General features: G+C 68.9%; 362 protein-coding genes, 1 other RNA gene and 51 pseudogenes (2 of these 414 running past the window's edge). 208 read left to right on the top strand and 206 right to left on the bottom strand.

Annotated features, from left to right (window positions below; genetic code table 11):
* A protein-coding gene (locus QEG98_RS32950) for a hypothetical protein (protein ID WP_316564091.1) crosses the window boundary here: on the bottom strand, window positions 1–281 show its 5' end (the start). Its footprint begins 391 nt before the window's first position; the window shows 281 of its 672 coding nt (coding positions 1–281); the start codon lies at window positions 279–281; its stop codon lies beyond the left edge, outside the window.
* A gap of 323 nt (window positions 282–604) precedes the next feature.
* Between QEG98_RS32950 and QEG98_RS32945 the strand changes: the two genes are divergently transcribed.
* Together QEG98_RS32945 and QEG98_RS32940 are read left to right on the top strand one after the other, a co-directional pair.
* Window positions 605–811: a hypothetical protein gene (locus tag QEG98_RS32945; protein ID WP_316564090.1), complete on the top strand. Its 207-nt coding sequence runs from the start codon at window positions 605–607 to the stop codon at window positions 809–811.
* Window positions 812–875: 64 nt separating this feature from the next.
* Window positions 876–1481, top strand: a complete 606-nt coding sequence (locus QEG98_RS32940; protein ID WP_316568003.1) for a DUF481 domain-containing protein — start codon at window positions 876–878, stop codon at window positions 1479–1481.
* Between the two features lie 80 nt (window positions 1482–1561).
* On the opposite strand, the gene QEG98_RS32935 is transcribed toward QEG98_RS32940, so the two are convergent.
* From QEG98_RS32935 to QEG98_RS32850, 18 genes and pseudogenes are all read right to left on the bottom strand, one after another.
* Window positions 1562–2017 carry a cytochrome C oxidase subunit IV family protein gene (locus QEG98_RS32935; RefSeq protein WP_090492136.1) on the bottom strand — a complete coding sequence of 152 codons (456 nt, stop codon included), beginning with the start codon at window positions 2015–2017 and terminating at the stop codon, window positions 1562–1564.
* 14 nt (window positions 2018–2031) lie between these two features.
* A complete protein-coding gene (locus tag QEG98_RS32930) occupies window positions 2032–2700 on the bottom strand; it encodes a cytochrome c oxidase subunit 3 family protein (protein ID WP_141594492.1) in 669 nt (222 codons plus the stop codon).
* Window positions 2690–4360: a cytochrome c oxidase subunit I gene (ctaD, locus tag QEG98_RS32925; protein WP_316564089.1), complete on the bottom strand. Its 1671-nt coding sequence runs from the start codon at window positions 4358–4360 to the stop codon at window positions 2690–2692. Before ctaD ends, QEG98_RS32930 begins: the two co-directional genes overlap by 11 nt.
* On the bottom strand, window positions 4344–5390 hold the full coding sequence (gene coxB / locus QEG98_RS32920; RefSeq protein ID WP_090492139.1) for a cytochrome c oxidase subunit II: 1047 nt from the start codon (window positions 5388–5390) through the stop codon (window positions 4344–4346). Before coxB ends, ctaD begins: the two co-directional genes overlap by 17 nt.
* Window positions 5387–6267 (bottom strand): annotated as a pseudogene (locus QEG98_RS32915) (SCO family protein). Before QEG98_RS32915 ends, coxB begins: the two are co-directional and overlap by 4 nt.
* Before the next feature lie 42 nt (window positions 6268–6309).
* A complete protein-coding gene (locus QEG98_RS32910; RefSeq protein ID WP_316564088.1) occupies window positions 6310–6771 on the bottom strand; it encodes a hypothetical protein in 462 nt (153 codons plus the stop codon).
* Window positions 6768–8012 (bottom strand): hypothetical protein, encoded by a 1245-nt coding sequence (locus tag QEG98_RS32905; protein WP_316564087.1) that lies wholly within the window; start codon window positions 8010–8012, stop codon window positions 6768–6770. Before QEG98_RS32905 ends, QEG98_RS32910 begins: the two co-directional genes overlap by 4 nt.
* Window positions 8009–8602, bottom strand: coding sequence for a cytochrome c (locus tag QEG98_RS32900; RefSeq protein WP_316564086.1), 594 nt, complete (start codon window positions 8600–8602; stop codon window positions 8009–8011). The genes QEG98_RS32905 and QEG98_RS32900 overlap by 4 nt, the downstream gene beginning before the upstream one ends.
* Complete coding sequence (locus QEG98_RS32895) at window positions 8599–9144, bottom strand: DUF3341 domain-containing protein (protein WP_011556030.1); 546 nt, start codon at window positions 9142–9144, stop codon at window positions 8599–8601. The genes QEG98_RS32900 and QEG98_RS32895 overlap by 4 nt, the downstream gene beginning before the upstream one ends.
* Window positions 9145–9149: 5 nt before the next feature.
* Window positions 9150–10589: an NrfD/PsrC family molybdoenzyme membrane anchor subunit gene (gene nrfD, locus QEG98_RS32890; RefSeq protein ID WP_316564085.1), complete on the bottom strand. Its 1440-nt coding sequence runs from the start codon at window positions 10587–10589 to the stop codon at window positions 9150–9152.
* A gap of 3 nt (window positions 10590–10592) precedes the next feature.
* Window positions 10593–13373, bottom strand: coding sequence for a 4Fe-4S dicluster domain-containing protein (locus tag QEG98_RS32885; RefSeq protein ID WP_316564084.1), 2781 nt, complete (start codon window positions 13371–13373; stop codon window positions 10593–10595).
* On the bottom strand, window positions 13370–13510 hold the full coding sequence (locus QEG98_RS32880; protein ID WP_316564083.1) for a hypothetical protein: 141 nt from the start codon (window positions 13508–13510) through the stop codon (window positions 13370–13372). The genes QEG98_RS32885 and QEG98_RS32880 overlap by 4 nt, the downstream gene beginning before the upstream one ends.
* Before the next feature lie 269 nt (window positions 13511–13779).
* Complete coding sequence (locus QEG98_RS32875; protein ID WP_090492146.1) at window positions 13780–14442, bottom strand: cytochrome c3 family protein; 663 nt, start codon at window positions 14440–14442, stop codon at window positions 13780–13782.
* A 401-nt stretch (window positions 14443–14843) separates the two neighbouring features.
* A complete protein-coding gene (locus tag QEG98_RS32870) occupies window positions 14844–15209 on the bottom strand; it encodes an HNH endonuclease (RefSeq protein ID WP_316564082.1) in 366 nt (121 codons plus the stop codon).
* Window position 15210: 1 nt separating this feature from the next.
* Window positions 15211–15864 carry a ligase-associated DNA damage response endonuclease PdeM gene (gene pdeM / locus QEG98_RS32865; RefSeq protein WP_316564081.1) on the bottom strand — a complete coding sequence of 218 codons (654 nt, stop codon included), beginning with the start codon at window positions 15862–15864 and terminating at the stop codon, window positions 15211–15213.
* Window positions 15834–18416 (bottom strand): ligase-associated DNA damage response DEXH box helicase, encoded by a 2583-nt coding sequence (locus tag QEG98_RS32860; RefSeq protein WP_316564080.1) that lies wholly within the window; start codon window positions 18414–18416, stop codon window positions 15834–15836. Before QEG98_RS32860 ends, pdeM begins: the two co-directional genes overlap by 31 nt.
* Window positions 18403–19998, bottom strand: a complete 1596-nt coding sequence (locus tag QEG98_RS32855) for an ATP-dependent DNA ligase (protein WP_316564079.1) — start codon at window positions 19996–19998, stop codon at window positions 18403–18405. Before QEG98_RS32855 ends, QEG98_RS32860 begins: the two co-directional genes overlap by 14 nt.
* A 3-nt stretch (window positions 19999–20001) precedes the next feature.
* The gene (locus QEG98_RS32850; protein WP_316564078.1) at window positions 20002–21054 is read right to left on the bottom strand and encodes a ligase-associated DNA damage response exonuclease; all 1053 of its coding nucleotides are present in this window, start codon (window positions 21052–21054) and stop codon (window positions 20002–20004) included.
* Window positions 21055–21316: 262 nt separating this feature from the next.
* Between QEG98_RS32850 and QEG98_RS32845 the strand changes: the two genes are divergently transcribed.
* Complete coding sequence (locus tag QEG98_RS32845) at window positions 21317–22810, top strand: anthranilate synthase component I family protein (protein ID WP_316564077.1); 1494 nt, start codon at window positions 21317–21319, stop codon at window positions 22808–22810.
* Window positions 22807–23370: an anthranilate synthase component II gene (locus QEG98_RS32840; RefSeq protein ID WP_090492153.1), complete on the top strand. Its 564-nt coding sequence runs from the start codon at window positions 22807–22809 to the stop codon at window positions 23368–23370. Before QEG98_RS32845 ends, QEG98_RS32840 begins: the two co-directional genes overlap by 4 nt.
* Here QEG98_RS32840 and QEG98_RS32835 read toward each other — a convergent pair whose 3' ends face one another.
* The 10 genes and pseudogenes from QEG98_RS32835 to aroF form a co-directional block, all read right to left on the bottom strand.
* Window positions 23371–23976: a histidine phosphatase family protein gene (locus tag QEG98_RS32835; RefSeq protein WP_090492154.1), complete on the bottom strand. Its 606-nt coding sequence runs from the start codon at window positions 23974–23976 to the stop codon at window positions 23371–23373.
* A gap of 62 nt (window positions 23977–24038) precedes the next feature.
* Window positions 24039–24569, bottom strand: a complete 531-nt coding sequence (locus tag QEG98_RS32830) for a hypothetical protein (protein WP_244172024.1) — start codon at window positions 24567–24569, stop codon at window positions 24039–24041.
* 14 nt (window positions 24570–24583) lie between these two features.
* Window positions 24584–26233: a DUF6923 family protein gene (locus QEG98_RS32825; RefSeq protein WP_316564076.1), complete on the bottom strand. Its 1650-nt coding sequence runs from the start codon at window positions 26231–26233 to the stop codon at window positions 24584–24586.
* Between the two features lie 376 nt (window positions 26234–26609).
* Window positions 26610–31145, bottom strand: a complete 4536-nt coding sequence (locus QEG98_RS32820; RefSeq protein ID WP_316564075.1) for a CARDB domain-containing protein — start codon at window positions 31143–31145, stop codon at window positions 26610–26612.
* Between the two features lie 131 nt (window positions 31146–31276).
* Window positions 31277–32068 carry a tryptophan synthase subunit alpha gene (gene trpA / locus QEG98_RS32815; RefSeq protein ID WP_316564074.1) on the bottom strand — a complete coding sequence of 264 codons (792 nt, stop codon included), beginning with the start codon at window positions 32066–32068 and terminating at the stop codon, window positions 31277–31279.
* Window positions 32065–33268 (bottom strand): annotated as a pseudogene (gene trpB / locus QEG98_RS32810) (tryptophan synthase subunit beta). Before trpB ends, trpA begins: the two are co-directional and overlap by 4 nt.
* Window positions 33269–33273: 5 nt before the next feature.
* Window positions 33274–33912 (bottom strand): phosphoribosylanthranilate isomerase, encoded by a 639-nt coding sequence (locus QEG98_RS32805; protein WP_141593228.1) that lies wholly within the window; start codon window positions 33910–33912, stop codon window positions 33274–33276.
* On the bottom strand, window positions 33909–34697 hold the full coding sequence (locus QEG98_RS32800; RefSeq protein ID WP_316564073.1) for an indole-3-glycerol phosphate synthase TrpC: 789 nt from the start codon (window positions 34695–34697) through the stop codon (window positions 33909–33911). The genes QEG98_RS32805 and QEG98_RS32800 overlap by 4 nt, the downstream gene beginning before the upstream one ends.
* Before the next feature lie 7 nt (window positions 34698–34704).
* Window positions 34705–35709: pseudogene (trpD, locus tag QEG98_RS32795) on the bottom strand (anthranilate phosphoribosyltransferase); the annotation flags it as partial.
* A 3-nt stretch (window positions 35710–35712) separates the two neighbouring features.
* Window positions 35713–36738, bottom strand: coding sequence for a 3-deoxy-7-phosphoheptulonate synthase (gene aroF / locus QEG98_RS32790; RefSeq protein WP_090492163.1), 1026 nt, complete (start codon window positions 36736–36738; stop codon window positions 35713–35715).
* A gap of 206 nt (window positions 36739–36944) precedes the next feature.
* Between aroF and QEG98_RS32785 the strand changes: the two genes are divergently transcribed.
* The 3 genes and pseudogenes from QEG98_RS32785 to QEG98_RS32775 all read left to right on the top strand — a co-directional run bounded on the left by QEG98_RS32785 (window position 36945) and on the right by QEG98_RS32775 (window position 39860).
* Window positions 36945–38195 carry an NAD(P)/FAD-dependent oxidoreductase gene (locus QEG98_RS32785; RefSeq protein ID WP_316564072.1) on the top strand — a complete coding sequence of 417 codons (1251 nt, stop codon included), beginning with the start codon at window positions 36945–36947 and terminating at the stop codon, window positions 38193–38195.
* Window positions 38196–38369: 174 nt separating this feature from the next.
* Window positions 38370–39346 (top strand): annotated as a pseudogene (locus QEG98_RS32780) (sigma-70 family RNA polymerase sigma factor).
* Between the two features lie 94 nt (window positions 39347–39440).
* Complete coding sequence (locus QEG98_RS32775; protein WP_090492166.1) at window positions 39441–39860, top strand: VOC family protein; 420 nt, start codon at window positions 39441–39443, stop codon at window positions 39858–39860.
* Between the two features lie 61 nt (window positions 39861–39921).
* Here QEG98_RS32775 and QEG98_RS32770 read toward each other — a convergent pair whose 3' ends face one another.
* The 3 genes from QEG98_RS32770 to QEG98_RS32760 form a co-directional block, all read right to left on the bottom strand.
* Window positions 39922–40800, bottom strand: coding sequence for an alpha/beta hydrolase (locus QEG98_RS32770; RefSeq protein ID WP_316564071.1), 879 nt, complete (start codon window positions 40798–40800; stop codon window positions 39922–39924).
* A gap of 91 nt (window positions 40801–40891) precedes the next feature.
* Window positions 40892–42304 carry a Na+/H+ antiporter NhaA gene (gene nhaA / locus QEG98_RS32765; RefSeq protein ID WP_316564070.1) on the bottom strand — a complete coding sequence of 471 codons (1413 nt, stop codon included), beginning with the start codon at window positions 42302–42304 and terminating at the stop codon, window positions 40892–40894.
* A gap of 216 nt (window positions 42305–42520) precedes the next feature.
* Window positions 42521–42766, bottom strand: coding sequence for a 2Fe-2S iron-sulfur cluster-binding protein (locus QEG98_RS32760; RefSeq protein ID WP_316564069.1), 246 nt, complete (start codon window positions 42764–42766; stop codon window positions 42521–42523).
* A gap of 473 nt (window positions 42767–43239) precedes the next feature.
* Here QEG98_RS32760 and QEG98_RS32755 point away from each other — a divergent pair, with 473 nt between their 5' ends.
* Entirely contained in the window at window positions 43240–44535 is a 1296-nt protein-coding gene (locus tag QEG98_RS32755) for a HAMP domain-containing sensor histidine kinase (RefSeq protein WP_316564068.1), read from the top strand.
* A 175-nt stretch (window positions 44536–44710) separates the two neighbouring features.
* Here QEG98_RS32755 and QEG98_RS32750 read toward each other — a convergent pair whose 3' ends face one another.
* Window positions 44711–46174: a hypothetical protein gene (locus QEG98_RS32750; protein WP_316564067.1), complete on the bottom strand. Its 1464-nt coding sequence runs from the start codon at window positions 46172–46174 to the stop codon at window positions 44711–44713.
* A gap of 186 nt (window positions 46175–46360) precedes the next feature.
* Window positions 46361–48325 (bottom strand): molecular chaperone HtpG, encoded by a 1965-nt coding sequence (htpG, locus tag QEG98_RS32745; protein WP_171445561.1) that lies wholly within the window; start codon window positions 48323–48325, stop codon window positions 46361–46363.
* A 224-nt stretch (window positions 48326–48549) separates the two neighbouring features.
* Here htpG and QEG98_RS32740 point away from each other — a divergent pair, with 224 nt between their 5' ends.
* The 4 genes from QEG98_RS32740 to QEG98_RS32725 all read left to right on the top strand — a co-directional run bounded on the left by QEG98_RS32740 (window position 48550) and on the right by QEG98_RS32725 (window position 52773).
* Window positions 48550–50244, top strand: a complete 1695-nt coding sequence (locus QEG98_RS32740; RefSeq protein ID WP_316564066.1) for a dipeptidyl-peptidase 3 family protein — start codon at window positions 48550–48552, stop codon at window positions 50242–50244.
* Window positions 50245–50323: 79 nt separating this feature from the next.
* Complete coding sequence (locus QEG98_RS32735; protein ID WP_316564065.1) at window positions 50324–51112, top strand: fatty acid desaturase; 789 nt, start codon at window positions 50324–50326, stop codon at window positions 51110–51112.
* Window positions 51113–51145: 33 nt separating this feature from the next.
* Window positions 51146–52135, top strand: coding sequence for a protein-methionine-sulfoxide reductase catalytic subunit MsrP (msrP, locus tag QEG98_RS32730; protein ID WP_316564064.1), 990 nt, complete (start codon window positions 51146–51148; stop codon window positions 52133–52135).
* 11 nt (window positions 52136–52146) lie between these two features.
* Entirely contained in the window at window positions 52147–52773 is a 627-nt protein-coding gene (locus QEG98_RS32725; protein WP_316564063.1) for a protein-methionine-sulfoxide reductase heme-binding subunit MsrQ, read from the top strand.
* Window positions 52774–52803: 30 nt separating this feature from the next.
* Here the strand turns inward: QEG98_RS32725 and QEG98_RS32720 are convergent, their stop codons facing one another.
* The 4 genes and pseudogenes from QEG98_RS32720 to QEG98_RS32705 form a co-directional block, all read right to left on the bottom strand.
* Complete coding sequence (locus QEG98_RS32720) at window positions 52804–53280, bottom strand: response regulator (RefSeq protein WP_011555995.1); 477 nt, start codon at window positions 53278–53280, stop codon at window positions 52804–52806.
* An 86-nt stretch (window positions 53281–53366) separates the two neighbouring features.
* Window positions 53367–54581: a hypothetical protein gene (locus QEG98_RS32715; protein WP_316564062.1), complete on the bottom strand. Its 1215-nt coding sequence runs from the start codon at window positions 54579–54581 to the stop codon at window positions 53367–53369.
* Window positions 54578–57057 (bottom strand): annotated as a pseudogene (locus QEG98_RS32710) (TonB-dependent receptor domain-containing protein). The gene QEG98_RS32715 and the pseudogene QEG98_RS32710 overlap by 4 nt, the downstream one beginning before the upstream one ends.
* Before the next feature lie 38 nt (window positions 57058–57095).
* Window positions 57096–58709: a serine/threonine-protein kinase gene (locus QEG98_RS32705; RefSeq protein ID WP_316564061.1), complete on the bottom strand. Its 1614-nt coding sequence runs from the start codon at window positions 58707–58709 to the stop codon at window positions 57096–57098.
* A gap of 269 nt (window positions 58710–58978) precedes the next feature.
* On the opposite strand from QEG98_RS32705, the pseudogene QEG98_RS32700 reads away from it, so the two are divergent.
* Window positions 58979–59656 (top strand): annotated as a pseudogene (locus tag QEG98_RS32700) (ABC transporter substrate-binding protein); the annotation flags it as partial.
* A gap of 187 nt (window positions 59657–59843) precedes the next feature.
* Here the strand turns inward: QEG98_RS32700 and QEG98_RS32695 are convergent.
* On the bottom strand, window positions 59844–60950 hold the full coding sequence (locus QEG98_RS32695; RefSeq protein ID WP_410477877.1) for an endonuclease: 1107 nt from the start codon (window positions 60948–60950) through the stop codon (window positions 59844–59846).
* Between the two features lie 292 nt (window positions 60951–61242).
* Between QEG98_RS32695 and QEG98_RS32690 the strand changes: the two genes are divergently transcribed.
* Window positions 61243–63027 carry a BamA/TamA family outer membrane protein gene (locus QEG98_RS32690; protein WP_316564059.1) on the top strand — a complete coding sequence of 595 codons (1785 nt, stop codon included), beginning with the start codon at window positions 61243–61245 and terminating at the stop codon, window positions 63025–63027.
* A gap of 13 nt (window positions 63028–63040) precedes the next feature.
* Here the strand turns inward: QEG98_RS32690 and QEG98_RS32685 are convergent, their stop codons facing one another.
* Entirely contained in the window at window positions 63041–63817 is a 777-nt protein-coding gene (locus tag QEG98_RS32685; protein WP_316564058.1) for a hypothetical protein, read from the bottom strand.
* Between the two features lie 120 nt (window positions 63818–63937).
* Between QEG98_RS32685 and QEG98_RS32680 the strand changes: the two genes are divergently transcribed.
* Entirely contained in the window at window positions 63938–66142 is a 2205-nt protein-coding gene (locus tag QEG98_RS32680) for a DPP IV N-terminal domain-containing protein (RefSeq protein WP_316564057.1), read from the top strand.
* A gap of 103 nt (window positions 66143–66245) precedes the next feature.
* Here the strand turns inward: QEG98_RS32680 and QEG98_RS32675 are convergent, their stop codons facing one another.
* The 3 genes and pseudogenes from QEG98_RS32675 to QEG98_RS32665 form a co-directional block, all read right to left on the bottom strand.
* Window positions 66246–66452 carry a cold-shock protein gene (locus tag QEG98_RS32675; protein WP_011555986.1) on the bottom strand — a complete coding sequence of 69 codons (207 nt, stop codon included), beginning with the start codon at window positions 66450–66452 and terminating at the stop codon, window positions 66246–66248.
* A 157-nt stretch (window positions 66453–66609) separates the two neighbouring features.
* A complete protein-coding gene (gene odhB, locus QEG98_RS32670) occupies window positions 66610–67809 on the bottom strand; it encodes a 2-oxoglutarate dehydrogenase complex dihydrolipoyllysine-residue succinyltransferase (RefSeq protein WP_141621519.1) in 1200 nt (399 codons plus the stop codon).
* Window positions 67799–70689 (bottom strand): annotated as a pseudogene (locus tag QEG98_RS32665) (2-oxoglutarate dehydrogenase E1 component). The gene odhB and the pseudogene QEG98_RS32665 overlap by 11 nt, the downstream one beginning before the upstream one ends.
* Before the next feature lie 209 nt (window positions 70690–70898).
* On the opposite strand from QEG98_RS32665, the pseudogene fabI reads away from it, so the two are divergent.
* From fabI to QEG98_RS32625, 11 genes and pseudogenes are all read left to right on the top strand, one after another.
* Window positions 70899–71716, top strand: a pseudogene (gene fabI / locus QEG98_RS32660) (enoyl-ACP reductase FabI).
* A gap of 190 nt (window positions 71717–71906) precedes the next feature.
* Window positions 71907–72293, top strand: a complete 387-nt coding sequence (locus QEG98_RS32655; RefSeq protein ID WP_011555982.1) for a response regulator — start codon at window positions 71907–71909, stop codon at window positions 72291–72293.
* A 5-nt stretch (window positions 72294–72298) separates the two neighbouring features.
* Window positions 72299–73165, top strand: a complete 867-nt coding sequence (locus tag QEG98_RS32650) for a response regulator (protein ID WP_090492187.1) — start codon at window positions 72299–72301, stop codon at window positions 73163–73165.
* On the top strand, window positions 73162–73359 hold the full coding sequence (locus QEG98_RS42375; RefSeq protein ID WP_410477876.1) for a hypothetical protein: 198 nt from the start codon (window positions 73162–73164) through the stop codon (window positions 73357–73359). Before QEG98_RS32650 ends, QEG98_RS42375 begins: the two co-directional genes overlap by 4 nt.
* Window positions 73360–73456: 97 nt before the next feature.
* A pseudogene (locus tag QEG98_RS42370) lies at window positions 73457–73561 on the top strand (CheR family methyltransferase); the annotation flags it as partial.
* 59 nt (window positions 73562–73620) lie between these two features.
* On the top strand, window positions 73621–74271 hold the full coding sequence (locus QEG98_RS42365; protein ID WP_410477875.1) for a CheR family methyltransferase: 651 nt from the start codon (window positions 73621–73623) through the stop codon (window positions 74269–74271).
* Window positions 74202–74399: a hypothetical protein gene (locus QEG98_RS42360; RefSeq protein ID WP_410478103.1), complete on the top strand. Its 198-nt coding sequence runs from the start codon at window positions 74202–74204 to the stop codon at window positions 74397–74399. Before QEG98_RS42365 ends, QEG98_RS42360 begins: the two co-directional genes overlap by 70 nt.
* Window positions 74396–74942, top strand: a pseudogene (locus tag QEG98_RS32640) (chemotaxis protein CheW). Before QEG98_RS42360 ends, QEG98_RS32640 begins: the two are co-directional and overlap by 4 nt.
* A pseudogene (locus tag QEG98_RS32635) lies at window positions 74932–77073 on the top strand (response regulator). Before QEG98_RS32640 ends, QEG98_RS32635 begins: the two co-directional pseudogenes overlap by 11 nt.
* On the top strand, window positions 77070–78137 hold the full coding sequence (locus tag QEG98_RS32630; protein WP_141594516.1) for a chemotaxis protein CheB: 1068 nt from the start codon (window positions 77070–77072) through the stop codon (window positions 78135–78137). Before QEG98_RS32635 ends, QEG98_RS32630 begins: the two are co-directional and overlap by 4 nt.
* A 76-nt stretch (window positions 78138–78213) precedes the next feature.
* A complete protein-coding gene (locus QEG98_RS32625) occupies window positions 78214–79809 on the top strand; it encodes a methyl-accepting chemotaxis protein (RefSeq protein ID WP_316564056.1) in 1596 nt (531 codons plus the stop codon).
* A gap of 97 nt (window positions 79810–79906) precedes the next feature.
* Here the strand turns inward: QEG98_RS32625 and clpA are convergent, their stop codons facing one another.
* The 6 genes from clpA to QEG98_RS32595 all read right to left on the bottom strand — a co-directional run bounded on the left by clpA (window position 79907) and on the right by QEG98_RS32595 (window position 84782).
* Window positions 79907–82204, bottom strand: a complete 2298-nt coding sequence (gene clpA, locus QEG98_RS32620; protein WP_316564055.1) for an ATP-dependent Clp protease ATP-binding subunit ClpA — start codon at window positions 82202–82204, stop codon at window positions 79907–79909.
* Between the two features lie 3 nt (window positions 82205–82207).
* Complete coding sequence (locus QEG98_RS32615; protein WP_011555974.1) at window positions 82208–82531, bottom strand: ATP-dependent Clp protease adaptor ClpS; 324 nt, start codon at window positions 82529–82531, stop codon at window positions 82208–82210.
* A 40-nt stretch (window positions 82532–82571) separates the two neighbouring features.
* Entirely contained in the window at window positions 82572–83732 is a 1161-nt protein-coding gene (locus tag QEG98_RS32610) for a GNAT family N-acetyltransferase (protein WP_316564054.1), read from the bottom strand.
* A gap of 67 nt (window positions 83733–83799) precedes the next feature.
* A complete protein-coding gene (locus tag QEG98_RS32605; RefSeq protein WP_186818018.1) occupies window positions 83800–84240 on the bottom strand; it encodes a hypothetical protein in 441 nt (146 codons plus the stop codon).
* 27 nt (window positions 84241–84267) lie between these two features.
* Window positions 84268–84468 (bottom strand): DUF2378 family protein, encoded by a 201-nt coding sequence (locus QEG98_RS32600; RefSeq protein WP_316564053.1) that lies wholly within the window; start codon window positions 84466–84468, stop codon window positions 84268–84270.
* Window positions 84465–84782: a DUF2378 family protein gene (locus tag QEG98_RS32595; RefSeq protein WP_316564052.1), complete on the bottom strand. Its 318-nt coding sequence runs from the start codon at window positions 84780–84782 to the stop codon at window positions 84465–84467. Before QEG98_RS32595 ends, QEG98_RS32600 begins: the two co-directional genes overlap by 4 nt.
* A gap of 179 nt (window positions 84783–84961) precedes the next feature.
* Between QEG98_RS32595 and QEG98_RS32590 the strand changes: the two genes are divergently transcribed.
* Window positions 84962–85528 carry a NifU family protein gene (locus QEG98_RS32590; protein WP_090492196.1) on the top strand — a complete coding sequence of 189 codons (567 nt, stop codon included), beginning with the start codon at window positions 84962–84964 and terminating at the stop codon, window positions 85526–85528.
* 143 nt (window positions 85529–85671) lie between these two features.
* Window positions 85672–86433 (top strand): SAM-dependent methyltransferase, encoded by a 762-nt coding sequence (locus QEG98_RS32585; protein WP_316568002.1) that lies wholly within the window; start codon window positions 85672–85674, stop codon window positions 86431–86433.
* Window positions 86434–86803: 370 nt separating this feature from the next.
* Here QEG98_RS32585 and QEG98_RS32580 read toward each other — a convergent pair whose 3' ends face one another.
* The 3 genes and pseudogenes from QEG98_RS32580 to QEG98_RS32570 all read right to left on the bottom strand — a co-directional run bounded on the left by QEG98_RS32580 (window position 86804) and on the right by QEG98_RS32570 (window position 90637).
* The gene (locus QEG98_RS32580) at window positions 86804–88483 is read right to left on the bottom strand and encodes an RluA family pseudouridine synthase (RefSeq protein ID WP_316564051.1); all 1680 of its coding nucleotides are present in this window, start codon (window positions 88481–88483) and stop codon (window positions 86804–86806) included.
* 217 nt (window positions 88484–88700) lie between these two features.
* A pseudogene (locus QEG98_RS32575) lies at window positions 88701–89850 on the bottom strand (class I SAM-dependent RNA methyltransferase).
* 34 nt (window positions 89851–89884) lie between these two features.
* Window positions 89885–90637: a lysophospholipid acyltransferase family protein gene (locus QEG98_RS32570; protein WP_316564050.1), complete on the bottom strand. Its 753-nt coding sequence runs from the start codon at window positions 90635–90637 to the stop codon at window positions 89885–89887.
* 223 nt (window positions 90638–90860) lie between these two features.
* Here QEG98_RS32570 and QEG98_RS32565 point away from each other — a divergent pair, with 223 nt between their 5' ends.
* On the top strand, window positions 90861–91751 hold the full coding sequence (locus QEG98_RS32565) for an oxidoreductase (RefSeq protein ID WP_174257129.1): 891 nt from the start codon (window positions 90861–90863) through the stop codon (window positions 91749–91751).
* Here QEG98_RS32565 and QEG98_RS32560 read toward each other — a convergent pair.
* The 3 genes from QEG98_RS32560 to QEG98_RS32550 all read right to left on the bottom strand — a co-directional run bounded on the left by QEG98_RS32560 (window position 91729) and on the right by QEG98_RS32550 (window position 95058).
* Complete coding sequence (locus QEG98_RS32560; protein WP_316564049.1) at window positions 91729–93357, bottom strand: ATP-binding protein; 1629 nt, start codon at window positions 93355–93357, stop codon at window positions 91729–91731. The two genes, QEG98_RS32565 and QEG98_RS32560, sit on opposite strands and share 23 nt — an antisense overlap.
* A gap of 239 nt (window positions 93358–93596) precedes the next feature.
* Complete coding sequence (locus QEG98_RS32555; RefSeq protein WP_316564048.1) at window positions 93597–94667, bottom strand: TIGR02266 family protein; 1071 nt, start codon at window positions 94665–94667, stop codon at window positions 93597–93599.
* Window positions 94668–94683: 16 nt separating this feature from the next.
* Window positions 94684–95058 carry a response regulator gene (locus QEG98_RS32550; protein ID WP_002635842.1) on the bottom strand — a complete coding sequence of 125 codons (375 nt, stop codon included), beginning with the start codon at window positions 95056–95058 and terminating at the stop codon, window positions 94684–94686.
* A gap of 82 nt (window positions 95059–95140) precedes the next feature.
* Here QEG98_RS32550 and QEG98_RS32545 point away from each other — a divergent pair, with 82 nt between their 5' ends.
* The 6 genes and pseudogenes from QEG98_RS32545 (at window position 95141) to QEG98_RS32520 (ending at window position 101585) form a co-directional block, all read left to right on the top strand.
* Window positions 95141–96541 carry a M20/M25/M40 family metallo-hydrolase gene (locus QEG98_RS32545; RefSeq protein ID WP_316564047.1) on the top strand — a complete coding sequence of 467 codons (1401 nt, stop codon included), beginning with the start codon at window positions 95141–95143 and terminating at the stop codon, window positions 96539–96541.
* A gap of 80 nt (window positions 96542–96621) precedes the next feature.
* Window positions 96622–97518: a transcriptional regulator gene (locus QEG98_RS32540; RefSeq protein WP_316564046.1), complete on the top strand. Its 897-nt coding sequence runs from the start codon at window positions 96622–96624 to the stop codon at window positions 97516–97518.
* 59 nt (window positions 97519–97577) lie between these two features.
* Window positions 97578–98222, top strand: a pseudogene (locus QEG98_RS32535) (serine/threonine-protein kinase); the annotation flags it as partial.
* 167 nt (window positions 98223–98389) lie between these two features.
* Entirely contained in the window at window positions 98390–100579 is a 2190-nt protein-coding gene (locus QEG98_RS32530; RefSeq protein ID WP_316564045.1) for a tetratricopeptide repeat protein, read from the top strand.
* Between the two features lie 170 nt (window positions 100580–100749).
* Complete coding sequence (locus tag QEG98_RS32525) at window positions 100750–101211, top strand: YhfC family intramembrane metalloprotease (RefSeq protein WP_316564044.1); 462 nt, start codon at window positions 100750–100752, stop codon at window positions 101209–101211.
* Complete coding sequence (locus QEG98_RS32520; RefSeq protein WP_316564043.1) at window positions 101202–101585, top strand: YhfC family glutamic-type intramembrane protease; 384 nt, start codon at window positions 101202–101204, stop codon at window positions 101583–101585. The genes QEG98_RS32525 and QEG98_RS32520 overlap by 10 nt, the downstream gene beginning before the upstream one ends.
* A gap of 7 nt (window positions 101586–101592) precedes the next feature.
* On the opposite strand, the gene pip is transcribed toward QEG98_RS32520, so the two are convergent.
* On the bottom strand, window positions 101593–102561 hold the full coding sequence (gene pip / locus QEG98_RS32515) for a prolyl aminopeptidase (protein ID WP_316564042.1): 969 nt from the start codon (window positions 102559–102561) through the stop codon (window positions 101593–101595).
* Window positions 102562–102791: 230 nt separating this feature from the next.
* Between pip and QEG98_RS32510 the strand changes: the two genes are divergently transcribed.
* Window positions 102792–102980: a hypothetical protein gene (locus QEG98_RS32510; protein WP_316564041.1), complete on the top strand. Its 189-nt coding sequence runs from the start codon at window positions 102792–102794 to the stop codon at window positions 102978–102980.
* 51 nt (window positions 102981–103031) lie between these two features.
* Here the strand turns inward: QEG98_RS32510 and QEG98_RS32505 are convergent.
* Window positions 103032–104248 (bottom strand): annotated as a pseudogene (locus tag QEG98_RS32505) (small ribosomal subunit Rsm22 family protein).
* Between the two features lie 125 nt (window positions 104249–104373).
* Here QEG98_RS32505 and QEG98_RS32500 point away from each other — a divergent pair.
* From QEG98_RS32500 to QEG98_RS32490, 3 genes are read left to right on the top strand one after another with little or no spacing between them, the layout of a single operon-like run.
* Entirely contained in the window at window positions 104374–105381 is a 1008-nt protein-coding gene (locus QEG98_RS32500; RefSeq protein WP_090492211.1) for an ATP-binding cassette domain-containing protein, read from the top strand.
* The gene (locus tag QEG98_RS32495) at window positions 105378–106181 is read left to right on the top strand and encodes an ABC transporter permease (RefSeq protein ID WP_316564040.1); all 804 of its coding nucleotides are present in this window, start codon (window positions 105378–105380) and stop codon (window positions 106179–106181) included. The genes QEG98_RS32500 and QEG98_RS32495 overlap by 4 nt, the downstream gene beginning before the upstream one ends.
* Window position 106182: 1 nt before the next feature.
* On the top strand, window positions 106183–106989 hold the full coding sequence (locus QEG98_RS32490; protein WP_316564039.1) for an ABC transporter permease: 807 nt from the start codon (window positions 106183–106185) through the stop codon (window positions 106987–106989).
* 71 nt (window positions 106990–107060) lie between these two features.
* Here QEG98_RS32490 and QEG98_RS32485 read toward each other — a convergent pair whose 3' ends face one another.
* Complete coding sequence (locus QEG98_RS32485; protein WP_316564038.1) at window positions 107061–108017, bottom strand: siderophore ABC transporter substrate-binding protein; 957 nt, start codon at window positions 108015–108017, stop codon at window positions 107061–107063.
* Between the two features lie 319 nt (window positions 108018–108336).
* Between QEG98_RS32485 and QEG98_RS32480 the strand changes: the two are divergent.
* From QEG98_RS32480 to QEG98_RS32470, 3 genes and pseudogenes are all read left to right on the top strand, one after another.
* A pseudogene (locus tag QEG98_RS32480) lies at window positions 108337–110181 on the top strand (Kelch repeat-containing protein); the annotation flags it as partial.
* Between the two features lie 5 nt (window positions 110182–110186).
* Window positions 110187–110453 (top strand): annotated as a pseudogene (locus QEG98_RS42355) (kelch-like protein); the annotation flags it as partial.
* Between the two features lie 340 nt (window positions 110454–110793).
* Window positions 110794–111909, top strand: a complete 1116-nt coding sequence (locus tag QEG98_RS32470) for an acetyltransferase (protein ID WP_316564036.1) — start codon at window positions 110794–110796, stop codon at window positions 111907–111909.
* Here the strand turns inward: QEG98_RS32470 and QEG98_RS32465 are convergent.
* The 6 genes and pseudogenes from QEG98_RS32465 to QEG98_RS32440 all read right to left on the bottom strand — a co-directional run bounded on the left by QEG98_RS32465 (window position 111888) and on the right by QEG98_RS32440 (window position 116494).
* Window positions 111888–112823 (bottom strand): helix-hairpin-helix domain-containing protein, encoded by a 936-nt coding sequence (locus tag QEG98_RS32465; RefSeq protein WP_316564035.1) that lies wholly within the window; start codon window positions 112821–112823, stop codon window positions 111888–111890. The two genes, QEG98_RS32470 and QEG98_RS32465, sit on opposite strands and share 22 nt — an antisense overlap.
* A 120-nt stretch (window positions 112824–112943) precedes the next feature.
* A complete protein-coding gene (locus tag QEG98_RS32460) occupies window positions 112944–113177 on the bottom strand; it encodes an ATP-binding protein (protein ID WP_316564034.1) in 234 nt (77 codons plus the stop codon).
* A gap of 347 nt (window positions 113178–113524) precedes the next feature.
* Window positions 113525–113767 (bottom strand): annotated as a pseudogene (locus tag QEG98_RS32455) (histidine kinase dimerization/phospho-acceptor domain-containing protein); the annotation flags it as partial.
* A 563-nt stretch (window positions 113768–114330) separates the two neighbouring features.
* A complete protein-coding gene (locus tag QEG98_RS32450; RefSeq protein WP_244172031.1) occupies window positions 114331–115020 on the bottom strand; it encodes a response regulator transcription factor in 690 nt (229 codons plus the stop codon).
* Between the two features lie 43 nt (window positions 115021–115063).
* Window positions 115064–116026: a hypothetical protein gene (locus QEG98_RS32445; protein WP_316564033.1), complete on the bottom strand. Its 963-nt coding sequence runs from the start codon at window positions 116024–116026 to the stop codon at window positions 115064–115066.
* 72 nt (window positions 116027–116098) lie between these two features.
* Window positions 116099–116494, bottom strand: a complete 396-nt coding sequence (locus tag QEG98_RS32440; protein ID WP_090492221.1) for a RidA family protein — start codon at window positions 116492–116494, stop codon at window positions 116099–116101.
* Window positions 116495–116609: 115 nt separating this feature from the next.
* Here QEG98_RS32440 and QEG98_RS32435 point away from each other — a divergent pair, with 115 nt between their 5' ends.
* The 4 genes and pseudogenes from QEG98_RS32435 to QEG98_RS32420 all read left to right on the top strand — a co-directional run bounded on the left by QEG98_RS32435 (window position 116610) and on the right by QEG98_RS32420 (window position 120084).
* Window positions 116610–118235 carry a peptide chain release factor 3 gene (locus QEG98_RS32435; protein WP_316564032.1) on the top strand — a complete coding sequence of 542 codons (1626 nt, stop codon included), beginning with the start codon at window positions 116610–116612 and terminating at the stop codon, window positions 118233–118235.
* A gap of 260 nt (window positions 118236–118495) precedes the next feature.
* The gene (locus QEG98_RS32430) at window positions 118496–118756 is read left to right on the top strand and encodes a hypothetical protein (protein ID WP_316564031.1); all 261 of its coding nucleotides are present in this window, start codon (window positions 118496–118498) and stop codon (window positions 118754–118756) included.
* 274 nt (window positions 118757–119030) lie between these two features.
* A pseudogene (locus QEG98_RS32425) lies at window positions 119031–119546 on the top strand (histidine kinase dimerization/phospho-acceptor domain-containing protein); the annotation flags it as partial.
* Between the two features lie 313 nt (window positions 119547–119859).
* Window positions 119860–120084 carry a sensor histidine kinase gene (locus QEG98_RS32420; protein WP_316568000.1) on the top strand — a complete coding sequence of 75 codons (225 nt, stop codon included), beginning with the start codon at window positions 119860–119862 and terminating at the stop codon, window positions 120082–120084.
* Window positions 120085–120094: 10 nt separating this feature from the next.
* Here the strand turns inward: QEG98_RS32420 and QEG98_RS32415 are convergent, their stop codons facing one another.
* Window positions 120095–120637: a hypothetical protein gene (locus tag QEG98_RS32415; RefSeq protein WP_026114254.1), complete on the bottom strand. Its 543-nt coding sequence runs from the start codon at window positions 120635–120637 to the stop codon at window positions 120095–120097.
* A 70-nt stretch (window positions 120638–120707) separates the two neighbouring features.
* Between QEG98_RS32415 and QEG98_RS32410 the strand changes: the two genes are divergently transcribed.
* The 5 genes from QEG98_RS32410 to QEG98_RS32390 all read left to right on the top strand — a co-directional run bounded on the left by QEG98_RS32410 (window position 120708) and on the right by QEG98_RS32390 (window position 125972).
* A complete protein-coding gene (locus tag QEG98_RS32410) occupies window positions 120708–122201 on the top strand; it encodes a carboxypeptidase M32 (RefSeq protein WP_316564030.1) in 1494 nt (497 codons plus the stop codon).
* A 125-nt stretch (window positions 122202–122326) separates the two neighbouring features.
* Window positions 122327–122899: a hypothetical protein gene (locus QEG98_RS32405; RefSeq protein WP_316564029.1), complete on the top strand. Its 573-nt coding sequence runs from the start codon at window positions 122327–122329 to the stop codon at window positions 122897–122899.
* 428 nt (window positions 122900–123327) lie between these two features.
* Window positions 123328–124698, top strand: coding sequence for a hypothetical protein (locus tag QEG98_RS32400; RefSeq protein WP_316564028.1), 1371 nt, complete (start codon window positions 123328–123330; stop codon window positions 124696–124698).
* 274 nt (window positions 124699–124972) lie between these two features.
* On the top strand, window positions 124973–125242 hold the full coding sequence (locus QEG98_RS32395) for a hypothetical protein (RefSeq protein ID WP_316564027.1): 270 nt from the start codon (window positions 124973–124975) through the stop codon (window positions 125240–125242).
* A 391-nt stretch (window positions 125243–125633) separates the two neighbouring features.
* Complete coding sequence (locus tag QEG98_RS32390; protein WP_316564026.1) at window positions 125634–125972, top strand: hypothetical protein; 339 nt, start codon at window positions 125634–125636, stop codon at window positions 125970–125972.
* 1 nt (window position 125973) lies between these two features.
* Here the strand turns inward: QEG98_RS32390 and QEG98_RS32385 are convergent, their stop codons facing one another.
* On the bottom strand, window positions 125974–126327 hold the full coding sequence (locus QEG98_RS32385) for a hypothetical protein (protein ID WP_225888113.1): 354 nt from the start codon (window positions 126325–126327) through the stop codon (window positions 125974–125976).
* Window positions 126328–126426: 99 nt separating this feature from the next.
* On the opposite strand from QEG98_RS32385, the gene QEG98_RS32380 reads away from it, so the two are divergent.
* The gene (locus QEG98_RS32380; protein WP_316564025.1) at window positions 126427–127068 is read left to right on the top strand and encodes a class I SAM-dependent methyltransferase; all 642 of its coding nucleotides are present in this window, start codon (window positions 126427–126429) and stop codon (window positions 127066–127068) included.
* Here QEG98_RS32380 and QEG98_RS32375 read toward each other — a convergent pair.
* The 3 genes from QEG98_RS32375 to QEG98_RS32365 all read right to left on the bottom strand — a co-directional run bounded on the left by QEG98_RS32375 (window position 127028) and on the right by QEG98_RS32365 (window position 131057).
* Window positions 127028–127933 carry an ERAP1-like C-terminal domain-containing protein gene (locus QEG98_RS32375; protein WP_316564024.1) on the bottom strand — a complete coding sequence of 302 codons (906 nt, stop codon included), beginning with the start codon at window positions 127931–127933 and terminating at the stop codon, window positions 127028–127030. The two genes, QEG98_RS32380 and QEG98_RS32375, sit on opposite strands and share 41 nt — an antisense overlap.
* A gap of 66 nt (window positions 127934–127999) precedes the next feature.
* Window positions 128000–129673, bottom strand: a complete 1674-nt coding sequence (locus QEG98_RS32370) for a M1 family metallopeptidase (protein WP_316564023.1) — start codon at window positions 129671–129673, stop codon at window positions 128000–128002.
* Between the two features lie 214 nt (window positions 129674–129887).
* Window positions 129888–131057: a ribonuclease D gene (locus QEG98_RS32365; protein WP_090492236.1), complete on the bottom strand. Its 1170-nt coding sequence runs from the start codon at window positions 131055–131057 to the stop codon at window positions 129888–129890.
* A 65-nt stretch (window positions 131058–131122) separates the two neighbouring features.
* Here QEG98_RS32365 and ttcA point away from each other — a divergent pair, with 65 nt between their 5' ends.
* From ttcA to QEG98_RS32345, 4 genes and pseudogenes are all read left to right on the top strand, one after another.
* Window positions 131123–131977: a tRNA 2-thiocytidine(32) synthetase TtcA gene (ttcA, locus tag QEG98_RS32360; protein ID WP_011555929.1), complete on the top strand. Its 855-nt coding sequence runs from the start codon at window positions 131123–131125 to the stop codon at window positions 131975–131977.
* A pseudogene (locus tag QEG98_RS32355) lies at window positions 131956–132779 on the top strand (TerB family tellurite resistance protein). Before ttcA ends, QEG98_RS32355 begins: the two are co-directional and overlap by 22 nt.
* Window positions 132780–132791: 12 nt before the next feature.
* Window positions 132792–133616 carry a phosphate/phosphite/phosphonate ABC transporter substrate-binding protein gene (locus QEG98_RS32350; protein WP_090492242.1) on the top strand — a complete coding sequence of 275 codons (825 nt, stop codon included), beginning with the start codon at window positions 132792–132794 and terminating at the stop codon, window positions 133614–133616.
* Window positions 133617–133681: 65 nt separating this feature from the next.
* Window positions 133682–134044 (top strand): GFA family protein, encoded by a 363-nt coding sequence (locus QEG98_RS32345; RefSeq protein WP_167371158.1) that lies wholly within the window; start codon window positions 133682–133684, stop codon window positions 134042–134044.
* Between the two features lie 8 nt (window positions 134045–134052).
* On the opposite strand, the gene QEG98_RS32340 is transcribed toward QEG98_RS32345, so the two are convergent.
* From QEG98_RS32340 to QEG98_RS32315, 5 genes and pseudogenes are all read right to left on the bottom strand, one after another.
* Complete coding sequence (locus QEG98_RS32340; protein ID WP_316564022.1) at window positions 134053–135294, bottom strand: serine/threonine-protein kinase; 1242 nt, start codon at window positions 135292–135294, stop codon at window positions 134053–134055.
* 79 nt (window positions 135295–135373) lie between these two features.
* A pseudogene (locus tag QEG98_RS32335) lies at window positions 135374–138367 on the bottom strand (choice-of-anchor D domain-containing protein).
* A 230-nt stretch (window positions 138368–138597) separates the two neighbouring features.
* Window positions 138598–139451: pseudogene (locus QEG98_RS32330) on the bottom strand (alpha/beta fold hydrolase).
* Between the two features lie 77 nt (window positions 139452–139528).
* Window positions 139529–139708, bottom strand: a complete 180-nt coding sequence (locus QEG98_RS32320; protein WP_225888111.1) for a hypothetical protein — start codon at window positions 139706–139708, stop codon at window positions 139529–139531.
* A gap of 213 nt (window positions 139709–139921) precedes the next feature.
* Window positions 139922–141840: pseudogene (locus tag QEG98_RS32315) on the bottom strand (AAA domain-containing protein).
* A 140-nt stretch (window positions 141841–141980) separates the two neighbouring features.
* Here QEG98_RS32315 and QEG98_RS32310 point away from each other — a divergent pair.
* A complete protein-coding gene (locus QEG98_RS32310; RefSeq protein ID WP_316564020.1) occupies window positions 141981–143027 on the top strand; it encodes a DNA gyrase subunit B in 1047 nt (348 codons plus the stop codon).
* A gap of 235 nt (window positions 143028–143262) precedes the next feature.
* Here QEG98_RS32310 and QEG98_RS42350 read toward each other — a convergent pair whose 3' ends face one another.
* From QEG98_RS42350 to QEG98_RS32300, 3 genes are all read right to left on the bottom strand, one after another.
* Window positions 143263–143646: a transposase gene (locus QEG98_RS42350; protein WP_410477874.1), complete on the bottom strand. Its 384-nt coding sequence runs from the start codon at window positions 143644–143646 to the stop codon at window positions 143263–143265.
* Window positions 143562–144116, bottom strand: a complete 555-nt coding sequence (locus QEG98_RS32305; protein WP_316567999.1) for a winged helix-turn-helix domain-containing protein — start codon at window positions 144114–144116, stop codon at window positions 143562–143564. The genes QEG98_RS42350 and QEG98_RS32305 overlap by 85 nt, the downstream gene beginning before the upstream one ends.
* A 96-nt stretch (window positions 144117–144212) precedes the next feature.
* Window positions 144213–146102 carry a S8 family serine peptidase gene (locus QEG98_RS32300; RefSeq protein WP_316564019.1) on the bottom strand — a complete coding sequence of 630 codons (1890 nt, stop codon included), beginning with the start codon at window positions 146100–146102 and terminating at the stop codon, window positions 144213–144215.
* A 680-nt stretch (window positions 146103–146782) separates the two neighbouring features.
* Between QEG98_RS32300 and QEG98_RS32295 the strand changes: the two genes are divergently transcribed.
* Together QEG98_RS32295 and QEG98_RS32290 are read left to right on the top strand one after the other, a co-directional pair.
* Window positions 146783–147253: an ATP-binding protein gene (locus QEG98_RS32295; protein ID WP_316564018.1), complete on the top strand. Its 471-nt coding sequence runs from the start codon at window positions 146783–146785 to the stop codon at window positions 147251–147253.
* Window positions 147243–148010: a tRNA(His) guanylyltransferase Thg1 family protein gene (locus QEG98_RS32290; RefSeq protein WP_316564017.1), complete on the top strand. Its 768-nt coding sequence runs from the start codon at window positions 147243–147245 to the stop codon at window positions 148008–148010. The genes QEG98_RS32295 and QEG98_RS32290 overlap by 11 nt, the downstream gene beginning before the upstream one ends.
* Window positions 148011–148022: 12 nt before the next feature.
* Here the strand turns inward: QEG98_RS32290 and QEG98_RS32285 are convergent, their stop codons facing one another.
* Window positions 148023–148883: a hypothetical protein gene (locus tag QEG98_RS32285; protein WP_316564016.1), complete on the bottom strand. Its 861-nt coding sequence runs from the start codon at window positions 148881–148883 to the stop codon at window positions 148023–148025.
* A 598-nt stretch (window positions 148884–149481) separates the two neighbouring features.
* The gene (locus QEG98_RS32280) at window positions 149482–150090 is read right to left on the bottom strand and encodes a CAP domain-containing protein (RefSeq protein WP_316564015.1); all 609 of its coding nucleotides are present in this window, start codon (window positions 150088–150090) and stop codon (window positions 149482–149484) included.
* On the opposite strand from QEG98_RS32280, the gene QEG98_RS32275 reads away from it, so the two are divergent.
* Window positions 150089–150457, top strand: a complete 369-nt coding sequence (locus QEG98_RS32275; RefSeq protein WP_316564014.1) for a hypothetical protein — start codon at window positions 150089–150091, stop codon at window positions 150455–150457. The two genes, QEG98_RS32280 and QEG98_RS32275, sit on opposite strands and share 2 nt — an antisense overlap.
* A gap of 65 nt (window positions 150458–150522) precedes the next feature.
* Window positions 150523–151788, top strand: a complete 1266-nt coding sequence (locus QEG98_RS32270; protein ID WP_316564013.1) for an MFS transporter — start codon at window positions 150523–150525, stop codon at window positions 151786–151788.
* A 24-nt stretch (window positions 151789–151812) separates the two neighbouring features.
* Here the strand turns inward: QEG98_RS32270 and QEG98_RS32265 are convergent, their stop codons facing one another.
* From QEG98_RS32265 to QEG98_RS32255, 3 genes are read right to left on the bottom strand one after another with little or no spacing between them, the layout of a single operon-like run.
* On the bottom strand, window positions 151813–151953 hold the full coding sequence (locus QEG98_RS32265; protein ID WP_316564012.1) for a 4-hydroxy-2-oxovalerate aldolase: 141 nt from the start codon (window positions 151951–151953) through the stop codon (window positions 151813–151815).
* Window positions 151954–151960: 7 nt separating this feature from the next.
* Window positions 151961–152851: a phosphatase PAP2 family protein gene (locus QEG98_RS32260; RefSeq protein ID WP_316564011.1), complete on the bottom strand. Its 891-nt coding sequence runs from the start codon at window positions 152849–152851 to the stop codon at window positions 151961–151963.
* Window positions 152844–153776, bottom strand: coding sequence for a fatty acid desaturase family protein (locus QEG98_RS32255; protein WP_316564010.1), 933 nt, complete (start codon window positions 153774–153776; stop codon window positions 152844–152846). Before QEG98_RS32255 ends, QEG98_RS32260 begins: the two co-directional genes overlap by 8 nt.
* Window positions 153777–153801: 25 nt before the next feature.
* On the opposite strand from QEG98_RS32255, the gene QEG98_RS32250 reads away from it, so the two are divergent.
* Genes QEG98_RS32250 through QEG98_RS32240 form a run of 3 tightly spaced genes read left to right on the top strand, consistent with a single transcriptional unit; the run spans window position 153802 to window position 156385 of the window.
* Window positions 153802–154791 (top strand): DUF3419 family protein, encoded by a 990-nt coding sequence (locus tag QEG98_RS32250; protein WP_316564009.1) that lies wholly within the window; start codon window positions 153802–153804, stop codon window positions 154789–154791.
* Window positions 154788–155708 carry an N-acetyltransferase gene (locus QEG98_RS32245; protein WP_090492273.1) on the top strand — a complete coding sequence of 307 codons (921 nt, stop codon included), beginning with the start codon at window positions 154788–154790 and terminating at the stop codon, window positions 155706–155708. The genes QEG98_RS32250 and QEG98_RS32245 overlap by 4 nt, the downstream gene beginning before the upstream one ends.
* Complete coding sequence (locus QEG98_RS32240) at window positions 155678–156385, top strand: TenA family transcriptional regulator (RefSeq protein WP_316564008.1); 708 nt, start codon at window positions 155678–155680, stop codon at window positions 156383–156385. Before QEG98_RS32245 ends, QEG98_RS32240 begins: the two co-directional genes overlap by 31 nt.
* Here the strand turns inward: QEG98_RS32240 and QEG98_RS32235 are convergent.
* Window positions 156382–157461, bottom strand: coding sequence for an aquaporin (locus QEG98_RS32235; protein WP_316564007.1), 1080 nt, complete (start codon window positions 157459–157461; stop codon window positions 156382–156384). The two genes, QEG98_RS32240 and QEG98_RS32235, sit on opposite strands and share 4 nt — an antisense overlap.
* A gap of 180 nt (window positions 157462–157641) precedes the next feature.
* The gene (locus tag QEG98_RS32230; protein ID WP_316564006.1) at window positions 157642–159009 is read right to left on the bottom strand and encodes a glycosyltransferase family 39 protein; all 1368 of its coding nucleotides are present in this window, start codon (window positions 159007–159009) and stop codon (window positions 157642–157644) included.
* A gap of 115 nt (window positions 159010–159124) precedes the next feature.
* Here QEG98_RS32230 and QEG98_RS32225 point away from each other — a divergent pair, with 115 nt between their 5' ends.
* Window positions 159125–161215 (top strand): thioredoxin domain-containing protein, encoded by a 2091-nt coding sequence (locus QEG98_RS32225; protein ID WP_316564005.1) that lies wholly within the window; start codon window positions 159125–159127, stop codon window positions 161213–161215.
* 22 nt (window positions 161216–161237) lie between these two features.
* Here the strand turns inward: QEG98_RS32225 and QEG98_RS32220 are convergent, their stop codons facing one another.
* The 3 genes from QEG98_RS32220 to QEG98_RS32210 all read right to left on the bottom strand — a co-directional run bounded on the left by QEG98_RS32220 (window position 161238) and on the right by QEG98_RS32210 (window position 164259).
* On the bottom strand, window positions 161238–162737 hold the full coding sequence (locus QEG98_RS32220; protein WP_316564004.1) for a transglutaminase-like domain-containing protein: 1500 nt from the start codon (window positions 162735–162737) through the stop codon (window positions 161238–161240).
* A 63-nt stretch (window positions 162738–162800) separates the two neighbouring features.
* Window positions 162801–163268: a GNAT family N-acetyltransferase gene (locus tag QEG98_RS32215; RefSeq protein ID WP_011555903.1), complete on the bottom strand. Its 468-nt coding sequence runs from the start codon at window positions 163266–163268 to the stop codon at window positions 162801–162803.
* On the bottom strand, window positions 163180–164259 hold the full coding sequence (locus QEG98_RS32210; RefSeq protein WP_316564003.1) for an ATP-grasp domain-containing protein: 1080 nt from the start codon (window positions 164257–164259) through the stop codon (window positions 163180–163182). Before QEG98_RS32210 ends, QEG98_RS32215 begins: the two co-directional genes overlap by 89 nt.
* A gap of 134 nt (window positions 164260–164393) precedes the next feature.
* On the opposite strand from QEG98_RS32210, the gene QEG98_RS32205 reads away from it, so the two are divergent.
* Window positions 164394–165689, top strand: coding sequence for an HD domain-containing protein (locus tag QEG98_RS32205; RefSeq protein WP_316564002.1), 1296 nt, complete (start codon window positions 164394–164396; stop codon window positions 165687–165689).
* Window positions 165686–167209 (top strand): MBL fold metallo-hydrolase, encoded by a 1524-nt coding sequence (locus tag QEG98_RS32200; protein WP_316564001.1) that lies wholly within the window; start codon window positions 165686–165688, stop codon window positions 167207–167209. The genes QEG98_RS32205 and QEG98_RS32200 overlap by 4 nt, the downstream gene beginning before the upstream one ends.
* Here the strand turns inward: QEG98_RS32200 and QEG98_RS32195 are convergent.
* From QEG98_RS32195 to QEG98_RS32165, 7 genes are all read right to left on the bottom strand, one after another.
* On the bottom strand, window positions 167206–167886 hold the full coding sequence (locus tag QEG98_RS32195; RefSeq protein ID WP_316564000.1) for a hypothetical protein: 681 nt from the start codon (window positions 167884–167886) through the stop codon (window positions 167206–167208). The two genes, QEG98_RS32200 and QEG98_RS32195, sit on opposite strands and share 4 nt — an antisense overlap.
* A 231-nt stretch (window positions 167887–168117) precedes the next feature.
* Entirely contained in the window at window positions 168118–168483 is a 366-nt protein-coding gene (locus tag QEG98_RS32190) for a hypothetical protein (protein WP_316563999.1), read from the bottom strand.
* A gap of 431 nt (window positions 168484–168914) precedes the next feature.
* On the bottom strand, window positions 168915–170768 hold the full coding sequence (locus tag QEG98_RS32185; RefSeq protein WP_316563998.1) for a cytochrome c/FTR1 family iron permease: 1854 nt from the start codon (window positions 170766–170768) through the stop codon (window positions 168915–168917).
* Window positions 170769–170834: 66 nt separating this feature from the next.
* Window positions 170835–171194, bottom strand: coding sequence for a hypothetical protein (locus QEG98_RS32180; protein ID WP_140866435.1), 360 nt, complete (start codon window positions 171192–171194; stop codon window positions 170835–170837).
* Between the two features lie 97 nt (window positions 171195–171291).
* Window positions 171292–171528: a hypothetical protein gene (locus QEG98_RS32175; protein ID WP_090492296.1), complete on the bottom strand. Its 237-nt coding sequence runs from the start codon at window positions 171526–171528 to the stop codon at window positions 171292–171294.
* A gap of 121 nt (window positions 171529–171649) precedes the next feature.
* Window positions 171650–172129 carry a dihydrofolate reductase gene (locus tag QEG98_RS32170; RefSeq protein WP_316563997.1) on the bottom strand — a complete coding sequence of 160 codons (480 nt, stop codon included), beginning with the start codon at window positions 172127–172129 and terminating at the stop codon, window positions 171650–171652.
* Window positions 172126–172920 (bottom strand): thymidylate synthase, encoded by a 795-nt coding sequence (locus tag QEG98_RS32165; protein ID WP_316563996.1) that lies wholly within the window; start codon window positions 172918–172920, stop codon window positions 172126–172128. The genes QEG98_RS32170 and QEG98_RS32165 overlap by 4 nt, the downstream gene beginning before the upstream one ends.
* Before the next feature lie 148 nt (window positions 172921–173068).
* Between QEG98_RS32165 and QEG98_RS32160 the strand changes: the two are divergent.
* From QEG98_RS32160 to QEG98_RS32135, 6 genes and pseudogenes are all read left to right on the top strand, one after another.
* A pseudogene (locus tag QEG98_RS32160) lies at window positions 173069–173628 on the top strand (cob(I)yrinic acid a,c-diamide adenosyltransferase).
* A 13-nt stretch (window positions 173629–173641) separates the two neighbouring features.
* On the top strand, window positions 173642–174661 hold the full coding sequence (gene queG / locus QEG98_RS32155) for a tRNA epoxyqueuosine(34) reductase QueG (RefSeq protein WP_316563995.1): 1020 nt from the start codon (window positions 173642–173644) through the stop codon (window positions 174659–174661).
* Window positions 174634–175611, top strand: coding sequence for a DMT family transporter (locus QEG98_RS32150; protein ID WP_316563994.1), 978 nt, complete (start codon window positions 174634–174636; stop codon window positions 175609–175611). The genes queG and QEG98_RS32150 overlap by 28 nt, the downstream gene beginning before the upstream one ends.
* A 49-nt stretch (window positions 175612–175660) precedes the next feature.
* Window positions 175661–176464: a 2OG-Fe(II) oxygenase gene (locus QEG98_RS32145; protein ID WP_316563993.1), complete on the top strand. Its 804-nt coding sequence runs from the start codon at window positions 175661–175663 to the stop codon at window positions 176462–176464.
* Window positions 176465–176473: 9 nt separating this feature from the next.
* Window positions 176474–177127 (top strand): DNA oxidative demethylase AlkB, encoded by a 654-nt coding sequence (alkB, locus tag QEG98_RS32140; RefSeq protein WP_316563992.1) that lies wholly within the window; start codon window positions 176474–176476, stop codon window positions 177125–177127.
* Between the two features lie 99 nt (window positions 177128–177226).
* Window positions 177227–178075 carry an ATP-grasp domain-containing protein gene (locus QEG98_RS32135; RefSeq protein ID WP_316563991.1) on the top strand — a complete coding sequence of 283 codons (849 nt, stop codon included), beginning with the start codon at window positions 177227–177229 and terminating at the stop codon, window positions 178073–178075.
* Between the two features lie 6 nt (window positions 178076–178081).
* Here QEG98_RS32135 and QEG98_RS32130 read toward each other — a convergent pair whose 3' ends face one another.
* Window positions 178082–178912 (bottom strand): hypothetical protein, encoded by an 831-nt coding sequence (locus QEG98_RS32130; RefSeq protein ID WP_316563990.1) that lies wholly within the window; start codon window positions 178910–178912, stop codon window positions 178082–178084.
* Window positions 178913–179005: 93 nt separating this feature from the next.
* Here QEG98_RS32130 and QEG98_RS32125 point away from each other — a divergent pair, with 93 nt between their 5' ends.
* Both QEG98_RS32125 and QEG98_RS32120 read left to right on the top strand, forming a co-directional pair.
* On the top strand, window positions 179006–179893 hold the full coding sequence (locus QEG98_RS32125) for an MTAP family purine nucleoside phosphorylase (RefSeq protein WP_090492315.1): 888 nt from the start codon (window positions 179006–179008) through the stop codon (window positions 179891–179893).
* 123 nt (window positions 179894–180016) lie between these two features.
* Window positions 180017–181063 carry a YihY/virulence factor BrkB family protein gene (locus QEG98_RS32120; protein WP_316563989.1) on the top strand — a complete coding sequence of 349 codons (1047 nt, stop codon included), beginning with the start codon at window positions 180017–180019 and terminating at the stop codon, window positions 181061–181063.
* A gap of 11 nt (window positions 181064–181074) precedes the next feature.
* Here QEG98_RS32120 and QEG98_RS32115 read toward each other — a convergent pair whose 3' ends face one another.
* Window positions 181075–181899, bottom strand: coding sequence for a M48 family metallopeptidase (locus QEG98_RS32115; RefSeq protein WP_090492318.1), 825 nt, complete (start codon window positions 181897–181899; stop codon window positions 181075–181077).
* 204 nt (window positions 181900–182103) lie between these two features.
* Here QEG98_RS32115 and mutM point away from each other — a divergent pair, with 204 nt between their 5' ends.
* The 9 genes and pseudogenes from mutM to QEG98_RS32065 all read left to right on the top strand — a co-directional run bounded on the left by mutM (window position 182104) and on the right by QEG98_RS32065 (window position 190733).
* Window positions 182104–182976: a bifunctional DNA-formamidopyrimidine glycosylase/DNA-(apurinic or apyrimidinic site) lyase gene (mutM, locus tag QEG98_RS32110; protein ID WP_410477873.1), complete on the top strand. Its 873-nt coding sequence runs from the start codon at window positions 182104–182106 to the stop codon at window positions 182974–182976.
* A gap of 76 nt (window positions 182977–183052) precedes the next feature.
* A complete protein-coding gene (locus tag QEG98_RS32100; RefSeq protein ID WP_316563988.1) occupies window positions 183053–184864 on the top strand; it encodes a TIGR04551 family protein in 1812 nt (603 codons plus the stop codon).
* Window positions 184865–184866: 2 nt separating this feature from the next.
* Complete coding sequence (gene lptM / locus QEG98_RS32095) at window positions 184867–185115, top strand: LPS translocon maturation chaperone LptM (RefSeq protein ID WP_316563987.1); 249 nt, start codon at window positions 184867–184869, stop codon at window positions 185113–185115.
* The gene (gene lysA, locus QEG98_RS32090) at window positions 185112–186353 is read left to right on the top strand and encodes a diaminopimelate decarboxylase (RefSeq protein ID WP_316563986.1); all 1242 of its coding nucleotides are present in this window, start codon (window positions 185112–185114) and stop codon (window positions 186351–186353) included. The genes lptM and lysA overlap by 4 nt, the downstream gene beginning before the upstream one ends.
* A gap of 16 nt (window positions 186354–186369) precedes the next feature.
* Window positions 186370–187257 (top strand): 4-hydroxy-tetrahydrodipicolinate synthase, encoded by an 888-nt coding sequence (gene dapA, locus QEG98_RS32085; RefSeq protein ID WP_316563985.1) that lies wholly within the window; start codon window positions 186370–186372, stop codon window positions 187255–187257.
* Window positions 187258–187296: 39 nt separating this feature from the next.
* Window positions 187297–188110 (top strand): annotated as a pseudogene (dapB, locus tag QEG98_RS32080) (4-hydroxy-tetrahydrodipicolinate reductase).
* Window positions 188107–188877: a fumarylacetoacetate hydrolase family protein gene (locus QEG98_RS32075; protein ID WP_090492332.1), complete on the top strand. Its 771-nt coding sequence runs from the start codon at window positions 188107–188109 to the stop codon at window positions 188875–188877. The pseudogene dapB and the gene QEG98_RS32075 overlap by 4 nt, the downstream one beginning before the upstream one ends.
* The gene (gene folK, locus QEG98_RS32070) at window positions 188874–189398 is read left to right on the top strand and encodes a 2-amino-4-hydroxy-6-hydroxymethyldihydropteridine diphosphokinase (RefSeq protein ID WP_011555876.1); all 525 of its coding nucleotides are present in this window, start codon (window positions 188874–188876) and stop codon (window positions 189396–189398) included. The genes QEG98_RS32075 and folK overlap by 4 nt, the downstream gene beginning before the upstream one ends.
* Window positions 189395–190733 (top strand): annotated as a pseudogene (locus QEG98_RS32065) (hypothetical protein). Before folK ends, QEG98_RS32065 begins: the two are co-directional and overlap by 4 nt.
* Before the next feature lie 83 nt (window positions 190734–190816).
* Here QEG98_RS32065 and QEG98_RS32060 read toward each other — a convergent pair.
* Window positions 190817–191641 carry an SIS domain-containing protein gene (locus QEG98_RS32060; protein ID WP_410478090.1) on the bottom strand — a complete coding sequence of 275 codons (825 nt, stop codon included), beginning with the start codon at window positions 191639–191641 and terminating at the stop codon, window positions 190817–190819.
* Window positions 191642–192007: 366 nt separating this feature from the next.
* Here QEG98_RS32060 and fsa point away from each other — a divergent pair, with 366 nt between their 5' ends.
* From fsa to QEG98_RS32040, 4 genes are all read left to right on the top strand, one after another.
* Complete coding sequence (gene fsa, locus QEG98_RS32055) at window positions 192008–192679, top strand: fructose-6-phosphate aldolase (protein ID WP_011555873.1); 672 nt, start codon at window positions 192008–192010, stop codon at window positions 192677–192679.
* A 189-nt stretch (window positions 192680–192868) separates the two neighbouring features.
* The gene (locus QEG98_RS32050; RefSeq protein WP_090492338.1) at window positions 192869–194005 is read left to right on the top strand and encodes an acyl-CoA dehydrogenase family protein; all 1137 of its coding nucleotides are present in this window, start codon (window positions 192869–192871) and stop codon (window positions 194003–194005) included.
* 117 nt (window positions 194006–194122) lie between these two features.
* Window positions 194123–194920, top strand: a complete 798-nt coding sequence (locus QEG98_RS32045) for an electron transfer flavoprotein subunit beta/FixA family protein (RefSeq protein ID WP_090492340.1) — start codon at window positions 194123–194125, stop codon at window positions 194918–194920.
* 36 nt (window positions 194921–194956) lie between these two features.
* Window positions 194957–195922, top strand: a complete 966-nt coding sequence (locus QEG98_RS32040) for an electron transfer flavoprotein subunit alpha/FixB family protein (RefSeq protein ID WP_316563983.1) — start codon at window positions 194957–194959, stop codon at window positions 195920–195922.
* A gap of 77 nt (window positions 195923–195999) precedes the next feature.
* Here the strand turns inward: QEG98_RS32040 and QEG98_RS32035 are convergent, their stop codons facing one another.
* A complete protein-coding gene (locus tag QEG98_RS32035; protein ID WP_316563982.1) occupies window positions 196000–196518 on the bottom strand; it encodes a cytochrome c oxidase assembly factor Coa1 family protein in 519 nt (172 codons plus the stop codon).
* A gap of 190 nt (window positions 196519–196708) precedes the next feature.
* Between QEG98_RS32035 and QEG98_RS32030 the strand changes: the two genes are divergently transcribed.
* The 5 genes from QEG98_RS32030 to QEG98_RS32010 all read left to right on the top strand — a co-directional run bounded on the left by QEG98_RS32030 (window position 196709) and on the right by QEG98_RS32010 (window position 200467).
* Window positions 196709–197209, top strand: a complete 501-nt coding sequence (locus QEG98_RS32030; protein WP_316563981.1) for a hypothetical protein — start codon at window positions 196709–196711, stop codon at window positions 197207–197209.
* Window positions 197197–197685 (top strand): GNAT family N-acetyltransferase, encoded by a 489-nt coding sequence (locus QEG98_RS32025; protein ID WP_316567998.1) that lies wholly within the window; start codon window positions 197197–197199, stop codon window positions 197683–197685. The genes QEG98_RS32030 and QEG98_RS32025 overlap by 13 nt, the downstream gene beginning before the upstream one ends.
* 113 nt (window positions 197686–197798) lie before the next feature.
* The gene (locus QEG98_RS32020; protein WP_316563980.1) at window positions 197799–198740 is read left to right on the top strand and encodes a DMT family transporter; all 942 of its coding nucleotides are present in this window, start codon (window positions 197799–197801) and stop codon (window positions 198738–198740) included.
* A 118-nt stretch (window positions 198741–198858) separates the two neighbouring features.
* Window positions 198859–199836: an MBL fold metallo-hydrolase gene (locus tag QEG98_RS32015; RefSeq protein WP_316563979.1), complete on the top strand. Its 978-nt coding sequence runs from the start codon at window positions 198859–198861 to the stop codon at window positions 199834–199836.
* A 37-nt stretch (window positions 199837–199873) separates the two neighbouring features.
* Window positions 199874–200467, top strand: coding sequence for an MOSC domain-containing protein (locus QEG98_RS32010; protein ID WP_316563978.1), 594 nt, complete (start codon window positions 199874–199876; stop codon window positions 200465–200467).
* A 97-nt stretch (window positions 200468–200564) separates the two neighbouring features.
* On the opposite strand, the pseudogene QEG98_RS32005 reads toward QEG98_RS32010, so the two are convergent.
* A pseudogene (locus QEG98_RS32005) lies at window positions 200565–202030 on the bottom strand (pentapeptide repeat-containing protein).
* Window positions 202031–202074: 44 nt separating this feature from the next.
* On the opposite strand from QEG98_RS32005, the gene QEG98_RS32000 reads away from it, so the two are divergent.
* Window positions 202075–203031, top strand: coding sequence for an RluA family pseudouridine synthase (locus QEG98_RS32000; RefSeq protein WP_316563977.1), 957 nt, complete (start codon window positions 202075–202077; stop codon window positions 203029–203031).
* A 27-nt stretch (window positions 203032–203058) separates the two neighbouring features.
* Window positions 203059–205632, top strand: coding sequence for a PBP1A family penicillin-binding protein (locus QEG98_RS31995; RefSeq protein ID WP_316563976.1), 2574 nt, complete (start codon window positions 203059–203061; stop codon window positions 205630–205632).
* On the opposite strand, the gene pyrF is transcribed toward QEG98_RS31995, so the two are convergent.
* The 3 genes from pyrF to QEG98_RS31980 form a co-directional block, all read right to left on the bottom strand.
* Window positions 205613–206479, bottom strand: a complete 867-nt coding sequence (gene pyrF / locus QEG98_RS31990; protein WP_011555861.1) for an orotidine-5'-phosphate decarboxylase — start codon at window positions 206477–206479, stop codon at window positions 205613–205615. The two genes, QEG98_RS31995 and pyrF, sit on opposite strands and share 20 nt — an antisense overlap.
* A gap of 32 nt (window positions 206480–206511) precedes the next feature.
* Window positions 206512–207273, bottom strand: a complete 762-nt coding sequence (locus QEG98_RS31985) for an SDR family oxidoreductase (RefSeq protein ID WP_316563975.1) — start codon at window positions 207271–207273, stop codon at window positions 206512–206514.
* Window positions 207274–207361: 88 nt separating this feature from the next.
* Window positions 207362–208405, bottom strand: coding sequence for a histone deacetylase (locus QEG98_RS31980; RefSeq protein ID WP_316563974.1), 1044 nt, complete (start codon window positions 208403–208405; stop codon window positions 207362–207364).
* A 93-nt stretch (window positions 208406–208498) separates the two neighbouring features.
* Between QEG98_RS31980 and QEG98_RS31975 the strand changes: the two genes are divergently transcribed.
* The 7 genes from QEG98_RS31975 (at window position 208499) to QEG98_RS31945 (ending at window position 214878) form a co-directional block, all read left to right on the top strand.
* Complete coding sequence (locus QEG98_RS31975; RefSeq protein WP_090492365.1) at window positions 208499–210547, top strand: HAMP domain-containing methyl-accepting chemotaxis protein; 2049 nt, start codon at window positions 208499–208501, stop codon at window positions 210545–210547.
* Between the two features lie 10 nt (window positions 210548–210557).
* A complete protein-coding gene (locus tag QEG98_RS31970) occupies window positions 210558–211835 on the top strand; it encodes an MFS transporter (RefSeq protein WP_090492367.1) in 1278 nt (425 codons plus the stop codon).
* A 132-nt stretch (window positions 211836–211967) separates the two neighbouring features.
* On the top strand, window positions 211968–212336 hold the full coding sequence (locus QEG98_RS31965) for a twin-arginine translocase TatA/TatE family subunit (protein WP_316563973.1): 369 nt from the start codon (window positions 211968–211970) through the stop codon (window positions 212334–212336).
* A gap of 1 nt (window position 212337) precedes the next feature.
* The gene (locus tag QEG98_RS31960; RefSeq protein ID WP_316563972.1) at window positions 212338–212514 is read left to right on the top strand and encodes a hypothetical protein; all 177 of its coding nucleotides are present in this window, start codon (window positions 212338–212340) and stop codon (window positions 212512–212514) included.
* A gap of 48 nt (window positions 212515–212562) precedes the next feature.
* Complete coding sequence (tatC, locus tag QEG98_RS31955) at window positions 212563–213159, top strand: twin-arginine translocase subunit TatC (RefSeq protein WP_316563971.1); 597 nt, start codon at window positions 212563–212565, stop codon at window positions 213157–213159.
* A complete protein-coding gene (locus QEG98_RS31950; protein WP_316567997.1) occupies window positions 213156–213767 on the top strand; it encodes a twin-arginine translocase subunit TatC in 612 nt (203 codons plus the stop codon). Before tatC ends, QEG98_RS31950 begins: the two co-directional genes overlap by 4 nt.
* Window positions 213768–213780: 13 nt before the next feature.
* Window positions 213781–214878, top strand: coding sequence for a potassium channel family protein (locus QEG98_RS31945; RefSeq protein ID WP_090492374.1), 1098 nt, complete (start codon window positions 213781–213783; stop codon window positions 214876–214878).
* On the opposite strand, the gene QEG98_RS31940 is transcribed toward QEG98_RS31945, so the two are convergent.
* Together QEG98_RS31940 and QEG98_RS31935 are read right to left on the bottom strand one after the other, a co-directional pair.
* A complete protein-coding gene (locus tag QEG98_RS31940; RefSeq protein WP_316563970.1) occupies window positions 214850–215344 on the bottom strand; it encodes a hypothetical protein in 495 nt (164 codons plus the stop codon). The genes QEG98_RS31945 and QEG98_RS31940 overlap by 29 nt on opposite strands.
* A gap of 98 nt (window positions 215345–215442) precedes the next feature.
* Window positions 215443–215856, bottom strand: a pseudogene (locus tag QEG98_RS31935) (alpha/beta fold hydrolase); the annotation flags it as partial.
* Between the two features lie 15 nt (window positions 215857–215871).
* On the opposite strand from QEG98_RS31935, the gene QEG98_RS31930 reads away from it, so the two are divergent.
* Entirely contained in the window at window positions 215872–216027 is a 156-nt protein-coding gene (locus QEG98_RS31930) for a hypothetical protein (protein WP_316563969.1), read from the top strand.
* 507 nt (window positions 216028–216534) lie between these two features.
* On the opposite strand, the gene QEG98_RS31925 is transcribed toward QEG98_RS31930, so the two are convergent.
* On the bottom strand, window positions 216535–216903 hold the full coding sequence (locus QEG98_RS31925; protein WP_216611846.1) for a nuclear transport factor 2 family protein: 369 nt from the start codon (window positions 216901–216903) through the stop codon (window positions 216535–216537).
* A 166-nt stretch (window positions 216904–217069) separates the two neighbouring features.
* On the opposite strand from QEG98_RS31925, the gene QEG98_RS31920 reads away from it, so the two are divergent.
* Window positions 217070–217930, top strand: coding sequence for a methylated-DNA--[protein]-cysteine S-methyltransferase (locus QEG98_RS31920; RefSeq protein WP_316563968.1), 861 nt, complete (start codon window positions 217070–217072; stop codon window positions 217928–217930).
* Here the strand turns inward: QEG98_RS31920 and QEG98_RS31915 are convergent.
* From QEG98_RS31915 to QEG98_RS31900, 4 genes are all read right to left on the bottom strand, one after another.
* Window positions 217917–218480, bottom strand: a complete 564-nt coding sequence (locus QEG98_RS31915) for a histidine phosphatase family protein (RefSeq protein WP_316563967.1) — start codon at window positions 218478–218480, stop codon at window positions 217917–217919. The two genes, QEG98_RS31920 and QEG98_RS31915, sit on opposite strands and share 14 nt — an antisense overlap.
* A gap of 127 nt (window positions 218481–218607) precedes the next feature.
* On the bottom strand, window positions 218608–219681 hold the full coding sequence (locus tag QEG98_RS31910) for a phosphotransferase family protein (RefSeq protein WP_316563966.1): 1074 nt from the start codon (window positions 219679–219681) through the stop codon (window positions 218608–218610).
* Window positions 219682–219699: 18 nt separating this feature from the next.
* Window positions 219700–220524 (bottom strand): SDR family oxidoreductase, encoded by an 825-nt coding sequence (locus QEG98_RS31905; RefSeq protein WP_316563965.1) that lies wholly within the window; start codon window positions 220522–220524, stop codon window positions 219700–219702.
* A 5-nt stretch (window positions 220525–220529) separates the two neighbouring features.
* On the bottom strand, window positions 220530–221765 hold the full coding sequence (locus QEG98_RS31900) for an acyl-CoA dehydrogenase family protein (RefSeq protein WP_316567996.1): 1236 nt from the start codon (window positions 221763–221765) through the stop codon (window positions 220530–220532).
* A gap of 59 nt (window positions 221766–221824) precedes the next feature.
* Between QEG98_RS31900 and QEG98_RS31895 the strand changes: the two genes are divergently transcribed.
* Window positions 221825–222730, top strand: a complete 906-nt coding sequence (locus tag QEG98_RS31895; protein WP_316563964.1) for a LysR family transcriptional regulator — start codon at window positions 221825–221827, stop codon at window positions 222728–222730.
* A gap of 172 nt (window positions 222731–222902) precedes the next feature.
* Here the strand turns inward: QEG98_RS31895 and QEG98_RS31890 are convergent, their stop codons facing one another.
* From QEG98_RS31890 to QEG98_RS31870, 5 genes are all read right to left on the bottom strand, one after another.
* Complete coding sequence (locus QEG98_RS31890) at window positions 222903–223751, bottom strand: aldose epimerase (RefSeq protein WP_316563963.1); 849 nt, start codon at window positions 223749–223751, stop codon at window positions 222903–222905.
* A 7-nt stretch (window positions 223752–223758) separates the two neighbouring features.
* Window positions 223759–225414: an L-glutamate gamma-semialdehyde dehydrogenase gene (gene pruA, locus QEG98_RS31885; RefSeq protein WP_316563962.1), complete on the bottom strand. Its 1656-nt coding sequence runs from the start codon at window positions 225412–225414 to the stop codon at window positions 223759–223761.
* A 355-nt stretch (window positions 225415–225769) separates the two neighbouring features.
* The gene (locus tag QEG98_RS31880) at window positions 225770–226189 is read right to left on the bottom strand and encodes a DUF488 domain-containing protein (RefSeq protein ID WP_316563961.1); all 420 of its coding nucleotides are present in this window, start codon (window positions 226187–226189) and stop codon (window positions 225770–225772) included.
* 135 nt (window positions 226190–226324) lie between these two features.
* Window positions 226325–226738: a response regulator gene (locus tag QEG98_RS31875; protein ID WP_167371092.1), complete on the bottom strand. Its 414-nt coding sequence runs from the start codon at window positions 226736–226738 to the stop codon at window positions 226325–226327.
* Window positions 226735–227997, bottom strand: a complete 1263-nt coding sequence (locus QEG98_RS31870) for a serine protease (protein ID WP_316563960.1) — start codon at window positions 227995–227997, stop codon at window positions 226735–226737. Before QEG98_RS31870 ends, QEG98_RS31875 begins: the two co-directional genes overlap by 4 nt.
* Before the next feature lie 378 nt (window positions 227998–228375).
* On the opposite strand from QEG98_RS31870, the pseudogene QEG98_RS31865 reads away from it, so the two are divergent.
* The 7 genes and pseudogenes from QEG98_RS31865 (at window position 228376) to QEG98_RS31835 (ending at window position 236217) form a co-directional block, all read left to right on the top strand.
* Window positions 228376–231958: pseudogene (locus QEG98_RS31865) on the top strand (protein kinase domain-containing protein).
* A gap of 66 nt (window positions 231959–232024) precedes the next feature.
* A pseudogene (locus QEG98_RS31860) lies at window positions 232025–232680 on the top strand (2-hydroxychromene-2-carboxylate isomerase).
* Between the two features lie 136 nt (window positions 232681–232816).
* Window positions 232817–233463: pseudogene (locus QEG98_RS31855) on the top strand (hypothetical protein).
* Window positions 233464–233539: 76 nt separating this feature from the next.
* Window positions 233540–234733: an acetyl-CoA C-acetyltransferase gene (locus QEG98_RS31850; RefSeq protein ID WP_316563959.1), complete on the top strand. Its 1194-nt coding sequence runs from the start codon at window positions 233540–233542 to the stop codon at window positions 234731–234733.
* A 29-nt stretch (window positions 234734–234762) separates the two neighbouring features.
* Window positions 234763–234978 (top strand): hypothetical protein, encoded by a 216-nt coding sequence (locus tag QEG98_RS31845; RefSeq protein WP_026113800.1) that lies wholly within the window; start codon window positions 234763–234765, stop codon window positions 234976–234978.
* 163 nt (window positions 234979–235141) lie between these two features.
* Window positions 235142–235339, top strand: coding sequence for a hypothetical protein (locus QEG98_RS31840; RefSeq protein WP_013938428.1), 198 nt, complete (start codon window positions 235142–235144; stop codon window positions 235337–235339).
* Window positions 235340–235488: 149 nt separating this feature from the next.
* On the top strand, window positions 235489–236217 hold the full coding sequence (locus QEG98_RS31835) for a DUF1751 domain-containing protein (protein WP_140866253.1): 729 nt from the start codon (window positions 235489–235491) through the stop codon (window positions 236215–236217).
* A gap of 18 nt (window positions 236218–236235) precedes the next feature.
* On the opposite strand, the pseudogene QEG98_RS31830 reads toward QEG98_RS31835, so the two are convergent.
* Window positions 236236–237872: pseudogene (locus QEG98_RS31830) on the bottom strand (sigma 54-interacting transcriptional regulator).
* 142 nt (window positions 237873–238014) lie between these two features.
* Between QEG98_RS31830 and QEG98_RS31825 the strand changes: the two are divergent.
* Entirely contained in the window at window positions 238015–238890 is an 876-nt protein-coding gene (locus tag QEG98_RS31825) for a class III extradiol ring-cleavage dioxygenase (RefSeq protein ID WP_316563958.1), read from the top strand.
* Between the two features lie 31 nt (window positions 238891–238921).
* Window positions 238922–239536 (top strand): YceI family protein, encoded by a 615-nt coding sequence (locus QEG98_RS31820; protein WP_140866244.1) that lies wholly within the window; start codon window positions 238922–238924, stop codon window positions 239534–239536.
* 101 nt (window positions 239537–239637) lie between these two features.
* On the opposite strand, the gene QEG98_RS31815 is transcribed toward QEG98_RS31820, so the two are convergent.
* The 5 genes and pseudogenes from QEG98_RS31815 to QEG98_RS31795 form a co-directional block, all read right to left on the bottom strand.
* Entirely contained in the window at window positions 239638–240414 is a 777-nt protein-coding gene (locus QEG98_RS31815) for a DUF6982 domain-containing protein (RefSeq protein WP_316563957.1), read from the bottom strand.
* Window positions 240357–245759: a hypothetical protein gene (locus tag QEG98_RS31810; protein WP_316563956.1), complete on the bottom strand. Its 5403-nt coding sequence runs from the start codon at window positions 245757–245759 to the stop codon at window positions 240357–240359. The genes QEG98_RS31815 and QEG98_RS31810 overlap by 58 nt, the downstream gene beginning before the upstream one ends.
* A 147-nt stretch (window positions 245760–245906) precedes the next feature.
* Window positions 245907–247297: pseudogene (locus QEG98_RS31805) on the bottom strand (peptidase MA family metallohydrolase).
* 59 nt (window positions 247298–247356) lie between these two features.
* The gene (gene ilvA / locus QEG98_RS31800) at window positions 247357–248574 is read right to left on the bottom strand and encodes a threonine ammonia-lyase (protein WP_316563955.1); all 1218 of its coding nucleotides are present in this window, start codon (window positions 248572–248574) and stop codon (window positions 247357–247359) included.
* A gap of 114 nt (window positions 248575–248688) precedes the next feature.
* A complete protein-coding gene (locus QEG98_RS31795; RefSeq protein WP_011555824.1) occupies window positions 248689–249918 on the bottom strand; it encodes a Glu/Leu/Phe/Val family dehydrogenase in 1230 nt (409 codons plus the stop codon).
* Between the two features lie 71 nt (window positions 249919–249989).
* Between QEG98_RS31795 and QEG98_RS31790 the strand changes: the two are divergent.
* Window positions 249990–250172, top strand: a pseudogene (locus tag QEG98_RS31790) (helix-turn-helix domain-containing protein); the annotation flags it as partial.
* Here the strand turns inward: QEG98_RS31790 and QEG98_RS31785 are convergent.
* The gene (locus QEG98_RS31785) at window positions 250163–250345 is read right to left on the bottom strand and encodes a hypothetical protein (protein ID WP_316563954.1); all 183 of its coding nucleotides are present in this window, start codon (window positions 250343–250345) and stop codon (window positions 250163–250165) included. The pseudogene QEG98_RS31790 and the gene QEG98_RS31785 sit on opposite strands and share 10 nt — an antisense overlap.
* A gap of 160 nt (window positions 250346–250505) precedes the next feature.
* Window positions 250506–252930 (bottom strand): annotated as a pseudogene (locus tag QEG98_RS31780) (DEAD/DEAH box helicase).
* 68 nt (window positions 252931–252998) lie between these two features.
* On the opposite strand from QEG98_RS31780, the gene QEG98_RS31775 reads away from it, so the two are divergent.
* Both QEG98_RS31775 and QEG98_RS31770 read left to right on the top strand, forming a co-directional pair.
* The gene (locus QEG98_RS31775) at window positions 252999–254105 is read left to right on the top strand and encodes an RNA polymerase factor sigma-32 (RefSeq protein WP_316563953.1); all 1107 of its coding nucleotides are present in this window, start codon (window positions 252999–253001) and stop codon (window positions 254103–254105) included.
* A 90-nt stretch (window positions 254106–254195) separates the two neighbouring features.
* A complete protein-coding gene (locus tag QEG98_RS31770) occupies window positions 254196–254747 on the top strand; it encodes a hypothetical protein (protein WP_090490411.1) in 552 nt (183 codons plus the stop codon).
* Between the two features lie 21 nt (window positions 254748–254768).
* Here QEG98_RS31770 and QEG98_RS31765 read toward each other — a convergent pair whose 3' ends face one another.
* The 4 genes from QEG98_RS31765 to QEG98_RS31750 all read right to left on the bottom strand — a co-directional run bounded on the left by QEG98_RS31765 (window position 254769) and on the right by QEG98_RS31750 (window position 258870).
* On the bottom strand, window positions 254769–256337 hold the full coding sequence (locus QEG98_RS31765; RefSeq protein WP_316563952.1) for a beta-ketoacyl synthase N-terminal-like domain-containing protein: 1569 nt from the start codon (window positions 256335–256337) through the stop codon (window positions 254769–254771).
* A gap of 19 nt (window positions 256338–256356) precedes the next feature.
* The gene (locus QEG98_RS31760) at window positions 256357–257790 is read right to left on the bottom strand and encodes a hypothetical protein (RefSeq protein ID WP_316563951.1); all 1434 of its coding nucleotides are present in this window, start codon (window positions 257788–257790) and stop codon (window positions 256357–256359) included.
* A gap of 79 nt (window positions 257791–257869) precedes the next feature.
* Window positions 257870–258574, bottom strand: coding sequence for a hypothetical protein (locus QEG98_RS31755; protein ID WP_090490408.1), 705 nt, complete (start codon window positions 258572–258574; stop codon window positions 257870–257872).
* Between the two features lie 32 nt (window positions 258575–258606).
* Window positions 258607–258870, bottom strand: a complete 264-nt coding sequence (locus tag QEG98_RS31750) for a molecular chaperone DnaJ (RefSeq protein ID WP_316563950.1) — start codon at window positions 258868–258870, stop codon at window positions 258607–258609.
* 57 nt (window positions 258871–258927) lie between these two features.
* Between QEG98_RS31750 and QEG98_RS31745 the strand changes: the two genes are divergently transcribed.
* Entirely contained in the window at window positions 258928–259686 is a 759-nt protein-coding gene (locus tag QEG98_RS31745) for a DUF4159 domain-containing protein (protein WP_141591482.1), read from the top strand.
* A gap of 27 nt (window positions 259687–259713) precedes the next feature.
* Window positions 259714–261992 (top strand): annotated as a pseudogene (locus tag QEG98_RS31740) (glutamine amidotransferase).
* A 55-nt stretch (window positions 261993–262047) separates the two neighbouring features.
* On the opposite strand, the gene QEG98_RS31735 reads toward QEG98_RS31740, so the two are convergent.
* The 15 genes from QEG98_RS31735 to QEG98_RS31665 all read right to left on the bottom strand — a co-directional run bounded on the left by QEG98_RS31735 (window position 262048) and on the right by QEG98_RS31665 (window position 277066).
* Window positions 262048–262602 (bottom strand): superoxide dismutase family protein, encoded by a 555-nt coding sequence (locus QEG98_RS31735; RefSeq protein WP_090490404.1) that lies wholly within the window; start codon window positions 262600–262602, stop codon window positions 262048–262050.
* Window positions 262603–262717: 115 nt separating this feature from the next.
* Window positions 262718–263065 carry a hypothetical protein gene (locus QEG98_RS31730; RefSeq protein ID WP_316563949.1) on the bottom strand — a complete coding sequence of 116 codons (348 nt, stop codon included), beginning with the start codon at window positions 263063–263065 and terminating at the stop codon, window positions 262718–262720.
* A 40-nt stretch (window positions 263066–263105) separates the two neighbouring features.
* Window positions 263106–263399, bottom strand: coding sequence for a hypothetical protein (locus QEG98_RS31725; protein ID WP_316563948.1), 294 nt, complete (start codon window positions 263397–263399; stop codon window positions 263106–263108).
* Window positions 263400–263428: 29 nt separating this feature from the next.
* A complete protein-coding gene (locus QEG98_RS31720; protein WP_316563947.1) occupies window positions 263429–264283 on the bottom strand; it encodes a class I SAM-dependent DNA methyltransferase in 855 nt (284 codons plus the stop codon).
* A 347-nt stretch (window positions 264284–264630) separates the two neighbouring features.
* Window positions 264631–265344 (bottom strand): MBL fold metallo-hydrolase, encoded by a 714-nt coding sequence (locus tag QEG98_RS31715; RefSeq protein WP_316563946.1) that lies wholly within the window; start codon window positions 265342–265344, stop codon window positions 264631–264633.
* Between the two features lie 149 nt (window positions 265345–265493).
* Entirely contained in the window at window positions 265494–266321 is an 828-nt protein-coding gene (locus tag QEG98_RS31710; protein WP_316563945.1) for an ion transporter, read from the bottom strand.
* 43 nt (window positions 266322–266364) lie between these two features.
* Window positions 266365–267999, bottom strand: a complete 1635-nt coding sequence (locus QEG98_RS31705) for a sodium:solute symporter family transporter (RefSeq protein WP_316563944.1) — start codon at window positions 267997–267999, stop codon at window positions 266365–266367.
* Window positions 268000–268006: 7 nt separating this feature from the next.
* Complete coding sequence (locus tag QEG98_RS31700; RefSeq protein ID WP_011555808.1) at window positions 268007–268291, bottom strand: DUF485 domain-containing protein; 285 nt, start codon at window positions 268289–268291, stop codon at window positions 268007–268009.
* A gap of 16 nt (window positions 268292–268307) precedes the next feature.
* Window positions 268308–270272: an acetate--CoA ligase gene (gene acs, locus QEG98_RS31695; protein ID WP_316563943.1), complete on the bottom strand. Its 1965-nt coding sequence runs from the start codon at window positions 270270–270272 to the stop codon at window positions 268308–268310.
* A gap of 28 nt (window positions 270273–270300) precedes the next feature.
* Window positions 270301–271374, bottom strand: coding sequence for a hypothetical protein (locus QEG98_RS31690; RefSeq protein ID WP_316563942.1), 1074 nt, complete (start codon window positions 271372–271374; stop codon window positions 270301–270303).
* Window positions 271375–271561: 187 nt separating this feature from the next.
* On the bottom strand, window positions 271562–272389 hold the full coding sequence (locus tag QEG98_RS31685; protein ID WP_316563941.1) for a hypothetical protein: 828 nt from the start codon (window positions 272387–272389) through the stop codon (window positions 271562–271564).
* A 135-nt stretch (window positions 272390–272524) separates the two neighbouring features.
* Window positions 272525–273907: a sigma-54 dependent transcriptional regulator gene (locus QEG98_RS31680; protein ID WP_316563940.1), complete on the bottom strand. Its 1383-nt coding sequence runs from the start codon at window positions 273905–273907 to the stop codon at window positions 272525–272527.
* Window positions 273904–274635: a HAMP domain-containing sensor histidine kinase gene (locus QEG98_RS31675; RefSeq protein WP_316563939.1), complete on the bottom strand. Its 732-nt coding sequence runs from the start codon at window positions 274633–274635 to the stop codon at window positions 273904–273906. The genes QEG98_RS31680 and QEG98_RS31675 overlap by 4 nt, the downstream gene beginning before the upstream one ends.
* Complete coding sequence (locus tag QEG98_RS31670) at window positions 274560–276875, bottom strand: PAS domain-containing protein (protein WP_316563938.1); 2316 nt, start codon at window positions 276873–276875, stop codon at window positions 274560–274562. Before QEG98_RS31670 ends, QEG98_RS31675 begins: the two co-directional genes overlap by 76 nt.
* A complete protein-coding gene (locus tag QEG98_RS31665) occupies window positions 276872–277066 on the bottom strand; it encodes a hypothetical protein (protein ID WP_026113796.1) in 195 nt (64 codons plus the stop codon). Before QEG98_RS31665 ends, QEG98_RS31670 begins: the two co-directional genes overlap by 4 nt.
* A gap of 213 nt (window positions 277067–277279) precedes the next feature.
* On the opposite strand from QEG98_RS31665, the pseudogene eis reads away from it, so the two are divergent.
* From eis to QEG98_RS31650, 3 genes and pseudogenes are all read left to right on the top strand, one after another.
* Window positions 277280–278487: pseudogene (gene eis, locus QEG98_RS31660) on the top strand (enhanced intracellular survival protein Eis).
* A gap of 77 nt (window positions 278488–278564) precedes the next feature.
* Window positions 278565–279560 (top strand): NAD-dependent epimerase/dehydratase family protein, encoded by a 996-nt coding sequence (locus QEG98_RS31655; protein WP_316563937.1) that lies wholly within the window; start codon window positions 278565–278567, stop codon window positions 279558–279560.
* A gap of 3 nt (window positions 279561–279563) precedes the next feature.
* Window positions 279564–280428: pseudogene (locus QEG98_RS31650) on the top strand (WGR domain-containing protein).
* A gap of 67 nt (window positions 280429–280495) precedes the next feature.
* On the opposite strand, the gene QEG98_RS31645 reads toward QEG98_RS31650, so the two are convergent.
* Window positions 280496–281338: a hypothetical protein gene (locus QEG98_RS31645; RefSeq protein WP_244171754.1), complete on the bottom strand. Its 843-nt coding sequence runs from the start codon at window positions 281336–281338 to the stop codon at window positions 280496–280498.
* Between the two features lie 170 nt (window positions 281339–281508).
* Here QEG98_RS31645 and QEG98_RS31640 point away from each other — a divergent pair, with 170 nt between their 5' ends.
* Complete coding sequence (locus QEG98_RS31640) at window positions 281509–282846, top strand: substrate-binding domain-containing protein (RefSeq protein WP_316563935.1); 1338 nt, start codon at window positions 281509–281511, stop codon at window positions 282844–282846.
* Here QEG98_RS31640 and QEG98_RS31635 read toward each other — a convergent pair.
* Window positions 282738–283535, bottom strand: a complete 798-nt coding sequence (locus QEG98_RS31635) for a M14 family metallocarboxypeptidase (RefSeq protein ID WP_316563934.1) — start codon at window positions 283533–283535, stop codon at window positions 282738–282740. The genes QEG98_RS31640 and QEG98_RS31635 overlap by 109 nt on opposite strands.
* A gap of 93 nt (window positions 283536–283628) precedes the next feature.
* A complete protein-coding gene (locus QEG98_RS31630; protein ID WP_316563933.1) occupies window positions 283629–284072 on the bottom strand; it encodes a Spy/CpxP family protein refolding chaperone in 444 nt (147 codons plus the stop codon).
* Window positions 284073–284453: 381 nt separating this feature from the next.
* Here QEG98_RS31630 and dnaE point away from each other — a divergent pair, with 381 nt between their 5' ends.
* The 5 genes from dnaE (at window position 284454) to QEG98_RS31605 (ending at window position 291482) form a co-directional block, all read left to right on the top strand.
* A complete protein-coding gene (gene dnaE, locus QEG98_RS31625) occupies window positions 284454–288011 on the top strand; it encodes a DNA polymerase III subunit alpha (protein WP_316563932.1) in 3558 nt (1185 codons plus the stop codon).
* A gap of 40 nt (window positions 288012–288051) precedes the next feature.
* Entirely contained in the window at window positions 288052–288795 is a 744-nt protein-coding gene (locus QEG98_RS31620; protein WP_316563931.1) for a TIGR02269 family lipoprotein, read from the top strand.
* A gap of 6 nt (window positions 288796–288801) precedes the next feature.
* Complete coding sequence (locus QEG98_RS31615; protein ID WP_316563930.1) at window positions 288802–289530, top strand: double-CXXCG motif protein; 729 nt, start codon at window positions 288802–288804, stop codon at window positions 289528–289530.
* A gap of 5 nt (window positions 289531–289535) precedes the next feature.
* On the top strand, window positions 289536–290363 hold the full coding sequence (locus QEG98_RS31610) for a crotonase/enoyl-CoA hydratase family protein (protein ID WP_316563929.1): 828 nt from the start codon (window positions 289536–289538) through the stop codon (window positions 290361–290363).
* Window positions 290364–290444: 81 nt separating this feature from the next.
* On the top strand, window positions 290445–291482 hold the full coding sequence (locus QEG98_RS31605) for a prephenate dehydrogenase/arogenate dehydrogenase family protein (RefSeq protein ID WP_316563928.1): 1038 nt from the start codon (window positions 290445–290447) through the stop codon (window positions 291480–291482).
* Between the two features lie 18 nt (window positions 291483–291500).
* Here QEG98_RS31605 and QEG98_RS31600 read toward each other — a convergent pair whose 3' ends face one another.
* Window positions 291501–294137 (bottom strand): DUF3656 domain-containing U32 family peptidase, encoded by a 2637-nt coding sequence (locus QEG98_RS31600; RefSeq protein ID WP_316563927.1) that lies wholly within the window; start codon window positions 294135–294137, stop codon window positions 291501–291503.
* 118 nt (window positions 294138–294255) lie between these two features.
* On the opposite strand from QEG98_RS31600, the gene QEG98_RS31595 reads away from it, so the two are divergent.
* The 4 genes and pseudogenes from QEG98_RS31595 (at window position 294256) to QEG98_RS31580 (ending at window position 302897) form a co-directional block, all read left to right on the top strand.
* Window positions 294256–295059, top strand: a complete 804-nt coding sequence (locus QEG98_RS31595) for an SDR family oxidoreductase (protein WP_090490381.1) — start codon at window positions 294256–294258, stop codon at window positions 295057–295059.
* Window positions 295060–295226: 167 nt separating this feature from the next.
* Complete coding sequence (locus QEG98_RS31590) at window positions 295227–295790, top strand: Ig-like domain-containing protein (protein WP_316563926.1); 564 nt, start codon at window positions 295227–295229, stop codon at window positions 295788–295790.
* 773 nt (window positions 295791–296563) lie between these two features.
* Window positions 296564–300790 (top strand): lamin tail domain-containing protein, encoded by a 4227-nt coding sequence (locus QEG98_RS31585; RefSeq protein WP_316567995.1) that lies wholly within the window; start codon window positions 296564–296566, stop codon window positions 300788–300790.
* A gap of 45 nt (window positions 300791–300835) precedes the next feature.
* Window positions 300836–302897 (top strand): annotated as a pseudogene (locus QEG98_RS31580) (M3 family metallopeptidase).
* Between the two features lie 15 nt (window positions 302898–302912).
* Here the strand turns inward: QEG98_RS31580 and QEG98_RS31575 are convergent.
* The 3 genes from QEG98_RS31575 to QEG98_RS31565 form a co-directional block, all read right to left on the bottom strand.
* Window positions 302913–303986, bottom strand: a complete 1074-nt coding sequence (locus QEG98_RS31575; protein WP_316563925.1) for a hypothetical protein — start codon at window positions 303984–303986, stop codon at window positions 302913–302915.
* A 328-nt stretch (window positions 303987–304314) separates the two neighbouring features.
* Entirely contained in the window at window positions 304315–304722 is a 408-nt protein-coding gene (locus QEG98_RS31570; protein ID WP_316563924.1) for a nuclear transport factor 2 family protein, read from the bottom strand.
* 65 nt (window positions 304723–304787) lie between these two features.
* Window positions 304788–307292 (bottom strand): glycogen/starch/alpha-glucan phosphorylase, encoded by a 2505-nt coding sequence (locus QEG98_RS31565; protein ID WP_316563923.1) that lies wholly within the window; start codon window positions 307290–307292, stop codon window positions 304788–304790.
* Between the two features lie 225 nt (window positions 307293–307517).
* Here QEG98_RS31565 and QEG98_RS31560 point away from each other — a divergent pair, with 225 nt between their 5' ends.
* Complete coding sequence (locus QEG98_RS31560) at window positions 307518–308102, top strand: DUF2378 family protein (RefSeq protein ID WP_316563922.1); 585 nt, start codon at window positions 307518–307520, stop codon at window positions 308100–308102.
* A 47-nt stretch (window positions 308103–308149) separates the two neighbouring features.
* Here the strand turns inward: QEG98_RS31560 and QEG98_RS31555 are convergent, their stop codons facing one another.
* The 4 genes from QEG98_RS31555 to QEG98_RS31540 form a co-directional block, all read right to left on the bottom strand.
* Window positions 308150–309328: a M23 family metallopeptidase gene (locus QEG98_RS31555; protein ID WP_186817839.1), complete on the bottom strand. Its 1179-nt coding sequence runs from the start codon at window positions 309326–309328 to the stop codon at window positions 308150–308152.
* A 196-nt stretch (window positions 309329–309524) separates the two neighbouring features.
* Complete coding sequence (locus tag QEG98_RS31550; protein WP_141591410.1) at window positions 309525–311018, bottom strand: SpoVR family protein; 1494 nt, start codon at window positions 311016–311018, stop codon at window positions 309525–309527.
* Between the two features lie 35 nt (window positions 311019–311053).
* Window positions 311054–312163, bottom strand: coding sequence for a DUF444 family protein (locus QEG98_RS31545; protein ID WP_090490373.1), 1110 nt, complete (start codon window positions 312161–312163; stop codon window positions 311054–311056).
* Window positions 312164–312185: 22 nt separating this feature from the next.
* The gene (locus tag QEG98_RS31540; RefSeq protein ID WP_090490372.1) at window positions 312186–314249 is read right to left on the bottom strand and encodes a PrkA family serine protein kinase; all 2064 of its coding nucleotides are present in this window, start codon (window positions 314247–314249) and stop codon (window positions 312186–312188) included.
* Between the two features lie 1031 nt (window positions 314250–315280).
* Here QEG98_RS31540 and QEG98_RS31535 point away from each other — a divergent pair.
* Together QEG98_RS31535 and QEG98_RS31530 are read left to right on the top strand one after the other, a co-directional pair.
* Window positions 315281–316126: a hypothetical protein gene (locus QEG98_RS31535; protein WP_316563921.1), complete on the top strand. Its 846-nt coding sequence runs from the start codon at window positions 315281–315283 to the stop codon at window positions 316124–316126.
* Window positions 316127–316206: 80 nt separating this feature from the next.
* Window positions 316207–317793, top strand: a complete 1587-nt coding sequence (locus QEG98_RS31530; RefSeq protein WP_316563920.1) for an ArnT family glycosyltransferase — start codon at window positions 316207–316209, stop codon at window positions 317791–317793.
* A gap of 30 nt (window positions 317794–317823) precedes the next feature.
* On the opposite strand, the gene ruvX is transcribed toward QEG98_RS31530, so the two are convergent.
* Entirely contained in the window at window positions 317824–318279 is a 456-nt protein-coding gene (gene ruvX / locus QEG98_RS31525) for a Holliday junction resolvase RuvX (RefSeq protein WP_316563919.1), read from the bottom strand.
* Between the two features lie 202 nt (window positions 318280–318481).
* Here ruvX and QEG98_RS31520 point away from each other — a divergent pair, with 202 nt between their 5' ends.
* A complete protein-coding gene (locus tag QEG98_RS31520; RefSeq protein ID WP_316563918.1) occupies window positions 318482–319954 on the top strand; it encodes a hypothetical protein in 1473 nt (490 codons plus the stop codon).
* A 6-nt stretch (window positions 319955–319960) separates the two neighbouring features.
* Window positions 319961–320481: pseudogene (locus tag QEG98_RS31515) on the top strand (tetratricopeptide repeat protein).
* 127 nt (window positions 320482–320608) lie between these two features.
* On the opposite strand, the gene QEG98_RS31510 reads toward QEG98_RS31515, so the two are convergent.
* The 4 genes and pseudogenes from QEG98_RS31510 to QEG98_RS31495 all read right to left on the bottom strand — a co-directional run bounded on the left by QEG98_RS31510 (window position 320609) and on the right by QEG98_RS31495 (window position 325280).
* The gene (locus tag QEG98_RS31510) at window positions 320609–321802 is read right to left on the bottom strand and encodes a M48 family metalloprotease (RefSeq protein WP_316563917.1); all 1194 of its coding nucleotides are present in this window, start codon (window positions 321800–321802) and stop codon (window positions 320609–320611) included.
* A 60-nt stretch (window positions 321803–321862) separates the two neighbouring features.
* The gene (locus QEG98_RS31505) at window positions 321863–322975 is read right to left on the bottom strand and encodes a tetratricopeptide repeat protein (RefSeq protein ID WP_186817841.1); all 1113 of its coding nucleotides are present in this window, start codon (window positions 322973–322975) and stop codon (window positions 321863–321865) included.
* Between the two features lie 279 nt (window positions 322976–323254).
* Window positions 323255–324370, bottom strand: a complete 1116-nt coding sequence (locus QEG98_RS31500) for an ArsA family ATPase (protein ID WP_090490364.1) — start codon at window positions 324368–324370, stop codon at window positions 323255–323257.
* A pseudogene (locus tag QEG98_RS31495) lies at window positions 324367–325280 on the bottom strand (ArsA family ATPase). Before QEG98_RS31495 ends, QEG98_RS31500 begins: the two are co-directional and overlap by 4 nt.
* Before the next feature lie 168 nt (window positions 325281–325448).
* Between QEG98_RS31495 and QEG98_RS31490 the strand changes: the two are divergent.
* Both QEG98_RS31490 and QEG98_RS31485 read left to right on the top strand, forming a co-directional pair.
* Window positions 325449–325754, top strand: coding sequence for a hypothetical protein (locus QEG98_RS31490; RefSeq protein ID WP_020478456.1), 306 nt, complete (start codon window positions 325449–325451; stop codon window positions 325752–325754).
* A 50-nt stretch (window positions 325755–325804) separates the two neighbouring features.
* A pseudogene (locus QEG98_RS31485) lies at window positions 325805–326603 on the top strand (ParA family protein).
* Between the two features lie 10 nt (window positions 326604–326613).
* On the opposite strand, the gene QEG98_RS31480 reads toward QEG98_RS31485, so the two are convergent.
* The gene (locus QEG98_RS31480; RefSeq protein WP_090490362.1) at window positions 326614–327291 is read right to left on the bottom strand and encodes a polyhydroxyalkanoate synthesis regulator DNA-binding domain-containing protein; all 678 of its coding nucleotides are present in this window, start codon (window positions 327289–327291) and stop codon (window positions 326614–326616) included.
* A gap of 166 nt (window positions 327292–327457) precedes the next feature.
* On the opposite strand from QEG98_RS31480, the gene QEG98_RS31475 reads away from it, so the two are divergent.
* The 3 genes from QEG98_RS31475 (at window position 327458) to QEG98_RS31465 (ending at window position 330683) form a co-directional block, all read left to right on the top strand.
* A complete protein-coding gene (locus QEG98_RS31475) occupies window positions 327458–327913 on the top strand; it encodes a zinc-ribbon domain-containing protein (RefSeq protein ID WP_316563916.1) in 456 nt (151 codons plus the stop codon).
* Between the two features lie 1239 nt (window positions 327914–329152).
* The gene (locus QEG98_RS31470) at window positions 329153–329830 is read left to right on the top strand and encodes a hypothetical protein (RefSeq protein ID WP_316563915.1); all 678 of its coding nucleotides are present in this window, start codon (window positions 329153–329155) and stop codon (window positions 329828–329830) included.
* Window positions 329831–329888: 58 nt separating this feature from the next.
* On the top strand, window positions 329889–330683 hold the full coding sequence (locus QEG98_RS31465) for a hypothetical protein (protein ID WP_141594290.1): 795 nt from the start codon (window positions 329889–329891) through the stop codon (window positions 330681–330683).
* Window positions 330684–330712: 29 nt separating this feature from the next.
* Here the strand turns inward: QEG98_RS31465 and QEG98_RS31460 are convergent, their stop codons facing one another.
* Complete coding sequence (locus QEG98_RS31460; protein WP_253817301.1) at window positions 330713–330940, bottom strand: twin-arginine translocase TatA/TatE family subunit; 228 nt, start codon at window positions 330938–330940, stop codon at window positions 330713–330715.
* Window positions 330941–331051: 111 nt separating this feature from the next.
* On the opposite strand from QEG98_RS31460, the gene QEG98_RS31455 reads away from it, so the two are divergent.
* Window positions 331052–331777 carry a glycerophosphodiester phosphodiesterase gene (locus tag QEG98_RS31455; protein ID WP_090490358.1) on the top strand — a complete coding sequence of 242 codons (726 nt, stop codon included), beginning with the start codon at window positions 331052–331054 and terminating at the stop codon, window positions 331775–331777.
* 3 nt (window positions 331778–331780) lie between these two features.
* Here QEG98_RS31455 and QEG98_RS31450 read toward each other — a convergent pair whose 3' ends face one another.
* The 3 genes from QEG98_RS31450 to QEG98_RS31440 form a co-directional block, all read right to left on the bottom strand.
* Window positions 331781–332677 (bottom strand): hypothetical protein, encoded by an 897-nt coding sequence (locus QEG98_RS31450; protein WP_316563914.1) that lies wholly within the window; start codon window positions 332675–332677, stop codon window positions 331781–331783.
* Window positions 332678–332855: 178 nt separating this feature from the next.
* Window positions 332856–336074, bottom strand: a complete 3219-nt coding sequence (locus QEG98_RS31445; protein ID WP_090490356.1) for an MXAN_5808 family serine peptidase — start codon at window positions 336072–336074, stop codon at window positions 332856–332858.
* 214 nt (window positions 336075–336288) lie between these two features.
* Window positions 336289–337107: an EI24 domain-containing protein gene (locus QEG98_RS31440; protein WP_316563913.1), complete on the bottom strand. Its 819-nt coding sequence runs from the start codon at window positions 337105–337107 to the stop codon at window positions 336289–336291.
* A gap of 58 nt (window positions 337108–337165) precedes the next feature.
* Here QEG98_RS31440 and QEG98_RS31435 point away from each other — a divergent pair.
* Window positions 337166–338499 (top strand): annotated as a pseudogene (locus QEG98_RS31435) (glutamate--cysteine ligase).
* 12 nt (window positions 338500–338511) lie between these two features.
* On the opposite strand, the gene QEG98_RS31430 reads toward QEG98_RS31435, so the two are convergent.
* The 6 genes and pseudogenes from QEG98_RS31430 to alaS form a co-directional block, all read right to left on the bottom strand.
* On the bottom strand, window positions 338512–339180 hold the full coding sequence (locus tag QEG98_RS31430) for a hypothetical protein (RefSeq protein WP_410477872.1): 669 nt from the start codon (window positions 339178–339180) through the stop codon (window positions 338512–338514).
* A gap of 118 nt (window positions 339181–339298) precedes the next feature.
* A complete protein-coding gene (locus tag QEG98_RS31425; RefSeq protein ID WP_316563911.1) occupies window positions 339299–339901 on the bottom strand; it encodes an Hsp70 family protein in 603 nt (200 codons plus the stop codon).
* Window positions 339832–340299 (bottom strand): Hsp70 family protein, encoded by a 468-nt coding sequence (locus QEG98_RS31420; RefSeq protein ID WP_316563910.1) that lies wholly within the window; start codon window positions 340297–340299, stop codon window positions 339832–339834. Before QEG98_RS31420 ends, QEG98_RS31425 begins: the two co-directional genes overlap by 70 nt.
* Before the next feature lie 119 nt (window positions 340300–340418).
* Window positions 340419–343163 (bottom strand): annotated as a pseudogene (locus tag QEG98_RS31415) (TIGR02266 family protein); the annotation flags it as partial.
* On the bottom strand, window positions 343160–343813 hold the full coding sequence (locus tag QEG98_RS31410; protein ID WP_316563909.1) for a hypothetical protein: 654 nt from the start codon (window positions 343811–343813) through the stop codon (window positions 343160–343162). The gene QEG98_RS31410 and the pseudogene QEG98_RS31415, both read right to left, overlap by 4 nt.
* Window positions 343810–346506 (bottom strand): alanine--tRNA ligase, encoded by a 2697-nt coding sequence (alaS, locus tag QEG98_RS31405; protein WP_316563908.1) that lies wholly within the window; start codon window positions 346504–346506, stop codon window positions 343810–343812. The genes QEG98_RS31410 and alaS overlap by 4 nt, the downstream gene beginning before the upstream one ends.
* A gap of 1622 nt (window positions 346507–348128) precedes the next feature.
* On the opposite strand from alaS, the gene QEG98_RS42345 reads away from it, so the two are divergent.
* From QEG98_RS42345 to QEG98_RS31395, 3 genes and pseudogenes are all read left to right on the top strand, one after another.
* Window positions 348129–353357, top strand: coding sequence for an RHS repeat-associated core domain-containing protein (locus QEG98_RS42345; protein WP_410477871.1), 5229 nt, complete (start codon window positions 348129–348131; stop codon window positions 353355–353357).
* A gap of 45 nt (window positions 353358–353402) precedes the next feature.
* Window positions 353403–354639, top strand: a pseudogene (locus QEG98_RS31400) (IS3 family transposase).
* Between the two features lie 14 nt (window positions 354640–354653).
* Complete coding sequence (locus QEG98_RS31395) at window positions 354654–355211, top strand: hypothetical protein (RefSeq protein ID WP_316563907.1); 558 nt, start codon at window positions 354654–354656, stop codon at window positions 355209–355211.
* Between the two features lie 231 nt (window positions 355212–355442).
* On the opposite strand, the gene QEG98_RS42340 is transcribed toward QEG98_RS31395, so the two are convergent.
* The 8 genes and pseudogenes from QEG98_RS42340 to QEG98_RS31360 all read right to left on the bottom strand — a co-directional run bounded on the left by QEG98_RS42340 (window position 355443) and on the right by QEG98_RS31360 (window position 362037).
* Window positions 355443–355610 carry an integrase core domain-containing protein gene (locus QEG98_RS42340; RefSeq protein ID WP_410477870.1) on the bottom strand — a complete coding sequence of 56 codons (168 nt, stop codon included), beginning with the start codon at window positions 355608–355610 and terminating at the stop codon, window positions 355443–355445.
* Entirely contained in the window at window positions 355591–356265 is a 675-nt protein-coding gene (locus tag QEG98_RS31390; RefSeq protein ID WP_410477869.1) for a DDE-type integrase/transposase/recombinase, read from the bottom strand. Before QEG98_RS31390 ends, QEG98_RS42340 begins: the two co-directional genes overlap by 20 nt.
* A gap of 48 nt (window positions 356266–356313) precedes the next feature.
* Entirely contained in the window at window positions 356314–356853 is a 540-nt protein-coding gene (locus QEG98_RS31385) for a hypothetical protein (protein WP_316563906.1), read from the bottom strand.
* 337 nt (window positions 356854–357190) lie between these two features.
* A complete protein-coding gene (gene istB, locus QEG98_RS31380; protein WP_316563905.1) occupies window positions 357191–357949 on the bottom strand; it encodes an IS21-like element helper ATPase IstB in 759 nt (252 codons plus the stop codon).
* Complete coding sequence (gene istA, locus QEG98_RS31375) at window positions 357946–359571, bottom strand: IS21 family transposase (protein WP_316563904.1); 1626 nt, start codon at window positions 359569–359571, stop codon at window positions 357946–357948. Before istA ends, istB begins: the two co-directional genes overlap by 4 nt.
* Before the next feature lie 104 nt (window positions 359572–359675).
* Window positions 359676–360365, bottom strand: a pseudogene (locus QEG98_RS31370) (ISNCY family transposase); the annotation flags it as partial.
* A 177-nt stretch (window positions 360366–360542) separates the two neighbouring features.
* A pseudogene (locus QEG98_RS31365) lies at window positions 360543–360896 on the bottom strand (transposase); the annotation flags it as partial.
* A 301-nt stretch (window positions 360897–361197) separates the two neighbouring features.
* The gene (locus QEG98_RS31360; RefSeq protein ID WP_316563903.1) at window positions 361198–362037 is read right to left on the bottom strand and encodes a hypothetical protein; all 840 of its coding nucleotides are present in this window, start codon (window positions 362035–362037) and stop codon (window positions 361198–361200) included.
* A 352-nt stretch (window positions 362038–362389) separates the two neighbouring features.
* Here QEG98_RS31360 and QEG98_RS31355 point away from each other — a divergent pair, with 352 nt between their 5' ends.
* Together QEG98_RS31355 and QEG98_RS31350 are read left to right on the top strand one after the other, a co-directional pair.
* On the top strand, window positions 362390–363139 hold the full coding sequence (locus tag QEG98_RS31355; protein WP_141621524.1) for a HEAT repeat domain-containing protein: 750 nt from the start codon (window positions 362390–362392) through the stop codon (window positions 363137–363139).
* The gene (locus tag QEG98_RS31350) at window positions 363136–363873 is read left to right on the top strand and encodes a signal protein (protein WP_140856711.1); all 738 of its coding nucleotides are present in this window, start codon (window positions 363136–363138) and stop codon (window positions 363871–363873) included. Before QEG98_RS31355 ends, QEG98_RS31350 begins: the two co-directional genes overlap by 4 nt.
* Window positions 363874–363886: 13 nt before the next feature.
* Here QEG98_RS31350 and QEG98_RS31345 read toward each other — a convergent pair.
* From QEG98_RS31345 to trmB, 6 genes and pseudogenes are all read right to left on the bottom strand, one after another.
* Window positions 363887–366850 (bottom strand): annotated as a pseudogene (locus QEG98_RS31345) (helicase C-terminal domain-containing protein).
* 57 nt (window positions 366851–366907) lie between these two features.
* Window positions 366908–367318 carry a cupredoxin domain-containing protein gene (locus tag QEG98_RS31340; RefSeq protein WP_316563902.1) on the bottom strand — a complete coding sequence of 137 codons (411 nt, stop codon included), beginning with the start codon at window positions 367316–367318 and terminating at the stop codon, window positions 366908–366910.
* A gap of 44 nt (window positions 367319–367362) precedes the next feature.
* Window positions 367363–368106: a hypothetical protein gene (locus QEG98_RS31335; protein ID WP_316563901.1), complete on the bottom strand. Its 744-nt coding sequence runs from the start codon at window positions 368104–368106 to the stop codon at window positions 367363–367365.
* Between the two features lie 486 nt (window positions 368107–368592).
* Window positions 368593–369012 (bottom strand): hypothetical protein, encoded by a 420-nt coding sequence (locus QEG98_RS31330; RefSeq protein WP_316563900.1) that lies wholly within the window; start codon window positions 369010–369012, stop codon window positions 368593–368595.
* A 56-nt stretch (window positions 369013–369068) separates the two neighbouring features.
* The gene (locus QEG98_RS31325; RefSeq protein WP_090490343.1) at window positions 369069–370112 is read right to left on the bottom strand and encodes a diguanylate cyclase; all 1044 of its coding nucleotides are present in this window, start codon (window positions 370110–370112) and stop codon (window positions 369069–369071) included.
* Between the two features lie 111 nt (window positions 370113–370223).
* Window positions 370224–370844, bottom strand: a complete 621-nt coding sequence (gene trmB, locus QEG98_RS31320; protein WP_090490342.1) for a tRNA (guanine(46)-N(7))-methyltransferase TrmB — start codon at window positions 370842–370844, stop codon at window positions 370224–370226.
* 75 nt (window positions 370845–370919) lie between these two features.
* Between trmB and QEG98_RS31315 the strand changes: the two genes are divergently transcribed.
* From QEG98_RS31315 to QEG98_RS31175, 29 genes are all read left to right on the top strand, one after another.
* Window positions 370920–371846, top strand: a complete 927-nt coding sequence (locus QEG98_RS31315; RefSeq protein ID WP_090490341.1) for a bifunctional riboflavin kinase/FAD synthetase — start codon at window positions 370920–370922, stop codon at window positions 371844–371846.
* A 204-nt stretch (window positions 371847–372050) separates the two neighbouring features.
* Window positions 372051–373751, top strand: coding sequence for a type IV-A pilus assembly ATPase PilB (pilB, locus tag QEG98_RS31310; RefSeq protein ID WP_011555739.1), 1701 nt, complete (start codon window positions 372051–372053; stop codon window positions 373749–373751).
* Window positions 373752–373794: 43 nt separating this feature from the next.
* Window positions 373795–374913 carry a type IV pilus twitching motility protein PilT gene (locus QEG98_RS31305; protein WP_011555738.1) on the top strand — a complete coding sequence of 373 codons (1119 nt, stop codon included), beginning with the start codon at window positions 373795–373797 and terminating at the stop codon, window positions 374911–374913.
* Between the two features lie 57 nt (window positions 374914–374970).
* Entirely contained in the window at window positions 374971–376224 is a 1254-nt protein-coding gene (locus QEG98_RS31300) for a type II secretion system F family protein (RefSeq protein ID WP_316563899.1), read from the top strand.
* 61 nt (window positions 376225–376285) lie between these two features.
* Window positions 376286–377818 (top strand): two-component system sensor histidine kinase NtrB, encoded by a 1533-nt coding sequence (locus QEG98_RS31295; RefSeq protein ID WP_316567994.1) that lies wholly within the window; start codon window positions 376286–376288, stop codon window positions 377816–377818.
* Entirely contained in the window at window positions 377815–379251 is a 1437-nt protein-coding gene (locus QEG98_RS31290) for a sigma-54 dependent transcriptional regulator (protein ID WP_316563898.1), read from the top strand. Before QEG98_RS31295 ends, QEG98_RS31290 begins: the two co-directional genes overlap by 4 nt.
* 185 nt (window positions 379252–379436) lie before the next feature.
* Window positions 379437–380075, top strand: coding sequence for a prepilin-type N-terminal cleavage/methylation domain-containing protein (locus QEG98_RS31285; RefSeq protein ID WP_140856695.1), 639 nt, complete (start codon window positions 379437–379439; stop codon window positions 380073–380075).
* 109 nt (window positions 380076–380184) lie between these two features.
* Window positions 380185–381087 carry an ABC transporter gene (locus QEG98_RS31280; RefSeq protein ID WP_316563897.1) on the top strand — a complete coding sequence of 301 codons (903 nt, stop codon included), beginning with the start codon at window positions 380185–380187 and terminating at the stop codon, window positions 381085–381087.
* Window positions 381084–382064 (top strand): ABC transporter ATP-binding protein, encoded by a 981-nt coding sequence (locus QEG98_RS31275; protein ID WP_316563896.1) that lies wholly within the window; start codon window positions 381084–381086, stop codon window positions 382062–382064. Before QEG98_RS31280 ends, QEG98_RS31275 begins: the two co-directional genes overlap by 4 nt.
* Window positions 382064–382831, top strand: coding sequence for an ABC transporter permease (locus QEG98_RS31270; protein ID WP_316567993.1), 768 nt, complete (start codon window positions 382064–382066; stop codon window positions 382829–382831). Before QEG98_RS31275 ends, QEG98_RS31270 begins: the two co-directional genes overlap by 1 nt.
* Window positions 382832–382854: 23 nt before the next feature.
* Window positions 382855–383862 carry a prepilin peptidase gene (locus tag QEG98_RS31265; RefSeq protein WP_316563895.1) on the top strand — a complete coding sequence of 336 codons (1008 nt, stop codon included), beginning with the start codon at window positions 382855–382857 and terminating at the stop codon, window positions 383860–383862.
* A gap of 16 nt (window positions 383863–383878) precedes the next feature.
* The gene (locus QEG98_RS31260; RefSeq protein ID WP_316563894.1) at window positions 383879–385000 is read left to right on the top strand and encodes a sensor histidine kinase; all 1122 of its coding nucleotides are present in this window, start codon (window positions 383879–383881) and stop codon (window positions 384998–385000) included.
* Between the two features lie 73 nt (window positions 385001–385073).
* Entirely contained in the window at window positions 385074–386498 is a 1425-nt protein-coding gene (locus QEG98_RS31255) for a sigma-54 dependent transcriptional regulator (protein ID WP_316563893.1), read from the top strand.
* A gap of 214 nt (window positions 386499–386712) precedes the next feature.
* Window positions 386713–387795 (top strand): type IV pilus assembly protein PilM, encoded by a 1083-nt coding sequence (gene pilM / locus QEG98_RS31250; RefSeq protein WP_090490332.1) that lies wholly within the window; start codon window positions 386713–386715, stop codon window positions 387793–387795.
* Between the two features lie 27 nt (window positions 387796–387822).
* Window positions 387823–388500, top strand: a complete 678-nt coding sequence (locus QEG98_RS31245) for a PilN domain-containing protein (protein WP_316563892.1) — start codon at window positions 387823–387825, stop codon at window positions 388498–388500.
* A 15-nt stretch (window positions 388501–388515) separates the two neighbouring features.
* Window positions 388516–389142 (top strand): type 4a pilus biogenesis protein PilO, encoded by a 627-nt coding sequence (locus QEG98_RS31240; RefSeq protein WP_316563891.1) that lies wholly within the window; start codon window positions 388516–388518, stop codon window positions 389140–389142.
* Window positions 389143–389185: 43 nt separating this feature from the next.
* On the top strand, window positions 389186–389749 hold the full coding sequence (locus QEG98_RS31235) for a pilus assembly protein PilP (protein WP_316563890.1): 564 nt from the start codon (window positions 389186–389188) through the stop codon (window positions 389747–389749).
* A 57-nt stretch (window positions 389750–389806) separates the two neighbouring features.
* Window positions 389807–392515, top strand: a complete 2709-nt coding sequence (gene pilQ / locus QEG98_RS31230) for a type IV pilus secretin PilQ (RefSeq protein ID WP_316563889.1) — start codon at window positions 389807–389809, stop codon at window positions 392513–392515.
* A 39-nt stretch (window positions 392516–392554) separates the two neighbouring features.
* Window positions 392555–393217 carry a hypothetical protein gene (locus QEG98_RS31225; RefSeq protein ID WP_316563888.1) on the top strand — a complete coding sequence of 221 codons (663 nt, stop codon included), beginning with the start codon at window positions 392555–392557 and terminating at the stop codon, window positions 393215–393217.
* A 60-nt stretch (window positions 393218–393277) separates the two neighbouring features.
* Complete coding sequence (locus QEG98_RS31220; protein WP_011555721.1) at window positions 393278–393640, top strand: roadblock/LC7 domain-containing protein; 363 nt, start codon at window positions 393278–393280, stop codon at window positions 393638–393640.
* A 134-nt stretch (window positions 393641–393774) separates the two neighbouring features.
* Window positions 393775–394353, top strand: coding sequence for an elongation factor P (efp, locus tag QEG98_RS31215; protein ID WP_090490326.1), 579 nt, complete (start codon window positions 393775–393777; stop codon window positions 394351–394353).
* Window positions 394354–394396: 43 nt separating this feature from the next.
* Window positions 394397–394996, top strand: a complete 600-nt coding sequence (gene accB / locus QEG98_RS31210) for an acetyl-CoA carboxylase biotin carboxyl carrier protein (protein ID WP_090490325.1) — start codon at window positions 394397–394399, stop codon at window positions 394994–394996.
* 73 nt (window positions 394997–395069) lie between these two features.
* The gene (accC, locus tag QEG98_RS31205; protein ID WP_316563887.1) at window positions 395070–396455 is read left to right on the top strand and encodes an acetyl-CoA carboxylase biotin carboxylase subunit; all 1386 of its coding nucleotides are present in this window, start codon (window positions 395070–395072) and stop codon (window positions 396453–396455) included.
* A 188-nt stretch (window positions 396456–396643) separates the two neighbouring features.
* On the top strand, window positions 396644–398962 hold the full coding sequence (locus QEG98_RS31200) for a tetratricopeptide repeat protein (RefSeq protein WP_410477868.1): 2319 nt from the start codon (window positions 396644–396646) through the stop codon (window positions 398960–398962).
* 877 nt (window positions 398963–399839) lie between these two features.
* The gene (locus tag QEG98_RS31195) at window positions 399840–400784 is read left to right on the top strand and encodes an ExeA family protein (RefSeq protein ID WP_316563886.1); all 945 of its coding nucleotides are present in this window, start codon (window positions 399840–399842) and stop codon (window positions 400782–400784) included.
* Window positions 400785–400789: 5 nt separating this feature from the next.
* Window positions 400790–404719 (top strand): translocation/assembly module TamB domain-containing protein, encoded by a 3930-nt coding sequence (locus QEG98_RS31190; protein WP_316563885.1) that lies wholly within the window; start codon window positions 400790–400792, stop codon window positions 404717–404719.
* 14 nt (window positions 404720–404733) lie between these two features.
* On the top strand, window positions 404734–407817 hold the full coding sequence (locus tag QEG98_RS31185; RefSeq protein ID WP_316563884.1) for a POTRA domain-containing protein: 3084 nt from the start codon (window positions 404734–404736) through the stop codon (window positions 407815–407817).
* A gap of 17 nt (window positions 407818–407834) precedes the next feature.
* Complete coding sequence (locus QEG98_RS31180) at window positions 407835–408350, top strand: hypothetical protein (protein ID WP_316563883.1); 516 nt, start codon at window positions 407835–407837, stop codon at window positions 408348–408350.
* 22 nt (window positions 408351–408372) lie between these two features.
* On the top strand, window positions 408373–409692 hold the full coding sequence (locus tag QEG98_RS31175; protein ID WP_316563882.1) for a lysophospholipid acyltransferase family protein: 1320 nt from the start codon (window positions 408373–408375) through the stop codon (window positions 409690–409692).
* On the opposite strand, the gene QEG98_RS31170 is transcribed toward QEG98_RS31175, so the two are convergent.
* The 8 genes from QEG98_RS31170 to QEG98_RS31135 form a co-directional block, all read right to left on the bottom strand.
* Window positions 409592–410950: an MFS transporter gene (locus tag QEG98_RS31170; protein WP_316563881.1), complete on the bottom strand. Its 1359-nt coding sequence runs from the start codon at window positions 410948–410950 to the stop codon at window positions 409592–409594. The genes QEG98_RS31175 and QEG98_RS31170 overlap by 101 nt on opposite strands.
* Entirely contained in the window at window positions 410947–411882 is a 936-nt protein-coding gene (locus QEG98_RS31165; protein WP_316563880.1) for a Ppx/GppA phosphatase family protein, read from the bottom strand. Before QEG98_RS31165 ends, QEG98_RS31170 begins: the two co-directional genes overlap by 4 nt.
* Before the next feature lie 14 nt (window positions 411883–411896).
* Window positions 411897–413081 (bottom strand): aminotransferase class V-fold PLP-dependent enzyme, encoded by a 1185-nt coding sequence (locus tag QEG98_RS31160; RefSeq protein WP_316563879.1) that lies wholly within the window; start codon window positions 413079–413081, stop codon window positions 411897–411899.
* 87 nt (window positions 413082–413168) lie between these two features.
* On the bottom strand, window positions 413169–413636 hold the full coding sequence (locus QEG98_RS31155) for a hypothetical protein (RefSeq protein ID WP_316563878.1): 468 nt from the start codon (window positions 413634–413636) through the stop codon (window positions 413169–413171).
* 54 nt (window positions 413637–413690) lie between these two features.
* Window positions 413691–414983 carry a Tol-Pal system beta propeller repeat protein TolB gene (gene tolB, locus QEG98_RS31150; RefSeq protein ID WP_090490314.1) on the bottom strand — a complete coding sequence of 431 codons (1293 nt, stop codon included), beginning with the start codon at window positions 414981–414983 and terminating at the stop codon, window positions 413691–413693.
* Window positions 414980–415768: an energy transducer TonB gene (locus tag QEG98_RS31145; RefSeq protein WP_090490313.1), complete on the bottom strand. Its 789-nt coding sequence runs from the start codon at window positions 415766–415768 to the stop codon at window positions 414980–414982. The genes tolB and QEG98_RS31145 overlap by 4 nt, the downstream gene beginning before the upstream one ends.
* A gap of 3 nt (window positions 415769–415771) precedes the next feature.
* Complete coding sequence (tolR, locus tag QEG98_RS31140; protein ID WP_090490312.1) at window positions 415772–416239, bottom strand: protein TolR; 468 nt, start codon at window positions 416237–416239, stop codon at window positions 415772–415774.
* A gap of 12 nt (window positions 416240–416251) precedes the next feature.
* The gene (locus tag QEG98_RS31135; protein WP_011555704.1) at window positions 416252–416962 is read right to left on the bottom strand and encodes a MotA/TolQ/ExbB proton channel family protein; all 711 of its coding nucleotides are present in this window, start codon (window positions 416960–416962) and stop codon (window positions 416252–416254) included.
* A gap of 194 nt (window positions 416963–417156) precedes the next feature.
* Here QEG98_RS31135 and QEG98_RS31130 point away from each other — a divergent pair, with 194 nt between their 5' ends.
* Both QEG98_RS31130 and murI read left to right on the top strand, forming a co-directional pair.
* Entirely contained in the window at window positions 417157–418158 is a 1002-nt protein-coding gene (locus QEG98_RS31130) for a hypothetical protein (protein ID WP_316563877.1), read from the top strand.
* A 115-nt stretch (window positions 418159–418273) separates the two neighbouring features.
* A pseudogene (gene murI / locus QEG98_RS31125) lies at window positions 418274–419088 on the top strand (glutamate racemase).
* A 70-nt stretch (window positions 419089–419158) separates the two neighbouring features.
* Here murI and carF read toward each other — a convergent pair.
* Window positions 419159–420004: a plasmanylethanolamine desaturase gene (gene carF / locus QEG98_RS31120; protein WP_141593382.1), complete on the bottom strand. Its 846-nt coding sequence runs from the start codon at window positions 420002–420004 to the stop codon at window positions 419159–419161.
* Between the two features lie 226 nt (window positions 420005–420230).
* Here carF and QEG98_RS31115 point away from each other — a divergent pair, with 226 nt between their 5' ends.
* The 10 genes and pseudogenes from QEG98_RS31115 to QEG98_RS31070 all read left to right on the top strand — a co-directional run bounded on the left by QEG98_RS31115 (window position 420231) and on the right by QEG98_RS31070 (window position 431342).
* Entirely contained in the window at window positions 420231–420797 is a 567-nt protein-coding gene (locus tag QEG98_RS31115) for a hypothetical protein (RefSeq protein ID WP_090490308.1), read from the top strand.
* 161 nt (window positions 420798–420958) lie between these two features.
* Window positions 420959–421651 (top strand): cell division ATP-binding protein FtsE, encoded by a 693-nt coding sequence (gene ftsE, locus QEG98_RS31110; RefSeq protein WP_090490307.1) that lies wholly within the window; start codon window positions 420959–420961, stop codon window positions 421649–421651.
* On the top strand, window positions 421648–422550 hold the full coding sequence (locus QEG98_RS31105) for a cell division protein FtsX (protein WP_090490306.1): 903 nt from the start codon (window positions 421648–421650) through the stop codon (window positions 422548–422550). Before ftsE ends, QEG98_RS31105 begins: the two co-directional genes overlap by 4 nt.
* Entirely contained in the window at window positions 422547–423680 is a 1134-nt protein-coding gene (locus QEG98_RS31100; protein WP_410477867.1) for a murein hydrolase activator EnvC family protein, read from the top strand. The genes QEG98_RS31105 and QEG98_RS31100 overlap by 4 nt, the downstream gene beginning before the upstream one ends.
* Window positions 423681–423749: 69 nt before the next feature.
* Entirely contained in the window at window positions 423750–424610 is an 861-nt protein-coding gene (locus QEG98_RS31095; protein ID WP_316563875.1) for an alpha/beta fold hydrolase, read from the top strand.
* A gap of 57 nt (window positions 424611–424667) precedes the next feature.
* The gene (locus QEG98_RS31090) at window positions 424668–426044 is read left to right on the top strand and encodes a S41 family peptidase (protein ID WP_316563874.1); all 1377 of its coding nucleotides are present in this window, start codon (window positions 424668–424670) and stop codon (window positions 426042–426044) included.
* Window positions 426045–426113: 69 nt separating this feature from the next.
* Window positions 426114–428027: a PEGA domain-containing protein gene (locus tag QEG98_RS31085; RefSeq protein WP_316563873.1), complete on the top strand. Its 1914-nt coding sequence runs from the start codon at window positions 426114–426116 to the stop codon at window positions 428025–428027.
* Window positions 427954–428274 carry a hypothetical protein gene (locus QEG98_RS31080; protein WP_316563872.1) on the top strand — a complete coding sequence of 107 codons (321 nt, stop codon included), beginning with the start codon at window positions 427954–427956 and terminating at the stop codon, window positions 428272–428274. Before QEG98_RS31085 ends, QEG98_RS31080 begins: the two co-directional genes overlap by 74 nt.
* Window positions 428275–428513: 239 nt before the next feature.
* Window positions 428514–429493, top strand: a pseudogene (locus tag QEG98_RS31075) (D-alanine--D-alanine ligase).
* Window positions 429494–429818: 325 nt separating this feature from the next.
* Window positions 429819–431342, top strand: coding sequence for a cellulose synthase family protein (locus QEG98_RS31070; RefSeq protein WP_090490299.1), 1524 nt, complete (start codon window positions 429819–429821; stop codon window positions 431340–431342).
* Window positions 431343–431410: 68 nt separating this feature from the next.
* Here the strand turns inward: QEG98_RS31070 and QEG98_RS31065 are convergent, their stop codons facing one another.
* The gene (locus QEG98_RS31065; RefSeq protein ID WP_316563871.1) at window positions 431411–431953 is read right to left on the bottom strand and encodes a hypothetical protein; all 543 of its coding nucleotides are present in this window, start codon (window positions 431951–431953) and stop codon (window positions 431411–431413) included.
* Window positions 431954–432036: 83 nt separating this feature from the next.
* Here QEG98_RS31065 and QEG98_RS31060 point away from each other — a divergent pair, with 83 nt between their 5' ends.
* The gene (locus QEG98_RS31060) at window positions 432037–433083 is read left to right on the top strand and encodes a PEGA domain-containing protein (RefSeq protein WP_316563870.1); all 1047 of its coding nucleotides are present in this window, start codon (window positions 432037–432039) and stop codon (window positions 433081–433083) included.
* Between the two features lie 117 nt (window positions 433084–433200).
* Here the strand turns inward: QEG98_RS31060 and QEG98_RS31055 are convergent, their stop codons facing one another.
* The gene (locus QEG98_RS31055; RefSeq protein ID WP_316563869.1) at window positions 433201–433731 is read right to left on the bottom strand and encodes a hypothetical protein; all 531 of its coding nucleotides are present in this window, start codon (window positions 433729–433731) and stop codon (window positions 433201–433203) included.
* A gap of 53 nt (window positions 433732–433784) precedes the next feature.
* Between QEG98_RS31055 and QEG98_RS31050 the strand changes: the two genes are divergently transcribed.
* The gene (locus tag QEG98_RS31050) at window positions 433785–435674 is read left to right on the top strand and encodes a M1 family aminopeptidase (protein WP_316563868.1); all 1890 of its coding nucleotides are present in this window, start codon (window positions 433785–433787) and stop codon (window positions 435672–435674) included.
* 9 nt (window positions 435675–435683) lie between these two features.
* Here QEG98_RS31050 and ftsY read toward each other — a convergent pair whose 3' ends face one another.
* On the bottom strand, window positions 435684–436682 hold the full coding sequence (ftsY, locus tag QEG98_RS31045; protein ID WP_316563867.1) for a signal recognition particle-docking protein FtsY: 999 nt from the start codon (window positions 436680–436682) through the stop codon (window positions 435684–435686).
* A 633-nt stretch (window positions 436683–437315) separates the two neighbouring features.
* Between ftsY and QEG98_RS31040 the strand changes: the two genes are divergently transcribed.
* Window positions 437316–437873, top strand: a complete 558-nt coding sequence (locus QEG98_RS31040) for a hypothetical protein (protein WP_410478088.1) — start codon at window positions 437316–437318, stop codon at window positions 437871–437873.
* A gap of 33 nt (window positions 437874–437906) precedes the next feature.
* On the opposite strand, the gene QEG98_RS31035 is transcribed toward QEG98_RS31040, so the two are convergent.
* The 4 genes from QEG98_RS31035 to QEG98_RS31020 all read right to left on the bottom strand — a co-directional run bounded on the left by QEG98_RS31035 (window position 437907) and on the right by QEG98_RS31020 (window position 440543).
* On the bottom strand, window positions 437907–438335 hold the full coding sequence (locus QEG98_RS31035) for a hypothetical protein (protein ID WP_316563865.1): 429 nt from the start codon (window positions 438333–438335) through the stop codon (window positions 437907–437909).
* Window positions 438336–438513: 178 nt separating this feature from the next.
* An RNA gene (gene rnpB, locus QEG98_RS31030) (RNase P RNA component class A) lies at window positions 438514–438909 on the bottom strand.
* A gap of 59 nt (window positions 438910–438968) precedes the next feature.
* Window positions 438969–440249, bottom strand: a complete 1281-nt coding sequence (locus QEG98_RS31025) for an RNA polymerase sigma factor (RefSeq protein ID WP_316563864.1) — start codon at window positions 440247–440249, stop codon at window positions 438969–438971.
* 9 nt (window positions 440250–440258) lie between these two features.
* Window positions 440259–440543 (bottom strand): hypothetical protein, encoded by a 285-nt coding sequence (locus QEG98_RS31020; protein WP_316563863.1) that lies wholly within the window; start codon window positions 440541–440543, stop codon window positions 440259–440261.
* A 415-nt stretch (window positions 440544–440958) separates the two neighbouring features.
* On the opposite strand from QEG98_RS31020, the gene QEG98_RS31015 reads away from it, so the two are divergent.
* Both QEG98_RS31015 and QEG98_RS31010 read left to right on the top strand, forming a co-directional pair.
* Window positions 440959–441360: a hypothetical protein gene (locus QEG98_RS31015; protein WP_316567992.1), complete on the top strand. Its 402-nt coding sequence runs from the start codon at window positions 440959–440961 to the stop codon at window positions 441358–441360.
* 9 nt (window positions 441361–441369) lie between these two features.
* Entirely contained in the window at window positions 441370–441747 is a 378-nt protein-coding gene (locus QEG98_RS31010) for a DUSAM domain-containing protein (protein WP_316563862.1), read from the top strand.
* Between the two features lie 41 nt (window positions 441748–441788).
* Here the strand turns inward: QEG98_RS31010 and QEG98_RS31005 are convergent, their stop codons facing one another.
* A complete protein-coding gene (locus QEG98_RS31005) occupies window positions 441789–442052 on the bottom strand; it encodes a hypothetical protein (protein WP_141593669.1) in 264 nt (87 codons plus the stop codon).
* A gap of 161 nt (window positions 442053–442213) precedes the next feature.
* On the opposite strand from QEG98_RS31005, the gene hsdR reads away from it, so the two are divergent.
* The 5 genes from hsdR to QEG98_RS30980 all read left to right on the top strand — a co-directional run bounded on the left by hsdR (window position 442214) and on the right by QEG98_RS30980 (window position 450931).
* Window positions 442214–445600: a type I restriction-modification system endonuclease gene (gene hsdR, locus QEG98_RS31000; RefSeq protein ID WP_316563861.1), complete on the top strand. Its 3387-nt coding sequence runs from the start codon at window positions 442214–442216 to the stop codon at window positions 445598–445600.
* On the top strand, window positions 445597–446913 hold the full coding sequence (locus QEG98_RS30995; protein ID WP_316563860.1) for an N-6 DNA methylase: 1317 nt from the start codon (window positions 445597–445599) through the stop codon (window positions 446911–446913). The genes hsdR and QEG98_RS30995 overlap by 4 nt, the downstream gene beginning before the upstream one ends.
* A complete protein-coding gene (locus tag QEG98_RS30990; protein ID WP_316563859.1) occupies window positions 446910–448271 on the top strand; it encodes an IS701 family transposase in 1362 nt (453 codons plus the stop codon). Before QEG98_RS30995 ends, QEG98_RS30990 begins: the two co-directional genes overlap by 4 nt.
* Before the next feature lie 330 nt (window positions 448272–448601).
* Window positions 448602–450011, top strand: a complete 1410-nt coding sequence (locus tag QEG98_RS30985) for a restriction endonuclease subunit S (RefSeq protein WP_316563858.1) — start codon at window positions 448602–448604, stop codon at window positions 450009–450011.
* 2 nt (window positions 450012–450013) lie between these two features.
* Complete coding sequence (locus QEG98_RS30980) at window positions 450014–450931, top strand: restriction endonuclease (protein WP_316563857.1); 918 nt, start codon at window positions 450014–450016, stop codon at window positions 450929–450931.
* A 16-nt stretch (window positions 450932–450947) separates the two neighbouring features.
* Here the strand turns inward: QEG98_RS30980 and QEG98_RS30975 are convergent, their stop codons facing one another.
* On the bottom strand, window positions 450948–451586 hold the full coding sequence (locus QEG98_RS30975; RefSeq protein ID WP_316563856.1) for a ribonuclease HI family protein: 639 nt from the start codon (window positions 451584–451586) through the stop codon (window positions 450948–450950).
* 18 nt (window positions 451587–451604) lie between these two features.
* Window positions 451605–452336, bottom strand: a complete 732-nt coding sequence (locus QEG98_RS30970; RefSeq protein ID WP_141593675.1) for a zinc ribbon domain-containing protein — start codon at window positions 452334–452336, stop codon at window positions 451605–451607.
* Between the two features lie 372 nt (window positions 452337–452708).
* Between QEG98_RS30970 and QEG98_RS30965 the strand changes: the two genes are divergently transcribed.
* Entirely contained in the window at window positions 452709–453266 is a 558-nt protein-coding gene (locus QEG98_RS30965) for a hypothetical protein (RefSeq protein ID WP_316563855.1), read from the top strand.
* A gap of 142 nt (window positions 453267–453408) precedes the next feature.
* Complete coding sequence (locus tag QEG98_RS30960) at window positions 453409–453576, top strand: hypothetical protein (RefSeq protein WP_163884686.1); 168 nt, start codon at window positions 453409–453411, stop codon at window positions 453574–453576.
* A gap of 87 nt (window positions 453577–453663) precedes the next feature.
* On the opposite strand, the gene QEG98_RS30955 is transcribed toward QEG98_RS30960, so the two are convergent.
* A complete protein-coding gene (locus tag QEG98_RS30955; RefSeq protein WP_090490285.1) occupies window positions 453664–453957 on the bottom strand; it encodes a TIGR02300 family protein in 294 nt (97 codons plus the stop codon).
* A 148-nt stretch (window positions 453958–454105) separates the two neighbouring features.
* Here QEG98_RS30955 and QEG98_RS30950 point away from each other — a divergent pair, with 148 nt between their 5' ends.
* Window positions 454106–455611, top strand: a complete 1506-nt coding sequence (locus QEG98_RS30950) for a GYF domain-containing protein (RefSeq protein WP_316563854.1) — start codon at window positions 454106–454108, stop codon at window positions 455609–455611.
* Complete coding sequence (locus tag QEG98_RS30945; protein ID WP_316563853.1) at window positions 455580–455849, top strand: AgmX/PglI C-terminal domain-containing protein; 270 nt, start codon at window positions 455580–455582, stop codon at window positions 455847–455849. Before QEG98_RS30950 ends, QEG98_RS30945 begins: the two co-directional genes overlap by 32 nt.
* A gap of 4 nt (window positions 455850–455853) precedes the next feature.
* On the opposite strand, the gene QEG98_RS30940 is transcribed toward QEG98_RS30945, so the two are convergent.
* From QEG98_RS30940 to QEG98_RS42335, 3 genes and pseudogenes are all read right to left on the bottom strand, one after another.
* Window positions 455854–456099, bottom strand: coding sequence for a DUF3006 domain-containing protein (locus QEG98_RS30940; RefSeq protein ID WP_316563852.1), 246 nt, complete (start codon window positions 456097–456099; stop codon window positions 455854–455856).
* Window positions 456100–456112: 13 nt separating this feature from the next.
* On the bottom strand, window positions 456113–457027 hold the full coding sequence (locus tag QEG98_RS30935; protein WP_316563851.1) for a hypothetical protein: 915 nt from the start codon (window positions 457025–457027) through the stop codon (window positions 456113–456115).
* An 83-nt stretch (window positions 457028–457110) separates the two neighbouring features.
* A pseudogene (locus QEG98_RS42335) lies at window positions 457111–457236 on the bottom strand (MBL fold metallo-hydrolase); the annotation flags it as partial.
* Here QEG98_RS42335 and QEG98_RS30930 point away from each other — a divergent pair.
* Entirely contained in the window at window positions 457175–457303 is a 129-nt protein-coding gene (locus tag QEG98_RS30930) for a hypothetical protein (RefSeq protein ID WP_316563850.1), read from the top strand. The pseudogene QEG98_RS42335 and the gene QEG98_RS30930 overlap by 62 nt on opposite strands.
* Window positions 457304–457450: 147 nt before the next feature.
* Here the strand turns inward: QEG98_RS30930 and QEG98_RS30925 are convergent, their stop codons facing one another.
* Window positions 457451–458647 carry a ComEC/Rec2 family competence protein gene (locus tag QEG98_RS30925; RefSeq protein WP_316567991.1) on the bottom strand — a complete coding sequence of 399 codons (1197 nt, stop codon included), beginning with the start codon at window positions 458645–458647 and terminating at the stop codon, window positions 457451–457453.
* 114 nt (window positions 458648–458761) lie between these two features.
* Between QEG98_RS30925 and deoC the strand changes: the two genes are divergently transcribed.
* From deoC to QEG98_RS30910, 3 genes and pseudogenes are all read left to right on the top strand, one after another.
* Window positions 458762–459583: a deoxyribose-phosphate aldolase gene (gene deoC, locus QEG98_RS30920; RefSeq protein ID WP_090490280.1), complete on the top strand. Its 822-nt coding sequence runs from the start codon at window positions 458762–458764 to the stop codon at window positions 459581–459583.
* A 15-nt stretch (window positions 459584–459598) separates the two neighbouring features.
* The gene (locus tag QEG98_RS30915) at window positions 459599–459991 is read left to right on the top strand and encodes a TraR/DksA family transcriptional regulator (protein WP_090490279.1); all 393 of its coding nucleotides are present in this window, start codon (window positions 459599–459601) and stop codon (window positions 459989–459991) included.
* A 64-nt stretch (window positions 459992–460055) separates the two neighbouring features.
* Window positions 460056–461373: pseudogene (locus QEG98_RS30910) on the top strand (phospho-sugar mutase) (it continues 409 nt past the right edge of the window).

Raw genomic sequence — 461373 nt, 5'->3', positions numbered from 1 at the left:
ATGGACGGGGAGATGCGGACCTCATCCAGGCTCTTGGCGTACTTGCGGTAGCGCTGGGGCACGCGACGCTGGTTCTTCTTCAGCCATTCCTTGTCCAGCACCGCCTCCACGGAGAGCTTCAGCCCGGTGTGGATGGGCTGGTCGTCGAAGACGGGGCCGAAGAAGGCGAAGGCCGCGGGCCCCACCCCCACGTCCACCGGGACGGTGACGCGCTGGGCGGAGGCCGCGGCGGGGACGAGCAGGGCGCAGAGCAGCAGGAGCGGAGCGGGTCGCAGGGGCATGGGCCTTTTTCTTTCAACAGCTGCCTGGAAGGCGGTGGGAACGGACCCACCCGGTGCGGTGGCGGCGGGGCGTGTCCGAATTCGACCATTAAGCCATTGAAGCGCGGCGGGCCTTTGAAGCAGGAAGGGAGCTGCGTCGGCATCGGGGGGAACACAGGACTTCCACACCCGGACTCAGGCTTTTGCCGGCGTCGTTGACCTGGAGACCCGATGCTTTCCGCTGCCTTCTTGATTGCCACGTCCCTGCAGGCCCAGACGCCTGCGCCCACTTCCTCCACGCCGCCGGCTCCCGCCGCGGAGACCGCGCCCGCCGCGCCCCCAGCGTGGAGGAGCGCGCCGCCATCGCCGCCGAGCGCGCCGCCATCGCCGCTGAGCGCGCCGCCGAGGCCAGCGCCCGTGCCGCCGAGGCCGCCGAGCGCGCCGCCGCCGCCACCGTTCCGCCACCGGCCCCTGCGCCTGCAGCCGCGCCCGCCACCGACAAGAAGCAGGGGAGTGGGACGTCACCGTCGGCCTGGGCCTCATTTCGCTGACGGGTAACGCCTCCACCCTGACGGTGAGCGGCCGGCCAGCGCCCAGCGCACGACGGACCACTGGATCTACGCCATCAAGTCCTACGGCTCCTATGGCCGCAGCCGTCCGCCCGAGGTGACGGGCGAGGAGGCCGAGTCCCAGGTGGTGGCGTTCAACGCGGGCCTGGAGCTGCGCGGCGACCGGCGCTTCACCGAAGTCATCAGCGGCTACCTGCTGGGGGGCGCGGAGACGGACCACGTGAAGAGCGTGGAGTCGCGCACCTTCGGCGAAGGCGGTCTGGGTGTGCTGTGGTGGGACGAGAAGAAGGAGAAGGGCCGCGAGTCCTACCTCCGCACGGACGCCGCCTTCCGCTACGCCAACGAGACGCGCTTCCAGTACTACCCCACGCGGCTGAACCTGCCGGACGTCGACCTGGGCGGCCCTCGCTTCGGCGCCGTGTTCCGCTACGGCCTGGCGCAGAACGTCACCTTCAAGGAGGACGTGGAGGTGCTGGTGAGCGTCATCGGCGACTCGCGCATGCTCTTCAACAGCCAGACGCAGCTGTCCGTGGGGCTCACCAAGCAGCTGTCGCTGGGCACCAGCTTCCTGGTGAAGCACGACAGCGCGCCGCCTCCGGGCAAGGTGTCCACGGACACCGCGCTGGCGCTGAACTTCGAAGTGATGCTGTAGCCCGCAAAAGCAACGCGGCGCCGGGGAGGTCCCTCGGCGCCGCGTGTGGGTGGCGTGGGGCGGTAGCCGCCCCGACCGCCTTACTGCTTGGGCGCGCCGGACTCCTCGCCCATCTTCCCTTGCTTGCGGAGGGCGCCGCCGTAGCGGCCTTCCTCGGCGTCCGCGCCGATGTCGATCGCCTGCAGGTCGCTGTACGTCGAACCCGGAGGCGTGGCGCCGCGGAAGCGGGTGCCCAGGTCCACCATCGGAATGGCGAGCATCAGCACCACGAAGATGATGGAGACAGCGAATACCAGTCGGTTGGCGCCGCGGTGGTCAGCCAGGTGCATGAAGTAGAGCAGCACCAGCGTGCCCTTGGTGGAGGCGATGACGAGCGCCAGCACCAGGCCCCAGGTGGGGATGTGGATGCGGCCGGTGACGACCGTGACGACCGTCAGCACGAGCAGCAGGCCCCAGATGAGCCAGTAACGGCCCGCTCCGTGGTGCTCCTCACGCATGTTCTGTTCTTCTTGCCGGGATTCGTTGGCAATGCCCATGGTGGAGGAACCCTTCAAACGAGGTACAGCATCGGGAAGAGGAAGATCCACACCAGGTCGACGAGGTGCCAGTACATGCTGCCCAGCTCGACCATGGTGAAGTTGTTCGGCCCGAAGTCGGCCTTCTTCAGCGCGCGGACCATGGAGAAGGCCAGCACGATCATGCCGATGACGACGTGGATGCCGTGCAGGGCCGTCGCGCAGAAGTAGACCGTGAAGTACAGGGGCACGCCCGGAAGCTGGATGCCCTCGTACGAGTAGAAGCGGCCCGGCAGCGTGCCAATCTCGAACTTGTGGTGGTACTCGAAGTACTTGATGACGAGGAAGCCGACGGCCATCACCAGGGTGAGGCCAATCTGCACCGCGACCATCTTGTTCTTCCCCTCCTTCGCGTAGTGCACCGCGAGCGCCGCGGTGAGCGAGGAGGTGATGAGCACCACCGTATTGATGGTGCCCAGCGTCAGGTCCAGGCTGCGGCTGGCGGCGGCCCACGCCTCCGGGAAGAGGAAGCGGTAGATGCCGTAGCAGATGAAGAGGCCGGCGAAGAGCAGGATTTCCGTCGCCAGGAACAGCCACATGCCCAGGCGCGCGGCGTGGTTCTGCACCTCGAGCGAGGCGAAGTGGCCGGCGAGCCGGGGGACGGGCAGGGCGGCGCCCCCCGCGGCGTGAGAACTAGACTGCATCGGGCACCTCGGCCTTCTTGGGGTCCACGTAGAAGTGGGGCTCCTCCGGGAACACCGGCTGCGGCCCCACGAAGTTGTGGGTCGGCGGCGGAGACTCGGACAGCCACTCGTAGCCCTTGCTGCGCCACGGGTTCTTGCCGGACGCCTTGCCGTAGATGAGGGCGTACGTCAGGTACATGGCGATGATGATGAACCCGAACGCCAGCAGCGTCGCGCCGGCCGTGGAGGCCACGTTCAGCGCCTGGAAGCGCTCCGGGTACTCGTAGTAGCGGCGCGGCATGCCGTTGTTGCCCAGCAGGAACTGGGGAATGAACGTGGCGTTGAAGCCCAGGATGATGAGTGCCGCGGACACCAGACCCCAACCCTCGTGGTACGTGCGCCCGAACATCTTCGGGAACCAGTAGTGGAGGGCGGCCAGGAAGGCCATGATGGTCGCGCCCACCATGATGAAGTGGAAGTGCGCCACCACGAAGTAGGTGTCGTGCCAGGGGACGTCCAGCGACACCGTGCCCAGCGCGATGCCCGTCATGCCACCGAACACGGTGAAGAACAGGAAGCCGCAGAAGTAGGCGAAGGGCGTCTTGAACTCGACCGCGCCCTTGTAGACGGTGCCCACCCAGTTGAAGACCTTGATGGCGGTGAACACACCCACCAGCATGGTCAGCACGCCGAACAGGCCGCCCGCGAAGGTGGACTGGCCGGACACGAACATGTGGTGGCCCCAGGCGAAGAAGCCCACGAAGGCGATGCCCAGGCTGGAGTACGCCACCGCGCGGTAGCCGAAGATGTTCTTGCGGCTGTAGGTCGCGACGATCTCGCTCATCACGCCGAAGGACGGCAGCACCATGATGTACACGGCCGGGTGGCTGTAGAACCAGAACAGGTGCTGGAAGAGCACCGGGTCGCCGCCGCGCGCCGGGTCGAACATGCCGAACCCGAACAGGTTCTCCACCGTCACCAGGACCAGCAGCAGGCCGATGACCGGCGTGGCCAGCACCTGGATGGCGCTGGTGGCGTAGATGGCCCACACGAACAGCGGCATCTTGAACCAGGTGATGCCCGGCGCGCGCATGGTGTGGCACGTCACGATGAAGTTGATGCCCGTGACGATGGAGCTGAACCCGATGATGAACGCGCCGAACAGCACCGGCGCCACCGTGGCCGTCGTGTGCGCGCTGTACGGGGTGTAGAACGTCCAGCCCGTGTCCAGGCCGCCGTTGAGCATGCCCCACAGCGCCAACACCGCGCCGGCCAGGTAGATGTAGAGCGACAGCAGGTTCAGCCGGGGGAAGGCCACGTCCTTGGCACCCAGCATCAGCGGCAACATGAAGTTGCCGAAGACGGCGGGGATGGCCGGAATCATGAACAGGAAGATCATGACCAGGCCATGGAGCGTGAACGTACGGTTGTACGTCATCGCGTCCATGATGGTCGGGCCTGGCGTCAGCAGCTCCACCCGGATGAGCAGCGCGAAGATGCCGCCCACCAGGAAGAACAGCAGGACCCAGAACAGGAACATGAGCCCGATACGCTTGTGGTCGACCGTCAGCAGCCACGACTTGATGGTGGTGCCGTCGACCAGGTAGTTCGGGTGGTGGTCGTGATGCTCCTCGGGCGCGGGGGTGGCGCCCGGGGCTGCAATGCTACTGGATGGCGTCATAGGCGGGTCCCTCGGAGGCGCCCTCACGGACGTTCGGAGTGCGAAGCGACTTGATGTACTCGACGATGGCGGCCGTCTCCGGGCCCTGCAGCTTGCCCTGGTAGGTCGGCATCACGTTCTGGTAGCCCGCCACCAGGTGGGCGCCCGGGTCCATCATCGACTGGGTGATATAGGCCTCGTCCACGCGGATGGTCTGCCCATCCTCGAGCTGCTCCACGCGGTCATACATTCCCAGGAAGGTGGGGCCGATGTGCTGCGAGCCGTCCACCGAGTGGCACTTGAGGCAGCCCTGGGTGCCCGCGAGCACCTGGCCCTGCTCCACCATGCGCGCCACCGGCGGCACCAGGGAGTTGTCCGCCAGCGCGTCCTGACGGTCCTGCAGACGGCCGCGGCGCTGCTCCTGGATCCAGTTCTCGTACTCCTCCTGCGGAAGCACGACGACCTCGGCCAGCATCTTCGAGTGCGACAGGCCGCAGTACTCGGTGCACAGCACCTGGTACGTGCCCGGCTTGGTCGCCTCGAACCAGATCTGCGTGTAGCGGCCCGGGAGCGCATCCATCTTGATGCGGAAGGCCGGCACGTAGAAGGAGTGCAGCACGTCACGCGAGGTGATGAGCAGACGCACCGGACGGTTCGCCGGCACGTGCAGCACGTTCACCCCGTTGGGGCCCTCCGGGTAGGAGAACTTCCACATCCACTGCTTGCCCATGACGTAGACATCCATCGAGTCCTTGGGCGGCGTGGTGACCCACGTGAAGTCCCGGAACCCGATACCGAACCAGGCCAGGAAGAACACGAGGGGAACGGAGACGAAGAGGAACTCCGTCTTCAGGGTGGGGACGATGTACTCCGTCGCCTGCGCCGGGAGGCGACGACGGTAACGGAAGAAGAAGAACAGGGCCGCCAGACCGACCGCCGTCGACATCACCATCGTCGTACCCACGACGAAGTGATGCAGCGTGTCGATTCGCTCCGCGAACGTGGACGCGGCCTCCGGGAGGAACAGGATATTGTTGAGAAGCTCGCTCATGCCGCCGCGCCTTTCTTCAGCTCGCGCCTCCAGAAGTAGATCAGCATCGTCGCCAGGGCGCAGAACACGGCTATGCCGCCCAGGCGGATGAACCCGAAGATGTAGAAGCCATACCGCCGACTGGCGGTGTCATACTTGAAGCAGGACAGGATGATCTGATCGAAGCTGGTACCCACGCGGCCATTGGCCGCCTCCAGCAACGCCAGCTTCATGTCCGAGGGGGGAAACGTCGTCCCGTAGAGATACCGGGAGATGCTGCCTTCCGGCGTGAGCACGTGCACCACGGCTGCGTGGGCGTACTGCTTCGTGCTCTCATCGTAGGTGTACTTGAAGCCCAGGGCGTCCGCGAGCCGGCGGATTTCCGCGTCCGTGCCGGTCAGGAAGTGCCAGGGGGCCGTCTCCGGCTTGCCCATGGACTGCAGGTGCCGCCGCCGCCGCTCCAGGCTCTGGGCGGGCGTGTCGTCAGGGTCGATGCTGACGGTGACGGCTTCGTAGTCCTTGCCCAGCTCGAGCCCGAGCTCCTTCATGGACTGCACCTGGGCGTTGAGCACCAGGTTACAGAGCATGGGACAGTTGTAATAGACGAGCGTCAGCAGGGTGGGCCGCGCCTTCGGCACCACGTCGCCCAGGCGCACCTCGCGCCCGGAGGCGTCGAGGAAGCGGGTGTCCATGGGCACCAGCTCCCCCAGATGCTCCTGCACGTCCACACCCTGGATGGGGGGCGGCAGGTCCTGCTGTGCCTCCAGGATGGCCCGGGGCGTCTTCCCGGCACCGGCATGGCGGAGGCCGGCACCGCGACGGCCAGCACCAGCGCCGCCGCGGCGAGGAAGCCCGCGCGGCGGGCGCGCGGAAGGATGTAGGAGCGGGTGGACATCATTGCAGGACGGCTCTTACGACAGGGGAGCGGTGAAGGCTACTGCTACGGTGCCGGAGGCGTCTGCCCGGGAGGGGTCTCCGGGGTGGGCGTGGGGGTCGGAGCAGGGGGCGGGTTGCGCTTCTGCTCGATGACCGTCTTCATCGCGGCGTCGATGCCGGGGTGCTGCTTCACGCCCGGCTGGTCACCCCAGCCGGCGCGCAGCGCCTGGTCCTGGCCGCTGATCTTGTCCACGGCGTGCCAGTCCTGCTCGAACAGGCGCTGGTTGACGATGCCCACCTCGTACTGGCCCATCGCCGCGGGACGCGGCGGCGGACCGTCTGGCTGGATGTCGGCCATGGTCCGGACCTGGATGGTGTAGGCCCAGACGATGCCCACCGCGAAGATGGCGAGCGCACCCACGCCGACGCCCACCACCTTGCCCATGACCAGGTGGTCTTCTTCCGCCGCCACGCCGTGCGCGCCGACGATGACGCGCGACTCGAGCTCAACCTGGGTCTTCTTCATGGCTGCACGTACCTCAAGGACTCGGCGATGTAGGGGTCCTTCACCGTGAGCGTGTAGTGGCCACGCGCCAGGAAGAGGGCGAAGCCCACCGCGATGCCACCCACTCCGAAGAAGGCCGTGAGCAGCGACCAGTGGAGCGTCGGGCCCGCTTCACCGGTCAGCGCTGGCCACACCAGCCAGTACAGGTCCACCGCGTGGATGATGAGCAGGTACGCCGCCACCCAGGCCAGCTTCCGAGGCTGCAGCTTCAGCTTGCGCGACAGCAGGATGCCGAAGGGCAGCAGGAAGTGGAGGAAGAACAGGGCGATGGACATCGACCGCCACGGGCCGAACATGCGCAGGCCGTACCAGGGCGCCTCTTCCGGGATGTTCGCGATCCACACCAGCATGAACTGGGAGAAGGCGATGTAGGCCCAGAACGCGGTGAAGGCGAGCATCAGCTTGCCGAGGTTGTGGAAGTGGTCCAGCTTCACGACGCTGCCGTAGAGGTCCTTGCCCTGGGCGCTCACCGTGACGATGGTCAGGATGCAGAAGGCCGCCAGGAAGCTTCCGGCGAAGTAATAGACGCCGAAGATGGTCGACTGCCAGAGCGGCGTGAGGCTCATCAGCCAGTCGAAAGAAGCGAACGTGATGGTGAGGGCAAGGAACGGCAGCACACCCGGAGAGAACTTGCGCTGCTTCACCGTGAAATCGAGTCCACCCTCGGTGTCCTGCTTCAGGCTCCACGACCGCAGCCGCCAGGCCGCGAAGGTCCACACGCCGAAGTAGATGATGTGGCGAACGCCCACGCCGGGGGGGAACGAGAGGTGGTTGTTCAGGTACCCGTGCTGCTTGTGGCTCAGGTGCTCCAGCTCCAGGCTGGAGTAGCCCTTGGTCAGCTCGGAGCCTTCCCACCAGGGGTAGAGGTAGGTGGCCATGGCCAGCAGCGGCAGGGCCAGCACGAAGAACACCGGAACCACCGCGGAGGCCGTCTCCATCGTCCGGCGCAGCACGATGAGCCACTTGGCCTTCGCCGTGTGGAAGATGGCCTGCATGATGAGGAAGGCGACGCTGATGCCCACCCAGTAGGTGAAGCCAATCAGATAGGCGTGCGCCGTCTCACCCTTGGCGTCGGTGGCGAAGAAGCCACCCAGCGTGGCCAGGAGGCAGAGAATGCCCACGGCGAACGCGGGCACCATGAGCTTCGGCGTGCCGGTGTACGGCCCGAAGTTGGTGTGCGAGTTGGTGACGGGGGGACTCATCGGTTCTCCTGCGGAACGGGCTGCTGGCCGTCCGTGCGGGTATTGCGGGCCGTCTGGAGTGCGCGGACGTAGGCGACCACGGCCCAGCGCTCGCGCAGGTCGAGCTCACCGGAGAAGGACGGCATCACGCCGTAGCCCTCGTTGATGGCCACGTAGAAGTGGCCGTCCGGCTTGCTCTCCAGGTCCAGCAGCGAGGGAGGCAGGCGCAGGGCCATGTTCTCCGCGACGATGCTGTTTCCATCGCCGAGCACGCCGTGACACTGCGAGCAGACGATGTTGTACTTCTTCTGACCCAGGGTCAGCAGGTTCTGGTCCACCGCGATGGGCAGGTGGGCCACCGGCTGGCCGGCGCTGCGGCCGGTGAGGGCCACCTGGCGCTGCGTGGGGTCCTTGAGCTCGGGGAGCTTGTCGAAGCGCTCACGCGGAACCGTACCCACGGGAGGCGTGCGCATGGCGCGACCGTCCGCCCAGAAGTCGGACGCCTCGTAGTACTCGTACTTCGCCTGGTGCTCCATTCGCTGGAGGAACTCCGAGCTGACGTTGCAGCCCGTGAGCGTGGCGAGTCCGGCGGCGGGGATGAGCCACCTCATTCCTTCTCTCCCGTGACGAGGGTCACCTGGGTCGCGCCCAGGGCCTTGAGCTGATCCATGACCGGCGCCGCGTCCGTGCCCGTCGCCTGGGGCACGCTCAGCCAGTAGCCGTGCGTGGAGGCGGTGCGGAACTCCTCGGACTCGAAGACGGGGTGGTACGGCTGGGGCAGGCGGCTGAGCCCCAGCAGACCGAAGAAGATGCCGAAGGCGGCGAACAGCACCCCCAGCTCGAACGTGATGGGCACCCACGCCGGCAGCGACAGCAGCGGGCGACCACCGATGTTGAGCGGGTAGTCGATGGTGTTCATCCACGTCTGCATGGCCAGCGCCGTGGCCACGCCCGTCAGACCGCCGCACAGGGCGATGAAGGGCACGCGCGAGGGCGGCAGACCCAGGGCCTCCGACCCGCCGTGCAGCGGGTACGGAGAGTAGGTGTCCATTCCCTCGAAGCCCTTCTCCCGCATCTGGCGGGTGGCGGTCACGAGGGCGTCCGGCGTCGAGAACTCCGCCAGGACCCAGGAATCGAGAACGGTGGCTTCCATGGCTCTTAGTGAGCTCCGTGGGTGAGGGTGCCGGCGCCGGCGAGCGCATCATCAGAGCCGTGCTGGTGAGCGGCGTGCTTGAGCTCGAGCTGGAGCTCCTTCACCTCGCTGATGGCGACCGCGGGCACGAACTTGAGGAACAGGAGGAACAGGGTGCCGAACAGGCCCAGCGTGCCGATGTAGATGGACCAGTCCACCCACGTCGGGGTGTAGATGCCCCAGGAGGACGGCAGGAAGTCCTGGCTCAGCGAGGTGACGATGATGATGAACCGCTCGCACCACATGCCGATGTTCACCGCGATGGACGCCACCCACATGATGGGGATGCTGGTGCGGCACTTCTTGAACCAGAAGATGTTCGGGGTGATGACGTTGCAGGCGATCATCAGCCAGTACACGCCGGCGTAGGGGCCCGTGGCGCGGTTCACGTAGAACGTCCACAGCTCGTACTGGTTCTGCGAGTACCAGGCGACGAAGTGCTCCATCAGGTACCCGTAGGAGACGAGCAGGCCCGTCGCCAGGATGACCTTGTTCATGTTCTCCAGGTGGCGGTCCGTGATGACGTCCCGCAGACCCAGGTACTTGCGCGCCGGGATGATGAGCGTGATCACCATCGCGAAGCCGCTGAACACGGCGCCGGCCACGAAGTACGGCGGGAAGATGGTGGCGTGCCAGCCGGGCAGCAGGGAGACGGCGAAGTCGAACGAAACGATGGTGTGCACGGACACCACGAGCGGCGTGGAGAGACCGGCCAGCAGCAGGTACGCAATCTTGTAGTTGTGCCAGTGCCGACCGGAGCCGCGCCAACCGAGCGCGAACAGGCCGTAGATGGTCCGCTGGAGCTTCGTCTTGGACGAATCACGCAGCGCCGCCAGGTCCGGGATGAGGCCCACGAACCAGAAGAGCGCGGACACCGTGAGGTACGTCGAGATGGCGAACACGTCCCACACCAGCGGCGAGCGGAACTGCGGCCACGCGCCCAGGGTGCTGGGGTAGGGGAACAGCCAGAAGGCGAACCAGGGACGGCCGGTGTGCAGCAGCGGGAACAGACCGGCGCACATGACGGCGAACAGCGTCATGGCTTCCGCGAACCGGTTGATGCTCGTGCGCCACTTCTGCTGGAAGAGCAGGAGGATGGCGGAGATGAGCGTACCGGCGTGGCCGATACCGACCCACCAGACGAAGTTGATGATGTCGAACGCCCAGCCGACAGGCTGGTTGTTACCCCACACGCCGATACCGCGGGCCAGCGTGTAGGTGACACCGATGACGAGCAGGCCCAGGGCGCTGAGCGACAGGCCGAAGAGCATGAACCAGCCCTTGCCCGGCTTGCGCCAGACATGGTCCAGCAGCGTCTCGTTCAGGGTCGCGTCGTCATGGTGCGGCGCGACGAGGGGTCGTGGCTCGAGCGGGTCGTGATACGTGTTGGAAGCAGTTTCAGCCATGGCTTAGTGGCTCCCTTGGTTCGCAGCGGCGGACGCGGCGGGCTCGAGGGCGGGGTTGGGATTGCGGACGCGGATGAGGTGCGCGGTGCGCGGGCGGGTGCCCAGCTCGTGGAGCAGCTTGTACGCGCGCTCGTCCTCATGGAGCTGCGTGACGCGCTGCTGCGGGTCGTTGAGGGAGCCGAAGGTGATGGCCTGCGTGGGGCAGGTCTGCTGGCAGGCCGTCTGCAGCTCCTTCTCATTGATGAGGCGCTTCTCGACGCGGGCGTCGATGCGCACTCGCTCGATGCGCTGGACGCAGTACGTGCACTTCTCCATCACGCCGCGGTTGCGGACGGTGACGTCCGGGTTCATCAGCATCTTCTCGGTGGCCGTCTTGTCCGCCGTGTAGTGCAGGTAGTTGAACCGGCGCACCTTGTACGGGCAGTTGTTCGAGCAGTACCGGGTGCCGACGCAGCGGTTGTACACCATGTCGTTGAGGCCCTCGTCCGAGTGCACGGTGGCGTTCACCGGGCAGACGTACTCGCAGGGGGCCTTCTCGCAGTGCACGCACATCACCGGCTGCATGACCATCCGGGGGTCGCTCTCGCTGCCCTCGAAGTAGCGGTCGATGCGCAGCCACTGCATCTCACGGCTGACGGAGACCTGCTGCTTGCCCACGACGGGGATGTTGTTCTCCGCCTGGCAGGCAATCACGCACGCGCTGCAGCCGGTGCAGCGGGACAGGTCGATGGCCATGCCCCACTTGTAGCCCTGGGGGTTATCGGGGCCCTTGTTGTAGTCGAAGGCCGGCAGGTTGTCCTGGACGCCGAACTTCAGCTCGCTCTTGACGCGGTGGAGCGTGTGCTGCGTCGCGATGGACGGGTTCTTCAGCTCGGACAGCGGCATGTCCAGCGCCAGCGGGCGGTTCTCCATCCGCCAGTGCGTCTGGGTCAGGCTGAACTTGTAGCTGCCGCGCACCTTGGTGAGCGTGGCGCCGCCGTCGAACCAGGGGGCCTTCACGGTGCGCACCGCGTTGGCGTTGAAGCCCACCGCCTTGGCCACCTGTTCGTGCAGGCCGTCACGGCCGTAGCCCAGCGCCATCGTCACGGTGTCGTCCGCGTGGCCGGGGGTGATCCAGACCGGCACGGTCATCTTGCGGCCGCCGTAGGTCAGCTCCGCCAGGTCACCGGGCTCAAGGCTCAGCCTCTTGGCGGTCTCCGGGCTCAGCAGCGCGGCGTTGTCCCAGGTCATCTTGGTGATGGGGTCCGGGAGCTCCTGCAGCCAGGAGTTGTTGCCGAAGCGGCCGTCGAAGACCTTGTAGTCGTAGACGAAGTTGATCTCGAGCTCGCCCGTGGCGGGGGCCGTGTAGCCCGTCACCAACGCGGAGGCGGCGCCGAAGTCCGGAGCGCCCTGCACCGGAGCGGCCTGCGTGCCGGGGATGGCACCGTCCGACACCCAGCTCTCCCAGCGGGCCTCGAAGTCACCCTGGCCCTCGGACTGACCCTGCCAGTAGTCGCGCAGCATCTGGTACGCGGGGCGGTAGGGCTCGTCGAGGAACATCGCCAGCAGCTCGGACTCCGGCACGCCGTTGTAGAGCGGCTGGATGAGCGGCTGGGCAATGGCCACGGTGCCGTCGAACGAACGGCCGTCGCTCCACGTCTCCAGCGGGTGCGCCGCGGGGACGAACCAGTCGGCGTACTGGCTGGTCTCGTCCTCGTAGAGGCCCGTGTAGATGACGGTGAGGTTGCCGCGGTTGGGGTTGGTCGCCGGGTCCAGCAGCTCCTTCAGACCCGTGTCCGCCGGAACCGAGAACACCGGGTTCCAGCTGGTGATGACCAGCGTGTCCACGCGGCCGGCGGTGATGTCCTCCACCAGCGCGCGGACCTGGCTCAGGCCCTCCTGCTCCGCGATGGACGACTGCACGTACTTCACCGTGGTGCCGGTGTTGCCCAGCGCGGCGTTGATGGCGTGGGCCAGCGCGTGGACCGCCGCCGGCTGACGCTCACCCGCGACCACCAGGGTGCGGCCCGGACGCGCGGCGCGCAGGTCCGCGACGACCGCCTGAACCCAGGCGGTGTGGTCCGACTTCAGCGACGCCTTGTTGGCGGCGGCGCCAGCCAGCGAGGCGGCGGGGCCACCCACGGCCTGGGCCACGGCGGCGGCGACCGCGAGCACGTCCTGCGACTTCACGCGCAGGCGGTGGTCGGCCATGCCGCCGGTGATGGAGAAGCGGGCCTCGGCCACGTAGAGCCGGTTGAGCGGACCGTTGTTCGGGTCGCGGCGGTTGGCGAACTGGCGCGCGTAGCCCAGGTTCTCCGGGCGGCTCTCCAGGAAGTCCGCGTCCAGCGACAGGACGATGTCCGCCTGGGCGAAGTCGTAGACGGCCGAAACGGGCTGTCCGCCGAAGAGCGCGCGGAGCGCCTCGTCCTGCGTGTCGTGCGTCTGCGCGGTGTAGCTGTGGAAGCGCGCGTTCGGCAGCTTCTTCAGGATGCGGCTGCGCAGGTCGCCGGTCAGCGGCGAGTTGCCGGGCTCGGACAGGAAGCGCACGCGGCTGCCACCGTCATTGGCGGCGGCCTTGCTGGTGGCGTTGACCAGCTCCTCGCGCAGGGCGCGGAGGGCGCGGGGGCTCTTGCCCTGACGGAGCACGCGGGCGCGGCTCGGGTCGTACAGGGACAGGAGGAACGCCTGCTCCCAGGGGCCAGCGGCGCCCTGGTTGACCGGGTGGTCCGGGTTGCCCTCGATCTTCACGGGGCGACCCTCGCGGGCGGTGATGAGCAGACCGGAGGTGTGACCGGCCAGCGTCATGCCGGACGCGTAGTGGAGCGGGTTGCCCGGGACGAGCTCGGGGGCGTCTTGGTGTACGGCAGGATGCGCTCGTCCACCGGACGGGTGCTGCACGCCGTGGCGCCGGCCAGCGCCAGCGAGGCACCCAGCAGGTGCATGAACTCGCGGCGGGCGAAGCCCGTGGGGGCCGTCCGCGCCGACGGGGAACTCCGGCCGCGTCTCTTCCAGGTAGTCGGGCGTGCCGAGCTTCTCCTCCAGGCTGCGCCAGTACGTCTGGCCATAGCCGGGCTCGGAGGGGAGGCGTTGGCGGCCGCGTGCTCAAGCGCCTCGCCGACAACGTCGGACCTGGCGGCAGGCCGGTCCGTGACGACCGGGAGCGCGAAGGAGGAGGGGGTATCCTGCGACGGGGCGCCGTCGCGCTTCGTGTTCATCGGTGGCATGTGGAGCAGCTCTCGCGCGAGTGGACGTCGTACGCTTCAGCCAACTGGCGGCCAAGCTCAGCGGCCTTGGCCTTGTCTTCGGGCGGGGTCCACGTCATGGACGTGATGAACTCCGCCGGACGCAGGTGGGGCTCCGGATTGCGGTGGCAATCCAGGCACCAGGCCATGGTGAGCGGCGCGGCCTGCTCCACGGCGGCCATCTGGTCGACGCGGCCGTGGCAGGTGGCGCAGCCAACGCCCTTGGCCACGTGGATGGAGTGGTTGAAGTAGACGAAGTCCGGCAGGTTGTGCACGCGGACCCAGGGGATGGGCTGGTCGGAGAAGAACGCCTTGCGGACCTCGTTGAGGTACGGGCTCTTGTTCCAGACCTGTGCGTGGCAGGACATGCACACCGTGGTGGAGGGGATGCCCGCGGAGGGCGACTCCTCGACCGACCAGTGACAGTACCGACAGTCAATCTGCTCATCACCCGCGTGGTGGCGGTGATCGAACTCGATCGGCTGTTCAATGGGCCGCTGCTGGCCAGTGACGTACGGCGAGCGCACGTAGGCCATGAGACCGCCAATACCGATGGCGGGCACGGCAAGGAGCGCCGCGGCGGACAGCCGCGACACCGTGTTCGTCCAACGTGGGAAGAGAGGGCCGCTCATACCTGGACCATGGGCAAGGGGGCTTCGACAACAGCACTCGTGAAGGGAACGAAAGGCGAGGCGTGGGCGTTACCGGGCACAGGGAGCGGAGGGGCATTCCCGGCCCCACTGGGGCGGGTGGGCGGTAGCTCCTGGCGCACTGAAGGCGAAGCGGACACGTCCAACGAAACCTCTATTAGTAATGCCGTGGGCGGGGCCCTCCTCCTCTCCCTGCCCTAATGCGGCGCGGGACCATCGGGCATCGACACGGCAGTGTCAACCATTCAGATGTGGCGGCACGGGGATACCACTTCCTCGTGCGAGGGCGGAAAGTCGCGGTCGCGCGGTGATGAATCTCTCTTCTGGAGGGAGGTAGGGACGATTGAGCAAAGCACCCGTCGGGGAGGATCACTCCGGGTGTTTCACGGCGCGTCGTCGGTCTCCGGCTTCCGCCAGCGCGCGAGGCGCCGGGCCAGAAGCCTTTCCACCAGCTCCCGGGCGCGCGCGTCCCGGTGATAACGGGCGTCGTGCCGGGTGCCCTTGCCTTGATTGCACCGGGCGCAGGCCAGACCCAGGTTGCTCAGCGTCTCGGTGCCCCCGGCCGTCTTCGGGAGGATGTGCTCGATGGTGGCGCGGCTGATCGGCTCGCCATCCAGGCCGACCCATAAGTGCGCGTTGCAGTGCAAGCACTTGCCGAGCCACGCCTCGCGGCCCCGGTGGTTGGCGCGCTCGAAGGTATTATCCGTTTCGATGATACCCAGTATCTTGCGGCGTTTGGCGTAGCTCATCCTACACCTCGACGACTGCGGGGCCGGCGACGGCGAAAATGCGATCGCCCGCGCGGCGGGAGACGTTGATTCCGCCCGTGAAGGCGCTGAAGGCCGGAAGCACGCCCACGCCGCGTCCCACCTGGAAGCAGGGAAGACGCAGTGTGTCGCTCCTGCCGCCCAGCCGCACCATGGGGTGGAGGTGACCTGCCCATACATAGCGACCTGAAACGGGCTCCGGGTGGTGGGCGAAGTGGAAGGGGCCTTCGACGATGGAGGACTCGCGGACGTCCAGGCGCCAGCGGTCAGGCAGTGTCTTCACGTGCCGGTCATGATTGCCCCGCACCAGGACGCAATCCACCCAGGCGTGGGACTCCCGCCACTCCGCCAGCCGCTCCACCACGGCGGGGGTGAGGCCCTGGCGTGAATGGATGAGGTCACCCAGCAGGAGCAGGCGGCGGGCACCGGTGGTGGTGAGCGCCGCGGACAGGCGGGCCAGGTCGTCCTCCAGCACGCCCGTGGGCAGGGGGATGCCGTGCTGCTGGAAGCTCTCCGTCTTGCCCCAGTGCAGGTCCGCCACGGCCAGGGTGCCAGTGTCGGGCCAGTACAGGGCGCGCTCCGGGAGCAGCTCCAGCAGGGTGCCTTCTACGCGGACCTGGCATCTTCGCGAGTCCATCGCTCCTTCAATCGCTCCACCCGCTCCAGCAGGGACTCGCTCGACAGGCTCGCGCTGATGCGCTCGACGACGAGCGGGAAGCCCAGGGGCGTGGGCCGGCGGACATGGATGAGCTCCAGGGGCGCGGCTTGAAGCCGCTCCAGGGTCCGCTCCAGGCGCCCCTCCTCGAATTGTTGCTCCAGCACTTCCCGGCGGGCCTGGACGAGCAGGAGGTTGTCCGGGTCGTATTTGATGAAGACGTCGTGCAGCAGCGACGCGCTGGCCTGGACCTGCCGCGAGGACTTGCGCGCGCCGGGCAGGCCCGGCAGCACCAGCCCGGCGATGCGGGCGATGTCGCGGAACTGGCGCTTTGACAGCTCGCCGACGTTGACGCTCTCCAGGACGTCCGCCTCCAGGCGCTCGCGGGTGAAGAGCGCGGGGTGCAGCGCCTCCTCGAAGGGGAAGGGCGTGGGCGTGAGCAACTCCAGGCCGTAGTCATTCACCGACAGGGTGAAGGTGGCCTTGCGCAGGCGCGTCAGCCGCAGTGCCAGCAGCGCCGCCAGTCCTTCGTGCACCAACCGTCCTTCAAAGGGATAGAGGAAGAGATGGTGCCCGTCGCGCGTCTGGCACGTCTCCGCCAGCAGGATGTCCGCCGCGGGGATGCGGGACAGGCGGGCCTGCGCGTCCAGCACGGGCCAGGCGGCGGCCAGTTCGCCCGACGTGACATCGCCGTGGCGCGCGGTGTCCAGCGTGCGCCGAACGGCGGCGGCCAATGAGCCGGACAGGGGCAGGCGGCTGCCGCCCCAGCGCGGCGTCCGGGTGACCTTCGTCTTCGCGGGCCGCACGTAGGCGGTCATGTCCTGGAGGCGGCTGAACTCCAGCTTCTTCCCCGCGAAGATGAAGGTGTCGCCCGGCTTGAGGCGGCTGACGTAGGACTCCTCCACGCTGCCCAGGCGCCCTCCGCTCCAGTAACGCAGCTGCACCACCGCGTCGGAGGTGATGGTGCCGATGTTGAGGCGGTGCAGGCGGGCCACGCGCGCGTCCGCGACGACGCAGCGGCCCTCGTGCTCCACCACGCGCCGGAACTCCGGGTAGGCGCGCAGCGTCGGGCTGCCTTCGCGGACCAGGGACAAAGTCCACGCGAACTCCTCGTCGGTGAGGCCGGCGAAGGCCGCCGCGGTGCGCACCTCGTCTCGCAGGGCGTCGGGCGTGAAGCCGCCGCCCAACGCGCACGTCACGAGGTGCTGCGCCAGGACGTCCAGCGGCTTGCCCGGCGGCGTGCGGGCCTCCACCTCGCGGCGAAGGAGCGCGTCCTTGGCGGCGGCCATCTCCACCAGCTCCAGCGCGTGCGTGGGGACGAAGAGGATGTGACAGGTGGCGCCCGGGCGGTGGGCGCTGCGGCCCGCGCGCTGCATCGTGCGGCCAATGCCCTTGGGACTGCCCACCTGTACCACGCGCTCCACCGGGCCGAAGTCCACGCCCAGGTCCAGCGACGAGGTGCACACCACGATGCGCAGCGAGCCTTCCTTGAGGCCGCTCTCCACGCGCTCACGCTCCTCGCGTTCGATGGAGCCATGGTGGAGCGCGATGAGGTGCTCCCACTCCGGACGGGCGAATCGCAGGCCTTCGAACCAGCGCTCGGCCTGGGCGCGCGTATTGGTGAAGATGAGCGTGGAGCGCTCCGCGTCCAGCCACGCGCCCACGCGGGCCAGCATGGAGAAGCCCAGGTGGCCCGCCCAGGGGAACGCATCCACGGATTCGGGCAGCAATGTCTCGACGACGACGGGCCGCTCCAACGCCGCGCTCACAATCGTGGGCGTCTGGCCGGTGCCCACGGCGTGACGGGCGGCCTCTTCCAGATTGGCCAGCGTGGCGGACAGCGCCCAGGTGCGCAGGCCCGGCGCGAAGCGGCGCAGGCGGGCCAGCGCCAGCTCCAGCTGCGAACCCCGCTTGGAGCCGAGGAGTTCGTGCCATTCATCCACGATGACGGAGCGCAGTGACGCGAACAGCTCCGGGGCCCGCTCATGCGTGAGCAGGACGCACAGCGACTCCGGCGTGGTGATGAGCACCTGCGGCAGGCGCTCCCGCTGACGCTGGCGCACCGAGGAGGACGTGTCGCCGGTGCGGCTCTCCACAGCGATGTCCGCGTCCAGCACGGTGAGGGGCTCCCTCAACGCCTTCTCCACGTCCCGGGACACCGCGCGCAGCGGCGTCACGTAGAGGAGTTGAAGTCCTGGCTGTCCATGCGCCGCGACGTCCGCGAGCGGACCCAGGTAGGCCGCGTACGTCTTGCCCGCGCCGGTGGGGACGTGGATGAGCCCGCTTTCGCCGCGCGCATGGGCGGCCCAGGCTTCTTCTTGAAACGGATAGGGCGTCCAACCCTTCGCGCGGAACCAGCCGCGCAGCCGCTCCAGGGGTGGTTCATTCGTTTGCGCTCGAGTCGATGTGCGCTGGACGCGAGGTCGCCTGGGCTTGCGCGGCGCCTCTGCGGCCGGAGGCTCGGTGGTGGCGCGCAGGGCCTTGCGACTGGCGGCAATCTGCGCCCGCAGCGAGCGGGGTCTACCCGCTGGCATGGAGCAGCTCCTTGAGTGAGTCCAGCGTGTCCGCGTCCTGCGGCTTCTTGTCCGTCCGCCAGCGGGCGATTCGGGGGAAGCGCAGCGCGACGCCCGACTTGTGACGCGGCGAGGACTGGATGCCCTCGAAGTGCAGTTCGAAGACCTGTTCAGGCTCCACCGAGCGCACGGGGCCGTACTTCTCCCGCGTGTGCGCGCGAATCCACCGGTCCAGCCGGCCAATCTCCGCGTCCGTCAGGCCGGAGTACGCCTTCGTCACGGGCTGGAGCTCCGTGCCGTTCCACACTGCGAAGGTGTAGTCGGTGTACAGCGACGAGCGCCGGCCGTGGCCCGGATGCGCGTACAGCAACACCGCGTCCACCGTGAACGGGTCAATCTTCCACTTCCACCAGTCGCCCCGCTTGCGCCCGGTGAGGTACGGCGACTCCAGGCGCTTGAGCATGAAGCCCTCGACGTTGCGCTCTCGCGCTTCGCCCCGCGCGGTGGCCAGGTCCTCCCAGGTCGCCGCTTGCACGACGGGGGAGACGGGAAGCCGAGGCAAGCCTTCCAACAGTGCCTCCAGCTTCGCGCGCCGTTCGCGCAGCGGCTGGCTCCGGAGGTCCTCGCCTCCCAGCTCCAGCATGTCGTAGGCGATGTAGGCCGCGGGCGCTTCGGCCAGCACCTTGGGCGTCAGTTTCTGCCGGCCGATGCGCCGCTGGAGCAGGGCGAAGGGAAGGGGCCTTCCGTCCGCGTAGGCCAACACCTCGCCGTCCAGCACCGTGCCCTCGGGGAGCGCGGCGGCGGCGTCCGCGATTTCGGGGAAGCGCTCGGTGATGAGCTCCTCGCCGCGGCTCCACAGGTGCACGCTGCCCTTGCGGCGGATGAGCTGGCCCCGGATGCCATCCCACTTCCACTCCACCTGCCATTCCGCCCGGTCGCCCAGGTCCCCTGGTGGCTGCTCCAGCGGTGACGCGAGATAGAAGGGGTAGGGCCGGGAGCTGTCGCTGTCCGACACGTCCTGGGACACGAGCTGCCGGAAGAAGGTGGGCGAGGGCGTCCACGTCCCCATCAGCCGGTGCGCCACGCTGGGCGCGGGCAGTCCCGCCACCTGCGCCACCGCGCGGACCACCAGCGTGGAGGACACGCCCACCCGCAGTTCACCGGTGAGCATCTTGTTGAGCAGGAACAGCTCACGCCGGGGCATGGCGTGCCACCAGGACACCACCTGCTCGCGTTGCCCGGCGGCGCCCCGTTGACGCAGCGGCAACAGGCGTTGCTCCAGCCAGACGGACAGGGGCAGCTCCTCGGTCCGCGCCGGGCGCTCACGGGCATCCAACAGCAGGGCAATCACCTCCGCCAGGTCACCCACGGAGGCGTAGACCTCCTCGAAGAGCCAGCTGGGGATGCCGGTCAGCTCCTGCGTCCACCCCACCAGCAGCTTCGTGGGAATCAGCCGCTTCAGCTTCTGCCCCGTGAGGAAGTAGAGCGCCCACGCCGCGTCCTCCGGGGGCGCTTCCTTGAAGTAGCGCGCGAGCGCTTCCACCTTGGCGTTGGTGGACGTGGTCTGGTCCAGCGTTTCGTAGAGGTCCGCCAGTCGCCGCACGCGTCAGTCCTCCGCTTCGCCTTCGAAGGGCGTGGCCAGGGGCGCGGCGTCCACGCCCTGCTCGCGCAGGTAGTGGGCCAGCGGCTCGGCGTAGCCGTGCGTCACCAGCACGCGCTCCGCCCGGGTGTCCTTCACCGTGCGCAGCAGGTCCGGCCAGTCCGCGTGGTCCGACAGCACGAAGCCGCGGTCGAAGCCCCGGCGGCGGCGGTTGCCTCGAACGCGCATCCAGCCGGACGCGAAGCCGGTTTCGTAGTCACCGAAGCGGCGCATCCACGTGGTGCCGCTCGCGCTCGGCGGCGCCAGCACCAGCGCTCCCGCGAACGAGGTGCCCTTCTCCACCTGGGACACCGGCTGCGTGGGCAGCATGCGGACGCCCGCGTCCCGGTATGCGTCCACCAGGGAGTGCAAGGCGCCGTGGATGAACACGGCGCGGTCGGTCCGCTTCGCCAGCTCCGCGAGCAGCCGCTGCGCCTTGCCCAGCGCGTAGCAGAACAGCACCGCCGCGCGGCCCTGCGCGCGGTTGGCGTCCCACCAACGCAGGATGTCCTCGGCCACCTGCTCCGTCGCGTCCCAGCGGAAGATGGGCAGGCCGAACGTCGCCTCGGTGATGAAGGTGTGGCAGGGGACGACCTCGAAGGGCGCGCACGTGGGGTCCGGCGCGCGCTTGTAGTCACCGGACACGACCCAGGTCTCACCGGCGTGCTCCACGCGCACCTGCGCGCTGCCCAGCACGTGGCCCGCGGGATGGAAGCTGACGGTGACTCCGTTGATGCGCAGCCGTTCGCCGTAGTCGAGCGTGTCGATGGTGGCGTCCGCGCCCAGTCTCCGGTGGAGCAGTCCCTTGCCCGCCCGGGCGCCCAGATAGCGGTGGCTGCCGCTGCGTGCATGGTCACCATGCGCGTGGGTGATGAGCGCCCGGTCCACCGGACGCCAGGGGTCGACGTGGAAGCCACCGGGAACGCAGTAGAGCCCCTGAGGCGTCACCGTCATCAATGGGGCGGAAGGAGCGGCACTCAAAGTCCCATTGAGATAGCGAGGGGCTTGGAGCCAGACCACCCGGGGGAGGACGCCGCCTCACCGGCGGGAGCTCCCCGGGCTGCTCCCCGGGCACCCGCTGGCCCGGGGGCTTGCGCGATGGGGGGAGGGGAATGTCGGACCGCTTGGAGGACTCCCTCGGACGGGGGATAACCCAGGGATGGCGCCCGTCCTGCTGCTGTCCGCGAATCCACAACGTCGCCAGTGAAGCGCTTCATCGGAGCCGAGACGGGCCACCCCATTCCCCCTGCCGTGATGCGCGGTGGGACGTGAGTCAAAGACGATGGATGCACAGGAGCGGAAGTCAGCCTATCGGCAGCGCGCGGAGCAGGGTGAGGCGGTGCCGGTGTCGGTGGAGCTACCGGCGGACCTCGATACGCCGCTGTCGGCCTATCTGAAGCTGGGCGGTGGTTCGCGCGGCTTCATCCTCGAGTCGTGCTACGGCGGCGAGCAGTTCGGCCGCTACAGCCACATCGGCGCGGAGCCCGCGGGCCGCGTGCGGTTGGACCGGAACGGTGCCACCTTGTGGCGCGGCTCGAACGAGGAGCGCCGGGACGGCAAGCCCCTGGACGTGCTGCGCCAGCTCTGGCGCGAGCTGGCCGTGGCCCGGCTTCCCGGTGAGGCGCCCTTCCTGGGCGGGCTCGTGGGGTACATGGGCTACAACTGCTTCTCGTGGCTGGAGCCCACGGTGCCGGACCGGCACCCCAGCGACATCTCCTTCCCGGACTCGGAATGGCTGGTGTGCGAGGACTTCGTCACGCACGACACCCGCACCGGGACGCTCAAGGCCACGGCCATTGCCCGGCCGTCGCTGCACGGCAGCGTGGCCGCCGCGCTGAAGGACGCGGAGGCGCGCGCGCAGGCCATGGCGGACCGGCTGCTGAAGCCGCTGTCTCCGGAGGCCTATGCGCCCGCGCCGCGCATGCGTGGGGACGTGGCGCCCACCGCGTGCTGGGACCGCGCGGGGTATGAGTCGGCGGTGGCACAGGCGCAGGAGTACATCCGCGCCGGAGACATCTTCCAGGTCGTGCTCGCGCGCCGCTTCGAATCCCGGGGCGCGCCGCCGCCGCTGTCGCTCTACCGCGCGCTGCGGCGGGTGAATCCATCGCCGTACCTCTTCCTCGTGGAGCTGGGCGAGGCCCGCGCGCTGGTGGGCGCGTCGCCGGAGTTGCTGGTGCAGGTGCGCGACGGGGACGTGGTGGTGCGGCCCATCGCCGGCACCCGGCGCCGTGGCGCGTCCGAGGCCGAGGATCTGGCTCTGGAGAAGGAGCTGCTCGCGGACGAGAAGGAGCGCGCCGAGCACATCATGCTGGTGGACCTGGGGCGCAACGACGTGGGCCGCGTGGCGGCGCCTGGCTCGGTGCGCGTCGAGGACATGATGCTCATCGAGCGCTACAGCCACGTGATGCACATCGTGTCGCAGGTGCGCGGCAAGCTCGACGCGAAGTACGACGCGCTGGATGCGCTGGCCAGCACCTTCCCCGCGGGCACGGTGTCGGGCGCACCCAAGATTCGCGCGATGCAAATCATCGACGAGTTGGAGGTCCAGCGGCGCGGGCCCTACTCGGGCGCGGTGGGCTACCTGTCCTTCTGCGGCACGCTGGACGTGGCGATTGCGCTGCGCACCTTCTTCGTGGACGGAGACCGGACGATGTGGACCTCGGGCGCGGGAGTGGTCGCGGACTCGGTGCCGTCGAAGGAAGCGGACGAGACGGAAGCCAAGGCGGGCGCCATGGCCGCCGCGCTGCGGCTGGCGCGCGAGGGAGGTGGCCGGTGATTCTGGTCATCGACAACTACGACTCCTTCACCTTCAACCTCGTGCAGCTCCTGTACACGCTGGGGGCCGAGGTGAAGGTGGTGCGCAACGACGGCCTGGATGCCGAAGGTGTCGCGGCCTCGGGCGCGTCCCACCTGGTGATTTCGCCGGGGCCCTGCACTCCGCATGAGGCGGGCGTCAGCGTGGCGGCCATTGCCCAGTCACGTGTGCCGGTGCTGGGCGTGTGCCTGGGGCACCAGTCCATTGGCGCGGCCTTCGGCGGCAAGGTGGTGCGCGCGCCAGAGCCGGTGCATGGCAAGGCGGCGCACATCCGGCATGGCGGCACGGGGCTCTTCGCCGGGCTCAGCGAGGGCTTCGCGGCGGCGCGCTACCACTCGCTCATCGTGGAGGCGCCGTCACTGCCCGCCGAACTGGAAGCCACCGCGTGGAGCCAGGATGGCCTCATCATGGCGCTGCGCCATCGCGAGCGGCCCGTGGTGGGCGTGCAGTTCCATCCGGAGAGCGTGCTCACGCCCGAGGGCCCCGCGCTGGTGCGCAACTTCCTGGAGGGACGGCTGTAGCTACGCGCGCAGGTGCGTGGTGTCGTTCCACGACACGATGGCCGGGCGGCGCCTGTCGCCGTCATGGCCGAGCACGCTGATGGACGCGGTGCTCAGCAGGAAGAGGCGGCCTTCCCACGGGGGCAGGCCCAGCCATCTCGCCGCGAGCACGCGAAGCAGGTGCCCGTGGGCGAAGATGAGCACGTCCCCGTCCGTCCGGAGTGCGTCGGAGATGACGCCGTCCACGCGAGTGGCCACCTGCGCCGCGGTCTCTCCGTTGGGGACGCCGTTCGTCCAGATGGTCCAGTCGGGCCGCTCGGCGCGAATCTCCGCGCCGGTGCGCCCCTCGTAGTCGCCGTAGTCCCACTCCATGAGGTCCTCGCGCGGCTGGGCGTAGTCCCCGTAGCCGGCAAGGGCGCAGGTGTCCGCCGCGCGGCTCAGTGGGCTGGTGTAGACGGCGTCGAAGCGCCAGGCCTTCAGCGGCGCGCCGAGCAGGCGGCCCATCTCCCTTCCGGAGCTCAGGAGCGGAATGTCCGTCCGGCCTGTGTGCCGACCGGCGCGGCTCCACTCCGTCTCTCCGTGCCGGACGAGTACCACCTGTTTCCCGGGGGTCTTCATGGCGCGCATTCTGGCAGGGCCCGGGCTCGCGCGCAGGTGGAAGCCAGAGGGCCTTCGGGGTGCCAGGACTTTCAGTGGGCGATGTAAGTCGCCGGCAGGAGCGTCTTTCCGCCCCTGCCGTCGAAGAGGCTGTCCTTCAGGTGCAGGTGGATGACGACGCGTGAGCGCTGCTCCAGGGCGCTGCGCGTGGTCGAGAACTGGATGGTTCCGGCTTGGGCATTGATGAGGCCCGCCAGGCTGTCTTCCTTGAACGCGCCCACGTCGTCCAAGCGCACGGTGATGTCCACCTGCTTCACGTACCTGGGCAGGAAGAAGCGCCCCAGGAGGTGGGCGTGGTCCGTGTCCGTCAAATCCATGGCGCGTGCGTTGGGCGAGGGCTCGAAGCGGACGGGCTCGCCGAAGGAGGTGACCTCGACTTGGCCCATGCCCAGCAGGACCTTCTCGTACTGTGCCGCGTCCTGGCCTCGCAGGCGGATTTCGAAGGCGTCCAGCACGGGGTCTCCCAGCGCCCGCATCAAATCGTCTTCACTGGTATCGCAGGCACTTGTTCCCAGCGCCACGAGCAGGCCCGCGACCCACCTGGATTGGGATGGAATCTTCATGACCACGCTCCCTCTCAGAACCGAGGTTCCTCGGCGCGCTCCATGGCTTGCAGCGGGTCCACCGCGAAGATTCGTTTTCGCAGCGGGATGGCCGTCCGCTTGCCGGAGTGGTTGTGCCGCTCCAGCCGTTGACGCAGCTCTTCCATCCGGCCGGGGTCGAGTGAGGCCGGATTCTCCAGCGCAGACAGGGGAGGCGCGCGCGTGTTGAAGACGCGCTCGTTGCAGACCGCCGTCAGCGCTTCGCGCGCCGTCCGGACCTTCAAGGACTCCAGGGCCGTGCGGCGCGTGTTGTTCGAGGCGATGGCGGGGTTGGCCCAGAGGATGCCCAGGGCGCCTGGGAGGGTGGAGACTTCGCCGAGAGCGCCGAGGGAGATGGGGCCGTATGCCAGGCACTCCAAGAGCGCGCTCTCGCTGGCGCCGAAGAATCCGCGGTCCCGGGTCATCGGCTGCGGACGAGGCGAGCCCCAGGAGTAGACGCCACACATCGCGCCGTTCGCGAGCTGGGGCACCGGCCGCGTGAGGAGGCGGGTCAGGTTGCCCGTCGTCACGTCCACGGCATGGAAGCCGCTGACCCTGTGGGTATCGGGGCCGCTGGTTCCGTAGAGGAAGAGCTCGCCGTCGCGTGTGAAGACGGCGGCGCTCATGACGGGGTTCTCCGCGGGCCTGCCGTCAATCCGCGCGGGCTCGGGATGGTCGGTGGCCACGCCCGTGAGCGGGTCGATGCGGGTCAGCCGCTGGGTGGCGTTGTTGAAGGCGTAGAGCTGGCCGTCCCGGGGATTCATCGCGAAGTCCGCCAGCTGGAAGTCCCCCGGGACGGTCACCACTTGCTCGGAGAGAGTGCCTCCGGTGCTGGGGTTGATGCGGATGAGGCGATGGGTGCTGTGCTCGAAGCCGACGTAGGAGCCATCCTTGAGAACGGCTCCCGCGGTCCAGATGGCCGAGCGAGGTGCCGTGGTGTCCAGCGGGGCGATGATGCTCGATGAGCCGGTGGCGTCGACGCGGATGAAGCTGGGAGCGCTGACGCCGTCCGAGGCGATGGCGTACAGGATGTTGTCGTAGTGGTTGAACGCCAGCGCGTTGTAGGGAAGCCCGGCTTCACCCTGTAGCGTCAGCGTGCCGGTGGCGGGGTCGAAGATGTAGAGCCGTGAGGGGGCCGCGGGCCGTCCTTCCGGAGAGCGCGAGGCCGTGGAGAGGTAGACGGTGTCGTCACAGAACAGGTTGGGCTGAGGAAGGCAGAGCACGTTGGCCCCCGCCTGGCTAGCGCCTGCGTCCCAGCCGATGCTGAAGGTGCTGGTGAAGGAGACCTCGTGGTTGGGCGTCACGGGGTTCGCATCGTGTATCCCCAATGTGAGACACGCGTCGTGGCTCTCCAGCTCGATTTCGCACTGATACGTGACGTGGCCTCCCGCTGGAACCACGAGGGGGGACGTGCGTAAGAGCGTGCAGGAATTCAGCAGGGGCGCGGTCGCGGAGAGCAGCTCGGAGGGGAGCGTCGGGTCGATGTTGGTGACGGTGAACGTGAAGCGCAGCGTCTCCGGGTAGGTGTCGACCGTGTATTGCTTGAGCCCGTTCACGAGCTTCTCGGCTCGGAAGTCGTTGGCCCAGGCGTTCGAGGCCCAGACGGCGCCGATGAACAGGAGCCCGAGCCACTTCCTATCCATCATGGGGGTCTCCTCGTCCGTCATTGCTGGGGGACAAGGGACGGCTGCAGTCGATGTGCCAGTTGTTCTCTTATTTGTTGTTATTCTTGGAGGTTGATACATGTGCCCCCAGGGGCGCCCGGATGTCGAATGGCATTGTCTGGGGATGTCTTGGAAGTGGCGGGAGGATGGCCCGGGGGACTTGTTCTTGTCCGGAACTCCCAGCCGGACGGGCACGTGACGGAAAGAGGCACTGACGCCGAGGCCGGAGCGCGGCAACGCGGGCGTGTAAGAATTGCAGGCAGGTGGCTGGCATTCTTTCTGGAATGCATGCGACCTCGAAACAAGGCCCGGCCGAACGTCGATGCGCTCGGCCGGGCCCGTTCTCAGACCGCGACGACTACGGCATCACCGCGATGAACCGGTCCGCGAGGACGTTGTTGTCCTCGCGCAGTTCCTCGAGGTTCTGCCATGGGTCGACGAGGGCGCCCAGGTAGAAGAACCCAGTGGGGCCAGAATCCGGAGGCGTGTTGACCGTCACCTGTGTGTTGCGTGTGACGCACTGCCCGGCGTCCAGAGATTGCACGGTCATCACTCCAATCTGGCTCTGACTGTCGGGGGGAGCGCCCGGCCAGCTTTGATAGGGGAGTTCGAGCGTGTTGTTGCTAGACAGGTACAGCGCCACTTCCATGGAGCCGTGGGTGGGCGTGGTGCCCTGGTTGCAGACCCGCACGGTGGCGGTGAAGGCACTACCCGTTCTCACGGAGTTGGGGCCGGAGACGGAGGTGACGACCAGGTCTGGCTGGTTGCCCACACCCATGAGTCCGCTGACGAAGATGTTGTTGTCTTCGCGCAGCTCGGCCTGCGCCTGGTTCGAGTCAATGACCGCGCCCAGATACAGCGGGTGATGGGGCTCGGCCTCCTCGGGCAGTTCCACCCACGCGAGGACGGGCTCTGTGATGCATTGTCCCGGATTCAGGGGCTGCACGTTCCAGGCGCCGATGAGCGCTTGCGTGCGCGGGTAGGGGAAACCTGGGGCATTCCATTGAGGCATCACGACCTGGGCCCGGGTGGAGAAGTACAGGTCCAACTGCTCGCTGCCCGATACCCGGGTGCCCTGATTGCAGACCGTCACCGAGGCAGTGAAGTTGCCGTTGCGTTCCACGCTGACAGGCGCTTGCACCGCGGTGACAACCAGGTCGGGACCGGCGCCAACACCCATGATGTCACCGACGAAGGTGTTGTTGTCCTCGCGCAGCTCACCAGCGAGCAGGTCCGGATTGATGGCCGCGCCGAGATACAAGGGCTGTTCGGGCTGAGCCAGGACAGGAATGTTCGACCAGGAGGGCACCTGCAGCGTGACGCAATCGTCGACACCCAAGGCGGGGACTCCGAACTCGCCGGCGTACACCTGGTTGGCGGGTATCGGGATTCCCGGGCCGTACCGTTCGGGCATGGCCATGCTTGCTTCGGTGGAGAGGTGGACCTCCAGCTCCGTGGGATAGGATTCAGACGTGCCTTGATTGCAGACGGTGACCGTGGCGGTGAACGCGGCGTTGGCTTCGACGCTCGCGGGGCCCGTGAGTGACGTGATGACCAGGTCGGATGCATGGCCCACGCCCATGCGACCGCTCATGAAGATGTTGTTGTCTTCACGCAGCTCCGCCTGGGATTGCATCCCATCGACCAGGGCACCCAGGTAGAGCTTCTGGTCAGGGGCTGTCGCGGGCGGCGGCGTCAGTGTTGCGACAGCGCTTCCCGTGAAGCACCTCCCTGGATTCAGGAAGGGGACACTCAGCTCGCCAATGGGCTGCTGCGTCGGTGGCAGTGGATTGCCGGGTCCACTCCAGCGCGGCATGACGAGCGCCTCTTCCGTGGAGAGGTGGAACTCCACGAGGGTGCTGTTCGAGGGCTCTGTCCCCTGATTGCAAACCGTAACGGTCGGGTGGAACGTCGCGAACGGCCCGACGTTCGGGGGCGCCTGCACCGCCGTGATGACAAGGTCAGGGCCATCACCGACGCCCATGATTCCGCTCACGAAGATGTTGTTGTCCTCGCGCAGTTCCTCGAGGTTGCCCCATCCGTCGATGATGGCGCCCAGGTACAAGGGCTGGGCAAACAGTGCATCGGGTGGCAACTGTGTAGCGGCCTGGATGGATTGGGAAATGCAATGGCCCGCGTCCAGGTGTGGCACTGAGATGTTGCCGATGGAGGCCTGGGTGTCGGGCAGGGGGGAGCCCGAACCGAACCACCGTGGCAGTTCCAACGTGGGCAGGGTCGAGAAGTGGAGTTCCAGCTCCGAGGAACTCGCGTACTCGGTGCCCTGGTTGCAGACCGTCACGGTGGCTGTGAAGGCACCATGGATTCGCGCGCTCGGTGGAGCGTTGATGGCGGTGACGACGAGGTCCGCTTTGTTTCCTACGCCGATGCGGCCGCGCACAAAGGCGTTGTTCTCCTCGCGAAGCTCCTCGATGGCGTCGTTCGCATCGACGATGGCGCCCAGGTAGATGGCCTCGCCGTGCGAGCCGGGCGGGATGTAGGCCGCGCCAGTCACTTGCCCTGTGAAGCAGTGCCCGACGTTCAGGGGAGGGATGCTCACGTCGCCCACGGGCGTTTGACTCCATGTGAACGGAGTTCCTTGCCCGCTCCAATCTGGAAGCACCAGGCGGGGTTCGGTGGACAGATACACCTGTGCCATCGTGGGTCCGGAGGAATCGGTGCCCTGGTTGCAGACGGTCAGGGTGGTCGCGAAGGTGGTGCTGTCGCGCACGCTGGCGGGACCATCGATGGCAGTGACCACCAGGTCAGGACGGTTGCCCAGGCCCATGATGTCTCCGATGAAGGTGTTGTTGTCTTCGCGGAGTTCATTGTCCTGCGCGTATGGGTCGATGATGGCTCCAAGATTGAGCGCCTTGTCGATGTACTCCGCGGGGAAGCTCATCGCGGTAGCAAGGGTGGAGATCGTCCTGCACTCGCCCGCATCCAAGGATTGCACCTGGTGCATCCCAATGGAGAACGCCGTATGCGGGTCGGCGTTGTAAGGCGAGCCCCCCTGAATCGGGGCATTCAGGAAGGCATGCGCGGCCAGGTAGAACTCCACCTGGGTGTTCTGTGAGGCCACGGTGCCCCGATTGCAGATGCGGGCGGTGACAGGTACGTCGCCAGGCATGCTGCTGGCGGGGCCCTTCACGGAGGTGATGGCCAGGTCCGGCCCGTTGCCGAGACCCATTTGCTCACCGACAAAGGCATTGTTGTCCTCGCGAAGCTCCACGATGTTCGACCTGGGGTCGACAATGGCGCCCACGTAGAATGCTTGGAGTTGGGGTGGCGCACCCAGGGGACGGTCCAGGGTGATGGGCTCCTCGCGTGTGACGCAACGCCCTGCTTCGACGCTGGAGACGCCGAATCCGCCGACTCTGATCTTGGTCCCGTGCAGCAGTCCCCCCATGGCAGGCGAGTCCAGCGTCGGCACCATGGACAGGTAGATATCCACCGCGGCCGTCGGGGCAACGACGGTCCCCACGTTGCAAACGGTGACGCTGACAGGGGTCCACGATGCCGAAGGGGGCACGCTGGCTGGAGCGCGAATCGCGGTCACGATGAGGTCCGGGCGCGCCCCCGCGCCGATGAGCCCCTGGGTGAAGGCGTTGTTGTCCTCGCGCAGTTCAGGGATGTCTTGCGTGGAATCGATGATGGCGGCCAGGAAGAGGGCGCCATCCTGGGGCGCGCCGGCTGGGAACGTCGCGGCGCCCTGGACATTGCGAGTGATGCAAATGCCAGGGTTCAGGAGGGGCACATCCGTCTGGCCCACCCGTTCCTGTCCAGGCGGCGGTGGGCTGCCGCTGCCTGGCATGGTCACGTTGCCATCCACGGAGAGGTACAGCTCGAGCGAGCTGGGATTCGCGGGCAGCGTGCCGTGGTTGCAAACCCTCACAGAAGCGCCAAGCAGGTCACCGCTCTGGATGCTGCTGGGGCCGTGCACCGAGGTGACGACGAGGTCCGGTCCTGCTCCCATGGCGACGAGGTCCCCCACGAAGACGTTGTTGTCCTCGTTGAGCTCCGTGGAGAACCCGGGGGTATCGGCGATGGCGCCCAGGTAGAGCAGCTGACCGGGTGTCGCGTCGGGCGGCAATATCACCGGGAAAGAGGCGTTGCGGATGGCACAGTGGGCCGGGAGCAGTTCGGGCACGTCCACCGTTCCCTGTGAGGCCTGATGTGTGGGGGGAGGTCCACCCGTCGTTGGCGGTGACAGCGTGCCGTTCGTGGAGAGGTACAGCTCCACGATGGTGTCGTCCGAAACGTGGGTGCCTTGGTTGCACACCTTGAGCGTCGACGTGACCGTCCCGCTGTTCGTGACGCTCGTGGGGCCACGAAGCTCCGTGACGACGAGGTCCGGCCGGTTTCCGATGCCCAGCGCGGTCACCGCGGTGTTGTTGGCCTCGTCCAGTTCGACGAGGGTCTGGTGCGCGTCGGTGATGGCTCCCAGGTAGTAGGTTCCGTCCGTTTGGGGGCCAGGCGGCGTGGCGGAACTGGTGATGGCTCGCGTCTCGCAGCGGCCGGCCTCCAGGGCGCTGACGTCCAGCGTGGCGAGGAAGACCTGGTCCGTCGGGGGTGGCACGTTCGGGTCGGGCCAGGAGAGCGTGCCATCCGTGGACAGGTACAAGTCCATCTGGGTGGGACCTATGGGGCTCTGCGCGGGCGCTGTGCCTTCGTTGCAGACCTTCACGAGGGTCGTGAAGGGCTCACCGAATCGAATACTGCTGGGGCCTCGCAGCTCTCGAACCACGAGGTCGGGGCCAAAGCCCCGGCCTTGCGACTGACTCCTGAGCTGCTCGGGCTCGGTGGGAGCCGCGTTGCCCCCACATCCCGCTCCCGCCAACAGACCTGCTGTCAGCAGGAATGTACTGCTCCAAGACGGCCTTCGCCGTTGCTGCATATTGCCTCCGGAGGAATGTCCTCGCGCAAATGCCCGCCTGATGCGGGCACATGCGGAGAGCCGGAGTGCTTATACGGGGTGTGGGATTATCCCTGAATTTTCAGCTTGAAGAGAGCGTTTGCAGCCGTGCCTCAGCGTCGCAGTCCGCGCTTGATGTCGGCGCAGAGCGCCTTCGCCGCCTCGAGGCCCTCTGTGTGAGCGGCACGCACCAGCGCGCTACCCACCACGACGCCATCCGCATGGGCAGACAGCATGCGTGCCTGTTCCGCCGTGGAGATGCCAAAGCCTGCCACCACGGGGACAGTCGCGGCCTTGCGCACCAAATCCAAACGCTGTGAAAGGTCCGGCGGCAGCTCCGCGCGCATGCCCGTCACGCCCGACACGGACACGCAATAGACAAAGCCTCGGCCGTCCTTCGCGATGGCCTCCGCCCGCGCCGGGGGCGTGGTGGGGGCGCACAGGGGAATCAGGTCCATGCCCTCCGCGTCGAACGTGGCGCGCAGGCTCGCGCTCTCCTCGGGCGGCAGGTCGGGGAGGATGGTTCCAGACACGCCGCGTTCGCGTGCGAGCTTCGCGTAACGCGCCTCGCCCATGGCCATGATGAGGTTGACGTACGTCATGATGACCAGCGGCGTCTGGGGACATCGCTTGCGTACCGCCGGCACCACCTCGTCCAGCACGCGCTTGAGCGTGGAGCCGGCCTTGAGCGCCCGCTCCGCCGCGCCCTGGATGACGGGGCCGTCGGCGATGGGGTCGCTGAACGCCACGCCAATCTCCAGCACGTCCGCGCCGCCCTCGACCAGCGCGGCGAACACGTCCACCGAGCGGGGCAGGTCCGGGTCGCCCGCCATGGCATAGGTCACCAGTACGCCTTCGCCCCGTGCCTTCGCCTGGGCGAAAGTCTGTGCAATCTCGCCGCTCATGCCTTCACCCCCACCGGCGGAGGCACGCCCCGCGCGGAAATCGTGGCCACATCCTTGTCTCCGCGGCCCGAGCAATTGATGACCAGGTGCTTGCCCGCCCCCAGCTCACGCGCCAGCTCCCGGCCGCGCGCGAAGGCGTGAGACGTCTCCAGCGCGGGGAGGATGCCCTCCAGGCGCGCCACCTCGTAGAAGGCCGCCAGCGCCTCGTCGTCCGTGGCGATGCGGACCTCCATGCGGCCCGTCTTCGCCGGTGCGCCAGCTCCGGGCCCACGCCCGGATAGTCCAGGCCCGCGGAGATGCTGTGCGCCTCCTGAATCTGGCCGTCCTCGTCTTGGAGCACCAGCGAGCGCGAGCCGTGCAGCACGCCCTCCGTCCCCAGTGTCAGCGAAGCGCCGTGCTGCTTCGTATCCAGGCCGTGGCCTCCCGCCTCCACGCCCACCAGCCGCACGCTGGCGTCGCCAATGAATGGGTGCAGCACGCCAATGGCATTCGAGCCGCCCCCACGCACGCGATGATGGCGTCCGGCAGGCCGCCAAAGGCCGCCTGGGCCTGCGTCCGCAGCTCGCGGCCGATGACGGCCTGGAAGTCGCGCACCACCGTCGGATACGGATGCGGCCCTGCCGCGCTGCCGATGACGTAGTGCGTGTCCGACACCTGCGACACCCAGGTGCGCATGGCCTCGTTCATCGCGTCCTTCAGCGTGCGCGAGCCGGACTCCACCGGCCGTACCACCGCGCCCAGCGCGCGCATGCGGAAGACGTTGAGCGCCTGCCGCTCCACGTCCAGCGCGCCCATGTACACCTCGCAGGGCAGGCCGAAGAGCGCGCACGCGGTGGCGGTGGCGACGCCGTGCTGGCCCGCGCCCGTCTCCGCGATGATGCGCTTCTTGCCCATCCGCTTGGCGAGCAGCACCTGACCCACGGTGTTGTTGATTTTGTGCGCGCCGGTGTGCGCCAGGTCCTCGCGCTTGAGCCACACATTCGCGCCGCCCCAGGCCTCCGTGAGGCGCCGGGCGGGCGTCAGCGTGGTGGGGCGGCCCACGAACTCGCGCAGCACGCGGGCGACCTCCTCGCCGAAGGCCGGGTCCGCGCTCGCCGTGGCATAGGCCTCTTCCAGCTCCTGCAGCGCGGGAACCAGGGTCTCCGGAACGTAGCGTCCGCCGTAGCGCCCGAAGCGGCCGGCGGCAGTCTCCGTGGTCATGTCTGTCACTCCCAGAGGTTGATGGACTTCGCGGCGCGCACGAAGGCGCGCACCGCTTCCACGTCCTTGATGCCAGGGGCGGATTCCACGCCACTGGCCACATCCACGCCGTACGGCCGCGTCGCGCGCACCGCCTCGGCCACGTTGGAGGGCCGCAGGCCTCCCGCCACCAGCACGGGCACGCCGCTTCCCGCCAGCCCCGCGACGAGCGACCAGTCGAAGCCCACGCCGCCGCCGCCATATCCCGGCGCCGCGCCGTCGAGCAGCAGCCCTGCGACGTCTCCTACGCCCACATACGTCCGAGCCCGGGCCACGTCTTCCGGCCCCGTGACTCGCAGCGCCTTGACGACAGGCACCCCGTACCCCGAACAGGCCTCCGGGGGCTCGTCCCCATGGAGCTGCACGGCTGTGAGGCCACAGGCGCGCACCGTCTCCCGGATGGTGTCCGGCGCCGCGTTGACGAACACGCCCAGCACCGTGCCCAGGGGCGGCCGTGTACGGGCCAGGGCCGCCGCCGTGGGGAGGTCCAGGTAGCGGGGCGACTTCGGGTAGAAGTTGAGGCCCAGCGCATCCACGCCGGCCTCCCACGCGGCCACCGCGTCGGACAGGCGCGTGACGCCGCACACCTTCACGCGGACACTCACGGCGCCGCGTCCTTCACCCCGAGCAGCCTCCGCAGCGCATGTCCGGGGTCGGGCTCCCGAAGCAGGGATTCGCCCACCAGGACGGCGTCCGCTCCCGCTTCCTGCGCCGCCACCAGGTCCGCCAGGGACTTGAGGCCGCTCTCCGCCACCAGCACCCGGGCCCGGGAGCGCAGCTTCGGCATCACCCGCAGGGCCGTGCCCGTGTCCGTCTTCAGCGTGGCGAGGTTGCGGTTGTTGATGCCCACCAGCTTCGCGCCCGCGGCCAGCGCGCGCTCGGCGTGCGCCTCCGTGTGGGCTTCCACCAGCGCGGCCACGCCCACCGCTTTCGCGGTGGCGACCATCTCCCGCAGCTCGCCATCCTCCAGCGCGTCGGCGATGAGCAGCACCGCGTCCGCGCCCCACTGCGCGCTCTCCTCCACCTCACGCGCCGCCACGAGGAAGTCCTTGCGCAGCACGGGCAGCGACACCGCCGCCCGCACGGCCACGAGGTCCTCCAGGCTGCCGCCGAAGTCCGGCCCATCCGTCAGCACGCTGATGGCGCTGGCGCCCGCGGCTTCATAGGCCCGGGCCACCGCCACCACGTCCGCGTGGGGGAAGTCCCCGCCCGAAGGGCTCTTGCGCTTCACTTCCGCGATGACGCTCACTTGCCGCCCGGAGCGGTGGGTCACCAGCCCCTGGGCGAAGTCGCGGGGCATGGGCCGGGCGCGAGGTGCCATGGGCGGACGCGCTGCGAGTTCCTGGCGCTTGCGCGCCATGATGCGGTCCAACGTTCCTGTCGTGCTCATGACAAGCCCCCTCGATGAGGGCCGCCAGCTTGTTGCGGGCCGCGCCCGAGTCGATGGCCTGCTCCGCCTTCCGCACGCCGTCACGCAGGTCCGCCGCCAGTCCCACGACGACGAGCGCCGCCGCCGCGTTGAGCAGCACCGCCGTGCGCAGCCCCGAGCGCTCGCCGTCCAGCAGCGCGCGCAGCCGCTGGGCGTTCTCCTCCGCGTCGCCACCCGCGATGGCCTCGCGAGGCACCACATCCAGCCCCGCGTCCTGGGGCGACACCGTGAAGGTGTGGACCGTGCCGTCCTCGCGCAGCTCCGCGACCTGCGTGGCGCTGCACGGAGAGATTTCATCCAGCCCGTCATGGCCGTGCACCACCCACGCGCGGCGGCTGCCGAGCCGGCCCAGCACGCGCGCCGTCTGCTCCACGCGCTTGCCGTCGAACGTCCCCAGGAGCTGGTAGCGCGCGCCCGCCGGGTTCGTCAGGGGCCCCAGCAGGTTGAACACGCTGTGGAACCCCATGTCCCGCCGCGCCTGCGCCACGTGCCGCAGGGCCCCGTGGTGCGAGGGCGCGAAGAGGAAGCCCACCCCGTGCTCGTCGATGTCCCGCGCCACGCGCTCGTGCGGGCGCTCCATGGAGACGCCCAGCGCCGCCAGCACGTCCGCGCTGCCACAACGGCTGGAGACCGCGCGGTTGCCGTGCTTGGCCACCGTCACTCCGGCCCCGGCGGCCACGAAGGCCACCGCGGTGGAGATGTTGAAGGTGTGCGCGCCGTCGCCACCGGTGCCGCAGGTGTCGAGCACCACGTCGGCACGCGGGGACAGCTTCGCCGCGCAGGCCCGCATGGCCTCCGCCGCGCCGAGGATTTCATCCTCCGTCTCACCCTTCATCTTCAGCGCTGTCGCCAGCGCGCCAACCTGGGCAGGCGAAGCCTCCCCGGCGAGCATCAGACCCATGACGCGGGTCATCTCCTCGCGGGTGAGGTCGCGCCGGCCCACCACCTTGCCCAGCGCTTCCTTGAGTGTCATGGCCTATCCCAGCCTGACCACTTCGCGGCCCATCGCCTGGGCGATGGCGCGGACCTCGTTCATGGACTTCTCGAACTCGGAGAAGTCCAGCGACTGGGCACCGTCCGACTTCGCGCGCGGCGGGTCGGGGTGCACCTCGACGATGATGCCGTCCGCCCCCACCGCCGTCGCCGCGCGCATCATCGCCGGCACCGCCTTGCGCACGCCGATGCCGTGCGACGGGTCCACGAAGACGGGCAGGTGCGAGAGCGCCTTCAGCATGGGCACCGCGTTGAGGTCCAGCGTGTTGCGCGTCATCGTCTCGAAGGTGCGGATGCCGCGCTCGCAGAGGATGACCTGCGTGTTGCCGCGGGCGACGATGTACTCGGCCGCCATCAGCAGTTCCTTGATGGTGGCGCTCATGCCGCGCTTGAGCATCACCGGCTTGCGCAGGTCCCCCACGGCCTCCAGCAGGCTGAAGTTCTGCATGTTGCGCGCGCCAATCTGGAGGATGTCCGTGGCGTCGGCGACGGCCTGGAGTGTCGCGGTGTCCTTCACCTCGGTGGTGACGAGCAGGCCCGTCTCCTGGCGCGCCTCGGCCAGCAGCGCCAGGCCGTCACCCTTGAGGCCCTGGAACTCATAGGGGCTGGTGCGCGGCTTGAACGCACCGCCGCGCAGCATGGTGGCGCCCGCCTTCTTCACCGCGTGGGCGGTGGAGAGAATCTGCTCGCGCGACTCCACCGAGCACGGGCCGGCGATGACGTGGAAGGCGGAGCCGCCAATCGTCAGGTCGCCGATGCGAAGCTGCGTGTCGTCCGGCTTCACCTCGCGGCTGACGAGCTTGAACGGCTGGGAGATGGCCACGGCGTCAGCGACGCCAGGGAGCACGCGGAAGGGCTCCGGTTCCACCGCGCCCGGGTTTCCGGTGATGCCAACGGCCGTGCGAGTGCCCCCTGGAATCGCGTGCGGTTGCCAACCACGGCGGCGGATCTCGTCGTTCACACGCTCGATGTCCTGGGCCGTCGCGTCGGGTCGCATCACGATCAACATGGGGCTGCCTGCTTTCTCTCGCTCCGAGGGGTGTTGTGGGCCGGGAGCATTCCGGCGCTTGGTTGCATGGGTGGGACGGGCAACAGCCGGTGTTTCTGCATCAAGTGTCTGTTGCCCGCAACCGCTTCCGAGTCTCCCTTGCGCCTCCCACGCTTATCAAGCGAGCGTGGGCGCTTTTCTTGAGCAGGAAGTGTGGAGGCGCGTGCGTGTCGAATCCGGAGGTCATCGTCGTCGGGGCAGGGCTCGCGGGGTTGGCGTGCGCGCGGGCGCTCGTCGCGTCACGGGTGAAGGTGTTGTTGCTAGAGGGAAGCGACGCACCGGGGGGCAGGGTTCGCACGGATGTCCATGAGGGCTTCCTGCTAGACAGAGGCTTCCAGGTGTACCTGTCCGCGTATCCGGAGGGCCGGCGCACGTTGGACCTGGAGGCGCTGACGTTGCGCAGGTTCGTCCCCGGCGCGAAGGTGTGGCGGGGTGGCAAGTTGCACACGGTCGCGGACCCGCTGCGCCGCCCCTTGGAGGCGCTCGGGCACCTGTTTGCTCCCGTGGGGACGTTCGGGGACAAGCTGCGCATCCTGGAGCTGAGGCAGCTGGCGCTCTCCGGTGAAGTGGAGGACGTGTGGCAGCGGCCGTCCCGCACGTCGCGGCGCTACCTGGACGAGCTGGGCTTCACGGAGGCTTTGCGTGAGTCGTTCCTGCGCCCCTTCTTCGCCGGCATCTTCCTGGAGCGGGAGCTGACCACGTCCAGCCGCTTCCTGGAGTTCGTCTTCCGCATGTTCTCATCCGGATACGCGGCGGTTCCGGAGTCGGGGATGGGCGCCATTCCAGCGCAACTGTCGGCGCGCCTTCCGTCGGGCCTGCTGCGGATGCGCGCGCCGGTGGCGGAGGTGTGGGGACACCGCGTGCGTCTGGCGGACGGAGAGTTGATTGGCGCCAGGGCGGTGGTGGTGGCCACGGACCCGGCGAGCGCGGTGGGGCTGCTGCCGGGCATGGTGCCACCGGTGATGAACCGGGTGACGTGCCTCTACTTCGCCGCGCCGGAGCCGCCCGTGGAAGGGCCCTGGCTGCTGCTCAATGGCGAGGGCCGGGGCCGGGTGAACAACGTGGCGGTAATGAGCGAGGTGTCACCGGCGTATGCGCCGCGGGGACAGGCGCTCGTGTCCGTGTCCGTGGTCGGCGCCACGCCGGACCTGACCACGCTGCAAGCCGAGGTGCTCGCGGAGCTGACGGACTGGTTCGGTCCGGCCGTGTCCGCATGGCGGCACCTGCGCACCTATGCGATTCCGCTCGCGCTGCCCGCGCAGCCTCCGGAGGTGTTGGAGCCGCCTCGCCGGCCCGTGCGGCTGTCGCCGGGACTGTTCGTGTGTGGAGACCACCGTGACAATGCCTCCATCGACGGCGCGCTGGTGTCGGGCCGCCGCGCCGCCGAGGCCGTCCTGAGAGAGTTGGAGCGCGAATGAGACACCACAGGGCCGGGGACGTCCTGGTGCGGGGAGGGGGCCCAGGTCCTGGCCTTGGAGCCCGTGCCAGGCACTCCGCGTGAATTGGGTGAGCTCATCCGCGCGTGGATTGACTCAGGGGCTGCCTGTCCGAGCCCCTGACATGACCTGATGGGCCTGATAGACCGCCCGTTGATGAAGGACCTTCCGGATTCTGGGAAGCAGGCATTCGGCTTCGAGGCGCATCGCTCGGCGCTCATGGGCCATTGCTATCGCATGCTGGGTTCTGTCTCGGAGGCGGATGACGCCGTCCAGGAGACGATGGTGCGTGCCTGGCGCGCGATGGACCGGTTCGAGGGCCGTGCGTCTCCGCGGACCTGGCTGTACTCCATCGCCACCCGCGTGTGCCTGGACGCCTTGTCGGCGAGCGGGCGCCGCGCGCGGCCGATGGAGCTGGGGCCCGCGTACTCCATCGACGGGCCGCTGACGCCGCTGCCGGCGAACAGCTGGATTGAGCCCATTCCGGACGCGCTGGCCGTGCCGTCGGACGTAGACCCCTCCGAGCAGGCGTCGCTGCGTCAGAGCATCCGGCTCGCGTTTCTGGCGGCGCTTCAACACCTGCCCCCAAGCAGCGCGCGGTGCTGCTGCTGGCCGAGGTCCTGGGCTGGCCTGCCACGGAGATCGCCGAGACGCTGGAGACGTCGGTCGCCTCGGTCAACAGCGCGCTCCAGCGTGCCCGGGCGACGGTGTCGGACCTGCGGCTGGAAGACTCCGAGTTCCGGGTGCCTCAGTCCGACGCGCAGGTGGCGTTGCTGAACCGTTACGTGGATGCGTTCGAGCGCTACGACATGGACGCCTTCACCGCGATTCTCCACGAGGAAGTCACCCTCTCCATGCCCCCCTACACGCTGTGGCTCCAGGGGCACGCGTCCATTCTCGGCTGGTTCCTCGGGCGGGGGGCGGTCTGCAGGGACTCCCGGCTGGTGCGGACCGAGGCCTGTGGCTCACCGGCCTATGGCCAGTACCACGCGAGCAGCGACGGCGGCCCCTTCAAGCCGTGGTCGCTCATCGTCCTGGAGCTGTCCGGTGGACGCATCGCGGCGATGACCCACTTCCTCGACACGGAGGCGTTGTTCCCGCGGTTCGGCCTTCCCCAGGAGCTCCCTCGGTAGGCGGGGCGCGGAAAATCTTTCTGAAAAAGGACCGATGAATTCGGTCCGCCTTGGGAGTCAAAGCCCTCGTAACCCACCCGCCCTGGAGGCGAACATGAAGGTCAGCCGTCCCCGCAAGCTCTTCCTCAACCTGCCCGTAGCCGACCTGAAGCGGTCGGTGGACTTCTTCACGAAGCTGGGCTTCGAGTTCAACAAGGACTTCACCGACGAGCACGCCACCTGCATGGTGGTGGGCGAGGACGCGTTCGTGATGCTCCTCACGCATACCCGCTTCAAGGACTTCATCAAGAAGCCCCTGCACGACGCGCACCAGACCACCGCGGGCACCTATGCGCTGTCCGCGACCAGCCGCGAGGATGTCGATGCGCTGGTGAAGACCGCGCTGGCGAACGGTGGTTCGCCCGCTGCGGACACCATGGACATGGGCTTCATGTACGGCGGGAGCTTCTACGACCCGGACGGTCACCACTGGGAGGTGGCCTGGATGGACCCGAACCAGATGCCTCCGCAGTAGTCAGCGGACGTGGCGCGCCGCGTGGATGCCCAGGGCTTCCGCGCGGCACGTGGGCGCTGCGTCAGGGCGCGCGTTCGGCGGCCACCACGGGAGGCAGCCACTTGCGCAGCACGCTGGGCGAGCTCTCCCGGTAGATGTTGTCGTGGCGCAAGTCGGGCCGGGGTTCGACTTCCCACTTCAGGCCCGCGGGCGCGCTGGTGCGGAGGACGTCCTGGAGCCTCGCCACGGCGGGGACGATGTCGTCCGTTTCATTGGCGGAGGACACATAAAGTCCCGCGCGCAGGTCCGGCCGTGCCGCGAACCATTCACCCGCCCCCTTCACCAACGACTCCGCGTTCCACCACAGGCTGGGGCTCAGCGCGAGGTAGGTGTCGAACAGGTCCGGCTGGAGGAAGAACGTCTCCACGATGAAGTAGCCCGCGAGCGACTCGCCGATGATGGCCCGCTCCTGCGTCACCCGGTAGCGGCGCTCCACCTCCGGCATCAACTCTTCGTGGATGAAGGCGCGGAACGTCGCCGAGCCTCCCGTGACGGGGGCGACCTCCAGGTCCGACGCCACCGTGGTCGGGCCCGTCATGTCCCGTCGCCGCACGGTGTTTTCGATTCCCACGATGATGAGGGGCCGCAGCTCGCCCGCGCGGATGGCCGTGTCGACGGTGGTGGCCAGGTGCGGGAAGTCCTCCTTCAGGCCGCCATCGGGCATGTAGAGCACCGGGAAGCGGCTCTCCGCCGCCGTCGTGTAGCCCGGCGGCAGGTAGACGGTGATGTGGCGGGGCTCCTTCAGCTTCGCGGACTCGAGGGTGAATGTCTGGTGGGGAGGCACGGGCTCGGTCACGGCGGACCGGGTGCTCGCGCACGCGCCCCCCAGGACGAGCAACAACAGCCCCATGTATTTCATCGCTGTCCGCATCACGTGCCCCCGCAGAGTTCGACGAGCCATCGGGGCTCGCGACCGGGATAGTGCCCGAGCCCTGGAGGCGTCGCCAGGAGGCGTCCAAGTGCGCGAGCTCGGGTCCGCGCACCTCGATGAGTTACAGCGCCGTCGAGCGCTCCGCCTCGTCCACGGACCTCGCGGCGCCGGGCCGCGCCGAAGTGGTGAGCAACCACCGTCCCAGGACGAGTGCGACGACGGCGGCGGCCCCGCTCGCGGCCAGCACCCCCAGCTTCCCTGCGGCGAGCAGCTTCGTCTCCGTGAAGGCCAGCTGCGAGATGAACAGGGCCATGGTGAAGCCGATGCCCGCGGTGCTTCCCAGCACCAGCAACTCCCGCATGCCCAGGCCCTTCGGCAACGTCGCGAGCCGCAGGCGCAGCGCGAGCCAGCAGGCGCCAATCACGCCCAGGGGCTTGCCCACCAGGAGCCCGGTGGCCGTCGCGAGGGCCACGGTCCACGACGCCGCATCGAGCGGTTCACTGGAAATCGGCACCCCCGCGTTCGCGAGCGCGAACACCGGCATGATGCCGAACGCCACCCACGGATGCAGCGTGGCAATCAGGCTCTCCGAAGGCGACATGGCCTCACGGCGCGCGGCATCGACCCGGCGCAAGGTCTCCGAGAGGTGATGGGAGGACAGCTCGCCCGGCTGCGCCTGGGCGATGTGTTCGAGTTCGGTCCGAGCGCCGGTGACGAATCCTTCCGGACCGAGCCAGGTGCGCACCGGCGTGATGAGCCCGATGATGACGCCCGCGATCGTCGGATGAATCCCCGCGGAGTAGACGCCCGCCCAGGCGACGAACGCTGGAACGATGTAGGCCCACTTCGAGCGCACGCCAAACCGCTGCATCGCGAAGACACCCACGATTCCCAGCGCCGCGACGAGCAGTCCGGTGATGGCCACGCCCGATGAGTAGAACACCGCGATGACGATGATGGCGCCCAGGTCGTCGATGACCGCGAGCGCGAGCAGGAGCACGCGCAGGGCGGGGGGCACCCGGCTTCCGAGGAGCGTGAGGATGCCCACCGCGAACGCGATGTCCGTGGCCATGGGCACGCCCCACCCCGAGCGGGTGTCCGGGGTATTCGCCAGGAGGAGGTACAGGCCCGCCGGAACGAGCATGCCTCCCAGCGCCGCCGCGGCGGGGAGCGCGGCGCGCCGCAACTCTGACAGCTCGCCCTGATGGACCTCGCGGCGAATCTCCATGCCCACGACGAAGAAGAAGATGGCCATCAAGCCGTCGTTGACGACCCATTCGAGGCTGCGCTCGAAGGTGAAGTCACCGACGCGGATGCCGAGTGGCGTGTGCCAGAAGTGCGCGTAGCTCTCCGCCCAGGGCGAGTTCGCCCACAGGAGCGCGATGGCCGCCGCCACGAGGAGCAGGATGCCACTGGCCGCCTCGATATGGAGGAAGCGCTCCAGCGGCCGGCCTGCGAGCCTGGAGAGTCGAAGCAGTGGGGCCCAGGCTTCGGGCGGAAGGGCAGACTGCCCCGGTGGCGTGGTCGTCGACATACGCGGGTCCCGCCGGCTGCGTTGCCGGCTGGGATGGCGGCCCGACCATCCGAGTTCCTGCGGCGTTCATCGCCGCACCCTTCCACTTCAAATTCGAACGCAGATTCACATGGCGCGCGCCCTCCGTCGAGTGTTGTCGACGTGGGCGCGGGCCATGGGCTTGCCCCTCGGTGCCGCCTCAGCGTGTCTGGAGCGCCGCCGCCAGCCGCGCCGGTGTCAGCGGCAGCTCCCGCAGCCTGGCCCCCGTAGCGTGGAAGAGGGCATTGGCCAGCGCAGCCGAAGTGGGACCCTGGGAGGCTTCTCCTTCAGCAGGGCCGCCGCTGTCACCACCATGCCGGGGATGCAGTAGGCGCACTGGCCGGCCTGCTCGGCCACGAAGGCGTTGGGGAGCGGGTGCGGTGTCCCAGCCGGCGCGCGCAGGGTCGCCGCAGGCACGACACAGGCGCGCCAGTGGTGAGCCATTGCTCAGCACCGTACATGCGCCGCACTGCTCCACGCCGCAGCCGTGCCGGGCCCCGTGAAGCCCCCGTTCGTCGCGCAGGATGTAGAGGAGGGCGCGTCGACGGCGTGCTCCTGGCCGTCGACGTTCACGGTGAAGCGCATGGTGCCTGCTCCTCCCGGAAGACGGTGGACCCCACAGCGTACCGCACGCATCCCCTGGCCCGGAGGAGATGTGGCCTGGCGCGGCGATATCCCGCCACCGGGTTGCCATGCCGTGAAGCAGTGCACATCCCGGTGAGGGCGGGTGCAGTACGGGTAATGGATGCTGGTGGATGCCGTTCGCGGGTGGGCGGGTTGGGATGCCCGTTCGCTCCACGCATCAGGTAGGGTGATGCTTTCCCCTGGAGGGCGTGATGCGGTTGCGGACCTTCCTCACCCTCGGAGCGGTACTCCTTGCGGTTCTGGGGCTGGGGTCCGCGGGTGGACTCTTCTGGATGACCACCCTGCTGCAGCGGCAGACCACCAGCCTCATCGACGCGGCGGAGCGGGTGCGCGCGGCGGCCGAGCTGGAATTCACCTTGCTGCTGCTCCAGTACGCTCACGAAGTGGAAGGTATCGGGCCCACGGACGTCGGGCCGCCCATCGGGGTGGACGCGCTGGTGCGCGAGGTGCCAGAGCGGCTGGCCCATGTCGAGATGTACACGGAGACGGAGGCGGAGCGCGGGCTGGTGGCGGCTTCCCGCGCGAGCGTCGAGGCCTACCTCAACGCGCCGGAGCCGGACCGGCGGCGGCGGCTGGCGCAGGCGGTGGATGCGACGCGGGCGGTGATGGACTCCAGCATCGCGCGGGCGCGCATGGCTCGCGACGAGGCGACCGCCGTGCGGAGAATGGGGCGGCTCATTGGAACGTTGCTCGCGGTGTCGGTGCTGACGGGCGTGGTGCTGTTCCTCGCCATCGCGCAGACGAGCATCTACCGGCCGCTGGTGGCCATCCGCCGCGCGTTGAGTGCGTTCAAGTCAGGCCGGCGTGAATCGCGGGTGGCGCGCGCGGGGCCGCCGGAGCTCCAGGAGATTGGCGCGGAGTTCAACGACATGGCGGAGACCGTCGCCAGTCAGGACGCGCGGCAGCTCCAGTTCCTCGCGGGCGTGGCGCACGACCTGCGCACGCCGCTCAACGCGCTGAAGCTGTCGGCGCAGATGCTGCTGCGGGCCAAGACGGCGCCCCCGCCGGAGAAGGTGCGGGATTCGCTGGTGCGCATCTCCAACCAGGTGGACCGGTTGGAGCGGATGGTGGGCGACCTGCTGGACCGGACGCGCATCGAGGCGGGGAACCTGGAGCTGCGGCTGGAGGAGTGCGACTTGCGCGGGTTGGTGGAGGAGGTGGTGGAGCTCCACCGGCCGTCGAGCGAGCATCATCGGCTGGAGTGCTCCGTGCCGGACTCGCCCGTGCCCTGGCGGTGTGATTCGACGCGGCTGTCGCAGGTGCTCACCAACCTGGTGAGCAACGCCATCAAGTACTCGCCCGAGGGCGGGGTGGTGTCGCTGCGGCTGGAGTCCTCGGATCGCGACGTGTCGGTGTCCGTGACGGATGAAGGCGTGGGGATTCCGCCCGACGACCTGGGCACCCTCTTCGAGCCGTTCAAGCGCAGCCGGACCGCGGCGAAGGACATCCCCGGCGTGGGGCTGGGGCTCTCCGTGTCCCGCCGGATTGCCCGGGCGCACGGGGGGGACATCGAGGTGGAGAGCGTCGTCGGCACGGGCTCTACGTTCCGGCTCCGCCTGCCGCGCTAAGGGGGCGCGCGGAGGCCATCGTCAGCCCCGTGAATGCCTGGCTGGCGCTCCGGGCCCCGTTCGAGCCGTGTTGTCAGACAACGCGGTGAACGAGGCCCGGCCCATTCGCAGCCTTCTGTGTCCCGGCCAGTGTACCGCCGTGGGCCGGAAGCCATGCCTCCGGCCTCGCGGGACGTCAGTGAGTCGGTGAGGCGACGTGGCCGCGGCCCGGTGGCGGAGGCCGCGCACCAGGAGGCGGCGCGGGCACCACGTGCGCCATGCCGCCGTAGGGGCCCGGCTGACGGCTGTCACTCACGGTGCTCAGCCGCAGCGAGAGGATGGAGGCGCCCTCCAGCGACACGTCGCGGCGTTCCACCAGCTCGTGCACGGGCACGTCCACCGAGCCCAGCAGCTCGCTGCCGTGCGGCCCGTCGATGTACACCTGGAAGCCGACCGGCCGGTTGTCGAAGGCATTGGCGATGGCGACGAACTCGGCGCCGTAGTCCGTATAGATGCCGTGACGGCCCTGCGTCGTCAGGTGCATGCCATCCGGATGGTGGACCTCGATGCGCAGCTGCGGGCGATTCTCATGCGGGATGCTCATGGCCAGGTCCTTCACCAGGTCCGTCATGCCCCGCTGCCGGGCCATCTGGGTCACCCGGTTCGCCAGTCGCGTGAAGATGTCGTTCGATGCGCCCACCCACGCCCGTCCATCCGGCCGGCCCGGCGTCACCAGCACGGAGTGCAGGACGAAGCGGTAGGGCCTCAGCTGCACCCGCTCCAACTGGTGGTTGGCATATCCGTCGTCCTGACCCGTGCGCAGCGCCACATGGTAGGCCTCCGCCGCCCCGTTCCAGTCGCGGCCCGCGATCCGCTGGTCGGCGAGGGCCATGTGGCGCACGTACGCCTCCAGCGGCGCGGCCCGGCCACCCTGCCGCAGGCTCAGCGCGGCGCCGTAGCTCTGCTGTGCGCGCCCCCAGTCACGCTGCGCCCGCGCGGCGTCACCCTCGCGCGACAGCCGCTCGACCTCCTCGGTGATGAAGTGCTCATACTCCGCGGCGATGTTCTGCGCCCACGCCGAGGCGGAGGCATCCAGCCGCAGCACCAGCTGCGCCAGCTCGTGGGCCGCGATGAAGTTGCCCTCGTGCAGGTACCGGTCTGCCTGCGCACGCCCCTGGGTGGTGATGATGCGCCGCACGTCCTCCGCGTGCGTCTTGACCTCGGGCACCGGGGATAGCTGCAGCGCCCGGTCCATCAGCGAGGCGGCCTCCGCGTACTGCCCCTGCTGCGCCTGCTCGACGGCCGTGTCCAGCTGCGCCATCGCAACCCGCTGCGCCGCGTGCGCGCGGAACGAGGCAATCTCCGCGTTGCCCGGCTCCACGGACAGGGCGAAGTCGGACTCGGCGAGCGCACAGCCCCAGTCATTCACCTGCGCGCACGTCTGCGCCCGCTGCCGCGCATCCTGGAGCGCCTTGGTGCGGGCCGCGTCGAACTTGAGTTTGATTTCGGGGCTGTCCGGCTCGCTGGCCAGCGCTTGCCGGTAGGACGCATACGCGGCCTTCCAATCCCCTACGGCCGCGGCGCGGTCTCCCGTCTTTTCGTGCGCTGCGCACGCATGGAGGACCACGGCTGCGAACAACCCCAGAACCACTCGCTTCATGTCGTCGGACTCCCCTCGATATTCCGAGGGACGATAGCCGACGCGCCCCGGGGACGCCGATACCCCCATCCCGGGTCGGGAATGCCCCTTGGCCGGGGGCTCCCTGAAGCAGCCGGGCGCACCAGGCGCTCGCTCGGGCTGCGGGCGCCCCCTCTCGGAGCGAGAGGGGGCGTGGGTGACGGCGTCTCAGCTCGCCGTCGCCGAGGCGGGGGCCTGCGCTGGAGCGGGCGCCGCCGCCAGGGCCGCCACCTGCGTCAACAGCCCCGTCATGCGGCGGGCGAAGCGGTTGGGGTCGGCGATGGTGCTGCCCTCGGTGAGCAGCGCCTGGTCGTGGAGCAGTTCAATCCACTCCGCCACCTGGGCCGCGGCCGGGTCGCGGTCATGCACGGCCTTCAGGTGCTCGATGACGGGGTGCTTCGGATTGACTTCCAGGATGCGCTTCACGCGCGGCATGCCCGCGCCCCGGCCGCGCTGCTGGAGCAGGCGCTCCAGGTAGGCCGGCGAGCCGCCCTCCGGCACGACGAGGCACACGGGCGAGTCCGTCAGGCGGTCCGACACGCGCACCTCGCGCACCGACTCCTGGAGCACGTCCTTCATCTTCGTGGTGAGCGTCTTCAGGCCTTCGGCGTGCTGCTCCTGCTCCTTCTTCTGCTCGTCCGTGGACTGGAGCTTCAGGTCCGCCTGGAGCGCGGACACCAGCGGCTTGCCCTGGAACTCGCGCAGGCCCTGCGCGGCCCACTCGTCCACCGGGTCCGTCATGTAGAGGACCTCGAAGCCGCGCTGCTTCAGCGCCTCCAGGTGGGGGCTGTCCGCCACCGCCTTCCGGGACTCGCCGTAGACGTAATAGATGGCCTCCTGGCCTTCCTTCATGCGGCCCACGTAGTCCGCCAGGGACGTCAGGCCCTCCTCGCGCGAGCTCTCGTAGCGCAGCAGGCCGCCCAGCTTGTCCTTCTGCTCGGCCTCCGTGGCCAGGCCTTCCTTCAACACCGTGCCGAAGGCCTTCCAGAAGGTGAGGTAGTCGTCCGGCTTGTCCTTGGCCAGCTTCTCCAGCAGGTCCACGGACTTCTTCACCACGTGCTTGCGGATGGCGCGCACCACCTGCGAGTCCTGGAGCAGCTCGCGCGACACGTTCAGCGGCAGGTCATCCGAATCGATGACGCCGCGCACGAAGCGCAGCCACTGCGGCACCAGCTCCTCGCAGCGGTCCATGATGAACACGCGCTTGACGAACAGCCGCACCCCGCGCTGCTGCTGCGCGTCCAAATCGAACGGGGGCTGCTTGGGCACGAAGAGCAGGCCGGTGAACTGGGTGTTGCCGTCCGCCTTGAAGTGCGTCCACGCCAGCGGCGCTTCCCAGTCGTGCGTCAGGTGCTTGTAGAACTCCTGGTACTGCTCGTCCGTGATTTCGGACTTGGAGCGCTGCCACAGGGCGCTGGCCTTGTTGACCACCTCCAGTGACGTCTCCGTCTTCGCCTCGTCGCCGGTCCCCGTCGTCTTGCTCACCTGGAGCTTGATGGGGTGGCCCACGTAGTCGGAGTACTGCGTGATGAGCGACCGCAGCCGCCACTCGCCCAGGAACTCCTTCTGGTCCTCCTTCAGGTGCAGGATGATGGAGGTGCCGCGCGCGGCGCGCTCGGCGGGCTCCACCGTGAAGGAGCCCTTGGCTTCCGACGTCCACCGCCAGGCGGACTGTCCCTGGCCGGCGGCGCGGCTGACCACCTCCACGCGGTCCGCGACCAGATAGGCGCTGTAGAAGCCCACGCCGAACTGGCCGATGAGCTGCATGTCCTTCTGCTGGCCCTTCTGCGCCAGCGCCTCGATGAACTCGCGCGAGCCGGAGTGGGCGATGGTGCCCAGGTTCTTCACCAGCTCGTCATGCGACATGCCGATGCCGGTGTCCTCGATGGTGAGGGTGCCCTTCGCCTCGTCTGGGATGAGGCGCAGCTCCAGGGCCGGCTCGTCCGCCAGCAGCTCTGGCTCCGTAATCGCGCGGAACCGGAGCTTGTCGAGCGCGTCCGACGCGTTGGACACCAGCTCGCGGAGAAAAATCTCCTTGTGGCTGTAGAGCGAATTGATGACCAGGCTGAGGAGCTGATTGATCTCCGCCTGGAAGGCGTGGGTCTCCCGCTGGGGGGCGTTTTCGACGGTCATGGTGACAGGGGCCTCCGGGGCGCCCGGTGGGGCGCCAGCGTCGCTTTCCCTTAACCATGGAAATCCGCTTGTCGAGCCCGGGCCGTCCGCCCGCCCGCTCAGGGACGGGTGTGCGGGTGGTCCATTCCGGGTGCGCGCGAATGAGGGGGGAAATGTGGGACGTTGGGTTTTCAGATGTGAGGACCGCTGGGAGGGCGGGCCCGGGTTGGAGTAGGGAAGGGGACATGAACCGTACCCTCCTGTCCCTGCTCGGCGCGGCGATGCTGTCGGGCGCCGCCACCGCCGCGGAGAAGACGCCCCCTGCCCGTTTCCCGGATGCCGCGGAGCTCCAGCGCCTGACGGCGCGCTTCGCCCCGGTGGAGCTCCGGGTGGACCTGAAGGCGCTGCCGGAGTCCGAGCGCCGCGCCCTGGCCCGCATCGTCCAGGCCTCGAAGCTGATGGACGCGCTCTTCCTGCGTCAGCGGTGGGCGGGCAACGAGTCGCTGCTGCTGGACCTGGTCCGGGACACGACGCCGCTGGGCCGCGCGCGGCTGCAGGCGTTCCTGTTGGACAAGGGGCCCTGGAACAGCCTCGACGAGGCGCGGCCCTTCATCCCGGGCGTGCCGGCCAAGCCCGCGTCCGCGAACTTCTATCCGGCTGGCGCCACCCAGGCGGAGGTGGAGGCGTGGGTGAAGTCGCTGCCCGAGGCGCAGCAGAAGGAGGCCACCGGCTTCTACACCACCATCCGCCGCGGCACGGATGGCCGCTTCATCACGGTGCCCTACAGCGTGGAGTACCAGGGCGAGCTGGCCCAGGCCGCCGCGTTGCTGCGTGAGGCCGCCGCGCTCACCCAGCAGCCCACGCTGAAGGCGTTCCTCACCTCGCGCGCGGACGCGTTCCTGTCCAACGACTACTACGCCAGCGAGGTGGCGTGGATGGAGCTGGACGCCAGCATCGAGCCCACCATCGGGCCCTACGAGGTCTACGAGGACGAGTGGTTCAACTACAAGGCCGCCTTCGAGGCCTTCGTGGGCGTGCGCGACGACGCGGAGACGCAGAAGCTGGCGAAGTTCAGCGGGCAGCTCCAGGGGCTGGAGAACAACCTCCCCATCGACCCGAAGCTGCGCAACCCGAAGCTGGGCGCGCTGGCGCCCATCCGCGTCATCAACAGCCTGTTCTCCTCCGGTGACGGCAACCGGGGCGTGCAGACGGCCGCCTTCAACCTGCCCAACGACGAGCGGGTGTCGGAGAAGATGGGCTCCAAGCGCGTGATGCTGAAGAACGTGCAGGAGGCCAAGTTCGAGCGCGTGCTGCTGCCCATCGCCAAGGTGGCCCTCACCCCGGCGGACCAGAAGGATGTCTCCTTCGATGCCTTCTTCACGCACATCCTGATGCACGAGCTGATGCACGGCCTGGGGCCCAGCAACATCACCGTGGGTGGCAAGGCCACCACCGTGCGCAAGGAGCTCCAGGCGGCCTCCAGCGCCATCGAAGAGGCGAAGGCGGACATCTCCGGCCTGTGGGCGCTCCAGCGCCTGGTGGACACCGGCGTCATCGACAAGTCGCTGGAGCGCACCATGTACACGACGTTCCTGGCCTCCGCCTTCCGCTCCATCCGCTTCGGCGTGGACGAGGCGCACGGCAAGGGCATCGCCGTGCAGCTCAACTACTTCCTGGACACCGGCGCGGTGAAGGTGAACGCGGACGGCACCTTCTCCGTGGTGCCGGCGAAGATGAAGCAGGCCGTCACCTCGCTGACGAAGCAGCTCATGGAGATTCAGGGCCGAGGCGACCGGAAGGCCGCCGAGGCGCTGCTGGCGAAGCACGGCGTGGTGCGCCCGCCCGTGCAGCGCGTGCTGGAGCGCCTCAAGGGCGTGCCGGTGGACATCGAGCCGCGCTACGTCACCGCGGAGGAGCTGGTACGCGACGTGAAGAAGTAGCCACCGGCCCATTGCCCCGCCCCGCCGCCTGGGCATTTCCCATGCGCGGCGGGCCGGCGATGGCCAGAAAGCAGGAGAGATGGAGACTTCCGCCCGCCAACTCCGTCCAGCGCCGCCCGGTCCCTGGGGCGTCGTCATCGCGCTCGTCATCATGGGCGCGTGGGGTGGGCACCTTGCCTGGGCGCTGACACGAGCGGAGCTGCCGTGGGCGGAGCCGCTCACCTGGCTGCACGTCGCTCTCCAGGCCTGGCTGTGTACGGGCCTCTTCATCACCGGCCACGACGCCATGCACGGCACGGTGTCTAGCCGGCGCTGGGTGAACGAGGCCGTGGGCACGGTCGCCTGCTTTCTCTTCGCGGGGCTGTCCTACCGTCGGCTGGTGGTGAACCACCGTGCCCACCATGCCCGACCCACGAGCGAGGCGGACCCGGACTTTTCCATCCACAGCCAGTCCTTCTGGCCGTGGCTGGGCACCTTCATGGCCCGCTACACCACGCTGCCCCAGCTGGGGGTGATGGCGGCCAAGTTCAACGTGCTGCTCTTCCTGGGCGTCTCCCAGCCACACATCCTCGGCTATTGGGTGCTGCCCTCGGTGCTGGGCACGTTGCAGCTCTTCTACTTCGGCACCTACCTGCCGCACCGGCGCCCGGAGACGCCGGACATGGCCCCGCACCACGCGCGCACGCTGCCGCGCAATCACCTGTGGGCCCTGCTGTCGTGCTTCTTCTTCGGCTACCACTGGGAGCACCACGAGTCCCCGGGCACGCCCTGGTGGCGGCTGTGGCGCCTGAAGGACGCCCGTGCCCGTGAGGCCGCGCTGACGCAGAGCACCGGGACGCTCCCGGGACAGGAAGGCACTGCCCGGTAACGCGCGGGCGGCCCGGGCCGTTATACAGGGGCCATGCGCGACAAGCCGCCCGCTGAGCCGCCCAGCTCCGAAGTCACCCCCGAGAAGACGTACCTCCGCCGGCGCGAGCTGCTGAAGAACGCGGGCCTCTTCGCGGGCACGGCCGTCGCCGTCGCCGGAGGGCTGCACCTGCTGGGCCGCAAGCAGACGCGCCCCATGGACCGCTTCGTCCCGGACGCGGGCCTGGTGGAGCAACCGGTGGCGCAGGCGATGGGCCCCTTCGACACGGACGAGCCGCGCACGCCCTACGAGGACGTCACCACCTACAACAACTTCTACGAGTTCGGCTTCGACAAGAACGACCCGGCCCGCTTCGCGCACACGCTGAAGCCGAGGCCGTGGAGCGTCGTCATCGACGGCGAGGTGCACAAGCCTCAGACGGTGGACGTCGAACAGCTCACGTCCTGGTTCTCCCTGGAGGAGCGCGTCTACCGCATGCGCTGTGTGGAGGCCTGGTCCATGGTGATTCCGTGGCTGGGCTTCCCGCTGGCGGCGCTGCTCCAGCGCGTGGAGCCCACCAGCCACGCGAAGTACGTCGCCTTCACCACGCTGCTGGACCCGGAGCAGATGCCGGGCCAGCGCCGCGCCCTGTTGGATTGGCCGTACACGGAAGGACTGCGCCTGGACGAGGCGATGAACCCGCTCACGCTGCTGGCCACGGGGCTCTACGGCCGGCAGCTGCCCAACCAGAACGGCGCGCCGCTGCGGCTCGTGGTTCCCTGGAAGTATGGTTTCAAGGGCATCAAGTCCATTGTCCGCATCCGCCTCACGCGGGAGGAGCCCATGACGACGTGGCGCCTGTCCGCGCCGCGCGAGTATGGATTCTACGCCAACGTGAATCCTTCCGTGCCCCATCCGCGCTGGAGCCAGGCCAGCGAGCGCCGCATCGGTGACTTCGAGCGCCGCCCCACGCTGCCCTTCAACGGCTACGCGGAGCAGGTGGCCCATCTCTACACCGGCATGGACCTGCGCCGGTTCTACTGAGTCCCCGCGCCATGGCCTCGTCTCCGTATCCCTGGCTCAACCCCGCGCTCGTCGTGGGGGGCCTGTCTCCGTTGCTGATGCTCGCCATTCAGGGCCCTCGGGGCGAGCTGGGGCCCAACGCGATTGAAGCCGCGCTCCACCAGACGGGGCTGCTGGCGCTGGTGCTGCTGGTGGCCTCGCTGACGTGCACGCCGCTGCGGCTGGTGGCGGGGTGGACGTGGCCCGCGCGCGTGCGCCGCACGCTGGGCCTCTTGGCCTTCACCTACGCGGTGGCGCACTTCCTCGTGTACGCGGTGCTGGACCAGGGGCTGGCGTGGGGCGCGCTGTGGGCGGACGTCACCGAGCGCCCCTTCATCACCGTGGGCTTCGCCGCGCTGGTGCTGCTGGTGCCCCTGGCCGTGACGTCAACGAACCGGTGGGTGCGGCGGCTGGGCTTCCCGCGCTGGCAGCGCCTGCACCGGCTGGCCTACGTGGCCGCGGCGCTGGGCGTGGTGCACTTCGTGTGGCGCGTGAAGAAGGACGTCACCGAGCCGCTCATCTACGGCGCGGTGCTGGCGCTCCTGCTGGCCATCCGCGTGGGTGAAGCCATGCGAAAACGCCGGGCCCGCGCCGCTGCGGCGGCCCGGAACCCGGCGTGAGTGAAGCGGCGCCCAGAGGGGCGCGGCGTGCTACTTGCGCGGCAGCGGGAGGATGGTGTCCACCAGCGTCATGAGCTGCGCGCAGCTCACCGGCTTGCGGACGAAGGCGCTGATGCCGGCCTTCTGGCCCAGCGCGCGTACCTCCGCCACGTTCGGGTCGCCCGTCATCATCAGGATGGGCACCTTGGCCAGACGCGGGTTGGCGCTGGCGCGAATCTGCGCGGCGAAGTCCGCGCCGTTCATCCCATCCATGTGGAAGTCCGTGAGGACCAGGTCCACCGGCTCCGCTTCCGACACCTTGAGGCCTTCCTCGGCGGACTCCGCTTCGAGGAACTCGAAGTTGCGAGCCATGAGGTAGATCTTCAGCAGCGTGCGGATGGAGCGGCTGTCATCCACCAACAGCACGCGCTGCGGAGCCGTGCCCGTGGCGGGGCGCGCGCCCAGGGGGCGGGTCGTCTCCGTCGTGCTGCGGAGGGGGAGGGGCTCGGGGAGGGTTCCGGCCTTCATCGGATCATCAACCTCAATTGGGGCAGTTCCCCGGGGAACGGCGATCATGTTGGCGGATGGAGCGTCCGAAGTCAAAGCACCGCCACTCAGGGAACCTCCAGGAAGAAAGCCTGACTTTCCACAGCAGGAAGCCCCAGTCCAGACGCGAGGGCGGGTGCCAGTTCATTGGGCACACGCCATGTCTGTCCACTGGGTTGGATCAACACCACCGCGTAGCGACCTCGGGGCAGCTCACGCAGCGGAACGGGGTTGGTAGGTACCCGGGCATCCAGTGCCTGGGGTCGCACTTCCACCACCAGCTCCGGAACGACGGCGCCTTCCATGCGAGGGTTGCCGTTCTCGTCGGTGAGTGCGGCGGTGATGCTGTCTGGCACCAGGCGCGCGTTGAGCACGACGACATCCGGTACGCCGTCCTGGGAACCATCGGCGCGGGCGTAGTCCACGCCGGTGTCATCCGGGACGCCATCACGGTCCAGGTCGTTCTCGTCCACCAGGTTGCTGGCGTCGTCCGCCAGCTTGCGCACCACCACGCGCGGCCAGAAGCCATCGGGGGTGCCGTCGTTGTCTGCGTCCAGGTAGCTGACGGCGAAGCCTTCCGGGCGCTGGTCCACCGCGCCGTCGTGGAGGGACAGCGGCTGGAGGCGCAGCTGTTTCACCGAGCTGCCCAACTGCCCGTCACCCTGCACCACCTGGAAGGTGGGCCGGTCCCTCACCACGCGCGCGGTGTCGGAGAAGCTCACCGCCACGCCGGTGAGGGGCTGCGGCTGGCCGTCCGCGTCCGCCACGACTTCCACCGTGAGTGGTCTGCCGGTCGCGTCCACCGCCGCGCCACCCACGTCACCCGCGTTGGGCTCGCTGGTGACGCCGTACCAGGGGTTGAAGTCGGACCGGCGGCAGTCCGCGCCCGCGTCCGAGCCGCAGCCGTTCGTGTCGATGAAGCCGCGGAGCATGTAGCGGCCTTCGGGCACCAGGCTGAAGCTGAAGGGCGCGACGAAGGGGCCGGGCGTGTCACCCGCCAGCGCCGGGCCGAAGAGCTGCTCGGCGGGGATGACGGTGAAGGTGATGGGGCGGCCGGTGCCCTGCGGCGGCGGAGGCCGGTCCGCGTCGTAGAGGAACACCACCGCGTTGCCACGCGCGCGTGACTGCACCACCAGGTTGCCGTCGATGCGCGCGTTGCGCGTGTTCTGCCGCACGTCGGCGGTGGGCACCACAGGCGGTGCATCGCAGCCGAGTCCGAGCACGGACGCGAGGGCGAGGCCACCAGCGGCCCGCTTCCAGGAGGACAGGGTGGGGCGGCTCATGGAGTCACCGTCAGGGTCGCGTAGACGCGCCGCTCGATGCGATTGCCAAAGGGATGCTGTGAATGCGCGCCGCCCAGGTGGCTGCCCACCAGCGCGACGGTGACGGTGTCCTTGACGGCCATGTAGCCCACGCGCGCGTTCACCACGGTGTAGGCGCGCAGCGGGTTGGACACCAGTTCGATGCGCGTGGGGTCCGCGGCGGCGGGCTCGCGCTCAATCCACGTGGAGGCGGAGGTGTAGGCCGCGTCCACGCCGAACTCCAGGTCCGCGCGTGAGCGGTAGGTGAGGCCGCCGTACAGCCGGAACTGCGGCGCCTGGTTGCACGGGCCGCACTCGGCCGCCGACTCGCGGTCCGACGTCACGTCCTGCAGCGACGCGCTCAACTTCAGTCCCAGGCCGTCCACCGGCGCCAGGGTGACGCCCGCTTCGGCGCCGCGCGCGGTGTAGATGGCGTCCTCGTTCTGGAAGGACGAACTGCCCAGCAGGTACGAACCGGTGCCCGGGTCATACGACTGGCCCGGCGGCAGCCGCGACACCCCGGACAGACCGATGAGGTCTCTCACCGTGTTCTGGTACACGGCCACGTCCAGGTCGATGCCCAGCTCCGGGGCCTCGCCGCGCCAGCCCAGCTCGAAGGCGGTGAGGCGCTCGGGGCGCAGTTGCTGATTGCCGGTGGTGAGCGTGCTGACGCCGTTGATGCCCGGCACGGGCACCGTCAGCTGCGTGTAGCTCTCCAGGAACGTGGGCTCACGGAAGGCGGAGGCCGCGCTCGCGCGGAAGGCGTGGTTTTCGAAAGGCTTGAACAGCGCGGAGATGCGCGGCGAGTGCGCCAGGCCCGGGCGGCCCAGGTTGAGCAGCGGGTGCCGGTCCACGCGGTAGCTGGCCACCAGCGCCAGCGGCTCCACGATGCGCCACTCGTCCTGGACGAAGAAGGCCGCGTGCACCTGCTCGCGCAGCGGGCCCAGGTAGTCTCCCCAGTCCACGCGCTTGAGGCGACCCTCCACGCCAATGTTGAGCTGGTGCGTGCCCGCGAGCTCGAAGTCGCGCGCGAAGAGCAGCTCGGCGTTGAAGAGGTTGGAGTTGAGCGACGTCACCAGCGAGCGCTGGCCCGTGGCTTCATACTGGGGACCCGCGTCGCTGGAGATGTGGTTCCAGAACGTCTTCAGCTTCAGCGGCCCCAGCTCCACGTCGCCCTTGGCGAAGGCGTTGACGCCGTCGATGAAGTAGTTGCGCAGCAGGCCTGGCGGATAGATTTCCGTGGTGAAGCGATTCACGCCGCCGGACAGGCCCACCTGGCGCCCTTCGGCGAAGGTGTACACGGCGGACAGCGACGCGCGCGCGCCGCGAGCGCCCAGGTCCGGGTCGGGGCCGCGCAGCGTCACGTCCGGCAGGCCGCTGGCGTAGTCCCGGCTCCACTTGTCCGTCTGCGAATAGCCCGCCGCCGCCCGGTAGCGCATCGCGCCCGAGCCGCCGTGGCTGACGAAGGAGCCCGCGGCGGTGTTGCCGGTGCCTCCGGTGACGTTGAACTGCGCGCGCGGTCCGGTGCCGGGCGCGCGGGTGATGATGTTGACCACGCCGAGCATGGCGTTGGCGCCGTACAGCGCGCTGCCCGGGCCGCGGATGACCTCGATGCGCTCAATCTCCTCCAAGCTGATGGGGATGGAGGACCAGATGGTGAGGCCCAGGAAGTCCTGGTACTCCGTGCGGCCGTCGACCAGCACCAGCACCTTGTTGGCGATGCGTTGGTTGAAGCCACGCAGCGACACGTTGGCGCTGCCCACGCCCAGGGCCATGACGTCCGCGCCGGGCACGCGCCGCAGCAGCTCCGGCAGCGACGTGGCGCCCGACAGGCGGATGTCCTCGGCGGTGATGACGGTGGTGGCGTTGGGCGCGTCCAGCGAGGACTGCGCGCGGCGGCTCGCCGTCACCACGCGCTCTTCGTAGGGCACCGCGCCCAGGTCCACGCCGCCGACCGTGTCGTCCGAACTGGCGGAGGCGACGCCGCTGGGCGTCAGGCCGGGAATGGTGGCGCTCCCCACGGGCATGGCCTCGGCCCGTTCAATGGCCTTCTCCAGCCGCTCCAGCAGCGCGCTCAGCTGCTGCTGCGACTGCATGCCCGCGGGGGCGGCGGCATGGGCAGCGACGACGGGTCCTGCGCGGCGGCGGCCTGTGCTTCCTCGGCCTTCAGCTTCTCCTCCAGCGCGGCCACCGTGGGCAGCACGGAGGCCGCGTCCGGCGGATTGCTGGCGAGGTAGCGCTGGTACACCTCCAGCGCCGCCTTCGACCGGCCCGAGTCCTGGTAGGCGCGGGCGATGTTGAAGAGGACGTTGGGGTGCGGCTTGATGGCGTAGGCGGCTTCGAGCTCGGCGATGCCCGCGTCGTACTGCTTCTGGGCGATGAGGCTCATGCCGCTGCGGAAGTGGCGCCGGGCCTCAAGGCGGGCGTCCGCCAGGGCCTCCCCCGCGCACAGACACATCGCGAGGAGCCCCGCTCGTTTGAAGGCTGTCAGGGTTTTCAATTGTACGGGTCGTCCTTGTAGGGCGACGAGTCTGGGGCCTTTCCAGGCCGCGTGCTCGCCTTCTTCTTGGGCTGGAGCTTCTGCGTGAAGCGCTCTTCGGGGCCCGCGCCCCTGGCGACGGCGCGGGCGCGCTGGTAGCCGTCCAGGGTGAAGGTCAGCGCCGCTTCCGCTACGCCGCCCGCACCTGGTACCACCTCGAGGTTCAGGGGCGTCTCGCCCAGGTCCTTCCCCTGGTACGTCACGCGCGCGCCCATGGGGTCGCTGACGATGAGGAAGCGCACCGGCTCCACGGTGGGCCGCCTCAGCGGCGCCAGGGCCAGCTCCTCGTCGGACGCACCTACCGCGGACTCCGCGGGCGGGAGGGCGGCCTCGGGCGCGTTGGCTTCGGGCACGGCCTGGGCGGTGGCGGGCGGTGGCGGAGGGACGATGGGCTGGGTGGGGCGCATCGCCACCATCAGGGCCACGCCAAGGCCCACCAGCAGCGCGCCGCCGCCGAGGATCATCCCCAGCGGCTTGCGGCCCTTGACCGGCGCCTCCTCCACGGAGATGTCCAGCGCCACGGTGGCGGGACCGGAGCCGGCCGCGCCGTGGGGGCCACTTCCGTGGGGCCCGCTGATGGGGCCGCTGCCACCGACGCCGCTGATGCCCGCGCCCGCGAAGCGTGCGCCACTGAAGGCGCCGCTGACGCCCACCGTGGACATGGTGCGGCGCATGGCCTCCATCACCTCGTCCATGGACTGGTAGCGCTCCGGTGGCGTCTTGGCGAGGCACTTCATCACCAGGGCCTCCACCTCTCCGGGGATGCCATGGTTGGGGTAGAGCGAGCCGAAGGCGGGCGGCAGTTCGTTGATGTGCTTGACGATGACGTCGATGCTCTGCGCGGCCAGGAAGGGCGGCCGCCCCATCAGCATCTGATAGAGCACCACGCCCAGGCTGTACACGTCACTGCGCGGGTCGGCGATGTTGCGCGCCTGCTCCGGCGCCATGTACTGCGGCGAGCCCAGGATGATGCCCGCCTGCGTGATGGACGTGTCCTGTGACACGGGCGCCGCGTCGCCGATGAAGGACTTCACCAGGCCGAAGTCGAGCACCTTCACCACGTCGTGGTCCGTCTCCTGATTGAGGACCATGACGTTGGCGGGCTTGAGGTCGCGGTGGATGAGGCCGACCTTGTGCGCCTCGCGCAGCGAGCGGGCGATCTGCTGGGTGATGTTGAGCGCGCGCGGCCACGGCAGCGGACCCATCTGCGTGAGGAGCTGGCCCAGCGTCAGCCCCTCCAGGTACTCCATGGCGATGTAGTAGATGCCGTCTTCCGTCTTGCCGTAGTCGATGACGGTGACGGTGTTCGGGTGGCGCAGCTTCGCGGTGACGCTGGCCTCCAGGAAGAAGCGCTTCTGGAAGCCCGGGTCCTTGCCCTCTCCGTACTGCGGGTTGAGCACCTTGAGCGCCACCAGCCGGTCCAGCGGTGACTGCACGGCCTTGTAGACGCGGCCCATGCCTCCGGCGCCAAGCGTCTCCAGGATGCGGAAGCGCTCGTTCAGGACCCGGCCCAGCATCGGGTCCGCGACGTCGGGGGGGGCGCCATTCGTCGGGGCGTTGCTCTCCATCATGACTGCCCCCACCGACCGGTGAGGCACGTGACACGCCGGTCGAACATGAGGGCAGATGCTAACACTGCAATCGTCCACCTCCCAAGCGACCTGCCGGGTTGGCGCAGTGCGCCACCGGCCGAGAATCCGGCTCGGGCGCGACAACGTTTCACAGGTGACACACGTGCGCCGTGGCGTGACTGGGAGTGCGGAGAAAGCCCGGTCCACGCGCGCGGACGCGTGCTACGGACACGTAGCGCGGCGGTGGCCGCGTTAGGGTGCGGCCCCGTATGAATGCCCGCCTGTCCGAGCTGCTCTCCGGTGCGCCGCCCTATCCCCGCCGCGTCGTGTGCCTCACCGAGGAGACGACGGAGGTGCTCTACCGCCTGGGCGCGGAGGCGCTGGTGGTGGGCGTGTCCGGCTTCACCGTGCGTCCGCCCCAGGCGCGCAAGAAGCCGCGGGTCAGCTCGTTCCTGGACGCGAACTTCGAGCGCATCCTGGAGCTGAAGCCGGACCTGGTGCTGGGCTTCTCCGACTTGCAGGCGGACATCGGCCGCGAGCTGGCGAAGCGGGGCGTGCCCGTCTACCTGTTCAACCAGCGCTCGCTCGCGGAAATCCTGCAGTCAGTGCGGCTGACGGGCGCGCTGGTGGGGCGGCCGGAGGCCGCGGAGGCGCTGGCCACCGAGCTGACCGCGAACCTGGAGCGGCACGCGGACGCGGCGGAGTCGCTTCCACGCCGGCCGCGCATCTTCTTCGAGGAGTGGCATGAGCCGCTCATCTCCGGCATCCGCTGGTGTTCGGAGCTGGTGGAGCTGGTGGGCGGCGTGGACGTGTGCCGGGAGTCGCGCGCGTCGCAGGGGGCGCAGGGCCGCATCTTCGCGCCGGAAGAGGTGGCGCGGCGCGACCCGGAGGGCGTCATCGCCAGCTGGTGCGGGCGCAAGGCGAAGCGGGAGAAAATCGTCGCCCGCCCCGGGTGGACCGGGGTCCGGGCGGTGGTGGATGACCAGCTCTACGAGGTGAAGAGCTCGCTCATCCTCCAGCCGGGGCCAGCCGCCCTGTCGGACGGCGTGGACCGGCTGGCGAAAATCGTCGCGGCGGTGGCGCGGGGCGAGAAGCTGCCGCCCCTGCGCGCGGGGAACTGCGCTCCGCGGGGGCCTAGAAGTCCTTCACGCGGTCCGCGAGCGCCGAGTCCTCGACGAAGGCGTTGGAGTTGCCCTGGATGGTGGCGATGCGGCGGTTGCGCTCGATTTCGGCGGCGTCCACCGTGTCGAGCTTGTTCCACGCCTTGAGCGCCGCCTCCTCGTCGCTGGGGATGGCCTTGTTGTAGGTGGCGGAGAAGTAGAACATCGCGCGCGCCACGTTGCCCTTGTGGGCGTCGGGCGGCTCGAAGACCATGTTGCCGCGCGCGTCGGTGCCCAGCTTGGCGCCGTTCTGGCTCCACCGCACGTTGACCACTTCGCCGAACGGGAAGCTGCTGCGGCGGGAGTTGGCCTTGCTGTCGGTGGGGTAGAGGTGGTGCAGGTCGCTCTTCGCCGCACCCGTGGCGCCCTTCGACTGGGGCCAGGTGTGCTCGGTGTTCATCACCGAGTTGTTGGGAATCTTGCCGCCTTTGACTTCGGCGCCCGTGTAGACGCAGACGACGTTGCCGTTCTCGTTCACGTCCAGGCTGGAGAACATCAGCCGGCGGGCCTCGTTGTAGCTGACCACCTTCTTGCCGGACGAGTAATCCTGGAGCGCGTCCAGCAGCGCGCCGTCGCGCAGGCCCTCGAAGAGGCCACCTTCGGGCTCTTCCGGCGCCTCGGGCTCCGTCACCGGCGTCTGCGGGGCGATGTCCAGGCCCCACGACTTCAGCGTGCCGGTGTCGCCGCGCGCCACGTCCTGCACTTCCAGCGTCCAGGTGCCCTTCGTGGGCTCGCCCTTGAACGCGGACAGGTCGAAGGCGCCCGTCAGGTCATCCGACGAGCCTCCCTTGCGGTTCGACACCACCGCGCTCTTGCCGGACGGCGAGGTCAGCGTCACCTTCAGGTCGCCCCGGTAGGTGTGCTCGATGTCCAGGTTGAGCTTGAGCGACTCCACCGTGGCGTCCTCGGGGACGTCGATGGTGCTCTCGATGGTGGTGTGGTCCTTGATGTCCGCGTTGGGCGTCGTGCTGTGGACCAGCGACGCCGCCCGTGTACCGGCCGCGGCCTTCGGGTGGGAAGCCGCCGCCTGCGTCGCGGTGGGCGTCTGGGGAACGAAGACTGCGCCGAGCTTCGTCAGCATCGAAGGCGTTGTGCCCTCGAGTCCCGGCCGCGCGGGCTGGAACGAGCTGGTGGCCGCGGAGGCGGTCGTCCGGGGGGAGGACGTCGTCTCACGGGCGTTTTCGGTGGTCGGGCGAGCGAGGAGGGGCGAGCGGCGGGGGCCGACGACGCTGGTCATGCCGTCATTATCCACCCAGTGGGCTTCGCGGTTGCTTCCCCCATGTATATTTTCGACGCGACCGTGAAAGCTGGAAATCCAGCGATGTGACAGAGCGCGGCATTGTCCAGGGGGCAATGCCGCGGCTCATGACAGGATGCCTTGCGTGCCGCTTTCGCTGCCTGTGTTGCTCGTCGCCACGTTTCTCGCGGCCGCGCCTTCCTCGTCGGAAGCGTCGTCTGACGCGCCGGCGCAGGGGCTCGCGTCGGCCATCGACAACTACGAGGACGCGCTGATTGACGAGGCCCTGGCCCGGCATGGACGGGTGCTGGAGCCGGCGCCGGAGGGCAAGATTCTGGAAGAGGTGTTGGTGGCCACCGAGGACGTGGTGGCCGCAATCGACCCCTTCCCGGACTTCCTCAACATCTTCCATGCCCGGACGCGGGACGACGTCGTCCGGCGCGAGGTGCTGCTCCAGGTGGGGGCGCCGTACTCGGAGGTGCTCGCCCAGGAGACGGCGCGCAACCTGCGCGGGCTGCGCCTGTTCTCCATGGTCCGCCTGGTGGCGGTGAAGGGGCGCACGCCGGACTCGGTGGCGCTGATGGCCGTCACCAAGGACATCTGGTCGCTGCGGCTCAACAGTGACTTCGCGGCGGTGGGCTCGCTGCTCCAGTACTTGAAGTTGCAGGGCACGGAGCAGAACTTCCTGGGGCGCGGCAAGCGCATCGCCGTGGACTTCGTGCTGCGGCAGGACACCCTCAGTCTGGGGCAGAGCTACACCGACCCGCGCGTGCTGGGCAGCCGCTGGTCGCTGAGCGAGTCCATCGCCGTCATCCAAGGGCGGGAGACGGGCAAGACGGAGGGCTCGCGCGGCAACTTCGCGGTGAGCCGGCCCTTGTACTCGCTGTCCACGCCGTGGAGCGCCAGCGCCTCCGTGTCCTGGAACGTGGAGACCAGCCGTGTCTACCGGGGCGCGTCCATCTGGCAGCTGCCATTCCCGGGCGGGCCCGCGGTGCCCTACATCTACCGGACCGAAGAGGTGGTGGGCGGCCTCTCGTACACGCGCTCGATGGGCACCCGCTACAAGTGGAACGTGGGCGGCACGGTGGGGGCCTACCATTACGCCTACGGCGCGCCGCTGGCGTCCGGCCTGTCCCCGGAGCAGTCGGAGTGGTTCAACCGCAACTACCTGCCGCGCGCCGAGGACGCCGGCTACGTCGGCCTGAGCCTGCGCGCCTTCGACGCGCGCTACGAGGTGCTGCGGGACGTGGACTCGTACGTCCTGGCCGAAGACTTCCAGATGGGCCACTGGGTGGCGGCCACCCTGCGCTACGCGCCGCCGGTGTTTGGCGAGCAGAGCCACTTCGTCGAAGGTGGGCTGGCGCTGCGCTACCGCCTGCGGCTGGGGGACACGCTCACCACCGCCTCCCTGTCGGGCGCCGTCCGCCGGCCGCTGGGGCCTGGGGGCGCGTGGACCAACCGGCGCTGGGCGGCGGAGTTGATTGAAGTGTCGCCCAAGGTGCTGGGCGGGCGCTTCGTGGCGCGCGGGCTGCTGGACGTGAATATCGACGACCTGTTCGACCGCATCCACCTGCTGGGCGGCGCCAACGGCCTGCGCGGCGCGGGCGCGGATGCGTACTCCGGCCGGCGGCTCCTGCTCTTCAACCTGGAGTACCGAAGCCGCCCCATCGTCGTGAAGACGGTGCACCTGGGCGGCGTGCTCTTCTGGGACGCGGGCAGCGCCTTCAATGACCAGCCCGCCATGGTGCACACGGTGGGCATGGGCCTGCGGCTGCTCTTCCCGCAGTTCAACGTCCTGCCCTTCCGCGTGGACTTCGGCTACGTGCTCAATGACGCCCGGCCGCCGGTGGGCAGCCGCTTCTCCTTCGCGGGCGGGCAGATGACGGACGTGCGGCCCAACTTCATGGAGACGCCGCTGTAGCGCACGGCGTGGCTCACGGGGGCTCGGTGCGCAAGAGCTCCCGGAACAGCACCTGGGCCGCGTCCTGGAACAAGTCCCCGGACGCGAGCAGCCCGCCGCAGTGGTGGGGCTCGCGCGCCAGCGTCAGCGCCACCGTCTTTCGCAGCACCGCGTCCCAGAAGGGCTCCGAGTCCTCTGGAAGCAGGAACTCGCGAATCACCTGCCGGGGCCAGGGGAGCACCGTCGTCGGGTCCGCGTCGCTCAGGGACGTGAAGCAGTCCAGGTCCACGTCCAGCAGCACCCGGCCTGCCGCGTCCAGCACGTCGCGCACGGCGTCGCCGGGGGCAGGGCGGCTGTAGGCCTCCGCCGCCCGGTCCACGGTGGGCACCGCCACCAGCCGGTGCGCGCGGCCCCGCGTGTCCACGTAGGTGTCCCCCGTGAAGGCGCCGCGGGGGCGGGTGCGGGCAATCAGCAGCGCGTCTCCCACCAGCCCCGCCTCCATGGCCGCGAGGATGTGGTCGTAGTTGCGCACGTCCAGCGCCCAGCGGGCATGTTCATCCAGCGCGCGCAGCCCGGCCGTCCGGTCCGGCACGGCCGCGGGGGCCCGGGGCATCACGGTGTCCAGGTGCCGGTCCAGCGTCACCAGCAGGGCGGGGCCCTCCGTGTCGCCCAGGGCGCAGGCCCAGGCGGGGAGGGCGAGCCGGTGCGGGTCGAACACGTAGGCGTCTCGGGGGCCACGCCCTCCGCCCAGGCCCAGTCGGATGATGCCGGCCAGGCGCAGGTGCCGCGGGGCGTCGTCTTCCGTTTCCATTGCGTCGGGAATCCTCCAGCACGCCAGGCGTTTGCTCCGGCCGCGAGGCCGCCGAGTGTAGGCTGTCCCGCACCTTTCCACGAAAGGAGCCCCGCCCTTCCCGCGGGGATTCGACGACGCATGCGCCACGTCCTCACCGCCGCGCTCCTGCTTGCGAGCGCTTCGTCCTCCGCCCAGGAGCAGAAGCCCCTGACCATGTCCAAGACGCAGCGGTCGCAAGACCCCTTCCTGCGCCAGTTCTCGGAGACGCGCCGCTTCATGAGCGGCCGGCCCGGCGGCGTGCGCATCTCCCCCGACGAGAAGAGCATCCTCTTCCTGCGCACCCAGCCCACGTCCAACGTGCAGACGCTCTACGCATTCGACGTGGAGAGCGGGCAGACGCAGGAGCTGCTCACCCCCGAGGCCATCCTCAAGGGCGCCGAGGAGACGCTCACCCCCGAGGAGAAGGCCCGCCGTGAGCGCATGCGCGTCAGCGCCCGGGGCTTCACCAGCTACCAGGTGTCCGAGGACGGCAACCGGCTGCTGGTGCCCCTGTCCGGCCGCCTCTACGTGGTGGACCGCGCCAGCGGCAAGGTGACGGAGCTGAAGACGGGCCCGGGCACGTTGGATCCGCGCTTCTCCCCGGACGGCAAGCAGGTGTCCTACGTGCGGGACCACGACGTGTACCGCATCGACGTGGCCGCCAACCGCGAGCAGCGCGTCACCAAGGGCGGCACCGAGGCGAAGTCGCACGGCGTGGCCGAGTTCGTCGCCCAGGAGGAGATGGGGCGCTTCACCGGCTACTGGTGGAGCCCGGACGCGAAGTCCATCGCGTACACGGAGGCGGACACGACGGAGGTGGAGAAGCTCACCATCGTCGACGTGATGCACCCCGAGCGCGGCGGCGAGGACTTCGCGTACCCGCGCCCCGGCAAGGCCAACGCCAAGGTGCGCCTGGGCATCACCCCCGTCACCGGTGGGAAGACCGTGTGGGCGCAGTGGGACGCGGCGAAGTACCCGTACCTGGCCACCGTGACGTGGCCCAAGGGCGGTCCGCTCACCGCGCTGGTGCAGAACCGGGAGCAGACCGAGCAGAAGCTGCTCGCGGTGGACCCGCGCACGGGCAAGTCGCGGGAGCTGCTGACGGAGCAGGACGCCGCCTGGCTCAACCTGGAGCAGGTCTTCCCGCTGTGGCTGGAGGATGGCAGCGGCTTCCTCTGGTACACGGAGCGCAACGGCGGCCCGGAGGTGGAGCTGCGCAAGGCGGACGGCGCGCGGGTGCGCACCCTGGTGAAGCCGGACGCGGGCTTCCGCTCGCTGGCGCGCTACATCCAGAAGGATGACACGCTCTACTTCAACGGCGGCCCCAACCCCACGCAGAGCCACCTGTGGCGCGTGAAGGCCGGTGGCGCGCCGGAGAAGGTGACGACGGGGCTCGACATCGAGTCGGGCTCGGTGTCCAAGAGCGGCGGGCTGATGGTGATGAATGGCCAGGGCCTCAAGTCCATGCCCAAGGTGCAGGTGGTGCGCGCGGACGGAACCACCGTGGGCGAGCTGCCCTCGGTGGCGAAGGAGCCGCCCTACACGCCCAACGTGGAGCAGCGGCAGGTGGGTCCCGAGCGCTTCTGGACGTCCCTGGTGCGCCCGCGCGACTTCAAGCCCGGCAAGAAGCTGCCCGTCATCGTCGAGGTGTACGGCGGCCCCACCACCACCGTGGTCCACAAGAGCATGGCCGCGCACCTGATGTCGCAGTGGGTGGCGGACCAGGGCTTCCTCGTGGTGAAGATTGACGGCCGCGGCACCCCGCTGCGCGGCGCGAAGTGGGAGCGCGAGGTGAAGGGCGACTTCTCCGGCGTCACGCTGGAGGACCAGGTCGCCGCGCTCCAGGCGCTGGCCAAGGAAGTCCCGGAGCTGGACTTGTCCCGCGTGGGCATCTCCGGCTGGAGCTTCGGCGGGTACATGTCCGCGCTGGCCGTGCTCAAGCGCCCGGATGTCTTCAAGGCCGGCGTGGCCGGCGCCCCCGTGGTGGACTGGCTGGACTACGACACCCACTACACCGAGCGCTACCTGGGCGTGCCGCAGCAGAACCCGGAGGCCTACGAGAAGAGCTCGCTGCTCACGTACGCGAAGCAGGACAAGCCCATGGGCAAGCTGCTGCTCATCCACGGCACCGCGGACGACAACGTCTACTTCTTCCACACGCTGAAGCTGAGTGACGCGCTCTTCCGCGCCGGCAAGCCGCATGACCTGCTGCCGCTGAGCGGCCTGACGCACATGGTGCCCGACCCGCTCGTCACCGAGCGCCAGTGGGAGCGCGTCATGGACCACTTCAAGCGCAACCTGTAGGCCGCGCGGCCCCAGGGCTTGAAAAACCAGAGGCCCGGTCCCCAGGTGGTGGGGCCGGGCCTCTTGTCATCGGCCAGTCCGGAGGGAGTGGCTGACGGACGCGTTAGCCGGCGGCGCGGACGTTCTGCGCCTGGAGGCCCTTGGGGCCACGGGTGACTTCGAACTCCACCTTCTGGCCTTCGGCCAGGGTGCGGAAGCCGTCCATGTTGATGGCGGTGTGGTGGCAGAACACGTCTTCACCGCCGCCGTCCTGGGTGATGAAGCCAAAGCCCTTCGCGTCGTTGAACCACTTCACGGTACCGGTTGCCATTGCACGTCCTTCAGTCTTGCGGGGCGGCGCGAGGAGAGCCGCCCGTTCTTCCCGCCCCCCGACAACCGGGAGACACTCCCAGTTGTAGTGAAACGGCCGGCTGGAAGTCCAGCCGGCCGCCCGGAATGCAAGTCTTGCCCGGATGCCGGGCCTGAAGTCAGACGTCCAGGAGCAGCCGCTCCGGGTCCTCGATGCACTCCTTCACGCGCACCAGGAACTGAACGGCCTCGCGGCCGTCGACCAGCCGGTGGTCGTAGGTGAGCGCGATGTACATGATGGGCCGAATCACGACCTGGCCGTCGCGGGCCACGGGGCGTTCGACGATGTTGTGCATGCCCAGGATGCCCGTCTGCGGCGGGTTGAGGATGGGCGTGGACAGCATGGAGCCGAAGATGCCGCCGTTGGTGATGGTGAAGGTGCCACCCTGGAGGTCGGCCAGGGCCAGCTTGTCATTGCGCGCCTTGGTGCCCAGCTCGCCCACGGACTTCTCCAACTCCGCCAGGCCCTGCTTGTCCGCGTTGCGCACCACCGGCACCACCAGACCGCGGCTGCCGCTGACGGCCACGCCGATGTCGTAGTAGTGCTTGAAGATGACGTCCTCACCGTCAATCTCCGCGTTGATTTGCGGGAAGGCCTTGAGGGCCTCGACGGAGGCACGGATGAAGAAGCTCATGAAGCCGAGCTTCACGCCGTGCTTCTGCTGGAACTTGTCGTTGTACTTCTTGCGCAGGGCCATCACCTCGCCCATGTCCACCTCGTTGAAGGTGGTGAGCATGGCGGCGGTGGACTGGGCCTGGATGAGGCGCTCGGCCACGCGCTTGCGCAGCGGCGTCATCCGCACGCGCTCCTCGCGGGCGGCGTTCGGGCGGGGGCCGGCGGGCTGCGCCGGGGCGGCGGGCGTGGCCGGGCGGTTGAGCTGACCCAGCACGTCGTCCTTGTGCACGCGGCCACCGGCGCCGCTGCCCTTCACCTGGGAGATGTCCACCCGGTTCTCCTCGGCCACCTTGCGCGCGGTGGGCGTGGAGCGCGCGTCGGACGCGGCGGGCGCCTCGGCGGCGGGAGCGGGCGCGGCGGCAGGAGCCGGAGCCGCGGCGGCGGGCTTGGCGGCGGGAGCGCCGGCGCCTGCCTCGAGGAGGCCGAGCACCTCGCCCACGCGGACCTTGTCGCCCTCCTTGAAGGCGATGCTGGACAGCGAGCCCGCGGACGGGGCCGGCACGTCGATGGTGACCTTGTCGGTCTCCAGGACGACGAGCGGCTCGTCGGCGGTGACGGCGTCACCCGGCTTCTTGTTCCACTTGCCGACGACGGCTTCGGTGATGGACTCGCCCAGGGGGGGCACTTTGATTTCAACGGCCATTCTTGGTCCCTCGGAGGATGGCTTCCTCGATGATGAGCTGCTGCTCGTATTCGTGCGTCTTGGGGAAGCCCGTGGCGGGGCTGGCGGCTTCGGCGCGACCGATGTAGCCGATCTTCACCTGCTGCTTCGACTGCGTGGAGGCCAGGTCGTGCAGGCGGGGGAACATGAAGTGCCACGCGCCAGCGTTGCGCGGCTCTTCCTGCACCCACAGGAGCTCGGCGAGCTTCGGCATCTTCGCGATGAGCCCCGCCAGCACGTCGGAGGCGAACGGGTAGAGCTGCTCCAGCCGGACGATGGCGATGCTCTCGTCCTTGCGCTCGTCCCGCGCCTTCACCAGGTCGTAGTACACCTTGCCGCTGCACAGCAGCAGCCGCGTCACGCCCGCCGGGTCCACCCGGTCCAGGATGACTTCCTGGAAGGTGCCCGTGGCCAGCTCCTCCACCTTGCTGGTGGCCTCCGGCCGGCGCAGCAGGCTCTTGGGCGACATGATGACCAGCGGCTTGCGCACCGGGCGCAGCACCTGGCGGCGCAGCAGGTGGAAGATCTGCGCGGGCGTGGTGGGGTAGCAGACCTGGATGTTGTCCTCGGCGCACAGGTCCAGGAAGCGCTCCAGACGCGCGCTGGAGTGCTCCGGGCCCTGGCCTTCGTAGCCGTGCGGCAACAGCAGGGTGAGGCCGCTGAGGCGGCGCCACTTGCTCTCACCGGCGGCGATGAACTGGTCGATGATGATCTGTGCGCCGTTGCCGAAGTCGCCGAACTGCGCTTCCCAGGCCGTCAGACCGTCCGGCACGTCCAGGCTGTAGCCGTACTCGAAGCCGAGCACGCCCATCTCCGACAGCGGGCTGTTGTAGACGTGGAAGCCGTTCTTGCCCTTGCCGCTGACGAACTGGCGCAGCGGGACGAACTTCTCGCCCGTCTTCACGTCGTGCACCACCGCGTGGCGGTGGCTGAACGTGCCGCGCTCGCTGTCCTGGCCGGTGATGCGGATGTTGTAGCCCTCGGAGAGCAGCGTGGCGTAGGCCAGCGACTCGCCCTCGCTCCACTGCAGCTCGCCGCTGTCCAGCATGCCCAGGCGCTTCTTGATGACGGTGCGCTCCACGTCGCGGTGGACGTTGAAGCCCTCCGGCAGCGTGGACAGCTTGCGCAGCGCATCGCACAGCACCTGCTTGTCCACCGCGGTGGACACGTCCGGCGCGCTCTTCAGCGAGCCGCCCTGGTAGGGCTTCCACAGGCCTTCCAGCGCGCTGGGCTCCTTGAACTGGCTCTCCTGGCGCGCGCGGGTGAGCGCCGCGTCGAACTCCTGCTGGCAGCGCTGCTTGATGGCCTCCGACTCCTCGGCCGGAATCTTGTTCTGCTCCGCCAGCTTCGCCGCGTAGAGCGTGCGCACCGTCGGGTGCTTGCGGATGATGTCGTACATCGCCGGCTGCGTGAACGAGGGCTCGTCACCTTCGTTGTGGCCGTAGCGGCGGTAGCAGACCAGGTCGATGACGACGTCCGACTTGAACGTCTGGCGGTACTCGGCCACCAGCTTCGCGATGTGGACGCAGGCCTCCGGATCATCCCCGTTCACATGGAAGATGGGGATGTCCAGCATCTGCGCGATGGCGGTGGAGTAGAGCGACGAACGCGAGTCGTGCGGGTCGGTGGTGAAGCCGACCTGGTTGTTGATGACGATGTGGACCGTGCCGCCCGTGGTGTAGCCCTTGAGGCCGGACAGGTTGAGCGTCTCCGCCACCACGCCCTGGCCGATGAAGGCCGCGTCGCCGTGGATGAGCAGCGGCATCACGCTGGTGCGCTCGGTGTCGCCGCCGCGGTCCTGCTTGGCGCGCACGCGGCCCTCCACCACCGGGTCCACCGCTTCCAGGTGGCTGGGGTTGAAGGCCAGCGACAGGTGCAGCTTGCGGCCCTGGCGCGTGGTGTGGTCCGACGAGAAGCCCATGTGGTACTTCACGTCGCCGCGGCCCAGGTAGTCCTGCGGGTTCCGGGGACCGTCGAACTCGCTGAAGATCTGATCCGGCTGCTTGCCCAGGATGTTCGTCAGCACGTTGAGGCGGCCGCGGTGGGCCATGCCGATGACGATCTCCCTCAGGCCCATGCCGGTGGCCACTTCGCCCAGCGCGTCCAGCATGGGGATGAGCGCCTCGCCGCCGTCCAGGCTGAAGCGCTTGGCGCCCACGTACTTGGTGTGGAGGAAGTGCTCGAAGCCCTCCGCGTACGACAGCTTGGTGAGGATGTGCCGGCACTCGTCCGGGGAGAAGTCGGTGCGGTTCTCGTTGGACTCCATCCGGTGCATCAGCCAGCGGCGGCGCTCGCTGTCGAGCATGTGCATGTACTCGACGCCGATGGTGTCCGTGTACGTGCGGCGCAGGCGCGCCAGCAGCTCCGTCAGGCGCACGCGCTGCTCGCCGAACACGCCATTGGTCTCCACGAGCTGCTGGACCTCGGCGTCGGTGAAGTGGCTGTCATCCACCAGGGCCACATCCGCCACGTGCGCCAGCGCCGGGCGCGGACGGCCGAGCGGGTCCAGCTTCGCGCGCAGGTGGCCGCGCAGGCGGAAGGCGAAGATGACGTGGTCCACGCGCGCCTGCAGCGAGATGTCCTGGACGGACTGGCCGGGCGCGGCCACCGGGGCGGGCTGCGGCGCCGGCGCGACCTGGGCCTTGGACGCGGCGCCCTTGCCGCCCCCTTGGCCGCCGCTGGAGCCGCTACGGGCTCCAGCAGCCGGGTGCTGAAGATGGGTCGTCCGGCGCCGTTGCTGCGGTCGAAGACCTCCCGCCAGCTTGCATCCACGCTGGCGGGGTCCTCCAGATAACGGGCGTAGAGGCCCTCGATGAAGTCGATGTTGGCGCCGGAAAGAAACGTGTCCTGGAAATTCGCCATGGCGTGTCGTCTTTTACTGGATGGGCGCCCCGTTGGGGGGTTTTAGCAGCGCCTTTTGTAGCGCCCTCCCGCTGGCTGATAAGCCGCACCCGTTGCCGCGGAGCAGGTGGATTCATGCCCCAGGTGAGTGCAACTTCAACCATTCCGCCCAGAAGGAATGCTAGAGAACGCGTTTCCTGTCTTTCCCCTTCCGCAACGAGGCTGTCTCCATGCTGCTCCAAGGCAAGAAGCTGCTCATCACCGGGGTGCTCACGCCGCAGTCCCTGGCCTACGGCATCGCCGAGCACGCGCTGGCTCAGGGGGCCGAGGTCCTCCTCACCGGCTTCGGTCGGGCCAAGTCCCTCACCGAGCGGAGCGCCAAGCGCCTCAAGCCGGGAATGGAGGTGCTGGAATTGGACGTCACCAACTCCGCCCACTTCCCCGCACTCACGGACGCCCTGCGCCAGCGGTGGGACCGGGTGGACGGCGTGTTGCATTCCATTGCCTTTGCGCCCGAAGATGCTTTGGGTGGCAACTTTCTCAACACCCCGTGGGAGAGCGTGCAGACGGCGTTCCGCATCTCCACGTTCTCGCTGAAGGAGCTGTCGGTGGCGTGCCTGCCGCTGATGACGCAGGGGGGCTCCATCGTCACGCTGGACTTCGACAACCGCGTCGCCTGGCCCATCTACGACTGGATGGGGGTGTGCAAGGCGGCCCTGGAGTCCACGGTGCGCTACCTGGCGCGCGACCTGGGCCCCAAGGGCATCCGCGTCAACGCCCTGGCCGCCGGTCCCCTGTCCACCATCGCCGCGAAGGGCATTCCAGGCTTCAAGGCCCTGGAGCGTGGCTGGGGCCAGCAGGCCCCCTGGGCTGGAGCGCGAAGGACAGCCACGACATGGTGGCCCGCACCGCGTGTGCCCTGTTGTCGGATTGGCTACCCTCCACCACCGGCGAAATGATCCACGTGGACGGTGGCTACCACGCCATTGGCGCGCCTCCGGTGACGCCGGACGCGGACGAGCTCCCGCCCAAGCCCGCCGGCGAGTAGGGCCCATCCCTCCCCCGGGACCATCTGGACCCGGGGGCGTCCTCCCTGAGGTCATCCGACACCTGCCTGCCCGGGTGGAAACCGGGCCGGACCGCCCCCCTGTTCTCACGTGAGAGCCCTCACGGTAGAGTCTTGAACGTTTCGCAGGACTCTCCGCGCGTCGCGGGGCCTGCGCAGGAGCCGCCGCACAGTGAGCACCCACAGCACCAACGTCTTGCTGGTGGACGACAGCCCGACGGTTCGGAACATCGTCAAGATCTACCTGATGAACCTCAAGGTCTCGACCGTCGAGGCTGACGATGCGACCCGGGGGCTGCAGATTCTGCGGCTGGTGCCGGTGAGTCTGGTCATCGCGGACATCAACATGCCGGGGATGGATGGCATCACCTTCGTCAAGGAGGTGCGCGCCAGCGCGATGCCGCAGGTCCGCTCGGTGCCCATCCTGCTGCTGACGGCGGAGAAGAACGTGGACCTGCGTCAGCGCGGCACCGAGGCCGGCGCCAACGCCTTCATCCAGAAGCCGGTGTCCCACCACGAGCTGACGGAAACGGTCCGTCAGTTCCTCACCAAGGCCTGACCGCCGTGAGCCTGCCGTCCCTGCTGCTCGTCGACGACAGCGACGCGATTCTCGCGCTGGAGCGGGCCATCCTCTCCGGCCACTACACCATCCACACCGCCAGCAACGGCCGCGAGGCCCTGGAGAAGGTGGGGCGCCTGCGTCCGGCGGCGGTGTTGCTCGATTTGTCCATGCCGGAGATGGACGGTGACGAGGTCCTCCAGCGGATGAAGGCGGACCCGGCCACGGCCGACATCCCCGTCATCATCATCTCCTCGGAGAAGTCGCGCGCGGAGGCGTGCCTGGGCCTGGGCGCGGAGACCTTCCTGGCCAAGCCGTTCCGCGCGGACGAGCTGCTGGAGACGGTGGGCGAGGCCATGACGAGCGCGCGGCAGCGGGCGCGCACGGGCTCGCTGTTGGTGCTTCGCGTGACGGTGGGCGAGCTGGAGTTCGCCATTCCGCTGGACGCGGTGCGGGAGGTCCTGCTGCATCCGGCGACCCGGCCGCTGCCCACCGGGCCGGCGTACCTGCGCGAATACGTGGAGGTGCGGGGCGCGGCGCTGTGCGTGCTGGACGTGGCGCGCCGGCTGGGCGTGGAGCACAAGCTGACGCGCGTGGAGCGCATGCTCGTCGTCATCGAGGCGGAGGGCGTGTCGCTGGCGCTCGCCGTGGACACGGTGAAGGACCCCGAGGAGTACGCGGCGGCGGACATCGACCGGCGCGAGCGCGTGGGCGGCGCCGACCATGGCCCGCTGCGCGATGGGCTCATCGGCATGCTGCGGTCGGGAGGGCGTTCGCTGCCCATCCTGGACCCGCGGGTATTCATCGCGCGGGGGCTCCTGCGGGAGCTGCCCGCGATGCTCGAGGCCGCGGAGGCCGGGCGGAACGCATGAGCGGAGCGCTCGACCCGCGGCTGCTGGCCCGCGCGCGGGAAGTGGTGGCCAGCATCACTGGCTTTCGCAATGACGCCATTGCCTCCGAGGCGGTGGACCGCGTCATTCGCGCGGAGCTGGCCCGCGGGCGCACCGCGCCCGACCTGCTGGGCGAACTGCTCCTTCCCGTCTCCCACCGGCCACCGCGCTGGTGAAGGCCATCCTGGTGGGGGAGACGTACTTCTTCCGCCACCCGGAGCACTTCCGCTTCATCTCCCACGAGGCCGTGCCCGCGGCGCTCCAGCGGGGGCCCTGGCCCTGCGGGGCTGGAGCGCGGGCTGCGCGTCTGGCGAGGAGGCGTATTCGCTGGCCGCGTGCCTCCAGGCGTCGCTGCCGCACGGCTTCCCCGTGGAGGTGCTGGGCACGGACATCCACGAGGCCAGCCTGGAGGCGGCGCGCCGCGCCACCTACGGGACGTGGTCCCGCCGCGAGTCCGCGCCGCGCCTCTTCCCGCTCTACTCGGAGACGGGCGAGCGCGAGGTCACCATCCTTCCCCCGTCCGCCGCATCACCACCTTCGCCCAGGCGAACCTGCTGGCGCCGCTGCCCGAGCGCTTCGGCCGCTTCGACTTCATCCTCTGCCGCAACGTGCTCACCTATTTCACTCCCGCCGCGCGTGACGCGGCCATCTCCCTCCTGTCGCGCACGCTCAACCCCGGTGGCTGGCTGTTCCTGGGCGCCGTGGAGGTGGACCGCGTCCCCGCGGGCATGGTCCGCGAGGGGCCGCCGGAGCTGCAGGCCTTCCGCCTCCTCACGCAGGAAGAGCTGAACGCCCGCGCCGCCGCCGCGTCCCGCGCCGCCGCCCTCGCCCGTCCGGTGGCGCCGCCGTCCCGCCGTCCGGTGGCGCCGCTGATGCCCGTGGTGGCGCGCGAGGTGCCCGCGGCGCCTCCGCCGCCGCCCACGCGGCTGCATCTGAATGCGCTGGAGCGCATCGAGGAAGGCGACGAGGTGGGCGCGTCCTCCGTGCTGGAGGCCCTGGTCCGCCGGCGCCGGACTACTTGCCGGGGCTGCTGGAGCTGGCCCTGCTGCGGGAGCGCTCCGGGGCGCGGGAAGGCGCGGTGCCGCTGATGCGCGCCTTGCGCTCGCGCGCGGAGCGGCTTCCTCCGGACCAGCTCGTGGAGGGGCCGGAGGCCCTGCCCGCGCGTTTCTACCAGGCGTCCGCTGACGCCTACCTCAACCAGGGGGCGCTCGAATGAAGGTCACCCCGCGGACATTGGAAGCGGCCCAGGAGGCCGAGGCGCTCGAACTGTTGGAGCGGCGCGCGTCCCGCCTGCGAGAGCAGGGGAGAACACCGTCGAGGAGGCGGTCCACTGGATTGCCGAGTTCCCGCTCGGTGAGGAGCGCTACGCGCTCTCCCTGGAGTCGCTGCGCGCCGCGCTGCCCTTGAAGATGGTGTCGCCGGTGCCGCTGTCGGCGCCGCACGTCGTCGGGGTGCTGCGCTTCCAGGGCCGGTGCTGGCCGCGCTCAGCCTGGCGTCGCTGCTGGGCGGCCACGGCTGGCGGCAGGACCCGGCGGTGCTGCTGGTGGTGGACCGCGGGGACGGCGAGCTGTGCGCGCTGGACTGCGAGGCCATTCCCCGCCCCACCACGCTGCCCATGAGCGCGGTGGAGGCCGCGCGGGTGCGCGCGGAGGGGGCGGTGATGGAGGTCTTCACGCAGGACCGGCAGCTCATCCACCTCATCGACCTGAAGCGGCTGTTCTCCGCCACGCGCGGCACGGGAGCCCGTCATGCCCGTTGATCCGATGCTGCAGGGGCTCGTCGCGGGCTTCGCCGTCGAGGCCCAGGAAGTGGTCCAGAAGGTCACCATGGACCTGCTGGAGCTGGAGCGCGAGGGCCTGGAGACGGACGCCCTCACCAGGCTCTACGTCCGGCTGGGCCGCCACCTGCACACCCTGAAGGGCAGCGCCGCCTCGCTGGGCATGCAGGACCTGAGCGACATCGCCCACAAGCTGGAGGACGCGCTCGCCCCGCTGAAGGCCAACCCTCAGAAGATGCCGCGGCCGGTGGTGGACATCCTGCTCCACGGCCTGGACCTCTTCCTGCTGCGCGCGCAGGCCCACGCGGACGGGCGTGGGGAGGCGCTTCCGGACCCGGCGGCCGCCCTGGCGCAGCTGGTGGCGGACGCGCCGCCGCCCGAAGAGGCCGCGGCCATGGTCGCCGCCTCCGGGGCCTGGCCGCCGTCGCCGCGCCGGCTCCGTCCGCGGAGCCCGTGTCCCTGCCGGACGCGCTGCCGGAGTCCGCGGACGCGGGCTGGCGCGTGTCGTCGTGGCAGGTGACGGCGCTGATGCGCGAGGTGGAGCGCCTGCGCGAGGTGCGCCTGCGCGTGGAGGAGCGGGGCCGCGAGCTGGAGCGGGTGGCCGTGCTGCTGGCGAAGCAGGGGCTGCTGGCGGAGACGGCGGAGGCGCGCACGGCGCTGTCCGGCACCGCGCGCTCGCTGCGCACCGACGGTGAGGAGACGAGTGACATCGTCGACGCGCTGGAGGATGGCCTCAAGGCCATCACCACGCGCCCGGTGCGCACCATCCTGGATCCGCTCCAGCGCATGGTGCGTGACTTGTCCCGTCAGCTGGGCAAGGAAGCGCGGCTGTCGGTGGTGGGCGCGGAGGTGTCGCTGGACCGGCGCCTGCTGGAGAAGCTGCAGGCTCGCTGGTGCACCTGCTGCGCAACGCCGTGGACCACGGGCTGGAGCTGCCGGCGGACCGCGAGCGCGCGGGCAAGCACCACGAGGGCGCGCTCACCCTGCGCGTGGAGCAGCAGGGCAACCTGCTCTACCTGGAAGCGTCCGACGACGGCGCCGGCATCGACGTGGAGGTGGTGCGACGCCTGGCCGAGCAGCGCGGTGTCATCACCGCGGAGGAGACGGCGCGCCTCAACGAAAACCAGCTGCGGGACCTCATCTTCCGGTCCGGCTTCAGCACCCGCACGGACGTGACGGACACGTCCGGCCGCGGCGTGGGCCTGGACGCGGTGCGCGCGTCGGTGGAGGCGCTGCAGGGCCGCATCGAGGTCGCGAGCACGCCGGGGCAGGGCACGCGCTTCATGCTGACGCTGCCCACGGACCTGGGCAGCTCGCCGGTGCTGGTGGTGCGCGTGCTGGAGCAGCTGGTGGGCCTGCCCATGCTGGCGGTGGAGGCCACGCAGCTGGCGCGCGCGGAGTCGCTGCGCCTGGGCAAGCGTCGGGCACATCTGGAGTACCAGGGGCAGCTGTTGTCGGTGGTGGACCTGGGGGCGCGGCTGGGCCTGCGCGCCCTGGCGCCGCCGGCCGAAGGGCAGCCGCTGCTGATTGTCCAGAGCGGTGGCAAGCGCGTGGCGCTGGTGGTGGACGCGGTGGTGGGGGACCGGGACTTGGTCATCCGCCCACTGCCGTCGGAAGTCCGCGACGTGCCGGCCTGGCAGGGCGCGGCCACGCTCAGCCGTGGCGAGCTGCTGCTCATCTGCCGCCCGGACTGGCTGGTGACGGAGACGGTGCAGGTGCAGGTGTCGGCGCAGCGGCGGGCGCTGGTGGTGGACGACTCGCTCACCGCGCGGGCGCTGCACCGGGCCATGCTGGAGGCGGGCGGCTTCACGGTGCACCGGCGGCCAGCGGGGCCCGGGCCCTGGACCGGCTCCAGTCGGACACCTACGACGTCGTCATCTGCGACCTGGACATGGAGGAGATGGACGGCATCCAGCTCATCGCGAAGCTGCGGGAGCGCCCGGAGACGGCGTCGCTGCCCGTCATCCTGGTCTCCGCGCATGACAGTTCGGTGGCGCGCGAGCGGGGCCTGAAGGCGGGCGCGGACGGCTACCTCAGCAAGCGCGAGTGCGCCGCGGGCCGTCTGCTGGCGGAGGTGTTGGACGTCATGAGCCGCCGGGGGAGTCGCGCGTGAGCGTTCAGCGACCCATCCGGGTCCTCGTGGTGGACGATTCGCCCACCATGGCGAACATGCTGACGGCCCTCCTCACGGAGGAGCCGCGCATCGAAGTCGTGGGCCGTGCGGGAGACGGCAACCGCGCCGTGCAGCTGGCGCGCCTGCTGCGCCCCGATGTCATCACCATGGACCTGCTGCTGCCCGGCCTGGATGGACCGGGGGCCATCGCCGCCATCATGTCCCAGTCCCCCGCGCGCATCCTCGTGGTGAGCGCGGTCGCGGAGCAGCGCGGCGTGGACCTGGGCTTCCAGGCGATGAGCGCCGGCGCGCTGGAGCTCATCGGCAAGCCCAACGTGACGAACGCGGAGGAGCTGCGCCGCTGGGGCAAGGAGCTGGCGCACTCGGTGTGCCTCATGGCGGAGGTGCCCGTCATCTCCCGCCGGCCGCGTGCGGCCACCGCGCCGCCGCCGCCCACGGGCGCGCGGGTGGACATCTTCGGCGTGGTGGCTTCCACTGGCGGGCCGCCCGCGCTGGCGGACGTGCTGTCCAAGCTGCCTCGCTCGCTGCCGGTGCCGCTGCTCATCGCCCAGCACATCACCGTGGGCTTCACCCAGGGCATGGTGCGCTGGCTGTCCCAGGTGACGCCGCTGCCGGTGTCCATCGCCAAGGACGGCGAGCGGCTGGAGCCGGGCCGCGTGTACTTCCCGCTGGACGGGCATGACCTGCTGGTGGACGCGGCCGGGCTGGCGCGCCTGCAGCCCAGTCGGGGCGGACCGTGCCCCAGCGGGGATGTGATGCTGACGTCGCTGGCCGCCGCCTTCGGCCGGCGCAGCGGCGGGGTGGTGCTCACCGGCATGGGCGAGGACGGCGCGCGCGGCCTGCTGGCCATCCGCAGGGCGGGCGGCGTCACCTTCTCCCAGGACGAGGCGTCGTCGGTCGTCTTCGGCATGCCTCGCGCCGCGCTGGATGTGAAGGCCACCGACCAGGGCGTGCCTCTGGCCTCGATGCCGGAGCTCATCCTCCAGAGCTGTACCTTCGCCCCCTTCCGGGGCGGACGCCCCGAGGGAGGACCCACCCGGTGAGCTTCTCCTGTGCCTGTTTCACCTGCCCGCCTCCGCGCGGGTGCCGTGCTGACGTCGTTTCCCCGGCGGTGATTCCGTGAGCCTCCCGCAACAATCCTTCGCCTCCCAGTTGTCGCAGCAGTTCCGCCAGTCACTGGGGCTGGCGCCGAAGTTCGTGCTCGTCACCGCGCTCATCAGCGCGACGGCGGCCACCCTGCTCACCGGTGTCGCCACGCGGCGGCTGGAGAGCGACCTGGCGGACAGCTACCTGGGCGCGGGGCGGCACGTGGCCCGCGGGCTGGCGGTGGCGGCGGAGCAGGGGGTGTCGGCGGGGGCCAGCGCGCTCCAGCCCATGCTGGACGCCAGCGTGGGCCATTCGGACCTGGCGTATGCCTTCATTCAAGACTCGGCCGGCAACGTGGTGGCCCACACCTTCCCGGACGGCTTCCCGGACGCGCTGAAGGAGGCGGTCGCCACCGCGGGCGTGGGCTCGGTGCTGGAGGCGGACGCCGGGGGCGTCCGCCTGCGCGCCATGGACGTGGTGGCGCCGGTGGCCGGTGGCCGCCTGGGCTCGGTGCACGTGGGCGTGTCCCGGGACCACATCGACGAATTGGTGTCCGCGCTGCGCGTGCGGATGGTGGGCTTCGCGGCGCTGCTGGTGGCCCTGGGCGTGGCGGTGTCCTCGCTGTTCGGCCGGAGCATCGTCGGCCCGTTGAAGAGCCTGACGGAGGTGGCCGGCCACATCGTGGAGTCCGGCGATTTGACGCGCCCCATTCAGGTGAAGAGCGGCGACGAGGTGGGCCGGCTGGCCAGCTCCTTCTCGCAGATGGTGGAGCGGCTGCGCGAGGTGACGCTCAACCTCCAGCAGGCGGCCGTGGCGCTCACCCAGTCCACCGAGCACCTGAATTCGTCGTCCACGGAGCAGGCGCAGACCATCTCCCGGCAGGCCGCGGCGCTGCAGGAGACGCAGGTGACGGCGCAGGAAATCAAGCAGACCTCCATGCTGGCCGCGCAGAAGGCGGAGAGCGTGCTGTCGGTGGCCGAGCGCGCCGACACGCTGGCCAAGTCCGGCGAGGCCTCCATCGAGCTCACCATGGCGGGGCTCAACGACATCCGCGTCCAGGTGGGGGAGATTGCCCAGAAAATCGTCGAGCTGGGCGAGCGCACGCAGCAGATTGGTGGCATCACCCAGACGGTGAAGGACCTGGCGGACCAGTCCAACATGCTGGCGCTCAACGCCGCCATCGAGTCCGTCCGCTCCGGCGAGCACGGCAAGGGCTTCGGCGTGGTGGCGCGCGAAATCCGCGCCCTGGCGGACCAGTCCATCGAAGCCACCACGCGCGTGCGCGAGCTGCTGGATGACATCGCCAACCAGGTGACGTTGGCGGTGCGAATCACGGAGCGCGGCGCCGAGCGCATGGAGTCGGGCCTGGCCCAGGTGCGCACCAGCGGGCAGAACCTGCGCGAGCTGTCCTCCATCGTCCAGGACAACGCCGCCGCCGTCCGGCAGATTGCCGCCGCCGTCAGCCAGCAGAACGTGGGCATCAACCAAATCACCCTGGCGGTGAATGACCTGTCCAAGATGATGGATGAGACGGTGGCCCGCATCGGCTCCACGGGCGAGGCCGCCACCACGCTGCAAATCATCTCCGAGCAGCTCTCCAGCGCGGTGAAGAGCTACCGCGTCGAGTAGTCGCTCGCCCGCTGTCACGGGCGGACAGACGAAGGCCCCGGCTCCCTGGGAAGGGGACCGGGGCCTTGTCCTGTCCGCGGCCAGCGCGGGCAGGGGACTATGCCACCTCGGCGGTGGCGGGCTCCGTGCGCAGCTTGAGGCTGTCGTCCTCCACGTCGTAGTGGGCGGTGCCGCCATGCTTCAGGTCCCCGAAGAGGAGCGCCTGGGCGAGCGGCTTCTTCAGCGAGTTGTCCACCAGCCGGGCCATGGGCCGCGCGCCGAAGGCCGGGTCATAGCCGTGCTCGGCCAGCCACGCGCGGGCGGCGGGCGTCAGCGCCAGCTTCACCTTCTTCTCGTCCAGCATCTTCTGGAGCAGGCGCACTTCCTTGTCCACGACCTTGAGGATGACTTCGGGCGGGAGGCCGGAGAAGAGAATCCACCCGTCCAGGCGGTTGCGGAACTCCGGCGTGAAGGTGCGCTCAATCGCCTTCTTCGCGCGGGTGGAGTCCACCGGCTTCGCGAGGTCCCCGAAGCCAATGGCCTTGGTGCTCATCTCCTGGGCGCCCGCGTTGGTGGTGAGGATGAGGACGATGTTGCGGAAGTCGGCCTTGCGGCCGTTGTTGTCCGTCAGCGTCGCGTGGTCCATCACCTGGAGCAGGATGTTGAAGAGGTCCGGGTGGGCCTTCTCGATTTCATCCAGCACCACCACCGAGTAGGGGTGCTTGCGCACGGCGTCCGTGAGCAGGCCGCCCTGGTCGAAGCCGACGTAGCCCGGCGGCGCGCCGATGAGCCGGCTCACCGTGTGCTTCTCCGAGTACTCGCTCATGTCGTAGCGCAGGAACTCCACGCCCAGCGACTGCGCCAGCTGCTTGGCCAGCTCCGTCTTGCCCACGCCCGTGGGGCCGGAGAAGAGGAACGAGCCAATGGGCTTCTCCGGCGCGCGCAGTCCGGAGCGCGCCAGCATGATGGCGCTGACCAGGTCCTTGATGGCCGAGTCCTGTCCGTAGATGACGCCCTGGAGCTCCTTCTCCAGATTCTGGAGCTGCACGCCCTCGCTGGCGGACACGCTCTTGGCGGGGATGCGCGCCATCTTCGCGACGACGGCCTCCACGTCCGCGCCGCTGACGGTGTTGGAGCGCTGGCCCTCCGGCTTGAGCCGCTCGGCCGAGCCCGTCTCGTCGATGACGTCGATGGCCTTGTCCGGCAGGAACCGGTCGTTGATGTGTTTGGCGGACAGCTCCGCCGCCGCGCGGATGGCCTCGGGTTGGTACGTCACCCCGTGGTGCTCCTCGTAGCGGCTCTTCAGCCCCTCCAGGATGAGGATGGTGTCCTCGACGGAGGGTTCGCCCACCTCAATCTTCTGGAAGCGGCGTGACAGGGCCCGGTCTCGCTCGAAGGCGGACTTGTACTCCTGGTACGTCGTCGAGCCGATGCAGCGCAGCCGCCCGCTGGCCAGCGCGGGCTTGAGCAGGTTGGACGCGTCCATGGAGCCGCCACTGGTGGCGCCCGCGCCGACGATGGTGTGGATTTCGTCGATGAAGAGGATGGCGTTCGGCTGCTCCTTCAGGGCCTTGAGTACACCCTTGAGCCGCTCCTCGAACTGGCCGCGGAACTTGGTGCCCGCGAGCAGCGCGCCCATGTCCAGCGAGTAGACGATGGCGTCCTTCAGCACCTCCGGCACGTGGCCTTCGTGGATGTGCAGCGCCAGCCCTTCGGCGATGGCCGTCTTGCCCACGCCCGCCTCACCCACGTAGAGCGGGTTGTTCTTCCGGCGGCGGCAGAGCACCTGGATGGTGCGCTCCAGCTCCTTCTCGCGGCCGATGAGCGGGTCGATGCGCCCCTCCTTGGCCTCGATGTTGAGCTGCACCGTGTAGGCCTCGAGCGGGCTCTTCTTCGGGGACTCGCCCTCGTCGTCGTCGCCCGCCGGGGTGGCGTGGCCGGCGCTCTCCTCGCCCTCACCTTCACCCTCGCCGTCCTTGGTGACGCCGTGGGAGATGTAGTTGAGCAAATCCAACCGGGTGACGCCCTCCTGCTGGAGCAGGTAGAGCGCGTGGCTCTCATCCTCGCGGAAGAGGGCCACCAGCACGTCCCCACCGTCGATGAGCTTCTGCTCGGCGGACAGCGCGTGCATGGCGGCGCGGTGGAGCACCCGCTCCACGCCGATGGTCTGCTGCGGCTCGGCGTCCACGCCCTCCGGCAGGCGCTCAACCGTCTCCTCCAGGAAGGAGACCAGGCGCTCCTGGAGTTGCTTCACGTTGGCGCCGCACCCCTTGAGGACTTCACGCGTGCGCGCGTCCCTGGTGAGCGCCAGGAGCAGGTGTTCCAGCGTCAGGTACTCGTGGCGCATCTTCCGCGCCTCGTCCAGGGCGGTGCGGAAGCTGGCCTGCAACTCTTTGGCAATCAGCGGTCCTGCCACGTTTCAACCTTCCTCGGGTTCCATGGAGAGTCGCAGCGGCATGTCGTTCTCCTGCGCCGCGGCCTCCACCGTCTGAATCTTCGTTTCGGCGACGTCGTACGTATAAACGCCGGCCACCCCGACACCGTTGTAATGAACGTGCAGCATGATCTGCACGGCATCCGTCTCCGACTTGTGGAAGACCTCCTTGAGCACGGCCACGACGAACTCCCGGGTCGTGTAGTTGTCGTTGTGCAGGAGCACCTTGTAGAGCGGCGGTTTCTTGAGCTTCTGCTTGGGGGCGGACTCCGTGATGACGGAGGTGTCGTGCTCATGCTTCTGCGCCATAAGTCGTTCGGACTCCCTTTGCTGAACGGGCGGGGGATTTTCAGTCCCCCTCCTTGAAACCAGTCTCCGCCCGCCACTGGGGCAGGCTTCCTTCGACGGCTGCCCGCTCGTGGGCCAGGAAGCCGCGCACGGCCCTGTCCATGCCCGGGTGGAGGAGCAGGTGCGCACTGTACGTGAGGCGCGGCTCGAATCCCCGGGTGAGCTTGTGCTCTCCCCCCGCGCCAGGCTCGAAGCGCTCCAGCCCGGAGGTGATGCCCTCCGAGATGGGGTGGTACAGGCAGACGTTGAAGTGAAGGAAGGGGTGCTCCTCGAAGCAGCCCCAGTAACGGCCATAGAGAACGTTGGCACCGGTGAAGTTGAACGCACCGGCCACCAGCCGGCCTTCCCGGCGGGCCTCCACCCACTCGCAGCGGTGCCGGAAGCGGGCGAGCATGCGAGCGAAGAAGTCCGGGGTGAGGAAGCGCTGGCCCCACGGATACTTGTCCACCGTGGTGGCGTACAGGCGGTAGACGGTGTCCGCGTCCGCGTCCGCCAGCGCGTCCCCGCGCAGGGTGCGGACCTCGATGCCGCGCTCGGTCAGGGCCCGCAGCTCCCGGCGCAGCTGGTTGCGGCGCTTGGCGTGGAAGCGGGCAAGGAAGTCCTCCAGCGTCCGGTAGCCCTGGTTGCGCCAGTGGTACTGCACGCCCAGCCGCACGGCGAAGCCCTGGGCCACCAGGACGGGCAGCTCCTCCTCGGTGGTGAAGAGGACGTGGATGCCGGACAGGCGCTCGGCCCGGGCGAACTCCTGGGCGGCGGCGTACAGCTCCGCCTCGCGCGCGGCGCGGTCCTCGCCCGGGGCCACCAGCACGCGGCGCCCGGTGGCGGGGGTGAAGGGGACGGCGAGCACGAGCTTCGGGTAGTAGCGCAGGCCCGCGCGCTCGGCGGCGGTGGCCCAGGGGCTGTCGAAGACGAACTCCCCGTCGCTGTCGTCCTTGAGATAGGCGGGCGCGGCGGCCACCAGGCGCGAGCCGCGCCAGAGCGTCAGGTGCCGGGGGTGCCAGCCCCGCGCCGGCACCGCGCAGCCGCTCTCCTCCATCGCGGTGAGGAAGGTCCACTCCAGGAACGGCGTGGCCTGGGCGTCCACCAGCGCATCCCACGTGGCGCGGGGGACGTCGGCGAGGGAGCGCAGGATTCGCAGCGTGGTGGGGAGCGGTGTCGACATCGTCGGGGCCTGGGCCAGGGCGAGCCTATAACGATGCGTACCCACTGCTGCCACGGCTGTCCGGGCGCTACTTCCCGCGAGTCAGCTCCGCGGCGAGGAAGCGTCCGGCTTCCGCCAGTCCTTCCTCCCCCCGGCGGCGTCCCTCGTCCGATTCCATGACCCGCCGCGCGGCGTCACCCGCGGTGCCCACCTCCAGGTCCACCAGGATGAAGAAGGCGCTGAGCGCCGGACCCACGGGGGCGATGCGTCCCGGCCGCAGGGGCCGCTCACTCAAGGTGGCGGCCACCTTCTCCACCAGCCCGTCGTCGGTGAGCCGCTTCGCCTTGCCGCGCATGGCGGTCCACGTGACCTCCAGCAGCGTGGGCAGCATCCGTCCTGAGAGCGCACTGGACAGCCGCTGCGCTGCTTCTTCCTCGTCGATGTGGTGGGCCTGCGCGTAGGTGGGGACGAGCTTCGCCACCACCACGGCGCGGGTTGCGAGATGGGCGAGTCTGGGCGGGTAGGACACGCGGGGCTCCAGGGCGGGGCTGGCGGGCTACCAGCGCACGAACAGACGGTACCCCCCGCTGCTGCGCTCCTCCACGGAGATTCGAGGCCGGGCGTTGGCCAGCTCCAACATTCCCTCCAGGCACCCCGCCATCAGCTCGGGCCGGTTGTAGCGGTCCGACAGGGAGAGGCGGCGGCCGCGCTCGCCTTCGGAGGACATCGAGACGTCCACGTCCGAGCGGCCCATCATCGCCGGTAGCGAGGCACCCGCTCCAGCGCCTGCGCAGGCCCAATCATGGGCAGGGCCACCGCGGCCACGCGGCCTACCAGCGTCTGCGCGAAGCCGAAGATGCCCTGGCGGCCCAGCTGCCGGTAGGCGTCCTCGTCACCGAGCTCCGCGTATCGCTCCCTCCGTGCCAGGGCCACCGCCTGCTGCCAGAGAGAAATGGGGTAGTCCAACTCCGGCTTTCGGCTGTCGTACCCCAGCGCCTCCAGTTCCTGGGCCAGCCGGCCCTCCGCCTGGAGACCCCGCACGAAGAACCCCTCGAACACGCTGGCGGGCACGCGGGGCGGGGACGGGGGCATGCCCCCAGTCTACGCTAAATCCACTATGAGTTCATGTATTTCTGGGATTGCGGGTTGGTGCCGGAGTGGAGGGAGCGGGGGCGAGGGCGATTGCCAGCCCGCGACCCGGGTTGCTATGGGGCCGCGAGCGCCTTAGAGGAGTCGCCAAGGAGATTTGAATGTCGGTGAACATCCAGCTCGAGTGGACCCCGAACCCCAGCACGCTGAAGTACGTGGTGGACCGGCGGTTGTTGGCGGGCGGGGCGGTGAACTTCACGAACCCCGAGGACGCCCAGGCGAAGTCCCCGTTGGCGCGCAAGCTGATGGACGTGCGCGGCGTCACGGCGGTGATGATCGGCACCAACTTCGTGACGGTGACGAAGGGGGAAGAGGGCGAGTGGGACGAGCTCAATGACGAGGTCATGTCCACGCTGGACACCCACCTGACGGCCAACGAGCCGGTGGTGGACGAGGCGGCGCTGGCGGCGGCTCGCGAGGCGGCGGGCTCGTCCGGTGGTGGCACGGTGGAAGGGCGCATCCAGGACATCCTGGACAACGAAATCCGCCCGGCGGTGGCCATGGACGGTGGTGACATCACCCTGGACCGCTTCGAGGACGGCATCGTCTACCTGCACATGAAGGGCGCGTGCGCGGGATGCCCGTCGTCCACGGCGACGCTGAAGATGGGCATCGAGGGGCGCCTGCGGGAAATGATTCCCGAGGTCCTCGAGGTGGTGTCCGTCTGAGGCGCAACGTCAAAGCCTCGCAGGTCCGGCGGGAGCTGCTGTCGGACCAGTCCCCCGCGCTGCTGCGCGAGCTGCATCTGCTCACGCGCGAGGGGAACCTCAACGCGGACGCGCTGCGCAAGCTCAAGCAGGTGAACCACCTGATGGGCCTGCTGCGTCCCGCCGTGGAGGATGTCCAGGCGCGCCACCCGAACGCGGTGATGGTGGACGCGGGCAGCGGCAACGCCTACCTGGGCTTCGTCCTCTACGAGCTGTTCCTCAAGGGCGCCGCCAGCGGCACGCTGCTGTCCATTGAAGGCCGGCCGGACCTGACGGAGCGGGCCCAGGGCCGCGCCCAGCGGCTGGGCTTCACGCGGATGCAGTTCCAGACGGCGCACATCGACACGGCGCAGTACCCAGAGCGCATCCACCTGCTGATGGCGCTGCACGCGTGTGACACGGCCACGGATGATGCACTCGTCGCGGCCATCCGCCATGGCGCGGACCACGTCGCGGTGGTGCCGTGCTGCCAGGCGGAGGTGGCCGCGCAGCTCAAGGAGAAGCGCCCCGTCGTGGCCAGCAGCGGCAGCATGTCGCTGCTGTACGCGCATGCCTGGCACCGGCGCGAGTTCGGCTCGCACCTGACGAACGTCATCCGCGCGCTGACGCTGGAGGCTTTCGGCTACCAGGTGACGGTGACGGAGCTGACGGGCTGGGAGCACTCGCTGAAGAACGAGCTGATTCTGGGGCGCCGCGTACACCGGGAGAACCGGCGCGCGCGCATGCAACTGGAGCGGCTATTGGCGGAGACCGGGGTGAATCCCAAGCTGACGCGTGAGCTGGGTGTGAAGCCGGCAGCGTCGGCCGCGGTGGAGACTGTCTCCGCGCCGGAGCCGGATGCCTCCGAGCACGTCGTCACGCGCTGAACGCGGGCGTCTGCCATGTTGACGCAGCCTGTCTCGGCGCGGGGCAGGCACGATGAACGCCAACTGTGCCTTCTCGGCGCGGGGCCCCCTACTGCGGCGGTGACAGGGCCGCTCGCCTCAACGATGTCGCCCCGCCCTCGAGGGGCGTCTCTGGGGAGGCTCTGCGCTGCGTGTCCGGGAACGGTGGATGCGCGGGGGCGGCGCGTTCGGAGCGCTTGCTGTTCGGATATGTCGGGAGATTTCGTGGCGCAAAACTCCCGACATTTCCGAACAGCGAGGTCGGGAGCCCTCACCCGGGGCCCGTGTCGATGGTGCTCCGGGCGTCGCGGCGCCCTCGTGCAGCGCGGGCTTGCGGCCGAGATACGCGAGGTCAGAAGGGAGCCGGCCGCTCCAGCGTGAGGCGCTGCCCCGTGACAGGGTGCTGGAACGACAGGGCCTCCGCATGCAGATGCAATCGAGGCCCCGGGTGGCCATAGAGGCGGTCGCCAACGATGGGCGCGCCAAGGCCTAGCGGATGGGCCGCGTGAACGCGCAACTGGTGCGTCCTCCCGGTGAGCGGGAAGAGGGCCACCTTCGTGCGACCGTGGCTGCGTTCAAGCACATGCCACTCCGTCACCGCGGGCTTGCCGTGCACGGGGTCATGAATCTGCCGGGGCCGGTCGTCCAGGTCCACGCGCATGGGAAAGTCGATGGTGCCGCGCTCGCCCTGGACGTTGCCTTCGACCCATGCGGCGTAGCGCTTGTGCACCTCGCGCCCGGCGAACTGGCGTTGCAAGGCTGCGTAGGTGCGCGCGTCCTTCGCCGCGACGAGCAGCCCCGACGTGTCCAGGTCGAGCCGGTGCGCGAGCATCGTCCCCGCTGCTTCCGGAGTTCTCGCGCGCAGCCGGGCCAGCACGGAGTCCTCCACCGAGACGTCCTTCGCGGGCACGGAGAGCAGGCCCTCTGGCTTCTCCACCACCACGAGCCATTCGTCCTCGAAGACGATGTCCAGCCCTCGTGACGGCAGCACGGGCACCGTGAAGGGCCGGGGTGCGGAGACAGGGAGACCGTCCAGCATGTACGGCAGCAGCGGCCCGCACTTGTCCTTGCAAGCGGGGTAGTACGCGCCGGCGGCCCGGCCTCCCGCGGGAGGAGGAGCACCCCACCAGAACTCGGCGAGCGCGAGCGGACGGAAGCCCTGGGTGAGGGCGTGCGCCAGGAGCTTGGGCCCGGCGCAGTCCGCCGCGCCCGATGGAGGCTCGCCTCTGGCGTAGAGGCCACGCAGGTGCCGGTGTTCTCCGCGTGCATTGGGCACCACGTAGGTGTCGTGCAGGCGCTTCATCAGCGCACGGCAGACGATGCGCCGCAGTCGCTCCATGGCGCGAAGCCGCCGCTCCATGCGGGCCCGCTGGGACACGAGCGCCCGCTGCGCCTCGTCGTGTTCCGCCTCCAGTCTCCGCAGTTCCGCTTTGTCCCCCCGGCTTTCCTGGTCGAGCGCATGCAACGCCGCTCGCTTCGCCTCCTCACTCAGCGAGTCCGAGGCCATGATGTCCGTGCGCCTCGCATGGCGCTGCTTCTTCCGGGCGTCATGTGTGGCGCGCAGCGCCGCGCGGGCCTCGGTGTGGCGCGCTTGCAACGCGTCGTGCGCGGTCAGGACGGAGGCGCGCTCAGGGGACTGGCGGAAGGCCGCCTCACGGGTCATCAGGCGCTTCACCAGGGCGTCACCCGCGGGCTCCAGCCGCTCGCGCTCGTCACGGGCGAAGAGGGGCGGCGCGAAACCGGGGAGGTCCCATCGCCCGCCAAGCATGCCCGAGAAGGCGCGGAGGAATCCGACGCGTCCGTCAGGCGCCTGGACCACGAGGATGCCGAACATCTTTCCACCCTCGGGCGTGTCGAGGCACGAGGCCTCGAGTCCAGGCGCGAGATGGCCTGCCCGGAGCTCCCGCTGGAGCCATTCCGCCGCCCGGCGCGCCAGCGCGTGGGGCGCGCCCTCGTCGAAGGGGTTTGGGAAGCGCCCGGGGAGTTCGTCCGCGAGGGGCCTCGGCTCGAAGGGCGTGAACCACGTTTCCACAGGCCCGCGTTACCACGGCACGGCGGCGCGGCGCATCCGGATGGCGGCCTTCGTGGCCGCTCCACCGAGGACTCCGCGCCTGCCCCCGAGCGGCAGGGCGGCCATCGTTCCTCAGTCGGGGCCGACTTGCCCGGCTGTCTCGGACGCGAAGGCGGCGCGCATTGGCGTATCCAGGGGCCTTGCTGTAGAGGAAGACCTCGAACGCGCCGCCTGGGCCTCACGTCACATCCAGCCCCGACAGCAGCAGCCGGCACTTGAGCCCGCCGTTCTTCACCGGAAGGCTTCGCGCACCCGTCAGTCCCAGCGCCTTCACCAGCGCCGCGTCATCCGGAAGGATGACCGCCGCGCGCCACCCCGCGAAGCCCTGGCGCAGCGTGTTCCCCAAGGCCCGGTACAGCGCGGGCAGGTCTTCGGCTTCGCCCACGCGCTTGCCGTAGGGCGGATTCGCCACCACCAACCCCGGGCCTTCCACGGGCGCCTTCAACGTCCGCGCGTCCTGCCGCTCCAACGCGAGTGTCACCCCCGCGCGCCGGGCATTGCGCCGCGCTGTTCCCAGCGAGCCCGCGTTGATGTCGTAGCCGTGAATCGCCGCTCCTGGCGCGGGCAGCGCGTCCGCTTCCGCGCGCGCCTTGCGCCCGGCCCAGGCCTGGGCGTCGAAGGAGGAAGGACTCGAAGGCGAAGGCGCGCAGCAGTCCTGGCGCCCGGCGCATGGCCATCCACGCGGCCTCCACAAGGAAGGTGCCCGAGCCGCACATCGGGTCCACCAGGGGCTGCGTGCCGTCGTAGCCCGCCAGCTGGAGGATGCCCGCCGCCAGCGTCTCACGCAGGGGCGCGCGGCTCACTTCCTGGCGGTAGCCCCGGCGGTGCAGCGCATCCCCGCTGGTGTCGGCGCTCACGGTGAACGCGTCGCCCTCCACCCGCACCAGCAACGTCAGGCCCGGGCCTCCGCCCTCTTCATCGAGCGGCCCCGCGCGCTCCACCGAGGGCACGTTCCACGCATACGCCGCCGCGGAGAACACCACGTCGGGCCCTGGCACGGGGGAGCGGTTCAGGCTCACCGACAGCTTCGGTGGCGAGCGCCCATCCCAGACGTGAGACAGGTCCAGTTCAGCCAGCCGGTCGGAGAGGGTGTCGGAGTCTCCCGCGCGGAAGTGGCCCAGGCGCAGCAGCACCCGGCTGGCGCAGCGAAGGCGCAGGTTGGCGTCCTGGTGCAGGCCGGCCGGGCCCTCCAGCTCCACGCCGCCGTCCACGCGGCGAGGCTTCCAGCCCAGCGCGGAGGCTTCTGCCTCCAGGGCGGGCTCCAAGCCGGGGAGGGTGGAGACAAAGAGCTGTTCGTCGGAGCGGGCGCGTGTCACGGGAGCGTCCATTGTCCGCGTCCCGGCGCGCGCCGCAATGCTTCATTCAGGACGCGGGCGCGGAAGGCCGCTCCCAGTCCGGGGCCGGAGCCGCCGCAGCGGAGGTCTCCGCGTAGAAGCCGCGGTACTCGGGCGGCAGCAGCTCCGCCACCCGGCGCATCATCGCATCCACCAGGGCCTGCCGCGGGTCCTCGGCGCCCGCCACCTCGGCCTCCAGCGCCTCCACGCGGAAGGGCGGGCCGAAGCGCACGAAGACGTCGGCTTTGAAGAGCCGCTCGCCGCCCATGTCCGAGTCGTTGATGGGCATCAGCTTCTCCGTGCCCTGCAACGCCACCGGCACCACGGGCACGCCCGCGCGCTTGGCAATCAGCGACAGGCCCTTCTTCGCCTGGGTGAGGGTGCCCGTGCGGCTGCGCGCGCCTTCCGGGAAGATGAGCACCGACTTGCCGGCCTTGAGGGTGTCCAGCGCCCGCCGCATCGCCTCGATGTCGGGCGAGTTGGGCTTGATGGCGATGGTCTCCATCGTCTCCGAGGCCAGGCGCGTCATCACCGTGCTCTTCAGCTTCACCCCGGCCAGGAAGACGACCTTGCGCGGCCGGAAGGCCCGGTCCAGCGTGAAGCCGTCCGCGTTGGACAGGTGGTTGCAGAGAAAGAGGCAGGGTTGGTCCGGGATGTTCTCCCGCCCCAGGACCTTCTCGTTCGCCAGGGTGTCCCAGACGCCGTTCATCAGGGCGCGGACCACCTGCTGGCGGGCGCCTTCTGGCAGCTTCGACATCAGGAAGAAGAGAATGCGCAGCACGTGTTGGTCGCCTCTAGCTCAGGGGGGCAGTCGCCCCAGGCCCTCAATGCTCCACCCGCAGATGTAGTTCCGACAAGTGTCGCGCGTCAGCACCCCTCCTGTCCCGGCGCCTCGCCTGGCGGGCGAGCCGTCGTACAGCCAACGCTCATGTGGGACTGGGGGGCGGGACGGTTTTTCCTTCCCCTCTTCCCACCCTCCATGCGGGTTGGCTATGGGAGGGCGCATGAGTCTGGTCGAAGCCCGCGCGTCGCGCGCCAGGAAGCCCGTGGAATACGAGGTCACCGTCGACCATGTGCGGATGGACACGCACGACACGGCGACGCTGTTCCTGGATTTCGGCGGAGTCCCGCTGGATTACAAGGCCGGGCAGTTCCTCAACATCGACCCGCACCAGTTCCCCGCCTTGGGCCGCCTGTCGGCCTACCTCCAGGAGCAGAAGGGGCGGAAGGAGCCGCAGCGTTCCTACTCGCTCGCCTCCGCCCCACATGAGCCGCTGGTGGCCATCACCGTGAAGGACGAGGAGTTCATCCCCGGCCTTACCCGCTATCCGCCGCTCTTGTCGCCCTACCTCGTGCATGGTCGGCTCACCGGCGCGCGGATGAAGGTGATGGCCTTCATGGGGCCCTACGTGCTGCCGGAGGACGTGGAGGAGCGCACGGAGCACGTGGTCCACCTGGTGGCCGGCTCCGGCGCGGTGCCCAACTTCGCCATCCTCAAGGACGCGCTCCACCGGGGGCTGAAGCTGCGCCACACCTTCCTCTTCTCCAACAAGACGTGGGGGGACGTGCTGTACGGCGAAGAGCTGGCCGCCCTGGAGCGCCAGCACCCGGACCGCGTGCGCGTGGTGCACACGCTCACCCGTGAGACGGATGAGTCGCGCTTCGGCGCCGCCGTGCGGAAGGGCCGCGTCCACCAGTCCCTGCTGGAGGAGCTGATTCAGGACCGGGATACGTGCCTGGTGTACGCCTGCGGCCCGGCGATTACGCCGTGGGACCGGCGCAAGGCGCTGGAGACGCGCACGCCCTCCACGCCGCGCTTCATGGAGACGGTGCTGGGCCACCTCCACGCGCTGGGCATCGAGGACAAGCGCATCAAACGGGAGACATACGGCTAGGCGCTCGCGGCAGCCACAGCTCGAAGCGAGCACCGCCGCGAGGCCGGCTGCTGGCGCGCACGCTGCCCTCATGCGCCAGCACCACGCGCCGGACAATGGCCAGCCCCAGCCCCCGTCCGTTGGCGCGGGTGAGGAAGAATGGCTGGAAGACGCGCTGCGGGTCCACGTCGGGAATGCCGGGCCCTTCGTCCTCCACCACCAGGCGCACGCCGCCGTCCGCGGGCTCCACCGTCATCCGTACCTTGCCGCCCGCGGGTGAGGCCTGCACGGCGTTGCGCACCAGGTGCGTCACCGCCAGTTGGAGCAGCGTCTCGTCCCCTTCGAGTGGAGGCGTCTCCTCGGCCTCGTCCACGCTGAAGCGCAGCGTGGGGGCGTCCGGCGGGCCATGCATCTGCCCCAGCGCCCGGCGCACCAGCTCGCCCAACTGCACGGGGCGGGGGCGCGGCTCCAACGGGCGCACCACGTCCAGCAGGTCCCGGACGATGTCCTCCAGCCGGATGGCCTCCTCCTCCAGCATGCCCACCGCGGCCTGTCCCGTGGGCCCCAGGTGGGCCTCGCGGCGCAGCACCGCCACCGCGTTGAGGATGGCGCCCAGGGGATTGCGCACCTCGTGGGCCACGACGCCCGCGGCCTCGCCCAGCACCTCCAGCCGCTCGCGCGCCACCAGCTCGTCCTGGAGCCGGGACACCTCCTCCAGCCGCACCGCGGACATCTGGTGGTGGCGCACGTTCTCCAGCGCGCCGCCCACCAGCTGCGCGAACAGCTCCAGGGTGCTGGCGCCCGCGGGGGTGAGGGCGGGGCCCTGCACGGAGAGCACGCCGAACGGATGCCCGTCCACGAGGATGGGCGCGTCCAGCCCGCGCATGTCCGGTGGATGCAGCTGGCACACGGGGCTCTCCCCGTTGGCGGAAGGCGGGAAGCGCGCCACGCCGAGCATGTCGTGGTGGAAGGCCGCCTTGCGCCGCTCGAGCACCTCCAGGAAGTGCGGCAGCGCGGCGTTCGGAATGCGCACGTCCGCCAGGGGCATGCCGTAGAGCTGTTCGGCCTCGGCCACGATGAAGGGGTTCTGCCGCAGGGGTCCGTACCGGAAGGCGTCGCCGTCCACGTAGACGACGGACACGGAGAAGCCCTGGCGGTAGATGGCGTCCACGGCCGTCTCCAGCACCGACCGCTCATCGCGGCAGCGGAGCATCGTCGCGGCGGCCGCCACCAACGCCTCCGTGAGGCGCCGCACGGAGTCCTCCGCTTCCGCCTCCAGCAGCACCACCACCAGCTCGTCCGGGTGCGTTCCGGGCGCATGCCTCAGGGCCAGCGTGCGTTGGGGGCCGTTCGCCGGCTGCACGCGCACCCACACGGGGCCTTCGGGCAGCGGCCCACCGTGGACGAGGGATTCATACAGCGGCTCCACCCAGCCGCGCTCCGCGGGGACGAAGCGGCGGATGCTTTCGGAGAGCGACAGGGCTTCCAGCTCCGCCGCCGGAACGCCCAGCAGGGTGGCGAGCGCCGCGTTGACCCGTAGCACCTGTTCGCCGCGGATGAGGGCGGTGGGGAGGGGCATCGCTTCGAGCAGCCGGTATTCGGCGGAGGCGGTGGACACGGCGGTCATCCTCTGAGTCCACCGCCCCGTCCGCAAGGGAACTTCAGCGGAGCCGGCGACGGCGGACGCAATGGGTTTTTCCGCACCCCGTATGGAAGGGCGAGGGGCAACACTCGGAGGGCACGACGATGATCTTCAAGAACCTGATGGACCGCGATGACCTGGAGCTGAAGGCTGTCATGGCCGTGACGGCGGCCTTCGTGATGATGGGCGCCGTCTTCCTGGGACAGATGCTGTAGCGCCTGGCCTCAGGGCTTCTTCTTCAGTTCCTTGGCGCGAGCCAGATACTTCTGAACGAACTCCTTCTCCTCCGGGCGAAGGTGGCTCAGACGCAACCCGTAGCCGCGCGGGTTCTTTCCGTCCTCCAGCGAATTCTCCCAGATGACGGAGCTGCGGAGCGTCAGCACCCGGGGCGGCTCATCGAAGCGCAAGGTGAGCTCCACCAAGGTCCCCAGCCGCAGCGGCTTGTCCGTGGCGATGAACAGTCCGCCCGATGACAGGTTGATGATGCGGTGGTCGGTGAAGATGCCCGCGTTCTGCAGCGTCACCTTCACGTCCGCGTGGATGCGGTCATCCGAACGCCGCTCCAGGCCGACGAACTCCGCGCTGGAATAGGTGGGCGCCGCCGCGGCCCGGCGCATGGCCGGGGCGGGCGGTGGAGGCGTGGGCGGCGGTGGCGCGGGCGGCGGCGGGGCAATGGGTGCCCGCGCCATCACCGGCGCGGCCTGCACAGGGCGCGGCGGGGGCGCGGCGGGCACGACGGGCGCGCGCACCGCCGCGGGGGCCACGTGCACCACCGGCGGGGGCCGGGGCGGCGCGGCGGGCACGACGGGCGGCGGAGGGCGGGGCGCCTGCGCCGCCTGCGTCCAGGTGGCCTCCGCGTCGCGCATGCGGCGCGACAGGAAGTCGAAGATCTCCGCCGACACCTTCTTCAGCTCCGGATGCGTGTCCGGGGACACGTGGTCCGGCGTGAAGCGCCTGGCCATGCGGAAGTAGGCCAGACGCAGCTCGTCCAGGTTGGCGGTGGGCTTGAGGCCAAAGACTTCGTGGGCCGGCAGGCTTTGCATGGCGCGCATCTGCGCGCGCAGGCGCTCGGCTTGCTGCAGCTCCAGGGAGGGCGTGGGACGCGCGCTGGCGAACAAGTCGCTCAGCTCGGCCAGCTCCGGCAGGGCGACCCAGTTCGTCCCATCCCGCGAGGCGCGCACCGCGGCCTTCAAGCGTCCGGAGGAAATCAGTTCCCGGAGGGACTGGAGCGCCAGGGGCCCCAGCACACGTCCGAGATGGTCCGCGACCCAGTAACCGACAGCAGAAGACGACACGAAAACACCCCGGGGGTCAGTGAGCCAACGCCTGGCGCACGGCCGAGGCGATCTCGAGCGGATGGAAGGGCTTGCCCACGAAGCCCACGGCGCCCGCCGCCATGGCCTGCTCCACGACGGGCTCCGCGTCCATGCTGCTGATGACCAACACACGCGTGGTGGGCGACACCGTCTTGATGGCGCCCAGGACCTCCAGTCCACTCTTCTTCGGCATGAACAGGTCCAGGAACATCACCGCGGGCTTCTCCCGCGCGGCCACGGCCAGGCCTTCCTCACCGTCCGCGGCCTCGAGCAGCCGCAGCTCGATGCCCGTGTCGGCGATGACGTCCTTCAGGATACGGCGCACGAAACTGTCGTCATCGACGAGCAGCAGGGTCGGGGTGTCGGACATGGCTCCGGATGATACTTGGACCGCGCAACATCCGCGCGGGGACATGGCACGCCTGCCCGCCTTTTTGGGTTAAGGGGTGGGCATGTCCACCGACAACGCTCTCTCACACTTCGAGTCGAAAAAGCAGACGTACCTGGAGGACCTCAAGTCCCTCGTCCGGATTCCCAGTGTCTCATTTCCTGGCTTCGATGCGACGCAGGTACGACGCAGCGCGGAAGCGACTGCACGGCTGTTGAAAGACCGTGGTTTTGAAAACGTTCAGCTACTCGAAATCGAGGGCACGCACCCCTACGTCTATGGCGAGGTGCTCAAGGCGCCGGGCAAGCCCACGCTGCTGCTCTACGCGCACCATGACGTGCAGCCCGCGGGTGACGAGGCCGCGTGGAAGAGCCCTCCGTTCGAGCCGGTGGAGCGCGACGGCCGGCTGTACGGCCGCGGCTCGGCGGACGACAAGGCGGGCATCGTCGTGCACACGTCCGCGGTGGAGTCGTGGCTGAAGGGCGCGGGAGCGTTGCCGCTCAACGTGAAGGTCATCATCGAGGGCGAGGAGGAGATTGGCAGCAACTTCCTGGGCGCCTTCCTCCAGGAGCACGCGGCGCTCCTGAAGGCGGATGCCATCGTCCTCACCGACACGTCCAACTTCGACACCGGCCTGCCGTCCATCACCACCGCGCTGCGCGGGCTCGTCACGGTGGACGTGGAGGTGCGCGCGCTGCGGCAGGCGGTGCACTCGGGCATGTGGGGCGGGCCGGTGCCGGACCCCGTCATGGCGCTGTGCCGGATGCTGGCCACGCTGACGCACGCGGATGGCTCCATCGCCATTGAAGGCATCCGCGAGCGCGTGAAGCCGCTGACGGACGGAGAGCGCCAGAGCATCCAATCCCTGCCCGGAGACGAGGCGCACTTCCGCGCGCAGTCGGGCCTGCTGCCGGGCGCGCAGGTGCTGGGAGGCGGGGCGCATCCGTGGGAGATGAACTGGCGTCAGCCGAGCATCGCCATCAATGCCATCCAGGCCAGCAGCCGCAAGGACGCGCGCAACATCATCTGTGATTCGGCCTGGGCGCGGGTGGGCATCCGCATCGTCCCGGACCTGGAGGCGCGCGACGTGGAGCAGCGCCTGAAGGAGCACCTGCGCAAGGTGTGCCCGTGGGGGCTGGACGTCCACTTCGACACGGAGGGTGCGTCCGGTTGGTGGTACACGGACCCGTCCCATCCCGCGTTCCAGGCGGCCTTCCGCGCGCTGGAGAAGGGCTACGGCACGAAGGCGGTCGCCATTGGCTGCGGCGCCTCCATTCCCTTCGTGGAGCCCTTCGCGAAGGAGCTGGGCGGGGTGCCCGCGCTGCTCATCGGCGTGGAGGACCCGTACACCTATGCCCATTCGGAGAATGAAAGCCTGCACCTGGGCGACTGGGAGAAGTCCATCCGCAGCGCCATCCACCTCTACGCGGAGCTGGCCGAGGCCCTGAGCGCGCGGGAAGCTTGAGCACCCGGTGGCTCCAGGGCCCTGGTCTCGTTGAATCATGGCCTTGATGTATCGTCAGCGTGATGTCAGGAGCGCTTGGGATGCATGGGGCGAACGCGGAGTTCTTCGAGTGGGTGTTACAGGCCGCTGGCGAGCCGTCCTCCGCTCGCCTCCGTGCGGCGCCGAGTGCCAGGGAGGCCGTGGACCGCGCCGTCTCCCTGGCCGCGGCCCTCCAAGCCGCCGCGCCCGAGTCCAAGGCCTTCGCCCAACACCTGGGGGCGCTGCTTTCGCGCGCGGTGGACCCGGTGCTCGCGCTGGAGCGGCTGCATGCCAGGGACGTCGCGCTCGCGCTCTCCTGCGCGCAGGGACTGCCAGCGGCCCGTGCGCTCCTGGAGCAGGAGGTCCTCCTCAAGCTGCGCGTCTCCCTGGCGCGCATCCACCCCTCGCCGGCGTTCACGGACGAGGTGTTGCAAGCGCTCCGGGCCAACCTCCTGATGCCTCGCGCGGAGGCTCCGTCCCGGTTGCTCGGGTACGCGGGCGCGGGCCCGCTGCTGCACTGGGTGAGCATCTCCGCGACGCGGCTCGCGCTGCGGATGCGCAAGGCGCTGGGAGAAGAGTCCCACGTGGAGGCCGAGGTGCTCGCCGCACACCCCGCGCCGGGCGGCCTGGAGCTGGGCTTCGTGCGGGAGGAGGCCCGGGGGCATGTGCGCGCGGCCTTCGTCCGGGCGGTGGCCTCGCTGGATGATGAGGACCGGGAGTTGCTGCGGCTGCACTTCGTGGAGCGCCTCTCCCTGGAGCGCATGGGCGCCCTGTTCGACCTGCACAAGTCCACCCTCTCACGCCGGCTCACCGCGGTGCAGTCGCTGCTGGAGAAACGGACGCGGCGCGCGCTCGCTGAGCGCCTGTCGTTGCCCGAGCCGGAAGTGGACAGCGTGATGCGCGCCATCCATGGGCGGTTGGACTTGAGCCTCTCCGGCCTGCTGGAGGGGCGCGAGTGAGCTGCCCGGATGAGAACGCACTGTCGGGGTTCGCGAACGGTGCGTTGGACCCCGAGGGCATGACGACGGTGCGCCAGCATGTCTCCGGCTGCTCGGAGTGCCGGAGCGTGCTCGCCGCGCTGGGGGGGCTGGAGAATCCTCCCCCGTTGGTCGACACGGGGCTGCTCGTCTCCGGTGCGCGGGTGGGACGGTACGTGGTGCTCGGGCTGCTCGGCGAAGGTGGCATGGGGCGCGTCCATGCCGCCTATGACCCGGAGCTGGACCGGAAGGTGGCGCTGAAGCTGCTGAACCTCGCGAGGCTCGGGGAGGACTCGCTGGCCCAGGCGCGTCAGCGATTGGAGCGCGAGGCCCGCACGATGGCCCGCCTGTCGCATCCCCATGTCGCCCAGTTGCATGACGTGGGCGAGTTCCAGGGACAGCTCTTCCTGGTGATGGAGCTCGTCGAGGGCGGAACGCTCCGGCGGTGGCTGGCGGAGAAGCCGCGCACGCGCCGGGAAATCCTGGCGCGCTTCACCCAGGCGGCGGATGGGCTCGCGGCCACGCACGCGCTGGGCATCATCCACCGCGACTTCAAGCCCGACAACGTCCTGCTGACGCGCGACGGTCAGGTGCGCATCACCGACTTTGGCCTGGCCAACGCCGCGGTGGGACTGGGGCCTCCTCGGGAGGACGCGGCCATCGACTCCGGCGAGGCGCCGCTCACCGTCACCGGCGCGTTCCTGGGGACGCCCGCCTATGGCGCGCCGGAGCAGCTTCGCGGGGAGCGGGGGATGCCCGTTCGGACCAGTTCGCCTTCTGCGTCGCGCTCTACGAGGCGCTCAACGGGCAGCGGCCCTTCGCGGGGGCCACGCGCGAGGAGCTCCTGGCGTCCATGCAGCGCCAGGAGGTGCGTCCGGAGCAGCGGGGCGTGCCCTCGTGGCTCAAGACCGTGGTGCGGCGGGGCCTCTCCGTGGACCCGTCGCGGCGCTTCGAGTCCATGCAGGTGCTGCGAGCCCGCCTCGCGCGGGAGGTGGGGGCCTGGAAGCGCAGCGCGGCCACGGCGGTGCTCGCGGGAGGACTGGTGGGCCTGGGGTTCCTCGTGCTGGGGCCTTCCGCGGCGGCGCCGAGCGAAGCCTGTCAGGGCAGTGAACGGCACCTCGCGGGCATCTGGGACGCGTCCGTGCGCGAGTCCACGCGTCAGGCCTTCCTGGCGACGGGCGCCCCCGCGGCCGAGGCCTCGTTCCAGGCCGTGGCCTCCACGCTGGAGCAGTGGACGCAGGACTGGACGCGCGCGCATCAGTCCGCGTGCGAGGCGACGCGTGTCTTCGGCGAGCAGTCGGAAGCGGCGCTGGGGCTGCGGATGACGTGCCTGGACCAGCGGCTGGGAGAGCTGTCGCGGCTGACGGCGGCGCTCCAGGGCGCGGACGCGCGGACGGTGGAGCGGGGCTTCGGGCTGGGGGCCTCGCTCGGAGGCGTGGGCGGGTGCGCGGACGTGCGCACGTTGCAGGAGGCCGTGTCTCCGCCGGAGGACCCGAAGGCGCGCGCGGAGGTGGACGCGGTGCGCGCGGAGCTCGCGCGGGCGAACGCGAAGCGGCTCGCGGGGCATACCCCCGAGGGCCTGCGAATCGCGCTCGCCGCCCGGGAGCGCGCGCTCGCCACCCGACATCGGCCGCTGGAAGCCGAGGCGCATCACCTCTGCGCGCGATTGCAGGAGGACGCGGGAGCCATCGAGGACGCGCGCGTGTCCCTGGTCCAGGGCTCCCTGGCGGCCGAGGCCGGGCGGCATCTGGGCGTGCTCGCGCGGGTGCTGCACTTCCAGGCCTGGTTGCATGGGTACGGGATGGGCCAGCCCCAGGAGGCGTGGCCTTTCCTGCATCGCGCCCGGGCCGTGGCGGAGACGCTCAGAGACCCCGAACTGGACACCATGCTGGACCAGGTGCAGGCGGAGTTCCTGGAGCAGGAGGGCCGCTTCTCGGAGGCCGAATCGATGCTCCGTGCCTCGCTGGAGACCGTCACCGCTCGGGGCCAGGCGTTCACCCGCGCGGAGCTGAACGGCCGGCTGGGCCAACTGGCCCGGCAGCAGGGACGGTTGTTGGAGGCCAAGCGTTGGCAGGAGGAAGCGCTGCGCCTCCATGAGGCGCACTTCGGGCCGACGCACCGGGACACGGGACGGGCCCTGTCGAACCTGGGCGGCACGCTGGCCTTCCTGGGGGAGCTTCCGCGTGCCGAGGCCGTCCTCAAGCGGGCGCTGGGCATCCTTCGCCAGACGCTGGGCTCGGAGAACCTGTCGGTGGCCCGGACCTTGTCCAACCTGACCCTCGTCTACGTCGAGTGGGGGCATGCGGCCCAGGCGCGGGAGACCGCGGAGGAGAGCTGGGCCGTGGCGCTCAAGAGCGTGGCCGCCGACAGCCCGGTGTTGATTGGGGTGAAGTCGAACCGGCTGGGGGTGCAGGGCGAGCAGGGCGAGCGCTTGCCGGAGCTGGAGTATGCCCGAGGCCTCCTGGCGCATCGGGAGCGGGCCTATGGCGCCACCCATCCGGAGGTGGCGCTGGATGCGCACGAGGTGGGCCGGCTGCTGCGTCTGCTGGGGCGTCCGGGCGAGGCCCGTGGCTTCCACGCTCGCGGTGTCTCGCTCCAGCGGCCCCTGGCCGACAAGGGGGAGCTGGATGGCACGTCGCTGCGCTACCTGTCGGATGCGCTGCTCTTCCTGGGGCAGGTGGACGAGGCACGCCGTCACATCGAGCAGGCGCTCGTGGTCATGGAGAGAGATTTGGGGCCGTCGTCGTCCGAGCGCATGGAGGCGCTGCTGCTCCTAGGGGACGTCCATCTCGCGCGAGGTCAGCCCGCCGAGGCCCTGGCGCCGCTGCGGACCGCGCTGGCGGACCTCACGGCCCGGCAGGTGGTCTCCGCGCGTGTCCCCAGGGTGCGCCGCCGGCTCGCGCGGGCGCTTCGATTGACGGGCGCCGAGGAAGCGGCCTGCGGAGAGGCCCGCCGCGCCTGGGAGGAGCTGTCCGTGTGGCGCAAGGCCTATGTCCAGGAGACGGCGGACGCGCGGACCGAGCTGGGGCACTGTCGCGGATGACCATCGAGTGCATGTAACGGGCGTCGCCCGCGGAGAGCGGCTCCGCCTGTTTTCGGGTCAAGGCCGCCAGGTCTTGAAGACTGGCACTTTCCCCTGGATTCGGGCGGCGCTTCGCTGGTGTCTTCGAGGCCGGGAGCCGGGGCCTGTGCCTCCTGGCGGAGGGAGACCGCGTGGATGCTGTGGATACGAGGCTGGTCGCCAGCTATGCGGTAGCCATCGCCTTCGACGTGCTGATGCCGGTGGGCATGGTGCTGTGGGCGCGCCGGCGGCTGGGCGTGGCCTGGAAGGTGGTGGGCTGGGGCGCGGCGGCGTTCGCGCTGTCGCAGTTGCTCACCCGGCTGCCCATGGTGCAGGTGGCGCAGTACTTCATGCGCGACGCGCTGAAGACGTCCTCGGTGCTGCTGGGCGTCTGGATTGTCGTGCTGTCCCTCACCGCGGGCCTCTTCGAGGAGACGGCGCGGCTGTGGGCCTTCCGCAAGCCGCTGAAGGACTTCCGCCGCTGGCGCGACGCGGTGGGCTTCGGCGTGGGCCACGGCGGCCTGGAGTCGGCGCTGCTGGTGGGCGGGCTGGCGGCGCTGGGGCTCGTCAACGTCATCGCCCTGTCCAGGTTGGACCCTCCACCTTGCCGCTGAAGCCGGAGCAGGTGGCGCAGGTGGTGGAGGCCAAGGCGACCATCGCCGCGCTGGACTGGTGGATGCCGCTGCTGGGGGCCTACGAGCGGCTGGGCTCCATGGTGGTGCACATCGCGCTGTCGGTGGTGGTGCTCCAGCGCTTCATCCGTGGCGAGGTGAAGTGGTACTGGCTCGCGGTGGGCGCCCACGCCGTCTTCAACGCGCTGACGGTGGTGGTGGGGAAGCTGGCCACCGCGGCGTGGGGACAGCAGGCAGGGGCGTTCGCGGGCGAAGCCATGGTGACGGTGGCCGCGCTGGTGGGCCTGTGGGTCATCCTCTATTTCCGCCGCGTGGACGCGGAGCGCGACACGGCGGTGGTTCCGGTGCGGAGGTGAGCAGCCGCTATCGCCCGCGGAAGCGGTCCGTGGCATCCACCAGCGCGGAGGTGTTGCCCGGCTCGTTCGCGGAGTGCCCCGCGTCGGACACCATGACGAACTCCGCCTCCGGCCACGCCTTGTGCAGGGCCCAGGCGCTCTCTGGGGGGCACACCACGTCATAGCGCCCCTGGACGATGACGGCGGGGATGTTGCGGATGCGGTGCACGTCGTCGAGCAGCTGGGTGTCGCTGCGCAGGAAGCCCCGGTTGACGAAGTAGTGGCATTCGATGCGGGCGAAGGCGAGCGCGAAGGTGTCCCCGCTGTTGCGCGCCACCAGCTCCGCGTTGGGGTACAGGCAACTGGTGCGTCCTTCCCACACGCTCCACGCGCGCGCGGCCTCCTGCTGCGCCTTCACGTCGGAGCCCATCAGCCGGCGGTGGTAGGCCGCCAGCAGGTCCCCACGCTCCTCGAGCGGAATGGGCTCCAGGTAGTACTCCCACGCGTCCGGGAAGATGGCGCTGGCGCCTCGCTGATAGAACCAGTCAATCTCCTGCTTGCGGAGCAGGAAGATGCCGCGCAGCACCAGCTCCGAGACGCGCTCGGGATGTGTCTGGGCATAGGCCAGGGACAGGGTGCTGCCCCATGAGCCGCCGAAGAGCTGCCACCGGGAGATGTCCAGGAACTCGCGCAGCCGCTCCATGTCGGCCACCAAGTTCCAGGTGGTGTTCTCCTCCAGGCTCGCGTGCGGGGTGCTGCGTCCGCAGCCGCGCTGGTCGAACAGGATGATGCGGTACGCGGCCGGGTCGAAGAAGCGGCGCTGGCGCGGGTCCGTTCCTCCGCCGGGCCCCCCGTGGACGAAGAGCACCGGCTTGCCCTCTGGATTGCCGCTCTCCTCGAAGTACACCTCATGCCCACCGGAGACGCGCAGGCGGCCGGTGCGGTAGGGCTCCAGGGGCGGGTACAGCGAACGCAGCGGACGGTGGGACACGGACACGGGCAGGCCTTCCGTAGCGGTGGGAGCGGCTGACCCTACCAGGGGCCCCGCCGGGGGCCTTCCGTCCGCGGGTGGCAGGGCGTCTGGAGTGTGCGGCGGACCTCCTGCCCGGAGGGCGCTCTGTCAGGCAGGCCACGGACGATGTGACGGCGAGTTCACCGCGCCGCAACGCGGGCTTCGCGGACGGGGTGGAGACTGCCGGTTGTCTCCCACACCCCACGGAGCACGCCATGAACATCGCTTCGCTCATCCGTCCTGCGACTTCGCCTCACACGCCCGCGCCGCGCCGGCTGCGGCTGGTCCGCGTGCAGGCCACCGTCCTCGCGCAGGGCGCGGTGGGCGCCATGAAGGACGGTGTGAAGGCCTTCCGCCACATGTGCGACATCCTCACGGGAGGCGATGCCCAGGCCCGGCACTGAGCCAGGCCATGCGTCCTCCGGCCCCGAGGAGTCAGGGGCCGGGTGCTTCACTCAGGAGGGCGCGCCCGGGCGCGGGCCGGTTCCCGGGCTCGAAGGCGCGTCCTCCTTCGGCGGCGGGGGCGGCACGCCCTTGCCCGCGGGCGCCACCACCCGCACCTCGGTGCGCTCGTCGAGCGCGAGCCCGTCACCCTTGGGCTCCGTCTCCGTCACGGAGATGACGTCGCCCCGGTTCAGCTTGAGGAAGCGCTCGTTGCGCTCGTTGCGGTGGCGCTCCTGCATCGCCGGCCCACGCGGCCCTCGGGGCCACAGCCGATGTAGCGGTGCCGGCCCTTGCCCTCCAGGGGCTCGGAGACGATGCGGAACAGGCGCCCGGGCGTCAGCTCCGGCCACGCCTCGTCCTTGGGCGCCAGCACCAGGTAGCTCATCTTCAGCGACTCCTTGTGCAGGCTCGCCGCGCGCGCCAGCTCCTCCACCACGCGAGGCATGGGCCAGGCGCGCTCGGCGTGGCACCAGTCCGTCTCCTTCACCAGGGCGGGGCAGGGGCCGCGGTACATGCAGGGCGCGCGGACGGCGTAGCCCTTGGCCACCATGGCGTCGCGCACGTGCAGCAGGCCGCGGCTCGTCTCGCGCAGCGCGGGCTCCATCACCAGCAGGCTGCCGCCGCGCTTCACCTTCGCCAGAATCGTCTCCAGCAGCGCGGCGCGGGGGCCGTGGCCGCGTCCCCCGTGCCGTACAGCTCGTTGACGACGTGGCCCATCGTAATCAGGTCGAACTGGCCGTCGGGCAGCGTGGCGCCCTTCTTCGTCGGGTCCCAGTCGCGGGTGGCCAGGGCCTCACCGGCCTCGGCGGCCGGTTTCGCGCCAGGGTGAGGGCGGCCTTGCTGCGGTCGGCGGCGGTGACCGGCCCCCGCCCGCGTCCAGGGCGGCGAAGGCCACCGGGCCCGGACCGCTGCCCAGGTCCAGCACCTGCCGGGGGCGGTTCGGCAGCTCGCCGAGCACCTGCCGGGCCTGCGCATAGGACACCGGCCAGTAGAAGAGGAGATAGGCGCCCAGGAGCTTCGGGTCGTCCATGTACCGCGCGCCGGCGAGCTGCCGCTCCCGCGTGAGGCCCAGGGAAAGCTGGCGGACACCCGCGGCCACCTCCTTCACCTCCTGGGGCGTCAGGCGCGTCTCCGGCCCGGCGCCACCGCCCCGGCCGCGTGACGCGCGCCAGACGGCGATGAGCCGCGGCATCCATCGCTCCAGGTCCTTGCTGTATGCGTTGCTCATCGAACCCAGCCTTCACCTGTGAGGCCGCGTCCCGCCGCGGCCGTTGCCAACCCATTGTCGTCCCGCCAAGCCGTCAACGGCGAGATCGCCATGGAGGGGGAGAGCGCGTTAAACCCTGGTCGCACATGATTTCCGTTCGCGGCCTTCGCAAGCACTACAAAGTCCATAAGCGCCCGCCGGGCTTGAAGGCGGCCCTCCGCTCGCTCGTCCACCGTAGCTACACCACGGTGAAGGCCGTGGACGGGATTTCCTTCGACATCCGCCCCGGGGAGCGGGTGGGCTTCCTGGGTCCCAATGGCGCCGGGAAGACGACGACGCTCAAGGTCCTCTCCGGCCTGCTCTATCCCTCCGACGGCGAGGTGACGGTGGACGGCCATGTCCCGCAGAAGCGGGAGGAGGCCTTCCTCAAGAAAATCATGCTCGTCATGGGGCAGAAACAGCAGCTCCTGTGGGACCTGCCTCCGGCGGAGACGTTCGAACTCAACCGCGCCATCTACGACGTGCCCCAGGCCCAGTACAAGAAGACGATGTCGGACCTGATTGAGCTCCTGGAAATCGGGGACCTCATCGGCAAGCCCACCCGTCAGCTGTCGCTGGGGGAGCGGATGAAGTGCGAGCTGGCCGCGGCGCTCATCCACCAGCCCCGGGTGCTCTTCCTGGACGAGCCGACCATCGGCCTGGACGTGGCCATGCAGGCCACCATGCGGACGTTCATCAAGGAGTACAACGAGAAGTACGGCGCCACGCTCATCCTCACCAGCCACTACATGGACGACGTGGCGGCGCTGTGCCCCCGTGTCATCGTCATCGACAAGGGCCTCCTGTCGTACGACGGCGGCCTGGACGCGCTGGTGCAGCGGGTGCGGCCGGAGAAGCGCGTGGTGCTGCGCCTGTCGGAGGAAGTGGACGCCGAGCGCCTGTCGCCGCTGGGCCGGGTGGTGACGCACGAGCCCGGCACCGCGGTGCTCCAGGTCCAGCAGGAGGCGGTCAACGCCACCATCACCCGCGCGCTGTCCACGTTGCCGGTGATGGACCTCACGGTGGAGAACGCGCCGCTGGAAGAGGTGATGAGCGAGCTGTTCGCGGAGTCGAAGGCGCGCCGGACGGCGGTGTCGGAACCGGTGCCCGCATGAGCGCCCGGACCACACTGCGCGCCTTTCCCACGCTGCTGCGGGTGGGGTTCGCGGAGGCGGTGGCCTACCGCGCGGAGATGCTCATCTGGGTGCTGTCCACCACCATGCCGCTGGTCAACATGGTGCTGTGGATGGCGGTGTCGCGCGAGGCGCCCGTGGGCCGCTTCGGCGAGGCGGACTTCATCAGCTACTTCCTGGCCACCTTCGCGGTGCGGCAGCTGGCCACGTCGTGGGCGGCGTGGCTCATCAACTGGGAGGTGAAGCAGGGGACGCTGGCCATGCGCCTGCTGCGTCCCATCTCCCCGCTGTGGGCCTACGCGGTGGAGAGCATCGCCGCCTTCCCCATGCGATTGATGGTCGCGGTGCCGGTGATGCTGCTGAGCGTGGCGCTGGTGGGGCAGAAGGCGGTGCCCCAGCACGCGTGGCAGTGGGGCTTCGTCGTGCTGTCGGTGATTGGCGGCTGGGCCGTGGCCTTCCTGGCCAACGTGGCCATTGGCGCGCTGTGCTTCTTCCTGGAGAGCAGCCAGAAGGTGGTGGAGGTGTGGCTGGTGCTCTTCTTCGTGTGCTCCGGCTACATGTACCCGGTGGAGCTGCTGCCGCCCACGCTGCGCACCATCATCGACTGGTTGCCCTTCCGCTATCAGATTGGCGTCCCGGTGGAGATGCTGACGGGGGCCTATGGCTGGGAGGAGTCCCTGCGGCTGCTGGCGGCCCAGTGGGCCTGGGTGGCGGTGCTGGGGGCATTGGCGGCGGTGACGTGGAAGCAGGGCGTGCGGCGCTTCGCGGCGTTCGGGGGCTGAAGTGAAGGTGAAGCGCTATCTGCGGCTGCTGGGCATTCAACTCAAGGCGTCGGGGCTGCTGTCCCTGCAGTACCGCGCGGACTTCTTCACGGAGGGGCTGACGTCCCTCTTCTGGACCTTCACGGCGCTGGCGCCGCTGTTCGTCGTCTACGGTGAGCGGTCCAACATCGAGGGCTGGAGTTTCGGCGAGGCGCTGCTCGTGGTGGGCTGGTTCACGCTGCTGCAGGGCATCCTGGAGGGCGCCATCAACCCCAGCCTCACGGGGGTGGTGGAGCACATCCGCAAGGGCACGTTGGACTTCGTGTTGCTCAAGCCGGCGGACGCGCAGTTCCTGGTGTCCACGCAGCGCTTCCAGCCGTGGCGGGCCTTCAACGTGCTGACGGGAATCGGGCTGTTCGTCTACGCCTTCATGCACCTGGGGCGGTGGCCGTCGGTGACGGGGCTGCTGGCCTCCGTGCTGCTGCTGGGGACGAGCACGCTCTTGCTCTACTCGCTGTGGATTCTGACGGTGAGCGCGGCGTTCTTCGTCGTGCGGGTGGACAACCTGACGTACCTGTTCACCTCCATCTTCGACTTCGCGCGCTGGCCGTCCTCCGTGTTCCAGGGCGTGGGGCGCGGCGTGCTGACGATGGTGTTCACGTACGTCATTCCGCTGGCGCTGATGACGACCTTCCCGGCGCAGGCCATGCTGGGACGGCTGCCGCCCCAGTCGCTCGTGGGCGCGGTGGTGGGCGCGGGGCTCTTCGCCTGGGGCTCACGTCAGGTGTGGCTGCGCTCCATCCGACGGTACACGTCGGCGAGCAGCTGACGCGGGCATGAAACGCCTCTCCCCAGCGCGGTGACTCGCGCCGCTCCGGGGAGAGGATGACCGCTGGGGGCCTACTTCTTCAGGCCGCGGGTCGTGTCCTGGACGATTCGGGTCACGTTCGCGATACCGCCACCGACGATGTACCAGCTCGGGGCGTCGACCACGATGACCTGGCCCTGCTTGAAGGCGCGGGTCTGGCTGAGCTCCGGGTGCCTGGCCAGCGTCTCCAGGGCCTTGTTCTCACCCCCGCCGGTCGCGGCGCCGCGGTCCAGCACCACCAGCCACTCCGGGTTGGCGGCCACGGCCTTCTTCAGCAGGGCGGCCGCGGCTTCCTGACGGGCCTTCGCTTCGGGCGACCCTGCCGGCGGGCGCGGGCCGTCGTTGCTGCCCTCCGCCTTCGGGACCACGGCGTTGAAGCCCGTCAGCTCGTGGAGATAACCGAAGCGGTCGCCGGGCGCGTGCACCATGACGTTGCCATTCAGGGTGAAGAGCATCACGGCGGACTTGCCGCGCGTCAGCTTCTTCAGCGCGGCCCGCTCCTTTTCGAAGTTCTTCACCAGCGTGTCGGCTTCCTTCTGCTTGCCGAAGGCCTTGCCCAGCGCCAGCGTCTGGCCCGTCACGTCGTCCACGAAGTGGTCGGCGCGAACGGACAGGTTCACGGTGGGCGCGAGCGCGCTCAGGGCCTCGGCCTGCTTCTGCGAGCGCCCACCCACCACGATGAGGTCCGGCTTCAGCTCCGTGAGGACCTTGGTATCGGGCTCGAACAGGCTGCCGGCCTGGGTCACGCCATTGCTGTTGTAGGCGGACAGCGTGGCCGGGAAGGTGGCCTTCGGCACGGCCACGGCACGGATGCCGAGCGCGTTCAGCGTGTCGAGCACGCCGAGGTCATAGACGGCGAGGCGGGACGGCGTGGCGGGCACGCTCAGCGTGCCAGTCTCATGCTTCAGCTCGAAAGCAGCGGAGGGAGCAGCGGTAGCCAGACCGGAGGCGAACAGTGCCGCGACGAGCGGGCGATGGAAACGGCGCATGGGAGGTTCTCCGAAACGTGACCGCGAAAACCGAGGGACGTTCCGGCGGATATGCCACGTCGCTCCTCGGTTCGACAGCGGCGCCGGGCGCGTCACGGAGCGCTGGATGATTCATATTTTCATTTTGAGATTAGTTTGCATTATCATCGGCGCCGCGCGTTTGTCGCCGCTGCGCCCTCCGCAACAGGCCGGGAGGACGTGAAGGAGGCGGTCGTCATTCGCCTGGCGAGTAATTCTATGGTTGCTTGAATTGCATGGCCTGGCGCGGCGGCCTCTGGCTTTACCCCGCACGGGTGGGTGCCCAAGGCCCCACGTATTGATGTGTTCAGTTTTGGGTGGTGCGATGGTCCGCCCGTGCAGGGCTGGGGTAAAGGCGCCGAGCGCGGTCCCGCCGCGCATCCCCCCGTCACACAAAGGACCCCCACCTATGTTTGAACCTGTCGGGTTCGGCCGGAAGGCCGCGCTCTTGATGACGCTCGTGTTCGCAGGATGCTCACACGAGGATTTTGCAGACGCGCTGCATGAGCCATGGACCCAGGACGCCGAGCTCGCTTCCGTCAGTTGGGTAGGCACCCCCAGCATGTCCACTCAGCGGCTGGACCATACGGCCACGGTGCTGCCCAATGGCCGCGTGCTGGTCGCCGGTGGCCAGTCCTCCACGAGCGCCGAGCAATACGACGTGGCGACCGCGCGGTGGCTCAGCGCGGGGAGCATGAATGTCATCCGCCGTCGTCACACCGCGACGTTGCTGCCCAATGGAAAGGTGCTGGTGGTGGGCGGTGACGTCGCCGCCGCGACCACCGGCACCGCGGAGCTGTACGATGTGGCCACCGGGACCTGGTCTTCCACCGGCAGCCTGGACTCCCTTCGCTCGGGACACACCGCGACGTTGCTGCTCGACGGCAAAGTGATGGTGATGGGCGGAGAGGACGGCACGGGAACCGCGTTGAGGACGGCGCGTCTGTATGACGCCGACACGGGGACCTGGAGCGCCACCCACAGCATGACCACCCCGCGCATGGGACACGCGGCGACGCTGCTGCCCAATGGAAAGGTGCTGGTGTCGGGCGGGCGCTCCAGTTCGTGGGGCACCGTCCTCCGGACTGCGGAGCTCTATGACCCCGCCACGGGGACCTGGTCCTCCACCGCCTCCATGAGCTCGCCGCGCACGGGGCATGCTTCGACGGCGCTGCTGAATGGCAAGGTGCTGGTGTCCGGCGGGCTGGTGGATGACATCACCGCGACGCGCAGCGCGGAGCTGTACACCGTGGAGACCGGTGTCTGGGGGGCCGCGGGAGGCCTGATGCCCGTCGAGCGCGCGCACCACACCGCGACGGTGCTGCACTCCGGCGAGGTGTTCATCACCGGTGGCACGGACGGCAGCGAGCCCTACCTCCAGAGCGCCGCATTGTATGACCCTGTCAACGCGCTCTGGACCTCCACGGTTTCGATGGGCACCAGCCGGCTGGGCCACACCGCCGCGCTGCTGGGGACGGGGGAGGTGCTGGTCGCGGGCGGAAGCCCGGACGGCGTCCTGCGCACCGCTTCCGCCGAGCGCTACGTCCCACCCACGCTGCCCTGGCGCGCGGCCAATGCCATGCTGTCCGCGCGGTACCACCATTCCTTGACGGTGTTGTCTTCGGGCGAGGTCCTCGCGGCGGGTGGCACCGCGAATGGCAGCACGGCATTGACGGGCGCGGAGCGCTACTCCGAGGCCACGGGCCACTGGCTGCAGACGGGCACGCTGCTCACCGCGCGCTATCTCCACACCGCGACGTTGCTGCCCAATGGCAAGGTGCTGGCAGCGGGAGGCCAGAGCACGTCGTCCAGCTATCTTCCCTCGGCGGAGCTCTATGACGCGGCCACGGGTACGTGGAGTTCCACGGGGGCGCTGGCTGCGCCGCGTGCGCGCCACACCGCGACGCTGCTGCCCAACGGCAAGGTCCTGGTGGCGGGAGGCCGGATGAGCTCCAGCTTCTCTGGCATGCTGGCCACCGCGGAGCTGTATGACGTGGCGACCGGGACGTGGACCGCCACCGGGGTGATGAGCCGCCGTCGGCAGTACCACACCGCGACGTCGCTGCCGTCCGGCAAGGTCCTGGTGGTGGGAGGCAACACGCAGGATGGAGACACGTCCTCGGCGGAGCTCTATGACGTGTCCACGGGGCAGTGGACGCTCACCGGCTCCCTGTCCGGGCCGCGTTATGGCCACACGGCGGTGGCGCTGCCGTCGGGCAAGGTGCTGGTGGCCGGAGGCTGGGGCGCGCGGGGGCGCTCGCCACGGCTGAGCTCTACGACCCGGCGACGGGCACCTGGACCTCGCTCACGTCCATGCAGCACTCCCGCTACGGACCGATGTCCGCGCTGCTGCCCTCCGGCCGCGTGCTGGTGTTGGGTGGTGACGGAGGGGGCACCGTGGGCTTGTTGGCCTCGGCCGAGGTGTATGACCCGGCCAGCGGCCAATGGCACAGCGCCGGAACGCTGCCCACGGCGCTCACCAGCGCGGGCGTGGTGACGCTGGTGGGCTCTGGCCGCGTGCTGGTGTCGGGAGGCCTGGGCCCCAGCGGCTCGCTGTCCTCCGCCGGGTTGTATTCGCCCGCACCCTGATTCCACGTCCCGCCCCGGGGGCTTGTGTCACCGGGGCGGGCTTTCGGATGCGGCCCGCAAGACAGCTCGGGGCTTGGGGTGTCGCCTGGGTGATGGCGGCTCGCTTTCGGGTGACTCGACCCGCGTCTCCACTGCTCCAATCTCCCCGCGGTGCATTCGAGGGGGACGCATGAATCGGATTCAAAGGGTGGTCATGACGGGGTTGTTCGCCGGAGTGCTGGGAGGCGCTCCCGCGTCCTGGGCCGGCGCGGCGAAGACGCAATACCCCGTGGTGTTCGCGCACGGCATGGGCGGGTTCGATGACCTGCTCGGCTACGACTACTGGGGGAACGACTTCGGCACCTTCGTGGGCGAGGCCTGTGAGTCGCGCTTCGACACGAGCTGCAACAGCGACCTCGACCCGGGACAGCGCGCCTTCGTTGCACAGGTGGCGGCGTTTCAGTCCTCGGAGGTCCGCGGGTTGGACCTGGCGGACGACATCGAGGGCTTCATGGCGACGACGGGTGCCTCGAAGGTGAGCATCATCGGGCACTCTCAAGGGGGCATCGACGCGCGGAAGGCGGCGCGCGTGCTGCGGGAGCGAAGGGGCGCCACGTCGGTGGCGGTGCTGGCCAGTGTGTCTTCGCCGCACCGGGGCTCGCCGGTGGCGAAGTACATCCTCGACCAGAAAACGGGTGTCACCAGCGTCATCGCGGCGCTGGCGCGCTACTACGGCGACTCCGTCTATGCGCCGGGCAATGATGCCTATGCGGCGGCGAAGCAGCTCGTCTTCAATGACTATTCATCCTCGGACGGTGTCGTCACGGGCATGAAGGCCTTCAACGAGAAGTATCCGGTGAGCAGCAACTACGCGGAGCGCTACGTGTCACTCATCACCGCTCAGTTTGGGGGGAATGTGAATCCGGCGCTGTACCTGTTGAAGGAGTTCCTCTTCGACATCGACGGCAACGGCTACTGCGCGGGGGATGGGGACAACGACGGCGCGGCCGGCTGCGGCGACGGCGTGCGCAACGAAGCGGACGACGATGGCATGGTGGGCATCAACTCTCAGCAGATGGGGCGCCGGCTGCGCTACCACGACGCCTTCTTCGGCTTCGACTCGGTGACGGACGACGCGTCCATTCCCGCGCTCAATGATTTGAACGGGCCATCGCGTCCGCAGAGCACGTCCATGTCCAGCGTGGTGCCTCAGGACCATGTGGATGTGGTGGGGGTCGGGCCGGACGCCTTCGATGAGCCGGAGTTCTACGCCGCCCTCATCCACTACATCTCACTGCATGATTGACGTGCCGGCGCGTCAGGCACCGGGCTGCGGGGCTTCGACTTCCTCGGACTCCACGCCGTAGTACGCGAGGCACTCCACCTCCCGTCCGCGCACCACACGTCGGCCGTCGAGCGGACCGCCATGCGCGGTGACGATGGTGCATTGGCCCTCGTCGCCTTCCTGGTCGAAGTAGAGCACCACCCAGTCATGGGTGGCATTCTGCTGGTGGGCCAGCGCGGTGTTGGAGAAGAGCGCGCGGAAGTTCCATCCCTCCAGCTTCTTGCGGAGTACGGGCAGCCATGCTTCGCCAGAGGGATTGAACCGGCGCGGTGCAATCCGGCGCAGCTCGCCTGCGCCCGCGCGCCGCCGGTACTCCTCGTCCACCTGGAGCAGCACGCCCACGTCCGGCCGGGGGCCTTCATCCCGCCCTTCGCTCCGGCGTGCGGCGCTGCGCCGCTCCTGCCCAGCCGTGCGCCCAGCAGCTCGCGCACCTGTTCGCTGCGCCGGGGGCCGAAGCCCTCCACGCGCTCCAGCCGTCCGTCGTGTGCGGCCTGCTCCAGCTCCTCCAGCGTCCGCACGCCCAGCTCGTCATGGATGCGGCGGGCCAGCTCGGCGCCGATGCCCGGCACGCTGGCCAGGAGTTGCTCCGGAGAGTGCTCTGACTCCAGCCGCTGGAGCAGGGAGAGCTGTCCGGTGCGAATCAGCTCCGCCATCGCCGCGGCGATGCTCTTTCCCACGCCGGGGAGCTTGCGCAGCCCTGCTTCACCTTCCTCGGCCAGCAGCTCCGCCACGGGTTGAGGCCACTTCGCGATGGTGTCCGCGGCCTTCCGGTAGGCGCCGACCCGGAAGGGCATCGCGTCCTGCTCCTCCAGCAGGTCCGCGACGCGCTCCAGCGCATCCGCGACGTCGATGTTGTCCTTCCAGGCAACGCCCATGGCTGCCTTCAAGGTGGGGCGCGTCGAAGACGGTGGCCACCCCTGTCGCGCCGTGGCACCGGGCTCGGCGGGCGGCCGGCAAGGCGGCCGGCTTGCAGCCCGCGCTCACGACAGCGGCGCTCAGGCCGGCTCGCTCGTGGAGGCGCGAGGTCCTTCAATGACGACCTTCAGGCCGCGCGGCGGGTTGGGCGCGAAGGTGAGTGAGAAGCCGACGCGGTGGCACAACTCGCGGACGATGGACAGGCCAAGCCCGCTGCCCCGGGTCGCCCGGCGCCGCGTGGCCTGCGCGCGAAACCCGCGCTCGCCCAGGCGCTCGAGCTCCTCGGCAGAGAGGCCGGGCCCGTCGTCGAGCACGGTGAGCCGGAAGCGCCCGGGTTCCGCATCCTCCAGGACCGCCACGACGTGGCCCCCGCCTCGCCGTGTGTGACGGCGTTGTGGAGCAGGTTGCCCAGGGCCTGCTCCAGCATCGTGGGATTGCAGCGCACCCAGAGCGCCTCGTCGGGCCGGGAGCACTCCACGGTCAGTCCCAGCAACCGCGCGAGCTGCTGGAGCCTGCGCACCACGCGCTCCACCGTCTGCCCCAGCTCCACGCGCGGGTCGCCCGCCGTCGGGTCGATGCCCTCTCCGAGCTGGCAGGCGAGATGGAGGTTGTCCACCAGGGAGGTGAGGTAGACGGTGTCCTCGATGCCCTGGCGGAGGAGCGCCGCGGTGGGCTCGGTGGGCGTCGTCGAGGCCAGCTCCAGCGACAATTGAAGCGAGGCAATGGGCGTCTTCAGGTCGTGCGCGACGTCCGCCAGGTGTCGCTCCAGCGCGTGTTTCTGGGCCTCGATGCGGGTGGCGTCCTCCTGGACACGGGCATGGGTGGTGTCGAGCACCCGTGACAGCTCGCCCAGCTCATCGTCCTGGCCATCCGCCGCGGAGTGATACCGACTGGCCCCGAGCATCCCCGCCGCCCGATGCAGACGGCGCAGGCGCTGGAGGAGGGGGTGGACGACGACGAAGGTGGACAGCGTCGCCGCGAGCATCGTGAAGAGGACGGCGGCCACGAGGACCCACCCGCCCACCGTGGCGCGCTCGTCCATGAGCGGCCAGCGGAACTCCAGGAGGCTGCAGGGGCCGGAGTCCGCGAGCTTCATCAGTGAGGCCCCCGCCCACGTGGAGTCCGGACGGAAGAGCGGGAGGTAGAAGAGGGTGGGCTCACGCTCACCTTGGGCGAGCCGTGCGAGAAGCCTGGGGTCCGGACGTGCGCCGGGCGAGCCGGCCCCCACCTGGGCAAGGTCATACGCCTGCACCTCCACTCCGTCCGGGCTCCGGAAGTGCCATCCCGGTGTCGTCCGGCACTCCGAAGTCTGGGGCGCGAGCGCCAGGGCGGCGGACATCCGTACGCCATGCGACAGCGCGGCATCCACGCCCAGGACAATCGCGAGGAAGGACGCGCCCAGCGTGCCCAACAGGCCCAGGAGCGCCGAGGCCACGAGGATGCGTTGGGCCAGGCGGTTGCGCAGCCTCACCGCGGCTCCTCGTCGGGGACGAACCGGTAGCCAATCCCCCAGGACGTCTGGATGCGCGCGCCCGCCGGCCCCAGCTTCTTGCGGATGCGCGCGATGTGAGAGTCCACGGTCCGGTCATCGCGCTCTTCGCTGGGCGGCAGCGCGTGCTGGGCAATCTGGGCGCGTGTCAGGGCCCGTCCCGGACGCTCCGCGAGATAGGCGAGCACGTCGAACTCGTGGCGCGTGAAGGGCAGGGCGCCGGTGCCTTCGCGGCTCGCCTCGCGGGCGTCGAGGTCCAGGCTCACGTCGTCCCAGTGCAGCACGCGTCGTGGGCGCTCCTCCTGGAGAAGCAGCCGTGCGCGGATGCGGGCGACCAGTTCCTCCATCCAGAAGGGCTTGGGGAGGTAGTCCACCGCCCCCAGGCCGAAGGAGCGCAGCCGGGCCTCCAGTTCCTGTCTCGCGGTGAGGACGATGACGGGGACACGGAGCCGGAAGCGCCAGGCTTCCAGCAACTCGAAGCCGTCATGCCCGGGCAGGTTGAGGTCCAGCACCACCAGGTCGGGGTGCTCGCGCTCGGCCATCTCGAGCGCGAGCACGCCATCCGTGGCGAGCACCACCTGGAAGCCCGCGAGCTTCAATCCACGAACGATGCCCGCGGCGATGGGGGCATCGTCCTCAACGACCAGGATGCGCGCCGATGGGTTCATGGACACGGTCCCCAGGTGGGTCTCGTCGTGTCAGCGCTGTCGCTCAGTACACCCAGGTGTAGCCGCCGCCGACAGTGGCGCTCACACCGTCTTTGGCGAAGGTGCTGACTTCCGCGCCGAGGCACATGACGAGGCCCGCGAGGTCGAGCCTGCCACTCGTGGCGAAGGCCGTCCATTCCTTCTCGGTGATGGGCATCTTGAAGACGACCTGGGCGCTACCGCAAAACTTGCCGACGCCGGCGCCGAGGCTGACCGTGAGCACGGGGCCGGCGAGCTTCGAGGGCATGTCGGCCCACGCGCCAAACTGGAAGTTCATCGAAATACCCTTGGTGGCGCCCGCGACGCCCCCGAAGCCGAAGAAGCCCCGGACTTGCGTCTGCCCCGGGTGGTCGAAGGCGATGCCGACGTTCCCCTCGGGGCCCAGGCCGAAGGTCGCGCTGCCGCCGCTGCCGATGGAGAGGGTCCCGAGCCCCTTGCTCCGGGCCTCGTTGCCGGTGCGCTGGACCGACTCGTCCTGAGACAGCGAGCTGACGGTCTTGTTCGTGTCCTCGTCCTTCTTCTTCTGGGAGGACTGGCGCACGAGGAAGTCCACCTCCTTGCGGCGGGTGGGATTCGTCAGCAGCGCGTAGCCCGTCTCGGCCATGCTCTCGAGGAGGGCCAGGTGCTTGCGGTAGACGTCCTCGGCCAGCGCCTCGGCGACGTCGCTCAGCGCGTCCGTGAGGAAGCGGGTGGACAGCTCCACCATCTCGTTCCACGCGGCTTCCCCAGCGGCCAGGGACTCCGCATACGCCTGCTCCGCCAGCTTCGCGGTGTCGCGGGTGAGGGTGTCCACCTCTCGGGCGAGCTGCTCGGCCTCGCGGCTCACCTGGTTCGTCACGGTGCCCGCCGTATCGGTGACGGTATCGGCCGCCTTGTTGGCGGTGTCCACCACCGTGTTGCCCGCCTTCTTTGCCGTCTTCTTGACCTTCTTCACCGCTTTCTTGAACGACTTGCTGATGCTCGACACGTGGGGACCCCCTCGGCTGCGTTGAGGGACCCACCTTGCGGGAGAAGTGTTGAGGGACTGTGGAGCGCGCCTTCAGACGCCGTCCGCGACGACGGCGTCCGCTTCAATCTCCACCAGGATTTCGGGGGAGATGAGGCGGCTGACCTCCACCATCGACGTGGCGGGGCGGATGTGGGCGAAGAACTCTCCATGCGCCCGGCCGACCGCTTCCCACTGCTGGATGTCCACGACGTACATGCGCGTGCGCACCACGTCCTCCAGCCGGGCGCCCAGGGCCTCCAGGGCGGATTGGATGTTCTGGAGCGTCTGCCGGGCCTGCAGGTAGGCGTCCCCCACGCCCACGATGTTCCCCTGGGCATCGGTGGCCGTCGTCCCGGACACGGAGACGAAGGGGCCCACACGCACGGCGCGCGAGTAGCCCACCTGGGGCTCCCACGGGGTTCCAGTGGAATGCTGGGTGCGCTTCATGGGGGGGCTCCGAGGGTAGGTGTGGGTCGGCAGCCTTGCATGGGGCCCTGGCCGGTCGGCAAGCGCCGCTTGCAAGCTGCAAGGAAACACCGCCCGTGATAGTTGGCCCCGGGTCATGACGAACGAGCTCCATAGGGAGGTCGCCCGGCGGCGCACCTTCGCGATCATCTCCCACCCCGACGCGGGCAAGACGACCCTCACCGAGAAGCTGCTGCTCTACGGCGGCGCCATCCATCTGGCCGGAAGCGTGAAGGCCAAGCGGGCGCGGCGGCATGCCACGTCCGACTGGATGGAGCTGGAGAAGGAGCGCGGCATCTCCGTCACCTCGTCCGTCCTCCAGTTCAGCTACCGCGACCACTCGGTGAACCTGCTGGACACGCCGGGTCACCAGGACTTCTCCGAGGACACCTACCGCACCCTGGCCGCGGCGGACGCGGCGGTGATGCTCATCGACGCCGCCAAGGGCGTGGAGCCGCAGACCAAGAAGCTCTTCAAGGTCTGCCGCATGCGGGGCATCCCCATCTTCACCTTCGTCAACAAGCTGGACCGCTACGGTCGCGAGCCGTTGGACTTGATGAACGAGTTGGAGCAGGTGCTCGGCATCCGCTCCTATCCGATGAACTGGCCCATCGGCATGGGCCCGGACTTCCGCGGCGTCTATGACCGGCAGGCCCGCGTCGTCCACGTCTTCTCCACCGAGGGTTCCCACGGCGAGTCCGAGGTGAGCGAGCGCTCGGTCTCCATCGACTCGGACGAAATCAAGACGGTCCTCACCGAGACGGAGCTGGCGAAGCTGCACGAGGAGATCGAGCTGCTGGACATCGGCGGCGACGAGTTCACCCGCGAGAAGAGCGATGCGGGGCAGCTGACGCCCATGTTCTTCGGCAGCGCGATGACCAACTTCGGCGTGCGCCCGTTCCTGGATGCCTTCCTGGACCTGGCCCCCGCGCCCACGTCGCGCCTGACGACGCAGGGGCCGCGCGAGCCCACCCACCCGAAGTTCGCCGGCTTCGTCTTCAAGATTCAGGCGAACATGGACCCCGCGCACCGCGACCGCATCGCGTTCATGCGCGTGGTGAGCGGCCGGTACGTGAAGGGCATGAGCGCCTTCCACTCGCGCCTGGGCAAGGACGTCCGTCTGGCCAAGCCGAGCCAGTTCATGGCCGCCGAGCGCACCTCCATCGAGGACGCGTGGCCTGGGGACGTCATCGGCCTGTTCGACCCGGGGCTGTACCGCATCGGCGACACGCTGGCGGAGGGCACCGGCGTGGAGTTCGAGGGCGTGCCGCGCTTCAGCCCGGAGTTCTTCGCCGTCGTCCGCAGCCGGGATCCGCTCCGCCGCAAGCAGATGGAGAAGGGCCTGGAGCAGCTCTCCGAGGAGGGCACGGTGCAGATCTTCCAGCAGCTGCAGATGGGCATGAAGGACCCCATCGTCGGCGTGGTGGGCGCGCTCCAGTTCGAGGTCCTCCAGTACCGCCTGGAGCACGAGTACGGCGCGAAGATCGCGCTCGACCGGCTGCCCTTCAGCCATGCGCGCTGGGTGGTGGGCGCCAACTTCGACCCGAAGGCGTTCGACTGGGAAGGCAACCGTCAGACGGTGCAGGACCGGGACGGACTGCCCCTGGTGCTCTTCCGGGATGACTGGGCGCTCCAGCACGCCGAGGACAAGCACCCGGAGCTGAAGTTCGTCTCGGAGGCCCCGCAGTTGCGGCAGGCCACCCCCCTGGCTTCGGGCGGCTGAGGCCCGCCGGCCGGGTCGTACCAGCCCCTGGGCGAATGGACTTTCGCCAGGGGCTTCATTAAGCGAAGGGGGCTTTCCGCGTCGCACCGCAGCCGGCCCACTGCATGTCAGAGCGGCACCCCCCACCTCACGAGGTCGTGCGTGCCTAGCGCCAACGCCAGCTGCCGCGCCCGTCCTCTCCCGCGCTCCTGGACCTGTTCGAGCGTGGCTTCCAGGCGCTGTGGCGCCGTGGCCGTTCGGCCCTGGGGGAGGTCACCCTGGTGGTCATCCTGGAGCGGGTGCTCCGGCGGGTCGTCCAGGCCCATCCTCACTTGTCGGCGCTCGCCGTCACATCGGAAGGTCTTCGCTTCGAGGGGCTGCATCCGGTCGTGGCTGAATTCGACCCGGAACGGCTGGAGGAGTCGCTGGTGGTCCTGGTCGAGGAGTGGCTGCGTGTCCTCGGGGCGCTGACGGGCGAGGTCCTCTCCGCCGCGCTCCGGGAGGAGCTGCTGGCCGTGGAAGGGACGAGGTCCCCCCGATGAAGGCGCCACGGAGCCCAGCGGGGGATGACACCGCCCCCCGGACGTCCCAGCCTCCCGCCGGCGGCCCCGTCGCGCCTGGCGAAAGCGGGGACAGGCCCACCGCCATCTGGCGCAGCTCCATGAGGTAGGCCAGCTGCTCTGCGCGTCCGACGGTGTCGCCGCCAGCTTTCCCGCGCTGGTGGACCGCCTTTCCCGATGGCTGCCGGTCCGCGTCGCGCTCCTGCTGGAGGGGGTGGATGCGTCCGGAGTGCCCGTTCCGGAGCGGCCCTGTCTGATGGCGTGGCATTCGTCCGTGCGCATGGAGTCCCCTCCGTTCCAGGCCGTGGCGCATGCCGCCTCCGCGTACGCGTACCTCGTGGGCCTGGAGCGCGTGAGCCTGCAAGGGCGTGACGCCATCGAGGGCGTGTTCAAGGCGGAACCGGCCCAGGTTCCCGGGAGGGTCACCCTGCCGCTGGTGGCGAAGGAAGGCGTCCTGGGCGTGCTCCACGTGGAGGCGGTGGGGCTGGGGGAGGACGGGCTGGCGCTGCTGGACGCGGTGGCGAACCTTCTGGCCGTGGCCCTGCCGAAGGAGCATGCCCTGCGCCGCGAAGTTCGCCTGCGTGAGCGCGCGGAGGCGCTGTTCTTTCAGGCCCAGGAGGCCGTGCGCTGGCGCGACGAGCTGCTCACCGTCGTCTCCCATGACATCAAGACGCCGCTGCTCGCGGTGCGGATGAACGCGGAGATGATTCTGAATGCGGGCACGGCGCCGGAGAAGGAACACCGTCGGCGCCGCTACCTGGAGAACATCGTCCTCGCCGAGCAGCAGATGAGCAGCCTCATCGGCAATCTGCTGGACCGGGCGCGCCTGCGCGGCATGCCCATTCCACTGACGCTCCAGCCCCTTCCTGTGGACGCCTTGCTGGCGCAGGCGCTGGAGGTGCTCCGGCCGCTCGCGCTGGAGAAGAGTCAGGTCCTGACGGTGGCGCTGGCGCCAGAGCTGCCGCCGGTGCTCGCCGACCGCGAGCGCATCCTCCAGGTGCTGGCCAACCTGGTGAGCAACGCCATCAAGTTCACGCCCCCGGCGGCGCCATTGAGGTGCGGGCCCGCCTGGTGGAGGGGCGAAGGTGTGCGTCTTCGTGAAGGACTCCGGGCCCGGCATCCCCGCCGAGGACGCACCGCACCTCTTCGAGCGCTTCTGGCGGGCCAGCCATTCACCGGGACGCGGCACGGGGCTGGGGCTGAGCATCGCCTGGAGTCTGGTGGCCGCGCACGGCGGGACGCTCCACGTGGAGAGCCACGAAGGGCAGGGGAGCACCTTCTCCTTCACCCTGCCCGTGGCCCTGCCCTGAAGCGCCGCGGCTACTTGTAGGGCAACACCGTGCCGCCGCGGAAGGCGGAGTCACGCAGCACGAGCCCTTCCTTGCAGAGCCGCGCCGTCTTGGGGCCCACGAAGAAGCCCTTGGGATCGCCCTTGCGGTACGTCTTCTTGATGTACTCCTCGACCTCGAGGAACAGGCTCCGGAACTTGTCGGGCGCCGCGTTCTTCCGGCCCGTCTGCGCGGTGATGTCCAGCTCCGCCCACATCTTGCCGCTGAGCAGCTCGCCCTCTTCGTTGGTGCGGCAGCGCTCCATGAAGATGACGGGCGAGCGCACCTCGTCGATGCGCCAGTAGCCCTTGTCCGGGCCCCGCTTCACCTTGTCGACGATGGCCGCGCCCAGCTCGGAGGCCACCATGTAGAGGTCCTCCGGGGGCAGCCGCTCCAGGTTCTCCGTGTTCGCGCGGAAGGTCTCCCAATCCTGTGGGACGCGCCGGGGGTACACCTCCAGGACGAAGCGCTCCAGGAAGCGGAAGAAGGCGAGTTCGTCGTCGGGGGACATGAAGAACTGAATGACGTTGGCCATCGCGCAGCCCTCATACTCCCGAGTGCGTCTTTCGCGATAGTGCGGCGCGAAGCGGGCTATGAATCCGGGCATGGATACCTGGCTGCTGACCCGGATGCAGGAGCTTCGCGACCTTCAGGGCCTCATCGGCCTGGCCACGTGGGACATGGAGACGTACCTGCCCTCCAAGGCGGGCCCCGCGCGCTCCCATCAGCTCTCCACCCTGCAGGGGCTGCACCACGAGCGCCTGGTGGACCCCCGGCTGGGCGAGGCCCTGGCCCAGGCCGCCTCGCAGGCGGACCTGTCCGACGACGCCCGGGCCATGGTGACGGTGCTGACGCGCGAGCGGGAGCGGGAGGTCCGCGTCCCCGCGCCCCTGGTGCGGGCGCTCGCGGGAGCCATCAGCGAAGCCATCCACGCCTGGCGGGAAGCCCGGCAGGCAAGGCGCTTCACCGTCTTCCAGCCCGCGCTCCAGCGCCTGCTGTCGCTGCGCCGGGAGCAGGCGGACGCGTATGGGCATGACGGGGAGCGTTATGACGCGCTGCTGGAAGGTCATGAGCCGGGCATGCGCGTGGCGCGCCTGACGCCGGTGCTGTCAGCGCTGCGCGAGCACCTCATCCCCATGGTGGGCAAGCTCACCGCGGTGAGCCGGCCGGTGGCGCCCTTCCTGATGGGCCGTCACTACGACAAGGACGCGCAGTGGGCCTTCACCCTGCGGCTGTTGAAGGACATCGGCTTCGACTTGGAGGCGGGCCGGCAGGACCTGAGCATCCATCCCTTCACCGGAGGCACGCACCCGTTGGACGTGCGGCTCACCACGCACGTGGACACGGCCACGCCGTTCCCGTCCATCTTCAGCACCATCCACGAAGCCGGCCACGGCCTGTATGAGCAGGGCTTCGCTCCCGAGCTCTACCGCACTCCACTGGCCGCCGCGCCTTCCATGGGGCTGCACGAGTCGCAGTCACGCCTGTGGGAGAACATGGTGGGCCGCGGCCTGCCGTTCTGGCGGCATTACTTCCCCGTGCTGCGCGCCGCCTTCCCGGAGGCGCTGTCCGGCACCGACGTGGAGACCTTCCACGCCGCGGTGAATGCGGTGGGGCCGTCGCTCATCCGCATCGAGTCGGACGAGGTGACGTACAACCTGCACATCGCGCTGCGCTACGAACTGGAGCTGCTGCTGGTGCGCGACGAGCTGCCAGTGGAGGACCTGCCCGCTGCGTGGAATGCACGCATGGAGAAGTACCTGGGCGTCACGCCGCCGGACGACACGCAGGGCGTGCTCCAGGACATCCACTGGGCCTGGGGCGAGCTGGGCTACTTCCCCACGTATTCGTTGGGCAACCTGTATGCGGCGTCGCTCTACCGCGCCGCGAAGCGCGACCTGCCGGAGCTGGAGGAGCACCTGGGCCGGGGGGAGCTGCTGCCCCTGCGTGACTGGCTGCGCACGCATGTGCATCAGCATGGCTTCCGCCACTCCGCGGAGGAGCGCGTGAAGCAGGTGACGGGGCAGGGGCTCACCGACACGGACTTCCTGGCGTACCTGAAGGAGAAGTACGGCGCGCTCTACGGTGTCTCGCTTTGAGAGGTTGAGAGAGCGTGTGTCCGTCAGGAGGTGGCATTGATGCCGCCTCGTGCCTGGGCTGTCCGTTCTGTGATAGCTGAGGAGCAACACTGCAAAGGGGGACGCAAATCAAACCTGGAAAAACCATGCTGTTGGGCTGGGGCGCGGGTGCCATCGGGGTGGGCGCCTACTTCTTCTTGACCCCGTATCTGTCGCCACCCGCGGAGCCAGGGAACATCTCGAGTCCGACGCTGGCGAAGCTGCTCAATGAGAGCATCGACGCGGCCATCGCGAGGATGAATCCCACGCATTCCCCTGGGCTGATTCCGGAAGCGGCGGCCAATTCGCGGGCGTTCTTGAAGGAAGTCTCGGAGGTGGTGGCCCGGTGCAGCAAGGGGCGCTTCGAGCCGGGCCAGAAGTACAACAAGCTGGAGTATCACCTGCTCCGTGCCGACGGTGCCCGTTACGAGCCCATCTACACGGGCCTTCGGTGCCACGAGGAGACGCTCATCTTCCGGGCCGTCTTCAAGGATGGACGTGTCGCCGAGGCCTTCACGGACGGGAGTGAGCGACAGTATCCGGTAGGCCAGGTTCGCGGCGCGGTGGGCGAGTTCGGGAAGAGGGTGACCTGGTCGGACAGGGATTACCACCCGGCGCGCTATTACGTTCCGCCACCTGTGCAGCCGACTCAGGCGGACATCGCGAAGCAGTGGGAGTAGTCCGGCATGGGCACGCCATGCGAGCCCGCTCTTGCCGGAGCGGGCCGTGGCGTCGCCGTTTCAGTGCCCGCCGCCGTTCGAAGCGACTGTCGCGGCGGGAGGAGTGATGGCTCAGGGGGCTCCTGCCGCAGACAGACGTGTGCCAGGGCGCGTGACGCGAATCGCATTCATAGACATGCACGGACAACGTCCGCAGGGGCCTTGCATCAAGGAGTGCATGAGGTCGTCGTGACCCATCGCTAATGCGTCGCACGCTAACTTGCGTCCCAGCGCATCGGTGGGCGCCGCGAATTCAGTGGGCGTGTCAGGCTTTGCAGGGGCTGCCGTCATTGCGTGACCGTGGGCTCGGAAGTTCCGAATCCACATTTGCAATGCATTGCACGGGAACCGTACTTGTCGTATGGGGCCCGCGCGGAGGGGGAACATTCATGAGATTTCTGAGTCGAGTTGGGCTGATGTGGGCGGCCTGCGCGCTGGTGGCGGCGTGCAACAGCGAGGGGCCGTCCGAGCACGCAGGTGAAACCGAGTCCGTCCGCATGGAAATCTCCCTGGCGGGGGATGTCTGCGGCGTCGTGTCCGCCGATGCCGTTGTTTCGGGCCTGGGCATGTCTGTCATCGGGCCTGTGCCGCTTCAAGTGGACGGCACGGCCATCCGGGGGCAGGTGTCCGAGGTGCCTGCGGGAACCGGCCGGGCAGTGCGTGTGATTGCGTATAACGCGTCCATGCTGGAGGTGTACGCGGGCAGCGCAGTGGTCGACGTCGTGGCCGGCGAGGTGGTTTCGGCGAGCCTCGTGCTGCAGCGCAACCCGGTCAACTGCCCGGGCGCCACCACGGGTGGTATCGACATCTCGGGTCGCCTGGAGACGGGGGAGCCCACGCAGGATGGTGGCAGTGATGGCGGCGTGGACCCGGATGCGGGCGTCGTGCTGGGCGGGGCCGAGTTCGCCTTCTCCTACCAGGACGCGACGCTGACGAGCGATGGCGTCATCCACTTCCTGGACGGCAACGCGGATCGCATCCGTCGACTCGACCTGACGACCCGGAGCTTCCTGTCCGCCTATGTCGGGACGGGTGATGCGACCTCGATGGCGGTCGCTTCGGACGGTCAGATCGCATACCTGGCTTACACGGGAGGGCGTATCGACGCCTTCACTTCGATGGAGGATGGCACGGCTCGCTTCTTCGCCGCGGCGCCTGCGTCGGTGTCGCGCATGGTGGTGGCGGACCGCTACCTGTTTACCATCGATGGCTCCGGGGCCTGGGGGACGCATGCGCTCTATCAGCGGGCCACGGGCGCTCGGGTCGCGGCGGCGGACTGGAGGAGCAGCGCGGTGAGCCTGCTGTTCTCGGAGGCGAACAACACCATCTACTTCGCCGACAGCGGCGTTTCGCCACAGGACCTGAACCGAGTGCAGGTGGACATGGAGGCGGGCACGCTGGGCGCTGAAATCGACTCGCCCTACCATGGTGCCTACAACCTGAGGGCGCCGCTGCGGCTGTGGCCGGATGGCTCCGCGGTCGTGACGGGGAGTGGCCTTCTCTTCAACGCGGCGGACCTGACGTACCGCACCAGCATCGGCCTGTCGTTCGTGGACATCGCCTTCCACGGTGAGCGGCTCTATCTCATCGACACCGTGGGAGACAGGACGCAGCTGCGGGTGCTCAACCACCGGTTCGACATCCTCTCGGCGGCGTACTACCCGGGCGCGGCCCAGCGGGTCTTCGTGCACAACGGCCAACTGGTGCTGCTCACCTCGACGGGGAGCAATGGGTTCCAGGCGCGTCTGCTGGACCTGTAGTTCCGGTGTCATCTTGAGCGCTGGTTCGTGATACCGGGGCGCGGGAGGAGCGACGCTCCGCCCGCGCCCCGTCGTTCATGACGCTGGCCGCGCACCGATTCCGGGCGGCATTGGTGGCGTCGTCGCCCGCCATGTTAGAGCGCGAGACACCGTCGGGGAGCTCGACAGCACACTCCAAGCGCGAGGGTACGAGGCGCCGGCGCCCCTGGCCGCGACGGACGAAGAGCAGGACCGGCTCGCGAGCGCCATCGTCCTGCAGAGCTCCGCGTTCGATTTGAAGGAGCGCAACCACGCGGATGCGTATTCACTGCTCCAGGAATCCCTGGTGCGGTTGGAGCAGGCGGCGGGAGCGCAGGACCCATACCTGGTGCCGCAGCTCGTGGAGTTGGCCCGCCTCCACGTCCAACATGACGCTCCCGAAGCGGCGCGGCACGTACTCCAGCGCGCCATCGACATCGTCCAGGCTCAGCCGGGCCACGAGCAGCAACAGGTCGACGCGCTCAACGAGATGCTGTCTGAGATTCCCGTCCAGCAGGCGGCGTGAGCGCCCCGGCGGACGTCCATGGGGCGACCCCACGACGGTTTGCCTATTGGCTGCGCCGGTCACTATACTCGCGACAGCACTCGGGTCGGCGCGTGCGCCCGTGAGGATGGTATTGATGTCTGCGCGCCTGGTGATGTCTGTTCTGCTGTTCAGTCTGTTAATGCCTGGCATTGCGAGGTCAGAGGCACCGTCGTCGCCGAGGTGGGGCGTCTTGCTCTCCGGCGGCGGAGGACTCTTCGCAGGTAGAAACAGCGCCAATCGAGGTGGGCTCCTGAGCGCGCACTTGCTCCTGGTGACTCCCCTCGATTTGGAAGTCGGCCTCGCGTTGCAATGGGGCCGGACCTTCAACACGTTCCCTGCCGCGGATCTGGACGCCAAGCCTCCTGGGAACATGGAAATCCGACAGCATCCTTGGGGCGCCTTCCGGGGCATTGCCGCGGAGGCGCGCTACCGCTTCTTGCGGGACCGGCGTGTGTCACCCTGGGTGGCGCTTCGCGTGGGGCGAAGCACCTCCACCAATATCGATACAGATGCCTTTGTTTCGCGCCTGTACACCGGTTCGCATCTCGCACTGGCCGCGGGGGCCGGGATGGATGTCCGCATCCATGGGCCGCTGGGCGTCACCCTGGGTGGCTATTACCAGCGCTGCGACATCAACAAGGCGCCTGCGGACAACATCTGTACAGGCGCGGGACCCACGCTGGTGCTCAGTCCGCACCTGCGCTTCTGACTCAGGCGAACAGCAGGGGCCTGCACGCGCGGGCCAGTTGCAGCGCGTCGCGCGCGAGCGTGTACGAATCGCGGTCCTCCGCGTCCAGCCACGCGGTCCGGGCCACCAGGTTGGCCAGGTCGAAGCACAGACTCGCGGTGCGCCGGGCGAGCCGGCTCTCCTTCTGGAGCGCGCGTGCATTCAGTTCGCACAGTTCAGCACACTGTCGAAGCAGGCGTACCACTTCGCCGGACAGCGGCTCCCCTCGGGCGACCCGGCGGGCCATGCCCTCTTCGCAGGAAACCTGACACTGGAGGCTCGCGGCGATGCACCGGGACACATCCGCGTGCGCACCACCGATTCTGGCTGCCAGCATCGAGACCTCCTCCATCCAGAGCGACGACAAAGTTATGCACGAGGCGTCTGACGGCAACCTGAAGTGGGGGGCCCCGCGGTACGTGCTAATCGATGGGACATGCCCAAGCTCACCCTCGTTCCTCCCGAAATCGAGGCGTACGCGGACGCGCACACCACTGCACCCGCGCCCCTCCTCGAAGAGCTACGTGACGTCACGTACTCGCGGATGTCCTCCCCCAACATGCAGGTCGGGTCCGTGGAAGGCACCTTCCTGCGCATGCTCGTCGCGCTCACCGGCGCGCGGCGCGTGTTGGAAATCGGCACCTTCACCGGGTACTCGGCGCTGATGATGGCGGAAGCGCTCCCGGATGATGGGGCGCTCGTCACCTGCGACATCAACCCCGAGGCCACCGATGTGGCGCGCGCCTTCTTCCTGCGCAGTCCGCATGGACGGAAAATCGACCTGCGCATGGGGCCGGCGCTGGACACCCTGAAGACGCTCCAGGGGCCATTCGACCTGGCGTTCATCGACGCGGACAAGCCGAACTACGCCGCCTACTGGGACGCGGTGTTGCCGCTGCTGCGGCCGGGCGGGCTCATCATCGCGGACAACGTGCTGTGGTCGGGCCGGGTGCTCCAGCCGGAGGGCCCCAGTGACCATGCGATTGTCGACTTCAACGCGAAGGTGGCGGCGGACCCTCGCGTGGAGCACGTTCTGCTCACGGTGCGTGACGGGATGATGCTCGCGCGCAAGCGCTGACGTCAGTAGCGGCGCAGGAAGCGTTCCAGCCCGGGGCGCAGGGCTTCGCGCTGGGCGATGCACAGGTCCACGCGCTCCAGCGCCTGCGCCAGGGCGCGCTCACCCCTTCGAAGGTGGGCGCGTAGGGCGCGAAGAAGGCCGCGAACCGCGCGCGGTGTTCGGCGTCGCAGAAGAATCCGCCGGTGCCCAGCAGCCAGGGCGCGATGTCCCGCGGCAGCCGCTCTCGGAGCGTCTCGAAGTGCTCGCGCAGGAAGTCGAACGCACCCGCGCGGGTGGGCTGCTCCTCCAATTGCCGGAAGAGGATGGGCAGGGCCTCGCGCGTGTCCACGTCCGGCGCCAGCAGCAGGGCCCGGCTGGCGCTGGCGAGCGCGGCATCCTGGAAGCCTCCCAGGGCGGTGAAGAGCAGGTCGCGCTCGCGGCTCTCCGTGGTGGTGCGCAGGGCTTCGAGCATGCGCTGGTGGAGGACGGCATCCCCCGAGGCCGCGGCGGCGCCCAGCACGCCCTGCGCCGCGTCCATGGACAGGGAGCGCCGGTCGTCCAGCCAGCGCAGCGCGAGCTTCCGGGCCTCCGTTCGCAGGAGGGCGTCCTCGCCGGACTGGGCCACCATCCACACCAGCCGGGGCCGCAGCATGCGCACGTCGTCGCTTTCGCCCGGGCGCGGTACGAAGCCCAGCTGGCGAGCCTGACCACCAAAGAGGCCACGGACGAAGCGCGCGCGGCTCGTCCACGCGGTTCGCGGGACGAAGTCATCCCGCACGCTGGCGACCAGGGCCGCCGCGCCCATGACGAGGTCCGGGTCGTCCGCTCGCAGCAGGCGCGTGGCCAGGGTCAGGGCCTGGGCTACATCCAGTTCGCCACTGGCCACCAGGGCCTCGGCGTCATCCAGCAGGACGCGGCGCTCGGCGATGCTGAGCCCCGGCCCCCTGCCGCGTCAGCCGCTCCAGCGCGTCACCGCGCAGCAGCGCGTGGTAGTAGCCGCGGCCTTCCGCGTTGGGGTGGACCCAGTCCGGGCAGGACTTCGCGCCATCCAGGGGCAGCGTGCCCGTGGGCTCCGAGAGCACCGTGCAGGCGCGGCCCTCCGTGCCCCCGGCGGCGTAGCGCACGCACACCGGCACCTGCCACGCCTGTTCTTCTCCGCGTCCGCCCGGCGAGCCCAGAGGAGATAGCGCCGCTGCTCCAGGGCCAGCCGGGGCGCTCCCTCCTTGGGGCACTCCAGCGCCATGGCGACGCGCGGCGCGCCCGGCTGGTCCAGGAAGGAGGAGAAGGCGGGCGCCACGTCCTTGCCGGTGGCGTGGGTGAGGGCTTTGAAGAAGTCGGCGGTGGTGGCGGTGCGCCTCGCGTGGGTGTCCAGGTAGTGCCGCACGCCTTGCTGGAAGGCGTCAGGGCCCACCCAGGACTCGAACATGGCCAGCACCGCGGCGCCCTTGTTGTAGGTGATGCCGTCGAAGGCGGAGTGGACGTCTCCCGGCGCTGCGATGGGCTGCCGGACACTGCGCGCGCTGACGAGCCGGTCCTCCACCAGGGCATCACCCCGCGCCTCCACGCGGCGCACGTCCCCGCGCCATTCGGGCTTCCACTGCGTCACGACTTTGTAGGCGAGCCAGTCCGCGAAGGACTCGTTGAGCCAGAGGTCGTCCCACCACGCGGGCGTCACGAGGTTGCCGAACCACTGATGCGCAAGCTCGTGCGCCTGCGTCAGCGCGAAGTAGCGCTGGCGCCACAGGGAGTCCCCCTCCACGGGGCCCAGCATGAGCGGGGCGCTGAAGGTGATGAGGCCAGGGTGCTCCATGGCGCCCCCTTGCGTGCCGGGCAGGGCCAGCACGTCCAGCTTCGCGTAGGGGTAGGGCGTGCCGAACCACGTCTCCAACTGCTCCAGCAGCGGGGGCGTGGCCTGCGCGGCCCAGGCCGTCTCCGCGGCGCGGCCTTGCGGCACCAGCATCCGCACCGGCACGCGGTGTTGGCCCGCGACGCCCGCGTCCACGGCTTGAAAGGGGCCCACCGCGAAGGCGACCAGGTACGAGGGCAGCGGGGGCGTTGTCTGGAAGCGCACCGTCTTCCATCCATCCGGGCCGTGCGTCTCGGCCTCCACCGGTGAATTGGCGAAGGCGCCGTCCTCCTCGCGCACGCGCAGGGTGAGCCGCCAGGGAATCTTGAAGACGGGCTCGTCGAAGCAGGGGAAGGCGCGCCGCGCGGCCAGCGGCTGGAACTGGGTCATCGTGTACCAGCGCCCCGCGTCCTGTTCGCGGTAGACGCCCGAGCTCTCCCGGGCACGCGCCCGGCCCGTGTACGCCACGCGCAGGATGACGGTGCCGGGGCCCACCGCCTCACGCGGGAGGAAGACGAGCATGTCGCCGATGGGCAGCGTGGACGTCTTGACCCGCGCGCCCGCCACGATGAAGGCCGCGTCCTTCACGGAGAGCTCCTCCCCGTGCAGCCACACCTCGTGCGTGGCCTGGGGCAGCTCGATTTCGATGTCCGTCGTCCCGCTGAACATCTCCCGCCGCGGGTCCAGCTCCAGCGTCACCGTCTGCCGCACGGGCCGCACGGCCGGAGACAGCCGCAGGCCCGGTGGGGTGAGGACGGGAGCCTCCTTCTCGGGCGTCACGGCCTGCGTGACGGGGCGAGCGGGGGCAGACCGAGCGGGGGCGGGCTGGGGCCGTGAGCCCGCACAGGCGCCGAGGCAGAGGACGAGCAGCGGATAGATGAAGTGTCGGCACCGCACCGGGAGCATCTCCATCCGCGGCGGGAAGGGGCGCGCGGGCGGACATTCTCCATGACTGGCGGCAGGGCCGCGAGCAGGTCGCGGCCCCACCTTCACGTCAGGCGTTGAGGACGGGGTAGGCGGCCAGCAGCTCCACGAGCGCGGGGCCGTACAGCCGCACCCGCTTCTCCCCGAAGTAGGGCACCTGCGTCAGCGCCTCCACGTCCTTCGGGGGCTGCGAGGCCAGCGCGTCCATCAGCGGATTGGTCAGCACCACGCTGGGCGTCACCTTGCGCTCGGTGGCCTTCTCCACGCGGAAGGTCTTGAGGGCCTCCTCGCGCTTGCGCTTGTTGGCGTCCTTGGGGCCCTTGGCTTCGCGCTCCGGCGCCAGTTCACCCCGGCGCGACTTCTCCAGCAGTTCGCGCACCACGGCCAGGAGCTCCTCCCCGTGCGAGCGGATGAAGGAGCCCCGCACGCCGGCCATGCGCGCCAGCTCCTTGGGGTTGGTGGGCAGCTTCACCGCGATGTCACCCAGCGCCATGTTGGAGAGCATCCGCCCCATGGGGACGTTGTCCTTCTCCGCCCACTCCAGCCGCTTGCGGTGCAGGGCGTGGGCAATGGCGTGGGCCAGCGTCATCTGCGTGGGATTCAGCCCGGCGCGGGGCAGCTTGGGCTTGAAGTCCGCGCCCACGTCGGGGCGCGCCGCGGCCTCGTCGCACAGGCGGACGCAGTCCAGGAGGACCTCCTCCAGGATGTCGGCCTCGCGGCAGGCATCGCGGACCTGGCGGCCCAGCTCGCACAGGTAGCGCACGTCATTGGCGATGTACTCCCGCATGCCCGGGGGCAGGGGGCGGATGGAGAAGTCCGACTGTTGGTGCTCCTTCGGCAGCTCCACGCCCAGCCGTTCCCGGGCGAGGTCGGCCAGGCCCACCTTGGGCCACCCCAGCAGGGTGGCCGCCCGGTGGGTGTCGAAGAGGCCCTGCACTCGGACTCCCACCTCGGCGAGGAACTGGAGGTCGCCCTGGGCGGCGTGGAAGAACTTGGTGCGCGCCGGGTCGGCCATCAGCGGGGCGAGCATGCCCGGCACCACGCCCGGTTGGAGCGTGTCCAACAGGAAGACCTGGTCGTCGGTGGCGAGTTGGAGGAAGCACAGCCGGGCGCGGAAGGCGTGCATCGAGTCCGCCTCCAGGTCCACGGCGATTTCGCGCGCGGCTTCCAGCGTGCGGGTCGCGCGCTCTTCTCCTGAGGCATCTACTACGTCAACGGCACCTTGCGGGTAGGTCGGCATTGCGGGGGGCAGGCTAGCGGACCGGGCCTTGGGATTGAGGTGTTTTTTCCCGGGCCGCCGCTAGGATGGCCGCGCCGATGAACGACGTCCAGCGCCTGGAAAAGAGTCTGCTTGGCCACATGGGCCGAGCCATCGCGGACCACCGCCTCATTGAGGACGGGGACCGCATCATGGTGGGCGTGTCCGGAGGCAAGGACTCCTACACGATGCTGCACCTCCTGCGGGAGCTCCAGCGTCGCGCACCCGTGAAGTTCGAATTGCTGGCGGTGAACCTGGACCAGGGCCACCCCGGCTTCCCAGCGGACAAGCTGGAGGCGTACTTTCAGCGTGAGGGCTACCCGTACAAGCTGTTGAAGGAGGACACCTACAGCATCGTCCTGGAGAAGACGCCTCCGGGGAAGACGCAGTGCTCGGTGTGCTCGCGCATGCGGCGCGGCATCCTCTACACGGCGGCGGTGGAGCTGGGGTGCACCAAGATTGCCCTGGGCCACCACCGCGACGACCTCATCCACACGCTGCTGCTCAACCTCTTCTTCGCCGGCTCCATCAAGGCGATGCCGCCCCTCTTGCGCAGCGACGACGGGCGCAACGTGGTCATCCGCCCGCTGTGCTACGCGCCGGAGAAGGACATCGCGAAGTTCGCGGAGTTGATGGCCTTCCCCATCATCCCGTGCGACTTGTGCGGCACGCAGGAGAACCTCCAGCGCAAGCGGATGCAGCGGCTGATGGAGGAGCTGGGCAAGGAAATTCCCAACGTCCGCCAGAGCGTCCTCAACGCGATGGCGAACGTGCGGCCGAGTCACCTGCTGGACAAGACGCTCAACCCCGACCCGCTGCACGCCAGCGAGGAAGGGGCCACGACGACCGAACCGAAGGACACGCAAGGGAGCGCCAGCCCATGGCTCGAGAGCAGGCAGTGAAGGCGCGGAACGACCGCAACGGCGCACTGGTGGAGGCGATGCTGCTGGCCGCGATGGCCGACGGACGCGTCTCGCAGCGGGAGATGCAGACGCTCCTCAGCCGCGTGCTGGAGCGCCCGGAGTTCGAGGGCACCCGCCCGGACGAGCTCAACGCCCTGGTGGAGACCAGCGCCGCGCGGTTGTCGGAGGCGAAGAACCTGGATGACGTGCTCGCGTCGCTGCGGCGCCGGCTGCCGGACCACAAGAACCGGATGCTGGCCTTCGGGCTGGCGGCGGCGGTGGCCCTGGCGGACCAGCGTGCCACGCGGGACGAGCTGGGCCTGCTCAAGACGTTCCAGGCCGCGCTGGGCATCTCCGAGGACGAGGTGGCGCAAATCATCGACGTCATCGAGAACGGCGGCAGCCTGGCGGAGGCGCTGGGCGAGCCGCTGGAGCGGCTGTTCGCGGAGGTCATGGTGCTGGTGAGCGCCGCGGACGGGAAGCTCCAGGAGGCCGAGGCCCGGGCGCTGGTGGAGAGCTTCGCGGCGGACCCCTCTTCGAGAACGTCAGCCCCGAGCGCGCCCAGAGCTTCGTCAGCGAGTCCGTGACGGCCCTGGCCGCCGAGGGCCTGCCCCAGCGGCTCCATGTGCTGGCCCACGGTCTGACGACGCACGCCCAGCGGGTGAAGGCCTTCCGGCTGGCCACCAAGATTGCCCACGCGGGGGGCACCCCGAGCCATCCCGAGCAGCGAATCCTGGATATGCTCCAGGCCACCTTCGGCCTCGCTGACGATGAAGTGGCGCGACTGGGCAGGGAGGGGTAGTTAGGGGTTCGTATGACCCTGCAAGCCCCCTCGACGCCCCGGCATTCCTTCCGGTTCGGGCTGCCCCCCTCCCTGGGCAGTGAGACGGCGCGAGAGCGCGCGGACCGCCTGGCGTCGTTCCTCCAGCGCGCGCTGGGCAAGCTGGTGGAGGTGAGCGTCGCGTCCAGCTACGAGACGCTCGCCAAGGATTTGCTCTCCGGCCGCGCGGACGCGGCCTGGGCCCCGCCCTTCGTCTGCGCGCGCATGGAAGCCATGGGCGTGCGGGTGGTGGTGCGCGGCGTGCGCCGGGGCATGTCGTCCTACCGGTCCGCCCTGGTGTGCCGGGCGGGCGCGGGCCTGACGGTGGAGCGGCTGAAGGGCACCACCGCCACCTGGGTGGACCGGGATTCGGTGGCGGGCTACCTGCTGCCCACCGCCTACCTCAAGACGCAGGGCCTGGAGCCGACGCGGGCCTTCTTCGCGCAGCACTTCGCGGGCTCGTACCAGGGCGCGCTGGAGTCGGTGCTGGACGGCAAGGCGGACGTCACCAGCGTCTTCTGCCCGCCGGCGTCCACGGGGCTGACGTTCGCCACCGGCGTGGAGGACGTGCTGGGCGCGGGCGCCGGCCGGCGCTTCGAGCTGATTGCGTACACCGACGAGGCCCCCAACGACGGTGTCCCGGTGGCCATGGGGCTGCAGCCGCAGTTGGTGAGCTCGCTGGAGTCCACGCTGCTGAGCCTCCAGACGTCGCCGGATGGGCAGGCGCTGCTGAAGGACATCTTCAACGCGGAGCGCTTCGAATCCGCGCCGCGCATGGGCTACCGCGCGCTGTACCGCGTGGCGCTGGCCAGCCTGTAGCCTCGGCCGCCAGGCGTCCTCGTTTCGTGCCGCGCTTCCCGTGCGTGTTGGGGCAGGATGCGCGCATGTCCGAATCCAAGCGCTACGAGGGTGGTTGCCACTGTGGTCTGGTCCGTTACGACGTGAGCCTGGACCTGAGCCAGCCGCTGGTGTCCTGTAACTGTTCCATCTGTCTCAAGACGGGCATGTTGCTGGGCTTCGCCCCCGCGGAGCAGTTCAACCTCCAGAAGGGGGCCGAGCACATCACCGACTACCAGTTCGGCAAGAAGTCCATTCACCACCTGTTCTGTGACACCTGCGGGGTCCGCTCCTTCGGGAAGGGCACGATGCCGGACGGCAAGGACATGCGCGCCATCAACGTCCGCTGCCTGGACGGCATCGAGCTGGACGGCCTGCCGGTGATGAAGGTGGACGGAAAGAACTTCTAGTCCGCGGGCTACTTGCCGCCGTCGCCCTGTCCGCCGGGGCCCTTCGGCGGAGGCCGCTTCACGGGGGCGGCCTCCGTCGTCTGCGTCCGGGCGGGCTTCGCCGGGGCGGGCTTCGCTCCGGGCGCGGCTGGCGGCCGGGCCGGGGCGGCGGGACGCGGCTGACCGGCGTTCACGGGCGACGCGGCCGAGGAGGAGCCCCCACTCGCACGCGCCGGAGGCCGGGGGGACTGGGCCCTCGCCGCCTGACGCAGGTCGAAGTTGATGACGGTGGGCTCGGTGGCGAAGCGGTCCTCCTCCAGCTCCTCCGCGTACATGTCCCGCATGAAGGCCGCCAGGTGCGCCGTCGTCGCGTGCAGCTTCTCCGTGAGCAGGAACTCCTCCAACGCGAGTTGCAGCTCACCGGCCGTGGAGAAGCGCTCGTCCCGCTTGCGCGCCAGCGCCTTGAAGACGATGGCGTCCAGCGCCTTGGGAATCTCCGGCACCACCTCCGACGGAGGGACAATCTTCGTTCCCACCACCGCCTTGAGCGTGGCCAGCTCCGTCTCGCGCTTGAAGAGGCGCTGCTGCGTCAGCAGCTCGTAGAACACCGTCCCCAGGCCGAACACGTCCGAGCGCGAGTCCAGCGGCTCACCACGGGCCTGCTCCGGGGACATGTACGCGTGCTTGCCCTTGATGGTGCCGACAATCGTCTGGGACAGCTTCCCGGACGCCTTGGCCACGCCGAAGTCGATGAGCTTCACGCCGCCGTTGAAGCCCACCAGCACGTTCTGCGGGGACACATCCCGGTGGATCAACGCCAGCTTCCGGCCCGAAGGGCTGCGCGCGTTGTGGGCCGCGTCCAGGCCCGCGGCGGCGTCCGCGATGATGCGGCACTTGAGCCCCAGCGGGATGGTGATGCCGTGCTGCTGGGCCCGGGCGCCCAGGGGCCCCACGGCCTCGCCATGCACGTACTCCATGGCGATGAAGTACTGCCCGTCCACGTCTCCCAAGTCGTAGATTTGCGCGATGTTGGGGTGGTTGAGGTGCGCGGCGATGCGCCCCTCGTCCAGGAACATGTCGATGAACTCGTCGTCCTCGGACAGGTGGGGCAGGAGCCGCTTCACCACCAGCAGCTTCTGGAACCCCACCGGCCCCTTCTGCCGGGCGAGGTAGACGGCGCCCATGCCGCCGATGGCGAGTTTCCGAAGCAGCTCGTAGCGGCCGAATGTTTCCACGACGTCCGCCACGATAGCCGCGCCGGGTGGGAACACGGAAGTCCACGGCGCATCATTTCCTGTAACACCGCACTTCCCTGTCTTGGCCGGGGTGCCCCGGACCTCCCTGCCGGGCCTACGGCACCGCGCAGACGCTGCGGTAGCGGACCTCCACCGACTGGCCGGGCAGGGGGATGGCCCCGGGCTGGAAGACGATGGCGTTCTGCTCCGCGTCGTAGACCCACTGCGTCGCGGGCACCGGCTGGCCCTGGACGCGCACGCCCATCTCCCCAAGGCCCGTGGGCGCCGCGGTGAGCGGGAAGTCCGCCTGCGGCTCCCCGGCGCGCTGGATGACCTGCTCCAGCAGCCCGCCGTAGTTCTGCCCGCAGATGTTGGCCACCTGTCCCCCGTGCCGTGGGCCACGGCGGTGAAGCGGGCCGAGCCACTGCCCGCGGTGGCGCAGCCGGTGTCGGTGGGCACCAGCCCGTAGAGCTGGCTGCGGTGGGACATGCCCGTGCCCTTCAGCGTCTGGAGGAACTGGATGTAGCTCTCCGGACCGAAGCCGGAGTTGTCGTCCTCGTCGGCCAGGACCACCACCGCCATGCGGGCCGCCGCGCGGACGAAGCCGGAGTTGCCGTCATTGGCCTGCGGGGTGCGCGGGTCATCCATCTGCTCGGACAGGGGCGCGGAGAGCGCCTGGCGCATCGTCTCCAGGCCCTGCACCAGGTTGTGGCACATGCCCACGCTCAGGTTGGCCTGGATGTCCGCGACCGCGGTGGCGCTGGAGCCGGAGACCACGCGAGGCCGGCTGCCATCCACCGGGAAGAGGCGCCCGGCCTCGCCGCCGTTGGCACCGCCGCCGCACTGCGGCCCCGGGCCACCAGGCCCGTGCTGGTGACGCCCACGCGCACGTCCACGCCGTTCGTCTGGGCCGCCTGCAGCCACTGCGGAATCGCCTCCTTCAGCCGGTCCTGGTACTGCTGCATGGTGGTGGTGTTGGACACCACGAAGAGGACGTCCAGTTGGCTGTCGGTGCCCTGCGTGTAGCGGTCCACCTGGATGCCCTCGTGGTTCGTCTCCGCCAGCAGCGGCACGAGCAAGGGGGAAGGCTCATTGGGGGTGCGCAGGTACAGCGGGCTGAAGTGCTGGCCGTGCACGTTGCGCGCATAGCCGACCTCCAGCTCGAAGCCCGCGCCCGGCGCCAGCGTGACGGGCGCCGTCATGGGCATCACCAGCGAGAACTGGCTGCTGGTCCCGTTGCCGATGTCCGCGCCCGTCACCGTGACGGGGCTGCTGCACCGGTTGGCCACGTACGTCTTCCGGGGCGCCGCGGCGCAGTCGTAGCGGATGGGGCCGAAGTCCACGAAGGACGGCGTCGCCACCGGCAGCTCTGCCGGGACACGCCCTTGAGGGGCAGGCGCACCATGGGCGCGGCCGGGTTGCTCACCGTCAACTGCAGCTCGCCGGTGAAGTCACCCTCGGCCTGCGGCCGGAAGGCCACCATGGCGCTGAAGCCCGAGTCGTACGGCACCACGCCGCCCGTGAGCCGGCCACCCGGCATGAAGAAGACGCCGCCGCCGTCGTTGCTGATGTGGATGTTCTTCACGGCGCACTCGGCGCTGCCCGGGTTGCGGAAATAGAAGCCCAGCACCGCGCCGCGGCCCGGCGTCACGTTGCCGAAGTCCATCACCGGCCGCGGCGTCAACTCGTACACGCACGGCGCGGTGGCGCGCGAGCGGCCGGTGAGGATGATTTCGCGCTCCGGGTTGAACAGGTCATCCGAGCGCACGCGCAGCGCGGCCGTCCACGTGCCCACCGCGGTGGGCTCGAAGTAGACCTTCAGCTCCAGCGCGTCGGTGCCGGGGGCAATGGGCAGACCGGGCGTCGCCTCCAGCACGGGCCAGACGCCGCCGCTCCACGGATAGGCCTCGGTGCCGCGCGTGGGCACATCCACGCTGAACTGCGGACTGTCGCCGCCCGCCGCTACGCCGATGAACTGGAGGGGGCCGTTGGTGCCCGCGTTGGAGATGCGGATGACGCGCTCCACCTTGCCGCCCACCGGCACCTCGCCGAAGTCCAGCGACACCGGCGTCACCGCCAGCGTGGGCCGGCCGCCGCGCGCGTCCAGAATCACCTGCGAATTGCGCGCCTTGTCGGACGTGTAGTGCACCGTGAGGTCGCCCACGTTGGGCCCGGAGTAGCGCGCCGCGAACTCCATCTGCATCTCGACGACTTCGCCCGGGCCGACGGAGGAGCCCTCCGGCCGGGAAATCGGCACGAAGGCATGGTCGCTGGTCACCAGCCGCTCGATGGTGACGGGGCGCCAGGTGATGTTGCGCGCGCGCGTGTACGACTGCGTGCGCTCATGCACCGGAATCAAGTCGAAGGGGACGGGCGCCGGGTCGAACACGAAGGCCGAGGCCACCGAGTTGCCCTTCAGCTCCACGGTGGACGGCGTGCAGCCCTCACAGGAGAGAATCTCCAGGCGCGCGCCCATGTTCCCCAGCGCGCGGGGCAGGTACCTGGTGCTCACCTTGCGCGACGACAGCGGGGGGATGGTGATGGTGTCCGCGGAGAAGGGATCCGGGTGCGTGCCCGCCACCGTCAGCGTCAGCGGCAGGTCCACGGGATTCGTCACCGTGACCTCCAGCGTGCGCTCGCTGTCCACCTCGAGCGTCTCGTAGTCCAGGAAGGGCGGCTCCACGCCGATGGGGGTGGGCGTGCCCATGCCCATCACCTGCACCTGGGCTTCCGCGCCCTGGTTGGCGTCCGTCTTGACGTGCACCGTCTCCGTCGCCAGGCCTTCGGTGAGCGGGTGGAAGCGGACGTGCACCACGTGGGACTCGCCCGGCAGCACCCGCTCGGCGCCTTCGCCCAGTTCCACTTCATAGGAGGGGTTGTTGGCCAGGCCCAGCGCGTCCAGGGCGGAGAAGGGCACGTACCCGACGTTGCGGATGCGGACCTCCCGCTCCCGCCACTCGCCCACGGGCACATCGCCAAAGTCGAGGAGGTCCGTGTCCACTACCGCGGTGGCCTGCACCGCGCGGGTCTCCTTCCCCTCGTGGCACGCCGTCCCGATGGTTACGAGCAACGCCAGTGTGAGCCCACGCCCTGTCAGCCCCATCCTCATTTCCCGATCCCCACCCTTCTCCCCACACCCGCCGGCCCGTGCCCGGTGAGTGATCCGCCCCCTGCTCCTCCATCAATTTACGTACCAACCCAGGGAGCGAGGGTGCGTCTCCCTGATTTCAGGAGGTTGGCGTGATGTGGGTGTCATCCGGTTGGCAAAGAGGAAGGGCGATACTCTGGAGGGTGAAAGACTTTCCCGTCCTTCTGGCGGTGAGGAAGTGTGGGTGGGTGTCAGTGGATGATGCGAACGAGCGCCTCCGCGACCATTTCGGGCTGCTCCATGTGGACGTGGTGCCCGCCGGGGAGGTGCAGCGGCGGATGGGCGAGGGTTTGGAGCGCCTGCGTACGGTTGCGCATGAGGGCTTCATCGTGGCGCAGCCCGCCGGTGGCCAGGATGAGCTGCAGTGGGCAGGTGACGCCGGCCTGGAGCGCCATCCACTGGGCCTCGTCATAGCCCATGCCGAAGCGGCGGCGGTGGCGCGGGTCGAAGGTGAAGGCGAAGCCGCCCTCGTAGGGCTCCGTCCCGTGCCGGGCGAGGTACAGCGCCGCGTCCTGCGTCAGCGTGGGGCTGTTCTCCAGCAACCGCGCTGCGGCGGCCTCCACGGTGGGGTAGCGCTTGCGGTTGGGCGGGCGGCGCGCGTCATCCAGTGCGCTGCGCAGCCGGCCCAGTGCGCCTTCCGCGGGCCCGCCAGCGGGGCCCAGGCTTTCGATGAGCGTCACGCTCTTCACACGCCCCGGACGGGCGGCGGCGTAGGCCTGTGAGACGATGCCGCCCAGCGAGTGCCCCACCGGTGCACCGCGTCCAGGCCCAGCCCGTCCAACGTGGCCTCCACGTCGAGCGCGTAGTCGCTGAACTGGTAGGTGGCGCCGGGACCCACGTGGGCGCTGCGGCCCATGCCCCGAAAGTCGAGCAGCACCAGCCGCCACGTTCGGGGCAGGTGCGGGATGAGGGCATCGAAGCTGTGGGAATGGTCCAGCCAGCCATGCAGGAACAGCACGGCGGGCCCGTCGGGCGCGGAGCGCTGCCGGACATGCAGCGCCAGGCCTTCGGCATCAACAGAGAGGGATTCGAGCGCGTCGGACACGGGAGCCTCCTGCCCCGTGCCTTACCCGGTTCACGCGCCCGGGAGAACCGTCATCCACGCCCGGACGCGGCGCGTGTTCAGCGGGGTCCAGCGGGTTGCCGCGGCGGCCCACCCGTGTCGGGCCGAGAGAGAATCATCGCGAGCTGGCGCGCCTGATTCTCGGTGGCGCAGCGGTACTCCTGCTGCTTGCCGTTGTCCTTCTCGATACGGAGAACCCAGACATCGTTTTCCTTCGTAACATTCGCCTGCTGGGACATGTGGCGGTTCCTCCCCGCCGCGGGAAAGAGCATGTTTCATGCCGCACAGGAGAGTGGCCTCAAAGGCCCGAATTTCCGGCACTGCCCCGCTCCACCTCTGGAGCGGGGTGACAAAAATTGTGCACAGTTGCGACAAAATGGGCCGGAAAGCCTCGCATAGATTGCGTAGTGCCCCAGGGCGGGTCTGCCTTTACCCTGTTACAACCCGAGGTGTCAGGTGTCCTGGGCGTCAGGCCATTCCCAGGCGGAGCGGTAGCCGCCGTGGGTCTGGGTCCCCTCGACGAAGCGGGCATAGAAGGGGTGCCCGCTGAGCGTGGCGGAGTCGCCCACGACGAAGAGGTGACGGCGGGCGCGGGTGAGGGCCACGTTCATGCGGCGCAGGTCCGTGAGGAAGCCGAGCTGCCCCTCGCTGTTGGAGCGGGTGAGGGAGACGATGATGGCGTCCTTCTCCCGGCCCTGGAATGCGTCGACGGTGTCGACCTCCACCTCGGGGCTGAGCGCCTCGATGCGCTCGCGGAGCTGATGGGCCTGGGCGCTGTAGGGCGTAATCACCGCCAGCTCGCGGGGGGCCAGTCCGGCGGCGAGCAGGGTGCGCACGCGGGCTTCCACCAGTCCCGCCTCGCCGGGGTTGAAGAGGCTTCGCGTGGTGGGCTCGACTTCTTCGTCGAAGCCCTTGCCCGCGGTGTCCAGGTAGAGCACGGGGGGCGCATCCACGTCCGCGCCAGGCGTGAGGACGGCGTCCAGCGTGCGGTCCGCGATGGAGGGATGGGCGCGAAGCTCGCCGCCGTACATCTCCCTTGAGGGGAAGTCCATGATGCGCGCGTTCATCCGGTACTGCTCGCGCAGCATGCGTTTGACGCCGTCGCCGTGGTCCTTGAGCAGGCGCTCGAAGAGGCTCACGCCCAGGCCGGCCTTCGCGGCCTCCTGGGAGAGGACGGTGGGCGGTAGCTGCTGCGGGTCGCCAGCGAGGATGACGCGGGGCGCGCGGAGGAAGCCCAGCAGCGCCAGGGGCTCGGTGGCCTGGGTGGCTTCATCGAGCAGCGCCAGGTCGAACTGCTGCCCAGAGAGCACGCCGGAGTCGAGGCTGGAGAGCGTCACGCAGATGACGTCCGCGTTGGCGAGCACGGACTTCACGGCCTTTCGCTCCAGGGCGCGGGCCTCGTCGAGCATGCCCTTGGCTTCGGTGGTGGACGCGCGGGCGTTGGCGAAGCGCTCGCGGCTGCGGCCCTGGTTTCGCTGGCGGCGCGCGTAGCCCAGCAGGGAGAAGGCCTCGTCGAAGAGGTCGCGGGAGACGGCCCGGTCCGGGTGGGACTCCACGACGATGTCCAGGGTGTGCTCCTGGAGCCGGGCCGCCACGCGGGCGGGGTGGCCCACGCGGATGGCGCGCAGGCCCTTGTCCAGGCACAGGTCCAGCAGGTGGTCCACGGCGGCGTTGCTGGCGGCGGTGCAGAGCAGGCGCTTTCCATCCGCCACGGCCTGGGCGGCGACCTCGGCCAGCACGGTGGACTTGCCGGTGCCCGGGGGCCGTGGACCAGGAAGAAGTCCTCGGCGGCGAGCGCGCGGGCGGTGGCGTCCTGCTGTTCGGGGTTGAGGGGGCGGGTGGGCTCGAACTCGCGGGGCTTGTCGAAGCGGGGCGGCTCGTTGCCCAGGACGACCTCGCGCTTGTGCCGCTCGGCGCCCTTGTCCAGGGCCTTGATGCGCTGGAGCCCGGCGCGCAGCCGGTCATAGGTGACGTCGTTGGGGACGATGTCCAGGCGCAAGAGGCCCTCGTGGACGTAGGGCGGCGGGGAGCGGTCGAAGGCGAGCTGGATGCGCGTGGCGGTGGCGCGGGAGATGAGCGCGCGGGCAGGCTCCTTTACCTCCGCGCGGCGGGGCAGCACGGCCACCAGGTCGCCGTTGTGCAGGCGGGTGGGCAGGGGGCGGCGGTCCGCGCGGCCCAGGGTGACGAGGAAGCGGCCTCCCAGGCCGACCTCCTCCTCGATGGACTCCAGGTCCAGGACGGACAGCCCGTGCTCCTCGCGCTCATGCAGTGTGAGGCTCTGGGCGAGCGCGGCCAGGCGGGCTTTCTCGGCCTCGCGTTCCTGGGCGAGGAGCGAGCCGAGCTGGTCGAAGAAGGAGACGTCACGGGCCATGGGCTTGTCATGCCACTGGGGCGGGGCCAGGGCCAGTGGGACGGACGTCCGCGTGTTCTGGAGTGCGAGAGGGAGCCTGACGGCTGGGGTAGAATGACGGGATGCACGGGATGCATCTGCCTGGGGGCATTGTCCAAAACGTGCGCAAGCGCCCCGGCATGTACTGCGGTGACGTTGGCGAGTACGGGCTGCACCACCTCGTCTATTTCCTCCTGGACGTCGCCTACGAAGAAGCTCGCCGTGGGGAGTGCAGGGACGTGGTGTTGGAGGTGGGAGGGGATGGTTCCATCGCGCTCTTCTGCACCAGTCGCACCGTCACCGCCGAGAACTTGGTCAGAGTGGCGACGGGAGCAGGCATCTTAGGGCATCCGCCGGGCGATGGCTGGGGCTGGGACAGCATGCTCGTCGTGTCCCTGGCCTTGTCTTCCCGCTACCAGGTGGACATCTGGGCGGACGGGCGGCAGTGGCGATTGATGGGCGAGCAAGGCCAGCCGCAGGGAGAGGGGGCGGCGGTGACGCCGATGGAGCCAATGCCTGTCTCCGCGGAGCGAGGGGTACGCGTCCACTTCGTTCCGGACGCGACCATCTTCGAGGTGCTCGCCTTCGACAGGGCTCGCCTTTCCCGTCGCTGTAACGAGCTGGCGGCGCTCGCTCCCGGGCTGCGCGTCAGTTTCGCCGACCTCCAGCGGGGAGAGCGCACGCTGTGGCATCTGCCCGGTGGCGTGGCGCAGTGGGCTCACGTCCTCACACAGGCTCGGCCCCATCTCCACCCCGAGCCGATCGCCTTCGACTTCACGTGGGACGGACTGCGCATCCAGTGTGCATTGCAGTGGTGCGAAGACGCGGACAGCACGTTGCTGTCGTTCGCCAATACCGTGCGGACTGTGCGGCATGGCGCACACGTGAAGGGTGTCACCCAGGCGCTCCGGGGGGCACTGGCGAAGCTCTCAGGTGAGACGCGGGGGGCATTCCCCTGGGATCGGGTGGCGCGGGGACTGACGGCCATCGTCGCCGTGAGTGGACCCCGGAGGCAGATGGCGTTCGCGGGCCCTACCAAGGAGTTGCTGGCCATCCCTGGCCTGGAGGCGGCCATCCGCAAGCAGCTCCAGCCCCTGTTCATCGAGCTCCTTCGCGAGCACCCGGTGACGCCGGCACTCCTGGCACGGCGTACGAGCGGCTCGCGGTAGCCCTCCAGAAACAGTCCGGGCCGGCACTCCCGCGAAGGGAACACCGGCCCGGCGCCTGCGTCAGCTCAACCCTGGCCTGCTAAACCGCCTCGGCGAGTCCGCTAAACATGGAGCCCAGCATGCTCGAAGAAGGAGAGGAGGACATCGGGACGATGCTGTAGGGCACGGAATTCTCTTCGTGCCAGGCGCATGAGGTCCGAAATGGCAGGGGGCGCTGCGTTGAGCAAAGCCTCCTTCACCACGCCATTGCAGCCCTCCTCTGGGTTGAGGTCAGGGGCGTATGGGGAAGCCACTCCACGCGGAAGTCCTGCGCGTGTCGCTGCAGCCATGCGGTGACGGCCTTCGAACGGTGTGCCTGAAGGCGGTCCCAGATGATGACCAGAGGGCGTCCGATGCGCCGGCGGAAGTACCGCAATGCGGCGATGACTTCTTTGTCGTGGACAGCTCCGACGAAGTGGCGAGCGAACACCCTGGGGCGTTCACGCCCCCACGGGGCCGTCAGCAGCACGATGCTGGAGACTTCACGACGCCTACTCAGACGCTTGAGGACTCGGACTTGTCCCACCGGCGCCCAGGTGGTGCCCAGGCGGGCCCGAAACGTGTGACCCGTCTCATCCAAGAAGGCAATCGTCCCCCCGCTTCTTCGAGCCCCTTTTTAATGCGAGGCCAGTCTCTCTTTACCCAGGCTTCTATGAGCACATCATCCCGCTCGCGGGCTTGGGGACGAGGGCGATGCGCGGAGAACCCCAGCCGATGCAGAGGCCTCGACAATGAGCGCGGGTGGTACCGCACGCCCCAGCGTCGCTCAATGAGACGCGCGATGCGTGGAAGGGTCCATCGCTCCGTGGGAAAGCCAGCCCGAGAGGCGCCGGCCTTGAGCACTCGGGCCACTTGCTTCCACTGCGAAGAGCTCAGCCTCGAGGGGCGGCCCTTATGGGGCTTGCGCCGCAGACTCCTGCTGCCCCCCAGCGCGAGGGCTTTGCCCCACTGTGACACAGCTCCTCGGCTGACGCCGCACTCGTCCGCCACGTCTATCGGGCGCCAGCCCGATTTCAGCAGCGCAGCGGCGAACAGTCGCCGCTCCTCCATCTGCTCGGACGTCAACCTGAATGGCTGCTGCCCCATCACCACTACCCCCTTCATCGGAACAACCGCTCCGGTGTTTAGGGGATTCGCCGAGGCGGTTTAGATCTTGCCGCCGCTCACGACCAGCGCGTAGGTCGCGTCCAGCACGCGCGTCGCCAGATTCGTGTCCTCGATGATTTCGTCACCAATCACCTCCACGGTCCACGTGCCGGCGGCGGGGTTGGCGAGGAACACGTTCTCCACCGTATCCACCTTGTTCGACACGCCGCCCGCCGTGGAGACGTTGCTCGCCGTCAGGCCGTTGTTGCCCCAGTAGACGACGCCGGTGGGGGACGTCACGCGCAGCGACAGGTCGTTGATGCGGGCGTGCGCCGCGCCCACCGTGCCGGCGGGGTCGGTGTAGACCATGGTGACGTTGAGCTCCGTCTCCCCGGGAGCCACGGTGACGTTGTACGTGTTCGTGCCGAGCGGGAGCAGGGTGTCCGTCTCGTTGATGATGCTCGTCACGGCGGCGCGGTCATACAGGCGCTTCACGTCCGCGGTGCCCCAGCCCTGCCGCGCGCGCGTCAGGTCGCCGTTGGAGCCACCCGCGAGCCAGTTGTAGCGATGCGCCATGTTGATCATCAGCGCCTTCGCCGTGGCCATCTTCGGGCGGCTGTCGAACACGTCCGCGCCACCGCCGAAGCCCGCCCAGACGCCCTCGTGCCACATCTGGAACAGCAGGCCGAAGTGTCCCGCCGTCTGCGGCGTGGCCGCGCTGGTGCCGCCGAAGTTGGTGTAGGACGTGTTGCTGGTGTTCGACGCGGAGCGGATGAGGTCGTAGTAGTACGACAGGTCCGGCTTGAGGCGGCCGTCCGCCGCCGGGCCCACGCTGGCGCCGCCGTTCCACCGGTCATCCCCGCGATTGGCGTTGTCGTAGTGGTACATGCCACCCACGGACACGATGTTCTTCGCCCACGCCTGTGGCCGCGAGTTCTGGTTGCCGGTGTTGCTCTGAGACTGCGTGCTGAGAATGGGGTACTGGAACAGGTAGTCATCCACCTCCGCGGAGATGGTGGTGTAGCCCGTCACCTGCGCACTGCCCACGCTGGACGTCTGGAACACGGCGCGGTACGGCCCGGCTGGGTCGATGAGCTCCCGGTTGATGTCGTAGCGGGACTTGGCGCCGCCGAACTGGGAGGACTCGTTGTAGCGATAGAAGATGCCCTGTCCGGAGGGGACCAGTCCGCGCGCGTTCCCGTCCACGCCTTGGGCGAAGTTGATGCTGTAGCAGGCGGTACCGTGGAAGCTGCCCGTGGTGGACGTGCTGTGGATGAGGGGAGGCGTCGCCCACTCCTGGTGCGTGGTGCGCAGCTCCGTGTCGAAGATTTCGCCGCGGACGCCCTGTCCGGTGAAGCCCTCCAGGCCTTCGATGTAGGTCGCGCCGCCCACCTGGCGGACGTTGTTGTTGTCGAGCTCACCCGGCCCGCCCCAGCGGTCGACGTACTGCACGGCGTTGGAGCGAATCAGCCGCTCCAACTGGGACTGGGTGAGAGTGGCCTCCACGCGCAGGCCGCCCGCCTCGATGAGCTCCACCGTGCCGCCCAGCGTGCGGACCAGCGAGGCGACCTCGCCCTGTCGCGCCGCGCCGCGCTCGCCCACCATGATGGAGTAGCGCTGTGGCTCCAGCTTCAGCGCGCGGCCCTGGAGGGACTCGCGCAGCACGCCTTCCACCCGGTACTCCGGATGGTACGCGCCCACCCAGCGGACATAGGGCAGCCCGGCAACGCGCTTGTGCGTGCTGGCGTTCATCTCCACGAGGAAGGTGTGGTCCGTGAGGAAGCGCAGCACCTTGCCTCCCGCGGCCTTGATGGCGTCGCGGTACTCCGGCAGGGGCGTGGCGTGGAACTGCACCAGGTGCAGGGTGTTGCTTGCGTCCGCGGTGAGCACGCCCGCGACCAGGGGCTGTGCGCCCTTCAGCGGGTCGAAGCGCGCGTGCTCCAGCCGCACCGGTACTCGGTCGGCTGCACGCGGCCCAGCAACGCCACGCCGCCCTGGCTGTAGGCGAAGAAGTCCTGGCGGCGGCCGTCCGCCGTCTCTTCCTGCCGGTGTGGAGCTGCACCGACGCACGCGGCACGTCGAGCGTCTTCAGCGCATGGATGGGCTGGGCCGTCCGGTGGAAGACATGCCCGGCGCCCGTGGCAAGGGCATACGTGCCGCTTGCCGCGCGGTCGATGCCCGTGGCGAGGCGCGCCTTGTCGACCTCGGCACCAGTGAGGACCCGGGCGGGGCCCAGCGCCGCGGTGCTCCGGATGATGCCGGGGCGCAGGTCTGGCGTGTTCGCGGCGAGCGCCGTGACTGGCGCGGACAAGCCCCAACCGAGGGCCAGGAGGGACAGCGGGGACAACGAGGACGGCATACGCATGGCGGGTCTCCTTGAGAGGGACTTCCGTGCTGCACGACGCTTGAATCCTCGAAAAGCGAGACGTGCTTGTTAGTCTGCTTAAGCTGAGTGTGTCAATGCATGCCCAAGTCTGGGAATTCATTGGAATGACAGGCATTCGTGGCGTTTGGGTGACACTGCGGACGCGACAGATGTGTCGGGTTGACTGTCTTTTTCGCGTGGCAGCGTTATTGCCTGGGCCGTCACTGTCAGGCCCTCTCACGCAGAGGCGTCCGGAGCCGCCGTCATGGAGCTGGTTCTCTTCGTTGGCTTGCAGGGCTCGGGCAAGAGCAGCCTCTACCGGCAGCGTTTCGCGGCCACGCACGTGCACGTCAGCAAGGACCTGTGGCCTCACGCCGTTCGCAAGGAGGCCCGCCAGCGCCGCTACATCGCCGAGGCGCTGGCCGCGGGCCGGCCGGTGGTGGTGGACAACACCAATCCCTCCGCGGACGTGCGCGCGCCACTCATCGCCCTGGGGCGCGAGTACCAGGCTCGAATCATTGGCTACTACTTCGCGTCGAAGCTGGAGGACTGCCTGGCGCGCAATGCCTTGCGTGAAGGGCGTGCCCGGGTGCCGGAGGTGGCGTTGCGTGCCACCGTGAAGCAGCTCGAACGGCCCCGGCTCGAGGAGGGCTTTGACGCACTGTTCTACGTGACACTGGACGCCGGCGGAGGCATTCGCGTCCAACCCTGGATGGAGGAACCCGATGGACCCTGAGGAACTGGCGGCGCGAGCAAGGCAGGGCGAGGTGTTCCACGGCCAGCGCATGCTGCCGGGCGCCTGGGTGGTGCTGCGCGTGGATGGGCGGGGCTTCTCGCGCTTCACCGAGGCCCGCTACGAGAAGCCCTTCGACCCGGTGTTCCACCGTTTCATGGTGCGCACCGCCAGCGTGATGCTGGAGGAACTCCAAGGCGTCTACGCGTACACGCAGAGCGACGAAATCTCCGTGCTCTTCCGGCCGGACTGGGCGCTCTTCGACCGCTCCGTCGAGAAGGTGGTGTCGCTGGCGGCGGGCCTGGCCAGCGCCACCTTCACGCACGCCGCGGGTGTCCCGGCGGTGTTCGACGGCCGCGCATGGCTGGGCGCCTCGGAGCGGGCGGTGCTGGACTACTTCCTGTGGCGGCAGGCGGACGGCAGCCGGTGTTCGCTGCATGGCTGGTGCTACTGGACGCTGCGCAAGGAGGGCCGGAGCGCGGCGCAGGCCACCCGTGAGCTGGACGGCAAGCCCGTGAGCTACAAGAACGAGCTGCTCTTCCAGCGAGGCATCAACTTCAACGACGTGCCCCTGTGGCAACGGCGTGGAAGCGGGGTGTGGTGGGAGGCGTACCAGAAGGAGGGCGTGGACCCACGGGATGGCCGGCGGACCCAGACACTCCGGCGGCGGCTCAAGGTCGACTCCGAGCTGCCGATGAAGGAGGCCTATGAGCACCTGGTGCGGGGCCTGCTCGCGGCGCCCGGGGCCGAGGCGGACTGATGCCCAGGGGCGTCAGCCCGCGGTGTCCGGGCCGCCGTTGAGGGGCAGCACCTTCCACAGCCGGGGCTTGTCGTATTGGGGCGGAATCATGCCCAGCGGCCAGCCCTGGGCGGTGACCTCCGCGTACTGGTAGCTGCGCCCGGCGTAGCGCAGCGCCGTGCCCTTGCCGGGCAGCCCCACGCCCACCGCCGCGTGGGACAGCGGGTCGGAGTACAGCACCACCGCGTCGACTCCCGCCTGCCGGAGCAGCATCACCGCGAGCACCGCCTTGGAGTCGCAGTCGCCGCGATTCTCGGCGGGGACCAGCGCCGGCGGGACGATGCCAAAGGCCTCGTCCTCCGGCAGTTCGTAGTCGATGCGCTGCACGAAGCCGAGGATGAGCTGCGTGGCCTGCGCGGCATCCAGCCTCCGCTCGCGGATGGAGGCGACGAAGGTGTCACCCAGCCTCCGCACGGGCTCGGCGTTGGTGCGCATCAATTCCTCGTAGACGCAGCGCATGTCGGCGCTACATCCGGGCGGTGCGTTGAACGAGAAGCGCTCCCTGCCCAGTGAGCGGTAGTGCAGCCGGCGGCCCAGCGCCGCGTGTTCATCCGCCAGCGTTTGGGCCAGCGCCGTCCCCAGGCCGTAGGAGACGTGGTGCTCGGGGGGCTGGATGCTGTCCGCTCGCCAGTCGTAATCACGAGCCCGCTGCGGTGAGGTACCCGGCGGGAGCAGCACCAGTCCCAAATCCACCGCGCGGGCGCCGCTGGGATGGCCGGGCTCCGGTGGCGCGATGTCCATGCCCGCCAGGTGGCCCAGCGTGCCCAGGCCGCAGCAGCAGAAGCAGCTGGCGAGGCCCACCACGCCGAGCATCCACTTGAAGAACGTCTTCACGCGGGCGCGCGCAGCGTCCTTCAGGGAGCTGGGGGAAGGGGATGAGCCCGTTGAGCGCCGCCTGGAGGCCCGGGGCGGTCAGCAGCGCCAGCACCAGCAGGATGGCGGAGAGGATGAGCGCCGCCGCGACGTTGCCCTTGCGCACCTCCGCCAGCTCGTCGATGCCCGGCGTCATCCGGTCGAACAGCAGCACGCCCGTGCCGAGCACCGTGACGCCCACGCCCAGTGACAGCCCGACGTGCAGGACGGCCACCGCGACCAGCCGGCCCACGACCAGCAGGTGCAGGGGCGGGTTCTGCACGGTGAGGTCCAGCGCGTCCGACGTGGCCTGCACCGCGTGCTGCACCAGCACGCCCAGCGACACCAGGCTGGCGGCGTGGACGAGGCAGGCGGCGACGTTGCCCTGGCGCAGCTCCTCCACGGGGTTGGCGCCGAGGATGCGGCTCAGTCCACGCAGCGCGAGCCAGATGCCCAGCGCGGCGACGAGGCCGCCGAACACCACCTTGATGAGACCGACGAATAGCAGGACGAGGTCCATGACGAACGAGGTGAGCCGGGCGCCCTGGATGAGCGCCCGGCCACGCATTCTAGCCCGGTGTTACTGCCGGCCGAAGGACTGCGTCCAGTAGTGCCGGTACGTGCTGCTCGGCGCGTTGAAGTAGCCGACGCCCATCTCCAGCAGTGCCGGGTTCATGATGTTGTTGCAGTGCCCGGTGCTGGTCATCCAGCCATTCACCACAGCCAGGGCCGTGGAGTAGCCGGCCGCGATGTTCTCCGCGGCGTTGCGGTACGTGTAGCCCGCCCAGTTCATCCGCTGCCAGGGCGTGGAGCCGTCCGAGCCCGTGTGGCTCATGAAGTTGTTGGTGCCCATGTCCTTGGAGTGCTTGCGCGCCGCACACCGCAGCTGGGGGTTGTTGCTGAGCGCGGGCGCGGGCGGCTTGGCCACGCCGCCACAGACGGCCCCGGCGGCGCGGCGCTCGTTGACGAGCACGAGCACCTGGTCTTCCAGGGCCGTCCACGCCGAATTCCACGTCGTCACGTCGTCGCAGTACGCGGCGGCGGTGACAGTGGCGGACCCTTCCCGCGTCTCCACTGGCGGGATGACAACGCCTTCTCCAGCGGGCGTCTCTGTGGTGGTTTCCGGCTCACCACAGCCGGTGAACATCGCGGCACCCAGGACAGCGACAGCAAGAAAACGTGAGTTCATGACTGCTCCTTTCCACGGGGTGTGGAGCGCCATCCTCTCGCTTCACATGCCCGCATCGAAAGGCGCTGTCCGCATTCACGCCGGCGAACGCCTGCTCGTGTGCCTGGCGCACGTCGATGGCCTTCAAAAGCGCTGCGTCTCTGCCCGTCGCGAAGTCTTCCGTGATGGGCACAATCTCTTCATCCGGGACAATTCCCACGCCATGGAATGTGCAGCGGTCGGGACGAAGAACTTCCATCTCGGTGTACATGAACCGGAAGCTGCCTGGGCGCACCAGTTGGGTGATGGTGTCGTGGGTGTCCGCGCTGCGCTGTCCCACCACCGCGAACCGGGCCGGATGCCCGTCTGTCCGTGGCTGGGGAATTGAAGCCCGCCACGCGTCTCCTTTAGGGTGTCAGCGCCTGCTTCCGGAAGGGTGGAGACGCGCGGCGCATGTCGGCTCCAGCGAGTGATTCAAGCACCAGCGAGCGCGGGACAGGGGCCCTGCCGTTGCTGCGTCACCACCCGGCGTTCCGGGCCTTGTGGGGCGCGCGAGTCCTCTCCTTCACGGGTGATGCGCTCAGCCTGGTGGCGCTCATGCTGTACGTCGCGGAGCAGACGGGGCAGGCGCTGGCTGTCTCCCTGTTGCTGCTCGTGGGGGACTTCGCACCCGCCTTGCTGGGGCCGCTCACCGGGGCCATCAGTGACCGGTTCGACCTCAAGCGAGTGATGATTGCCTGCGAGCTGCTCCAGGGCGCGCTCCTGGCGCTCATCGCGCTGACGATGCCGCCACTGCCGGTGCTGCTGGCGCTGGTCGCCGCGAGAGCGATTGCCGGACAGGTGTTCCAGCCAGCCTCCCGGGCGGTGGTGCCCGCGTTGGTGCGGAGCGAGGACCTGGAGGCCGCCAACGCCAGCGTGGGCTTCGGGACGCAGGCCGCCGAAGCGTTGGGGCCGTTGCTCGCGGCGGCGATGTTTCCGCTCGTGGGGCTCCAGGGCGTGCTGCTGGTGGACGCGGCGTCCTTCTTCCTGTCCGCGGGCTTGTTGGTGGCGCTGCCGTCCGTGCCGCCCGCGCATGACGGCGCCGCGCCGCCCGTGTCGTTGTTCCGGCAGGCACGGGATGGGCTCGTCTACCTCTGGCGGGCGCGGGTGGCCCGCGTCGTCGCGTTGGGCTTCTGCGCCGTGGTGGCCTTCAACGGCGTGGATGACGTGGCGCTGGTGTTGCTCGCGAAGGACACCTTCCAGGCAGGGGACTCGGCGGTGGGGTTGCTGCTGGGCGCGGTGGGGCTGGGCCTGGTCGCGGGCTACGTGCTGATGGCGCGGATGGGCGCGGGGGCGGCGATGCCGGTGATGCTGGTGCTGGGCTTCGCGGTGAGCAGCCTGGGCAACCTGCTGACCGGCTTGGCCTGGGCCGTCTCCGCGGCGTTCGCGATGCAGGCCGTGCGCGGTGTGGGCATCGCCGCCATGGATGTGGCCAGCCACACGCTCATCCAGCGCTGGGTTCCGGCTGGGATGCGGGGGCGGGTGTTCGGCAACTTCTACGGCGCCATTGGTGTGGCGGCGGGGCTGTCCTACGTCGCGGGAGGATTGTTGCTGGACGCGACGTCCGCGCCAGTGACGCTGCTGGTGGTGGGGGCGGGTGGAATGCTCGCGACCGTCGTAGTGGCGTGGCGGCTTCCGGGCGCGCTGCGGACAAGCGCCGCAACGCGCGAACCGGATTGACGCCTCAGACGAGGCGCTTGCCTTTCACGAACGCCAGCCCCACCAGGTTGCCCCGGTAGTGGAAGGGTCGAGCATGACGCGGCGGATGCGCCAGCCCTCGGACGTCTTCTCCACGTCATGCGTGGAGCGGATGACCACGGTCCATTCGTGCTGCAAGGCGCGCACCGGACTTTCACCCGACGCCTACCGTCGGCGCTTCGCGCTTCGATAGCGCCGTCCGCGCCTCCCAGCGAGCCTGAAGCCGGGGGATGCAAGCGCGAAACCCCATGAACCACACGGCGCCCGCCAGCAGGTCCACGGCATAGTGGTAACGCAGCACCAGCGTGGACATGAGGATGGCCACGGCGACGGGCGCCATCAGACGGAATCGCCACGGGTGCTGGCGCCGGTCGTGTTCGAGCAGCACCAGCGTGATGTACGTGTGCAGGCTGGGGAAGAGGTCGTAGGTGGACGAGCCGCTCGCCACGACGGCGGCATTCAGTTGTGTGAACCAGCCGCCCTCGATGGGGAGGGTAAAAAGCTTCGGCCATGCGGCCACGGGCCCGATGGCGGGCATCAGGTAGTAACCGGCGATGCCCGGGACATAGGCGGAGAAGACGTCGATGAAGAAGCGCTCCGCCCGCGCACGGGGGCCCACCAGCGCCCAGGCCATGGCGAGGTGCAGGTAGCCGTGGAACGCCAGATAGCTGGCACTGAAGAACTCGTTGACCCAGGGTGTGCTCCACCGCTGGAGCCAGGCGGCTGGGGTGATGCCGAACAGGAACACGTCCGCGGACAGGAGCCAGGCGTCACGCGTCACGAGCCCCAGCGCGGGGACGGCCTGCTTCACGGAGGCATAGAAGAAGAACGTCGCGAGGTAGGCGAGCAGCAGCCGTGCCCGGAAGACATGGGCCACTGCGTCCAGTCGCGCCAGCAGCGCCACGCTGGCAATGAACAATACCGTGCCGCCAACGGCTTGCGCGGTGGCAGCCGAGGAGACTCCCGCGACCGACACCAGCGCCGTCGAGAGGAGGATGCCAAACGCCGCGAGCAGGACTTCGTGCGGGTACAGCCGCTCAGGCATCGGGCGTGGCGGGCTTCGCCCCTCGGATGAGCGAGCCCGAGAGGACACCGCGCACGAACGAGAAATAGGACGGGATGAAGGGCGCCCCCTGCGCGACGAGGTCCGCGCGCAGCGTCCGGTGCAGCTCGGGCAGGTTGTACCAGGGCACCCGAGGGTACAGGTGGTGCTCCAGGTGGTAGTTCTCGTTGCACATGAAGAAGCGCGTCACCGGGTTCGACAGGATGGTCCGGGAGCCTCGGACCGGGTGCGTGCTCTCTGGCAGGAAGGTGTGCTGGCTCATGCCCCGGACGTTGACCAGGGTGTTGAGGAGGAGCATCGGAATCGCCCAGGCATGGAGCATCACCTGTCCGGGGATGAAGATGACCGCGGCCGTCAGGCCCGCGACGGCCAGCGCCACTTCGAACATCACCCATCGGTGCTCGGCGGTCGTTCCCTGTCGCCAACCCAGGATGGGAATCATCGTGATGTACGCGGGATAACCGAGCAGCAGCCGGCCCACATGCATCAACAACTCCAGCCACCGCCGACCCGTGTAGTTGGCGTAGTGGTCCGGGTCCTTCCCTCCGCCCAGGTCGGCATGGTGCTTCAGGTGCAGCACCTTGTAGGCCGCGTAGTTCTGCAACACCGGGAGCGCGCAGGCGATGCCACCCAGCCGGTTCAACCAGGGCCGCCGCGCGAGGCCACCGTGGACGGCCTCGTGGGTGAACAGGCTGATGCCATGCAACGACGCCGCGGCGATGAGGTACAGCGGGGCGCGAGCGAGCCAGTCTGTCCAGGCCGCATCCCGCGCCGCGAGCACCACGGACAGCGCCGCCGCGCCCAGGTAGAGCATGAGGAACACGGCGAGCCGCGGAACGTGCCGCGCATCGACCTGCTCCAATTCACGCAACTGCGAAGGGGTGAGGGATTCTGTCGCGAGCGGCATGGGGGTTCCGAGGTAGAACCATGCCATGGAACCTGGCCTGGTTTCGACGACGCCCCTTCGCTTGAAGTTCGCCGTTGTCCGGGAGGATGCCGCGCTGGAGCTGGCGCTCGTCGAGCGCACGCGGGCACGGGCCGTGCTCACGGTGGCCTCGGGAGGCTGCACGCTCCTCACCCTGGCGCGGCGGCATCCAGCGCTCGAGCTGGTGGGCTTCGATTTCAACCCGCGTCAGCTCGCGCATGTCCGGGAGAAGGCAGCGGGGCTCGGCCGCCTTCCGCTGTCGCGCTACAGCGTGGAAGCGGAGGACGCGGCGGCCCTGAATCAGCGCGGCGAATTCGAGGGGCTCTTCCGCACGCTTCGCCGCTTCATCGAGGAGTTCGTCGCGCCCGCGCACGAGCTCGCCGCGTTCTTCGCGCCGGCCACCACGGCCTCACAACGGCGGGAGGCCTGTGCCCGCTGGTTCGCCTCGCCCTACTGGCCCGTGGCCTTCGAGCTGGCCCTGGCGGCGCCGCTGCTGAACACCATGTTCGGACCCGCGGCGACACAGCATGCCGAGCCCGGCTCATATCCTGGCTATTTCCGGGCGGTCTTCGAACGCGGGCTCCAGCGCGAGGATGCGCCTCGAAATCCCTTCCTCCAGCACGTGCTGCTCGGCAGGTACCTGCGTGAGGATGCCCCCGAGTACCTTCAGGCCGAAGGCCCGCTGGCGCTGACGCTCGTCCAGGGCTCGTTGCCGGATGTGCCGCGCCTGGACCGCTTCGACGTCATCTCGCTCTCCAACATCTTCGACTGGTCGGAGGACGCGCTGGTGGCGGAGTGGGCGGGGTTGCTCGCGCGTGAGGCACGGCCCGGTTGCGCCGTCCTCATCCGTCAGCTCAACAACCGCCGGGACCTTCGCCGCTTCTTCCAGCCCGCCTTCAAGTTCGATGACGCGCTCGGCGCGGAGCTGCTTGCCAGGGACCGGAGCCTGTTCTACGAGCGCATCGAGGTCGGCTTCCGCGTGCCAGACAGCCCATGAGTGACGTGCGCTTCATCGTTGCCCGGCCCGACTCGCTCGGGCCCTATGTCGAGCGGCTGCGTCTGCTGGAGCGTGAAATCCTCTATCCACTCGCGGATGGGGCCGACCACTTCTTCATCGACCATGGGCCCGGGTACCACCCGTTCTTCTCCTCCATGGGAGAGGCGTACTTCCTGCTGGCGCTCCGTGGCGACGACCTGCTCGGTTCCGTGACGGGGGTCTTGCGCCCGGTGTGGCACGGGACGCGGAAGGTGGACGCGCTCTACATCTGCGACCTCAAGCTGGCGAAGCACGCGCGGGGCTCCGGGCTCTCCACGAAGCTCCTGCTTCAGGGCCTCAAGCACCTCTTCCTCATTCCCCCGCTGCGTCGGATTCGTTTCCTCTACGGCGCGGCGATGCGCGGCGCCCGGGGCGACGTGATGCGCATCGCCCGTGGGTGGAATCCGCTGCGCATGGGGCGCCCCGCGAGCCAGCTCGCGCTCTACTTCGTGCCGCCCGCTCGGCTTCAGGCGTTGGAGACGCGGAGTGCACCCCCGCGCCCCACGGGAGCAGGGCTCCGCCTGGGGCCCGCGCCCGCCAGGACGCTGGAAGGGGCGGGGTGGTGCACCACGGCGGGGGCCAAGGACCTTCAGCGGCTGTCCACGGGTCGCCCGTGGCCCCTGGTCCACCTGTCGGCGCCGCCCGAAGCCTGGACGCACGGTTGGGGCGAGTACCTTCGGACCTGCGGTGTGGAGCTGGCGGCGCTCGGGGAGGAGGCGCTCGCCTGCTTCAGCATCGACGAGCGGCTGGAGGACCACGTCCACTGGCTGCGAGAGGCGGGCATCGCTCCTGATTCGGTGTGCACCGTCTATTCTCTCGACCTCTCCTTTCCTGTCAGAGCGCCAGCATGGGTGCACCTTCCCTCATCCGAAATCTGAAGCTGCGTCAGCACATCGCCGGGCTCAAGGCGGAGTGGAACGCATTGGATGCGCCCTATCTGCGCGCGCTGAGAGACGGCACCTTCTCGCGGGAGGACTTCGTCGAAACGCAGCTCCAGTTCTCCTCCGCGGTGGCGCATTTCTCCAGGCCCATGGCGATGCTGGCCAGCCGGCTGCCTCAGCCCCACCAGCGGCTGCCGTTGGTGGAGAACATCTTCGACGAGCACGGACGCGGCACGTTGGCTCACGGCCACGAGCGCACGTTCCACCTGCTCCTCTCCCGCCTGGGCGTTGAGACCGCTCGCGTGGAGCAACATGTAACCTGGCCGGAGGTGCGTGCCTTCAACGTCGCGCTCACCGGCATCGCCGCGTTCGAGGGGCCGCTCACGGGGCTCGCCGTGTTCGGCATCATCGAGGACCTGTTCAGTGGCATCTCCCTGGACCTGGGCCGCGGCATCGTCGCGCGGGGCTGGCTCCAGCATGGCGAGGTGGTGCACTACCCCACGCACGCGGACCTCGACGAGGAGCACGCGGAAGGCTTCTACCGGCAGCTGGATGCGCCCTACGAGACGGACGCGGGGGCCGCCGAGATTGAGCAGGGCCTGACGTTGGGCGGGCACCTCTTCCTGGAGCTGTACGACGCGCTGTTCCGGGCGCGTCACCGCCGGCTGGGTTAGGGCCGCGGCCCGCTGGGGCCTTCTCGCGCCGCGTCTCCGACGGCATGGAGCCGCAGCCAGCCCCGGTTTCGGAGGAGTTGGCGGATGGGGGCTCGGAGCTCCGCGCGGAGCCGGGGCTCCTCGGTGGTCACCGCGTCGGCGGGGACCCGCAGTTGCCAGGAGACACCGTCAGGGTGTGATGGCTCGGAGGGTTCTCCCGCGAGCACCAGCCGGACGATGAGCGGTGGCAGGTCCGAGTCATCGCCAGCGTGCCATTGCGTCGTGGCCCGCGCGCGCTGGGGCGAGGCCAGGTGGTTGAAGATGCCCACGGCCTGCTGCGCGACCTCCGGCCGCGAGCATTTGAAGACGATGGACCAGACGCGGGCCTGCTTCATTCGCGGCGCCCGCTGCAACCAGCGGAAGAGCAGCACCGCGAGCGCGGCGCCCAGCAGTTGCGCGGCGATGATGGACTCCACGTCCATGGAGTGCATGGCACTGGGGCGGGTGCTGAACGCCCGGGCGAGGATGAGCGCCGGGTTCGCCAGGGCCCGGGAGTCGGTGAACCAGACGGTGGCGGCCAGATAGCCGGCGACGACCAGTGGAATCGCGGTAGGGCGATTCCGCACGCAGCCGCGCACCATGACGAGCAACCCGAAGGTGGACACCAGCTCCGTGACGAACTGCGCCAAGCTGGCCGCGGGCGCACTCGCGCCGACGAGCATCGGCTCGTGACACATGACGTGGGCCACCCACCGGCCCGCGACGGCGCCGCCCACCTGCGCCAGCACGTACAGCGGCACGTCGCGCCACGGTGTGCCGTCTTCGAGCGCATCCGCGAAGGTGAGCGCGGGATTGAAGTGCGCGCCCGTGAGCGGTTGAAGCACGTAGGCCAGACATGCCAGCACCGCGCCCGCCGCCAGGGACATGAAGAGGCGTCCATCCGTGGCGCTCACGCCCAGGTGCTCGGCGCCGTGGTGGGCGCCTTCCAGCGCGACCACGAGCAGTCCGCAGCCCAGGGCCTCCACCACGAGCCGCCGGGAGCGGTTCATCCGGGCCACGTCATCCGGCGCGGCAGGGGACTGGAATGCGTGCGTCACGGCGAAGCCCCTCCTGGAAGCAGGTCCGCGGGCCCCCGGGAGAGATCGGCTCCTCCACCGCACCTGGAGCCGGAAACCTAGGGCTCACCCGTGGCACCGTCAAAGGCAGGGGGCCAGACTGCCCGTCGGTGAACAAGGCCGGTTGGCCAGGCGTGGAGGCGCTGCGCCCGTGGTCGGCGCTCAGGGCTTGCGCGCTCGCAGCCGCCACACCTGGAAGGTGTGCAACCGTCGCCCACGAAAGTCACCGAAGAACTCCACGGGGCCTTCCACCGTGGTGAAGCGAGAGGCCAGCTCCTCGGGGGGCTGCGCTCCGCCTTCGCTCACCCACAGCACGTCCTGCCCGGGCGTTACGTCCGGGTCGGCCCACAGGTCATACTGGCTGAAGCGGGCCGGTGCCCCCGTCTTCGTGAGCCGCCGCGCGTAGTAGGCCACCTGGGACGCCAGTTGGTAGTTGGGCGCGTAGACGGCGGCCACGTTGTCGGGCGTCAACTCCGGGAACAACCGCTGCGGCGTGGCCAGCTCGCGCAGCACGCTCCATCCGTGCGTCCGCCACAGCGCCCTGTCCCGGCGGAAGTGGAGCACGGGGAAGAGCAGGTGCGAGCCCACCACCAGCACCACCGCCAGCCCGCTGAACGCCGCCGCGCGCTGCCAGATGGGCCGCATGCCCGCCACGCCCACGCAGGCCGCGAGGTACGCCGCGGACGGCCAGTTGGCCTCGCCCCTTGTACGCAGCGACGCGTAGCCGAAGAAGAGCAGGGGGACGCAGGCGGCCATGCGCAGCAGGAAGTGCTCGCGCGGACCGCGCACGCCGTACACCAGCGCGAGGGGAAAGAGCACCGGTCCTCCCAGGGCGAGCTGACCCGCGAGGAACTCACCGAAGGTGCTCCAACTGCTGCGCCAGTCGCGGCCCAGGCCATGGCTGAGCTGGAAGGCGAAGCCCACCCAGTCATGGCCCGCGTTCCAGAACACCACCGGCGCGAAGAAGGCGCCCGCCAGCGTCGCCGTGCGCCACGCGCCCCAGGGCATGCGCCGCGCTCGCACCGTGGCGATGAGGAACGCCACGCCCAGCAGCACGGCCGGGTACTTCGACAGCAGGGCGCACCCTCCGGCCAGTCCCGCCAGGACCCATCGCTCCCGCCACAGGGCCCACAGGGCCAGCGTCCAGAACAGGAGCAGGGGCGAGTCGGGCGTGGGCCACACGCCGGCCACCGCACCCGCGGGGACGACGCTCCACAGCGCCGCCGCCCGCCAGGCCGTCGCCGCGTCGCCATGGACGTCGCGCGCCAGCCGCCACACCGCGGCCACCGTCCCCACGCCGCACAGCATCGCCGTGCCCTCGATGCCCAGCAGGGCGATGTGCCAGGCCACCAGCGGTGGATGGTCGAAGTAGCCCCAGTCGAGCTTGCGGGCCCATTGCCAGTAATAGGCGGTGTCGAAGTAGACGTCCGTGCCCAGCACCAGGGCGAGCCGCGCCGCCATCGCCACGCCGAGCAGCGCCACGCAGGTCTTCAGACTGAGGCCCGTCGAGGCGGGGGACGGCGGAGACACGGCGGCGACCTACTCCGTCCGCCCCTCTGTTGACCACCATCCCTCCAGTGCTTTCGGCTTGCCCGCCTTCACGCGGGTTCGTATCTCGACAGCAATTCCTCTTCCTGGAGTCCCGATGGCCACGCCCCCTCCGTCAGCTGACACTTCCAATCGTCTGGCCCGGGAACCCTCTCCGTATCTGCGCCAACATGCACACAACCCCGTGGACTGGTTCCCTTGGGGGGAGGAGGCGCTCGCGAAGGCGAAGGCGGAGAACAAGCCCATCCTGCTGTCCGTGGGCTACTCCGCTTGTCACTGGTGCCACGTCATGGCGCACGAGTCGTTCGAGTCACCCGAGACGGCCCGGCTGATGAACGAGGGCTTCATCAACATCAAGGTGGACCGCGAGGAGCGGCCAGACCTGGACCAGATTTATCAAGGCGTGGTGCAGCTCATGGGGCAGGGTGGCGGCTGGCCGCTCACGGTGTTCCTCACGCCGGACCTGAAGCCCTTCTACGGCGGCACCTACTTCCCGCCGCAGGACCGCTACGGGCGCCCGGGCTTCCCTCGGCTGCTGATGGCGCTGCGGGACGCGTGGGAGAACAAGCAGGACGAGGTGCAGCGGCAGTCCGCCCAGTTCGAGGAGGGCCTCGGTGAGCTGGCCACATACGGGCTGGAGGCCGCGCCCGCGGTGCTGACGGCGGCGGACGTGGTGGGCATGGGCCAGCGCATGGCGAAGCAGGTGGACGCGGTCCACGGGGGCTTCGGCGGCGCGCCCAAGTTCCCCAACCCGATGAACTTCGCGCTGATGCTGCGCGCGTGGCGAAGAGGCGGCGGCGCGCCGTTGAAGGACGCGGTGTTCCTGACGTTGGAGCGCATGGCCCTGGGCGGCATCTATGACCAGTTGGGAGGCGGCTTCCACCGGTACTCGGTGGACGAGCGCTGGCTGGTGCCCCACTTCGAGAAGATGCTCTACGACAACGCGCAGCTCCTGCACCTCTACGCGCAGGCGCAGCAGGTGGAGCCGCGCCCGCTGTGGCGCAAGGTGGTGGAGGAGACGGTGGCCTACGTGCGCCGCGAGATGACCGACGCGGGCGGCGGCTTCTACGCGGCGCAGGACGCGGACAGCGAGGGCGAGGAGGGGAAGTTCTTCGTCTGGCGCCCGGAGGAGGTTCGCGCGGCCTTGCCGGAAGCGCAGGCGGAACTGGTGCTGCGTCACTTCGGAATCAAACCCGGCGGCAACTTCGAGCATGGCGCGACGGTGCTGGAGGTGGTGGTGCCCGTGTCGGAGCTGGCGCGGGAGCGCGGCGTCTCCGAAGACGCCGTGGAGCGCGAGCTGGCCGCGGCGAAGCAGACGCTCTTCGACGCGCGGGAGCGGCGGGTGAAGCCGGGCCGGGACGACAAGCTGCTGTCGGGATGGAACGGGCTCATGATTCGCGGGCTCGCGTTGGCCGCGCGTGTCTTCGGCCAGCCGGAGTGGGCGAAGTGGGCGGCGGAAGCCGCGGACTTCGTGTTGGAGAAGGCGTGGGACGGGACGCGGCTGGCGCGCTCGTACCAGGAGGGACAGGCGCGCATCGACGGCTTCCTGGAGGACTACGGTGACCTGGCCTCGGGCCTCACCGCGCTCTACCAGGCGACCTTCGACGTGAAGTACCTGGAGGCGGCGGACGCCCTGGTGCGCCGGGCCGTGGACCTCTTCTGGGACGCGGAGAAGGCGGCGTACCTCACCGCGCCCCGGGGACAGAAGGACCTGGTGGTGGCGACGTATGGCCTCTTCGACAACGCCTTCCCGTCCGGGGCCTCCACGCTGACGGAGGCGCAGGTGGAGCTGGCGGCGCTCACGGGTGACAAGCAGCACCTGGAGTTGCCGGAGCGCTACGTGGCGCGGATGCACGACGGGCTCGTGCGAAACACCCTGGGCTACGGCTACCTGGGCCTGGCGGCGGATGCGCTGCTGGAGGGCGCGGCGTCCGTCACCGTCGCGGGCGCGTCCGACGACGTGGCGCCGCTGCGGGCCGCCATGGACCGTGCCTTCGCGCCCACGGTGGCGCTGGCCTGGAAGGCACCAGGGCAGCCTGTGCCTGCGTTGCTACAAGGGACTTTCGAAGGACGTGAGCCCGTGAAGGGACGGGCCGCCGCCTACCTGTGCCGGGGCTTCGTCTGCGAGCTACCCGTCACCGAGCCGGACGTGTTGGCCCAGCGGTTGGCGGCGCTCACCGGCCCCTGAGCAGGGGCCGGCGCGGCCTGCGTCACTTGACGGCTGTCACCTTCAGCGCGCCGATGAGCGGCGTGATTTCGGCGTTGCCTTCCTTGCCGAAGGCGAAGTGCGTGGCGTCCGCCACCACCTGGTTGAAGGTGGGGTCCAACTGGGTCCACTCGCCCACGAAGGCCTCCACCCATTCGTGCCAGTAGAGGGCGGGCACGCCGTCCTGGTTCACCATGTAGATGACGCCGTCCACGCGCCGGGCGGGCACGCCCGCCGCGCGCAGCAGCGCCACGGACAGGAGCGAGTGCTCCGTGCAGTCGCCCTTCTTCTGGCTCAGCACGTCCGTGGCCCGGTCCGCGCTGGCGCCGTAGTCCTTCTCCAGGTTGGTGTACACCCAGGTGTTCACCTTCTGGGCGATGCGGTACGCGTCCTTCTCCGTCCCCACGAGCTGCTTCGCCAGCTCGCGGATGGCCGGCGCGTCGCTCTCCACCATGAGCGTGGACTTGAGGTTCTCCCCGCCCTCCGGGTCCTTCAGCGGCAGGGGCTTGCGCGTCTTGGGCGCGACGGCGGACAGCGTCACCTCCACGCTGCCATCCGGCTGCGGCTTGAACTGCTGGCGGTACGTCTGCTCCTGGAACTTCGCGGGCAGGCCCTGCACCACCAGCGTGACGTGGCCGGGCACGGTGCGCGCGGACTCGGGCAGCGGCTTGGGCAGCACCACGCGGGTGAGGCCGAAGACTTCCACCAGGTCCAGCCGCTTCGCGACGGCCTCCGTCTCCTTCCGGGCCTGCATCGTCGTGCCGTAGTCCACCAGCACCATCTCCCCGCGCTGGGTGATGTATGAAACGACGGGGACCTTCTCCTTCTCCGACACGGTGATGGCCTTGCCCAGCTTCACCTGCACGCCGTTGATGGTCCGCTGCTCCTCGGGCTCCACGGTGGTGGAGAGGCCGTAGGACTCCAGGTCCATTCCATCCAGCGAGAAGCCCGTCACCTTCGCCTTGCGCAGCAGCGCCACGCGCGGCGGGTCGGCGTCCTCCACCCGCTCCTTCGTCGGAGGCCGCTTGGGCAGCGTCTCGTCGGGGCGGCCCGGGCGCTTGCGCACCACCTGGAAGCCGTCCGCGGTGGCCGTGCCCACCAGCGTCTGCGTGCCGCCGTCACCCGTCTGCTTCACGACGAAGGACAGCAGGCGCCCACCGGGCTTCGCCTCGTAGATGCGCTCCTCGTCATGCATGCGCTCCGACACGCGCGAGCCCACCATGGCCTTGAAGACGAGCTGGTTGGTCGTCTTCACCCGCGCGGGCTGGTCCGGCAGGACTTCCAGGTCGGTGAAGAGCCAGCCGACCTTCTTGTCCATGAGGTACAGGCCGAAGAATTCGCCGCCCTTGGGCCGGGCGGCCTTCACCACGTCGGAGACGGGGGCCTGTGTGGCAGTGGCCTTGGCCGCCGGGGCGGGCGCCCTCGCGAGCGCGGACGGTGCGCCCACCAGCAGGGCACACAGGGGCACGAGGGCCAGCAAGGTCGGTCGGTGCGTGCGAGTCATCGTGCCCCTTCTAACGAGGGAAGGGGCCGTTGTCTTCACCCGCCCGGCCTCGCGGCGTGGGGATTACAGCCGCTTGGTGAGGATGATGAGGTCGTCCCCCACCTTGTAGAAGTCCCGGATGCGGGCCTCCTCGCCGTACTTCATGGAGGCGTAGAAGCCGCGCGTGGGGCCGTAGGCCTCGGTGGCGCTCGTCTCCACGCGGATGAGGCGCCCGTTGCGGCGGCGCAGGTCGCCCTCCATGGCGGACACCAGCGCCGCGCCTACGCCCTGACCGCGAACTTCCGGTGCGGACGCAATCCAGTACAGGTCGTAGGTGTCCTCCGTCATCGGCGTGGGGCCGTAGCAGATGTAGCCCACGAGCTCGCCGTCGCGGTCCGCGACGATGATGGCGTAGTCCGTGTTGCCCGGCGTGAGCGTGGTGTTCGCCAGCTCGATGGCGACCTCAACCTCCTGCGGCGAGAAGGTTTCGATCTTTCGAATCAGGGCGGCGATTGGCGCCCGATCCTTTTCTTCGATGGGACGGATGTCCATGTGCTCTCTCGAGCGCGACCTCCACGAGCCGGGACGCCAGGGCCGGATAGTCCATTCCGGCGGCCAGGGCGGCCTTGGCGAACCCCGCGCTCGGATGAAGGTCGCAGTTGGGGTTGATGTCGATGACGTAGGGCACGCCCTCCGGGGATACCCGGAGGTCGACCCGTCCATAGTCCTGACAGTCCAGTGCTGCAAAGGCTTCCAGCGCGACCTGCACGCAACGGGACTCCAGGTTCGCGTCCAGCCGGCACAATCCGCTGGTGGTGTCCCGGTACTCCGCCGACGCCGCCTCCCACTTGGCGTTGTAGGAGACGATGTTGGGTCTGTCCTCGAACGTACGACCGAAGACGATTTCCGTCAGGGGCAGCGCCTGGCGCGGCCGGTTGCCGAGCAGCGGCACATAGATTTCCCGCCCGGGGATGAACTGCTCCACCAGGGCTGGCTGATGAAACTCACGGAGCACCGCGTCACAGGCGCGGACCAGCGCGGCGCGCTCGTGCACCACGGACTCCGACGTCACGCCCATGCTGGCGTCTTCCCGCGCGGGCTTGACGATGAGCGGCCAGGGCAGGTCCACCGCCAATGCATCCTCCAGGCGCTCCACCACGTGGAAGGGCGGCGTGGACACGCCGCGCGCGGTGAGGACTTCCTTCGCCTTGGGCTTGTGCAGCGCCAGCCCCAGGGACAGCGCGCTCGAGCCCGTGTAGGCCAGCCCCAGCACGTCCAGCAGGCAGGGGATGGCCATCTCGCCCCGGCTGTCGGCCGCCAACGACTCGCAGAGGTTGACGACCAGGTCCGGCTGGCGCCGGCGCAGGGTGTCCATGAAGTCGAGCCGGTCACCTTCGATGGCGAGCGGTTCGGCCAGGGTGTCGCCCCGGTTGAGGGCGTCCGCCATGGAGGAGACGACACGGACCACATCCTCCCGGGCCTCCCGCCCAGGGTCGTCCTCAAGGAGGTCGTGGTCGCGGTTGTGCAGCAGGATGATGTGCATTCGGTGGTGCGGGAGGGTTACCACGTCCCCTGCCTCCATCACAGTCCGCACGTGAGGCCGGCTGCCCCCCGGAAAGGTTCGCGGTACGTTTGATGACCTCCCGAGGGGGTATCCAGGAGTATGGAAAGGGAATCATGCGCATCCGTGACCCCATCCACGGCACCATCCCGGTCAGCGACCCCGAGAAGGCCGTCATCGACAGCCGGCACTACCAGCGGCTGCGGTATGTCCGACAGCTTGGCTTCGGGGACCTGGCCTTTCCCGGGGCCACGCACACGCGCCACATCCATTCCCTGGGCGCCATGCATGTCGCCTCGCGCGTGTTCGGCGCGGTGGCTGCTCGCTCGTCGCTGCCGGACGACGTGCGGGAGCGCTTCTGCGCGGCGGTGCGTCTGGCGGTCCTCTGCCATGACCTGGGGCACATGCCGCTGTCGCATGCCTCGGAGCGCATCGCCCCGAAGCGCTCGCTCCTGCGCCTGCCATCCTGGCTGGACGGCACCGCGGAGGGCGAGCTGGCCACGCACGAGGACTACACGGCGAAAATCCTCCTCGACAGCTCGCTGACGCCCATCATCGAGAAGCACTTCGGCGGCATGGGGATTACGCCCATGGCGGCGGTGGCGCTGGTGTCGGGAGCGAAGCCACCGAAGGACCCGGGCTTCACGCACCAGGGCGTGGACTGGACGCCGCTGCTACGCGCCATCGTCTCCGGCGAGCTGGACGCGGACCGCATGGACTACCTGCTGCGCGACTCCTTCTACACAGGCGTCAACTATGGCCGGTACGACATGGATTGGATTGTCAGCAACCTCAATCCCGCGATGAAGGACGGGCGGGCCTACCTCGCCCTCAGCCGGGCGGCGGCCTTCGCCTTCGAGGACTTCCTCCTCAGCCGCTACCACATGTTCGTGTCGGTGTACCTGCACCACACCTCCGTGAACTTCGACTACATGCTGCGGCGCTACTACGAGGAGTCGCCCGGCGAGTTCGAGATTCCTTCGGATCCGGAAGAGTTCCTGCTCTGTGACGATTCGGCGCTCTGGTACACGCTGCGCCGCTCCAAGAATCCGTGGGCCCAGCGCATCAGCCAGCGGCAGGGCTACAAGCTGCTGGCGCAGTTCACGGAGCGGGACACGGGCTACGACCTGGACGTGCTGCGCAGCGCGCTGGTGTCCCACAAGTTCGACCACTACGTCGTCGAGTCCCAGAACGTGCTCAGCAAGTACACCTCCGGGCCGTCTGGCCGAGGGCCGAGCCTGTACATCATCGACGCCTCCACCGGCCGGCTGACCGAGGTGGCGCGCTACACGCCGCTGTATCAACGCTACAGTGGCGCGGTGCGGCTCGTCCGGCTGTACGTCCGGCCAGACCAGGCGGACAAGGCACATGCGTTGATGGGCCGGGTCCTCGGCCAGGCGGTGGAGTCATGAGCGAGCGTCTTCCCGGTCTGGGCCTGGACCTGCTGACCCACAGTCCGGTGGAGGCCCGCCCTTCTTCCGTGGCGCTGCTGTATCGGCGCGCGGGGGAGGGTGTGGAGGTCTTCTGGGTGAAGCGCGGCAAGGCGCTTCGCTTCGCGGGCGGCTTCTATGCCTTTCCCGGCGGCAAGCTGGACGCGGCCGACGCGGCCGTGCCGGTGGCGGGCGCCAGCGGAGACGAGGCGGCGCTGCGCTCGGCCGCGGCGCGCGAGCTCTTCGAGGAGACGGGCGTGCTGGTGGCCCACGGCGCCGAGGCGCTGTCCACCGCGAAGGTGGCGTCGCTGCGCAAGGCGCTCCTGGACGGGACGCTGGGGTGGGGCGCTCTGTTGAAGGCGGAGGGGTTGTCGCTGAACGCGGATGACTTCCGGGCCGCGGGCCGGTGGGTGACGCCGCCGGCGCTGCCCGTGCGCTTCGATACGCGCTTCTACCTGGTGGAGATGCCCGCCCACGCGCGCGCGGAGTGGTGGCCTGGCGAGCTCGCGGAGGGCGCCTGGGTGACGCCCGCTGATGCGCTGGCTCGGTGGGGAGATGGCACGGCGCTGCTGCACCCGCCCGCGGTGCATGCCTTCCAGGTGCTGGGCGCCTTCACGGATGCGTCCGACGTCCTGGCGCGCCTGGCGTCGCCTCCGTTCTGCCCGGGGTATGTCTCGCAGCGCATCGAATTCCAGCAGGGCGTGCGCGTGGTGGCGCTGGAGACGCCCACGCTGCCGCCGGCCGCGCATACCAACGCGTATGTGCTGGGCAACGGCGAGCTGCTCATCGTGGACCCGGGCGCCGCGGACGTGAAGCAGTACGCGAAGCTGCTGTCGCTGGTGTCGGGCCTGAAGGCGGAGGGGCTGCGGCCCGTGGCGGTGGTGCTCACCCACCATCACGGTGACCACGTGGGCGGCGCGCGCGCGGTGAAGGAGCGCTTGGACATCCCGCTGTGGTGCCACGCGCGTACGGCGGACCGCCTGGACTTCCCCGTGGAGCGGTTGTTGGAGGACGGTGACGTGCTGGAGCTGGCGGGCGAGGTGCCGCAGCGCTGGCGCGTGCTGCACACGCCGGGGCATGCACAGGGGCACGTGTGTCTCGTGGACGAGCGCAGCCGCTCGGCGGTGGTGGGGGACATGGTGGCCGGTGTGGGGACCATCGTCATCGACCCGCCGGAGGGGCACATGCGGGACTACCTGACGCAGCTCGCGCGGCTGCGGGACTGGCCCGTGAGCACGCTGTACCCGGCGCACGGCTCACCGATTCCGGACGGGCCCGCGAAGCTCCAGGAGTACCTGGACCACCGGGCGGCGCGGGAGGCACTCATCCTTCAGTCCGTGCCACCCGACGGCGCCACGCTGGCGCAGGTGGTGTCCCTGGCCTACGCGGACACGCCGCCGCTGCTGCATCCGCTCGCGGAGCGCAGCGCGCTGGCCACCCTGGAGAAGCTGGTGGAGGAAGGCCTCGTGCGTGAGGAGTCGCTCCAGTACTTCCGGGCCTAGAAGCGGCCGGCGAGCCCCAGCGCCCCGCCTCCCGGGGCCAGGCTCACCGTGGGCACCAGCACCACGGGGTGCTCCTGCTGGCGTCGCCGCTCGTAGGCGCCATGGGACAGCTCGAACGCGAGGATGGACGTCGCCACGGGCACGGCGAAGGTGGCGGTGAGGACCGCCCAGGACGCTTCGTCCGACAGCGCCACGACGGCCAATGGCGCGGCCGTTCCCACCAGTCCGCCCAGCAGCGTGGGCAGGAATCTGCCGCGTGCATCCATCAGCGAGCCTCCCAGGTACACGCCTGCCGCCGCGCCGAGCCCCATCCCAATCGAAGCGCTGATGAGGCTGAGGTTCCTCCCGGACCGGCACTCGCTGTAGCCGCAGGACACCTGGTCCGACACGAGGACGCCTCCGAGGAAGGTCACCGCGAGGCCAGAGGCGCCAATCAGCGCGCCGCCCACCGTTTCGCCCACCAGGCGCGCGCCCAGCGGGAACGGCGCATCCTGGGGCGGATGCATTCGGGGAGAGGCCGGCGGCCTGGATGCCGGTGACGGACGGCCCACCGCGGGCCGCTGCTGCGTGGCCGTCACGGGCTCTGGCATCCGCGGCGCGTCATCCATGGGCTGGGCGAGCGCGAGGGCGGGCAGCAGGAGCGTCAGCAGGATGGGGCGGTTCAGATGGGAGAGCATGGGCGCTGGTGCTCGTAGTGAGAGCACGGCGCGGGCACGGATGCCATCGCCTCCCTGATGGGTTTCGCGCTGAACGGACGGCGCGCCTCAGGAGGGCTGCCTCGCGGGTCGGGGGCGAGTTCCATGGGGCGCTGTTCGGAAATGTCGGGACTTTGGCGCGGCGAAATGTCCCGACATTTCCGAACAGCGAGCTCCCGAGGTGCGCAGGTGCCCCGGCCCGGGGGCTTCGCCTCAGAAGCTCCCGGCGAGGCCCAGGCGAGGCCCGCGTTCGCCCATCCCGGCGACGGGGACCACCTGGAACGTGCTCGGGGCCTTGCGCGTGAGCGCGGGGCGCTCCTCCCCCGGCGATGACAGCTCATAGCCCGCCACGGCGCCCACCACGGGGAGCAGCAGCAGGAACACCGCGCCGCCGGGTTCGTTGTCTCCGATGCCCAGCAGGGCGGAGCCGACCAGCGCGCCGCCCCAGCCGATGAGGCTGCCGCCCGCGGTGGCGAGGAAGGTGCCCCGGCCGCCCATGAGCTTGCCACCCAGCCGGTCCCAGCCGGGATGCCCACCACGACCCCCGTCAATCCACCGACGCCCGCGACGATGCTGCACTCGTCGCAGCCCACCGTGGACGCACCCACGAAGAAGCCCGTGATGAGGCCCAGGGAGCCCGCGATGATGCCGCCACCGGCGCCACCCAGGAACTCCACCCCCACCCGTGGCACGGGGTCCGTGGCGCGGGCGCGGGCCTTGCCAGGAAGGGCCTGTTCATTGACGGAGGTCGTGCCCTCCGTCTCCTGGCTCGTGCGGGAGTCGTCCCCGGCGTCTTCGTCGCGGCGCGTCGGCGCGTCCCAGCCGCCCGGGGCTGGAACCAGGGGCGGCGGCGTCAGCTCGGAGGCGGGGGCCCGGGCGGGCTCGCTCGCGGGGGCTCCTGCGCCCAGGCGGCGTTTGGGCCCGAGAGGACCAGCATGGCCAACCCGATGGAGTGGGCTCGTGAAACCTTCACCTGGGACACGCTACCGCAACGACGGGCGCGCGTCGCCCTAACCAGCGGAGGCCTCGGAAACAGGCTGGGTACGGCCCTTGCGGCGCAGCAGCACGATGGCCAGCGGGATGCCGCCCAGCAGGAGCTGGGGAACGAGCGAGAGCGCGTCCGGATAGATGCCCAGCACGTCCACGGTGATGAAGGGCACGGGTGCGAGCGGCAGCGCACCGACTTCCTGCAGCGAGTGGAGGCCCTTGCCCAGCAGCATCACGGCGGTGAGGACCAGGATGACGGTGGACGCGTTGAAGAGCGTCTTCATCGGCAGGCGGTAACCCAGCCGGTTGATGAAGAGGACCATCACCACCATGGCCACCGCACCCGCGAGCGCGCCCCAGGCCACGCCCTGTGGCGAGTCCAGCGCGAGCCCCTGGAGGAAGATGGCCGTCTCGAAGCTCTCACGCAGCACGGCGGTGAAGGCGATGAGGAACAGGCCCAGCATGCTGCCTCGGCCCAGCGCGCCCTGCATCTTCTCGCGCAGCTCGCCCATGAACTGGCTGATGTTGGAGCGGGCGTTGAGCCACAGCGCCGCGTACACCAGCATGCCCACCGCCGCGAGCGCGGCGATGCCTTCCATCCACTCGCGCTGGGCGCCGGCCAGCAGGTGGCGGCCGAGCACGTAGGACAGCGCGCCGACGATGAGCGCGGAAATCCATCCGAAGTGCACCACGCGGGCGTGCTCGGTGGCCTTCATCTTCCGCAGCGCGGCCAGCAGCGCCGCGACGATGATGGTCGCCTCGAAGCCCTCGCGCAGCAGGATGAGCAGCGTCAGCCACATCGTGGACAGCAGGCTCGCGGTGGTGCCCGAGTCACGCCGCGCCTGGTCCAGCAGGGCCAGCAGCTCCCGGCCCTCGTCCTGGAGGTGCGGGCTGCCGCGCTCCGCCGCCATGCGGGCCTTGAGGAAGCCCTGCTCGATTTTCAGCGTCAACGCCGAGTCGCGCGCGCTGAGCTTCGGCTCCACCGGCTCCACGCCGTTGAGGTAGCCGTCCAGCAGGGCCGCCTTCGCGCCCGCGATGTCACCCGCGGCGCCCAGGCGCATGGCCTGCTGCACGTTCTCCCGGGCGGCGAGCAGCGAGCGCTCCTCGTCCGCGTCCAGCATCTTCCGGCGCAGACAGGCGAGGTTCTCCTGACCGAACTCCTTCACCAGGTCCGCGTCGGTGGCGTTGGCCAGCCGCTCCAGGGAGACGCGCGGCGGCGTGCCCTCGCACTCGGGCAGGCGCATGGTGAAGACGTAGAAGGCCAGCGACCAGCGCTCCTCCTCGGACAGGGTGGGGTAGGCCGGCATCGCGGTGCCGGGCACGCCGAAGCTGGTGGTGTTGAAGGCCTTGTACGGCGTGAGGCCTTCCATCAGCTCCGCGTCCTGGAAGTTGGCGGGCGCTGGCTCCATGTTGGCGGCGATGGCCACGTTCGCGCTGCCGTCAGCGCCATGGCACGCGGCGCAGTTGGTGGCGAACAGCGACTGGCCCAGCGCCAGGTCCGGCGGGCGGCGTGGGCTGCGGGCCAGCCCTCCGGCCGTGACGAGGTTCTCCACCAGCTCACCGCAGTCGCGGCTGACGCCGTCCGGGTCCTCGCCCTTGTCCACGCGGGCCTGGATGTCCTGCACGCGCGGCAGGAAGGCCGCTGCCGCGGGGCCCAGGCCGCGCGCCGCGTCCACCGCCTCCGCCGCGAAGCTCTTCTGCTCCGCCAGCTCGAACGCGGACTGCGACTCGATGGCGAGCGGATAGTCCGCCTCCAGATACTGGAGGATGCCGATGAGCCGGTGCCACGTGCGTTCCTCGGAGGCGCCGTCGTCCGCGCGGGACGCGATAGGCAGGGCAAGCAGGAGGAACAGCAGCAGCGAGGCGGCGCGAGTCATGCCACCCCTCTACCAGTGGGGTGGTGGCCTTTCAATCTTGCGAAGCAACTTCAAAATCTACCGGACTCAGGTCGCGCCCACACCAGAACTGCCCGTGGGTCCAATCGTCTCGACGACCTGGAGCGAGCCCACGCGGAGTGAATCCACCTGCCAGTCATCACCCCGCAGCTTGCCAATGGTCAGGGCTCGGATGGCCAGGGTGCCGATGCTGAGCGCGCCGATGGCGAGCGCTCCCAGCGCGGTGGCTCCAACGGCCAGTGCGGGCAGGGCACGAGATCGGGGCCTCAGCCGGTGACGCAGCAAGGGAGCAAGCCGGAGGCTGGCCACGAGCGCGGCCACGTTGGAAGCCGTGAGCACGGCGGCGCTGGAGAGGGCCGCGGTCCGCCACGGCACGTCGATGGGACGAGAGAGGAGGGTGGTCTGCATCCCGTGGAAGTGTGCATGGCGTCAGGACGTGCCAGGCGGCGGGATGGGAGGCCCCCGGCCGGATGGATGGCCGGGCGCCTCGTGCTTCACCTTCGCGCTACGGCTCGATGATGATTTCGCAGTACTGCGGGAAGCGGTCGCACGGGTAGCAGACGCCACCGGGGCCGCCCACGCAGACCTCGTTGGCGGCACACCGGCCCTGCAAATCACACAGGCGCAGCTCCTGCTCGGCGCTTCCCGTTTCGTCCACGGGAGCCTCCTCCACGGGGCCGCCACAGGCCATCATCACCACCGCCGCAACCAATCCAAGTCCTCGCGTCCACGTCTTGTGCATCCGGAACTCCATGGGACTGCCGGGTGAGGTCTGGATTGTGCGCTTAACGTTTGAAGGAAGGAATGTGGGCGCGCGCCCTCGCCCGGGCATGCATGTAGACGCCGCCGGGCGAAGGGGTGCGTCAGCGCTCGTAGGTGAGGAAGGTATGGGGTGGCTCGGCGTCGGGATGTGCTTCCTCTTCGACGCATGTCCAACCCGACAGGTCCACGTCGGGGAACCAGGTGTCGCCAGGAAAGTCCCGGGCGATGCGCGTGAGGTAGAGGCGCTGCACGCGGTCCATCGTCTGGGCGTAGAGGTCCGCGCCTCCGGCGATGAAGACCTCCGAGTCGCCGCTGGCCTTTGCCAGGGAGAGCGCTTCGTCCACGGAGTGTGCCACCTGGACACCCGGGGGCGCGAAGTCACGCTGGCGGGTGACGACGATGAAGGTGCGGCCCGGCAGCGGGCGGCCGATGGACTCGTACGTCTTGCGCCCCATCACCAGGGTGTGGCCCATGGTGATGCGCTTGAAGCGCGCGAGGTCCGCGGGCAGCCGCCACGGGAGCTGGTTGCCCGCGCCGATGACCCGGTTCGCCGCCATGGCGACGATGGCGGACAGCTTCATACGGCCACGGGCGCCTTGATGGCGGGGTGCGGGTCGTAGCCTTCGAGCGTGAAGTCCTCGTACTTGAAGGCGAAGAGGTCCGTCACCTCGGGGTTGATGCGCATGCGAGGCAGGGGGCGCGGTTCGCGCGACAGTTGCGTCTTCGCCTGCTCGACGTGGTTCAGGTACAGGTGCGCGTCACCCACGGTGTGGATGAACTCGTGCGCCTGCAGGCCCGTCACCTGCGCCACCATCATCGTCAGCAGTGAGTACGAGGCGATGTTGAAGGGCAACCCCAGGAAGAGGTCCGCGCTGCGCTGATAGAGCTGGCAGGACAGCCGCCCGTTGGCCACGTAGAACTGGAAGAGGACGTGGCAGGGCGGCAGCTTCATGGACGGGAGGTCCGCCACGTTCCACGCGCTGATGATGTGGCGGCGCGAGTCGGGGTTCTTTTTCAGCCCCTCCACCAGCGCCTTCATCTGGTCGATGTGTCCACCATCGGGCGCCGTCCACGAGCGCCACTGGTGCCCGTACACGGGGCCGAGGCTGCCGTCGGCGTTGGCCCACTCGTCCCAGATGGTGACGCCCTGGGCCTGGAGTGTGCGCACGTTGGTGTCCCCCGCGAGCATCCACAGCAGCTCATGGAGGATGGACTTCGTGTGCAGCTTCTTCGTGGTGAGGAGCGGGAAGCCTTGCGTGAGGTCGAACCGGAGCTGGGGCCCGAAGACGCTGAGCGTCCCCGTGCCGGTACGGTCGCCCTTCTTCACCCCATGGTGCAGGACGTGGTCGAGCAGGGACAGGTAGGGCGTCATGGGGCCCATGTAACTGAGCCGGTGGCCGACTGAAAGTTCTAAGCAGGATCGCCGCTCGGAGTGAAATGGGTGCAGCCCCGCACATCGGGGGCGCCGTCCTGCGGCTTCTCATGGACGCCAGTCGTCACGCACCGTTAGAAGCCGGGGCATGAAACTCTATACGAAGACGGGTGATGCGGGAGAGACCGGTCTGTTCGGTGGCGGACGCGTCTCGAAGGACGACGTTCGTGTGGACGCGTATGGGGAAGTGGACGAACTGAACGCGACCCTCGGCCTGGTGCGGAGCTTCGAGGGACCCACGGACGTGGACGCGTTGCTCCACCGGCTCCAGGACCAGCTCTTCACGGTGGGCGCGGTGCTGGCCACGCCTGAGGGCACGAAGGCGTCGGCGCACATCCCCGAGCTGAAGGCCGAGTGGGCGGAAGACATGGAGCGCGCCATCGACGGCTTCGAGGCGGAGCTGCCGCCGATGACCCACTTCATCCTGCCCGGAGGCACGCAGGCCGCGAGCGCGCTGCACCGGCGCGCACTGTCTGCCGCCGCGCCGAGCGCCGCACGGTGCCGCTGCTGCGCGAAGGGAAGATTCCGAAGGCGGTGGTCGTCTATCTCAACAGGCTCTCCGACCTGCTCTTCGTCCTGGCTCGCGTGGTCAACCACCGTGCGAGCGTGGAAGACGTGAAGTGGATTCCGGCGAAGCCCTCGAAATAGTCGGACGCGCCCCGTGAACGTGCTGCCCACCGCCCATCTGCGTGACCTCGCCAGCTCGGTTGGCTTCGACCTGGTGGGGTTCGCGCGCGCCGAGCCCATCCCGCCCGACTTCCTGATGGAGTGGGTGGCCGCGGGCTACGCGGCGGACATGGACTGGATGGGCGAGCGGGCCGCCGAGCGGCTGGACGTCTCGCTGCTGCTGCCGGGCGCGAAGACGGTCATCTCCTTCGCGAACAACTACTGGCGCGACGACGCGGAGACGGTGGACTCCCCCATCGCGCGCTATGCCCGAGGGCGCGACTACCACTCCACGCTGCGCGACCGGATGAAGGCATTCCGCAAGGCGCTCAACGTGATGTACCCGGGGCTGGGCAGCTACGGCGGCGTGGACAGCGGCCCGCTGATGGAGAAGGTGTGGGCGTCGCGCGCGGGGCTCGGCTACGTGGGGAAGAACGGCTGCTTCATCACCGAGCCCTACGGCTCGTGGGTGCTGCTGGCCACGCTCGTGGTGGATGCCGAGGTCGACGACTACGGCAACGGCCCCGCGGCGGACCGGTGTGGCGCGTGCCGCCGCTGCCTCATGTCCTGTCCCACGGGCGCGCTGGTGGGCAACGGCCGCGTGGACGCGCGCGCGTGCCTGTCCTACCAGACCATCGAGAACCGCGAGCAGCAGGTGCCGGAGGCGTTCCGGTTCAAGTTCGACAACCTGATTTTCGGCTGCGACATCTGCCAGCAGGTGTGTCCGCTGAACCGCCGGCCGGTGTTCGCGGAGCATCCGCGCTTCGCGCCCCGAGCGGTGGCGGAATTGGGTGTGCGCGAGCTCGCGGGACTCACAGTGGAACAGTATGAGCACCTAATACCTGGCACCGCGCTGGCGCGCGCACGGTATGACGGGCTGCGCCGCAACGCCGTGTATGCGTTGGGTGTGGCGAAGCAGGCGGACACGAAACCGTTGCTGGAAAAGCTCTGCGGCGATTCGAGTGAATTGGTACGTACCGCCGCGCAATGGGCGCTCCTTCAGCTCGACCCCTGACGTCCACCTCTCCGCAGTCATTGGGCCCTGTCTACGCCGGGCTCATCCTCCAGGTCCTCATCAGCGCGGGGACGTACCTGGCTGGCAAGCGCGCGATGTCGGAGCTGGCGCCGCTCACGGTGGTGCTGTGGCGTTTCGTGTTGAGTGGCTCGGTGTTCATGCTGTTGCTGTGTTTCCTGCCCGGGCCCCGGCTGCCGCCGCGCAACGAGTGGGGGCGGGTGTTGCTGCTGGGCCTGCTGGCGGGGCCGGTGAACCAGGTGTTCTTTTTCTATGGACTGTCCCAGTCCACGGCGGCGCACGCGGCGCTGCTCTACGCGCTGACGCCGCTGGGCGTGTACCTGCTCAGCCTGGGGCGCGGGCATGAGCGCGCCTCGCTCCGGGCGATGGGCGGCATCATCACGGCGTTCGCGGGCGTGGTGGTGTTGCTGTTGGGGCGCGGGCTGGCGGATGCGAGCGGCTCGTTGATGGGAGACCTGCTCATCCTGGGCGCGGTGATGTCGTGGGTGGTGTACACGACGGAGGGCAAGCCGTTCGTCGCCATCCACGGGCCGATTCGCGCGACGTCGTGGAGCATGGTGGCCTCCACGTTGATGATGATGCTGATGGCGCCGTTCTTCGCGAAGCCGGAGGCGGTGCTCGCGGCGAGCTCCGCGGCTCGCTACTCCATCGTCTACCTGGGCCTGCTCACGTCGGTGGTGGCGTACCTGCTCTGGTACTTCGCGCTGTCGCGGGTGCCGGCGTCGAAGGTGGCCGTGTTCTCCAACCTCCAGCCCGCGGCGACCGCGCTGGCCGCCTGGGCCATCCTGGACGAGGCGCTGCACTGGGAAATCGCCGTGGGCGGGGTGCTCGTGCTCCTCGGCGTGCGACTGACGCAGGCGGCGCACGTCCGGTCGCCCGCCGCAGCGCCGGCCGTGCCAGAGCGGCCTCCTGCCTCATCGAGTGTCGGATAGCCGCAAGACTCGGAGTGCTGGGCCTGTCGTCGCCCTTTAGCTTCCCGTCATGGCCGCAAGGGTTTCCCGGAAGGAAGCAGACGTCGTGTCCACGCAGAGGGTGACGGCGGGAAGGTCACGCCCGCCCGGCTCGGTCCGAGCCGTGAAGCATGTCCCGGAGCGGGTGGCCGACGTCGACTGGGCACGCGTCTCGGAGGAACTGGACGCGCGAGGCTGCGCGACGTTGGAGCGGCTCGTGACACCGGCCGAGTGTGACGCTCTGGCGGCGCTGTATCCGGAAGACGCCGTGTTCCGCAGCCGCGTGGTGATGGCGCGGCACGGCTTCGGAAGGGGGGAGTACAAGTACTTCGAGTACCCGCTGCCAGACGTGGTCGCCGGGCTGCGCGAGGCGCTGTACCCCCGGCTCGCGCCGATTGCGAACCGGTGGAACACGGCCATGGGAATCGAGGTGCGGTACCCGGAGTCGCATGCGGCGTACCTCGAACGCTGCCACGCGGCGGGGCAGGTGCGGCCGACGCCGCTGCTGTTGCGGTACGAGGCGGACGACTACAACTGCCTGCACCAGGATCTCTATGGGGAGCACGTCTTCCCGCTCCAGGTGGCGATTCTGCTGTCGGAGCCCGGACGGGACTTCACGGGAGGCGAGTTCATCCTCACCGAGCAGCGTCCGCGCATGCAGTCACGGGCGGAGGTCGTCCCGCTGCGCCAGGGAGACGCGGTGGTGTTCGCCGTCCACCACCGCCCGGTGCAGGGCACGCGAGGCGTGTACCGCGTCAACCTCCGGCACGGCGTCAGCCGCATCCGTTCAGGACAGCGCCACACCGTAGGCGTCATCTTCCATGATGCGGCTTGAGGCGCGCGAATGACGTTGGACTTGTTCGACGGCCTGGGTGGCTCTGGTCCGCGCGAGGAATCGCTGGGCCCCGGTGCCATGGTGCTTCGGGGCTTCGCGCGGGCCCACGATGCGGAGTTGCTGAGCGCGGTCCGGGACGTCGCGCTCGCTTCGCCCTTCCGCCACATGGAGACGCCGGGCGGCTTCCGCATGTCGGTGGCGATGACGAGCTGTGGTTCGTGGGGCTGGGTGACGGACCGGACGGGGTATCGCTATGACGCGGTGGACCCGGTGCAGGGACGGCCCTGGCCGGAGATGCCGGCGGTCTTCCTGCGATTGGCGCAGTTCGCCGCCGCGAAGGCAGGCTTCGAAGGGTTCATCCCAGATGCGTGCCTGGTGAATCGCTACGAGCCCGGGGCGAAGATGTCGCTGCATCAGGACAAGGACGAGCGTGATTTCACCGCGCCCATCGTCTCCGTCTCACTGGGGCTCCCGGCGGTCTTCCTCTTCGGTGGCGCGGAGCGAGCGGACAGGCCGGCGCGCGTACGGTTGAGCCATGGCGACGTGGTCGTCTGGGGCGGACCAGCCCGCCTGCGCTACCACGGCGTCACGCCGCTCAAGCCGGGTCACCATTCGCAGGTGGGGGAGCATCGCATCAATCTGACGTTCCGGAAGGCACGATGATGTCTGGCGCAGGGCTGCGGCCTCCCTGGGCTTCAGTCTCGCGATGAGGACGGGCCCTGATGAAATGGTGGACAGCGGTGAACGCGGTAGAGTGCGTCCATGCTTCGTCCGGGTGAGGACCTGCTTCAGGTGGAAGAGCGGCTGTGGCTTTTGTCCGCGCCGACCGGACAAGGCATCTACGACTTCGCCTTCGACCGCTTCTTCGCATGCCGCCGTCCGTACGTGCTGCCTGAGTCCATGGAGGTGGTGGCCAGGGTTGGCGTCTGGAACGACTACGCCGAGCGCTACCGCGAGTTGGCGGAAGCGGGCATCCGCCTGGTGCACACACCCGAGCAGCACCTCCTGGCCACGGAGCTGCCTCACTGGTACCCGAAGCTCACGGACCTGACTCCGCGGAGCGTCTGGTTCGATGAGCGTCCAGACGCGGAGACCGTGGAGCGTCTGCTGGGGTGGCCCGTGTTCGTGAAGGGTGAGCGGCAGACCAGCCGGCACCGCAAGTCGCTCTCCATCATCGAGGGGCCCGAGCAGTTCCGTCAGGCGATGGCTGCCTATGCAAAGGACCCCATCCTCCACTGGCAGCGAGTGGTGTGCCGGGAGTTGAGGCCCCTGCGCCGGGTCGAAGAGGGCGCGCCGGACCGCATCCCCAGCTCCTTCGAATTCCGCACCTTCTGGTGGAAGGGCGAGCTGGTGGGGTGGGGGCCCTACTGGTGGCAGGGCACGCCGTACACCCTGACGCCGGAAGCGCAGCGAGAGGCGCTCGGGCTCGGGCGTGAGGTGGCACGTCGGCTGGACGTGCCCTTCCTCGTGGTGGACGTGGCCCAGGAAGTATCGGGCCGGTGGATTGTCATTGAGTGCAACGACGGCCAGGAGAGCGGCTATGCGGGGATTTCTCCGTTCGCGCTCTGGCGGGCCATCCTGGATGCCGAGCGCGAAACCGGAGCGGCCTAGCGCGCCTCAGTCCCCGTTCGGGTCCCACTCGGAGATGTCGTACTTGGGCTCTGGCGGCAGCGCCGGCTTGGTGGACTTGCTGGGCTCCGGCTTCTTCACCACCGGAGGCGGCGCGTCGGACACGTCTTCGTCGAGCAGCGGGTCCTTCTTCGCCGGGCTCGCGGAGACCGCGGGCGGAGCAGGCTTCACCGGCTCGGGCACGGCTGGCACGGGCGCGGGCTCTGGCGCCGCCATCACCGTGGGCTCGTCATCCAGAGAGTCCAGGTCGCCCAGGGACGTCGGGTCAGCGGGGGCCGAGGCGGGAGTAGGGGATGGAGGTGGGTCCGATTCACTCGCCCGGTACACGCCCGTCCGCGTGGCCTCCACCGCGACACCGGAGGACGGAGGCGGCGGAGGAACAGGCTCCGGCGCGCGGCGCGAAGGCTCCGCCGTGGCGGAGGACTCCGACGCGCGGTAGCCGTCCCGCCGTCCCGAGGGTTTCTCATCCCCGAACGGGTCCTCCTCGCGGCTGTTGCGCCGGCGGGTGGGCTGCGCATCACCGTCGCCGAACGGGTCCTCCTCGCGGGTCAGCTTCTTTCCCTTCCGCCTCTTCGGTGGATCCGCCACCACCCCGGCGGGCAGCCCCTTCAGCGACGAGTGCCGGTCCGCACACAGGCCCACGTTCTCCTGGCATTCGGCCAGGCAGTGGGTGAGCTGCTTGATGGTTCGCCCGCTGCCTCCGTATTGGATGGAGCAGTCCTCCTTGCAGGTCGCGTAGTCCTCCTGGCAGCCAGAAGGGACGGCGGCCGCGGCGGGGCCGGCGGCGAGGGTCAGGCCAAGAATCAGAAGGGCTCGCATGGCGATTACGAAAACTACCAGTCTTCTGGGGTTCCGGCGCCAGGGGGGCGCGTTATGGTCCCCTGGCGCGATGGTCGCGCCACGAGGAGGCACATGGCTGTCAGGGTGGGCATCATCGGGAGCCCCGGGTTGGCCCAGGCACTGGGCATCCCCGGCAAGGGCGAGTCCCACATCTTGGAGACGCCCTTCGGTCCTCACGCGGGCCCCATCGTCACCACCGAGCTCGACGGCGTCTCCGTCGCCTTCGTCGCCCGCCACGGCACCGGCCACGTCTACAACGCCACCCGCGCGCCCTACCGCGCGAACATGTACGCGCTGAAGGTCCTGGGCGTCACCCACGTCCTCGCCACCGGCACCGTGGGCAGTCTGCGCGAGCACATCCATCCGCTCCAGCTCGCCCTGCCGGACCAGGTCATCGACCGCACCTATCGCCGTCCCTGCACCTTCTACGACGACGTCGCCGTCCACGTGGACCTGGGGAACCCCTTCTGCGGCACCCTGCGTCAGGTGCTGGAGCACGCCAGGGACCCGCTGGGGCCGACCGTGCACACCGAGGCCACCTACGTCTGCATCGAAGGCCCGTCCCTCAGCACTCGCGCGGAGAGCATGCTCTACCGCACGTGGGGAGGAGACCTGGTGGGCATGACGGGCATGCCCGAGGCCCGGCTCGCTCGCGAGGCGGAGCTCCACTACGCCATGGTGGCCCTGCCCACGGACTACGACTCGTGGCAGCCGCGCGCGCCAGGGCAGGAGCATGACGATCTGCTGGCGCAGGTCTCCCACAACCGGAAGGCCGTCACCGCCAGCGGCGCCGCGCTCATCCGCCGCGCGCTGCCTCGCATCGGCGAAGCCCGCGCCACCTGCCGCTGCGACACCGCGCTGGCCCTGGCCATCGGCACCGAGCGCAGCCGCATCCCCGACGAGGTGCGCGGCCGCCTCCGTCCACTGCTGGGCAGATACCTCCCGCCCAACGTCGCCTGACGACACCGCACCAGGTCATTCGGCCGGGCCACACACCGTGCGCTCGCCTGGCCGCCTGCTGCCAAAGCGCGCTTCCGTTTTCACCTTCTGAGCCCCGGTACGACCTGGAGCGAGGAGGCGAGCATGCGGTTGCCCAGACTCAAGCACCTGTCCTGGCGCGAGTTCAGCCGGCGCTTCGTGAGGGAGTTCCAGGAGGACAGCGTCACCGACATCGCGGCGCAGCTGTCGTACTACCTGCTGTTCTCGCTGTTCCCCTTCCTCTTCTTCCTCGTCACGCTGGTGGCGTACCTGCCGTTCGCCCCGGGCGTGGTGGACGCGATGTTGGACCGCATCCGTCCGCTGGTGCCGGGAGACGCGCTGGGCCTCATCACCGGCCACCTGCAGTCCCTGGTCAACCAGCCCCAGCCCAAGCTGTTGACGGCCGGTCTGGTCATCACGCTGTGGTCCGCGTCGCGCGGCGTGAATGCGCTGCGCACCGCGCTCAACCTGGCCTACGACGTCTCTGAATCCCGGCCCCTCTGGAAGACGCAGGGCCTGGCGATGCTGGTGACGCTGATGGGCTCGCTGCTCATCCCGCTGTCCTTCGCCGCGTTCCTGCTCGGCGGGCGGCTGGGGCTGTGGCTGGCGGGGAAGCTGCAACTCGTGGACGCCTTCCACCTCGTGTGGTCCTGGCTGCGCTGGCCCTTCACCACGTCACTGGTGATGCTGGTGCTGGCGCTCTGCTACTACCTGCTGCCCGACGTGAAGCAGCGCTTCAAGTACATCACCCCCGGCTCCGTCCTGGGCACGGGCCTGTGGCTGACGAGCACCTGGGGCTTCACGCAGTACGTGGAGCACTTCGGCAAGTACAACGTCACCTACGGCTCCATCGGTGGCGTGATGGTGCTGCTGCTGTGGCTCTACCTCTCCGGGCTCATCTTCATCGTCGGAGGCGAAGTCAACGCCATCCTCGAGCACGCCTCGGTGGAGGGGAAGTCGAAGGGCGCCCGCGGCTTCGGGGAGCCCGCGCCGCTGGAGCCGCCCTTGAAGACGCACGGCGCGGCCAAGAGCGCCAGCAGCGCCATGCGGTCGAAGCTGGCGCGCTTCCGATGGCGGCGCCGCGTGGCCCGGGGGCAGGAGCCCGAGCCCACCGTGGAGGAGCAGGACCCTCGCTCCTCCACGCTGCACTGAGGGCTGGGGAACTACTTTCCGCCCAGGGCCTGCTTGATGGCGGGAAGCCCGCCCGGGCCGTTGTTGCTGCCCCGCAGTTTCTTCTGCGAGATGATCTTCTGGATGTTCGCGATGCGATCCCTGTTGGTGGGGTGCGTGCTCAGCCACTTCATCAGCGCGGGCGTGTCGCCCTGCTCCTTCTGGAGCTTCTCGAAGAAGGTGATGAGGCCCCGCGGGTCGTAGCCCGCGCCGGAGGCGTAGCGGGCGCCGTACTCGTCGGCTTCAATCTCCTCGCCGCGGCCGTGCGCCAGCAGCGTGCCGCCGCTCACCAGCGACGCGGCGATCTGCGCCACGGTGCCCGGGTTCTGCCCCAGCGCCGCCTGGGTGATGGCCTGCAGGCCCATCTGGTTGACCATGGCGCGCGCGGAGTGACGGCCCACGACATGGCCCGCCTCGTGCGCCATGACGCCGGCCAGCTCCGCCTCCGTGTCCGCGGCCAGGATGAGGCCGGTGTAGACGTACAGGTAGCCGCCGGGCGTGGCGAAGGCGTTGACCATCTTCGGGTCGTCGATGACGTTGATCTTCCACTTCACCCCGGGCCGGTCCTTGGAGGCCTGGTTCAGGATGCTGGCGGAGATGCCGCGCACGTAGTCGACGACGGCCGCGTTCTGCACGTATTTGATCTTCTCCTTCGTCTCCAGCTCCGCCTTGACCTGCTTGCCGAGCTGCTCCTCCTGCTCGTCGGAGATGAGGGTGCGGGCCACGGCCTTCTCGGCGGAGATGCGCTGCTTGGCGCAGCCCGTCGACAGGCCCAATGCCAGGGTGACTCCCAGTACCGCCACGAGGATGCGCTGCATGACGAGTGCTGCCTTTCTTTCCAGAGGTCTACGCCGCGTCGCTCCGCGGAAGGCGCGACGCTGGCCCACATCGGCACCTGCCTTCAAGGGCCACGTGGTGCAAGCATCCGGGCATCCGGCTTTCGCGCCGCCCCCCCACCCGTGTTCACTGCCCGGCAGGTAGGCGGTGCGTGGGGACGCCCGCCGGTGTATGTGCCCCGCAGGATGCCAGAGCTACCCGAAGTCGAAATCGCGCGGCGCAACCTGGTGCGCTGGTTCAGCGACCGGCGCCTCGTGCGTGCCGAGTCGGAGAACACCCGCATCTTCCGAGGCGCCGAGCGCCAGCAGTTCGACACGCTGACGGGCCGGTTGGAGTCGCTGGTCCGCCGGGGCAAGTACCTGCTCTTCGCCTTCGAGGGCGGCAAGGGGCTGATGGGGCACCTGGGAATGACGGGCAAGTTCGTCCGCCGCACCGAGGGGCAGGTGGCGCCCTACAGCCGCGCCCGGTTCCATCTGGACGACGGCCATGTCATCCACTTTTCCGATCCACGAATGTTCGGGCGCCTGGAGCCGGCGCCCGCCGCGCGCCTGCGGGAACTGGACGCGGTGCGAATCCTGGGGAGGGATCCGCTGGCGGATGGCCTCACCGCGGGGCAGCTCCAGCAGGCCGTGGGCTCCTCCCGGAAGGAGCTGAAGGTGGCGCTGATGGACCAGGAGCGCATCTCCGGCCTGGGCAACATCCACGCCGCCGAGGCGCTCTTCCGCGCGGGCCTCCACCCCTCGCGCCAGCCCGGCTCCCTGACGCCGGACGAGTGGAAACGCCTGGTCCAGGCCATCCGCGCCGCCATCGACTTCGGCCTCAAGGAGCAGGAGGGGGAGGAGCCGGTGTACCTGGAGGAGGGGCGCTCGGAGAATCCATTCCAGGTGTACGGCCGCGCGGGGAGCCCATGCTCCCAGTGTGGCACCCGGGTCGAGTCCTTCACCCAGGGAGGCCGTACCACCCACTTCTGCCCCCGGTGCCAGCCGGAGGACGGACGCCGAAGTGAGGCGGGGGCGCCGGCCGTTGACGGCGCGAAGGCCCGCCCTGGTAAGCGTTGACACCCCTTGGTCCCGTCGCTTGAATCGCCCGCCTTTCAGACCCGGCCGCCCCAGGTGGCCCTGGAGATCGTTGCCCATGTCTCACGCCCTGCTGGCGGCGCTACTCGTCGCTTCGTCCACGGCCACCGCTCAGACGCCGGTGCCGGAGGGTAGCCCGCCCGCGCCCGCGGAAGCCGCACCCGCTGCTCCCGCCGCCCCCGCGGAGTCTGTTCCCGCGGAGACCGCGCCTGTGTCCTCCACTCGCGAGGGCGTCAGCCGTGACGACCTGGAAGCGCTGAAGGAGGAGCTGCGCGAGGAGATTCGCGCCGAGGCCGCCAAGCAGTCCATTGGCGCCACGGACGAGTGGGCCGAGGAGTTCCCGGAGGAGAAGCGCAAGCTCGAGGTCTTCACGCTCGACGGCTACTTCCGCGTCCGCCCCACGCTCTTCTACAAGTTCGACCTGGGCAAGGCGCCCGGCCGGGAACTCTTCCCGCGCTCGCCTCGCAGCCCGCAGGAGAACACCCAGTCCTTCGCCACCATGCGCGTGCGCCTGGCGCCCACCTTCAACATCTCCGAGCAGGTGGCGTTGAAGATGGAGGTCCTCGGCCTGGACAACTTCATCATGGGCGCCATGCCGGACACGCTGTTGCCCGGCAACACGCGCAACCTCTTCGGCATCTTCTCCGAGAGCCAGGACCCGCTGGCGGACGCGCTCCAGGACTCCATCAAGCTGCGCCGCGCCTACGGTGAGGTGAAGACGCCGGTGGGCATCCTGCGCTTCGGCCGCATGGGCAGCCAGTGGGGCCTGGGCATGCTGCGCAACGACGGCACCTGCTTCGACTGCGACTTCGGCGACACCGTGGACCGCGTCCAGTTCGTCACCAACCCCTTCGAGGGCTGGTACGTGACGCCGATGGTGGACTTCAACTCGGAGGGCGTCACCGACACGCGCGGCACCGTGGGAGAGCCCATCGACCTGACCCAGTCCGATGACTCGCACAGCTGGGTGATTGCCATCGCGCGCCGGGACACCGACCAGGTCATCCGCTCCAAGCTGGACAACAACCAGGGCGTGCTCCAGTACGGCCTGCACTTCACCTACCGCACCCAGAAGTGGGAGTACGACGGCTCCACCACGAATGGCCAGAACACCGGCTTCATCCCGCGGGACGCGACGCTGTTCGTGCCGGACCTGTGGCTGAAGTACGAGGAGAAGAACTGGCGGCTGGAGTTCGAGGCCGCCGCCCAACTGGGCCGCATCGGCAACCGCGCGCTGGACGTGGGCGGCATCAACGACCCCACGCTCAACCAGAGCCTCACCGTGGCCCAGTTCGGCGGCGTGGCGCAGGGCGAGCTGCGGCTGCTGGACCAGAAGCTGTCGCTGAACATGGAGCTGGGCTTCGCCTCCGGTGACAAGGCGGCGGGCTTCGGCAACCAGCCGGGCCGCCCGGGCTCGGGCACCAACGGTCGGACGGTGGAGGGTGACTTCGAGGGCCCGCAGTACGCCTGCGACGTGGGTGGATGCGCGGACAACGCCATCCGCAACTTCCGCTTCAACCGCGACTACCGCATCGACCTCATCCTGTGGCGCGAGCTGCTGGTCGGGGTGACGGACGCGTTCTATGTCCGCCCGTCGGCGAAGTACACCATCACCGAGGGCTTCGACATCTACGGCCGCGTCATCTACTCGCAGGCCATGTACGCGCAGTCCACGCCGTCCTTCACGAACAAGGCGCTGGGCCTGGAGGTCAACGTGGGTGCGGACTACAAGACGGAGGACGGGTTCATCGCCGGCATCGCCTACGGCATCCTGTTCCCGATGAGCGGCCTGCAGGAGTTCAGCGAGACGCTGCGCAACGACCTGGACACGCCGCAGACCATCCGCGCGTGGCTGGGGATGCAGTTCTAGCCATGCGCCAGGTCCTCGCGCGGGTGTGCGTGGCCGCCAGCGTGTCACTGATGCTGGCGGCGTGTGGCATCAAGGGGCCGCCTCGGCCACCCGGGCCGCCGCCAGCGCCCGCGACGCAGACGCAGCCGCCGCCCCCTGAGTCGGAGCGAGGGCCCCTGGAGCCGTCGGGGCCCACACTGTCTCCCACGCCAGAGACCGGGGTGGAGACGCCGCTGTCACCGCCGGAGTCCGAGGACGCGGGAGCCCCGTGAATCACTTCGCCTACCGCAAGGGCGTGCTCCACGCGGAGGATGTGCCGCTAGCGGCCATCGCCGAGTCCGTGGGCACGCCCACCTACGTGTACTCCACCGCCACGCTCACCCGGCACATCCGGGTGGTGACGGAGGCCTTCGGAGACCGGCCGCACCTCATCTGTTACTCGGTGAAGGCCAACTCGAACCTGGCCATCCTCCGGCTCATCGCCGAGCGGGGCGGCGGGTTCGACATCGTCTCCGGCGGTGAGCTGGCCCGGGTGCGGCATGTGGGCGGGGACGCCGGGAAGACGGTGTTCGCTGGTGTGGGCAAGACGCAGGAGGAGATGGAGACGGCGCTGGCCGCGGGCATCCTCCTCTTCAACGTGGAGAGCGCCGAGGAGCTGGAGGCGCTGGACGCGGTGGGCCGCCGCCTGGGGCGCCGCGCGCCGTTCGCCCTCCGCGTGAATCCGGACGTGGATGCGCGCACGCACCGTTACATCTCCACCGGTTTGAAGACGTCGAAGTTCGGCGTGCCGTTCGAGGAGGCGGTGGCCCTCTACGCGCGCGCGAAGAAGATGAAGGGCCTGCTGGCCGCCGGGTTGGATTGCCACATCGGCTCGCAGCTCACCCAGACGGCGCCCATTCGCGCGGCCTTGTCCAAGGTGGCGGGCCTGTACTCCGCGCTCAAGGCGCAGGGCCATCCGCTGGCGTACCTGGACGTGGGCGGCGGGCTGGGCATCACCTATTCGGACGAGACGCCGCCGTCTCCGGAGGAGTACGCCCGCACCGTGCTGGCCGCGGCGGGTTCCACCGGGGCCACGCTCATCCTGGAGCCCGGCCGGGCACTGGTGGGCAACGCGGGCGTGTTGCTCACGCGCGTGCTGTATCGGAAGAAGACGCCAGCGCGGCACTTCGTGGTGGTGGACGCGGGCATGAATGACCTGCTGCGCCCTGCGCTCTACGAGGCGCACCACGGCCTTCAGCCCCTGGTGAAGCGGCGGGGCAAGGCGGTGGAGGTAGACGTGGTGGGGCCGGTGTGTGAATCCACCGACGTGCTGGCGAAGGCGCGGCCCCTGGTGCTTCCGCAAGCAGGCGAGTTGTTCGCTTTCATGAGCGCGGGCGCGTACGGCATGAGTATGTCGTCCACTTATAACTCCCGGCCACGCCCGGCCGAGGTGCTGGTGGACGGTGCGGCGTGGCGCGTGGTCCGGGAGCGGGAGCGCGTCGAGGATCTCTGGCGCGGCGAGCGGGCCTGAACGTATAAGCGCCGGCATGAAGACCTTCGAAGGCTCCATGACGGCGCTGGCCACTCCGTTTCGCAACGGAGCGCTCGATGAGCCCGCTTACCGGGCGCTGGTCCGCCAGCAGATTGAAGGGGGCACCAGCGTGCTGGTCCCCATGGGCACCACCGGCGAGGCCGTGACGATGACGGCCGACGAGCGGGCCCGCGCGGTGAAGGTGGTGGTGGAGGAGGCGAAGGGCCGCGTGACGGTGGTGGGCGGCGCCGGCTCCAACAGCACCGCGGAGACCATCGAAGGCGTGCGCCGCGTGCGCGACGCGGGCGCGGACGGCACGCTCATCGTCACGCCCTACTACAACAAGCCCACGCAGGCGGGCTTGCTGGAGCACTACCGCGCGGTGGCCAAGGCGCACCCGGGCTTCCCCATCATCGCCTACAACGTGCCGGGCCGGACGGGCGTGGACCTGCTGCCCGACACCGTGCTGCGGCTGTGTGACATCCCCGAGGTGGTGGCGCTCAAGGAGGCCACCGGCAGCATGCCTCGGGCCATCGACATCCTGGAGAAGTGCGGCGACCGGATGACGCTCTTGTCCGGTGACGACTTCACCGTGCTGCCCTTCATCGCCTGCGGCGGCAAGGGCGTCATCTCTGTGTCGTCCAACGTGGCGCCGCGGATGATGGCGGACCTGGTGGCGGCGGCGCGCGCGGGGAATGTCGCGGTGGCGCGCGACCTCCAGGTGCGGATGAACGAGCTGCACCGCCTGCTCTTCATCGAGTCCAACCCCACGCCCGTGAAGTGGGGATTGCACGTGATGGGATTGTTCGGGCCCGAAATGCGGTTGCCCCTGGTGCAGATGACCGAGCCCAACGCCGCGAAGCTTCGCGACACCCTGCGCCAGCTGGGCCTGCTCACGGGCTGAGCTTTCCCTCATCCCGCCGTTACCTGGAGCGCGGCAGACATGATTCGCACCGTCATCACCGGCATCACCGGCCGCATGGGCAGCACGTTGCTTCGCCTGGCGCGCGACTCGGGAGACCTGCGGGTGGTGGGCGGCACGGCGCGGCCGGGCAGTGCCTCGGTGGGCCAGGACGCCGGGGTGGCGACGCGGCTGGGCCCGGTGGACGTGACGGTGGTGGACAGCCTGGAGCGAGCGCTGGACGCCGCGCAGGCGGACGTCGTCATCGACTTCACCAGCGCGGAGCTGAGCGTGGCGCACGCGAAGGTGTGCCGCGCGCGGCGTGGCCCTGGTGGTGGGTTCCACTGGCTTCACGCCGGAGGCGTCCGCGGCGCTGGCGGAGAGCGCGAAGGCGGTGCCCATCGTCGCCGCGCCGAACATGTCGGTGGGCGTCAACCTGGTCATCCGCATGGCGGCGGAGCTGGCGCGGGTGCTGGGGCCGGGCTTCGACGTGGAGGTGCTGGAGGCGCACCACCGCATGAAGAAGGACGCGCCCAGCGGCACCGCGCTGCGGCTGGCGGACGTGCTGGCGGAGGCCCTGGGGCGCACCCAGGAGGACCTCACCTTCGCGAGGCATGGGCAGATTGGCGCGCGGCCCGCGCGCGAGATTGGTGTGCAGACGCTGCGGGGCGGCGACGTGGTGGGCGAGCACACCGTGTACTTCTTTGGTGAGGGCGAGCGCATCGAGCTCACGCACCGCGCCACCAACCGAGACCAGTTCGCTGCTGGCGCGCTGAGGGCCGCGCGCTGGGTGGTGGGGCGCGCGCCGGGTCTCCATGACATGGCCGACGTGCTCGGCTTCCAGAGGACTTCATGACGACCGCGCGCTACTGCCGCTTCCTGCATGAGGGCCGTGCGCACCACGGCCGGGTGGAAGGCTCCGAGGTGGTGGTCCTCACCGCCGCGCCCTGGGCCGGCGCGAAGGAGACGGGCATCCACCGCTCGCTGTCCTCGCTGACGCTGCTGGTGCCGTCGGACGCGTCCAAGGTCGTGTGTATCGGTCAGAACTACCGCAAGCACGCGGAGGAGATGGGCAAGCCGGTGCCGCCCGAGCCGCTCATCTTCACCAAGCCCTCCACGGCGCTCAATGGCACGGGCTCGCCCATCCGCATCCCCAAGGCGAGCCAGGAAGTCCACTACGAGGCGGAGCTGGCGCTCGTCATCGGCGAGAAGCTGAAGAACGCCAACGAGTCCACCGCCGCGCGCGCCATCTGGGGCCTCACGTGCTTCAACGACGTGACGGCGCGCGACGTCCAGCGCCGCGAGATTCAGCACACCCGCGCCAAGGGCTACGACACCTTCGCGTGCGCGGGGCCGTGGGCGGTGACGGGCCTGTCTCCCGACGACCTCCGCATCGTGTGCCGGGTGAACGGGCAGGTGCGCCAGGACAGCCGCACGTCCGACATGATTTTCAGTCCCGCGCGCCTGGTGTCGTTCATCTCCCACATCATGACGCTGCTGCCCGGGGACATCGTCAGCACCGGGACGCCGTCGGGTGTGGGGAAGCTGTCGGCCGGGGACACGGTGGAGGTGGAGCTGGAGGGAATCGGAACCCTGGTGAACCCTGTTGAGATGGAGCCGTGAGCGACACCGTCTACGTCGGGTTGGGTTCCAACGAGGGGGAGCGCGAGAATCACCTCGTCGCCGCCCTGTCCGCGCTGTCCCGCATCGACGCGGTGGCGGTGCTCCACTGCTCCTCGCTTTTCGACAGCGCCCCCGTGGGGCCGCCGCAGCCGCGCTTCCTCAACGCGGTGGTGGCCCTGGAGTGTGGCCTGCCGCCGCAGCGGCTGCTCTGCATCCTTCAGCAGATTGAGAAGGACCTGGGCCGCACCCGGGAGGTGCGCTGGGGCCCGCGCACCATCGACCTGGACATCCTCTTCTGGGAGGGACAGGTGGTGGCCGACCCCACGCTCCAGGTGCCCCACCTGGAGCTGCACAAGCGCCGCTTCGCCCTGGAGCCGCTCGTTGAACTGGCGCCCCACCTGCGTCATCCGGTACTGGGGATGTCGGTGAAGGAGCTCCTCGGGAAACTCGCCCCGCAGGATGTCCGCAGGAGCGAGGCCACGTGGTGGCCGGAAGCGAGCTACTCGAGCAACGACACATGAACCTGTCCCTTGCCCTGGCCACCGCGGCGCTGCTGACCGCCCAGCCCTCGACGCTGCCTCCCGGCCACCCGGTCATCCCTCCGGGGACCACGGCCTCCCCCGCCACCTCTGGCATGCCGGAGGGCCACCCGCCGACGGAGGGCGCGGCTCCCAGCATCAGCCCGGAGCAGCTGCCCCCGGGCCACCCGCCCATGTCGGGCACGGGCCGGGCGCCGCCGTCCGCGGAGGAGCTGCTGCGCCAGCTCGACTCCACGGAGGGGCTGGCGGACCGTGAGAAGACCTTCGAAATCGCCGCGTCGCTGGGCCGCCTGTACTACGTGAACGGCCGCAACGCGGACGCCAGCACCTACCTTCAGCAGGCCCTGGCGCGCGCCCAGCCCACGCGGGAGCTGTTCCTGGCGCAGCGCAAGAAGCTGGGCAAGGCCGCGGTGCCCACCGCGGAGGCGGCGGGCTGCGGCTTCACCCCGAACATGCCGGTGGAGGACATGGGCGCCGCCGCGCAGGCGCGCGCGAAGAAGGGGACACCGCGGGCGCGGCGGCCTGTGCGCGCGTGGCGCTGGCGCCGGTGCTGGACGTAGCGGTGATGCAGGCCAACGCGCTCTACCTGTCCAACGACAGCGGCAAGGCGCTGGTGGCCTACGACGCCGTGCTGGAGGTGGAGCCCCTGCACGAGGAGGCCCTCTACGCGCGCGCGGCGCTGCTCTTCGAGACGAAGGGCGACGACGTGGCGGCGCTGAAGAAGGCGGGCGAGGGCTTCGAGGCGGTCGCGACCACGTACCCCGATTCGTTCCGCGCGCCCATGGCGAAGCGGATGGTGGCGCTGGTGGAGGAGACCGTGAAGGCGGGGGCCGCAAGCAGCTGCTCGCCTCGCGCGCGGAGGACCGCCGCATCCGCCTGTCGCAGGCGCCCGCCGCCGCCGCGCCGGATGCGCCGCGGCCGCTGTCGCAGGAGATGGTGGACGCGGTGAAGAGCACCGAGCGCACGCCGGAGCTGGAGCAGGGCCTGGCGAAGCTGGTGGACGAGGGCGAGGAACTCCTGGCGAAGGGCCAGTACCAGGAAGCGCTCGCCAACTACACGCGCGTGGTTCCCTTCCAGCCGGAGAACGGGCGCGCGAAGGCGGGCATGGCCTGGGCCCTGGTGTCCCTGGAGCGTCCCATGGCGGTGCGCGTGTGGGGCGTGGCCGTGCAGACCGACCCGCTCTCCGTGGAGAAGCTGGGCGACACGCTCAAGGCCAAGGGCGACGACAAGGGCGCCAAGGCGCTCTGGGAGAAGCTCGCCACCGACGCGCCGGACTACCCCAACAAGGCGAGCCTCCAGGCGAAGCTGGGCAAGTAGCACCCGCGCGCTCGAAGTGCTTCGCGGCCAGCGGGTCCTGCACGTTCAGCAGGACCGCGCGGCGGCCCTCCGCGGCCCACGCCTCAGACGAACTTCGCGGCCAGCAGGTCCTGCACGTCGAGCAGGCCCACGGCGCGGCCTTCCACGTCCACCACGGGGAGCTGGTCCACCCGCAGCTCGCGCATCTGCGTGGCCGCGGCCAGCACCAGCGTCTCCGGCGTCACGCAGCGCGGGTTCTTCCCCATCAGCTCGCGCACGGGCACGGTGAAGTCGGTGAGGCCCGCCTCCACGCGGCGGCGCAAGTCGCCGTCGGTGAAGATGCCCACCAGCTTCCCCGCCTTGTCCACCACGCACGCGGCGCCCGGACGGCCCGGCGTCTTCGTCATCACCCCGACCACCGCGGACAGGGGCGAGGTGTCGCGCACCAGCGGGTTGGCGTTGCCGGTGCGCATCAGCTCGAAGACGCGCTGCACGGAGCGCCCCAGCTTCCCGCCCGGATGCAGCAGCGCGTAGTCCTCCGTGCCGAAGGGCCGCGAGCGCAGCACCGTCATCGCCAGCGCGTCGCCAATCGCGTGCAGCGCGGCGGTGGAGGCCGTGGGCACCAGGCCCATGGGGCAGGCCTCCGCGATGGCGCCGATGTCCAGCACCACGTCCGCGCCGCGGCCCAGCGGGCTCTTCGCGTCGCCGGTGAGGGCGATGACGGGCGTCTCCATCCGCTTGAAGGAGGGGAGCAGGCGAATCAGCTCCTCCGTGGAGCCGCTGTTGGACAGCGCGAGGATGACGTCGCCCCGGCCCACGCGGCCCAAGTCTCCGTGCACGGCCTCGGCGGGGTGGAGGTACACGGAGCGGATGCCCGTGGAGGCCAGCGTGGCGGACAGCTTCTGGCCGATGTGGCCCGCCTTGCCCATGCCGGTGACGATGACCTGGCCGCGGCATTCGCGCACCAGTTGCACGGCGCGCAGGAAGTCGTCTCCCAGACGTTCCGTCACACCGAGGATGGCGCGGGCCTCGGCCTCCAGCACGCTCCGCGCGTAGGCGAGCGTGGCCTCTGCGTCGGGAAGAACGGCAGGTGCCTGTGCGGGACGGCCGGGGAGGGCGCGCAGGCGGGGCTTCTTGGCGGCGGAGCGGGAAGGGCGGGCCATGTTCAGTGTCCGGCCTTCTACCTCCGCACCCCCGCGGTGGCCACCCTTGACGCATGGGGGGGCATCGGTTACGCGCCTGCTCGCCCGGCCTCCATTGGCCGGGGCACATTCCACCTTCAAGAGAGGGACGAGATGAAGTTCTTCATCGACAGCGCCGACGTGGAGGAGATTCGCAAGGCCCACGCCATGGGCTGCGTGGACGGAGTGACGACCAACCCGTCCTTGCTCGCCAAGGTGGGCCGGGGCCTGGAGGAGACCATCCGCGAAATCTGCTCCATCGTGGATGGCCCCATCAGCGCCGAATGTGTGTCCATGGAAGCGGACGAGCTCATCAAGGAAGGCCGCTCCCTGGCGAAGATCCACGACAACGTCGTGGTGAAGATTCCCATGGGCGTGGAGGGCATGAAGGCCACCAAGGCGCTGACCGCCGAGGGCATCCGCACCAACGTCACGCTGTGTTTCTCCGCCAACCAGGCCCTGCTGTGTGCCAAGGCCGGCGCGACCTACGTGTCGCCCTTCGTGGGCCGGTTGGATGACATCTCCCAGGACGGCATGGAGCTCATCTCCCACATCCTGGAAATCTACCGGAACTACGAGCACTTCAACACGCAGGTGCTGGTGGCCAGCGTGCGCAACCCCGTGCACGTGCTCCAGGCCGCCCGCCTGGGCGCGGACGTGGCCACGCTGCCCTACAACGTCATCACCCAGCTGGCGAACCACCCGCTCACCGACGCCGGCATCAAGAAGTTCCTGGCCGACTGGGAGAAGGTCCCCAAGGCCGCCAAGCCGCCCGCGGCCAAATAGTCCCTCGGGAAATACAGACTAACGGCGGTTTTCACGGCTCCAATCCCTCTGCGGGGTTGGGGCCTGTTTTTTTGAGAAAAATGGAGCCCGTCCTCCTCCGCTTCCCGGCGGGTTGCACTGGCGATTTCGCGCCGCGGCATGTATTCGTTGACTCCCGAGTCAACGAGCCGAACCCGTCACGAGGTCCCCATGGAATTCCAGCTCACCGACGCCCAGCGCGCGCTGCAGGACGCGGCACGCAAGTTCGCCCGCGAAGTGGTGCGTCCGAAGGCCGCCCACTACGACGAGACGGCCACCTTCCCACTCGATTTGCTGACGACCGCGTGGGAGCTGGGGCTGCTCAACATGGCGATACCCGCCGAGTACGGCGGCGTGGGCCTGTCCCATCTGGACCAGACCATCGTCGCCGAGGAGCTGAGCTGGGGCTGTGCGGGCGTGGCGACGTCCATCATCGCCAACGACCTGGCCAACCTCCCCATCATCCTCCACGCGACCGAGGAGCAGAAGAAGCGGCTGCTCACGCCCTTCACGGAGAAGCTGAAGTTCTCCTCGTTCTGTCTCACGGAGCCCGAGGCCGGCAGCGACGTGGCCAACATGCAGACCACGGCGCGGCTGGACGGAGACCACTACGTCCTCAACGGCGCCAAGTGCTTCATCACCAACGGTGGCCAGGCGAGCCAGTACACGGTGTTCGCCACGGTGGATAAGGGCAAGAAGCACAAGGGCATCACCTGCTTCGTGGTGGAGGGCCGCCCCGAAGGGCTCTCCGTCAGCAAGCACGAGAACAAGATGGGCCAGCGCGCCAGCGAGACGGTGTCGCTGACGTTCGAGGACGTGCGCGTCCCGGTGGCCAACCGCATTGGCGAAGAGGGGCAGGGCTTCGCCATCGCCATGGCCACGCTGGACAACAGCCGCCCGCTGACGGCCATGTTCTCCGTGGGCATCGCCCGCGCCGCGCTGGAGCACTCCATGGAGTACGCCACCCAGCGCCGCACCTTCGGCAAGCCCATCATCGAGCACCAGGCCATCCAGTTCATGATTGCCGACATGGCGATGAACACCCACGCGGCGCGCATGCTCACCTACGAGAGCGCGTGGCTCTTGGACGAGGGCAAGCGCAACTCCCTCCAGTCCAGCTACGCGAAGTGCTTCGCCGCGGACATGGCCATGAAGGTCGCCACTGACGCCGTCCAGGTGTACGGCGGCTACGGCTACATCAAGGAGTACCCCGTGGAGAAGCTGATGCGCGACGCCAAGCTCATCCAGGTCTACGAGGGCACCAGCCAGGTCCAGCGGCTCGTCATCGCGCGGGAACTGTTCAAGTAGCGCCGCGGCACTGCGTCCGGCGGCCGTTTCCCATTGCCGCCGCGACGCGCCAATGCCTATTAACCCAGACCGTTTTTTCCAGATTCCAAACTCCTCCCCGTAAGGAGAAGCACCGCCGTGAAGATCCTCGTCACCGCCAAGCGCGTGGAAGACCCCGAGTCGAAGATCAAGGTCAAGCCGGATGGCTCGGGCATCGTTCAGGAGGGGCTGAAGTACAAGATCAACCCCTTCGATGAAATCGGCGTCGAAGAAGGACTTCGGCTCGTCGCGAAGCACCAGGGCGAGGTCGTCGTGGTGTCCATCGGTGGCAAGGAAGTGCAGGAGCAGCTCCGGCACGCCCTGGCCATGGGTGCGCACCGCGCCGTGTGGGTGAACCACACCGGCCCGGTGGACCAGCTCGGCATTGCGGCCCTGCTCCAGAAGGTCGTGGAGAAGGAGCAGCCGGACCTCGTCATCCTCGGCAAGCAGTCCATCGACGATGACCAGAACCAGGTGGGCCAGTACCTCGCCGAGTTCCTCGGCTGGGGCCAGGCCACGTTCGCTTCCAAGGTGGAGTCCATGGAGAGCGAGCAGGAGAAGAACAAGGTTCCCGCCATCGTCCTCTCCGCCGACAAGAAGAGCGTGCAGGTGATTCGCGAGGTCGACAACGGGCTCGCCACGGTGGAGTGCCAACTGCCCGCCGTCGTCACCACGGACCTGCGCCTCAACCAGCCGCGCTACGCCAGCCTCCCGGGCATCATGAAGGCGAAGAGCAAGCCCATCGAGGAGCTGACGCCGGCCAAGCTGAGCGTGGATGTCACCCCCGCCATCCAGGTCCTGAAGATGTCCGCGCCCCCGGCGCGCAAGGCCGGCATCAAGGTCGCGGACGTTCCTGCCCTGGTCGAGAAGCTGCACAACGAGGCGAAGGTCGTCTGAGCGGCCCTTCCGCACACTCTCTACGGAGTCATCCAAATGCCTATCGTTCTCATTGTCGCCGAGCAGCAGCCGGACGGGAACCTCCGCAAGGCCACCCTCAACGCCATCTCCGCCGGCAAGCAGCTCGCGGAGAAGGCCGGTGGTGAGCTTCACATCGCCCTGGTGGGGAAGGACCCCTCGAAGGTCGCTGACGAGCTCAAGGGTTACGGCGCGAAGGCCGTCCACCTGGGCGCCGCCGCCGAACTGGAGCACTACCTCGCGGAGACCTACGCGCCCGCCATCGCCGCCCTGGCCCAGGAGCTGAAGGCGGACTACATCGGCATGGCGTCCACCGCGCAGGGCAAGGACCTGCTGCCCCGCGTGGCCGGCCGTCTGCGCGCCGCCATGGCCACCGACGTCATGGCCATCAACGGCAGCGGCGCGGACATCACCTTCACCCGTCCCATGTGGGCCGGCAACGTCTTCGCCGACGTGAAGCTCACCACGCCGGTGAAGGTGCTCACCCTGCGCGCCACCGAGTTCCCCGCCGCCGCTGGCGGTCAGGGCGCCGCCGAGGTGAAGACCTTCAGCCCGAAGGTCGAGGCCTCCAAGACGAAGTTCGTCGACTTCAAGGAAGTGAAGAGCGCGCGTCCCGAGCTGACCGAGGCTCGCGTCGTCATCTCCGGTGGTCGCGGCACCAAGGGCGACTTCAAGGAGATTGAAGCCCTGGCGGACGACCTGGGCGCCGCGGTGGGCGCGTCCCGCGCGGTGTGCGACGCGGGTTGGGTTCCCAACGACCTGCAGGTCGGCCAGACGGGCAAGGTGGTGGCTCCGGCGCTGTACATCGCGGCGGGCATCAGCGGCGCCATCCAGCACCTGGCGGGCATGAAGAGCTCGAAGACCATCGTCGCCATCAACAAGGACCCCGAGGCCCCCATCTTCCAGGTGGCGGACTACGGCATGGTGGCGGACCTCTTCAAGGTGCTGCCCGAGCTGCGCGCGGAGCTGGCGAAGCTGAAGTAGGACCGGAGGGCACGGACGTGTCCTGACGCAAGGGGCGACGTGGGGACCTCCCCGCGCCGCCCCTTCGCATTTTCACCTCACAGCTCGATGTCGCGGCCCGCGTCGCGCGGCGCCACGTCTCCGGGCTCCGGGGCCTCGTCCGCGTAGGGCGGCTCGGCGGGCAGTGGCAGCTCGGGGCGCTTGGGTGGTTCAGCCCGGAGCAGGTCGATGAGCGTGCCGTCGCCCAGGGCGACGATGAGGTGGTTGAACTGCCAGGGGCCGTCTCCGCGTTTCTCACCCTGCGCATGCAGCGTGCCCCTGCCATGGGGCCCCTCGAGCGGGAGGGAGAACTGCGCGCGAGAGACACCGTTGCGGCTCTGCACGGCGCTGCGCCGGGGCAGGCCACTTTCGATGGGCGTACCCAGCGCGCGCTGCACCAGCGCGTCGCCGCTGGCGATGGCCACGGCTTCCTGGTGCGCGTCGGACTGCCCCAGGGAGGAGAAGCCCAGGTACGTGGCGAGCACGCCCAGGCCGATACACGAGGCGAGCAGCCCCAGGCATCCCAGCGGAAGGACCCAGCGCCAGTGGCGGCTCCACCAGCCAGGCCGAGGCGCCATTGAACCTTCCTGTGCTGTGTCCATGGCCGCCTCCTCCCACTTCACGCGCGGCTTCCTCTTATTCGCTCCCGAGGCTCGCGGGGAACGTGTGGAAGCCGTCCGGCACCGCCAGCGGTTGGTGTGTGTACCGGGCAACAGGTAGATTTCGCGAGTGCTCCCAAGGGCCGGGGGAGCACGTGAGGCTGGGCGCATGCCTTCGCGCAGATCCTCCTCCGCAGAGGTGTTGTTGGACGTGCTGGAGGCACTGCCTCCGGGGCACCGGCTGTGGGTGCGTGGCGCGGGGCGAAGCCTGTTTCCGCTGCTGCGGGCCGGGGACTCGGTGCGGGTGATGCGCTGTGGCCCGGGCTCGCTGGCGACCGGGGACGTCGCGCTGATGCGGCAGGGGCGCGAGCTGGTGGCGCACGTGGTGGTGTCCACGCGGCCGTGGCGGACGGCCTCGCTGCTGGGGCCCCAGGACGCCCCGGGAGGCGTGACGCTGGGCCGGGTGGTGGCCATCCGGAGGGGCCGCTGGGTGGTTCCGCTGCCCAGACCGCTGCGTCCGGCGCTGCGGCTGGCGCAGCAGGCCGCGTCCACGGCGTGGGCCTGGCCTCGGACCCGGTTAGTGTCTCGGGGGTGTGGGACTTCCTCTTCGCCGGATGGTCGCTGCCGCTTCGTCGCCGCCTGGTGGGGCCGTTGGAGGTGCGGCTCCTGACGGCCGGCGACCTGGACGCGCTCCTGGCCTTCGCCAGTGAGCGGCTGGTGGTGTCTCCGGGCTTCCTGCGCCGTCAGCTGCGCGAGCGCTGGGGCCTGCAGGACACGGAGCGCCGGGGCGCCGCGGCGGGCGCCTTCGACGCCCAGGGACGGATGCACGGCTTCGCCTGGGTGGACTCCTACCGGCAGGAGGGCTTGCAGTTGGAGGGCGTCTGGGTGCGCTCCCTGGTGGTGGCGCCCCGCGTGCGGCGAATGGGCGTGGCCACGGGGCTGCTGGAGTGCCTGATGGAGGAGGCCCGACGGCAGGGGCAGTCGCACGTCTTCGCGGACGTGGACGACGACAACACGGCGTCGCTGCGCACGTTCGAGCGGCTGGCGTTCCAGCGGGCGGGCGCCACGCTGACCCAGCAGGCCAACGAGGCCTGGGATGCCACGGGCCGCTCCAAGCGGCTGGTCGTCGTCGAGCGCACCCTGTAGGTGCGCCGCCGGAGGTTGCGCGGCCGCCCTGGCTGCGTCAAAAAGCCCGCGGCCGTGGCCGCCGTGACGTCACCGGCGAGCCCGGCGTCATCCTCTCCGGTGGGCCGCGCGATATGAGCACCTCGACGTCCGACATGCTGGAGGGGGGCACGGGGCCCTCGTCGCGGTCGCAGCGACTTCGCGCGGATGGGGCGCTGGCGCTCATCACTTCGTTCTGGGGCATCACCTTCGTGGTGGTGAAGGGCGCGCTCGGGCACGGCGACCCGTTCAGCTTCCTCACGCTGCGCTTCATCGTGGGCGCGGTGGTGTTGAGCACCCTGGCGGGGCGGCAGGTGCTGACGGCGCGCAACCTGCGCATCGGCACGATGCTGGGCACCTTCCTCTTCCTGGGGTTCTCGCTTCAGACGGTGGGGCTCACCACCACCACGCCTTCGCGCTCGGCGTTCATCACCGGGCTGTGCGTGCTGCTGGTGCCGCTGCTGTCGATGGTGCTCTACCGGAAGGCGCCGAAGTTCACCTCGCTGCTGGGGGTGGGCACGGCGGCGGTGGGGCTCTACTTCTTCACGCAGCCGGACGGAGGGCTTGGCAGTGGCGGCCTGTCGTCCGGAGATGTGCTGTCGCTGGGCGGCGCGGTGGCCTACGCGTGTCACATCCTCATGACGGAGCGGCATGCGCCGAAGCAGGGGGTGATGGGGCTGGTGGCGGTGCAGCTCTGGACGGTGGCGCTGCTGTCCGCGCTGTGCCTGCCCTTCGTGGAGCGGCGCGTGGTGTGGCATCCGTCCTTCGTGGGGGCGGTGCTCATCTGCGGTGTGTTCGCCAGTGCGGTGGCCATCAGCCTCCAGACATGGGGGCAGGCGCGCACCACGGCGGTGCGCGCGGCGCTCATCTACTCGTTGGAGTCGGTGTTCGCCGCGCTGTACTCGGTGCTGCTGGGCTACGAGACGCTCGGGCCTCGGGAGTGGCTGGGCGGCGCGCTCATCCTGTCGGGCGTGTTGATGTCGGAGGTGGGGGCGGCGGCCTGGGGGTGGTGGCGTGCGAGGGCGCCCGCGCGGTAGCGCCCCTGCCGCGGGGCGTGCGCGCAGCCATCTGGGGCCTGTCCACCAGCCGGGCGGGCAGGGGGTGAAGTGAAGGCGGCCACCGGCGAGTGGACGCGCTATACCCGGGGCCCTTCCCATGAGTGTGGAGCTGCGGCGAAACGGGATGCACCTGACGGGCACCCCCCTGTCCCTGGATGCGAAGCGCAAGTCGCCGCTGTGCTTCGTGAGTCACGGGCATTCGGACCACATCGCCCGGCACGAGAGCACCATCGCCACGGCGGCGACGCTGCGTTTCATGACGCATCGCCTGGGGCCGGTGCGTGAGCCGCGCGAGGTGCCCTTCCGGCAGCCCTTCGAATTGGGGCCGCTGGTGCTGGAGTTGCTGCCGGCGGGGCACATCCTGGGCAGCGCGCAGCTCCGCGTGACGCGGCCGGATGGGCGCCGCATCGTCTACACCGGGGACCTCAACGTGGCGCCGTCGCTCACCGCCGAGGCGACGGAGGTGGCGGAGTGCGACACGCTCGTCATCGAGTCCACCTTTGGTCATCCGCGCTACCGCTTCCCGCCGCGTCTGGAGGTGCTGGGGCAGGTGGAGGCGTGGCTGCGGATGCAACTGGAGCGCGGCGCGGTGCCGGTGCTGCTGGGCTATCCGCTGGGCAAGAGCCAGGAGGCGATGAAGCACCTGGCGGGACGCGGCTTCCCACTGGTGGCGCATTCCTCCATCTACGAGGTGGCGCAGCTCTACGCGGAGCTGGGCGTGCCGATTGAGAACCTGCGCTGCTACGACGGAAAGGTGGAGCCGGGTGAGGTGCTCTTCTTCCCGCCGCACCACGCGCGGGGCGGGGCGCTGGCACCGCTGTGGCCTCGGGCGACGGCGGTGTTGACGGGGTGGGCGGTGGACCGGGGCGCGGTGCGGCGGTACGGCGCGGACGTGGCCTTTCCGCTGTCGGACCACGCGGACTTCCCCGGGCTGGTGTCCTACGCGAAGTCCACGGGGGCGCGGGAGGTGCTGACGTGCCATGGCTTCGCGGAGGAGCTGGCGCAGGCGCTGCGCGACGCGGGGATGGACGCGCGGCCGCTGGGCGGGAAGCCGCAGCAGCTCGGGCTGTTCTGACAGGCGGCGGGAGACGGGGTTCGGTAGAAGGACGGCAATGGCCCGCAAGACGCCGCAGTGGGAAGGACGCATCGTGCGCGTCCTCGTGTGTACCGAGCGCAAGAGCTTCGTCACGAAGGAGCTGCCCGAGGCGCGGGTGTCCTTCGAGGGCTTGGAGGGCGACCGCCACGCGGGCCTGACGCGAGCGGCGGACGTGCGCACGCCGTGGTTCCCCAAGGGGACGCCCATCCGCAACACGCGGCAGTTCTCACTGGTGTCGAGCGAGGAGCTGGCGCAGGTCGCGGAGACGCTCGGCATTCCGCGCGTGCTGGCGTCGTGGCTGGGCGCGAACCTGGAGGTGGCGGGCGTGCCGCGGCTGACGCACCTGCCTCCGGGCACGCGGCTGTTCTTCCCGGAGGACACGACGCTGGTGGTGGAAGGGGAGAACGAGCCCTGTATCGGCCCCGGGCGCGTCATCGAGGCCCATCATCCGGACGTGCAGAAGCTGGCGAGCCGCTTCGTGAAGGCCGCATGGCAGCGCCGGGGCCTGGTGGCCTGGGTGGAGCGCCCCGGCATCATCCGCGCGGGGGACACCGTGAAGGTGGTGCTGCCCAGGCCCGTGACGTACGTGCTGCCTGCGTCCGGCGTGTAGCACCGCGAATCCGTGCTTCAGAAACACCACGGGGCCGCCAGGTCCGGAACGTGTCCCGGACCCCGCGGCCCCGCGGGCTTCGGCTTGCACCGGACGGTTACTCCTCCGGTGACTGAACGATGAGCTTCTCCTTGCCACACACGTCACAGCGCAGGTGGACGAAGAGGTCGCCGTCGCTCTCCTCGGGAACTTCACCCTCGGGCACGCCCAGTTCTTCCTTCGCCAGCGCCGCCACCTTGGCGGGAATCTCCTCCGCCTTCAGCGACTGGACGTACGTCATCTCCCGCTCGTGGCACTCGCGCGTCTCGGGGCCCGTGAGCCACGACGGCTCCATGCCCTCCGGCAGCCGGCTCACCAGCTCCAGGTTGGTGACGGACTCGGCCAGGTAGGCCAGCCGCCGCAGCCGGGCCTCGTCCGGCAGCGCCGCGAAGACCTGGAAGCCCTCCAGCAGGGCATTGCGGTCCTCACCCGTGGCCAGCTGCGCCAGCTCCATCGACGCGTCGCTCGACTCCAGCGCCTCGTCCCAGTTGTTCTCCGGGTTGAAGCCCGCCTCCAGCAGCGACGTGTAGAGCTGCGTGGCCGCCAGCCGGCGCCGCGCCTCCTGCAGGTGCTCCACGACTTCGTGCGTCAAGCGCAGCTCCAGGAGCGCGCCCGTGGTGCGCGGGTCGATGGAGCCCGTCAGGTCATCCACCTCCACCTCTTCCCGCAGCGCGCCCTTCAGCACCTGCGCCGCGGAGAAGCGGAACAGGGGCAGCACGCCCACCTCGCGCAGGTACATGGCCGCCACCGGGGCGTCCTTGGCGCCCATGCGGAGCGCCTTCTGCGCGCGGTCCACCACCGCCGGGTCCGCCGCGGGCTTCTTGTTCTCCAGCCGCGTCTTGACCGCCTCACGGTAGAGCGTCTCCAGCGAGCTGCCCGGGGGCAGCCGCTGCGGCAGGAGCGGGCGCAGGCCCGGCACGTCCAGCACCCACAGCGGAGGCACGCCCATCCGCTTCAGCGCCCGGAAGAAGAGCGAGCCAGGAGGGTCCTGGGGCCGGAAGGGGGCAGCTCGTCGCCAACGGGCTCACCCTGGAGCGCCGCGGCGGCCTGTACGCCCAGCGCCTTCTCCCGTTGCTCACGGGTGAAGGCGGTGATGCCCTGGGCGGGGGGCGGCGGAGGCGGCGGGGCCTCCTCGCCGTCCAGACCGACGACGCGGTCCATGTCCACGTCGTCCATCTCGATGTCGTCGAGCCCCTTGGCGCCCGTGAAGTCGCACCGCAGCAGCTTCAGCTTCTCGAACGTCGCGCCTTCGAGGTTCGCACCCCGGAAGTCGCAGTCCTGGAGCCGGCCGCCGTGGAAGTAGGCATTGGAAAGGTCCGCGTCCCGGAAGTTGACCTTGGACAGGTCGCACCGGTCCCATTCCGAGCCGATGAGGCCCAGCCCGGACAGGTCCGTGTTGGCGGAGAACAGTTGAGTGAAGGTGGCGCCGGTATGGTCGGTGGCGACCTGGCCGGACTTCCGCATCCGGTTCCATTCCGCCGAGCCACTCTGAAGAAGCTTCTCGATACTGGGGGCTTTCGCCATGGACCCGGGATTATTCGTATGGTCTGGTCCATGCGCCAGCACAAATGATCGAGTATCGAATCGAAGCCGACACCGCCGGGATGCGGCTGGACAAGCACCTGCGCAAACGGCTCCCCAATGTACCGGTGAGCCACCTCTTCAAGATGATTCGCACCAAGAAGGTGCGGGTGAACGGGAAGCGTGCGCAACCCGAGCAGTTGCTGTCAGAAGGAGACGTGCTCACCATCCGCGGCGACGAGCAGCAGCTCATGGGGGCGGAACGTCCGAAAGTGGACCCGCCTCCACCACCGGTGGACCCCAGCCGGTTGGTCATCCTTCGAGAGGACGACTGGCTCATGGCCGTGGACAAGCCCAGCGGAATGGCCGTCCATACCGGCAGCGGCATCACCGGCGGAACGCTGGTGGACTACGTGCGCGCCTACCTGGGGCCCAAGGCCGTCCGCAACGACTTCGCGGCCTCGCCCGCACACCGGCTGGACCGGGAGACCTCCGGCGTCATCCTGGTGGCGAAGCGGCGCCCGGCCATGGTGCATTTCACCGAGGTCTTCACCCACGGCCTGTCCCGCAAGCGCTACCTCACCCTGGTGAAGGGGAAGATGCCCCGGGACTCCGGGGTCATCGACCTGCCCCTGTCAGAACACCAACAGACGGCCGAGTCCAAGGCCCGTCGAGGGGTGAACATGCAGGCGGCCGTCACCCGGTGGAAGGTCGTGAAGCAGTCGAGCGAGGCGGCGCTCCTGTCCTGCGCCATCGAGACCGGGCGCACGCATCAGATAAGAAGGCATCTGGCGGCCATCGGACATCCGGTGGCTGGGGACAAGAAGTACGGTGACTTTGCCTTCAACCGCGACGTGCGGGCGCGCTGGGGGCTCAAAAGGTTGTTCCTGCACGCCGAGCGCATCGAATTCCCGCATCCCGAAGGCGGCGCGAAGGTGGCTGTCGAGGCTCCCCTCGCCGTCGAGCTCCGAGACGTGCTCAAGCGGGCCGCATTGGTGCCCTGACGCCCGCGAGGCACAAAAGAAACGCGTATGTCCGACCCTAAATCCGCTGACCGCAGCCGCTCGAAACTGGTGCTCGACGGCGTCCCCTCCAAGCGCTGGTGGAAGTTCCTCCTGAAGACCGCGGGATGGCTTTCGCTGACCGGGGCCACGGCCGCCGTGATTGCCGTGACGGCCGTGTACTACGTGTATGCGGATGGGTTGCCCGCCATCCCCAAGGTGGACGAGTACTGGCCGCCCATCGTCACCGAGGTCTACACGGATGACGCGGTGCTGGCCGGCGAGTTCTACGAAGAGCGCCGCAAGGTGGTGCCCTACGAGCGGATTCCGAAGCGCCTGGTGCAGGCCTTCATCGCGTCGGAGGACTCCAGCTTCTTCGACCACTTCGGCGTGGACGTGCTGGGCACCGCGCGCGCCGGCTTCAAGACGGTGAGCTCCAAGCTGGGGCTGCGCTCGGGCGGCATCCAGGGTGGCTCCACGCTGACGCAGCAGACCGCGAAGGCGGTGCTCATCTCCGCGGAGGGCTACAAGTCCGCCACCGCGAAGACGCTCACCCGCAAGATTCGCGAGGCCATCCTCGCCCGGCGCCTGGAGGAGTCGCTGACGAAGGAGGAGATTCTCTACCTCTACCTCAACAACGTCTTCCTCGGGCACCACAGCTACGGCGTGCAGAGCGCGGCGGAGAACTACTATCGCAAGGACGTGCGCGACCTGACGCTGGGCGAGATGACGCTCATCGCCGGTCTGCCGCAGGCGCCCAGCCGGTACTCGCCCTTCCTGCGCCCGGAGGCGGCCCGCAAGCGCCGCTCCTACGTGCTGCGCCGCATGTTGGTGGAGGGCATGATTTCGCAGGAGGAGCACGACGCCGCCAACGCCGAAGAGGTGAAGGTGTACCCGGTGGAGGACGTGTTCCACGAGTTCGCGCCGTACTTCGTGGAGCAGGTGCGCAAGGACGTGGTGGACCGGTACGGCAACCCCGTGCTGCTCAAGGCCGGTCTCAAGGTCTTCACCACCATGGACAGCGAGCGTCAGCGCGCCGCGCAGGACGCGGTGCTCCACGGCCTGCTGTCGGTGGACAAGCGCCAGGGCTGGCGCGGCCCGGTGGAGCAGCTCGCGTCGAAGGAGGCCATCCGCGCCTTCATCGACCGCTCGAAGAAGCTCATGGGCGCGAAGGAACTGGTGGAGAACCGGCTCTACGTCGCCGTCGTCACGTCCATTGACGGGGACGGCAAGGGCGCGGACGTACAGGTGGGCGGGCACACCGGGCGGCTGCCGCTGCTGGGCATGCGCTGGGCGCGCAAGGTGAACCCGGAGGGCTACTACCCGGCGATGATGATTAGCTCGGTGAAGAAGGCCATCTCCGAGGGCGACGTCATCGTGGTGCGCCACGTCACGAAGAAGGACCTGACGGACGACAAGGAGCAGTGGGACAAGAAGCTCGCGGACGAAATCCCCAGCGAGGGCGTGAAGCTCTTCCGCCTGGAGCAGACGCCCGAAGCGCAGAGCGCGCTCGTCTCCATCGACCCCCACCGCCAGTACCTCACCGCGATGGTGGGCGGCTACGACTTCGACGACAACGAGTTCAACCGCGCCTTCCAGGCGTGCCGTCAGCCGGGCAGCTCCTTCAAGCCCTTCGTGTACTCGGCGGCGCTGGAGCAGCTGAACTGGACGCAGGCCACCGTGCTGGTGGACTCGCCGATTGTGGAGCACGACCCAGACACCAAGGTGTCGTGGAAGCCGGCCAACTACAGCGACAAGTTCGAAGGCGAGGTGCTGCTGCGCACGTCGCTGGTCAACTCGCTGAACGTGCCCGCGGTGAAGACGTTCGGCGCGGTGGGCGTGAAGAACATGGCCGCGTGGAGCACGAAGCTCGGCATCACCACGCCCATGAACATGGACTTCTCCGCGGCGCTGGGCTCCTCGTGCGTGTACCCGGTGGACCTGGCCAACGCCTACGCCACCTTCAACCGCTACGGCCGCAAGAAGCCCACGTACTTCATCCGCAAGATTGAGGACCGCTGGGGCCGCACGTTGGAGGACCACACGGCCTTCGACGACGCGTGGGCGCCTCTGCAGGACCGCGTGGCCGCCGGCTACGCGCGCCTCTTCGAGCCGGGCGAGCAGGTGATGAGCCCGGAGGCCGGCTTCATCCTCACGCACCTGCTGCGCGGCGTGGTGCTCCAGGGCACCGGTGGCCCGGCGCAGCGCCTGGGCAAGCCGGCGGCGGGAAAGACGGGCACCACCAACGACTCCTTCGACGCGTGGTTCGCCGGCTACACCCGCGACCTGGTGACGGTGGCGTGGGTGGGCTATGACTTGAACCCGCACCCGCTGGGCCGCTACGAGACGGGCGGCCGCGCCGCGCTCCCCATCTGGCTCAACTACATGAAGAGCGCGCTGGAGGGCCGGCCGCAGTCCGAGTTCTACCCGTGGCAGTCCATGGACCTGGTGCGGCTCCACATCGACAAGAAGACGGGGAAGATTGCCCCCGCGGGCTCCAGGGATTCGGAGCTGATGTTCTTCAAGAAGGGCACCGAGCCGAAGGACGCGGTGCCCGACAAGAACACGGTCGACGTCGATCAGTTCATGATGGGCGCGCAGTAGCGCGGAAGGCGCGCGCTGGGGCCAGGTGCCGCTCCAGCGCCTGGCGCAGGGCGGCGGTGTCCGGCCCCGCCTCCAGCACCGAGCGCGTGGCGGTGGGGATGACCTGCGCCTCGCGCCCGGCGAACAGGCGCTTCAAGTCGTCGAAGCCGGCGCCCTGCGCGCCGATGCCGGGCGTGAGCAGCAGCGCGCCGCCGAGCCGCTCGATGACGCCGCGGTCCGAGTCGGGGAGGGTGGCGCCCATGACGGCGCCCGCCACCGGCGCCGCGTCCTGGCCGGGCTTCTCGTTGAAGGCGCGCAGGCCGTCCGCCAGGGCCTCCGCCACGGTGCGGCCGTCCTCGCCGCGCGACATCTGGAGGGACGTTCCCTCCGGGTTGGAGGAGCGCACCACCAGGAAGGCGGCGGCGCCGGATGCGCGCGCCCGCTCCAGCGTCTTCAGCAGCGCGCCCAGGCCCAGGTAGGCGGTGAAGGTGGCCGCGTCCGCTTCGTAGGCGCTGCCCTCGCCGAAGACTGTCTCGGCGTAGGCCTCCATCGTGGAGCCGATGTCTCCGCGCTTCACGTCCAGCAGCGTGAGGGTGCCCACGGACTTGAAGCGCCGCATCAGCTCCTGGAGGACCTGGAGGCCCTCCGGGCCGTGGCGCTCGAAGAAGGCGCTCTGCGGCTTCACCACCGCGACGGAGCTGCCCGCCGCGTCGGCCACGCGCTCGCAGAAGTCGCGCAGGCCCCGCGCGTTGTCGGGCAGGCCCCAGCGCGTCAGCAAGTCTCTCGACGGGTCGATGCCAAGGCAGAACGGCGAGCGCTGCTCGGCCAGCTGGCTGAAACGGTGGGCGAAGGGCTGTGGCGTCGTCACAGGGCGTCTCCGGGAAAGGGGAAGAGGGGAGGTCAGCGCAGCCGCCGCGCGGCCGCGTCGAAGAGCGGATTGGGCAGCACCTTCGCCATGCGCGTGGGCACCGCGAGCTGCCAGGGGAAGGACACCTCCGCGTCGCCCCGGACGATGCCCCTGCCCATCAGCTCCACCGCGTCATGCGTCTCCATGAGGAAGGGCATGGGGAAGTTGTTGGTGGCGGTCAGCTCGCTCTTCACGAAGCCGGGATAGATGCAGGTGACGCGCACGCCCGTGCCGCGCAGGTCCACGCGCAGGCTCTCCATGAAGGTGGACAGGAAGGCCTTGGACGCGGAGTAGGCCGCGTGGCCGGCCAGCCCGCGGAAGCCCGCGAGGCTGGAGACGCCCACCAGGTGCCCGCGCTTGCGCTCCACCATCTGGGGCAGCACGGCGCTCAGCGTGGCGGCGGCGCCGGTGACGTTGGTGTCGATGATGCCGCGCACGCGCTCCCACGGGAGGCGCTTCGCGTTCGTCGTGCCGCCGACGCCCGCGTTCGCCACCACCAGGTCCAGCCCGCCCGCTTCCGCGTCCAGCGCGCGGATGCGCTCCAGGGTGGCGTCCGCCTTCGTGACGTCCAGCTCCACGGGCTCCACGGTGACGCCGGCCGCCTGGGCCTCGTCCCGCAGGGCCTGGAGCTGCGGCAGGCGGCGTCCGGCGGCGAACACGCGGACGCCCCGCCTGGCGAGCCACAGCGCCAGCCCACGTCCCAGGCCGCTGGAGGCACCCGTCACCAACGCCGTCCGGTAGTTCATCTCCGCCATGCAGTCCTCCCGTGTGCTGCCGGGCTTCTTGCACGGTTGCCAGGGGATGAACAGCGGCGCGAGGCGCGGCGCGCCATCCAGCCAACGTCTAGACGCGAGGCCAGTACGGCCGCATCGCCTCGCGGCTCGCCCGCAGCGCGTCCTTCGCGTCCGAGTGCGTGTCACCCGTGGGGAAGCTGTCCTTGCGCCCGGCGAGCACCTCCACGCAGGCATGCACGGATTGGGACAAGCCCTCCAGCGAATAGCCGCCCTCCAGCATCAGCACCAGCCTGCCCTGGCACACGCTGTCTGCCAGGGACTTCATCGCCGAGCACATGGCCGCGAAGCCGCGCTCGCTGACGTCCATGCCGCCAATCGGGTCGTGCTGGTGCGAGTCGAAGCCCGCGGAGACGAGGATGAGCTGGGGCCGGTACGCCTCCGCCACGGGCAACAGCAGCTCCTCGAAAATCATCCCGTAGTCCGCGTCCGAGTTGCCGCCCGGCAGGCCCACGTTGACGGTGTAGCCCTCGCCTGCGCCAACGCCCACCTCTGGCGCGGCGCCAGTGCCCGGGAAGTAGGGGAACTGGTGCACCGACTGGTACATGACGTCCCGGCGCGACCAGAACGCCGCTTGCGTGCCGTTGCCGTGGTGCACGTCCCAGTCGAGCACCAGCACGCGCTCGGCGCCCAGCTTCCGGCCCGCCTCCGCGGCGATGGCTGCGTTGTTGTACAGGCAGAAGCCCATGGCCTTGTCGGGCTCGGCGTGGTGCCCGGGCGGGCGCACCAGCGCGAAGCCGTTGCGGGCCTCGCCCTTCATCACTGCCTCCACCGCTTGCACGGAGGCCCCCGCGGCCAGCCGCGCCGCGTCCACGCTGTCGGGGGACACCTGGGTGTCCGGGTCGATTTGCGCGCGGTGCCCGTTGATGCGCTGGAGGTACGCCAGCAGCTCCGGCGTGTGGACCGAGGCCAGCTCCGCCTCCGTGGCGGAGCGGGGGGAGGTCATCACCGTGCCCTTCACCGGCGTGCTGGCCAGCACGCCGAGGATGCGGCGCAGTCGGGAGGGCGACTCGGGGTGGCCCTGCCCGGGGTCGTGCTGGAAGAAGAGGGGGTCCGTCAGTAGCAGGGTGGAGGACATCGGGATGACCTTACGCATCCGCCAGGCGGGAAGTCAGCGCCCCCGGGGGACAGGCCGCGTCGGCGCCCTGTTCTTGCCCTGCCGGTGTTTCCCTCCCTACAGTGCCTCGTCTTGGCTCTCCGGTTCAAGAAACCCGGCCTGCGCAGCCTGCTGCTGGGCTCCTTCGCGCTCGTCCTCGCCCTCATCCTGGGGACGCTCTTCTTCGTCGTCCCCTCGCGCGTGGAAGCCCACCTGGAGCAGCGCCTGCAGAAGCGGGGCGAGGCCCGTGCCAGCCAGGCCGTCAGCATGCTGATGGCCCAGCCCGCCGCGGCCCTGCCCGACAGCCTGGAGCGGCTGCGCGCGGGCGACGACGACTTCAAGGTGCTGGCCGTCCTCTCCAGCGAGGGGCAGGTGCTGGCCACCCACCCGGCCGAGCCGCCCGCGTGGTTCCTGGCGGAGCTGAAGGCCCGGCAGGGCCAGCCGCTGGATGGCTTCCGCTTCGCCAATGGTGACCGCTCCGTGGCGCGCTCGGTGACGCTGTCGGGCGGCGTGGTGGGGCAGGCGCTGCTGGTGCTCGACAACTCCGGGCTGGACGCGGTCCTCACCGAACTCCAGCGCGTCGTGATGCTCGCGTTCGGCATCGGCCTGGCGCTGTTCCTGCTGGTGGCCTTCTTCATCTCCCGCGCTTTCATCCTGGTGCCGCTGGACGCGATGATGGGCATGGCCCGGCGGCTGGCGGAGGCGGACCTCACCGGCCGCGTGGACGTGGGGACGCGGGACGAGCTGGGCCAGCTCGCCGAGGCGCTCAACCGCATCGCCCAGAGCTGGCGCGACACGCTGGGCCGGGTGCGCGGCGTGTCGGACGTGGTGGCGGGCGTGGTGGAGCAGATTCACCGCACCGGCACCACGGTGTCGTCCGGCGCGGGCACGGTGCAGGCGCGCGTGGAGGAGACGTCTTCCTCCATGGTGGAGATGATGGCCTCGCTGCGCGGCATCGCGGAGAACGTGGAGGTCCTCTACCAGAGCGCCGAGGAGAGCAGCTCCTCCATCATGGAGATGGCCGCCACCAACGACGAGGTGGCGGAGAACGTCCAGGCCATGGCCGCCAGCGTGGAGGAGACCACCAGCGCCATCGAGGAGATGACGTTCTCCATCAAGGAGGTGGCCACCAACATCCAGGAGCTGTCCGCCTCCACGGAGGAGACGTCCTCGGCCATCAGCCAGATGGACGCCGCCATCGGTCAGGTGGAGGCCAACGCGAAGGAGACGGCCCGCCTGTCCGAGCAGGTCTTCGACGACGCGCAGACGGGTGTGGAGTCGCTGCGCAAGACGCTCACCGGCATCGACCGCATCAAGGAGACCAGCCGCAGCGCGGCCAACGTCATTGAAAGCCTGGGTCGGCGCATCTCCGAGATTGGCAACATCCTCAACGTCATCGACGACGTGGCGGAGCAGACGAACCTCCTGGCGCTCAACGCGGCCATCATCGCCGCGCAGGCGGGAGAGCACGGCAAGGGCTTCGCGGTGGTGGCGGAGGAAATCAAGGACCTGGCCGAGCGCACCGGCGCGTCCACGAAGGAGATTGCCGAGCTCATCCGCAGCATCCAGGAGGAGAGCCGCAACGCCGTGGTGGTGATGAACCAGGGCGTGCGCAGCGTGGAGGAGGGCGTGCAGTTGGGCCGGGAGGCGGAAGGGGCGCTGCGGAAAATCAACGACAGCACCCAGAAGTCCACGCAGATGGTGAAGGCCATTGCCCGGGCCACCGTGGAGCAGGCGCGCGGCAGCAAGCAGGTGACGGCCTCCATCCACCGCATCAGCGAGACGGTGCAGCAGATTTCCAAGGCCTCCAACGAGCAGGCCCGCGGCGGCGAGCAGATCATGAAGAGCGCGGAGAAGATGAAGGCGCTCACCGCCCACGTGCAGCGCAGCAGCCAGGAGCAGGCGCACGGCAGCAAGCAGATCACCCGCTCCATCGAGAGCATCAACGAGATGGTCACCCACCTGAACCGCGCCCAGAAGGAGCAGACGAAGGGCAGCGAGCAGGTGCTCAAGGCGGTGGAGACCATCAAGGGCGTGTCCGAGCACCAGACACGCTCCGTGAAGCAGCTGGAGGAGGCCATCGACAACCTCCAGCGTCAGGCGGAAATCCTCCGTGCGGAGGTTCGCCGCTTCCGGGTGTAGACACGTCTTCATGCCGACACAACGACAGGTCTCCGAGCGCGCCGTGGTGGCCCTCATCGGCGCGGTCCAGTTCGTCAACATCCTGGACTTCGTGATGGTGATGCCGCTGGGCCCGGACTTCGCGAAGGGGCTGGGCATCGCGTCGTCGCACATCGGCATCATCGGCGGCGCGTACACGGCGGCCGCCAGCGTGGCGGGGCTGGCCGGTGGCTACTTCCTGGACCGCTTCGACCGCCGCAAGGCGCTGGCGGTGTCCATGCTGGGCCTGGTGGTGGCCACCGCGGCGGGTGGCTTCGCCACGGGCATGTCCACGCTGCTGCTGGCGCGCGTGGTGGCGGGCATCTTCGGCGGGCCGGCCACGTCGCTGTCGCTGTCCATCATCGCGGACCTGGTCCCCGTGGAGCGGCGCGGACGCGCGCTGGGCGCGGTGATGGGCGCCTTCTCCGTGGCCTCGGTGGCGGGCGTGCCCATGGCGCTGAAGCTGGCGGAGTTCGGCGGCTGGCGCGTGCCCTTCTTCGCGGTGGCCGCCATGGGCCTGCTGGTGGTGCTGGGCGCCATCTTCTACCTGCCACCCGTGCGCGGCCATCTGGACGCGGGCCCCAGACAGCAGGCCGGCGTGCTCGAGCTGCTGGGCAACCGGGACATCCAGCTGTCGTACGTGATGACGGCGTTGGTGATGATGGCGGGCTTCGTCCTCATCCCCAACCTGTCCGCCTATCTGCAGCAGAACGTGGGCTACCCGCGCGACCTGCTCTGGCTGCCGTACTTCATCGGCGGCATCGCCAGCTTCGCGACGCTGCGGGTGGCGGGGCCCATGGTGGACCGCTACGGCTCCTTCAAGGTGGGCACGGTGGGCTCCGCGCTGGTGCTGCTGTCCACCTACGTGGGCTTCGTCCACCTGCCTCGGTGGATGCCTGTCCCCGTCATCTTCACGCTCTTCATGGTGGCCATGGGGACGCGCAACGTCGCGTACAACACGCTGACGTCGCGGGTGCCGGACACCCGGGTGCGTGCGCGCTTCATGTCCCTCCAGTCCGCCGTCCAGCACATGGCCGCCGCCGTGGGGGCCTTCCTCAGCGCCCGGCTGCTGACGGACCTGCCAGACGGGACCCTGGGCGGCATCCCCCGGATGGCCGGAGTGTCCATGGTCCTGACGCTGTTGCTGCCTGCCTTGCTGTGGGGGGTGGAGCGGCGGGTGCGCAGCAGGGAGCAGGCGCGGGCGCTGGCGGTGGCCTCCTCGCAAGGAATGGCGGTTCCGCTCTCGCCCGGGGCGGATTCTCACGCGTAGTATGAAAGGGCGCCTTCGGGTTGCCTGCCGCCCATTCCGGGTGGCGGGCGGATGCTTTGGCGAGACGAACGGTTGCGCCTGTCTCCCCGGGGCGCGATAAACCGGGCTGCTCCGGGGAGCGCGTCAGGAAAAATGTTCAACATCGGCGCAGGCGAAATGGTGTTCATCCTGGTGGCCGCGCTGCTCATTCTCGGGCCGCAGCGGTTGCCCGAGCTCGCGCGCGGCATCGGCAAGTTCCTGCGCGAGTTCCGCCGCCAGACGGATGAGGTCCGCAACGTCGTGGAGCGTGAGTTCTACGCCATGGACCAGGAAATCGGAGAGCCTCCCACCGCGCCCGTGCGGCCCGGGACGCGCTTCGCGCCCCAGCCGCCGCAGGCCGTGGGGGCCCGAGGCCACCCTGCCTCCCGCCACGGACGGCGCGTCGCCTCCGGCCGATGCGGCGTCCCCTCAGCCCTCGTCGCCCACGCAGGTGCTGGAAATGGACGCGCAGGGGCCTCGTGAGGTGGCCACCTCCGACGTGCCTGCCGGGGAGACGCCCGCGCGGGACGCGGCAACCGCGGAGCCGGGCGCGGAGCCTACCGCCGAGGCGCCGCCCGAGCCCGCTGCTTCCTCCGCCACCTCGCCCACGCTGTCGCCCATCCCGGGGACGGTGGCGCGCAACGCCCCGAAACGGAGCTGAGTCCTGAGCCCCCCGCCCATCAACCCCGGTGCCGACTCCGAGCTGCGCATGAGTCTGGCGGATCACCTGACGGAGCTCCGCTCGCGCCTCATGCGGTGCACCATCGCCGTGCTCATCCTGGGGACGATTTCGCTCGTCTTCGCCAAGCCGATTTTCGGCCTGCTGATGCAGCCGGTGCTGGATGCGCTGCCGCCCGAGAATCGCTCGCTCATCTACACGTCCGGCATCGAAGAGCTGAACGTCCTGATGAAGGTGGGCGTGTACTGCGGCATCTTCCTCACCACGCCCGTCATCCTGATGCAGATCTGGGGCTTCGTCTCGCCCGGCCTGTATCCGGAGGAGCGCCGCTTCGCCGCGCCCTTCGTGGCGTTCGGCTCCATCGCCTTCCTCCTCGGCGCCGCCTTCTGCTACTTCGCGGTGCTGCCCTCCATGTTCACCTTCCTCCTGAACGAGGAGGAGACGCTCGCGCTGGAGCAGCGCCTGGACACGGCCCGGCTGCGCGCGGATGACGCCTTGCGCTTCCTGCGCCTGGGCGAAGCGGAGGAGGCGGGGCGCATCGCGAAGGAGACGAGCACCCAGCTGCGCGCGGAGGGCCAGGGCCGGCACCCGCGCCCGAGGCCGCGCCCGCCGCCAGCGTGGAGATGACGGGGCGGCTGGATGGCCTGGGGCGGCTCCTGGACGCGGCGTCGGTGGGCTACGGCGCGCAGTCCCGCGGCGTGCTGCGGCAGGCGGTGGAGAAGCGCGTGGAGGCCGTGACGGCCTACGAGAAGAAGGACTTCGCGGCGGCGGCGGCGGCCATGGACGGCTCGGCGAGCCTGCTGGCGGGCATCGCCCCCACGCGCACCGAGGAGCTGGCGGGGCTGTGGCGGCTGGAGAAGGAGCTGGCCAAGGCGCACGCGGCGCATGAGGCGGCGCGGTGGACGCGGCCCATGTTGTCCATGCACGAGCAGCTCTCGCTGGTGCTGCTGCTCATCCTCGCCTTCGGCATCATCTTCGAGCTGCCGCTCGTCATGGCCCTGCTGGGCGTGGTGGGCGTGGTGAAGTCGTCCTGGCTCTTCAGGTACCAGCGCCACGCCTTCGTGGTGTGCCTCATCGCGGCGGCCATCATCACCCCCACGGGAGACGTGGTGAACCTGTCGCTGATGGCCGGCCCCATGCTGCTCTGCTACGAGCTGGGCGTGCTGCTGGTGTGGATGGTGGAGCGGCGTCGCGCGCGGAACGCGGCGGAAACGGGCATCACCCCGGCGTCGTAGTCGAGGAGCCGCCATGAAGCAGTCCCGCAGGCACTTCCGGGCCAATCTGCGCTACCTGCGGGCGCTGGTGCGGCGCTTTCGCACCACGCTGGTGCTGTCCGCCGTGCTGTTCCTGGGAGGGCCGCTGCTCTTCCATTGGCGCTTCCGTGGGCCGGACGGCGTTCGCATCGACTTTGGCGAGGCGCTGCACCACACCTACTTCCTGCTCTACGGCCAGCCGTCGCTGCCCTATGTGGACGACTGGCTGGTGGAGCTGCTCAACCTGGTGATTCCGCCTGCAGGTATTGCGCTGGTCGCGGATGGTGTGGTGCGCTTCGCGTACCTCTTCTTCGCCCGGCACAAGAACGACAAGGAGTGGATCGAAGTGGTCTCCGAGACGATGAAGGGCCACGTCGTGGTGTGTGGCGCGGGGCGGGTGGGCTACCGCGTGGTGACGCAGCTGCGGGAGATGGGCAAGGACGTGGTGGTGGTGGAGAAGCGCGAGGACGCGGCCTTCGTGTCCGCGCTGCGCGACGAGCTGGTGCCGCTGCTCATCGACGACACGCGCAGCCCGCTGTGCCTGCCTCGCACCAACGTGAAGGACGCGTCCGCCATCGTCTGCGCGACGGACGACGACCTAGCGAACCTCAACATCGCCCTGGACGCGCGCAAGCTCAACCCGGACATCCGCGTGGTCATCCGCCTCTTCGATGACGACTTGAGCGGCAAGGTGCGCGAGACGTTCAAGGCGGAAGCGCTCTCCAGCTCGTCGCTGGCGGCCCCGGCCATGGCGCTGGCGGCCATGGACCCGCGCATCGTCCACTCGTTCCACCTGGCGAAGCACCTGATGGTCGTCTCGCTGTTCGAGGCGCGCTTGGGCCTGCCGGGGCTCACCATCTCCGAGGTGAGGGATCGGTTCGGCTGCCTGGCGCTGTCGCTGCAACGCAACGGCGAGGAGCGGCTCCACCCGCAGGGGGATGAGGTCATCCGACCTGGAGACGTGCTGTCGCTCCAGGCGTCCTATCCGGAGTACCGGCGGCTGCGCGCCTTCACCCACGAGGCCGATCCGCCCCTGTGGTCCCACCACGCGCCGGTGGCCGTGGTCACGCCTTCGTCCCGCAAGGTGGGTTGAGGGCGGGGCGCACTTCCGGCCAGCGCGGGAAGGCGTGCTCCGGGCCCCTGGCCGTGGGCAGGGCGAGCGCCCGCGCGAGCAGGACGGCCATGGCGTCCCACTCCAGCAGGAAGCCGTCGTGCCCATGCTGACTGGACAGCGTGGCGTGCTCGGCGTGGAGGCCGTGCTCGCGCAGCCGCCGCGCCAGTGTCGCCATGTGGCTGGGGAAGAAGAGCTGGTCGGTGTCGATGCCCACGCACAGCGAGCTCGCGCGGATGCGGGCCAGGCCGCCTCCCGGGAAGCGTGACAGGTCGTGGTGGTCCATGGCGCCCAGCTGCGCCAGGTACGCGCGTGCGTCGAAGCGGCTCTCCAGCTTCTGGCCCTGGTATTCCAGATAGCTGTGCATGGGGTGCAGCGCGCGTGAGGACCACTCGGCGGGGCGGCCCTGGAGCGCTTCCAGGCCGGGCTCCGCGCGGTAGGTGAGCATCGCGAGCTGCCGGGCCAGTTCCAGGCCCCGGCGGGGGACTCGGGGAAGCCCGGGTCCATCAGCAGGGCCTGCCGCGCCACGTGGTTGAGGCCCACCACCCACGCGGTGGCGGACTCCGTGGTGGCGATGGGGAAGAGTCGCGCGAAGCGCTCCGGCGCCAACGCCGCGAGGCAGAGCACCACCATGCCGCCCAGTGAGCCGCCGGTGACGAGCTCCACGTCGTCCAGGCCCAGCGCGTCCATGGCCAGCAGGATGCTCCGGGCCTGGTCCCACGGTGTGACGGTGGCGGGCAGGCGCTGTTCGTCCTGGCGCAGGTCGCCCTTGGGCAGCGGCAACGGCGGACCGAAGCGCGCGTCGTCCGTCCGCAGCGGGAAGCCCTCGTCGGCGGGGCCGCTGGTGCCGTAGCAGGAGCCCAGGTTGTTGAAGCACAGGAGCCGCACGCGGGACGGGTCCAGCGCGCGCCGCGCGCCGATGAGTGGTTCCCACCAGCCGCCCTTGCCGCCCGCGCGCATGTCGCCGGTGAGCGCGTGGACCAGCAGCACCGTGGGGACGGGCGCGGGGGCTCGGGCCGGGCCTCGATGATGGGCTTCCTCCGCGAGCGCCTGCTGTTCGGCCACGGTGCGGCGGACGACGCGCAGCGCGCTCGCCTGGGCTTCGTCCTCGGAGAGGACGCGCGCGCGTGACTCGAGCCAGGGGACGTCCTCCGCGGGGCCCCACCACCAGCCGCGGACGAGGTGGTTCGTGATGCGGGCGCCTGCCTCCAGCGTCAAATCGGGCAGGGAGACGTCGAAGACGCGCGGTACGGGAAGGTGGGTGGTCGGCACGGAGATTCTCCGGGAGCGATGCGAGCACGGCCCTCCAGGACGCGGAGGGCTGAAAGAAGACGGGGGGCCGTCAGGTGGCGTCGCGCACCGGGCACAGGCCGCGCGGCAGGTCGACATGCAGAGGGAGTTTGTTCAGCGTGCTCATGGAGCGCGGCGCCTCGGTGGGAAAGTGCGAGGGCAGCGCGCGTCCAGAAACGACGGAGCCCACCAACCCTCGCGGGTGGATGGGCTCGGTGGCTCACCAGGGTCGGACGGACATCAGCCGAACCTGGAGGGCGAGAGCCCACCCGGCATCGACATTCGACACATGGCGCTTAGCGACGTCATTGGCGCCAACGGATAAGCGCTCGTCCATCAGGAGTCAAGTCAACCCACCGCTGTGCACTGGGCCGCGACGACCTGGGGTGCGTCGTCCACGACCTGCCACACGCGCGTGTAACGGAAGTTTCCTTCGAAGGGGGCTCCCTGGAACTCACCGGATAGCGCGGCATGGACGACGACTACGGCGCCTGCGGAGAGGTAGCGGAAGTGTGTGTCGGTGAAGTCCACCCGTGTGAGGCGCAGGGCTCCCGAGCGATGCGATTCCAGGTCGGCTTCCTTGTCGAGGACGCTGCCGGTGTGGCTGACGAAGAGGAGGTCGTCGGAGAGGAGGGCGTCGAGCGCGGCGACATCGCTCGAGAGCATGGCCCGTCTCAGCGCCTCCTCCGCGGCCAGGAAGTCTTCCTCTGGAAGCATGGCGCTCCTCGTCTGAGGCGACGTGCAGGGTGGGGCTTCTGGTTGTTGCACAGTGACACCTCATGTCAACGCACGCCCGGCGCGCGAGGACAGCGCAAGAACCGGGTTGCCCCACCATGTGTTGGCGGACATACGTTTTCGCGAAGCGCATCCCAGGAGCATCGGCATGGCATCCAGCGACTACGCCCGCATCGAACAAGCCATCCTCTATCTCGACGCACATGCGCGCGAGCAGCCGTCCCTGGACGACGTGGCCGCGCATGTGGGGCTGAGCACCTTCCACTTCCAGCGGCTCTTCTCGCGCTGGGCGGGCATCAGCCCCAAGCGCTTCATCCAGGTGCACACGCTGAGCTCGGCTCGTCGCCTGCTCGACGAGCGTCGCAGCGTGCTGGAGACGTCGCTGGAGGTGGGCCTGTCGGGCAGCGGCCGGCTGCATGAGCTCTTCGTGACGCTGACGTCGATGACGCCTGGGGAATACAAGCTGGGCGGCGAAGGGCTCACCGTGCGCCATGGCGTCCACCTGTCACCGTTCGGCGCGTGTCTGCTCGCCGTCTGCGAGCGAGGCATCTGTGGCCTGCACTTCCTCTCGGGGGAATCAGAGGAGGAGGCGCTCGCCTCGCTGCGCAAGCAGTGGCCACGCGCCACGTTCCAGGCGTCCGCGGAGGACACGGCGCCGTGGATGGAGCGCATCTTCCAGGCGGGGCACGGTGGCTCGGAGTCGAGCCCCTTGTCGGTGCTGGTGCGGGGCACACCCTTCCAGGTGCAGGTGTGGCAGGCGTTGCTGCGGGTGCCGTCGGGCGAGGTGACGACGTATGAGGATCTCGCACGCGCCATTGGCAAGCCCAAGGCGATGCGCGCGGTGGGCTCGGCGGTGGGCGAGAATCCCGTGGGGCTCTTGATTCCCTGTCACCGCGTGCTGCGCAAGACGGGCGTCTTCGGGGAGTACCGCTGGGGCGCCTCACGCAAGCGGGCGATGCTGGCGTGGGAGGACTTGCGGTACGACGGCGCGCCGCTCAGCGGTATGTGAGCAGCGCGCGCTGGGCGCCTTCGAAGTGGCTGTGCTCGTTGAGCGTGGACAGATAACGGCCGCGCTCGCTGTAGATGACCTTGGTGAGGCCGCAGTTCGCCAGCGTCAGGTTGAGGCGGAAGGCGTGCTCGTCGGGGATGCGGAGCAGCTCCTGGCAGATGGCGGTGATGGTTCCCCCGGAGGTGAAGACGAGCGCGTTCTTCGACGCGCCCATCTCCTGGATGAGGGCGTCCATCGCGCGGCGGCACCGCTCGCCGAAGGCGGACCAGGGCTCGGTGTACTCCGCGTCGTGCTGGCCGGCCACCCAGCGCGCCACGGCGTCGGTGAAGAGCGCCTGGTAAGCGCGCCAGGGTGACTCCGTCTGAGACAGCTCCGCTCGGAGCACCTCCGGGTCCGCGTAGCGTGGCGTGTGCCGGGCGACGATTTCCTCGTGGTCGAACTCGTTGAAGCCCGCCGTCTGCACGGCCACGGTGCCGCAGCCGAGCGCGGCGAGGCACGCCTCCGCCGTCTGCCGGTGCCGCGCCAGGGTGCCGGTGACGACGGCGTCCACGCGGGGAGCCGCTCGCGCAGGGACTCACCGAGCACCCGGGCCTGTACGAGGCCCGTCTCCGACAGTTGGTCGTAGTTCGCCGCGCCGAACGAGGCCTGGCCGTGCCGGACCAGATACACCACGCCCATCAGCGCGCCCCCTTGCGTATGAGCCGGTGGCAGCGCCAGCCCAGGTAGTTGACCAGCACCCAGAAGTTCTTGAACGCGGGGTTGCGCGTCTGCTTGTGGTGGTAGCGGTAGTAGATTTGCTGGGCGATGACGGCGAGCCGGAAGAGGCCGAACACCTCGTAGAAGGTCCAGTTGGCGGGCTTCAGCTTCGTCTGGTCCAGGTAGTACGCCACGACCTCTTCGCGCCGGAGCATGCCGGGCAGGTGCGTGGGCTGGCGCCGCGTGGAGCGCATCAGGAAGTCGTCGTCGGCATGGACCCAGTAGGCCAGCGCGCTGCCCAGGTCCATCAGCGGGTCACCCAGGGTGGCCATCTCCCAGTCGAGCACGCCGATGATGCGCGTGGGCTCCTCCGGGGCGAGCACCACGTTGTCGAAGCGCCAGTCGTTGTGGATGACGCACGTGGCGATGTCCGCGGGCGTGTTCGCCTTGAGCCAGTCGCGCACGTAGCGGAAGCTGGCGACGTTCCACGTCCGTGCCTTCTCGTAGCGCGCCGACCAGCCCTCCACCTGCCGCGTGGGATAGCCCGGCCCCTTGCCCAGTGACGTCAGGCCCACCGCCACCGGGTCCACGGCGTGCAGCTCCACGAGCTTGGCGATGACGTTGAGGCACAGCGCCCGCGTCTGCTTCGCGTCCAGCGCCAGCCCCCGGGGCAGGTGCTTGCGCGGGATGAGCCCCTCGATGCGCTCCATGACGTAGAAGTCGGAGCCCAGCACGGCCGGGTCCTGGCACAGGCCCACCATGGTGGGCACGACGGGATAGGCCGGCTTCAGCGCCTGCTGCACCGTGTACTCACGGGCCATGTCGTGCGCCGACTTCGCCTTCGTCCCCGCGGGAGGGCGGCGCAGGATGAGGTCCCGGTTGGCGTACTTCAGCCGGTACGTCCAGTTGGAGGCGCCGCCCGCGTACTGCGTGACTTCCGGCGTGCCTTCCAGCGTGGGGACCTGGGTCTTGAGCCAGGCATCCACGGCGGGGAGGTTCAGCTCCTCGCCCGGGCGCACGGCGCCAGCGGGGTCGATGGTCGCGGTCGGTGGCATCAGTGGGCTCTCTCTGGCTCAGCTCGCCTTCGGCTGCGAGCCGGGGCGCATGCCTCGCGTATTCCGGCGCAGCATCCACGAATAGAGCTCACGCGGCAGCAGGCGCTTCAGCCGCCAGGTCCTGCGGCCATCCGCGTGGGGCAGGACGTAGAAGCCGCGCTCGGCCACCGCGTCGAACACGTCGTTGGCGATGTCATCCGCGGTGATGGCGGAGCGCTCCAGCAGCCGCGCCATGGTGGCTCCCAGCCTCGGGTCCGTGGTGCGCAGCGAGTCACCCAGGTTCGTCTTGAAGAAGGACGGGCACACGACGCTGACGCCGATGCCGTACTCCGCCAGCTCGTTGTGCAGCGTCTCGGACAGCGACACGACGGCGGCCTTGGTCGCGTTGTAGCTGCTCATCAGCGGCACATCGAGCAGGCCCGCCATGGACGCCACGTTGACGATGTGGCCGTGGCCCTGCGTCTTGAATGCAGGCGTGAACACCTTGCACCCACGCACGACGCCCAGCAGGTTGATGTCGATGATCCACTGCCAGTCATCAATCGACACGTCCTCGATGGCGCCCGCCTGCGCGACACCCGCGTTGTTGATGACCACGTCTACGCCGCCCCACTGGGCCGTGAGCCAGTCCAGGGCCTCGCGCAGGTCCTCCTCGCGCCGCACGTCACAGCGCAGGTAATGGGCCTGGGGGGCCAGGGCGGAGAGCTCCTTCAAGGCCTCCTCGCCGCGGGTGTCGTTGACGTCGCCGATGCAGACCTTCCAGCCGGCGCGAGCGAAGCGCACGGCGATGGCCTTACCAAGTCCGCTGGCACCACCGGTGATGAAGATGCGTTGAGTTGCCATGGCTGTCAGCTCCGGGAGAAGCCCCGCTTCGACAGCTCGATGCGGGCGATGAGACCCTTGTGCACTTCGTCCGGGCCATCCGCGAGGCGCAGGCTGCGCGCCTGGGCGAAGAAGCCCGCCAGCGGCGTATCTTGGGATACACCCGCGCCGCCGTGAAGCTGGATGGCGTCATCCACCACCTTCTGGAGGACACTTGGCGCGACGACCTTGATGGCGGAAATCTCTGTCATGGCTCCGAGCGCCCCCACCTGGTCCATCTTCCAGGCCGCGTAGAGCGTCAGGAGCCGCGCCTGGTCGATGGCGATGCGCGCCTCCGCCACCTTCTCTCGGTTTCCCCCCAGGTTGAGGAGCGGTTTCCCGAAGGCCGTGCGCTTCATGCCCCGGTCAATCATCAGCTCCAGGGACCGCTCCGCCGCTCCGATGCAGCGCATGCAGTGGTGGATGCGCCCCGGCCCGAGCCGGCCCTGGGCAATCTCGAAGCCCATCCCCGGTCCGGCGATGATGTTGTCGCGAGGCACCCGCACGTCCTGGAAGTGGACCTCTCCGTGGCCGTGGGGCGCGTCGTAGTCGCCGTAGACGGGGAGCATGCGGCGGATGCTCACGCCCGGCGCGTCCAGTGGCACCAGCACCATGGAGTGCTGGTGGTGGCGGTCTCCTCCGGTGTCGGGCGTGCGGGCCATGAAGATGACCACCTTCGCGTTGGGGTGTCCCAGGCCGCTGGACCACCACTTGCTGCCATTGAGGACGACCTCGTCGCCGTCGACGATGGCGGTGGCCGCCATGTTGGTGGCATCCGACGAGGCCACGTCCGGCTCCGTCATGCAGAACACCGAGCGGATGTCTCCGGCCAGCAGCGGCTTCAGCCAGCGCTCCTGCTGTGCCTCGGAGCCGTACTTCCAGAGCACCTCCATGTTGCCGGTGTCCGGGGCGCTGCAGTTGAAGACCTCGGGGGCGATGAAGCTGCGACCGGTCTCCTCGGCGATGGGGGCATACTCCAGCGTGCTGAGCCCGGCGCCGAGCTTCTCGTCGGGGAGGAACAGGTTCCACAGGCCTTGGGTCTTCGCCAGGGCCTTCAGCTCCTCCATGACGGGGGGCACGCGCCACGTCTTCCAGTCGCCGCCCTGGGCGGTGGGTCGGAGCTCTTCGTGATAGCGGGCCTCCGCCGGCAGGATGTGCTCGCTCATGAAGCGCTTCACGCGCTCCAGGTAGTCCTTGGCTCGCTCACTGGGCTCGAAGTCCATGGCCTTCATCCTGCGCATGGGGCCTTGATGCATCCAGTGAATGTTGGTCATGTGTCACCATGAACCCTGTTCAGGATTCGGCGCGGCTCGCCCGGCTGGACCTCAACCTCTTCCGGGTCTTCGACGTGGTGCTCCGGGAGCGGAACCTGACGCGCGCGGCGGAGGTCCTGTTCCTCAGTCAGTCGGCCGTGAGCCATGCGCTGGCGCGCCTGCGCGAGCAGTTGGGAGAGCCGCTGTTCGTCCGGGAGGGGCGCGGTGTGGCGCCCACGGCGTTCGCGGAGCGGCTGGCGCCGGAGATTCGGGAGGCGTTGGCGCTGTTCGAACAGGCGGTTCATCGCGGGCGCGGCTTCGACCCGCGCCGGGACGTGGGCCAGTTCACGGTGGCGATGAACGACGTGCTGGAGCCGTCGATTCTCCCGCTGCTCGTGGCTCGGTTACGGACGCACGCGCCGGAGGTCCGCATCTCCAGCGTCCGGCTCGACCGGGCGCGGCTGGAGCGGGACCTCGCGTCGGGGCGGCTCGACCTCTCCATCGACGTGGAGCAGCAGACCGGAGCGGAGCTGAAGCGCACGGCCCTGTTGCAAGACACCTTCTGCGTGGTGAGCCGAAGCAGGCGCAAGCTGGATGTGGCGAAGTACATGGCGGCCCGGCACGTCACCGTGTCCTCGCGCCGCACCGGGCTGGCCGTGGAGGACCTGGTGCTCAGCCGCCTGGGCTACCAGCGTGACGTCGTCGTCCGGTGTCAGCACTACGAGGCCGCGTTCAAGCTCGTCGCGGACTCCGACTTGCTGCTGACGATGCCGAGGCGGCGCGCGGCGGAGTTGCACGCGCTGCTGGGCAACCACCTCCTGCCGATGCCGCTGTCACTGCCCCCGCTGGAGCTTCATGTCTACTGGCACCGGCAGGCGGATGCGGACCCGCGCAACCGCTGGCTGCGAGGCGAATTGCTCGCGCTGACGGGGTAGAGGGCCAGGAGCCCGCTGTTCGAAAACTCCATCGGGGTCGGGGCCCCAGGCCCGGGAGGAGGCTGGGAGGTCGCTGTTCGGAAATGTCGGGGGTTTTGCGCGGCGGCAAATGTCCCGACATTTCCGAACAGCAAGGTGCAGGAGTCGCCCCGGGGGCTCAGGGCCCTGCCGCTCAGCCTTGGATGTCGAAGCGAAGCGACGTCCGAGTTCCAGGCTGCACGTGCGGCAGCCCTTCACCGGTGGCCAGCGCACCCTTGGCGGCGGTCCACGGCTCCACGCAGACGAAGTTCTTCCCACGCAGCGTCCACACGACGAGGACGCGGTACTCGGGGCTCCACGACAGGCGAATGGGCTTGAGCCCAGGGCCCCGCTCCAACGTCGTTCCCGGCTTCGAGTGGTCCTTCAAGTGAAGGTCCACTTCCTCCTCGGTGAGGTTCAGCCCGGTGACGTTCACGTCCTGCGTGCGCCAGTTGTCCCACGCGCGCGTGGCGTCAGTGTCCACGCCCGCTTGTGCCTTCGCCGCGTCCGGCACCCGGAAGTACGGATGGAAGCCCAGGTGCAGCGGCATGGGCCGCGTGTCCTGGTTCTCGAACGTGCTCTCCAGCGTGAGCCGCTGGCCAGCCAGCGAGAAGGCGAGCCGTGCGTCGAACCGCCACGGGAAGTGGCGCAGCGTCTCCTCGTTGGAAGACAGCTCCACCACCAGCCGTGACGCGTCCGCCTGCCGCACCTTCCACGGCAGTTTCCGCGCGAAGCCGTGCTGAAGCAGCGTGTACTGCTGACGGTCCACGGAATAGGTGTCCCCCGGCAGCGGCCCGGCATTGGGGAACAGCACGGGGATGCCCCCGCGCACGTTCTTCGCCGGGTCCGCGACGGTGGCCTCGTCGAGGTACAGCAACTCGTCACCGTCCACGCACATCCGGCTGACGAGGGCCCCGCGTGAAGGAAGGACCTCCACGCGGCACCCGCCGTCCACCAGCGCGTACGTGTCCAGCCCTGCGATGCCGGGGAACGGACCGTTCATACGTGCCTTAGATGGCGCCTTCGTTCGGGTCGTTGTCCATGAAGGGGTAGGGCACCTTCACGGGCGGGACGAAGGTCTCCTTGATGGTGCGGGGGCTGGTCCACCGCACCAGGTTGAGGGCCGAGCCCGCCTTGTCGTTGGTGCCGGACGCGCGGCCACCGCCGAAGGGCTGCTGGCCCACGACAGCGCCGGTGGGCTTGTCGTTGATGTAGAAGTTGCCCGCTGCGTGGCGCAGCTCGCGCAGCGCCGTGTCGATGGCCTTCCGGTCGCGCGCGAACACCGCGCCGGTGAGGGCGTAGGACGCGGCCTGGTCGACCTCGCGCAGCGTCTCCTCGTACTTCGCATCCGGGTAGACGTGCAGGCCCACCAGCGGCGCGAAGATCTCCTCGCGGAGGATGCGGTGGGTGGGGCTGTCGAGCTGCACCAGCGTGGGCTTCACGAACCAGCCCTGCTTCCGGTCCACGTCGCCGCCGGCCACGATGCTGGCCCCGCTGTCGCTCTTGGCCAGGTCGATGTACGAGGAGACCTTCTTGAAGGACTTCTCGTCGATGACGGCGCCCATGAAGTTGCGGAAGTCCGACACGTCGCCCATGCGAATCTCGCTGATGAGCGCCTGGAGGCGCGGCTTCAGCTTGGGCCACAGGGATTCGGGGATGAAGACGCGGCTGGCGGCGGAGCACTTCTGGCCCTGGTACTCGAAGCCGCCACGGACGATGGCCACCGCGAGCGCCTCCAGGTCGTCCGCCGCGGACGGGTGGGCGACGATGAAGTCCTTGCCGCCCGTCTCGCCGACGATGCGGGGGTACTGCTTGTAGCGGGAGATGTTCTCGCCCACCGTGCGCCACATGGCGTTGAACGTCGGCGTGGAGCCGGTGAAGTGGATGCCGCCCAGGTGCGGGCTGGCCAGCACGGGGTTGCCCACCGTGGGGCCATCACCCGGGAGCATGTTGATGACGCCGTCGGGCAGGCCCGCCTCGCGCAGCAGCTCCATGATGTACCAGGCGCTCAGGGCAGCGGTGGACGACGGCTTGAAGAGCACCACATTGCCCATGATGGCCGGCGCGGTGGCCAGGTTGAGGGCAATGGCCGTGAAGTTGAACGGCGCCACCGCGAAGACGAAGCCGTCCAGCGGGCGGTAGTCCGTCATGTTCCACGTCTGGTACGCGGCCTCCGGCTGCCAGCCGAGAATCTGCTCGGCGAAGTGCACGTTGAAGCGAATGAAGTCGATGGCCTCGCACGCGGCGTCAATCTCCGCCTGGTGGGCCGTCTTTCCCTGCCCCACCATGGTGGCGGCGTTGAGGATGGGGCGGTAGCGCGTGGCCAGCAGCTCCGCGGCGCGCAGGAAGATGGCGGCGCGCGACTGGAAGGGCATGCGCGCCCAGTCGTCCTTGACGGCCAGGGCGGCCTGGATGGCCTGCTCCGCGTGGCTGGCGTCCGCCTCGTGCAGTGTGGCCAGCACGTGCTGGTGGTTGTGCGGCATGCGCACCGTGTCCGTCTTGCCGGTGCGGATGTGCTTGCCGCCGATGATGACGGGGATGTCGAGCTGCTCACCGGCCATGCGCTTCAGCTCGGCTTGCACCTCCCGGCGCTCGGCGGTGCCGGGCGCATAGGAGAGGACAGGCTCGTTCTTCGGCGGCGGGACGCGGGTATGGGCGTTGATCACGCGGATTCACCTCGGGCGGAAACGAAGGGCGCGCAGCATAGCCAAGCAGCCCAGTGGGGGAAGCGTGGAAGGCGGCGCAATCTCCAGTGAACCCTTGGGGTTTTGGACAATTCCCCGTCATTCCGGGGCGCCTTGGCTCACTGACGCGGTGCGCGGGGACGATGAGGCCCATGCGCGTCCCCTCGCGCCCCGCCGAGCAGCCTGCCGGCGTGCGCGGTTTCCACCCGTCGATGACGGGGGTGTTCGAGCTCACGGTGCCGGACGCGCACGACCACGTCCCGTTGCTGCTGAGGCCCTTCGGCGACTCCACGTACCGGAGGGAGTTGAGCCACGGCGCGCTTTCCTCGGCGGCACGTCAGGTGTGTCGCGTCGAGCGGCCCCGGCCTCGCCGCGGGGCGCATGGAGCCTTCTTCGGAGCGGCGCCGCCGGACGCCTCTTCGAGGAACTGTTGGAGGGCCGCCGCGTTGTTGTGCTCGGTGTCGTGGGCGCTGTAGACGAGCGTCACCGTGCCGTGGCGCGCGGCTTCGAGCAGGGGCTGCCATGCCGCGGGATTCGCCGCGAGCTCGGCGGAGTATCTTCGGCAGAACTCGGACCAGCGGTCGGGGTCGTGTGCAAACCACTTCCGCAGCTCGGTGCTGGGGGCTGCGTCCTTCAGCCAGGCTTCGAGGGGAAGCGCTGTCTTCCGTACGCCTCGCGGCCACAGCCGTTCCACCAGGAAGCGCCGCCCATCCGTGCGGCTTGCTGCCTCGTACGCCCGCTTGAGTCGAATCGCCACTGGAGCACCTCGCGTGTCACCCGTTCATTGGCGGCAACGCCCGGGCGCCCTGCGACCGTCCCGCGCTCCAGCGGGGCCGGCGCCCGTCTTCTCACTCGGGACGCGCCGTGCCGGGGGGCTTCGAGGTGAGCGGTCTCAGCTCTTCCACGCGGGCTGGATGGTGGGCGCGGCCGGGGTGACGGCCTCCGTGCGAGCCAGCAGCGCGTGAAGCTGGGCGATGAGCACGGGCGGTTTCACCGGCTTGACCAGGTAGGCGTCCGGGACGGGCTGGTCCGCGGGTCCTTCCGTGCGAGGCGCATAACCGCTGACGAAGATGACGGGGATGTGCTTGAGCGTGGGCTCGGAGCGGAAGTGGCCACAGAGCGCGTAGCCGTCCATTCCGTCCATGTTCACATCGGAGATGAGTACATCGGGCGGGTGTGCCAGGGCCTGCTGAAGCCCCGACTCGCCGTCGGCCGCCGTGGTGCAGTCAAACTCGCCGGACAGCAGGAGACGGAGCGTCTCCCGCATCGTCCACGAATTCTCGACGATGAGGACCTTCGGCTTCACGACACCCCGACTCTCAGGGAGGCAGCCGCCCGGCGGTGCCCGGTGCACACGCTCTCCCCCGGCGAAAGGCCCAGCATCACCCCACGCGCCAGCCGGGGCAAGAGGGGGTGCTCAGCACCCCTCGGGTCCGTGGGGGCCGCGGCGCGGCGCCTACTCCTCCGGAGGGGGCTCACGAGGCCCTGACGCGAGACGGCGGAGTCGGGCTCCTCGTCGCCTCGGGCTTCCCTCTCGGGGACATCTTGGGACGTCCACTCCTCGCCGCGCTCCACGCGCGCCTCCCACGGCGTGTCGGCATGGGGCGCCGCGTCGCCGTGCTCGTGGGCGAGGTGCCGGGAGGCGTCCGCCGCGCCACGGTCCTGCGCGTCCGCCACCTGCCCGCGGTTGCGCGGTTGGAAATTCTCCCCGGCGTGGAAGCCCGCCTGCTGGTCATCTCCAATGTCCCTGGGCCGCGCGTCCTGGGGGCCCTTGTCCTTCTTGCCAGCCATGGTGCCGTCTCCGTGGGTCGGGAGGGCGTGAGGTTCCGCCCCGTTCGCTTCAAGTTCGGAGCGGGCGGCCCCTGGGGCAACGATGCCAGGGCCCACTGACGGGAGGGCGGCCTGGCGAGGCGGAGGCGGCGCCTGCCGGGCCAGGGCTGGTCGCCTTCGCGACAGCTGCGCCACCACCTCCGCGAGCCCCGCGGTGGGCGCGGCGATGCGGCAGGCGGCCCCGCCGTGGACCAGCCCCACCACCTGCATGCGCGCGTCCACCAACGGCGCGCCGGAGTCTCCCGGCCGGCCCCGGATGGTGGTGAAGAGCGCGGCGGGCACCTCGGGAAGCGAAGGGCAGCGGCCCAGCCGCTCCAGCACGGCCTGCTGAGGCTCGTCGGGACGGTCATTGCGGCCCGCGAACACCAGCGGCTCGCCCGGAGCGGGCAGGGCCTGGGCGACGTCCAGTGGACGCACGGGCGCTGGCGCGTCCAGGCGGAGGACGGCGATGTCCCGGCCCCGGTCCACGTGCACAGCGCTGCCGTCCATCCGGCGTCCGCCCAGGAAGGACAAGGGCACCCGCGTGTCCTCATTCCGGAGGCAGTGCGCGGCGGTGAGAATGTGCCGGCCGTCTTCCACCACCACGCCCGCGCAGTGGCCCGGCTCCAGCGTCACCGTCGCCGCCGCCACGTCGTCGAGGTCCGGCGGTGTCTCCTCCTCCGACGTGTGGCATGCCGTCAGCAGCAACGCCCCCACGCCCGCCCCCAGCCACGTCCTCCAGCCCGCGTCCCTCATCCATCACCCTCGTGGCCCGCTCACCCGGCCGGCGCCTTCGAGGGAGGATGTGCACCCACGCGTCCGGGGCTTCGGGCAGGGCTGCCAGGCCGCCGTCCAGCCGAGGCCCGTGTTGTCAGGTGCTTGTCGCCTGGGGCCGCATGCGCGGTGCGACACTCAACGCCGACACGGCACTGATGATGTGTGCCTGTCGCAAGGAAACGTGATATCCCATGAACTTCTGCATTTCGCTGACCCCGCCGGTTCCCCTTCGTGAGCGACGAGGAGAAGACAGCAGTCCTGGACGAGCGCAGCCGTCCTCCGAGTTCATGGGGGGACCGCATCCGCACGCCCATCACCCTGCCGGGAGCGCGCGCCGGGGAGCGCCGCTCGTTGGCCGTGGGCATGGTGGTGACGGGGCGCTACCGGGTGGAAGGGCTGCTGGGCGAAGGCGGCATGGGCCGCATCTGGCTGGCCACGGACCTGCACGAGCACCGCCGGGTTGCGCTCAAGGAGATGCAGGTCCCCGCGGGCCTGACGGCGGGCAAGACGGAGGAGCTGGTGCTGATGTTCCGGCACGAGTTCTTCGCCATGAAGAAGCTCCAGCACCCCGGCACCCTCAAGGTCTTCGACTGGGGCATGACGGAGGCCGGCAACCGCTTCATCACCATGGAGGTGGTGGACGGGCAGGACCTGAGCTCGCTGGGGCGTGAGTCGCCACTGGACACGCGCACGCTGTACCGCGTGCTCATCCAGATGTCCCAGGTCCTGGCCTTCCTGCACTCGCGGCTGTACGTGCATTGCGACATCAAGGCCAGCAACATCCGCATCACCAGCGCGGGCGCGGTGAAGCTGATGGACTTCGGCGTCATGCACCAGCTGGGCACCCCCAGCCCCGGCCGCCTCAAGGGCACGCTGGAGTACCTGGCGCCGGAGTGGCAGCGCGGCGCGAGCATCGACGGGCGTGCGGACCTCTATTCGCTGGGCGTCATGGCCTACTACCTGGTCACGCGCCGGCTGCCCTTCAAGCGCAACACCCCGGCGGCGCTCCTGGCGGACCACCTGACGCGGCCGCCGCCGAAGCCGTCCACGATTTGCCCGGTGGATCCGCAGCTGGAGGAGATCATCCTCCTGCTGTTGGCGAAGGATCCGCGCGAGCGCTTCCAGGACGCCAGTGAGCTGATGGAGGCGCTCTGCCACGCCAGCGGCGAGCCGATGCCGGAGGAGCCGCTGTCGGCGCGCGCCAGCTACCTGCACGTGCCGGAAGTGGTGGGCCGCGCCGCGGAGCTGGAAGCGCTGATGAACGGCCTGGCCGAGGCGGACTGGGGCCAGTCGCGCGCGGTGCTCATCGGCGCGCCCGCGGGCGTGGGCAAGACGCGGCTGCTCCAGGAGTTCGAGCTCCAGGCGAAGCTGGCGGAGCTGCCCTTCGGCCGGGGCCAGTGCCGCGCGGAGGGGCAGGCCCCGTTGACGCCCATCGTCCAGGCAGTGCGGTGCCTGGTGCCGCTCACGCCCTCGGAGATGATGGAGCGCCTCGGGCCGAAGCTGCGGCAGCTGCTCCCGGGCCTGACTCCGGACGCGGGCGAAGTGCATCCGGTGGCGGGCGAGGAGAAGCTGGCCTTCTTCGGCGCGCTGGCGGAGTGGGTGCAGGCGCTGGGCCGGCGGATGACGCTGGTGCTGTGCTTCGAGGACCTGCAGTGGGCCGACAGCGCCACGCTGGAGGTGCTCAACGTCCTCATCCGCGCCCTGTACGGCACGCGCGGCATGGTGGTGGGCACGTTCCGGAACGGCGAGCTGAGCCGCCTGAGCCTGGCCTTCCAGACGGTGGACGAGAAAATCACCACCCGCATGGACCTGGAGCCGCTGGCCGCCGAGCACGTGCGCACGCTGGTGGAGCTGGCGCTGCCGGGGCTGGCCGTGCCGGAGGCCTTCGTCACGCGGTTGCATGAGACGACGGGCGGCAATGCCTTCTTCGCCACCGAGTGCCTGCGCGCGCTGGTGGAGGAAGGCGCGCTGACGCGGGTGGGCGGCCGGTGGAGCGCCGTCGAGGGGCTGGACACACGGCCGCTGCCCGCCAGCATCCACGACGCGGTGCTCGCGCGCCTGGGCAGTGCTCCGGCGGAGCAGGTGTCGCTGCTGCGCCAATTGGCGCCCGCGGGCCGCAGCCTGGAGCTGCCCATGCTCCGCGCGCTGGCGGAGCTGCCCGAGTCCGAGCTGTTCGCGGTGCTGGACGGCATCGTGGAGCGGCAGTTCCTCCAGGAGGTGGAGGGCCGCTACGTCTTCACGCACGACACCGTGCACCAGGCCGTCTACGACAGCACGCCCGAGGAGGCGCGGCGCGTGGCGCACGGCCGCGTGGCGCTGGCGCTCCAGACGCTGCACTCGTCGCGGCCGGAGCTGTCGCGCACGGTGGGGTGGCACTACCTGCGCTCGTCGGAGCCGGAGCTGGCCATTGGCCCGCTGCTGGACGCGGGCCGGGCCGCCATCGAGGCGCAGGCGCTGCTGGAGGCGACGCTGCTGCTGAAGGAAGCGGCGATGCTGCTGGAGGCCGCGCCGGACTTCCCGGGCCGTGACAGGCTGCTGCTGCGCATCTGGGTGACGATGGTGGAGGTGGGCTATTCGAGCGACCCGCCCACCTCGCTCGTCTTCGCGCGGAAGCTGAGCGACCACTGGACCTCCACGGTGGACCTGGTGGACGGGCGGACGCAGGCGGTGGCCGCGCTGGAGGCCGCGTGCGCCGCGCCCGAAGCGGAGCGTCCCGCGCGCCTGAAGGCGCTGTTCCGCGAACGGGAGGCGGACACGTTCGCCAGCACCGCGGACGTCTTCTGGAAGCAGGCCGAGCTGCGCATCCTCCAGGCCATGGCGCTGGCCAGCGTGGGCCGCACGGAGGAGCTGACGGCGCTGCTGGAGCGCGTGCGGGCCGAGCAGCCGGAGGTGTCGCCCTACCGCGCCGCGGTGCAACTGGCGCCCGCCCAGTTGTGTGCCTACACGGGCCGCTTCTCCGGTGTGCTGGAGACGCAGTACGAGCAACTGAACCGGCTTCGCGGGCTGTGCGAGGTGATGGGCCGGCTCCCCAAGCGCCTGGCGTGGGCGCTGGGCATGGGCGGCTTCACGATGAACATGAACCTGGCGCTGCGCGGCGAGCCGCTGGACGCGCAGGCGCTGCGCGACGGGTACGCCGTGGCGGAGGCCCATGGGTTCACGGACGTGCGCGGCTTCCATCTGTTCGCGGTGGTGACGCGCGCGGCCTTCACGGGCGACGGCGCGGCGTTCGTCCCGGCCTTCACGGAGAAGACGGAGCTGGTGCGGCGGCTGGGCAACCCCGGTTGATGGAGCGCAACCTGGCCCTCTTCACACCGCCGTACTACCTGGAGCGCGGCGAGCACGAGCACGTGGCCGCGGTGGTGGCCCGCGCCGAGGCGCTGGCGCGGGTGCTGCCGGAGGACCGGTGGCTCCAGTGTCACCTGCGGGTGTATCAGGCCTGCCGCGACGTGCTCTTCGAGGATGCGGGTGCGGCGCGCCGCTCACTTCCCGCGGCCCTTGCCGCCGCGCGCGAGGGCGGCGTCCGCATGGAGACGCTGCTGCGCGTCTACCAGTCCCGCTTCGAGCGGGAGCAGGGCAACCTGGTGGCGGCGCAGGACGCGGCGGAGACGGCGCTGGCGCGGGCCACGGACCCGGTGCTGGCCAATCCGTGGGATGAAATCCTCTCCCGCCGGGCGCTGGCGGCGCTGCTGCCCGGTGAGGAGGGCCGGCGCACCTGCGCCGGGCGCTCGCGCTGGCGGAGCTGACGGGCAACGTGCTCCAGGTGGGGCTGGTGCGCCTGGCGCTCGCGGAGCGCGCGCGGGACGCGGAGTCCTCCGTGGTGGCGCTGGAGGCGGCCGAGGCGGCCTTCATGGATGCCCGGGCCTCCAGCCTGCTGGCCCTGGCCAGCTCCCTGCGGGGTGCGCTCCAGCGCCGCGCCGGGGAGCTGCGCCAGAGCGCCTGATGTGACGCTGGAAAGTCGACGGGACTGTGTCCTCACGGCCCGGACGTGGGGCGTTAGACTCGGGCCATGGCCCACGCCCCACTGCGGTTCCTGCTGGATTTCATCTCGCCGTATGCCTACCGGCCTGGACGCGCCTGCCGGCGCTCGCCGCGCGCCATGGCCGCACCGTGGAGCCGGTGCCCGTGCTGCTCGCGGGGGTGCTCAACGCGACGGGAAACATCGGTCCCGCGGAGGTCGTGCCCAAGCGGGCCTACATCTTCAAGCAGACCTTCCGCATCGCCCATGACTTTGGCGTGCCCTTCGCGCCGCCGCCGACGCATCCCTTCAACCCGCTGCTCGCGCTGCGCGTGACGGCCGCCGTGGAGGACGTGGAGGCCCGGAGCCGGCTGGTGAGCGCCCTGTATGCCTCCGCCTGGGGCGGCGGGAAGGGGGCGGAGTCGCCCGAGGCCGTGGGCGCGGCGATTCAGGCCGCGGGGCTGGACGCCCAGGCGCTGCTCGCGGCGGCCCAGACGCAGGAGGTGAAGGACCGGGTCCGACGGAACACCGAGGCGGCGGTGGCCGCCGGGGCCTTTGGCGTGCCCACCTGTCTGGCGGACGGCGAGCTGTTCTTCGGCGTGGACTCGCTGGGGCACCTGGAGCAGTTCCTGCGCGGCGAGGACCCGCTCACCCCGGCGGACGTCGAGCGCTGGCGCACGCTGCCAGCCAGCGCGTCCCGGCGCTGAAGCCAGCGCACGCGGGCGCCGCTTTCCGCTAGGGTCCCGGAGTCATGGTCTCCGGTCGGCCCGCCTTGTTGACCTCCCTCGTATGGCTCCTCGCGCCCGTGGCGCGGGGGGCGGTGCACCTGGAGGTCCTCCCTTCATGAACGTCCTCGCCGAGTTGGGCATCGCCGTCGCCGGCCTGGTGCTGGCGCTCGTGCTGCTGTCCATGAATCTGTGGCGCAGCATCCTCTTCCTCTTCCCGTCCAGCGTGCGGGTGGAGCCCGAGGCGCCCGCGGACCAGATGGATTTGCCCCTGGAGCTGTCGGGGCGCGCCAACCAGCTCCAGGCGCTGGGGTTCGTGCCGCTGGGCAGCCACGAGGAGAAGCCGCGCCTCCAGCGCGCCACGCGCTCCTACGATTGGGCCCACCCGGGTGAGCGCGTCTTCGCCACGCTCCACGAGGGGCAGGGCGGCGTGCCCCGGCTGTACCTCCTCACCCCCTGGCCTCCGGGGGCTTCGTCATCACCGCGGACTACCGGCGCCCGGCGCTGGAGGTGCCCGGCGTCTATCTGGCGGGTTCACTGGAGGACGCTCCGCCTGACCGCCTGCTGCGCGCGCACCTGCGCCGCCTGGACGGGTTGCAGCCCGCCGGGGATTTTACCTGGGAAGGCAGGGTGGCCGCCGGGCGTTCCTGGTACCAGGGGCTCGGCCGCAAGGAAATCCGGAAACAGAACCTTCAAGGTTTGTTGTGGACCGTCATCGCGCTTGCCATCGTCGCCAGCGCCTTTTTCGGGCCGCGCGCGCCCTAGGGCCGCCCGTCCCACACGTCACGACGTCACGGCGCGCGTGCACCGCGCGCCCCATGAGAGTAGGTAGACGACCACCATGAAGAGCGTGTCCAAGAACGAGGAAATCTACTTCCTGTCCGGCAAGCGCACCCCGTTCGGTACCTACGGGGGAAGCCTGAAGGACCTCAGTGCCACCGACCTCGCCGTGGAGTCGGCGAAGGCTGCGTTGGCCCAGGCGAAGGTGTCTCCGGAAGACGTCCAGCACGTCGTCTACGGCAACGTGGTGCAGACCAGCGCGGACGCCATCTACCTGCCGCGCCACGTGGGCCTGCGCACCGGCGTGCCCGTCCCCGTGCCCGCGCTGGGGGTCAACCGGCTGTGCGGCTCCGGCTTCCAGGCCTTCATCACGGCGGCGGAGCTGATGCTCACCGAGCAGGCCGCCGTCGTGCTGGCCGGTGGCACCGAGTCCATGAGCCGGCCCCCACGTCATCCGCGGCGCCCGCTGGGGCCTGCCGCTGGGCAAGGGCAGCCTGGAGGACATGCTGTGGACGGCCCTCACCGACAGCTACACCGGCCGGCCATGGCGCTCACCGCCGAGCAGCTCGCGGTGGACTACTCGCTCACGCAGGACCAGGTGGACGAGTACGCCGTCCTCACCCAGAAGCGCTTCGCCGCCGCGCAGGAGGCGGGCCGCTTCCAGGATGAAATCGCCCCCGTCACGCTGAAGACGAAGAAGGGGGAGACGGTGGTGTCCCGGGACGAGCACAACCGCCCGGAGACGTCGGTGGAGAGCCTGCGCAAGCTGCCCAAGGTCTTCAAGAAGGACGGCGTGGTGCACGCGGGCGCGGCCAGCGGCATCTGCGACGGCGCCGGCTCCATGGTGATGGCCACCGGCAGCTTCGTGAAGAAGCACGGCCTGCAGCCCATTGCCCGGCTCGTCAACTGGGGCGTCTCCGGCTGCGACCCGAAAATCATGGGCATCGGCCCCGCGCCGGCCATCCGCCAGCTGCTGGAGCGCGCCCAGTGTCAGCTGTCGGACATCGACCTCTTCGAGGTCAACGAGGCCTTCGCGCCGCAGTACCTGGCGGTGGAGAAGGAGCTGGGGCTGCCCCGCGAGCGCACCAACGTCAACGGCGGCGCCATCGCCGTGGGGCACCCGCTGGGGGCTTCCGGCGCGCGCATCACCACCACGTTGGTGTACGAGCTGAAGCGTCGCGGCGCCCGCTATGGTATCGGGTCCGCCTGCATCGGTGGCGGCCAGGGCATCGCGGTGCTCGTCGAGGCGCTCTGATGGCACAGGACTTCCAACCAGGACGCGAGATGAGCAACGAGGTGGACGCGAAGACGGCGCGTGAGCGGGCCAAGGCCATCGCGGAGCAGCGCCGCGCCGAGCGTCGCAACCGCAAGCGCAAGTGCGTGGTGTGCAGCGTGGAGGAGAGCGACAAGACGCCCCTGACGGCACACCCCGAAGGCATTGGCCCGGCCTGCAAGGACGAGGTCACCTGCCTGTCGCGCAAGGCTGCCAGCGGCCGGTGACGTTCCAGCCCCCGGGCCCGCGCGCTCCGTGCGAGGCTCGGGAGCCCACCTCCCGGGTGGGATGCCCAGGACGCGTAAGGGCCGGATTGTCGGGCCCGATTCTTGATGGCGGAATCGTCTCGGGGTAAACGTCCAGAATCTCTGGTTTATGACGAGGGTCGGAATGGGCGTTATCAGCTTCACGGGCGTCAAGGTGTTCTCCACCACGCTCGCGCGTGACCGCGAGAACATGGGTGAGAACATCACCAAGTGGCTCAAGGAGAACTCCAACCTCGAGGTGGTCGACAGGGTGGTGACGCAGTCCTCCGACAAGGAGTTCCACTGCTTGACCATCACGCTCTTCTACAAGCCGAAGGCCTGATTGGCCGCGAGGCAGTTGACGAAGCGAGGGTGTTCGAGGGCGCTTTCCCCGATGTCGGGGATGGGCGCCCTTCGTCATTTGGGGTTGCGAAGCGAGCGGTGTTCCACCACCTTTGGACGGCTCTGAGCAACGAGAGGATGGTGTACTGAATGCGACCGATGAGGAGCTTCGGAGGCGGGGGCGGCGGCATGGGACTGCCCGGCCTGGAGACCACGGCGTCCAAGTTGGCGGTGGCGCTGGTGGCGGGCTCCGTGATGTTCCACCTCACGAAGTCGCAGTCGGGTGGTTTGCTGCTGCTGTTCCCGGACCTGGTGTTCGGCAAGCTCTTCCTGTGGCAGCCGCTGACGTATGCCTTCATCGAGTCCAGTCCCATCGGCATCATCTTCGGCGCCATCATCACCTGGTCCATTGGCGGCTACCTGGAGTCCATCTGGGGCAGCAGGCGCCTGTTGATGGTGGCGCTGGGCATCGCGGTGAGCGCGGGCCTCATCACTTCGCTGCTGGCCATGCTGGTGCCCGGCGCGACGGTGCAGGCGTACGCGGGCGGCAACGTCATGACGTCGGTGCTGTGGGTGTCCTACGGACTCTCCATTGGCCGGGGACAGACGAACTTCTGGGGTTTGCCGCTGTCGGGCAACGCGCTGGCGGGCATCGGTGCGGGCTTCGTCGTCCTGTCGGCCGTCACCAGTGGCTGGCAGACGCAGGTGCCGGACCTGCTCGGCCTCTGCATGGCGTTCGCCTACGTGCGCGGTGCCAGCCCGCGCAAGCTGTGGCTGCACCTGCAGCACTGGCGGCTGCAGCGTCAGTTGAAGGGCCGCTCCAAGCACCTGCAGGTGGTGCGGCAGGACCGGCCGGACCGGGACCAGTACCTCAACTGACGCCGGGCCCTTCGCGACTCAGTGGGCCGCCTCCGGGTGGCCGTACTGCTTGAGCTTGCGGTAGAGCGTCGCCACGCCGATGTCGAGCTGCTCGGCGGTGCGCGCGCGGTTGCCGCCGTTCTGCGCCAGCACCGCCAGGATGTAGTGCTTCTCCATGTCCTCCAGCCGCTGCGGATTGCCGGTGGGCACCAGGCTGGGAGGCGCGGCGCGGACCTCCTCCGGCAGGTCCTCCCGCTCCACCCGAGTGCCCTCGCACAGCGCCACCGCGCGCTCCACGGCGTTGCTCAACTCACGCACGTTGCCGGGCCACGCATAGCGCAGCAGCTGGTCCACCGCGTCCGGGGACAGGCCGGACACCCTGCGGCCCAGGCGCTCCGCAGCCTCGGCAAGCAGCAGCCGCGCGAGGGGAGCACGTCGTCGCGGCGCTCACGCAGCGGCGGAATCTTCAGCTCGATGACGCGCAGCCGGTAGTAGAGGTCCTGACGGAAGCGCCCCTGGCGGACTTCCTCCGCGAGGTCGCGGTTGGTGGCAGCCACCAGCCGCACGTCCACCTTGCGGCTGGTGTTCTCACCCACGCGGCGCACCTCGCGCTCCTGCAGCACGCGCAGCAGCTTGGCCTGCATGGACGGTGGCACCTCGCCCACTTCATCCAGGAAGAGGGTGCCGCCATGGGCCGCTTCGAAGAGGCCGGCCCTGTCGTGGGTAGCGCCGGTGAAGGCGCCGCGCGCGTGGCCAAACAGCTCGCTCTCCAGCAGGCTTTCCGTGACGGCGGCGCAGTTGACGGCGACGAAGGCCGTGTGCGCGCGGCCTGACTCGTCATGGATGAGGCGGGCGATGCGCTCCTTGCCCACGCCGCTCTCGCCCGTGACGAGCACCGTGGAGTCGACCTTCGCCACCCTGCGCGCCAGGTTGATGATCCGCTGCATCGCCTCCGAGCGCGCCACCATGCCCGCCGGGTCCTCCGTCACGCCCGCGCGCGCCAGCGACTGCCGCTTCGCGCGCAGCTTGCGCTCCGCCTGCCGCAGCGCCTCCGTCACCTGCGCCAACATGCCTTCCATGCACTGGGTTTCATAGAGGCGCAGCACCTCCGTGCACTCGGTGCTCCACTCCTCGGCGGGACGGCCCACGTAGTGGCAGGCCGCGTCGCCCTTGCCCACGCAGCGCAGCTCCGTGCCGTAGATGGGCTTGCCGTTGACGTAGCTCATGTAGCCGGACGCGAAGCCGGTGAGGCTCCAGCACACCGGCTGGTCGGACTGGCCCAGGTGCAGCAGGTGCTGCTCGGCTTCATAGGAGTCGTGCCACTGCGCTTCGGCGAAGGGCTCCGGGCCTTCGTCCGCGCGGCGCTGGACGGGCTCCACCCGGACCTGCCCCTGGAGGGTGTGCAGCCGCCCGCCTGCACGGCGCCACAGGGATTCGTCCTTCCAGGGAACCGCGCCCTTCATCGCTTCGGCCGTGCGCCAGCCGTGCGCGTAGCCCAGGCGCGTGAAGGTGCCGCGAGCCGCCGTCATCCCCATCAGCTTGATGAGCTCCTTGCGGAGCAGCCCCAGCGCCACCGGGTCCATCAGCAGCACGCGCTGGCCTCCGAAGTGGATGAGCCCACCCCCCGGCTCGAACGACAGCAGCTCACTCAAGTCCAGCTCGAAACGGCCACCCACGCTGTACGACTCCTTCCAGAATGAGTGGAGTCTCTATCGTTTTGAGAGGTCCGTTGCACGGGAGGTTTAGGGAGCGGAGCAAATCCAATAGGTTGGAGTTTTGGGTGTCGTGGTCCTCCGGTTGCATTAGAAGGCGGCCGTCATGGGCGACGAACTCGACAGACGCGTGGTGCTTCAAGGCGCGGCGGCGGCCGGGGTGGTGGGTGTGCTGGGGGCGGGTGGCCCTGGCGGCGGCCGTGCCGTGGCCCCCGCGGCGTTCATCTCTCACGGCTCACCGATGGTGGCCCTGGACGCGGATGCCTACCCGCAGGCACTGCGTCGCTTCGGCGGCGAGGCCCAGGCGCGGGCCCTGGTGGTGGTGTCCGCCCATTGGGAGACGCCCGGCGAGATTCGTGTCACCGCCAGCGCGCAGCCGTCCCTCATTCATGACTTCTATGGCTTTCCCGAGCCGCTCTACCGCCTTCGCTACGGCGCTCCGGGTGCGCCGTCCCTGGCCCATGACGTGGTCGCCCGGCTGAAGGCGGGTGGGTTGCCCACCGTGGCTGACGCGGAGCGCGGCTGGGACCACGGCGCGTGGGTGCCGCTGCTGCATGCCTTCCCGGAGGCGAAGCTCCCCGTCGTCCAGGTCTCCATGCCGCTGGGCGCGAGCCCCGCGGACATCGCGCGGATGGGCGAACTCCTCCGGCCGCTGCGCGCGCAGGGCGTGCTGTTGATGGGCAGCGGCGGCATCGTCCACAACCTGCGCCGGCTGAATTTCCAGGAGAAGGCGGCGTCCGTCGAGCCGTGGGCAGCGGCCTTCGATGCGTGGATTGCGCAGAAGCTGGAGGCGCGAGACTTCACCGGCCTTCAGTCATGGTTGGATGCACCGAACGCGCGGCTCGCGCATCCAAGGGCCGAACATTTGATGCCGCTCTATTTCGTCCTCGGAGCTGCCCTCCCCGAGGACCGTCTCACCCCCGTATTCGAGGGCTTCCATCACGGAACCTTGTCCATGCGCAGCTTCGCGCTGCGCGCCTGACTTCGCTGTATCTCCCAGGAGCACACTTCCTATGAAGACGTCCATGAAGAGCGCCGTTGCCCTGTTTTTCGCCCTCCCGTCCATCGCGCTGGCCTCCACCTGGAAGGTGGATGACTCGCACTCCAGCGCCGGCTTTTCCGTCCGTCACATGATGGTGTCGAACGTCACCGGCTCGTTCAACGTGAAGAGCGGCACGGTGAACCTGGACGACAAGGACATCACCAAGTCCAAGGTCGAGGCCGTGCTGGACGCGTCCACCGTCAACACCGGCAACGCCAAGCGCGACGAGCACCTGCGGGCCCCTGACTTCTTCGACACGGCCAAGTTCCCGGAGATCACCTTCAAGTCCACCAAGGTCCAGAAGGCGGGCCAGGGCAAGCTGAAGGTCACCGGCGACCTGACCATGCACGGCGTCACCAAGCCGGTCGTCCTGGACGTCACGGGCCCGTCGAAGGAGTCCAAGGACCCCTGGGGCAACACCCGCACGGGCGTGACGGCGACCACCAAGCTGAACCGCAAGGACTTCGGCCTGGCCTACAACCAGGCGCTGGAGGCGGGCGGCGTCGCGGTGGGTGAGGAAGTCACCGTGAACCTGGAGCTGTCGCTGGTGAAGCAGGCCGACGCCGCCGCGACGGACAAGAAGTAAGCCTTCGCTTCTTCTGAAATGACGGAGGGGCCTCCCACGGTGGTGGGGGCCCTCTTTCAGGGGGCACGGTGGCCCCGCCCGTTCTTCCGGGGCGCGCCCGCTCAGCCCTCGGCCACCGCCTGCACGCTGGAGCGGTAGATGAAGATGCGCGCGGTGTTGGTGCGCTGGTCGGCGGGGATGACGAAGAAGCCCGGCGTGCTGCCGTGGAAGTCCTGGGAGAAGCCCGCGACCTGACGTCCGTCGTTGAAGGTGACCCGAATCTTCTGTCCCTCCACCTGCGGCTGACGCGCACCGGCGGCGAGCATGAAGAAGATGGCCTTCACGCGCTTGCCCGGAATCTGCTCGGCGGCGAAGCCGCTCTGCTGCTCCAGGGAGATGACCTCGTCGAGCAGGTCCGCGTCGCGGATGGTGCCGCGCTTCACCTGGCCTTCGACGGTGTGGATGATGACGCGGTGCTCGCCTTCCACGAAGGAGGTGAGGGCCGTGCCTCCGACGATGGCCGTGTCATCGAAGAGTGGCTCACGCTCCACGGCGACGTGGTTGGCGGGCGCGGCCGGCATGACGACAGCGGTGCGCTGCGGCTGCGCGGCGGTGGCCAGTGAGGCCGCCTGGGCGAAGTGCGCGGGCGCCGACGCCACGACGGGGATGGCGGCCATGGGGGCGGGCGGCGGCACCACGGCTTCTTCCTCGACGTCGATTTCGGAGACCTCCTGCTCGAGCTCCATCGAGACTTCTTCTTCCTCGATGGGCACGGCCTCGGTGGAGTCCTGCGCCTGAGCACCGAAGGGGCTGTCCGTGCTGGCGGCGGCCCACTGCGACGTCACAGGGGCGCTGTCCAGGATGGGCTCGGCCTCCTCCATGACGGGCTCCACGTCCACGGAGGTGTCATTCCACTCCGCGGAGGCAGGCGTGGCCGTGTCCGCGAGGGAGACCTCTTCAGCGGGCGCTTCGTTCCAGTTCGCCGTCTGCTCCGAGGACCACTCGGTGGTGGCGGGGGCCTCCCAGGTCGCGCTGGTGTCGTGGCTGGTCGCGGACCATTCCGCGGCCGTGGGGGCGTTGTCCGCGGGCGTGTCCCACTGCGAGGCGGCAGGCGCGCTCGTTGAGGCCCATTCGCCGGCCGGAGCGGCTTCCTCGATGGGGTCGGCCCACTCGGCCTGGACTTCCTCGGTGGCGGGCGTGGACCACGCTGCGTGGGGGCTGCCGTGGGCGTTGCCCACTCCTGCTGAGCGCCCTCCGCCGGAGCGGCGGCCCACTCTTCCTGGACTGCTACTGCCTCGGGGGCGGCCCACTCTGCCTGCGCGCCTTCCGTGGGGGCCGCCCAGGCGGGCTGGGCGGCTTCGGTCGCAGGCGAGGCCCACTCAGGCTGGGCAGTGGTTTCGGTGGCAGGTGTGGCCCACTCGGCCTGGACTTCCTCGGTGGCGGGCGATGCCCATTCCGACGCCGGTGCAGCGGCATCGGTCGCAGGCGAAGCCCACTCGGACTGGGCTCCCTCGGTCGCAGGCGAAGCCCACTCCGGTGCTGGTGCAGCGCCTTCCTCTGGCGACGCCCACTCGGCCTGGACTTCCTCGGTCGCAGGCGAAGCCCATTCCGACGACGGCGCAGCGCCTGCCTCGGGCGTGGCCCACTCGGCCTGGACTTCCTCGGTTGCAGGCGCAGCCCACTCCGACGACGGCGCAGCGCCTTCCGCGGGCGTTACCCACTCGGCCTGAACTTCCTCGGCAGCGGGATTCGCCCACTCGCCTTGCGCCTCTTCCGTCGCAGGTGAAGCCCATTCCGACGAGGCGGCGGCATCGGCAGCGGGAGTGGCCCACTCGCCTTGAACCTCTTCAGCCGCAGGCGAAGCCCACTCAGCCGGCTGCGCGGCCTCGGTCGCGGGCGTAGCCCACTCGGACTGGGCTCCCTCGGTCGCAGGCGAAGCCCACTCCGACGATGCGGCAGCTTCGGCCGCAGGCGTGGCCCACTCGGCTTGGACTTCCTCGGTCGCGGGCGAAGCCCATTCCGACGGGGCGGCGGCTTCGGTCGCGGGCGTAGCCCACTCGCCCTGAACCTCTTCAACCGCAGGCGAAGCCCACTCCGACGATGCGGCAGCTTCGGCCGCAGGCGTCGCCCACTCGGCCTGGACTTCCTCGGCGGTCGCCCACCCGTTTTCCGAAGAGGCAGTCCATTCCGCCTGAGCGGTGTCGGCGCCCGGCGTCGTCCAACCTGCCTGGGCATCCGTCGTGGCGTCAGCGGTTTCTGGCGCAGCCCATTCGGCCTGGGCCTCCGTCGTCGCGGGAGCAGCCGTCAGGGCGGCTCCATCCTGCTGGGCGGGGGCGGCCCAATCGGCTTGCACTTCCACCGGCGCTGCGTCGGGCGTAGGGGCCGACCCATCGGCCTGAACCTCAGTGGGCGCGGCCTCAGAAGACTCGGCCCACTCGGCCTGGACTTCCATGGGCGCTGCTTCAGTCGATGCCGTGTTCCAGCCTTCGCTCGAGGACGCTTCAGCCGTAGCCCACTGGGCCTGGCCGTCCTCGGCGATCGGTTCAGCCCACTCCGCTTGGATTTCGACGGGCGCGGCCTCGGTGGAGGACGAAGCCCATTCGGCCTGGGCCGCCTCGGGCGTGGCGTCTGGCGTGTTCGCAGCCCATTCCGTCTGCTCGCTGCCGAGGGCGGCTTGCGCGGCGGTCTCGGTCCACTGCGACTGCGCCTCGGTGGGCGCCTGCTCCGCGGAGGTGGCCCACTCGGGTTGGGCTTCAGGGGCTGCCGCGTCTTCGGCCGCAACCCATTCGGGCTGGAGCTCGGTGGTGGAGTCGGCCCACTCGGCCTGGCCCGCCTCGGAGGCGATGCCTGCATCGGAAGCCGCCCACGCCGCGTGGCTCGTGGCAGGCGCCGTTTGCTCGGAGGTTGTCCACTCGGAAGCGGTGACAGGCTCCGCCCACTCCGCCTGGAGCTCGACGGTCTCCGAAACAGGATCCTCCCAGCCTGCATACGCATCGCTGGATGCGGCCTGCTCGCCGGAAGTGGCCCATTCCGTCTGAGCCGCTTCCGCAGCGGGCTGCTCGGAAGTGGAAGCCCATTCAGGCTGCAACTCGATGGCGCCCGCGTCCCCCTCCGCCATCGCCACACTGCGCTCATCGGTCGGAGCGAAGTGTCCGTGGGCCAGGAACTCGTTCGCCGCGGCGAGAGGCACGGCCTCTTCGGGGTTCCCGCTCAGGTCGAACATCTCCTCGGCGGAAGGCGTGTGCGAGGACGAACGCTGCGGATCTCCCACCACCTCGATCGTTTCCGCGTGGAGGTCCGGACCCACCTGGACCGGCCGGAGCTCGAGCGATGGGACATCCGACGACGCGAAGGGCGCAGCCTCCGGCGGGAAGTCCACTTCCGAAGCGGTGGCCTCCGTGCCGACTTCGATAACCTCGAGCGTGGGCTGCTCGCTCCCGGCGTCAGCGGCCTGGAACGACGCCTCGTCCCCAGCGTGTCCGGGCGCGGACTCGACATCGATGACATCGAGCGAGGGCTCGTCGGACGACACCTCGGCCGCGTTGAGCTCCAGCGTCGGGACGCCTCCCTGCTGCGCGGGAGACTCTTCGCTCACCTCCGAGCCATCGAGGGTGATTTCAGCCGACTGCGGCTCGGCGACGTCGGAGGCCTCCAGGGAAATCTCCGCGGCCGGCTCAATCGGGGCGGACTCGGCGACGTCTGTGGCGTCGAGCGCGATTTCGGAGGGCGACTGGGCGGAAGGCGATTCGGCGACGTCGGACGCATCGAGCGCGATTTCGGGCTCGCTCATCTCGGTCGCAGTCTCGATGGCAGCCAATTCGCTGACGTCGGAGGCCGCATGCGCCGTGGTGGCAAACTCCTCGGCCGCGTCCGTGCTGCCCCAGGCGCTGGATGCGAGCGCCGTGTCGGAGGTGGCTTCGGCAGCGGTCGCCACCGAGTCCAGTTCCATCGTGGCCGCATCACTGACATCGGCGGTGTCGAGCGCCACTTCCGGATACGCGTCGGCAGTGGCCGGCTCGCTCGCTTCGGACGTCGCGAAAGCGTGCTCGCTCACAGCCGTGTCGCTGACCTCTGCGGCGTCGAGCACCGCTTCGGTGTACGGTTCGCCTGCGGCGGTTGCATCGCCTTCGCTGAAGGCCGTCTCGGCGAAGGGCTCGAACGAGGCTGCTGCGCTGCCGTAGGTGTCGGAGGGGGAGGCCTCGGCGACGACCTCGCTGCTGGCATCCGTGGACGCCAGCTCCGGCTCGGGAGCAGACGTCTCGATGACATCCGAAGCCGAGAGCGCCAATTCAGGAGCGGCTGCGGTCGTATCGCTGGACTCGGAGGCAGTCAGCGCCGCCTCGGGAGAAGCCTCCGTCGTCGCGGTGTCGCTGACGTCGGCCGTCGCGAAGTCTGCCTCATGGTAGGCCTCCGCCGTCGCGAACTCCGTCGTGGGATAGGCCTCCGCCGTCGCGAAGTCTGCAGCGGGGTAGGCTTCCGCCGTCGCGGCATCGCTGGCGTCAGACGCCGTGAGGGCCGTCTCGGGATAGACCTCCGCCACGGCGACATCGGAAGCGTCGAGCGCGATTTCGGCGGGCGAGTTGTCGGTGCCCGTTTCGGTCCCGGCAGGCGCGTCGAACGCCATCTCCGAGGCGTGCTCAGCCGCCGCATCGCTCACGTCGGCTGCATCGAGCGCAATCTCGGTGGGCTCGGCTTCGGCCGAAGCCTCATCCGCGGTGTCGAGTGCAATCTCGGCGGGCTGTGCGTCGTACGTATCGCCCGCGCTGGCCGCGATGAAATCCGTCGCGCCGTGGTCGGCCGTCGCACTGGCATCAGCCGTCTCGTCGGTCGTCGCACCCGCGTCCCACGCATCCGCGGAGTCCGCAGCCGACGCTTCGACCATTTCGGAGGCATCGAGCGCGATTTCGGAATCCGCAGCCTGCGAGGCCGCCTCCGGCTCCGCCATGGCGGCAACGTCGATGATGTCGCCCGCATCGGCGACGTCCACGTGCTCAGTCTCGACGGCGAGCGGTGCGGAGGCCCACGCATCATCGATGGGGGCGGGAGACTGCTCGTGGGCCAGGACAGGCTCGCTGTCGGCGGTGCCGTCCAGCAACTCGACCTCGGCGGAGGGGACCTCCACTTCCGTCGAGGCCAGGGCATCGTCCGTGGGCGCCACCGGCGCATCCGGTGCCGACTCGACCTCCATCGACAGGTCGGCGAACGACGCCTCCAGGGAGGTCTCGGGTTCGGCGCTGGCGGCCACCGCCGGGGTGCCCGACCCCACTTCGGAGAAGTCATCCTCCGCGACGTTCAGGGCTTCCGGCGGCGCCTCCTCGGACACGGGCTGCGCATCCTGCTGGAGGTCCGCGGTGACGTCCGCGAACGACGCTGACGGGTCATCCGCCGCGGCCGGTTCCTCGCCGGCGGACATCGCCTCGATGTCGGGCTCCTGCTCAGCGCTCAGTGCATGCTGAGCCTGTCCACCGGCGCCCGGCGTCATCCAAGGCGCGGGCTCGCTCAGCGCGGGGATGTCGATGTCGTCTGAAAGGCTGAGGTTGTCCGGCTCGACAGCCGGCTGGTGTGCGGGAGCGGTAGGGTAGGACTGCGGATCCGCCTGCCACGCTTCGGCAGTGCCCTGGGCGTAGCCCGCATTCGGGTCATGCGCCTGCTGCGCGTAGGCCTGCGCATTCGGGTCATACGCCTGCGCGTTCGGGTCGTAGCCTTGCTGCGCGTAGGCCTGCGCGTTCGGGTCGTAACCCTGCTGCGCATAAGCCTGAGCGTTCGGGTCGTAACCCTGCTGCGCATAGGCCCGAGCGTTCGGGTCGTAACCCTGCTGCGCGTAGGCCTGCGCGTTCGGGTCATACGCCTGCGCGTTCGGGTCGTACCCCTGCTGCGCGTACGCCTGCGCGTTCGGATCGTACCCCTGGTTCGGGTCGTAGCCGGCGGGGTAGGGGTACCACTGGCCGTCGTCGGCGTAGTAGCCCTGGGGTTGCTGCTCGTAGCCGGCGGGGTAGGGGTACCACTGGCCGTCGTCGGCGTAGTAGCCCTGGGGTTGCTGCTCGTAGCCGGCGGGGTAGGGGTACCACTGGCCGTCAGCGGCGTAGTAGCCCTGGGGCGCGGCCTGCTGCTGCCAGGCGGCGGCGTCCGCGGCTGGCGTGTCATCCACGCCCAGCTGTGCGCGCAGCTCGTTCCAGCGAGCCTCCTCCACCGGAGACAGGCTTCCCAGCTTCCGCTTCTCGTCGAGAAAGCGGAATTCTCTCATCGCTGCGCGCGTGTCCGACATCCGTCACCTTGCTGCGGACAGCGTACAGCCGAGCTTCTGTCGCAGCGTAAATAGAGGGGGCTGCGAGTCTAGGGGACTCCCGGGAACGGGTAAACCAATTGGCCCAGGCCCGGCTGGCAGCCTCCCCTACTGGAGAGCGGCCCGGACGTCCTCGTCGAGGCTCGCCCGCGTCTTGCCGTAGTGCTCCGTCAGGGCCTCGTCGATGGGTCTTCCCTGTCCCACCTCACGGACCATCGTGAGGAACCGGCCCGTGCCGCCCCGCTTCACCAGCTCGCGGACCGCGACGGCGGAGGTGGCATAGGCGATGGCCGGGTTCCTCTGCATGATGAGGGACGAGCCCTCCATCTGCGCCAGTTTGGGCAGGGTGTTCGCCTTGGCGGCCTGGGCCATGTAGTTCCGGACCGACCGCTCGGGGTCCTCGCCGCCCATGTAGCGCCACTCGACGTACTCGGCCAGGCCCTCGTTGAGCCAGACGGGGAGGTTGTTCCCGTAGCCGCCGCAGAACTCATCCAGCGCGGCGTGTACGTATTCGTGGACGAGCGTGGCCTTGGTCTGCGGCGTGAGCTCCGCGGCGTCGTTGATGCGGATGGCGTTGTCGGAGTAGAGCCCGGCGACCGTTCGCGCCCGCGCCGCGCCGAAGTGCGTCTGGAACTCCGCGAGGGTGTACAGGATGATGTCCACCGGCGCGTGGCGCACCTCGCCCAGCATGCTGCGGGTGAAGTCGTAGGCCTCGTCCAGCGCGGCGACGATGCGGCCCTCGTACTCCGCGCGTTGGCCGAAGTCGCGATCGTTGTTGAAGTACCGGATGACGAAGCGGCTGTTGGAGCGCGTCCGCATGCCGTCCGCGCCGGTGCCCGACTCGTAGTTGAGGCTGGCCGAGCGCGTGTTGCCCCGTCCCTGGCCGGCCACCGCGGGCTGGGTTTCGACCATGACGGTGGGCCGCCCGCTCGTGGCGCCATTCATCCGCAGCTCCAGGCGCTCCGCCTCCCGCCGCGCGGCGGTCTCCTCCGTCGTCTTGGCGCGGGCCTGCACGAGCAGCCGCTTCGCTTCCGCGGCCTCCTTCGACTTCGCCGGCACCTTCTCCAGCGCCGCTACAGCGCCCACCGCGTCCTGTTCCTCCATCAGCAGCCGCCCCAGTTCCAGGCCGAAGGCGCCGTCCTTGGGGTACTGGGCCAGCCCCTTGCGCAGGGCGGCTTCCGCGGTGGCCCGCTGGTCCGTCTTCCGCGCGGCCCGGGCCGGCACCGCAGCGCGCCCGCGGACTCCTCGTAGACGGTGGCCCGCTCGCCCAGTGAGTACGCCATCACCGGGTCCTCGTCCTTCAGCGCCTCGCAGCCCTTCTGGAGCGCCGTGGCGACGGTGCTCCGCTGCGGGGTGGGCACGTCCGACGCCTCTCCGGCCGAGAAGGCCAGATAGAGCTCCTCCCAGGCGCGGCTGGCGGCGAGCGACTTCGCCTTCTGTCCGGGAGAAGAAGGGGCGGCGGTCAGTAGCAGGGCGGAGAGCAGGGCGGCGGGGCTCATGCCCTGAGTATCGCCGGACACGGGCGCACGGGCGCAAGGCCCTGCCCCCGCATGGGGTGTTACTTGCGGGCCACCTGCCAGCCCAGCCGGTGGAGCGCGCGCTCCAGCTCCTCGATTTGCGCGGGCCCGGTGGTCTCCAGCGTCACCTCCACCATGGCCTCGCCCAGGCCCGCCTTGGAGAAGGCGCGCTCGTGGTGGATCTCCACGACATTGGCGCGCAGGTCGGCCACTTGCGTGGTGAGCTTCGCCAGCATTCCGGGCCGGTCCGGCAGCCGGACCTCCAACTGCACCAGGCGGCCGGCCTTCACCAGACCGCGCTCGATGATGCGGCTGATGACGTTCATGTCGATGTTGCCACCGCTCAAGATGATGGCGGTGCGCCGGCCCCTCGCCGCGGGAACGTCACCGCTGAGCAGCGCCGCCAGACCCACCGCGCCGGCGCCCTCCACCACGCTCTTCTCCTGCTCCAGGAGGGTGAGGATGGCGGCGGCGATCTCCTCCTCGTCCACGGCCACCACCTCGTCCACGTACTTCTGCACCATGGGGAAGGTGAGGTCGCCCACGCGCTTGACGGCGATGCCGTCCGCGATGGTGGTGCCCGCGGCGGCCAGCAGCACGCGCTCGCCCGCCTCCACTGATGCCTTCATGCTGGCGATGGTCTCCGCCTGCACACCCACCACGCGGATGTCGGGGCGCGTCTCCTTCAGCGCGCACGCGATGCCGGAGATGAGCCCGCCGCCGCCAATGGGGACGAGCACCACCTCCAGGTCGGGGCACTGCTCCAGCAGCTCCAGGCCGATGGTGCCCTGGCCGGCGATGACGTGTGGGTCATTGAAGGGGTGGATGAAGGCGCGGTCCTCCGCCTTCTGGATGCGCAGCGCCTCCGCGTAGGCCTCGTCGTAGTTTGTGCCCTTGAGCACCACGCGCGCGCCGTAGTCGTCCCGCGTGCGCGACACCTTGATGAGCGGGGTGCGCTCCGGCATGACGATGGTGGCGCTCACGCCCAGCCGACGCGCGTGGTACGCCACTCCCTGCGCGTGGTTTCCGGCGGACGCGGCGATGACGCCCCGGCGCCGCTCGTCCTCGGTCAGCGTCAGCAGCTTGTTGAGGGCGCCGCGCTCCTTGAAGGCCCCGGTGCGCTGGAGGTTCTCCAGCTTGAAGAACACCGCGGCGCACTCCGTCCGCTCCGTGTAGTAGTCCGACTGCGGGCACGGCGTGGGGCGGATGGCCGAGCGAAGGCGCTCGCGCGCGGCCTGGATGTCTTCGAGGGTGACCATGGGCGCGCCTCTATCGGAAGCGAGCCCCGGGCGGAAGAGACACGAGGAAGGAGCGCGCTCCGCCGGCTGCCTGCCGCGCCGCGCTACGTCCAACGCGTGACACGGCGGGCCGCGTCAGATGCCGCGCAGCACGGTGGCCTTGCCCACCCGGCCAATCGCCAGGATGTATGCGGCCGTCCGCATGGAGACCTTTCGGGAGCGCGCCACCTGCGCCACGCGCTCGTAGGCCTCCTTCATGGACTTCTCCAGCTCCGCGTTGACGCGGTCCTCCTCCCACGACAGGTGCTGGAGGTTCTGCACCCACTCGAAGTAGCTCACCGTCACGCCGCCGGCGCTAGCGAGCACGTCCGGCACCACGAAGATGCCGCGCTTCTCGAAGATTTCGTCGGCCTCCGGCTGGGTGGGGCCGTTGGCGCCTTCGATGATGAGCTTGGCGCGCACCGCGTGGGCATTCTCCCGGGTGAGCACGTGGCCCAGCGCCGCGGGGATGAGAACCTCACAGTCCGCGCCCAGCACGTCATCGTTGCTGCACGAAGCACCCCCGCTGAAGCCCGTCACCGTGCCGGTGCGCTTCACGTGCTCGAAGAGGGAGGGGATGTCCAGGCCCTGCGGGTTGCGAACGCCGCCCAGCGCGTCCGCCACGGCCACCACCACGCCACCGTCCTCCCAGAGGAGCTGTGCGGTGTGGCCGCCCACGTTGCCGAAGCCTTGGAGCGCGAAGCGCGTGCCCTTCACCGGCAGGCCCAAATCACGCAGGATTTCACGCGCCACGTAGAGCAGCCCGCGGCCGGTGGCGGCCTCGCGGCCCTTGGAGCCGTAGAGCTCCAGGGGCTTGCCCGTCACCACCGCGGGGGAGTGGCCGTGGTAGCGCGAATACTGGTCCATGATCCACGCCATCACCTGGGGGTTGGTGTTGACGTCGGGGGCGGGGATGTCGCGCGTGGGGCCGATGACGTCCTGCACCTGGTCCACGTACTTCCGGGTGAGGCGCTCCAGCTCCTTGATGCTCAGCTGGGACGGGTCGCAGGCGATGCCGCCCTTGGCGCCGCCATAGGGGACATTCACCACGGCCGTCTTCCACGTCATCAGCGAGGCGAGCGACGCGCACTCGTCCTGGTCCAGCATCGGGTGGTAGCGCAGGCCGCCCTTCATGGGGCCGCGGCTGTTGTCGTGCTGAATCCGGTAGCCGAGGAAGGTGCGAATCTCTCCGGAGTCCATCTCGATGGAGACCTGGACCTTCACCTCGCGCAGGGGCGTGGCGAGCAGCGTTTCGATGGGGGTGCCTACGTCCATGATCCGCGCGGCTTTGCGGAAGTAGTAGTTGGTACCCTCGACGGCGCTCATGTGTCGGCAAGCTCCTGGATGGCGGCGCGCGAGACCTTAACAGAAGGGGTGCGCTACCATAGGAAACTGCCATGCCGCCCGAACCGCCGGACGCTTCCACCGTGAGTGGACACCTCCAGGGACTGGCCCGGCGCATCCGGACACTGCGGGAGCGGCGGGGACTCACCCAGGAGGACTTCGCCGCCCGCTGCGGCATCTCCGTGTCCTTCGCGTCCCTGCTGGAGCGAGGCGAGCGCAGCCCCAGCTACGAGACGCTGCTCCAGGTGGCCGCCGCGCTCCAGCTCCCGCTGTGGGAACTCTTGCGGCTGGAGGACACGCAGGACGCGGGTGTCCACCGGCTGGAGGCCTTCGTCCAGGGGCGCGGCCTGTCCCGCGTGGACGTGGACCGGTTGCTGTCGGTGGCGGAGGTGATGTTCAACGAGCCCACGCGGGCAACGGAGGACCTCCAGGCCGTCCGGCCGGAGCCCGCCCGCTGCGGCGAGCCCGGCTGTGAGAAGCCCGTGCTCGCCCGGGGCTGTGCGCCGCCCATTACCACCGCGAGCGGCGCCGGAAGGCCGCCAGTCCAGGGACTGGCGGCACCTGAGGGACTACTTCCGCTTGGCCTGCTCCACCTTGAGCGTGCGCTCGCCGTGGGGCTTTCCGTGCGTGGCTTCGAAGGCCGCCACGTCCTCGTCGGCGACGAAGACATACGCGTAGGTGGGGCGCAGGTCCGTGCGCAGCACCTTGCCGGCCGGAGCGCCCGCGGCCTCCAGCGCGGCGGCGACGCCCGCCTCGTCCAGCCCGTCCTGCTTGCCCAGACCCACCCACAGGCGCGTCTGGCCGGGAACCTCCGGCAGGGCCTCCGTGCGGGGACGGCGCTCCGGGCGTGCGCCCCGCGGACGGTGACGCTCCACCTTCAGCGCCTTCTCGCCGTGGGGCTTGCCGTTGACGGCCTCGAAGCCGGGCGCGTCCTCCTCGGCCACGTAGGCGTAGCCGTAGGTGGGGCGCAGCAGGGTGCGCAGCACCTTGCCGGCGGGAGCACCCGCGGCCTCCAGCGCGGCGGGCAGCTTCGCCTCGTCCATGCCGTCGTCCATGCCCAGGTTGATCCACAGCTTCGCCTCGCCGGGGCCCGCGTCCGGGGACGGGGGCGGGCGGGGCGTGGCGTCACGCTCCGTGCGCGGCTTGCTCTTCTCCACGCGCAGCGTCTTGGTGCCGTGCTGCTTGCCGTTGATGGTCTCGAAGGCGGCGGCGTCCTCCTCCGCCACGAAGACATAGGCGAAGGTGGGGCGCAGCTCGGCGCGCACGACCTTGCCCACCGGGGCGCCCGCGTCTTCCAGCGCCGTGGCGATGCTGCCCGGCCCCAGGCCATCCGCGGTCCCCAGGTTCACCCACAGCTTCGCCTCGCCCGGACCGGCCTCCAGCGCCGCCGCGCCGCGGCCACTCACCGCCGCGCTCGCGCCGCGCGTCGTCACGGCGGGGCCGGCGCTCGCGCTCGCGCTCGGAGGACTCGCCGCGCTTCTCGCGCCGGTCGTCGCGCTCCCGGTCGCGGCGCTCGCCACGCTCCTTCCGCTCGCCGCGCTCGCGCCGGCCGCCCTCGCGGCTCTCGAACTTGCGCTCTTGCGGAGGCTCACGCCCTTCCGCCGCCATCGCCGCGGCGGCCTTCTCCATGCGCAGGTGGCTGAAGAAGTACTTCAGCAGGAAGGCGATGAGGTCGTCGGCGTCCGCGCGGGGCTTGAGCTGCGCGGCCAGCGGCAGGAAGCCCTCGAAGACGGAGCCGCCCGTGGCCTCCTGGATTTCGCGCACGTGGCGCTCCGTCCACAGGCGCATGGCCTCTTCCGGGGCCGGCATCTCGCGCTTGTCGAACTTGATGCCGTACTTCTTCTCCAGCGAGGTGTACGTGGCCAGCTCGCGCCCGGAGAAGAGGTTGATGGCGGTGCCCTTGTTGCCGATGCGGCCGGTGCGGCCCACGCGGTGCAGGTACACCGCCGGGTCCTCCGGCAGCGAGTAGTTGATGACGTACTCCAGGCCGGAGATGTCGATGCCGCGCGCCGCGATGTCCGTGGCGACCATGAAGGCCACCTCGCCGCGCTTCACCTTGCCCATGACCCGCTCGCGCTCCTTCTGCGGCAGGTCGCCATTGAGCAGCTCCGCGTCGAAGCCGTTGCGGTTGAGCACCGCCGTCACCAGCGCCGTGTCATCCCGCGTGTTGCAGAAGATGATGGCGTTCTGCGGCTCCTCCTTCTCCAGCACGTAGATGAGGTTGCGCGGCTTGGGGAAGGCGTCCGACACGTCGTAGCGGATGTGGTGGATGTGCTCCACCGTGAAGACGTCGCCCGACAGCAGCAGCGTCTCCGCGTTCGTCGTGTAGCGCGCGATGAGGTTCTGGATGTCCGTGGGGACGGTGGCGCTGAAGAGCAGCACCTGGCGCGTCTTGGGAAGACGGTCGAGGATGCGCGTGACTTCCTCGTAGAAGCCCTGGTTCAGCATCTCATCCGCTTCATCCAGGACGGCGTGGTCACACGCGTCGAGCTTCAGGTTGCCGCGGTTGATGTGGTCGAACACGCGTCCCGGCGTGCCGACGATGATGGGGGTGCCTTCCTCCAGCGCGTCCTCCTGCTGCTTCATGGAGGCGCCGCCGTAGATGGCCGCGACTTTCAGGCCCTTGTGCTTGGCGAGCATCTTCAGCTCGTCCGCCACCTGGAGGGCCAGCTCGCGGGTGGGGCAGAGGATGAGCGCTCGGACGCGGCGCTCGTCGGCGGGAATCTTCTCGAGCAGGGGCAGGCCGAACGCGGCCGTCTTGCCGGTGCCCGTCTTGCTGCGAACGATGAGGTCTTTTCCCTCCATGGCGGGCCGGAAGGCGCGGGCCTGGACAGGGGTGGGGTTGGTATAACCGCGCTCCGCCAGGGCGAGGCGGATGGGCTCTGACAGGTTCATGTCGTCGAAGCCGATGTCCGCGATGTACTCGGCGGGACGTGTCGGGGCTTCGTCAGGCGCCGGACTCCCCGGCGCGTTTGGCTCTTGGATGTCGCTCATCAGGCATGGGCATAGCCCCTGCATTACCCTGTGGCAACAATCGCGGCACTTTGCTGTATGGAGCCCCCATGGCGAATGGGAGGAAAAGAACCAAAGGTACGTCCCCCCGACCCCGCGTGAAACGGCCGGCCTCGCCCGGGGCTGGCGACATCGTGGACGCCGAGGTGGAGGGAGCGGAGGTCGAGGCTCAAACGGACCCGGATTCACTGGAGCCGGACGCGGCGGAGCTGGCGGAGGTCGAACCGGAGGCCGAGCTGGACACCCCCGTGGTGCCCCCCCGGGCGCTCGTCCGCTCGGCGGAGACGGGTCTCACGCCCAGGGACCCCCTCCAGGCCTACATGGCCGAGGTGCAGCGCCATCCGCTCCTGACGCGAGAGGAAGAGCTCCAGCTGGCCCGGCACTACAAGGAATCCGGGGATGTGAACGCCGCCTACCGGCTGGTGGCGTCCAACCTGCGCCTGGTCGTCAAGCTGGCCCACGAGTACCACCGCAACCCGCTGTCCCTGCTGGACCTGGTCCAGGAGGGCAACATCGGGTTGATGCAGGCGGTGAAGAAGTACGACCCCGAGCGCGGCGTGAAGCTGAGCAGCTACGCCGCCTGGTGGATTCGCGCGTACATCCTCCGCTACATCATGGATAACTGGAAGATGGTGAAGCTGGGGACCACCGAGGCCCAGCGGAAGCTCTTCTTCAAGCTGCGCCAGGAGCAGGAGAAGCTCGTCGCCCAGGGCTTCGAGGCCAGCCCCAAGCTGCTCGCCGAGCGGTTGAACGTCACCGAGCAGGACGTGGTAGAGATGGACCAGCGGCTGGGGCACGACGAGATGTCCATCGACGCGCCCCTGGGCAATGACGACGACTCGCGGACCACCCGGGCGGACCGCTACCTGCCGTCCAACACGATGCCGGCGGACGAGCGCCTGGGCGCCGAGCAGCTCAAGGCTCTCTTCCGGGAGAAGCTGGCCGAGTTCGCCCGGACGCTGGAGGGCAAGGAGCGCTTCATCTTCGAGAGCCGCCTCGTCTCCGACGAGCCCCTGACGCTTCAGGACATCGGCGACAAGTACGGCGTCAGCCGGGAGCGGGCCCGGCAAATCGAGGCGGCCCTCATCAACCGGATGCGTGACTTCATGCGTGAACACATCCCGGACTTCGACCTGGTGGCCAGTCCCAAGGCCTGACGGCGGGGAGGGGGCGAGGCAGCCGGCTGGGCACTGGCGATATGCTGGGGGGCGCCCGGCCGTTCTCCTCGCACCCTCAGGAGCCCCCTCATGCACCGCTCCACCCGCCTCGCGGGAGTCTGTCTCGTCGTCGCCACGTTGCTGACGCTGACGGGTTGTTCCAGCTCGCTGCGCAAGAACTACGTGCGCGACAAGGCGGCCAACCACGTCTACCGCCAGGAACTGGCGCAGCTGTGGCCCCACGTCCAGGAGGTGCTGCGGGGCCACGGCTACTCCTGGAAGGAGATGCCGGGCCGCTACGTCCTGGAGACGGAGTGGCTGGACTCCGGCGGCGGCAGCCTGGGCCCCGGCACGGCGTCTCGCTTCCTGGTGCAGGGCATCGTGCTCACCGGCGGCGGCACGGCCCTGCGGGTGATGCGCGGAGACCGCGTCACCCAGTCCATTGGCGTCGGTTACGTGGACAAGGAAATCAAGACGGACGAGGACTACGCCCAGGCCGTCCACGACAGCCAGGCCAGCGGCGTCCTGCCCACCCGGCAGAACTACTTCCGGGACCTGGAAATCGAGCTGGAGATTCTCCGCCGCAGTGACCCGGAGGCGGCCGCGCGCTTCGACGCGGACGCGCTTGCCGCACACCCCTGAGTCCCGCGGTGGACCCCGCCCCTACTTCGACCAGGGGCGGGAGATGACGCAGGCGTTGATGCCGCCCACGCCCATGGACAGCTTGCCCGCGCAGCCCGCGGGCGCCTCGACGGCTTCGTCGAAGACGAAGCGGCCGTGCACGTGGGAAATCTGCTTGTTGAGCTCCGCTTCCTTCAGCGGCGTGGGGAACACCTTGCCCTGGCCGTAGCCCAGGTACTGCGCCGTCAGCTCCCAGCCGCCGCCGGCGGACATGCCGTGGCCGAAGGTGCCCTTGCGTGCCGTAATCAGCACCTGCTCGGGCAGCACGTCGCGCAGGTTCTGGACCTCCAGGTAGTCACCCGGGGTGGCGGTGGCGTGCAGGTCCCAGCTGCCCACGTCCTCCGGGGCGCAGCCGGCCGCGGCCAGGGCCTCGCGGATGGCCAGCGTGGGGCCTTCCTTGGACGGGGTGATGATGTGGTCGGCGTCCGCGGTGACGCCCACCGCGATGGGCTCCATGCCCAGCGGCTTGAAGCCCTTGGCCGTGAAGTGCTCCAAGTCACCCAGCACCCACACCACCGAGCCGCCCGCGATGTGCGTACCGCGCAGCGCGGTGAGGGGCTTGGAGATGGCGGCGTCCGCGGAGATGACGCGGGCGTTGTAGAAGCCGCCCACCGTGAGCGGCATCGGCGGCGGGTCCGTCATGCCCATGACGACGGCCTTCGCCTGGCCCAGTTGAATCGCGTTGATGGCCAGCCGCAGGCCGTAGCCGAACGACGAGCACGCGGCCACCGGGGCGAACGTCATGCCGGTGATGCGGCCCATCATCGAAATCTGCGAGGCCGGCGTGTTGTGGATGTTCCACAGCACGTTGGAGGACACGGCGTTCCACGGCGGCTCCGGCGACATCCACTTCTTCTGGAGCCGGGCGTTGCGCGTGCGCTTCTCCTTGATGACGGCCAGCTTGGCGGACTCCACGTCGCCATCCTCGGGCACGCCAATGGCTTCGATTTCGCGCAGCTCGTCCAGGTACTCGCGCAGCTCCGGCGAGCGGCCCGCCCAGAAGTGCCACCACGCGTCCTCGGCCTCGTCGCGCGTGGCCTCGTCCACCGTGGACGGCTCCGGCGGAAGGCCGGGCAGTGGCTCCTGCGTCTCACGCCACTTCCGCAGGGCGCCGTTGCGCTCCGGCGCGGACCAGAAGCGGTCCCACCGGCGCTGCGCGCGGTACAGGTCCAGGGAGATGGAGCGGATGGTGGGCAGGTCGCCCAGGCCGGTGCCCACGTAGACGTGCGCGCGGGGCCCCAGCGCCTGCAGCTCCTGCTCCAGGCCCGGGTTCTGCGCCAGGGACTGGATGAAGGCGCCAATGGCGAACTGGGTCGGCTGGCCCATCTTCCGCTCGAGCTGCGAGAAGCGGCTGCCCGGGAAGCGCGCGTCAATCCACGGCTTGTAGTCGGCCAGGTCGAACTCCGGCATGCCGACGAGGAAGTTGTCGGGGCCGAAGCCGTTGAAGGGGGACAGCCAGCTTTCGGACGACGAGAGGTTGCGCTCGAACGCCTCGATGTTCCTGGACCGGGGGGCGACCACGCCCCAGCCGAAGATGCCTACTCTGCGCACGTGTGATTGTCCTTCGCCGCTAGGGGGCGAGCGGCTGAATCTTCAAGTTGTCGAAGTGAACCCGGTTCTTCCAACCGGAGAAGCCGAAGTACTGATTGCGTGGGCCCTCCAGCGGGACGGGGTCCTTGAGCGTCAGGTAGGGCTGGCCATCCAGCTCCCACGCCAGGGTGCCGCCGTTGCGGGTAATCTTGATGTGGTGGCGCTTGCCGGGCACCACCGCGGCGCCGTCGCGCACCGCCCGGTCATTCGCGTGCTCGTTCTGCCGGGCGATGGCGGACTGGGTGTTGCGCCAGCCACCGAAGATGATGACGTACCCGGTGGCGGTGTACTGCAGCCGCAGGTCGCCCGCGTAGAACGAGCGCCCGTCGCCCCACACCTCCACCTTGATGTCGCCCTCCGGGTTGTCCGTCCAGGCGTCGAATTCGATGGTGGCGTTGGTGGGGATGGGCTGCTTCAGCCACACCGGCCGGTTGTGCATCAGCTCCACCACCAGCGCCCCGTCCACCAGCTTCACCGCGGAGGGGTTGGTGGCGTTCCACGCGTCACCCAGCGTGTCGCGGTTGAAGTCATCCGCGTAGGGGCCGGGGGGCGGCGTGGGCGCGCGCGGCGCCGCCGTGAAGGGCAGCCGGTCCGGCGTGTCCACCCGCAGGTTGTCGTAGAAAATCTGGGACTCGAAGCCGGACAGGCCCAGCCGGTCCTGCCCGGGGCCCTTGAGCGGGAAGGGGTCGTCCAGCTCCAGCATCAGCTCGCCGTCGACGAACCAGCGCAGCAGCGAGCCCCGGCGCTCGATGCGCCAGTGATACGTGCGGCCCGCCTGCACCGGCTGGCCTCGCAGCTCCACCCGGACCTTGGTGTTCTCCTTGAAGAAGCCGCTGGCCTTCAGGTCCACGTTCTCCTTGCCTCCGCGAGCGGCGCGGCGCCGGAGGGCGTCCAGGGAGGGCGCGTTCATGTCGCGCCGGCCGATGACGGACATGGCGTTGTTCCAGCCGCCCTGCACCAGCACGTACCCGGAGGCCGGGTCCACGCCGTTGCCGAAGAGCTCCACCCGGATGTCACCGGCGGGCTGCTCCGAGCGTACGTCGAATTCCACGGCGACGTCATCCGGCAGCGGGGCCTGCAGCCACAGCGGGTTGTTCTTCACGCCGGGGGCGAGCAGCTCGCCCTGCAGCACGCGCCAGTAGCCACCCGCGGAGAAGAAGTCGCGCTCCACCACGCCCGGGTCGGAGAAGTCCTGCGTGTAGGGCAGCTTCGCCGTCACCTCCGCCTGGCCGCGCAGCAGCGCGTAGTGGATGAGCGGGAACTGGATGACGAGGATGAGGCCGACGAGCACGGCCCACCCCTTGCGAGTCAGTCCCGCCGGCTTCACCCACGCGGTGCTCGCGGGAGGCTCCTGCCGGGGAGCGGGCTCCGTGGGGGACTCGTGCTGCTTCTCCTGACGCCTGGCCTGACCCATCAATCCTTCCGGGGGGAAAGGCGGCGGAATCTACGCCCCGGGCAGGGGGACGTAAAGCACGGTCACCAGTCTCTGGGGGCTACTTGACCCCCCACCGTTTTTCGAGCGCATGTTGCTCCGCCTGCCGCACCTTGAGCCGCTCACGCTCCGCGCGAAGCTTGTCCGCCTCCTCGGGAGAGGGCCGGACGGCGAGCTGGTACACCGCGCCGGCCACGGCGAAGAGGCCCGCGGCGATGATGACGCCCCAGGGCTTGCTGGCCACCGCCTGCACCACGCCGCCCACCTGGTGGAGCGCCGCGAGCGCGCCGATGACGAACATCCACGCACCCACCGCGGAGGCCACCAGCACGGCCACCGGGCGTTGCAGCATCGCGCCCACCAGCCCGCCGATGATGAAGCCCGGCGCGAAGCCCAGCAGGAAGTCCTGCTGCCCGGCGATCTGCCCGGCCAGCAGCCCCAGCGGCACCCCCACGCCCAGGAAGGTGATGGCCGTGGGGAGCAGGAAACCCAGCGCCATCAGCACCGCGGCGGCGATGGTGGCCATCTTCGCCACGTCCGGCAGGCCCAGCTTCATGACGAGCACGGGCGTCCACAGCAGGCCCAGCACCGCGCCGATGGGGCCCGCGAGCACGCGGAACAGCTTCCCCCCACCGGCGACGAGCAACGTCACGCCAGCGACACAGCACACGATGCCGGCCCACATGGGCAGCATCCGGTAGACGGCCACCCAGCCGGTGGGATTGAACGTCTGGTAAGCCCCGAGGGCCTGGAGGAGGCCTTCCATGGCAGATTCTCCTTGATGCGGTCCGCCGAAGCTTACGCGTATCGGACGATTGCGAGTACGAGCAGGAGCACGAAGACGGTGGCGGCGAGCAGGGCGAAGCCGTACAGGGCGCGCGGGGTGGTGGTGCGCCGCAGCAACTCCTCCGCCTCCGCGCGGTCCTCGGCGGACGGGCTGCCCGCGAGGATTCGCTCGGCGTCGCACCGCGCCCCCGCCACGTCGCCCGCCTCCTTCCGGGCCCAGGCGGCATGTGCCTCCGCCGAGCCGGGCGCCGGGGGCGTCTGTCCGCCTTTCGCCATGATGCCGTTCTATACCGGGGAATGCGCATACCCGTCGACGGTATATAGGTACGCCCTATGTCCGCGCGGCGTCTGACCCGTCGAAACCTCCTGCTCGGCACCGCCGCGCTCGCCCCACTGCTGGCGCGGCGGGCGCATGCCTTCGGTGAGAAGAACCGCTTCATCCCCGCCGTGGCCCGTCACAAGGGGCGCTGGGATACACGGCTGTCCGGGCTGCGCCGCATCGCCTGGGAGCTCCAGCGCCGCACCTCCGTGGAAGTCGTGCCGGACGCGCGCCCGTTTCCGCTCAGTTCACCGGACCTCTTCGAATACCCGTTCCTCTACTTCGGCGGCGAGGGAGAGTTTCCCCCGCTGGAGGATGCGGAGGTGGCCAACCTGCGCCGCTACCTGACGTACGGCGGCTTCATGCTCGCGGACGCCAACGACGCCAGCGACGGGGCCGGCTTCGATGCGTCCTTCCGCCGGGAGATGGCGCGGGTGCTGCCGCAGAGCCCGCTGGCCGAGGTGCCGTCGAAGCACGTGGTGTTCAAGTCCTTCTTCCTGCTGGACGCGGCGCCCGGGCGGGTGCTCAACAAGCCTCAGTTGATGGGCTGCAACCTGGGCAAGCGCGCCGCGGTGCTGTACTCGCAGAACGACCTGGCCGGGGCGTGGAGCCGCAACGAGTCGGGTGACTACGAGTTCGACGTCTCGCCGGGTGGCGAGCCCCAGCGCGAGCTGGCGGTACGGCTGGGCATCAACGTGTGCATGTATGCCCTCTGCCTGGACTACAAGGACGATGCCGTCCACCTGCCGCTCATCCTCAACAAGCGGCGCTGAAGCCCCGGCCCTCCGCCGAAAGCCTGGATGAATTCCCCCACGTTCAACGCCTGGAAGCTCGTCACCCTCTCGCCATTGCCACCGTGGGCGCTGGTCCTGCTCGCCTTGGGGTTGGTGCTGGGCGTGGTGCTGGCCGCCTGGGGCGTGCGCCGGGAGCCCTCGCGCGGGCGCCGGGTCCTGCTCTGGGCCCTGCGGGTCGGCGCCGGCGTGGCCGCGCTCTTCTTCCTGCTGGAGCCCGGCATCCGTCACCTGCAGGTGGCGCGCATGAAGAACCGCGTCGCGGTGCTGGTGGACCGCTCCGCGTCCATGAGCTTCCCCGCGGAGGTGGGCGGACGCTCTCGCTCCGAGGAAGTGGCCGCGTTCCTGGAACGGGCCGCGCCGCGCCTGGCGGAGCTGCAGGACCGCTTCACGGTGGAGCTGTACGGCTTCGACCCGGAGCTGGCGCCGGCGACGCCGGAGACGCTGATGACGCCCGCGCGCGCGGGCACCACGGACCTGCTCTCGGCGGTGCGCGCCGCGGCGGGGGCGGGGCAGGGCTCGCGCAAGCTGTCCGGGGTGCTGCTGTTCAGCGACGGCGCGGACAACACCGAGCTCAAGGCGGGCGTGGTGGGCCGGGCGCGCGCGGCGCTGGCGGACCTGAACGTCCCCGTCTCCACCTTCACCGTGGGGCAGGAGACGCTGAAGGACGTCGCCGTGGAGGGGCTGAAGGTGGATGACTTCGCCTTCGTGCGCAACTCGCTCACCGTGGAGGTGGAGATTCACGGCCGCGGCTTCGCGGGGCAGGACATCCCCGTGGTGCTGAGTCAGGAAGGCAAGACGGTCGCCAGCAAGGTGGTGCGGATGGAGTCCGCGGACGACGTGAAGCCCGTGGCCTTCACCTTCACCCCGGACCAGACGGGGCGCTTCGTCTACACGGTGACGGTGCCCACCTTCCCCGGCGAGGCCGTGGCGGACAACAACACGCGCTCCTTCACGCTGAAGGTGATTCGGGACCGCGTGCGCGTGCTGCTGGTGGTGGGACGGCCCTCCTGGGACGAGCGCTACCTGCGTGGCCTCTTGCGCCAGGACGCCAACGTGGATCTGGTGTCCTTCTACATCCTGCGCACGCTGTCGGACGACCCGGGCGTGGTGAACGACCAGCGCGAGCTGTCCCTCATCCCGTTCCCCATGGAGGAGATTTTCGACACGAAGCTGGACACCTTCGACGTCGTCATCTTCCAGAACTTCGGGCACTCGGACCCGTCGCTCTCCATCGCCGAGTACGAGCGCAACCTGGAGCGCTACGTCCACAACGGCGGCGCCTTCGTGATGATTGGCGGCGACAGTGTGCTGGGCGAAGGCCGCGCCACCATGCCCACGCTGATGGAGGCGCTGCCCGTGGCGGCCGCGGGCCCCGCCAACCTGGACGCCTTCAAGGCGCGCCTGACGCCCGAGGGCCTGCGCCACCCGGTGACGGGCATTGGCATGGGCGCCGCCAGCACGGAGGCCGCGTGGGCGGAGCTGCCGCCCATCCCTGGCGCCAACCTGACGCAGGCGCGTCCGGGGGCCACGGTGCTGCTGGACCACCCGCACCTGACGGTGGGCGGGAAGAACGCGCCGCTGGTGGCCGTGTGGGACTACGGCCGGGGCCGCTCGCTGGTGATGGCCACGGACGCCTCCTGGTACTGGGCCTTCGCGGCGCACAAGCACGGCTCGCCCAGCCGCGCGTATGACCGCTTCTGGGGCAACGCGCTGCGGTGGCTGGTGAGGGACCCGGACCTGACGACGCTGAAGGTGACGGCGGACCCGCCGTCCGTGGAGCCGGGCCGGCCCGTGGGCGTCGTGGTGCAGGCGCGGATGGCGGACTACCAGCCAGCGCAGGACGCGCAGGTGCGGGTGGAGCTCTTCTCCGTCGCCACGCAGAAGCCGGTGGCGGTGCAGACGGGCACCACGGGGACGGACGGCGTGGTGCGGCTGGAGTTCGAGCCCCCGCGCCCGGGCCTTACAAGCTGCTGGCCTCCGCGAAGAAGGGCGAGACGGACCTGGGCAAGGGCGAGGACGCGGTGGCCGTGCGCGCCGTGGGGCCCGAGCTGTCGGACGCGTCCGTGCGGCCGGAGTTGATGGCGCAGATTGCGAAGGAGACGGGCGGCAAGTCCTACACGCTGCCGCTGGACGGCCTTCCGGATGTGCCGCTGCTGGACCCGCCGGTGGTGGAGGTGGGCCGCGCCAGGGACCAGCCGCTGTGGGACCGCTGGTACTACCTGGTGGCGCTCATCGCGCTGCTGGGCGCGGAGTGGTTCGCCCGCCGGCGCTTCGGCTACGTGTGACAGCGGCCTCTCCCAGTGCGAGGGAGAGGCCCGGTTGCTTCCCGCGTGGGGTGGACTAGGTCTTCTCCACCACGCCGCAGGCGATGCGGCCGCCCGCGTCGCCCGTCGGGTCGGTGTGGTAGTCGTCCTCCTTGGCGTGCACCACCATCGCGGAGCCGTCCTTGTCGAACAGCGACTTCACGGTGAGGCCGTTCTGCGAAAAAATGTCGAACTGCACCGTGCCGTCCTGGGCCACGTAGAGGTTGGGCAGGTCGCCGTGGTGCTTGCCCTTGGGCGCCAGCAGGCCGTGGGCCTTCTTGCTGGGGTTGAAGTGGCCGCCCGCCGTGGTGAAGGCGGGCCCCTCGCACTTGCCCACCTCATGGATGTGGAAGGCGTGCTGGCCCGGCGGCAGGTTGCTCAGCTTGCCCTTGATGAGGATGCCTTGCTTGGTCTGCTCGAGGGTGATTTCGCCTACGTCCTTGCCCTCGGAGTCCTTCACCTGGGCCTTGGCCGTCTGGCCCTTGGGCGGCGTCTTCTTGTCCGCTGGCGGCGGCGTGCCCGCGCCCTCCTGAGCCAGTGCGGGGAGGGCGGCGGTCAGTGCGGCGGCGGTGAGCAGGGCTCGAATCTTCATGAGTGTGTCTTCCTCCTGGGGTCGTGCGCTACGGAGCGAAGGTGGACACTAGCGGTTGCTCGTGCCCGCCGCAGGGGAAAGCAAGCGGGCATCCGAGCCATCTGCTCTGTAGCGCTCACTCCTCCGCGAGGGGCACGGGCACGACGCGGGAGGCACCGAAGGCGGGCGCCCAGATGCCTTGGACTTCCGCCCCGTTGAGGAAGCGGACCAGGGCCTGGAAGGCGGGCAGGGGGCCGCCCAGGCGTTCGGCCCATGCCAGGCCCCGGGGAGAGAGGTTGGGCACCAGCGGGCCCAGTTCGTCCCGTGTCTTCACGGACCGGGTGAGGCCCAGGCCCTCGTCGCGCAGGCGCTGTGGCACGTAGAGCGGGGCGAAGCGCGCGTGGCGGTGGTCATGCACGCAGCCTTCGTCTTCCAGCAGCGCGGCCGACAAGGGCAGCTCTCGCACGTTGAAGAGCAGCTTCACCGCGCCCAGGTGCGGGTCATAAGGGCCGCGCAGCCGGTGGTCACCGCGGGGACGAGCCGCCGGTCCAGGTAGCAGTAGGCGCGGGCCTCGGGGGCACGCTGCCGCGGTGGCGCGCGCCGCCGTAGCGATAGAAGGGCCGTATGTAGCTGGCGTCCACCTCCAGCGGCGGACCGGCCTTCAATGCGCGCAGCTTGGGCAGCAGCTCTTCGGGCAGGCCGTGGGCCTTCGCGAACTCGGGCAGGGCTTCTTCGGGCGTGGCCGCGAAGTCCTTCACGCGGGTGAGGAGCCGCTCCGGGTCCGCGTCCACCAGCAGCTCGTCGAAGCGTGTCTTCACGCCGGGGAGGCTGACGGGGACGAGCCGCGTCAGGGGCTCTCCACGCTCTCGCCAGCGGGCATCCAGGGCGGAGGCCTCGGGCGCGGTGGGGGCGAGCCGCCACTCGGGGGCTCGGGGGTGAAGTGTTGTCCGATGCCGCGCCGCTCGAAGCGCGGGGCGGGGTGAGGGCCCGGGAGGGAGCTCCACACGGTGATGCAGGTCCGCACCTGGGTGCCCGCGAAGGCGCCGGGGCCCAGGTCCACCACCTCGCGCAGGGAGAGTGTCTCCAGCAGCGACTGGCGCAGCGGCGCGTACATGAAGGCGTCGAGGAAGCTCGCGGGGATGATGAACGCGAGCGCGCCGGGACGGGTGGCCAGCCGGTGCGCGGCCACCAGGAGGAAGAAGGCGAAGTCGTCTCGCAGGCTGGTGCCAGGCATCAGCGCCAGTGGGAGCAGGGCGCGCAGCCGCGCATAGGTGCCCGGGTCCTTCAGCACGGAGGAGGTGCCGTTGTAGGGCGGGTTGCCCACCCACAGCTCCTGGTGGTCCGGCGGAGTGGTGGCGAGCAGGGGCTCCAGTCCGTCTCGCAGCGCGTCTCCCGCGTGCACGGTGGCCTCGGGCACGCGGGCCTGGCAGAGGCGGGCGACCTCGGGGTCCAGCTCGAGGCCGCAGAGCCGGACGCCGGGCCGCAGCCGCGAAGCGGCGGTGAGGAAGGCGCCCGCGCCGCACGAGGGGTCGACAACGGTGAGGGGGCCTCCGCCCACGTGCTGGAGCGCGAGCGCGAGGGTGCGTTCCGCCAGCGGTGCGGGCGTGAAGAAAGCACCCACGGCCTTACGGTCCAGGCTGGGGAATTGAAGGACGAGCTTCTCCTCATCCACTTCCAGCGGCCTATGCGCGGTGCGAGGCATGGAACCGCATCCTACCCAGCGTGGTGCGGAGTGAACGTCGGGGGCCTGCTTTCTGGCGGATGTTTCATCGAGTTGTGCGTTTGGCATCAACAGACCTGCCCTGGAGTCGCAGGCCTGTGTGATGTCTGGGTGGGGCTCGCTGCCGTGTTGTGACAGGTTGGCCCAGGAACGTGACAGGTGCGCCAAGATTCCCAGAGGCTCGCGAGTCGATGTCGTGGCGTGCGTGCGCGGGCTCCGGGCCGGATGGGCAGCTTGCTGTTCGGAAATGTCGGGGGTTTTCGCGCCACAAATGTCCCGACATTTCCGAACAGCAAGCCTTGAGCCGGTGCCGCCCCCCTCCCTGTACCTCAATGTGTGAGGCTGCCTTGCGCGCGGACCGGTGCCGTCAGCCCACAAGCGCGGTTGGCGGGAACCGCCACGTCGATGAGCTTGGGCTTCGGCAGGCCCAGGTCGTTCATGAGCTGGATGAAGCCGTCGCGGCTCCGGCCGGCCACGCGCGGGTTGTGTCGCTTCTCCTCGCCGATGGTCGTCACCGTCAGCCCTTTGTAGTCATGGGCCGGGTACACGAGCGTCTCATCGGGAAGCGCGAACAGCACCCGGGTGATGGAATCATACAGGGTGCCGGCGTTCCCATTCTGGAAGTCTGTCCTGCCATTGCCACGGATGAGCAGGGCATCCCCGGTGAAGACACGGTCTCCCAACAGATAGCTCACGCTGTCATCCGTGTGGCCCGGCGTCGCGAGCACCTGGAGCGTGAAGGTCCCGGCGCGCAGCGTGTCGCCATGCTTCACGTGGGGGTCAGCGCAGGGTGCCCCGGCGATACCACCCACCACCTTGGCGCCCGTGCGAGCCCGAAGCAGGCCGGACGCAGTGACATGGTCCGCGTGCACGTGCGTGTCGAGCACATGGGTGAGGGAGAGGCCAAGCTCCTGCAGCAGCGTGAGGTCCCGCTCGAGCTTCTCCGCGACGGGGTCGATGAGGAGTGCCGTTCCTCGCTCCTCGTCCCCAAGCAGATAGGTGTACGTCGACGACGTCGTGTCGAAGAGCTGGCGGAAGAGCATGGTTGCCTCCAGGGCATCGAGAGCCAGGGCTCCGTCGATAAGCTTCACCCTGTGAGGGGCATTGGCTGGAAACGGACGTCCGTTCCGCCTCCGTCCGGCCCAGGAAGCGCCCGGCCGCCGGTACGGGGGGCGATGCGAGCGCTCGCGACCTAGAGCCCGTGACCGCAGTGCTTGCAGAAATGCGCATCCAAGTCATGCCCCTGCTGGCCACAGGCGGGGCACGCCCGGTTGTCCACCGCGTGCCGCGTGGCGGCGGCCAGCTCCACGGAGACGATGCCCGTGGGCACCGCGATGATGCCGTAGCCCATCACCATCAGAATGGAGGCGATGAACTGCCCCGGCACTGTCTTGGGCGTGATGTCGCCAAAGCCCACCGTCGTCACGGTGACGATGGCCCAGTACATGGCGCGGGGGATGCTGTCGAAGCCGTTCTCCCGGCCCTCCACCACGTACATCAGCGCGCCCATGATGACGACGATGGTCAGCACCGTGCCCAGGAAGACGGTGATTTTCGGGCGGCTGGCGCGCAGCGCGGTGAGCAGCACCTCCGCCTGTCCGAGCAAGTGCGTCAGCTTGAGCACGCGGAAGACGCGCAGCAGCCGCAGCACCCGAATCACCAGCAGGGATTGCGCCCCGGGGAGAATCACGCTCAGGAAGGTGGGCAGGAGCGCCAGCAGGTCCACCAGCCCGAAGAAGCTGCGGGCGTAACGCAGCGGTTTGCTGACGGAGAAGAGCCGGAGCAGGTACTCCAGGGTGAACAGGCCCGTGAAGAACCACTCGACGCCGAGCAGCACGCTCCCGTAACTGGCCCGCACGGAGGCGACGCTCTCCAGCATCACCGCAATGATGCTGAAGAGGATGGCCCACAGGAGGCCGACGTCGAATGCCCTGCCCGCGGGCGTCTCCGCCTCGAAGATGATTTCGTGCAGCCGACCGCGGAGGCCCTCGGTGGGGCCCTGCTCTGAGGCGTTGGACACGGGCCCAGTGTAGGCGACCCGTGCCCCAGGGGAATGCCCGTCCTCAGGCCTTGGCCTCGCTGCCCGTGGCGGCGGGGAGGGGCGGCCCATCCGCGGGCTTCGATGCCACGGCGGCCACCGAGGGGACCGGCTGGGGCACCCCCACGTGCATCCGGTGCTTCACCTCGGCGAAGCGGGCGGCGGACTCGTGCTCGGGGAATAGCAGCGACACCGCCGCGCCCACGATGAAGGCCAGGGGAATGGTGATGACGCCCGGGTTGCGCAGGGGGAACAGCGCGGACGTGTTGCCCAGGAGGTCCACCTGCACCGTGGGGGACAGGAAGATGAAGAGCACCGAGCTGATGGCGCCCGTCAGCATGCTGGCCACCGCGCCATTCGTGGTGAACTTCTTCCAGGCCATGGACAGGAGCAGCGCCGGGAAGTTGGCGCTCGCCGCGATGGCGAAGGCCAGCCCCACCATGAAGGCCACGTTCTGCCCCTTGAAGGCCACGCCCAGGATGATGGCCAGGACGCCCAGGAAGAGGCTGGCCAGCCGGGCCACCTTGAGCTGCTCCGCCTCGGGGGCCTGGCCCTTGCGCACCACGCTGGACCACAAGTCGTGGGACAGCGCCGCCGCGCCGGACAGCGTCAGGCCGGCCACCACCGCTAGAATCGTCGCGAAGGCGACGGCGGAGATGAAGCCCAGGAAGCCCGTACCACCCACGACTTCGGCGAGCATGGGCGCCGCCATGTTGCCGCCCTTGTCCACGCCGGTAATCGCCTGACGGCCCACCAGCACGGACGCGCCGAAGCCCAGGATGAACGTCACCAGGTAGAAGTAGCCGATGAGCCCCGTGGCGTAGAAGACGCTGCTGCGCGCCGCCTTCGCGTCCGGCACCGTGTAGAAGCGCATCAGGATGTGCGGCAGGCCCGCGGTGCCGAACATCAGCGCCACGCCCAGAGAGATGGCCTCCAGCGGGTTGTTCACCAGCTTCCCAGGTGCCAGCACCTCAGCGCCGTATTGGGTGGCGGCCTCGTTGAAGAGCCGCAGCGGGCTGAAGCCGAACTTGGACAGCACCATGCCCGCGAGCCCCGTGGCGCCCGCCAGCAGCAGCACCGCCTTGACGATCTGCACCCACGTGGTGGCAATCATCCCGCCGAAGAGGACGTAGAGAATCATCACCGCGCCCACGATGACGACCGCCGCCTCGTAGGACAGGCCGAACAGCAGGTGGATGAGGTTGCCGGCGCCCACCATCTGCGCAATCAGGTAGAAGCTGACCACGGTGAGCGTGCCCACCGCCGCGGACAGGCGCACTGGCGTCTGCTTCAGCCGGTAGGCCACCACGTCCGCGAAGGTGTACTTGCCCAGGTTGCGCAGGGGCTCGGCGATGAGGAACGTCACGACCGGCCAGCCCACCAGCCAGCCCACGGAGTAGATGAGCCCGTCGAAGCCGGACGTGGCCACCAGGCCCGCGATGCCCAGGAAGCTGGCGGCGCTCATGTAGTCACCCGCGAGCGCGAAGCCGTTCTGCGCCGCGCTCACGCCGCCGCCCGCGGCGAAGAACTCCGAGGTCGTCTTCGTCTTGCGCGCCGCCCAGTACGTAATCGCCAGGGTGATGCCGACGAAGAGGAGGAAGAACAGGATGGCCGTCGCGTTCGGCTGGCCGAGCTGCGTCGTCGTTTCTGCGGGGTTCATGCCTGCCTCACTTCCCACCGCGGAGTTGGTGCAGGGCGCGGTCGTACTTCCCGTTCGCCCACAGCATGTAGATGCCCGTCAGCGCCCAGGCCGCGACGATGACCAGCGCGCCCAGCAGGATGCCAATGGACAGGCCGGGGACGAGCTGCTGCCCCATGAGCGGCTTGTCGAACGCCACCAGCAGGATGAAGCCCAGGTACGCCACCAGCGTCGTCACGGTGAGCACGCCGGCCACGCGCCAGCGCGCCGCCGCGAGCGCTTCCAGCGCTTCCTCATTCGGATTCGTGGACATGGGATGTCTCCTCCGGTCAGCGCTTCGCCTGTGGGGGTGTGGCCTTCGCGAGCAGTTCGTCGAGCACCGACGGGTCTGCCAGGGTGCTGGCGTCACCCAGGTTCTCCACCTCGCCCGAGGCAATCTTGCGGAGCATGCGGCGCAGAATCTTCCCGGAGCGCGTCTTCGGCAGGCCGTTGACCAGCACCACCCGGTCCGGCGTGGCGATGGGGCCAATGACATGCCGAACCTGCTCCTTGAGCGCGCCCACCATCTGCTCGGAGGCGGACTCCTGCCAGTCCGGCTTCACCGTGACGAACGCGCACACGCCCGTGCCCTTGAGGTCGTGCGGGAAGCCCACCACCGCGGCCTCGGCGACGGCCTCATGGGCCACCAGCGCGCTCTCCACCTCGGCGGTGCCCAGGCGGTGCCCGGAGACGTTGAGCACGTCATCCACGCGGCCGGTAATCCAGTAGTACCCGTCCTCGTCGCGGCGGCACCCGTCACCGGTGAAGTACAGGTTGGGGAAGCGCGCGTAGTACGTCTCCTTGAAGCGCTGGTGGTGGCCGTACAGCGTGCGGGCCTGTCCCGGCCACGAGCGCGCCAGACACAGGTTACCGCTGACGCCGTTGCCTTCGATGACGCGGCCCTCGTCGTCCACCAGCACGGGCTCCACGCCGAAGAAGGGCAGGGTGGCGGAGCCCGGCTTGGTGGGCGTGGCCCCCGGCAGCGGGGCAATCAGGATGCCGCCCGTCTCCGTCTGCCACCACGTGTCCACCACGGGGCAGCGGCCTTCGCCCACGACGTCGTGGTACCAGCGCCACACCTCCGGGTTGATGGGCTCGCCCACGCTGCCCAGGAGGCGCAGCGACTGGCGCGAGGACTTCTTCACCCACGCGTCACCCTCCTTGATGAGCGAGCGCAGCGCGGTGGGCGCGGTGTAGAGGATGGTGGCCTTGAGGTCGTCCACCACGCGCCACAGCCGCCCCGCGTCCGGGTAGGTAGGCGTGGACTCGAACATCACCGTGGTGGTGCCGTTCATCAGCGGCCCGTAGAGGATGTAGCTGTGTCCGGTGACCCAGCCCAGGTCCGCCGCGCAGAAGTAGACGTCCTCCGGCTGGATGTCGAAGACGTAGCGGAACGTGGTGGCCGCGTAGACGAGATAGCCGCCGGTGGTGTGCAGCACGCCCTTGGGCTTCCCCGTGGAGCCGGAGGTGTAGAGGATGAAGAGCGGATCCTCGGAGTCCATCCACTCCGCGGGACAGACGCCGCGGTGCTTCGCCATCTCCGCGTCCAGCCAGTAGTCGCGGCCGGCGAGCATGGGCACTTCCTTGCCCGTGCGGCGCACCACGAGGATGGACTCCACCAGGGACAGGCCCTCCACGGCCTCGTCCGCGATGGCCTTGGTGGGCACGAACTTCGGGCCGCGCGGCCCTTCGTTGGCGGTGATGAGCACCTTGGCGCCGGAGTCGAGAATCCGCTCGCGCAGGGCCTCCGAGGAGAAGCCGGCGAAGACCACGGAGTGCACCGCGCCGATGCGCGCGCACGCGAGCATGGTGTAGGCCAGCTCCGGCACCATGGGCAGGTAGATACAGACGCGGTCGCCCTTGCGCACCCCGTGCGCCTTCAGCACGTTGGCCACGCGGCCCACGTGGTGCTGGAGGTCGCGGTAGGTAATGGATTCGTACTCGCCCGGCTCGTTCTTCGCCCAGATGATGGCGACCTTGCCGGGGCGCTCCGTGGCGTGCCGGTCGATGCAGTTGTAGGCCGCGTTGAGCTTGCCGCCGCCGAACCAGGAGAAGTCCACCTGTTCGGTGTCCAGGTCCATGATGGCGTCTGGCTTGTGGAACCAGGTGAGCTGTTCGGCCATCTCGCTCCAGAAGGCCTCGGGCTGCTGGATGCTGCGCTGGTAGAGGCGCTGGTAGTCCTCCAGGCTCTTCACGTGGGCTTTGCGGCTGAAGGCGTCCTTCGTGGGAATGAGCGCGTCCTGCGTCTGGGCCATCGTTGGCTTCCTTGGGAGTGGAGGAGGGTTAGTAGAAGAGCTGCAGCTGGCTCGTGCCCGTCACGGCGGCATGCGCCTGGGAGATGTCGCCCGTCCACGCGACGGCGACCTCTGTCCGGAGGTTGAGCGTGTGCTTCTGGAACCAGATGTTGAAGCCGGGCTTGAGCGCGAGCAGGTCCTGGCCGGCCACGCGCGCGTTGAAGTACTCGCCGGAGATGAGCGGCTGGAACTTGCCGAAGCGCCAGCCCGTCTCCGCGTAGAACCCCGTGCCGCTCTGTGGGTTGTCCAGGCCCTGGCGGTAGTGGAAGAGGGTGGCGTTGAAGACGAACTCCTGGTCGTTCGCCAGGGGCACGTCGAGGAACACGTCCGCGGCCGTGCCCAACGCATCATGGAGACCGGATTCGGTGGCCACCGCCTTGGGCTGGTAGTCGGCGCCGATGCCCACCGACAAGCGCGGCTCGGAGGCGAAGTAGATGCCTTGGAAGAAGAGGTCCTCCTCCCGCGTGAAGAAGTTCCAGCGCGCCATCGCCGTGACGCGAGGCAAATCGTCCGGGTTGAGCACGGTGCCCTCCGGGGTCGTCTTGCCGTTGACGCCATTGAAGATGGCGGCCCGGAATCCCAAGGGGCCGGCGAAGCCGCGGACCTGCACGCCGATGTCCCGCCACACCTTGCCCACGCCAGGTGCCCAGCGGACCAGGCTGGAGTGGTAGTCCACTGCCTGCAACGCGACGGCGCCCTGGAGGACATGGCGCGTCAGCGGTGGCAGCAGCATACCCACGTCAATCCAGACTTTCTCCGCCACCTCATAGGAGATGAACGCGTCCTGGATGAAGAAGGCGACGTTCCAGTCGCCATTCTTGCCGAAGTTGGGCTGGTCCGTCTCGGCGAAGAACGACAGCTTCTGGGTGACGTGGCCGAAGACGAGCAGGCGCGTGCGCCGCAGGAACATGTCGGAGCTGGGGCCGCCGGACGGCGCGCCTTCGTCGACAAGCTGGAGCTGCGGCTGCAGGAGGATGGCGACGTTGAGGTAGGACTCCTCGCTGATGGGAATCTTGAATGCGCTCGACGGCGTGGCTGACAGCAGGACCGCGAGCGCGGCCATGAACGACAGCATGCGTGCGGGGGCAGTGCGCATGCCCCAGCACAGAGCAACGTGTCTGCCAACGCGCCGCGCTCGGAGATTCAAGACGTTGCAGGTTGGCCCGGCGCGTCAGGACGTTACCGAAGGTGACGTTCGCGTTACCGCGGTAACGCTTCATGCGCTGCGTCGTAACGCTTCGCGCGCGGCGTCAGGTCTGCTTGGAGTTCGAGTGGTCGCCTGTCTTTCCTAGCAGGTATCCACCATGGCTGATGGCCAGCAGGGCGAGCATGCCTTGCGACAGGGCGGGCATCGCGTGGGTCGTCCCGCGCGCCACCGACATGGCCACGTCCATGAAGTAGCCCACCGCGGCGATGAGCGTGAAATAGAACATCTGCACCTTGGCCAGGTCGATGTGCGCGGTGTTGCCCACTTCGTCTCCCTGGAACATGTCCGCCATGCGCGCGTCTGTCATGTTCGCGTTGGCGTAGAGCACGCCTTGTCGGTGAGCGTCGATGTCCGCGGGGGCCTCCGCGAGCTGGACGGAGGTGTTCTGCACCAGCTTCTCGTCCGGGCTGCGCGCACGCTTGCCGCCCAGCACCAGCGGTGTGCCCAGCAGGGACGTGGTGGAGATGCCCATGGCAATCCAGAGCTCCTGGGGGATGTCGACCCCCACGGCGTTGGGCGCGCCCGACTTCACGCGGGAGAGCGTCATCGTCAGGTAGCCCGCCATCACCACCACGGTCCACACGAGCGCCTGGAATCGGGAGAGGCTCATCAGGTTGCGCTCACTGATGAGCAGCGCCAGCGGCACGCCCGCGATGGCCTTGCCCAACACCAGCAGGAAGCCGGTGAGCATGGCGGCCGTTCCGAGCAGGTTCCATCCCGGCGGCAGGAACCACGTCGTGGTGATGACGGCCATGGGCATGACCGTGGTGAGCACCACCATCCGCCCGTACTCCGTGCGAGGAATGACGCCAACGCCTTCCCCCGCGCGATTGCCAGCCCCACTGCCAATCACAGGCACGCTGTCCGCCATGAGCTCCCCCTGCGGTGTGTTGGCGGAAATCCTAGCGATGGGGCGCGGCAGGCGTTCCGCCGTGCCGGGGCTGCGCCCCTGGCGGACGGGCTTCCAGCACTGGAGGGCAGTGGACAGGCGCGAGGGCGACGTGCCTCAGGCGCGCGTGCGAGGGATGCCCAGCTTCTGGCGCTTCTCCCACAAAGCCTTGCGGCTGATGCCCAGGCGCTTCGCCAGCTCCGTCTCGCCCATGTGCTCCTGGTGCTCCATGACGAAGCGGCGGAAGTATTCCTCCATGGAGTCCGGTGAGGCGCCGCTGGCTTCCTCCGCGGCGGCAGGGCCCGTGTCGGCGGACTCGGTGGACGCTCCGAAGCTGTCCGCCGTGTCGGGCAGCTCCAGTGCCAGGAGTCCCGCTGTCACCACCGGGCCATCCGCGAGGATGACGGCGCGCTCCAGGGCGTTCTCCAGCTCGCGCACGTTGCCCGGCCAGGGATGGGAGGTGAGCGCTTCCAGGGCCTCGGGAGACAGGCTCGCCGTGGGGCGGCCAAGCTTGCGGCTCGCCTTCTCCAGCAGGTGCCTGGCCAGCGCGGGCACGTCCTCCGTACGCTCCCGCAGCGGCGGCAGGCGAATCTCCACCACGCGCAGGCGGAAGTAGAGGTCCTGACGGAAGGACCCCTCCTGTACCCGGCGGGGCAGGTCCCGGTGGGTCGCCGCGACGATGCGCACGTCCACCTTGCGGGGCCGCGTCGCGCCCACTCGCCGCACTTCGCCGTCCTGGAGCATGCGCAACAGGCGCGCCTGCGCGGGGGCGGGCAGCTCGCCAATCTCGTCGAGGAAGAGCGTGCCGCCGTGCGCCGCCTCCACGAGCCCCGGGTGCGCGGCCTGCGCGCCGGTGAAGGCGCCCTTCTCGTGGCCGAACAGCTCACTCTCCAGCAGGCCTTCGGGAATGGCCGCGCAGTTCACCGCCACCAGCGGCCCGTCCGCCCGGGGGCTCTGGGCGTGGAGGGCCCGCGCCACCAGCTCCTTGCCGGTGCCGGACTCGCCCAGCACCAGCACGGTGGCGGGGGAGGGGGCCACCTTGCGGACGCGCTCGAAGACCTCGCGCATCGCGGCGCTGTTGCCCACCATGCCGCTGACGGGGTGGGCCTGCTCCACCTCGCGCTTGAGCGCCGCGTTCTGCCGCGTCAGCAGGCCTTCGCGCAGCACCCGCTCCACCTGCATCAGCAGCTCGTCGTGGTCGAAGGGCTTGGCGATGTAGTCCACCGCGCCCAGCTTCATCGCGTCCACCGCCGACTTCACGGTGGCGTAGCTGGTCATGATGAGCACCGGCACGCCCGGACACATGGAGATGATGTCCGTCCCCGGGGCGCCCGGCAGGCGCAGGTCCGATAGCACCAGGTCGAACGAGTCCAGCGGGTAGTCGCTCGATGCCTCGTGCACGGAGCCCGCTTCAGACACGTCGTGCCCCGCGCGTACGAGCAGCCGGCGCAGCTCCGTGCGGATGATGGGCTCGTCTTCGATGACCAGGATGCGGCTCATGCCGGGGCCTCCCGCTCGGGGTTCACGCTGGCTTCCATCCGGCGTGGCTCCGGAAGGCTCACCACGACGCTAGTCCCTCCCCCCTGCCGCTTGTCCACCTGCATCGTTCCGCCGTGCTCTCGGACGATGCCCGCCGCGAGCGCCAGGCCCAGGCCCGTTCCCTCGCCGGGCCCCTTCGTGGTGAAGAAGGGCTCGAACACACGCTGCGCCAGCTCGGTGGGAATCCCGTGTCCCCGGTCCATGACGCGCAGCCGCACCGCGCCACCGTCGATGTCCGCTTCCAGCTCCACCACGCCGTGCTCGGGTGAGGCGTCCATCGCGTTGGTCAGCAGGTTGACGAGCACCTGCTCCAGCCGCTGCGCGTCGCCTTGCACCTCCAGGCCCTCTGGACAGCGATGCTCGAAGCTCACCCCATGCTGCTTGCGCGCCAGCCGCGCCAGTTGCACGGCTTCGCTCAGCAGTGGCGCCACGGCGACGCGCGTGAAGGGCCGCGCCTGTCCGCCCACCGTGCCTTCGTGGCTGAAGCCCACCAGCGTCCGGACGATGGCGTCGATGCGCCGGCACTGCTGGAGGATGAGCCCCGCGCGCTCCTGCACCGCCGCCGGGTCCTCCAGCTCGTACTTGAGGTTCTGCGTCAGGCTGGCGATGGCCGTCAGCGGGTTGCCAATCTCATGGGCCACGCCCGCGGCCACGCGCCCCAGCGAGGCCAGCCGGTCCTGATGCGCCATGCGCGCGTCCACGGCCTTTCGTGCCGTGAAGTCCTCCACCAGGAGGGCCATCCCCTCGGACGTGCCCGTGCCCTGCTCCGCGGGAGAGAGCCGCGAGCGGTGCAGCCGGAGGATGCGCTCGACGCCCGCCACGGAGACACGCGTCTCCGTGTCTCCGTCCACACCGCTGGCGAAACCGGACAGCAGCGGGCCCCAGGGGCGGGCAGGGCCTCCAGGGGATGGCCGCGCACGGTGTCCACCGGCACGCCGGAGAGCTGCTCGAGCGTCGCGTTCCAGATGACGACCTCACCATCCGGCCCCACCGCGCAGACGCCCACCGGGAGGTCCTCCAGGATGCGGCGCAGGTAGCGGCGCACGGCCTCCAGCGCGGGGACCGGGCCTTGCAGACCCCGCGCGTCGCGGAGGCGCTCCTCGACGAAGCGGAGTTGTTCGGCCAGGGCGGTGCGCGCGCCGGGCTCCAGCCGCAGCGCCTCCTCCACCGTCATGCGCGCGAGCACGGGGCCCAGCAGGCCCGACAGGTTTCGCTCCACGCCGTCGCGCAGGCGGCGCAGCTCGGAGGGCCGGCGCTCGTCCTGCGGCAGCGACAGGGACTTCAGCGCCCGGTCCACCTCCGCCGTCGCGGCCTCCTCACCCAGCAGCGGGGCCAGCTTGCGACGGAACTCGTCGGGCGAGCCCGCCACCACGCCACCCGCGGCGGGCGCGGCCTCCTCGCGCGTGCAGGCCCGCGCCGCCTCTGCTTCCTCGGCGGACTGGCGCGTCGCCAGCGACACGCCGATGAAGGCCAGCCCGTTGAGCGTGAGCGAGGCGAAGGTGGCGAAGCCCCAGGGCTCACTGTCGGAGAACCCGAGCAGCGCCGCCATGCGGTGCGTCCACGCGACGACGCCCGGCGAGGCCCATAGGGGCACCACCAGCGTCAGGAACCACAGGCTGGCGCCCGCCACCAGGCCCGTCAGCAGCCCGGCGCGTGTGGCACGCTTCCAGAACAGCAGCCCCAGCACGCCCGGGATGAACTGCGCCACCGCGACGAAGGACACCAGCCCCAGGTCCACCAGTCCCGTGCCGCGAATGTTCAGCAGCCAGTGGAAGCCGTAGCCGGCCAGGATGATGATGCCGATGAGCAGCCGGCGCGCCCACAGCAGCCAGCCGTATAGATTCGGCTGCCCGCGTGCGTAGCCCAGGGGCAGCACCAGGTGCGTGAGGCACATGGGCGCCAGGGCCAGCGTGGTGACGATGACCATGGCGCTGGCCGCGGAGACGCCGCCCAGGAAGGCCCCCAGCGCCAGCCACGTGGCGCCGCGTGACGCGGGCACCGCCAGCACGTGGAAGTCCGCGGGCCAGGGCAGTCCCAGCGCCTCGCCGCTCCAGAGCACCACGGGGACGACCAGGTTCATCACCAGCAACAGCAGCGGGAAGGCCCAGGTGGCGGTGGCCAGCCCCTCACGCTCCGGGGCCTCGGTGAAGGCCACGTGGTAGCTGCGCGGCGTGAGGAACGCGGCCGCGCAAGAGAGCACCAGCAGCGGTGACCAGGAGGCATCTCGCGCCGGGCGCTGAAGTGCGTCAATGGCCTCTGGATGCGCGTCGACCCAGGCCAGCAGCCCGTCCACGCCGCCGAATACGTTGGAGACCGCCCAGATGCCCACGGCCACTAGTGCGACGAGCTTCACCGCGGACTCGAAGGCGATGGCCAGCATCAGGCCTTCGTGCCGCTCACGCGGGGTGAGGTGCCGTGCGCCGAAGAGGACGGAGAAGACGGTGAGGACCGCGCAGAAGCCGAGGCCCACCAGCGTGGGAGACGCGGAGGGACTGAGCACGCGCGCGGACTCGACGACGGCCCGCACCTGGAGCGCCAGATAGGGGAGGCTGCCCGCCAGCAGGAACAGCGTCACCGCCGTGCCGGTGGATTGCCCCGGGTAGCGGAAGGCCAGCACGTCCGCTAGCGACGTGAGCTGCAACTCGCGGGACAGGCGCAGCAGCGGGCGCCACAGCACGGGAATCAGCAGGCACGCCAGGGTGACGCCCAGGTAGATGCCCAGGTAGCGGAAGCCATGCCGGGCCGCGTAGCCCACGCTGCCGAAGTAGGACCACGACGTGGCGTACACGCCCAGGGCCAGCGCGTAGACGAGCGGATGCTGGGTGATGCGCGCGGGGATGGCGCCTCGCTCCGCCGCGTAGGCCACCAGGAAGAGCACCAGCAGGTAGGCGACGGACGCGGCGACGAGCGAGCCGAGCTCGAGCGTCATGGGCCACGACTCCGGTGCGCCGCCCAGCCGCCCAGGAGGATGACGCCCAGCCACACCGCGAAGGGCAGGTACCCCGGCGCGCCCTCTGCCAGCCACAGTCGGCGCAGGGGAGAGCCGAAGAGGAGCACCGCGACGGCGAAGACGAGCAGCGACGGCATCACGGGGGCGTCGGGCTCGGTAGGGCGCTTCATGGCGGCGAAGATACCAGCCGCGTCGCCTCGGGGTGACGAAGCCGCCACGCGCGTCGTGTGGAAGCGGTGGGCCTGTTCGCCGGGCGCGGGAGGAGCATCCTCACGGCGCACTTGCTGTCCGGACGTGGGCGCACGGGCCTGCCTGGCCGTGGATTGTGGCTCGACAGGCAGGCCGGGCCGTCCTGAGAATGCGGGCGGCCGAGAGGCGCCTGCGTGCGCCATCGGGGAACGGAGATGCGAGTGGAGACGCAGCCTGGCGACTTCGGACCGCCACGAGACGAACGTGAGATGGCCGCCGTCGCGGACATCCTGATGCAGTCGTATGCCATGTCACCCGCCGACACCGCCGCCTGGGTGCAGCGAGCGTCGAGGCCGGACCTGCGGTTGTTGCGCGAGGGCGGCGAGGTGGCGGCCACGCTCGTGCTCATCCGCATGGGGCAGTGGTACGGCGGGCGCAGCGTGCCCGTCATCGGCGTGGGCAGCGTGGGCGTGTCTCCCGTCCACCGGGGGCGCGGCACCGCCACGCGACTGATGCAGCACCTGCTGCGCGAGGCCCGCGCGACGGGCGCACCGCTGTCGGTGCTCTATCCCGCGACGCAGCCGCTCTACCGGCGCGTGGGGTACGAGCACGCGGGTACGCGGCAGGAGATTCGCATCCAGGTCCCATCGCTGGACTTCAGTGAGCGGACGTTGTCGCTCCGGGCCATCGAGGAGAAGGACACGCAGGCCATCGTCCTGAGCTACCAGCGCTACGCGCGTCACCGGCCGGGCTGGCTGGACCGCGGGGACTTCTCATGGGGCCGCGTCCGCAGCATGCGCGGCGAGGTGGCACATGGCTACCTGGTGGAGGGCAGCGCCGGTGTGGAGGGCTACCTCTACGTCATCCGCCGGCAGCTCAAGGACTTCAAGCAGGAGCTGTTCCTCTCCGACGTCGTGGCCCATACGCCCGCGGCGGCGCGGCGGATCCTGAGTTTCCTGGGGGACCACCGTTCCCTGGCCACGGACGTCTTCTGGTACGGCGGCGTGGACGACCCGTTGCTCCTGCTGCTTCGCGAGCAGACGTACGCGGTGAAGCAGTACACGCACTGGATGGTGCGGGTGCTGGACGTGGCCTCCGCGCTGGAGGCGCGCGGCTGGCCGGAAGGACTCTCCGGCACGCTCCATCTGGACGTCGAGGACGACCTCTTCCCGGAGAATCAGGGCCGCTTCGTGCTGGAGGTCTCGGACGGTCAGGCGCGCGTGCGCCGTGGCGGCGACGGCGGCCTGCGGCTGCACGTGCGGTACCGGCGCCGCTCTACACCGGCCACCTGTCCGCGGAGTCGCTGCGGGCCATGGGCGCGCTGGAGGGCGATGATGCCTCGGTGCGCGCGGCGGGCAGTCTCTTCGCCGGGGCGCCGCCCTCCCTGCGCGACATGTTCTGACCCGGGCCGGGCGCTCTATCGGGCCCGGCGCGGGAGTGCTAGGAGCGCAAGCAGTCCTTCACAGGAGCGTGCAGGCAATGCGGGCATTCGTCACCGGTGGTTCAGGCTTCGTGGGCAGGCACCTCCTCACCGCGCTGAAGGTGCGCGGGACGCCCGCTCGGGCCCTGGCGCGCTCGGCCGCGGCACTGGCCTCGGTGACGGAGGCCGGCGCGGAGCCCTTCGAGGGCGACCTGTCGGACGTGGAGAAGCTGAAGGCCGGCATGGAGGGCTGTGACACCGTCTTCCATTGCGCCGCGGTGGTGAAGGGCTGGGGCGCGCGCAGCGAGTTCTACGAGACGAACGTGCGCGGCACGGAGCGGGTGCTGGAGGCGGCGCGCGCCGCGGGCGTCAAGCGGTTGGTCCACGTCAGCACGGAGGCGGTGCTGGCGGATGGCTCGCCCCTGGAGCGGGTGGATGAGACGATGCCCCTGCCCGAGCGCCCCATTGGCGACTACCCCTCCACCAAGGGCGAGGCGGAGCGCCGGGTGCTCAGCGTGAATGCGCCGGACTTCGTCACCGTGGCGGTGCGTCCCCGCTTCATCTGGGGCGCCGGTGACACGTCGCTGCTGCCGCAGTTCCAGGAGGCGGTGCGGACCGGGCGCTTCCGGTGGTTCGGCGGCGGCCGTTACCTGACGTCCACCTGCCACGTGGCCAACTGCGTGGAGGGCATGCTGCTGGCGGCGGAGAAGGGCCGCGGCGGCGAGGCCTATTTCCTCACCGACGGGGAACCCGTGGAGTTCCGGGGCTTCATCACCGCCATGCTCGCGACGCAGGGCGTGGACGCGGGCGAGCGCACCCTGCCATACGGCGTGGCCGCGACGGTGGCCACGGTGGGGGACTTGCTGTGGGGCACCTTCGGCCTGGGCGGCAGGCCTCCGCTCACCCGCACAGAGGTGCTGCTGATGGGGCGGGAGGTGACGGTGAGGGACGACAAGGCCCGCCGGGAGCTGGGGTACGAGGGCCGCCGTTCCCGTGAAGAAGGGCTCCGGGAGATGAAGGCGGAGCATCAGAGCACGGCGTCGCGTATGCTCTGAGGCATGCGAAGGTTCGAGTTCGTGGAAGGCTCCAGCTCCAAGTTCTGGGAGCCGGAGCTCAAGGGCAACACCTTCATCGTCACCTTCGGCCGCATCGGCACCGCCGGTCAGCGGCGGGAGAAGGCTTTCGCGGACGAAGCCGGCGCCCGGAAGGAATACGAGAAGAAGGTCGCTGAGAAGCTGCGCGAGGGTTACCTCGAGGTGACGGAGGGCGGCGCCGCGGAGGCCGCGCCCGCGTCCGCGCCACCGCCCGCGCCGAAGAAGGCGGAGCTTCCCCGCCGCGTGCCCGCGGCCATGCCCACGCCCGAGTCGCTGAAGGCCGCCGCGGAGGCGCTGGCCGCGCTCCGGGCCCGGCTGGGGTGGCGGAGCTGGGAGGTGACGTCGCGGGCCCGGCGTGCGAAGCGCGCGCTGCGGGCCCTGGGCGGCGTGGACCCCGCGGCCCATTCGGAGCTGGCGGGCACCTTCACCGCGTTGATGGAGCGCGTCGTCGCTCCGAAGAAGGATGGCCGGCTCCCGCTGCGGCACGCGCTCGCGTTGCTGGGCGAACTGGACGTGGCTGCCTTCACCCGCGCGGCCGAGGTGTGGCTCGCCGCGCCGGACGCCGTCCCCGCCGCGACGACCGTGGCCCGGCAGGCGTCGGCGCTGGGGCAGCCCGAGCTGGCGCTGCGCATGGGCATGCTGCTGGCGGAGCGTCCCGGTCAGGCGGGCGCGCCTTCCGAAGAGGGGTGGAGCAAGCGGTGGACGCGCCTGCGGCCGCACGTGGAGGAACAGTTGTCCTCCAGCGGCGGCTCGCTGGCCACCTGGGCCCAGTCCATCGATGCCTCGAAGGACGCGCACCGCCAGCCGGTTGGCCCGCCTGGAGGCGTGAGGCGCCGGCGTCGTTGGCTTTCAGGAGCGCGTGGGAGTGCCCCACGCGCTCCGCGAGAGGCGGTGGGCTAGCCCGGGCCGCCGTCGCTGGGCGCGGACGACTTCTTGGCGGCGCCCTGGCCCGAGGACGGGACGCTGTCGGGCTGACGGTCCATCTCCGCCGTTGGATAGGCGCGCGCGGCATCCAGGTAGGACTGGGGCTTGATGCGCCGGCGCATGCGCCACGTCAGGTTGTCGGGCTGCACGAGCACGGGCTCACCTTCGGCGCGCTGCTCCACCAGGTGTCCGTCGCAGAAGCGCCACAGCTTGCGGCCGTCCACCTCCTGCCGCGCGTAGAACAGGTCCGTCTGCCCCACCTGGGGGTTGGGCGGGCACCAGGTGCGGCGGGCGGCCTCCTCCCGCTCGGGCATCTCCTCGCGCCACTGCCGGCGGGCATCCTTCAGTGCCACGGCGGCCAGCACCTTGGGCCCTTCTTCCAACCGGGCATCCACCTCCGTCAGCAGCTCCTGGCCACGACGGGCAATCTCCGGGAAGGCCCCGGTGTTGCGGAAGCTGCACTCCTTCAGCCGGTTGAGCGTGTAGCGGTGCACCTCCATGAGGGGCGGAAGCGAGCCGGTGGCCTCCCGCATCATCGCCAGTTGGCGAGCGTGGTCCGGCGCGTCCAGCTTGGAGAGGTTCTCCGTCTCCCGGAGGAAGCGGGCCATGGTTCCATTCACCGTCGTCAGCTCGTCCGCCAGCCACCGCGGTTCCGAGGACGCACAGGGGTCCGCTTTCGCCTTCTTGTAGTCCCGGTACTCCGCTCGGGACATGCCGAGCGAATAATGCTCCACCGGAGGAGCGGGCTTGGTCGCGCACGCGCTCAGCGCCGTGCCCAGGCCCGCAAGCACGAGCTGCCGAATGTTTGGCGTCATCCGCCCATTCTGGCATGTCATTTGTGTTCAAACAAACGTACAGGGGCGGACACTTCGGGTTCCAGGCCTGGGTTCCGAGGCGGACGTGCCTCCCCTGTACGGCGTCGCGGAGGTTGCCTACAAGGATGCTCAGGCGCAGAGCACCCGTTCCCAGAAGTGCGAGCCGGTCCATGAAGCCCGCGGTCCTCATCATCATCGGGGTGCTCACTGCATTGGGTGGGGCCCTCTACCTGTCTTCGCGGCGCGCCGCGGAGCGAACGGAAGAGGCGCGTCCCGCGGCGCAGGCGCCTGTATCCACCCGCGCGGTGCGGACGGAAATCACGTTCCTCTACAGCACGGAGAAGAAGGCGTGGGTGGAGGAGGCCGCGGCGGACTTCCAGAAGACGCATCCGCTCATCCGGGTGAACCTGGTGGGCCAGGGCTCGCTGGAGGCCGCGCGGGCCATCCTCGAAGGCCGTGAGCGGCCCACCGTGTGGAGCCCCGCCGACAGCGCGGTGCTGCGGATGCTGGAGTCGGACTGGGCCACGGACGCCACGCGCGAGCCGCTGTTCGCCTCGGAGGGCGAAGCGGCGCCGCGGCCGTTGGTGAAGACGCCGCTCGTCTTCGTGGCGTGGGAGGACCGGGCGGAGGTGCTCCTGCGCGCCAGCGGCGGGGGCGCGGTGTCCTGGAAGGTCATCCACGACGCGGTGTCCAGTGACCAGGGCTGGCCCGCGGTGGGCGGCCAGCCGGAGTGGGGCTTCGTGAAGCTGGGCCACACGGACCCCACGCGCTCCAACTCCGGGCTCCAGGCGCTGCTGCTGGCGTCGCTGGAGTTCTACGGCAAGCAGAGCGGATTGACGGTGGCCGACCTGCTGGAGCCGCGGTTCCAGACGTGGCTGAGCCAGTTGGAGCGGGGCACGGGCCGCTTCGAGCAGTCCACGGGCGCGCTGATGGCGGACATGGTCCGCTTCGGCCCGTCCCGCTACGACATCGCCGTGGTGTACGAGAACCTGGCCATCGCCCAGCTCTCCCAACCGCCGGGGAACTGGGGGGCGCTGAAGGTCCTGTACCCGACGCTCACGTCCTGGAGCGACCATCCGGCGGCGGTGCTGGACGGAGACTGGGTGCTGCCCCGCCAGCGTGAGGCCGCGCTGGAGTGGCTGCGCTATCTGCACAGCCGGCCGGTGCAGCAGCGCGCGCTGGCCTTCGGCTTCCGCCCCGCGGATGCCTCCGTCCCGCTGACGCCCCCTGGAGAGGCCAGCCTCTTTCCCCGCTGGCCGCGCGGGGCCTCCAGGTGGACGTGCCGGACGGCGCGGCAGTCCCTGATGGCGCGGTGGTCCGCAACCTCCTCACGCTGTGGACGCGGCGGGTGGGCAACGCGCGGTCGCCGTAGCCCGTCGCTTCGCCCGGTGCTCCGCCATCAGCCGCCGCGCGCCACCAGGTCGATGAAGCCGCGAATCCAGAGGAGGTTCACCGCGTCGCAGGCGTCACGCGGTGTCGGCGTCGTCGTCTCCAGCGCGGCCGTGTAGGGCACGCCCTGGCGCGCGTACCAGTCGGTGACGCTGCCGTCGTGGTACTCGATGAGGCCGTCCGCGTCGGCGAAGCTGTGGTCGTCCACCTTCTGGCTGCGCACCACCGCGACGTGCTTCGCGCTGGCTTCCACCAGCGGGCGGTAGGCGGCCTTGTCTCCGAAGGTGTACGCATACGTCGACGCCCCGCCCAGGTAGTCGTCCTGGTGGATGTCGAGCGCGGCGGCCGGAGCGGCATAGCGCGCCAGCTCGCTGCGTATCGCGCGAGTCTCCTTGGGGCCTCCGTCATACAGCGCCCAGCGGAGGATGGGCCGCGCGACGTTCAATTCGCCCACCCACTCCCCGGGGGCGACTTCGTAGCGGAGGAAGTCGTTGTTGGGCTTCTCGCCGCTGCGGTTGTACCGGGTCCCCGCCTCGAAGCCGGACGGGTTGATGCAGGGGTAGACGCGCAGCCCCACGCCGCGCTCCACCGCGTACGCCGCCACCGCCGGGAAGTGCTCGGCCAGGGTGAGGGGACCAGCGGGTTCCTCCCCGTGGAAACCGGAGGTGATGACCAGCCAACGCTCTCCCGGGACGACGAGCCGGAAGAGGGGGTAGTCCTGGTCCCCCTCCGTCACGCGGCCGTATTCGGAGACGTCCGCGACCTGGGCGTGGGCGCGGATCCGCTTTGCGTAGTCGGTGTAATTCACGCACCTAAACTAGCCGTGCTCCGCCGCCCCGCCCACCCTTTCCCGCAAGCGCACACCCCACCTGTCCTGACGCCACGGTGGCGTGCGCGCGGACTACGGGCCTACGTGCTCGCGGAACTGTTCGGCCAGCGCCTTGCGCTGCTGCGGCGTCAGCGTGCCGTGGACCTCCAGGGCGGCGTCTGTCGCCTGGTGAGCGAAGGCGCGCATGGCCTCGATGCGCGCGTCCACCAGGGCGTGGAGCTTCTGCCGGTCCGGCGTGTCCGACGCGAGCTGTTGGAAGGCCTCCTCGCGCACCGCGCGGTGCTCCTGCATCAGCTGCACCCCGTCGGAGAACAGTCGGTCTTTCACGGCGTGGATGGACTGGCGCTGGGACTCAGTGGCGTCCAGCGTGTCCAGCTTGTCGTCGAGCTTCCACGTCACCTGCTGCTTCACGCGCTCTGGGTCCTTGCCCCAGCGGGGGCCTCCCCGCAGCGCGAAGCCGCTGAGCAGCGCGACGGCGAGCATCGCGGAGCCGACGACGGCGAACCTCTTCATCATGGCCTTCTCCTGGGTGGAGCGCGGACGGCTCCACGTGAAGTCGCCACCCCTCGCGGCGACGGTGGCAATGTGCCGGCCCGCAGTTGCTGGGACTTGTACGAGGCGTGAAGAAGTATGAAGCCGCCCGTGCGCTCACCGGCCCAGGGGCCACGTCCCGGCGCCTGGGGGTTGGACGCATCGTGATTTCCACGGAGACGGGCGGTGGGAAGGGCGGGCCGTTAGCGTTCCGTCCAGGGCTTCCGCTCATGGCGGAACGCCGCAAGAGGCCGATTTTCCGGCTTCCCCCGCGCTTCTCCGCCAGGGGCAACACTGGACTGGCGAGCAGGGGAGCACGGCCCTAGTGTTCGGCGGCACCCCGGCCTCCAGGAGCGGAACGCGCTTATGTCCTTTACCCACCTCCACCTGCACACCCTCTACTCGCTCCTCGATGGGGCGATCCGGATGAAGGACCTCATCAAGACGGTGAAGGAGAAGGGGATGAGCAGCGTTGCCGTGACGGATCACGGCAACATGTTCGGCGCCATCGACTTCTACAAGAAGGCGAAGGACGCCGGCATCAAGCCGATTCTGGGCATGGAGGCCTACGTCGCCGGACCCAAGGGGCGTGAGGACCGCTCCGAGAAGGTCTCCCACCACCTCATCCTGGTGGCGAAGAACGAGGAGGGTTACGCCAACCTGCGCTACCTCTCCTCCACCGCGTACATGCACGGGTTCTACTACCACCCGCGCATCGACAAGAAGGTGCTCGCCGAGCACAGCAAGGGCCTGTTCGCGCTCACCGCGTGCCTGGGTGGTGAAGTCACCAGCGCGTGCTTCCGCGGCGACATGGACCACGCCCGCCGCGCCGCGCAGGAGTACAAGGACATCTTCGACCCGGGGCACTTCTTCCTGGAGGTGCAGTCCAACGGGATGCCGGAGCAGGACAAGGCGAACGAGAACCTCAAGCAGCTCTCGCGCGACTTGGACATCCCGCTGTGCGCCACCGCGGACGCGCACTACATCAAGCGCGAGGACGCGCGCGCCCACGAGCTGCTCATGTGCATCGCCAGCGGCAAGACGCTGGCGGACGGCAAGCGCATGAAGCACTCCACGGACAAGCTCTACGTCACCAGCCCCGCGGAGATGCTGGAGTTCTTCAAGGACACGCCCGAGGCGGTCCACAACACCCAGCGCATCGCCGAGCAGTGCAACCTGGAGCTCAAGCTGGGCAAGCCGATGTTGCCCACCTTCAAGGTGCCCGACAGCCACACGCCGGACAGCTTTATGGCGGAGCTGGCGTACGAGGGCCTGCGCGAGCGCTTCAAGGAGCTGGCGGCCACCGTCACGTACCCCATCGACCGCGAGCAGTACCAGGCGCGGCTGGCGCTGGAGATTGGCGTCATCCAGAAGATGGGGTTCAGCGGCTACTTCCTCATCGTCCAGGACTTCATCAACTGGGCGAAGAAGATGAACATCCCGGTGGGCCCGGGCCGTGGCTCCGGCGCCGGCAGCCTGGTGGCCTACGCGCTGCGCATCACCGACGTGGACCCCATCCCGTACAACCTCCTGTTCGAGCGCTTCCTGAACCCGGAACGCGTGTCGATGCCCGACTTCGATATCGACTTCTGCCAGGACCGCCGGGACGAGGTCATCCAGTACGTCGGCCGGAAGTACGGCGAGATGAACGTGGGGCAGATCATCACCTTCGGCTCGCTCAAGGCGAAGAGCGTGCTGCGCGACGTGTGCCGCGTGTTCGCGCTGCCGTTCAGCGAAGGTGACCGCATCGCGAAGCTGGTTCCCGAGGTGCTCAACATCACCTTGAGGGAGGCCATCGAGATGGAGCCTCGCCTCAAGGAGATGATGGAGACGCCCTCCAACATCGGCGAGGTGGAGGGCAAGCCCGTCACCACCAAGGACGTGCTCGAAATCGCGCTCGCGCTGGAGGGCCTGCACCGCCAGCCCGGCATGCACGCCGCAGGCGTGGTGATTGCCGACAAGCCGCTGTGGGAGTTCGTGCCCGTCTACCAGCCGCCGGGTGAAAAGACGCTCATCACCCAGTTCGCCAAGGACGAAGTGGAAGCGGCCGGCCTGGTGAAGTTCGACTTCCTCGGTCTGAAGACGCTCACGGTGATTCAGCACGCGCTGGACCTGGTGAAGCGCAACCACGGCAAGGACATCCCCCGGCACGAGATTCCGCTCGATGACGAGAAGACCTGGGAGTTGATGGCCAAGGGCGACACGGCCGGCATCTTCCAGATGGAGTCCAGCGGCTTCACGGAAATGGTCGTGAAGCTCAAGCCGAACTGCTTCGAAGACGTCATCGCCGCCGGCGCGCTCTACCGCCCGGGTCCGCTGGACTCCGGCATGGTGGACGTCTTCATCAACCGCAAGCACGGCCGGGAGAAGGTGTCGTACCCGCACCCCGCGCTGGAGCCGGTGCTCAAGGACACCTACGGCGTCATCGTGTACCAGGAGCAGGTGATGCAGATTTCGCAGGTCCTGGGTGGCTACACCCTGGGCCGCGCGGACCTGCTTCGCCGCGCCATGGGCAAGAAGAAGGCCGAGGTCATGCAGGCCGAACGGGCCGGCTTCCTCGAGGGCTGCGCGAAGAACAACGTCGACCTCAAGGTCGCCGGTGAAATCTTCGACCTGATGGAGAAGTTCGCCGAGTACGGCTTCAACAAGAGCCACTCGGCGGCCTACGGCCTGGTCACCATCCACACTGCCTGGCTGAAGGCGCACTACCCCTGCGAGTTCATGGCGGCCCTTCTCTCCAGCGAGAAGGACAACACGGACAAGGTGGTGAAGCACATCGGCGAGGCGCGCGAGTCGGGCCTCGAGGTGCTGCCGCCGGATGTGAATCAGTCCGACATGGAATTCGGCGCGGTGAGCGGGAAGATTCGCTTCGGCCTGGGCGCCATCAAGGGCGTGGGCGAGGGCGCCATCGAGTCCATCCTGGAGGCGCGCAAGGACGGCCCCTTCAAGAGCCTGTTCGACTTCTGCGAGCGCGTGGACAGCCGCAAGGTGAACCGGAAGGTGATGGAAGCGCTGGTGAAGGCGGGGTCCTTCGACTTCGAGAAGCGCTCGCGCCGGCAGATTTTCGACACCATCGAGAAGGCGATGAACCGCGGCTCGGCCAGCCAGAAGGACAAGGCGGCCGGCCAGAGCTCGCTGTTCGGCATGCTGGCGGGTCCGTCCTCGGACGGTGGTGGCGGCGGGCTGAAGGACGACTACGTCGAGGTGGAGGACTGGTCGGAGAAGGAGCGGCTGTCGCTGGAGAAGGAGGCCATTGGCTTCTACGTGTCCGGCCATCCGCTGCACCAGTACGACAAGGAGCTGAAGCGCTACGCGCGGCCGATTACGGCGGTGCAGCGCGCGCGCAAGGACGACAAGCTCACGGTGGCGGGCATCGTCACGGTGCTGCGCGAGCGGCCCACGAAGACGGGCAAGCGCATGGCGTGGGTGACGATTGAGGACTTGTCCGGCTCCATCGAGCTGGTGTGCTTCCCGGGCAAGGACGGCACGCGCAACGTGATGGGCCGGGACGGCAAGTGGGCGAAGCAGGGCCCCAAGCCGGGCTTCGAGAACTGGGAGCACCTGCTCAAGTCGGACGACCCCATCCTGGTGTCGGGAACGGTGCAGATCAGCCAGCGTGACGAGGACACGCCGACGCCGGAGCTCATCGTCGACGACATCCAGAGCCTCAAGGCGGTGCGTGAGAAGCGCACCAAGCGGCTGGAGCTGCGCGTGCCGGCGGACCTGCTCACGGAGGAGCGGGTGGCGAAGCTGCACGAGTTGGCGAAGAAGTACGCCGGCGCCACGCCCGTGGCGGTGAGCGTGCTCTTCAAGGGCGAGGGCGAGGCGCTCATCGGCAATACGTCCATCAAGGTGCAGGTGAATGACGACCTGCTGCTCGCGGTGGACCGCCTGTTCGGCATGCGGGTGGTGGAGTTCGGCTGAGCCGGGGCTGATTTCTAAAAGCCGGATTCCATGACGGCTGATGGGCCAGCGCCACTACAGTGGCTGGCCCATGGGGCTTGAGTGTCGTGGATGGCTGCTGCTGTCTGGGCTTGTGAGCCTGCTGTTGGTGGGCTGTGCGTCGACGGCGCCTGGGCTCGCTTCGCTAAGCGAACCTCCCTCCTCGCTGGAGTGCGAGCGCTCGGATGAGGGCGCCTGCGTGGTCCTCGCTTGCGAAAGCGGGACGTGTGGGCTGTTCGATTGCGAGGACGTCGCGCTGGAGGAAGAGGCGCAGGCCGCATTCAGGCCGGTGCTGGCTGGAGCGTTTCGCCCACCGGCCCGTGGAGCTCCCTCGTTTCGCCACTGGCGGAACCTGGGGATTCGCTCCGGTTCACGGCCACGGATGACGTTCCACTTCCGTTACCGGGAGGGCTTTCTTCCCGCGCTGCCGAGGGGGCCCGGCAAGTTGGTGCATCACCACCTGTTTCCTCAACAGCCAGAGCTTGCGAGGTGGTTCAGGTCGCACGGCGTCGACATCCACAAGTTCACCATCCTCATCCCCGAGCACATCCACCGCCAACTCCATAGCGGCAAGGGTCGGGGTGGTATGTGGAACCAGGCGTGGCGGGATTTTCGGGACAGCCAGCAGGGGCGTTCGATGACGTCAGAGGAACTGCACCGCAAGGCGGTGGAGTTGATCTTCCGCTTCGAGCTGACGGGGCCCGTCGTGCCATACAATGCGCCGGTCGCGCCCTATCAAGCAGTGCCATCCATCCGTGCTCCGTGAGGAACCTTGAAGTTCTACCGAGTTCATCCAGACACGGCGTCGGGCTACACGGGCTCCGTGGACGCGGTGAACAAGTGGTGTCTTCCTGGCGTGCATCCCTGTCCCGTTTGCCGCGCGGGCGGAGGGGCTCCCTGGCTCACATACCCGTGCGTGGACCTGTCCAGCCTTCCTCGCGACGAGTTGAAGAAGCTGTCCGACCCCTGGCCGGTCTCTCGTGAGGAGTTCTCGCGATTGAAAGCGTTGATTGCGCCCCTGGCTCCTCCGTGGGCATTGCTGGCGCCAGGGGCCCAATTCGGACCGTGTGAAGGGAAGGGCGCTGGCCGTTTCGGCTCGCTCTTCATGCAGGACGCACCCACGCTGTTTGTTCAGCGGGCCGCTTTCGAACGACTGAACGCCGCGGGCGTGCGAGGGCTTCAAGGGGCGTCGGTCGAGGTGCGTTTCCGTGGAAAGGCTCCGCCCGAACTGCTCCAACTGCAACTGGAGTTGCATGGACTGCTGCATCAAGCCTGTCTGCCGAAAGAGCGCGAACCACCATGCCCGGCATGCGGCGCCAGCAAACAGGCCTGGCCCCGCACCGTCGTCCTCGACGCAGCTTCTTTGCCGGGAGCCCGGGACGTCTTTCGTCACCGGCAGGGCTGGGCAACCGTCATCGTCAGTGAGCGCTTCGTCGAAGCCGTGAATGACCTCGAGCTGGATGGCGTGACGTTCGAGGAACTCGAAGTCCGGGAGGGCTGAGCTGAATGGACGGGACCTACAAGTCGCTGCGCATCGAGAAGACTGAAGGCGTCGCCGAACTGGTGCTCACCGGCCCTGGCAAGGGCAACGCCATGGGGCCCGACTTCTGGCGGGAGATGCCCGAGGCCATCCGCGCGCTGGATGCGGATGACTCCGTCCGCGTCGTGCTGGTTCGCGGCGAGGGCAAGCACTTCACCTTCGGCCTGGACCTCATGGGGATGATGGAGTCCCTGGGGCCGCTGCTCACCGGCGAAAGCAACCTGGCCCTGGAGCGCTTGAAGCTGCTGTCGCTGATTGGCGACATGCAGCAGGCCACCGAGGGCATGGCCCGCTGCCGCAAGCCCGTCATCGCCGCCGTGCACGGCTGGTGCATCGGTGGCGGCATGGACCTCATCGCCGCGTGTGACTTCCGGTACTGCTCCCAGGACGCGAAGTTCTCCCTGCGCGAGGTGAAGGTGGGCATCGTCGCCGACCTGGGCGCGCTCCAGCGCCTGCCTCGCATCATCGGCGAGGGCCACACGCGTGAGCTGGCCTACACCGGTGGCGACGTGGACGCGGCGCGCGCCCTGCGCATGGGGTTGGTGAACGAGGTGTTCTCCACGCCGGAGGCCCTGCTGGAGGAGGCCCGAGCGACCGCGAAGCGCATCGCCGAGAATGCCCCGCTCGTTGTCCAAGGCGCCAAGCAGGTCATGGAGTACTGCGCGGACAAATCCATCGCGGATGGCCTGCGTTATGTGGCGGTGTGGAACTCCGCGTTCCTTCAGTCCCATGACCTGGCCGAAGCCTTTTCCGCATTCGTGGAACGCCGTCCCCCTCACTTCCAGGGGCGCTGAGCCCCCGGGCCGAGGGGCTTCCTCCGCTTGCGCTGGAAATGCGAGAATTCCAGGAGCGCCTGGGATTCGGAGTCCGGCGACATGACGGAGAGCATCGCGCTGCTGGGGTACGGCCGCTTCGGCCGTGCCCTGTCTGGCCTCCTGCTGGAAGCGGGCATCCCGCATCGGGTGTTCGAGCCACGCCAGGACGACGTCCCCGACGCACTGAAGGCAGCGACGCTCGCGGAGGCTATCAAGGGCGCGGGGCTGGTGGTGCTCGCCATGCCCGTGTCTGGAATGCGCTCGGTGCTGGAGGAGCTTCGCCCGCGCCTGTCGCCCGCGCAGACGGTGCTCGACGTCGGAAGCGTCAAGGTGCGCCCTGTGCAGGTGCTGGCCTCCGTGTTGGGGCGGGACATCCCCTGGGTGGGCACGCATCCGCTGTTCGGCCCGGCCAGTCTGGCGAGGGGCGACCTGCCTCGCCGCACGGTGGTGTGCCCGAACGAGCTGCACCCAGAGGCCGTGCGCAAGGCCCGGGGACTGTTCGAACGCATCGGCTGTGAAGTGACGGAGCTGTCGCCGGATGCGCATGACGCGCTGATGGCGCGCACGCATGTGCTCACCTTCTTCCTGGCCCACGGGCTGCTCAAGGCGGAGGCCGGAAAGGACCTGCCCTTCGCGCCGCCCAGCTTCCAGCCCGTGGCCCGCCTGGAGGAGTACGCACGGCTGGAGGTGCCCCACCTCTTCGGCGTCGTGCAGTCGGAGAACCCCTACGCGCGGGACGCACGCGTGCGGCTGCTGGATGCGCTCACGCAGCTCCACCTGGGTTGTGAATCAGGGCGCTCGGGCGCGCCGGAGCCTGTCGCCGCGCCGCCTGGGCTGACGGACGTCCGGGAGCGCGTGGATGCGTTGGACCGCGAGCTGGTGCAACTGCTGAATCGTCGCGCCCAGCTCATCCAGCAGGCCGCACATCTGAAGGCCGAGCACGGACTCCCGCTGCCAGACGCGGAGCGCGAGGCGAGCTTGCTGGAGACCCGGCGTCAGTGGGCCACGGAGCAGGGCATGGACGCGGACGACACGGAAGACGTGTTCCGCGCCGTCCTGCGCTTCTCACGCCGCGCCGTGCCCACGGGCTCCCGCTGAACGCGGTGGGCTTCAGCGTCAGCGCTGCACGGTGAAGGTGGGGTTGAGCACCTTCATCGTGCCCTTCGTCACGCCGAACTGTTCATGCACCGCCGCGCGGCGCACGGCCTCCGCAGGCGAGATGCGACCGGCCAGCAGCTCCTGGTACGCGGAGAGCACGCGCGACGCCTCCTCGCGGGACTCGCGCACGAACTCCACCCGGAAGCGCCGCACGCCCTGCGCGAGCAGCGACGGCACGAGCGAGGCCGCGCTCTGCGCCTGCGCGTTGAACACCGTGTTCCGGCACCCCACGTCCACCACCACCGGGTGCTCCAGCCCCTTGTGGTCCCTCAGGGACACGCGGTGCTTCTCACACGGCCGTCCACAGCTCCGGTAGTCACGCCCGTGGGACAGCGTGTGGGAATACACGCAGTGCTCGGTGTGGAACGTGGAGATGTGGTGATGCACCGTCACCGTGAAGCGCTCCGCCGGCAGGTGCTCCAGCATGGCCCCCAATTGCACCGCGTCCAGGTCATGCGCGAACGTCAGCGTGTCCAGCCCAAGCCCCAGCAGATGCAGCGCCGTCACGGAGTTGGTGACGTTGAGCGAGAAGTCCGCGTGCAGGGCAGGGCGCGTCTCCCCGGGCGCGGGCGGCCGCTCGAGGAAGTGCATCATCGCGCCCCAGTGCCGCACCAGCACCGCGTCCGGCTTCAGCTTCGCGATGCGCGCGTCGTAGCCCTCCTCGCCCGGCTTCTGCACGCGCACCGTGGCAATCGTCACGCGCAGCCCCGCCGCGCGCGCACGCTCCACCGCGCGCTGCAGGCCCACCAGCTCCATCCAGTCCAGCTCGACCTCGGGCAGCCCCGCGGCAATCACCGCTTCGAGCTGCTCGTCCGTGCGGCACAGCGGCAGCAAGCGCACGTCCTCCACGGCGCGGGGCGTCGGCTGCACGCGCTCACGCAGCGACGCGCGCAGGGACTCCAGCGTGGAGCCTTCGTTCACGGTCCGCACCGGACCGCGCGCCACGGCTTCCGACAGCTCCGCCACCAGCCGGCGCCGCAGCGCCTTCATCTCCGACACCGGCAAATGGAGCCCCGCCGCGAGCCCGGACGTATCCAGCTCCGTCAGCGTGAAAGGCGTTCCGCCCAGGGCCGCCAGCTTGTCCCGCAGCAGCGCTTCGTCGATGCCACCACCGCGCGCCTCGGCCAGCGCCACCTCGCTGGACACCGAGTAGACGTGTCCACCGCGCGCCCGGCCCAGCACCGTCAGCGGCGAACCGGCGGCGCCTGTCACGGTCAGCTCCAGAGGCACGCGGCCTTCGGGCTCGCCGCGCCCCAGCAGCTCCTCCGTGCGCTTCGCCAGGGCCGGGTCGCTCGTCATCCAGACGCGCTGGCCCGGCTTCACCCGGCCCATGTCCGGACCGGGATTGCCGAAGCCCAGCACCCATCCACGGCCCTTGCGCTCCACTCGGAACAGCGGACCGCCGGGTTCGTGCTTGTCCTCGGGGTGCCCGTCGTCGAATACCACGCCCATGCCGGGGCGGGGTGACACCTCGGCCGCCACCGGTGTCTCCGTCTCCAGCGGAGAGGACACCTTGCCCACGGGCGCATCCGGACGCGTCTTCTCGTCGTCCTGGCCCAGCCCGCCCGTCCAGGGACGGCCCTCCGTGTCGTCCACCACGCGCACGTCACGACCGTGCACGGACTCCACGCGGCCCAGGTACGCGCCCCGGTGCTTCGGGAAGCGCCCCTCCACCAGCGTCTGGTGGTCCGAGCCCGCGAAGAAACCGTGCGAGAAGCCCCGGCTGTACGACAGCGTCATGTCCGCCAGGTCCTTGCGCAGCGCCCCCGTGTCCGGCGTCCCCGCGGACACGCCATCCACCCAGCGCCGGTAGCCCTGCACCGCCGTGGCGACGTACTGAGGCCCCTTCTGCCGGCCTTCAATCTTCAGCGAGTGGACGCCAATCTCCACGAGCTGCGGCACCGCCATGACGCCCGCGAGGTCCTTGGGGCTGAGCAGGTACTGCACGTCGCCCAGCTCCCGCGTCTGGCCATCCACCACCAGGTCGTACGGAAGCCGGCACGATTGCGCGCACTGACCGCGGTTGGCGGAGCGTCCACCCCACGCCTCGCTCGTGAGGCACTGACCGCTCCACGACATGCAGAGCGCGCCGTGGATGAAGACCTCCAGCTCCACGTCTGTCTCCGACGCCAGCCGGCGAATCTCCGCCACGGACAGCTCGCGCGGCACCACCACGCGCGTGGCGCCCAGTCCCTTGGCGAAGCGCGCGCCCTCCGCGCTCGAAATGGTCATCTGCGTGGAGGCATGGACCTCCATCTGCGGACACACCGCGCGGGCCACCAGCGCAATCGCGGGGTCCTGGACGATGAGCGCGTCCACGCCGGCTTCGGCGATGCGGCGCAGGATGTTCTCCACCACCGGGAGCTCGGGCTCGAAGACCAGGGTGTTCAGCGTCAGATAGGCGCGGGCGCCGGCGCGGTGCACGAGCGCCAGCGTCTCCGGCAGGGTGGCGAGCGAGAAGTTCTCCGCGCGTGCGCGTGCGTTGAACCCTTCGTCCAATCCGAAATAGATGGCGTCCGCGCCACTGGCGAGCGCGGCCTTCATCGAGTCGAGGTCCCCAGCGGGGGCGAGGATTTCGGGGCGGCGGCGGGTCATGGCGCGACCTCTAACACACGGCCCCGGGTTCCGCTGTCCGTCCGGCGAACGTCATGGACGCAGTGCGGCAGGTTTGTTCAAGTCCCTGCCCGGTTGCTTCCACAGGAGACGGGTCCAAATGGCTGATGGCGTGTTCCGGGACGGGCTGCTCGCGGGCAAGGTGGCGTTCATTTCTGGCGGCAGCAGTGGCATCAACCTCGGCATCGCCGAGGCCTTCGTGAAGGCCGGCGCCAAGGTGGCCATCAACGGCCGCAACGTGGAGAAGCTCGAGGCCGCGGTGAAGGGGCTTCAGGCGCACGGCACCGCCATGGGCGTGGCCGCCGACGTCCGGGACTATGCCGCGGTGGAGAAGGCCCTCCAGACGGTGCGCGAGGCCTACGGTGAGCTGGACGTCGTCGTGTGTGGCGCCGCCGGCAACTTCCCCGCGCCCGCGCTGGGCATGTCGTCCAACGGCTTCAAGGCCGTCATGGACATCGACGTGCTGGGCACCTTCAACATCAGCCGCGCCGCCTTCGAGCACCTGCGCAAGCCGGGCGCGTCCCTCATCAACATCTCCGCGCCCCAGGCCTATCTCCCCATGGCCATGCAGGCCCACGTCTGTGCCGCCAAGGCCGGCGTGGACATGCTCACCCGCGTGCTGGCCATTGAATGGGGTGGCTCCGGCGTGCGCGTCAACGCGATTACCCCCGGCCCCATCGACGACACGGAAGGCATGCGCCGGCTCGCCCCCAGCGATGAGGGCCGCGACAAGCTCGCCCAGGCCCTGCCGCTCCAGCGTTTCGGGAAGAAGCAGGACATTGCCCAGCTCGCGCTCTTCCTGGCGTCGGAAGGCTCGTCCTACATCACCGGCTCCATCATGGTCTGCGACGGTGGCCAGTCCCTGCTGGGCGGCGGCGCGCTCATGGCCGCGCTCGGCATGTAGTGGGGACGTACTCAACGGGGCATGGGTCACGATAGCCCCGTGGGTTCCACCCGGGATGCAAAGCTCTGGTGGAGGTCTACGTGGTGAAGGGACTTGTCTGGTAGAAGGCACTGGGACCTCGCGAGTGCTCTCTTCCGTGCGGGGTCCGTTCGTTCCCGGAGCCGCTCATGTCCCGTTGTCCTCTCGCGCTCACCCGGTTGCTGGGGTTGGGCGTGCTGTGCCTCGGCGTTGTGCTGGTGGGGTGTGGTGACAGCGCCACGTCGCCGCTCCCGCCGCTAGCGAAGTCTCTGCCCGACGCGGCGCTCTCCACGGTGCAGGTGGACCGGGTGGAGCAGGTGCTGGCGGACGGCGTGGACCGGGTCACCATCACCGTGACGGTGCGGCAGAAGGACGGCGCTCCCATGGAGGGCCGCATGGTGCGGGTGGAGGTCTCCGGCGACGGGAACACCGTGACGCAGCCCGCGGACCGGACGAATGCCCAGGGCGTGGCCACCGCGTCCGTGGTGTCCACGCGAGGCGGCTCGAAGCGGGTGACGGCCTCGGTGGATGCCGAGGAGGCGCGGTGGTGCTGGGCTCGCGTCCCGTCGTCGGCTTCACCGCGCTGCGGGCCTCGAGGCTGGCCTTCGCGGCGGCCTCGCTGTCGGCCCGAGCCGGTGCACCCATTGGCGGGCTGGACGTCGAGTTCCGGGATGCCGACGGCCGCCCGGTTCCATCCGTCACGGGGGAGGTGACGCTCTCGCTGGCCGCGGGCCCGGGTGGGGCTTCGCTGGGAGGCACGCTCCGGGCTCAGGCCGTGGACGGCGTCGCCCGCTTCCAGGAAGTGGTGCTGACGCGCGCGGGCCTGGGCTATCAGCTCAAGGCCGAGGCCACCGGCGTCGAGGGCGCGGTCAGCCCTTCGTTCGACGTGACGCCGGCCGCCGCCGCCACCGTCGAGGTGACGGGGCTGCCGCAGACCGCCATCGCGGGCTCCACGCATGATGCGGAGGTGACGGTGCGTGACGCGTTCGGCAACGTCGCCAGTGGCTATCGCGGCACGCTGAGCGTGCAGTCCTCGGACGCCACGGCCACGCTGCCGGGTGGGCACACCTTCACGGAGGTGAACGCGGGCCGCTTCCGTTTCACGGGCATCACCCTGCGGCGGGCGGGCACCCAGCGTGTCGATGTACAGGACGCCGCGCAAGCGGGACTGGCGGGGCGCCAGGACGTTCGCGTCGCGGCGGACCGGACCTCGGCCTTGGCTTTCGCGCGCGTGCCCTCGCATGCCTCCGTTCGCGCCGCGCTGACCGCCGTGGAGGTGGTGCTCCAGGATGCGCATGGCAACCAGACGCCCGTGGGCGCCCCTTCGGTGACGCTGTCCCTGGTGCCGGCGGGTGGCGTGCCACTGCGTGGTGTCACCGAGGTGGCGCCCGTGGAGGGGCTGGCGTCGTTCTCCAGCGTGCACGTGGACACGGAGGGCCGCTTCCAGCTTCAGGCCACCGCGGATGGACTGACGCCCGCCACGAGCATGGACATCGACATCATCGATGATGTGTTCCCCGCCATCCCTGTCCTCGCGGCGACCGCGGCCACGCCCGACAGCGTCACGGTGTCCTGGATGGCCGTGGGTGATGACGGCGACCAGGGGCGGGCCGCGTCGCATGCCCTGCGTTACTCGCTGAACCCGATTGAGACGGATACGGACTTCAACCAGGCGACGCCGGTGGGCGGTCTGGGCGAGCCCGCGGAGGCCGGTACGCAGGAGTCCGCCGTCCTCACGGGCCTTCAGCCCGGCACGAACTACTACGTGGCGCTGCGCGTGGCGGACAACCAGGGCAACGCGGTCCGCTCCTCCAGCTTGATGGTGCAGACGCAGGTGCAGGGCGTCACGCGGCTCGTCTTCTCCCAGCAGCCCGCGGATGGTGACGCGGGTGCCACGCAGCCGGACATCCGCGTCTCGTTGCTGGATGACGACGGACAGGTCGTCACCACGGCCACTTCGCCGGTGACGCTCACGCTGGAGGATGAGCCCGGCTTCACGCCGTTGCAGGTGGCGGCGGTCGCGGGCGTGGCGACCTTCTCGGGCGTGGTGGTGGAGCAGGCGGGAACGCACCGCTTCATCGCGGCGGCCACGGGGTTGGACTCGGAGCCCAGCGACACGTTCACCATCGCGCCGGGCGACGCCGTCCGTCTGGCGCTCACGGGCCTTGTTTCACCCGTGGCCGCGGGCGCCGCGGGCAGCGTCGTGGTGACGGCCCATGACGCCTTCGACAACGTGGCCACGGGCTACACCGGCGCGGTGCGCTTCTCGTCCACTGACGCCGAGGCGGAGTTGCCTGGCGACTACACGTTCACCGTGGCGGATGCGGGCCGGCGGACCTTCAGCGGCGTGAGGCTGCTGACCTCTGGGCCTCAGAGCGTCGCCGTGGTGGACACGGCGCGGCCGGGGCTGACCGACATGCTCGATGTGGAGGTGAGCACCGGTGCGGTCGCCGTGTTGGAGCTGAGCGCGCTTCCCGCGGAAGTGGAGGCCGGCGAGGCGCAGAGCCTCACCGTCACCGCGCTCGACGGCTTCGGCAACATCGTCACGGGCTACACGGGCACGGTGCACTTCGAATCGGATGACCCGGGGGCGACGCTGCCCGCGAACTACACCTTTGTTCCCGGGCAGGACGCGGGGCAGCGCGCGTTCTCGGTGACGCTGGTGACCTCCGGCGCGCGTTCGGTGACGGTGCGGGAGGTGGGCAACACGGAGCTGGCGGCGACGGTGAACACCCAGGTCCTGTCCGGCCCCGCTGTGCAGTTGACGGTGCAGTTGGACTCATCGACGACCCGCGCGGGCGAGCCCGTGGGGGCCACCGTGTCGGTGCGGGATGTCCACGGCAACCTCGCCTCGGGCTACCGGGGCACCGTCCACTTCGAGATTCCAGGGGACGCCCAGGCCACCGTGCCTTCGGACTACACCTTCACCGAGTTGGACGCCGGTCAGCGCCTCTTCAATGTGGAGTTCGCCACAGTGGGCACGGGTCAGCTCGTCGTCACGGACACCACGACGGCGACGTTGACTGGGAATGCCTCGGTGACGGTGCAGCCCGGGCTCCTCGCGGCGTTGTCCGTCGCGGGGCCGACGGAGGCCATCGTCGCGGGCGAGCCTCAATCCTTCACCGTCTCCGCGCGTGACCGCTTCGGCAACGTGCTGACGGCGTACGAGGGAACGGTGGCGCCCGCGTCCACGGACTCGGAGGCTGCGCCCCTGTCGGCGCACGTGTACACCGCGGCGGACCAGGGAGCGCACACCTTCACCATCACCTTCGAGACGGCGGGAGCGCAGTCGGTGACGTTCACGGACGGCGCTGCCTCGGTGTCCGGTACGTCCGACTTCACCGTGGAGGCGGGCGCGCCCGTGCAGCTCGCGTTCGTCGCGCCTCCGGAGCCGGGCACCGTCCTGGAGCCGCTGTCCGCGACGCGGGTGGCCTTGCAGGATGCGTTCGGCAACGTCTCGAACGTCACGGCGCCGTCCGTGACGCTCCAGTTGGTGGGGGCGGTCGGGGTGACGCTGGGAGGCACCTTGACGGTGGCGCCGGAGGCGGGCGTGGCCGTCTTCAGCGACCTCACGGTGGACCAGGCGGGCAGCTTCGTCCTCTCCGCGACCACGGAGAACCCGGCGCTGCCCTCCGTTGACTCGATGGTCACCATCACCGACGACGTCGCGCCCGCCGAGCCCGTGATGAGCGCCAGCCTGGTGGACAACACGACGGTTCGCCTGACGTGGCTGGCCACGGGAGACAACGGCGTCGTGGGCAACGCCGCGCGCTACGAGCTGCGCTACAGCGCGGGGCCCATTGACCCGCAGAGCTTCGCGCTGGCCAGCGAGGTGCCCACGGCGGCGCCACGGGCGCCGGGACAGGCGGAGGAAGTGATTCACGCGCTGCCGCCGTCCCAGGCGGCCACCTGGTACTTCGCGCTCCGCGTCTTCGACGGCGCGAACAACGGCAGCACCGTGGCGTTCGTCTCCATCGCAGTGCCGGGCCCCTGCGGCGATATCGTCTGCGCGCCTCGCGCGCCGGAGTGTGACGAGGACGGCGTGCAACGCGTGGCGTACGCGGAAGCGTGCGTGGTGACAGCGGGTCTGGCGGAGTGCCAGTACACGGCTACCCCGGAGGTCTGCCCGGGGCAGGACGGCGTCTGCATCGCCGGTGTCTGTGACACGGCGCCCGCGCCCGTGGCGGGTGAGTTGGTCATCAGCGAGGTGATGCACCGCCCGGACGCGAACACCACCGAATACATCGAGCTGACCAGCACCGTCGACGGACCGCGGGACATCGCGAACCTGCGCATCCGCTTCGACAATGGCGCGGGCAGCGAGACGGACTTCAGTGTGCTGACGCCGGGCGACCGGCCCCTCATCGTCCCGGGCCGGGGCACCTTCGTCCTCGCGAGCAACACGGATGCGGCCACCAACGGCGGCGTGGTGGCGCAGTACGGCTACGGGAGCACGCTCTTCGAGCTTGGCCACTCGGGGCACCTCTTCGTCGAGATGGGCGCCACCGTGGTGGATGACGTGGCGTACTCGGCCTCCTTCCCGCAGACGACGGGGCGCTCGATGAACCTGTCGTCCGTGGTGGTGGGCACGCGGGCCAGCCAGCACGCCTGGTACTGGTGTGACTCGGAGGAGGTGCTTCCTGGCGGTGGACGGGGCACGCCGGGCGGCGCCAACGCGTCCTGCGGTGTGGAGATCTCCAGCCCGGTGGACCACTGCGCCATTCAGTATCCGAAGTCCTTCGCTACCCCCATCCGGGCGGGCCGCGCGGAGTCCGTCTACAGCCAGTTCTATGAGCCCCAGGTGAGCACCCGGAACCAGAACGGCAACGACGGCTTCCCGCACCTCGTGGCGGAGCTGGGCTACGGAACCGATGCCTCGTCACCCGCCTCGTGGACGTGGGTGACGGCGGAGCCGAACGCGGGCTTCGCCACGCCGGGCAACGACGATGAGTTGGTGGCTCCGTTGAACATCTCGGCGCCGGGCAACTACATCTACGGCTTCCGCTACCGCTTCACCCAGGGGCCCGCGGCGGCCCAGGCGTGGGTGTACTGCGACCAGGACGGCGTCGTCGCTCAGGGCAGTACGGGCAACTACGGCACGGTGACGGTGGTGCCGCCGCCGGCCGTGGCCAATCACGTCGTCATCAGCGAGGTGAGTGGCGGCAACGGAGGCGGTGCCGCGGCGACCGATGAGTTCATCGAGCTCTACAACCCGACGAACGCCGACGTGAACATCGGCGGCTGGCTGGTGCAGTACAAGTCTGCGACAGGGCCTTCGTACTCCGGCACCGTCACCATCCCCGCCGGGACTGTCATCCGCGCCCACGGGTACTTCCTGCTGGGGGGCGCCAACTACAGCGGCCCCGTGGCGCGGGATCTGGGCTATTCGTTCGACGTCTCGTCGTCCACGACGGCGGGTGGCCATGTTCGTATCGGTCCTGGCCTGACGGCCGCCGTCAATGACGTGGCGGTAGACAAGGTGGCGTGGGGCAGCGGTAACTCGCCCGAGGGCACCGCTGCGCCCAATCACCCCGCGGTGGGCGGCAGCCTGGAGCGAAAGGCCCTGAGCACCTCGACCCCTGTCACCATGGCGGATGGCGGTGCTGACGCGTCCTTCGGCAACGGCTGGGACTCGAACAACAACAGCACGGACGTCGTCACCCGGGCCGTCCGTCAGCCACAGAACGCCCTGCGCCCGATAGAGCAGCCGTAGCCGGGCTCGAAGCACCGCGTTTCACACGGAGGCCGCCGGGCGTGCATGCGCCGGGCGGCCTCTCGCACTTCCGCCGCCAATCCCTGCTGCTCCCCGGCGTCCGGCGCATTACCTTTGCGGCCGTACATTCTCCGTCATCACGTCCAGGAGCAGATTGTGTCAGAGAGCCAAGTCCCCGACGCCGCCCGCCTCGTCACCTGCCCACCGGCCGAATTCACGCGTGCCGGTGAGGAGGCCATGGCCGCCGCACGAGCGGGAATCGCCCAGCTCAAGGCCCTCCGCCCCCTACGTCACGCGCGAGGTGCTGGAGCTCTACGACGAGGCCACGGCCGCGCTCGACGATGCGGGAGCCCGCGCCAGCGTCGCCCGCCATGCGCATCCGGACGCCGCCATGCGCGAGGCCGCCGAGGCCGCCGAGCAGGCACTGGAGACGCTCAGCAACGACATCCGCATGGACCGGGGCGTCTATGACGTGCTGGCCGCGCTGGATTTGTCTGGCGAGGACGCCGCCACGCGGAAGTGGATGGAGAAGGTGCGGCGGGAGTTCCGCCGCGCGGGCGTGGACCGGGATGACGCCACCCGCGCCCGGGTGAAGGCGCTCCAGGAGGAGCTGGTCCGCATCGGTCAGGAGTTCAGCCGCAACATCCGCCAGGACACGCGCACGGAAGCGCTGGCGCCGTCCGCGCTGGAGGGCCTGCCTGACGACTACGTGCGCGCCCACCCGCCCGGGCCGGACGGTAAGGTGCGCATCACCACGGACTACCCGGACATCGTCCCCTTCATGACGTACTCGCGGGATGCCCAGGCCCGCGAGCAGATGTGGCGCGTCTTCCGCCAGCGCGGCCATCCCGCCAACGCGGACGTCCTGCAGCGCATGGTGTCCCGCCGGAATGAGCTGGCCACGCTGCTGGGCTACCGGAACTGGGCGGCCTACGCGACCGAGGACAAGATGATTCGGGACGAGGGGGCCGCCTCGGACTTCATCGAGAAGATCGCCGCCGCGTCCGGCGCGCGCATGGAGCGCGACTACGCCACGCTGCTGGAGCGCAAGCGCCGTGACGTCCCTGGCGCCGAGCGCGTCAATCCGTGGGACCAGGCGTACCTGGAGGACCGCGTGAAGGCGGAGCAGTACGCCTTCGACTCGCAGGTGGTGCGGCCCTACTACGAGTACACGCGCGTGAAGCAGGGCGTGCTCGACCTGACGGCGCGCCTGTTCGGCGTCACCTACCGCCGCGTCGCGGACGCGCCGGTGTGGCACCCGGACGTGGAGGCCTACGACGTGTTCGAGGGCGCCACGCTGCGCGGGCGCTTCTACTTGGACATGCACCCGCGCGACGACAAGTACAAGCACGCGGCCCAGTTCACGCTGACCAGCGGGAAGTCGGGCCGGCGGCTGCCGGAAGGGGTGCTGGTCTGCAACTTCCCCCGTCCGGGCGCGGAGCCCGCGCTGCTCCAGCACAGCGACGTGGAGACCTTCTTCCACGAGTTCGGCCACCTGCTGCACCACATCTTCGGCGGTCACACGCGCTGGGCGGGCGTGTCCGGCGTGCGCACGGAGTGGGACTTCGTGGAGGCGCCGTCGCAGATGCTGGAGGAATGGGCGCGTGACACCGCCAGCCTCCAGACGTTCGCGAAGCACTACCAGACGAACGAGCCCATCCCCGCGGACGTGGTGGAGCGCATGCGCCGCGCGGAGGAGTTCGGCAAGGGCCTGTGGGTGCGCCAGCAGATGTTCTACGCGGCGCTCAGCCTGGAGCTGTACCGGCGCAAGCCGGAGGGCGTGGACGCGGTGTCGCTCGTGCGCGAGCTCCAGGGGAAGTTCACGCCCTTCCCGTACGTGGAGGGCACCTACTTCCATCTCTCCTTCGGCCACCTCGACGGGTACTCGTCCAACTACTACACGTACATGTGGTCGCTCGTCATCGCGAAGGACCTGTTCACGGTGTTCCAGCAGAAGGGGATGCTGTCCCCGGAGCCCGCCCAGGCCTACCGGCGCGCGGTGCTGGAGCCGGGTGGTTCCGACGACGCGGCCCGGCTGGTGAATGCCTTCCTGGGGCGCGACTACGACTTCCGCGCCTATGAGGAGTGGCTCAATCAGGCGGCGTGACGTCCCGTCCGCGTTTCAGTTGCGCCCCCACTGCCGGGGGCGCGTGAAGCGGAAGAGGCCACTGGCCTCTTCCTGGGCGATGACGTCCGCCTCGGTGCCGAAGTAGCGGGCGCGCACCTCCTGGAGGCGGGCCTCCAGCACATCGCCGGAGAGCGTCCGTGCCAGGGTCTCGCGCTCCGCCATGTACTGGAGGCCCGCTTCCCAGCGGGCATCCCGTGTCTGGTCCAGCGCGTCCCATCGCCGCAGCGCTTCGTCATTCAGCCCCATCTCCTGGCGCACGGCCCACAGGCTGCGCGCGCGTTCGGCTGATGTCATGCCCGTCAGTTCACGTTGGACGGAGGGCAGCGCCAGGAAGCGATTCATCGTCTCTTGCGGATGCCGGGCGAGCTGCGCTGGTGCCCCGTCTCCGTAGACCTCTCCCAGCCGCGCCTTGTAGGCAGACAGCTTCTCCGTGAGGGGCAGGTCCTGCCTCGCATCAATCACCTGGAGCGCGTCCACCAGCGCCTGGTGCTTCAGCTCCGAATCCCAGAGGCGTTGCGCCGTCTCCTTCCCGAAGAGGCGGTTGCGCGCATCCCAAACGGCGGCACGGCGCTGCTTCGAGTCCAACCCTCGCAGGTAGGCGTCGTTGTCCTTCACCCACTTCTCGTAGTCCAGGCGGTCGCGCAGCAGGGTGGCCAGCGCTTCGTACTGGCCGGGAAAGGCCTTGCGAAGGAATGTCTGGAGTTCTTCTCGCCACCGGTCCGGTGAGCGCGTCTGGAAATACCGCATGAGCTGCTCCAGCATCCGGAGCTGGACGGACGGTTCGTGCAGGCGCGAGCCGAAGCGCTCGAGCAGCGAGAGGCGCAGTACCTCCAGCTCCGAGGCCAGGGCTTCTGCCGCCGGGGCTGCTGCGTTGACGGCGCCTGACATGGGCGGCGCACGGCCCGCCGGGGCGCCCACAAGCGTAGGCCGGGCGCGGTCGCGGGGACTCGTGGTGCCAGGGGAGGGAGGTGCGCCAGACGTATGGCCAGCGGGGAGGAGTCGCCAGCCCACGAGCAGGCCCAGGATGGCGGCGCTCGTTCCCAGCACGCGTTTGGCTTGCAGGCTCATGCCGTCAGGTCCTCGGACGGGACGGCTCCAATGCCAATCACCCCCCAGTCCTTCGAGCGGAGTCGGAGGCCTCGGACGTCCGCTGATGCTCAGCGGACCACCGTGGATGTGTTCCGTATAGCGCAGTGGGTGGGTTGGGATGCTGGCGGCTCGACGCTGACCACGGCGGAGCAGGCTGTCTGTGAGGGCTACGGCCTTGGCGCCATCTGCTCCGTGGGAGTTCGCAGGTGGCGTCGCCTGGGGCGACTGTCAGGACGTGGCGAACTCCAGATGCGGGTACACGGCCTACGACGCCCGCTGGAGCCGCTGAGCCCGTCCCGGCCTGACCTCAAGGCCTCCCACGTCGCACCAGGGGCAGCCCGGCCTGGGCGTACGTCCGCTTCTCGCGCAGACGTCCAGCTTCCCAGTGCAGGACGTCCATCCCGTACCAGCCGAAGTGCTGGCCGTACATCAGCCGGTACATGAGCTGGCGCGGGCCGCGGCGCGCGGACACCTCGTGCTGACAGCGCCAGCGCAGCACCACCTTGCCCGCGGGCGCATCCACCACCATGTCCTCGGTGAGGAATCGGATGCGCCCGAAGTCACCGCGAAACTGCGCGGCGAAGGCCTCACGTACCTGCGCGAGGCCCCGGCACTGCTTCCCGTCGTATGTCTCGTACAGCGCGTCCGGCGTGAAGTACGCCATCACCGCATCGAGATCGTCGCGGTTGAAGGCGTCGGTGAAGGCCCGCACCACGTCCTCCAGTGCCCTCCGGCCGGCGTCGTCACCGGATGGGAGGGATGGCGATGCGGGCCCTGCGCTCACGGGTCCACCGGCGTCTGCTGGATGCGCCAGATCTCCTCGGCGTACTGCTTGATGGTCCGGTCCGAGGAGAAGATGCCGCCGCGCGCCACGTTGATGATGCACTTGCGCGCCCAGGCGTCGGCGTCCTTGTAGGCGTGCGCGACGTCCTCTTGCTTCGCCATGTACGACGGGAAGTCCGCCAGCATGAGGTAGCGGTCCTCCTCCAGGAGGCTGTCCACCAGCGGCTTGAAGAGGTGCTTGTCTTCCGGCGAGAAGAAGCCGGTGGAAATCAGGTCCAGCGCCTCGCGCAGTTCCTGGTGCTGGTTGTACTCGTCGCGCGGACGGTAGCCCTCGCGCTTGCGAGCAATCACCTCGTCCGCCGTGAGGCCGAAGAGGAAGAAGTTCTCATCGCCCACCGCGTCGCGAATCTCCACGTTGGCGCCGTCCAGCGTTCCCAGCGTCAGCGCGCCGTTGAGCATCAGCTTCATGTTGCCGGTGCCGGACGCCTCCATGCCCGCGGTGGAGATCTGCTCGGACACGTCGGCGGCGGGGATGATGCGCTCGGCCAGGCTCACGCGGTAGTTGGGGGCGAAGACCACCTGCAGGCCCGTGGTGCCCGCGTCGCTGTTCACCACCTCGGCGATGCCGTTGATGAGCCGGATGGTCAGCTTCGCCAGGTGGTAGCCCGGCGCCGCCTTGGCGCCGAAGATGAACGCCCGCGGGTGGATGATGGTGGACGGATCCCTGCGCGCCTTCATCCACAGCGCCACGATGTGCAGCGCGTTGAGCAACTGGCGCTTGTATTCGTGCAGGCGCTTGATCTGCACGTCGAAGATAGCGTCCGGATTGAGCTGCACCCAGCGCAAGTCACGGATGTGCCGGGCCAGGTCTTCCTTGTTGGCGCGCTTCACCTCGCGGAAGGCCTTGCGGAAGTCCGGGTCCTCCGCGTGCGCCTCCAGCTTCGTCAGCTTGTCCAGGTCCGTGACCCAGCCCTCGCCGATGCGGGACGTAATCAGCTTGGACAGGCGGGGGTTGCACCATGCCAGCCAGCGGCGCGGCGTCACGCCGTTCGTCTTGTTGTTGAACCGCTCCGGGTTCATGGACGCGAAGTCCGTCAGCACGTCCCGGCGCAGCAGGTCGGTGTGCAGCGCGGCCACGCCGTTGACGCTGTGGCTGCCGACGACGGCGAGGTGGGCCATGCGAATCTTCTTCTCGGCCCCTTCCTCCACCAGGCTCATCCGCTGCATCTTCTCCTGGTCGTACGGGTAGCGAATCTGAACCTGCCGCAGGAAGCGCGAGTTGATTTCGTAGATGATTTCCAGGTGGCGGGGCAGCAGCCGCTCGAAGAGCGTCGCCGGCCACTTCTCCATCGCCTCGGCCAGCAGCGTGTGGTTGGTGTAGCCGAACGTCTCCTGGGTAATCGTCCACGCCTCGTCCCAGAGCAGGCGCTTCTCGTCCACCAGCACGCGCATCAGCTCCGCCACGCCAATGGCCGGGTGTGTGTCGTTGAGCTGGATGGCTGCCTTGCGGGAGAAGTCCTTGAAGTCCGTGTGGTTCTTCAGGTAGCGCCGGACGATGTCCGCGATGGAGCACGCGACGAAGAAGTACTGCTGCTTGAGCCGCAGCTCCTTGCCGGCCTGGAACGCGTCGTTGGGGTAGAGGACCTTGGAGATGACCTCCGAGTCGTTCTTCTCCACCACCGAGCGCTCGTAGTCGCCCGCGTTGAACAGCAGCAGGTCGAACTCCTCGGAGGCGCGCGCCTGCCACAGCCGCAGCGTGTTGACGGTGTTGTTGTGGTACCCGGCGATGGGCGTGTCATACGGAACGCCCACCACCGTCTTGCCGCCCACCCAGCGCGCCACGGGACGGCCATCCGGGCCCTGGTGGTGCTCCACGCGCCCGAAGAAGCGCACTGGCACCGCCTTCTCCGGCCGGACGATTTCCCACGGGTTGCCGAACTTGAGCCACTCGTCGGCGCGCTCCACCTGGTACCCGTCGACGATGTCCTGCGTGAAGATGCCGAACTCGTAGCGGATGCCGTACCCCATGCCGGGGTAGGCCAGGGTGGCCAGCGACTCCATGAAACACGCGGCCAGGCGCCCCAGGCCGCCGTTGCCCAGGCCCGCGTCCGGCTCCATCTCCAGCAGGTTGGTGAGGTCCACCCCCACTTCTTGCATCGACTCGGCGGCCGCTTCGTACATCCCCAGGTTCAGCAGGTTGTTGCCCAGGGCCCGACCCAGCAGGTACTCGGCGGAGAGGTAATAGGCGCGCTTGACGTCCTTTTCGTAATACGTGCGCGACGTCTTCACCCACCGGTCCGCCAGCCTGTCACGCACCGCGAGCGACAGCGCCATGAAGCGGTCATGGGGCGTGGACGACTCGTAGTTCTTTCCGCGCGAATAGCGGACGTGGTCGAGGAAGGAACGGCGCAAGCTGGCCGCGTCGTGCCCGAGCCCGCTGTCGTCGGTCGTGGCCGGCTGGGCGGGGCGGGGCTGCTGGGAGGCGGAGGCAGGAGGGGCCATGGCGCTGGGTATCTCTGGACGGAGTTGCTGCGGGTTCATGGTTTCGCGGCCACCGGGGTTTCCCGGGTTCGCGAAGGTGCGTCAGGCTAGCGCAGCCGTGTCTCGCATCGCATCGGTAAAGCGCGTCCCAGCCCTGGGGGACAGCTCACCTGGAAGGGCGGCGGACTGCCTGCCGGTGGATGGCGCGCCAACCCGGAGACGGATTGATGTAGAGAGCAATCCGCCATGGGCTTTCCGCAGAACGACCTCGAACAACGGTTGGCCGTCATCCGTCCCGACGACACGGTGCGCGGGCTCGTCTTCAACGCGGTGTTCAACCTGACAGAGAAGCAGCTGGGCGTGGAGGCGGCCACGCGCCTGCGTGAGCCCTTCTTCAAGCGCTCCCCGGTGGATTTCTTCTCCTACCCGGCCGTGGATGCCCTGCGCCTCTTGTACGCGACGTCGGAAGCGCTCACGCCCATTTACGGCTCCATGGAGGACGCGGTGCGGGCCTGCGGGGCCGCGGCCGTCACGCACTTCTTCCAGTCCACGGTGGGCCAGACGCTCAACCGGCTCATCGGCAAGGGCGACCCCAAGCGGCTCCTCTCCCACGCGCCCACCGCGTACTCGACGCTGGTGAACTATGGCCGGCGCGAATTCGCCGCGCTGGGAGACAAGCAGGTGCGCCTGGCCTTCCACGGGGACATGCAGCCGGTGCAGTACCATGAGGGCGTCTTGAAGGAGGCGCTGAGCGTCGTCGGCTGCAAGAGCCGGGTGGTGGGCACGCCTCGCGGCGTGACGGGCGCTGACTACGTCATCACCTGGGAGTAGACCCGCGGCGCGCGTCCCACGGAGGGGACGCGCACGGCGTCACCGCGTCACGGCATGGCCGCGGCCTGCCCGGCGACGGCGGCCACGGACACGGCCTCCATCTGCCCCGTCAGCTCCTGCGCCTTGGCGAGGAAGTCCGGCAGCAGCTCCTTGGGCAGTGGGTCCGCGCGGGGGAACTGCTGGTTGAGCGGGTTGGTGTACTGGCCGTTGCGCTTGAGCCCGAAGTGCAGGTGCGGCCCGGTGGAGCGGCCGGTGTTGCCGGAGTAGGCGATGACCTGCTTCTGCCGCACGCGGGCGCCCGCGCGGACGCCTTCGCCGAAGCGCGACAGGTGCATGTACTGCGTCTCGAAGCCGTTGGCGTGGCGGATGACCACCATGTTGCCGGCGGCGCCCGCGTAGCCCGCCTGCGTCACCGTGCCGTCCGCCACCGCCCACACCGGGGTGCCGATGGGGGTGCCGTAGTCCACGCCATTGTGGGCCTTGAGGTACTTGAGCACCGGGTGGAAGCGCGAGCCGAAGCGGCTGGTGACGTTGGCGTACTTCAGGGGTGTCTTGAGGAAGGTCTTCTTCGCGCTGGCGCCCTCCTCGTTGAAGTAGTTGGGCTGCCCGTCCGGGAGCACGTAGCGGTACACCTTCTTGTTGCCCACGAGCCCGCCCGCGTACGTCGCCGCCAGCACGTCGCCGTAGCGCAGCAGGCGGCCCTTGGAGACGAACTTCTCCACCAGCGCGCGCGCCGTGTCGCCCTTGCGCACGTCACGGTAGAAGTCGATGTCCCAGGCGAACACGTCCGCCAGCACCATGCCGATGGCCGGGTCCTCGCCGGCGGCCACCGCCGCCTCGTACAGCGACGACTGGATTTCCAGCGCCACCACGGCGACCTGCTTCTCCACCTCGATGGCGCGCTTGCTGCCCACGTACTTCTCGCCGTCGCGGCGGACCTGCCACTCGTCCACCATGCTCTGGCGGTAGTCGAAGAAGTCCAGCTCCCCGTCGCGGATGACGAGCCGCAGCTGGTCGCCCACGCGCGACTTGCGGAAGTCGAACACGCCCTCGAGCGCGGAGATGACGGCGGCCACCTGCGCGTCCGGGAGCTGCGCGTCGTGCAGCGCCTTCGCGAGCGTCTGGTTCGGCTCGATACGGCGGTTCTTGATGACGTGACGGACCGCGGCTTCGGACGTCGAAGCCAGCAGCGCGGCGGCCAGGCAGAGCAGGGGAGCGATTCTCATGGGGCGGCGGCCGAGTGTAGTGGACACCCTGGCGCTCGCCCAGCGAAGGGCCGGGAAATTTCCGGGCTCGGCTGCCTGGCTGCTTGAAGTCTCCGAGGAGCGCCTGGCCCGGCCTCCCTGCGCCCCCAGCGGGAGACGCTGCCCACCCGGTGTCCTCAGGGGCTCCGGCGCACCGCCCGGGGCCGGGCACGGCTGCTCAGAGTTCCACCTTCCGCTCGGAGTGGCTCTGCCCGTCGAAGCGCAGAATGACGCCCTTGTTGTCGTACCGCGTGAGGATGTTGACGGGCCGGCGCCACAGGGACTGGAGGTTGCGCAGCGTCTCGCGGGCGTAGTCGCCCTTGAGGTCCTGTCCGTCGTGGCGGTGCGCCAGCAGCAGTTCGCTGCGGTTCTCGAAGTTGCCGTCCACCACCTCGATGATGGGCTGGCCGAAGTTGGTGAGTCCCTGGAGGAGCTTGTTCTTCACCTTCTTGAACTCGCGGTCGAGGATCTCCCACGAGTTGCGCTTGTCGTTGAAGCCGTACACGAAGAGCTTCTGCTCCATCGCGAACTCGGGCGTCAGGAACGTGTCGATGAAGGTGATGTCGTTGTAGTGCTTGCGGACCTCGAAGATCTTCTCGCGGCCGGCGCCCAGCTTCTTGTCCCAGGAGCGGCGCGCGCGCAAATCATCGCACTCGTCCCATTCCTTGCCGAAGCGGCCCTTGTTCCACCGCTCCTCGATGTCGCGCCACAGCTCGATGCCGAGCTTGTACGGGTTGATGGCGCCAGGGCGGGTCCCCATGGTGCCGGAGTGGTGGTCCGCGTAGTCGATGATTTCGTCGTCCTTGAGCGCCCGGCGCGTCATGATGGTGGAGTGCCAGTAGCTGGCCCACCCCTCGTTCATGATTTTCGTCTGGCCCTGGGGCGCGAAGTAGTAGGCCTCGTCGCGCAGAATCGCGAGGATGTCCGCCTCCCACGGTTCCAGCGGCGCCTCTTCCAGCAGGAAGAGCAACACGTCGCGCTGGGGGCGCTCGGGGAACTTCTTGGCGCGCTGCTTCTCGTCCTCCACCTTCTTGCGCTGTGAGTCGAGGAACTCGGACGGGTTGATGTAGCCGCGCATGTATTCGCGGCCCACCTTGAAGCCCTCCACGCGCTCGTTGGCCTTGAGCTCGTCCTCGGCCTTCTTCGGGTCCGGGTTGCGCCGGATGTGCGGCGCGTGCTGGTCGATGAGGTTCTCCAGGCTCAGCGTCCGGTCGATGAAGTCCTCGACCTTCTCCACGCCAATCTTGTCCACCCAGCGCCGCACCCGCGTGGCGTGGTTGGCCATCTCATCAATCATCCGGCGGTTGGTGTGCCGGAAGGAGAAGTTGTTCTTGAAGAAGTCGCAATGGCCGTAGACGTGGGCCATGACGAGCTTCTGGTCCACCTCCGGGTTGCTCTCCATCAAGTAGGCGTAGCAAGGGTCGTTGTTGATGACGAGCTCGTAGATCTTGCTCAGCCCGTACTCGTAGCCCTTGGCGAGCTGCTCGTACTCCATGCCCCAGCGCCAGTGGGGATAGCGGGTGGGAAAGCCGCCGTAGGCGGCCACCATGTTCATCTCGTCGTAGGACACCATCTCGAAGTGGGTGTCGAAGAAGTCCAGGCCGAACTCCTTGGCGTAGCCATGGATTTCGTCACGGAGCGAGGCGAGGCGAGGGGGGAGGCTCTTGGGCATCGGGCAGTCGCTCCGGTGGGAAAGGACCGCTGAAGTCAGCGGCCCTTGCCGAGGAAGTCCTTGATGGACGCGTAGATGGCGTCCTTGTCCGCGATTTCGCTCAGCGCGACGTTGGGCGTGTCCCCCACCGCCTCGCGCAAATCCTTGATGAACTGGCCGCTGCCGTAGGGGGACTCCACCTGGCCGTAGGCGAACTGGTTGACGTTGGGCAGCACGTCGTTGCGCAGCATCTCAATGCACTGCCGCGTGTCGTCCGCGCTCCAGTTGTCCCCGTCGCTGAAGTGGAACGGGTAGATGTTCCACGCGCTCTTCGGGTAGTCCGCCAGGATGATGTCCCGGCAGAGCTTGTAGGCGCTGGAAATCATCGTCCCGCCGGACTCGCGGGTGTGGAAGAACGTGTCGCGGTCCACCTCGCGCGCCACCGCGTCGTGGATGATGTAGCGCGCCTCCAGGCCCTTGTATTGGTGGCGCAGCCACGTATCGAGCCAGAAGCTCTCGATGCGGACGATCTCTTTCTGCTCGTCACCCATGGAGCCGGACACGTCCATCATGTAGATGATGACCGCGTTCGTTTCGGGCAGGTCCTGGAGCTTGTAGCTGCGGTAGCGGCGGTCCTCGCGCGTGGGGATGATGACGGGCCGCGCCGGGTCATACGTGCCAGCGGCAATCTGCCGCCGCAGCGCCTGCTTGAAGGTCCGCTTGAAGTGCCGCAGCGACTCCGGGCCGGTGGTGTTGACGCCGGTGTAGCGGATCTTCTGGGTGATGATGCGCTCGTTCTGCCGCCGCTCGATGTTGGGCAGCTGCAGCTCCTCGCCCAGAATCTGGGCGAGCTCGTCGAGCGTGACGTCCACCTCCATGGCGTGGTCGCCTTCGCCCTGGCCGGCCTGCTTGCCCTCCCCGGGCTCCACCGCCCCGGGCCCGAGCTGCTGGCCGACCTCGCCGTCACCCTGCCCGACGCCACCCTGTTCCTTGTGGCCGTACTTGAAGCGGGGGATGTCGATGAAGGGGATGGGGATGGAGATGGCGTCCTTCCCCTTCTTCCCAATCATCTCGCCCTTCTGCACGTACTTGCGCAGGTTGGCTTTGATCTTCCCCCGGACGATCTGTTTGAAGCGGGAGTGGTCCTGGTGGATCTTCAAGGTCACGACGGCTCGCCCCTCTCTGGTGTTACTCCTTCGCGTCGCCGCGGGCGAAGATGCTGGCCACGAAGTTCAGCACGTCCGTGGAGCAGATTTCGCAGTAGCCGTAGTTCTTCATCATCCGGTCCTTCACCAGGTCGATCTTCTCCTGCGTCTCCTTGTCGACGACGGAGGACACCAGGTTCTTGAGCTTGATGCTGTCCTTCTGGTCCTCGAACAGCTTCAGCTCCAGCGACTTGTGGAGCCGCTCGTTGGTCCGGTAGTTGAAGGTCTTCCCCTCCACCGCGAGCGCGCCGATGTAGTTCATGATTTCGCGGCGGAAGTCGTCCTTGCGGGTATCGGGGATGTCGATCTTCTCCTCGATGGACCGCATCAGCCGCTCATCGGGCTCCTCGTAGAGGCCGGTGTACTTGTTCTTGACCTTCTCCTTCTGGGTGTAGGCCTTGATGTTGTCGATGTAGTTGCCGCACAGCTTGGCGATGGCGTCCTCGTCCGCGGAGATGGCGCGCTGGACCTCGTTCTTGACGATGTCCTCGTACTCCTGCTTCACGGACGTGAGCAGCTCCTTCATCCCCTTGCGAGTGTCCTCGCTGTTGATGAGGGAGTGCGTCTTGAGGCCGGCCTCCAACTCGTTGAGGACCATGAAGGGGTTGATGCAGCCCTCGCCCTTGTCGCTCACCAGGGCGTTGGAGATCTTGTCCTGGATGTAGCGCGGGGAGATGCCTTCCAGGCCCTCGCGGTTGCTCTCCTTGCGCAGCTCCTTGATGTTGTCCTCGGTGAAGTTCGGGAGCGTCTTGCCGTTGTAGAGCTTGAGCTTCTGGAGCAGCGACAGGTTGTGCTTCTTGGGCTCCTCCAGGCGCGTGAGCACGGCCCACATGGCGGCCATCTCCAGCGTGTGCGGAGCGATGTGCTTGCCCTTGATGGCGCGGGAGTTGAAGTCCTTCTCGTAGATCTTCACCTCTTCGGACAGCTTGGTGATGTACGGGACGTCAATCTTCACCGTGCGATCTCTCAGGGCCTCCATGAACTCGTTGTTCTCGAGCTTCTTGTACTCGGGCTCGTTGGTGTGGCCGAGGATGACCTCGTCGATGTCCGTCTGCGGGAACTTCTTCGGCTTGATCTTGTGCTCCTGCGACGCGCCGAGCAGGTCGTAGAGGAACGCGACGTCCAGCTTCAGCACCTCGACGAACTCGATGATGCCGCGGTTGGCGATGTTGAACTCGCCGTCGAAGTTGAAGGCGCGCGGGTCGGAGTCGGAGCCGTACTCGGCGATCTTCCGGTAGTTGATGTCACCGGTGAGCTCGGTGGAGTCCTGGTTCTTCTCGTCCTTGGGCTGGAAGGTGCCGATGCCCACGCGGTCCTTCTCGCTGAAGACGAGCCGGTTGACGCGGATGTGGCTCATGACCTTGGCGAAGTCGCCCTGGTACTGCGTCATCAGGTCCTTGAAGACGAAGCGGCAGGCGGGGCACAGCTCGGAGCCATCTGGAATGGTGTAGCCGGACTCGGGCGGCGACAGCTCGGCGTAGATCTTGGAACGCCACTCCCGGGGGATGAGGTTGAGCGGCTCCTCGTTCATCGGGCACTTCATCTTCTCCTTCACCGGGGCGCCGTCCGAGCCCTTCTTGTCGGTGAGCCAGGAGAAGGTGTACGCGGCGCCCTCCGGCGTCTTGGAGTAGTCCTCCGTGCCCTTCTTCAGCAGGCGCGCGATGGTGGACTTGGACGAGCCCACGGGGCCATGGAGGAGGATGACGCGCTTCTCGGTGCCGTAGCCCTGGGCCGCGGACTTGAAGACGTTGACCAGCTTCATGAGCGGGACATCGAGCCCGAAGATGGCGTCACGGCCGCCGAACTTCTCGTCGCTGAAGAAGTGGTAGCGGATGAGCTTCTTCTTGTTGTCGATGTACTCCGTCTTTCCGTGGCTGAGGATCATGTCGTAGATCCTCTGGAAGGCGGTGCGGGTGACCTTGGGGTTCTGCCGGACGATTTCGAGGTACTCCTCGAACGAGCCTTCCCAGTTGAGCTCCGCGTAGGTCTTCACGTCCTGCAACGCAGCGATTCTGGAGACCCACGAACCCTTCTCAGCGTCCTTCATGTCTCTCCCTCGGAGCCACCCGGGGACGCGGAAAGCCGCGCCGACAGGGGGGCCAAAATGGTCAACCTGGAGGGCATGACTGCCATTCCACACCCACCCCGACGAGGTCCCAGGCACGACAGCCCTGCTGCCCCTTCGGGACCCCGCCGCGGAGTGGGACCGCGCGTTACGCTCGTGTCAGGGGTGGAACGCCCGAAAGCGCACCCCCTCCACGGGGTGAAAAGGCATCTTGATTATAAGGGCCCTCGCCCACGGGGGTAGGCGCACACCGGCTGCACGAAGGGTAGTGAACGCCTGAACGGTCATTTCCCCGGCGCCCGGCAGCAGCAATGCTCGTGTGGGTTGTGGGGCAGCGTGCCCTTTCACTCCACATGTCGGCGCGGAGCCTTCACGGACGAGGCTGGCGTCGCATGCATGAAAGCAGGCGAGCGGTCGTGCGGGATGGGCGTCGGGTACCGGGTGAGTGTCGTGCGCCGGACGCGCGTCCCATGAGGTGACAACGGGATGATGCGCCGCTCACGTCACGGCGAGGCGCGACGGACATCGCGCATGCCATGCCAGGTATCGGGCAGGCGGGAAGGGGGCCCGTGGTCCAGGGGCTCGTCGTCACCAGGCATGCCGAGTGAGACATCAGGGCGTGTAGGAAGGCGACCCGTGGCTCGAAGAGGTGCCGCCAGAAGCCGGATGGAACCTCAAAGCTTGCCGGCAGGCGGCTTGTCGCCCGTATTCACGCTCATCGCATGAGACATCAAGGCCTGCGGAAGGTGGCTTGTCGCAGGCGCGCTTTGCTGTGAATGAAACGCGACACGGCGCATCCGCGTCTGGCGCGGCGCAGCCCCTGCTTCACTCGAAGGGTCTCCCATTCTGGACGGCTCGGGGGCGTGCACGAGAGGAAGACCTCCGAGCATGGCGTATGCAATGGGGGCATGGCGCCTGTCCTTCCTTGGAGCCTCCTGGTGCCCGTCCTGCTCGTCGCAACCTGTCTTCTTGGCGCATGGGTCCAGGCAACAGTCCCTCCTGCGGAAGGACGCGTGGTGGCGACGGCTCTGCTCGATGCAGGGCGTTCACCTCGCCGCGCGCTGCGGCTGGAGCAGCGGCCAGGGTGGGGCCAGGGCATGGTGGTGTCTGTCTCTCCCGAGGTTGAGACGGTGCTGGGCGTGGGGACCGGCCGCGAGCTGCGAACGGAGTATGGCCCCGAGGTCTCGGTGCCGCTCTACGTGGAATGGCAGGCAGGGGCCGGGAGGGGACAGGCGCGTTACCACGTGCGGGTGGGGCGTCCCGAGGTCCGCGCCGTGGACGATGAGGGGATGGAGCCCGCGTGGCGGTTGGCGGAGGAACTGGGCGCGGCGAGTGGCCGGGATGGCGCCGTGGTGCTCTCCAATCGGGGGGCGCCGGTTCAGGCATGGGTGCAACTGGGGCCCGGGGCTTCCGCGGCATTGAGCAGCCTGGTGCGGGCGGCGCTGTCCTCGGACTGGCTCGTCACCCCACGGCTTCCGGAAGAGCCGGTGGGCGCGGGAGCGCGCTGGGTCGTGGCGCGAGCCCAGGAGGAAGGGCTGGCCGTCATCACCTATGAGCTGGTGGAGCTGGAAGGAGCCCGCGGCCGGGTGCGCTTCCTCCTCCAGTCCCAGGGAGCGGAAGGTCCGCCGGCTCCCAGGGCCGAAGGCGAGCTGCGTTTCGACCTGCGCCGCCCATTTCCCGAGCGGCTGGAGGTCCTCTACACGTCGCGCGCCGAACTGGGGACGCAGGGCCCCCGGCGGCTGGAGGTGGTCCGCCGCACGCGGGTGACGCTGGAGTCCGGCAGCCCCTTGGCCCCTGCGCATCCTGAAATGATTGCAGCCCCCTGGATATCGGAAGGGGAGCAGGTTCGCGCACCGTGAAGTCGGCCGCGCTCCCCGAGCAAGGGAACTATGGGCGTTGGCTTGGCTTTGGGCCGTGCCTGCGTATCCTGCCGCGCGTCATGGCCACCGCCCCCGCCCCCTTCTCCGTTTCGCCTCCCCACGCACCTGGCCTGTCGGCGGTGCCTGCCCCTCAGCACGAGCCAGGCACCCGGCTGCTCGTCGGGCTGTTGCTGGTGGCGGCGCTGGTGCCGCGGCTGGGCGTGTTCTTCGTCAACGAGAACCTCTTCGGTGACGCGGTGGTCCGCACGGAGCTGGCGGAGCGCTGGCTGCGGGCGCCGCACCTCATCACCGCCTACGGGGACGGGGCCTACCAGTTCGGTCCGCTGCACATGTACCTGGTGGGCGCGGCGCTGTCGGTGTTCGACCGGGAGGTCGCGGGCCGTGTGGTGAGCCTGCTGTTCGGCGTGCTGTCGGTGGTGCCGCTGTTCGCGCTGACGCGCCGCCTTTTCGGCTGGCGCGCGGGCGTGGTGGCTGGCCTGTCCTTCGCGGCGTGGGGCATGCACATGCAGTTCTCCACCACGGCCAGCAGCGAGGCGGTGTCCCTCTTCTTCATGCTGGCCACCTTCGCGCTGTACGCGGAGGGCGTGGATGTCAACCGCTTCCTGCCCCTGTTCCAGGCGGCGTTGATGCTCAACCTGGCGTGCGCGCTTCGCTACGACGCGTGGATGTACATCCCGCTGCTCACGGTGGCGCTGTGCTTCAGCAGCCAGGACAAGGTCGTGTCGCTGACCCGGGCCGTGGGCTTCGGCCTGGTGTGCCTGCCGTTCCCCCTGTTGTGGATGCAGGGAAATGAGCTGATGCACGGCAACCCGTTCTTCCCGGTGACGGCAGTGGAGGACTTCCACCGTAACTGGGTGAAGTCGTCCCTGGGCTCGGGGTCGAACGTGCTCTGGCGGCTGCAGCAGTTGGGGTTCTGGCCCGGCATCGCCTTGCTCACGCTGTCGCCTCTCGTCGCGCTGCTGGGCATGGCGGGCATGGTTCGCGCGTGGCGCTCGCGTCCGGACACGCGCTGGTTGGTGGCCGCGGCGGTGCTTCCGGCTGCCTACTTCACCTTCCGGGCGGCGGTGCTGCTGACCTTCGTTCCGCTGGGCCGCTTCACGGTGACGCAGGTCGCGCTGCTCCCCGTCTTCGTGGCCTTCGGCTTCGCCGGGCTGGTGGCGACGCGTGGAGGGCCCGCGCTGCGCAAGGCCCTGGCGGGCGTGACGGTGCTGGTCGCCGTGGCCGTGCCGGTGACAATCGGCATCTACACGTTCCGTGCAGATGGGCCGCTGCAGACCACGATGCGCCCCATCAGCCCCACGTCCACGAATCCCGTGGCGCTGATGCAGGTGGCGAAGTTCCTGAAGGCGGAGGTCGCCGCCAAGGGTGGGGCCGCCGCGCTCGACATCGACCCGAACTACATGGACCTGCAGCTGGCCTTCTTCTCCGGCCTCCCCGAGGAGCGGCTGGCGCGCGTGCGCTGGGACACCTTCCGCCAGCGCATGCAGGAGGCCCGTCCGGAGGTGCTGGTTCGCTTCGACGGTGGTGAGCTGGCGAAGGCCGCGGGCGTGAAGCTGGAGGAGCGCTCGCTGGTGCTGGACGGCGTGGCCTACCAGAAGCTGGATGGCTTCACCGCGCCGCTGCACGTGTACCGGCGTCAGCCGTAGTGTGGTGACCTGGAGGGGCCCTCAAGCCCCTCAGGGCTCCGAGTCGTAGTCGTCGGGGTGATAGTCGGTATCCGGCGGCCGGTGGGCATCCAGCCATCCCTGGAGGATGAACTGCGCGGCCACCTGGTCGATGACCTCCCGGCGGCGGGCCCGGCTGACGTCCGCCTCGAGCAGGGTCCGTGTGGCGGCCACGGTCGACAGCCGCTCGTCCCAGAGCTCCACCGTCACCCCCAGCGACTGGGCCAGGGTGTCCGCGAACTTCCGGGACGCCTCGGCGCGCGGGCCCTCACTGCCGTCCATGTTGAGTGGCAGGCCCAGCACGACGTGGGTCACCTCGTTTTCGTTCGCGACGGTGGCCAGCGCCGCGAGGTCCGCCTTGAGCGACGTGCGGCGAACGGTGGTGACGCCTTGAGCCGTGAGGCCCAGTCCGTCCGAGACGGCCACTCCAATGGTTTTGGTGCCCAGGTCCAGGCCCATGGTGCGCATGCCGCGGAACTTAACCGCAATCCTTCGTCGTGGACCGCTCCGTCCGCGCCTGGGGACGTGCCCCTGCTTCGGTGAGTGCTAACCGCCGGAATTCGCTGGGTGCCTCTCACGCCCACGGACGGCACCGCCGCTGCAATCCAGCGGTCCCGTCCGAAGGACGACTGCGCGGCGTCCACTTCAACCCCGTCGCGCGAGAGGGTTCATGCTCGACTTCCTCAAAGGTGCGGCCAACCTGCTGGCTGGCCCCATGTCCACCGCGGTGGATTTCGCGGGCAACGCGCTGGGATTGCCGCCGCTCATCACCAACTCCATCAAGGCCGCGGCGGGGGCCGCGACGGGCAACGTCATGCTGGCGGCCAGCGGCGCCATGGGCGTGGCGCAGGAGCTGTCGAAGAACCCGCCCGCGAAGACGGAGTACCACGCGTCCTCCTCGGGCAGCTCGAAGGCCGGCAGTGGCTACGCGCCCTCCGCGTCCTCGTCGCCCATCCTGAATCCGGGCAGCAGTCCGCTGGACCCGAAGATGCTCGACTACTCGGACGCCTTGAAGGTGCTGGAGGCGAACTTCCAGCAGTTGGACCTGCTGGATGGCAAGAAGAACGGCTCGCTGTCGAAGAAAGACCTGCAGCGCATCTCCACGGACGCCAGCCTGTCTCCCCAACTGCGGGACGCGGCCCGCTTCATGGTGGAGAACACGGCTCTCTTCGAGCGGCTCGACCGGCAGGGGCCGTTGGCGAGGATTGGCGTCTTCTCGCCGCTGTACAACCTCGACACCTTCTCGGTGCAGGACCTCCAGCGCGAGCTCAAGGCGGTGGATGCGGAGTTCGCGCGGTATGGCCGGCCCGTGCGCCCTGGAAGCGGTGGCACGACGCCTCCCGGGACGGGATGCACGCCCGGCGGTGGTGGCACGACGGCGCCGGGGACGGGCGGCACGTCCGGCGGCGGTGGCTCCTCGCCTGTGTCGGGCAGCCCGCCGACGTCGGCGCCGAGCCCGCTGGACCCGGACTTCCACGAGTACCACGACGCCTTGCGCGTGCTGAGCGAGAACTGGGACACCTTCGATACCGCGGTGGGGGCCCGGGACAACCTGCTCACGCGCGACAACCTGGACGCCATCCTGAAAAGCCCGGGCGCATCGTCGACGCTGAAGCGCGCCGCGCAGTTCTTCAAGGACCACCCCGCCTACTACGACCGGCTGGAGATGGCCGCGGGCGTGGGGCGGCGGGACGGCATCGTGGGCCGGCCGGATGTCACGGCGGCGCTGCGACAGGCGGACGCGGCGCAGGCGTCATCCGGAACGCAGCCCGCGAGTGGCGCTGGCGGGAGCCGGCCGGTGGGCGGCGCTTCGTCGAATGTGCGGAGCATCGTCGACAACCCCAACATGAGCATCGAGGACAAGATTCAAGCCATCTTGATGTCCATCTCCAGCGACACGGACGAGGAGATTCTCGACGTGATGGCGCAGATGGCGAACGTGCGCGACCAGCGCGCCTCGCTGGGCAACGGTGAGGCGGACCGGAAGGCGGGCGCGAAGCTGGAGAGCAGCATGCAGGAGCTGGAGTTGCGCCTTCAGCGGCTGGTGGAGAAGCGCAAGGCGATGTTCGACCTGATGAGCAACATGTCCTCGAAGTTCCACGAGATGGCGAAGACGGCCATCTCCAACCTGCGGAGCGCCTGAGCCGTCATGGGACGCATCATCAAACACGAGGGAGCGGTGGCCATGCGGATGCAGCGCGGCGCGGTGCAGGGCTTGAAGGCGTTTGCCCGGGGAGAGGCGACGTGGGCCGAAGTGGAGGGGATGACCTTCGAGGAAGCGAAGGCCATTGCCCAGGTGGGGTGTGACCTGGCGGCGGCGGGACGTCTGGAGGAAGCCCGCATCCTCTTCGAAGGCCTGGTGGAGGGAAACCCGAAGGACGCGGCGGCGCGGGCGGCGTTGGGCACCGTGTACCAGAAGCTGGGCAAGCTGGATGACGCCATCGCCGAGTACAGCGCCGCGCTGGAGCGTGAGCCCGACAACCCGGTGGCGCTGGCCAACCGGGGGGAGCTCTACCTCCGCAAGGGGAGCGCCAGGGCTTCACCGACCTGGCGAACGCGGTGGAGGCGGACCCGCATGGCGAGACGGCGGGCGGCCGCCGGGCGCGGGCGCTGGTGAAGGCCATCACCTTGGTGGCGGTGGAGAAGCTGAAGGAGGACTCGCAGCCGTAGCGGCGGAGTCGGGGGAGTGGGGCCACCCGGCTGTCGGGGAGTGGCCGGGTGGAGGCAGTCGGCGGGTGGGCTCGGGGAAGAGGCGTGGCCGGAAGGGGAGGGGGGAGCCCACCTGTCGACCGCTGTTTCAGGGCGTGGGAAGCGACGCAATCCGTTCACCGATGGGCGGATGGCTCATGCCCTTGAGGACGACCCAGCGGGGGGGCTCGGGGTCCATCTTGTTGACGCGCGCGGCCTTCACCAGCATGCGCCGGAAGGCGTCCACGTCACCCGTGAGCCGCAGGGCATAGCGGTCCGCTTCACGCTCACGTTCCCGGGAGAAGGCGCCCGAGATGGGCTTGGCCGTCAGCACGAGGAGGAAGAAGAGCAGGGAGATGAGGGGCAGGTTGCGGATGTCCGCGAAGTGGGTGGCGCCGAACCAGCCCCGCGACGCGGACAGGCGCAAGAGGCGGTCGAGCGCGAAGAGCAGGGCCACCAGCATCAGCGATGAGGCGATGCGGGCGGGCCACTTCGACTCGTTCACATGGCCCGCTTCGTGTGCCACCGCGGCCAGCACTTCGTCCTCCGAGAGCTCCTTGAGGATGATGTCGTTGAGGACGATGGTGCGCGTGGGGCCCTGCCCGGCGAAGTAGGCTTGCAGCCGGCGCGAGGCGACGGAGGTTTCCTCCACGAGGACGTCGGCGAAGGTGATGTCCGCCTGCTCCATGAGGTCCACGATGCGGGTGCGTAGGGGCCCCTCAGGCAGTGGTTTCTGGTTGAAGAAGAGCCTGCTGCGATACGGGTCCAGTGCCCCGGAGACGAGGAGCAGCAGCGCCACGGGCACGCCCAGCACCAGCCACCACTGGCGCAGCTTGCGCGCCAGGCCGAACATGCCGATGACGAGCGCGGAGAGGGCGAAGGCCGCCAGCAACTGGGCCTTGACCATGTCATAGGCGAAGGTGGCGGGCGTCTGCGTGGACATGCCGTGCCGGTGCTCCAGCGTGTAGCTGAACCAGACGTCCACCGGCAGGTAGACGAGCGACACGAATAGGTCCGTGAAGAGGGCGAAGAGCACCGCCGCGCCCCAGCCGGGCTTGCCCCACAGCCGGTCCATGGCGTGGAAGAAGGCGCGGCTGACCGGCGCCGTCCGAAGGAAGCCGAGCCGCCGCTCCAGGCCCGCGGCGGCCGCCACGGCCAGGCGGTGGAGCGGTTGGACGAGTACGCCCAACATGAGCAGCATCAGGGCCAGGTTGGCGAAGGGCCCCACTGCGGCCCGGATGTAGTAGGGCCGGTGGAAGGCGTGAATCTCCGCCAGTTGCTCGGGCGTGAAGAGGGGCTCCATGGAAGCCCCAGGCTACGCCGTGCGCCCCGGCCTGCCCAGCCAGGGGCGTTGCTGCTGCGCTCAGGTATGGGGCTCGCCCATGGAGGAGGGCGCCGCCGACGCGGGTTCGCCCTCCGCGTCCGCCAGCAGCAGGGCCTTCACCTTGGCCAGGCTCTCACGCGTGCGGTCCACGAAGGTGCTCTGCGAGCCGATGCGCTCGGCCGTCTCCAACGTGCGCTCGTAGATGTTGATGGACTTGGTGAGCAGCACCCGAATCTTCTTCCGCAGCTCCTGCCGGTAGATTTCGGCCTCGCTGGCATCCAGCTCAGCGGGGGCGGGCGAGTTCACCATGTGCTCGTAGAGGTTCTCGTAAAGCGAACCAATCTGCGTCCCCGCGGCGGTGGCCCAATAGCCGTTGCCCACGCGGATGGAGCGCAGGTAGTGGCCCTGCGCGGACAGGAGCAGCTCGGCTTTGTAGTTGAGGTCCTGGGCGAGCTTGTCCGCGCCCTTCGCCGGGTCCAGCTTCACACCCTCGTAGTGGAGCCGGTACAGCTCACCGATGAAGAAGTGGGCCTGGGCGGGGAAGTAATCGTCCACTTCGCCCTTGTCCTCCAGGGCGTCATAGGTGGAGAGCGCCTTGCGCAGGGTGACTTCGGCGGTTTCCGGCGAGCCGCTCTCCAACTGGCAGATGCCCTGCTGGACCTGCGCTTCGAGGCGCCGATTGAGGGGGAGGTCCTCTCGCGCGGCGATGATGCCCAGCAGCTTCGAGGCCTGTTCGTAGCGCTCCAGGTGGTAGTCCACCTCCGCCACGCGGAAGGCCGCGTCCAACGCGTCCCCCTGGCCCCTGGCCGGGTCCGACAGCTCGGAGAAGCGGTGACCGGCTTCCTCCCACTCCTTGAGGCGCTGGTGGGCAAGGCCCGCGTTGTAGAGCGCCGCGCGGCGGTGGCGGCTGTCGGGGAAGAAGTCCACGAGCCGGCCGAAGTAGCGCGCCGCCTGTTGGAAATCGTTCGCGGCGAAGGCCGACGTGCCGCCCGCGAAGAGCTCCTCGTCGTTGAGCTTGTCCAGCTCCAGGTCCGCCGTCACCGTCACCGCGTCGAAGTGGAGCTCCTGCCTGGGCGACTTCGCCTGCGGCTCCTCCCGCGCGGCGGAGCCCGTCGTCCGGCACCCGGACACGACGACGCCCAGCGCGGCCATCCACCACCACCGGCTGACAGGCTTCTGCTTCAGCGCTCTCCCGTTCACCACATCATCCTCCTGGACCGGCTCCCCCCTCCCGGACAGCACCGGGCACCGAGGGGTTCCCACCACCGTCATCGGGCCCGCCAGTTTAATGCGCCCGACCTGTGCGCGCTTCCCCGTCCGGCTGCTTCCCGCGGACGGCTGGACTGAAGAAATGCGGCGGTTTCGCACAAGCACCGTGCGAAACAGGGAAACGCGGCAGTGGGCCCGAAGCGTGTGGGCCCCAGGCCGTGGTCAGCCGAGTGTCTCGTCGCCCACCAGGTAGCGTCCGGTACGCCACAGGGCGGAGATATCGTGCACATCCATCGCGAAGCGGGGCACCTGGACGATGGGGACACCCGGACAGGCGGCCTGGAGCTGGTTGATGCCGGTGCGGTCCTGCTCGGCCATGATTTGCTGCTCGCGCAGCGTCTCTTCCACCTTGGCGCGGCGGCTGGGCGTCAGCGTGGCCGCGTCCGCCCACAGCGCCTCCGTGGGCATGGGGTGCACGCGGTTGACCACCAGCGACACCACCTCCATGCGGTGCTGCTTGAGCATCTTGTGGAAGTGGATGGCTTCATCCATGCGCTCGGGGTGGGGGCTCGTCACCAGCACGAAGCCGGTGTTCGGGTCCTCCAGCAGCTGGCGCACGCCCCGGGCGCGCTCGCGAAAGCCCTCGTTGAGCGAGGAGATGGCGAGCATGAAGTTGGAGAGCTCCTGGAGCATCTCCGTGCCGGTGAACTTGGCCAGGCCCCGCATGACATAGCCGCCGCGGTTGAACAGGGACATCCCCAGCTTGCCGGCCTTGAGCGCCGGAGTGAGGAGCCACTTCGCCGCGTCGTTGTCCAGGAAGTCCAGCACGCGGTTGGGCGCGTCCAGGAAGTCCAGCGCGTGCGCGGTGGGCGGCGTGTCCAGGACGATGAGCTCGTAGTTGCTGCTGCGGCGCAGCTCCCACAGCTTCTCCATGGAGATGTATTCCTGGCTGCCCGCCAGGGCCGTGGAGAGCGACTGGTAGAAGCGGTTGGACAGGATGCGCTCGCGCTGCTCGGGCGGAGCGACGCGGGTGATGAGCTCGTCCCACGTCTGCTTCATGTCCAGCATCATCGCGTACAGCGACGCGCGGGGCTGGACGCCCAGGGGCTCCAGCGCGGTGGCGGGGACGCGCGTCTCCGCGTTGCCCAGCGCCGTGAGGCCCAGCGAGTTGGCCAGCCGCCGCGCCGGGTCGATGGTGCACACCAGGCTGGAGCGCCCATCCACCGACGCGCGCAGGGCCAATGCGGCCGCCGCCGTCGTCTTGCCCACACCGCCGGAGCCCACGCAGATGAGGACGCGCTTGCCCGCCAGCGCGGGCGACAGGGCCGTCGTGCTCACGCCGCCCCCGTCACGAGAGGTTCGAGGTGCTCCATGACCTGTTCAATCGCCTTGCGCCCGAACTCGGGCGTGAAGAGCCGGGGGACGGGGTAGACGGGCGCGTGCAGGTTGCGCTCCAGCTTCGTCCCGGCGAGCACCGCCTGTGCCGCGCGGTCGTGGTGCGCCTGGGCCACGGCGAACAGCTCCGGATGGCCCCCAGGGCCTCCAGGTCCGCTTCGGTGAAGCGCTCCGGAAAGGCTTGGTTGAGCACCGCCGCGTGCGTGCGCAGGCTCACCTTGTCCCGCAGCGCCGCATGGAGCTCCAGCGCCTCGTTCACCGGCATCTCCTCGGGGAGCGCCACCAGCACGGCGGCCGTCACCGCCGGGTCCACGAGGAGGTCGCGCATCTTCTGGGCCTCGCGGGCCATGGGCCCCGGCGGCACCGTCTGAATCAGCACCTGCGGCACGCTGAGGAAGGAGATGGCGTGGCCCGTGGCTGGCGCGTCCATGATGACGGTGTCGAACCGCCAGCGCCCGTCCGGGAGCTTCTCCTGCAGGTGGAACATGATTTTTCCCAGCAGCACCAGCTCCTGCAGGGACGGGATGAAGCGGAGGAACTGGCGCACCAGCCGGTTCTCGAAGACCGTCTTGTAGAGGGTCTCGAAGCGCAGAACCATGAGGCCGTACTCACGCATGGCCTCCTGGGGCCGCACGTTGACGGCCCAGAGGTTCTGCTCCAGTTGGGCCACTTCGGGCCCGGCCTCGGGGCGCTCCAGGAAGCGGCTGACGCGCTCCTGGGTGTTCACTTCGCACACCAGGGTGCGCTTGCCCGCGCGCGCCGAGCGCAGGGCCAGGGCCGCTGCGACGGTGCTTTTGCCGACTCCGCCCTTGCCGGAGACGATCCACAGGCGCTTGTCGAGTAGTCCGGCCATAGGTTGAGAGCGGCGAACCGTAGGAATCGTGTTCACGGGAGTCAACGCGTTTGGCCTCGGCTTGTTGCGCTGCTTGACACGTCGCGTTGCCCCCTCGCAGAGTGCGGCGTTTTCTTCAAGACTTCCAGATGGCCCGGTAGGGCTTTGCTCGCGAGGACGCGCGTTTTCATGCTCAAGAACAACCCGGTGATGAAGAAGCTCGTGGAAACGGGCGAGGAGCGCATCGGCAAGCTGGCGCAGCAGCTGCTCTCGAACGAGAAGTTCGTGGCGGCGGTGCAGACGCTGGTGTCGCGCTCCCTGGCGGCGAAGGGCACCCTGGACAGCGCGCTGCGCACGGCCCTGTCCGCCGCGAACCTGCCGTCCACCGCGGACCTGGAGCAGCTTCGTTCGAAGGTGGACGACTTGGAGCGTCTGCTCTCGTCCGTCGAGGGCAAGGTCGACACGCTGCTGGCGGCGAAGTCCCCGAAGAAGTAGTCCGCACGTCGGAAGCCGCCACCTTCTCGGTGGATGAGGAGTGCCCGGGCATGAGGCGCATCGCGTTCATCAATGAGAAGGGTGGGACCTGCAAGACGACCCTGGCGGTGAACACCGCCGCCTGGCTGGCCAAGGAGCGTGGCCTGCGGGTGCTGCTGGTGGACCTGGACACGCAGGGCCACGCGGGCAAGGCCCTGGGCGTGGACGTGCGCACCTTGCCGCGCAACGTGTTTCACCTGCTGACGGACACGTCAGTGCGCTTCGAGGACGTCGTCCAGCGCTCGGCCCTCGAGGGCCTGGACGTGCTGCCCGCGTACAAGGAGATGGCGGACTTTCCCGTCGTGGTGGCCGCGGATGAACGCCGGGCCCACCGGCTGGCGGACCGCCTGCGCGCGGCGGAAGCGGCGGGCTATGACGCCATCGTCTTCGACGCGCCCCTCCATGGGGACCACCACGCGCAACATCCTGGTGGCCGCCACCGAGGTGGTGGTGCCGGTGGCGCTGACGTACCTGGCGCTGGATGGCTGCGCGGAGGTGGCGGACACCGTGCGCCAGGTGGGCGAGGCGGAAGGGCGGCCGGACCTCCGCGTCACGAAGGTGGTGCCCACGCTGTACCGGAAGACGGCGCTGGCCACGGCGATTCTGGAGCGCCTGAAGGCCTACTTCCCGGACGCGCTGGCGGCCACGCCGCTGGGCTACGACGTGAAGGTCGACGAGGCCCAGAGCCACGGGCAGACCATCTGGGAGTACGCGCCGCGCAGCCGGGGCGCGCAGATGCTGGCCGCCATCGCCGCGGAGTTGCACGGAGAGCCCGCCCCCAAGCGGAGGCGGGCCTCACAAAAGGCCTGAAGCGGCGCGGCTACTCCTGCTTCGGCGGGCCCTTCTGCTGCTCGGCCTGCTCCAGCTTCTTCTCCAGCTCGTCAAGGCGCTGGGTGAGCGAGGCCATGTCGCGGCCAAGCGCGGGCAGGTTGCCGGTCAGGTTCTCCACGACGTGCTTCACGCGCTCGTCGATTCGGCGCTGCCACTCCTCGAAGGCGCGCTGGCTGGCCTTGAGCAGGTCGGCCGGGCTGAGCCCCGCGGCGGCAGCGGTGTCTGCGGCGGTGGTGTCCTCGGCGGCGGCGACGGGGGCCTCGGGCTCTCCCTCTGCCCGGGGGGCGTTCTCGTCCCGGCGCAGGAGCTTGTCGAGGCGGGACTCGGCCTCCTCGCGGATGGAGGCGACTCGCGGGGAGACCTCCTTCTGGATGAACCCGGAGATGGACTCGCCGGGGTGGCGGATGATTTCCCGCAGCACCGACAGCGGCATCTGGTTCTTCTTCTTCTCCTCTTCGAAGATGATCTGCGCGAGGGTGACGGAGGTCAGGTCCTCCTTGGTACGATTGTCGACAATCCGTACCTCGGTGCCCTCCTTGATCATCGCTGCGATCTCATCAAGGGTGACGTATCGGCTCTCCACGGTGTCGTAGAGCTTCCGGTTCGTGTACCGCTTGATGATCTTCGGCTCCTTGCTCGGAGCGCCTGCTTGCTCAGCCTCGCTCATGTGTCTCTCCGCCCCTTTTGGGCTCGACATCAAGCCACGTGCCCCGCCTGAGTCTCGCAGGGGCGTTTCTCGTAGCAGAGGGGGTGGGGGCGAGCAAGCAACGTGAACCCGGCTCGCCGTGCCTACCCCGTCGTCCTATACTCGTGCTTCCAGCCGGGCCTGCTGAATGATCGTCAAGTGTGAGCGGTGCCAGACGCGGTTCAAGATCCCCGACGAGAAGGTGACCGAGAAGGGGGTCAAGGTCCGCTGCACCAAATGCCAGAACACGTTCCGGGTCACCCGCGAGGCCGCCGCCGGCGCTCCGGGCGAGCCGCCAGCCCCCTCCTCGGGCGGGCAGGTGGACCCTTTCGCTCAATTTGGGGTCGCGCCAGACCCCACGTCGGTGGACGTCACCAAGCCGGGCTACTTCGAGCTGGGCGTCGAGGCGAGCAGGCCGATGCCTGCCCGCCCCGGTCCTCCCGGGCCGAGCTGGAACAGCATGGACGGGGACCTGGGCTCGGAAGACGGTGTCTTCCGAGAGCCCACGCGAATCACGTCGCTGCCGCTGCCTCCCGCCGCGCGTCCGCCCGATGCGCCGGTTGGCCGCGCGCCACCGCCGGGCGCCTTCGTGGTGCGGTCCTGAGCGTTCGGGGCGTCCACCCGCCGCGGCGCCTGTGCCCCCGGCCCGGGAAGCGCACCTGCTCGAGCGGCAGGCGCCCGAGGTGCGGGTGGCCCCGCTGGCATGGAGGACCGCTCCGTGCCTCCCGTACCCGAGGCTGCAGCGCCCTTCGTGTCCCCGGCCAGTGCTCGCCGCGCCGCCGCGCCGCCGCCGGTGGCCGACCCGTTCTCGGAGCTCTTGGGGCCGCCTTCGCCTGCCGAGCCGTCGGCTGCGAATGCGCTCCGCCGAAGCGCGGTGACGCCGGCTCCGGGGGCGCGCCCGCGGGCGCCGTAGCGCTTGGGACGATGCGCCCGGGCGCTGCTCCGCCTCCCGCTGCTCCGCCCGCTTATGGTGGGGACGACCCGTTCGCGTCCATCGACATCGATGATGCGGCGGCGATGCCAACGATGGCCACGGGGGCGCCGCCTCCGGCGGAGAACGACCCGTTCGCGTCCATCGACATCGACGATGCGACGGTTCCGGCGGCGGCGCCTGGGCTGCCTCGGCCCGTGGGGAGCGACCCGTTCGCGTCCATCGACATCCATGCGGCGGGACCCGCGAAGTCCCCGAGGGTTGCCTCGGCTTCCGTAGGAAGCGGTCCTCTCGCGGCGGCCGACATTCATGCCGCTGGGCCTGCGAAGTCCACGAAGGCTGCGGCACTTTCAGGAGGAAGCGGTCCTCTCGCGGCGGCCGACATTCATGCCGCTGGGCCTGTGAAGTCCACGGCACCTTCAGGAGGAAGCAGTCCTCTCGCGGCGGCCGACATTCACGCCGCCGGGCCTGCGAAGTCCACGTCGCCTTCAGCGGGGAATGGCCCTCTCGCGGCGGTCGACCTCCATGCAGCGTCGCCAGCCGCTGCGGACAGTAACGACCCCTTCGCCGCCATTGACCTGCGGGCACCTGCCGCGTCGACTCGGAAGGCCGCGCCGCCGCCTGCCGGAAGCGACCCGTTTGCATCCATCGACATCCATGCCGGCGCTTCCGCCGCGTCCGGCAGCGCGCCTGTGCCAGGCGGGAGTGACCCGTTCGCGTCCGTCGACCTCCACGCCGAATCCTCGGCCGCGATACCACCTCCCGCGAACCCCGAGACTTGTTCGACCTTGGCTCGGACGTGGGCGGGCACGGTGAGGATTCCGGCCTGCTGCCCACGGACACGGGCCGCGCCGCGCTGTTCGGGACCTCGGATGCCTCCGATGCCTCCCTGCTTGGCGATGTCCCCCCGCCGTGGATGACGCGGAGGCCTTTGGCGTCACCCTGGGGCGGGTCGGGGCACCCAGTGGCGTCCAGCGCGAGGTGCTGGACATGGACGGGCTGCCGTCGAAGCCCGTGGTCACCGTGGCCAAGCCCACCGCGCGTCCCGAGGACGTGGGCATCCCGCAGAGCCGCCCGTCGAGCCGGCTTCGCAAGGCCTTGGGCTTCACCGTCAACTTCGTGTTGGCCGCGGCCCTGGTGGCCGTGCTGGGCACGGTCGGCCGGGTGTACCTGAGCGAGGGCCGCCTCGACGTGTCGGCCCTGTCGCTGGACTCCCTGCGCGCGCTCTTCGTGCCCGCGCCGAAGCCGCTCGTGGCCGTGGATGTGACGAACGGGCTGTACGAGACGCGCGAGGGCAGGTCGCTCTTCTACGTCCGCGGGGACGCGGCGAACCACTCGGACACCGCCGCCCGCATCCGCGTGCGCGCCGCGCTGTATGACGGCAGCCAGCGCGTGGCCTCCGCCGAGGCGCTCGTGGGCGGGGTCCCCACGCCCGAGGAACTCTACGGCGTGGGCTCACCCGACGCGGCGGTGGCCCTGCGCCAGCGCGTCGACGAGGCCGCCGTCTCCGTGGCGCCCGGCGCCAAGGCCCCCTTCGTCGTCATCTTCCCCGAGCACCCCGTGGACCCGGGGGCTACCGGCTGGAGCTGACCCTGGAGCCCGAGCGCTCCAAGTCGGCGGAGGCCGCCCCCGGACGGAGTGAGCCACCATGCCCACGCAGGAGGATGCCCGGACCGTCGCGCGCTTCATCCACGCCTTGAGCGGTGGGGCGGAGGTCCGTCGCAAGGCCGCCGCGCGTGAGCTCGCCTGGAGGGATCCGCTCGACTCCAACGAGCTGGTGGGCCACCTCATCGCCCTCTCGCGCGCGGGGTGGGGGCCCGCCTCCTGCGCGTTGTCGGACTTCATGGCCGCGCTGGAGCAGGAGGCCGAGCACATCCCTCACGTAGAGTCGCTGCGGCGGCTCGCGCACGTCCAGTCGCTCGACACCGTGGCGGACCTGTTCGCCCAGGGCCCCGCGAAGCTGGAGATGGACCCGGACGCCGCCGCCCGTGCGGACGCCAACGCCTTCTCCCAGTCGCTCGGGCACCTGAAGCAGCAGGCCCGCCTCACGAGGGACCCGGACACCCTGTCCCGCCTGGCCACCGTCAGCAATCCCACCGTCCTGCGCAACGTGCTCATCAACCCCCGGCTCACCGAGGAGTTGGTGGTCCGCATCGCCGCGCGCCGCCCGGCCCGGCCCGAGCCGCTCATCGAAATCTGGAAGTCACCGCGCTGGTCCGTGCGCCACGCCATCCGGCGCGCGCTCGTCCTCAACCCCTACCTGCCGCCGGAGACGGGCGCGAAAATCGTCCCGCTGCTCAACACGGCGGACTTGAGGGAACTCGTCTCGAACGCCGCCCTCCATCCCGCCCTGCGCGCGCAGGCCTCCCGGCTGCTCGCCGAAGGGAATGGAACAGGGCCTGCGGCCGCGTCACGCATCCCCAAGCATCGCGGGTATGACTGACGGGCATCGCATCCTGGGGAGGGGAGGGCCTAGCGGCGGCGCGGGTGCTCGGGCTCCGTGAACTCGGCGTCCGTGGTGCTGCGGCGGCCCGGAGGCAGCGGCTTCGCATCCACCAGGTCCTCGCCGCGCGACGCCTTGCGGAACGAGTACACGAACTTGCCCACGGCATTGCCGAGCTGACCCATGCGGGCGGCCGAGAAGACCACCAACAGGATGAAGCCGAGGACGATGATTTCTCCGAGGCCGAGGCCCAGCATGATGGAGCACAGTGCAGCAAAGGGCGGGGGGAGGCAAGCCATGCGTCCACCGCCGCACGCCCGGTTGGACTTCTGCTGCACGGCGGCGGCCACCCGCGCAGACTGGAGGGCATGCTCCTGCTTGCCCACCGTGGTGCCAGCGCCGATGCCCCCGAGAACACCCTGGAAGCCTTCGCCGAGGCGGTCCGTCAAGGCGCGGATGGTGTGGAACTGGACGCGATGCTCTGTGGCTCGGGGGAGGTCGTCGTCTGCCACGACGAGCGCCTGGAGCGCCTCGCGCGGCTGCCGTGGGAGGTTCGCCTCACCCCGTGGTGGAAGCTCCAACGGGCGGACGTCGGCTCGCCGCTGGGCTTCGCTCCCGCCCGAATCCCGCTGCTGGAAGAGGTGCTGGAGGCCCTGCCACCGCAGTTCCTGGTCAACATCGAGCTCAAGTGCGAGCGCGCCGACGACGGAGGCCTGGCGGAGCAGGTGGCGCGGCTGGTGCGCCGGCGCGGACTGGCGGGCCGGGTCGTCATCTCCAGCTTCAACCCACTGTGTCTCTTCCGCCTGGCGGCCGCGGCACCGGAGCTGCGCCGGGGGCTGCTCATCGACCCGGACAAGTCCTGGGCCCTGCAGGCCTACGGGGTGAGCCCGCTCGTGTCGTCACACTCGGTCCACCCCTTCCACGAGGCCTGCACCCCGGAGCGGGTGGCCGCGTGGCGCGCGGCCGGGATGCGCGTGGCGGCGTGGACGGTGGACGACCCCCAGCGCGCCCATGTCTTGGAGCGGATGGGGGTCAGCTACCTCATCACCAACCGGCCGGGGGCGGTCCGTCAGGCCCTGCACCCCGCCGCGTAGCGCTCAGAAGTCCAGGCCGAGCGTGGTGTTGAAGGCGAAGACGGCTGGCAGGCCCCGGTCCACGGTGCTGCCGTTCTCCTCGTAGGAGACGCTGCCCGTGCGCGTCAGCGACAGCTCCGCGCCCAGCTGGAGCACGCCGCCAATGAAGCGGACGCCGCCGTAGATGCGCTGGTTGATGTTGCTGCCGAAGGACACCTTCCGGTACGCGGCGGTATCCGTCAGCGCCGCGCGCGAATCGTTCCCCGTCGTGTCATCGAAGCTGCGGTCCGGGTTGAAGTCGATGTTGCTGGATGTCGCGCCGACGAAGCCCAGGTCCAGGCCGCCGTAGGGCGTCAGCGTCACCATGCCGCCCAGCGGGAACTGCTTGCCCACGCCGAAGTCCAGGCCCATGACGGTGAGGCCCAGGTCCCGGGCGCCGAACAGCTTCGTCACGTGTCCGCGCACGCCGAAGTCGGGCAGGTAGGTGAAGCCCTCGTTGGCGGCCCACTTCAGCTCGCCGGTGGCCACCACCTGGCTGCTCTTCTCCACCCAGCCGACGCGCCCACCCAGCTCCAGCGAGAAGGGCAGGCCCTTGCGCGCGTGGAAGGAGGGGATGAGCACCGTGGAGGGCTGCTCGTTCTGCGTGGGGATGTTCACGCTGCCGGGCAGCGACACCACGGAGAGCTCCGCGTTGATGGCCCAGGCCGAGTGGCCCGTCGTCTCCGGGGGCATCAGGTTCACGGAGGTGATGGCCGCGCCCATGATGCGGGCGAAGGCCTGGAAGTCCGCGTCGGCGGACGCCACGGGGTTGTCACCCGTGGGGTTGCCGAACCGCGCGATCTGCAGGTCATTGGGCGCCGCGACAACGGACGCGCCTGACGCCCAGGCCGCGAGAGCCACCCACCGACTGAACGTCCGCATTCGAGTCACCGCCTCCAGGGCGCGCGACCGGCCGGTAAGGCGCCCACCGCGCCGGACGGTAACGCCTGCTCGCGAGGAGCGTCAACAAAACGGGCGGCCCCTCCCGCGGTCTCCTCTCAAGGAGTCCCGCTGGAAAGGCCGCCCGGAAGGAGGCGGCGCGCCGGTGGGCGCGGGGCGCCTACTGCGGCTTGTTGGCGGGGCTACCGGCTGGCGAGGCCATCTTCTGGGCGACCTCGGCCGGGCGGCGGCGGATGACCAGCGTGCGGCGGCTGGCGAAGTCGTTGTCCTCGCGCGCCACCACCAGCACGTTGTTGTTGCCCTCCTTCAGCGCGAACTCCGTGGAGAACTTCAGCGTGTTCGGCTCGGCGCCCTTGGGGTCCACGCCCTTGAAGTAGACCTTCTGGTCGTTCACCAGCACGTAGACGTCCAGCAGCCCGTGGGGGTCCGTCACCACGCCGGAGAGCGTGAACTTGTCCCCGTTGGCCACCATGCCGCCAGCGGCCGGATCCACGTCCAGGCGGATGTCGGGCGGGCGGTGGTTGGTGGCCAGCGTGGCCTTCGGCGTGGTGGCCTTGCCCGTCTTCAGCTCCTTCGCGTCCTGGCTGCGCACGAAGGCGAAGCGGTCCTTCTCCAGCTCCACGCGGTAGTAGCCCTTGGTGACCGCCTCGGCGGGCAGCACCGTCGTCCCGCTCAGCTTCGCCACCGCGCGCGCACCCTGCGCGGGGGCACCATACAGGTCCACCTTGTCGCCCACGCGGACGAGGCCCTTCTTCGGCTCCATCGTGGCGATCGCGGCGTCGGTGACGGGCAGCTCCAGCTTCTCCATCACGAACTCCTCGAGCGGCTCGTCGATGATGGCCAGCTTCAGCGGGAAGGTGTTGCCCTTGAAGCCCTTCTTCACCTCCAACTGGAAGCGCGCCGTCTTCGTCTCACCGGGCTTCAGCTCGCCCAGTTTGAAGCGGCCCTTTTCGATGAAGATGTTGGCGTCGCCGCCATTCTTGATTTGCGTGAAGGAGTCGAGCGCCGTGCCGGTGCCCGCGTTCGTCACGTCGAGCAGCACGGAGACCGTCTCCCCGCGCTGCACGGTGCCGTCGCCGTTGCAGGTGGCGCAGTCGTCGATGACCTGCCAGTTGAAGGCGAAGGCGGGGCGGGGCAGCTCCACGAAGTTGAGCTCGGCCACCCGCGTCTCAGGCAGGGCGCCGTGGTCATCGAAGAAGCGCACCGTCACGTCGTCGCGGCGGCTGGTGAGGTCCTTGGGCAGGCGCACCTTCACCTTCCACGTCTTCTTCTCACCCGGCGCCAGCGCACCGAAGAGGAACTCGCGGCGGTCCAGGAAGGCGTTGTCGCTCTCCGTCCAGGCGCGCACGCGCTTGAGCGGCTCGGTGCCACGGTTCTCCGCGGTCAGCGCCATCTCCATCACCTCGCCCGCGAGAATCTTCGCGTCCGGGCCCGGCGTCAGCGACACGGCCATCTGCACGTTCTTCGGCGTGGGACCCGCGCTCCAGTCCACGCCCAGCGCGGCGATGGCGGCGTTGATGCGGGACTCCTCCTCGGCGCGCTTCTGGTCGATGAACGCCTTGCCCTGCTTGAGCTGCTCCTTGCGCGTGGTGGCCGGAGCGCGCAGCACGAAGTCGCGGGCGAACTGGACCTCGAAGTCCTCCTTGATCTCCTCCTGGGCCTCGGCGTCGAGCTGGTCGTCCAGGTCCTCACCCATGCCGGCCACGTCCACGTCCAGCAGCGGGTCCTTGTCCCCGTGCTTCTTGGCGTTGGCGGCCGTCTTCGGTGGGGCCTTGCCCTCGTCCTTCTTGGCGGTGGCCTGGGCCTGCTTCTCATCCACCTTCAGGTACTTGAGGCTCTCCAGCGGCTTCTCGCGGTTGAGCACGTCCTCGCGCTTCTTGGCGACGGTGCTGGAGTCCGGGTTGCCGAAGTGCTGGTCCAGGTCGGCCTCGCCCATGGAGCGGCGCGGCGCGAACACGTCCACGCGCTCATCGGTGGCGCGGGTGGGGACCAGCTGGATGTCCGGGACGATACCGACCTCCTGGATGGAGACGTCGCCCGGGGTCAGGTACTTGGCGATGGTCAGCTTCAGCGCGCTGTCATCCGGGAAGTCGTACAGCACCTGCACGCTGCCCTTGCCGAACGTCTGACGGCCGATGATGGTCGCGCGGTCGAGGTTCTTCAGCGCGCCAGCGACGATTTCGGACGCGGACGCGCTGCCAGCGTTCACCAGCACGGCGATGGGGTAGCTGTCCTCTCCGTCCGTGGCGCGCGCGCGCTTCTCCTCGCGCAGCTTGTCGGACAGGCCCACCGTCGCGACGATGGTGCCGCTGGACAGGAACGTGTCGGACACCTGGATGGCCTGCTCCAGGAGGCCGCCCGGGTTGCCGCGCATGTCGAGCACCAGGCCCTTGAAGCCGCCCTTCGCGTCCGCCTGCTTGCGCAGCTGCGTCAGCGCCGCCTCGAGGTCGCGGGTGGTGTTGCCCTGGAAGTTCTTCAGGCGGATGTAGCCCACGTTGTTGGAGAGCATCTTGTGCTGCACGCTCTCGATGGAAATCATGGCGCGCGAGAGCGTCATGATGCGGGGCTTGTCCCAGCCGTCGCGCTCCACGGTGATGGTGATGCGGCTGTCCACCGGGCCGCGCAGCTTCGACACGGCCTCGTTGAGGTCCATGTTGACGGTGGACTCCTCGCCAATCTTCTTGATGCGGTCGTCCTTCTGGATGCCGGAGCGGTGCGCGGGCGTCTTCGGGATCACCTTGACCACGGTGAGGTTGCCCTCGCGCATCTGGATGACGAAGCCCAGGCCGCCGAACTCACCCTTGGTGGACAGCTTCATCTCCCGGTACAGCTCCGGGCGCAGCAGCACCGAGTGCGGATCCAACGTGGACAGCATGCCGTTGACGGCCGCGTACTCCACGTCGCGCGTGTCCTCGATGGGCCGCATGTTCTTCGACAGGAAGTCGAAGACGTCCTTGAGCGCGAAGGACATCTTCCACAGCGAGTCCACGTGGGCGATGTCGAACTCGCGCTGCTTGCCGTTCACGTTGACGTTGAGCTTGCCCGTCTCCGCGTTGCCGTCCACGAGCACGTCGGGAACGCTCTTCTCGACGTACTCCAGCGAGGCGATCATCATCTCCTTCGGCTTCACCCGCTTGGGGTCGACGTAGTTCTCCTTCACGTAGAGGATGACCTTCGTCAGGACGCGCAGGCTGTTGAGGTCGTGCGGGGCCTTCTCGCCTTTGACGGTAGGAAGACTGCCGTCCCACGAGCCTTGCCCGGCCTCGGCTGCACCCATGGTCAGCGGCAAGGGAGCCCGGTCACTGCCCACCAGGGCCCAGGCGCCGAGGAGCACGGCAACGGCTGTGATTCGGCGGAGGAAACGCGGCATTTGGTTCATCCAAGCTGGGGCGCGCTGTCCGGCACCCCGGGTGTGGCGAGAAGCCTTGAGATTTCGACCGTTTATACCGAGTAGGCGAACACTGTAAGCGGCCGGGCAAGCCTAATCACGGGCTCCTGGTGCTTCAAGGCATCGCCTCTCTGCTGGTGGAGCAGAACGTCCCTGGCGGGCATTGCGTTCCCGGTTCCCCGGGTTCGACACCCGGCTCGGGCGTTTATTTCAACGCAGCGGTAGTGGACTCCCCAGGAGGGGGCGCCAGCAGCCGGGCCTCGCGCAGCCCGCCATAGAGCAGGGTGCCGGCGACGATGGCCACCGGGAGGAAGAAGGCGTTGAGGATGGGGACCCAGAGCAGCACGTAGATGCCCGCGCCCAGGCCCAGGCAGAGCGCCCGGCGCTCGCGCAGCATCCGACGCACCTCGGCGAAGGGATACAGGTGACGCGTCATGGGGGCGGCCAGGTACTCACCCGCCATCCAGGTCATGGTGTACAGGCTGGCGAGGACCGTCCACAGCACGCTGCCCACCCCCGGTATCAAGTGGAGGGGCAGGAGCACCGTCAGGCCCGCGAGGAGGAAGAACAGCCGCGCGAGCGTATGGGCGATGCCGGTGACGAGCCCCCGGACGAAACCCGCCACGGTGAAGGCAGCGCCCGGGCCGCCGCCGCAGGCCTCTTCGGTCAGTTCGGACAGTGGATCCTGGAGCGGGGCGAGCAACAGGGGCGGCAGCACGTTGGCGCCCACGACCCAGAGCACCAGTCCGGACAACACCAGCACGGTGCTCCAGGCGGCCTGGCCGTACCAGCTCTCCGGGCGAGCCCAGACGGATTCCAGGGCACCGGGGGCGTAGCGCCACAGCAGCCAGACGAGCCCCACGAGGGCGGCGGCGGTGACGGCGGCACAGAGCGCGGACAGCAGGAACAGCCGACGGTCGCGCAGGATGAGGGAGAAGGCCCGGCCAAGGAGGCCCATCCCCTGGAAGAAATCGGACAGGCGGGGCTGGGGGGAGATGGTGGGGAGGGTGGAGTGTGGGCTCATAAAGGCCAGTGCGCAAATCCGGGCGGGTCCAAAAGTCTAGGTTATATAGGGCGCGCCCATGTCACTCGACCTCAAGCGCGCGGCCTCAGAGCCCATCTCCTCCGTCGACATGCTGTTGGCTGGATTCCGAGCCGCCGAGAAGCCCAGCGGTGCGCACCGTCTGGGGCTCGAGCATGAGAAGTTCCTCTACCCGGTGGGCGCCGCGGAGCCTCCGACCTATGAAGGCGAGCGGGGCGTCGGGGCGCTGCTGAACCGGGTGGCCTCGGCGGGCTACACGCCGTTCCGGGAGACGCCGGAGTCGCCCGTCATCGCGCTGCAGCGCGGTGGCGCCACCATCTCCCTGGAGCCCGGCGGCGGTGGAGCTGTCCGGAAGCCCTTCGTCACCGCGCGCGAGGCGCATGCGGAGAACCTGACGCACCTGTCGGAGGTCTCCTCCGCCGCGAAGGCGCTGGGCTTGCGGCTCGTCTTCCTCGGCTACCGCCCCTTCGGCACGACGGCGCAGATGCCGTGGATGCCGAAGACGCGCTACCTCATCATGCGCCGCACGCTGCCGGAGCGCGGCCGGCTGGCGCTGAACATGATGTTGATGACGTCCACCGGCCAGGTGTCCCTGGACTGGGCGGACGAGGCGGACTGTGTCCGCAAGACGGTGGTGGTGGCGCGGCTCGCTCCGCTGATGAATGCGTTGTACGCCAACAGCCCCATCGTGGAGGGCAAGCCGTCGGGTTACCTGTCCTTCCGCAACCGCGTTTGGGACGAGGTGGACCCCACGCGCTGTGGTTACCTGCCCGCGTTCTTCGACGGCTCGTTCTCGTATCGCGCCTATGTGGAGTGGGCGCTGGACGCGCCGCTGCTCTTCCTGCGGCGCAACAACGAGTACCTGTACCCGAAGCTGACCTTCCGGCAGTTGATGAAGGAGGGCTTCGAGGGCAAACCGCCCGACCTGAACGACTGGACGGACCACCTGTCCACGCTCTTCCCCGAGGTGCGGCTGAAGACGGTGATCGAGGTGCGCGGCGCGGACTGTGTGAATCCCGCGATGACGGGAGCGCTCGCCGCCCTCTGGCGCGGCATCCTGTACGACGCCACCGCGCTGGAGGAGGCCGAGCGCCTGTTGCCGAAGCTGACCTACGCCGAGCACCTGGCCTTCCATGATACGGCGCGGCGCGAGGGACTGGGCGGCCGGCTGGGTTCGCTGGAGCTGCACCGCCGGCGGCGGAGATGCTGGCCATCTCCCGCCGGGGCCTGATGCGGCTGGATGCGCAGGATGCGCCCCTGTTGGATGCGCTGGACGCGGTGGCCGCGTCGGGGCGCTCGCCCGCGGTGGCGGTGCTCGAGGCGTGGGAGAAGAATCCCCGCCCCGAGGCGCTGCTGGACGGCTTCAGCCTGTGACGTGGGGGCGGGCTAGAACTGCCCGCCAATCATCACATTGCCGTTGAAGAGACTGCCTTTCTCGTCGGCGTTGGTGACGGGGTTTCGGAGGAGGCCCTCCCCGCCGACGAACCGGTACGTGGCGCGCGCGCCGGCCACCAGGTTGCCGAAGCGGTAGTCCAGGCCCGCGGCCAGCGGGAGCTCCGTCTGCCAGTCATTGTTGTAGAAGCGGTCCGCGCCGTCCGAGGGGTTGAGGTAGCTCAGGCCGACGCCCGCGCCGACGAAGGGGCGCCACTTCTCGTCAATGAGCGGTCCCGCCTTGGCGAGCAGGGTGGCGTTGTGGCGCCAGACACCTTCGCCATCGCCGTTGTCGCGCAGGCGCGAGTCGTCGATGGGGAAGCGCTGGCCTTCGTAGCCGACCTCGACGCCGCCGTACTGCCAGGGATAGGCGCTGGCGTTGATGCCCAGCAGCGGGCCCACCTTGGTGTTGCTGCCGAGGTCTCCGGTGAAGTCGCCGAGGCCCAGTCGGACATCGACGCCCACCAGCGGCCGCTCCTCGACGCGCAGCCGCTCGCCCACCTGCTGTGCCTCGATGGCGAAGGCGGGTCCCGCCATGCCCAGCGCCGCCGTGGCGACTCCTCCCACAATCGAACGTCGCATCGCATTCCTCCCCGGAAAATCAGTCACCGGAAAGCTGGCCATCTGTCGCCACGGCTACAGTGAGAGCCGCAGGGACGCACGGTGGCCTGGATGGCCGCGGGCACATCGGCCCACGGGGCGAAGGATGCCGTGGCTTGTGCGCGGGCGAGCGAGGAGGGGCTCAGCGGCGGCCGAAGAGCTTCTTCAGTCCGGACAGCACGCCACCCGGGCGTCGCTCCGGCTCAGGGACCAGCGGCGAGCGGGCGATGAGCGCGTCGAAGCTCGCGTCGTCCAAGTGCTCTGTGGACAGAGACACCGCGTGCCGCTTCACGCCCGGCAGGGTGGCTTCGAGCGACAGGGCCCCATCGACTGAGAGCTCGAGGTGCAGTTCCACCTCACCCGCGCGCTCCACGTTGAGGGTGAGCCGGCCGAGGTACTCGGCGTCGGACGCCTGCGTGGCTGCCCCCTGGAAGAGGGCCAGCTCGAGTGGTCCCGGCACAGTGGGAAGCACCAGCGTCTTGGTGGCGGGCAGGCGGGTGTTCCGTTCGAGGACGCGGCGCAAGGTGCCACCGCGCTCGGCGACGGCGAGCGGCGAGGACAGCACCTCGGAGACAGTAGCGGCGGGCTTGCCGGCTGCGGCGAGCAGGAGCCCCTGTCCGAGCAGCGCGGCGCCCAGGGCCACGCTGCCTCGGGTGTCCACGTCGTCGCGCACGCTCACGCCCAGGCTCTCTTCGAGCCGGCGGCGGACCAGGGGCGCGGCGCTCTGCCCGCCGACGAGGAGCACCGCGTCCAGCCCCTGGGGGAGAGCGCGTTGGATTCGAGCACGTCGCGGACCACGGTGGTGACGCGTTGGGCGAGGTCGGCGGTGAGGGCTTCGACTCGCTCCCGGTTGATGGGGGGCACGGTTCCCGAGGGGAGGGTGACGTCCACCTGCTCCTGGCTGGAGAGGGCCACCTTCGTGGACTCGGCGGCGGTGCGCAGGGGGGCCCAGTCGAAGGGATGGTCCGGCTTGGGCACGCCCTGTTCCGAGAGGTCGCTGGCGATGGCCTCGGCGATGCGCGCATCGAAGTCCATGCCGCCGAGGGTGGCGTCGCCTCCGGTGGTAATGACCTCGAGGTCATCGCCTGTGACTTGCACCACGCAGACCTGGAGACCGCCACCGCCCAGGTCCACGACGAGCACCCGCTTTCGCGCGAGCCCTCGGCCATGTGCATACGCGAGCGCCGCCGCCGCGGGGCGATGAGGATGCGCTGGGCATCGAGCCCCGCGAGCGTGGCGGCTTCGCGAAGGGCGGCGCACTGGCGGTCGGTGAAGTGCGTGGGGGCACAGATGACGGCGCGGGTTGCCTTGCGGCCCAGGTGCGTCGCGGCGGCATGCTTCAGCTCGCGAAGCAGCATGGCCGTGAAGAGCGTGGGTGAGATGACGCGGCCCCGGACCTCCACGGCGGAGTCCCCATTCGTGTCCGTGGTGACGGGGAAGGGGAGCAACGGGGCGAGCCAGCGAAGTTGCGGAGAACGCGGCTTCAGACCCAGCAGCCGCTTGAGACCGGAGATGGCACGGCGGGGGGCACGTTGGCCTTCCGTCTGAGCCGTGGCGCCGACGACGAGGTCGCCGGTGCCGTTCACCGCGATGAGCGCGGGAAGGTCCGTGGTGGTGGTGCCGGGGAGGGGAATGAGCTTGGGCATCCCCTCCTGGACGACGGCGACGCGCGCATGTGAGGTGCCCAGGTCGATGCCCAGCACGACCTCGGGGAGCGCGGGCGTCGAGGCCGGCTGGGGAAGGGGGACTTCAAGCAGGGCACGGCGGCGGTTGCGTGGCACGTCCGCGTCCTGAGGGACGGGGGGCGTGGGCTCGGATTCGGTACGGACTGGGGCTGCTTCCGTGTTGGACAGAGACGCTTCATCCGAGGCCACGCTGGGGCGCACGCTTTCGGGATCGGCGGTGCGCCGCCCATGCGGCTCGGCAGTCGCGTGTGTCGGCTCTGGTGGTGGACTCGACTCGGCCGCGGGGGCTGCACTGGCTGCCGCCTGGGGCGGGGTGTCACCTGATGTGGAGGCGTCCTGCGAACGCTCAGCGGACTTCGCAGCCGGAGCGGCGGGCGCCGTCTTGTCGATGCCAGGTGCGCTCGGGAGCGCGGCCATCGTCTTTGCGGATGAAGCCTCGCCGGGAGCACTGCCGGACGGGTCATCCGTGTTGGCCGTCGTCGTAGATTCGGACGCGATACCCGGGCCACTTTTTTCAGTGGTCGGCGCCGCTGCTTGGGGCTCGGCCGCTGCCTCGTTGTTTGCCTCGGCGACGGGCGCATCGCTCTGTGGTGACGTCGCGGACGGGGGCTGCGCGGTGGATGCGTCACCTGCTCCGGCGTCGGACTGTGCACGAGGGCGCGCGGCCGTCGCGGACGCCTCCGGGGATGCTACGTGACCTGCCTCGATGGTGGGCTCGACGCTTGTGGTCGAAGTGGCAGTTGGCGTTTCAGTCCGTACTGCGCCCCCTGCTTGGGCATCGCGCTTTTCACTCGCGGTTGCCGCCGTCCCGGAGGATGTCGAGGCTGTTTCGTTACCCTCGCCGGTGTCGGGCTCGACGCTTGCGGTCGATACCTCTGCGGTTGCTCGAATCGTGGATGTATCGCTGCCCTTGGCGGTGGGCTCGGACCTCGTGGTCGCAGATGTCGCGGAGGGTTCCGTGGCTGCTTCGTTGGCGGGAGCAGTGCTCGTAACTGGCGTCGTCGCGGAGGGTTCCGTCGTTGCAGGCGTGCCAGCTTCCGCGACGATTGGGGTGTTCGCCTGAGAGACAGATGCTCCGTGGGGCGCCGCTGCATCTGCATCCGGCGCTGGGGCGGAAGAGTCGTCACCGACGGCTTCGTCGAGTTCAGCGGGCGCGGGTCCACCAAGACCAGGCGGGGATCCAGGGACCGCGGAGGGCTCGGCTGCTGCATGCGCATCATCGCCTGCCTCCGGGGCGGGCGGGATACGAAGCAGCGTTTGAGGCGGCTCCTCTGGCTCGACCGAGGCCAGCGCGTCGGAGGCTTTCGCCGTCAGGTCCGGAGTCGCGGTCGCTGTCGGCGCAGTGCCGGCGCCGGTTGACGAATCCTCCGGGACGAGTGGCGCTTTGGCGGGTTCACCGAGGCCGTGTCGCTCGGCTACGGCATTCGCATTGCCACCTTCATCCTCGGACGCCGCGAGGCTCGCAGTGATGGCGAAGTCGAGCCCGTCACTCGAATCAGCTTCAAAGCGCGGAGCGACAGGTCCCGGACGCGAGTCCGCGTCTTGAGTGCTCGGAGCCCCTGAATCAGTGAAAGCACTCCTGCCGAACGCGTCAGAGGCATCAAGTGAGCCCGTGTCCGCCTCACCGGACACCGCATGCGCGTCCGTGCTGGACGCAGGCTCATCCGGTACTTGCTCAGACTCGGAGGACGGAGCAGCCGTGCCGGAGTCCGGCACTTCCGCGCGTGCGTCATCATCCGCCGTAGCTGTCTCGGAACTGGGCGTGAGTTCCGGCACCGCCACAGTACTCGCGAGAGCGGCTCCGTTGGCAGCCACCGTGTCAGGAACTCCCGTCGGCGTACCTTCGACGCGCGCATCCTCCCGCGAGGGCTCGCGGGTGGGAACCGAGGCACGCACGGCATTCGAAACCTTCGCGCCGGGTGTGCGGCGAACGAGTCCCGGGGGGGGAGCAGGGGCCGGAAGAGGGGGCGTGACCTGGGCGGGAGCTTGTGGCTCCGCGCTTCCGGTACGTTTCGACACCACCCGGTCGATGAGCGCCTTGCTTGCTGCGTCCAGCTTCACGAAGCGCACCGTCATGCCGGTACGCCCGCCCACCGCGTCCACCTGGGCCTTCACGACGACGCCTTCGCCGCGAAGCAGGCGTGTCCCATCTGCAAGGACGAACTCGAACGCCAGCCCGGTACCTTCGGGCTTCATGGCGCGCGTGGCGACGAACACGCCACCGCGCGCCACGTTCGAGCCGTACTTGTCGATAAACTCCTCCTCCGTCGTGTACGGGAGGCGGATGCGAAGCGGGAGGAGCTTGGACGCTGTCCCGCTCATTTCAAGGGAATCCGCACATCCCCCCCGGAGCCCTGAAGCAACAGGTGTAGCCCGTCGTCCCGAAGGGCCTCCGGAGGAAGCTCGAACAGGAGAACCACGTCGGTGCGCTCGTCTGGAGCCCAGGTGCGCCGAAGGGGGCGAGTGCCCCCGACGACCTGGGCATCCCGGGCCACGGTGTACGACTGGCCTTCAGCCCCGAAGAGCTTCGCCCCGTCCAGGTCCAGGGTGAGCGGCGTGCCGCCCACGTTCTGCGTCATGAGCTGCACGCGGAAGAACAGGTCCTCGGAGGTCAGGCTCACCTTCCCTGAGCCCTTCACCGAGTGCGACGCGTCCAGGCCGGTGAGCTTCACGGACAGGGTCTCCAGGCGCACGGCGTCGTTGGGGGCGGGAAGCTCCCATGCGCGCTCGGTGGGGACGTTGATACCCGCGGCCAGGCCCGCGAGGTTCGCGTTTGGGTCTCCGCGCGTGGCCTCGGGGCCCTGGGAGGGACGGCCGCCCTGGTTCACCCGGTCCACTTCCTGGCGGAGCTTCTGAAGCGTCCGGTCGTCACCCGTACCCGCGTAGTCAGGCACGGACTCCTCCTTGCAGCCACCCAGGACGAGCGTGGCCGCCAGGAGCGCTACGGAAGCGGAGGCCCGGTGGTTCATCACGCGGTGCCCACGCCCTTCACCAACTCGTACAGCTTCTCCAGCGCCGCGGGGAGCTTCGAGGCATCAGGGCCGCCAGCCTGGGCCATCTCGGCCTTGCCGCCGCCCTTACCGCCGACTTCCTTGGCCATCTCGCGCACCAGCGCGCCGGCGTTGATGCCCTTGGCCACGACGTCCTTGGTGGCCGCGACCAGGATGATGGCCCGGCCGTCCTTCTCGCCGCCGATGGCGACCACGCCCGAGCGGATGCGGTCACGGAGCTGGTCCGCCATGCCGCGCAGGACGTTGTCGTCCGCCGCGTCCACCTGGGTGGCCAGGACCTTCATGCCATTCACATCGCGAGCCTGCTCCAGCAGGTCCTTGCTGCTGGCCGTCTGCGCCTTGACGGCCACTTCCTCGACCTTGCGCTCCAGCTCCTTCACGCGCTTCTGGGTCGCCTCGACGCGCTTGGAGACTTCCTTCGGGTTCGACTTGAGCAGCTCGGCCACCTTGCGCAGCTCGTGTTCCTGCTCGCGGACGTACTGGAGCGCGCCGATGCCCGTCAGCGCGACGATGCGGCGCACGCCGGACGCCACGCCGCTCTCGCTGGCAATCTTGAACAGGCCGATGTCACCGCTGCGGCGCACGTGGGTGCCGCCGCACAACTCGGTGGACTCGGGGTGTACGGTGACGACGCGAACCGTCTCGCCGTACTTCTCGCCGAACATGGCGACGGCGCCGGACTTCTTTGCGTCCTCCAGGCTCATGATGCGCGTCTCGGCCCCCGCGTTGTCGCGAATCCAGCCGTTGACCAGGTCTTCGACCTGCTCGAGCTGCGCGGACGTGGCGGGCGAGAAGTGCGCGAAGTCGAAGCGCAGGTAGTCCGGCGCTACGACGGAACCCGCCTGCTTCACGTGCTCACCGAGTACGAGCTTGAGCGCCTTGTGGAGCAGGTGCGTCGCGGAGTGGTTCGCACGGATGGACTTGCGGCGCTCCGAGTCCACGCCGGCCTGGACCATGTCGCCGACCTTGAAGGTGCCCTCGGAGACTTCCACCGAGTGGACCACGAGGCCCGGCACGGGGCGCTGCGCATCGGTGACCTTGGCCACCGCCTTGCCTCCGTGGCCGACGATGCGGCCGGTGTCGCCCATCTGGCCACCGGACTCGCCGTAGAAGGGCGTGCGGTCCAGGACCAGCTCCACCGTGTCGCCTTGCGTGGCCTGCGTGACCTCGGCGCCGTCCTTGACGATGGCCCGGATGCTGCCTTCGCCTTCGTGTCCCTCGCCCTCATAGCCGAGGAACTCCGTCGTCCCGAGCCGCTCCGCCAGCTTCAGGTAGATCTCGCCCGTGGCCTTGTCGCCAGAGCCCGCGAACTTGTTCTTGTCCGCCTCTTCCTTGAGGCGCTCCTCGAAGCGGACCAGGTCCACGTCGAGGCCGCGCTCCCGGGCGATGATCTGCGTGAGGTCCCACGGGAAGCCGTAGGTGCCGTGGAGCAGGAAGACGACGTCGCCGGAGAGCTGCTTGCCGCCGGCCTTCTGCAGCTCGGACAGCTCCTCCTCGATGAGCTTGAGGCCGCGGCTGAGCGTCTGGCGGAAGCTCGTCTCCTCGTGCCGGCAGACCTCCAGGACGAAGGTGCGGCTCTCCCGGAGCTCGGGGTAGGCGTCGCCCATCAGCTCGATGACGCGGTCGACGACCTTGAAGAAGAAGACGTCCTCCAGGCCCAACTGCTGGGTGCCGTGCCGGATGGCGCGGCGCATGATGCGGCGCAGGACGTAGCCGCGGCCCTCGTTGGAGGGCTGGACGCCGTCCGAGATGAGGAACGCCGCCGCGCGGCTGTGGTCCGCGACCACGCGCTGGGACGCGCCGGACTCCTGCGAGTAGGGCTTGCCGCACAGCTCGCTGACGGTGGCGAGGATGTTCTGGAAGAGGTCCGTCTCATAGTTGGACCGCTTGCCCTGGACGACGGAGGCGATGCGCTCCAGGCCCGCGCCGGTGTCGATGGACGGCTTCGGCAGGGGGATGAGGGGCCCGTCCTTCTCCTTGCGCTCGAACTGCATGAACACGAGGTTCCAGATTTCGAGCCACCGGTCGCAGTCACAGGCGACGCCCTGACACTTCTTGCCCTCGGCCTCTTCGACACAGGGGATGTCGTCGCCCTGGTGGTAGTGGATTTCGGAGCAGGGGCCGCAGGGGCCGGTGTCGCCCATGGCCCAGAAGTTGTCCTTGAGGCCGAGCTTGTAGAGGCGCTCGGCGGGGACGCCCTGCTTCTTCCACAGCTCGTAGGCCTCTTCGTCCCAGGGGGTGCCGCCCTCGCCGTTGAACACGGTGACGGCGAGCCGGTCGGTGGACAGGCCGAGCGTCCGGGTGACGAACTCCCAACCGTACGCGATGGCGTCGGCCTTGAAGTAGTCGCCGAAGGAGAAGTTCCCGAGCATCTCGAAGAACGTGTGGTGCCGGGCGGTGAAGCCGACGTTGTCGAGGTCGTTGTGCTTGCCGCCGGCGCGCACGCACTTCTGCGACGTGGTGGCGCGGCGATAGTCGCGCGTCTCACGGCCGGTGAAGACGTCCTTGAACTGCACCATGCCCGCGTTGGTGAACATCAGCGTCGGGTCGTTGGCGGGCACCAGGGAGGAAGACGCCACACGGCGGTGGCCGCGCTCCTCGAAGAATTTGAGGAACGCCTCGCGGATCTCGGAGGCGGTCAGGGCGGAAGGCATGGTGTGGGTATATGCCACAAGAGGCGGCTTCGCAGGAGTTCTTGGAGGTTGCATGAGGTGCCGGACGACCCCGGGAATACCGGACTGACCCGGCCGGTGGCCCGGGATGGGGGCCAGCGGGAGGGAGCCAGCTTCTTGCGGCAGGGGGCAGGTCGACTGGGGGGCACACAGGCAGAAGCCGCACTTTGAGTGTGAGCCGGGGACTGCTCAAGAGTGCTCGTTCGCAAGGAGGGGACAAGCGACGCCGAACCGTGACCGGACACCTGGCAAATACCTGGATTTAAAATTTTGTTTGTTAATCTTGAGTCTGGGTGTTTGAGGGCCGCGCAATTGAATGCTGTGCGTGGCCGCCAGCCACGCTTGTCAAGCGGGCGCTGAACTGTCGGTGCTGGCGCAACGACTTTGCTGAAGGGAGTTGTGGGTCTTGCCAGAATTCCTCTCCCTATAGTTTAGTAGTTCACTATTTCTAGGATGTGTAGGAGTGCGCGGTTCGCTGGGTGAGGCTTGACTGCCTCAGAAGTCGAAAAGCAATTGCGCCTCGGTACACCATGAGAAGCGTCTCCCCGGAGGTGAAGAAGGTGTCACGGTCGCTGCGTGTAATTGTTTTTGGCTGGTTTTGTCTGGCCTCTTCGGCATGTGAAAGGTCGGAATCGTTGCCGCCAGCGCCGTTGGACAGCATGGTTCTACGGGAGCATAGGCCTTTGCAGGCTGCGAAGCCCACCAAGGAAGTGGGTGAGAGTTGCACCCAAGCAGGCGCGAGTGAATGCCAATCGGGACTCTGTCTCCATGTGGCCCCCGGAGGAAGAGCCCAAGGGTACTTTTGCAGTCAGGCCTGTGCCGACGGTGCTGGATGTCCTGCTGGATGGGGGTGTGCGCAATTGTTTCCGGGGCAGCCCGGAAACGTATGCGTACCGCCTCCGACGTGGGTGGGGGCAGCCGCCCGTGGTGCCTCAGACAAGTAAAGATTGCCTTTGGCTTACGTGAAAATCTCCTCTCGGTATTGGCTATATGAATCCTCGAATCGTTAATGGAGCGTTGCTGGCTGCGTTGCTCATCACGCTGCCGCTGTTCGCCCAGTCTGGTACAAGTAAAATTCCGGTGCAGGAGTCTCCATCGCTGGATTTAAGTGCATCGACATTCTGCGAGGATAACGGATGGGAAGCATGTGGAGAGCAGTCTCCATCGGCATACTGCTGTAGCGACACTCAGGTGTGTACAAACTCCCTTTGTTGTAATGCCGGTGGGTTTGGCTGTGGAACGCGCGAAGGTATCCATGCTTGCTGTATGGGGACCAACATTTGCATTCCAGAGGAAGGTAGATGCGTTGGTACCGGAAACTGCCCCGAAGGGCGAGTGGAGTGCGGGAAGGTATGCTGCGGCCTTTACGCCTTGTGTGATCTTGAATCAAATACATGTATCCCTTTAGGGGGCGGGGGCTTCCCGGATGGGGGAACCTCATCCGACGACGGAGGGAGTGATGGGGGGACCTCATCCGACGACGGAGGGAGTGATGGGGGACCTCATCCGACGACGGGGAGTGATGGGGGGGGCCAAGACCTCCGGGGCCGAGAAACCCATCACCTACAGACTGTGAAGGGCCAAAATGTCAGTGCAGTGCTCTTATGGTGGGCGACCCGGTATACCTCCTGGAGGGAAGTAGCTTCGTTCCTGTAACAGATGTTGAGATTCCTGGGGCACTTGGCTCGCTTATGTTCAGGCGCTTCTACACCTCAAGCCCTGAAATGTGGCGGACCGAGGCGCCCTTGGTTGGGGTTCCGAAGCCGTTTGGCGCGAGCCTTGCGTCTGCTGATTCCGTGGAGTGGTGGCATGAGTACCTTTCATTGGTTCGGGTCAATGACAATGATGACGTATGGTCGGTATGGCATCCGGGAGGAGGTGTCAGTCACTTCGTTGCTTGCTCCGGAGTTCCCTGTACGGCAGCGCCTCATTGGTCCAATAGTAGCATTCCTGAGCGGCTTCAGCGGACCACTCAGGGGTTCATCCTCAAGCACAATTCGGGTGAGACCTATCACTTCGAAGCCCCCTTTGTTTCTGCGGGAGCGACTCAGGCAGAACGTTATTTCCTGACGGCAGTGAAGACGGCAACGGGGGGCACCCGGCTTAGCTTGAGCTACGCCCCTCCATCTGTTTCAGCTTCATGCCCCGCTGGAGCGGCCGGAACCGGATTCGGTGTGCCGTATCTGGCATCTGTGGAGAGTGCGGGAACTGTTCTCACGTTTGGATATTCAGACTTGTCGCCTGTTGGTGGCGGCCTTGAGTGCGTAATTGATCGGGTCGACCTGTTGGCGCCGGGGCAGCCTGCCGTTAGCGCAGTGCAGTACTCCTACGCTTCCGATGGTGTGGCCGAACGCCCGGGCCGTATTGCGGCGGCGCAGTGGGCGTCGCGGTCGGAAAGCTATGACTATACGTCAGGCCAATTAGTACAGCTCTCTTCTGATGGCAGGAGCGTCGTCCACACTCAGGGAGTGGACGGCAGGGTCATCTCATCGGTAACGACAGGAGAGCAGTTGGCAATTGCAGGTTATGATTCCTGGGGAAGGTGCCAGCCTGGCTCCAATTGCTGTGGAGCCGTCCCCATGCGACGCACCGTAACGACGGAGAGCGCTGGTCGAGGGGACGGAACGGATGGTGGATCGGGCCTTGTTCGGACTTACGAATTCATATCGGAGTTGAGAGGTGGTGGGACACCTCGACTGTATCGCACTATAGATAGTTGCTCGGTGCTCAGGTACTGCTCTGCCGGAACCACCCAATCTGAATGGGAGTGCGGCACTTCGACGTCGCCAAGTTATGAGAAGGCTCGAAAGGATAAGCGCGGGAACTGGGAGGTCTACAGTTACAACACTCCTGATGCGGGAATGCCGGCCGAGAAGACCGCGGTGTACAGGGGGGCAAGCAGCATGGCTGGAACGGATGCGCTGGAAGAAGAGACATTCCAGTACACTGATGGCGCGCAGGGAGAGCGCTTGTTGGCGGCATCCGAGAAACCCAGCATCTTGGGGGGCGTGGGGGCACGGGCGCGCACTGCGCATCAATATGAGTCCGCAACCAACAGACTGAAGGCGACCATCCGCAGCGGCTGGACTCGAGTCCGTAGTGGCTCTGGTGTTTGGACCACACAGCAGCGCTTCATTGGGACGTTTTACTTTGCAACGCGCGTTGCCACTGGCGAAATCCTGCCAGATCCATTGGGGCGAACGCTTGAGGTACATGGTCCCTGTTTTGTGAGCAGTGAGTCGGCGACAGATTGTGCGGGGGGGGAATACCCCTTGACTCAGTATCACTACTGGCCTTCGACGGAGAATTCGCCGCGAAAGAACCGTCTTCGGTCAGTGTATACGTATGCCTCGCCTACGGCTCCTCCGCTCGTGACGACCTACGCCCAATATGATCCGTGGGGAAATGCGACGGAGATTGTTGATGCCAACGGGATTAGCACCCTCCTTGTCTATGATGAGTCGCGACTCATTTCCTTTCAGACAGGTAGCGGAGGAACGACTTACTTTGGCTATGATAATGGCCGACAGACATGGGTGCAGCACCCTGCTGGAAGCTATGATGTCTTTTGCTACCGAACAGGTACAGTAGGCGAGACGTGTGCCGGTGGTGCGTTGACGGACCAGTTGCAGTGGAAGGCCAAGTCGGCGGACTCAGTCGGTTCGTCTTGGACTGAACGAGTGGAATACACTTATTGGCCTGATGGAACGCTCCGGGAGGAACGTTTTGTTTCCCCTTCAGCAAATGGGCCCGAGGTGAGACGAATTCAGCAGTATGCTGCTGACGCCCATGGTCGCCCTACATGGCAGTCCTGGGGCACCGGAACAGGCAGTTACGAACAAGCACGGCTCTTTGATGGCGCCGATAATATGGTTGGCTTTGGGCTCCCTCGGAATAATCCGCCAGCTCACTGCGGCGGCGTTGGCGGAACCGATGGAATGCCACAGTCTAGTGCTTGTGTCGGGTTGGCCTATGACAGGGCGAACAGGCTCTCGTATGTGGCTGAAAATCGAGCAGGTGCTGCATGGAGGACCTGCTTCGAGTACGATGCGCAGGGGAACACGTCATCGGTGCGTCCGGGGTGCCCTGTGTCAGGCGCCTGCGCGAGTTGCATGGAGCCCGCATTGACTTATGTCTTTGACGACTTCGGGCACGTGGTGGAGGTTTCCTTGCCGAGTGCGGAGGGGCCTGAGCGGTCCCAATATGATGCATCGGGAAATGTTGTAATCAAGGAAACTGAGTCGATGCGGCGTAGTGGGGAGGCGGTCGGATATGGGTACGACTCTCTGTCCCGCTTGGTTGAGGCAAGGCGTCTGTATACCCTTCCTGCCGCGGGGGATGAGTTGCTATATGCTTTGCGGTACGATGGCTGGGGAGTAGTTGACTCCAGTTGTTTGCAGCCGCAGTTCACATTGGGCCGCCTTCGCGCACGCATAGATTCGTTTGGCACCACCTGGTATCGCTACGATGAGTCCGGACGTGTGATTGCTGAGGTTCGTCTCCGCACTGGAGAAACCTCTTGTGTGGGTGAGAGCCTGAATACGCTCTATCAGTATACGGCCAATGGAGACTTGAGTCAGATTCGCTATCCACGTGGTCGTACTGTGACCTACGTTTTGGGGACGGGTGGTGCAGCCAGTCGGGTTGCTGCAATCGATGTTTCGCTCTTCGATGGGGGTTCCTGGAGCACATCAAGACTCGTGAGCAATGTCGTGTGGGAGCCATTTGGTGGGCTGCGTGGGTACCAGTTGCACCATTTGGCGGAAGGGAATCTGAGTGGTGTTGAATACATGTTGGGCGACAATAGCTCGGTTGCACCGAGTGCCTCTGCGCGCTGCTCTGCTGTTCCGCCTTCTGTCGAAAATTCTGACCGTACAGGTCGCCTGCGCTCGCTACGGGTGTCCTCCGGGCCGTTGAGCCAAGGGCAGGGGGGGGGCGATATCTATAAACGCACGTATAGTTGGCAGAAAGATCAGGTTTGGAGAATTGATACCTGCGTGCTAGGTGCTACGAATGCGAAGGAACAGACGTTTGAGTATGATAACGTCATGCGTTTGACGGTTTCGACGGGGAGTTCGAGTGCGTATTCGTACTCTGGGCGTTCGTATTCCTATTCTCCTCGTGGCAATCGGACGTCGGCTATTGAGGACTCGCAGGGGGTGGCGATGACCTACGGGACGTCACCCTTGGTGGACCGACTGCTCGGTCGTGTGTATTCGATGGATGATGCTCTGGCTGAAGAGTACACGTACGATGTAGATGGTCGCGTATCGGAGAAGCGGCTGGGACGGCTGAACAGCACTTCTCCGATAAGGCCATGGCTTGAGTTTGCCTATGGGCAGTCGGCCGAAGTCGCTACCGACACGGTGTTTCGTTCGGTGGTTGTGAACGGCTTGGCCTATAATTATTACTATGATGCATTGGGGCGGCGACGCTCGAAGGTGTACCCTAGTGGCGCACGCGACGAGTTCTTCTATGATTTGAAGAACCAACTGCTGAGTGATCAAGGCGTAGATACGGTTGGATTCCCTGCTAGCTACTTCGTGGAAGACGACTACGTGTGGCTGGACGGACGCCCCGTTGTTCTTGTTCGTGGTCGGTTCGCTACGGACTGGAGTCGGGCGTCAGATTCTTCATCCGAGTGCGCTCGAAATGGCGAGGATGCACGTTGTGGCGTGTACTTCCCTGTCACCGACCATATCGGGATGCCAGTCCTCATGATGGACTCCTCGCGGCAGATGGCGGGCTTGGGTGAATATGAGCCATATGGTCATGTCAACCGGAAAGTCGTTGCGCGAGGAACTGCGCACCCGTATGGCAATAGTTTGAATGCGTCTGTAGCGAGCTGCGCTCAGGCAGTGTCGCCGACGGTCAATCCGTCGACGAGTGTCCGTGTGCGCGTTCGATTCGGACTGGTAGATACCGAGTCAGACAATGGGACCCCGCTGGATTATGCCGTGCTACGCCACGCTGGCGGTTCAACCCCTCCTGTGGCGGGTCCATTCGGTGGGAGGCTTCAGGGGCCGCAGGTTACTCAGTGGGTCGCGCCGTCGAGCACCGGTGCGTTGGACGTTGCCTTCATCTCAAATGCAAGTAACTGTTGTCCTACCGCGGCTGGAGGGCTTGACTGTAACCCCGCGACTTGCGCGCAAGCGCCGAGTTATCCGTACGGTGGAGTGTCGGTTCAGTCCTGTGAGTATCAGCGTTACCAGACAGGGGCTCAGCCCTTCTGGACGCCAATACGCTACCCGGGTCAATATTTTGACGCTGAGACGGACCTCTTTGAAAACTGGAATCGATACTACGACCCCAGTATCGGGCGGTATCTGCAGCCGGAGTCGTTGCTGGAGGACCCGGAGTTCGTAAAGGGCATGGCGCAGCGGGGGCTGAGCACGCCCGCGTATGGCTACGCGCTTAACAATCCAATGCACTTCGTTGACCCAACTGGTGAGAATCCAATTAATCCGGCTTGCGCAGTTGTGGTTAATGTGTACGGTTGGGATTTGGCGACGGCTGCATTTGGTACTGGAGTCGGAGACGCAAAGGCGCACTGTTATACTACTTGTCTCATTGCGCAGTTGTGTGGGACTACGCCAATTTCTTCCCTTAACAGTGCGGGGGCATGGAGCCTTGGGCTGGCCATGGAGGTGGCGGATGCGATCGTTAAGGCGATCAGGAGGGTGCGTATCAGTGATAATATTGAGGATGGATATGCAGACGTTGACAGTAATACTTGTGGGATCGACCCGCGCCGTGGCGACTCGTGCAAGGAACGATGCAGAGACCACACGGGGATGCGGCGCCCTCGGGTGCAGAGGTATCCTCCGCCCTAGGATTTCTTGAGACACCTCACAGGGGGATAACCTCCCCCTCGTGAGATGGATGTGAAGAGGCAGCAGAAGCAAGACAGGACGGCGGAGCGCGGTCGCTTCTCGGCGAAGCGGAAGAAGGAAGCCGTGCTCCGGTTGCTCAAGGGCGAGGAGCTCGACGCGCTGTCGCGCGAACTGGGCGTCACCGCGGCGGTGCTGAGCGAATGGCGGGAGAAGTTCCTGGCCGGCGCCGAGGCCAACCTCAAGAGCCGTGAGCCGGAGCCGGCAGACGATGAGGTGCTGCGGCTGAAGGCCATGGTGGGCGAGTTGATGATGAAGAACGAGTTACTCGCGGAGAAGGCCCGGCTCTTGGAGGACAACGCGCCGGGTTTTCCCTGGAGGAAGTCGAGAGGATGAGCGCCTGTCTCTCGCCTTCCAGTGGCAAGCGGTACGGGCTGGCGCTCGTGACGGCCACCTGGCGCGTACCCCGCGTCACGGTGTACCGGCGCCGTGCCCGCCTGCACACCGTGGCTGCTCCGGCAGCCCGGCGTGGCCCCAAGATGGCGCTGACGGACGAGGCGCTGCTGGAGGCAATCCACGGCGTGCTGGCGGCTTCGCCCTTCCTGGGCGAGGGGCATCGCAAGGTGTGGGCACGGCTACGTGCCCAGGACGTACGCACCTCGAAGGCGCGCTGTCTGCGGTTGATGCGCGAGGCAGGTCTTCTGGCACCGGGCCGCGCCCGCCGGGTGCTGGGGCCGCGCAACCACGATGGCACGATTACCACCGACAGGCCCGACGTCATGTGGGGCACCGACGCCACTTGCACGGTGACGACGCTTCAGGGGCAGGCCGCCGTCTTCATCGCCGTCGACCATGGCACTACCGAGTGCGTAGGCATCCACGCCGCCAAGGTGGGAAGCCGCTTCGAGGCGCTCGAGCCCATTCGCCAAGGCGTCAAGGCGCGCTTCGGTGCGTACGGACAGGGCGTGGCTTCAGGACTGTCCATTCGCCACGACAACGGCAGCCAGTCACCTCCGACGTCTTCCAGAGCGAGCTGCGCTTTCTGGGGGCCGCCTCCAGTCCGTCCTTCGTCCGCAGTCCCGAGGGCAACGGCTGTGCCGAGCGCTTCATCCGCACCCTCAAGGAGCAACTCCTCTGGGTGCGCACCTTTGCCACCGTGGAGGAACTCCGCCTGGCCCTGCTGAAATGGGCCCACCGGTACAACGAGCACTGGCTACTTGAGCGCCACGACTTCCTTTCGCCGAGTCAGGCCCGGCGGGAGCTGATGCTGAATCAAGCGGCCTGATTACGAACAACCTGGTGTCTCAACAACCCGGTGCGGTACAAGTATTGGAAATGGGGACGACTCGCCGTAGATTTTGTCTGCTCGCTATGACGGTGGCAGTTGCAGTTCTCGTTGTGGCGGGTGTCGTTGCGCTTTCGATGTTCGCCTGGCAGGTGAAGAGAATCGATCGACGCTACTCCCATGGGCACCAGCCACATGCCGAAGGGATGGGTTCCGGTGAGTGGCTCCCTTCCTTTGTGCCCGCCAATGCGGTGGACATTGTGCAGCGACATAATCTGGATTGGGATGTGGTTCATGGAGTCTTTAGTGTCCCCTCCAGCGATGTGCCCTCACTTGTAGACGAGCTTGATCCGATTCAAGGGGAATGCGTGCTTTCGCTCCCGGTAGACACACTTGGAGAATTTCCGCTCAAGGAGCAAGAAGTGACGTGTGCCCGGCTACGGGCTCTGGGCTTCTCCGTGTTCCGGGTTGAGCCGACTTTGGGCGGAGTGGCGACCGACAAATGGGGCTATATCGTGCTTGTTGATGAGCGAAGCGGCGCGGTTCTCTATTGGTCCGATGCCTTCCGATGACGCATTCGTAGTTCTCTTGTAATCCTGAGTCGTCCCCTCACTTGAGCAGTGATGTTGCCCCGGTTCAGTGGCTCTCCCGCACTTCTTGTGGACCGTAGGCTCAAATGTTGAGCAGCACGCGACGACGCAGCAGGTCGAAGCTGGCGCGGCCGTACATCTGACGCTTAATGAGTTTGAGCTTCGTGATTTGGCCCTCGGCCTGGTGGAGTTGCCCCCGTCAAATCGGACAGCTCAGGCTTGGGAATTAGCAGTACGGAACTCGCGGGGTGACATCATCTTCAATCCTCGATGAGGGTGGCAGCGGTTGTAGTCGTCGAACCAGGCGGGCAGTTGGACGGGGACGTGGGGAGCCGAGGGCAACTCATTGACGTACACGTAGTCACGCTTGAACGTCTTCACGAAAGCCTCGGCCATGCCGTTGCTTCCGGGGAGTAGGCGGGCGTGGTTCATACCAGCAAACCGAGGCTGAGGCCGAAGTTACGGGTGTCCTTGGCGGTGTAGACGGGCCGTTGTCGGACAGCCACTCCACCGGGTGGGGCGCCTTTGAGATGCCCGGGCCGAAGCGGGCTTCGAGCGTCTCGGTCATGAGGTCCTGGATGGTGAGCGAGGTGGGAGGCTGGGCGGCGGCCTGGAAGGCGATGGCCTCCCTGTCGCAGCAGTCGAGGCTGAATGCGACGTGAACGACTTCGCCATTCCAGCAACGCACCTCGAAGCCGTCGCTGCACCACCGCAGGTTGGACTTGAGGGTGACGACCTGGCCCTCATGAGTACGCGTCGGCTTGCCGGTATGCCGTTGCAGCAGCAGGCGGCCTTGGCGCATGAGACGGTAGACGCGCTTGTGGTTGAGGGCGGGCCTGCCCTCCTGACGGCGCTGCCGGTTGAGGACGGCGCCGGCTCGGCGGAACCCGTAGGTGGCGCGTTGGCCGACAACGGCCTTGAGTTCCTCCAGCGCCTGGTGGCCGGCATCGGTGTCGGTCGCCCGGGGCCGCCGAGGTCCCGGAGTGCGCATCAGGTTGGAGCGAGAGACGCCCAGCACCCGAGACACCGCACTCACAGCATGCCCTCCAGCTTCGACAAGGCCGCGGGCGAAAGCAGGTTTTTTCTACGCCGGCAATGCTCTCCTGAGCTCCCGCTCAATCGCTGCGAGGTAGGCGTTCGGATTGGCCCGGAATCGACGGCCCAAGATTCGCGCGTATTTCCGTCTTCGAAGGGAGGCACGCAGATTCCTCCACGCGATGATGTCTTTGGGGGCCAGTTCCGCGCCGACAGTGGGGGCAAGTCGGGTCGCCACTGCGGCGACGACTCGCACCTGTCCGCGCACCACCAGGCCCTCGCTTCCGCGGCGCCGGCCCGAGGCCCGGCGCTCGTGGTAGCGGCAACTGCCAAACAGGTGCTCCAAGTCATTGTCCGTGCGAGGCAGGCCGGGTACGTCGTAGCAATGGAAGAGGCCGGGCCAATAGCGACGCGTCTCCAGGAGGAAATGGGCCAGCGCCGCGCGGTGGGGGGAGCGGGCGCGTCGCACGGCATGCTCCAGTGCACCGACAAGGCCGGCCATGCGCCTTTTGACGTGACAGCCTTTCTGGCCGGAGGCATTGGTGAGGAATTCGGCGACACGCTCTACCCACCGGAAGGCCGCCTTCAATGGTGGCCACATCCTCGCCGTCTGCATCAGACCGCGCCTCAATAGCAGGCGCAGCCGATTCATTTCTCTGGCGCGCGCCCCCCTTTTTCTGCCCGGCGGAGACTCGCTTCAATCGCTCGCAGTCGCCGGTGCAACTCCAAGCCGGAGGGCTTCAGGGGCGGGCGCCTGTCGTCCGTCAAGGCGCTGCGCACCGCGGCGCAGTAGCCACGGACGGCCTGTGCTTGGGCGTCCTGGCGCCCTTCGACGGCGCGCTCGATCCTCAATGGTCACGTGAAAACCGGCCAAAGAGGGTCCCTTCAAAACCGGCCAAAGGGAGAGGACCGAGACAGGAGGACTCCTACCCCGCGGACTCGGAGGTCCGCAACTCCATGGCCCCCTTGGTGCGCCAACTGCGGGGACCGAATTGGACGACGTGGGCATGGTGCAGCAGACGGTCGAGCATGGCGGCCACGGCGGCGTTGTCCCCCAAGAGCTTCCCCCAGTCCTCCACTGGCCGGTTGGAGGTGATGAGGGTGGAGGCCTTCTCGTAGCGGCGCATGATGAGCTCGAGCAGGTCCTCGGCGGCGGTGGCCGGCAGCTTGCGCATGCCGAGGTCATCGATGATGAGCAGAGGAGCGCCGGTGAGCGCATCGAGCTTCTGGCGTCGGGTGCCTTCGAGGCTTGCTTCGGCGAGCTCCTCGAGCAGGTGGTGCGCCTCGCGGTAGAGGACGCGGTGGCCCTGGGATTGGATGACGGCGCGGCCGAGGGCCTGGGCGATGTGACTCTTGCCGGTGCCTGGAGGGCCGAGGAAGAGCGCGTCCTCGCGTCGCTCCACGAAGCCGCCGGTGGCCAGCTCGAAGACGAGGCGGCGATTCATCTTCTTGTTGAAGTCGAAGCCGTCGAGCGTCTTGCCCGCGTCGCGGAAGGCGCCCTGCTTGAGGCGGCGTTGGATGAAGCTGTCGCTTCTGCGAGTCAACTCGTCGTTGACGAGGGCGGAGAGGAAGTCGAGTGGAGCAAGCTTCTCGGCTTGCGCCTGGAGGATGCGGGCCTCGACGGCCTGGGCCATGCCGGACAGGCGCAGGGTGGTGAGGGCGCGGGTGATTTCGACGAGATTCATGTCTCGGTGTCTCCTGGGTGAGGGGTGGGCTGAGTCAGACGGGCGATGACGTCGCGGTAGTGGGTGAGCTCGCGGATGAGCGGGTCGACCTGGCGCAGGGTGACGGGAGTGGGCGTGCGTCTTTCGAGGTAGCGGCGCACGAAGCGGTAGGTGGGGACGCCCACCTCGAGAGCCACCTCGCAGGCGTCGTCCAGGGCAGCGGCGCCGTGCTTCTTCGCCAGGGACAGCACGCCCAGGATGCGGCGGGTGCCCGTCTCACCTTCTCGGCGGTGCACCTCGGCGCAGAGGGCGGCGACGCCGCGTCCAGCCCTGGCGGCGCGCTCGAGAAGTTGCACGGTGGTGCGCGGCGCGTGGGAAGGCCTGTCCTCCTCGCGTGTGCGGTGGTGGCCGCGAGGGGCCCGGGTGTGCTCCCGGAGCAGTTGCCCCGTAGCGGGCAGCAGCAGGCGGACGTGGAGGCTGTCCCACTGCACGTGCAGCTTGCGGCCGATGTGTCCCGGGGGCACCGAGTAGTACGCGCCGTCCACCTCGACGTGCCCGTCCAGGTGCACCACTCGCTCACCGTAGGCGTAGTAGCGGAAGGGCTCCACGGGCAGGGCCAGCAGCCATGGGCGCTCCTCGCCGAACATGGCGGCCACCTGGCGCTTGGTGGTGCCGTGGATTCGCGTGTCCGCCCACTTCGCCTCCCACGCGTCGAGGTAGGCCTGGGCGGCCTCCAGCGACTCGAAGCGCAGGCCCTTCAGCGGCGTGCGCTGCGCGTGGCCCACCGCCGACTCCACCTTGCCCTTCCTGTCCGGGTGGCGGACTCGGGCCGGCAGAGCCGAGGCCCCGTAGTGGGCCAGCACGTCCCGGAAGAGCGGATTGAGGGCCGGCTCGTAGACGTCGGCCGCCAGCACGCCCTCACGCAGGTTGTCCAGCACCACCGTGCGCGTCACGCCTCCCAGCCGCCGGAAGGCCTCCTCGTGCAGTTGCGCCCACGCGCGGCTGGAGGACTTCCAGCACAACAGCCGCACCGACTTGCGGCTGTAGCCCAGCGTCATGACGAACATGCGCGTGCGCCGGTATTTCCCCGTCTCCGGGTGGCGCACCATGGGCCCCTCCCCATAGTCCACCTGCGCTTCCTCCTCCGGCGCCGTGTGGATGACGGCCTTGGCCTCCGGGCCCTGGCTGTCGCGCAATGCCCGGACGAAGCGGCGCACGCTGATGTAGCTGCCCGTGTAGCCCTGCGTGTCGACGAGTTCCTCGTAGATGGCGCGCCCGTTGCGACCCACCTCTATCCGCTGCCGCACCAGCTCGACGTAGGGCGCGACGATGCTCGCCGATACGTGCCGGACTCCGGCTCGGCTGCGCGGCATGGCGTCGGTGGTCCCCTCATTGGCCGGTTTTGCTCCGGCGGCCTCGGCCGCAGGCTCGCTCGCCGCGCTCGCCTCGGTGGTCCCCTCATTGGCCGGTTTTGACTTGCCCCACCGGCGCGGTGGACGGATGCCCACGCCCGCGGCCTTCAGGTAGCCGCTGGCCGTCTCACGGCGGACTCCCGTCGCGTCCTCGATGCGTCTCAGACTCCAACCCAACCGCCCCAGGGCGATGACCTGCTGCTTCTTCTCGTCGCTCAAGACGTTGCCCATCCCCCGGGCGGACTCCACGTCCTACCCGGGCGTCAACGTCTCGGCACTCCCCATTGGCCGGTTTTCAGGGGACCTTCATTGGCCGGTTTTGGGTGACCACTGAGGTCGATAACCCGCACTCCTCGCACATGACTCTTCAGCAGCTTCTTGGCGTGCCGGTCCGCTTCGTAGAGGGGGCGGGCCGCTTCACGCAGGTAGTGGAAGTGGCAGAGTTGGTGAGGCACCCCAGGCAGCGCCGAGGCCACCGCGTTGCGGATGGAGCGCTGGCCATCCGAGACGACTCCGGCAATGGGCACCGCCAGCGCCGCATGCACCTCCTGGAGCAGCGGGACCAACTCCGCCTCGCCACTGCCCAGCAAGCTACGGGCTGCCAGCACCTCGCCGGAGAGGCAGTCGCGCACCACCCACAACACCTCATGGCCCACCTCGGGCTGTAAGCCGTCCATGGCCAACACCACCCGGCCCTGTTGACGTGTCACCTGCTGCAGTCGCCGACAGTCAGTCATTCGCAGTGCCAGCAACTCATCGTACCGGTCGAGTTGGTTGGTGACACTGCGCTCGGAAATGGAGACGCCCCGTGCGCGAAGAACTGCATGGATTTCCGGGACGCTGCGGTGCTCGTGGTAGCGCAGTGCCCCAATCAAGGCGATGACGTCCAGGCCGAACTCATGGTCCGGCAGCGCCCACCGGCCCTCTTCTTCGGCACGCACGGGCTTCAAGTACAACGGGCAACCCTTCCGGTGGCACACTCGCACCTGCACCTTGAGGGCGACCACCGCCTCCAGCGTCACCACGTTCCGCCGTGCCCGGTAGTCCGCTGGGGCGGGCCCTCCGCACGCGGAGCACTGCCGTCGATGGTTCTCCAACCCCACCTGCCTGCTCGCCGGTGGGTGGGCAGTCGTGCGTCCCATGGTGCCACCTCCCTATGGAGGCAACACCGAGGAGGGCAGGAGGTATTTGCCGGCGTAGTTTTTTTCGCGCGCCAGGGCAATCGCGTCCCGCAGGATTTCCACCTCCTGCGTCTTCTTGCCCAACATCCGCTGCAACTCGCGCACCTGCGCCTTGAGTTGCTGCATCTCGGACTCGGGCACCACGGCCTCGCCGGCCTTCAGCCCCGACACACTGCCGGCCTCCTTCAGCTGCCTCCAGCGGAACAACTGGCTGGGGTTGACGCCGTACTTGCGCGCCACCAGCGACACACTGCTGCCGGGCGCCTCTGCCTCGGAGCGCATCCGTAGCTTCTCCTCTGCCGAGTAACGGCGCCGCCGTCCTCCCGGCTCGGCACCATCCGCCTCCGGGGCGACCTCTGTCGTCTTCTTCTCCATCATCAGACTCGCTTTCTAGCCGAACGAGCCTGTCCGACTCTTCAGGGGGCTACACCAGCTACTCCGTCCAGGAAGTGCGAGGGCTACTGCTTTCTCTGCTGCGGCGGACCGTGGTGCCACTCGCGCACGTCTTGGCCTGGAGCCGCTGGCGACGCCACCACCAAGCCGTGGCCATGCACTGTCACTACCGGGCCCGAGGAGCGCGACTCAAACTACAACTGTAGGATTAAGCGATATGTGTGGGGCGGGGGGAGCCGAAGCTGGAGCGCCCGCCCTATTGCCCAGCACTGCTGCTCGCCGTTCAAGCCCCCGAAGTGGCGTTTCCGAAACGACTCAGCATCTCTTCGACGTACTGGACACCCCGGGCCGTGATGGCTTTGCCCTTCTGCGTGTCCTGCGCGTAACCGCCGTGCAGGCGGAGCGCCTTGGCCGCGTTCGGCGCGGCGTAGGTGACACCCAGTTTCCCCCAGAAGCGCGACGTCGTTCCAGAGGTCACCTCGAACTCGGCATCCAGCGAGCGTGCGAGATAGAGCGGGATGAGTGACCGCACGAGCTGGTCCTTCTGCTTACCAGCCGAGATGAGGTCTTGCTGCCTCGGGTGGTTGCGCAGCGCGGACAGCAACTGGTCCACAGCCGTGCTGCCATTCCCGGTCGCGGGCGAAGCGGTCTCCTTCGCGGGGCGCGCTCCCTTCTTGACCTTCGTAGTCGGGCGGGCCGACCGCTTCTCCAACATGGCTCCCGTGCTGCTCTGAGCCTGCCGTGTTGCGGGCTTCTTCTTTTTTGCCCCCGTGCGAGGCGCCTTCGCCGTCACCTTTCGGGAAGGCTCAGGCGTAGCGGCCTGGGCAGCCGAAGGTGCGACAGCGTCGGTGGTTACCGCACCACGCGGCGGGGTGCGCTCTGCCACGGTCGGCTCCGGCGGCGGCGCGTCGGACGGCTGGGAGACGACTGGCCTGGGGCGCGGCGTGCGCTCGACCACGGTCTGCTGCGTGGCGCCACGGGGCGGAGGTGAAGGGAAGTCCGAGGCCCGGGGCGCGGATGTGTCTCGGGACTCCTTGAGCCCGAGGCGCGCGCGCACCTCACCCACGATACCGCCCAACCCCACGTTCTGGAGCAGACCTTCCAACCGGGACGTGAAAGACACCTGGTGAGCCCTCCTGGAGACGCGCACATTACCCCATGAAGGCCACATCCCCGAGCGGATGGCTCGATTCCTGCCAGTCCTGCTGCCGTGGAGGAGGTGGGAGGCACCGGTTGTGGGGGCCTCAGGGGCTGAGCCCGAGCAGCTGTGCCGTGGACATGCCGCCCGGGTTCGCGCCCCCGCGCCGTGTCCTTCCCAGCGCATCCCCAGGTCTGAACAGACACCCGGGCTGACAGAGGCGGGGACGGCACTCCGGGCGGGAGTCGCCATGACCCACTGTCTTCCATGTGCAAGGCCATGCAACTGTTCGCCAATCGTCAGACGGCGTTAGACTCTCCGGACTCCTTCCCTGCGCATGCAGCTGCTTTCCTCCGCCCTCGTCCTGCTGCTCCTCGCGCCTTGCGCGGCCCTGGCTCAGGGTGACTCCCGTATTGCCTTCCTGGGCAAGCAGCTCCAGAAGAGCAAGGACCCGCGCTCGCGCTCGCAGGCGGCGCTGGTGCTCGGCGCCACGGAGGACCCGGAGGCCGTGCCGCTGCTGTGCAACGGATTGAAGGACGAGAGCGAGCTGGTGCGCGCGGCCGCGGCGAAGGGGCTGGCGAAGCTGCTGGAGCCCGGCGGGCTCGACTGCCTCCAGGCCCACAAGGCGGACGCGGACGCGTCAGTCCAGGCGGCGGTGCGCGAAGCCGTGGGGGCCCTGAAGGAGTACCAGTCCCGCCCGCCGCGCTTCTACGTGCATCTCGAGGCGGTCAAGGACCGCACGGGCAAGCTCCCCGCCGACCTGGTGAAGGCGACGGAGGCGCGGCTGCGCTCGCGGCTGATGCGGAGCGGGGCCCAGCTCGCGCCCGCGAAGGAGACGAAGGCGGCGGCGAAGGGCACGCTGAAGAAGCTTCGGGTGCGGGGCTACCGCATCACCCCGGAGCTTCATGCGACGGACGGCGGCGGACTGCGGGTGGCGCTGGTGTGCCTCACCTACCCGGACCTGTCGCTGATGGGGCAGGTGGAAGTGAATGCCGCGGGCGCTCAGCCTGGCGATCTCCTCAAGGCGCTGGTACCTCGCGCGGTGGAGGAAGCGGCGGAGACCTTCGAGTGGAGCAGCGAGACATGACGACGACCACGGCGCCCCTGACGCCAGCCAAGCGGCGCTGGCGCAACTTCCTTCTCGAAACGGGCTTCCAGCTCAAGCTGACGGCGTACATCGTCTCGGTGACGCTCGTGCTGTCGGCGCTGCTGGGCGTGTTCCTCGTGAGAGGCGCGCAGGCGCTGATGCGCGAGACGGCGACGGCGGTTGAAGCCCGCTCCCGCGCGGCGGAGGTCAGCCGCGAGCTGTCCGGCGCCACGCTCTCCAACGAGCTGCTGACTCGGATGGACGACCCCACGTTCGAGGCGAGCTTCCGCGAGAAGGCGGGGGCCATCGACGCGGCCTACGAGGCCGAGCGTGCCGCCATCGTTGCCCAACGCGCTGAGCTGGAGCGGCAGCAGAAGCTCACCTGGTGGGCGCTGGGGGGCTTTCTGGTGGCCTTCATCGCGGTGGTGGGATTGGGGACCATCGTGGTGACGCACAAGGTGGCGGGCCCGCTCTTCCGCATCCGCCGCATGGTGCAGGAGGTCCACGACGGCCGGCTGCGTCCACCCCAGCACGGGCTCCGGGATGGCGATGATCTCCAGGACCTCTTCGATGCCACGCGGAAGATGGTGCAGCGCCTCCGCGAGCAGAACGAGGAGGACGCGAGGACCTTGGCGAACGTCCTCCTGGCCGCGGAGCGCACGGGCGCTTCCCCCGAGCTCATCCACGAGCTGCGCGCCCTGGATGCGCGCTACCGCACCCGGCTCGAAGACTGAGCCCTTCCGGGGCTCACCCCCAGGACCGCGCGGGTCCTGACTCCACGGTGAGTCCCGTCTCCTTCAGCATCGCGTGGATGCGCAGGCGCGCCTGGGCCCACGGAAGCGCCTCGACGCGATAGCCCTCCAGCGCGTTCATCAGGTGGCCACGGTAGCTGGGGTGCCCCGGGTCCGAGATGATGACCACGCCCCGGTCCGTCGTGGCCCGGATGAGTCGGCCCACGCCCTGGCGCAGTTGCAGCAGGGCGCGGGGAAGCCGGTAGTGGAGGAAGCCCATGTATTCGCCGCCGCTGCGAGAGAGGGGCTCCTCGCGTGCGGCCACCAGCGGACGCATGGCGGGCTCCAGGGGCAGCTTGTCGATGAACACGCAGCCGACGCCGCGACCGGGGATGTCCACGCCCTGCCAGAAGCTCTTGGTCCCCAGCAGCACGGTGCCCGTGTCCTTCTCCTGCCGTGCCGCTAGCGAGCGGCTGTGCCCGCGTGACTGCCGCAGCACCTCGATGCCCAATGGGTCCAGCCGTCCGCGGACGCTCGTGCCCACCCGCTCCATGCGGCGCGTCGACGCGAACAGCCCCAGCACCCGGCCTCCCATCGTCTGTGCCAGGCCCGAAATCCGGAGCGAGGCCCACTCCACGAAGGCTTCCTCGTGCGCACGAGGCGCATCGGTGACGAGCACGACCAGCGCCTGCTCATGCAGCTTGAAGGGCGTGGCCGCGCGGACCAGTCGGGGCGCAGGTCGGCCTCCGCGCCCGTCGAGACCCAAGCGCCGGAGGACGAAGGGGAAGCCGTCACCAGTGCCCAGCGTGGCGGATGCGAGCACCAGCGTGCGCTTGCTCTCCGCGAAGTCCTTCGACACGTAGGCGGAGACATCCACCGGCTGGGCGCTCAAGCTCCACCGCTGCCGCTTCGGTTCCGCGGTGGCCGCGTAGCATCGTCCTGGCGCGGCTTCTCCGGACAGCTCGCCAGCGAGCACCGCCAGTTCGCCAAGCTCGGTGGTGGCACCCGACAGCTCCCGCTCCAGCGCGGGTTGTCGAGCCGCCAGCTCAGGAAGGGCGGCTAGCACGCGCACGGACAGCAGGACATGCAGCGCCTGGAGCGCGCCGCGCACGCCTTCCAGTCCTTCGCGTACCGGCTCCCAGGCGGGCAGGGTGCGCACGGTCGCGGTGATGCGCAGCTCCGGAGAGTACGCACCTTCATCCGGGTCCTCGCCCAAGGCTGTGGCAGTGGGTTCGCACAGCTCCGTCACGCGCGCACCGAGGTCACGCGCGTCGTCAAGCAACCGGCGAAGGCCATCCTCCACCTCGCCCATCAGCGACCGTGTCTCCGTCCGGCGCGAAGCGCTCAGCGCCTTGCGCAGCTCGGCGAACAGGCCGCGCCGTCCGTCCCTGCCATGCAGCCGTTCGGTGAGGCGGAGGAAGGCCAGGTCCGACAGCTCCAGCGTCAGCGCGGTGGTGGCGACATCCTCCACCTCGTGCGCCTCGTCGAGGACCAGGTGGTCCAGCTTCGGGTAGCGCGCGGGCCACGCGAAGGCGAGCGATTGGTTGATGACCAGCACGTCCGCCTCACGGGCCTGCGCCACGGCCGAGTGATAGAAGCAGCGGTGGAAGTGCGGGCACTTCTCGCCGAGCGTCGTCGACGCCTCGGAGCGCACGGCGGGCACCAGCGCCATCAGCACCGGGAAGCGCTCGCGGAACCAGTGGCTCAGCCGGTCCAGGTCTCCCTCGCCACTGCGACGCAGGTACGCACGCAGATACGCCCGGGGGCGCGCGCGGAGTGCCCCATGCCGGGCTCCACCCGAGTGGCTTCCAGCGCGCGGCGGCGGCACAGGTAGTTCGTCTGGCCCTTCAGCAGGGCGTAGCCAAAGGCGCCCTTCGTTGCGCGGTGAAGCCGAGGCAGGTCCTTCTCCAGGAGCTGGTCCTGGAGCGTCTTGGTGTGCGGCGCCACGCCGACCTTGCGTCCGTTTCGCGCCGCGAAGAGGGCGGCGGGAGCCGTACGCCAGCGACTTGCCCGTGCCCGTGCCGGCTTCCACCGCGAGTTGCCCGCCGTCCGACAGCGCCCGCGCCACCGCCTGCGCCACGTCGAGCTGCGCGGCCCGGCTCATGAATCCTTCACCGGCCTGCTCCAGCGCGCCGCCAACGCCCAGCAGCGCTGAGACCTCGTCCGGACGCACGGGGAGCACGGGGGCATCCGCCTCTGGCTCGGGCAGCGCGGTGGCGCCTCCCGCGCGCCGCCGCTCCGGCTTCCCACGAAGGAAGCCCTGGGCCTCCAGCAACAGCGGCGCAGCTTCTTCACGGCACGCGGCGGCCAGACGCGACAGCAGGTCCACCAGCGGCCATTCCTCATAGTCGAACGCGCCGCTCGCGCCGTCCTTCAAGCCCACGCCTTCCATCGCCAGGCGCAGCTCCGCGCCCTTGCGCGGGTCCAACGCGGCGAGCAGGTCCACCACGTCATCGCCACGGCCCTCGCGGACGCAGCGCTCCATGGCGTGCACCAGCACCGAGTACACCGCCTCGCAGTCCGACACCGCGCGGTGCGGCTGTCTCAACGCGAGCCCGCCCCAGCGCAGCAGCGACTCCAGCGAGTGGCTGGGCAGCTCCGGGTGCAGGTAGTGCATCAGCTCGCACGAGTCGAGCACCGGGGCGCGGATGGGCCCCAGCAGGTCCGGCAGGAAGCCTTTTTCAAAGGGCGCGTTGTGTGCCACCACCGTCCAGTCGGAGAGCTTCTCGCGAAGCTCGGCGATGTCGGTGCCGAAGCGCGGATGCCCTTCGAGGTCCGCGTCCTTCAGGCCCGTCAGCCGCCGGATGGTGAGGGGGAGGGGCCGCGACGCCGAGTACAGGCGCGCGAAGCGTTCCACCTCGCGCCCGTTCTCGAAGAAGATGCAGCCCAGCTCGATGACCTCGTCCACGCGCGGATCCAACCCCGTGGTTTCGAGGTCGAGGAAAACATGCCGGGTGAAGAGCTCCGCCGCGCCGCCCATTCAGGCCGCGGAGACTACTCCTCCCGGCGGCGCTGCCTAGAAATCGACCAGCGTCCGTCAGTCGACCATGAAAACGCCGGAAATCATCTTGTTCATGGCGCAGCCGTACACCAGCTTGCCGGACTCCTTCGGCGTGAAGGCAATCTCCACCGGCTGGTTGAGCGGCAACGGCGTGTTGATGTCGTAGCCGTCCATGACGACCTCGGTGGCGCAGGTGTGGTCCGTCTTGCGCGTCACCACCAGCTTTACTGGCTCGCCCTTCTTGAGGCTCACCGGGCTGGGCTCGTAGCCCTTCTCGGTGACGGAGAGCTCGACGATGCGCACGCCGTTCTCCCGCTTCTCGGGGACCGCGGGCGCCTTCGTCGCGTCAGCGTCCTTCGTGCACCCTTGCTGCGTGATGCCCACCATGGCGGCCGTCGCGGCCAGGGCGAGCCAGGGCTTGATGATGCGGGAGATGAACTGACGCATGGATGTCTCGGCGGTGTGGGGCGTACGCCCCGCGGGGATGGCCCTCAGGCCTCGTCCGCGGGGGCACTCTCGTCGGAGGTGGAGGTCACGGGCTCGAAGCGCAGCAGGGCGTGGAGCGGGACGAAGACTTCGTGGCCCTCCTCGCCCAGCAGCAGGTCGAACCGGCCCACGCGCATCAGCGGAAGCTGGAGGGTGATGCCGTTGCGCAGCACCATCCGCACCGTCTGCCCGATGTGGTCCAGGAAGGCGCGCGGGTCCGAGTGGGGGCGCTTGTCCGGCTGACGCGCCACCGCAGACGGCTTCTGCGTCAGCTTGGCATCGCGCTCCAGACCGGGCAGCAGCCGCTCCCAGTCCGTGCGACGGGCCAGCAGCACCACCTGGAGCTTCTCCAGGCGGCCCGTGCGCTCCAGCGTGAAGGCGATGGGCTCCTCGGCCTGCAGCGTGTCCAGCAGGGAGCGCTCCGCCAGCACCACGGAGACTTCTGCCTTGTCGCTGATGAGCCCGGCCAGGAAGTCCGCCACCACGGCGTTTTCGACCTCGCCGCGCGCCTGCTTGATGGCCGCCTTGCGCTGGGTGCGCTCCTTGCGGGCCATGAACTCGGCCACCGTCATGCCGCTCTGGAGCACGCCGAAGGCGTCACCCAGGGACAGGCTGGGCGTCTGGCCCATCAGCTCGTACACATGGTCGAAGCGCTTCGCCTCCTCGGCGTGCAGCTTGCGCCAGATACGGCACTTCATCTTCCCTTCCAGCTCGCCCTTCGCGATGCGGGCGGGGACGCGCTCGCGCACCGCCAGCGCCTGAATCTGCTCGGGCGTGGGGGGCGGCCGGGGCGTGGATGGCCGGAAGCCGCCGGGGCGTCCGCCGAATCCGCCACCGGGGGCTCTGCCCGGAGGCGCACCCGTGCCAGGGCCCGAGGGGCGGGGAGCCAGCGGGCGGGCGCCGGCGTCACGCTCGTCGTCGGGCGGGGCGTGGGGACCGCTGTCGCTGGCGCTGCCACCGGGGTGGGGCGGGGCACCGGGGCGGTCCCCGTGGGCGCGGGACGAGGCGTCGGCAGGGGCGCCGAGCCAGCAGCAGGCCGGGGCGTGGGCGCCACGCCCGTGGGGCGCGGGGTAGGCGTGGGGCGCGGCGTGGGCGCCGGAGTCGGGGTCGGAGCGGCAGTGCCGGGCGTCGTTGCCGGGCGCCGGATGACTTCGACCGCGGGAATCACCCGCCGTGTCTTCCTGTCGTTCACAGTCGTACGTTACCTGATGCGAGTTTTCCGGGCATGCCCGGCTTTACGGCTGGAGGGATGCTGAAAGGTCGACCTTCCACCCGGACGGCTCACGGACCATCCGGACCTCGTGGGAGCTTTCTCCCGCGCGCACGAGCACTGTCGCGACGTCTCCCACCTCCCGGACCAGCGAGACCTCCGTAACATCCGGAGGTGGAGGGACATTCGCGAAGAAGAGGGCCATGGGCTCCGGTTTTTCTTCACCCCCGGAGGCCTCTCCCACCACCTGCGCACGCTTCGCCAGCGCGTCCTGGGTGGGTTTGGACAGCGCGCCCCACGCCTGCTGCAGCTCCCCTCGCTTCACCAGCCGGTGGAAGGACGTGTAGGCGTCCTGCGGGGTGCCGAAGCGCGGCCGGTTGCAGCCACCCAGGCTCAGCAGCAGGACCAGCGCTACCAGCCAGGGCATCGTCGCGGAGAGACGCATGGGGACAGGGGTTTAGGTCAAAGCGCCGCCGGGGGAAAGCCCGAGGTTCGGACATGTCACGCGGCGTGCTGATGGACGCGATTGCGGCCTGCTCCCTTGGCCGCATAGAGGCTGGCGTCGGCAGCCCGCAGCAGCGCCTCCGCGCTCGGGAGGTCGCCCGACGGCACCGTGGCCACGCCCAATGACGCGGTCAGCCGCACGCACTGCGGCTTGCCACTCCCACCCACATACTCCAGCTCCAGGGCGGCGATGGCGTCGCGCACCCGCTCGCAGACCCGGAGCGCGTCCGCGGGGCCTGTCTCCGGGAGCAGGGCGATGAACTCCTCGCCGCCGTAGCGCGCCAGCAGGTCCACTTCCCGCAGCCGCGCCCGCGCCGTCTGGGCCACGGCCTTCAGCACGTGGTCTCCGAAGGGGTGCCCGAAGCTGTCGTTGATGCGCTTGAAGTGGTCGATGTCCAGCATCACCAGGGACAGGGGCGCTCCATAACGCCGCGAGCGGGCGAACTCGTCGTTCAGCCGCTCTTCCAAGGCGCGCCGGTTCGACAGGCCGGTGAGTGCATCCGTGCGGGTGAGCGCCAGCAGCTCTTCGCGCCGCGCCGCCAGCTCCTTGTTGGCGCGGTCCAGCTCCCGGTTCTTCTCCACCACCGCATCCTGCAACGCCTTCAGCCGCAGCATGGACTTCACGCGGGCCGACAGCTCGAGCATGTCGAAGGGCTTCACCAGGTAGTCATCCGCCCCCAGCTCCAGTCCCTCCACCTTTCCCGCGGCCTGCCGGGCCGTCATGAGAATCACGGGGATGAAGCCGAAGCCGTCCTCGCCCGCGTTCGCCTTGATGATGCGGCACACCTCCACGCCGCCCAGTCCCGGCATCTCCACGTCCATGAGGATGAGGTCGGGGCGGGACTCCCGGATGGCGGACAGCGCCTGGGCGCCGTCATGGGCCTCGGCGAAGACGTAACCGTGAGGGGCCAGTCCGTCGCGCACGTGCCGGAGATGCACCGGGTCATCGTCCACGAGGAGCACCGTGCGGCCACTGAGTTCCCCAGCGGGGGGGGCACGGCGGGCGACCTCCAGCGTCCTCTTCCGTTCGCCATCCGCCATGAATGTCTCGCCCCCGGGTGCAATCGTCCCGCGCGCGGTGCGGGGTTGCCCGCCATTCTCACTGCCCGCACCTGGGATGCAAGGGGCTCGGCGCGCGCCCGCGGCGCGACGTCAGGCAGGCTTCAGTAGCCGCGCCCGGTACACGGGCTCCCCGCTGGCCAGGTAGCGGCGCTCACGCGTGGAGGGCACTTCCTCCGGGTCATAGGGATGGAAAACACCTGAACCCAAGGGGTTCTTGAAACCAGCGGATTCCAGGATGGCGAGCATCGTCACGCCGCGGTCCTGGACATCGGTGCGCATGTCGAAGAGTCCACCCGGTGCGAGCTTGCCGTACAGCAGCTCGGCGAACGCGGGCTGAATCACGGCGCGCTTGGCGTGGGAGCGCTTCCACCAGGGGTCGGGGAACTGGAGGTGGATGGCGGCGAGCGAATCAGGCGCGAAGATGCGGGGCACGATGAAGCGCGCGTCGGATTCGATGACGCGCAGGTTGCGCAGGCCCGCCTTGTCCGCGCGGTCCTGGGTGTCGCGCGCGTACTTCTTGCGCCACTCGAAGGCGACGAAGCGTACCTCGGGGTGGCGGCGGCAGTACTCCAGGGCGTGGCCGCCCGCGCCGGAGCCGATTTCCAGCTCGAGCGGTCCGCTGAAGCCGAATTCGGCGTCCCAGTCCGGCGGGGTCTCCAGGGTGACGAACTTGAGGCCGACGGGCTCGGGGAGCAGGCGAGGACGGGACATGGGCGGGCGCCACCAACCACGGCGACGACGGGTTTGGCCAGGGAAAAACGCGAGGCCTGGAGTATACGGGAGCCCATGAAGGTCTTCCCTGCGGTGGCGGACGCGGGCCGGGCGCTGGCCGGACAGGCACTCGCGCTGGGCAACTTCGACGGTGTGCACGTGGGCCATCAGGCCCTCTTCGCGGAGGCGCGCCGCCACGGGCGAGCCGCCGCCTTCACCTTCCATCCCCATCCAGGCAAGGTGCTCCAGCCGGAGCTGGCGCCGAAGCTCATCACCCTGCTGCCGCGCAAGCTGGAGCTGTTCGAGGAGCTCGGGCTGGACGCCGCGGTGGTGCAACCCTTCTCGCGCGAATACGCGCGCACGCCGCCCGCGGACTTCGAGGCAGCGCTCTTCGACGCGCTCGGCGTCGCGCACGTCGTGGTGGGCAGCGACTTCACCTACGGCTCGGCCCGGCGCGGCACCGCGGAGACGCTGCGCGAGGCCGCGGCCCGGCGTGGCGCCACGGTGCACGTGGTTCCGCCCGTCACGGTGGATGGCGTGGTGGCGTCGTCATCGCGCGTTCGCGAGTACATCCTGGAGGGGCGCGTGTCCGCGGCGCGGCGGCTGCTGGGCCGTCCCTTCGATCTGGACGGCACGGTGGTGACGGGCGCGGGGCGGGGGCGAGGCATCGGCTTTCCCACCGCGAACGTGGACACGCAGAACGAGCTGCGCCCCGCACCGGGGGTCTATGCCATCCGCGTCCATCTGCCCGGCGAGTCAAAGGGCACCTGGCATGGCGGTGCGGCGAACATCGGTGTGAAGCCTACCTTTGGCGGCACGGAGGTGACGATCGAAGCGCACCTGCTCGACTTCGCCGGTGATCTGTACGGGAAGGAGCTGCGCGTGCAGTTCCTCGACCGCCTTCGCCCCGAGCAGCGTTTCGGTTCGGTGGTGGAGCTGACGGGGCAGATCAAGCGTGACGTGGAGGCCGCGCGCGCCGTGATTGCGCGCGAGGAGAGCTGAGCAATTTTCCCGTGTCCGTTCAACGGTTTGTGACAGCAGGGGAGCAGGCGAGGGCGCCTTGACGCGCGCGCGCGGCTCCCCTCTAATTCGCAATCAGGAACCGTGCCATGGGGTGAGGATCACCCGGGCACCGCTCCAGCGTCTTTGAGCTCGGAGGCGGGCCCCCGCCCGCTTCTTTCTTCTTCAAGGAAGAGGCATCAACGAATGTCCGGTCGACTCGGTGAACTGCTGGTTCGCGAGAACCTCATCTCCGTGCAGCAGCTGCGCAAGGCCCAGGAAGAGCAGCAGAAGAACGGCACGCGCATCGGCACCGCGCTCGTCAAGACGGGCGCCATCGAGGAGTCGAAGCTGACCGACTTCCTCTCCAAGCAATACGGCGTGCCGGCCATCAACCTGAAGGACTTCGACGTCGAGCCGGACATCATCAAGCTGGTGCCGAAGGAAGTGGCGGAGAAGCACCTGGTGGTGCCCGTCAACCGCGCGGGCCCGTCGCTCATCGTGGCCATGTGCGACCCGTCCAACATCTTCGCGGTGGACGACCTGAAGTTCCTCACCGGCTACAACATCGAGACGGTGGTCGCCTCCGAGGTCTCCATCCGCGAGGCCATCGAGCGCTACTACGCGGAGAAGGGCCCGTCGCTGGAGGACATCGTCGGCGACGTCGGTGACGACATCGAGGTCACCAAGGAAGAGACGGAGAACATCGATGAGATGGCCAAGGCCGCGGACGACGCGCCCGTGGTCAAGCTGGTGAATCTCATCCTCATGGACGCCATCAAGAAGCGCGCGTCCGATATCCACGTCGAGCCCTACGAGAAGGACTTCCGCGTCCGTTTCCGCATCGACGGTGTGATGTACGAGGTGATGCGCCCGCCGATGAAGCTGCGCAACGCGATCACCTCGCGTTTGAAGATCATGGCCTCGCTGGACATCTCCGAGCGGCGCCTGCCGCAGGACGGCCGCATCAAGATCAAGATGGGCGGCGGCAAGGAGATGGACTTCCGCGTGAGCGTGTGTCCCACGCTCTTCGGCGAGAAGGTCGTGATGCGTCTGCTCGACAAGAGCAACCTCCAACTCGACATGACGAAGCTGGGCTTCGACGCGCAGCCGCTGGCCTGGTTCAAGGAGGCCATCGACCGGCCCTACGGCATGGTGCTGGTGACGGGCCCCACGGGCTCGGGCAAGACGACGACGCTGTACTCGGCGCTCTCCAGCCTCAACGGCCTGGACACCAACATCTGCACCGCGGAGGACCCGGTCGAGTTCAACTTCGCCGGCATCAATCAGGTGCAGATGCATGACGACATCGGCCTGAACTTCGCCGCAGCGCTGCGCTCCTTCCTCCGCCAGGACCCGGACATCATCATGATTGGTGAGATCCGCGACTTCGAGACGGCGGAAATCGGCGTGAAGGCGGCGCTCACGGGCCACCTGGTGCTCTCCACGCTGCACACCAACGACGCCCCGGGTACGGTGAGCCGTCTGCTCAACATGGGCATCGAGCCGTTCCTCGTGACGGCGTCGCTCAACCTCATCCTCGCCCAGCGTCTGGCGCGCCGTCTGTGCCCGGCGTGCAAGAAGCCGGCAGAGAACGTGGACGAGCAGGCGCTCATCGACGCCGGTGTTCCGCCGGACAAGATTGGCACCTTCACGATGTACGAGAAGGTCGGCTGCCGCGACTGCAACGACCGTGGCTACCGCGGCCGCGTGGCCATCTACGAGGTCATGCCCTTCTGGGACGGCCTCAAGGAGCTGGTCATCAACGGCGCCTCCGCCGCGGAGCTGAAGCAGGAGGCCATCCGCCTGGGCATGAGCAGCCTGCGCATGAGCGGTCTTCGCAAGATGATGGACGGCGCCACCACGTTGGAAGAGGTGGTGGGAAACACCGCCCCGGACCGCTTCTAGTCAACCTTCCTCCCACCGCACTCCCCCCGAAGGACATCCCCCCGTGGCCAACCTGCACCAGCTCCTCAAGGCGATGGTCGAGAAGGGCGCTTCCGACCTCCACGTCACCACCGGCTCTCCGCCGCAGCTCCGCGTCGACGGCGAGCTCGTTCCCTTGAAGACGGCGCCGCTGACCCCGGTGGAGACGAAGCAGCTCTGCTACTCCATCCTCACGGACGCCCAGAAGCACAAGTTCGAAGAGGACAACGAGCTGGACCTGTCCTTCGGCGTGAAGGGCCTGTCGCGCTTCCGCGCCAACATCTTCATGCAGCGTGGCGCGGTCGCCGCGGCGTTCCGGACCATTCCCTTCAAGATTTTGACGTTCCAGGAGCTGGGCCTGCCGCCGGTGGTGGCGGAGCTGGTGAAGAAGCCCCGCGGGCTCATCCTGGTGACGGGCCCCACGGGTTCGGGCAAGTCCACCACGCTGGCTTCGATGATCGACAAGATCAACACCGAGCGTCATGAGCACATCATGACCATCGAGGACCCCATCGAGTACCTGCACCCGCACAAGAACTGCCTCGTGAATCAGCGCGAGGTGGGGGCGGACACGCGGAACTTCAAGACGGCCCTCAAGTACATCCTCCGCCAGGACCCGGACGTGGTGCTCGTCGGTGAGCTCCGTGACCTGGAGACGATTGAAGCCGCGCTCACCATCGCGGAGACAGGCCACATCTGCTACGCGACGCTACACACCAATAGCGCGGTGCAGACCATCAACCGCGTGCTGGACGTGTTCCCGCCGTACCAGCAGCCGCAGGTCCGCGCGCAGATGTCCTTCGTGCTGGAAGGCGTGATGAGCCAGGCGCTGGTGGCGAAGGCGGGCGGCCCCGGCCGCATCCTGGCGCTGGAGGTGATGGTGCCCAACCCCGCAATCCGGAACCTCATCCGCGAGGACAAGGTCCACCAGATCTACTCGTCCATGCAGGTCGGCCAGGCGAAGTTCGGCATGCAGACCTTCAACCAGGCCCTGGCGGCGCTGCTGCTGCGGCGGCTCATCACCCAGGATGAGGCCTTCGGACGTTCTAGCGACGCGGAGGAGTTGCGCAACATCCTGGCCACGGGTGGCGGCGGGGCCCTGCCCGGAATGCAGCGGCCAGGCGGGGGAGCGGGTGGTCGTTAGTTCCGGGATTCGGAGATCAGCGGTTAGAGTGGCGCGGCACCCGCGGAGGTCCAGCTCATGGCAGCCCCAGCAGTGAAGTCGGCATCAACTCCCAAGAAGGCCACCGCCCAGTTCCTCTGGGAGGCGAAGACCAAGAGCGGGGAGTCGAAAAAGGGTGAGATGGAGGCGATGGACGTCGAGGCCGTCAACGCGCGCCTCAAGTCCCTCGGGCTGAACCCCGTCAAGGTGCGCAGGAAGGGCCTGCTGGACGGGGATATCGTCATCCCCGGCCTGGGCGGCGTCGAAGGCAAGGACATCCTCGTCTTCACCCGGCAGTTCGCCACGATGATCGACGCCGGCCTCCCGCTGGTGCAGTGCCTCGACATCCTGGCCAGCCAGATGGACAATCCTGCCTTCAAGAAGGTGCTGTTCGCCATCAAGGGCAAGGTGGAGCAGGGCAGCACCTTCGCCGATGCACTGAAGGAGCACCCCAAGGTCTTCGACGAACTCTACGTCCAGCTCTGCGCCGCAGGCGAGGTGGGCGGTATCCTCGACGCCATCCTCAACCGGCTCGCGGCGTACCGGGAGAAGAACGAGAAGCTCAAGTCCAAGGTCAAGAGTGCGATGACCTACCCGATCATCGTCATCCTGGTTGCCATCGGCGTGACGGCGGTGCTGCTGCTGAAGGTGACGCCGGTCTTCGAGAAGATGTTCGCGGACTTCGGCTCGGAGCTACCGGGGCCGACGCAGATGATCGTGAACTTCTCGCACCTCGCGCAGGAGTACTTCTTCCATGCCGCTGGCTCAATTGCCGCGGTGGTGATGTCCTTCACGTGGAGCTATCGCCAGCCGCGTGGCCGGAAGTTCTGGGACAAGGTGTTCCTGTTCATGCCCGTCTTCGGCCCCGTGCTCCGCAAGGTGGCCGTGGCCCGGTTCACCCGCACGCTGGGGACCATGATTTCCTCGGGCGTGCCCATCCTGGACGCGCTGGACGTTACCGCGAAGACGGCCGGTAACCGCACGGTGGAAGACGCCATCATCTACGTCCGCGGGAAGATCGCCGAGGGCAAGAACATCGCGGGGCCTCTGGCCGAGACGAAGGTGTTCCCGTCGATGGTGGTCCAGATGATCGGCGTCGGTGAGGCGACCGGCGCCATGGACACCATGCTCAACAAGATCGCCGACTTCTACGACGACGAAGTGGACGCGGCCATCAACAGCCTCACTGCGATGATTGAGCCCGTGCTGATGGTGTTCCTCGGCGGCGTGGTCGGTGGCTTCCTCATCGGCATGTACCTCCCCATCTTCTCGCTTGCCGGCGCCATCCAGTAACGCAGTGGTCGTAGGAGGGCGCCCCCTGGCGGGGGACGCGTTCAGGTCGCGGCTCGTATGGCTGGTGCTGTTCCGCACGGTGGCCGCGAGCTTGTCGCTCGTCATCACCCTTGCGCGGCTCCTCCTGCAGCCCAGTCAGGAGCTGAGCGGGGCTGACACCCTGTCGCTCGGAGTCATCGTCAGCGCGTACGTCTCCACGCTGGTGGTGGGGCTGAGGCTGCGGCGCGGGCGTGGTGGGCTGCTCGATGCCTGGGTGCAGGTTGTTGGCGATGTTGTCATCGCCACTGGGCTGGTCTACCTCAGCGGCGGCGCGGACTCGCCCCTGACGTTCCTCTACAGCCTGTCGGTCATTGGCGCGGCCGTCGTCTTGGACCGGCGCGGTGCGCTGTGGGCTGCCGCGGCGTCCGTGTTGTGCTTCGCCACGTTGGTCATGGGGGCCCGGTTCCTTGGGAGTGTGCCTGGAGGGCTGATGCCTCCGACCCGGGTGATGTTCGTCCTGGGGAGCAACGCACTGGCACTGGTGCTCATCGCCGTGTTGGCGGGCTATTTGTCTCGCCAGCTCTCGGTGGCTGGTGGCGCCCTTTCCGCTCGCGAGGCGGACCTCCAGAAGCTGGGGCGACTGCAGCAGCAGATTCTGTCGTCCATGCCGTCGGGGCTCGTGACATGCGATGCGCGGCGACGCATCACCTACGTGAATCCCGCGGGCTGTCTGATTCTCCAGGTGGATGCCACCCAGGTTGTGGGGACGGACTTGGAGGCGCTCCTGCCGGGTGTTCTCGGGTTGGCTCCCCGCTCGCCTCGGAGTGAGCTGGTGGTGGGCAAGGGGCTGAAGCGGCGCATTCTGGGCCTGTCCGTCACGCCACTGGATGGGGAGCCTGGTGCCTTGCTCATGGTGTTCCAGGACCTCACTCAGCTCCGGCGGATGGAGGATGACCTCAAGCGTGCGGACCGGTTGGCGAGTCTGGGCGCACTCTCTGCGCAGCTCGCGCACGAACTGCGCAACCCGCTCGCGTCCATGCGTGGCTCAGCGCAGTTGCTGGCGCAGGACGCGCAGGATGCAATGGGACAGAAGCTCACCAACATCCTGATTCGTGAGGCGGACCGACTGGCACGCCTGGTGGATGACTTTCTTCGCTTCGCGCGTCCGCCAACGCCGGTGCTCCAGCAAGTGGCGCTGGCGTCCTTGTTGAAGGAGACGGTGGACATGCTCCGCGTGGACCCATTGGCGCGGGACGTGCGGGTCGAAGTTGCCATACCGGAGCCCATGGCGGTCTCCGTGGACCCGGATCAGCTCCGTCAGGTGCTCATCAACCTGGTGCGCAACGGCTTCCAAGCGGCTGGCCCGCGAGGCCACGTGAAAGTGGCACTGACGCGAGACGCGAAGGAGGCGACAATCCGCATCTGGGACTCGGGGGGGAGCATCACGGAGGAGATGATGGGACACTTGTTCGAGCCGTTCTTCACGACGCGGGATGGTGGCACAGGACTGGGGTTGTCCACGGCGCACTCCATCATTCGGGCACATGGCGGTTCCATCCGTGTGCGCTCCACCCCTGAAGAGGGGACCGAATTCGTGGTGGGGCTGCCGCTGTGACGGCGGTGCAGGGAGGGGATGCGGGTTCGCGCGGCCACGTCCTCGTGGTCGACGACGAGCTGTCGATGCGCGAGTACCTCGAACTGCTCCTTCAACGTGAGGGGTATGCCGTGACGAGCGTGGCCGGAGTGAAGGCCGCGTGCGACCTGCTGGCCTTGGATGGGGTGGATCTGGTCATCTCGGATTTGAAGCTCGGAACCGGCAGCGGGCTGGACGTGCTCCGTGCCGCACGCGCGCGTCCTGCGTCGCCAGAGGTGGTGCTCATCACCGCCTACGGAACGCCCTCGGCCGCGGTCGAGGCGATGCGCGAGGGCGCATACGACTACATCTGCAAGCCCTTCGATAACGAAGAGTTGCGGCTCCTCGTCCAGAAGGCGCTCGAGAAGCGGTTGCTGCGACAGGAGAACACCGGGCTTCGTGCGCGACTCTTTCCGGGGCTCGATGGCGCGGTGGGGCAGAGCATCCGGATGCAGGCGGTGTGGTCGCTGGTGGAGAAAGTGGCGTCCGGGCGCAGCACCGTGCTGGTAACCGGGGAGAGCGGTACGGGCAAGGAGCTGGTGGCGCGTGCCATCCACATGCGGGGGAGCCGGGCCGCGAGACCCTTCCTGCCGTTCAACTGTGCCGCGCTGAACGAGGGGACGCTCGAGAGCGAGCTCTTCGGGCACGTGAAGGGGGCATTCACCGGCGCCACCCATGACCGTTCGGGGCTGTTGGTCGCGGCGGGGGACGGCACGGTCATGTTGGATGAAGTCGGGGAAATGCCACTGGCCACCCAGGTGAAGCTGCTCCGGGTGCTCCAGGAGCGAAAGGTGAAGCCCGTGGGCAGCGCGGCGGAGATTCCCTTCCAGGCGCGGGTCATCGCGGCCACGAACCGGCGGCTTGAGGCGGAGGTGAAGGCGGGGAGGTTCCGGGAGGACCTCTTCTACCGTCTCAATGTGATTACGGTGGAGTTGCCCCCACTGCGCGAGCGCTCGGGAGATATCTCCCTGCTGGCGGGGTACTTCCTTTCTCGGATGACGGAGGAACTGGGCCGGCCGGGCCTGCGTTTTGCGCCTGAAACACTGGCGCTGCTGGAGCGGTATCCGTTTCCCGGCAACGTGCGGCAGCTGCAGAACATGGTGGAGAGGGCCGCGACGCTGTCGGACTCGGACCTGCTTGGACCTTCGACGTTACCTCCAGCGGTGCGAGGGGATGCGGAGCCCATTGCCCGCGTTTCGGAGGGCACCGAGCCAGGGCTTGGCGCTGGCTTCAACCTGGAGCGCCATCTGGATGAGAGCGAGCGGCGCTACTTGCTGGCGGCAATGAAGCAGGCGGGTGGAGTGAAGACCCGGGCCGCCGAGCTCCTCGGTCTCTCCTTCCGCTCTTTCCGGTACCGGCTGGCCAAGCACGGCTTGACGGATGACTTGGAGGCCGGGCCGCCGTCCGATGCGTAGGCTGATCGACAGTTCTCGTCAGCAGCGCTGCCGAATTTTGTCAGCCCTGCACCTGAATCGCGTTGCAGGATTCTCCAACTCTTGAAATTCAGCGGTGTTAGCGCGTAGCAGTGGTCTGGCACATCGTGTGCTAACGCTATCCGCGGGCGCAGTGCCCCCTGTTGCAACCTTCCTTGAGGACCCCCATGCGCGTCTCGCGATTCAACCCCCGCAACCGTGGCTTCACGCTCATCGAGCTCATGATCGTGGTCGCCATCATCGGCATCCTGGCTGCCATCGCCATCCCGAACTTCATCAAGTTCCAGGCTCGCTCGAAGCAGTCCGAGGCGAAGACGAACCTCAAGGCGCTGTACACGGCGCAGAAATCGTTTTTCTCCGAGAAGGACCGCTACTCCAACTTCGGCAACGAGATCGGCTTCTCGCCCGAGCGTGGTAACCGCTACGGCTACATCATCAGCGTGGGTGCCGGCGGTGTCGCGGAGCTCCGTGACCAGGCCGTCCTGGGGAATGCCGCCGGTGGCATCGAGTCCATCTCCTACGATGCGTTCCGCTTTGGTGGCACCGTTGCTGCGCCGAATTTCGCCGTGGCGAACTACACGGCGGCGGGCGGCTGGGATGGTACCGTCTTCGGCGTTCAGCAGGACTGCCCGAACTGCAACTTCCTCGCCGGTGCGTCGGGCAACGCCGACAATGAGGCGGGCCTGGACAACTGGGTGATCGCTGGCTTCGAGGCCACGGGCGCGCTGTCCGCCTGCTCCGAGGAGAGCGCCGTTTCCTCCGGCACGCCCTACAACGACAACAACGACGTGTCTTGCGACGACTAGTCTCGCTTGCTGCGGAATGAGCGGTGGTTGAGCCACTGTTCTTCGGGCCGCCTTCCAATAGGGGGGCGGCCTTTCGCCGTTCTGGAACCTCATGTTACTCACGCGGATCGTGGTGCTGGTCCTGGCTGTGTGCTCCATCGCGTTGATGGCGGAGAAGCCGGCCAAGCCTTTGCGGACTCAGGATGGCCCCATTCTGCCTCGCAGGGAGCTTCTTGAAATCGTCGGAGCGGCGCAGAAGACGCTTCTGGCAGATTTCTACTGGCTTCAAGCCATCCAGCAGGTGGGGCGGGCGAACACGGCCACGGAGTATCGGGACGTGTACTTCTATGCCGACCTGGCGACGGACCTCGATGCGAAGTTCAGGTACGTCTACGAATGGGGCGCGATTACGACCCCCTTCAACCTGGGGCGGGAACAGTGGGTGAACGTGGACCTGTCGTCCCAACTGCTCACCAAGGGGCTGACCGCTTTCCCGGACGACCGCCGCTTCCTGTTCCAGCTTGCCTATAACAAGATGACTTATGACGGTGACCACGCGGCTGCCGCCGACCTGCTTATGCGCATGTCGACGTTTCCCGATACGCCGCCTTACCTGCTTCAGCTCGCGACTCGGCTCTACGCACAGGCTGGCAACTTCGACACAGGCCTGCAAATGGCGGAGATGCTGCGCGACGGCGCGGAGGATGAAGAGTCGCGGGCGTTTTATGAGCACCGTATCAAGGAAATCCTGCGGGAGCGGGTCCTCACGCAGATAGATGGCGCCATTGACGCCTACGAAAAGGAGCGCGGTGAGCGACCGAAGAAGGTCTCTATGCTGGTCAGCGCGGGATATTTGAAGCAGATGCCCGTGGACCCGTTGGAGGGACAGTTCTTCATCGACAGGAAGGGGCGCGCACGTTCTACTTCGGGACTCTATAGGTTGGAGATGTACGACCAGGCGAAGAAGGATGAGTTGAAGGAAGACCTTGCGGCGGGTGGCATCCAGCTCGAAGACGGGGAGGAGTTGCGATGACGACCGCGGCTGCCGCTGATTCGAATCTGCCTGTGTCCGTCCGAGGATTGTCGAAGACGTATAGGGTGGGCTTCTTTCTCAACAAGCAGGTGAGGGCGCTCCAGGGGCTCGACCTGGAGATTGCGCCGGGACAGGTCTACGGGTTGCTAGGGCCCAACGGCGCGGGCAAGTCCACGACCATCAAGATCCTCATGGGGCTGGTTCGAGCGACCCAAGGGCAGGCGCTGCTCTTCGGTGAATCGCCGGACCGGCCGCATGTGCGGCGTCAGGTGGGCTTCCTTCCTGAGAACCCCTCGCTTTACGAGTACCTCACCGGGCGGGAGTTCGTGACCCTCGCTGGGCGCATCTTCGGGCTGAGTGGCCATGAACTCGACCAGCGCGTGGAAAGAGTACTCGGCGAGGTGGGGATGGGCCGAGCGTCCGACCTGCAGATTCGCCGCTACTCCAAGGGGATGGTGCAGCGCACCGCGCTGGCGCAGGCGCTCATTAGTGGGCCTCGCTTGCTGATTCTGGATGAACCGACTTCCGGGTTGGATCCGCTAGGCCGCAGGCAGATGCGTGACCTCATCCTGTCAGAGCGAGAGAAGGGGACGACCATCCTCTTCTGTACCCACATCATCTCCGACGTCGAATCGCTTTGTGACCGCGTCGTGGTGCTGGTGGGAGGGCGGCGTGTCCAGGAGGGGAGTGTGCAGGAGTTGGTGTCCGCGAAAGCACCCTCCGTGGAGATGGTGGTGCACGGGCTTCCGCTGGAGCAGCTTCAGTCGTTGGGCTTCGCGTATGAGCAGGCTCAGCAACTGGACAGCCGCGTCCTGTTGAGAGTTCCGGATTCCGATTCGCACGGCCTGCTTCAAGCCGTCATCAGCAAGGGAGGTCGCGTCAGTCGGGTGCAGCCCGCGCGGTTCTCCTTGGAGGACCTCTTCCTGGACGCGATGAAGCAAGCGGGTGGGCAGACAGTGGGGGGGGAGATTCAGTGATGGGGGCCTTCGCCGCCATGGCGTGGAACGGGTTTCGCGAGGCGCGCCGCAATCGGGTAACGGTACTGGTCGCGGCCTTCGCGCTCCTGCTGCTGTTCGCGACCACCCTCATCACCGAGGTCACCGTCAGCACCTTCGACAGGGTGGTGACTGATTTTGGCCTCGGGGTGATGAGCCTGCTCCTGGTCTTCCTCGCCATCTATCTGTCGTCAGGACTCATCAGCCGTGAAATCGAGCGGCGGACCATCTTCTTGATGGTGTCCAAGCCGCTGTCTCGGACCCGGTTCCTGTTGGCCCGGCTTGCGGGCAACATGCTCACCCTGGGCGTGCTGCTGGTGGCCATGACGCTGCTGTTCTGGATCGAACTCGTCCTGCACCGTTCGCCCATCACCCAGCCTCAGATGGCTGCTCTCTGGGGGCTCTATCTAGAGCTGTTCGTCCTCACCAGCGCTGGTTTCCTGATGTCGACCTTCGCCAGCCAGCTCGTCTCCGCTCTGGTGACAACGGGGTTGTACTTCGCCGGCCATCTCTGCTCGGACATCTACAACCTCGGGGTGAAGTCGAAGGCCGAGTTCGTGCAGTGGATCAGCAAAGGCACCTACTACGCGCTGCCCAACCTGGAGCGGCTGAACTTCCGGCCGCGCGCCACCTATGCCATCGAGGTGACGGCGGCTGAGTTGGGGACGGCCACCCTCTACGCTTTGGGATGGGGTGCGCTGTTCTGCGTGCTCGCGGCGATTGTGTTCGAGCGGCGCGACTTCCGCTGAAGCTCGGGTAGGATGCGTCCCCTGTGACGCATTCCTCCCTGCCGGGATACTTGGGGCCCCTGTTCGCCGTGTTCCTGTTCGTGCTCGGCTTGTGCGTGGGCAGCTTCCTCAACGTCGTCATCGCCCGGGTTCCGCTGGACCAGAGCATCGTTCGCCCGCGTTCGCGCTGCCCCAGGTGCGGGCACGTCCTGGCCTGGTACGAGAACATCCCGCTGCTGTCCTGGCTGGCACTGCGGGCGCGTTGTCGCGGCTGTGCCGCACCCATCTCCGTGCGCTACCCGCTGGTGGAGCTGCTGACAGGGCTTCTCTACTTCGCTTGCCTGCGCCGCTTTGGCTGGACGTACGAGTTGGTTCCGGCGTTGGTGCTCGTGTCGCTGCTGGTGCCGCTCGCCTTCATCGACCTGGACCACTGGATACTGCCGCTGTCCATGACGGTGTCGGGCATGCTGGCGGGGCTCGTCCTCTCGCTCCCACTGGGGATGGAGGCCTTCCGTGACGCGCTGATTGGCGCAGCGGTGGGTTTTCTTTCGTTCCGGCTGATGGAGTACGTGGGGTGGAGGGTATTCCGGCGGGAAGCCCTGGGCGCGGGGGACAAGTACCTCGTTGCCATGCTGGGGGCGTTCCTGACGTGGCGCGCGCTGCTGGGGGTCCTCTTGTTCGCCTCCATGCAAGGGGCCGTGGTGGGCATCCTGATGCTGCTGCTGACGGGGCGGGCGGGGCCTCGTGCTGAGGGCGCGCAGGAGGAACCCGAGGGGAAACTTCCCCCGCTCACGATGACCTGGGAGTTCATGCGGCCAGGTCTCCCGCTCTGGAAGCGATTGTTGCTGGTCCCCTTGTGCATCCTGGTTCAGCCCATCCCCGACGCCCCTTTGGACGAGGCGGGAGAAGAGGAAGAATGGGTTCCCGAGCGCACCAGCATTCCCTTCGGGCCGTGGCTGGCCCTCGCGGGGCTGGAGCTCCTGCTGCTGGGGCCCTGGCTGTCACGTGTCCTGCCCGCGGACATCGCCATGATGCTGGGCGGCCTGCCATGACGGGAGCGGGGATGCGATGAAGTGGCGGATTGCCAGCGTCGCGTTCCTGTTGGGCTCCCTGTCGTCGGGGCTCACCTGGTTGTCCGTGCAGCCAGTGCTCCTCCGTCTGCTGGACGCGCTCCGTCGCTGGGTGCCCGAAGGGAGCGCGGAGGACGAGGCTTTGTCGCGGGTGCGAAGCATCCTTCCCTGGGTGTTGGGGCTGGACCTGGTTGCGTTGACGGTCCTCACCTACGTGGTGTTGGACCTGATGGTGGGACGCCCCTTGCGCCGCACGGAGGCGGCGGTCGAGCAATTCGGGCGGTTGGAGTGGGAGCCGCACCTGGTTCCGACTCAGGGCGGTACGCTGGTATCCCGCATCCAACGCGCGCTGAATCGGATGGCCGAGGCGCTCCGTGAGGAGCAGGCGCTCACGCGCGCACAGATGGCGTCACTCCGTGAGTCCAACGCGCAGTTGGCTCGTACTCAGACGGAGTTGGTGGCCTCGGAGCGTTTGGCGACAGTCGGCCGCTTGGCGGCCGGCGTCGCGCACGAGGTGGGCAACCCCCTGGCAGGAATCCTCGGTTACGTGTCCTTGGCCCGGGCCAAGGCGGATACGCCCGAGCTGAAGGACTTCCTCGAGCGCATCGACCACGAGGTGCAGCGCATCGACCGCATCATCCGGGGCTTGTTGGACCTGGGGCGCCCCGGTACGGCCGCGCTGGGCCCAGTGGATATTGCCGCAGTGGTGGAGACCTGCGTGCGCCTGGTACGCGCCGCACCGGAGCTGACGGGGGTGACCGTGGATCTGGCGTTGGAGCCCGGGTTGCTCGCCAGGGCGGATCCCGGACCGCTCTCGCAGATCGTCATCAACCTGCTGCTCAACGCCGCCCAGGCCATGGGGGGGCAGGGGCGCGTACGGGTTTCCACGCGGAGCGCGGCTGGCGAGGTCCGGTTGCTCGTGGAGGATTCTGGCACAGGCATCCCTGAGGACGTGATGCCACGCCTGTTCGAGCCCTTCTTCACGACCAAGGGGCGCGAAGGAACGGGACTGGGACTGGCGGTGTCTCAGCGGCTGGCGCAAGTCATGGGGGGCTGGCTCGAAGCGGAGAACGTCCCGGGTGGTGGAGCCCGCTTCACCGTGTGCTTGCCCGTACCCTGAGGAAAAGGAGTGGCTGTGCCGGTCAGGAGCTATCGGCCCCTTCTTGTGTGGGGGATGATACGCGTAGACGGCCATGCCCCTGTTCCGCACCATTCTCGTCGCCGATGATGAGCCTTCCATCCGGCACATCCTTACGTTGGTGCTTACCGGCCACGGCTATGAGGTGCGCGCGGTGGCCGATGGCGAGGACGCGCTGAAGGAGCTCGCCGCTCGTGACTACGACGTGCTCCTGTGTGACGTGCGCATGCCGAGGAAGGACGGACTCTCGGTCCTGCGTGAAGCGTTGGTGGCACACCCGGCGATCACCGCGGTGGTGATGAGCGCCTATGGCTCCCAGGAACAGGCACTCCAGGCCGTCGCCGCCGGCGCATTCGACTACGTCCAGAAACCCTTCAAGCCGGACGAAATCGTCCTCGTCCTCCGAAAGGCAGAGGAGCGGGAGAGGCTGGTCCGCGAGAACCGGCGGCTGAAGCAGGCCAAGCTGCCGTCAACACCCGACGGGCACATTCTGGGAGAGAGCCCCGCGCTGCACGCACTGTTGCGTCAGGTAGCGCGGCTCGCACCGGTGGACACCACCGTCCTCATCAGTGGCGAGAGCGGCACGGGCAAGGAACTCATCGCGAGGGAGCTCCACGTGCGCAGTCCCCGCGCGCCCATGTCGTTCGTGGCGGTCAACTGTGGCGCCATTCCTTCCGGGCTCATCGAGAGCGAGCTGTTCGGTCACGCGAAGGGCGCCTTCACGGACGCGCGCACCGCCAAGCGAGGCCTCTTCGCGGAGGCGGATGGGGGCACCCTCTTCCTGGATGAAGTAGGAGAGCTCCCTCTGGCTGCCCAGGTGAAGCTGCTGCGCGTCCTCCAAGAGGGGGAAATCCGTCCGGTAGGGGAGAACCGCGTCGAGAAGGTGAACGTGAGAGTGGTGGCTGCAACACTGCGCGACCTGTCCCGCCTGGTGGCGAAGGGGGAGTTCCGCGAGGACCTGTACTACCGCCTCAACGTGGTGAACCTTCGCGTCCCACCTCTGAGGGAGCGGCGTGAGGATGTTCCGCTGCTGGCCCGGGCCTTCATCTCCCGCTTCAACCGCGAGTTGAACCGCGAGCCTCCCGTTGCGGGGCTCACCGCGGAGGCCGAAGCGCTCCTGCAGTCGTACGCGTGGCCGGGAAACGTTCGCGAACTGGAAAACGCCATGGAGCGTGCCGTATTGCTGGCGGACGAGCCGCTCATCCTCCCGGCGAACCTGCCCGAAAGGCTGTGGGCCACGCCCCCACCTGGGGCCCAGGAGGCGATGCCTCAAGGGGAGCAGGTGCTACAGGGTGGTGGCGACCTGTCGCTCAAACGCGCCATCCGGGAGCTGGAGGAGACCTACATCCGGGCCGCCCTCCGGAAGACGAAGGGCAACCGCACCCGGGCCGCTGAGTTGCTGGACATCAGCCACCGGGCGCTCCTCTACAAAATCAAGGAGTACGGCATCGATCCGGACGCGGAGGCGGAGCGTGGGTGAGCTGCGGGGGCGGTCTGGAACCTGGGCCCACCTGCCGACATTTGACGGAACGCGCCGGAGGCCGGAAAATCGGGCCTCCGCGACGGTGTTGAGGGGCCCGGCGCTGTAGGTGGTGCGAGGCTCCCGTTCGTCCGGAGGGCAGGCGGGTTCCAGGCACTTTTTAGGAGGGGTTGACGGCCAGTGCTACGCTGGCTGCCTCTCGACGGAGTCACGCATGGCGAAGGGCAAACTGGTACTCGGCCTGGATATCGGATCGACGTCCATCAAGATGATTCTCCTCAAGGAGCAGCGCAAGCGTGGCGAGGTCATCTACGCGCTGCAGAGCTTCGGGATGAAGCCACTGCCGCCAGAGGCCATCGTCGACGGCGCGCTGATGAACTCCACGGCCATCGTCCAGGCCGTACAGGACCTGATGTCCGAGCTGAAGGTGAAGGGCAAGGACGTGGCCATCGGCGTGTCCGGCCACTCGGTCATCATCAAGAAGATTCAGATGCCCCGCATGTCCCAGGACGAGCTCGAGGAGAGCATCCAGTGGGAGGCGGAGCAGTACATCCCGTTCGATGTGAAGGACGTGAACATCGATACGCAGATCCTGGATGGCGGCGGCAACGACGCCACGGGCCAGATGGACGTGCTGCTGGTGGCCGCCAAGAAGGACATGATCAACGACTACACCACGGTGGTCTCCGAGGCGGGCCTGGCTCCGGTGGTGGTGGACGTGGACGCCTTCGCCGTCCAGAACATGTTCTCCGTCAACTACGACGTGCCGGACCGCGAGACGGTGGTGCTCATCAACGCGGGCGCCTCGGTGGTGAACATCAACATCATCTCCAACGGCGCGACGGTGTTCACGCGCGACGTCACCATTGGTGGCAATCAGTTCACCGAGGAGATCCAGAAGCAGCTGAACGTCTCCTACGAGGAAGCCGAGGCGCTGAAAATTGGTGGCAACGGCGCGGACGCGGACGCCGTTGTGCCCCAGGACGTGGAGCGAGTGCTCTCCAGCGTGGCGGAACAGGTCGCGGGTGAAATCCAGCGCTCGCTCGACTTCTACGCAGGTACCGCCGCCGACTCGAACTTCAGCAAGGTCTATCTGTCGGGCGGCACGGCGAAGATTCCCGCGCTGTTCAAGACCATCGAAGCTCGTACGGGCGTGCCGGTGGAGATCCTCAACCCCTTCCGCAAGATTGAAGTGGACAACCGGAAGTTCGACCCCGCGTTCATCATGGACGTGGCGCCCATGGCCGCGGTGGCCGTGGGATTGGCGCTCCGGCGCCCGGGCGACAAGCTGGCCTGACCGGACCACCCACTGGAGACGACGCACATGATGATTCGCATCAACCTGCTGCCCGTCCGGGCGGTGAAGAAGCGCGAGATGGGCCGGCAGGTGCTGGTCCTCTTCGCGGTGGTCCTGATTGGCGCTGGGGTTGCCAACTACCTCTGGTACGACAACCGGGAGAGTGAGCTCGTGACGCATCAGCAGAGCGTCGCGGCGGCCAAGGCCAAGATCGCCGAGCTCGAGAAGATCATCGGCGAGGTGAAGAACATCAACACCCGCAAGGCCGAGGTGGAGAAGAAGTTGGCCGTGCTGGATTCGCTGCGCAAGGGCCGCAACGGCCCCGTTCGCATGATGGACGCGCTCGCGTCCGCCACGCCGAAGAAGGTGTGGGTGAGGACCTTCGCTGAAACCAACAACGCAGTGGCCATCGACGGTTCCGCGGTGAGCCACGATGAGGTCGCGGAGTTCATGCGGGGGCTCAACAGCGTTGTTTGGACGCCCAAAGGCATGGGCCGCCTGGTGGACCGGCGGCGCGAGACCAAGACCTCGCGAGTGGAATTGCTGACCGCGGAAGCGACCATCGAAGAGTTCCCGGATGCGCAGGTCACGCCATTCTTCACGAACATCGACTTGAAGAACGCCACGCAGACCAAGGCGACGCAGGCCGGTATGCCTGTGCTGGTCGATTTCAAGATCACACTGAAGTCCAACTACGCCATCTGAAGAAGGCCGCTCGCCATGGACAAGTACCTGGATCAATTCGTCAAGGCGCCACCGGCCATCAAGTTCGGTGGGTTGGCTGCCGCCGTCGTCATGCTCACTGCCGCCAACTTCTTCATGGTCATCCAGCCGACGGAACAGGCCATCGAGGCCACCATCGCCCAGCGCCGGAAGCTGGACATGGAACTGGCAGACAAGAGTGAGATCGCTCAGAACCTCAACGAGCGTCGGCGAGAGATGGATGTCCTCGAGCAGAAGCTCTCGGAGGCCCTGACCGAGCTGCCTGAGCAGCGTGACATCGAAGAGTTGCTCGCGCAGATCAACGACATCGGGAAGAAGAGCGGCCTGGAAATCTCCAGCGTGACGCCTGACAAGGAGTCCGTCGGGGGCGGGGAGTTCTTCGCGCGCATCCCCATCAAGATGACGGTGAACGGCAACTACCACGAGATTGCCCTCTTCCTTCAGGAGATGGCGAACATGCGCCGCATCGTCAACGTCAACAACATCAAGCTCGATTCGGCTGCGCTCAAGAACGAGAAGGTCGTCCTCCAGAGCAGCTTCCTGGCCACGACGTTCCGGTTCGTGGACCAGAAGAGCGTTCCCGCGGCTGCCGCGAAGACCCAGAACGTCAAGGCGAAGAAATAGAAACTTGATCCGCCCAAGAAGTAGGGCGACAAGGGGATTGAGGATGAAGACGTTCAAGGCCACCATGACCACCGCAATGCTCGCCTTGGCGCTTGCTGCCTGCGACGAGGCGCCCCCTCCGGCGCCCGCGGCCGCGAAGCCCAAGGCTGCAGTACCCGCGCCGGTGAAGGCCGTCACGCCGGAGGTCATGGCTCAGCAGCTTCCGGCGGCTACCTACACGTACAATCCGGTGGGAAAGCGTGACCCGTTCCGGAGCCCCATCGAAGACATTGGCCCGGTGAACGCGAACCCGGTCTCTGCTTGCAACGAGCCACTTTGCGCTTTCGATCTGGACCAGCTGAAGCTTGTGGCTGTCGTCACGGGGGATGCCAGTCCGATGGCGATGGTCGAGGACCCGGCAGGGCGTGGGCACATCGTGCGTCGTAACACCCGGATGGGGCGTCAGGGCGGCAAGGTGACGCAGATCCTCCGTGACTCGGTAACGGTGACAGAGGTGTTCTCGGGCAACGGCGAGATCATCAAGAATCCGGTGATGTTGCAGCTGAAGCCTGATGCGAAGCAGGACCCCGCCTACAACATGATGACGGGCAGGAACTTCGGAGAGTAGCGCCCTCCAAGGCGCTCCCGCGGGCGGTGGCCCGCTTCCAACTTGTTGAGGGGACGCATGCTCGAGGAGAGCGCTGTGACGAGGGGCAAGTGGAGTTTGGCGACCGCGTTGGCGGTCGTTCTTGTGGGCGCCAGGGTGCATGGCGCCGAGCTGAATACGCTGCGGGGACTGGACGTGTCCCGCACGGGCTCGGGTGCCCAAGTGGTGGTGACCGGCACCCGGCCACCCACCTTCACCGTCTTCCGGCTGAGTGGGCCGGAGCGCCTGGTGGTGGACCTCTCGTCGGCGGATGCGACGGGGATCAAGGGCCACCACGATGGTTCGGGACCCGTTTCCGGGGTCGTTGCTTCCCAGTTCTCGGATGCGCGCGCGAGCGTGGGCCGGGTGCTGCTGGCGCTCGACAAGGCCTCTCAGTACGACGTTCGTGCGGACGGCAACCGGGTGGTCATCTCGGTGGACGGTGCATCTCAGGTTGTTCCCGCCGCTGCGGCGGAACAGCGTGCGGAGGCCCCGGCAAAGCCGAGCGTGAACTCCGTGGACGCGAAGCCGAGTGTTGCCATGGCGTCCGCTCCGTCGGAGACGAAGCGGGCCAATGCCGTGGTCGCCAAGGCGGCGCTGCCCGAGAACGTCGTGGCCGCGGAAGCGGATGAGCGCGAGGTTGCGAACCCGGCTCAACGCATCACCGCCATGTCGTTTGCCAACGATACGCTTCGAATCCGGGCGGATGGTGAGATTGCCCGGTACGAGGTCCTCGAACTCGCAGATCCGCCTCGGCTCGCCGTAGACCTGTTTGGCGTGGGGCTGGCGACTCGTGCGCCGCGGGTGAACTCGGGCGCTCTGCGCGAGGTCCGCGTGGGCGCGCACTCCGACAAGGTGCGCCTGGTCCTCGACGTCCGCGGGACGATGCCTGCCTATCGCGTCGACCGCGCCAGCCGCGGCCTCGAGGTGGTGCTTGGTAGCGCGGTGGCCCGCAAGGCCGCTCCGGTGCCTGCTGCGGAGGAGGCTATTGCGTCCGTTGCGGAGGTCGAGCCGCTTCGCCCGGCTCCGGTGAAAGCCGAGTCCTCTTCCCTGGTGGAGGTGAAGGACCTCCGTTTCGAAGAGAGCAGCGCTGGCGGCCGTGTCGTGATGAAGCTGTCGGGTACCGCGGCATGGAAAGTCGATCGGCCGGACCCTCGCAGCGCGGTGTTGACGCTGGACAGTGCCCGTCTGCCCAAGAAGCTCGAGAGGAGCCTCGACACCAGCGCGTTGGAGACGCCGGTGAAGATGATCAGCGCCTTCAGCGTGCCGGGTGAGGGCAGCAAGGTGCGGCTGGTGGTCGCCGCCGACGGTGCCATCGAAGAGAAGGTCTCCCAGAGTGGGAGCACGTTGACGTGGCGCCTCGACGTGAAGGGCGTGAAGACGGAAGAGGTCGCGGTCGCTCAGCGGACCGCGGGCTTCACCACGGAGGCACCGGCATACGCCGCTGAAGGCGCACCGCAGCAAGCCCGCTACCGTGGAAAGCGCGTGTCCTTTGAGTTCAAGGACATCGACATCCAGAACCTCCTGCGTGTCATCGCCGAGATTTCGAAGAAGAACATCGTGGTCGCCGACGACGTGAGTGGCAAGGTGACCATCCGGCTGCGCAATGTTCCCTGGGACCAGGCCCTGGACCTCGTGCTGCGCACCAAGGCGCTGGGTAAGGAAGAGTTTGGAAACATCATCCGGATTGCTCCGCTCAAGACCTTGGAGGAGGAGGCCCGGCTGCGCCAGGAGCGCAAGAAGTCGCTCCAGCAGCAGGAAGACCTGATGGTCAACCTCATTCCCGTCAACTACGCGGTGGCCAGTGAGATGGCGGCTCGGGTGAAGGATGTGCTGAGCGAGCGTGGGTCGGTGACGGTGGATCAGCGGACCAACGTTCTCATCGTCAAGGATGTGCGCTCGAACACCGAGCGGGCACGCTCACTGGTTCGGAGCCTGGATACGCAGACGCCACAGGTTCTCATCGAGAGCCGCATTGTGGAGGCGAACACCACCTTCAGCCGGTCCCTGGGCGTTCAGTGGGGTGGTCAGGCTCGCGCGGGACAGGCCACGGGAAATGCTACGGGCCTGATTTTTCCCAACAACCTGGCTGTCACCGGTGGTGTGGCGGGTTCAGCCGCAGGCCTTCCTGACAACCCGAACTTCGCAGTGAACCTGCCGGTGGGCACCGGTCAGGGCATCGGTGGTGCCATGGGCTTCACGTTCGGCTCCGCGGGTGGTGCGCTTCAGCTGAACCTGCGCCTGTCCGCCGCGGAGAACGAAGGTACGGTGAAGACCATTTCCGCACCGAAGGTGACGACGCTCGACAACAACACCGCGCGCATCAGCCAGGGTGTGTCCATTCCCTTCAGCCAGACGTCGGCGCAAGGTGTGAACACCACGTTCGTGGAGGCGCGGTTGTCGCTGGAAGTGACGCCGCACATCACGCAGGACGGCAGCGTTCTGATGTCCATCAACGCGTCCAACAACCAGCCTGACCCGTCCAGCACGGGTGCCAACGGTCAGCCTTCCATTCAGCGCAAGGAAGCCAACACCCAGGTGCTGGTGAAGGATGGAGACACGACGGTCATCGGTGGCATCTATGTCCGCCGCGGTGCGACGCAGGTCAACGCGGTGCCGTTCCTGTCGAGGATCCCGGTGCTGGGATTGCTCTTCAAGAACAACTCGGAGGTCGACACCCGGCAGGAACTGCTCATCTTCATCACGCCCCGCATTCTCAACCGGCAGACCATTGCGCAGACTCTGTAAGGGTTTCCCTTGCGTCCTCTTGCAGGAGAGCGTTCGCTCATGAAGAACTTCTATCTCGCGGTGCCGTTGGCACTGGCCATGACTGGATGCGTTGACAGTGCTCCGGACATCCAGCTTTTCAACGCGTTCATTCCGGATGGTAGCTGTGCGGTCAACCAGTCCGGGGTCGCCAGTCCTGGTGGGTCACTGGACCTCTCGACGTCGGGCCGTTACCTGGCTGCATTCCAGGTCCGGAACAGCCTCTCGGCTCAGGAGGTCGTCGTTGGTGAAGCCCCCGTTACAGGCGGTGGCGACGAGTCTTCCATCTACGTCAACAACGTCGAGTTGAACTACGAAACGCAAGGCACGGGGCCGACGCTCAGGAGTGACGTCTACCCCTACTATTTCAACCTGCCAGCGAACGCGACGCAGAGCAGCAGCGCGGTCCTGGATCTGCTGGGGGCCAATGCGAGCGCTGACCTCGCCGCCTATTTCGGCGGTGGCGGCACTGCGCCCGTAAGCGTTGTCGTTCGGCTGAAGCTGATCGGCAAGACCGTCAACGGCAAGTCGACCGAGTCGAACGAGGCCACGTACCCCGTCACGTTCTACCATTCGGGCTTCACCTGCCCGGCAGGAACGCAGCTCGAGCCCACCGGGCCCTGCGGGCTTCCGGGGGGGCAGGATGGCTTCCCTCCCGAGTGCACCGAGCCCGAGGAAACGTAGTCCCAATGTCCGCCGGGGCCCTTGACTGGGCCCCGGCCGTCTTTCTAAGAGCCTCTACCCATGTCCTTCCGCACGCACCTCGAGTCGGTGGTCAACCAGGTCGAAGGAGCCCTCGCGTGCAGCGTGATGGGCTTTGACGGCATCTCCGTCGACACCTTCCAGAAGGATGAGAGCGCCGAGCTGGACCTCAACGGCGCCTGGGTGGAGTACGCCAACCTCCTCACCCAGCTGCGCAACGCCGCGGAGACCCTGAAGACGGGCACCGTGAGCGAGGTCAGCGTCAACAGTGAGAAGGTGCTGACCGTGATGCGGCTGGTGTCACCGGACTACTTCCTGGTGCTCGCCCTTCACGCGGATGGCAACTTCGGCAAGGGCCGCTACGTGCTGCGCGTCACCGCGCCCAAGGTGCGTGCCGAGCTCTAGTCGGACGCCCAGCCAGCAGTCATCCAGGCGACGCTTCCGCCGCTGCTTTCCCCTTCCATGGAAGGGGCGCATGGGCTAGACACCCCGGACTTTTCAAGCTTTCGCTGCTGCGAGTCTGTAAGGAGTCGGTCCCCATGGCCGGTGTCATCGATACGTCCGAGTTCCGCAAGGGTCTGAAGATTGAAATCGACGGTGAGCCGTACGAAATCGTCGACTTCCAGCACGTCAAGCCCGGCAAGGGCTCCGCGTTCGTGCGCACCACGATTCGCAGCCTCCTGACCGGCCGCGTGCTCCAGCCCACGCTGAAGTCCGGTGAGAAGGTGGGCAAGCCCGACATCGAAGAGAAGGACATGCAGTACCTCTATGTCCAGGGCGAAGAGTTCTACTTCATGGACACCCGCAACTACGAGCAGACCTTCCTCGGTGAGAAGGTGCTCGGAGAGGCGAAGAACTTCCTGAAGGAGAACATCAACGTCAGTGTCCTCTTCTACAATGGCAAGGCCATTGGTGTGACACTGCCGAACTCCGTGGACCTCAAGGTCACCCAGTGTGACCCGGGCATCCGCGGTGACACGGTCTCCGGCGCACTGAAGCCCGCCGTCCTGGAGACCGGCTATTCCGTCAACGTCCCGCTCTTCATCGAAGAGGGTGACGTGCTGAAGATCGATACGCGCGACGGCAAGTACCTGACGCGCGTGGCCACCAGGGGCTAGTACGCAGCTCGGCAGCGACGCCGGAGGGAAGGGGACGCGAGATATGGCAACGAAGCGCAAGTCGACCCGGGCCCAGGCGCCCGCTCGGACGGAGGCCGCCTCGAGCGGTCCCGCTGACACGGGTGGCACGTCCCTGGACGTGGATGCCCTGCGGCAGATCGTGGAGATTCTCGAGTCCTCGGACGTCACGAGGCTGGTCTGGAAGCGCGGCGAGGAGAAGCTCTTCATCCGCCGCGGCCAGGGCCCCGAGACGACCATCGTCCACCACGCCGCGCCGGCTCCCGTCGCCGCGAGTGTCGGGGTGGAGTACACCGCCCCGGCCGCTCCTCGCGTTGCCGCTCCGCCGCCGGCCGCTGCTCCCGCGGCGCCGGCTCCGGCCGCCGAGAAGCCGGTGGAGAAGCCTGGCCATCAGGTGACGAGCCCCTTCGTGGGGACGTTCTACCGGACCCCCGCGCCGGACCAGCCTCCCTTCGTGGAGGTGGGCTCCATCGTGAAGAAGGGCCAGGTGCTCTGCATCATCGAAGCGATGAAGCTGATGAACGAGATTGAGTCCGAGGTCTCCGGCCGGGTGGCGGAAATCCTCGTGGAGAACGGCCGGCCGGTGGAGTTCGGTCAGGCGCTGTTCCGCATCGAAGTGGCCTGAAGATGAGGCTGGCGCGCCGCCCGTATCCCACGGGCGAGCCGCTCCTCATGACGGCCCTGACGGAGACACCCACGTGTTCAAGAAGGTGCTGATCGCCAACCGCGGGGAGATTGCCCTGCGGGTCATCCGCGCCTGCCGGGAGTTGGGCATCGCCACGGTCGCGGTGCACTCCACGGCGGACGCCAACGCGCTCCATGTCCGCTTCGCAGACGAGGCAGTGTGCATCGGCCCGCCGGCGTCCAAGGAGAGCTACCTCAACGTCCCGCAGCTGCTGTCCGCCGCCGAAATCACCCGCGCGGACGCCATCCACCCGGGCTACGGCTTCCTGTCGGAGAACGCCGAGTTCGCGGAGGTCTGCGAGAACTGCAAGATTCGCTTCATTGGCCCCCGGCCGGAGATGCTCCGGCTGATGGGCAACAAGGTGCGCGCCCGCCAGGCCGCGCGCGAGGCGGGACTGCCGCTGCTTCCGGGCAGCCCCGGCACCGTGAAGGACCCGCGTGAGGCGGAGGCCTTCGCCCGCGAGATTGGCTTCCCCGTCATCCTCAAGGCGGCCGCCGGTGGCGGCGGCAAGGGGATGAAGATCGTCCGCGAGCCGGGCGCGCTGGCGCAGGCCTTCTCCACCGCCCAGGCGGAGGCCGTGGCGTCGTTCTCCAATGGCGACCTCTACATCGAGCGCTACGTGGAGAAGCCGCGCCACATCGAAATCCAGATCGTCGCGGACGAGCACGGCAACATCGTCCACCTCAATGAGCGCGAGTGCTCGGTGCAGCGCCGGCACCAGAAGCTCATTGAAGAGAGCCCGTCGCCGGCGCTGACGCCGGAGCTGCGCAAGCGCATGGGCGAGGTGTCCGTGAACGCCATGCGCAGGCTCGCGTACAACAACGTGGGCACCATCGAGTACCTGCTCGACGAGCGCGGCGAGTTCTACTTCATGGAGATGAACACGCGCATCCAGGTGGAGCACCCGGTGACGGAGCTCGTCACGGGCGTGGACCTGGTGAGCGAGCAGATCCGCCTGGCCTATGGGGAGCCCCTGCGCTTCAAGCAGGAGGACGTCCATATTCGTGGCCACGCCATCGAGTGCCGGGTGAACGCCGAGGACCCGATTACCTTCGCCCCCTGGCCCGGGAAGATTACCGGCTACAGCGTGCCGGGCGGCTACGGGGTGCGTGTGGACTCGGGCGCCTACGAGAACTACACGGTGCTGCCGTACTACGACAGCCTTCTGTCGAAGCTCATCGTCCACGCGGAGGACCGGGCCACGGCCATCCGCCGCATGCAGCGCGCCCTGGGCGAATACGTCGTGGAAGGCATCCGCACCAACATTCCGTTCCACCGGGCCGCGCTCGCGGAAGAGTCCTTCCAGGAGGGCAATTACGACACCCGGTTCGTGGAGCGCTTGCTCGCGAGCGAGACGGGCTCCCGGCGGCTGAAGAAGGCCGTTGAGGAGACGCCGTAGCACCCATCCACGTGGTGTGAATTCCCGCTTGTCGGGCCGCTACGCAAGCAGGTGATCCGGCCCGGGGGGAGCCGGGCCGTTTCTTGACCCGCGTCGGAGCTTTCCGTTAGCCTCCGACACTCCCCCTTGCTGAGGATGGAAACCCGCGAAGTTCAAGGGGTTTCGGCCTGCTGGAAGCCCACCGCTCGATGGACAAGAACAAGATCATCGAAGCCGCCGCGAAGCTCGTCGCGAAGGGCGCCTACGACAAGGCCATCAAGGAGTACCAGAAGGTCCTGGAGGTCGACCCGAAGGACATCCGGGTCCTCCAGAAGATGGGGGAGCTGTACCAGAAGAAGAACGACAACCCGCAGGCCGCCCATTTCTTCACCAAGGTCGCGGAGAGCTACTCGTCGGATGGCTTCTTCCTCAAGGCCGTCGCGCTCTACAAGCAGGTCCTCAAGCTCAATCCGAACCTGCTGGAGGTGAACCTCAAGCTGGCGGAGCTTCACCAGCAGCTCGGGCTGATGTCCGAGGCGATGGCGTACTTCCAGATTGTCGCCAACCACTACGACAAGGCGGGCGACACGAAGTCGTCGCTCGATACCTTGAAGAAGATGGTGGATCTCGACCCGGAGAACGTGGCGTCGAAGATCAAGCTGGCGGAGCTGTACGCGCGCGAGAACATGACGCGCGAGGCGGCCCAGGAGTTCAAGCGCGCCGCCGAGTACCTCAAGCGCAACAGTCGCGCGGATGACTGGCTCCGCGTGGCCGAGCGGCTGTCCGCGCTGGAGCCGGACAACCTTCCGCTGTCGAAGGAGCTGGCCACGTCGTACCTGCAGCGCGGCGACCAGAAGCGCGCGCTGGCGAAGCTGCAGGTGTGTTTCAAGGCCGATGGCCGCGACGTGGAGACGCTCACGCTGCTGGCGCAAGCGTTCCAGGGCCTGGGCCAGACGTCGAAGACCATTTCCGTCTACAAGGAGCTGGCCAAGATTCATCAGGAGCGCGGCCGCGTCACCGAGGCCGAGGCTGTCTGGACGCAGATTGAAGTGCTGGACCCCGAGGACCCGGACCTGGTCGCGCGCCGCGCGCCCGAGCCCGCACCGGCGGCGCCCCAGCCCACGGCGGCACCTCAGCCCGCCCCGCGCCCCGCGCCCCAGCCCGCGGCGGCAGCGCCGGCGCCCGTGGCACCTCCCGCACCGGCGGGGATGGGGCGCGAGCAGCTCTCCAAGCTGCTCACGGAGACGGACGTCTACGTCAAGTACGGGCTCCACGACAAAGCGCTGGAGCACCTGCGCAAGGTCTTCTCCGTCGAGCCGGAGAACCTCGACGCCCACGAGAAGGCGTATCAAATCTACGTCGCGTCCGGGAACATGGCCCAGGCGTCGGAGCAGCTGCTGAACGTGCTCCGCCTGTGTACGCGCACGGCCGACGTGCAGCGCGCGCAGCCGTACCTGGCCACCATCCTCCAGGAGAATCCCGCCCATCCCGAGGTGCCCGCGTTCCTGTCCGTGCTGCGCACGACGGGACCCGTGGTCGCCGCGCCGACGGTGTCCGTGGTGGAGTCGGTGGGCGAGGACGCCATCCTGGTGGACTCCAGCGACGACGAGATTCTCGTCGCGCCGCCGCCGGAAGACGCGCTCCTGCACCCGCCCGGTGACGAGCTGGCGCTGACCACGCTGCCCTCGGGCGATTCGGACGAGGTCATCGAGGAGGACAGCGACTCCGCGGTCATCAGCGAAGAGGCGCTGGTGGGCGAGGCCATCACTTCGGGTGAGTTCGAGGTGTACGGCACGCCCGATCCGGAGGACCTGGCGGCGGCGTCGGTGGACGAGACGCTGGTGACGGACGACGACCAGTTGGTGCTGTCCGACGAGCCGGGCCTCAGCGTCACCGATGACGAGCCGCTCGTCGCCTCCAGCGATGATGACCTGGCTGCCGCGGCGGCGTACTCGCTCGACGACGAGTCGCTGGTGGACGACGGCGCCGCCACGTCCATGGAGGCGCTGTCGCTCGGGGACGACGACGAGCCGCAGCCCACGCAGATGCATGCGCCCACGCAGGCGCTGCTCGACGAGGCCTCGCCGGACACGCTCCAGGTCCCCACGCTGGACTCGCTGGACGTGCCTACGCTGGACGACGAGGCGCCTCCACCGCTGGACTTGGAGAATGTGCCCACGCGCGTGGGCGCCGCTCCGTTGACGGCCGCCGACCTGGACGAGGACCCGTTCGGGGCCCCTCGCTGGGCGACCCGATGGAGTTCGAGGAGCCCACGGCCTCGCACGCCATCGTGGCGGTGGACGACGAGTCCATCGTGGAGGACGCGCCGGAGCTGTCCGCGGACGAGCTGTCCGAGCCGATCGCCTACGAGGAGCCCGCGGTCGAGCCGGAGCCGGAACCCGAGCCCGAGCCGGAAGTCGAGGCCGCCGCCGATGAAGAGGAGCCCGCGGCGGAGGAGTGCGACGAGGCGTCGTTCTTCCTCGACCAGGGTCTGCTGGAAGAGGCGCGCGAGATTCTCGAGACGGTGATGATTGCCTTCCCGGGCCATGCGCGCGCAGCCGAGCTGATGGAGCGGCTGGAGGGGGCGGAGGCGGGAGGCGGCGCGGAGCAGGAGGACGCGGCCGCGGAGCCGGCGCAGATTCCGAGCGTGCAGCCCGTCACGGACGGCTACGAGGACGCCGAGGAGACCACGGGCGAGCGCGACGCGTTCGACCTCGCGGCGGAGCTGGCCGGGGAGATTGACAACTTCGGCGATGACGCCGGGGCCTCGGCGCTGCCGGCGGAAGAGGACTTCCAGTACTCAGTGGAGGAGGTCTTCTCCGAGTTCAAGAAGAGCCTGGCCAAGGTGGTGAAGCCCGAGGACGTGGACACGCACTACGACCTGGGCATCGCGTACAAGGAAATGGGCCTGCTCGACGACGCGCTCCACGAATTCGACGTGGCCCGCCAGGGCAGCGCGGGCGGCAAGCGCGAGCTGGACTGCATCACCATGATGGGCATGCTCCAACTGCTGCGCGGCGACGCCTCCGCGGCCGTGGAGGCCTTCCGCGAGGGGCTGGGCAACCCCCACGCCACGGGCGAGGCGGCCAAGGCGCTCGGCTTCGAGCTGGCGGCGGCCTACGAGGCCCAGGGGATGCGGGCAAGGCGCTCTTCCACTACCAGCGCGTGGCCGCGATGGACGGGAAGTACCGCGATGTCGCCGGGCACGTGTCCCGGCTTGCGGCTTCCGTGGCGCCGGTGGAGGATCCGCTTCCGACGCCTTCTGGCAATGGGGCCCAGGCCACCAGCAGTCCGCCCGCACCCGCGGGGGCCGCGGCGCCCACCACTCCGATACCAGCGGCTGGCGCGTCCAAGGCGCGCAAGGTCGGCTACCTGTAGTTGCACCCCGCGAGGTCCGGCGAGCCCATGACTACGTACCTGGACTTCTTCGAGCTGACCCAGGAGCCCTTCTCCAACGCTCCCGTCAGCCGCTTCTATTACAACTCGGCGCAGCACTCGCAGGCGCTCACCCGGCTGATGCACGCCGTGAGCTACATGAAGGGCCTGTCCATCCTCGTCGGTGACATCGGCGCGGGGAAGACGACGCTGGCCCGCCGCATGCTCGACTCGCTTCCGGAGTCCGAGTACGAGGCCGCGCTGCTCGTCATCATCCACTCCGGCATCACCGCCAACTGGCTGCTGCGCCGCATCGCGTTGCAACTGGGCGTGGAGAATCCGGCGCAGGAGAAGCTGGCGCTGCTGTCGCAGCTGTACCAGCGGCTGCTCCAAATCTACGAGTCCGGCAAGAAGGCCGTCGTCCTCATCGACGAGGCGCAGATGCTGGAGACACGCGAGCTGATGGAGGAGTTCCGGGGGCTGCTCAACCTGGAAGTGCCGGAGCGCAAGCTCATCTCCTTCGTCTTCTTCGGCCTGCCGGAAATCGAAAAGAACCTGAAGCTGGACCCGCCGCTCGCGCAGCGCGTGGCCATGCGCTACCGGCTGGAGCCCTTCACCGCCGAGTCGACCGAGGCCTACGTCAAGCACCGCCTCCGGCTCGCGGGCTGCCCGCGCATGCCCTTCAGCCCGGAGGCGCTGCTGGCCGTACACCAGCACTCGTCCGGCTCGCCCCGCGTCATCAACACGCTGTGCGACAACGCGCTCTTCGAGGCCTTCCTCGCGCGCGAGCAGACGGTGTCCGCGGAGCTGGTGCATCGCATTGGGAAGAACCTGGGCCTGCTCGGGGTGAACTCGCCCGCTGGGCAAGCGGCCGAGCGGCCGGGCGCTTCGGCGTCGACGCTCCCCAGGACGACGAGCAGCAAGGTGGACCTCGCGGAGATCGACCGCTACCTCGAAGGGCTGGGTAAGCTGTAGCGGCTTTGTCCTCTCAGGGCCGCCACGGTGCGCGCAGGGCGCTGCTGTTGGTGCTCCTCGTCTTGTCGGGGAGCGTGCTCCTGTTGCGCATGCCGGAGTCCTGGGAGGTGGCGTGCACGCTGGGCCGCCGGCACCTGCCAGACGTGCTGGGCCTGGATGTGGGGCTCGGCCGCTGCGAGTTGGACCCGCTGGGCTCCCGCGTGGTGGTGCACGGCTTCTCGTTGTTCCTCCCCGGCACGGACTCGCCGCTGGTGGCCGTGGACAGGGCGGAGGTGCAGCTCGGCTTCCTCCAGCCGCTTCGGGGCCGGCTGACGCTGGCCCAGGTGAAGGCATCCCGGCCGCGCGTGGCGCTGGATTTGTCGCAGCCCTCGTCGCCGTCGGAGCCCAAGTCCAACTTCTGCTTCCTGGAGCCGCTCGAGCACCTGCGCGTGGCGAAGCTCGACATCTCCGGCGCGGAGCTGCGCCTGGCGCTGCCTGAGGGCCGGCGCGTGGACGTGGACGAGTTGGACGTTCGCTGGGACGAGCAGTGGGGCGTCATCGAACTGGACGTGGAGGCCCGGCGCGGCCGGGTGCGCCTGGGCCCGGACGGACGCGAGCTGGCGCTGGGGCAGCTGGTCATCGCGGGCGCGTTGGACCCGGACGAGGCCCTGCTGGAGCTGGAGCGCGCCGAGGTGTCGCTCGACGACATCACCACCACGGTGTCCGGTCGCGTGGATTCGCTGTGCGCGCCGCGGCTGGCGCTGGACGCGCAGGTGTTCCTCCCGCTGCGCGCGCTGTACCAGGCCCGGCTGATTCCCAGCCCCGCGACGGGGCACCTCTGGTCGCGTGTGTCCATCGCGGGGAAGGTGGCGTCTCCCGCGGTGTCGCTGGAGCTGTCAGGCAACAGCCTGGGGTACGGGGACTTCGGCCCGACGAACCTTCACGCGCGCCTGTCGTACTCGGGTGAAGACGTCCGCCTGGAGGAGCTCACCCTGCCCGTGGGCGCGGGCAAGGTGCGCGCGACAGGGCGGCTGGGGCTCACGCCGAACTTCCCGCTGGAGGTGTCGTTGACGACGGAGGACGCGTCGTTGGGCCGCATCCTGGACCGGGCGGGGGTGAAGGGCTCCTGGGTGGACTTCCCGGCCACGTTGGACGCGCGGCTGTCCGGCAACCTGCTGCCGCGCTTCTCCCTGTCAGGGCCGTTGGACCTGCGGACCGGGAAGTTCGTGCTGGCCACGCATGCGTTCGACACGCAGCCGAAGGACGGCCTCACGATTCTGGAGTTCGACAAGGCCCGCGCGCAGGCGCAGGTGAAGCTCCAGGCGGACCGTGTGGCCTTCAGCCACGTCAACGCGGAGGTGGGCCACTCACGCGTGACGGGCGACGTCGTGCTCCTGCTGGCGGGCGGGCTGGGCCTGGACATCCACGGGCAGGGCGACGTGGACCTGGCGGACTTCGGTCACATCGCGGGCCTGCCCTGGGCCGGACGGGGCCACGCCACCTACGCGATTACCGGACCCGCGTCGGACGTGAAGGTGGAGGCGGGGCTGTCCTTCCGCGACTTCGAGTTCTGGAACCTGTCGCTGGGGGTGATGCAGGGGAAGCTGGCCTACAAGGACAGCCTGCTCACGTTCCCCGCCTTCTCCGGTCAAAAGGGCCGCACCCAGTATTACGGCAAGGCAGGCGTGTCCTTCGGGCGGCTGCTCAACCTGCGCCTGGAGGTGAACGTCCCGCAGGGGCGCAACGAGGACCTGGTGGACGTGGTGGCGGGCCTGAGTCCGTCGCTCGCGGTGATGCAGGGCACGCTGGGGGGAACGGCCACCGGCCGCGTGGAGGTGGACAGCCCCGTGGAGAAGCTGGAGGGGCTGGTGGCGTTCGACGTCAAGGACACCACCTATCTGGGCCGGCGCATGGGCGACGGCGCGGCGCGGCTGCGCTTCGTGGATGGCAAGGCGATGGTGCTGGAGCGGACCACCCTCACGGGACCGCTGGGCCGCACCTGGGCGGAGGGCACCTTCACGTTCGAGGGTGGGCTGGACTACCGCTTCGGCGGAGACGGCCTGTCGCTGGCCGAGGCGGTGGACCCGGAGCTCGCCGAGCGCATGGGCATCCAGGGCACCATGGTGATGGACGGCGTCGTGTCGGGCACCGCCGATGTGCCGGTGGTGGACGTCACGCTGCGCGCGCCGCGCGTCACCTTCGCCGAGCGGAACCTGGGCGCCATGGACCTCACCGGGCGCATGGTGGGGAAGAACTTCGAGGTGTGGGGCCACCCCTTCCGGGACGCCACCGGCCGCATCCGCATGAAGGTGCAGGACAACTGGCCCTATGAAGCCCAGGGCTCGTTCTCGTTGCCGGAGATTCGGCCGCTGCTGCCGGACGCGCCGCTGTGGGCGGGCGTCAGCGGGGCCCTGTCGGGCACGGTGAGCGCCAAGGGCCTGCTATTGGAGCCCGCGGGCTCGCAGGTGAACGCCACCGTGGAGCGGCTGGTCCTCTCCCGCGACGATTTACGCGGGGAGAACGCGGGCCCCATCGTGCTGGCGCACTCGGCCGGGCGGACGGACGTGCAGCCCTTCCGCTTCACGGGGCAGCACGTGGACCTGTCGCTGGGCGGGTGGATGAGCCCGCGCGGCCTGAACGTGACGCTGCGGGGCGGGTTGGATTTGCGCCTGCTGGAGTCGTTGATGCCCGCCATGGTGGAGCGCTCCTCCGGGCGCATCACCGTGGACGCCGAGGCCTCCGGGACGCTGGAGAAGCCCTCCGTGGTGGGCTCCGCGGAGCTGTTCGACATGCGGCTGGCGCTGCGGGACTGGCCCGTCCAGGTGCGCAACATGGCCGGGCGCGTGGAGATGACGGGCCAGCGCGTACTGGTGGAGCACCTGCAGGGCCAGCTCAATGAAGGTCGCGTGTCCGCGCGCGGCGACGTGCGGCTGGAGCGCTTCCTGCCGCAGCGGTTGGGCCTCACCATCCAACTGGACGAGGTGCCCTACCGGCTCACGGAGGACCTGCCCGCGACCTTCTCCGGCCTGCTCCAGGTGATTGGTCCGCCCAAGGGCTTCACCGTCACCGGTGGCATGGACATCGTGAAGATGCGCTACCAGAAGGCGCTGGACGTGGATGCACTGCTGAAGACGATGCAGAAGCGCACCACCCACCTGGCGGCGGGCTCGTCCTCGTCGTCCGGTGAGCCTCCGAAGCCCTGGGTCATCTGGGACGTGAACGTCCACTTCGGCGACGTCCGCGTGGACAACAACCTGGCGAAGGCCCGCCTGCTGGGGGACGTGCGGTTGACGGGGACGGACCTGCGGCCGGGACTGCTGGGCCGGGTGGAGCTGGCCGAGGGCAGCCAGGCGTTCTTCCGGAACAACCCCTTCACCATCAGCCAGGGGCAGCTCGAGTTCCAGGACACCACGCAAATCGACCCTGTCTTCGAGGTCCAGGCCCAGACGCAGGTGCGCGAGTACGTGGTGAAGCTGCACGCCTTCGGCAAGCCGTCGGACCCGCAGATTCTCCTCTCCTCGGAGCCGGCGCTGGTGGAGGGCGACATCGTCTCGCTCCTCACGCTGGGTTTCACCTCGTCAGACCAGGATACCGCGGCCTCGGCGAGCGCCGGCCTGGCGGCCGAGGCCCTCTTCAACGTGTCGGGCCTGGACCGGCAGCTCCAGCGCTTCCTGCCCAGCAATCCGGTGTTGAGGGATTTGTCCCTGCAGATTTCGACCACCTACAACGACGCCACCCGGCAAGCCGAGCCCACCGCGCAACTGGAGTCGAAGTTCCTGAGCGAGCAGCTTAAAATCGGTATGACGCAACCCGTGAGCGGGCGCGGCACGCGGGCGCGGGCCGAGTACCGTTTCGATGACCGACTCTCCGCGCAGGCCCAGTGGGACAACGAGAACAACGAAGCCTCGTTTGGAAACCTCGGGCTCGAGCTGAAGCTGAGCTGGGAGGTCGAATAGTCCGGGCCCTCGCGGTGCTGGCGCTGGTGCTCTGCGTCCTCGTGCCGGGCGCGGCGCGCGCGCAGGCGGACGACGGCGGTGGCTTCGGCGCCGAAGTCATCGCCGTGGAGCTGCACCTTTCCGGAGGCGCGGACGCGCAGGGCCTGAGCGACCTGGTGGCGGTGCGCAAGGGGCAGACACTGACGCCGGGCGCGGTGCGGCGCTCGGTGGAGCGGCTGTGGGCCACGGGTCGCTTCACGGACGTGGTGGCGCGCACGGAGCCGGTGCGAGGCGGGGTGCGGCTGATGTTCCAGCTCACGCCCGTGTCGCGGCTGGCGCGGCTGCGCTTCGAAGGCAACTCTGTGCTGTCGGACGGGGAGCTGCTGGAGGCCAGCAGCTTGCTGGAGGGCGGGCCGCTGGACGCCGAGGAGCTGCAGGGCGCGGTGTCGTCCGTGCTCCAGGCGTATCAGCGCAAGGGGTACGACTCGACGAGAGTCTCCGTGACGCAGGAGCCGGTGACGGATGGCATCGCGGTGGTGCTCACCGTGGATGAAGGCCTGCCCACGCGGGTGCGGCAGGTGACCTTCTCCGGCAGCCCGGGCCTGCCGCTGTCCCGGTTGCTGGAGGTGCTGGCGCTGCATCCGGGGCAGGTGTTCGACCGGGCGCGCCTGTCCAGCTCATTGGAGGAGCTGCGCACCTTGCTGCGCGGCGAGGGCTACTGGCGCGCGCAGGTGGGGGCGCCGGCGGTGCTGGTGGAGGGCAGCTTCGCGTCGGTGGCGGTGCCCCTGATGGCGGGGCCTCGCTACGTGGTGCGCTTCCACGGCAACCGCCACTTCCCGCACGGCGTGCTGGAGCGCGTGCTGGCGCACGACGTCTCGGAGCCCATGGACGAGGTCGTCGCTGGCCGGCTCGCGCGACGCATGGAGGTCTTCTACCGCTACCGCGGCTTCCACGACGTGCGGGTGCGGCCCCGCGAGGTGCTGCGTCCGGATGGCGAGGTGGTGGCGCTGGTGTTCGACGTGGAGGAGGGGCACCCGCTGCGCGTGACCGACGTGCGCTTCCACGGCAACCGCGGGCTGCCGGTGGAGACGCTGCGCGCGCTGCTCGCGGAGCAGGTGCTGGCGGGCATGACGCGGCCGGAGCTGGACCAGCGCATGCTCGACGACCCGCTGAACACCGAGGGGCGTCACGGCCCGGAGCTCCCGGGCGTCGCGCCGCCACCGCCACCGTTCACTGTGTATGTGGAGGACGCGTGGCTGGAGGCCGTGGAGGCCATGAACGAGGCCTACCGCGAGCAGGGCTTCCTCTCCGCGGTGGTGGCGTTCCGGGGCCTGACGGTGGATGTCGCGGGGCGCACGGCGGTCGCGGACTTCGACGTGGAGGAGGGGCCTCAGGCGCGCCTGGTGAAGGTGGACTTCGAGGGCGTGCCGCCGGGCCTGACGGCGTGGGTGATGGGCCGGCGCATGCGCGAGGGCGCGCCGCTGAGCTTCGACACGGTGGAGTCCTCGCGGCAGGCGCTGGAGCAGGAGCTGGGGCGGCAGGGCTACCTCTTCGCGCGCGTCACCACGGAGACGGGCGTGGGCGAGGACGGGACGCAGGCGACCGTCATCTTCCGCGCGGACGCGGGCCCGCAGGTGAAGGTCGGGAAGATTCTGGTGCAGGGCCTGACGCGCACGGACCCGGACCTGGTACTGGCCAACCTCGCGGTGGAGGAGGGCAAGCCCATCGCGCTGGATGAGCTGACGGAGGGCCAGCGCCGCCTGGCGCGCCTGGGCGTGTTCCGCCAGGTGGACATCGCGCTGGCGGACCCCACCCGGCGCGAGGACACCAAGGACGTGCTGGTGACGGTCCAGGAGCGGCCCCGGTTGGATGGCCAGGTGTCCGGCGGCTACTTCCTGGTGGACGGTCCCCGCATCACGCTCGACACGGCCTACCGAAACCTGGACGGGCTGGGGCTCAGCCTGTTGGCGCGCGGGAAGATCAACTACGCGGGCTGGAGCGCGGAGGCGCTGTCTCGAGACAGGCGCATCGCCTGCCAGCAGACGGTGCCCGGTGGCGGTCCGGCTCCAGGCTGTGACGTGGAGCTCCAGGGGCTCAATGGCCTGGGAGGCCGGGGCAACCTCGCGCTGGCGCAGCCGCGGCTGTTCTTCCTGCTGCCGCTGCAGGTAGGCGCCCGCCTGGACCTCATTGGCGAGCGCGTCCACCGGCCTTCCTACGTGTCCTCGCGGTTCGCGGCGGCGGCCGCCATGGACTGGGCCGCGGCGACGTGGCTCAACCTGTCGCTGTCCTACGAAGTGGAGAACAACCGGCTGCGCTCGCGCGCGGGCGTGCTGGAGCTGCTCAACCGCGCCGACCGGGAGCGGCTGCGCTACCCGTTCGGCGACTTCGCGCTGCATTCGTTGCGCCCCTCCGTCACGCTCGACTTCCGGGATGACCCGGCCAACCCGCGCCGGGGCGTGGTGTTCGTCTCCAGCGCGGAGTTCACCCGTGGCTTGAGCGTGCGTCCCACGGACGTGGCGGGCAACCGCGTGGATGCGTACCCCATCGACGGCGTGAAGCTGTCGGGCAGCCTCAGCGGCTACATCCCGCTGGGACGGCGGGCGAGTGTGGCGCTGTCCGCGCGCGCCGGCACCATCATCCCGTTGGAGGAGCAGGCGCAGGCCATTGGCTCGAAGCTGTTCTACCTGGGCGGCTCGTCCAGCCTGCGCGGCTTCCGTGAGGACGGTGTGCTGCCGGAGGACGTCCGCGGCGCGTTGCAGCAGCGACTGCGGGACTGCCGTGCGCTGATTTCGCCGTCGGGGTGCTCCGCTGAGCTGAAGGCCGTGCTCGCCGGGCAGGTCCCCGCGAGCCAGGGTGGCGAGCTCTTCACCCTGGGCAAGGCGGAGTTGCGCCTGCCGGCCCTGTCCTCGGTGGACCTGGGGCTCTTCTTCGAGGCGGGCAACCTGTGGCTGGACCGGACGCAGTTCGACCCGGGCCGGCTGCGCTACACGGCGGGCGCGGGCCTGCGCTACGTGACGCCCGTGGGGCCGCTGGCCTTCGACGTGGGCTTCAACCTGGACCCGGACGAGTCGGTGAACGAGGCCACCACGCAGTTCCACTTCAGCATTGGGACGTTCTGAGGGAGGCGAGGGTGCGCATGCGCTGGCCGCGGTGGACGGTGGTGGGCCTGGGGCTCCTGGTGGCGGCGGGGTGTCGGACCCCCTCCGCGTCCTCGCAGGGGCCGGCGCGGCCCAAGTGGATGCCTCCGGAGGGAACGTGTCCCCGGGGCGCCTTGCTGCAGATGGAGCGCCTGGGCCTGAAGCCCGGGGACAAGGTCCCGGTCATCGTGGATGCCATCCAGGACCACCCGGGCCCGGCGCGTTACAACTACAGCTTCGTGATTGCGCTGCCACGCGAGCAGGGAGAGCAGCAGCTTCCCGGCGCGCGCATCGGTGGCCGCCTGTACGTGACGAAGCACCGCGTCTTCGGCCGGTATGACCGCATCTTCCTGCCGGAGGCCGGGGCGATGTCGGTGCCCTTTTGCGGCATCCTCCTGGACTCGCGCTGGGACAAGGACGGCGAGGGCCTGATTGCCTACCCGAGCCCGATGAAGGGCTTCTCCGTGGTGCAGGACAACACCGGCGTCATCCAGGTGGTGGACCGGTATCCCTGAGACGTGGAGTACAGTCACCTCCGTGTTCTACGCGTGCGTGCGTGCGGTGGTGGCGCTGTGTCTCCGACTCTTCTACCGGGTGAAGGTGAATGCCCCGGCGCTGGAGCCGGACGGCCCGGTGCTCTTCGTGGGCAACCATCCCAACGGCCTCATCGACCCGGCGCTGGTGTTCATCCTCACGCGGCGCAAGGTGACCTTCCTGGCGAAGGCGCCGCTGTTCCGGATGCCCGTCATCGGCTGGCTGTTGAAGGGGTTGGACGCGCTGCCGGTGTACCGGAAGCAGGATGACCCGGCGAAGATGGGCGGCAACGAGGGCACGCTGGAGGCCGCGAAGGGCGCGCTGGTGCAGGGGCGCGCCATCACCATCTTCCCCGAGGGCAAGAGCCACTCCGAGCCTGGGCTCGCCGAGCTGAAGACGGGGGCGGCGCGCATCGCCGTGAGCGCGGCGAAGGCGGGGGCTCCGGTGCGCATCGTCCCCGTGGGGCTCACCTACGCGGAGAAGCACGTGTTCCGCAGCGAGGTGCTCATCGACGTGGGGCCCGCCATCGACGTGCAGGCCTTCCTGCCCGCGGACGCCGCGGCGGAACCCGATGCCGTCCGCGCCCTCACCGAGCGCATCGCCAGCGGGCTTCGCGCGGTGACGCTCAACCTGGAGCAGTGGGCGGACCTCCCGCTGGCGCGGCTGGCCGAGCAGCTCTTCGCCTTCAAGCAGGGTGGGGCGCTCGACGCGGAGCGCCTGCGACTGTGGGCGCGCGGCGTCCAGATGTTCCGCGCCCAGGAGCCGGAGCGCTTCGAGTCCCTGCGCGCGCAGCTCGTCGGCTTCCGGCACCGCATGGCGCTGGTGCAGGCGACGGGGCTGGAGGACCTGGCGCTCGTGTACCGGCCGGGGAACGTGGTGCCCTTCGTGGTGAAGAACCTGCTGGCGCTGGTGCTGGGCCTGCCGCTGTTCGCCCTGGGGCTGGGCCTGTTCTGGCTGCCCTACCAGTTGCCCCGGCTCGCCAGCCGAAACGCCGAACTGGATGTACAGGCCACGGTGAAGTTCCTCACCGCTTTCGTGGTGGCGCTGGTGTGGTGGGGCGTGCTGACAGCCGCCGCGGCGGTGTGGGGAAGCGCGCTCCTGGCCGTGGCCGTCTTCCTCGCCGTGCCACCGCTGGCGCTGTTCACCCTCTACTTCGCCGAGCGCTGGGAGTCGCTCCAGCGCGACATCCGCGTGTTCTTCACGCTGGGCAGCCGCGCGCGCCTCAAGGGCCTGCTGCTCGCGGATGGCGAGCGGCTGGCCTTGGAGATGGAGCGCCTGGCCGACGAGTACCGGCCAAGGCTGGATGCCGCCGCTCAGCCCTGACGCGCGAGGGCACGGCTTCACGGAACAGCCGGGCGCCCAGCAGCAGCGCGAAGCCGCCGAGGAGCACGGGCAGGGCATTCACCGCGATGGCGGTGTGCAGGCTGGATGCGTCCGCGATGGTGCCGATGAGCGTGGGCGAAATCGCGTCACCCAGCAGGTGGATGCACAGCACATTCAGTCCCATGGCGAAGGCGCGGAACGCGGGCGGCACGCAGTTGACGATGGCCGCGTTGATGGGGCCGCTGTTGAGGAAGATGAGGAACTGCGCCAGGGCGATTGCCGCGAAGGTGGGGCCCACGGCCTTCAGGCTCACCGCCAGGTACATGCACGGGGCCGCCAGCATCAGGCCGATGCCGGACATCCACAGTCCGCCGCCCTCGCGCTTGCGGTCCAGCTTGTCGCCAAGCCAGCCGCCCGCCACCGTCCCCAGCAGGCCGGCCACCGCCGTAATCGCGCCGAAGATGAAGCCCGAGCTGTCCTGCGCCAGGCCGCGCTCGCGCACCAGGTACGTGGGCATCCAGAAGCCCAGGCCGCCAATGGAGAACGTCATCAGCGTGTACCCGGCCGTCACCGCCCAGAAGGCCGCGTTCCGCGCCAGGCCCTTCAGGCCCACCATGAAGGGCAGCTTCGCCTGTGCGTCTGGCCCATCCATGGCGCCGCGCTGGGGCTCCGGCATGAAGAAGGCCATGGCGCCCAGAATCAGCCCGGGCACCCCACCCGCGAAGAAGGCGACGTGCCACGAGTAGGCCTGCGTCAGCCACCCGCCCAGGCCGTAGCCCGCCGCGGCGCCCACGGGGATGGCGATGTAGAAGAACGCCAGCATCCGCGTGCGCTGCGTGCGCGGGTACAAGTCGGAGATGATGCTGGGCGCCACGGCGCCGTAGCCGGCCTCACCGATGCCAATCACCGCGCGGGCCAGGAGCAACGCGCCGAACGAGGTGGCCAGCCCGCTGGCCCCGGTGGCCAGGCTCCAGAGCACCACGCCGCCCACCACCAGCAGCCGCCGTGGGTAGCGGTCCCCGAGGAACCCGCCCAGCGGCGAGGCCAGCATGAACACCACGATGAACATGGTGCCCAGCAGGCCGGACTGCGTGTCGTTGATGCCGAATTCCTTCTGGATGTCTGGCAGCGCCACCGCGACGATGTAGCGGTCGAGGTAGTTGACCAGGTTGATGAGGGTGAGGATGAGCAGCGCATAACCCGCGTTGCTGGCGGGCACGGCGGACGCGGCCGGTGAGGCCGCGGGTTGGGCGTTCATGAAGAGGTGGCTCCGGCTCCAAAGCGGTGCGCGAGCAGGCCCCAGCGCAGGCCCCTGTCACTGACGCGGCAGGCATCCAGTCCCAGCGCCTTCACCGACTCCAGCAAGATGAGGGCGCCCGCGGGGATGACGTCCGCGCGCTTGGGCTGCATGCCGGGCAGGGCGCGCCGCGCTTCCAGCGGCATGGCGCACAGCCGGTCCGCCAGGGCGGACAGCTGGCCCACGGACAGCGTGCCGCCGTGGACCTGCTCCGCGACGTAGGGGTGGATGGCGTGCTGCACGGCGTACAGCGTCGTCACCGTGCCCGCGACGCCCACCAGGGCCGCGCCGGGCGGCGGAGCGGGGAGGGCGCGGAAGGTGTCGCGCAGGTGGGCTTCGACACGCGCGCGGTCCTCGGATGTCATCGGGTCAGCGCCGACGAAGCGCTCCGTCATGCGCACCGCGCCCACGTCGAAGCTGTGGCGGAAGTCCACGTGGCCGCCACGGTTGCCGTAGATGAACTCCGTGGAGCCGCCGCCAATGTCGAGCACCAGCAGCGGGCCCGCCGCGTCCGACGCGAAGTCCGAGTGCACCGCGGCGAAGGACAGCTCCGCCTCCATGGCGCCGGAGATGATTTCCACGGTCACGTTCGCGCGCGCCTTCGCGGCGGCGAGGAACTCCGCGCCGTTCTCCGCGTCACGCGCGGCGCTGGTGGCGGACACGGCGATGCCTTCCGCGCCCAGCTCGCGCGCCTCGCGAGCGAAGGACTCCAGCACCTGGAGCGTCGCCTCCATGCCTTCAGCGGAGAGCCTGCGCGTCGCATCCACGCCCCTGCCCAGGCGGGTGATTTCCGCGCGCTCCCGCACGGCCTCGAAGCGGCCCTCCGGGGTGCGCTCCGCGACGAGCAGGAGGACGGAGTTGCTGCCAACGTCGATGGTGGCGAAACGCGACATGCGCGGCAGCCTACTCAACGCAGCAGCGCTTCCAAAGCGTCGCCCAGGGCCTGGTAGTCGGCGGGGGTGTTGTAGAGCTGGGCGGAGAGACGCACATGCCGGCGCGGCGGACGGGGCCAGGGGGTGATTTGCGCCTCGATGCGGTATTCGTCGAACAGGCGCAGGTGGAGCGGGTCCACGTAGAGCGGGGGCTGGGGGACTTCGGGGAAGCCGTCCGGCAGCGTCACCGTGGCCATGCTGCCGACCATGTCCTCGGGGCAGGTGGGCTGGGTGCCCAGCCGCGCGCACAGCAGGTTCTGCGCCGCCAGCACCTTGGCCCGGTTCGAGGCCATGACCTCCGGCCAGCCGCCGGGAAGCAGCCCGCCCATGAAGCGAATCACCTCGGGCACGCAGAGCACGGCCGAAGGGTCGTGCGTCCCCGTCCAGTCGAAGTCCAGCCGGAAGCGGGAACGGTCCGTCCGCCGGGAGTTGTGCCCGTGGCTCACGGACAGGGGCTTGATGGCGGGCTGGAGGTCGCGCCGGACGTGGAGGAACGCGGCGCCCTTGGGGGCGCACATCCACTTGTGGCAGTTGCCCGTGTAGTAGCCGGCGCCCAGCGTGCGCAGTGACAGCGGTAGCATGCCCGGCCCGTGCGCGCCGTCCACCAGCGTCTCCACGCCACGCTCGCGCAGGGCGGCGACGAGTTGCTCCAGCGGCATCACCAGGGCCGTCTGGCTGGACACGTGGTCCACCAGGAACAGGCGCGTGCGCGGGGTGACGTGGGGCAGCACGGCGTCCACCACCGACTGCGCGGATGGCACCGGCCAGGGCAGCTTCGCCACCACCACCTTGGCGCCCCACTGTGACGCCACGAAGTCCAGCGCGTTGCGGCTGGCGTTGTACTCGTGGTCGGTGGTGAGCAGCTCGTCACCAGGGGCGAAGCGCAGCGAGCGCAGCACCGTACTCACCCCCGCCGTCGCGTTGGGGACGAAGCCCAGGTCGTCCGCGTCCGCGTCGAGGAAGGTGGCGAGCGCGGCGCGGGCGTCATCCAGCAGCGGCTCGATTTCGCGGTGGAGGAAGCGCACCGGCTCGGCTTCCAGGCGCGCGCGCAGCTCGGACTGGCGCTGGAGGACGGCGGTCGGGCAGGCGCCGAACGAGCCGTGGTTCAGGAAGACGACTTCGGGGTCCAGGCTCCAGTGGCTGCGGAAGGGCGCGCTCATGCGGGAGGACTCGACCTGAGCTGGTTGCGCCTGTCAACGCGCGGCACGTGCACAGGGGGCATGCGCCGCGCTCGAGCGCGGATGCGCTCAAATCTCGATGGAGAGCTTCCCCGATTGGGACTTCTTGGGGTTGTAGTGCTCCAGGTCGGACTTGAGGACGTACCCGACGACACCGTTCGCCTCCGCCTGGTCTCCGCCGACGAAGGACATGATGACGACGTTGCCGCCGGCCGCACGGGCCAGTTGCTTCGCCTCCTCGAGGAGTTTCTCTCTCGGCAGGGTGCCGTGCGATGACGCACGAAGTGAGAGCTTCCCGAGAATCGCGTGCGGGGCGCCATCGGTCGTGCGGATGCTCCCGTTCACGAGCTCAACGCCTTCAGGGAAGGTATCGACGAGCACCTTCGCTTCGCTCGAACCTGATGTCACGGGAATCTGAAACTGGTTTCCCGTCATCGACGCGGAGCTGGGATGGCGCCGCTCATAGTCCGCCTCATAGCGCTGGACCACCGCCGCATCCTCGGCGAGCCGTGCCTCGCCGAAGGACGAGTACGTCACGGAGGGTTTCGTCGCGACGCAGGTGGGGCGCGCAGGCCCCACCCGTCCCTGTGGCTACTGCGCCTGCGGCAGCGGCGCCCAGTCCGGCGTCTGGTAGACGCCCTTCTCGGCGCGCAGCGGCAGCTGGTTGTTGCCGTCCGCCGTCATGACGTAGAGCTGCGAGCCGCCATTGCGCGTGGACGTGAAGACGATGAGCCGCCCGTTGGGCGAGAAGGCGGGCTCCTCGTTGCTGCCCTGGTCCTGCGTGAGGCGCGTCACCTTGCCCGTCTCCACGCTGACGGTGAAGAGGTCGAAGGCGTTGCGCTCGTCGCGGGCGGTGAAGACGATGAGGTCTCCGCGCGGCGACCAGTCCGGCGTCTGGTTGTAGTTGCCCTGGAAGGTGAGCCGGCGCACGCCCGTGCCATCCGCGTTCATGATGTAGACCTGCGGGCTGCCGCCCCGGTTGGACACGAAGGCAATGCGCTTGCCGTCCGGCGACCAGGTGGGGCTGGTGTTGAGGCCGTAGGGCGTGTCGGTGAGCGCGCGCGCGCCGCTGCCGTCCGCGTTGGCCACGTACACCTGGGCGCTCTCGCCCTCCGCCAGCGAGTACGCGATGCGCTTGCCGTCCGGAGAGAAGGCCGCGCCGGTGGCCATCTGCCCGCCGGAGATGACGGCCTTCGCCTCACCGCCAGGGGACTGCACGTAGATGTCCGGGCGATTCTTGCGGTACGTGGTGAAGGCGACCTGCGAGCCATCCTGGCTCAGCGCGGGCAGGATGTTGATGCCGCCCTTGGTGAGCGCCCGGGCGTTGCCGCCGTCCCAGTCCGCCACGTACACGTCGCGGTTGGTGCCCACCTTGCGCACGTAGGTGATGCGGGACAGGAAGGGGCTGGGCTCGCGGGTGAAGTGCCGGTAGAGCGCGTCCGCCAGGCGGTGCGCCAGCAGCGAGGCGTTGTCGGCGGGCGCTTCCTTGGACACCTTCAGGTCCTCGCGGCCGGTGCCCACGTTGAACAGGCGAAGCTCCCCGCGCAGCACGCCGCCGTCCTGCGCCAGCGACACCTTCACGAGCGCTTCGGCGCCCACGTCCGCCCAGCGGCTGAAGTTGATGCTGGCCGCGGCCATGCCTTCCTTCGCGTCCGCCGTGAAGCCCTTGCGGTCCAGCACCTGGAGGATGCCGGAGGCGGCCAGGTCGAAGCTGAAGGCCGAGTCGAAGGGCGCAACCAACGCCTTCGCGCCATCGTTCTGCGTCAGGGGCGCGGGCACCGCTACGGGCAGCGGGCGGAAGTTGGCGCCGGAGATTTCGATGGTGGGCGCCTGCGCGAGCGCGACGACGGGGAGGAGCAGCAGGGAGAGGAGCAGGGCTTTCATAGGGCGTTGAACACCAGGTTGACGCCGCTCTTCTGCAGGGCGTCCCGGAGATGGTCCGGTGGAGGAGAAAAGGGCGCGGCCTTGCGCACGGCCGTGACGACGGCCGAGTCGAAGAGGTCGTTCCCACTGGCCTTGGTGAGATTCACGTCCAGCACTTCACCCGTGCGGCCCAGGCGCACCGCCACCATGGCCTTGAGGTGCAGCCGCTCGGATTCGGGGATGGTGTCCGCCACGCTGTAGTGGCGGCGGACCTGCGATTGGAGCAGGCCGAAGTAGCGCTCGCCTTCCGCGGTGGCCGAGTCGCCGTCCGGGTCGCCGTCCTCGGCGCCCTCCGCCTCCTCGGGCTCGGCCGCCTTGGCCGTCTTGTCGAAGGCACCGAAGAGCCGCTTGCGCCGGTCCTCGCCCGTCGTCTCGCCCTTCTGCGGCGTGGGCTTGGACGTGGAGGGCTCCGGCTGCACACCTGGGATGGGCACCGCCACCTTGGCGGGCGAGGGCTCCGGGGGCGGGGCCTCCGGAGCGGGCTTGGGCGCGTCCACCTTCTTGGGCGGCGGTGGCAACTGCTCCTTGCGTGGCAGCAGCTTGGAGTCGCGCGGCTTGCCCAGGCGCACCAGTGTGGCGCGAATGGGCTTGGTGTCCAGGTCCACCTTGGGCGTGGCGGAGAAGCGCGCGTACGCAATCGCCGCCACCAGCACCAGGATGTGCCCCACGACGGACACCACCACGAAGCGCGACAGCCGCGTGGAGCGCGTGACGAGCAGGCTGTGGCTGACCGCGGAGGGCGTCATGGGCTAGCGCTTCGCTTCCTTCGACTTGCTCTTTCCACTGTTGGACGTCCGGCCCCCGGTCGACGGGTCCGTAATCATGCCGACGTTGCCAATGCCCGCGCGCTGGGCCGCGGCCATGACCTCCACCACCACACCGTACGGCACGTCCCGGTCCGCGTGGAGATAGACTTCCTTGTCGGCCTGCGCCTTGGCGTTGGCGGCGAGCTTCTGCTCCAGCTCCTCCAGCGCCACTTCCGCGTCACCGATGTAGACCTTGCGCCCCGCGTCGATGGAGAGGACCAGCTTCTTCTCCGTGGCCTCCACCGGCGCGGCCTTCGTCTCCGGCAGGTTCACCTTCACGCCCTGCTGGATGAGGGGCGCCGTCACCATGAAGATGATGAGCAGCACCAACATCACGTCCACCATGGGCGTAACGTTGATTTCGCTCATGGTGGTGCGGCCACCGCCGCGGTTGCCTCCGCCCATTCCCATGGTGGCCCCCGGCTAGCGGAAGAAGTGCCGCTTGATGATGTTGAGGAAGTCCGCGGAGAAGTTCGACATCTCCGTGTCGAACACCTTGATGCGGCTGACGAACGAGTTGTAGGCGACCACCGCCGGAATCGCCGCGAACAGGCCCGCGGCGGTGGCGAAGAGCGCGTTGCCCACCGGCGCGGCCACCGTGGCCAGCGTCGCGTTGCCCTGCTCGGCAATCTGGTTGAACGCGCTCAGGATGCCGATGACGGTGCCGAACAGGCCCACGAAGGGCGACGCCGCGCCCACGGTGCCCAGGAAGGACACCCGGTTCTCCAACTCGGTGATTTGCGCCGTGGAGGCCCGGTGGAGCGCGCGCTCCACGTTTTCGATGCCGCCCAGCCGCTCGGCCAGCGCGCCTTCGGTGCCGCCCTCCTTGGCTTGCGCCAGCTTGGTCAGCTCTTCATAGCCGGCGCAGAAGACCTTCGACAGCGGCGAGCCGTCGAGCTTCTGAGCCGTCTGGTAGATGGCCTCCAGGCGCGAGGCCTTCCAGAAGGTGTCGAGGAAGGTGAGAGACTGTGCGCGAGCCTTGGCGAGCTGGGACGCCTTCATGGCGATGAGGGCCCAGGAGGCCACGGATACGCCCATCAGGAGCAGCAGGACTGCCAGCTCGATGAGGGAGGCGTCGCGGATGATCTCCACGTAGTTCATGGCGCCAAGCGCCAGGGGCAGGTGGGGCGTCATGGGGAGCAGCGCGTAACACTCCGATAAGACAGGGTCAAACAATGGCGAAACGGTTGGTTGCTTGAGCTGGATTGCCCATGGCGGTGAATAATTCCCGCCGCCGCCCGTCGGATGGAGCAGAAGCGGGCCGAACACCTCACTGCCCCACCGACAGGTGCCCCATGAACTCCCGGTTGCTGGTCGCATTCCTCTGCTTGTTTGCGATCCTCCCTGGCTGTGTCGTCCATGAAGAGCCGTGCTGCGATGTGCCCCGCTACGAGGGGGATGTGACCTTCCGCTGGAGCTTCGGTGGCCAGCGCTGCGACGATGTCCGCGCGGTCCATGGCGTCAACGTCATCATCCCCGGCGAGGTGCTGGCCAACGACGGCCGCTACAACTGCCAGGCGAACGGCTTCGACGGCATCGTCCTCCACCGATTCGCGCCGGGGACCTACTCGTTCCGCCTGGAAGGCGTCGGCTACGGCAATGAGTTGCTGTACGAGACCCATGGCACCTTCACCGTGGACGGCAACGTGACGGTGAACGTGGACCTGACCCCGACGGGCGCTCCGCCGTCCTTCGCCTACCTGAGCTGGCTCTTCCCGCCGAACAGCTACAGCCCCAGCCCCAACTGCAACCAGGCGGGGATCACCCACGTCGAGGCGAGCGTGGATGGCGGTGACTGGGCGCGCTTCGAGTGCTGGGAAGGGCACGCCGCCAACCAGATCCGCACGCCGTACCTGGACCCGGGCTACCACGGGTTGGAGCTCGTCGCCGTCGATAGGAATGGCCTGCCCTGGTTCTACTTCGGGGGCGACATCCTCACCCAGTTGGGGCAGCCGACCTCCCACACCGGGTCGATGTGGGCCATTGGCGGGGCCTCTGTCCGGTGGGAGCTGCGCTCGCGTTACGGGAACCGCCAGACCTGCTACGAGGCCGGCCTGCAGCGCGTGGGCATCAACTTCCGCGACATCCACACCGGCGAGCTGGTGTACGGCGACGTCGGTGACTGGCACGACTGCGTCGATGGCCCGAATGAAAGCTCGGTGGTGGTGTACCAGTTCCTGCGGCCCGGCCGTTACGTGGTGGAGATGTACGCCAGCGCTCGCGACGGTCGCGAGTACTTCTCGCCGGACAACTCGCCCGTCATCGACGTGGTCGCCCACCAGTTCCCGGGCCCGAACTCCTCGCTGCCGGTGTACCTCATCGAGGACTGAGCGCGACAGGTCGGCTGGGCAGTGAGCGGAGGGCCGGGATGGTACATCCCGGCCCTTCGTGCGTTCAGCGGGGCCGACGCTGGCGCTGGCATCAAACGTGATAGGGACACGCTCCATGCGGCAAGGCAGCCACAGTCCCATTGGTGTCTTCGATTCAGGCGTCGGCGGGCTCACCGTCCTCAAGGCCCTCATGGCCCGGCTCCCCCACGAGAGCACGGTGTATCTGGGGGACACCGCGCGGGTGCCCTACGGCACCAAGTCCGGCGAGGTGGTGACGCGCTACTCGCTGAAGAACGCGGAGTTCCTCCTGGAGCGCGGCATCAAGCTGCTGGTGGTGGCGTGCAACACCGCTTCGGCCGTGGCGCTGCCCGCGCTGGAGGCGGCGCTGCCAGTGCCGGTGGTGGGCGTCATCCTCCCCGGCGCGCGGGCGGCGCTGGCGCGCACGCAGGGGGCGGGGTGGGTATCATCGGCACACCCGGCACCATCCGCTCGGGCGCCTATCAGCGTGCCCTCGAGTCCGCGGACCCACGGGTGCGGGCGAAGGCCCGCGCCTGTCCGCTCTTCGTGCCGCTGGCGGAAGAGGGGTGGACCACGGGCGACGTGCCCCTGCTGGTGGCGCGCGACTACCTGGCCGAGTTCACCCGAGACGGCGTGGACACCCTGGTGCTGGGCTGCACGCACTACCCGCTGCTCAAGGGCGTCATCGCGGAGGTGGTGGGGCCCCAGGTGGCGCTGGTGGACTCGGCGGAGGCCACCGCGGACGCCGTGGCCGCGCTGCTGTCGGAGCGGGACGGACTGGCGCCGGCGTCACGAGGCACGCCGGAGCACGCGTACTACGTCACCGACGTGCCGGAGCGCTTCATGGAGGTGGGGGCCCGTTTCCTGGGCCGGCCCATTACCGCGGCGGAGCAGGTGGACCTGACCTTCTGACGGGGGCGTGCCGCGGACGCACGAACGCCCGCCGCGGCAGGCCGGGCGGGCGTTCTGGTACGGCGGAGGACTACGGCCGCGTGGAGGCGGGCTTCTCCTGCACGGTGGCCTGGGTGAGCAGCTCCTTGGCCGCTTGGACCACCGGGGCCTCGCTGCCACCCGCGGCGACCACCAGCGCGCGCGCCGCCTCCGCGCCGATGTCGTCCTGGCGCGGCAGCAGGCCCGTGGCCCAGGTGATGATCCGCTCGGCGGTGGGGAAGAAGTGGACCATCGTCAGCGGCTTGTTCATCCAGCCCACGGTGATGCAGTAGTACTTGTTGTACGGCTTGGTGTGGTGGATGCGGTGGTGGTCGGGGGGCAGGATGAGGTGCACGCGCTGGAGGAAGCCGACGAGCGCGGGCGGCGAGTCCATGTGCGACCACTTGTGGAACTGGTTGGTCGCCATCACCCAGAAAATCATCGCGCCGAGAAAGGACGCGCAGAACACCCAGCCCGGGCCGCTCATGGGCAGGCACAGGGCGATGATGGCCACCGGCAGGGAGATGAGGCAGTTGTTGCCGTTGGTCTCCACGAAGTCGTGGCGGGTGATGGCCTTCTCGTCCACGTGGTGCTCGCGGAAGGGGCGGATGAGCGCCTTGCCCAGCAGCGGCATCTCCGTGGAGCCCCACGTGTCGCCCATCCAGTGGACGAAGCCGGAGACGAAGTCCGCGGCGAGGTAGCCCAGCAGTACCGCGCTGAGCAGCAGCCACGTGCCCGCATAGGGGTTGCCCCACAGCCGGTACACCAGCGCCACCTCCAGTGAGACGAAGGAGACGATGGCGGCAATCTCCATCGCGCGGATGGCGGGCGAGTACCCCTGCGCCAGCACCTGGGCGTCTTGCTGGCGCACCTTCTTTTCAATCTCTTGGGTCTTCATCCGGGCGTCCTCGCCGTTGGTGGGGGTGTCGAGAACCCCGTCCGTCCGCCTGTACGTATCCCAGCCGCTTTCAGCTTTTCAACGGAACTGCCGGGCAATCGCCGTGGCCTGCACGGTTGGTGGGCCAGGGAGTCACTCGTGTGCGTGTGGCAGCACGAAGGATGCGAGCAGGTCACGCTTACCTTGTGTCGTGCGGATGCGGCTGCTACGGTCCGCGACCTCGGCGATGACGAAAACCTTCGAAAAAGCCGTCACCGGCTTCAATCACAACATCAAGCACAAGGGGAAGGTCTACCACGTCCAGACCGAGGACTCGGGCGTCAACAACCCCCACATCATCACCCACCTGTTCGTGGGCGGGAACATCCTCGCGTCGAAGAAGACGTCCTACGCGGACATCCTCAACGCGGAGAACCTCGCGGAGGTCGTGCGTGAGTTGATGGAGGAGCAGCACAAGGAGATGCTGCGCAACCTCATCAACGGGGTGTACGACAGCTACGAGTCCACCGCGCGCAGCTACCAGCCCGGTCAGCTCGCGGCGGACACGGACCCGGCGCAGGTGAAGCTGCAGCCCGGCCAGTCCATGGCGCAGCGGCCGCCGCCGCCTCCTCCTCCCGTGGCGGTCCCCGCGCCCGTGGTGGTTCCTCCGGAGGTCGCCGCGGCGCGCGCCCTCAAGGAGAAGCCGAAGATCAACGAGATTGGCGTGGAGACGCTCTTCGGCGAGGACCTCATCTCGGAGAAGAGCCTCGACGAGGTCATCCTCAGCTACCTGGCGGGCGAGGGCGAGCAGTAGCCGCCCACGCGGTCTTCCGGATGTGGGCGCCTGGCGGGCCCGTCCGGACATGTCTCCAAGGCTTCGTACGGCCTGGGCGAGCGGGCAGGAGTCCCTCTCGCGGGGCGTGCGTGGGGGATGCCGCCCGGGCGTGGTAGGTTGGCGGCCTTCCGCTCGCCGCCATGATTCAGTTCTTCCACGTATACAAGGCGTATCCCGGCGACCCACCGGTGTTGTCGGACATCAACCTCAACGTGGAGAAGGGCGAGTTCGTGTTCCTCACGGGCCCTTCGGGCGCGGGGAAGACGACGCTGCTGAAGCTCATCTTCTGCGCGGAGAAGGCCACCAAGGGGCAGATTCTCGTGGGCGGCCGCAACATCGCCCGCATCCGTGAGTCCGCGGTGCCGTACCTGCGGCGCAACATCGGGGTGGTGTTCCAGGACTTCAAGCTGCTGCCGCATCGGACGGTGGAGGACAACGTGTCCTTCACGCTGGACGTGCTGGGTGTGCCCCGCGCGGAGGCGCGCGAGAAGGTGCGGCGCATGCTCAAGCTGGTGGGGTTGGAGCACAAGGCGAGCTCGTTCCCGCTGCGCCTGTCGGGTGGAGAGCAGCAGCGCGTCGTCATCGCGCGGGCGCTCGTCAATGACCCCACCATCCTCCTGGCGGACGAGCCCACCGGCAACCTGGACCCGGCGCTCACCGTCGAAATCATGGACCTGCTCACGCAGGTCAACGTGCGCGGCACCACGGTGATGGTGGCCACGCACGACGCGACGCTGCTGTCGCGCTACCAGAAGCGCACCGTGCGCCTGGAGCGCGGGCAGATTGTGTCCGACGAGGACGGCGTCAAGGCGGCGCGCCGGATGGTGGTATGAGCGCGCTGTCGAAGGTGACGTACTTCTGCCGCTCGGCGGCGGTGGGGCTGAAGCATTCGCCCTTCGTGCACTTCATCGCGGTGACGACCATCGCCATCGCCTTGTTCTCCGCGGGCATGGCCCGGGGCGCGGCGCGGGTGCTGGACAACCTCCTGGCGTCGCTCGGCGGCGAGGTGGAGGTGACGGTGTACCTGTCGCCGGAACTGGACGCGGACGAGGTCCACGGGGTGCGTGCCCGCGTGCTGGCGCTCAGCGGGGGTGAGGTGACTCTGGTGTCGCCGGACGCCGCGCTCTCACGGCTGCGCACGGAGCTGGGCGACCTGGGCGAGGCGCTGGCGGAGCTGCCGGAGAACCCGCTGCCGGTGTCGCTGGAGCTGCGCGTGCCGCCGGAGCGGCGCAATCCGGACGCGCTCCTGGCGTTGGCGAAGGCGCTGCGAGCAACGCCCGGCGTGGCCGGCGTGGACTACGGCGAGGCGGCGGTGCAGCGGCTGTCCGCCATCGCCCGGGCGCTGCGCTTCGGCTCGCTGGTGGCCTTCGCGGTGGTGCTGGGCGCCACCGTGGTCATCGTGGCGGCGACGCTGCAGTTGGCCATCTATTCGCGGCGCGGCGAGATTGAAATCCAGAAGCTGGTGGGCGCCACGGACCGCTTCGTCAAGGCGCCCTTCCTGCTGGAGGGCCTGCTCCAGGGCGTGCTGGGCGCGGCGGTGGCGCTCTTCGGGCTCTGGGCCTTCGGCCGGGTGCTGGGGCCCACGTTGGGCACGCTCTTCGCCTTCCTGTTGGGGCCCGGCGTCGCGGCGCCGTGGGTGGAGCCCCGGCTGGCGCTGGAGTTGCTGTGCGCTGGCTGCGGCCTGGGACTGGGCGGCAGCTTCGTCGCCGTGGGGCGCTTCCTCCGCGTATGAGCTGGCGCCTCCTCCTCCTGACATTGGGGCTGTGGGCCTCGACGGCCGCGGCGGCGGCTCCGGCGACGGCGGCCGAGGAGGCCGAACAGGCCGCGGTGCGTGAGCGGTTGAGCGCGCAGCGCGCGACGCTGGCGCTGGTGGAGGCGAAGAAGCTCTCCGTGTTGGAAGGCGTGGAGCTGATGCAGGAGATGGCCGCCTTCTCCCGCCGGCGCGTGCGCTCGCTGGAAGGGGACCTGGCGGTGTTCCGCCGGCGCGTGCTGCTGGCGGAGCGCGAGCAGGCCGTGCTGGCCGAGGCGCTGCGGCTGCAACTGCGCCGGCTGTCTCCGCGCCTGCGCACGCTGTACCGCCTGATGCGCCGCCGCCCGCTGGAGGTGCTGCTGTCGGCCGAGGACTTCGCCGCGCTGGTGTGGCGTGCCCGGGCGCTGGAGGCCAGCATGTCCGGCGACCTGGAGCTGCTGCGCACCGTGCAGCGTGTGGCGCGGCTGCAGCGTCAGGCGACGCGCGAGCTGGAGCGGCTCCATGCGTCGCTCGCCGCGCGCATGGCCTTCCTCCAGGAGCAGGAGCGGCTGGCCCGCATGCAGCAGGAAGGGTTGGAGGAGGTGGTCGGCACGCTCGCGGGCGAGGCGGAGCTGGCCCGGCGCGCGGTGCGTGAGTTGGAGCAGGCCGACGCGGAGCTGACGCGCATGGTGCAGGACCTGAAGGAGCTGCCCGCGACGAGCGGCTTCGGTGCGCTGCGAGGCAGGCTCCCTCGGCCCGTGTCAGGCATCGTCGAGGTGGGCTTCGGCAAGGTCGTCAACCCGCGCTTCAACACCGTCACCGTCCAGAAGGGCCTGGACATCCGCGCCGCCGCGGGCACGCCGGTGCGGGCCGTGGCCGAGGGCACCGTCGCCTACGCCGGCGCCCTCCGCGGCTACGGCAACCTGCTCATCCTGGACCACGGCGACGGCTATCACACCCTCATGGCCCACCTGTCCTCCATCACCGCCGAGCTGGGCCACATGGTGCTCCCCGGAGACGTGGTGGGCGAAGTGGGAGACACCGGCTCTCTCAAGGGCGCCTACCTGTACTTCGAGGTGCGCAAGGGCGGGCAGGCAGTCGACCCCGCCCTGTGGCTGGCGCCCGGGCCCTGACGCATTGCGGCAAGTTCACGGACGCGTTGTTATTGTCGTGGGACCCTTCTGCGAGGAGCAGGCGAGCGCATGGACCTGATGGGCGGAATGCAAAAGGCGCTGCGGCACATGCTGGTGGCGCGAGGTGTCGAGTCCACGACGGTGCAGGTCGGTAGCCAGACGGTGCACCACTACGCATTGACGGGGCAGGGCAAGGGGCCGCCGGTGGTGCTGGTGCACGGGCTGGGCGGCTCGGCGAACGGCTTCGGACGCACGCTCTTCGGGATGGCGAAGCGCTTCTCGCGCGTGTACGCCCCGGACCTGCCGGGGCACGGCTTCTCCGTGGAGTACTGCGGCGGCGAGGTGTGCGTGCGCAACCAGTTCGACGTGCTGCGCGCCTACGTGGAAGAGGTGGTGAAGGCGCCGGCCTTCGTGGTGGGCAACTCGCTGGGGGGCGCCATGGCGGTGAACCTGGCGGCGGAGTACCCCGAATGGGTCCGCGCGCTGGCGCTGGTGGCTCCCGCGGGCGCGCAACTGCCGGAGGCGGAGAACACCGCGCTGCTCAACTCGTTCGTCGTGAAGTCCCCCGCGGAGGCGCGTGCCTTCACGCGGCGCTTGTTCCACCGTCCGCCCCTGCCCGCGCTGCTGTTCGCCTACGAGCTGCGGCACTTCTACGACACACCCACCGTGCGGGCGCTGACCGCGGAGGCGCTGGCCACGCGCGCCTGCCTGGAGCCAGAGCAGGTGCGCAACCTGGCCATGCCGCTGCTGTTCCTGTGGGGCGGCAGTGAGCGGCTGCTGCCGTCGGAGACGCTGAACTGGTACCGCGCCCACCTGCCTGCCCATGCGCAGGTGCGCGTGGTGGATGGCTTCGGGCACGTGCCGCAGCTGGAGCGCCCGGACGAGCTGGTGTCGCACCTGGTGCGTTTCGCCGACTCGGCGGAGTTGTGAGGGCCGGGTAGACTGGTACGAGCCTTCCGGGGGCGCCCCGGGAAAGGACGTACCGACGTGACGGGTTCCTCCCAGCCATGGCGCGCGGCGCTGACCGCCTTCTTCCTCCTGAGTGCTCCGTGGGCGCATGCCGCGGAGCCGCTCAGGAAGGACGCGGGGACGGCGGGCCGCGCGGAGCAGGCCGAGCGCGACGACGCCACGTACCGGCAGCTGGAGGTGTTCGCGCGAGTGCTCTCCTACGTGGAGAACAACTACGTGGAGTCGCCGGACCGCCAGCGGCTCATGTACGGCGCCATCCAGGGCATGTTGGAGACGTTGGATCCGCACACGGTGTTCCTCCCGCCCGACGTGTACCGGGAGATGAAAATCGACACCTCGGGCGAGTGGGGCGGCCTGGGCATCGAAATCGCGCGCAAGGGCGAGCGCATTGTCGTGGTGGCGCCCATCGACGATACGCCCGCGGCGCGCGCGGGCATCAAGGCCGGCGATGAGCTGGTCGGTATCGACGGTGAGCGGACCGAGGGCATGGACGTGGGGCGCGCGCTGCAGAAGATGCGCGGCCCGGCCGGCGGGCGCGTGCTGCTGACCATCATGCGCGCGGGCTTCAGCGCGCCGCGCGAGATCGCCATCATCCGGGACCACATCCGCATCGTGTCCGTGGAGGGCGCGCTGCATGGTGGCATCGGCCATGTGAAGGTGAAGAACTTCCAGGACCGCACCGACCTGTACCTCCGCAAGGAGCTGGACCGGCTGCGCGCGCTCAACGGCGGCAAGGAGCTGCGCGGGCTGGTGCTGGACCTGCGCAACAACCCGGGCGGGCTGCTGGACCAGGCGGTGGCGGTGAGCGACCGGTTCCTGCCGGGCAACCTGCCCATCGTCTCCACGCGGGGGCGGGATGGCCGAAACGCCACCGTGGAGCGCAGCAAGGACCGCGACACGGAGAAGGACTACCCCGTCGTGGTGCTGGTCAACGCGGGCAGCGCCTCCGCGTCCGAAATCGTGGCGGGCGCGCTCCAGGACCATGGCCGCGCGACCATCCTGGGCGCGCCCACCTTCGGCAAGGGCAGCGTCCAGACGGTCATCGAGCTGGAGGACGGCTCCGGGCTGAAGCTGACCATCGCGCGCTACTACACGCCCAAGGGCCGCAGCATCCAGGAGCGCGGCATCACCCCGGACTTCCTCGTCCCCGACGAGCCAGGAGGCAAGGTGCCGCGCGACGTGGTGCGGGAGAAGGACCTGCAGCGCCACTTCCGCGCCGAGCCGACGGCGGCGACCGAGCCCGCCGCGCCGGAGCCTCGAGGGCTGCCGGAGAATCTCAAGCCCTGGGACGTCACCGCGAAGCTGGAGGACTATCCCTTGAGGGTCGCCCTGGACTATCTCCACGGAATGGCCTCCGCTCCCGTGCGCACTCCATCCCGGGCAGCGGGTCGTTGAGGACTCCTTCTCACTTGCATTTCGCTGTGCAGTCCGTTTGATGCGCAACGGGCAAAAGGTGAACGAGAGATGCGACCTTCGAATGTGCGAGCGGTTCACGCCGCGTTGAGTGGATGGCTGGTGGGACTGCTGGCCGTGGGACCCGCGGCGGCGCAGACGCCGGTGTCCTCGCGGCTGGTACCCCGGGCCTTGAGCGCGGCGACGGCGGATGCGCCGGCCGATGCGGCATCGGTCACCGTGGTGGCTATTGCGTTGGACGCGGCGGCCCGTGGCGACGCGGCCCGGCTGGCGCGCGAGGCGGAGCTGGCGGTGACGCGCTCGGGGCGGCTGAAGCTGGTGCGCCTGTCGGACGCGTTGGACGCGGACGGGCAGCGCGAGCGTCAGGCCCGTGAGGACGAGGCCGCCGAGGCGATGAAGGCGGGCCAGCGCGCCTACGACGAGCTCGACACCGAGAAGGCGCTCGAGCACTTCGACAAGGCGGTGCGCGGCTACGAGGGCGCCGACCTCTCCCAGCGCTTCACCGAGCTGAGCCGCGCGCGGGTGATGAAGGCCGCGTCGCAGGTGGCCAACGGTGAGAACACCGCCGCGCAGCTGGAGATTCGCACCGCGCTGGCGCTGAACCCGGAGGCGCGCTTCTCGCCCAACTTCTTCCCGCCGGAGGAGATGACCTTCGTGGAGAAGGAGCGCAAGGCGGTGCTCACCGGCACCAAGGCCAGCTTGCGCGTGAGCACCGAGCCGGTACCGGCCCAGGTGTTCGTGGACGGCCAGTTCCGGGGCATCTCGCCGGTGGACGTCGCCGACCTCACGGCCGCGGACCACTACGTGACGGTGGTGGCGCCGGGCTACGCGCTGACGCAGCGCCGGGAGCGCGAGGGCGAGGTCAGCTTGTCGCTGGCCCCCGTGGCGGCGCAGAAGGGCCTGCAGACGTTCACCGAGCAGGCGGCGCGCAAGCCGGAGAGCCCGGAGCGCGACGCGGCCCTGCGTGAGTTGGGAACGCTCGCGGGCGTGGCCCAGGTGCTGGCGCTCCTGGTGCGCGGTGGCGCCGGGACCGCGCCGCTGGAGGTGACGGGCCTGCGCCTGGACGTGTCGGATGGCCACAACCAGGCCTACGCGCTGGGGACGGTGCCGCGCGGGGATGGGTTGGTGGATGGTTCGCAGGCGCTGCTGGCGCAGCTGGTGTCGGCGGATGCGCCGCGCCAGGACGGAAAGCCGGTGACGCACTTCGCGGGTGGCGTCAGCAACACGCGCCGCACCGTGGGCTACGTGCTGATGGCCACCGGCGTGGCGCTGCTGGCCGGCGGCGTCTACTTCGGCATGGAGGCCTCCGCGAAGTCGGATGACTTCAAGCGCGCGGCGCAGAACAGCAGCCGCGCCCAGGATCTCAAGAGCACGGGCAAGACGTACGCGCTGGTGGCCGACGTCGGCATCCTCCTGGGCCTCGCGTCGGCGGGCGCGGGCGGCTACCGGCCTTCGCCAACGGCGGCGGCGGTGGTTCGAAGTCGACCTCCCGCGCGAGCCGCCCCGCGCCGTCTCCCGTCCCCGCGGCCGCGCCGAAGGAGGCCCCCTCCGCGGAGAAGGAGCCGTTGCCCATGCCTCCGCCTCCCGCGCAGACGGCGCCTGCCTCGAAGCAGAAGGAGCCCAGCACGTCCAACAAGCGCGCGCAGGAGGACGAGGCGCGCCAGCGCGAGGAAGAGCTCCGCAAGCGCCGTGAAGAGGTGGAGCGCCAGCGCAAGGAACTGGAGGAGCGGCGCAAGCAGGAGGAGGCCGCGGCGCAGCGCGAGGAGGAAGAGCGGCGTCGGCAGGAGGAGCGGCGGCGAGAGGAAGAGAAGAAGAAGCGGCCCGCACTCGACGATGACGATCTCCGGAACTACTAGCCATGCGCCGTCCCTTGCGAAACCTCGTTGCTTTCATGGCCCTGAGCACCGGGCTGTCCGCGTGCAGCCTCCTCGTCGACTTCGACGAGGAAGGGCAGCCCTGCGATGAGCTCAACCAGTGCCTGGAGGGCTACACCTGCGTCGACAACGCGTGTGTCCCCGAAGACGGCGCGCCGTCCGATGGCGGCTCCGATGCGGGCACCGACGGTGGTCTGAACACCGACGGTGGCCTGAACACGGATTCGGGAACCCCTGACCTGGACGCGGGCTCGGAAGAGCTGGACGCCGGGCTTCAGGAGGACGCGGGCACCACCGGACCGGGCCCCGTCCTGGAGCCGGAGTTCCCGGCCAGCTGACCTGCCTCACCCGAGGTCCGCGGCTCGCGGCGTGGAGACGGAGCGGCGCCTGACGCGGGCCGCCCGCTCCGTGGCGCCCCGGCCACGCCGCGGCCCGGAGGACACGCCTGCTCTTCGCGCACGGCGTGGTTGAAGCCCCTCACCCGAGGCGGTCTCCGAGGGAGACCGTCTCGCTCCGCCCACCACCGCGCGGCTGGCATCATCCATGCTCTGTGCTCCGCCCAGGAGGTAACATCGACATGGGCAAGCGCGTGGGAGTGCTGATGGGCGGGTGGGGCGAGGAGCGGGAGATTTCGCTCAAGACGGGAGAGGCCGTGGTGGCGGCGCTCGAGTCCCGGGGCCATCAGGTGACCCGCATCTTCGCGGGGCCGGGCCTGGACCGCGCACTGCGCGCGGCCGAACTGGACGTGGCCTTCGTCGCGCTCCACGGGCGCATGGGCGAGGACGGCCGGGTGCAGGGCCTGCTGGAGTTGCTGGAGCTGCCGTACACGGGCTCGGGCGTGCTGGCGTCGGCGCTGGCCATGAACAAGCCCTTCGCGAAGCGGCTCTTCCGCCTGCACAACCTGGCCACGCCCCACGGCTACACGGTGGCGCGCGAGGACGCGTGGCGCGCCCTGGCCCTGCACGGCGACCTGGGCTTCCCGTGCGTGGTGAAGCCCGCGTGCGGCGGCTCGTCGGTGGGGCTGGCCGTGGTGCGTGAGCCGGAGGCGCTGGCGTTCGCGGTGGCGCAGGCCAGCCGGTTCGGCGGCGAGGCCCTGGTGGAGCGCTACGTGGCGGGCCGGGAAGTCACGGTGGGCATCGTCGGAGGCCGGTGCTGGGCAGCTGCGAGGTGGCCACGCCGCGCGAGGGCTTTGACTTCGACGCCAAGTACAAGGGCGGGGCCGCGTACTTCTGCCCGCCCCGGCTGTCTCCGACGCGCGTGGCCAACGTGGAGGCCCTGGCGCTGGCGGCCTACCGCGCGCTGGGCTGCCGCGGGCAGGCGCGGGTGGACCTGATGTGCTCGGACACGGAGAACGACGTGGTGCTGGAGGTGAACACGCTGCCGGGCTTCACCCCCACCAGCCTGCTGCCGAAAATCGCCGCCAGGGCCGGGCTGGACTTCGCCGCGCTGACGGAGCGCATCCTGGCGCTGGCCACCCGTGACGAAGCCGGTGTCCTGGAGGCCCCCGCCGTAGAGACTCCGCCGGGCCTGGGCGCACCTCGCCGCGCGGTGAGCTGACCCCGCAGGTCGGTCAACCCCTGGCGTTGTTTCAACCCCGGCGCCAGGGACACAAGCTGGGTGTCATCGGAGTGACGCAGGGTGTCAGTGCCCCGTGAACGGAACGTTCAAATCCGGGGAATAGTTTGACACGGCCTTGAACGCATTCCTATTGTCCGGCGCCGATCACTCCCCGAAGGTCAAAACCTTGTCTTTTCGGGTACATACGATGTGGGGGCTTGGACGACCCATCTCGCGCCGGTCCGCGCGAGACGGAATCAGCCGGGCCGCCCCGCACGGAAGGACCGCAGGCCCTCTGGGCTGTGGCAGGGGTTGAGCGTCACCGATGACCACCGTCGAGATCATCTTCCTGGGCGTCTATTTCAGTCTCTTGTGCGTGCTGGGAGTCTACGGCTCGCACAGGTACCGGATGGCGTTCCTGTACTACCGGCACAAGTTCAAGCTGCCGACGCCAAAGGGCAAGCTGGAGTCGCTGCCCAAGGTCACCATCCAGCTCCCCATCTTCAATGAGATGTACGTGGTGGAGCGCCTGGTGGAGTCGGTGTGCCGCATCGACTATCCGCGCGACCTGCTCGAAATCCAGGTCCTCGACGACTCGACGGATGAGACGTGTGGCATCGCCCGGGCGTGTGTGGAGCGTCAGCGCCAGAAGGGGCATGACATCGTCTACATCCACCGCGTCAACCGCCAGGGCTTCAAGGCGGGGGCGCTGGAGAACGGCCTGAAGCTGGCGAAGGGCCAGTTCGTGGCCGTGTTCGACGCGGACTTCGTGCCCAGCCCCGACTTCCTGATGCGCACCGTGCCGTTCTTCTCGGACGACAAGGTGGGCATGGTGCAGGTGCGCTGGGGCCACCTGAACCGTGAGTTCTCGCTGCTGACGCAGGCCCAGAGCATCTTCCTGGACGGGCACTTCATCATCGAGCACACCGCGCGCAACCGCGCGGGCTGCTTCTTCAACTTCAACGGCACCGCCGGCATCTGGCGCCGTGACACGATTTCCGACGCGGGCGGCTGGCAGCACGACACGCTCACCGAGGACCTGGACCTGAGCTACCGCGCCCAGCTGAAGGGCTGGCAGTTCGTGTTCCTGCCAGAGGTCATCTCCCCGGCCGAGGTGCCGGTGGACATGAACGCCTTCAAGAGCCAGCAGCACCGCTGGGCCAAGGGCTCCATCCAGACGGCGAAGAAGCTGCTGCCCACCATTCTCAAGAGCGACCTGCCGCTGGTGGTGAAGCGCGAGGCGTTCTTCCACCTCACCAACAACATGGCGTACCTGTTGATGGTGCTGCTGTCGGTGCTGATGCCCATCAGCATGGTGGTGCGCTTCCAGCACGGCCTCTACGGCACGCTGTTCCTGGACCTGCCCTTCTTCCTCACGGCCACCGCCAGCGTCTGCTTCTTCTACGTGGCGGCGCAGCGTGAGCGCGGCGCGAAGGGGTGGGAGCGGGTGAAGTACCTGCCCTTCCTCATGAGCCTGGGCATCGGTATGGCCATCAGCAACGCCAAGGCGGTGGCCGAGGCGCTGCTCAACCAGCAGTCGGGCTTCGCGCGCACGCCGAAGACGGGCGCCGAGGGCAAGAAGGCCGTCACCGTCAAGAAGGCGTACCGGGGCAGCAAGTCGCTGCTGCCGCTGGTGGAGCTGCTGTTCGCCGCGTACTTCACCGGCGCGCTGTGGTTCGCCATCGACGCGCGCATCTACACGTCGGTGCCCTTCATCGTCCTGTTCCTGGCGGGCTTCCTGTACGTGGGCAGCTCCAGCCTCCTGCAGGGACTGTCCGGCCGGATGAAGCTGGTGGAGTCCACTCCCGCGGTGGACGCCGCCGACGAGCAGCCCCGCCGCGCGGCCTGAGCGGCATCCTTCCTGCGGGAAGGCTGGGGGTGAGGTTGGCACCGCGCCGCCTCACCCCTTTCGCGTTTCTAGGTGCCGGCGTCCGGCGAGGTGCCCGCGTCCGGCGGGCCCCGCAGCAGCACCTGCTCCAGCCGCACGCTGGGGGCGCCCGACGGCGCCGTGCGGCAGTCCTCGTCGATGGAGGTGCTGGTCGCCGAGCGCAGCGTCAGGCTCGCGTCCGTGCACCGCACCACCTCTGTCGGAAAGGTGACGGGGCAGGGCGTCCCCGCGCCGGAGAAGCCGGTGGCACGCGTTTCGCCCACGAAGCCCGCGGGGGTGCGCCGCAGGACGATGGACGGCGAGCCCGCGTCCGGGGCGTCCACCGCTGCCGAGTCATGTGCGCGAACGACGGCGAGTGAGAGTGTGCTGCCATCATCGTCGCCGTAGTACCGGAAGGCCGGGTTCCCCGCGTGGTGGTACTCGCCTCCCTGGTTCTGCTCGCAGCCGGCGGGAATCTTCACCGCGGGTGGAGGCGGCGGCACGGGCTCCGTCCGGGGCGGCGCCTTCGCGGCGCACGCGGTGAGGGAGAGGACGCTGAGGTGGAGGGCCAGTGTGGGCAGGACGCGGTGCATGGGGCGCGGATATTCTCCCAATCCGCAATGCCCTGGGACTCTGTTTGATTCCCTTCGGATGACTCTCTAACCTTCGGTTCGTCATGAGCCTCCACCGCATCGTCGTCTTCGCCCTGGTGACTGTCCTGGCCGCCCCTTCGGCCGCGCTCGCGCAGGATGACTTCCTGGCGCCGCTCACCTCGCCGTCGAAGCCCAAGACGGGCAAGCCCAAGGTGGTGAAGAAGAAGCCCGCGAAGGCGCCCGCCAAGAAGCCCGCGCGCGCGAAGGCGCCCGCGAAGGGAAGCAAGAAGCCCGCGGCCGAGGATGACCTGCTGCTGGCGCCGCTGACGCCCGTGAAGACGGAGGTGCTCGTCCGGATGACGGGCAACGTGCGCGGCGCGAAGCTGTTCGTGGATGGGAAGGAGTTCGGCGTCCTCTCCTCGGCCGCCGTGCCGGTGGAGGTCCGCCCGGGCGAGCACCACCTGGTGGTGCGCCGGCAGGGTTATGCCGACTTCACGCGGCGCATCGACGTGAAGTCGGGCACGCAGGCGGAGGTGCTGGTGTCCATGGACGCCACCATGGGCTTCGCCACGCTGACGGCGGACGTGGCGGACGCGGTGGTGATGGTGGACGGGCAGCAGGTGGGCGCCGTGCCGCAGGCCAACGTGTTGCTGCGCCCGGGCTCGCGTGAGATTGAGTTCCGGGCCCCGGGCTTCAAGCCGGACGTGCACAACATCACCGTCTTCGCGGGCCGGACGTACGAGGTGACGGGCAACCTGCGGCCCCTGCTGGACACGTCCGTGGCCACCGCCGACGTGCCGAAGAGCCCGGTGTTGGAGCCGTCCTCGAAGCTGGACCCCGACGACGACACGGCCCCGGGCCTGTCGTTCGCTGGGGACCCGGAGACGCCCGAGGTGGAGGGCTCCAAGCCGTGGTACGGCCGCTGGTACGTGTGGGCCGGCATTGGCGCGGTGGTCGCCGCCGGCACGGTGGGCGCGGTGATGGCGACGCAGGGTGGCGCCAGCCCGCTGAGCTCCGATGCGGTGTGCCATCCCGCCAAATGTGACGCCGTGCTGGGTGGCATCCGCTCGGTGCGCGGTGGCGGTGCGCGGCTTCAGGCTCCTCCTCCCGCCGGCGCGATCCGCTTCTGATGCGGTCGCGAATCGTCCCGCCCTCGACGTGGGCGGGACGGCGCCACGGGGGCTACTGGTCGCGCAGGTCGTCGTTGTCGGCGCGGCTGCCCGGGGCGAGCAGCAGGTATACGTCGCTCACCCGTCCCACGCCCCAGGTGTCCAGCGCGGTCGCGCGGACCTGGAAGGGGCGGAGTCGGGCAGCAGGTGGGTGATGTCCACTTCGCCCGCCTCGAAGTTGAAGGCGCGGCGGCCCACGCTGTCCACCTGCTCCCGGCCCATGTGGACCGCCTCGGTGAAGCCCACGGTGGCGCGCCGAGTCACCTGTCCACTGGCGTCCAGCACCTCCAGCAGCAGGAAGTTGTCCACGGCGATGCCGAGCGTGCCCTTCGCGTCGCCGTAGAGGCGCGCCCGGTGTCCGTCGAGGCTCAGCGTGGGCGTCTGGCCAGTGGCGACGACGCGCGGCGTGCGCTCGCCTTCGGTGGCGTCCACCTCGATGTCTTCGCGCAGCTTGGTCAGCGTGTGGGTCTCTCGGGCGGGCGTGTCCAGCAGGAGCCGAACGGCGCGGGGCTCGGTCGAGGTGGAGGTGGGCGTGGCCGAGGCGGGCACCTGCCGCGCACAGGCCATCAGCCCCAGGGTGGCGGCCATGACGAGCGTTCGAGAATGCATGGGAGGTCCAGGGTAGATGAGCAGGGGTGCCCCGGGTCAATTAGCATGGCCGGATGCGGACCTTCCTCCATGGGTGCCTGCTGTGGTGTGCGCTCTCCGGGACGCCGGCGTGGGGCAGTGCGCCCGCGGAACCCCTGGTTTCTCCCGAGGTGCAGCTGTGCCTCCAGCACCTGAAGCCCGCCGAGCGTGAGCGGGCCGCGAAGGCGCTGGGGCCCCTGGAGGAACTGCCGCTCTACCGGGTGCAGTTGGAGGTGGACCCGGAGACCCGTGGGGTGAAGGGCCGGGTGCAGGTGGAGGTGCTGGCCCGGAAGCATCCGCTCACAGAGCTGTACCTGCGGCTGACGCCCAACGCGCAGGGCCGCCGGGTGACGCTGTCGGACGCGAAGCTGGGAGGCCGACCCGTCAAGCTGGAGCGGCCGGAGCCCACGCTGTACCGCCTGTCCCTGGAGTCCGAGCCCGTGCCGCCGGGCGCCGCCGCGGTCCTGGACGTCGCCGTGGAGGGCCTGGTGCCGCGCGCCGCCGCGCCCTCGGGCGGCGGTGCGGGAGGACTCCTTGGCGGTTTGATGGGCGGTGGTGGCGGGCGTCCTTCGGGCGGCGACCACGGGGCCTTCTCCGCCACGGCGGATTTCATCAGTCTGGTGGGCGTGGTGCCCCAGGTTCCGCCGGTGGGCGAGAACGGCCAGCCCTGGGATGGGCCGCAGGGGATTGGCGACCTGGGGCTCTACGAGCCGGCGCACGTGCTGGCCACCGTCACCGTGCCCACGGGCTGGGCGGTGCACGCCACCGGCGTGCCCATGGGCGAGGTCCCGGAGCGGGATGGGCGGGTGCGCTACGCCTTCGCCGCCGCGGCGGTGCGCGACTTTCCCCTCTTCGTGTCGCGAGGCTACGCCAGCACTACCGCCACGGTGAATGGCGTCACGGTGGAGAGCCACTACGCCGCGGCGGACCAGGCCGCGGGCGAGCGCGTGTTGAAGTACGCCACGTCGATGCTGGCGGAGTTCGAGCGCCGTCTGGGGCCGCTGCCGTACACGCACTTCCGCGTGGTGCAGGCGCCGCTGTCGGGAGGCGCGGGCGGCATGGAGTTCCCGGGGCTGATCACCATCGCGACGCAGCTGTACCGCGGCGCGGCGGGGGCCTCCGAGATGCTGGGCGGCGGCATGCCGGGCATGGAGGACCTGGAGGCGATGCTGGGCATGCTGGGGCAGAGCGGGGGCGGGGGCGGGGTGCTGGGGCAGCTCAACGGCGCCATGGAGCGCACGCTGGAGTTCACCGTGGCGCACGAGGTGGCGCACCAGTACTTCGCGGGGCTCGTGGGCTCGGACCCCATCCTGGAGCCGGTGGTGGACGAGTCGCTGGCCCAGTACGCCGCGCTCCTCTACCTCGAATGGAAGCACGGCAAGAAGGTGGCGGAGTCGGTGCGCCAGGAGACGCTGGTGGGGCAGTACCACCTGTACCGGATGACGGGTGGGAAGGACGGCCGCGCGGACCGGCCCACGGGCCACTTCGCGGATGAGATGGAGTACGGCGCGCTCGTCTACGGCAAGGCGCCCCTGCTGCACCACGCCTCGCGGAAGCTGGTGGGAGACGCCGCCTTCCTCAAGGCCCTGCGCGCCTACGTGGACACGTACCGCTTCAAGTGGACGTGCAAGGACTGCTTCACGAAGGAGCTGGCGAAGGCGAGCCCCGCCAACGCGAGCGCGCTGGAGCGGCTGCGCACGCGCTGGTGGCGGGAGGCGAAGGGCGACGAGGATTTGGGCAAGCCCCGTCTGGAGTCGCTGCTGGGGGGCTTCGAGGGACTGGAAGGGCTGGAGGCCCTGCAGTCGCTGCCCGGCATGGACCTGGAGGCGCTCCAGGGCATGCAGGGCTTCGAGGCCTTCCAGGAGATAGACGCCCAGTCGAAGGAGCTGCTGGAGCAGCTCATCCCCGGGCTGATGGGGGAGTGACGCGGGCCCTCAGTCGAAGAGGGCGCGGACGAACTCGCGCGGTTCGAAGCGACGCAGGTCGGCCACTTTCTCGCCCACGCCCACCCAGACGACGGGGAGCTTCAGCTCGTCGCAGATGCCGATGACGACGCCGCCCTTCGCGGTGCCGTCCAGCTTCGTCAGGGCGATGGCGCTGACGCCCACGGCCTCGTGGAACTGCTTGGCCTGCTGAATCGCGTTCTGGCCGTTGGTGGAGTCCAGCACCAGCAGCACCTCGTGTGGCGCGCCGGGCAGGGCCTTGTCCATGACGCGCTTCACCTTCTTCAGCTCCTCCATCAGCGGAGCCTTGGTGTGGAGCCGGCCGGCGGTGTCCGCGATGAGGACGTCCGCGCCTTCCTCCTTCGCCTTCTTGACGGCCTCGAAGATGACGGCGCTGGGGTCTCCGCCCTCGGCGCCCTTCACCAACTGGGCCTGGGCGCGCTCGGCCCACACGTCGAGCTGCTCGGTGGCGGCGGCGCGGAAGGTGTCACCCGCGGCCAGCACGACCTTCTTGCCCTCGCTGGTGAGCTTCGCGGCCAGCTTGCCGATGGTCGTCGTCTTCCCGGCGCCGTTGACGCCCACCACCATGACGACGTGCGGCGGGCCGCCGCCTTCCAGGGAGCGTGGCACGGGCAAGTCGCAGATGCGGGCGACCTCGTCGCGGATGAGGCCCTTGATGCGCTCGGGGTCCTTCAGCTCGTTGCGCTTGAGCTTCTCGCGGGCCACCTCCACCAAGTGGTTGGCGGTGCGCACGCCGATGTCGGCGGTGAAGAGGATTTCCTCCAGCTCCGCCAGGACGGACTCGTCCACCTGGCGCTGCTGGCCGAACAGGCCGTTGAGCCGGGCCATGAAGCCCTGGTTCCGGGTCTTGTCCAGGCCCTGGGCCAGGGTGCGGCCGGCCTCGGCCTCCACCTTGGCGCGCGCGGCGGCTTCTTCGGCGCGGCGGGCTTCCTCGGCGGCGGCGGCCTCGCGGGCGCGCTCCTCCTCCATCAGGCGCTGGGCTTCAACCTGCTCGCGCTTGCGGCGCTCCCGGGCCTCGTCGTCCGCGGCTTTCTTGGCGCGGTATTCGGCGCGCTTCTCCTCCTCTTCGCGCTCCTTGAGGGTGCGGGCCTCCGCCTCCAGCCGGGCGCGCTCGGCGGCGTCCGTGGCGGTGCGGGCGGCCTGGGCGGCCTCGGTGCGCTGGCGGGCCAGGGCCTCGGCGCGGTCGTGGGCGGCCTCGGCCTCGCGGAGCCGGGCGGCCTCCGCTTCGGAGGGGGCAGCTCCACGCGCAGGCGAGGCTGCTCGGCGGGGAGGGCGGGCTTTTCGGCCGCAGGGGGGACGGTGGGGGCTTCTTCTCCTCGGGGCGCTTGCGGAAGAACAGCTTCCGGGCGGCCAGCACCATCAGCAGGACGAAGAGGGCGGCGGCGCCAATGCCCACGACGTCGCCCGCGGGGAAGCTGTCCGAGGGGGCGTGCCGGTGCCCGGCTGCGTGGAACCGCCGCCCGGGGTGGGGGCGGGAGAGGGGGCGGGCGGCACCTGCGCGGTCAGGGCGTCGAGGGCGTTGGGCGTCTTCATGTGCGCGGGTTCGCATACACCAACGCGCCGGTGGATGCAGCGCCCGTGGCCGGGTAGAACCCGGTCGTGATGCGTCTCAAGCCCTCTTGTGTCCTGCTCCCGTCGCTCCTGCTGCTCGGCAGCGCCTGCATCGTGGAGGCGCCCGGCGGCGCGAGCGCGCAGGAGCGGCGTGCGGCCACCGTCACCCAGGTGCCCCCCCTGTCCGTGAAGAGCGGCGCCAACCTGGGCGGCAAGGTTGAGCTGGTGGGGGCCACGGTGGAGCCCGGCCGGCTGACGCCCGGAGACCAGGCGAAGGTGGCGCTCTACTTCAAGGTGCTCCAGCCCATGGACGACGACTACCTCATCTTCGTCCACGTGGAGGACGCGGACGGCCGCGCCGAGCGCATCAACGTGGACCACAAGCCCGCGGGCGGCATGCTGCCCACGTCGCAGTGGAAGCCCGGTGAGACGGTGAAGGACGAGTTCCCCATCTACGTGCCGCCCGGCTCGACGGCCCGCGCGCTGAACATCTGGCTGGGGTTCTGGGAGCCGCGCACGGACTCCCGGCTGCGCATCCTCAACCCGAACGCCGTGCGCAACGACGGCAAGGACCGCATCCTGCTGGGCCAGGTGCCCGTGGTGCGTTGAGTCGCGCCTGCGCGGGCACCTGGGCGCTGCTGGCTACTGGCAGTTCGGGGGCCCCATGCAGGAGTAGGTTGCGGTGAACCCGGCCCTCATCGTGGTGGTGTTGACGCGGGTGCAGGTGCCCTGCGTCGTGACGACGTTGCAGAGCCCCCGTGGACACGCCTGTTCGGCGAGGACCAAGGCGTTTTCCTCCGCCAGGGACCATGCGGCCGGGCAGTTGAAGCCGGAGGCATAGCCCTGGGATGTGCGCTGCGTGCTCTCGCAGGTACACGGCGTCGTCGTCGGACAGTAGGTCCTGCTCCCGTTGCACTCCACCCAGCCGCCGTTGTCCGCGCCGGAGGCACAGATACCGCTCGCGGAGCCGCAGGTGATGGACGTGCCATCCGCACACTGCTGGCTCACCTGACAGGAGAGCTCCGCTTCGCTGCTGCCCAGTTCCAGGGACTCCTCGTGCGCGTCGCCCATGTTGCAGGCGGACAGGACCAGGGCTGTGACTGCCGCCAGGACGCTTCGTTGCCAGTGCCTACCGGTTTGCATTTGCATGCCGGAGACACTAGGTCCGTGAAGCAAAGCCCCTCCATCGTGGAGAACCGCAGTTCCCACGCCGAGGAGGGGGTTCCACGCGCTGACTTCAGGGGAAAAACGCCGGAGCGGCCGTGTAAGCCGAGTTCTGTTCCCACCCCTTTCGGGATGGGCGGTGAACATTCATCTAGGGCCCTGGTTGCCCAGGGGCCTCATCAGCGAGCAACCCGAACGCATGGGACGGGCCATCCCTGTCCTCCGTACGGCGAGGACGCGCTCCTATTGGCTCTTGCTCCAGGTGGGGTTTACCGAGCCGTCCGAGTCACCCCGGACGCGGTGCGCTCTTACCGCACCGTTTCACCCTTACCCGCCCCTTTCGGAACGGGCGGTCTGTTTTCTGTGGCACTTTCCTGCGAGTCGCCTCGACTGGCCGTTAGCCAGCACCCTGCCCTCTGGAGCTCGGACTTTCCTCCCGCCACCCATGACTGCGGTGACCGGCGTTCACCCGGGCCGCTCCGGCACCTTGCGCTTACAACAGCCGGGCAGGGGCGGTCCACTCCGGGGCGTCCACCGGGCTCAGGAACGTCCGCTTCCGCGCGCGCAGGCGGAGGCCCGTTCGAGGAGCAGCGCGCGTTCTCGCGCGTTCGCCGTGAGGGCGGCGGCCTGCTCGAACTCCGCGCGGGCCTCGTCGAGCCGGCCCAGCTTGCCGAGCAGGTCTCCGCGGACGCTGGGCAGCAGGTGATAGCCCTGGAGTGAGGGCTCCGAGGTCAACGCGTCCACGAGGGCCAGCCCTGCCTCCGGGCCGAAAGCCATGGAATGGGCGACCGCTCGATTGAGCTCCACGACAGGAGAGGGGACGACCTGGGCCAGGGTATCGTAGAGCGCTGCGATGCGTGCCCAGTCCGTGGCCTCGGCCGCGCGCGCGCGGGCGTGGCAGGCGGCGATGGCGGCCTGGAGCGCATAGGGGCCTTGAGCGCCTCCCAGCGCCTCGGCGCGTTCGAGCGCTGCGAGGCCCCGGCGAATGAGGAGCTGATCCCAGAGGGCCCGGTTCTGTTCCAACAGGAGGACGGGCTCGCCCTTCGGCCCGACGCGCGCTCGTGAGCGGGACGACTGAATCTCCATCAAGGCGACGAGGCCATGGACCTCCGGCTCCTTCGGCGCGAGCCCCGCCAGGATTCGGCCGAGGCGCAGGGCATCCTCGCAGAGCGCGGGGCGCATCCAGTCATCGCCGGCCGTCGCTGCGTAGCCTTCATTGAAGACGAGGTAGATGACCTCGAGAACGGTCGACAGGCGGGCGGCCAGCTCCTCGCTATCAGGGACTTCGAAGGGGACGCGCGCCTCCGCGAGCGTGCGCTTGGCCCGGACGATGCGCTGGGCCACGGTGGGGACGGGGACGAGGAAGGCGCGGGCAATCTCCTCGGTCGTCAGGCCTCCGAGCAGCCGGAGCGTGAGCGCCACCCGTGTCTCCTTGGAGAGCACCGGGTGGCAGGAGACGAACATCAATCGCAACAGGTCATCGCCCACGACGTCGTCGAGCGCGGCGTCCAGGTCCGGCACGGCGGTACCTTGTAGCGACTCCAGTTCGTGACCGAGTTCCTCGTGCTTGCGCTCGAGGAGCTTGCCCCTGCGCAGTTCGTCGATGGCGCGGCGCTTGGCGGCGGCCATGAGCCACGCGCCCGGGTTGTCCGGGACGCCTGTCTCCGGCCATTTTTCGAGCGCGGTGACGAGCGCGTCCTGTGCGAGTTCCTCCGCGCGGCCCACGTCGCGCACCATTCGCGCGAGGCCGGCGATGAGGCGGGCGGACTCGATTCTCCAGACTGCTTTGATGGCCCTTTGTGTCTCGGTGGAAGCTGTCACGGGCGCAACTCAATCACCGTTCGCTTGCGACACAAGCGGCCTGTGCGCCCGGCATTTTCTTTTGGGTTCACGACTCCCTTCAACTACGCGGTTTTGCTGCCCAAACGTGCCTGTCGTGGTGTTACCCGCTTCTGGCTTGGTAACGCCACGGGACAGCCGCTCCGCTGCCTCGCGCTCGCGCTCTTTCGCAAGCTCGCGGACCTTCGCCAGCGCCGCGCCCGGCATCACGCGGCCCCGAATGCTTCCCACGTTCAGCTCCGTGCTGCTCAGGTTCTTGTGCCGCATCAACACCATGACGTGGGGTGTAGATGCGGAACAGGTGCTTGCGGACCTGATTGGCAGTCGAGGGCATCACCTCACCGCGTGCCACGCGTCCAGACAGCCACTCCGCAATGTCACCCCCGACCGGGCGAGACGGCAGCGCATCCACCGCCAGGGCAAGGTGGCTTCTGACGGTCTTCTGCGTATCGGGCTTCATGTGCTGGAGGACCGTCGTGCCGTACCAGCTCAGACCGCCTCTACCACGTTCCGAGAGCAGTCAATACCGCCCTGGGGTGACGCATCGCGGGCAGCGTGCCAGACAGGCACTACGTAGAAAGCGTGGGGCTGGTCTTCCCCTGCCGACTACCCATCCGGGGTGATAGACGCATGAAGCGGAGCCATGATCAGGCCGCGCACCATGCGAAATCAGAACGCCGCACTTGGCCTGATGTGCCTCTTGGCCGCCATGTCGCTGGGCTGCTCCAGCAGCGCCACTGGCACCGTTGGTCGCCGCGACATGGGCCGTCGCGACGCCTACGCGCTGGCGTCCTGCACTGACACCGTCTCGTGCTGCATCCAGCGCAACCCGGGCGTGCCCGATGCGTGCGGCCTCACGGCAGCCGAGGCCGCCGCTTACGTGGGGACCATGGATGCCGCCATGAAGCGCGCGAACGAGAAAGAGGAAGAGGACGAGGACGCCGACGACGGATGGAAGGAGCACTGCATCAACACCTACGTCGCCTGCCGAGACGAGAAGAAGCCGCGTTGGCAGGGCGACTGCTACGCGTGTTTTCGACTGTGTGAAGGACAGAAGCAGTGGCCATTCCACGAATGCCGCAAGCGCAGATAGGGCCCCCACATGCCGGAATATGAATTTTGGAACCAAATCTGGGAGCTGAATCACCGGGTTACCGACTTAGGGGAGCCACTCGCTCTCACGGACGAAACCCGCGCGTTGCTACGGGACACAGCAGCCGAGGTGGCCATAGCGCCCGAAGAAGCAGCCAGCGCACTGCAAGGCGACGTGAGCGCCGCTGCGTTGCTCAAGGAGATTGCGAAGCGCATCCGTGTCGGCTCGCGACGCCTGTCGCGTGCGCTCATTGAAGCAAGGAAGCACGAAGAGGCTGGCGACCGTGACGCCGCACGCGCGCCTTTGCTGGCACTGCTGGATGTCGAGGTCGTGCCGCTCTACCGCGAACAAGCCCAGATTCAGCTCGACGCACTCGACGAGCCGTAATGACAACGGGGGGCACGACTGACGCCGCGCCCCCGCCGTACTCAGGTGCCGCCACCAGCTCCAGGCGGCGCCGGTTCCACGGGCGGTGCCTCGGCACGCCCCTCCGTCGCCGCCAGCATGGTGGTGGCCAGCAGCTTGACGCCCGACACGGCCGGGGGCTTTCGAGCGGGCGGCTTGGGCACCTCCACCACGAGTGGCTTCGGCACGGGCGGCGCCTCGGCGCGCCCCACCACGGCGGACACCTGCGACACCACCGATTGCAGGTTGCTGTTGCCGAGCACGGATGAGCTACGCGAGGGAGCCACCGCAGTGAGCGACCCCTCCGGCCGCATCGCGCGGAGAAATGGCCGCGAAGGTGGGCGATGAGGCCGCATGCCGCTGTGAGGGTAATGGGGCTGGAGGGGTAGTTGTGACCCGTCTCAAAACGAGTACTTCGAGAAATTTCGGTTGGGATTAGACTCAAGGGGTGTCCGCTCTCCAGCCGCGCTCCTCGAACTTCGAGTTCTTGCGGTCCCATGATCCCCTGCTCGTCGCGCTTGGGGCGCAAGCAGAGAGGTACTTCACCGAGGACCCCACCACGTGTCTGATGAAGCTCAGGCAATTCGCGGAGGTGCTCGCGCAACGAGCCGCTGCGAACCTTGGCCTGCTCGCTTCCTCGAATCAGAGCCAGGTGGACCTCATCCGAGCCCTCGACTCGCGCGGTGCGTTGACCGCGGAGGTTCGTCAGGTTCTCCACGACCTTCGCCGGACGGGTAACGTCGCCGCCCACGAAGTTCGCGGGACGCACAGCCAGGCCCTCCATGGGTTGAAGCTCGCCCGCGCACTGGCCATCTGGTTCCACCGGAGTTTCGGTGATGAGCGCGGGTTCAGCCCTGGGCCGTTCATTCCTCCTCCTGACCCGGCGCTGGAGACCAAGGCCCTCGCTCAAGAACTCGAGCGGCTTCGGTCTGAGCTAGCCCAGGCCAAACTGGGGGCGGAAGCCGCCCAGGCCGCCGCCGCTGAAGAGTCCAGGCGGCGCCTCGGTGCCGAAGAGCGGGCTCGGAGAGACGCGGAAGATCGCGAGGTCTGGCAGGCGCTCGCGGAGGAAGCCGAAGCGAAGCTCAAGGGGCGCCTCGACGCGGCTCAAGTCCAGGCCGAAGCGACGCCCACGCGGCAGCTCGATCTCATGGTCCAACAGGCGCAGGCCGCAGGTGCCTCCCTGGACCTGGACGAGGCCGACACGCGGCAGCTCATCGACGAGCAGTTGCGTCAGGCGGGCTGGGAGGCTGACTCCCAGAACCTCACGTTCAAGGCCGGCGCCCGGCCGCAGCGCGGACGCAACCTAGCCATCGCGGAGTGGCCAACCCAGAGCGGACCCGCGGATTACGTTCTCTTCCACGGTCTTGAGGTCCTGGCCGTGGTCGAAGCCAAACGTCGCGGGAAGGATGTTGCAGGCGCTGTCCAGCAGGCGAAGCGGTACAGCGAGGGGTACCAGCGCCAGGGGGACGAGGCACCGCCCGAGGGCCCTTGGGGCAAGTACCGGGTGCCGTTCCTCTTCGCGACGAACGGCAGGCCGTATCTGCGCCAGCTCGAAACGAAGAGTGGCATTCACTTCCTCGATGCGCGGCGCCCGACCAACCACCCCCGGGCGCTTGTCGGTTGGTACTCGCCTTCAGGGCTTCGTGAACTCCTCCAACAGGACAGGGAGTCGTCCGAGGCGGCGCTTCGCTCCGAGCCGAGCCACTACCTCGGCTTGCGCGACTATCAGGTCAAGGCGATTCATGCCGTCGAAGCCGCCCTTGAGACGGGGCGCCGTGACTGCCTGATTGCCATGGCCACTGGCACCGGAAAGACGCGCACGTTCATCGGGCTCGTCTATCGGCTCGTGAAGACGCGGCGCTTCCGCCGGGTGCTCTTCCTCGTGGACAGAAGTGCGCTCGGCGAGCAGGCCATCAACGCCTTCAAACACGCGCGCCTGGAGGGCCTTCAAACCTTCACCGACATCTTCAACGTGAAGGGCTTGGAGGATGTCCGGCCGGACCCCGAGACGAAGCTCCACTTCGCCACGGTCCAGGGGATGGTGAAGCGGCTCCTCTACAGCGACGACGCGGAGCGGCCAACGGTGGACGACTACGACTGTATCGTCGTGGACGAGTGCCATCGTGGCTACACGCTTGACCGGGAGATGAGCGACGCGGAGCTGAGCTTCCGAAGCCAGGATGACTACATCAGCACGTACCGTCGCGTCCTCGACTACTTCGACGCCGTGAAGATTGGTCTGACGGCGACGCCGGCGCTGCACACCACGCAGATCTTCGGCGCGCCGGTGTACACGTATAGCTACCCGGAAGCCGTCATCGATGGCTGGCTCGTGGACCATGAGCCGCCGATCCGCATCAGCACGGAGCTCTCCGACGGAGGCATCCACTGGGCCGTGGGGGAAGAGGTTCCGGCCTACAACACCGAGACCCAGCAGCTCGATCTCATTCACGTGAAGGACGAGTTGTCCTTCGATGTGGAGTCGTTCAACACGCGGGTCGTCACAGAGAACTTCAACCGGGTGGTCTGCGAGGAGCTGGCCCGGCAGATTGAGCCTTCCGCTGACGGAAAGACCTTGGTCTTCTGCGCCACGGACCAGCACGCGGACATCGTGGTCGCGGCGTTGAAGAAGGCGCTGGACGCGCAATACGGCGGCGTCGATGACAACGCCGTAATGAAGATCACCGGCAGCTCGGACAAGCCGCTTCAGCTCATCCGCCGCTTCAAGAATGAGAAGCAACCGAGCATTGCCGTCACCGTGGACTTGCTCACCACGGGCATCGACGTGCCGCCCATCGTGAACCTCGTGTTCCTGCGGAGGGTGAAGAGCCGCATCCTGTACGAACAAATGCTGGGGCGTGGCACTCGCCGCTGCGACGATATCGGCAAGGAGGTGTTCCGGATTTTCGACGCCGTGGAGCTTTACGATGCGCTGGAGCCATTCACGTCGATGAAGCCCGTCGTCGTGAACCCGTCCTTCACATTCGCTCGGCTCATCGAGGAAGTGCTTCGTCTCAAGGAGGAGTCCTCACAACGGCAGGTCATCGATCAACTCGTGGTGAAGCTGCGGCGCAAGCGCCGCCTCCTGGAGGGGGCGTCCGCAGACTCCTTCGAGGCAGCGGCCGGAATGCCCGTCGCCGACTTGTTGACCCTGCTCCGCGAGAAGTCCCCAGCCGAAGTGGCCGCCTGGTTCTCGGCGCACCAGCAGATTGGAGAAGTCCTCGACGCCTCGACGGGCCCAGGGCCGCGTCTCTACGTGAGCAGCCATGAGGACAGCCTGAAGGCCGTGGAGCGGGGCTATGGGTCTGGCCGTGTAAGACCGAAGGACTACCTGGACGAGTTCGAGACCTTCATCCGGGAGAACCAGAACGTGTTGCCGGCGCTGATGGTGGTCTGCCAGCGCCCTCGCGAGCTGACGCGGCAGCAGCTCAAGGAGCTCAAGCTCGCGCTCGACAGCGCGGGCTACAACGAGACCTCGCTCCAGACAGCCTGGAGAGACATGACGAACCAGGACATCGCTGCCTCCATCATTGGCTTCATTCGCCAGCGGGCGTTGGGAGAAGCGCTGGTTCCGTACTCCGAGCGTGTGGATCGTGCCCTCCGCAAGGTGCTGGAGTCGAAGTCCTGGACGCCGCCGCAACGGAAGTGGCTGGAGCGGATCGCCAAGCAGCTCAAGGTCGAGACCGTCATGGACAAGGCGGCACTCGACCGAGGTCAGTTCGAGGCCAGCGGCGGCTTTGGCCACATCAACAAGGTCTTCGAGGGCCGGCTTGAACAGGTCCTTGCTGACTTGAGCGCCGCCCTCTGGCAACAGGGTGACAAGGCGACGGGATGAATACGAACGCGAACGACCTCGTACAGAAGCTCTGGAACCTCTGCTCGCTCCTTCGCGAAGACGGAGTCACCTACCACCAGTACGTGGCCGAGCTGGCCTTCGTGCTGTTCTTGAAGATGGCGAAGGAGACGAAGCGGGAGGAGCAGCTCCCCAAGGGATACCGTTGGGATGACCTTGCCCGCCGAGAGGGTATGGAGCAACTGAGGTTCTACCGGGAGCTGTTGCTCCATCTGGGAACCCACGGCAGCTCGCGCGTCCAGGACATCTACGCGAACGCCAGCACGTCGCTCAGGCACCCGAAGAATCTGAACGCGCTCGTGAAGGCCCTTGATGCACTCGATTGGTACGGGGTGGATCGGGAGAACTTGGGGGATCTCTATGAAGGACTCCTGGAGAAGAACGCCACCGAGGTGAAGTCCGGGGCGGGGCAGTACTTCACGCCCAGGCCCCTGGTGGACGCGATCGTCTCCGTGCTGAAGCCGCAGCCCGGTGAGACCGTGCAGGACCCTGCCGCTGGCACGGGCGGGTTCCTCATCGCCGCAGACCGGTACGTCCGCGCTCAGACCGATAACTACTTCGACCTCGCCGATCCAAAGCGGCAGGAGTTCCAGCGGAAGAAGGCGTTCTACGGGGTGGAGCTTGTTCCGGAGACCCGTCGCCTGGCCCTGATGAACATGGCTCTGCACGACCTGGAGAGTGAGCTGATCCTCGGCGACACGCTCTCGCCTGTCGGGCGCGACTTGCCGAGGGCGGACATCATCATCACGAACCCGCCGTTCGGGACCAAAAAGGGCGGCGGCAAGCCCGAGCGTGACGATTTCACGTTCCCGACCTCGAACAAGCAGCTCGCGTTCCTTGAGCACGTCTACCGAGGCCTGAAACCCGGCGGTCGCGCGGCCATCGTCGTCCCAGACAACGTGCTCTTCGAGGAGAACGTCGGTCAGGAGATCCGCGCCGACCTCATGGACAAGTGTGACCTTCACACAGTCCTTAGGCTGCCGACGGGCATCTTCTACGCGCAGGGGGTAAAGACCAACGTGCTGTTCTTTACCCGTGGTCAGACAGACAAGGGCAACACAAAATCCGTCTGGTTCTACGACATGCGGACCAATGCCCCCGCATATGGGAAGCGGACACCATTCCTCCGGGAGCACTTCGCTGACTTCGAGAAGGCGTTCGGCGATGACTCCCGTGGCAAGAGCAGGCGCAAGGAGCAAGGCGCAGAAGGCCGATTCCGGAAGTTTACGCGCGAAGAGCTAACACTACCCGGTCAGATGAATCGGGTGCGGACGCCCCGTGTTGACGGAGCATGATGCCCACCCAGTTACACAAGCTTGACCGGGAGCTGAGCGAGTTCCTGGACTCGATGACGGAGGGAATGGGCCGGACCGAGAGACGTCGCGCCCTCGGCGGCTACCTCACGGGACTGCTGCTCGACGGAGAACGCAAGAGCATCGAGCCCATGGCGGCCCGGCTCGTCGCAGCCCCCGAGCAGACAGAAGCCATGCGCCAGCGGCTTCAGCAGTGCGTGTCCGGCGCGGCTTGGGAGGACTCCGAAATGCGACGACGTCTGGCGCGGAAGCTTGAGCGCGAGCTACCGGGCTTGGAGGCCCTCGTCATTGACGACACGGGCTTGCCGAAGAAGGGCGTGCATTCGGTGGGTGTGGCGCGCCAGTACTCGGGCACCCTGGGGCGGACGGAGAACTGCCAGGTGGCCGTCAGCCTGCATGTTGCTGGAGAGAAGGGCAGCGGCTGCATCGCCATGCAGTTGTACCTGCCTGAGGAGTGGACGCGCAGCAGGAAGCGCTGCAAGGCCGCGGGCGTCCCGGCTGGAGTGAAGTTTCAGAAGAAGTGGCAGATAGCGCTGCGCCAATTGGATGACGCCTTGGCGTGGGGCGTACGCCGACACCTCGTGCTGGCCGATGCCGGGTATGGCGATGCACGGGAGTTCCGCGACGGCGTGCGAGAGCGCGGCCTGCACTACCTCATGGGCGTGCAGGGCACGCGCAAGGTGTGGCCGCCCGGCGCCAAGCCGCGCAAGCCCGAGAGGGAGCCGGGGCAGAACGGGCGCCCGCGCACGCGCTACGTGGCCGAGGGCGTGCAGCCCTGGGCCATCGAGGAGTTGGCGCTTCAGCTTCCGAAGGAGGAATTCCAGACAGTCTCTTGGCGCGAGGGCAGTCGGGGCGAGCAGTCCTCCCGGTTCGCCGCAGTGCGCGTGCGGACGGCGGAGCGGCACGTCCAGCGAGCTGCGCCGAGTGAAGAGGTATGGCTGCTCATCGAGTGGCCCCAGGAGGAGAAGGCTCCAACGAAGTACTCGCTCTGCTCGCTGCCCGCGAACACGTCGCTTACGGAGTTGGTGCGCTTGTCCAAGCTGCGCTGGAGAGTGGAGCGCGACTACCAGGAACTCAAAGGCGAGGTGGGGCTTGACCACTTCGAGGGGCGAGGGTGGCGAGGCTTCCACCACCATGCCACCCTCTGCATGGTAGCCCACGGATTCCTCGCGCTCCGCCGGGCGCTTTCCCCCCCGGAGGAGAACACGCTGGACACTGCCCGAGGTGCGCCGCCGCCTTCAGCACCTGCTGCTGCGCCGCATCGGCCACTGCCCTCTGTGCCTGCGTCACATCAACGCCCGTGCACCTCCTCGGGGGCCGTCACGCATGTGACCGGGTAGTACTAAGGGCCAGGGGCGACAACTTGGATGTGCTCTGGATTAAGAATGAGGGGGCATGCAACGCGGGCGACCTGCTGGAGCCAGAGGTGATCGCCACGGAAATCCGCGCTCAACTTCAAATCGCTCTTTCAGAGATGGAGGCTCTAACTACGCTGTTGGAGAGGAATGAGGTTGGCAGTGAGCGGGCCTAGTTCATTGCCTCCAGGGTGGCTGCTGACATCGCTGGGCGAGGTGGTTTCGGATGGTCCATCTAACGGCTACTCGCCTACGAGTAGTGCCGATGGCGCTGGCCCTCTCACGCTGAAGCTCTCCGCCACAACGAGTGGCGAGATGCGGTTGGGCGACTCAACCGTCAAACGAGTCACCGAACAGATAGCACCAGACTCAAAGTACTGGCTTGAGCCTGGCGATCTTCTAATTCAGCGTGCGAACACGCTCGACTATGTAGGTGCTGCCGCGATCTACGATGGCCCGAAGGCCCAGTACATCTACCCGGACCTCATGATGCGCGTTCGGATTCGAGCGCCAGAGCTACGGCACTACGTTTGGCGCTATTTGAACTCGTATGGTGCGCGAGAGTACTTCAGGGCGAAAGCAACGGGCACGGCTGGCAACATGCCGAAGATCAATGGTGAGACGGTGCGCTCCCTGCCGCTGCCCCTTCCTCCTGCTCACGAGCAGCGCCGCATCGTCGCCAAACTCGAAGCCCTCCTGGCCCGCAGCCGTCGCGCGAAGGAAGCCCTGGACGCCATCCCGGCGCTGCTGGAGCGATTCCGGCAGTCGGTGCTCGCGGCCGCGTTCCGAGGCGACCTGACACGGGACTGGCGCGCTGCCAACCCGGACGTGGAGCACGCCTTTAAGTTACTGGAGCGAATTCGCTTCGAGAGGCGCCGCCGCTGGGAATTGGCCGAATTGGATCGGATGCGGGCAAAGGGGAAGGCGCCCAGGGATGACAAGTGGATGGAGAGGTATGAAGCCGGTGTCCCTGCAACGAAGACAACAGGCGTTCTGCCGGCTGGCTGGGCATGGGCGACAGTTGACGAGCTTGCCGAAGAGACAGTCTACGGTACGTCTGCTAAGACCAACGATGACTCTAGCGGAGTACCAGTGCTCCGGATGGGCAACATCCAAGATGGAAAGCTCGAACTCGCGGACCTGAAGTTTCTCCCCAGGGACCACAGCGAGTTTCCGGGCTTGCTACTCACGCCGGGAGATGTGTTGTTCAATCGGACTAACAGTCCCGAACTCGTAGGAAAAACAGCCGTCTACTGCGGTGAACCCAGTTCTACATCGTTCGCGTCCTACCTGTTGCGCGTGCGTGTCATTCACTACTCTCCCTTGCTCTTGTCTCACTTTATCAACGGTCCTTCCGGGCGTGAGTGGGTGGCATCAGTGGTGAGTCAGCAGGTGGGGCAGGCCAATGTGAACGGTACCAAGCTCCGAGCCTTAGTCGTTCCGGTCCCACCGATGGATGAACAGCGTGCAATCGTCTCTCGGATTGACAAAGCACTGGCCCGAGCCAATCGCGTCATGGATGTCGCGCGGGAGCAGGCGCGAAGGCTTGAGTCTTTTGACCAAGCGGTACTCACGAAAGCCTTCCGGGGTGAGCTTGTGCCTCAGGACCCAACAGACGAGCCCGCCTCGGCCCTCCTCCAGCGGATCCGAACAGAACGGGAACAGTCCGCCGACAACACGATTGGCGCTCGCCTGAAGCGACGCCGCAAGACGAATGCTGCCTGATCATGCCCATCCCCGACTTTCAGAGCGCGATGCTCCCGGTCCTCCAACTCGCTCAGGACGGCAAGGACCACACGCTCCGCGAGGCCGTGGAGGCCATCGCCGTGGAGTTCAAGGCCACTGAGGAGGAGCGCAACGAGTTGCTCCCCAGTGGCCGCCAACGGCGCCTCCATAACCGAGTCGGCTGGGCGAAGACCTACTTGCAGAAGGCCGGCCTCGTGGAGCCGAACGGGCGCGGGCGGTTCCGCATCACCTCCCGAGGCCGAGAGGTGCTCCAGCGCAGGCCGAGCCGCATCGACATGAAGTTCCTGGAGCAGTTCCCGGAGTACAACGCCTTCGCGGCACTCCGGCATGATGCCGCTGAAGCGGAGCCCTCCGCACCGGAGCTTCCGTCAGCCACGGAGACCCCGGAGGAGCTCCTCGAAGAGAGCTACCAGGAACTGCGGAGGCGCCTCGCGGACGAACTCCTTGATCGCATCAAAGCTTGTGACCCGCAGTTCTTCGAGAAGCTGGTTGTCGATTTGCTGGTGATCATGGGTTACGGCGGCTCGCGCAAGGACGCCGGGCAGGCCGTCGGGCAGAGCGGCGACGAGGGCATTGACGGTATCATCAAGGAGGACCGCCTTGGGCTCGATGTCGTCTACATCCAGGCGAAGCGGTGGACCAACACGGTTGGCAGGCCCGTGGTTCAGGCGTTCGCTGGCAGCCTTGAGGGACAACGGGCACGGAAGGGTGTGCTCATCACGACCTCGGACTTCAGCCGGGAGGCCCGGGACTACGTGAAGCAGATCGAGAAGAAGATCGTCCTCATCAATGGCGTCGAGCTCGCCAAGTTGATGATTGACCACGGCGTCGGAGTCACCGAGGTCGTGACGTACACGGTGAAGAAGCTCGACCTCGATTACTTCGGTGACGAGGACTAACGCACGCCCTCGCGAGTTACAGCCGCTCATCAATCGCGCGGTTGCTCATCTCATCCGCCTCGGCGTTCTGCGCGCGGGGGACGTGGTGCAGCTTCACCTTGGTGAAGCCCTTGAGCAGCTTCCGCGCTTCTTCATACAGCGGCTTGAGCGTCGGGCTCTTCACCTGGTAGCGCCCGCCGAGCTGACGAATCAGCAGCTCGCTGTCCGCGAAGACCTCCACCTCGCGCGCGCCCAGCGACTGCGCATGCTTCAGGCCCAGCAGCAGGCCCATGTACTCCGCGCAGTTGTTGGTCTGATGCCCCAGGAACCGCCCGAGCCGGGCCACCACGTTGCCCTCGGGGTCCATCAGCACCGCGCCCGCGCCCGCGGGCCCTGGGTTGCCCCGAGCCGCGCCATCTGAATAGACGCGCAGCCGCGGATGCGATTCGGAAGCGGGCGCCGCATCCACCGGCGGGCTCATGGCCCCAGCCGGCATCTGCGTGCTCGGAGCCGACGCAGCGGAGGCTGGCGACATCCCGCCGAGCCGCTGTGCGGCATCCTCGATGAGCTGCCCGAGGTGTTCCCGGGTGAGGCCTCGGAACGCACGTACCGTCCCTTGCAACGGCTCCTCACGCGCGATGTGGCGGAGGATGTCGATGATGGACGGCGCGGGCATGTCCACGAAGCCGTGCCGCTACTTCGACGCCGCCGGGGTTTCCTGCAGCGCTTCCACCGCGTAGATGATGCGGTTGCACGAAGGGCAGATGTCCGTGCCCAGCCCGGTGCGGAGCTGGTTGTAGAGCTGCGGGGGCACGTTCATGTTGCAGCCCTGGCAGGTGCCGGCGACCACGCCGACCATGGCGGGCAGCTTCTTCTTGCGCACCACCTCGTAGCGGCGCAGCAGGGTGGCATCCACGCTCGAGGCCACTTCGGCACGACGACCTTCCAGCCCCTTCACCTGCGACTCGGCCTCGCCCAGCTTGCCGCGCAGCTCCGTCATCCGGCCGGACAGGCCCTGCTGCTTCGTCGCGTAATCGGCCTCCTTGCTCTTGATGGCCTCGCGAGCGCCGCCGAGCTGCTTCGTCAGCTCCGTCAGCTCCTCCGCCATCGTCAGATTGGCCTTCTTGGCGATGTCGATTTCACGGGCCAGGGCGGAGTACTCGCGGGTGGAACGCTGCTCGCTGAGCCGCGTCTCCCACTTCTTCACCTTGTCCTTCTCGTCCGTGATGTTCTGCTCGAGCTGGGCCTTCTGCTTCTCCATGTCGGAGACGCGTGCCCGTTCCGCCTCGATGGCGCTGCGGGCCACACCCAGTTCCCGCTCCAACTCGGCAATCTGACGGGGGTGAACGTCCGCGGCCTTTCGGAGCGAGGCGACCTCGAGGTCCACGTTCTGCAGCTCCGCCAGCGCTTTCAATTTCTCCCGCAAAGTTGCTGCCTCCCACAGGGCCGCACCGTGTACGGCAACGGCCTAGTTCTTGTACCAACAAGGTTAATGAGGGTCCAACGTCCAAATAGGCCACGAGTCATCCCTCGTGGCCCTTGCTGCCATGCTGCATTTGAAACAGCTTCACGCACCCGTTAGACCGGAGCGCGTGCTTCGTCCATCCTTCGTCATCGTTCTCTGCGCGCTCACTCCTGCCTGCAAGGAGTCCGCGTCCCCGCCTCCCGCCACCACCACTTCGCCGGCCATCGCGCCCGCCGCCACGAACACGAAGTGGGGTGTCATCGAGGGGCGCGTCCGTCTTGCCGGCACGCCCCCGCACCCGCCCGCCAGCCCACCATCGGCACCGTCGTCTCCGTGTGTGGCGAGGAGACGGAGGAGCGCACGCTCGTGGTGGGAAGCGAGGGCGCGTTGGCCCACACCGTGGTTTCCCTTAGAGACGGCCACGCGCTGCCCGCGTCCACGCGCGCCGCGCCGGAGCCCGTGCTGGACCAGAAGCAGTGTGTCTATGACCCGCCCGTGCTGGCCGCTCGCACCGGCAGCACCCTGGTCATCCGCAACTCGGACCCCTTGGTCCACAACGTTCGCGCCGCCTCCGGAACGAACCGCGCCTTCTTCAACGTGGCCATGCCGCTGGAAGGCATGACGGTGAAGCGGCAGCTTCCCGCCGAGCCAGGTGAGGTCCCCATCCACTGCGACATCCATCCGTGGATGCGCGCGCGCGTGCGCACCTTCAACCATGGGTACTTCGCGACCAGCGGCGCGGACGGACGCTTCCAACTGGAGGTCCCCGAGGGCACCCACACCCTGGTCCTCTGGCACGAGCGGCTTCCAGAGCAAGCCCGCACCGTGACGGTTCGCGCCGGCGAGCGCGTCCAGGTGGACGCGGAGTGGCCGGTGGCCGACCTGAAGTAGCCCGCCAGCCCGTACCCTTGAAGGATTCCGGCGCTCGACGTCTAAAAGGTTGAGAAGCCGCGAATCGATTGGCGTTTCCGTTCCGACAGAAAAATTGTTATGCGGGCGGCAGAAGCCACGACCGAGAAGAGGGGGCCGAGTCATGCAGCAGCAACCAAAGAAGCAAGCATTCCCGAGCAACGGCATGCGCGGCCTGGAGGCGCCCCGCAAGGCGGCGGTTCGGCCCATCGGCATGCAGGAGATGGGGCCGACCCTGTACGAGCAGCTCCGCCGCGCGCTGGTGGAGCTGACGCCCGCCTCATCCAACTGAGGCCTGGCCGTCCGGGCGCGAGCCCCCCGGCCTGAAAAGCGAAGGGGCTCCCGGCTTGTGCCGTGGAGCCCCTCGTTGTTTGCGAACCTAGATTTCGTCCTCTTCGCTATCGCCTCCCGCCGCCTCGTCGTCGTCGAAGGAGTCCAGCTCCTCCTCGTCGTCTTCGCCGCGACCGGCGGGTTCCTCCGGTTCAATAGGCTCAATGACCTTCGGGGCAGCGGCGAGACGGCCACGCCTTCCCTCGGGCTGGGGCTTGAGCGCCGGGCTTTCCCGCTGATCCGCCCCACACTTCGGGCAGATCGGGTCCGGCTTCTTCATGTCGTAGAACTTCGTCTGGCACTTGAAGCAGACGTGTTTTGTTCCGAGGTCCTTCGCCGGCATTCGCCACCTTGTGTAAAAGGCGAGTGAAGACAGGGGGGAGGGCGGCTCAATAGTTGGGCCGCAAGACAGAGTCAACCTGTGGTTTGCGCCGGAGATTTCTAGCGGTAGCATCCCGCCCGCGTTTTCCCCCGGAAGCTGGACACCCCTCTTGAACTTTACCTGCGACAATTGCCAGAAGCGGTATTCCATTGCGGACGAAAAGGTCCGCGGCAAGACGGTCAAGGTCCGCTGCAAGAACTGCCAGAACGTCATCACCGTCGAAGGGCCCGCCGAGGAAGAGAACACCCGCGTGGTGTCCCTCGCGGACGTGGAGCGCATCCGCGCCCAGGAGCGTTCCCTGGCGGAGCCCGAAGCGAGCGCCGCCCCGGCGGCAGTCATCAGCGCGCCCATCGCGGCCGCTCCGGTGGCGAAGGCGCCCGCGGCCGCGCTGCAGACGCCCTGGGACGATGAGCCCACGCGCGCCGCGCCCATGAAGGCCACGGGTTCGCCCTGGTTCGTCATGGTGCGCAACAAGCAGGAGGGCCCGCTGGACGAGGGCGCCCTCCGCGAGCTGGTGGCCACCAACACCGTGAATGGCCGCAGCTTCTTCTGGCAGCAGGGCATGGCGGACTGGAAGCGCGGTTCGGACATCCCCGAGCTGGCCGGCCTCTTCGAGCCGCCGCCCGTCGCAGAGCCGCCCCCGCCGCCGCCCGCCATCGCCGCGCCGCCTCCGCCCGAGCCTGCACGCCCCTCGCGCGGCGCGCCCGTGCGCCGGGAGCCGGAACCGCAGGCCTTCATCCCGGAGCCCGAGCCCGAGCCGCGGCACGCCGAGTCCGAGCAGCCCTGGCCGGATGAGGAAGACGAAGCGCCGGACAACACGTATTACGGCGACCCCTTGCCGCGCGCGCAGCCGCAGCCTCAGCAGCAGGCCCAGGTGACCCGCCGCGCGCAGCAACCGCAGCCCCAGGCCGCCAGCGCCGCGCCGCTGGACGACGCGCTGTTCTCCGACCTGGACCTGCCGGGCAACCGCAACGGCGGTGACGGCGAGGAGCCCCAGGACGACGGCGGTGTTCCGTACCCCGATGACCCGCGGGCCGCGCTGGGCGGCGGCGAGGACGACGACGAAGGCAAGGCCGTGGAGGACACGCGCCACTTCGCCAAGAAGTCGGGTGTCACGCGCCGCAACCCCGCCTGGAAGTACGCCGTCTTCGCGTTGCTGCTGCTCATCGTCCCGCTGGGGCTGGCGTATGTCCTGTCGGAGACGCTGGGCGTGGTGCCGCTGCGCGTGCAGACGGTGGACGCCAGCGGCAACGCGGTGGAGCAGCCCATCTTCTCGTCGGAAGGCGTGGGCGCGCTGCGCGACAAGCTGATGGGCCGTGAGCCGCCGCCCGCGCCCCCAAGCCGCCCGCAGAGGGCAAGCGCCCGGTGCCCCCTCGGAGGGCAATCGTCCGGCCGCCGCGCCCGGTGGCACCGGCGCGGTTGCGGACCCGGAGGCCGCCGCGGCGCCGTCCAAGGGGGCGCTGGAGGCCGTCTACGTGGACCCGGACAAGAAGGACGTGGACCCGACGGTGCGCAGCGGCGAGGAAGTGGCCGCCGCGGACACCGAGGAAGTCGGCGGCCCGTCCGACGAAGAGGTGGAGCGCGTGCTGGCGAAGACGCAGCCCGCCTTCCGTGACTGCGTGGAGGCCGAGCTGCGGAAGAACCCGTCCTTCAAGGGCGGCAAGGTGACGCTGACGGCCACCGTGGGCAGCTCGGGCACGGTGAAGGCGGCCACGTTCGACCGCAAGGACCTGAACCGCAACAGCCCCGTGGGCACCTGCATCCGTGACCGCGCGAAGGGGATGGTCTTCTCCGCCTTCGCCGGCGAGGACGTGGACCTGGAGATTCCGCTGGTTCTCTCCAAGTCGATGTAGCCGCCTAGAGGTCGAAGCTCCCGGTCGGCGGCGGCTTCTTGCCGCGCGTCGCCTTCTCGCGGGCCCTGCGCACCTCCTCGCGCAGGGCCTCGGTGGCCTCGGAATCCACCTCCAGGGTGTCGAGGTCGAGCACGTCTCCCTCCCGGATGCCCGCGGGCAGTTCGCTCAGGGGGCGCGTCAGCTCGCGGCCCTCCACCACCAGCACGGCGATGTCGTCTTCGATTCGGTCCAGCGTGGCCCGGGTCGTCATGGGGCGTGGCTCCTCAGGGGTTGCAGTCCCGGGCAGGCCGCCGTCCGCGCGAGGCCTCTTCCCGGCTGGAGAAGGTCACCAGGTTCGATGACTTGATCTTCACGACGTTGCGGCAGGTGGGCTTGTGGAACACGTCGCTGCGGACGCTGCCGACGTAGGTCCCCACCTTCACGGCGCCTGAGTCGGAGGTCCCGCTTCGCGAGCGCGAGCCCGCGCGAGAGGGGGGCGCCCCTTCGTCCGTCGGGTCGTCGAGGCTCAAGGTGTACATCTTCCCCGTGGGATGCTTGCCCGAGCCGTCCCGGGTGCCGGAGCGGCCCGTCCCGCGCCGGGAGTCCCCCGCGAGCGCGGTGTCCCGGGGCATGGGCGTGCCCAGGCCCGGGTAGCTGTAGCGCGTGTCCTCCGGGACGCCCGCCGACAGGCGCTGCGGCGTGACGACGAGCGTCTTCCCGTCGCTCACCACCTGCACCTCGCCGTGAAGGTCGGTGCGGAACACCTGCGCGCCGGTGGTCTCCAACTGCTCGAGGATGGCCGGCGCGGGGGCGCCAATCAGGTTGCCTTCACCCGCGGAGATGACGGCGGCGCGAGGCCCCACGGCCGTCAGGAAGGCGGCGGTGGTGGGCCCTTCGGTGCCGTGCGCGGCCACCTTGAGCAGCGTGGCCTGCATGGGGGCGTTGCGCGCCAGCAGGTGGTCCACCGTCCGGGCATGCGCGTCCGCCATGAAGAGCACCGCGGTGTCCCCATAGGTGAGCCGGAGGATGACGGAGTTGGCCTCCAGCGCGGCCTCGGGTACGTCGAGCAGCGGCTCGGTGGGCGCGCGGGGCCACAGCACCGTGAGGGACACGCCCGCGCCCAGGGGCAGCCGCTGGAGCGCGTTGGGCGTGGCGGGGGAGGGGGACGGGGAGATGAACTCCACGCCCTGGCTGGCCACGGCGCCGAGCAGGGCGTCATAGGCCTTGGGCGTGGCGCCCAGCTGCGGCTCCAGCAGTTGCCGGCGCCCACGCGCTTCAACACCGGCTCCAGCGCGCCATGGTGGTCCGAATGCGGGTGGGTGAGCACCACCAGGTCCAGCCGCTGCGTGAGCAGTTCGGGCAGCCGGTTGACCAGGTGCTCCGCGGCGGAAGCGGGGCCCGTGTCCACCAGCGCGGTGTACCCGTCCGGCGACACGATGAGCGCGGCGTCGCCCTGGCCCACGTCGAAGAAGTAGACGTGGAGCTTCCCGTCCGGGGTGCCACCGAAGTAGCGCCGAGGGGCTCCGCCGGTCGCGTGGCAACCGGCTGCGGGGGAGGTGGCGGCGATTCCTTGCAGGCGGCCAGTGCCAGCAGGACGGGGAGGAGGACGCGCGGGCGGAAGCTCATGGGTGGCAGTCCTCGGCGGGGCGGCGCTCGCGCATGGCTTCGGCGCGGCTCGAATAGGCGGTGCGGTCCGACTTGGAGCGCTTCAGGGTCCGGCAGCTCTCTTTGTGAAATACCTTGCTGCCCTTGAGGCTGAAGTATCGGGGCGCGTCCGTGTCGCGTTGCGTGGAGTCGGTGCCGGGGGCCTCCGCGGGGGCGGACGCGGCGCCGCGCCCACGGGGCGTGCTGGTCCGGCGCGTTCCCCGGGTGATGGGCCCGAGCGCGACCGAGCCGGGCCTCACGCCTCCGGGAACCAGCTCCGACGCCCCTGCGCGCTTCTCCGCGCGCAGGGAGACGACGTTGCCGTCGCTCGTCGCCACCACCTCGCCGTCCTGGTCGGTGCGGAACACGGTGGCCTTCACCGCGCGCAGCCGCTCCAGCACCGCGGAGGTGGGGTGGCCGTAGTCGTTCTTCGCGCCCACGGAGATGACGGCGGCTTGGGGCTTCACCGCCGCCAGGAAGTCCGCGGTGGACGAGTGCCGCCCGCCGTGGTGGGCGACCTTCAGCACGGTGGAGGCGAGGTCGATGGGCTTGCGCAGCAGCGTGGCCTCGGTGTCCGGCTCGGCGTCGCCGGTGAAGAGGAACGCCGTCTTGCCGTAGGTCAGCTTGGCGACGATGGAGTTGGAGTTCGGGTCCGAGCGGGTGCCCGTGAGGAAGGGGTCTTCCGGCACGCGCGGCCACAGCACGGTGAGCGCCGCGCCATCCCCCAGGCCAATGGTGACCAGGGAGCGCGGGTCCTGGGGGTTGGGAACGGGCGTCATCACCTGGCCCACTTCGTCGCCCACGACGTTGAGCAGGTCGCGGTACGCCTCGCTCGGGTGGTCGAACCCCGGGTCCATGAAGCGCCGGGCCCCCACCGAGCGCAGCGCGGTGGACATGCCTCCCAGGTGGTCCAGGTGGGGGTGCGTGAGGATGGCGAGGTCCAGCGGCTCCTTCACCAGCTCCCGCAGCCGCTGCTCCAGGCGGTGCCGCGCGTCGGGCGGGCCGCTGTCGATGAGCACCGTCTTGCCGGTGGGGGAGATGATGAGCGCGGCGTCCCCCTGTCCCACGTCGAAGAAATGCACCGTGAGTGGCTGGCCGGCCGATTGGGCCAGGGCCTGGCCCGGAACCGAGGCGAGGAGAAGGACGAGGAGTGCGAGCCACCGGACAAAGGACATCACGAGGCGGACTCTACCGCTCCGTCCCCCCCCCTGGCACCCAGGGGCTCCGATGATGCGCGCTTCTCCCGCGAGCGCTTCCCGAGGGCCTGGAAGTGGGCTAAGGGGCCGGGCATGTCCGACTCCGAAGACCTCTTCCATTTCGTCGAGGACATTGCCAACCAGGCGCGCCGCCGGCTCGAGGCGTGGAAGGAGGGGCAGACGCCCGGGGCCCGTGCTCCAGCCTCGGGCCCGTCCACCGCCCGGGTGGCCATGGAGACGGTGCGCTCCCACGCGGACCTGGCGCCGTACATCGACCACACGCTGCTCAAGCCCGAGGCTCGCGCCGAGGACGTGGTGAAGTTGGCCGAGGAGGCCCGTCAGTACGGCTTCGCCACCGTCTGCGTGAACAGCACGCACGTGGCCACCGCCGCGCGGGTGCTGGCTGGCACGTCCACGGTGCCCATCGCCGTGGTGGGCTTCCCGCTGGGCGCCTCGCTGCCGTCCGCCAAGGCCTTCGAGGCCCGGGAGTCCATCCGCGCCGGGGCGCGGGAAATCGACATGGTGTTGAACGTCGGCGCGCTCAAGGCGCACGACTATGCGCTGGTGCATCAGGACATCGCCGCCGTCGTGGAGGCCAGCCGGCCCGTGCCGGTGAAGGTCATCCTGGAGACGGCCCTGCTGACGGACGAGGAGAAGGTCATCGCCTGCTCGCTCTCCAAGGCCGCGGGCGCCGCCTTCGTGAAGACGTCCACGGGCTTCGGTCCGGGCGGGGCCACCGAGGCGGACGTGGCGCTGATGCGCCGGGTGGTGGGCGACACGGTGGGTGTGAAGGCGTCGGGCGGCATCCGCTCCGCCGAGGATGCGATGAAGATGCTGCGCGCGGGGGCCAACCGTCTGGGCGCGTCCGCGTCGGTGGCCATCGTCTCCGGGCAGACCTCCTCCTCGAAGTACTGACCCGGGGCGGACACCGTGAACGCGAAACAGCGAGACGAGCTCAAGGCGCTGCTGCTCGCGCTCCACTCGGAGCTGACGGAGAAGACGCCGTCGAGAATCGAGCCCAACCGCACCGATGACGCGCGCATCGGCGGCGACGAGGACGAGCAGCCGCTCAATGAGATGATGCAGGCCATCGCCTCCAACCGGAACCGGAACATGGATGGCGTGCTGGCCCGCGTGCTCAAGGCGCTGGGCAAGCTGCGCGACGACCCGGACGCGTTCGGTGAGTGCGAGGAGTGCGGCGACGAGATTCCGCTCGGGCGGCTTCGCGCCATGCCCTACGCGGAGTTCTGCGTGACGTGCCAGGGCAACAAGGACGGCCCCAAGGGCCGCGCCACCCGCAGCAAGCTGACCGACTACACCTGAACAACCGGCGTGCGAGCCCCGTGCCTCGCGCGCCCTCAACGGCTACACGAGGCTTCGAGGGCTCATGGACACCACCGGACTGAAGGAGCGGGCGGAGGCGTGGCGTCAGGCGGACCCGGACCCGTCCACCGCGGCGGAGCTGGCGGCGCTGCTGGCGAAGGCGGACTGGGCCGAGCTGGAGGACCGCTTCTCGCAGGACCTGGAGTTCGGCACCGCGGGCCTGCGCGGCGTGCTGGGCGCCGGTCCCAACCGGATGAACCGCGCCGTCATCCGCCGCACCACCGCGGGCCTGGCGCGCTACCTCAAGGAGCAGGTGCCGGACGTCGCCACCCGGGGCGTGGTGGTGGGCCGCGACGCGCGCAACCTGAGCGCGGAGCTGGCCGAGGACACCGCCGCGGTGCTCGCCGCCGAGGGCATCCCCGCCCATGTCTTCCCGGAGCCGGTACCCACGCCGCTGGTGGCCTTCGCCGCGCTGCACCTCAACGCCGCCGCGGCCGTCATGGTGACGGCCAGCCACAACCCGCCCGAGTACAACGGCTACAAGGTCTATTGGGGCAACGGCGCGCAGATCATCCCGCCGCATGACACGGGCATCGCCTCCGCCATCGCCCGGGTGGAGCCCGCCAACCGCGTGCCGCTGCTGACGCCGGCCGATGCGCGCGCCAAGGGCCTGTGGCGGGATTTGCCCGCGGCCATCGGCGACGCCTACGTGCGCGCCATCCTGGGGCTGCGCGTGGTGGGCAAGGGCTCCGAGTCGCTGTCCATCGTCTACACCGCCATGCACGGCGTGGGCGGCGACTGGGCCGTGCGCGCCCTGCGCGAGGCGGGCTTCCCGCGCGTCACCCCCGTGGCCGAGCAGCAGCAGCCGGACGGCCGCTTCCCCACCGTGCGCTTCCCCAACCCGGAGGAGCCGGGCGCCATGGACCGGCCACCGCCACCGCCGAGCGCGTGAAGGCGGACGTGGTGCTGGCCAATGACCCGGACGCGGACCGGCTGGCCGTCATGGCGCGAGACGCGGACGGGTCGCTGCGGCTGCTGACGGGCAACGAGGTGGGCGTGCTGCTGGGCCACTACGTCCTCACCCAGGGGTCGAAGCAGGGGAAGCCGCACGTCGTCACCACCATCGTCTCCTCGGCGCAGTTGGGAGACATCGCGCGTTCGCTGGGCGCCGCGTGTGACGAGGTGCTCACCGGCTTCAAGTGGATCGCCAACCGCGCGCTGGAGCGCGAGCAGGCCGAGGGCACCCGCTTCGTCTTCGGCTACGAGGAGGCGCTGGGTTACACCGTGGGCACGGTGACGCGCGACAAGGACGGCGTGGGCTCGGCGCTCGTCATGGCGGACCTGGCGGCGTGGTGCCAGGCGCGCGGCACCACGGTGCTGGG

The sequence above is a fragment of the Myxococcus sp. MxC21-1 genome (genome assembly GCF_032612255.1).
Lineage (GTDB): Bacteria > Myxococcota > Myxococcia > Myxococcales > Myxococcaceae > Myxococcus > Myxococcus virescens.
The sequence above is the reverse complement of the archived record's forward strand: the minus strand, read 5'-3'. Positions and strand labels throughout refer to the sequence as shown.

Bases quoted from the DNA above. Each gene is read 5' to 3' on its own strand.
- QEG98_RS32380 (WP_316564025.1), top strand. From the start codon at position 126,427: ATGCCCAAGCTCACCCTCGTTCCTCCCGAAATCGAGGCGTACGCGGAC.
- QEG98_RS32275 (WP_316564014.1), top strand. From the start codon at position 150,089: ATGACTGCTCCTTTCCACGGGGTGTGGAGCGCCATCCTCTCGCTTCAC.
- QEG98_RS31940 (WP_316563970.1), bottom strand. From the start codon at position 215,344: ATGCTCACCTACCGCGCGGAGCCCGGCCTGGAAGCGCTCCAGGGCCGC.
- QEG98_RS31220 (WP_011555721.1), top strand. From the start codon at position 393,278: ATGTCCTTCCGCACGCACCTCGAGTCGGTGGTCAACCAGGTCGAAGGA.
- QEG98_RS31550 (WP_141591410.1), bottom strand. From the start codon at position 311,018: ATGCCCAAGAGCCTCCCCCCTCGCCTCGCCTCGCTCCGTGACGAAATC.
- QEG98_RS32305 (WP_316567999.1), bottom strand. From the start codon at position 144,116: ATGGAGGAGCGGCGACTGTTCGCCGCTGCGCTGCTGAAATCGGGCTGG.
- QEG98_RS32200 (WP_316564001.1), top strand. From the start codon at position 165,686: ATGAGCGAGCGTCTTCCCGGTCTGGGCCTGGACCTGCTGACCCACAGT.
- QEG98_RS31475 (WP_316563916.1), top strand. From the start codon at position 327,458: ATGATCGTCAAGTGTGAGCGGTGCCAGACGCGGTTCAAGATCCCCGAC.
- QEG98_RS32600 (WP_316564053.1), bottom strand. From the start codon at position 84,468: ATGATGGGCCGCTCGGACGTGGACGTCTCGATGTCCTCCGAAGGCGAG.
- QEG98_RS31905 (WP_316563965.1), bottom strand. From the start codon at position 220,524: ATGGCAACTCAACGCATCTTCATCACCGGTGGTGCCAGCGGACTTGGT.
- fsa (WP_011555873.1), top strand. From the start codon at position 192,008: ATGAAGTTCTTCATCGACAGCGCCGACGTGGAGGAGATTCGCAAGGCC.
- QEG98_RS32125 (WP_090492315.1), top strand. From the start codon at position 179,006: ATGGCTGTCAGGGTGGGCATCATCGGGAGCCCCGGGTTGGCCCAGGCA.
- QEG98_RS32225 (WP_316564005.1), top strand. From the start codon at position 159,125: ATGGCCACGCCCCCTCCGTCAGCTGACACTTCCAATCGTCTGGCCCGG.
- QEG98_RS31100 (WP_410477867.1), top strand. From the start codon at position 422,547: ATGAGCTGGCGCCTCCTCCTCCTGACATTGGGGCTGTGGGCCTCGACG.
- QEG98_RS31745 (WP_141591482.1), top strand. From the start codon at position 258,928: ATGTCCGCGCGGCGTCTGACCCGTCGAAACCTCCTGCTCGGCACCGCC.
- nhaA (WP_316564070.1), bottom strand. From the start codon at position 42,304: ATGTCGACGACCACGCCACCGGGGCAGTCTGCCCTTCCGCCCGAAGCC.
- QEG98_RS31225 (WP_316563888.1), top strand. From the start codon at position 392,555: ATGAAGAACTTCTATCTCGCGGTGCCGTTGGCACTGGCCATGACTGGA.
- QEG98_RS31520 (WP_316563918.1), top strand. From the start codon at position 318,482: ATGCTCGACTTCCTCAAAGGTGCGGCCAACCTGCTGGCTGGCCCCATG.
- QEG98_RS31965 (WP_316563973.1), top strand. From the start codon at position 211,968: ATGTTCAACATCGGCGCAGGCGAAATGGTGTTCATCCTGGTGGCCGCG.
- QEG98_RS31455 (WP_090490358.1), top strand. From the start codon at position 331,052: ATGCTCCTGCTTGCCCACCGTGGTGCCAGCGCCGATGCCCCCGAGAAC.
- QEG98_RS32000 (WP_316563977.1), top strand. From the start codon at position 202,075: ATGATCGAGTATCGAATCGAAGCCGACACCGCCGGGATGCGGCTGGAC.
- QEG98_RS31450 (WP_316563914.1), bottom strand. From the start codon at position 332,677: ATGCGGACGTTCAGTCGGTGGGTGGCTCTCGCGGCCTGGGCGTCAGGC.
- QEG98_RS32290 (WP_316564017.1), top strand. From the start codon at position 147,243: ATGGACCCTGAGGAACTGGCGGCGCGAGCAAGGCAGGGCGAGGTGTTC.
- QEG98_RS31135 (WP_011555704.1), bottom strand. From the start codon at position 416,962: ATGACGCCCCACCTGCCCCTGGCGCTTGGCGCCATGAACTACGTGGAG.
- QEG98_RS31255 (WP_316563893.1), top strand. From the start codon at position 385,074: ATGCCCCTGTTCCGCACCATTCTCGTCGCCGATGATGAGCCTTCCATC.
- QEG98_RS31870 (WP_316563960.1), bottom strand. From the start codon at position 227,997: ATGAGGGACGCGGGCTGGAGGACGTGGCTGGGGGCGGGCGTGGGGGCG.
- QEG98_RS31775 (WP_316563953.1), top strand. From the start codon at position 252,999: ATGGCGAATGGGAGGAAAAGAACCAAAGGTACGTCCCCCCGACCCCGC.
- QEG98_RS31480 (WP_090490362.1), bottom strand. From the start codon at position 327,291: ATGAGCGAGGCTGAGCAAGCAGGCGCTCCGAGCAAGGAGCCGAAGATC.
- QEG98_RS31065 (WP_316563871.1), bottom strand. From the start codon at position 431,953: ATGCACCGCGTCCTGCCCACACTGGCCCTCCACCTCAGCGTCCTCTCC.
- QEG98_RS31995 (WP_316563976.1), top strand. From the start codon at position 203,059: ATGTCCGACCCTAAATCCGCTGACCGCAGCCGCTCGAAACTGGTGCTC.
- QEG98_RS31095 (WP_316563875.1), top strand. From the start codon at position 423,750: ATGGACCTGATGGGCGGAATGCAAAAGGCGCTGCGGCACATGCTGGTG.
- QEG98_RS30995 (WP_316563860.1), top strand. From the start codon at position 445,597: ATGAATACGAACGCGAACGACCTCGTACAGAAGCTCTGGAACCTCTGC.
- efp (WP_090490326.1), top strand. From the start codon at position 393,775: ATGGCCGGTGTCATCGATACGTCCGAGTTCCGCAAGGGTCTGAAGATT.
- QEG98_RS31350 (WP_140856711.1), top strand. From the start codon at position 363,136: ATGACGACGACCACGGCGCCCCTGACGCCAGCCAAGCGGCGCTGGCGC.
- QEG98_RS30985 (WP_316563858.1), top strand. From the start codon at position 448,602: ATGCGGTTGGGCGACTCAACCGTCAAACGAGTCACCGAACAGATAGCA.
- ilvA (WP_316563955.1), bottom strand. From the start codon at position 248,574: ATGGTCACCCTCGAAGACATCCAGGCCGCGCGCGAGCGCCTTCGCTCG.
- QEG98_RS32260 (WP_316564011.1), bottom strand. From the start codon at position 152,851: ATGCCTGAGCGGCTGTACCCGCACGAAGTCCTGCTCGCGGCGTTTGGC.
- QEG98_RS32280 (WP_316564015.1), bottom strand. From the start codon at position 150,090: ATGAACTCACGTTTTCTTGCTGTCGCTGTCCTGGGTGCCGCGATGTTC.
- QEG98_RS31020 (WP_316563863.1), bottom strand. From the start codon at position 440,543: ATGGTGTTGATGCGGCACAAGAACCTGAGCAGCACGGAGCTGAACGTG.
- QEG98_RS31600 (WP_316563927.1), bottom strand. From the start codon at position 294,137: ATGACCCGCCGCCGCCCCGAAATCCTCGCCCCCGCTGGGGACCTCGAC.
- QEG98_RS32215 (WP_011555903.1), bottom strand. From the start codon at position 163,268: ATGGACATCCGTCCCATCGAAGAAAAGGATCGGGCGCCAATCGCCGCC.
- QEG98_RS32205 (WP_316564002.1), top strand. From the start codon at position 164,394: ATGCGCATCCGTGACCCCATCCACGGCACCATCCCGGTCAGCGACCCC.
- QEG98_RS31355 (WP_141621524.1), top strand. From the start codon at position 362,390: ATGCAGCTGCTTTCCTCCGCCCTCGTCCTGCTGCTCCTCGCGCCTTGC.
- QEG98_RS31985 (WP_316563975.1), bottom strand. From the start codon at position 207,273: ATGGCGGAGATGAACTACCGGACGGCGTTGGTGACGGGTGCCTCCAGC.
- aroF (WP_090492163.1), bottom strand. From the start codon at position 36,738: ATGTTGATCGTGATGCGACCCGACGCGACGGCCCAGGACATCGAGCGT.
- QEG98_RS31270 (WP_316567993.1), top strand. From the start codon at position 382,064: ATGGGGGCCTTCGCCGCCATGGCGTGGAACGGGTTTCGCGAGGCGCGC.
- QEG98_RS31105 (WP_090490306.1), top strand. From the start codon at position 421,648: ATGAGCGCGCTGTCGAAGGTGACGTACTTCTGCCGCTCGGCGGCGGTG.
- QEG98_RS31080 (WP_316563872.1), top strand. From the start codon at position 427,954: ATGGCCCTGAGCACCGGGCTGTCCGCGTGCAGCCTCCTCGTCGACTTC.
- ttcA (WP_011555929.1), top strand. From the start codon at position 131,123: ATGGCCGCGCCGATGAACGACGTCCAGCGCCTGGAAAAGAGTCTGCTT.
- QEG98_RS32135 (WP_316563991.1), top strand. From the start codon at position 177,227: ATGCTTCGTCCGGGTGAGGACCTGCTTCAGGTGGAAGAGCGGCTGTGG.
- QEG98_RS32845 (WP_316564077.1), top strand. From the start codon at position 21,317: ATGGATGCACAGGAGCGGAAGTCAGCCTATCGGCAGCGCGCGGAGCAG.
- QEG98_RS31245 (WP_316563892.1), top strand. From the start codon at position 387,823: ATGATGATTCGCATCAACCTGCTGCCCGTCCGGGCGGTGAAGAAGCGC.
- QEG98_RS31595 (WP_090490381.1), top strand. From the start codon at position 294,256: ATGGCTGATGGCGTGTTCCGGGACGGGCTGCTCGCGGGCAAGGTGGCG.
- QEG98_RS32465 (WP_316564035.1), bottom strand. From the start codon at position 112,823: ATGGGCGTTGCCTGGAAGGACAACATCGACGTCGCGGATGCGCTGGAG.
- QEG98_RS32050 (WP_090492338.1), top strand. From the start codon at position 192,869: ATGGAATTCCAGCTCACCGACGCCCAGCGCGCGCTGCAGGACGCGGCA.
- tolB (WP_090490314.1), bottom strand. From the start codon at position 414,983: ATGAAAGCCCTGCTCCTCTCCCTGCTGCTCCTCCCCGTCGTCGCGCTC.
- QEG98_RS30955 (WP_090490285.1), bottom strand. From the start codon at position 453,957: ATGCCGGCGAAGGACCTCGGAACAAAACACGTCTGCTTCAAGTGCCAG.
- QEG98_RS42375 (WP_410477876.1), top strand. From the start codon at position 73,162: ATGAGCGGAGCGCTCGACCCGCGGCTGCTGGCCCGCGCGCGGGAAGTG.
- QEG98_RS32550 (WP_002635842.1), bottom strand. From the start codon at position 95,058: ATGTCCGACACCCCGACCCTGCTGCTCGTCGATGACGACAGTTTCGTG.
- trmB (WP_090490342.1), bottom strand. From the start codon at position 370,844: ATGTCCCGTCCTCGCCTGCTCCCCGAGCCCGTCGGCCTCAAGTTCGTC.
- QEG98_RS31760 (WP_316563951.1), bottom strand. From the start codon at position 257,790: ATGGGTCAGGCCAGGCGTCAGGAGAAGCAGCACGAGTCCCCCACGGAG.
- QEG98_RS31735 (WP_090490404.1), bottom strand. From the start codon at position 262,602: ATGAAGATTCGAGCCCTGCTCACCGCCGCCGCACTGACCGCCGCCCTC.
- QEG98_RS32895 (WP_011556030.1), bottom strand. From the start codon at position 9,144: ATGGAAGCCACCGTTCTCGATTCCTGGGTCCTGGCGGAGTTCTCGACG.
- QEG98_RS32320 (WP_225888111.1), bottom strand. From the start codon at position 139,708: ATGTCCCAGCAGGCGAATGTTACGAAGGAAAACGATGTCTGGGTTCTC.
- QEG98_RS32835 (WP_090492154.1), bottom strand. From the start codon at position 23,976: ATGCGCGCCATGAAGACCCCCGGGAAACAGGTGGTACTCGTCCGGCAC.
- QEG98_RS31465 (WP_141594290.1), top strand. From the start codon at position 329,889: ATGCCCACGCAGGAGGATGCCCGGACCGTCGCGCGCTTCATCCACGCC.
- QEG98_RS32410 (WP_316564030.1), top strand. From the start codon at position 120,708: ATGGATACCTGGCTGCTGACCCGGATGCAGGAGCTTCGCGACCTTCAG.
- QEG98_RS32390 (WP_316564026.1), top strand. From the start codon at position 125,634: ATGGAAATCCGACAGCATCCTTGGGGCGCCTTCCGGGGCATTGCCGCG.
- QEG98_RS31325 (WP_090490343.1), bottom strand. From the start codon at position 370,112: ATGGCGGATGGCGAACGGAAGAGGACGCTGGAGGTCGCCCGCCGTGCC.
- QEG98_RS31315 (WP_090490341.1), top strand. From the start codon at position 370,920: ATGAAGGTCTTCCCTGCGGTGGCGGACGCGGGCCGGGCGCTGGCCGGA.
- QEG98_RS31070 (WP_090490299.1), top strand. From the start codon at position 429,819: ATGACCACCGTCGAGATCATCTTCCTGGGCGTCTATTTCAGTCTCTTG.
- QEG98_RS32585 (WP_316568002.1), top strand. From the start codon at position 85,672: ATGGGCCTGCTGCGTCCCGCCGTGGAGGATGTCCAGGCGCGCCACCCG.
- QEG98_RS31690 (WP_316563942.1), bottom strand. From the start codon at position 271,374: ATGGCCGCGCTCGCGGTCCTGCTGTCAGCCACGCCGTCGAGCGCATTC.
- QEG98_RS32800 (WP_316564073.1), bottom strand. From the start codon at position 34,697: ATGAGCACGACAGGAACGTTGGACCGCATCATGGCGCGCAAGCGCCAG.
- QEG98_RS32675 (WP_011555986.1), bottom strand. From the start codon at position 66,452: ATGGCAACCGGTACCGTGAAGTGGTTCAACGACGCGAAGGGCTTTGGC.
- QEG98_RS31555 (WP_186817839.1), bottom strand. From the start codon at position 309,328: ATGAGAATCGCTCCCCTGCTCTGCCTGGCCGCCGCGCTGCTGGCTTCG.
- QEG98_RS32385 (WP_225888113.1), bottom strand. From the start codon at position 126,327: ATGCTGGCAGCCAGAATCGGTGGTGCGCACGCGGATGTGTCCCGGTGC.
- tolR (WP_090490312.1), bottom strand. From the start codon at position 416,239: ATGGGAATGGGCGGAGGCAACCGCGGCGGTGGCCGCACCACCATGAGC.
- QEG98_RS31300 (WP_316563899.1), top strand. From the start codon at position 374,971: ATGGCAGCCCCAGCAGTGAAGTCGGCATCAACTCCCAAGAAGGCCACC.
- QEG98_RS32485 (WP_316564038.1), bottom strand. From the start codon at position 108,017: ATGCGCCGTTTCCATCGCCCGCTCGTCGCGGCACTGTTCGCCTCCGGT.
- QEG98_RS32075 (WP_090492332.1), top strand. From the start codon at position 188,107: ATGACGACCGCGCGCTACTGCCGCTTCCTGCATGAGGGCCGTGCGCAC.
- QEG98_RS31055 (WP_316563869.1), bottom strand. From the start codon at position 433,731: ATGCATTCTCGAACGCTCGTCATGGCCGCCACCCTGGGGCTGATGGCC.
- alkB (WP_316563992.1), top strand. From the start codon at position 176,474: ATGACGTTGGACTTGTTCGACGGCCTGGGTGGCTCTGGTCCGCGCGAG.
- QEG98_RS31530 (WP_316563920.1), top strand. From the start codon at position 316,207: ATGGCCACCGCCCCCGCCCCCTTCTCCGTTTCGCCTCCCCACGCACCT.
- nrfD (WP_316564085.1), bottom strand. From the start codon at position 10,589: ATGGCTGAAACTGCTTCCAACACGTATCACGACCCGCTCGAGCCACGA.
- QEG98_RS31165 (WP_316563880.1), bottom strand. From the start codon at position 411,882: ATGTCGCGTTTCGCCACCATCGACGTTGGCAGCAACTCCGTCCTCCTG.
- QEG98_RS31945 (WP_090492374.1), top strand. From the start codon at position 213,781: ATGAAGCAGTCCCGCAGGCACTTCCGGGCCAATCTGCGCTACCTGCGG.
- QEG98_RS32195 (WP_316564000.1), bottom strand. From the start codon at position 167,886: ATGCTCTCCCATCTGAACCGCCCCATCCTGCTGACGCTCCTGCTGCCC.
- mutM (WP_410477873.1), top strand. From the start codon at position 182,104: ATGCCAGAGCTACCCGAAGTCGAAATCGCGCGGCGCAACCTGGTGCGC.
- QEG98_RS31460 (WP_253817301.1), bottom strand. From the start codon at position 330,940: ATGCTGGGCCTCGGCCTCGGAGAAATCATCGTCCTCGGCTTCATCCTG.
- QEG98_RS32875 (WP_090492146.1), bottom strand. From the start codon at position 14,442: ATGAGCGGCCCTCTCTTCCCACGTTGGACGAACACGGTGTCGCGGCTG.
- QEG98_RS31010 (WP_316563862.1), top strand. From the start codon at position 441,370: ATGCCGGAATATGAATTTTGGAACCAAATCTGGGAGCTGAATCACCGG.
- QEG98_RS32245 (WP_090492273.1), top strand. From the start codon at position 154,788: ATGAGTGACGTGCGCTTCATCGTTGCCCGGCCCGACTCGCTCGGGCCC.
- QEG98_RS32685 (WP_316564058.1), bottom strand. From the start codon at position 63,817: ATGGAAACGGAAGACGACGCCCCGCGGCACCTGCGCCTGGCCGGCATC.
- QEG98_RS32405 (WP_316564029.1), top strand. From the start codon at position 122,327: ATGCTGTTGGGCTGGGGCGCGGGTGCCATCGGGGTGGGCGCCTACTTC.
- QEG98_RS31850 (WP_316563959.1), top strand. From the start codon at position 233,540: ATGAAGAGCGTGTCCAAGAACGAGGAAATCTACTTCCTGTCCGGCAAG.
- QEG98_RS32775 (WP_090492166.1), top strand. From the start codon at position 39,441: ATGAAGGTCAGCCGTCCCCGCAAGCTCTTCCTCAACCTGCCCGTAGCC.
- QEG98_RS32010 (WP_316563978.1), top strand. From the start codon at position 199,874: ATGGCCCGCAAGACGCCGCAGTGGGAAGGACGCATCGTGCGCGTCCTC.
- QEG98_RS32720 (WP_011555995.1), bottom strand. From the start codon at position 53,280: ATGAAGGCCGGAACCCTCCCCGAGCCCCTCCCCCTCCGCAGCACGACG.
- istA (WP_316563904.1), bottom strand. From the start codon at position 359,571: ATGGGCAACGTCTTGAGCGACGAGAAGAAGCAGCAGGTCATCGCCCTG.
- QEG98_RS31560 (WP_316563922.1), top strand. From the start codon at position 307,518: ATGGGCTTTCCGCAGAACGACCTCGAACAACGGTTGGCCGTCATCCGT.
- QEG98_RS31795 (WP_011555824.1), bottom strand. From the start codon at position 249,918: ATGAGCGCCGTCGAGGGTACCAACTACTACTTCCGCAAAGCCGCGCGG.
- QEG98_RS32255 (WP_316564010.1), bottom strand. From the start codon at position 153,776: ATGCCGCTCGCGACAGAATCCCTCACCCCTTCGCAGTTGCGTGAATTG.
- QEG98_RS32565 (WP_174257129.1), top strand. From the start codon at position 90,861: ATGAGTCTGGTCGAAGCCCGCGCGTCGCGCGCCAGGAAGCCCGTGGAA.
- QEG98_RS32725 (WP_316564063.1), top strand. From the start codon at position 52,147: ATGGCCTCGTCTCCGTATCCCTGGCTCAACCCCGCGCTCGTCGTGGGG.
- QEG98_RS32830 (WP_244172024.1), bottom strand. From the start codon at position 24,569: ATGAAGATTCCATCCCAATCCAGGTGGGTCGCGGGCCTGCTCGTGGCG.
- QEG98_RS31540 (WP_090490372.1), bottom strand. From the start codon at position 314,249: ATGAAGGACGCTGAGAAGGGTTCGTGGGTCTCCAGAATCGCTGCGTTG.
- QEG98_RS32440 (WP_090492221.1), bottom strand. From the start codon at position 116,494: ATGAAGCGCACCCAGCATTCCACTGGAACCCCGTGGGAGCCCCAGGTG.
- QEG98_RS32530 (WP_316564045.1), top strand. From the start codon at position 98,390: ATGCAGCGCCAGGAGGTGCGTCCGGAGCAGCGGGGCGTGCCCTCGTGG.
- QEG98_RS30990 (WP_316563859.1), top strand. From the start codon at position 446,910: ATGATGCCCACCCAGTTACACAAGCTTGACCGGGAGCTGAGCGAGTTC.
- QEG98_RS32365 (WP_090492236.1), bottom strand. From the start codon at position 131,057: ATGCCGACCTACCCGCAAGGTGCCGTTGACGTAGTAGATGCCTCAGGA.
- QEG98_RS31700 (WP_011555808.1), bottom strand. From the start codon at position 268,291: ATGTCCACGAATCCGAATGAGGAAGCGCTGGAAGCGCTCGCGGCGGCG.
- QEG98_RS31665 (WP_026113796.1), bottom strand. From the start codon at position 277,066: ATGAAGCGCCCTACCGAGCCCGACGCCCCCGTGATGCCGTCGCTGCTC.
- odhB (WP_141621519.1), bottom strand. From the start codon at position 67,809: ATGGCCGTTGAAATCAAAGTGCCCCCCCTGGGCGAGTCCATCACCGAA.
- QEG98_RS31445 (WP_090490356.1), bottom strand. From the start codon at position 336,074: ATGAACCAAATGCCGCGTTTCCTCCGCCGAATCACAGCCGTTGCCGTG.
- QEG98_RS31490 (WP_020478456.1), top strand. From the start codon at position 325,449: ATGCTCAAGAACAACCCGGTGATGAAGAAGCTCGTGGAAACGGGCGAG.
- pdeM (WP_316564081.1), bottom strand. From the start codon at position 15,864: ATGGACTCGCGAAGATGCCAGGTCCGCGTAGAAGGCACCCTGCTGGAG.
- QEG98_RS31145 (WP_090490313.1), bottom strand. From the start codon at position 415,768: ATGACGCCCTCCGCGGTCAGCCACAGCCTGCTCGTCACGCGCTCCACG.
- QEG98_RS32435 (WP_316564032.1), top strand. From the start codon at position 116,610: ATGACGAACGAGCTCCATAGGGAGGTCGCCCGGCGGCGCACCTTCGCG.
- QEG98_RS32115 (WP_090492318.1), bottom strand. From the start codon at position 181,899: ATGCAGCGCATCCTCGTGGCGGTACTGGGAGTCACCCTGGCATTGGGC.
- QEG98_RS31585 (WP_316567995.1), top strand. From the start codon at position 296,564: ATGGACATCGACATCATCGATGATGTGTTCCCCGCCATCCCTGTCCTC.
- QEG98_RS32145 (WP_316563993.1), top strand. From the start codon at position 175,661: ATGGCCGCAAGGGTTTCCCGGAAGGAAGCAGACGTCGTGTCCACGCAG.
- QEG98_RS31645 (WP_244171754.1), bottom strand. From the start codon at position 281,338: ATGACGCCAAACATTCGGCAGCTCGTGCTTGCGGGCCTGGGCACGGCG.
- QEG98_RS31610 (WP_316563929.1), top strand. From the start codon at position 289,536: ATGGACGGGACCTACAAGTCGCTGCGCATCGAGAAGACTGAAGGCGTC.
- QEG98_RS32930 (WP_141594492.1), bottom strand. From the start codon at position 2,700: ATGCAGTCTAGTTCTCACGCCGCGGGGGGCGCCGCCCTGCCCGTCCCC.
- QEG98_RS31705 (WP_316563944.1), bottom strand. From the start codon at position 267,999: ATGAACCCCGCAGAAACGACGACGCAGCTCGGCCAGCCGAACGCGACG.
- QEG98_RS32030 (WP_316563981.1), top strand. From the start codon at position 196,709: ATGCCTTCGCGCAGATCCTCCTCCGCAGAGGTGTTGTTGGACGTGCTG.
- QEG98_RS32820 (WP_316564075.1), bottom strand. From the start codon at position 31,145: ATGCAGCAACGGCGAAGGCCGTCTTGGAGCAGTACATTCCTGCTGACA.
- ftsE (WP_090490307.1), top strand. From the start codon at position 420,959: ATGATTCAGTTCTTCCACGTATACAAGGCGTATCCCGGCGACCCACCG.
- coxB (WP_090492139.1), bottom strand. From the start codon at position 5,390: ATGAGCGAGCTTCTCAACAATATCCTGTTCCTCCCGGAGGCCGCGTCC.
- QEG98_RS31330 (WP_316563900.1), bottom strand. From the start codon at position 369,012: ATGCGTCTCTCCGCGACGATGCCCTGGCTGGTAGCGCTGGTCCTGCTG.
- QEG98_RS32180 (WP_140866435.1), bottom strand. From the start codon at position 171,194: ATGCAGACCACCCTCCTCTCTCGTCCCATCGACGTGCCGTGGCGGACC.
- QEG98_RS32130 (WP_316563990.1), bottom strand. From the start codon at position 178,912: ATGCGAGCCCTTCTGATTCTTGGCCTGACCCTCGCCGCCGGCCCCGCC.
- QEG98_RS31920 (WP_316563968.1), top strand. From the start codon at position 217,070: ATGGCATCCAGCGACTACGCCCGCATCGAACAAGCCATCCTCTATCTC.
- QEG98_RS32470 (WP_316564036.1), top strand. From the start codon at position 110,794: ATGAATCGGATTCAAAGGGTGGTCATGACGGGGTTGTTCGCCGGAGTG.
- QEG98_RS42345 (WP_410477871.1), top strand. From the start codon at position 348,129: ATGGTGGGCGACCCGGTATACCTCCTGGAGGGAAGTAGCTTCGTTCCT.
- QEG98_RS31040 (WP_410478088.1), top strand. From the start codon at position 437,316: ATGCGTCTCAAGCCCTCTTGTGTCCTGCTCCCGTCGCTCCTGCTGCTC.
- QEG98_RS32680 (WP_316564057.1), top strand. From the start codon at position 63,938: ATGCGCCACGTCCTCACCGCCGCGCTCCTGCTTGCGAGCGCTTCGTCC.
- QEG98_RS32240 (WP_316564008.1), top strand. From the start codon at position 155,678: ATGGGTGCACCTTCCCTCATCCGAAATCTGAAGCTGCGTCAGCACATC.
- QEG98_RS30925 (WP_316567991.1), bottom strand. From the start codon at position 458,647: ATGTCCTTTGTCCGGTGGCTCGCACTCCTCGTCCTTCTCCTCGCCTCG.
- ftsY (WP_316563867.1), bottom strand. From the start codon at position 436,682: ATGGAGGAGGAGCGCGCCCGCGAGGCCGCCGCCGCCGAGGAAGCCCGC.
- QEG98_RS32400 (WP_316564028.1), top strand. From the start codon at position 123,328: ATGAGATTTCTGAGTCGAGTTGGGCTGATGTGGGCGGCCTGCGCGCTG.
- QEG98_RS31235 (WP_316563890.1), top strand. From the start codon at position 389,186: ATGAAGACGTTCAAGGCCACCATGACCACCGCAATGCTCGCCTTGGCG.
- QEG98_RS32695 (WP_410477877.1), bottom strand. From the start codon at position 60,950: ATGCTGACGAAGCTCGGCGCAGTCTTCGTTCCCCAGACGCCCACCGCG.
- QEG98_RS31820 (WP_140866244.1), top strand. From the start codon at position 238,922: ATGAAGACGTCCATGAAGAGCGCCGTTGCCCTGTTTTTCGCCCTCCCG.
- QEG98_RS31750 (WP_316563950.1), bottom strand. From the start codon at position 258,870: ATGGCGAAAGGCGGACAGACGCCCCCGGCGCCCGGCTCGGCGGAGGCA.
- deoC (WP_090490280.1), top strand. From the start codon at position 458,762: ATGTCCGACTCCGAAGACCTCTTCCATTTCGTCGAGGACATTGCCAAC.
- QEG98_RS32295 (WP_316564018.1), top strand. From the start codon at position 146,783: ATGGAGCTGGTTCTCTTCGTTGGCTTGCAGGGCTCGGGCAAGAGCAGC.
- QEG98_RS32540 (WP_316564046.1), top strand. From the start codon at position 96,622: ATGCATGGGGCGAACGCGGAGTTCTTCGAGTGGGTGTTACAGGCCGCT.
- QEG98_RS31085 (WP_316563873.1), top strand. From the start codon at position 426,114: ATGCGACCTTCGAATGTGCGAGCGGTTCACGCCGCGTTGAGTGGATGG.
- QEG98_RS32415 (WP_026114254.1), bottom strand. From the start codon at position 120,637: ATGGCCAACGTCATTCAGTTCTTCATGTCCCCCGACGACGAACTCGCC.
- QEG98_RS31675 (WP_316563939.1), bottom strand. From the start codon at position 274,635: ATGGCGCATCAGGACCGGCTGGCCTCGCTGGGGCGCGTGGCCGCGGGC.
- pilM (WP_090490332.1), top strand. From the start codon at position 386,713: ATGGCGAAGGGCAAACTGGTACTCGGCCTGGATATCGGATCGACGTCC.
- QEG98_RS31720 (WP_316563947.1), bottom strand. From the start codon at position 264,283: ATGCCTCGCACCGCGCATAGGCCGCTGGAAGTGGATGAGGAGAAGCTC.
- QEG98_RS31840 (WP_013938428.1), top strand. From the start codon at position 235,142: ATGGGCGTTATCAGCTTCACGGGCGTCAAGGTGTTCTCCACCACGCTC.
- QEG98_RS32035 (WP_316563982.1), bottom strand. From the start codon at position 196,518: ATGGCGCCTCGGCCTGGCTGGTGGAGCCGCCACTGGCGCTGGGTCCTT.
- QEG98_RS31060 (WP_316563870.1), top strand. From the start codon at position 432,037: ATGAGCCTCCACCGCATCGTCGTCTTCGCCCTGGTGACTGTCCTGGCC.
- QEG98_RS32020 (WP_316563980.1), top strand. From the start codon at position 197,799: ATGAGCACCTCGACGTCCGACATGCTGGAGGGGGGCACGGGGCCCTCG.
- QEG98_RS32165 (WP_316563996.1), bottom strand. From the start codon at position 172,920: ATGACGCCCTACCTGTCCCTGCTCGACCACGTCCTGCACCATGGGGTG.
- acs (WP_316563943.1), bottom strand. From the start codon at position 270,272: ATGGCCCAGACGCAGGACGCGCTCATTCCCACGAAGGACGCCTTCAGC.
- carF (WP_141593382.1), bottom strand. From the start codon at position 420,004: ATGAAGACCCAAGAGATTGAAAAGAAGGTGCGCCAGCAAGACGCCCAG.
- QEG98_RS32760 (WP_316564069.1), bottom strand. From the start codon at position 42,766: ATGGCTCACCACTGGCGCGCCTGTGTCGTGCCTGCGGCGACCCTGCGC.
- QEG98_RS31895 (WP_316563964.1), top strand. From the start codon at position 221,825: ATGAACCCTGTTCAGGATTCGGCGCGGCTCGCCCGGCTGGACCTCAAC.
- QEG98_RS31640 (WP_316563935.1), top strand. From the start codon at position 281,509: ATGAAGCCCGCGGTCCTCATCATCATCGGGGTGCTCACTGCATTGGGT.
- QEG98_RS31015 (WP_316567992.1), top strand. From the start codon at position 440,959: ATGTGCCTCTTGGCCGCCATGTCGCTGGGCTGCTCCAGCAGCGCCACT.
- QEG98_RS32735 (WP_316564065.1), top strand. From the start codon at position 50,324: ATGGAGACTTCCGCCCGCCAACTCCGTCCAGCGCCGCCCGGTCCCTGG.
- QEG98_RS32825 (WP_316564076.1), bottom strand. From the start codon at position 26,233: ATGATGGATAGGAAGTGGCTCGGGCTCCTGTTCATCGGCGCCGTCTGG.
- QEG98_RS31605 (WP_316563928.1), top strand. From the start codon at position 290,445: ATGACGGAGAGCATCGCGCTGCTGGGGTACGGCCGCTTCGGCCGTGCC.
- QEG98_RS31115 (WP_090490308.1), top strand. From the start codon at position 420,231: ATGACGAAAACCTTCGAAAAAGCCGTCACCGGCTTCAATCACAACATC.
- QEG98_RS32495 (WP_316564040.1), top strand. From the start codon at position 105,378: ATGAGCGCCCGGACCACACTGCGCGCCTTTCCCACGCTGCTGCGGGTG.
- accB (WP_090490325.1), top strand. From the start codon at position 394,397: ATGGCAACGAAGCGCAAGTCGACCCGGGCCCAGGCGCCCGCTCGGACG.
- QEG98_RS31170 (WP_316563881.1), bottom strand. From the start codon at position 410,950: ATGAACGCCCAACCCGCGGCCTCACCGGCCGCGTCCGCCGTGCCCGCC.
- QEG98_RS31160 (WP_316563879.1), bottom strand. From the start codon at position 413,081: ATGAGCGCGCCCTTCCGCAGCCACTGGAGCCTGGACCCCGAAGTCGTC.
- QEG98_RS31260 (WP_316563894.1), top strand. From the start codon at position 383,879: ATGAAGTGGCGGATTGCCAGCGTCGCGTTCCTGTTGGGCTCCCTGTCG.
- QEG98_RS31925 (WP_216611846.1), bottom strand. From the start codon at position 216,903: ATGCTTCCAGAGGAAGACTTCCTGGCCGCGGAGGAGGCGCTGAGACGG.
- trpA (WP_316564074.1), bottom strand. From the start codon at position 32,068: ATGAGCGGCGAGATTGCACAGACTTTCGCCCAGGCGAAGGCACGGGGC.
- QEG98_RS32740 (WP_316564066.1), top strand. From the start codon at position 48,550: ATGAACCGTACCCTCCTGTCCCTGCTCGGCGCGGCGATGCTGTCGGGC.
- QEG98_RS32120 (WP_316563989.1), top strand. From the start codon at position 180,017: ATGCGGTTGCCCAGACTCAAGCACCTGTCCTGGCGCGAGTTCAGCCGG.
- QEG98_RS32040 (WP_316563983.1), top strand. From the start codon at position 194,957: ATGCCTATCGTTCTCATTGTCGCCGAGCAGCAGCCGGACGGGAACCTC.
- QEG98_RS31900 (WP_316567996.1), bottom strand. From the start codon at position 221,765: ATGGACTTCGAGCCCAGTGAGCGAGCCAAGGACTACCTGGAGCGCGTG.
- QEG98_RS32350 (WP_090492242.1), top strand. From the start codon at position 132,792: ATGACCCTGCAAGCCCCCTCGACGCCCCGGCATTCCTTCCGGTTCGGG.
- QEG98_RS31565 (WP_316563923.1), bottom strand. From the start codon at position 307,292: ATGGCCCCTCCTGCCTCCGCCTCCCAGCAGCCCCGCCCCGCCCAGCCG.
- QEG98_RS31825 (WP_316563958.1), top strand. From the start codon at position 238,015: ATGGGCGACGAACTCGACAGACGCGTGGTGCTTCAAGGCGCGGCGGCG.
- QEG98_RS32705 (WP_316564061.1), bottom strand. From the start codon at position 58,709: ATGATGGAGAGCAACGCCCCGACGAATGGCGCCCCCCCCGACGTCGCG.
- QEG98_RS31440 (WP_316563913.1), bottom strand. From the start codon at position 337,107: ATGAGCCCACACTCCACCCTCCCCACCATCTCCCCCCAGCCCCGCCTG.
- QEG98_RS31630 (WP_316563933.1), bottom strand. From the start codon at position 284,072: ATGATGAAGAGGTTCGCCGTCGTCGGCTCCGCGATGCTCGCCGTCGCG.
- QEG98_RS32590 (WP_090492196.1), top strand. From the start codon at position 84,962: ATGTCGGTGAACATCCAGCTCGAGTGGACCCCGAACCCCAGCACGCTG.
- QEG98_RS32100 (WP_316563988.1), top strand. From the start codon at position 183,053: ATGTCTCACGCCCTGCTGGCGGCGCTACTCGTCGCTTCGTCCACGGCC.
- QEG98_RS32015 (WP_316563979.1), top strand. From the start codon at position 198,859: ATGAGTGTGGAGCTGCGGCGAAACGGGATGCACCTGACGGGCACCCCC.
- QEG98_RS31050 (WP_316563868.1), top strand. From the start codon at position 433,785: ATGCGGACCTTCCTCCATGGGTGCCTGCTGTGGTGTGCGCTCTCCGGG.
- msrP (WP_316564064.1), top strand. From the start codon at position 51,146: ATGCGCGACAAGCCGCCCGCTGAGCCGCCCAGCTCCGAAGTCACCCCC.
- QEG98_RS31275 (WP_316563896.1), top strand. From the start codon at position 381,084: ATGACGACCGCGGCTGCCGCTGATTCGAATCTGCCTGTGTCCGTCCGA.
- QEG98_RS32880 (WP_316564083.1), bottom strand. From the start codon at position 13,510: ATGCACCTGCTGGGTGCCTCGCTGGCGCTGGCCGGCGCCACGGCGTGC.
- QEG98_RS32450 (WP_244172031.1), bottom strand. From the start codon at position 115,020: ATGAACCCATCGGCGCGCATCCTGGTCGTTGAGGACGATGCCCCCATC.
- QEG98_RS32250 (WP_316564009.1), top strand. From the start codon at position 153,802: ATGGAACCTGGCCTGGTTTCGACGACGCCCCTTCGCTTGAAGTTCGCC.
- lptM (WP_316563987.1), top strand. From the start codon at position 184,867: ATGCGCCAGGTCCTCGCGCGGGTGTGCGTGGCCGCCAGCGTGTCACTG.
- QEG98_RS31510 (WP_316563917.1), bottom strand. From the start codon at position 321,802: ATGGAGCCCCTCTTCACGCCCGAGCAACTGGCGGAGATTCACGCCTTC.
- QEG98_RS31670 (WP_316563938.1), bottom strand. From the start codon at position 276,875: ATGACGCTCGAGCTCGGCTCGCTCGTCGCCGCGTCCGTCGCCTACCTG.
- QEG98_RS32755 (WP_316564068.1), top strand. From the start codon at position 43,240: ATGACCACCCTGCTGCAGCGGCAGACCACCAGCCTCATCGACGCGGCG.
- QEG98_RS32615 (WP_011555974.1), bottom strand. From the start codon at position 82,531: ATGGCGCAGAAGCATGAGCACGACACCTCCGTCATCACGGAGTCCGCC.
- QEG98_RS32545 (WP_316564047.1), top strand. From the start codon at position 95,141: ATGTCCACCGACAACGCTCTCTCACACTTCGAGTCGAAAAAGCAGACG.
- QEG98_RS31340 (WP_316563902.1), bottom strand. From the start codon at position 367,318: ATGCGTCAGTTCATCTCCCGCATCATCAAGCCCTGGCTCGCCCTGGCC.
- QEG98_RS30975 (WP_316563856.1), bottom strand. From the start codon at position 451,586: ATGCCCGCGCCGTCCATCATCGACATCCTCCGCCACATCGCGCGTGAG.
- QEG98_RS31755 (WP_090490408.1), bottom strand. From the start codon at position 258,574: ATGGAAGGCCTCCTCCAGGCCCTCGGGGCTTACCAGACGTTCAATCCC.
- QEG98_RS32510 (WP_316564041.1), top strand. From the start codon at position 102,792: ATGAACATCGCTTCGCTCATCCGTCCTGCGACTTCGCCTCACACGCCC.
- QEG98_RS31910 (WP_316563966.1), bottom strand. From the start codon at position 219,681: ATGCCACCGACCGCGACCATCGACCCCGCTGGCGCCGTGCGCCCGGGC.
- pilB (WP_011555739.1), top strand. From the start codon at position 372,051: ATGTCCGGTCGACTCGGTGAACTGCTGGTTCGCGAGAACCTCATCTCC.
- QEG98_RS31770 (WP_090490411.1), top strand. From the start codon at position 254,196: ATGCACCGCTCCACCCGCCTCGCGGGAGTCTGTCTCGTCGTCGCCACG.
- htpG (WP_171445561.1), bottom strand. From the start codon at position 48,325: ATGACCGTCGAAAACGCCCCCCAGCGGGAGACCCACGCCTTCCAGGCG.
- pilQ (WP_316563889.1), top strand. From the start codon at position 389,807: ATGCTCGAGGAGAGCGCTGTGACGAGGGGCAAGTGGAGTTTGGCGACC.
- QEG98_RS31620 (WP_316563931.1), top strand. From the start codon at position 288,052: ATGGGCCAGCGCCACTACAGTGGCTGGCCCATGGGGCTTGAGTGTCGT.
- QEG98_RS32870 (WP_316564082.1), bottom strand. From the start codon at position 15,209: ATGAGCTACGCCAAACGCCGCAAGATACTGGGTATCATCGAAACGGAT.
- QEG98_RS32210 (WP_316564003.1), bottom strand. From the start codon at position 164,259: ATGCACATCATCCTGCTGCACAACCGCGACCACGACCTCCTTGAGGAC.
- tatC (WP_316563971.1), top strand. From the start codon at position 212,563: ATGAGTCTGGCGGATCACCTGACGGAGCTCCGCTCGCGCCTCATGCGG.
- QEG98_RS32175 (WP_090492296.1), bottom strand. From the start codon at position 171,528: ATGCACAAGACGTGGACGCGAGGACTTGGATTGGTTGCGGCGGTGGTG.
- alaS (WP_316563908.1), bottom strand. From the start codon at position 346,506: ATGCCTTCCGCCCTGACCGCCTCCGAGATCCGCGAGGCGTTCCTCAAA.
- QEG98_RS32345 (WP_167371158.1), top strand. From the start codon at position 133,682: ATGTCCGAATCCAAGCGCTACGAGGGTGGTTGCCACTGTGGTCTGGTC.
- ruvX (WP_316563919.1), bottom strand. From the start codon at position 318,279: ATGCGCACCATGGGCCTGGACCTGGGCACCAAAACCATTGGAGTGGCC.
- QEG98_RS31715 (WP_316563946.1), bottom strand. From the start codon at position 265,344: ATGCTCTTCCGCCAGCTCTTCGACACGACGTCGTCGACGTACACCTAT.
- QEG98_RS32910 (WP_316564088.1), bottom strand. From the start codon at position 6,771: ATGAAGAAGACCCAGGTTGAGCTCGAGTCGCGCGTCATCGTCGGCGCG.
- QEG98_RS30980 (WP_316563857.1), top strand. From the start codon at position 450,014: ATGCCCATCCCCGACTTTCAGAGCGCGATGCTCCCGGTCCTCCAACTC.
- QEG98_RS31970 (WP_090492367.1), top strand. From the start codon at position 210,558: ATGCCGACACAACGACAGGTCTCCGAGCGCGCCGTGGTGGCCCTCATC.
- QEG98_RS31575 (WP_316563925.1), bottom strand. From the start codon at position 303,986: ATGAGCCTGCAAGCCAAACGCGTGCTGGGAACGAGCGCCGCCATCCTG.
- QEG98_RS31180 (WP_316563883.1), top strand. From the start codon at position 407,835: ATGCGCTGGCCGCGGTGGACGGTGGTGGGCCTGGGGCTCCTGGTGGCG.
- QEG98_RS31810 (WP_316563956.1), bottom strand. From the start codon at position 245,759: ATGAGAGAATTCCGCTTTCTCGACGAGAAGCGGAAGCTGGGAAGCCTG.
- QEG98_RS31655 (WP_316563937.1), top strand. From the start codon at position 278,565: ATGCGGGCATTCGTCACCGGTGGTTCAGGCTTCGTGGGCAGGCACCTC.
- QEG98_RS31195 (WP_316563886.1), top strand. From the start codon at position 399,840: ATGACTACGTACCTGGACTTCTTCGAGCTGACCCAGGAGCCCTTCTCC.
- QEG98_RS32715 (WP_316564062.1), bottom strand. From the start codon at position 54,581: ATGAGCCGCCCCACCCTGTCCTCCTGGAAGCGGGCCGCTGGTGGCCTC.
- QEG98_RS31200 (WP_410477868.1), top strand. From the start codon at position 396,644: ATGGACAAGAACAAGATCATCGAAGCCGCCGCGAAGCTCGTCGCGAAG.
- QEG98_RS32885 (WP_316564084.1), bottom strand. From the start codon at position 13,373: ATGACGCTGGCCGGTCACACCTCCGGTCTGCTCATCACCGCCCGCGAG.
- QEG98_RS32220 (WP_316564004.1), bottom strand. From the start codon at position 162,737: ATGACTCGCACGCACCGACCGACCTTGCTGGCCCTCGTGCCCCTGTGT.
- QEG98_RS32935 (WP_090492136.1), bottom strand. From the start codon at position 2,017: ATGGGCATTGCCAACGAATCCCGGCAAGAAGAACAGAACATGCGTGAG.
- QEG98_RS32610 (WP_316564054.1), bottom strand. From the start codon at position 83,732: ATGTCGACACCGCTCCCCACCACGCTGCGAATCCTGCGCTCCCTCGCC.
- QEG98_RS31680 (WP_316563940.1), bottom strand. From the start codon at position 273,907: ATGAGCCGCATCCTGGTCATCGAAGACGAGCCCATCATCCGCACGGAG.
- QEG98_RS32905 (WP_316564087.1), bottom strand. From the start codon at position 8,012: ATGAGTCCCCCCGTCACCAACTCGCACACCAACTTCGGGCCGTACACC.
- QEG98_RS31980 (WP_316563974.1), bottom strand. From the start codon at position 208,405: ATGCGTAAGGTCATCCCGATGTCCTCCACCCTGCTACTGACGGACCCC.
- ctaD (WP_316564089.1), bottom strand. From the start codon at position 4,360: ATGACGCCATCCAGTAGCATTGCAGCCCCGGGCGCCACCCCCGCGCCC.
- dnaE (WP_316563932.1), top strand. From the start codon at position 284,454: ATGTCCTTTACCCACCTCCACCTGCACACCCTCTACTCGCTCCTCGAT.
- QEG98_RS30960 (WP_163884686.1), top strand. From the start codon at position 453,409: ATGCAGCAGCAACCAAAGAAGCAAGCATTCCCGAGCAACGGCATGCGC.
- QEG98_RS31890 (WP_316563963.1), bottom strand. From the start codon at position 223,751: ATGAACGGTCCGTTCCCCGGCATCGCAGGGCTGGACACGTACGCGCTG.
- QEG98_RS32770 (WP_316564071.1), bottom strand. From the start codon at position 40,800: ATGGCTCGTCGAACTCTGCGGGGGCACGTGATGCGGACAGCGATGAAA.
- QEG98_RS31845 (WP_026113800.1), top strand. From the start codon at position 234,763: ATGAGCAACGAGGTGGACGCGAAGACGGCGCGTGAGCGGGCCAAGGCC.
- QEG98_RS32060 (WP_410478090.1), bottom strand. From the start codon at position 191,641: ATGGGCAAGGCGGGCCACATCGGCCAGAAGCTGTCCGCCACGCTGGCC.
- QEG98_RS30940 (WP_316563852.1), bottom strand. From the start codon at position 456,099: ATGACGACCCGGGCCACGCTGGACCGAATCGAAGACGACATCGCCGTG.
- QEG98_RS32185 (WP_316563998.1), bottom strand. From the start codon at position 170,768: ATGACTCGCGCCGCCTCGCTGCTGCTGTTCCTCCTGCTTGCCCTGCCT.
- QEG98_RS31505 (WP_186817841.1), bottom strand. From the start codon at position 322,975: ATGGCCGCGCTGGGCGTCGTCGTGTCCGGGTGCCGGACGACGGGCTCC.
- QEG98_RS32170 (WP_316563997.1), bottom strand. From the start codon at position 172,129: ATGAAGCTGTCCGCCATCGTCGCCATGGCGGCGAACCGGGTCATCGGC.
- QEG98_RS32860 (WP_316564080.1), bottom strand. From the start codon at position 18,416: ATGCCAGCGGGTAGACCCCGCTCGCTGCGGGCGCAGATTGCCGCCAGT.
- QEG98_RS32500 (WP_090492211.1), top strand. From the start codon at position 104,374: ATGATTTCCGTTCGCGGCCTTCGCAAGCACTACAAAGTCCATAAGCGC.
- QEG98_RS31685 (WP_316563941.1), bottom strand. From the start codon at position 272,389: ATGGCGGACAGCGTGCCTGTGATTGGCAGTGGGGCTGGCAATCGCGCG.
- QEG98_RS31430 (WP_410477872.1), bottom strand. From the start codon at position 339,180: ATGGCCAGCTTTCCGGTGACTGATTTTCCGGGGAGGAATGCGATGCGA.
- QEG98_RS31950 (WP_316567997.1), top strand. From the start codon at position 213,156: ATGACGGGGCGGCTGGATGGCCTGGGGCGGCTCCTGGACGCGGCGTCG.
- QEG98_RS32560 (WP_316564049.1), bottom strand. From the start codon at position 93,357: ATGACCGCCGTGTCCACCGCCTCCGCCGAATACCGGCTGCTCGAAGCG.
- QEG98_RS32900 (WP_316564086.1), bottom strand. From the start codon at position 8,602: ATGAGGTGGCTCATCCCCGCCGCCGGACTCGCCACGCTCACGGGCTGC.
- QEG98_RS31590 (WP_316563926.1), top strand. From the start codon at position 295,227: ATGTCCCGTTGTCCTCTCGCGCTCACCCGGTTGCTGGGGTTGGGCGTG.
- QEG98_RS31285 (WP_140856695.1), top strand. From the start codon at position 379,437: ATGCGCGTCTCGCGATTCAACCCCCGCAACCGTGGCTTCACGCTCATC.
- QEG98_RS32150 (WP_316563994.1), top strand. From the start codon at position 174,634: ATGGGCGCTCCTTCAGCTCGACCCCTGACGTCCACCTCTCCGCAGTCA.
- istB (WP_316563905.1), bottom strand. From the start codon at position 357,949: ATGAATCTCGTCGAAATCACCCGCGCCCTCACCACCCTGCGCCTGTCC.
- QEG98_RS32270 (WP_316564013.1), top strand. From the start codon at position 150,523: ATGTCGGCTCCAGCGAGTGATTCAAGCACCAGCGAGCGCGGGACAGGG.
- QEG98_RS31835 (WP_140866253.1), top strand. From the start codon at position 235,489: ATGCGACCGATGAGGAGCTTCGGAGGCGGGGGCGGCGGCATGGGACTG.
- QEG98_RS31035 (WP_316563865.1), bottom strand. From the start codon at position 438,335: ATGGGCGACGCGCACGAGGAGTCCCTGGAACTGGGCAGCAGCGAAGCG.
- dapA (WP_316563985.1), top strand. From the start codon at position 186,370: ATGAAGACCTTCGAAGGCTCCATGACGGCGCTGGCCACTCCGTTTCGC.
- QEG98_RS32690 (WP_316564059.1), top strand. From the start codon at position 61,243: ATGCCTTGCGTGCCGCTTTCGCTGCCTGTGTTGCTCGTCGCCACGTTT.
- QEG98_RS32750 (WP_316564067.1), bottom strand. From the start codon at position 46,174: ATGAAGCGAGTGGTTCTGGGGTTGTTCGCAGCCGTGGTCCTCCATGCG.
- QEG98_RS31240 (WP_316563891.1), top strand. From the start codon at position 388,516: ATGGACAAGTACCTGGATCAATTCGTCAAGGCGCCACCGGCCATCAAG.